A 461,373-nucleotide genomic window follows, 5' to 3' on the forward strand; every position below is an offset into this window, starting at 1 on the left:
GGAATGCAGTACGGCGATGAAGCCGGCGGCCTTTCTGGCCGGCCGGTGCGAGAAAAATCAACCCATGTGGTGACTGAATTTAAACGCATTACCGCTGGCAAACTTCCTATTATTGGAGTGGGTGGCATTGATAGTGCTGCGGCGGCACAAGAAAAGTTCAGCGCTGGTGCCGATCTGGTTCAAGTCTATACGGGCTTTATCTATGAAGGACCAAGTTTGATCAAAAAGATCGTTGATGCCTTATAATGATCGTTCATATAACTAAATGATCAAAAACAAAACGTTATTATAAAAAATTTTATCATTGCGTTTTTCGCGTTATACTCTCACTTACGGGAACAACAATAACACGTAAGTGGGAGTGAGTTTTGCAGGCGTCAAAAGAGTGGCAATGGATACGCTGCCAAGAACGAAATAGGTTAATGATTGACTTAGGCGAAGAGCTCGTGCTTTGTACGCCGTTTCGTGTCCGCCAGCTAACAGAAGACTCTGCTGCTAATCCCAACTTTAACCTCAATGAAGCGGAATTCTATCAAAGCGTCTTTACCTACTTATGTGGCTTTGGTGTATGGAGTGAACCGCGCTGTTGTCAAATCGCGTTAAATGCCACTGCGGCTAAGTTTCATTTGCAACCCATGCAAGCAAAAAGTTGGTTCTTCCGTCCTTATCAGGGTGAACAAGCCGTTACCGAAGCAGTCATCAGCCTGCAGTCTAAACTCAGTCAGGGCGATTTCCTGATCATTGAACACGATCACCAAGCCAGCCTGTGCTTAAACTTGAATGATGGTTTTATGCTTGATGACGGCATTGCACTAGAGCAATTTCAAGCCATAAAAGTACTGAACGATCGTCTCGCGCCGCTATTGGTTTCGCAAAAAGCGCACCAAAGCGCCTAGACCATTTTACCTTGATTTTATTTACCATTCGCTGCTGCAACTTCACTAACCTACGTTGCTTTAATCACGGTAGTAAATATCCCCGCTAGCTCCCAATCGACATGACTGCTTGTGCAAATTTAGGGAATAAGTTTGACGCTAACGGCGAAAAAATTTCTTTTATAGAACAAACAAATAGAAAGTTTTTGTAGAGTTATCAATTGGGTTTTCTTGGCTCAAATAGACAACTTAATTAAGCGAATTGGTATAACTTGTGTGTTATACTGCCGGTAATTGAAATTTAAGGGTTTTAACATTGCAATTTATCGCACTTACTTCTATTGGCGTTGAACAGCTACTGGTTGATGAGCTAAAAAGCTATGGCTTTGAAATTAATAAACAAACAGTCGGTTCAGTAAAGTTTACTGGGGCTAACTTAGCAGTACAAAAGTTTTGCATGATGACGCGCTTTGCCACTCGCGTGATGCTGTTAATTGATGACCAAGCCGATGTCAACGACAAAGACTCATTATATAAGTTTGTGCGGTTTCAAGCCTGGCAAGATTGGTTTAGTCCTAAACAAACCTTTGCTGTGGAGTTTAATGGCACTAACCACGCACTGAAAAATACTCAATTTTCGGGCTTAGTGATAAAAGACGCCATTGTTGACTATTTCAATGACTTATTCGAACAACGGCCAGATGTCGATAAGCAAACTCCGGACATTCGCATTATTGCCAAACTGACGAAACAAGGCTGTGCCCTTTATATTGACTTTTCTGGCCCGCGTTTATCTGACCGTGGTTATCGTGATAAGCAAGGCAAGGCACCTATTCGTGAGCATTTAGCGGCCGCTTTGGTGAGTCGCAGTGGTTGGTTGCAAGACACCAGTAAGCCGTTATACGACCCGTGTTGTGGTTCAGGCACCTTACTGATTGAAGCCGCAGGCATGGCGCAAAACTTACCTACGAACTTAGACAAAGACTTTGCGTTTAAACGCTTGCCAAGCTTTCGCAGCAGTAAATTCAGCGAACTAAAAGCGGAACTGAAAAGCCAAATTAACGAAAAAAATCTTTGGCTCATTGGCAGCGATATTGATGACAGGGTGCTCAGCATAGCCGAACGCAATGCTGAGCGTGCAGGAGTGAGCTCACACATTAAGTTTAAAAACGTCGATGCCAATAACTTAACTGCAGCAGCGAAAAGGCCAGGTACTGTGCTGAGTAACTTACCCTATGGTGAGCGCTTAGGTGGGATGGCCGAAATCATCACCCTATACCGCAATCTTGGCCAAGCGTTTAAAAAACATTATAAAGACTGGAACTTGGCGCTTCTGGCCAGCGAAGAAAGCTTGCTGAAAGTGCTTAAGCTGGCACGGAAAAAGTCATACAAATTTAAAAACGGGCCATTGGATGTCTTGCTTAATTTGTATGAAATGAACGAAATGCAGGTACAGCAGAACGCCCAAAGTAACGGCTTAAATTTCGAGGGGTCGAAAGCCTTTGCGAACCGTTTGAAAAAGAATCACCAAGCGTTGAAGTCATGGATTAAAAAAGAAGCCCTCAATGCATATCGCTTGTATGATGCGGATATTCCTGAATACAATGTGGCGGTAGACGTTTATAACGACAGCGCGGTGATTTTTGAATACAAGGCACCTAAAGAAATTGCCGACGATGTGGCGCAAAAGCGCCTGCAAGATGTCATTACCTTAACCGCAGAGCAATTAGATATTGATCCGCTAAATATTGCCGTTAAGGTGCGTCAGCGCCAAAAAGGGCAAGAACAATACAAGGCGTTCGACAAGCAAAACCGCATCGAAATCGTCGAAGAGTATGGTGCTAAGTTCAAAGTAAACCTGTTCGATTACTTAGACACAGGGCTTTTCTTAGACCACCGTTTAGCGCGCAAATACATCCAGCAACACGCCAATGGTAAGCGAGTTTTAAACCTTTTTGCCTACACTGGCACAGCTTCGGTTCATGCTGCCCTTGGTGATGCAAAATCTGTCACCACGGTGGATATGTCAAAGACCTACCTAAAGTGGGCAGAAGAAAACTTTGCCTTGAATGAGCTCAAGAACCCACGCTTTCGTTTTGAGCAAGCCGACTGTCTTAAATGGTTAGAGCATGCCCATGGCCAGTATGATCTTATTTTCCTCGACCCACCAACGTTTTCAAATTCAAAACGCATGGCCGATGCCTTTGATGTACAGCGGGATCATTTAAAACTGCTATCTTGGGTGAAGAAAATTTTAGCGCCCAATGGTACCTTGCTGTTTTCAAATAATAAGCGTGGCTTTAAAATAGACGAAATGGGCTTAGCGGCGTTAGGGCTTAAGGCACAAGAGTTTTCCAAGCAAACGCTATCGCCGGACTTTAAACGGAATAAACAAATTCACAACAGTTGGTTGATACAACATGACTAAATGCGTGCTATTTCACACAGAGGGGTGTCACTTGTGCGAAGAAGCCCTTGCGATGCTTATTCAGCAGCTGCCAGAAGCAGAAATTGAACTGATTGATATCACTGAGGACGCTGCGCATGTGGAAAAATATCAATTTAGCATTCCAGTAGTAAAAAGAAGCCGCGATGATGCCGAGCTGGGATGGCCGTTTTCAACCCAACAATTACAAGAATTTTTAAATTAGTATGGACTTAATTCGTATAGCGAAAGCTCAGCTGGCATTTGGCTCCCATCCAATTTTGGACAACGCCGATGCTGTGATTGAGTCAGGTGAGCGGGTGTGTATTGTCGGACGCAATGGCGCTGGCAAATCGACCCTGTTAAAAGTATTAGATGGTCAAGTGCAGCTGGACGATGGTGAAATCAACCGAGTTGGCAGCTTAAAAGTCTCACGCTTAGAACAAGACCCGCCAAAAGGGGCCCATGGCTCCGTGTTTGATTATGTCGCCAATGGTTTACCAGAAGCGGCAGAGTTACTGATTGAATTCCATGATATTAGTGAGCAGCTGCAAAACAATCAGTCGGATAAGCTGATGGCACAACTGGAGCGCTTAACCCAACGCCTTGAAGCGGAAGACGCATGGCGCTTCGAGTCGCGGATAAAGCAGGTGTTAAGTCAACTACAGCTTGAAGCCAATATGCGCCTAGAATCGCTTTCTGGTGGCTGGCTGCGCAAGGTGGCATTGGCCAAAGCTCTGGTGAGCGACCCGGATTTATTATTACTTGATGAGCCCACCAACCACTTGGACATGCAAAGCGTTATTTGGCTGGAGCAATTTCTTAAGGAATTTAAAGGTGGCATCGTGTTTATTTCTCACGACCGTGCCTTTATTCGTGCCATGGCCACGCGCATTCTTGACTTAGACCGCGGTAAACTGGTTTCTTATCCAGGCAACTACGCCCAATACCTTGAGCAAAAAGCCCACGACTTAAAAGTGGAAGAGCAGCAAAATGCTTTGTTCGATAAAAAGCTAGCCGAAGAAGAGGCTTGGATCCGTCAAGGGATCAAAGCACGGAGAACGCGCAATGAGGGCCGTGTAAGGGCGTTAAAAGCTTTGCGTAACGAGCGCAAACAGCGCATCGAACAACAAGGTAAAACCGATTTCAATATTGAAACCGCCGACCGCTCTGGCAAGTTAGTATTTGAAGCGCAGCAGCTCAATAAAGCGTTTGGTGACAAGCAGATTGTCAAAGACTTTTCGACCATTGTGATGCGCGGCGATAGAATTGGTTTGGTGGGGCCCAATGGTGCTGGCAAAACCACATTATTAAAGCTTATGTTTGGCGATATTGCTGCCGATGCGGGCAAAGTGAAGCAAGGCGTTAATCTAGAAGTGGCGTATTTTGATCAGTACCGTGAGAAGCTCGATGAAGAAGCAACGGTACAAGACAACGTTGCAGAGGGCAAACAAGAAGTGATGATGGGCGGGCGTTCGCGTCATGTGCTGGGCTACTTGCAAGACTTTTTATTTCCGCCCGCTCGAGCTCGTACCCCGGTTAAAGCCTTATCGGGTGGTGAAAAGAACCGTCTACTGCTGGCAAAACTGTTTTTGAAGCCCTCCAATATTATTGTACTGGATGAGCCGACCAACGACCTCGATATCGAAACCTTGGAACTATTAGAAGAGATCCTAAACCAATATCAGGGCACCGTATTGATTGTCAGCCACGACCGTGAATTTATTGATAATACCTGTGGCGCTGTATGGGCGTTTGAGGGCAATGGTCAGGTGACAGAGATAATCGGTGGGTACAGTGACTTTGAGCGTTACCAACAAAAACGTGACGCGCAACGCAAAGAAGCTGAAAAAGCCCATCAGCAGAAACAAACGCCGGTTACTGCCAAAAAGAGCCCTGCTAGTGGGCGCTCTAATAAGCTCAGTTACAAATTAAAACTTGAATTAGAGTCTCTGCCAAGTAAAGTAGAGGAACTTGAAGAGGCGGTAAGCAAACAACAAGAACTGGTCAGCGATCCAGACTTCTTTAAACAAGACCAAGAAACTACCCATAGTGCATTGAACCATTTGGCTGAGCTCGAGTCGAATCTGGAAGCCGCGTTTGAACGCTGGGAAGAATTAGAAGCATTGCAAAATCAGCAGTAAGGATTAAGATGAAATTTAAACTTTTAGCCGCGAGTGTCGCTGTTGCGCTTTCACAACAAGCAGCGGCTGCTACGTATCAGCTAACTGAATTACCTCGCCACGATAACAGTAAATACAGTTATATAACCGACGCCAACGAAGCTGGCGATATTATTGGTCATGCTTCTAACCTGTTTGGTGTGAAAATTGATGTGTCGTATATTGACTTTGAAGATAACGACATTAAAAACGAATACGAGAGCTTCAAGGATCGCTTAGAAAATATTGATGAAGAAATCACCTTCACGCTAGCGGATATAGAAAACAACAATGCTGCTAACACTGATGCTCAGGCGCATGCTTTTATGTTGTCATTCTTGGGCGCTAGAAAAACAGTTTCTTCGTTTCAATACCAGCGGGTAATTACTTCTATCTCATTGAGTTTTACCAACAATAGCGCCGAGGAGTTTGTTGTATTTGATCAGCAGTCGCCAGACTACGAGGGCCTAACCCGCTCGGTACAAAATTTCTTGACCAGTGTCTCTGAAGACGGTGCTATTGCTGCTTGGGGCAGTGCTCCATTTGAGAAAGTCACTTTTACTCCAGAAGGGGAAGATGAAGAGCAAACTTACTTTGTTCGTGATTGGAGCCAACGAGGTGTTGTGATTGCACCATCCGGTGAGCGTGTTGAGTTATTGCCAGAGACCAATGAGTACGGTGGTATTGCCAAAGCCACCGATATTACTCAATTGCCAAACGGTGGTTATATTGTGGTTGGGCAAAGCTCTACGGCCTTATCACAAAATGCCCAAGAGTCGATTGACGAAAACTGTGACGGTGTGGATGAGCCCATTGCTGTATGTATACAAAGGCTAGGGAATATTTATCAGCTACGCGCTTATCAGTGGACGTTAGACAACAATTTTGTAGTAACTGATACGGTTGATTTAGGCTTGGCTTTTACTCCAGATGAAGACGACGACAGTACCTACTCGAGCATTGCCATGGCAGTAAATAATAACGGCTTGGCAGTTGGCTACTCGCCGGCTCGCAGACAAAGCGATGATGCATTGCTACGTTATGAACAAGCGGTTATATACCAAGATGGCGAGAGCAAAAGAATAAAAGAAGTTGAATATTATAGTGAGTATAGTCAAGCTATTGATGTCAATGATAATGGCGTCGTAGTTGGCATTGTTGGACGGAAAAACTTAAGAACTGGAACCCCTCTCGATACTGTAGGTTTTTACTACGATACCCAAACTGATACTTACAATACTATTCCAAGCTACTTTGAGGGAGCGGAAGTCAAAATAACTGACATCAATAACAATGGCTTTGTTATTGGTCAGGCAGAGGTTGAAAAAAGTGGTTCTAACCGTCGACGTGAAGCTTTTGTTTACGAGATAGGTACAGAGGCGTCCATCAACCTCAATACACTGTTGCCTTGTCGTAGCGATGACTTCCCTTATACAGTCGCAGAAGCGGTGAAAATTACCGATGACAACAAAATTTATGCTATTGCCACCAAAACCGTAGAAAGACGCAACAGCTTAGGTGAAGTTGAAACCAACAGTAACGGTGAGATTGAGTATGAGTCAGTGAGTTTGCCAGTACTACTTACCCCTATTAGTGGTGAAGTAGAAGATTGTACTGCACCGGAAGCTGAAACCTACGAGCGTAGCTCTGCGAGCTGGTCGTGGTTGAGCCTATTGGCCCTGCCATTGGTTATGTTAAGACGCAGACGCAAATAGCTTTGCTCAGAAAAAACAAAAAAAGCCCATCGGGGCTTTTTATGTTTTTAGTTATACTGAACTATGCTTATAGCTCACTGAATTAAGCAACTTGGTATTAACTTTGACCACGGCCTTGCCAAGCTTTATTTACTGATCTACGCCATAAGAAGTCGATACCAAAAAAGCCAACAAGGGCAGCTATGCTGGCACAGATTAAGGAGCCAGTAATAAACGCCGGGCCAATGGTAGACAAGCTTTGCGCTAGCCACTCCCAGCTGGCTTCAAAATGAAACGGCTGGCGCTCTTGGCCTAAAGCAAACACACCAACAATGTAAGAGCAGTAGAAGATTGGTGGCATGGTCAGTGGGTTGGTGATCCACACCAAGGCAATAGACAGGGGTAAATTTACGCGAAATGGAATCGCTAAAGCCGCTGCTAATACCATTTGAAAGGGGACAGGGATGAACGCAAAAAATAACCCAACCGAAAAAGCGCCACGCGCCGAGCGGCGATTTAAATGCCAGAGGTTGGCATCGTGCAACAAACTACCAAAAATTTTAAGTGATTTCTGTTGCTTGATTTTGTTGTGATCGGGTAAAAAGCGTTGAATCGTTTTTTTCGCCATTTGCAGCTGCCATCTACGTCAGTTCTAATTTGCTTAGGAGTATGCCTAGGGTGCTGTTTTGGCGTTTTTTTCCTCGATAATTGGAGGACAGCGTTTGCCTGCCTAAGCCTGTATCTCTTAGGCCGTTATTCTAAGCTTTTTTACACCATATTGGCAGGGTTTATTTTAGGCATTTTGGTGGTATTGGCCCATTATGTAATTTTTTATCACCATGATCTTAACGTTATCGAAGGCTCAGCAACCACTGAAGTGGTTGGCACTGTAGTTAAGGTCGATACCTCACCAGCAGGACAAACGTGGCTGGTCGATGTAGCCGCCATTGCTGAAAAACCATTACCTTGGTGGCGAACTTCACTGGCAAAGCTTTACAGTCAACAACCTGAACAGCAGGTTACCCCTGGTGATCAAGTCACTTTAACAGCCAAATTAAGACACTTTCGCAGCCGCATTAATATCGGACTTTTTAACCCTGAATTACATGCATTTCGCAAAAGGGTGTTATTTAAAGGCAGCATAACTAGCGTGACTAGGGTACTTAACACCCGGAGTTGGCGACAGGACTATCGTGTTGAAGTAGCCCGTATCATGGCGTCATTCCGCTACGGCTGGTTATACTATTTATTGCTCACCGGCGATACCGCCTTAGTTGACTACCAAAACAAACAACAATTTCGTGAGCTGGGGCTCAGTCACTTATTGGCCATTTCAGGGCTGCACATTGGCATTGTCTTTATGCTGGCTTTTTCCATCATTAAATTAGTCAGCTACTGTGTGCAACCCGTACTTTCTCAGCGGGTTAACCTGCATCAGTTTTGCTTACTGTTTGCGTTACTATTAAGTGCAGCTTATGTGGTGGTGTGTGGTTACAGTGTTTCAGCCTCAAGGGCGTTATTTATGGCAGCTTGTGGGGTTGTTATCTATACCTTTGCTTTGCCCATGTCATCACTGAAAGTGTTATTGTACGCCTTAACTGCAGTATTATTTTTTAACCCTTTTGCTGTCTTAAACCCAGGTCTCTATTACTCCTTCATTGCGGTTGCTGTATTACTGGCTACGGTAACCATGTGGCAACATGGCGGCAAAAAGTGGGGCTTGCTGTTGCTTTGCCAAGCAATGCTATTTGTTCTATTAATGCCACTAAACCTCTTTTATTTCGCTGGATTCAGCGTGATTGCACTGTTTGCGAATCTGTTGGTGATCCCTTTGGTTTCTGTGCTGCTCTTTCCGGCACTGTTACTGCAGCTAATACTGGGATTTTACTTGCAACTGCATTGGCCGCTTAGTTGGCTGGACCAAGGCCTTGCTTGGTTACTAACAGGCTTAGCTGAGTTTCCGTATCCTTGGCTTGAGAGCCGTGGTATTGATGCTCAATTAGTGGCACTGTGTTATCTGTCGTTACTGCTGCTTTGGCTGTTTCGCCATTATTGTGCTTTGCTACCACTGAGTTGTTATATGGTTTTTACGCTGGTGAGACCCCAGCCAAGTTGGCAGGTTGATTTTTTTGATGTCGGTCACGGCACAGCGGTACTGATCAGTCAGCAGAAAAATGGCATTTTGTATGATATTGGCGCAAAATATTTTGGCTTTTATTCGATGTTTGAGTTTGTCATTAAACCCTATTTAGTGCGCAATAACATTGCACTGCATCACACCATTATTAGCCATGATGACGGCGATCATAATGGCGGACTCACAGAGCTCAAAGCGTACGATAACGGTAACTCACTCGCTTATTTTCATGGTCATGAGCCACAGCCAACACTTTGTCAGCAAACCCAGCTGCACTTCGGTACTCTGCATCTTAGCAGCTTTCGAGCGCAGCAAAGTAACAACGACAACAACAATTCGTGTGTGCTGCGGGTTAGCGACGGCACCTTTACCGTGTTACTACCGGGCGACATAGAGGCTGCAGCTGAGCAAGATTTAGTGGCGCGGCAACAGCATAAGTTAGCTGCGGACATTCTCCTAGCGCCACATCATGGCAGTAAAAGCTCGTCAACCGCAGCCTTTATTGATGCAGTTTCTCCCACTCAGGTTATTTTTTCCAGTGCCTTTCACTCGCCATGGGAGATACCTGCAATGGAAATATTGCAACGCTACAGGCAAAGGCAGATAAAAATTCACGATACCGCCCAACATGGCCATATCCGTGTGGCGATTTATAACGACAAAGTGGTGGTAGAGCGAGCAAGAAACAAGGAAAATCACTGGTTTCTCAGATAATTCATTCAGTTTTGCTGATTTGAAAGTTACAATATCGCTTAACCAGAACAACAGAGGCTGGCAATGCAACCAACCGACAGACAAATATACGCTAGACTTTTTAGTTATGTGAAAGAATTTAAGCTCGCAGCCATTTTTGCAGTAGTGGGTATGATAGGCTATGCCGCGATGGACGCCTCCTTTGTTGCTTTGATGGACCCCTTTATCGACGAGGGCTTAACCGCAGGCAATCGCGATGTCTTGAAACTAGCGCCATTTGTGGTAATTGCCTTGGTGATAGGACGGGGTGTATTCAACTATATGGCCTCCTACTGTTTATCTTATGTTGGTTCACAGGTAGTAAAAACGCTTCGTCAGCAATTATTTGAGCATATGCTGTATTTACCGGTGTCATTTCACGATCAACATTCGAATGGCGAACTGATTTCAAAAATTACCTTTGATACTGAGCAAGTTCAGCAGGCCGTTACCCGTGCATTGCAGGTGTTGATCCGAGAAGGGGCCTTTGTACTGTTTTTATTGATCACCATGTTTTATGCCAGCTGGCAGTTATCTTTGATCTTTTTGGTGATTGTGCCAGTGGTTGCGGTAATTGTGACTGTGGTCTCAAAGCGCTTTAAAAAAATCTCAAAAAATATCCAAGATGCCATGGGCGAGGTGACGAAGGGCTCCGAGCAGATGATGTCAGGGCATAAGGTCATTCATGGCTTTGGCGGTCAGGATAAAACCATTGCCCACTTTGCCAGCGTTAATAATCATAATCGCCAGCAACGGGTCAAAATGGATGCCACCAAAGCATTAAGTGTTTCTGTGATCCAAATTATTGCCGCCAGTGCCATGGCGGTGATCTTAGCGATTGTCGCCATGCCATCAATGATCGATAAAATTTCATCAGGCACTTTTGTGACGTTAATAACCTCGATGATGATGATGTTACGGCCACTAAAACAATTGGCCAACGTCAACAGTGATTTGCAGCGGGGGATCTCTGCTGCGAACAGTGTATTCAGTATTTTAGATTTAGACAAAGAGCGCGACCAAGGCGAGCTTAACATCGAACGCGCTAAGGGCAATATCGACATCAAAGGCTTAACTTTCACCTACCCAGGTAAAGACGAGCCTGTCATTGCTGATATGAGCCTAAATATCGCGGCAGGACAAAGCATTGCTCTGGTCGGGCGCAGTGGCTCGGGGAAGTCGACCCTGTCGAATTTATTACCGCGATACTATGATATTGATGACGGCGTGATTGAATTAGATGGCGTAGATATTCAGCACTACAAGTTAGCTGATTTGCGTGCGCAATTTGCCATCGTTTCGCAGCAAGTGGTGCTATTTAGCGACACCATCGCCAATAATATTATGTATGGCTTAACGCAGCCGCTAAGCCCTGAAGCGTTGGAAAAAGTCGCTAAGCAAGCTCATGTTTGGGAGTTTGTTAAAGACTTGCCGGATGGCTTAAACACCATGATCGGTGAAAACGGTATGATGCTCTCGGGGGGGCAACGTCAGCGTATCGCCATTGCCCGTGCAATCGTGAAAGACGCGCCAATTCTGATCCTAGATGAGGCCACCTCGGCACTAGACACTGAGTCTGAGCGTTTTATCCAAGAAGCCTTGCAAGAGTTAATGCGTGACAAAACCACCATTGTGATTGCTCACCGTTTGTCCACCATTGAGCATTGCGATTGTATTTATGTGTTGGATAAAGGCCAAATAATAGAGCAGGGCAAACATCAGCAGCTGCTCGCTCAACAGGGCATGTACCATGCTTTGTGCAAAATGCAGTATGGTGGCCAATAACATGGCAAAGTGGCTGGAGCAAAACTGGTTTAAAAAGGTTAATCTGTTAACTCTACTATTATTGCCTCTGACATTGCTGTTTTTTGGGATCAGCACACTGAGAAGGCAACTGTATCGCATTAAGGTGCTTCGCGCCTACCAAGCGCCAGTGCCGGTATTAGTGGTGGGTAACATCAGTGTTGGCGGCAACGGCAAAACACCTTTCGTTTTGTGGCTTGTGCCATTTTTGCAACAGCTCGGGTTTAAGGTCGCTGTGATCAGCCGCGGCTATGGTGCTAATCCGCCTATTACGCCTTTTCTAGTGACCGCTGAGACCGCCACTGAACAAGGGGGAGACGAGCCTTGTTTATTGGCGCAGCGTTTGCGCTGCCCGGTAATGATAGGCGCAGACCGTCAAGCCAGCATTAAAAAGCTGCTAGCAGAGCATGACGTCAATATCATTGTTTGTGATGATGGTTTACAGCACTACCAGTTAGCCCGTGATATAGAATTTTGCATCATCGACAATCAACGTCAATTTGGTAACGGTCTAGTGCTACCAGCAGGACCGTTGCGAGAGCCAATTAAACGTACGCAGCAGGTTGATTTAGCCATTTATAATGGCGGCACAGAGCCATTATCGTATAGTTTAGAAGGGCAAGGTTTTTATCGCGTTAAAGATGGTAAGCCTGCAGACAAAGTGGCAATAACCGGGGTCTCGGTGTGTGCCATTGGCAATCCAGCCCGGTTCGAGAGCAGCTTAGAGCAAAATGGCATTACCCTCACTGAAAGGCTGCATTTTGCCGATCACTATGCCTATAAAGCCGATGATTTCGAGTCGCTGGGAGGAGAAGCCATTTTTATGACCGAGAAAGATGCGGTAAAGTGTAAATCATTTGCAAAAGACAACTGGTATTACCTAAAGGTAGATGCCAAACCCACACCGGCACTTTATGATGCGGTGGTAAACTTATTAAAAGAGAAAGAGATCAGACATGGCCTTTGACAGCAAACTATTAGAAATTATCGCGTGTCCTGTATGTAAAGGTAAATTAAGATACGACAAAGAAAACCAAGAGCTAATCAGCACGGCGGCAAAACTTGCTTATCCCATTAAAGACGATATTCCGGTATTACTGGAAAACGAAGCGAGGGAGCTGAATAGCGATGAGGTTGAGCAGTGGAATTCGTAGTCGTTATACCAGCGCGTTTTGCTTCCAGCCGCTTACCTGGTAAACCGCTCGCCGACATTGCAGGCAAACCCATGATCCAAAGGGTGTATGAGCAAGCGAGCCAAAGTGGCGCGAAAAAAGTCTACATCGCGACCGATCATGATGCTGTCTATCAAGCCGCGCTGGGTTTTACTCAAGATGTCATCATGACACGTGAAGATCATCAGTCAGGCACAGAGCGATTAGCGGAAGTTGTTGACAAACTCGCTCTGGATGAACAGACGGTAGTGGTGAACGTTCAAGGGGACGAACCTTTGCTGGAACCCGCTAACATTACTCAGGTGGCGACACTCCTTGATGATGCAGAGGCGCCGATGGCAACCTTAAGTGTTGACGTTGCTGATGTTGAAGAGGTACTGAACCCCAATGCGGTGAAAGTAGTGGCTGACATTGCTGGTAATGCGCTGTATTTTTCCCGTGCCAGCATCCCATTTCAGCGCGACAGCATGATGACAGAGGATAAAACGCAGCTGAATGTTGCTCATTTCCAGCGCCATGTGGGCATTTATGCCTATCGTGCAGGGTTTATTAAAACCTATTTAGATCTTTCTCCGTCTCCTTTAGAGCAGCAAGAATCGTTAGAGCAACTGCGAGTGTTGTACCATGGCTATAAAATTAAAGTGGCTAAAGCGCAAAAGCCAGTCCACGCCGGGGTAGATACACCGGAAGATTTACAACGCGTGCAAGAGATATGGCATGGCTGAGTTTGCGATCATAGCCCAGCACAGTGATTTTGTTGTTGCCCATAAGCCGGCAGGTGTGAGCTTTCACAGCGAGCAACAAAGTGGTTTTGTGGCGCTACTGACCGAACAGTTAGGTTATCCGTTATTCCCGGTACACCGCCTCGATAAAGTCACCTCTGGGCTTATTTTGCTGGCCAAATCCAGCGCCGCTGCTCGGCAGTTTACGGCATTGTTCAGTGCTCGAGAAATTGATAAATACTACCTGGCTTTGATCACCGCTAAACCGAAAAAGAAGCAGGGCTGGGTAAAAGGCGACATGGCCAAATCTCGCCGTGGTACGTATAAATTAACTAAAACCAAATTAAACCCAGCAGTAACACGGTTCTATTCTTGTGCCATTGCGCCAAACCTTAGAGCTTGCATTGTCAAACCGTATTCCGGCAAAACCCACCAGATAAGGGTAGCAATGAAAAGTTTGGGCGCGCCGATACTAGGTGATGTTGCTTATGGTGGCGATAAAGCCGATCGCACTTATTTGCACGCCTATTGCTTAGAGTTTGTCTGGCAAGGGCAACAGCACAGTTATCACGCCTTACCAGACAAAGGCGAACACTTTGCACAATTAACAGCAAACGAAATTTTTTCCAGTTGGCAGCAGCCAAACAAGCTAGAGTGGTAAAATGACTGAATCAAATAGAGCGTTACGATTTGGCGGTATTGGTCGTTTATATGGTAACAAAGAACTGCATGCACTAGAGCAAGCACATTTTTGCGTTATTGGCATTGGTGGTGTAGGAAGTTGGGCGGCAGAGGCCCTAGTTCGTACTGGGGTGGGTAAAATCACCTTAATCGACATGGATGATATTTGTGTAACTAATGTCAATCGCCAGCTTCATGCTGATAGCAATAGCATTGGCCAACAAAAAATTGAAGCCATGAAAGCCCGTTGTTTGGCCATAAACCCTGATTGTGAAGTAACTCTCATTGATGACTTTTTAATGCTAGACAACATTAGAGAGTATATCCAAGGTTTCGACTATGTTATTGACTGCATTGACGCGGTGAAGGAAAAAGCGGCGTTAATCGCACATTGTAAACGCAATAAAATACCAATTATCACCACAGGTGGTGCTGGTGGCCAAACTGACCCCAGTCAAATCCAATATGGTGACGTGGCCAAAACCACACACGATCCCTTGCTGGCCAAAGTACGTTACCTGTTACGCAAGCAATATAACTTTACCACAAACCCTAAGCGTAAGTTTGCAGTGGACTGTGTCTATTCAACTGAGCAGTTGGTGTACCCAAGTAGCGATGGCACAGTGTGTAAAATGAAACAGCAAGCCGAAGGTGGTAAGAACATGGACTGTGCCACAGGTTTTGGCTCCGCAACCATGGTGACGGGAAGTTTTGGCTTTTACGCAGCGGCCAGAGCTATTCAAAAATACCTGATAAAATCCGTTAAGTAATACATTTAGAGCGTAATAAAAAACGGGCCCCAACGTTTGGGGCCCGTTTTTTATTTCAGCGGTAAGTGTCTACAACAAGCCAGTAATGTACCTCGCTGGCTTGATGTGTAGTGTGTTTAATCGCACTGTTTAGCTGCCAATTGTATCTGCTCGACAATAGCCCTAATGCCATTCCCTCGAGAAGGGCTTAAGTGAGCAATAAGACCCAGCGATTGAAATAAGCCATAGACATCGGTTTGAGCTGCTTGTTGCGGAGATTTGCCAGCAAAAGCGGCAATAATGATGGTTAAAAGGCCCCGTACAATACGGGTATCTGAATCGGCCATCAGCACCATCTGCTGTTGGCTGTCATCGAGTTCAATATACAACCAGACATTACTATCACAGCCAGACACTAATGCCGATGGCACTTTCAACTCATCAGGCAGGGCGGGCAGTTGTTTGCCCAATAACATAATTTCGCGATATTTCGCCTGCCAACCACTGCAGGCGGTTAATTTTTCTGTGATGGTAGTGATGTTCATTATTAATCTATCAGCTCTATTGTTGATTTTAGCGCACTAATAAATTGCGCAATATCCTCTTCATTATTATAAAAAGCCAGGCTTACTCTTACCGTGCCGTTGAGGTTTAGTTGTTTCATCAAAGGCTGGGCACAGTGATGGCCACTGCGTACGGCAACGCCATAGGTATTAAGCAAGGTCGCCATGTCATAATGGTGCTCGTTTTTGTAATTAAAGCTAATCACACCGGCGTTATGGTGGCGATCACCATAGATTGCGATGCCAGGAATTTGTTCCATTTCTGCTAATAGCTTGCGATACAGCTGTTGCTCGTATTGGAATAGCGCGTCACTATCTATCTGGTTGAGGTATTCAAGTGCCGCAGCAAACGCGATAACACCGGCGATGTTTGGGGTGCCCGGCTCAAATTTAGCGGGCGCCGAGCGGAACGTGGTTTCCTCAAATGTCACCGTTGCTATCATTTCCCCACCAGTTTGATAGACCGGTAAGGCATCGAGTTTGTCATAGCGACCATACAGCCCACCAATACCAGTAGGGCCAAGCGCTTTGTGGCCAGAGAAAACATAAAAATCACAACCAAGCTGGCGCAAATTAGGGCGCAAATGCAGTAATGATTGAGCACCATCAACGACGGTGGTGATCCCTAGTTGCTGACAGCATTGTATTAGAGCGTCTATGGGCTGAATATTTCCCAATGCGTTAGACACATGGCCAATCGCTAAAACGTCTGGCTGATGTTGCTGCAGTAATGCCAACGAGCCGGCTAAGTCTAACTTGCCTTCCTCTAGCATGGGCAACACCAGTAGTTCAGCACCGCTGCGGGCACAGGCCTGTTGCCATGGCACTATATTAGCATGATGTTCGAATGGGCTAATCACCACCTTGCTTTGCTCGGTAAATTCAGCACTTAAGCTACTGGCAAGCAAGTTGATCGCGGCCGTTGCACCACTGGTCCAGACGATCTCTTTGCCATCAACATGAAAAAAATCGGCAGTGAGTTGGCGAGCATTTTCGTAGCTAGTTGTCGCACGCTCACTGAGTGTGTGTAAACCTCGATGTACATTTGAATTCTCATACTCATAAAAAGTTTTTATGACATCGATAACCTGAGCCGGCTTTTGCGTTGTGGCGGCGGAGTCGAAGTAACATAGCCTTTGGTCATCGAGCTTTTGCTCTAAAATAGGAAAGTCTTGGCGCAACGATTGTATAGTAGTCATAACATACCTGAGGTGATTTGACGGCGGGATTTTAGCGAAATCAAGGCGAGAATAAAACAAAAAAGGCCGCAACAGCGGCCTTTTTTAATCTTGATACTAAGACTATCTGTCGTCGTGACCTTTGTAGTCGCGAGCTGTGTAGCCTTTGTATAGCTGACGAGGACGACCAATTTTGTGGCCTGGCTGCGACAGCATTTCATTCCAGTGTGAGATCCAACCAACAGTACGAGACATGGCGAAGATAACCGTGAACATGCTAGTAGGAATGCCGATAGCTTTCAGGATGATACCTGAGTAGAAATCAACGTTAGGATAAAGCTTCTTCTCAACGAAATACGGGTCTTCAAGAGCGATTTGTTCAAGCTTCATCGCTACGTCTAGCAATGGATCTTGAATGTTAAGCTCTTCAAGTACTTCGTGACACGTTTGACGCATTACCGTAGCGCGTGGGTCGAAGTTTTTGTATACGCGGTGACCAAAGCCCATTAGGCGGAATGGGTCGTTCTTGTCTTTCGCTTTAGCGATGTACTCGTCAATGCGATCCACAGAACCGATTTCTTCCAACATGTTCAGACATGCTTCGTTCGCACCACCGTGAGCTGGTCCCCATAGAGACGCAATACCAGCAGAGATACAGGCATATGGATTAGCGCCTGAAGAACCCGCTAAGCGTACAGTAGACGTTGACGCGTTTTGCTCGTGGTCAGCGTGAAGCATAAAGATTTTGTCCATTGCTTTTGCAAGCACTGGGTTCACTTTGTAGTCTTCTGCAGGCACAGAGAACATCATGTGTAAGAAGTTTTCTGCGTAGCTTAAGTCGTTACGTGGGTATACGAAAGGCTGGCCAACGTTATACTTGTATGCCATCGCCGCGATGGTTGGTAGTTTTGCAACCAACTTAATAGCACAACGCATGCGCTGTTCTTCGTCTGAAATATCAAGGTCTGAGTGATAAAACGAAGACAATGCACCAACCACACCACATAGCATAGCCATAGGGTGAGCATCGACACGGAAACCCTGGAAGAAGGCAGCGATTTTCTCGTGCATCATGGTATTGCGAGTAACTTCATCAGAGAACTCGGCTAGTTGTTCTTTGTTTGGTAGCTCACCGTTTAGAAGTAAGTAACAAAGCTCAATATAGTTTGAGTTTTCAGCTAGTTGTTCGATTGGATAACCGCGATGAAGCAGCACACCCTTGGCACCGTCGATGTAGGTGATCGACGAGTCGCAAGAAGCAGTCGACATGAATCCTGGGTCATAAGTGAATAGGCCGTGAGCACCGAACGAACGAACGTCTACAACGTCTTGACCTGCAGTACCTTCGTAAATTGGTAACTCAATCGGATCATGACCATCAATGTGGACTGTGGCTTTCTTATCTGCCATCTATTTGTCTCCTATTTAATAACAACATTCTGATTGTTATGTTGTGATACTAATGTTAAGCAAATTCAGATCATTCTAACTTATAAACCGGGTAAGAAGTCAATTTTTCTGAGATTTATGCATATATGTATAATAAATATTCTATGGCGATTAAATATTAGACCATTCGCTAATTCGCAAGCTTCTCAATCTAAACAAGAATTGTAAAAGGGCGGATAGCCTTATATACTGTCAACGGTTTTATACCGTATCGTCTGTGGGTAAACCTATTTTTACATCAATTTTTTACACTCCAGTGAACTTTTTGGTGTCCTAATTGGTTTATCTAGAGTGTGCCATCTACATTGCACTATGTAGGTGGGTTTCATAAAAACAAGTAGATGAGCTCCTTTGTGAGCAAAGATGGGCAAGTAACTGTGAAAAAGCAAAGACCTGTAAATCTAGATCTTACGACTATATCTATGCCGCCAACGGCTAAGGCGTCGATTCTACACCGTGTCACCGGTGTGGCATTCTTCTTCGCTTTGACCTTTGTGATTTGGGCTTGGGCTGAATCACTCTCTTCACCAGAAGGTTTCACGTTCGTAACCGAACTGATGACCGGCTTCATCGCGAAATTCATCGCGTGGGGTACCCTAACTGCATTGTCTTACCACATTATCGGTGGTATCCGTCACATGATTCAGGATATGGGACACTGGGAAGAATTAGAATCGGGCAATAACAGCGCTAAGATTGCATTGGCAATCTGGGTTATCGTAGCAATTCTAGCTGGAGTGTGGATATGGTCTTAAATCAAGCGACTCTAAAGCGTGATGGCGTACAAGACTACGTCTCACTGCGTGCAACTGCGTTAATTATCCTTGCATATGCGGTATTTATCGTAGGTTATCTTCTTCTTACCCCTGAGCTAACGTACGAAGCGTGGAGCGGGTTGTTTTCTAACCTAGTTATGAAAGCAGCAACCATGATCACTTTGGTGTGCATTATGGTTCATACCCGTATTGGTTTGTGGCAGGTACTAACGGACTATGTTAAAGGCGCCACTATGCGTTCAGTACTGAGCTTTGTATTAAACCTGATCGCATTAGCTTACGTAGCTATTGGTCTCTTTGTTTTATGGGGTGTTTAAGTGAAATATAACGTACGCGAATTTGACGCAGTAGTAGTAGGTGCTGGTGGCGCTGGTATGCGCGCGGCCCTAGCTATCTCAGAATCAGGTAAAACCTGTGCACTAATTTCTAAGGTATTCCCAACTCGTTCGCACACGGTATCGGCGCAGGGGGGTATCACCGTTGCGCTAGGTAACTCGCACGAGGATAACTGGGAATGGCACATGTACGATACGGTTAAAGGTTCTGATTACATCGGTGACCAAGACGCTATCGAGTACATGACCAAAACCGGCCCAGAGGCAATCACTGAGCTTGAGAACATGGGTTTACCATTCTCGCGCTTTGAAAATGGTCGTGTTTACCAACGTCCTTTCGGTGGTCAGTCGAAAAACTTTGGCGGTGAACAAGCCGCTCGTACTGCTGCTGCAGCGGACCGTACTGGTCACGCATTGCTACACTGCTTGTACCAACAGAACGTAAAAAATAACACAAATGTATTCTCTGAATGGTACGCATTAGACCTAGTTAAAAACGACAAAGGCGATGTGGTTGGTGTTACAGCAATTGATATTGAAAGCGGTGAAGTGGTTTTCTTCAAATCAAAAGCGGTAGTACTTGCAACCGGTGGTGCTGGTCGTATTTATGCATCTACTACCAACGCGCACATCAACACTGGTGACGGTGTGGGTATGGCTGTTCGCGCTGGCATTGGCATGCAAGACATGGAAATGTGGCAGTTCCACCCAACCGGTATCGCAGGCGCTGGTACATTAGTGACTGAAGGCTGTCGTGGTGAAGGTGGTTACCTGTTAAACAAAGACGGTGAGCGCTTCATGGAGCGTTATGCCCCTAACGCTAAAGACCTTGCAGGTCGTGACGTTGTGGCCCGTGCAATGATGACAGAAATCCGTGAAGGTCGTGGTTGTGAAGGCCCTTGGGGTACGCACATCAAACTTAAGTTGGATCACCTAGGTGCAGAAACTCTAAACTTACGCCTACCTGGTGTATGTGACTTATCTAAGACGTTTGCCCACGTAGATCCGGCAGAAGAGCCAATTCCAGTTATCCCAACATGTCACTACATGATGGGTGGTGTACCGACCAACGTTCATGGTCAGGTACTGGATGTCAATGAAGCGGGCGAAGAACGTATTGTTGAAGGTCTGTTCGCCGTTGGTGAAATTGCCTGTGTATCGGTACACGGTGCAAACCGTCTTGGTGGTAACTCACTGCTTGACCTTGTGGTATTTGGTCGTGCTGCAGGTAACTTCTTAGGCACTTACCTAAGCGACTTTGAGTCAACTGGCGATGCTACGGCAGACGACGTTGATCAGGCACTAGCGAGATTCAATCGCTGGGAAAGCTCTGAGAAAGGTAAGGGCGAGGATCCTGTGCAAATCAAGAAAGATTTGCAAGAGTGTATGCAGCTTAACTTCTCGGTATTCCGTGAAGGCGACGCTATGGCCGATGGCCTGAAAGATCTTAAAGAGATCCGTGAGCGTCTTAAGCATGCCCGTTTGGACGATAAGTCAAGCGAGTTCAACACTCAGCGTATTGAGTGTTTAGAGCTAGATAACCTGATGGAAACGGCTTTCTCAACTGCGGTAGCTGCAAACTTCCGTACTGAGAGTCGTGGTGCGCACTCGCGCTTTGACTTCCCTGAGCGTGATGATGAGAACTGGCTATGCCACTCAATTTATCACCCGCAGTCTGATGCGATGAGTAAACGCGAAGTAAACTTTGCGCCGACGACTCGCGAAGCGTTCCCACCTAAAGCACGTACATACTAGGAGCTAAGCGATGGCAACTTTAGAATTATCTGTTTATCGTTATAATCCTGATGAAGATGCAGCACCGCGCATGCAAGACTACACTCTAGAGGTAGAGGAAGGTCGTGACATGATGGTGCTAGATGCTCTGATGCAGTTAAAAGAGCAAGATCCATCTTTATCATTCCGCCGCTCATGCCGTGAAGGTGTGTGTGGTTCTGACGGTGTAAACATGAACGGTAAAAACGGTCTTGCTTGCATTACGCCTATTTCAGCATTGCAAAAAGGCGGCAAAGGCAAAATCGTTGTACGTCCATTACCGGGTCTTCCGGTTATTCGTGACTTGGTTATCGACATGAGCCAATTCTACACGCAATACGAGAAGGTTAAGCCGTACCTAATTAACGACAAGCCAACTGGTGGTGAAGAGCGTTTACAGTCAGTTGAAGACCGTGAAAAGCTTGACGGCCTGTACGAGTGTATTCTTTGTGCTTGTTGTTCAACGTCTTGTCCGTCTTTCTGGTGGAACCCAGATAAGTTCATCGGTCCTGCTGGCCTACTTCACGCTTACCGTTTCTTGGCTGATAGCCGTGATACGGCAACCGAAGAACGTCTTGCAGACCTTGATGATGCATTCAGCGTTTTCCGCTGTCACAGTATCATGAACTGTGTTAGCGTATGTCCTAAAGGCCTTAATCCGACTAAGGCAATTGGACAAATTAAATCAATGTTGTTAAACCGTTCGGTATAACACATACTACTAGCTAAGATGGCAAGCATTAGCTTGCCATCTTGTTTTCGTTTAAGTTTCTGCGCTAGATAAAAGGGCTAATAAATGCACGAAGGTGTGATGAAGGCATGGCTAGAATCTTCGCACTTGTACGGCGGTAACGTCGCATACGTAGAAGATCTATATGAGGCGTATCTAGACGATGCAGCTTCAGTGCCAGAAGAATGGCGAGAGGTGTTTGATCAACTGCCAAAAGTTGATGGGGTGGATGTTGATGCAAAACATTCAGAAGTAAGAGCGCAATTTGCTGAACTTGCTAAAAACAAACACAAAGAGGTCGTGGTATCGGCAGAAGGTGCTGCTGACGCTAAACAAGTTAAAGTTCTGCAGTTAATTAACGCATTTCGATTCCGTGGTCATCAAAACGCAAACCTCGATCCCCTTGGGATTTGGCAAAGAGAGCGCGTTCGTGATTTAGACCCGAGTTTTCACGATTTAACTGATGCAGACCTAGATAAAGAATTTAACGTTGGCTCTTTTGCTTGTGGCAAAGAGACAATGAAACTGAAAGATTTGTATGCTGCCTTAAAAGAAACCTATTGTGGTTCGATTGGCGCAGAGTACATGCACATCACCTCAACGGAAGAAAAACGTTGGATCCAACAACGTTTAGAGTCCACCTTCGCCAAGCCTCAGTTTGACAAAGAAACGAAACTACGAATTTACAAAGGCCTGACGGCAGCAGATGGTCTGGAAAAATACCTAGGGGCTAAGTTCCCAGGTGCTAAGCGTTTCTCACTTGAGGGTGGTGATGCCCTAGTACCAATGCTGAAAGAGCTGATGCACCGTGCTGGTGAAAGCGGCCAAGAAGAAGCGGTTATTGGTATGGCCCACCGTGGGCGTTTGAACGTGTTAGTTAACGTCTTAGGTAAAAACCCGCAGGAGCTATTTGACGAGTTCGCTGGTAAATACGGCGAACAAGCCGGTTCTGGTGACGTTAAATACCACATGGGTTACTCTTCTGACTTTGGCACTAAGGGCGGCAACGTTCATATGGCCTTGGCCTTTAACCCGTCTCACCTAGAGATTGTTAATCCAGTGGTCATGGGTTCAGTTCGCGCTCGTCTCGATCGTTTGAATTGCCAAAGTGGCTCCAAGGCATTACCTATTACGATCCATGGTGACTCAGCGATCGCTGGACAAGGTGTTGTTCAAGAAACATTTAACTTATCGCAAACTCGCGCTTATGGCGTTGGTGGTACAGTGCGTATCGTGGTTAACAACCAAGTTGGTTTCACCACCTCTAAACGTGAAGACACGCGTTCAACAGAGTACTGTACCGACATTGCGAAAATGGTTCAGGCGCCCATTTTCCACGTTAATTCTGACGATCCAGAAGCCGTTGCGTTTGTTACTCAAGTGGCATTGGATTACCGTAACAAATTTAAGCGTGATGTGGTTATTGACCTAGTTTGTTACCGTCGTCATGGTCACAATGAAGCGGATGAGCCAAACGCAACTCAACCGTTGATGTACCAAAAAGTGAAGAAGCACCCTGTACCGCGTCAGCTTTACTCTGAGCAGCTGATTAAAGAAGGGGTGATTTCGGAAGCAGAAGCGAAACAAATCTCTGATGACTACCGTAATGGCCTAGATAAAGGTCAGTGCGTTGTGGAAGAGATCCAAAAAGAAACTAAGCATTCTTCGGATTGGTCTAAATACGTTGGCCACGATTGGGATACGCCTTACGAGCCAAAACTTGATGTTGCTAAACTCAAGGAACTTGGTGAAAAGGTTGCTAGTTACCCAGACAGCCATAAAGCGCAGTCTCGCGTTAAAAAGATTTATGACGACCGCAAGGCCATGGCTAAAGGCGACAAGCCACTGGATTGGGGTATGGCCGAAACCTTGGCCTACGCAACCTTAGTCGAAGAGGGCACAGACGTACGCCTTACAGGTCAAGACTCAGGTCGTGGTACTTTCTTCCACCGTCATGCGGTAGTGCATAACCAAGAAGACGCATCAACTTATTTGCCACTGCAACACATCAGTGACAACCAAGGTGTGTTTGAAGTCTATGACTCAGTGCTTTCTGAAGAAGCCGTCTTGGCGTTTGAATATGGGTACGCTACGGCGGAACCAACCTCGTTGGTACTTTGGGAAGCGCAGTTTGGTGACTTTGCCAATGGTGCTCAGGTTGTATTTGACCAGTTCTTGAGCTCTGGTGAGCAAAAGTGGGGCCGTTTATGTGGCTTAACCATGTTGTTACCTCATGGCTATGAAGGTCAAGGTCCAGAACACAGTTCAGCGCGCTTAGAGCGTTATCTGCAATTGTGTGCAGACCACAACATGCAAGTCTGTGTGCCAACGACGCCAGCGCAAGTGTATGCTATGCTGCGCCGTCAATCGGTACGTCCATTACGTCGTCCACTGATTGTACTAACACCAAAATCACTGCTACGTCATCCATTGGCGGTATCTAGCCTTGAAGAGCTTGCCGATGGCGTGTTCCACAACATGATTGATGAAATTGATGACATCAACCCTGAGAAAGTGGAACGTGTTGTATTCTGTAGCGGTAAGGTGTACTACGAACTACTGCAAGAGCGTCGTAAGCAAGAACTAGACAATGTTGCTATTGTCCGTGTTGAGCAACTGTATCCGTTCCCTCACAAAGAGATGGACGAGATCATGGCTCGCTACCAACACGTTAAAGATTTCGTATGGTGTCAAGAAGAGCCGCAAAACCAAGGTGCTTGGTACTGCTCGCAACACCATTTCTGGGAAGCCATTCCATCAGGTGCTAATTTATCTTACGCTGGTCGTAAAGCGGCAGCAGCGCCTGCTTGTGGTTATATGTCTACCCATACTAAAGAACAAAACGCGTTAATTGCTGACGCTTTAACAATTAAGAAATAAGGAATAAGAGATGACAACCGAAATCAAGGTGCCTGTTCTTCCTGAGTCTGTTGCTGATGCAACGGTTGCCACTTGGCATGTAAGCGTTGGCGATAAAGTGACTCGAGATCAAAATCTAGTTGATATCGAAACTGATAAAGTGGTTTTAGAAGTTGTAGCACCAGAAGATGGTGTTATAACTGAGATTTCCGAAACTGAAGGGGCTACGGTTCTTTCAGATCAAGTAATCGCGCAACTGGGCGAGGCCGATGATGCTGGTACTTCTGACTCATCAGACTCATCGAAATCAGAACCAGAGCAAAGCAAAGAAGAATCAGCCGCGTCAGACCCGACGCAAGCATCAGAAGGTAAAGAAGTGGACATTAAAGTACCTGTACTTCCTGAATCAGTAGCAGACGCTACCATTGCGACTTGGCACGTACAGCCAGGCGAATCTGTTAGCCGTGACCAAAACTTGGTTGATATTGAAACCGACAAAGTGGTTCTTGAAGTAGTTGCACCAGATGATGGTGTGATGGGCGAACAAATCCATGGCGAAGGTGAAACTGTTCTTGCTGATCAAGTGATTGGTAAAGTGGTAGCGGGCAGCGGTTCTGCACCGGCATCGGCGCCTGCAGAAGCGAAGCAAGAATCAACGTCTTCTGACTCTGACGAAAACTCAGATGTGTTAACGCCGTCAGTACGTCGTATGATTGCTGAGAAAGGCCTAGATGCGTCTAAGATCAAAGGTTCAGGTAAAGGTGGTCGTATCACCAAAGAAGACGTGGACAACTTCTTGAAGTCAGGCGCTAAGTCTGAATCAAAGCCAGCAGCTTCTAGCACTACTACGGCACCAGTAGGTGAGCGTACGCAAAAACGCGTTCCAATGACGCGTCTTCGTAAGACCATTGCTAACCGCCTACTTGAAGCGAAGAATTCAACTGCAATGTTGACCACTTTCAACGAAGTAAACATGAAGCCAATCATGGATCTTCGTAAGCAATACAAAGACGTATTTGAAGAGCGTCACGGTATTCGCTTAGGCTTTATGTCTTTCTACGTGAAAGCCGTAACTGAAGCACTTAAGCGCTTCCCAGAAGTGAATGCGTCAATCGACGGTGATGATATCGTTTATCACAACTACTTCGACATCAGCATCGCGGTATCTACGCCACGTGGTCTTGTGACTCCAGTACTACGTGACTGTGATAAGCTATCGGTTGCTGAAATTGAGAAAGGTATTCGTGAATTGGCACTAAAAGGTCGTGACGGCAAACTTACCGTTGATGACATGACTGGTGGTAACTTTACAATCACCAATGGTGGTGTATTTGGCTCGTTGATTTCAACGCCTATCATCAACCTACCGCAGTCTTCTATCTTGGGTATGCACAAAATCCAAGAGCGTCCAATGGCAGTAAACGGCAAGGTTGAAATCTTACCGATGATGTACTTGGCACTGTCGTACGATCACCGTCAAATTGATGGTAAAGAGTCGGTTGGCTTCTTAGTAACAATCAAAGAGTTGCTTGAAGATCCAACGCGTCTTCTACTCGACGTATAATGTTTGTTTAAAGAATAAGCTGTATGCTCGCATACAGCTTTTTTTTTGCGCCTTTGGTCTAAGTGGGGTTTTCATAGCAAGCCTTGGGATCTATACTATGAGCGCAATTTGGGATAGCTGATTATTTGCATAAATATTCAGCTTTTTTAGTATAAAAAATTGGATAAAGCATCATGAATTTGCATGAGTATCAGGCAAAACAACTTTTTGCCGAATATGGTCTACCTGTATCAGAAGGCTTTGCTTGTGATACACCTCAAGAAGCAGTTGAAGCTGCTGGTAAAATCGGTGGAGACAAGTGGGTTGTTAAATGTCAAGTACACGCTGGCGGCCGTGGTAAAGCGGGCGGTGTTAAACTGGCAGACAGCAAAGACGAAATCCGCGCATTCGCTGAAAACTGGTTAGGCAAAAACCTAGTTACTTACCAAACAGACGAGAAAGGTCAGCCAGTTGCTAAAATTTTAGTAGAAAGCTGCACTGATATTGCAAATGAACTATACCTAGGTGCCGTAGTTGACCGTGGAACACGTAAAGTTGTGTTCATGGCATCGACTGAAGGCGGTGTAGAAATCGAACAAGTTGCAGAAGAAACGCCTGAACTAATTCACAAAGCTGAGGTTGATCCACTAGTTGGTCCTCAGGCTTATCAAGGCCGTGAGCTGGCGTTCAAACTTGGTTTGAACCCAACGCAAGTTAAACAGTTCACTAAGATCTTTATGGGTCTTGCGCAAATGTTCATCAACCATGACTTCGCGCTACTTGAAATTAACCCATTAGTAATCACTGATGAAGGTAACCTTCACTGTCTTGACGGCAAAATCGGTGTTGATGGCAACGCGTTATTCCGCCAGCCTAAAATCCGTGAATTCCACGATCCTTCACAAGAAGACGCACGTGAAGCACACGCGGCAAGCTTTGAGCTTAACTACGTTGCACTAGACGGTAACGTTGGTTGTATGGTTAACGGTGCAGGCCTTGCGATGGGTACTATGGACATCGTAAACCTACACGGCGGTAAGCCAGCTAACTTCCTAGACGTTGGTGGCGGCGCAACGAAAGAGCGTGTATCAGAAGCATTCAAGATCATCCTTTCTGATGACAACGTGAAAGCAGTACTCGTTAACATCTTTGGCGGTATCGTACGTTGTGACATGATCGCAGAAGGTATTATCGGTGCGGTTAAAGAAGTTGGCGTAAACGTACCAGTAGTTGTACGTCTTGAAGGTACTAACGCGGAAGCTGGTCGTGAAGTACTAGCTAACTCAGGCCTTGACATCATTGCAGCTGAGTCTCTAACTGACGCTGCTGAGAAAGTAGTTGCTGCTGCGGAGGGCAAATAATGTCTGTATTAATTAACAAAGATACTAAAGTAATCTGTCAAGGTTTCACTGGTGGTCAGGGTACTTTCCACTCTGAGCAAGCTATCCAGTACGGTACACAAATGGTTGGTGGTGTTTCTCCTGGTAAAGGCGGCACAACTCACCTAGGCCTACCAGTATTTAACACAGTACGCGAAGCGGTAGAGTCTACAGGTGCAACGGCATCTGTTATCTATGTACCAGCTGCTTTTTGTAAAGACGCTATCCTTGAAGCGATCGACGCAGGCATCGAGCTAATCGTTTGTATCACTGAAGGTATCCCAACACTTGACATGGTTGATGTTAAGGTGAAGTTGGATGAAACGGGCGTTCGCATGATTGGTCCTAACTGCCCAGGTGTTATCACTCCAGGTGAAACTAAGATTGGTATCATGCCAGGCCACATCCACAAGCCAGGTAAAGTAGGTATTGTATCACGTTCTGGTACACTTACTTACGAAGCGGTTAAGCAAACTACAGACGCAGGCTTCGGTCAGTCTACGTGTGTTGGTATCGGTGGTGATCCAATCCCAGGTACTAACTTCATCGACGTGCTAGAAATGTTCGAGAAAGACGACCAAACTGAAGCAATCGTGATGATCGGTGAGATCGGCGGTACTGCTGAAGAAGAAGCGGCTGAATACATCAAGCACAACGTAACTAAGCCAGTGGTTTCTTACATTGCTGGTGTTACAGCTCCTCCAGGTAAGCGTATGGGTCACGCTGGTGCAATTATCGCAGGCGGTAAAGGCACAGCTGACGAGAAGTTCGCAGCCCTTGAAGAAGCAGGCGTTAAAACAGTACGCTCTCTTGCAGAAATCGGTTCTGCACTAAAAGAGAAAGCAGGCTGGTAATTGATTTAACAATCAATTGACGCTAAAAAGGCTCCTTAGGGAGCCTTTTTTGTGGCTAACTATTAGCGCAGACAATGAGCAAATTCAGTTTATACCAATTCGCTTAATTAAGTGGTCTATTTGAGGCAAGAAAATTCTGTCGATAACAAGGCGAAAATTTTGCTATTTAGCTGTTCTAAATAAGAAATTTTTAACGCAGTTAGCGTCGAATTTGCTCCCTCAAATTGAGCAGGTATTAATGCGGATTGGTATTATTTAATCTTAAGGAAGTAAAGTAAGTGAATCTCTATTTACTCGTAGCAGGTATACTGACTTTGATTGCGGCGCTGTTGCATATTGGCTGTATTTATTTTGGGGCTTCTTGGTATCGGTTTTTTGGTGCCGGCGAGCACATGGCACGACTTGCTGAACAGGGTAGTCATTACCCAACACTGGTTACCAGTGTCATCACGCTTGTACTGCTGATATGGTCTGCTTATGCGGCGGCTGGCGCTGGGGTGTTGTTGAAGTTACCGTTTATGCGATGGGTGTTATCTCTGATTACATTGCTACTTTTGCTGCGTGCTGTTGCTGGTTTTTATTTTGTATTTGAACCCATGGGACGCACGCCGGCATTTTGGCTCTGGAGCTCGTTAATTTGTTTACTATTAGCAGCTTTGTACGGGGTGGGCTTAGTGCAAAAGTGGCCGATACTCGCAAAAGCTAAATAGAAAGCATTTCAAGCGGGTTTGTAACGCTGTTAGACACCGTATTCACGCTCGACCTTGGCAATGCGAGTGGTGTAACTGGCATACCACTTTTGGTGGCCGTGCTTTTGCGCTTCTACATGCTCGGCATTGGCTTTCCATGCTTTGATTGACTCTAGATCTTGCCAATAAGATACTGTGATCCCCACTTCTTCTCTTGCTGATTCTATGCCTAAAAAACCAGGTTGTAGTTGGGCTAGTTCTACCATTCTTGCTGCGGTTTGGGCGTAGCCTTCATCGTCGTTGTTTTTGATATTGGTGAATATTACCGCGTAATAGGGTGGTGCTGGAGTTTTGGCTATCATCTTCAGTCGCTATTGCTGTTTTAGGGAACTTGGTTATAGCAGTACTTGCTTGCTGGGGTCAATCAATGACCCCATTACAAATTCAGGTTTTCAGCATTAACGTCTGTATCAAGCAACACTTTGCTGCTGAATGTGCCAAAACTTAGGTGTTATTTAAGGGTTAGCTTAATAACGCGTATCTTACTGATTCATTCACAGCCTTATATTGTTTACACATCTTTCTATCGGAAAAATAAATATAAAAATTTAACTCATTTAAAAACAACAAGATAAGTGCAAAAATAAAAATAAATGAATAATAAATATTGTATACAATATATCAATTGTGTATTGTTTAGCCGTTACCAACACACACTCACATCAATGGGAACAAAAGGAAAAACAATGCGTAATAACAAAAAAATCACGCAACTATTTAATAAAACACTCACCGCCTCGGCATTGGTGCTGGCTCTTGGCAGTAGCAGTGTCTATGCAGCAGATGGCAATAGCACGGTGAAAGGGAATATCGTAAACAGTCAAGGCGCTGAGCTCAATAATGCGCAATTGGTGTTTACTCACAAAAGCAAAGGCCTTGTTTTTACAGTGCAAACCAACAGCAAAGGCGAGTACCTGTTGCGCAACCTACCGGTCGGTCGCTACTCGGTGGCGATTAAAAAAGAAGGCTTTGAAACGGTGATAGAGCAGGACATCGCGCTTAATATTGGTCAAGCCGTGATCCTCGATGCTCAGCTCCTTCGCGCAGGGCAGGATATTGAAAGAATTGCGGTCACTGGCACGGCCATTCGTCGTGTCGATATGGCATCGTCAACAGCCGGGTTGACCTTTACCGACAGCGATTTAAAAATCATGCCGGTAAATACTGGGTTTGAAAGTATCGCTTTATTAGCACCAGGCACAGCTCAGCCAGGAGGCAGCAATTTTAAGGGGGCATCGAGTTTTGGTGGCTCTTCTGCAGCTGAAAATGGCTATTACTTTAATGGCTTAAATGTTACTAGTATTAAAACCGGTTTAGGCTCGATTCGCTTGCCTTGGGAAGCCATTTCACAAACCCAAGTGAAAACCGGTGGGATCAGTCCTGAGTTTGGCGGAGCGCTAGGCGGCATTGTCAATGCCGTGTCGAAATCCGGTGATAATGAATTTAAATTCGGTGCAGAAGTGCGCTTAGACCCGTCATTTAGCCATGATTACCATGACTCCAATTATCAAGATGATGGCACCATCAACATCAACACACAACAAGATTATGACTCTTTTAGAGAGTTACAGTTATGGGCCAGTGGGGCGTTAATAGAAGACAGTTTGTTCTACTATGGGTTGTTTGCGCCGCGAAAAGAAGTGAACCGTTGGGCCGAGCAAACCATTTTTAAAGACCGTGAAAGAGAAGAAGATCGCTGGTTTGCCAAAGTAGACTGGTTTATTAATGCAGATCATTCCCTGGGCTTTTCAGCCATGAATAATAAGCGTGAATGGACTACACAAAGTTATACTTATGATTGGCAAAGCAATGACATTGGTGATGAACAAGGCGTTGCTGCACCTGGTGAGGATGGCGGTAAGGTTTACAGTATTGACTACAACGGCTATTTTACGGATTTTTTCTCGGTCTCTGCGGTGGTAGGCCGAGTTACGGAAAACGTTGAAAACATAGTGGCGTCACCACTTCCTGGGGTTTGGGATGAACGCAGTAGTTTTGTCACTTTATCTAGTCACACTTCATCCGGCATAAGTGAACAAGAGTTTATTCGTGACCAAGCCCGCATCGATTTTAATATCGATTTAGACTACCACTCTATTTTATTTGGGGTTGATTATACTAAGGTAACGGTAGACTATTTTTCAGGTCAAAATGGCCTTGGTGATGCAGAAGGATGGTGGAGCATAAAAACGGCCGGTGACAACAGCATCTCTGGTGCCGCCATTGGTGAAGATTATGTCGAGCGTCGGGTTCGCACTCGCACCGTCGACTCGGAAGTAAACTCATTGGCCTTCTATGTCAATGATTCTTGGCAAGTGACCGATGAGCTAGTGCTTAATCTGGGACTAAGATACAGCCAGTTTGAAAACACCGTTACCGATGGCCGTGCCTATGTTGATATGGACAATCAATTAGCACCAAGGTTGCAGGCGATTTACGACCTTAATGGCGACGGTGAGTCTAAGGTCTTTTTCACCTATGGCCGTTATTTCCAACCTGTCTCGGCCAATATGAATATTACCCAAGGCAGTGCTTCGGTAGAGTGGTTTGAGTATTTCGACCTCAACGAAGTGGATGCCAATGGCTTTCCGGTACTGCTGTCCGACGGCTCGCCTAGCCGGGGTGCCATGCTTAGAGACAGGCGCTGGCGTCAACGTGGGATCACAGAGCCTGGCCTGATTGCCTCTTCTTCGTTAAAACCCATGTATTCTGATGAGTTTACCCTAGGTTATCAAACCGAAGTGTTTGACGACATGGCGTTTGGCGTACGTGCCATTTATCGTGACTTAGGCCGTAGTGTCGAAGACACCGATGTTGGCCCGGTACTTGCCAAAAAGCTCGCTGAGCTTGGCATTGAAGATAATGTTGGGCAGGGCTCGTATTATGTGCTCAACAACCCAGGCGAAGCGATCTCCATGAGTTACGATTTTGATGGTGATGGTCAAGTAGATGACGTTACCCTCACGGCTGAAGAGTTAGCGCTGCAACAAGCGGTAAGAAAGTATCTCGCCCTTGAGTTCACTTTAGAAGGCAATATTACCGATAAACTACGAATTAACTCTTCTTATACTTGGTCCCATAGCTATGGTAATACCGAGGGGTTAGTTAAAACCGACAATAACCAAGCCGATCCCGGTTGGACCACCTCATATGATTACGCGGATTTAATGGATCATGGTTATGGTAACCTGCCTAATGATCACCGCCACTCACTGAAAGTGTCAGGCTCCTATGACATCACTGATAACTTTACCCTAGGTTTGGTTGCACGGACGGTTGCAGGTCGTCCAACCAACTACTTTTCGAAACACCCTGAAGGAGTTGATAGCTGTGCGCCAGGCAGCCCATGGGATGCTTGTATTAGTAAATACTATGGTCACGTCTCTCATTATGATGAAAATGGAGATCCTTCACCTCGTGGCAGTGTTGATAATCTACCTTGGGCAACCACCATTGACTTATCAATGAGCTATAAAGCGGATGTGGCCGGTCATGACTTACTGCTTAAAGGCACTGTTTATAACCTCTTGAATGCCGATAAAGCCCTCAATATTAATGAGCAGCGTTCATTAGATGGTGATAATGGTCTGATTTTAAATCCAGATTATGGTTTGGCTAGTATGCGCCAAACAGAGAGGTATCTGTCATTAGTCGCGCGTTTCACATTCTAAAGTAAGACTAATGTTATGAACTACAAACCCCGGTGATAAAACCATGCCAACGGAATTCCCTAGGCAAGTACCCTAAGCCGAGCTTTGACTCGGCTTATTTCTCTGACAGTTCAATAAAAGTCTGCAACGATAACTTTATTTTAATAGTAGGGTTAACCTTGTCGATTTACCAACAATAGGAGCAGTAAGATTCAATGCAAGTTGATTATTTAACCAGACAACAAAAGTTAATCGCTCGGTTACAACAACATAATCTTCAGGCAATGCTGATTTTTGGTTATGAAAACATTCTCTATTTAACTGGTTTTAGTGGTAATGCTGCAACCTTGATGATTACCACGGATGGCGCATCTGCGCTTATCACCGATTACCGCTATTACGAACGCGCTTGTGCGGAAACACAGGACGTTGAGGTAGTGTTACGAGACCGCAACAAAGAATCACTACCAGCGTGTCTGTTTCGGCTACTGGGCGAACGCAAGCAGATCGGTTTTGAAGCGCATAAGCTTAGCCATCAAGATTTTCTATCTTTGTGTCAAGCCAGCCCAGCATCAACGTCACTGCAAGTGGCTCAACACTGGGTGGAGCAGCAAAGAGAAATAAAAGATGACTATGAAATAGCCTCTATCAAGCGCGCCGCAGCCATTGCCGATCAAGCTCTGCTTGAAACCTTGCCACTACTAAAGGCTGGGATCACAGAGCGAGAAGCCGCGCTGGAGCTGGAGTATCGTATGCAGCGGTTGGGCTCACAAGGCATGTCATTTGCCACGATTTTATTGTTTGGCGCTCGCAGCTCTTTGCCACATGGCAGCCCCGGAGAAACCAAGCTGAATGAAGGTGACATGATCTTGCTTGATTTTGGCGCCGTGGTGAATGGTTACCGCTCAGATATGACCAGAAGTTATGTGTTAGGTACGCCAAGCAAACGGCAACAAGCCATATACGATACCGTACAGAGCGCACAACAACAGGCTCTGGCATTGCTAAAACCTGGTTGCGACTGCCAGCAGCTTAATGATGCCGCCCACCAAGTGTTAAGCCACAGTGAATTTGGCGAATTTGCAGGAGAGGGACTTGGCCATGGCTTGGGATTATTTTTGCACGAAACGCCGTTTATCAAACCCGGTGTCAATCACCCGCTACAAGTGGGCAATGTGATCACCATTGAGCCGGGCATTTATATTCCTAATTTTGGCGGTGTCAGGCTGGAAGAAGACGTATTGATCACTGACTCGGGCTACGAACGCTTAACTCACGCACCACAACAATTTCAACTTGGCTAGGAGGCAAACATGAAGATCATATCGGCGCAGCAAGTGGCCAGTCAGTTAAATTTTACGCGCTTGATTACGGCATTGCGCGAGGGATTTGCACAGCAAGCGGGCATGCCAACTCGCAATGTCTATGAGCTCAATCAACAGCCAGATAATCACGATGCTTTTGCGGTGTTACCGGCTTGGAATGAGACGGTGATTGGGGTTAAAGCGTTTACCTACTTCCCACACAATAAGCAACAACAAAAAGCCACTTTGCACTCGAAAATTATGCTATTTGATCGTCAATATGGCGAGCCATTGGCATTAGTAGATGGAACAGAGGTAACGCTGTGGCGCACGGCAGCGGTTTCTGCCTTAGCCGCTGACTATTTGGCGCCAAAAAACGCTCGTCATTTGGTGTTCTTTGGCTCAGGGAATTTATCCAGTTATATGATAAACGCGCACTTAGCCGTGCGAGACTATCACCAGGTAACTGTGATTGCCCGAAACCAAGACGCAGGTCTGGCGCTGGTTGAGTCGCTTAGTGTTGAATATCCTGAAATTAAATTTAACTTTGCCCAGCAAGCCTGTGAAAGCATTATTGCCAATGCTGACGTTATAAGCTGTGCTACGGGCAGCCAGCAACCGCTGTTTAAAGGCAAGTGGGTCACTCCTGGCACTCATATTGATTGCATCGGCAATCACCACCGCGAAGGTCGTGAATGCGACAGTGAAACCGTGTGTAAAAGTCGCGTTTTTGTCGACAGTCGTGCTAATGTATTAAACGAAGCGGGTGAGTTACTGCTGCCCATCAAAGAAGGGGTCTTTTCGCCTACGGATGTGGTTGCAGAGCTCAGTGAAATGACCAAGGATCAAGGGGGCCGAGAAACTGAACAAGAGATCACCTTGTTTAAATCGGTTGGCACTGCCTTGAGTGATCTAATTGGAGCAAAATTAGTCTATGACCTGGTTCAACAATAAGGAACATGGCAAGGTATATGAGGTACTGGCGGTGGTTAAAGTCGCTGACAAGCGGATGATAAACCCGCTAATATGCCATGAGAGCCATATGTTGGTAAGTTATCAATTAGCCAGTGGTGAGCAAAAAAGCGAACAGCTGTTGTTTGATGAGGTGTTTTATCACGCATTTCATGACCATCAGCCCTGTTATGTGATGGTGGATGACAACGGAATTCGCCACTATCACCCGTGCCAAAAATAAAGCCCGTATCCGACCATAAAGGCCGGAATGGCGGAGTACAACGTGGCCACTAAAGCCGCTTTGGGCGCCAGTGCAATGGCGGGAAATAGGGCATCACCGTCGTTAGCAACGGCGTTCGCGGCTAAGGCGCTGAACGGCACTATGCCTTGCAAATAAAGCGTTGTTACAACAATTTGTGGACCACATCCAGGCAGTAAGCCAATAGTAATGGCCACTAAGGGCGCGTAAATGGCAAACTGGTTAAACCAAAGCCCTAGATCCAAGCCAAACAACGCCGTTGATAGTTCATACAGTAAAAAGCTGGCCACCACCCAAGCGGTAACAAAGTGGGTGTCTTGCAAAACGCGAGTTAATTTTCCGGGCTCATTGCGCTGCTCATCTTCTGAGGTAATGTCTTTATACGTCATTCCTTTTGAGCTAAGTGCCCAAATACACACGGCAAACAAACCCAGTGCGGCGCCAGACCAAGTTATGGCGTTTTGAAAACTGCCAAAATCGCTATTGAAGGCAATGGCGAGAGCAATGATCACGCTGGGCGCTAAACATAACTTCCAGACTGAACGACTCAGTATCACGGCCTTAGGAATTGCGTGGGTCTGCGGCTTATGCTCACCATCATTTGCAGGGGCACAGAAGTTGGGCGCGTGAAAGAGGCGCACAATGAAGCCACTGAGGCAACCAACTAGAATACCTAGGCTGATAATTTGCAGCGCTGTGATTGGGGCTTTGGCCATTAATAAGAAAGCCGCATCGCCCATGGTGGCGGTGAGTACAGCAACTACGGCTGCAAAGCTGGCTTGCCCTTTGGTAAATTGGGTCACCACAATAATCGCGCCGCCACACCCGGGGAGTGCCCCCATTAGCGATGCCATGATAATTTCGAGCGTGGCGGACCTTTGACTTAGGTAGCTGAGGTTAAGCTGCGGAATTTTGTCGACAAGATAGTAATAAATAAGCAGGGTTGCTGCGACAAACACAGTAACTTGATAAAAGGCGTCGCTTAACGCCGCAATGACAATACTGCGAGTGCTCTCTAGTGCCAAAAACAGTGCAATTAGGGCTGGTAATATTAAGCGTTTATTCAATAGCGCTCCTAGTATATTAACGGCCGTGTTGTAGGGATAGTATTGTAATAGGGATGAAAACATAAAGTGCAACCCGCATGAATGACAAGGTTGCACTTTAGCTTTAATCTAAATGATAATCAATATCAACTGTTCTATTTTCTTTGGAACTCTGCGGTCTTGTTCCATTTTGGCCAGGCTTCTTGCTGTGATACGTCGTAACCCACTTTGAAGAACAGCTGTAAGTCTTGAACCGCGCCGCTTAAGTCCCACTCTTCACGGTAGCGATCACACGGCTGATGGTAACAGCCTCTGAGCACCAAGCCCATGCGTTTACGGTAAGTTGCCGTAGCTTCGTCACGAGCTTCAGTGCCGCCGCCAGCATACATGGCAGGCACGCCCATATTGGCAAAGGCAAAGTGATCTGAGCGGTAGTAGCCACCAGCAGCCGGACGAGGATCGCCAGATACTTCACGGTCTTGCTCTTTGGCGGCCGCTTCTAAAATGCTATCAAGCTCTGATTTACCGATACCAACCACGCTAATGTCTTTCACTTTACCTAAAAGGTTTAGGCTGTCCATATTAATGTTGGCTACGGTTTTATCCGCTGGAATAACGGGATTAGCGGCATAATATTTTGCCCCTAATAAACCTTGCTCTTCAGCAGTAACTGCAAGGAAGGTCATCGAGCGGTCAGGGCGGTTAGGTAATTTAGTAAAGGCTTCTGCCACCTCAATCATGCCCCCTGTGCCACTGGCATTATCATGAGCACCATTGTAAATTTGGTCACCTTTACGATTGGGGTCAATGCCAAGGTGATCCCAGTGGGCAGAATAGATAATGTGCTCATCAGGCTTTTCGCTACCAGGCAAGGTGGCAATAAAGTTATAAGAGGTGGACTTTTTAATGGTGTTTTTAACTGTAACAGAGGCCGTTAAGTCGCCCATGTCGACATGATAAGCACCTTGTGCTGCCTTTTGCTTAGCAGTTTCAAAGTCTAGACCAGCTTTTTCAAACAGCTCTTTGGCAACATCCACGGTTACCCAGCCTTCCACCGCGACACGGTCCATGTTGTTATTTTCTTTGTCAAAACCAAACTGTGGACCACTCCAAGAGTTCTCTACAACACTCCATGGGTAGGAAGCCGGAGCCGTTTCATGAACAATGATAGCGCCCGCAGCGCCTTGACGAGATGCTTCTTCGTATTTGTAAGTCCAACGACCATAATAGGTCATGGCTTCACCGGTGAATAAGCCTGAATCTGGGTTAGCAAAACCTGGGTCGTTCACTAGCATCACCACGGTTTTACCTTCTACATCTAGGCCTTCATAGTCATTCCAGTTGTACTCAGGAGCATTAACACCATAGCCAACGAACACCAGCTCTGAATCGTTAATTGCTTCTAACTCGCTGATCCGAGCAGAGCCCATTACCATGTCTTTTTTGTATTCATAGCTTTTGCCGCCAATTTCTAAGCTCATATTGGGATCGGCTTCTAATGACACCAACGGCACTTCTTGTAAAAAGCTATTGCCGTTGCCCGGTTCATAACCAAGCGCTTTGAAGTGTTTAGTTAGATAAGCGAGCGTGAGTTCTTCGCCCTTAGTTGAAGGGGCACGGCCACCAAATTCATCTGAAGCAAGCGTTTTAATATGGGCTCTTAGCTGAGCATCGTTAATGCTGTTATATGCCGTGTCTAAATCATCAGTGGTGTTAGCTGTGGTCATACAACCAGCAAGGACTGCCATTGACAGCGCCGTGAGCGTCAGTTTACGTTTCATAATTGCCTTTCTTTTACTTGTTAGGAACCCCTAAGTAGTACCATAAAAGCGCGAAAAATTCGAGCGGGATAAGGTAAGTAGGTGGAACCGCTGGTGGCTTACGCTTATTTACAATTGAGTTTTGCCTCTGTGCAGAGGCTCAAGTAAAATGCCGGGTAATGCTCTAATATCGCGCTAGTATTAATGAAAAAATTTACCGCACCAGAAACTTGGCAGGTCGAGTGCCTTAACAACCCGGCTTTTAGTCATCTCAATGACTTATTTCAATTACACCAACAACCAGACTGGCCATCACCACAGTGGCTGACGGCACAAGTTAACCGAGTGAGCAAACAGCACTATGATACGGTGTTTGTCGCTGATCATGAGCTTGATTTCGGCGATAAATATTACGAAGAAATTATATATCAAAGCCATAAAGTGCCCACCCGTAGTAACAATTGGCATGACTTATTTGGTGCCTTAATATGGTGTTTATTTCCGAAAACCAAAGCGTTACTTAATGCCTTGCACATTGCAGAGATAGAACAATTTGGTTTGAAACAGCGCAGCAAAAAACGCAATGCCCTGACCTTATTCGATGAGTGCGGTATGGTATTAGCAATTGATGATGAAAAGTGGCGCACCGAGCTGCAAGCACACCAATGGCAAAGCGTGTTTTACGACAACAGAGCAGCCTGGTTTAGTCGTATTCAGCCTTTTGTATTTGGCCATGCCAATTATGAAATGATGACCAATCCCTTTATCGGTTTAACCGCGAAGTTGGTGTGCATTGTCGTTCCCCCTGAGTTCAACACATTGAGCTTGGCGCAACAGTATCAGTATTTAGATGAGCAATTGGTGGCGTGGATCAACAATGGTTTGCTGGACGATAACAGTCAATTGTCGCCGCTGCCGCTGCTAGGGATCCCAACTTGGCATGCAGAGGATCAAGACTTAACCTTTTACCAAAATACGGATTATTTTCGTCCTAAAAGAAGGAAGTAGCATGATAGCTATATCAGGACTAAAAAAACGCTTTGTGCTGACCAAAGAGCATAAAAAGAACAAAAGCACCACCGACCCCAGAGAGCGCGATGGTTACTTTCATAGCGTGGAAGACGTCAGTTTATTATGTGGCGCAGGGGAAGTATTAGGCCTACTTGGCCCCAATGGCGCAGGCAAAACCACCACGTTACGAATGTTGTCTACAGCGCTTAAACCCGATGCCGGGAGCATTAATATTGCAGGCAAAGACGTGGTAAAAAAACCAATATTGGCAAGAAAGGCGATTGGTTTTCTTTCGGGCTCAACCGGACTTTATGGCCGCCTTACCGCAAAAGAAAACGTGGAATATTTTGCCCGTTTACATGGTCTGCGGGGAAAGGCATTGAAATTACGCTGTGACGAGCTATTTCAGCGCTTAGAAATGACCTCATTTTTGGATAAACGGGCCGAGCACTTATCCACGGGGATGAAGCAAAAAACCAATATTGCCCGGGCTGTGGTTCATAATCCTGAGGTAGTAGTACTGGATGAGCCCACCACGGGGTTGGATATTATGACCACGCAAACCGTGATTGAATTTATACGCGACCTAAAGTCACAAGGCACCCCGGTGATTTTTTCTACCCACCATTTAGATGAAATCGCTTTATTGTGTGACCGGGTATCAGTAATCAATGAAGGGGTAACCTGCTTTGATGGCTCACTAGCGCAGTTTAAAGAACAAGGGCAAAGCCAAGAGCTTAACCAGGCCTTTTTAAACCTATTAACGGGAGGCGCAGATGTTTGAGGTCTTTTTAAAAGAAGTACGCGAACTTTTGCGTGACCGCAAAACCTTGTTTTTTGTTATCGCCTTACCCATGTTGATCTTTCCGGTGATTATGGCGTTAATGGGCTTTTTGGCTTCTCAGGCCGCACTCGAAGCCAAGCAAGAAGTGCATACCTATTATCTGGTGAACTCGGACTATGCTAAGCCTTTTGCTGACAAAGTGTTTTATCATAAAAGTTTTCAATTGTACGAGGGCGATAGGACACTGAACACAGTGGCAGAGCTTCGGCAAGCCGTGAAAGATGGCATTATTGATGTGGGGATTTTTATTCCTTCTGATCCGGTGGCGAGCTTAGATGCGGGGGTCAAAAGTGAATGGCAAATTGTATTTAATGACGCGCAATCCATTAACTTTATTTTTAATCGCTTGTCTGAACTGGCAAAAGACTTTTCAGATGAGTTGAGAGCGGCAAAGCTGGATCAACTCGGACTTTCAAAAGCGCTACAACAAGCGATCCTAGAGCCCATCAGCATTACTAAGGTGGATACCGCAGACACCCGTGAAAACTTGGGGGAGAAGCTCGGCGCTTTTATTCCTTACATGCTAATCCCTCTGGTGTTAATGGGGGCCAGCTATCCGGCCATTGATTTAGGTGCCGGTGAAAAAGAGCGCGGCACACTTGAAACGCTGCTGTTAACGCCTATTTCTCGAACTGAGCTGGTTTTAGGGAAGTTTTTAACGGTATTAAGCAGCTCGATTTTTTGTGCCATGGTGACGGTATCGAGCATGGCATTATGGATAGCAATAGCAAGTCAATTTGTGGCATTAGATATCGTTAAAAGCGCCTTTTCTTCCGTGGCGTTAGTGGACTTTTTATTGATCTTTGCGCTGTTACTACCAGTAGCTGTGATGCTTTCGGCGCTGACCTTGGCGATATCCATTTATGCCCGCAGTTTTAAAGAGGCGCAAAACTACATGGGGCCGCTGGGAATGGGGATTTTTATTCCCATTGCCGTGTCACTATTGCCTAATATGGAGCTCACCAGTAAAACGGCGCTTATTCCACTGACCAACGTGGCGCTAGCGATTAAAGAGATCATTAAAGGCACGGTAAATTATGCTGATGTGGCGATGATTTTTGCTGCCTCAGCGACGCTGGCTGCCGTGTTACTGTTCTGTTGTGTTAAATGGTTTAATAAAGAGAGTGTGCTATTTCGATAAAGTTTGCGGCTCGCAGTCACAAGGACGCGAGCCGAGCTCGTTTAGGCTGCTTTTATTTCATTCACTTTATCAATTTCCACAACATTCAACACCGCTTGAACATCAGACCAATGCAATAATTCGATACGGCCTTCGGCGTTTTCTACCAGGGCCGTGCAGTTCTCTATCCAATCACCATCATTACAGTAAACAATGCCATCAACTACACGGATCTCCGGCTGGTGGATATGACCACAAATGATGCCATCAACGCCTTGTTTTTTAGCTTCATGAATGGCGGCATGTTCAAACGCGGCAATGGCGGCTCTGGCTTTATGAACGCGTTGTTTTAACCAAGAAGCCAATGACCAGTAGTGACCGCCATATAACCTTCTAAAGCGGTTAGTCCAGCGGTTTAAAAACAGTAAGAAGTCATAAGCGGCATCACCAATGATGCTGATCAGTTTGTTATAGCGGGTAGCGCTGTCAAAGTCATCACCGTGCAGCAGTAAAAACCGTTTTCCAGCCGATGTGGTATGAATATAAGTATGATGTACTTCGACTTTAAATAAATGTTGGCCACAGTAATTGCGAAAGGTTTCGTCATGATTACCGGGAATATAAATCACCCGAGTGCCGTTTGCTGCTTTTTGTTGGATGCACTCTAATACTTGATAGTGAGAGGCATGCCAATAAAACTGCCGTTTCATTGACCACAAGTCGATAATGTCGCCCACCAAATAAAGAACATCACAGTCTGTTTTATTCAGAAAGTCGAGTAAATAGTCGGCTTTGCAATCTTTATAGCCTAAGTGTACGTCAGAGATCCAAATGCTGGGGTAGTAGGTTTTTTTCATAGCCATGGCCTTTAGCGTAATAATGACTATGCTAAAAAGCCTATGTGACAAGGGTGGGGCAGTTGTAAGAAGGTAACATGACAAAGAGCATACCTGAGTATGCTCTTTTCAGTGGTGGTATTAGCCCTTAACTGCTGCTGTGATGGTGGCCACAGCTGTGTCTATGTCGAGCATTTGCTTCTCGCCAGTGTGGCGATTTTTCAATTCCACCTGATTGTTATCTAGGTTACGCTCGCCAATTACTAGGGTATAAGGAATACCAACGAGTTCCATGTCGTTAAACATCACACCAGGGCGCTCTTTACGGTCATCAAATAACACATCGATGCCCGCAGCTTGCAACTGAGCATAAAAGTTTTCCGCGATTTCAGGAATGCGATGTGATTTGTGCATATTCATTGGCACAATCGCAACTTCGAATGGCGCTATGGCGAGTGGCCATTTGATCCCATATTTATCGTTATTTTGCTCAATGGCAGCGGCAACAATACGAGAAACACCTATACCATAACAACCCATGGTCAGCGTTTGGTTTTTACCGTCTTCTCCTAACACACCGGCTTTCATGGCTTCGGAATATTTGCTACCAAGCTGGAATACGTGGCCTACTTCAATGCCGCGCTTAATTTGCACCTTGCCGTTGCCACATGGACTTGGATCGCCTTCCACCACATTGCGAATATCGGCAACGGTGTAGTCAGTAACGTCACGGTCCCAATTGATGCCGCTGTAGTGTTCACCATCTTTATTGGCACCAGCAACAAAATCAGCCATCACATTTGCGCTACGATCAACGATGATCGGCATAGTAAGACCAACAGGGCCTAATGAACCGGGCTTAGCACCAATGGCGTTAACAATGTCTTCTTCACTGGCCATTTCTAAAGGCGCATGAACCAGCTCATGTTTCTCAGCTTTAAGCTCATTAAGTTCATGATCGCCACGTAAAACCAACGCCACTAAACCTCGTTCACCGTTATCATCTTCGGCACCATAGACTATTAACGTTTTCACACCGCGGTGTGGCTTCACGCCGTGTTTTGCTTTTAAGTCAGCAATCGTGAAGGCTTCAGGCGTGGCAAAACGGTTTAGCTCTTTGCTTGGAGCAGGTCTTGGCTCTGTGGGTGCGAGCGCTTCTGCCTTTTCTATATTGGCGGCATAGTCGCTGCTATCACTAAAGGCGATGGCGTCTTCACCGGATTCAGCCAGAACATGGAATTCGTGAGATAAGTTACCACCGATGGAGCCACTGTCTGCAATTACTGGGCGATAATCCACACCAAGACGGTCAAAGATATTACAATAGGCCTTAAACATCTTATGGTAGGTATTTTCTAAACACTCATCCGTTAGGTGGAACGAGTAAGCGTCTTTCATGGTGAACTCACGTGAGCGCATCACACCAAAGCGAGGACGAACCTCGTCTCTTACCTTGGTACTGACTTGGTACAGTGTTAACGGCAGTTGCTTATAACTATTAATTTCACGACGAACGAGGTCGGTGATGACCTCTTCGTGTGTTGGACCCAGCGCAAAAGGACGGCCGTGGCGGTCGTTAATACGCATTAGCTCTGGGCCGAATTGCTCCCAGCGGCCAGATTCTTGCCACAGCTCAGCAGGCTGAATAACCGGCATTGACAGTTCAATGGCGCCGGCTTTGTCCATTTCTTCACGCACGATCCGCTCTACTTTACGAAATACTTTCAGGCCAGAAGGTAGCCAAGTATAAAGGCCTGAGGCTAATTTACGGATCATGCCAGCTCTAAGCATAAGTTGGTGGCTGACTATTTCAGCGTCTGACGGCGTTTCTTTTAACGTCGCCAAGATATATTCACTCGTACGCATCGTAATTCCAGTATAAGTTACTTATTGTTCTCGTATGGCGCATATTCTAGCAGTGCCAGAGGCGCTTACAAAGCTTTAATCCGCCAGTAATGCCCATTTCACTGTGCTATTTCTAACTTACGCCTTGCTGTTCTGATGTTATGTCATAAACAAAATTGTGGTCGCCTTCAACCCGCCAACGAATATTGTAATGGTACAAACTCATACCATACTCTTGTTGTTCGTCACGTTTCTTTTTGTACGCAGGCCTTGGGTCTTGTTTCAGCACATTGGTAATAAACGCTTGCAGCTCGGGGTAGTCAGACTGTTGTTCAATAAACGCTAGTGCTGCATCGCTAAAACTCACCGTCATGGCGGTCTCTGGTCGACTATCTGCAAACCCTGCCGTGGCATCTAGCTGGCCATCGGAATAGGGTAAATAGGGTTTGATATCGATGATGGGGGTGCCATCAAGTAAATCGACGCCAGACAGCAATAAACTCAACTGCCCTTGATGATATTCAATACCATCCAGCTTTACCGCACTCATGCCAATGCCATTGGGGCGAAAGGTGGCGCGAGTTGCAAATACGCCTTTGCGCTCATTACCCCCAAGGCGAGGCGGGCGCACCAGCGCGGAATAGCCTTTTTCAGCGGTTTCATGAAAGCGGAATAACAGCCAAATGTGGCTAAATGCATCTAAGCCGCGGACAAACTCCTCGCGGTTGAAGTCGGCGCAAAATTCAAGTCGAGCTTTGGCCTCAGGCACGAGCATGGGTTGTCTGGGGATAGCAAACTTTTGTTTGTAAGGCGATTTAATATAGCCAACAGGCGTGATGGTAATGGTTTCCACGGGGATCTCTTGTTAATTGCTTAGCTGGATTTTACTACTAAACTGCACTTTAGCCAAAGGCTTAAGACGAAAGTGCTGTAATGAGCTGTAATGTCAATAATGAAGAATATTGCATAGTCTTAGCTTATGTATTTAGCTAAGGAGTGTATTATGGCACAGGCAGAGCTAACAAAACCGGCGGTAAGAAAACTAAAGCAAGCTACAGAGAAAGATTTTGCCACTCGAGCTCAACAATATAAAAATGTGTTAGATGCACTGGTGGTATCTCCCCAGCTTAAAACGCGTTTAAAACAAGTAACCCAGTCGTGATGAGGAAAAATGGAATTTAAATCTCAAGTCGAACACTGCTGCCAACAGGTACTCAATGGCGCTTCACCGCTCCGCCCTGTCTTAGTAGCTGCGATTGCCAAACGCAGAGTAAAACTACAAGCCATTATCAACGAATTAAATCAAGGCTTAGTGAGCCCCGCTAAAATGGACGCGTTGTTAAGTCAAGAAGTGGATAAAATTGCCAATGTGTTGATAGAAGAAGGTAATTTAACTCACCTCGAAGCCAAGCAAAAAACAGAAAAAGCCATCTTCAACTTGGCAAAAAGGTTAATGTAAATCCTGTTCGTCGAGTTTATTCCAGTCGACGGCAGGCAAGGCTTCTAATGCGGGCTTTGCAAAGTAATATCCTTGAAACAAAGTGATCCCCAAAGATTTCAAATAGCGATATTCTGCTTGCGTTTCGACCCCTTCAGCCAATAATGAAACACCGAGTTCACCACAGGTAAGCTGCATGCCTTTGACGATAGCTTGTTTGGCGGGATCTGTTTCGATGTCGGTTATTAGTGACATATCCAGTTTTAGTAAGTCAGGTTGAAAACCACTGAGCAAGCTAAGCCCGGCATAGCCTTCCCCAAAGTCATCAATGGCGGTTTTGAATCCGTTTGCGCGATAGGTTTTGAAAATATGGGTCAGGTAGCTGCGGCTAATTACTTGCTCTTGTTCAGTCACCTCAAAGATTATCTGTTTCGTTGGGAAACCACAGCGTCTAGCGCTTTTAATGGTCGCAGCCAAGCAAGCTAGAGGCTCGTAAATAGCTTGCGGCATAAAGTTGATATTGAGGTTATCCACTTTGCTGAGCTCGGCGAAGGTTTCAATAGCCGTGATGCGGCAACGCTGATCGAAGCTGTATTGATTGTCCTCGTTAACTTGGCTCAACACTTCAAAGGCGCTTTCGCCATTGGCGCCTCTTACTAATGCTTCGTAAGAGAAAATACTGCGTTTGGACACATCAACAATAGGTTGGAAAGCCATTTTAATATCAAAGTCTAAGGCTTGCTTACACTTGCAACTGCTGGCAATCATACATTCCTTTATTATTTACGGTAATCAGTATTTTAAAAGTAGCAGCTGGCGCTAAAAGATAAAGTAAAAACAACACTATTTACCTGTATCAAAAGAGGTACATTGCATCCATAAATCACTACTGGTAGGATGAGAAAAGTTCTAGAAAGACAAGGAAAATCGTTTGAATAACTTATCGCTTTTACTGCTTGTGGTCATTTCTGCAGGGATTGCCGTGCCATCAACTTCAGCTGCCAAACAAGAGTTGCACTTAGCGACGGTTACCAAAGCCACACCAGTGGAGAGAGTCAAACCTCGCTACCCCAAGTCAGCGGCCCTCAGAGGCGGCGAAGGCTGGGTTAAACTAAGCTATATTGTCAATGAAGATGGCTCTGTCAGCTCGCCCATTGTTGAGGATTCATCAGGTCAGCGGGCATTTGAGCGCCAATCTTTACGGGCAATAAAAAAATGGCGTTACCAACCAGCCAAAAGCAACGGTACTGCAATTAAACAATGCAAGAATTCGGTGATGATGAGCTTTCGGCTAAGTGAGTCACCTCTAGGCGCATCAAAACGCTTTATTTTTAGTTATCGCGAAGCCTCAGAGTTATTGGATGAAGGCAACTTGAAAGCGGCCCAGGAAAAAATTGACAAGATACTTGAGCGCGAGCGTTGGAATTTATATGAGGAAACCTTTGTCAACCTGTTACAGTCTCGTTATTATCAGCTAACGAAGCAGCCTGAGCAACAGCTCCGAGCGCTTAAAGGGATCATCTGGCATGGTAAAAAGGTGGTCGAGGAAGAGATTTATGCCCAAAGCCTAACCAAGAGCATTTTCCTGCAAGCACAGCTACAACAGTTTAAGGGCGCACTTAACGATTATGACTTGCTTGAACAACTGCCTGAACAAGAACAGTTTAAAACTGCCGCTGCCCCTGTTGTTGAGAAAATAAAAGCGGTTGTTGCCGATGCTGATAGGTTACTTATTACGGAGGTAAAAGTTACTGAACGCGCCAGTTGGACACATCAGCTTATTCGCAATGCCTTTACGCTTTCTGGAATCAACGGGGAACTGCACAACCTTGAGGTGCGCTGTGAAAACAAATATTCCAGCTTTACCATTAAAGAGCAAGTGCAGTGGACAATTCCTAAATCCTGGGGCGAGTGCTCAGTGGTGGTGTTTGGTGAGCCGAACAGTCAATTCCGTTTAGCTGAGGTAAAAGCCGAAGCAAGTTAACTGCCATCCAGTGTTTCTTCTAATAGCGATTCGGTTTGGATCGCTATTTCTTTCATTTTCACCGCATACGCTTCGAGTTTTTTCTCTTCGCTTGTTTTGGCCTTAAACTGCGGGATTTGAATGGGATAACCAGCCTGATCCATCGCAATAAAGCTTATAATGCAATGATTGGTCTCCACTAAACGTTGTGTTTTTGGGTCGCCACAACGAACCTGAATAAAGATTTGCATACTGGTGTTACCTGTATGAGCAATGCGAGCAGAGACCTCAACGATTTGGCCCACTAAAATTGGGCGGTGGAAACGCATGCCCGCCACTGATACGGTAACACAGTAGCTGCCACTCCAGCCTGCGGCACAGGCGTAGCCGGCTTGATCTATCCATTTCATTACCATGCCGCCATGGACTTTGCCACCAAAGTTGACATCGGTGGGTTCTGCAAGAAATCGAAAAGTAACAGATTGTTGTGACATAGTTTTGGTTCCATATACGGGTGTCTTACGCTAACTATAGAAAGGAAAACACCTTTTAGCTAAATTGCGTGACAATCATCAGCAAATTTAATAAAAAAGGGGCGCTAAGCCCCTTGTGCAATTTAGGATAAAACAACTAGCTTACATATTGGGGTAGTTTGGTCCACCAGCCCCCTCAGGCGTCACCCAAGTAATGTTTTGACTGGGATCTTTGATGTCGCAGGTCTTACAGTGAATGCAGTTTTGCGCGTTGATAACAAACTGTTTTTCACCTTGCTCATCTTCATTTACTTCATATACACCAGCTGGGCAATAGCGCTGCGCAGGCTCATCAAACTGGGCTAAATTCACCTTAATTGGTATATCGGCATCTTTGAGCTGTAAATGACACGGCTGCACCTCTTCGTGATTGGTATTCGATAAAAACACCGACGACAACTTATCAAAGCTGAGTTTGCCATCGGGCTTAGGATAAGTGATCTTTTCAGCTTCAGAAGCCGGTTTTAACTGTGCGTGATCTGGGTGTTCATCTTTAATAGTGAAGGGGAGTGCGCCAGAAAAGATGTTTTGATCGATCATGTTGTAGGCGCCACCTAAAATGCGCCCGAATTTGTGCATTGCAGGGCCAAAGTTACGTGACTGATAGAGCTCTTCGTATAGCCAACTGGCTTTGAACTTGTCGGCAAAACTAAGCAAATCTGGCGCTGGTTTCTCTTCAGCTAAGGCTTCAATAATGGCATCGGCGGCTAGCATACCGGACTTCATCGCAGTGTGATTGCCTTTGATTTTGGCAAAGTTCAGGGTACCGGCATCACAGCCGATTAGTAGGCCGCCTGGAAAGTGCATTTTAGGTAAGCTGTGGAAGCCACCTTTGGCAATGGCTCTGGCGCCATAAGCAACACGCTCAGCTCCGTTTAAGACCTCAGCAAACGTAGGGTGGTGTTTCATGCGCTGAAACTCGTCAAACGGGCTTAAGTGCGGATTGCTGTAATTTAAGTCAATAATAAGACCCACCACCACTTGATTGTTTTCGGCGTGGTACATAAACGAGCCACCATGGGTGTCGTTATCCAAAGGCCACCCAGTACCATGCACCACTAAGCCCTCTTGGTGTTTACTGGGGTCAACTTGCCAAATTTCTTTAAAGCCAATGCCATAGTGTTGCGGTGAGGCGTCTTTGTCTAATTCGAACTGACTGATTAACTCTTTACCTAAATGGCCGCGACAGCCCTCGGCAAATACCGTGTACTTGGCGCGCAGTTCCATGCCTGGCATATAGCTGTCTTTGGGTTGGCCATCACGGTCGAGGCCCATGTCACCGGTGATAATCCCTTTTACTTCATCCTCTTCTACGAGCAATGAATGAGCGCTAAAGCCAGGGAATATCTCCACGCCTAGTTGTTCCGCTTGCTCAGCAAGCCAGCGGCAGACGTTACCCATGGATACGATGTAATTGCCATCATTTTTAAATGTCTTAGGTACCACAGCATGTGGCAACTTAGTCGCATCGTTTTCGTTTTTGAATAAATAGATGTCATCAGCGGCTACCTTAGTGGTAACAGGCGCGCCTTTGTCAGCCCAGTCTGGGATTAATTCATCTAAGGCTTTGGTCTCGAAAACTGCGCCAGAGAGAATGTGGGCGCCGACCTCAGAGCCTTTTTCGACTACGCAGATCATTAATTCTTGTTGTTGTTCTTGTGCCTGTTGAGCGAGTCGGATAGCGCATGATAAGCCTGCTGGGCCCGCACCAACTATCACAACATCAAACTCCATGGTTTCGCGTTCGACCATTTTTAACCTCACACTATTTGACGGTAGATTAACTAAAGAGAGGCTTTAGTTTGATTTTCGTTAAACTAAGGTTATTTGAGGTTGACGTTTACGTCAACAGGAAGTAGTCTGAATCCAATAAAATAATTTTGTTGACGTAGACGTCAGCCTGAAGAATAACCAGATGATGGAGTAACCATGAAAGTACTTGTGCCAATCAAACGCGTGATTGACTACAACGTCAAGGCAAGAGTTAAGCCTGATAACAGTGATGTTGATCTCAGCAATGTCAAAATGGCGATGAACCCATTTTGTGAAATTGCCGTTGAAGAAGCTGTTCGCCTAAAAGAAGCAAACACAGCTACAGAAGTGATTGCTGTTTCAATTGGTGATAAAGCGTGCCAAGAGCAGTTGCGTACCGCATTGGCTTTAGGTGCTGATAAAGCCATTCATATTGAAACCGACGCCAAACTTGAGTCGCTTCACGTTGCAAAACTATTGGCAAAATTAGTAGAACAAGAAAACCCTGAGCTGGTTATTTTAGGTAAACAATCCATTGATTCTGACAACAACCAAACTGGGCAAATGCTGGCTGCATTAACTAAGCGCGGGCAGGGCACGTTCGCTTCTAAAGTAAGCATTGAAGGCGATAAGGTGCAGGTGACCCGTGAAGTGGATGGTGGCTTACAAACCGTTGCTTTACCACTGCCAGCCGTTGTGACCACCGATTTACGCTTAAACGAGCCTCGTTATGCGTCTTTACCTAACATCATGAAAGCGAAACGTAAACCATTGGACGTGGTTGCCGCAGACAGCTTAGGAGTGGATTTAGCCCCTCGAGTCGAGCTTGTTAAGGTTGAAGAGCCGGCGAAACGCTCTGGTGGCGTGATGGTAGAAAGTATTGACGAATTAGTGACGAAACTAAAAACAGAAGCGAAGGTGATCTCATGAGCGTATTAGTTATTGCTGAGCACGAAAATGGCGTTCTTAAGCCTGAAACAGCAAAAGTAATTACAGCAGCAAATAAAATTGCAGACGCTGTTACTGTGGTTGTTGCTGGAAGTAACATTGCCGATGTTGCAACTAGCAGTGCCGAGATTGCCGGAGTAAATCAAGTAATTGCCATCGATGACAGTGCCTTTGAGCATCAACTGGCAGAAAGCATGGCGGATCTGGTTGTGGATATGGCTGGCGATTACAGCCACATTCTATTTGCCGCATCGACAACAGGCAAAAACATTGCCCCTCGAGTAGCAGCGCTGTTAGACAAGTCACAAATCTCAGAGATAGTGGATGTCATTGACGCCGATACCTTTAAACGCCCCATTTATGCGGGCAACGCCATTGCGACGGTAAAATCTGCTGAGAGCCAAAAGGTGATCACGGTTCGTGCCTCTGCTTTTGATGCTGCAGCGACTCAAGGCGCTTGTGAAATTGAAAATCGTTCACAAAGCATGTCGTCGTCGTTAAGCTCATTTGTCAGCGTTGAACAAACCGAATCAGAGCGTCCTGAGCTAACGGCAGCGCCAGTGGTTATTTCTGGTGGCCGCGGGATGCAAAATGGCGATAATTTTGCACTGTTGAATGGCATTGCAGATAAGCTAGGTGCCGCCATTGGGGCGTCACGCGCGGCGGTTGATGCTGGCTTTGTGCCAAATGACATGCAAGTAGGTCAAACGGGTAAGATCGTGGCACCGGATCTGTATATTGCCGTTGGGATCAGTGGCGCTATCCAGCACCTAGCTGGGATGAAGGATTCAAAAGTCATTGTTGCAATCAATAAAGACCCAGAAGCGCCTATTTTCCAAGTGGCGGATTATGGCCTAGTGGCTGACTTGTTTGATGCGCTGCCAGAGCTAGAACAAGCCTTATAATTTTTTACTCAATGCCGCCATGGTATTGAGTGTATGTATTCTGGTTGTTAAAGCCGTTGTGCCTTGTGCCGCGGCTTTTTTCATGCCTGAAAACTCTATGGTATCAAGAAGACCCACTAGCAACGAGTTCACTGGCTCATTCGCAGGAGCGGAGGGGACTTAATAGGTTTGACAGTAGTAATTATGACTTTAGCTTTTGCCGAGCTTTAGCGGCAGAGATAACATTGCCGGCGCTGATGTTCAGGCAACGAAAATGGCGCAATCTGTCGACTGCGCCACTATGTTTTAGCCAGGTAGTTTACTGGCTGGGCATTTAGTAGTCGTAGCTAATATGCTGGAAAAAGCGCACATTAACGTCTTGCTTCTCAATATTCACAGGCAGCTCAGAGACAAAGCGCTTAATGACACTTTCAACATGGTTCATAAAGCGGCCATAGCCCATATCTTTTTTGTCTTTGTCGTTGGCCACCACCACAAAGCGGATCGTGTCGACTAAGTTGGCGTCGTCGAACAGCGAATAAATTTGATTTTCGCCACTGCCAGTATCGAAACTCAACTTTTGTAATTCGCGATTGGTATCGGTTTTATCGATTTTGGCACTGCGTACAATAGGTAAGCGGCCATCGGCTACCATAGCCACCATATTCAATTGTTTATCTGCACAGGCCGACAAAAAGCTGTCTTCAATTTGGCGATAAAATTGGCTGTAATCCCCGGGTCGCATTTGACTCTGGTAATGGGTTTTCATCGCTCTGGAAACGGGAATATTAAAGGTGACGTAGGTCATTTCATTATAGTGATCTGGCAAACTGCAGTTGCGTGCTTGGTAGCGCGGGTAGAGTGCTCTAAGCTTATAACCATAGGACTCTTTGTCTCCTTTGGCTTTGGCAAACAAATCATAGGTTAAATGCTGGTGATCTCGTACTCTAAACTCTGGTTGGTTATCACTGAAGCTGTCTTTCATCTGGTCGAGTACTTTTTTCACTTTGTTGTGAAAATCGGCCGCATTGGCACGCAGTTCGTCCCCCGTGGCTAAAAACAATAAGCGAATTTTGCGTGCTTGGTAGTCCTCGCTTACGTAGGTTTTATGGGCTTCATGAAACTTAGGATTATAGAAAAACATAATCTGTTTTTGCGTTTGCATGGTATACGCTTCATCGTGATATCGCACTACTGGCAGTTTATCGTTAGCAATCACATGGACATTGTGCAATTCGTATTCATCGCACAGTGCAAACAGTTGTCGTGACAAACGCTCATAACACGCAGTGACAGAATCAAAGCAGCGATAAAACGCATCATCGGGTTTGAACTCAGCCAAAATATAGTGATTGTTACGTGCTTTGGTAGAAATATAGACGCGGTTTAAGTTCATCGAAGCCATGTTGGATCCCTTCCTCGGTAAATTAACAGGTTGAAATCGCAGATTGTAAGTCTCAGTCTTTTATATCACTTCTTGGTGAGGTAGTAAGACAAGAGCACTGCAATTTCCTCGTTTATGCCGCCACTATAGGTGGTTGTTATGACGCTAATATTGCGCTAGAACAAAATTTGTCACAAAAATTAATCAAAACTTCAGAGCGATAAATAAATCCGCCGTTGGTGGAGATATTTGCTGTAAGTTCGTGCTCGTTTTTGTAATAATGCCGAGGTTAACTAAGAGCATAATTCAGAGGAAAGATTTCCTATGGCGGAAACTGAGAATCGCCCAACAAACTTTATCCGCAATAAAATCGATGCGGATCTGGCCAGTGGTAAACACGCGTCTACCCATACCCGTTTTCCACCTGAGCCAAATGGTTTTTTACATATTGGCCACGCTAAGTCTATCTGCCTAAATTTTGGTATTGCAGAAGACTACAATGGTAAGTGTAATTTACGTTTTGATGACACCAACCCAGAAAAAGAAGACATCAACTACGTTAAGTCTATTAAAGAAGACGTAAACTGGTTAGGATTCCAGTGGGATGGTGAGATCTGCTATTCATCAAACTACTTTGATAAATTGTACCAATATGCCGTTGAACTAATTGAAAACGGCAAGGCGTATGTCTGTTTCTTGACCCCAGAACAAGCACGTGAGTACCGTGGCACGCTAACTGAGCCGGGTAAGAACAGTCCGTATCGTGACACTTCACCAGAAGAAAACCTAGCGTTATTTGAAAAAATGCGTAACGGCGAATTCAAAGAAGGCGAATGTGTGTTGCGCGCTAAGATTGATATGGCAAGCTCGTTTATGGTGCTGCGCGATCCAATCATTTATCGCGTTAGGTTTGCTCATCACCATCAAACCGGCGATAAGTGGTGCATTTACCCAATGTACGATTTCACCCACTGTATCTCGGATGCCTTGGAAGGGATCACGCATTCACTGTGTACCTTAGAGTTCCAAGACAATCGCCGTTTATACGATTGGGTACTGGACAACATCAGCATTGATTGTCATCCACAGCAGATTGAGTTTTCTCGTTTAAACCTTGAGTACACCGTTATGTCAAAGCGCAAGCTTAATGACCTAGTGGTAAATAACTTCGTTGAAGGCTGGGATGACCCGCGTATGCCAACCATTGCAGGTTTACGTCGTCGTGGTTACACGCCAGCGGCCATTCGTGAATTTTGTAAGCGCATTGGTGTAACCAAAATGGACAACATGGTTGAGATGGGCATGTTGGAAGCCTGTATTCGTGATGACCTCAACGAGAATGCTCCCCGTGCCATGGCCGTGTTGGATCCGGTGAAAATTGTCATTGAGAATTTTGCTGAAGGTGAGGTGGAAATGCTCACTGCACCAAATCATCCAACCCTTGACAAAGGCACACGAGAGCTGCCGTTTACGCGTGAAATCTACATTGAAAAAGAAGATTTCCGAGTAGAAGCGAATAAAAAATTCAAACGTCTTGTGCTAGGTAAAGAAGTGCGCCTACGTAATGCTTACGTTATCAAAGCTGAGCGCATTGAAGAAGATGACAACGGTGAAATCACCACCATTTACTGTAGCTACGATCCAGAAACCTTGGGCAAGAACCCTAGCGATGGTCGTAAAGTAAAAGGGGTGATCCATTGGGTGTCTGCAAGCCACTGCATTGATGCGCCGGTACGTCAGTACGACCGTCTATTCACTGTGCCAAATCCGGCGGCAGCAGAAGACTTCACGGCGACTTTAAACCCAGAATCCTTAGTGGTTATTGAACACGCCAAATTAGAGCCTGCGCTGGCTAATGCTAAACCAGAGCAAGGCTATCAATTTGAGCGCTTAGGGTATTTCTGTCGTGATAATAAATCCACTGATTTGGTATTTAACCAAACGGTTGGCTTACGTGATTCGTGGGCTAAGATCGAACAGAAAAGGTAACTCTAATAAGGCCGGGTAATACCGGCCTTTTTGTCGGCACTAACACCAAGCGCTTGCTATGTCCGAAAAATCCATCCAGCACTTTTACATCAATGAGCAGCAATCCATATATTTGCTGTCCCATCACGACGCTAAAAAACACCGCCAATGGCTAAATATATGTAAAAAACAACTCAGCTTACTGGGTTACCGTGAGGTCGAGGTAATAGGCTCCGGGGCTTTCGGTTTCGTTTTTTCAGGCACCAGTGAAACAGGAGCCCATTGGGTATTCAAATTTTCTCGGATCACCTTAGCCCAAAGTGTGAGAGATAGGTTAGAAGACGAAGCCTATATGCTCTCGCAGATCAATAATGCCATGGTGCCTAAGTTTTATGCCTTTGAAAGGGTTAAGAAACAAGGTATTTTAATGATGGAGCGGGCTCCCGGGGCAGATTTAGAAAAGATCTCCTTGCGTAAAGGCCGTTTCACAGCCCATGAGCTGGTTACTCTTGCACTTAACCTTCGTAACGTGCTGGTTGATTTACGGGAACGTCGGGTGGGCATGTCACCACAACCTATTGTTCACGGTGATATTAAGCCCTCAAATATTGTCTGGGATGAAGAGCATAACCGCTTTTCCTTAGTGGATTGGGGGAGCTCCGTGTATGCCCAAATCGATATTCATGGCGAGCCCATAGCCAGTAATATAATGGATTTAATGTCTTCAGACGTCAGCTCTACCAATGCCCGGATGGGGGATGTTTACTTCATTGGTGATGAACAAATGTCTGGTGCGCAATCGTCGCCGCGGTTTGATGAACAAGGCGTGGCCTCCACCATTTATGCTTTGGCCAGCGCCCAGTCTTGTCGCTTTGGGGCACAAGTACTACCGGCCAGTGCCCTTGGCTTACCAAAAGTGTTTGCCCAGGTGCTTGATGGCATGTTGAGTAAAGACAAAGCGACTCGTGATCAAGCCGGCGATTACTTTATTCGCAATATGCCAGCCATGGCCAAGTTGCTGTTGCCGCCTTTGGACTTAAGTGAAGCAAAATCACGCATTCCTTTTTGGTCAACCACGGCAGAGGTAAAACCCGAAACCGTTGTCTACAGCTCACGTAAACAGTTTCTGCGCCGTGCCGATGAAAACCATAATTTAAGAGACGTCAATGACGCACAACTTGACCGCTATTATAAAGAGTTTTTATTTGATACCGGCGATACCGAAAAAGCGTTTTTAGCTTCTATCAGCCGTTTGGCTCAATTCCCAGTAGTAGGGGGGCTGAGTTTCCATTGGAAAGCAACGCAATTATTTGTTGAATCTAGCTTGATCCTGCACGATGAATCGCTCGACAAAGCATTTAAAGATTCCGTTAATGCCACCGTGATGTTGGCACAGGGGATAAAGCAAAAGGGGCTGTTTAAGTGTTGTTTATTTGATGCTCGGCAGTCTATTCAGCTCAATCGCGATGACACCGGGGCGTTTGATTTCGAGCATTTACCGCAACTCGAATACACGGTCAGTGACATTACCAGCAGTGAAATAACTCGCCCGCACTCTTATTTTGAAGACGGTAAAGACCCCGATGAGCAATTACAGTTACCTAAGCAAATCATTCAATGTGTCTTTGAGCTCAATCAGATCCACCATACCGGCTGTATTATTTTCGAATCCTTACAAGACAGGATGAAAATACACTATTACTACCGCTTACTTGATGCCAGTAAAGAGCAACAGTTTCAGCAACTACTGACAACCATTATGCAGTACGCCGTGAGTATTCAAGATTATGGGGTGGCAGGCTTTATGAAGCTGCCGTACAAAAATACCCGAGAGTTTTCTTTGTGTGATAAGCACGAAGCGTTTTACTTTCCGAAAAACCCCAAAGAGTATACTGGCAATACATAAACTAAAGCCTGCCTAGGTATTCGGCAAAAAAAAGCCAGCAAATGCTGGCTTAATGCTTAATAGGGCATGCAATTTTAGTTAATTGCCGTTTTGCTCTGCAAATTTCTTACACGCTTCTTTGTCTTCACACTCACCATACAAGTACAGTGAATGGTTGGTGAGTGTGATGCCGTTTGCCGTGGCCACTTCTTCTTGGCGACGTTCGATGACATCGTCTTCAAACTCAACCACTTTACCGCATTTTAGACAAACAAGGTGATCATGGTGAGTGCTGCCTGATAATTCAAAAACAGATTTGCCGCCTTCAAAATGGTGGCGAGTGACAATTCCGGCATCGTCGAATTGGTTAAGTACCCGGTAAACGGTAGCTAGACCAATTTCTTCACCTTTATCAAGCAGAATTTTATAAACGTCTTCAGCACTGATATGTTGGTTGTCTGGAGACTGTAAGATCTCTAGAATCTTGATGCGTGGAAGTGTTACTTTTAAACCAGCCTTTTTAAGCTCTAAGTTGTGATCAGTCATTAAATCTGTCTCAATCTGTTAGTTATAATTCGTCTTAGGAATATCACGACGCATGTCCTAAGAATAACTTGCTCGGGCAGCAAGTGCAAAACAATTGCAATTAATCTTCCAGCTCGCTCAGGCACATTTCATCGTATACCTGTGCACACCACTGCTTAACCCGTTGCTCAGTAAGTTCCGGTTGGCGGTCTTCATCAATGCCAAGGCCGACAAAGTTATTGTCATCAACTAACGCTTTTGACGCTTCAAAGTCATAGCCGTCAGTTGACCAATTACCGATGACGATAGCTCCGCGCTCTGTCACAATATCATTGATCATGCCCATGGCATCTAAGAAGTATTCAGCATAATCTTCTTGATCGCCGCAGCCAAAAATGGCTACCAGCTTGCCGTCGAAGTCAATTTCCTCCAGCTCTGGGAAGAAATCGTCCCAATCACACTGTGCTTCGCCATAGTACCAAGTCGGAATACCAAACAGCAGTAAATCGAATTCTGCAATTTCTTCTTTGCTACTTTTTGCGATGTCTTTCACATCTACAAGCTTTTTGCCCAATTCTTTTTGAATCATTTTAGCGACGTGTTCTGTGTTACCAGTGTCACTGCCGAAAAAAATACCTACGCTTGCCATTAATTGCTTACCTTCTATCTATTAACCGCTAACTTTTCTTGTAAAATGGTCTCGATGAGTGCACTACGACTGATGTTTTGCGACTCTGCCATATCACTTAGCGCTTGATACAACTCTGATGAAACCTTAAATTCAACTCTTTTAAGTCCACGGGCGCGATCGCGTTTGATCTGATTGCGCTTATTGACTTTTAACTGCACTTCGCGGGGAAGTGGATTTGTTTTTGGACGCCCTGGTCGCTTTTCGTTTTCGAACAGGTCGATAGTGGTTCTATCTGTTTCAGCCTTGGCCATTATCCTACACCTGCACCTTGCCAGAATACTTGGATTAAGCCTTTGGCAATGAACCCAGAACAACCAAGAAATAGTACGAGCCACACCGTGTAGCGTCCAAACTTTGGTACATCGCCTTTCTTAAGTACGTCCTGAATTGCCATACCGATGAAAAAGAATATACCAGCCAAAGCAAACCACAGCCCCAGCGTTTCAAATTCATTTATAAATTGACTGACCATCTGAGCTCTACTCAATACTTAAACGGCGGCTACTATAACATAACCAGCACGGTTAAATTAAGCGTATCGGGCTAAAATCAACGCCATTTATTGAAGAAAATCAATAATAGAGCGATTGACTGCTTGTGGCTTTTCTGCATGGAGCCAATGACCCACACCCTGGATTATTTTTGCTTTGGCATTAGGGAAAGCCTGAGTAATGGCTTCTCTATGCTCAGGCAAAATATAATCTGATTCACTGCCTTTAATAAACAAAGTATCGCACAAACAAGAATGCGTTTCATTAATGTTTGCTGTAATGGCATTGTATTTTTCTGCAATAACGTCCAAATTGAAACGAAAACTCAATTCGCCAGCGTCGGATTTGGCCAGACTTTTCAATAGAAACTGGCGCACACCAAGGGTTTCTATGTGTTTCGCCATTATGGTATCGGCTTCTGCGCGACTGTTTATGCTGGCATTTTGCACTTCTGTTAAAGCTGCAATAATGGCGTCATGACGACTGTGATACGCTACAGGGGCGATATCGAGCACCACCAATTTAGCAACCAAATCAGGGTAGCTTTGTGCCACTTGCATCGCCACTTTGCCGCCCATGGAATGACCCACAAGGTGTGCATTAGTTATGGCTAAGTGATCAAGCAGGGCTTTAACGTCATTGGCCATATCGGGATAAGACATCTCAACATGGTGAAATGAACGACCATGGTTACGTAAGTCAATGTTGATGACATGAAAGTCTGGTGCTAACGCTTTTGCGACCACGTTTAGGTTTTCTAATGAACCAAATAACCCGTGCATCACCACTACGCAAGGGTTGTTTGGATAGCCGCTTTGTTGAAAATTTAACATCATGTGCCCTCCAAAATTGGCGCTAATTGTGACATTGCTAGGTAAAAATGCAAAGCCGTAGAGTAATAAGTTAATTTTGGATATACTTAGGCTAATTAGATAAGTTGCTCCTAATTAGCACAGATGACAGGAAACGCATGAAAAAAATAGAAATAGATGACGAGCTTTATCAATACATTGCAAGCAACACCCAGAGCATCGGTGAGAGTGCTTCGGAGATATTGCGTCGTTTATTAAAACTGACTCCTGGCGTTAGCAAAGCACCTGAGCCTGTTAAGCCGGACACTGCAGCAAGTACGAGTAGCGAAAATAACACTGCAAAAGAAAAGCCCAAAGCGACTCCTGAGCCAAGCAAACCCGCTGCTAATGTATTTAATATTCTCAACAAAGAAGAATTAGCAATGCAAAAAGGAGTGGTTGGTCGCTTCTTATTTATTTTGGCCGCCTTCCACCGTACGCACAAAGAAGATTTTAGTAATGTTTTAGACATTAAAGGTCGTGACCGCATATACTTTGCAACGAGCAAAGAAGCCTTATTGGAGAGCGGTAGCAGTATGAACCCAAAAAACATCGTCGACAGCGAATACTGGGTGATGACCAACTCCAATACTACGCGCAAAAAAATGATGCTTCATGAGGTAGCTAAGGTGTTAGGTTATACCGATGAAGCGGCTGAAAAAATCCGAGACTACCTATAAGGAAATCTTATGGCAATCCACCCGCAAGCTGGCAAACAGGCAGACCGTGCACTGTTGGTTAATGTACCAAAGTTAGTTTCATCTTATTACCTGAATGAACCCGATCTAGAAGAACACCCAGAGCATTGTGTTGCCTTTGGCACCAGTGGACACCGCGGTTGCTCGTTACATTTTAAGTTTAATGAATCGCACATTTTGGCCATCACTCAAGCCATTTGTGATTACCGCAAAAAAAATGACATTTTTGGTCCGCTATTTTTAGGCAAAGACACCCATGCTCTGTCGGAAGCCGCATTCAATTCAGCCATTGAAGTTTTGGTTGCTAATGAAGTGCAAGTCATAACTCAGGAAAACGATGATTACACACCAACGCCGGTGATAAGCCATGCGATTGTCAATCATAACCGCCAACACCCTAATGAGCTCGCCGATGGTATTGTGGTGACACCGTCACATAACCCACCAGAAGATGGCGGCTTTAAATACAATCCGCCCAATGGAGGACCTGCCGACGGCGAGGTGACTAAGTGGATTGAAGACCGCGCCAATCAATTACTGATTGAAGACTTGGTTGCGGTAGAGTTATTTCCCTACGCCAAGGCGAAACGCTCTGGCTTTATTCAATACCAAGACCTTATTACGCCTTACGTCAAAGAGCTTGACAGCATTGTCGATATGGCTGCCATCGCGCGCGCAGGGGTTAAAATAGGGGTTGACCCACTGGGTGGTTCGGGGATTAATTTCTGGCCGGTGATTGCCAAACACTACGACCTTAACTTGGAAGTAGTGAACGATGTTGTCGATCCTAGCTTTGCCTTTATGCCACTGGATAAAGACGGCAAGATCCGCATGGATTGTTCCTCTGAATATGCCATGGCCAATTTACTGGCATTAAAACAAGATTATGATATTGCCATTGGTAACGACCCTGACTTTGACCGCCATGGCATTGTCACCGCCGATGGCCTAATGAACCCCAATCACTTTTTAGCGGTGGCGATTGATTATTTAATTAAGCATCGCGATTGGCCGGCACAGGTCAAAATTGGTAAAACGCTGGTTTCTAGCGCCATTATCGATAAAATCGTGGCGGCTAATGAGCGTGAACTTTACGAAGTGCCGGTGGGGTTTAAATGGTTTGTTGATGGCCTTAGTCGTGGCGAACTTGCCTTTGGTGGAGAGGAAAGTGCTGGCGCGGCTTTCCTGCGTAAAGATGGCAGTACCTGGTGCACTGACAAAGACGGTTTTATTTTGGGGCTGTTAGCTGCAGAGATTTTGGCAGTTACAGGTCAAACACCGTCACAATATTACCACGCACTGACACAGTCGCACGGCACTGCCGTGTACAAACGCATTGATGCTCCGGCGACCCCAGAGCAAAAGGCCAAATTAAAACAGCTAAGCGCAGACAACATTAGTGCAACGGAATTAGCTGGTGATAAGGTTGTTGACATTTTAACTCATGCTCCTGGTAATGGCGCTGCGATTGGGGGGCTGAAAGTGGTCACCAGCAATGGCTGGTTTGCTGCCCGTCCCTCTGGCACAGAAGACGTATATAAGATTTACCTCGAGTCATTCAAAGGCGAAGGCCATTTAGCTGAGTTAGAACAAGCCGCTAAATCGCTAGTCGACACGGTAATCCAGTAGAAATCGTAAAAGCCATACACCTTGTATGGCTTTTTTGTAGCAAAGTTAATATTAACTCGTGATCGAGCTTGCGTTATTGACTCACTTTGTTGGTGTTACGTTTAAAACTGCGTCGGTCTTTAGCCATGAAACCAACGCAACACATCCTAACTGAGGCGGCAAGAAAGCGATTAACGAATCACAAGCAATTGTAATTGGAATTATGACGTACTTACAAAATTTAAAACAAACCGGTGATTTTCTTAGCATAACCAGAAGTAACGAGTTTTCATTGCCTGCAGCTAGCTTTACCCTTGAAAATGGTACCCATGTTGAGGTTTTGGATACTGGCGTTATTCAGTTTACTCCCGTTGATAAGGGCACAAAAGATATTGTGCTTTCTAGCGCAATTCACGGCAACGAAACAGCACCTATCGAGATTTGTGACGAGTTAATTCAGCAGATCATAACTGGCGAATTAAAGCTTGCACAGCGCGTGTTATTTATTTTTGGCAACCCAAAATCAATTAACATCGGTAAGCGTTTTGTCGATGAAAATCTTAATCGTTTGTTCAACGGCGCGCACCAAAATAAATCAGACAACCCAGAACAAGTTCGAGCGCAAAAACTAGAGCAATACGTCAGTGACTTTTTCAACGCAGAGGAAGCAGGGCGTTACCGCTGTCATTATGATCTACATACGGCGATACGCGGCTCTAAAAATGAAAAGTTCGCGGTGTATCCTTATTTGCATGGTAAACCGTGGAAGAAATCTCAATTACAGTTTTTACTTTCGTGTGGGGTCAATACTGTGTTGATGATGAGCAGTGCGGCCACCACCTTTAGTTACTATTCATCGCGACAATTCGGTGCCGATGCCTTTACCATTGAGCTGGGCCAGGTTAAGCCATTTAGTGAAAATGACATGGCCAAGTTTGCTAAAACCAAGGCCACGCTAAAAGCATTAATTAGCCAGGAATCGGTAGAATATAAGGAATATAATGCAGAGGACTTCGAAATCTTCACTGTACACCGCACCATAAACCGTACCAACACGGATTTCTCGTTTTCTTTCCCTGACTCCGCAGTAAACTTTACCGGATTTAAGCAAGGTGATTTACTCGCAAGAGACGGAGACAAAGAATACTTTGCGGAAGTGGATGGCGAGGCGATTATTTTCCCCAATGCCAATGTGGCTTTGGGCCAGCGTGCATTGTTAACCGTTATTCCGTTAGAGTCTCAAGAAAACTTTATTTAAAACAATGGTGTAGCTTGAGTTCACCATTCGTATCAAAAACTTTCCAAATTCGTTAGTGCATTTTAACGGTTATTCATCTAGGATTAGTTGAATAACCGTTTACGTTAACGTAAAGTTGAAACGCTTTAATTTAATTTACTTACTAAATTCGCAAATATTATTCTGGTAGCCATTAACGCGCGCCAATACAATTAAAACCGCGAATAAAAGCAGGACAGCTTCCAGCTTTGGTAAGTTTGTTATGACAACAAGAGAAGGTAGGTTATGACTAACCCCAATAATATATCGCTAAATATCAGCCATGCGCTGGAATTTATTGATGGTCATGCACTCAATATCCCTACGTTAAAGATTTTAAGTGACCAAGGCGAAGTGCTTGATGGTGCAACGGCACCTGAAATAGATAAAGAAACGGCGCTAAGAATTTACGCCACCATGCGTTTTATCCGATTGTTAGATGAACGAATGCAGGGCGCTCAGCGTCAAGGGCGGATCAGCTTCTATATGCAATGCCTTGGCGAAGAAGCTGCGGTAACGGCAAGTACGGCAGCGTTAAAAGAAGATGACATGATAATGGCACAGTACCGTGAGCAAGCGGCGATTCATTATCGTGGCTTTTCATTAGAGCAGTTTATGAATCAACTGTTCTCTAATGAGAAAGATTTAGGTAAAGGCCGCCAAATGCCGGTGCATTATGGTTCTAAAGACCTTCACTACCTGACTATTTCATCGCCATTGGGTACTCAGATCCCACAAGCGACAGGCTATGCCTATGGCCAAAAACTGAAGCACGTTGATAAAGAGTCGGGTGAACTTAACTCTGAAATTGATAACGTCACCATTTGCTACTTTGGTGAAGGCGCAGCATCGGAAGGGGACTTTCATGCCGGCCTAAACATGGCCGCGGTTCACGGTGCACCAGTGATTTTTTACGCTCGTAATAATGGTTATGCGATTTCGACGCCTGCTGATGAACAATTTAAAGGCGATGGCATTGCCGCTCGCGGAGTTGGCTATGGCATTAAAACCATTCGTGTTGATGGCGCTGACGCCCTAGCGGTGTACGCAGCGACTCAAGCTGCACGAAAAATCGCGGTTGAAAATGGTGAGCCGGTGATGATTGAATCCATCGCTTACCGTTTAGGGGCGCACTCAACATCAGACGACCCATCGGGCTACCGTACTAAAGACGAAGAGGCGGAATTTAAATCAAATTGTCCTGTTAATCGCTTTAAACTTTGGTTACTAAACCAAGGTTGGCTTGATGAAAAAGAAGACGAAGCGGAAAAAGAGAAGATCCGTGAAGACATTCTTGCAGCACTGAAAGTAGCTGAAAAAGTGCAAAAGCCGGCATTAGAAGATTTAGTATCGGATGTGTATGACGAGCCTATCCCTGCGTTGCAAAAGCAATACGAAGAACTCAAATCACACATCAAAGCATACCCAGATGCTTATCCAGTGACGGCAGGGAGAATCAAATAATGGCTAAAATGAACATGTTACACGCCATTAATTCGGCGTTAGATATCACCATGGCAGAGCATCCGCAAGCGTGTATCTTTGGTGAAGATGTGGGCTACTTTGGTGGCGTATTCCGTGCCACTTCAGGCCTACAAGAAAAATACGGCAAACACAGAGTATTTAATACGCCATTGACTGAGCAAGGCATTTTGGGTTTTGCTAACGGTCTTGCGGCGTTTGGCGCGCCAGCGCTGGCAGAAATTCAGTTTGCTGATTACATTTTCCCAGCCTTTGACCAGATTGTGAATGAATCAGCTAAATTCCGTTACCGTTCTGGTAATGAGTTTAATGTTGGTAATTTGACTATTCGTGCACCATACGGTGGTGGTATTGCCGGTGGTTTATATCACTCACAGTCACCAGAAGCTTACTTTGCTCACACCCCTGGTCTGAAAATAGTGGTGCCGCGTAACCCTTATCAAGCAAAAGGCTTATTACGTGCCTGCATCAAAGACGATAACCCAGTGTTATTCTTCGAGCCGAAGCGTTTATACCGTGCCTCAGTAGGGGAAGTGCCAGAAGAAGATTACAGCATTGAAATAGGCAAGGCCGAGGTCATCTCAGAAGGTAAAGACATTACTTTGCTGGCCTGGGGCGCACAAATGGAGATCATCGAGCAGGCAGCGAAAAAAGCCGAAGAAGCTGGCATTAGCTGTGAAGTGATTGACTTGCGTAGTATCTTGCCATGGGATGTTGACACGGTTGCACAATCGGTGATTAAAACCGGTCGCCTAGTGGTCAGCCACGAAGCGCCAATCACCAATGGCTTTGGTGCTGAGATTGCTGCCACTATCCAAAAAGAGTGTTTCTTACATTTAGAATCACCAATTGAGCGAGTATGTGGTTTGGATACCCCTTACCCATTGGCACTGGAAAAAGAATACGTTCCAGATGCCCATAAAGTATTTGCAGCAATCAAACGTTCAATGGAGTTTTAAGGACTGGTTATGGCAAAAGAATTTATTTTACCGGATATCGGCGAAGGCATCGTTGAATGTGAGATTGTCGAATGGCTCGTTGCAGTAGGTGATGAAGTAAAAGAAGATCAGCCAATTTGTGATGTCATGACCGACAAAGCGTTAGTACAGATCCCAGCAGTACATGACGGCGTGATCACCCAGCTTCATTATCAAAAAGGTGAAATAGCCAAGGTGCATGAGCCTTTGTTTGCGATGGATGTGGCAGGTGAAGCAAGCGCTGAAGTAGAGCAGTCAGCAAGCCAAGAGTCTGCCGCCTCTAATGTCAATTCTGGATCAGTATTGGAAGACTTCATTTTACCCGATATTGGCGAAGGCATTGTGGAATGTGAGATTGTCGAGTGGCTGGTTGCAGAAGGCGATGAGATCAAAGAAGATCAGCCAGTCTGTGACGTAATGACTGACAAAGCATTAGTGCAAATACCAGCTAAATACGATGGTATAGTAGAAAAATTATACTATCAAAAAGGCGAAATCGCTGAAGTACACAGTCCACTATTCCAGATGAAGCTGGCTTCAAGTCATAGTGGCAAAGCCACCGATCCCATTGCTGATGTGCATAAGCCACAAGAAAGCAAAGCACAAGCTAAGCCGGAAAACAATGATAGTGATAACAGTCAGCGTCAGTTACCTAAGTCAGGTAAAGCCATTGCTTCTCCGGCAGTAAGACGCAAAGCACGTGAAGTCGGTGTTGATTTATCGCAAGTACCAGGCTCGGGCAAAAATGGCCGCGTGTACAAAGAAGACATTGATCACTTCTTGCAAAGTGACAACAAAGCTCAAAGCAGTGAACACTCTGCAGCAGCTGAAGCGCAAGCAACTCAAACACCAGTGTCACAAGGCGGCACGCGTGTTGAACCTCTGCGCGGTATGAAAGCGGCAATGGCAAAACAAATGGTGGCATCTGTCTCTACCATTCCACACTTTACCTATTGTGATGAGATTGACCTGACTGAGTTAATTGAACTGCGTTTAGCACTGAAAGAGCAATATGCTAAGCAGGGCATTAAGCTGACCATGATGCCATTTTTTATTAAGGCGTTATCTTTGGCCATTAATGAATTTCCAATTCTTAATGCCAAGGTCAATGATGATTGCACTGAAGTGACGTATTATGACGATCACAATATTGGCATGGCCGTAGACAGTAAATTAGGTTTATTGGTGCCAAATATTAAATCGTGCCAAAACAAGTCGATTGTTGATGTTGCGCAATCGGTTACTGAACTGACGGATGCCGCAAGAGAAGGCCGTGTTTCACCGGACGCGTTGAAAGGAGGCACGATCTCTATCTCTAACATTGGGGCACTAGGTGGTACGGTAGCAACGCCAATTATTAACAAGCCAGAAGTGGCCATTGTGGCATTAGGTAAGGTACAAAAGCTTCCTCGCTTTGATCAGCAAGGTAACGTGGTTTCTCGATCCATCATGCAAGTAAGTTGGTCTGGTGATCATCGTATTATTGATGGTGGCACCATTGCACGCTTCAATAACCTTTGGAAATCCTTCCTAGAGGAACCGGCTAAAATGATGATGGCCATGCGCTAACCATTGTTTTTGCTAGTTTCTACTTGTTGTAAAGGGCCTTGACGGCCCTTTCAATTTTTTACTAAGCTTGAAACATTTCAACCTGATCAGTTCCTCCAATCGGTATTAATATTTGCACCATTGCAAGAAATAATACTCATATAAACAAAATCTATTACATCAATCGCGATAAACACAGTAAATATTGTTTAGAGTTTATCTGGCGTTATCTGTACCAACAAATGTAAACTGTGGCGTTATCAGTACCAACAAATGTAAAGTATATTAATATTTTGCACCCACGGAAATTGCTTTGATAATGGTAATCATATAACCGAGTTTATAAATTTATTCAGTGGTTAGGCGGCCTGATAATTAACAAAAAAAGTGATGCTCAATGTAAATGCTTATACCAATCTGCACTAAAATTTGCTCAATTTGGCGGGAGCAAATTTGACGCTAACTGCATTAAAGACTTCTCATTTAATACTACTGAATAGCAAAGCTTTAATTGCCTACATTGACTTAGTTACTTCAGCGGTAGCAAGGCAACAGATGGATGATATCGATCCAGCTTTCTTTTCTCAAATAGACCACTTAATTAAGTGAGTTGATTTTATTGTAGCTACAGGAGAGTTGTAGTCGCCTTGTATCAAGACAGTACCTGTTGCAAACGCTTTATAATCTAAAAGCAATCTGATTGTGTAGAGACTGGGAGTAATTTGGCCGTTGTAGTGATCCTATAAAAGAATCTATGAAGGAAAAGCCCATTTTTATCACAAGCAAGCAAAAATACTAAGTTTAGGTTTTGTTATTATAAGAACTGTAGAGAATATATTGATTGATATTTGATTATATAGGACCATGTTTTTGAAAAAGATGCCATTCCAGTGCTGAAATGGCATCTAGCTTTTATGTATTTACAAGCTTTTAAAACTTATATGTAAAGCCTACGCTGTAAACGCGACCATAAGTTGTTCTTGTAACTGATAACTCACGTACGCTGGGGTACCAATCAAACACATTGTCGATACGTAAGCGAACCACTGCGTTATCATTTATGTAGTAAGAGCCACCTAAATTATAAACAGTTTTAGATTCTATCGTGTCATACGGGTTACCGTTCTGATCGATGTAATCATACAAATTGTCTGAGTCATTGTTACGGTTACCTTCACCATAGTAATCAACATCGAAGTATACGTTTAGATCTTCAAGTGTATAATCTATCTTCAGGTCTCCACGCCAATCAGGGTTGGTGTACTCGCCAGTATTATCTTGAAAGTCGAAGCCAGTGTTTGACTCAGCATCTTTCTTAAGATTATACAGGCGTGAACGCAGCGCTAATTCACCTGAACCCTCTGGAATTAAACTGCCAATCAATGGGTACTCATTCAATGGGCGTTTGAACATAAATTCATATTCATAAGTTTCAAACTCTTGAAGTGCAGCGTTAACATAGCCAGATTCAAAAGCATTGTTAGCAGGGATCTGGAAATCAGAACCACGCTTAAACTTGCCACAGAAATCATTAGGGAAATTAGTAGAGTCGTAACAGGCATTTAAAATATCTGTCAAAGTAAAGTCAACAATCGCATCTTCAATATCGATCTTAATGTAATCGACTTTAAAGCTAAAGCCTTCGAACCACTCTGGAGCGTATACAAGACCAATGTTTAAACCTTCAGCTTTTTCACTTTCAAGGTTAATATTACCACCGGTTGTACCAACTCTTGAAGCATTACCAGAAACTGCTTTATAACCATCAGGCACGCCAGCAGCCTCACAGTTCGCTCTACGTGCTGAAGGGTTAGGACCTTTATCAAGGTTATTGATATCACAAGGATCCGTACCGAATTGAGAGTCTTGAATTACTGGTAAAAATAGCTCAGTAACAGATGGCGCTCTAACTGTTTCTGAATAGTTAGCCCTAACCATGATGTCTCTAATCGGCTGATAGTTAAGTCCAACAGACCATACATTATCTTTACCAGCTGTATCATTGTCTATTCTTCTAAAAGAAGCATCTAGACCCAAAGAAGCAACTAGAGGGATATCCATATCATCAGAGACAAGAGGTACACTAAATTCTGCAAATATGTCTTTAGTAGTGTATGAACCTGCAGTAGAAGCGTTAGCCAAACCACTATTTAGAGTATTTGTACCATCTTCAGTAAAGCTAGCTTTTTCTGTACGTCTTTCATAACCAAATGCTGCAGCTAAATAACCGGCAGGAAGTTCAACAATGTCACCAGTTGTGAAGGCTTGCAGAATGTCTTGCTCCTGTCGAGAGTGGCCCATTGCAGGGTAGGTAATGTAATCAAGAACTTCTTGAGATGCTTGACCAAAAGGATTGAAAGCAACACACTTACCAACTTCGCCCAACAGCGATTGTGTTTCTGTTACGCCGAATCCTGAGGTAGTGAACTTATCATGATAACCATCTACATAGTTAGCTTTACAATCAATTGCGCCATTATTATAACCAACATCAATCGAAGCTAAGAAACGGTTTTCATTAATGTTATAATCTTGAGAAAATATTTTACTTACGCCTTGTTGATAAAATACATCCCATTTCCATTCATGTTCGCCAAGATCAAAGTAGCCATCGAAGCCAATTTTCAAACTTCTTACATCAGACTCATTGATAATTCTACGCTTACCTAATGAAGTCCAAGCTTTGTGCATGTAGAACTCACCTGGGCCACCAAGGTAACCTTCAAGTCTTTCTTTAGACTCTGCAGAAAGGTACGGGTAGCTAGTATCGAATTTCAACGCGCCACCTAGGCCACCAAATAAACCTGAGCTATATTTGTTTGGCTGATAACCACTATTAATGGCATCTGATGAGTTAAAGAAGCCTAAAACAGACATATTAACTTCATCTGTTAATTTGTAATTACCATGGATAGTAAAGTTGAAACGCTCATAACCTTCACGAGCTGTATTTGATTCTGCTAGATTTAGGCCGTCACCTCCAGAAGACCAAACTTGGTTACCTGTTGCTGTACCAGTGTCAAATGGAATAAGCTGGCCATTACCACTTGGATCAAATTGAAGGAAAGAGCCATCTGGCCATGCACCTAAACCTAAATTAGTTACAGCGACACTTCCAGGTGTGATAAGGCCTGAATTTGATAGAATACCAGCGCGACCATTGGGATATAAGCGACGTTGACCAACAACAGGGTTACCATCTGCGTCAAGCACTGCATCATCACCTAAAGGTGTATAACCTGACCACTGATCGGTCCATGAAGGCAGTTCTGCTGCTAAGATGCTTTTTTGCTCTTGATATTCAAAGTTAAATACAAGGTTACCTTTATCTTCATGAAAGTTTCCGCCAAATAAGCCACGGAATGATTTGTCGTACTTACCTGCTTCATTAACATTGGTCAAGTCTGCAGAGAACTCAGCACCTTCGTAATCAGTTTTCAATATGAAGTTAACAACACCTGCAACAGCGTCAGAGCCATAGACAGGAGCACCACCTACTTTAACCACTTCTACTCTTTCGATTAAAGATACAGGTATGTTATTAACATCCACCTGACTTCCTGGAGCACTGCCTCCGCCAACAGGTGAATTACTTGAAACGAAGCGAGAACCATTAACTAGAGTAAGAGTACGTTGAGAGCCAAGACCGTACAAGTTTACAGTACTTTGACCAACACCTTGAGAACTAGCGGCTTCGTTGCTTTCAAGGTTTGATGTTGCAGCAAGTTCTATACCTGGTACTTCCTCTAATACCGCTGCTAGATTAGTAGTACCTCTTTTACTAATATAGTCCGAATCGATTGTTTCAACAGGTTGAGTTGTTTCCAAGTCGACGCGTGAGATACGCGAACCCGTGACTTCAATACGTTCAACATTTTGTGAGTCGGCAGTTTCTTCTTCTGCAAAAGCTGTTGGAGATACAACTGCAACAGTTGCACCAAGTGCTAAAGCAGCTTTTATTGATGATGAGAGTGTATTTATCTTCATAATTATTCCTATTTTTGTATTACATGACTAAGCATGCTCTTAAAATATAAAGCGAGGAATAAAAAATTTACATAGGTGATTCAAAATTCACTTATGTTGATGAAAAGGTTCTATTGTGTGTTTATTTACAATAAAAGGTGAGGAATTAATGGCTTTTGTAAATATGTATGGTAAAAGGTGAATTGTGTGTTAATAGAGGTGTCTGGGTCGGTGTTTTGGTGTAATTTTATCTTTACGGTTCTATGTATTTTTTTATTAAATTGTTTTAATATGTTAGATTATATTTCAGCAGTCATCGCTTAGAGTACTCTCAAGTTTGCTTGTTAGTGTTTTGTTCCTGTTTACTATCCATAATCAAGCAACAAATAAGGCTTAAAAGTCTAATACGAACAACCATGTTTATTTCCTTTCATGAATTATTTATTACTTTACGGAAGCAAAAATTCTAGATATAAAACCATTCATTGCTAAGTAATAACAACCTGAATTAATATTTGCTCGATTTACCATTAGAATTGACGCTAACGGAGTCTAAACGTTCTCATTAAGAACATAGACAGCAATATTTTTGCCTTACCTGCATGGGTAAGGATACTTTTGTGGTTACAGTACACAGGAGGGGGCGACAAAATTTTGCACCTCAAATCCTCAAAGAGATCACCTAATTAAACGAATTATCATAAAAACTGTCTTTCGCTCTGTAATAAATCGGCATGTGAAAAAGGATTTACAAAGCCACTATGACGATGTTGATTAAATTAGATTGAACCCACAGACTATTGACATAAACAAGACCTAGATGTTGCTAAAGTCGCTTCCTATCAACAAAAGTTGAGGGGAAAAAGCACCCTCAAACAATTTGTATTACAATAAATGCTATTCGCTTGTGGTTAATAGTACAACCTGCACTATAAGCTTGGCGTTTATTGTAAACCTTTTTTCGAATAAATCGTCACCTTATTGGATAATAACGTCACGGTGATATTTTTCTCTTCACTGCCCCAGATGCAGTTAGTATGAAGTGTTTTCTCTTCGCACTTGTCTGCACTGCCAAGGATTTTTTCTACTTCGGTTTTATCCATTCCCACTTCTAATTTGTTGTAGTTCTCTAAGTTTACTTTTGAACAACCAACAAGAGTTAAAAGGGCTGCAGCTGTGATTAATTTTTTCATAGTGATTTCGCCTAATGCTTATATTTTCTTATTTGGAAAATCACCCCTATTTTTGGGTGATCTAAGTAATGAATATCACCACTGTATACACGAGTATACTGTGACATTCGAGCAGTACGAAGCTTACCTTCATCCTCGTACTTTAAATCGAGATCCGTGGTGACATAGAGATAATGTCGCACATGGATTTTAATCAATCCTTGCAGTTCAAATTCTGGAGCGGCTCGTGTTTCCTCGCTGATATAAGGGGAAAGCAGGGAACCCAGTGGCTCGCGATTAATCGCTGCCGTGATGCTGGCAGGCTGCTTATATTGCTCACCTGCAACAATAACAACATTGGGTGCACGACGTTTACTCTGCTCTGGAAAACGCCAGCCAGTATGAAGCAGCGGCTGTAAATCTTTGCGTTGCAATTGGGCTAGTTTGTCTTGAAATTGTAATTGGCTTTTATCCAGCAAGTAGATGGAATCCATGTGCTCTTGCGGCTCAACACTGGGGCTCAGAGGCAGAGTATCAAATAGGCTGACATAATCGCGGCTAGGCTCACACCAAGGGGAGCTTTTCCCCTGAGTTAACGTGCGGATAAAAGAACGGTCCTGAAATCGAGCACGGCCTTGCAAACACAGTTCATAACCGGTGTGATTAAATCCCTCTAACAATAAGTTGAGCCGGTTACGCTCAGTTAGTGCTTCAGGTTCGATGCTAAAATCTTCTTTGATGCTGTAACTAGGTGCTTGCTTAAAGGCGATTATTTCCACTTCAAACCAGCGAATTGCATGGGCGGATGTACTCAGTACAGCCGCACTCAACAACGCTAGGCTTTTTATTATTCTCATGCTACTGCCTTTTTCTCGAAGTCACTGATCATGGCATTGACTAATTTTAGTCGCTCTTGGCCATTTTTTTCTTCTATCATAAACTTAAGTTTGTTAGCACCTTCCATACGGTACACCGACGGATTACTTTGTATCAAGCCGATGATGAATGTTGGATTAACTTTAGTATGACTTGTAAACTCAAAGAATCCACCCTTGGGGTTGGCTTCAATTTTTTGGATGCCAAGCTCTGTGGCCTTTAATTTTACCGTTTGCAGGGCAAACAAGTTCTTGCTGGCATCTGGCAATAAGCCAAAGCGGTCAATCAGCTCCACTTGCAAATCATCCAGCTCGGCCAAGGTATTGGCACTGGCGATACGCTTATACATACTTAGGCGAATATTCACATCAGGGATAAAGTCATCTGGCAATAAAGCAGGGAATTTAAGATCCACTTCGCTTTGTTGTTGCAAGAGGTTATCGAGCGTCGGCTCTTTGCCATTTTTTAATGCCTCTACCGCTTGCTCGAGCATTTCCATGTACAGTGTAAAACCCACCGTTTGGATCTGACCACTTTGGTCATCGCCCAACAGCTCACCGGCGCCACGGATCTCCAGGTCATGGGTTGCCAATGCAAAACCTGCACCCAGATCTTCCAATTGTTCAATGGCTTGCAAACGTTTTACAGCATCTTTTGTCAATGCTTGGCTATTACGGGTAAGTAAATAAGCATACGCCTGGTGGTGGCTTCGGCCCACACGACCACGTAACTGGTGTAGCTGAGCAAGCCCAAGTTTATCTGCGCGGTCCATAATAATGGTGTTCGCGGATGGGATATCGATGCCGGTTTCTATGATGGTGGTACAAATTAATACGTTGAATTTCTGGTGATAAAATTCACTCATCAGGTGCTCTAGTTCTTTTTCACGCATTTGCCCATGAGCGGTGGTGACATTCGCTTCTGGTACTAAGGCACTGACGTCTGCTGCGACTTTATCTATGGTCTCAACGTTATTGTGTAAAAAGTAAACTTGGCCACCACGCTTAATTTCACGCAAAATGGCTTCTCGGATCAACTCATCATTGCGTTCGCGAACGAAGGTTTTCACCGCCAAGCGCTTCGCGGGCGGCGTGGCTATTATCGATAAATCACGCATGCCACTCATTGCCATGTTCAGGGTACGTGGAATAGGGGTGGCGGTAAGGGTAAGAATATCAACGTCGGCACGCAGCTGTTTGATTTTCTCTTTTTGTCTGACACCAAAACGGTGTTCTTCATCCACTATTAATAACCCAAGATCGGCAAACTTGATGTTCTCTTGGATGAGTTTGTGGGTGCCAATGACAATGTCGATTTTACCTTGTTGTAACTTATCTAAGGTGTCTTTTTGTTCTTTTGCCGAGTTAAACCGCGACAATACTCCTACTTCAATAGGTAAATCGGCGAAGCGGTCTTTAAAATTTTCAAAATGCTGTTGTGCCAGCAACGTCGTGGGCACTAACACGGCCACCTGTTTATTGTCATTCACTGCCACAAAAGCGGCGCGCATGGCCACTTCGGTTTTACCAAAGCCGACATCGCCACAGACGAGGCGGTCCATGGCTAAGCTCGATTGCATGTCTGCCAATACGGCGGTGATGGCATTACGCTGATCATCGGTTTCTTCAAAAGGAAAGCTATCAGAAAACTCGCGATAGGCGTTGCTGTCGAGCTTAAAGGCATAGCCTGGTTTACTTTGCCGCTTAGCATAAATGTCCAATAGCTCAGCCGCGACATCGCGGACTTTTTCAGCCGCCTTACGCTTGGCTTTCTCCCAAGCGTCATTACCGAGTTTGTGCAGCGGCGCACTGGCCTCTTCACCACCAGAATAACGACTTAGCATGTGCAAAGAGGAGACTGGCACATACAACTTGGCATCATTGGCATAAGTGATGGTGACAAACTCGGTTGCCACGCCCGCAGCGTCAATGGTTTCTAAGCCTAAATAGCGGCCCACACCATGATCTAAGTGAACAATGGGTTGGCCTTCTTTTAGCTCTGCTAAATTGCGAATAAGAGCGTCTTGCCCTTGTTCGTATTTGTGTTTGCGGCGGCGTTTTTGCGACACCTTAAGGCCCAGTAACTCTTGCTCAGTGACAATGGCAAGACTGGACTTAGCCTGATGGAGCTCAACACTGGTAGCCAGTGGACTAACCACCACACCGACATCGGCATCACTTTGGCAAAAGTCATGAATGGATTTATACGCTTGTAACTTTAAACCGGTGGGTTTTAACAGCGTTAGCAGCGACTCACGGCGACCTTCCGATTCCACACTGAATAGGACTTTGGATTGTTGCTTTTTGCGTGCAGTCACAAAGTTCAGTATTTTCTCAAACGGCGCTTGTTGTTTATGGTCAATGCGCACATCGGTGATTAATTCCGCGGCAACATTATGATGGCCAGCCTTAGTTCCAAGCTGGGCTTGGCTTAGCTTGATCCGAGCAAATTGATTTAAGCCCTCGTACAGACTCTCCACTGGTTGGTATAGTGACCCGGGCGGTAACAAAGGCCGTAGGGGATCGACTTTGCGGCTTTCATAGCGCTTTTCGACATCCTGCCAGAACTGCTTGGCAGCTTCTTCAATGTCGCCAAGTGGCATCATTACGGCATCGCTTGGCAGATAATCGTAAATGGTGGAAAGCTGCTCGAAGAACAACGGCAGATAGTATTCTATCCCGGCAGGCCAGTTGCCATTACTGACTTGCATATAGACGCTGTCTTTTTCACTGCTGGCACCAAATGCTTCTCGATAGCCAATGCGAAAACGCTCTATGTCTTCAGCATTGGTAGGGAATTCGTGAGCAGGAAGTAAGTCAATGGCATCGACTTCGTCGCTAGAGCGCTGCGTTTCAATATCAAAATGACGGATAGAGTCGAGTTCGTCGTCGAAGAAGTCAAGTCGGAACGGCAGTGGGCTACCCATGGGGTAGAGATCTAAAATAGAGCCTCTAACGGCGAACTCACCATGTTCCATTACCTGTTGCACGTGACGGTATCCCGCTTCGGTTAATTTATCCCGCAGCGCTTGGGCATCGATGGTTTGGCCTTTGCTCACTTGTAAGCTCATGCCATGAATAAAACTGGGCGGTGCGGTCCGCAGCATCAGTGTGGCAACTGGCACAATCAACACGGATTGTTTTTCATGCTTTAAGGTATTTAAACTGGCCAAGCGCTGAGAAATAATGTCCTGATGCGGTGAAAAATGATCGTAAGGGAGCGTTTCCCAGTCCGGGAACAACATCACCGGGATATCTGGCAATAAAAAGCCCAGCTCTTGCTCGAGACGCAGGGCAGAGGGCGTGTCGGGAGTGACTAACACCACCAGGTTATCGTGTTGTTGAATAGCTTCACTGAGGCACAAGGCGAGGCTACTGCCAACCAAGTTACCCCATGCTATTTTATCTGTTGTCGATTTTACCCATGGTAAGTTGTTCCACTGCCCATTCGCCATTGACTACTCCTATTAAATTAATCGCGATAGATTTTACACAGATCTTGATAATGATCGATTCTGCGGTCTCTTAAGTACGGCCAAATACGTCGAACCGATTCACTGCGAGCTAAATCAACATCAACCACAGCCGTTTGTTGTTCTTGCTCACAGGCGTGCAACAACATTTCTCCTTGTGGACCGGCTACAAATGAATTGCCCCAAAATTGAATGCCCTCGCTTTGACCACTGGGGTCAGCCTCGTGACCAACACGGTTTACACTGATAACCGGAAGCCCATTGGCCACTGCGTGGGCACGTTGAGAGATGATCCAAGCATCGCGTTGGCGTAGCTGTTCGGCTTGGTCATCGCGCGGATCCCAGCCAATGGCGGTGGGGTAGATTAAAAACTCAGCTCCTGCCATGGCCATTAACCGTGCACCCTCTGGAAACCATTGATCCCAACACACTAATACCCCGAGTTTGCCGACAGACGTTTGAATAGGCGTGAAGCCCATGTCACCGGGAGTAAAATAAAATTTCTCATAAAAACCCGGATCATCAGGAATGTGCATTTTGCGGTATTTTCCGGCGATGCTGCCGTCGCTTTCAAGTACTACCGCGGTATTGTGATAGAGGCCCGTGGCGCGCTTTTCAAAGAGTGATGCCACAATGACGACCTGCAATTCTTTGGCTAATGCTCCGAGGCTATCAGTACTTGGCCCTGGGATGGTTTCAGCCAAATCGAACAATTCAGTGTCTTCAGTTTGACAAAAGTAGAGGCTGCGATGAAGTTCTTGCAACACAATGAGCTGTGCACCTTGCGCCGCAGCAGCTCGAATTTCTTCACAGGTTTTAGCGAAATTGGCAACTAAGTCTTCACAATTGCTGTGTTGCACAATGCCAACTTTGATATTTTTTGATGCCATGGAGTTTACCTTAAAAAGCCTTTTGGCAGTTGCATGGTAATACAGTGCAAACTGCCAAACTGATGAATGATAGGCAAGCAGTCAATCCCAATAATGGTGCGATCAGGGTAGGCTGCAGCCACTTGCGCTAGTGCACGTTGATCGTGCTCATCACCATAAATAGGAACCAACACAGTTTGATTAAGAATTAAGTAATTTGCATAGGTCGCAGGCAGCCTAACTCCTTGGTCATCCTTTTTTGCACTGGGCCAAGGCAGCGGCACTAAGCGGTAAGGCTCACCTGTTGCAGTGGTAAAGCGTTTGAGCTGTTGTTCCATCTGCTTAAGGGCTTCATAGTGCTCATCTGTTTTGTCGTTACACTGGACATAGACAAGGGTATTACCTGGTGCAAACCGGACTAAGGTGTCGATGTGACTGTCGGTGTCATCTCCTGACAAATAGCCATGGTCGAGCCATAAGAAAGATGTTGCACCGAGCTCTTCAGTTAAACGAGCCTCTAGCTCAGCTTTACTCAAATGGGGGTTACGGTTGGGGTTCAATAAGCACTCAGAGGTGGTCAGTAACACCCCAGTTTCGTTAATTTCTATGGCACCGCCTTCTAGGACCAAGTCAACCCGTTGATAATGGCATTGCTGTGACATGACTTGCTCAGCGAGGACTTGATTAATGGCGTTGTCTTTCGCCGCAGCAAATTTATTACCCCAGCCATTAAAGGTGAAGTCTTTTATTGCTAACTCACCAGACTCTGACATCGTGGTCAGTGGCCCATGATCGCGAGCCCAAGTGTCATCACAAGGCGCAATAACAATATGACAGCGGGCTAACTCCACTTCAGCATGCTCAAGTAGGGTGATGATATGCTGTTTCAGCGCCGTATCGTGGGCAACTATCACAAGTTGTTGCACTTGAGTAATGTGTTGACACAAGGTCACATACACAGGCTCTACAGTAGCTAGGTTATCGCACCAGTCGGTGTCTTTGTGGGGCCAAGTAAGCATTATCGCATCTTGCGGTGCCCATTCAGGTAGTAAAGTAAAACGCATTAAGCTATCGCCATATAACAATAAGCCTATAGTTTATCATTAACCATTGGTGTGTCAGTATATTTTGTGAGAAATTCATCGCCATTGGCAGCTAGGTGAGCAGCTGGGCTCATTCGCTTAAATGCCGTTGTAAAAGGAGTATTAATCCTGGCTTTTCTGCTTTAACTTCAGCTGCCTAGTTTGGGCGTGTAGGCTGGCTCTAACCAGCAGTTCTTGATCCGATGCACGAATAGCCGTGAACGCTAGAGTGTAAAGGCTATCTTGTTTGTCGATGACCTGTGAATAACAATAGATTGCACTGGCTTCATTGCGTAAAAATATTTTTGTGCGAAAAGACTGACCGATGGCAAATTCTTCGTCTAATGTGGCCGTTAACCCCCCACCACCATAACTATCACAGGATAAACTATCGTCCTCGGGCTCTTCAGTGGCAAGAATATGGCTGATTATCAAGTCGACTTTACGCGACTGGGCTTCTAAATAGCTTGCCAGTTCAGAGGCGACATCACCGAGATTACGTAGTGGCCTAAGTGCTTTTAAGTCGAGTTCATTGATTTCGTTAGCCAGCTTAAATAGCGGGGGAATGGCCGCTTCAAGTTGATTCTCGTTCTGCGGCACCATGTTGTCATCAACTGGATACAGGTTGATTTGTACCTGCTCGTCAATTTGAAAGTACTGCGTAAATAATTCTTGCAAATTTGTTGTCATGTTAATCTCTTGGCACCAAGCCCAATTACCTCAGTGCCTTATAGTAACGGCTAAGTTCACCTTGAATCAAACTTTGAATTGCTCTAACAGCTGCTCTTGACTGGTTATTTTCTTTACCTGTGATTGCATGGTGCTATCAACTTGCTTGGCTTCACTGAATACCGACTCGGATATTTGCCTGATTGCAGAGGAGCTATTATTTACGTTGCTGACAATATCACTTTGCTCATGAAGCATATTGGCAATTCGTGAATTCAGTTCAACAATGTGGCGGATGGCACTGCGCATATCTTCAAGCGCAGCCTTGGTTTGATCCGCCTTAGTGACCGTTTCTTCTACGTAATCCTGACTTTGCTTCATGACCACCACAGCATTTTCAGAGCCCGACTGTAATTGGTTGATCATGGTTTTAATTTCGGTGGTGGCTTCTTGGGTTCGTTGCGCCAAAGAGCGAACTTCATCGGCCACCACGGCAAAGCCACGGCCTGACTCTCCGGCTCGAGCCGCTTCAATGGCGGCATTAAGCGCAAGTAAGTTAGTTTGTTCGGCAATGCCATTAATAACAGATAAGATTTGTTCAATGGCGGTGGAGGAGCTCTCTAACTCCGTTACAACCGTCATAGCAGAACTAATTTGTTCCGATAAAGAGGCGATGGTCGCAGTGGTTTGACTGACGATTTGCTCACCTTGCATAGCCACTTTATCTGTCGACTTGATGGCTTCTGCGGCTTCTTGCGCCGAATGCGCTACTTGCTGCTCGGTACTGGACATATGAGTCGTGGCCTCGTCCAAATCTTTAATGCTATTTAACTGCTCTTGAATCGATAGTTTTGCTTGGTTGGCAACGCTAGAGGTTTGCTCTGCATCCTCGAGAACCTCGTGTCCTAAACCTTGAATATTGGCGATCAGTCCTTGCAGACTGGCAGTAAAGGCATTGAAGTTGGTGGCGAGCTGAGAAAACTCAGGGTCATGGCCGGTATTCAGGCGCACTGTGAGGTCCGCATTGCCTTTGGCAATAGCGGCCATAGCGCCATTGATCTCATCCAGTGGTCTGAGCAATATACTGATGAAAATAGACAGAATGGCAATCGCTAGGATCACGGCAATCACAGCAAAAATCATGGCATCCAGCTGTAAATCAGACAATGCTGCGAACACAATGTCTTGTTTTAAGGCAATCCCCAGGTACCAGTCAAGTCCCTCTACCTCTTTAAACAACACCATTTGCTGTTGGCCATCGAGTTCAACGTATTGTAGTTGCTCTTTAATTGGAATATCACCTAAAAACTCTGAAGCATTGTCACCATTTAGCTCGAGGTTAGGGTGAGATATCACGGTACCATCTGCGGTCAGCATAAAAGCATAACCGGCATCGAAGAGGTTAAATGAGTTAATCATTTTGCCAAGTTTAGCGAGGCTAACATCGTAGAATATGGCGCCATGAAATTGCCCTTGCTTTTTCACCGGGGCACCAATAGAAACCAGGATCTCTTTACTGACGGCGTCGGCATAGGGGGCGGTGATGATCATTTCATTGGCGGCTTTGGCATCGGTATACCAAGGCCGTTTTCGGGGATCCCAATCAGGACCTGGGTTCCAGCTTGGATCGCTCGCAACATAATCGCCACTACTTTGCTCACCATAGCCAATCAAAATAAACGATTCAGTGAGTTTTGGCTGCGATAAAATAGGGAAGGCTTGGTTAAGGTTATCAGTACCAGCAACTAAGCTGGTCGCTAAGGCTGCTAAATCAGTGGCGCCATTCATTTGCGCGGCAACCGTATTACTGATCCCTTGAATGATCTCATCTACACTTTGCTCAGCTTGCGACTTAATTGCCGACTGTACGGAAAAGTATTGAATGATTGAGAGGATAAAAAGAGCGATTAACAGTACCAGCGCCGACACGGAAACGACTTTGTGTTTAAACTTCACGGCCATACTCCACTAAGTTACATACTCTTAACTTATGTCATTTCACAACAAATTGCCAAGTAGAGGGGATATTTCTCTCTTTATTCTATCGCAGAGTGGCGGATCCGTTGAGATGCCCTCAGCAGCACGAAGACTTAAAATAACAAAGGAGAAAAGAAGATAGGCGTTTAGACAATAAAAAAAGGGGTCTGTTGACCCCCTTTGAATACTTTGTTGAGTTTGCAGATTACGCGTTTTCGAGTGCTACGCGTGGGTCTACAAATTCCATATCAAAACCTTCCGCCACTTCTTTACAGGTGATCTGGCCTTTCAATACGTTTAGACCATCCATGAAGTGCTTGTCAGAAAGCAATGCTTCTTTATAGCCTAAGTTAGCCAGCTTGATGATGTAAGGTAGTGTAGCGTTATTTAATGCGAACGTAGACGTACGTGGTACGGCACCTGGCATGTTAGCAACACAGTAGTGAACCACTTCATCAACAATGTAAGTTGGTTCGTCATGAGTCGTTGCTTTTGAAGTGGCAATACAACCACCTTGGTCGATAGCAACGTCAACAATCGCTGCACCCGGTTTCATTGCTGCGATGTGTTCAGCGGTAACCAACTTAGGCGCTGCAGCACCAGGGATGAGTACGCCACCAATAACTAGATCGGCTTCTAACACGTGCTTTTCAAGGGCATCAGCAGTTGAGTAAATTACTTTTGCTTGGCTACCAAATTGCGCGTTTAGTGAACGTAGAACGTCAACGTTACGGTCAAGAATCGTCACGTCTGCGCCTAGGCCTACTGCCATTTGCGCTGCGTTACGACCAACCATGCCGCCACCAATAACGACCACTTTAGCTGGCTCAACACCAGGCACACCACCTAATAGCATGCCACGACCATGACGTGACTTTTCAAGTGCTTGAGCGCCTGCTTGAATAGACATACGGCCAGCAACTTCAGACATAGGCGCAAGTAGAGGAAGACCGCCACGAGCATCCGTTACGGTTTCATAGGCAATGGCAATTGCGCCGCTTTTTACTAGGTCATCAGTTTGTGGTAAATCCGGTGCAAGGTGAAGGTAAGTGAATAGGATCTGACCTTCACGTAACATAGCACGTTCAACTGCTTGAGGCTCTTTAACTTTAACGATCATTTCCGCAGTTGCGAATACGTCTGCCGCTGTGTCTAGTACCTTAGCACCTACTTGGATGTAATCTTCATCGGTAAAACCAATGCCAATACCCGCATTTGTTTCTACCACTACTTCGTGGCCGTGATTAATTAGTTCACGAACGCTCGCAGGTACCATACCTACACGGTATTCATGGTTTTTAATTTCTTTAGGTACACCAATAATCATAATATTCGCCTCAATTTAAGAACGGGATAAAATTTTTGACTATTATATTTACCACTAGCCAGTATGTCTCACTGTATTGCTGGTGTTAGCCAGTGTAATAAACTAAAATAAGAATAAATTTAGAATGGTAAACTGGCTTATGCACCAACAATTAGACAGAATAGATAGAAAGATTTTAGTCGAACTGCAAAAAGATGGTCGAATTTCCAATGTTGAATTAGCAAAACGCATTGGCTTAAGCGCCACGCCTTGCCTTGAGCGGGTTAAAAAACTCGAACGTGAAGGTTTTATTCGCGGTTATAAAGCGGTAGTCGATCCTGCTAAACTGGGCCAAGGACTTTTGGTGTTTGTGGAAGTGACGGTGAACAAAAACTCTCCCGATGTGTTTGATAAATTCAACCAAGCAGTAAAGCAACACGATGAAATCATCGAGTGTCACTTGGTCTCAGGTAATTTTGACTATTTACTCACAGCGCGGGTAACCGATATGTCTGAATACCGTGCTGTGCTAGGCGACATCCTATTAAAACTCCCAAATATTAGTGAAAGTCGTACCTTTGTGGTTATGGAAGAAGTGAAGGGCGAAGAGGGCGAGGTAATAAAACCTTGTGCACCTTGAGGGATTTCTTGGTAAGGTTGTAGTTATATACAGCAAAACGAACGCAAATCACTAATTTGCTGAGGTTTTGGGCAAAACTAGCTCAAATAAAAAACGGATAAAAGGTTTAATTACAATGCGCTTAAATGGTGTGCAACGGCTATTAGAAACAGGTCTGATTGTAAGCACGGCGGCGGCTATATTTATGTTGTGTGCGTTGATAAGTTTCGACCCTGCGGATCCTGCTTGGACGCAATCGGGTGAATACGTAAAAGTCAACAATATAACCGGCGCTGCAGGGGCCTGGCTGGCTGATATATTATTGTTAAGTTTTGGTTGGTTAGCTTTTTTAATCCCGGCTGCGTTGCAGTTTTTAGGGTATTTACTATTTAAAAAGCCACACAAACTACTGCAACTTGATTACACCACCTTAGGCCTTAGGTTAATTGGCGCGACCTTATTTATCACCTCGGCCAGCGCCATTAGTGATATTAATTTCGATGATATTTATAACTTTGCCTCCGGTGGGGTTGTCGGTAGTGTTGTGGCAAGCGCGATGATGCCTGCCTTTAACTTCACTGGTACTTCCATTTTATTACTGTGCTTCTTTTTTGCAGGTCTAACCCTGCTAACCGGTGTTTCTTGGGTTGAATTTGTTGATTACCTTGGTGAAAAGGTGGTCGCTGGGGTTAAATGGCTGATAGCCAAGTTCTCTGCCGTTAAAGAGCAGCAAGCCGATGTAAGTTTGCCACTACATGCTACAGATGAACCAGCAGTTTCTGAGTCAGTAGAAATGGAGCCTGAACTGAACTTGCCGCAGCAGCCTCTAGCTGCAGAAGACGACGCACAGCCGGCTGAGAAAAAAGCAAACATCAGTAAGCTTAAAGATAAGCTGTTCAAAAAAGAGCAGCCCTCGTCACAGCCTGAGGTTGCCACAAGTCCAGAGCACACTGAGCAAGCCGCAACACCATTTGATGAATTGGATGACATTCTAGAACAAGAAATTAATTTTTCTGCCATTGATGATGAACCTCTGGATACCGTTGCGGCACTGAATGCGTTAGATGAAGCACCAGTGCACGAGACCAAAGTGGTATCACCGGCAAGACCATTAAAAGCCAAAGGCGAAGAGAAGCCCAAAGCAGGTTACCAGCCACCGCCCAGTGCTAAAGAACAATTTGAGGCCATGTTAGAGGCCAAACCCCCCAGCGATCCATTGCCTTCTTTGGACTTGCTAGACCGTCCTGATAAAGCAAAAAATCCAATATCGGAAGAAGAGCTGGAGCAGGTTTCGCGCTTGGTTGAAACCAAGTTGCTGGACTTTAATGTGCAAGCAAAAGTGGTGGGGGTGTACCCCGGCCCAGTGGTTACTCGCTTCGAACTCGATCTTGCACCCGGTATTAAGGTGGCAAAAATTACCGGACTGTCAAAAGATCTAGCGCGGTCACTTTCGGCGGTCAGTGTGCGCGTGGTGGAGGTGATCCCTGGTAAGACCTATGTTGGTCTCGAGCTGCCTAATAAACATCGTGAGATTGTGCGTTTATCAGAAGTCATGAATGCCCCCAAGTTTGAACAAAACCCATCGCCACTGACCATGGTTCTCGGTAAAGACATCGCCGGCCAAGCGGTGGTGGCCGATTTGGCCAAAATGCCGCACCTGCTGGTGGCTGGTACCACAGGTTCAGGTAAGTCAGTTGGCGTTAATGTGATGATATTAAGCTTACTTTACAAGTCACCGCCAGAAGATGTACGGATGATCATGATTGACCCTAAAATGCTGGAATTGTCGGTATATGAAGGCATTCCGCATTTGCTTTGTGAAGTGGTCACCGACATGAAAGAGGCGGCTAATGCCCTGCGCTGGTGTGTTGGCGAAATGGAACGCCGCTACAAATTGATGTCGGCACTGGGTGTACGAAACCTAAAGGGCTATAACCAAAAAATTAAAGAAGCCAAAGAGGCAGGCCATCCAATTTTAGATCCGCTATTTAAAGATACCGATGGCATGGCGGAAGAACCACAAGAATTGGATAAGTTGCCAAGCATTGTGGTGGTGATTGACGAATTTGCTGACATGATGATGATTGTTGGTAAAAAGGTAGAAGAGCTGATTGCTCGGATCGCACAGAAGGCGAGGGCAGCCGGCATTCACTTGGTTCTGGCTACACAAAGACCCTCTGTGGATGTGATCACCGGTCTGATTAAAGCCAATATCCCAACCCGTATGGCGTTCCAAGTATCGAGCAAGATTGACTCGCGAACTATTTTAGACCAACAAGGCGCGGAAAACCTATTAGGTATGGGTGACATGCTTTATTTACCACCCGGCACCAGTGTACCAGTGCGGGTTCACGGTGCATTTGTTGATGACCATGAGGTTCACGCTGTGGTTAGCGATTGGAAAGCCAGAGGCAAGCCAAACTACATAGAAGAAATTCTCTGTGGTGAGGCCACAGAAGATATTTTGTTGCCAGGTGAAGCCTCGGAGGGAAGCGATGATGAGTCCGATCCGCTTTATGATGAGGCGGTGGCATTTGTTATCGAATCTGGCAAAGTGTCGGTATCCAGTGTGCAACGTAAGCTACGAGTGGGCTACAACCGTGCAGCACGACTGGTGGAACAAATGGAAATGTCAGGAGTTGTGAGTGCTCCTGGTCATAATGGCGCACGAGAAGTATTAGTTAAAGGTGGAGCCAACTAATGAAGAAATTGATTACGTATTCTGTTTTAGCCATGTTGTTTGGCTCGGTCGCTGCGCAAAGCGCAGCAAGCCCTGAAGACTTGCAACAATTAAAAGACAAACTAGCAGGCCTGGAAACGTTCCAAGGGCAATTCTCGCAACAGGTAATGGATCAACAAGGCAATGAGCTACAACGTGGCGAGGGCAATATCACGTTAGCGCAACCGTTAAAGATCCGCTGGCAACAATCTATGCCGGATGAAACTTTGTTTATTGCCAGTGGTAACACCACGTATTATTACGATTCCTTTGCTGAGCAGGTGACGCTTCTCGATACCGTTAAGCTAATTGATACTACACCATTTGTGTTACTGACTACCCAAGCTGCGGCGCAGTGGCAAAAGTATGAGGTTGAGCAAAATGACGGTAAATACCTTATTGCACCAAAAAATAAAGTGGACTCACAAGTGGAATTACTCACTTTAGAATTCGCAGCAAACAACCAAGGATTATCACAATTGCAAGTGCACGATATTTCTGGTCAGGTGTCTACTTTTGAGTTCCATAACAGCAAAGTCAACCTGCCCGTCGAAGACAGTGTGTTTGAGTTTACTGTACCGGATGGAGTGGTCGTAGACGACCAGCGTAACAGTGACTAGTTTGGGGTTTGATTTTTCACCAGATGTTAGACCGTTGGCCGCAAGAATGCGGCCAACCTCATTACAGCACTACATTGGCCAAAGCCACATACTGGCTCCAGATTCAGTGCTTTACCGTGCCATTGCAAGCGGTCGTTGTCACAGCTTGATTGTGTGGGGCCCACCAGGCGTTGGCAAAACCACCCTTGCTGAGCTTATTGCCCATTATGGCGATGCTGAGCTGATTAAGCTCTCGGCAGTCAGTGCTGGCATTAAAGAAGTGCGTGAAGCGGTGTTAGATGCTAAGAATAGGCTTGCACAACAACAAAGGCGCACTTTGTTGCTTGTCGATGAAGTGCATCGCTTTAATAAGTCACAACAAGACGCATTTTTACCTCATATTGAAGACGGAACATTTATTTTTATTGGTGCAACAACAGAGAACCCCTCGTTTGCACTGAATAACGCCATTTTATCTCGCACACGGGTTTATACCCTTAAACCGTTACAGCAGCATGAGCTTGAGTTGGTGTTAAGGGATGCCCTAAAACGAGACAAGCAGCTCAGCGAATTGGCCATTGAAATCTCCACAGAAGCCATTAGCTTGTTGGCAAAAGCGGCCGATGGCGATGCCAGAAAGTCGTTAAACTTACTAGAGCAGGCTGTGGATTTAAGCTTTGACGCTGACAGCAACCGCCACGTTATAAATGAGCAAGTATTGCAACAAGTGTTGCCCAGCCAGCTTGCCAGTTATGACAATAAGGGCGATTTATTTTATGACTTGATCTCTGCATTTCATAAATCGGTGCGCGGTAGTGACCCGAATGCCGCCTTGTATTGGTATTGTAAAATAATTGCCGGCGGTGGCGACCCGCTGTATGTGGCTAGGAGGTTACTGGCCATTGCCACAGAAGACATTGGCAATGCCGATCCTCGGGCTATGCAAGTGGCGTTAAATGCGTGGGATATTTACCAACGGGTGGGTCCAAGTGAGGGCGAACGTGCCATTGCTCAGGCAACGATTTACTTAGCCAGTGCGGCAAAAAGTAATGCCGTGTACATGGCCTTTAATCAGGCTAAAAAAGACGCCATGGAAGACCCCAACTACCCAGTACCTGAACATTTACGCAATGCACCAACCAAATTAATGAAAGAATTAGGTTATGGCGACGGCTATCGTTACGCTCATAATGAAGCCGGTGCGTTTGCCGCCGGTGAAAATTATTTTCCCGAGCAAATTAAACAAAGACAGTACTATTTCCCAAGTGATCGTGGTTTAGAAAAGCAGCTTGGCGAAAAGTTAAATTATTTAGCCACCCTTAATCAGCAAAGCAAGCACAAGAGGTATGACTGAATGGTGATAAATTACCTCAGTGTGGCCCTAGGAGGTGCCATTGGCGCCATGTTACGTTACTTTATCGGCGATATGGCGATAAAACTCTTAGGTAAGGGATTCCCTTTTGGCACGTTGATCGTTAATATTCTGGGTTCATTATTGATGGGTGTGCTTTACGGTTTAATTGAAAAAGAAATAATTGCAGTGACACCGGCCAAAACCCTTGTTGGTATTGGCTTTTTAGGTGCGCTGACCACTTTTTCAACATTCTCAATGGATTCTTTGTTGTTGTTGCAACAAGGGCATTATATGAAAATGGCGTTTAACGTCACACTCAATGTGGTGACGTGTATCTTTATGGCCTGGGTTGGTCTCTGCCTCATCATGCAAAAAGGTTAATTAAACAATGTTAGATTCTAAATTTTTTCGTCAAGACATCGAAGAAGCTGCAGCACGCCTTAAAAAGCGTGGCTTTGAACTCGATGTTGCTAAGATCACTGAATTAGAAGAAAAGCGCAAAGCGCTACAAACAAGAACTCAGGAACTGCAAAGTGAGCGCAACAGCTCGTCGAAAGCGATTGGCCAAGCGAAAGCCAAGGGTGAGGATGTTCAGCCTTTATTGGATGCCGTTGCGAACCTTGGCGACCAATTGAGTGTGGCTAAAGAAGAGCAAGACAAGGTGCTTGCTGAGTTGAATGACTATGCGTTGACTTTACCTAACTTACCGGCTGAAGACGTACCTGAAGGGGAAGACGAAGCGCAAAATGTTGAAGTTAGCACTTGGGGCGAACCCAAGCAGTTTGATTTTGAAGTCAAAGATCATGTTGATCTTGGCGAGGCTTTAGATAAAGGCTTGGATTTTGAAACTGGGGTGAAATTAAGCGGCTCGCGCTTTACCGTAATGCGCGGTGGTATAGCTAGAATGCACCGTGCGTTGGTGCAGTTTATGTTAGACACCCACACTGAGAAAAACGGCTACACTGAGATGTATGTGCCGTACTTGGTCAACAAAGCCAGCTTGTATGGCACCGGGCAATTACCCAAGTTTGCTGAAGACCTTTTTCATACTGAGGCGTTGTCAGAGGACCAAGATGGCTTTAGCTTAATTCCGACTGCTGAAGTGCCGCTGACTAACTGTGCACGCGACATGATTTTTGATGAAAAAGAGCTGCCATTAAAAATGACCGCTCATACTCCTTGTTTTAGAAGTGAGGCCGGCAGCTACGGTCGCGACACCCGTGGCTTAATCCGTCAGCACCAATTTGATAAAGTCGAGCTTGTGCAGTTAGTAAAGCCAGAAGATTCAATGGCAGCGCTTGACGAGCTGACAGGCCATGCTGAACAGATCTTACAAGCATTAGATTTACCGTATCGCAAAGTCGTTTTGTGTACCGGCGATATGGGTTTTGGCGCAACCAAAACCTACGATCTTGAAGTGTGGCTACCGGCGCAGGACACCTACCGCGAAATCTCTTCTTGCTCTAACATGTGGGATTTCCAAGCGCGCCGTATGCAAGCTCGATTCCGCCGTGCTGGCGAGAAAAAGCCAGAGTTGTTACACACATTAAATGGCTCAGGTCTTGCTGTTGGCAGAACCTTGGTGGCCATTTTAGAGAACTATCAGCAACAAGATGGTTCAATTGTTGTGCCTGACGCATTAAAACCGTATATGGGTGGTATCGAGACAATCAAAGCAAGCTAATTGCTTTGCTGTTTTCGCCTTTGTTAGCACAATAAAATGCAAGTTATTGAAAAGAGGTTGGATTAATCCAGCCTCTTTTTATGACTAAATGATGAATGTTTTTTTACAGCTTCTAAACTCGTTTCAATACACTTCTTAGTTAAAACTCAAATCAGTTATTCTGCTTATAGCCAATACATTAAATAAATTTTGTTCTGGGATTCTTTGCATTTAAGAATTACATTTTTGATCGTTGCATGACTCAAGGAGATGTGATTTATTGAAGGTATGGGTTTGGCCAAATCTCATAGGAAAGCGGGTACACGTTAAGTGCAATTACCGCTGGTGTTTAACTTTTCTCAATAAACCGAAGTAAACGACGCAAGGGCGAGTGGCTGACGCACATGTTCAGGCTCGCTCAGTGAATCCAACGTGTTAGTTACACTAATGCTGATCGAGAAAAAGGTGAGGATATTACCTATGAAGAGACAGAAGAGAGACCGTTTAGAAAGAGCACATTCACAAGGTTTTAAGGCAGGATTAGCCGGACGGTCAAAAGAAAATTGTCCCTATCAACAGTTAGAACACAGATCAGAATGGTTAGGCGGATGGCGAGAAGCCATGGATAATCGCAACGTTTTTAAAACATAATAGCGAATTTAGGAGAGCAAAGCCCCAGTTAGGGGCTTTGTTGTTTTATAAAGAAAAACGTATTAATTAAAAGGCGCTAGTATCTTGGAACAGGCCAACTTTTAAGTCTTTCGCTTCATAAATTACTCGACCATCCACCTCAACCGTACCATCGGCTAAGCCCATAAATAGTTTACGCTTGATCACTCGTTTCATGTCGATGCGATAAGTGACTTTTTTCGCTGTTGGTAGTATTTGTCCGGTGAATTTCACTTCACCAACGCCTAATGCACGACCAAGTCCTGGGCCACCAGACCAACCTAAAAAGAAACCAACTAGCTGCCACATAGCATCTAAACCTAGACAGCCTGGCATAACAGGATCGCCTTTAAAGTGACAGTCAAAGAACCACAGGTCAGGGTTAATATCGAGCTCAGCTATCATTTGGCCTTTGCCGTGTTCGCCACCGTTGTCATTGATTTCTACTATGCGGTCCATCATTAACATATTGTCGCTCGGTAGGCGGCAATTGCCTTCACCAAACATTTCTCCACGACCACACTGAATAAGTTCTTCTTTTGTATAGCTGTTCTTCGGTTCCATAAACTCTTCTTCTTAGCTTGCAAATTGACGCTACTTTAGCGTACAGATGTACGCTAAACAACTCCGAACAGTTAAAAACTGCTCGGTTAAATGTAAACCATGGGCTAAAGATATGTCGAATTAATTAAAATTCAAAGATTTCCCGAAATTAAATGCAAATCAGTACCACTTAGGGGCGATTTATAGCGTGAAAAACTTTATAATCGGCATTGTTTTTTAGCAGGCTAAGTTAGGTAATCTATGATCCTTTTTGTTGACGCGTTAACCGTAATTGACTTTTCTTATCTTTGTCCACGCCGTGGTGCGGTAGGGGAAAGCTGGATCACTGATATTGAACTTCATGGCGATTTAAATGATGAGTCCATGGTGTTGGATTTTGCAAAAGTAAAAAAACAGATAAAGCACATCATTGATGAAACGCTAGATCATAAACTGGCTATTCCAAGTGAAATGGCCTGTCAAAGTGAACAGCAAGCAGGGCGTTTTAGTTTTGACTATCAGCAACAACAGACCCACATTGCCATGAGTGCACCTGAGCAAGCTGTGTGTGTTATTGAAGGGTCAGAAATAACAACCCAAACTGTGATTGCTTATCTGAAATCGCAAATCATGACCAAGATGCCAAGCAATGTGAAAGACGTTGATATTACGCTGCGGCCAGAGCAAGCCAATGGTTTTTATTATCACTATAGCCATGGCTTGAAAAAACACGATGGCAATTGCCAACGAATTATTCATGGTCACCGCTCTTTAATCGGCATTAAGTTGAATGACATCAGTATGCCTCGGCTTCAAAAGCAGTGGGCGGACAAGTGGCAAGATATCTATTTGGGCAGCGAAGAAGATCTTATCTCACAAGACCAGCTTAAATACGTAGCCGCGAACACAGACGACCATTGCTTTGCCTATACTTCATCGCAGGGTTATTTTGAGTTAGCAATAAGCCAGTCACGCTGTGATATTCTGCCGTGTGATACGACCGTAGAATGCATTGCTGAGTATTTGGCAGGGCAAATCAAACTATCACACCCGAACGACAAAGTGACCGTAAAAGCGTATGAAGGGGTGGGGAAAGGAGCCATTGCTTATGCTTAAAACATTAACTGCAACGCTACTTGTTAGCCTGTCTTTTTGTTCTCTCGCGCTTGAGCTTAAAGGCAATTTAACCCAAGGCGGCTTAGTGATGGGCCAGTTACCAAACGCTACTGCTGTGCATTTTAATGACAAGCCGTTAAAACTGTCAGAGCAGGGAGATTTTGTTTTTGGTTTTGGCCGTGATGCCAAGCTTACCCATACTTTAAGTTGGAAAAATAAAAATGGCGAGCATAGCAGCAAAGACATAGTGATCACCAAGCGCCAATATGACATTGACAAAATAACTGGGGTGGCTAAAAAGTACGTTTCACCCCCTAAAGCGGTGCTGCAACGGATAAGAACGGAAGCTCAAGCGGTGTCGAAAGCGCGACAACACAATTCCGATTTTCTATTTTTTAAGGAACCGGTTTATCGCCCTGCAGTGGGTCGCATTTCGGGTGTATATGGTAGCCAGCGCTACTTTAATGGCGAACCTAGACGTCCGCATTTTGGTTTAGATATTGCAAATAAAACCGGTGAACCAGTGTTAGCGCCATTATCTGGCAAAGTCGTATTTGCCGATAACGACCTTTATTACAGTGGTGGCACCTTAATCCTCGATCACGGCCATGGCATTACATCCACTTATATCCACCTGAGTAAAATTACGGTGGCATTAGGTGACTTGGTGACCACTGGTGATAAAATTGCCGAAATTGGAGCCACAGGGCGGGTAACCGGTCCGCATCTTGATTGGCGCTTTAACTGGTTTGGGGAGCGTTTAGACCCAGCCTTACTTATGATTGATACATTAGCGGATAAAGCAGTAAAGAAATGACAGACGAACAAATACAAGCCATTGTAGAGCAACGAATTCAAGACTCGATTACACACGTTACTAAAACCGTGTTCCCTGGTCGAACGAATCATCACAACACCTTATTTGGTGGTGATGCCTTAGCTTGGATGGACGAAGTAGCGTTTATTGCCGCCACGCGTTTTTGTCGTAAGCCCTTGGTAACGATTTCATCAGACCGAGTTGATTTTAAAGAAGCTATCCCAGCAGGCACTTTTGCAGAGCTAGTCTCTAAAGTGGTTCATGTCGGTAATACCAGTCTAAAAGTGGATGTAGCGATTTACCTAGAGCGCATGCATAAAGACGATAAACATTTAGCGATTACCGGCAGCTTCACTTTTGTTGCGGTTGATGATAACCACAGACCAACGCCGGTGGTGTGCGAAAATATGCTAAATGGCTTTAAGTAATTCTAACTGAATTTACTTATGTTGGTGTGCTTTTAAGCCATTGCCACGTAAGAGTCACATAGATTTATAGAGGAGCTGTTTGCTCCTTTATTCTTTACCAATAAAGAACACATCATACTATATGTTGTTATCATTTAACCTAGTGCAAAATTTCAGAAAATTGTCAAAAGAGGGCGTTTCTTTTTATAAACTGATTTAGTTTGAAAGGCTCAAAATGAAGGGAGTCAGATAGGGCCGTTGCACATTGCTTCTCAATCTGTATTTCCAGTTCAATCGCTTTACGTGGTAATTGCTCTGCACTGATAGGATCAAGCACTAAGACATAATAACTACTGATACATTCAAGCAAGGTAATGTGTCTAAAAGTAGCTAAATTTGCTTGTTCAATCGCTGCTTTGTTATTTAGGCTGGTCTTATCAAGGGTGTAAAAATAGGGCTCTGAATTAATCGTAAAGCTAATTAACAACTGCGAAAAAAGCTGCAAAATGTTGAGTTCATTTTCTGCTGAGTGTTGCTTGTTTATTTCTATTAAGTAGGTTTCATCACTACTGTTATGAAGAATTTCACATTGTAACTCGCCTATTGGAGAGGTGTAGCTGCCATTGCCAGCAAAGCATGCTGCAAACTGTGAGATCAACGCCGTTGTAATATGATTAGGTAAGTTATGTTTGAGTATGTTGCCTTCATCATCAATCAGGATCCGCGGTGCACTGTTACTTTGTAACTTGGTTTTCACTAGGTCATTGAAGTAGTTGGCATTAGATGCATCCAATGCCGCTGTAACCTCGGTAATAAGTGCCTGATTTTCCCATGGCTTACAAATAAACTTATCCGCAGTGTGGTTATTGATCATGGCTATCAACATATCGGAATCGGTATAGCCACTGAGTACAATGGCAATGATGCCGGGTTGAATCGACTTCGCTCTAGATAAAAACTCAGCCCCATTCATCTTAGGCATTCTAAAATCTGACAGTACCACTTGCACCGTATGTTCTTCGAGGTAACTAAGTGCATCATGTGGTGAATCAAAGCACTCGACATCGACACCAGGCAGACGCAATACTCGGCGCAACGTACTTAAAATAGCGGGTTCGTCATCGACAACGAGCACAGTGTGTTTAGGCAAAGTAGTTTTGTCTAAGCTCATAAAAATGCTCCATCCAAGCAGGAGAATCTTGAAAATGGGTAGTAATGATATCGGCGTGTACTTGTTTATTATCGACCGTGTCCACTAACAGCAACAAGCGCATCGACTCATTGTTATCTGGAAGGCCTGCACAAAAGGTGTCATACATTAATCCTAAGGTACTGATTAGAGTAGCTTCGTAACCAATGTGGGTGGCAATAAAAACACTTATTTTTAATTTTTCAGCGTAGTTTTGCATCTCTTTAAAGCCACATATATTTGCTATTTCTTCACCCAACTCCCCTAAAAATAACAGTGACTCGATAAATACCAGCTGCTCTTTGTTCATTTCCATAGCAGGTGTGTGATTTACTATTTCTTTGAGCAATTTTACTTTTTTAAAGTTGTTTTCTATGCGCTGCTCACAATCATGGATAGTATAATGAGCCGTTACCATGGATTGAAAACATGTGGCGGTAATAATCGCGGATATTAGATCAATGCCTAGGGTTTTTATCGCCGTTTCTAATGAGTACTTTTTGGTCGACAAGCCCACATAAGCCGTATTACATAGGTGAAATAACTTCGCTTGGATCACCAGCTCTTTTTCTAGCAGCTTAGTGAGTTTTTTAAAATCCAAGTCAACATCATCTAGCTTATTAAGCAATAAAGGGAAGTCATTAATAATAAACGTATCAATTAACGCCAATTCCAGTTCTTTTGGTAACTTCAGTGTGCTTAAACGGTCTGCTGCAATTAACACTTCGTCTAAATCGGACTTTTTAAAAGGCTTAGCAATGATAAAAGTGGTTGCTAATGAGCTTGGTGTTAATATTTGTCCGCTGGTGTCACCGGTTAAAAGGACACTTAGTGTATTTTTAAAATGTTGCCTGGTTTGTTGGATTAACTCTAAGCCATTTAGCTTTGGCATTAAGTAATCTGTGACTACAAGATCTAACTGCGTGAAGCGACTTAACTCTTTAATGAACTCTACAGGTGATGAATAGGTGTTAATTTGCGCGTCTGGTACACTAACCTTAAAATATCGCACTAACGATCTCAGCATGAGTTCATCGTCATCGATAATGGCAATAGTTAATGGCTCAGGATTCATAAACAAAATGCCCCAGTTTGTCATCTGTGACAGGCCGACCAATTAGGTAACCTTGTACTTCATCACAGCCTAGTTCATCCAATACCTCTAACTGTTCAACGTTTTCGACCCCTTCAGCGACCACTTTCAGACCGAGTCCGTGAACTAAGCGAATGACATTTTGTACCAAGTCACGGGCAGATTTATCCCCAGCTATATCATCGATTAAACTTCTGTCTATTTTGATAATGTCGACTGGTAATCTGGCAATATTTGAAAGAGAAGAATAACCTGTACCAAAGTCATCAACTGCAATGGATAACCCCAATAATTTGAGTTCAAGTAACTTTTCTCTTGCTTGAGGAATGTCTTCAAGCACATCACTTTCTGTTATCTCAAGCTCAATATGTTTTGCTTCGATGTTGTGCTTTTCTAGGACCGTTTTTATGCCTGAGGTAAAATCTGGGTGAGACAATTGTTGCGCAGAAATATTCACGGCTACTTTCGTCACTGCAATGTCTTGTTGCAGCCATTTTGCCAGTGTTTTGCATGCCATATCTAACACCCAGTTACCTATTTTTATAATATGACCATCCTTTTCAGCAATGGGAATAAAATAGGCAGGGGAGGTCATATCAATGGTGTCATTACTCCAGCGGATCAAGGCTTCACAACTACTAATAGATTGCTTTTTTAAATCCAGCTTCGGCTGAAACAATAAAAAGAATTCATCATTTTCAACAGCGCTGTACAGCGCTTCAGACACTTTATGCTCATTGAGCTTTTCTGATAACAATGAGTGCGAGTACTGCATATAAAAGTCAGTTTTTGACTCGCTTACGAATTGATTGTATATCACTAAGTTATCAATAAGTGTCGACAATTCTTCTTCACTTTTGACTGTGGTGTAGGAAGCCGAAAACTTAACCTGGACACCTTTGCGGTTGAAAAACACACTAATCAAGTGGGTTAAGGCATCGAGAAATTTGTGCACAGCCAGTTCATTAATGACTGAATTAAGGAAGAAAACCCCTTGATCAGAGCCAATCTCCAATAATGTATATTCACCGTATTGCTTAAGTTTGTTATGGTCAACCATAGAGGCAAAGCCATCATTCCAGCTGGGCATGTTAGCGATTAGGTTTTTCACCAGTAAATCTCTAATTTTGAGACAAATAACCACGGATTTGGGTCGGTATTCTATGGTCTCTAAAAACTGTTGCTTAGTGCGATAGAATCCCTCAAATTCGTTACCAACTGGCGTTAATGTTTTAATAATAAACAAGTAAGAGTTATTGGCAATAAGTTTCAATTCCAGCTGACATAAGGTCCCGGTTGAAGCTAGGGTAGCAACTCTTTTATCGCCAAAGTGATTGAGCTCAACAGCTTGTTCAAATATAAAAAGTTGATTGAAATTGCCACGCTGTTTTTCGCCTGCAACAAGCTCGGTATAGGCTAGGTTACAGTCGATAATATTGCCAGATTCATCCACTTCAACAATGGGCGCAGGGTTGGTTTGCAGTACTTGTTGCTTAATGACATTTTTTTTGTGGTTTTCTAACGCATCCTCTACAGCTTGATATAGTTCATCGCTGCTCCATGGTTTCGAGATAAATCGAAAGGTGTTGTTGGCATTAAGCAAGGCTTTCATGTCTTCGTAGTCGGCCTGACCACTCAACACCATACACTGAATATTTGGCTCAATTTTTTTTAGCGCCTCAATCAATTGCTGGCCATTTATCTTCGGCATTCTAAAGTCGGTAATAACCACGCTTGGTGGCGTTTGCTCGGCAAGTATTAACGCCTCAGAGGGATCAGAAACGGTGATGACATCATAGTTTTTTATTTTTAAGGTGCGTTTTAATGATTTTAGTATATCTAACTCATCATCAACCAGCATGATCTGCTTGGTCATAGTTACTCCGTTGAGTAATGGACATTTAGTTCATAGCAATCGAAATATAGTTAATGACGCCGCCATGGTTTAAGTTGTCGAAATCAATAAGGCAAATTTGAAAAATGAATAATTAATTTTTTCATAGGGTTGGTAAGCGATTAATGCTTAAAAAGCTTATCCCCAACCATTACCATTTCAGTTTAGTCGAGATTCTTAGTTTGCCAAATGTCTGTGTAACGTCTGTCGAGCAGGAGTAAGCGGCAATAAAAAAGGGAGCAAGTTGCTCCCCATTACTTATCGCTCACAGTACCATTGCGGCTATCCAACCAAAGCAAAGCAGCGGAATATTAAAGTGCAAAAAGGTTGGCACTACTGAATCCCAAATATGATCATGCTGACCATCGGCGTTCAAACCTGCTGTTGGCCCCAGTGTGGAATCAGAAGCAGGGGAGCCTGCATCACCTAGAGCACCAGCCGTGCCAACTAAGGCTGCGGTGGCCATGGCAGAAAAACCAACTTCTAAAGAAAGTGGAACAAACAAGGTTGCTATAATCGGCACGGTAGAAAACGAACTACCTATTCCCATGGTGATTAATAGTCCCACTAATAAAATCATAGCAGCTGCTAATGGTTTATTTTCTCCTACAATTTCTGCGCAGCTGGCAACTAAACTGGTAACATCCCCGGTGGCTTTCATTACCGCAGCAAAGCCTTGTGCCGAAATCATAATAAAACCAATCATTGCCATCATGGCAACGCCTTTACTGAACACATCTGAGTTTTGTTCCCACTTAACGATGCCAAATAAACTAAAAATCATCACGCCAACCAGCCCGCCTAAAATCATCGAGCCGCTAATATTTTGCGCGACCAGTGACGCGACAACTGCTGCACTTCCCACTAACATCACTTTTTTGGCTTCACTGCCAGTGGGTATAGCGTGAGTATTTTGGGCGAGGGTCTTACTATCTTGGTAATTTCTTTTTTTACGGTAGCTAATAAATACCGCGATCAGTAACCCTAATAGCATACCGGATGCCGGGATCATCATAGCCATGGGAACATTATACTTTATAAGCTCGAGGCCATTTTCAACCAAGTTTTTGTGCAAAATAGAGTATAAATAAATGCCGCCAAAGCCATAGGGAAGGACCATGTAGCTGGTCGCCAAACCAAAAGTTAAAATACAAGCGATGGCGCGTCTATCAATAGTGAGTTTATTGAGCACAACTAATAAGGGGGGGATCAAAATGGGTATAAAGGCAATGTGCACGGGAATTAAGTTTTGCGACGCAATAGAGCAGCTTAAGATTATCAGCATAATAAACATACTGAGGTAAGTGGAACCGTCACTGTCATTGGCGTTGACGATACCAAGGAGTTTATGCGCCAAGATTTGTGTTAGACCTGACTTGGATATGGCCACAGCAAAGCCGCCTAACATGGCATAGCTTAAGGCAATTTCAGCACCACCAGAAAGGCCATCGTTAAAGGCATTCAATGTGGTTTTCAAATCAAGTCCAGCGACCAGGCCTGCAGCCATGGCACTGACCGTCATTGCAACAATTACATTGATCCTAACCAGGGTTAACCCCAACATGAGCAAAACACCCAAAATAACTGCATTCATATTATTCTTTTGCCTTTTTTATTATTTGCTTAGTAAGTTGCTGTATGGATTTAGATTCCGCCTCAGATAGTTCATTTTGACGATATTGTGCCTTTTCAAACAGTTCATAAAAGCTATCCACGGCCTGTTTTATTTCCGGTTTCCGTGTTGCAATGGTGGCCAGCACTTGCTTAGGGGGATGGCTGGAGTGGCTATCATTGACGCCAGCTAATATAGCATTGTAGCAACCTAGTTCGATAGCCTGTTTTGGTCGAATTAAACGTTTGCTAAGGTAAAATGCCGCTACACTTAACAGCAATATCACCACTAACACTAAGATACCTGCCCAAAATTGACCATGATTGCCAAACCAACTCTGAAACAGAGATTGTTGTTTGTCGCGGTCGAAGTTAATGACCGTCATCGTCCAGTGGTAGTCTAACTCCTCGAGTTTCACCCGTAACCAATTAATCGCGGGCAAATTGGATAAGCCAATAAGACTGTAGCCGACTCCCGATTGGAACTCGGTTGATACTGACTGCAATTGCGAGAGGCTGCCATTCATTCGCTCAGGCGACACCCAAGCCGTGGGGTCGAGGCGCTGCCAACCTTGACCTGGCAAAAAGTATTCGACCCAAGCGTGAGCATCGTATTGGTAAACACTGTAATAACCTTGTTCAGGGTTTTTCTCACCACCTAAATAGCCCGAAACCAGACGGGCAGGGTAGCCGGCACTGCGTAACATAAAAGCCGCAGCGGAAGCATAATGCCCGCAAAACCCGTTTTGGGTTTCGAACAAAAAGGCATCAATACGATCATCTCGATTAATCACGGTAGGGGTTAAGGTGTAATTAAAGCCTTGTTGTTGGAAATACTGGCGCATTAAAACAATAAACTCTGATACTGTTTGTGAGCGCTGTTGCCACTCCAGTGCCAACTGTTGTGTCTGTTTGTTATCAGTTTTGGGAAGGCCAGTATTACGTCTTGAAAACCAATCGCTTAAGCGCGTTTGAGCATTAAAGTTGCTGTATTGAATGCGGTATTCGATTGGCTTGGTGGTGAGTTCTTTTAAAAACACCGTGCCAAAGACGCCGTTATTAAGTTTATCACTGTTAGATTTAGCGTAACCAAGAGCATACATCCAGGGCAAATGACTAGGCTGGGCGACTATGGTGGCGTTATTGCCTTGGGGCAACGTCTGCGCACGACTAACACGACCTTGAAATTCAGATAACTGCCACTGTTGACCATCGTAGGTATCATGGATCATGGCGCGCCAATAGAAGGGTCCCTGCTGAGTAGGATCATCAAAAGAAGCTCTAAACACCAATTCGCTGGAGCGTGATAACTCGGCAATGTTAAATGGGTCGACGTTCTCTGATAGCCCGGTTTTGGCTTTATTTTGGGGTGATGGTAATTGCCAAAAAGCTGGTAATTTAGGCATAAACACCACCATTAATACCACCACCGGGAGCGTGAGCAGTAATCCACGACTGCTAGCGCTTAACGCGGTACTTACTCGTATTTTCTGCTCCAAACTCACCATGATGGCCAGATTACCCACCAATAATATCAATACCAACACGGCAGCAAAAATACTTTGAGTGAACAAGAATAAGCATGGATAGGTGAAAAAGTTGAGGATGCAAACTTGGCTAAACTGCTGTTTTTGCGTTGCATGGAGCTGCTTTAACATCGAGGCGATGAGCATTAAAGCAACAAACATAGAAACGCTGTTTTGAAAGCCTATCAACACAGCGGTACAAATGGCGCCAAGTAGGGTGATCAGGTTTATAACCGTTACACTGACCACTGCAGCTTTACCAACTAGCCGAACAATTTGCCAAAATAAAAAAGCACTGCACAGGGCTATAAACCCAATCCCAAAGTCATCGATTAACACCACGCTTAACAACCATAAAAAGAAGGTAGTGCTGTAATACCAAATCGGCGGCTTAAAATTCACTTAACGCCTCCAGACACAGCTTTTTATGATCTGGACCTTGGCCAAAAGCAAAGCGGTGTTGCTGTAAATATAACGCATAGGGCTGTTGGCGCTTTTCAGCATCAACAATCAAGCGGCATAGCTGGCTTAACCTTTCTTCCTTATCACCAAAGAGCCGACTATAGTCAAAGACTAACTTGCTGGGATCAGCCGAGCTTTCTTGGCTGTGTTTAATCAGCATTTTGTCGCTTTTAGCGTACTGCTTCCAGGCGACTCGACTCAGGCTCATGCCATTTTGATACTCTTTAAGGTGATCAAATTCAGGGCTTGATTCTGAGCTATTTGCTCGTTGTGATTTTTCATTCTGTTGTTGGCCGTATTGATTAGTAGTTAAAGGCGTAGCACTCGGTTCTGGGTAAATATAAAACGTGTCATCAGGACAAAGATAAGACCAAGTTTTTACTAAACCAAAAGGAAAGTAACTGCAAAGGGTGATGGCGTTAATTGGGTAATGACCACGAGTGAGACCCGCAATGTTAAGCTCAATTACTTCGCTACTGGAAACCTCATCGAAGCAGTGCGGCTGTTCTTCATATTGAGTTTGTACTCGCAATGATTGAATTGCTTTAGGTCCAGTGATTTCCAGTGACAGCTTTGATGGATATGGATAGAAATTGGCGAGCGCTGATACGTATCGGACATTTCTTTTGTATAGATTAAAAAAGCCCATAAATAGGGCGGCTGTCATCATTATCGCCATCATGTAGGATACGGCTAATATTAAATTGTTTTGATAATTAATACCTAAAATAAAATTTAATGTGGCAACCGCAATAAAAAAGACCCCGTCTTTTGACGGCAGAATATAAATATTCTGATGAGACAGCTCAAGCTCAGAAGCTTTATGACGCTGTTGGATCCATTGCGTCAACTGTGCACGCAGGTGAGAAAGCATTATTAATGTACCGAGACCTGCTGTAGGACTTGCTCCATCACTTGTTCGCCGTTACGACTGTCGACACCTAAGCGGTGCGCGCAAACCGGAGTGAACACAGCTTGGACATCATCGGGTAACACAAAATCTCGACCACTAATAAAAGCATAGGCTTTACTCGCCGCCGCCAATGAGATGCTTGCTCGGGGCGACAAGGGGTCGCTAAATTGTTGCGTATTACGAGTGAAGCTCACTAGGCGCAGAATATATTCGATAATACTGTCACTGATGGTTATGGTGTTGAGCTCATCTTGGTACCTTGCCAAGCGTTCTGCATCAATGACTGTGCTAAGCTCTTGTTGTGTGCGGCGGTTTTTATTCGCCGACTTGATTAATTGTGTTTCTGCTTGCAGTGAAGGGTAACCGAGACTGATGCGCATGAAGAAGCGATCCAGTTGCGACTCCGGCAACGGGTGCGTGCCAGATTGATGTTGTGGATTTTGGGTGGCAATAACAAAAAATGGGCTAGGGAGCTGGTGACTTACACCATCAACCGTGACTTGGTGTTCTTCCATGGCTTCTAGCAGCGCAGATTGTGTTTTGGGACTAGCTCGGTTAATTTCATCCGCTAATAAAACCTGGCTAAAAATGGGCCCAGAGTGGAACTCAAAACTCTGTTCTTGGCGATTATAGATTGCCGTACCAGTTATGTCTGATGGCAATAAATCACTGGTAAATTGAACTCGGCGATAACTTAAGCCAAGTACGTTGGCCAGTGAATGTGACAATGTGGTTTTGCCCATACCTGGCAAGTCTTCAATTAATAGATGACCACGGCACAGTAAACTACAAAGGGCGAGTTTGATTTGCTCAGGTTTTTCTAATATAACCTCAGAGAGCGCTGAGATAACTTTGTTCAAATCACCATTCATGTGACCAGCTCTAAGCGCTTCATCACTGAATCGACTTTATGAGCATTAAAAGGTTTAGCAATAAAGCCTTTAGCACCTAGCTCCCAAGTGTTTTGTACATTTTCCATGCTGTTGTGACCTGAGCACATAACCACGTGGGCTGCAGAGAAGTGTTCGTTGATGTATGAGAGAATTTCAGTGCCGTCGGTATCAGGTAGTTCAATGTCTAAAAATACCACACTAGGCTGTTTGTTTTTTAACAAAGGTTTTGCTGACTCAAAATCTTCGCAGCCATATACTTCCTCAAAGCCCAAGTTTTCCAAAATTTGGCTTAAGAAATCTCTAACTTCAACCGCGTCGTCGATAATTAAGATTGGTTCTAAAGGTCTTACAAATTCCATATGCCGATACTTCAATTGAGAAATTCAATCACATACTATAAAAAGCCAATGCATAGCTCAATATAAAATAGTGGAAATATCACCGTTATGTCCGATACCGTCTAGTATTGGACATTATTGTGATTATTACTGCATTACAAGAGAGCAAAAACCGACTATATATAGAAATATACTTTACCTCCTATAATTTACGTTATGTTAAATAGTTTATTATGAGACAATATGTCCCACTTTCATACTTGAACGTAAATGCCCTACGAAACGCTTGTTTTTATAAGTTAACTATTCGGGTCTTCAATTCTAACTATTTTCAATCAACCACTCACTAATCCATAGCTTAAGAGTCTTATATCAAATGATCACCACGCCTTCTGAGGATTGTTGGTTTAATAGAATGCTCTAGCCATAGTTACTGGTGCGCTTATTGCTCATATATGATTAGCAGACTGCACTTTATAGTTCATTACATTGCCAGACTTACGTTGAAGCCCTAGTTAGTGTTCAACAGTTGACGACATGAATTGTTTTGCATGAGCTTTTGACTTTTCGGCGTGCGGTATTGAGATGATTTTACTGCTTAGCAGGCTTACACATTCGCTAGTGTAAGCCTGCTAATAAGCGATTAGTTATTGCAATCACTGTCCGAGACAAACGTCAAATCGTTCTGCTTTAAGAAGTACAACGCACCATCATGTGCCGCGATATTTGAGACTGTGTTTTCAATGCCTTTTACAAAGCTATAAGTTTGCTCGCTTACATTGAACGCATAAGCTGAGGTGTTATAACTGCTAATACCATAGAGCCCTGCTACACAAGTTTGTGGATCTTCAGTGCCTGGGTTCGCTGTGCCAGTATCTTGCTGCTCACCACTACGTTATCTATCAATACGCCATAAGAATCAGACTTACCAGCGCCGCTAAAGCGTAACTCACTTTGCTCAATAGTGGCTGTTACGGTGAATTGATAGTGCGTTCAACCTCTTGATACAGCTTGAAAGTGGTTAGTGTTGTTGGCTATTACTCGAGCAGAATAATAAAACAAGATAAATTCGACATGGTTTGGTACTTAAGTCGTATAAAAGCCTCCCCTAGGTTTAGGGGAAGGCCATTTATTAGTGCAGCGCTGCAGTAAATGGGATGCGTTCACAGATCTCTGCTTCAGCGAGGAGAATTTCTTCTAAACGTTGGTCAATAATCGCTTTGTCAAAATATTCATAACCTAGTTCAACGAAGAGGTTTTTATGTTTTTCTTCTGATTTGGCAATCATGACATAAAAATCTTTTTCTTTACCTTCAGGCAGGGCTTCGGCGACCAAAGAAAAACGCTCATGTCCCCTCGCCTCTATTACCGCCGCAACTAAAAGACGGTCAATCAAATATTCATCAGTCCCTTGACGGAACAAACCGCGCATACCTTTAATGTATGGATCTTTTTGATCGTTACCAAGTGTTGTGCCACGTTCAGTGAGTAGTTTTAAAACCTGTTTAAAGTGGATCATTTCTTCAATGGCTAAATCCGCCATGGCTCTAACCAATTTGATTCTATCTGGATAATGACCGAGCATGGCCATTGCCATGCCCGAAGCCTTCTTTTCTGCGGCGGCGTGATCTTGTAAAAACGTATCAAAGTCAGCCATGACTTTTTCAGTCCAGCTAAAAGGCGTGTGATATTTCAATTCAAACATGATGACTTGTTGTTGATAAGAGTATACGTGCAGTATATCAAACTGCTAGGTGTTGGCGAAGGGTTCGCTATATAGCAAAGCGTCTTTATCGGCTTTCCCGGCTCTGGTGGATTCAACCTTTAAAGGGTGGCTTATCCATTTCCAAGCCGTGACTTTACCACCAATATTAACATGCGGAACCGCGACCGTACCGGCTTTACCGTTACCTATGTAAGCAGCCAGTTGGCTGCCTATATCGGCTTGGTCTATTGTCACATCAAGTAAAGGCAATTGATGTTGCTGTGCGAATTGATAAACCTGCTGTTGATGTCGTTGATAACAATCGAACCAAAAATTATCACTGTCAAAGTGCTTATCAAATTCAGGAAACACAGATAGATAGCAGCGTTTAATGGTGTCATTAAAACCACCACGCTGCGAAAGCAGGTTGTTTTGCATCGCTGTCATTAAGCGCTTAATAGAGGGAAGCCATAATTCAAATGGTCGTGACAAATGCAGTAATTTACTGTTCGGGTATATGGTAACGAGGTTTTTATAGTCACAAAAAACAGGTGTATCAGCGAGCAGCTGAGCCTGGCCAAGTGCCTCACGGGTGTAAGCGGTGTGGGCCGTTTTAATCCCTAGATGCAGTGCCGCTATGCAAACACTGGTGGTACCGGTGCGAGGTAACCCTGTAACTAAAATCTTCGCTGTATTCATGACCTGGTTCAAATACCTTTAGTGATCCACTCAAGACACGGGCATAAATAACAAAACGCCCTCATCATGAGGGCGTTAGTGTATCTATTTATGGTATTAACAACCAGAATTAATCAATTAAATAGACGGCATAGACCTCTGCACTTAATTTGATACTTCCGGTGTTATAGGCATCTTTTAATGCGCTAGCATCCGCTTCCATTGCCATTGGAGCCGCGCGCATATACGGCCGTGTGGGTGTTTGCATTGGCTGCATTGACACAGAATAAAGTTTGGCCAACTCAACATCAAACTCAGCAGCAAGTTCTTTAGCCGCTTTTTTGGCGTCTTTGATGGCGGTTTTTTTCAGGCTATTAAGAAACTTACTCTCGTTCTCTACCGTAAACTCAGTGTTGTTAAACTGGTTAATGCCGCTGTCGACCAAGGCTTGTAGCAATTTCGGATAATGGCTGATGTCTTTTAGTTTTAGGGTTAAGCTGCGGCTGACTCGAAAGCCCTTAAATTCTTCTTCGTTAGTGTCACGGTTATACCGTGTTTGACGATAAACATTAAGTTGATCGGCATGAATATCATCGCTGGCGATGTCAAAGCGCTTAGCAATTTCAATTGCTTTGGCCATTACGCTATCAACGTTCTCTTTTGCTTTAGGTAACGCTTTATCTTTTTCGGTTATGGCCACGCGGATCACGGCCGTATCAGGCTGCACCTGCATAAATGCGGTGCCTTTAACGTATAAGTGGGGGGCGTCAGGTAAAGCACCTGCAAAGCTAAGTCCTGATAAGCACAAAGCGAAAAGTCCGGTAAGTATGCGCATTTTCTGCTCCTAAAAATTCATTCCCTGCTATTCAAGCACATTTGCATTAACTACTCCTGAATTAGCACTTGCGGTAACAATGATTAACAAAAAGGCCGACATAATGTCGGCCTTAAACGATTAGATACTACAGCGTTTGTAGTTTCTGTATTCCGGCAGCCAGTAGTTGCGTTCAATGGTTGCCCAAATGGCATCGTCTTCCATTTCCAGTGCCGCGCCCTCTTCCATGGCCTTTTTCGCTACCGCAAACGCAATGCGTTTACTTAGCGGCTCAATTTCGGTCAGTGCCGGTAATAAGCTGCCTTTGCCTGTATTGGCTCGGGGCGATGACTCAGCTAAAGTTTCGCTGGCCACCATCAACATACTGTCAGTGATACGATTCGCTTTAGCTGCTAACACACCTAAGCCAATACCAGGGAAAATATAGCTATTATTACACTGTGGGATCACTGTGGTCTGGTCGTTATGTACCACCGGCTCAAACGGGCTGCCGGTTGCCACAATGGCTTGACCATGGGTCCAAGCAATCACGTCTTTAGGATGAGCTTCAACCTGACGTGATGGGTTACTTAGTGGGAAGATGATCGGTTGCTCACAACCGGCATGCATTGCTCTTATCACCTGCTCGGTAAATAAGCCTGCCTGCCCAGATACACCAATTAGAATATCTGGTTGCGCACAGTGCATCACGTCAAGCAAGGAGGCGTATTCACCACTGTAAGTCCAGTCTTTTAAGTTCTCATGCTGCTGCACAAGCGCGGCCTGAAAATCTCTAAGGCCTTCCATTCCTTCGGTCAATAGACCAAATCGGTCAACCATAAATACTTGGCTGCGGGCCTGAGTATCTGAGATCCCCTCAGACACCATTTGACTGATGATTTGCTCAGCAATACCACAGCCAGCAGAGCCGGCGCCAACAAACACCACTTTTTGCTCCGACAACTTGGCTCCTTTGACCCTACAGGCCGCTAACAGTGAACCCACAGTAACGGCTGCAGTGCCTTGTATATCGTCGTTAAAGCTACAAATTTCATTGCGGTAGCGTTTCAATAACGGCATGGCATTAGGTTGTGCAAAGTCTTCAAATTGCAATAATACATTCGGCCAGCGTCGTTTAACGGCTTTAATAAATAGCTCTAAGAACTCATCGTATTCCTCTTGAGAAATACGTTTATGTCTGGCGCCCATGTACATAGGGTCGTTAAGGAGCTTTTCGTTGTTGGTACCAACATCCAACATCACCGGTAACGTATAAGCTGGGCTAATACCGCCACATACGGTGTAAAGGGCCAGCTTACCAATTGGGATCCCCATGCCGCCTATACCCTGATCGCCTAGACCTAGAATACGCTCGCCATCGGTGACTACGATTACTTTTACTTTGCCTTTAGTGGCATTGCGTAAGATATCATCAATGTTATAGCGGTCTTCATACGAAATGAACAAACCACGAGAGCTGCGGTAGATATCAGAAAACTTTTCGCAGGCATCGCCCACCGTCGGGGTGTAGATGATGGGCATCATTTCTTCTAAATGATCTCGCACTAAACGGTAATAAAGGGTTTCGTTATTATCCTGAATAGCACGCAAGTAAATGTGCTTATTTAAGTTATCGTTAAAGCTGGAATACTGTTGGTAACAACGTTCAACTTGTTCTTCAATGGTCTCGTAGCGTGGTGGGACTAAACCGGCAAGGTTAAAGCTTTCGCGTTCACGCTGAGAAAATGCACTGCCCTTATTTAACAGCGGCGTTTCGAGTAGCGTGGGACCTGAGTATGGGATATAGAGATAATTTGGATCAGATTTTTTAGTCATATTTACAAGCTGGACACTAATTTTTTGTCTAAAGGTTCATTATTGTCGAAAAGGATTAAATTACAATGAATTTAGTGCTCATCAGACCAATATTAAAAGTGAGCCAAAACACCTAAACTATTGGTTTTGGCTGCACTTTATTGTAGCTTAAAAGCGTTAGCGACACTATGAGTTATTCGCTGCTTTCTCCTAAAGCAACCCCTTCTCGACGCGGATCGGCACCACCTTCTAAGTATTTGTTATGCACTGCAATGGCATGAAGACCAGAATTGAGGTCGCGGAGCTGTACGCGATGGCCTTTTTGCTCAAAATAGTCCGCATGCTTAGCAAGCTCAGTCCCTTTTTCTAAGGTGGTGTATTTATTGCGATTGGTTATCTTAGGCAAATCGATTGCCTGTTGTGGTGATAAGCCCCAATCTAATACGCCTACAATGGTCTGGGCAACGTAGTTAATAATGCGACTTCCCCCAGGAGAGCCAACTATCAGCTTTAATGAACCGTCTTTGTTAAATACCATTACTGGCGACATTGAACTACGCGGACGTTTTTTCGGTTCAACCCGGTTCGCTACCCATTTACCGCCAACTTTGGGTGATAAGGCGAAGTCAGTTAATTGATTATTAAGCAAATAGCCATTGACCATTACGGTGGAACCAAATGCCATTTCAATGGAACTGGTCATGGAAATGGCGTTACCTTGATCATCAACAATCGACACATGAGTCGTTGATGGTAACTCATAACTGTCATCCATGGCATACGCAACCTGCCCCGCGGTTGGATCGCCTACCGGAAAATTATTATTGTCGTTGTCGCCGATAAGTGCACTGCGCCCCTGCAGATATTCTTCATTCAATAACGCTGCGGTGGGAACCGTGGTAAAGTCTGGATCGGCAACGTAATAGTCACGGTCGGCAAACGCCAGCCTCGAAGCTTGGGTGAATAAATGCAAGGCTTCTAAGTCGTTGGCTTTATATTGACTGAGCTTAAATGGCTCAAGAATTTTAAGCATTTGCAGCACAGCAATGCCACCGCTGCTTGGTGGGGCCATCGAGCACACTTTATACTCATGGTAGTTGCTGCAAATGGGGTCTCTCACCTTACTTTGGTATTGCTCTAAGTCACTAAGTTGCAGCTTGCCTGGGGCAATGTTTGAATTTTGCACTGCCTGAACCAGTTTAGTGGCATTTTGACCTTCGTAAAAAGCATCAATACCTTGATACGCTAATTTAAAGTAAAAATTAGCTAACTCTGGATTTTTCTTGGTCGTGCCAGCGCGAAGCGCTTTGCCATTAGGATAAAAATACTCTTTCGCAGGGCTTAACTTGGTCAGGCCGGGGTTAAGGCGTTTTTCCAGTAGCATCTGCAGTCTAGGAGAAACGGTAAAGCCCTCTTTGGCTAATTGAATGGCAGGCTTGAATAGCTCAAGCCAAGGTAATTTTCCATATTTATCGTGAGCCTGTTTAAAGGCATGCAAAATTCCCGGCACGCCCACGGAGCGGCCACCAACCACGGCTTCTATCCATCGTACTGCTTTGCCGTTACGGTCTAAAAATAACCCAGAATCGGCGTCTTGTGGTGCCGTTTCACGACCATCAAAGGTGATCAGTTTATCTTTACTTTTATCATAATAAAGAATGAAACCGCCACCGCCAATGCCTGAGGATTGTGGCTCTACCAGCGTCAACACTAATTGAGTTGCTATCATGGCATCCACGGCGCTACCCCCTTTGGCTAACATCAGCTGCCCGGCCTTGCTAGCGTATGGGTTTGCAGCCACCACCATGTACTTTTCTGCGGTGCGAGCTTGTTTGGCCTCAAAGCCCGTTGCCGCTTCCGGCTCTCGGACTTCTCTTTGAGCTTGCTGCTCTAAGGCTCGGGTATAATTAGAAAAGCTAAGTGTCGCTATCACAGCGAGAGATGCAAGTGTTTGTTTCATAATAATCGTATTACTGACTTCATAATGTTGGCATCATAAAAGCAATTAGGCACAATATGCAAAAATTTAATTACGAAATGCTATGTTTGAGCTGCCATTAGAAAGAAAATACCTGCTGCCGCCGCTATCACTTGCCTGTATTGCTTCAGTATTGATGCTTTTACAATTAGGTCCTATGTTAGACTTTGACCGCAACGCCATCAATCATGGCGAGCTTTGGCGCATCCTAACTGGGCAATTCATGCACAGTAATGTCTACCACTTGCTACTCAATGTGCTGGGTATTGTATTTATTTGGTTATTGCACGCCGAATACACTCGACCCCGTCAATATGCCTTTAATGTGTTGTTTTTAGCGCTTTGGACTGGGGTGTTAATCTATTTCTTGGCTCCTAATATAGTTGTATATACAGGCTTAAGTGGCTTATTACATGGCGTCATTATTTGGGGAGCGGCGCAAGATTGTCGTCGTAACATGGTCACAGGCTACCTTTTATTTATTGGCGTTTGGCTTAAAATCGGCTTTGAACAAAGCCAAGGGGCCAGTGTTGAAGTGGCACGTTTAATCGAGTCTCGAGTGGCAATTGAAGCACATTTATACGGTGCCGTGGGCGGTGTAATCTTGTTTATTGCTGACTTGCTATATCATCAAAAAAGGCCAGCATAGCTGGCCTTAACAGTTCCTAATCAGATTACAAATTTTCTTCGAATAACTTGTATATACGACGGTATTCGTCGAGCCAGCTTGACGGCTGTCTAAAGCCGTGTGGTTCAACTGGGTATATCGCTGTTTCAAAGTCTTCTTTTTCCAATTCAATTAAGCGCTGCACTAAACGCACTACATCTTGAAAGAAAACGTTATCATCAATCATAGGCGCATTAATTAATAGCGCATTTTTCAAGCCTTCTGCATGATAAATAGGCGAGCTTCTACGATACGCGATTGGATCCACGTCTGGGCGGTTTAAGATATTTGAAGTATAAGGGTCATTATAATAGGCCCAATCCGTAACCGGGCGTAACGCCGCCCCAGCTTGAAATAGATCTGGCTGAGTAAATAGCGCCATAAAGGTCATAAAGCCACCATATGAGCCACCATAAGTGCCCACCGCACCACGGTCAACATTGGCATTTTCAACCATCCAATCTACGCCATCTGCCAAGTCTTCAATTTCTGGTTTACCCATATGACGATAAATGGCTGTACGCCAATCGCGGCCATATCCTTTAGAGCCACGGTAGTCCATGTCCATTACCACATAGCCTTTACTGGCCAGTAAGCTATGGAACATAAACTCTCTAAAGTAGCCTGACCAACCCATATGTGAGTTTTGTAGATAACCTGCACCATGGTTGAAGATCACGGCTTTGCGCTTACCCGCTTCACCTTCTTTATAATCTGCTGGGTAATACACTTTCGCGTAAACCGGTTGCTCTTGATGGCTGGATGGTACGGCAACAATTTTTGGCGCAATGAGTTTCTTGTTTAAGAACTCTTCAGACACAGTATTGGTCAAGCGCTTCGCAGTGGTATTGGCTTTGGCTTCTGCTACATATAACTCTTCTGGCATCATGATCTTAGAATGAGTAAGCAGCAGTTTGCTCTCATCTGGACTTAGCTCATAACCAGTCATGCCATCTAAGTCGGTGATCTGTTCACTGTTACCGGTGTTAAGATTAACGCGATAGATTTCATATAAGCCAGGGTGTTCTTTATTGGCCTTGTAGTAAACGTACTGATTGTCAGCAGTGAGTGTCGGTTCAGAGACCACGTACTGACCTGAGGTCATGGCCTTGGCTTCACCTTTTAACGGTTTAACATACAAATGGCTATAACCGCTTTGTTCAGAGAGGTAATACAAGGTTTCTTCACCATTTAACCAACCGAAGTCGTTATAGGTATAGTTGATCCAAGCTTCATCATGAAGGCGATGCTGAGAAACAAATTGCTGTTTGTCGAAATCAACTGTAGCAATCCATCTGTCTTTGTTATCCCACGCTCCTAACATCACTGCTACTTGGCTGCCGTCACTATTCCATTGAATGGCCGACTGGCTCCAGCCCCAAGTATCGATAAGGTTTATGGCACGTGGTGCTTTCTCATTTTGGTAGGTTTCACCGCGAGCTTCTGCGTTCTCACGCTTCACCTCTGCAAGAACGTCTTCATCAAAGCCAGGTAAGGTGTCATAGCTTAAAGCCACTTGCTGTGATTTTGCAATGTCGATAAAAATAACTTCAGACGCCATCGGCTTGGCATCTGCCACGCGCTGTCTTGCTTTAACCGCTTCAATATTGCCGTCTTGGCTTACGTAGTTAGGCATGATATCAGTGTCTGCGCGGCGAGGCTTATCGTCGGTGATCACGGCAATTAGCTTATCACCACTGGGAGCAAGGCTCATTGAAATGAGGGTTTTGCCTTTGCCAAGGTAAAACTGGTTGTCTTGAATGCTGTGATTATTCGCTTTTAGCGCATCATTGCGCTGCTCTTTGTCTAAGCTGTTTTTATGCGTTAATGCTACGTACTCAATAAGTTGGTGCTGCTCTTCAGCAATAAACCCAGAGGGCTCAGCGGTGCCTTTAGGCTCATCTGCCAAGTGTAATTTCACTAACTCTTTGGTCAAGCCAGTCTCTAAGTCCACCGCATACATGGCATTTCCTGAGCGATATGCTAAGCGATTACCAGTTAAAAATTGTGGTGCGTATTCATAACTGGAAGAGTGAGTGATTTGAGTCAGAGCATTGGTTTTGGTGTTCTTTAAAAAAATATTACCCTTAAACTGATACGCTTGCAGATCGCCTTGATACACGGCATTACTGCTGCCTGTGGTATGCAATTCAGCCAGCTCAACCGCAGCAGGCTCAGCGTCAGCTGTGACAGAGAAGACGTCTCTTAATTCTGTTCCAGCTTGCTTTCTTTTATAAAAAATGGTGTTGCTATCGGCGCCCCAATAAGCGCCCTCTGGTTGGCGCCCTAACCAATCTGGATGCGCCATTGCTTGCTCAAGGGTAATTTGTTCACCGCCAAAATCAACTGGAGTGGCGACCACTGAAGGAACAGGATTGGATTTTACTGCTTGGTTGGATTCAACTTTATTAGCCGTTGCTTGGCAACCGCTTAAAAACAGGGTCGAAGCAACCGCTGCTGAGATGAGGGAGAGTTTTAACATAACAAAGTGCTTTCTTATAGTAGTTAAATTTGTTCAATTTAAGCAGAAATGCACAGCAATATCGACCGCTTTAAGATTAAAAGCCGCTGCGGCAAGATAAAAAAAGGCCAGCAAGGGATGCTGGCCAAATACTCTCTGCGCTCACATAGTCGTTGATGGACAACGAGTATGAAGTGAGGCCTATCCAAGCCTCATAATAATAGACCGCAGTAAAATGGGTGAGTTCAAAAAAAATTGCATTTTTAGCAAATTCTCTGAACTCAAAATGTATCTTATTGCTGAACAACAAGATAGCGCTATTAATTTAGTAATAGCTGCCTTGCAGTGGCCATTACACCGGGATAATCTTGCTCCGGTAGCACCTCAGCTAACTCAGCTAAGACTTCCCCAAGCTGATGCAGTGACGCAGCAGAAGCATTGATGTGACCCATCTTGCGACCTGGCTTTTGACTCTTTCCATACCAATGACTGGTGACCCCAGGCACTTTTAGTACAGAGGTGGGAATACTACTTTGACCAAGCACATTTATCATTGCTGTTGGTCGTAATAAGCTCGTATCGCCAATAGGCAAGCCTGCAACCGCACGCATGTGATTTTCAAATTGGCTGACATGGGCACCTTGTTGTGTCCAGTGACCAGAGTTATGAACACGAGGGGCAATTTCGTTAACCAGAAGCTGGCCTTCAACATCAAAAAACTCAATCGCCAACACGCCAACGTAGTCCAATTCACTGGCTAGTTTTTCGAATGCTTGCTCTGCTTGTGTTTGAATAGCCGCTTTTTCTTTACCAGCAACCGACAAGGTTAATACGCCATTGGTGTGTTGGTTTTCGGTCAGTGGATAAATGTTACATTCACCACTTTTACTACGTACACCGATGATTGATACTTCGCGGTCAAACGGGATCATTTTTTCAGCCACGATAGTATGTGGTGCCTGAGCACTGCCCGCTTGTAAAAAAGCCGACATTTCTTGCCAAATGGCATCAATTTCTTGCTCTGACTTGACTCGCCACTGCCCTTTGCCATCGTATCCAGCTTGGCAGGTTTTCACCACCATAGGCATACCTAAAGCCGCGATGGCATCAATAAAATGATGCTTTTCGGTGATGATTTTAAACGGAGCACATGGCACTCCAGCTTTTTCTAACAAAGCCTTTTCTTTTTCTCTGTCACCACCAGTGGCAATGGCTTGCTCACCAGGGTAAAACTTACCACTTTGTTGGCATTGAGAAAGCACATCGCTTGGAATATGCTCAAACTCAGCCGTGATAGCATCGGCTTTGGCAATGGCTTGGCTTAATGAGTCAGGATAGCTTTCAAAAGTGACGGGGTTAATCACCGTTTTACTACCAACATCGTAAGCCAAAACGTGAATATCTAGGTGAGTGGCAGACAAGCTCATCATTCTAGCAAGCTGGCCTGCGCCTAAAATGAGGATGTTCATATTATTCCGCAGGATTTGGGTTAGCGAGTACAGTGTCAGTTTGTGCTTTTCTAAATGCTTCTACTTTGGCGAGCAACTCAGGCTGCTGACAACCTAGAATTTGTGCTGCAAGGAGACCAGCATTGGCAGCGCCAGCATCGCCGATTGCTAAGGTACCTACGGCCACCCCTTTAGGCATTTGGCAGATTGACAGTAATGAATCTACGCCATTAAGGGCTTTTGATTTAACCGGTACACCCAGTACTGGTAAGCTGGTAAAAGCAGCCGCCATACCAGGTAAGTGCGCAGCGCCGCCAGCACCGGCAATAATGACTTTGATACCGCGCTCTGCTGCCGTTGATGCATAATCAGCTAATAACTGTGGAGTGCGGTGTGCAGAGACCACTTTGGTTTCATACTCAACGCCAAATTTATCCAGCATTTCGGCTGCATGTTGCATGGTAGGCCAATCCGATTTTGAGCCCATAATGATGCCAACGGTCATAATAATTCCTCGACTAATTTTGAACGATACTTACCAACTAACGATAAACTGCGGCTTATTCCCCTGCGTTTACTTGCAAAAGTATACGGTCTGGCCCACTGCTGCTTAGAAAGCAGCGAGCTGAAAATGCAGTGATTACCGTTAAAGATACCGGCGCTATTATACCTAAGTTCATCATTAATGCGAAGAATCTACTTAGCGCTTATGACGGTTTAGCTTGAATAGACTTTTTTGCTTGCATTTTACTGGCGTGTGAACGCTTGTAGTAATAAATAAAGTGCTTGGGACCCAGGATAATTGCAAGTAAGCCTAACCCCCCTGGAACCAAAACACACTTTAAAGCTGGCCCCAAAATAAAACTATAAAAAGTGATAAAAGGAATAAATAGTAAGTAGCCAATTAACTGTGGCAAGATGTTCATGGTATTATCCTTATAAAATTGAACGCGCTCATTTATTTTAGTGAGCACGCTCAATTAACGCAAGTAATTCTCCTGCCGTTACCATTTTGTGGTATAGTATAAGACTTGATATTAGAGATAAGCTTATGAAAAAAAGAGAAATAACTAGAAATAAAATTCTCCAATCTGGCTGGAGTTTATTTCAGCAAAAAGGCTATGCCGACACCACCAGTCGTGAAATTGCACACCATGCTGGCGTTGCATCGGGCACCGTTTTCTCCCACTTTCCAAGTAAGCTTGATATTTTAAAAGTGGCAATGCTACAGCAGTTGGACACAATCATTGCACATGCTAAGCAAAGCGATCAGCAGCACAGCGCGAGATTAAAACTGCGTCATTACGCAAGCCACTTATACCAGTTTTATTTAAGTCATCGCGAATTTAGCAAAGAGCTACTGGGCAACTTAATTTGGCAAGCGCCTTTTTTTCAGCAGCAACTCGAGCTATTTAAATCTTTATTGTTTAGCGAACAAGCTTATCAGCCAGAAAAGGCCGCGCTAATGATGGATAGTTACTTTATGACTCTGTTAGAAGGACTCAACGATCCTAACAGCTCTGTTGATTCTATGCTTACTACCCTATCGCAGAAGTTAAAATTGATAGCCTAGTTATTCATGTATGATGTGTTCTTTGTATAATATTCATATAAAATAACTTGTGCTTTTATGTTGCAGCACATATAAAACATCTTAAGACGGAGTAATAAGCAAGTGCTTGGGAAAATTGCTTCTGTTTTTTTATGTTTAACGAGGTCAACATGAAACGCGTCATTCTTTTCCTACTCACTAACTTAGCAGTTATGCTGGTACTGGGTGTGGTGTTATCTATTCTAATGTCGGTATTCGGTATTTCTAGCCGAAGCTATTCTGGCATCATGATCATCGCCGCAGTATTTGGTTTTGGCGGTGCCTTTATTTCATTGTTTATGTCGAAATGGATCGCCAAAAAATCCACTGGAGCTTTTGTCATCGAACAACCACGAAACGAGACTGAGCACTGGCTTGTGTCAACGGTTGCTGCACAATCTCAACAAGTCGGTATTGCTATACCTGAAGTAGCCATTTACGACAGCCCAGAAATCAACGCCTTTGCTACCGGGCCAAGTAAAAACAACAGTCTTGTTGCGGTCAGTTCAGGGCTATTAAACAACATGGACCGCGACCAAGCTGAAGCGGTTCTCGCTCATGAGGTTTCTCATGTTGCCAATGGCGATATGGTCACCCTGACCTTGATCCAAGGCGTGGTCAATACTTTCGTGATTTTCTTTGCCAAAGTGTTGGCCGGCATTGTCGATAACTTTTTAAATAGCGATGAAGAAGAGTCAGGCGGCAGTTGGACTTACTTTATTTTCGATATGATTTTCCAAATCCTATTTGGTATTTTGGCCTCTATCGTGGTGGCTTATTTTAGTCGTAGAAGAGAGTTTGCCGCCGACCAAGGCGCCGCAGATTTAGTTGGTGCACACAAGATGCGCTCAGCGTTAGAACGCTTAAAGTACAACCATGAATCACAACTCGAAGGCTCGATGATGGCCTTTGGTATTGCTTCAGGCAAATCAATCGCTGACTTTTTCGCGTCACACCCGCCATTGGATGAACGCATCAAAGCTCTTTCTTAATGCCTTAACACGACAGCTCCTATAAGTGAGCTGTCGTTTTCTCTGTAATGACTACGTTATCTAACTCTTTGCGGTATACGTGTTGCTGTGTTAATTCGCTAAAGCCCAGTCTGGTGATGAGTGTTTTTGACCGCAGGTTGTTTGGGTGCACTTGAGCAAATACGGTGTTGTGCTGAAATGGCAAATTACTAGGCTGCGCAAAAAGAGCGCTAATAGCTTCGTACATAATTCCTTTGCCCCAGTAGTTTGGCGCTAGCTCATAGCCAATATTGACACCCGCTTCACTATCATGCTCTTGATAGAAACCCACGCTCCCTAACAAACTAAGACGGTGTTTGCTGAATATACCAAAACGGCCACCGCAGTTATTCAGTCGCCTTTCTATGTCTAATTGGATCATGCACTTCAAGTCAGTGGCAGACAAATTATCACCATAGTCATTAAACTGCTTAACCGCGACATGATTTAATAAAGGCAATAATGCCGAGTTATCTCGGTGTGTAATGGGTCGCAGCAACAGCCGCGCGGTTGTAAGGGCCATAATCAAATGGGTTTGAAATTTTTTTAGATAATAGCACCAATTCGACCAAGTTATTATTCAGATTTATGATCTTTATGATTTATCGTATACTGCGCCTAATACCAATTCGTTTAATTAAGTGGTCTATTTGAGGCAAGAAAATTCTGTCGATAACCAGGCAAAAATTTTGCTATTTAGTTGTTCTAAATAAGAAATTTTTAACGTAGTTAGCGTCGAATTTGCTCCCTCAAATTGAGCAAGTATTAATGCGGGTTGGTATAAAACTTACCTTTGGCCATAGTAGTTAGGAACGAATAAATGAGTGATGATTTTGTTGTTATCCCACCAACGACCAAAGTGTACTGCCCGGAGCGTGGAGAGGGTTGGACATTAACGGGGATCACCGGAATTGACGAGAATACTTCAGTTATGTTTTCTGGGGTGCGCTATACCATAAGCGCCAAAAAAATCGTTGAAGAGCTGTTGCCAAACTACCAAAATCGGCAAGCAGATTAATAGACAAAAGCGGCCATTTTAGCCGCTTTTATTTGTTTAGCTATTGCTCGACGGCAGTGCCAGTAAATCCAGCAAAGCTTGGTGTATTTTTAGCTTGGGTGTGCCTTCACTGTATGGCGCCGATGCCAACAATGGACAAGGTAAACGCTCGGTTAAACTAGCGACGTTCTCTTCGAACACCGCCATGTTCGGGTCAACTTGATTAGCAACCCAGCCAACCACCTTTAAACCTTGCTGTTCTATCGCAGCAGCGGTGAGTAAGGCGTGGTTCAAACACCCTAACTTCATGCCCACCACTAGGATGACGGAGAGGTTTTGCTCTCGTACCCAGTCGTATAAATAGTCTTTATCATTAATAGGCAATGCCCAACCACCCGCTCCTTCGGTAAAAATATAGTCTGCCCCTAACCGCTGAATTTCCTCGTAGCCTTGATTAAGCCCAGCTAAAGTAATCGTTACTCCGGCTTGCTGCGCAGCAATGTGTGGTGCAATAGCAGGAGCAAAACAATAGGGGTTTATCTGCTCATATTTGCCATGAACCGTTGCCGCTTCCATAAGGCTAATAGCATCCACATTCACCAGCTGACCAAATGCTTCTTCAGCATCCGCTGCTATGGGTTTAAAGCCAATAGCACGACACTGATGTTTGGCTAACAGTTTTAACAGTAATGTGGTGATATAGGTTTTCCCAACTTCGGTGTCTGTGCCGGTGACAAAATAGCTCTGTTTCATTTGCTTAACTCCAAAAAGCCAACTTCATAGCTGACATCAAACCCACTGTTTGAGCGTGGATAACTGGCCAATAACTTAGTGTATCCAGCCTTGCCTAATAAACCCTGGCGCTTATTATTGCCACGAACATCATTACCACCAATGTTTTTTACTGACCGTACCGCAGCCAAAGCCGTCGGGTAACTGTCAACCAATGTCTGTTGCTGTTGCCAGTTAATGGTAAAACCGGCATTTTTTGCATCCGCTATCAACTCATCTAAGGTTAAAAACTGATTGACGTGATGACACTGATCGACCCCTTGCCAGGCCGTTGCAATTTCATTTAGTGAACCACTTAAGACAGTACTAATTAGCACTTTACCTTGCGTTCTTAACGCTTGATGCATTTGCTTAAGCAGTCCCTTACTCGAAGCCGACCACTGAATAGCAAAGTTACTAAAAATAAGATCCACGCTTTGGGACTGCAAAGGTAACTGATCCATATCGCAACAGACACTCGCTTGGCCACCTTGCTGCAGCATGGTTAAGCTAAGGTCTAAGCCGACATATTGACTACAAAAAGGCGCCAAAGCACTGTGATTTTGATGTGGACCACAGCCTAAATCGACTAAACGTGGGTAGGCACGGAGGACCGCAGCACTGTTGTGCAAACGTGATAAAAGTATCTCTGCCGCTCGCTTTTGTACCCGAGCACAGTTGGCGTAGTCACTTGCCGCTTTTGAAAAGCAGCGTGCGGTGTGGTTTGCGTGTAACATACTCAAGCAACCTCCTTAAGCGTTGCCACCAAGCCTGTTATATCGTCATGGTGATGCGCTGCGGTAATGGTTACTCTTAACCGTGCTGTGTTTTGTGGCACGGTTGGCGGCCGGATCGCGCCGACCCAAAAGCCTCGCGCTTGCAATGCTTGTTGCGCCGTAATGACATTATCACTGCTGCCTAATATAATAGGCTGGATCGCGGTATCACTGGGGATCAGTGCCAACCCTGCACTTGTGGCGAGTGACTTAAATAAAGCAATGTTATCGTGTAGGCGCTGGCGTTGCTCATGTGCATCAGTCAGCTGCTCCAATTGTGCTAAGGCAATGGCACTCAGTACTGGCGACAGTGCTGTGGTATAAATAAACTCACGATTAAACTGCACCATGTAATTAATCACAGCATCGCTGGCGAGGACTGCAGCTCCTTGACAGCCCATGGCCTTGCCAAAGGTAATAATTAAAATTTCTGGTTTATTGTCGAGCGCATAGGTTGAACCCAAACCGCTTTCACCTACAACACCAAAGCCGTGTGCATCATCGAGCATAAGCCAAGCTTGATGCTGCTGAGCTAATGCGACTATCTCCTGAAGTGGCGCAGTGTCGCCATCCATTGAAAACACCCCTTCGGTGACAATTAACTTATCACGGGCATTAGAGCGCTCTAATCGAGAACGCAGATGATTGACATCATTGTGATTAAAACGCTCCAGCTTAGCATTGGCCGCTAAACTGCCATCAATTAAACTGGCGTGGTTAAGCTTGTCTTGAAAAACAGCAGCGTTATTGCCTTTACCCAAGGGTGAAAATAAGGTTTTAATGACACTGCAGTTGGCGCTGAAACCACTACCAAACAGTAAGGCACTCTGATAGCCCAGCAATTGACATAAACGCGACTCTAGCTGGCGATGAATATCCAAATAACCGGTGACTAGAGCAGAACTACGACTACCACTTTGTAACTGTGATAACTGCGTAATATCAAGATTTTGTGCCAGCCCTAAGTAGTCATTGGAAGCAAAATTAATATAGTGGTTGCCAGCAACACTAAGGGTACGTGCAGAAGCAGAGTCCACTGCTTGGCGTTGCCGTAAAAGTCCCTCAACTTGCTGCTTGGCTAAAGCCTCATTGATGAATTCAAACGCCATCTAGTTCGCTTCGTAAAATAACTCGGATGTTGCTTTGTCGGCAATAGCGGAGCTGATTGATGCCTCATACGCTTCATCAGAGTAGTCATGACGAGTTTCTGGGTTCATGCCCAGTTTCTTGATTAAATTCATATCGGCATCGGCTTCAGGGTTTTCTGTGGTAAGCAGTTTGTCACCATAAAAAATTGAGTTAGCGCCAGCAAAGAAACACATTGACTGCATTTGCTCATTCATTGCTGTACGGCCTGCAGATAAACGCACGTAACTATGAGGCATCATGATCCGCGCCACTGCAATGGTGCGAATAAATTCAAAATGATCTAAATCGTCAACGTCCTCAAGGGGGGTACCTTTTACTTTTACCAGCATATTGATTGGCACACTTTCAGGTTGTTTTGGCAAGTTTGCTAATTGAATAAGTAAGCCATAACGGTCTGAGGCTTGCTCACCCATGCCGACGATCCCACCCGAGCACACTTTCATACCCGCGTCGCGGACATGATCCAGGGTATCAAGTCGGTCTTGATAAGTGCGCGTAGTGATGATTTGCTGGTAGTATTCCGGTGAGGTATCTAGGTTATGGTTGTAGTAATCAAGGCCAGCTTGGCGTAACTCATGAGCCTTGTCGTTGTCTAATTTACCTAAGGTCATGCAGGTTTCAAGGCCTAGCTCTTTCACCTCTTTCACCATTTTCGCAATATAAGGCATATCGCGGTCTTTCGGGTCTGACCAAGCCGCGCCCATACAAAAACGCGTCGCGCCCTTTTCTTTGGCAAGTTTAGCCTGCTTAACGACCTTCTCTACTTCCATTAAGCGCTCGCGCTCTAGGTCGGTTTTATAGTGACCTGACTGCGGACAGTATTTACAATCTTCTGGGCAGGCGCCGGTTTTAATTGAAAGCAATGTTGAAATTTGTACTTCATTGGGATTAAAGTGCTTGCGATGGATGCTCGCGGCGTGAAACAGTAAATCGTTAAACGGCATGGTAAACAAAGCTTTTACTTCGTCGTGGGTCCAATTGTGTCTAAGCGCGCCTAATTCCATAATTTTTCTCTTTCTAATAATGTCGTGCTGTAACCGCAAAACGCCGATGGCACAAGGCGGTACAAATTTCGACCAAACAATCTGACGGTGATTGGCTTAGTCTACTTCTTGCCTTAGTATTGTCAACGTTGCACACACCACCTAGGTTTACATATGAATAATAAACAACCAATAGATTTGGATTTTGACCGTCAGCATATCTGGCACCCCTATACATCGATGATTGACCCGTTACCAGTTTACCCCGTCAGTAGCACTCAAGGTAACCGCATTGAACTGGCTACAGGAGAGTCTTTGATTGATGGCATGGCGTCGTGGTGGAGTGCAGTCCATGGTTACGGCCATGAGAAATTGGTTGCAGCAGTCAAGGCACAAGCAGACACCATGAGCCATGTGATGTTTGGTGGCCTAACCCACCGCCCAGCGGTAGAGCTGTGTCGGTTATTAGTGGCTATGACACCGGCAAATTTAGATAAGGTTTTTCTTGCCGATGGCGGCTCTGTGAGTGTCGAAGTGGCAATCAAAATGGCCATTCAGTATTGGCTTAGTCAAGGAAAGCGCAATAAAAACAAAATTATGACTGCCAAAAAAGGCTACCATGGCGATACTTTTGCCGCCATGAGTGTGTGCGATCCGGTCAATTCCATGCACAGTATGTATCAAGGCTTTTTGCCTGAACAAGTGTTTGTTGATGCCCCGCAAAGCAATTTCTATGGCAGCCAATGTCAAGACGAACTGGTCGATTTAGAGCAGGCCTTTGCCGCGCACCACCACGAAGTGGCGGCATTTATTATAGAGCCCATTGTGCAAAACGCCGGTGGCATGAACTTTTATCATCCTGATTACCTCGCGGCAGTGCGTCGCCTCTGCGATCAATACAATGTATTGCTTATCGCGGACGAAATTGCTACCGGCTTTGCTCGAACCGGCAAAATGTTTGCCTGTGAACATGCGGGCATTTCCCCAGACATCCTTTGCCTAGGCAAAGCATTAACCGGCGGCATGATGACATTAGCTGCAACCCTGACCACCTCCGAGGTAGCCATTGGCATTAGCCAAGGTGAAGCCAAGGTATTAATGCATGGTCCAACTTTTATGGGGAATCCACTGGCCTGCGCAGCGGCGATTGCCAGCGTTGAATTGCTCCAGCAAGCTGCCACTCTTGACAACATTGCACGTATTGAAACGGCACTTGGCGCACTTGAGCGCTGCAGGCAACTCGAGGCTGTTAAAGACGTTCGTGTTCTTGGTGCTATCGGAGTAGTGGAATTACATGAGGCAGTGGATGTGGCAAAAATTCAAGCATTTTTTATCTCTAAAGGCGTATGGATCCGCCCCTTTGGCAAACTTATCTATGTTATGCCGCCTTACATCACCAGTAATGCTGACATTGAAACCTTAGCGGATGCGATTTTTTCAGCTATTGTACAACAGCAGTATTAAGCACTCTAACTATTGTTTGCCACCGCACTGGATTTTTCCAGTTGCGGTGGCATAACTCTAAGCAATTAGTGAATATTTTCGAATAAATTTGTCTTTTTTGCTACTTTTCGGCGCTTCGACCTGAATTGTCATATTCTACATGTTAGTATGGCGGCTTTTATTATTTGCAAGTGAGAAAGAGACATAATAGATATGCAGCAAACCGTCCAATTGCAGCCCGCTGAAGCTTATCAGCCACCTCGTTTCACAGTTTATCAGCACCGTCAAATCGATAAGATTGAACAACTTGATAAATTGCCTGAACACCTACGTTTTCAAATGAAGGTGGTCGCCAACGTTTTTCCATTTCGTGTAAATAATTTCGTAATTGAAGAGTTGATTGATTGGGATAAAGTACCCAACGATCCTGTGTTTCAACTTACTTTCCCGCAACGCGGAATGCTAGATGATGAATCTTATGAGCAAATGGCTGACTTACTTAGCCGTGATCATACTCCTGAAGAAGTATTCAATTTAGCCACAGAGATCCGTCAAAAGTTAAACCCACACCCTGCTGGGCAAATGGAAAAGAACGTTCCTGAATACGACGGTGAACGGGTTGACGGTATCCAGCATAAATACAAAGAAACGGTGTTATTCTTTCCATCACAGGGTCAGTATTGTCACTCGTATTGTACTTTCTGCTTCCGTTGGGCACAGTTTGTTGGTAAAGCAACTCGCTTTAATAACAACGACGCTGAACTGCTGCACAACTACCTAGCAGAGCACAAAGAAGTCACAGATTTACTGATGACCGGTGGCGACCCTATGGTGATGCGCACCGTAAAACTTAAGAATTACCTCGAAGCATTAAAAGAGCCGCGCTTTGACCATATTCGTACCATCCGTATCGGCACCAAATCGTTAACCTTCTGGCCATTCCGATATGTTACCGATCCCGATGCCCAAGAGTTATTGAAGCTACTGAAAGATCTTGTCGACGCTGGTAAGCACGTCTCTATTATGGCACACATTAACCACAAGCAAGAGCTGCGTACTGACGTCACACGTGAAGCCATTAAGCTCATCCGCAAGACTGGCGCACAGATCCGCACTCAAGCTCCGCTACTGAATAACATTAATGTTGATTCTGATATGTGGGCAGAAATGTGGAAAGAGCAAACTCAACTTGGCATGATCCCTTACTACATGTTTATTGAACGTGATACGGGTGCTAAGCGTTATTTTGAAATACCACTGCATAAAACCTGGGAAATTTTCCGCGAAGCCTATAAACAGGTCTCTGGCGTAAGCCGCACCGTGCGAGGGCCATCGATGAGCGCAGGGCCAGGTAAAGTCGAAGTCTCTGGCGTCAGCGAGATTGCCGGTGAGAAGGTGTTTGTACTACGCTTTATTCAAGCCAGAAACCCAGATTGGGTGCAGCGTCCTTTCTTTGCTAAGTTTGATGAAAACGCCCACTGGTTAGATGATTTAAAACCCGCCTTTGGTGAAGAAAAGTTCTTCTGGCAGGATGAATACGAAGCCATGTAATGGCAACCACGGCGTAAAGTTCACAATAATAAAGGGGGATCTGGATATCAGATCCCCCTTTTTGTATCAGCAAGTCAGCGCGGTTATGCCCTATTTCGCCTTACTATCTAGTATTTACCACTCAAATAGGTGCGCCATTTTAGAAATGGTTTTTAACCCCACTCGGTGGCTATTTCTTTTCGCATACAGGTGCTGTAACGACTTGTCTTTAATCTCGCCAACAATCACCTCTTTTACTTGATACCCCATGGCCGCAGCCGCAGCCGAATACGCCACAAACTCCCATTTTTTAATATTGGTATTATCGACAATCACCAAAGGGATCCCTTCTGCTAGGGCGTTAATAAAGCGAGCCAGGTTGAGGTTGTGGTATTCTGGTAAGCGGGTTTTATCAAAACGATATTCACCATTATGGCTGGTAAAAAAATCATCGGTGGAGCAAATAAAATACTGAGTTTCGTCCCCAGCCACTAAGTCATCGGCTAAGGTTTGGGCGTAGTGTGACTTCCCTGAGCCGGGTAAGCCTCGCAAAATAAAAACTTGTTTCATTGAATTTTGGTCACCACTCTCTATGTAAACTGTGCAAATTTTATAAACTGACAAAGATAATGCCACAGATTAGAAAATTAATCATGGCCTTAGCGGTCATTGCGGCCAGAAATAGCATGAGTTTTTTCCATTTCAGTGTTTTTTTATTGGCGCATCGCAGGTAATATACGGTTTACATGACAATAAGACACACAGTCTTTTATTTTAAGATAATAAATAAATTCATTTGGAGTAAAGATGAGCCACACAGCGATAACGGAGCTACTAGCAGGCACCGTTGCGGTTGATAGCCAGGTTACAATCAAAGGCTGGATCCGTACACGACGTGATTCTAAAGCAGGCATTTCATTTCTAGCCGTCCATGACGGTTCTTGTTTTGACCCAATTCAAGCCGTAGTCCCTAATTCGCTGAATAATTATGACGAAGTGACTCGTCTAACTGCTGGGTGTTCAGTGGCCGTGACTGGTGTTTTGGTGCCATCACAAGGTAAAGGTCAGTCATTTGAAATTCAAGCCAATCGCGTGGAAGTGCTTGGCTGGGTAGAAAACCCAGACTCTTACCCTATGGCGGCGAAACGTCACAGCATTGAATACCTTCGCGAGCACGCGCATTTGCGCCCTCGTACCAACGTCATTGGTGCCGTTACGCGTGTTCGTAACTGTCTTTCACAAGCAATCCACCGCTTCTTCCATGAAAATGGTTACCAATGGATCAGCACCCCAATCATTACAGCCAGTGACTGCGAGGGCGCAGGTGAAATGTTTCGGGTTTCAACCTTAGACATGAACAATCTGCCGCGCACTGACAAAGGTGACATCGATTACAGTGAAGACTTTTTTGGTAAAGAAGCCTTCTTAACGGTATCAGGTCAGCTCAATGGCGAAACTTACGCCAGCGCACTATCAAAAATTTATACCTTTGGCCCTACTTTCCGTGCTGAAAACTCCAATACCTCTCGCCACCTTGCCGAGTTTTGGATGGTTGAGCCGGAAGTGGCATTTGCTGATTTAGATGATATTGCCGCCCTTGCTGAGAACATGCTGAAATATGTGTTCAAAGCGGTCCTTGACGAGCGTCGTGACGACATGGAGTTTTTTGCACAACGCATTGAAAAAGACGCCATCAACCGCTTAGAGGCTTTCATCGAAAAAGATTTCGCGCAAGTGGATTACACCGACGCCATTACCATTTTAGAAAACTGCGGCAAAAAGTTCGAGTTCCCTGTTGCATGGGGCGTGGACTTACAGTCTGAACACGAGCGTTATTTAGCCGAAGAGCATTTTAATGCACCTGTGGTTATTAAGAACTACCCTCGCGACATTAAAGCATTTTATATGCGCCAAAATGAAGATGGTAAAACCGTTGCAGCAATGGACGTAGTAGCACCAGGTATTGGTGAAATCATCGGTGGCTCACAACGTGAAGAACGCCTTGATGTGCTTGATACACGTTTAGAAGAAATGGGCTTAAACAAAGAAGATTACAGCTGGTATCGTGATCTGCGTCGCTACGGCACAGTACCACACTCTGGTTTTGGCTTAGGCTTTGAACGCTTAGTTGCCTATGTAACCGGCATGGGTAACGTACGTGACGTGATCGCGTTCCCACGTACAAAAGGCAGTGCTACCTACTAAACTGGCAATATACGACTTTTAAAGCTCCCAATTGGGGGCTTTTTTTATGGCTGATACCACTTACTTAAGCGAATTGGTATTAAGAGGCTATGGCAAATGTCGGGGGAATAAGTCAGGGATAGAGGTGAAATGGCGTAGGATGAGTCGCTAAGGACTCATCCTAAGATAGACGATTAAAGTACGTCTAATAGCTCAACATCAAATACCAGTGTTGAGAAAGGTGCAATTGCTGCACCAGCGCCGCGCTCACCGTAAGCCAGTTCATGCGGTACATATAAACGCCATTTTGAACCTGCAGTCATCATCTGCAATGCTTCAGTCCAGCCTTTGATTACGCCATTTACTGGGAATTCTGCTGGCTGGCCGCGCTCATAAGAGCTGTCGAACGTAGTGCCATTGATAAGAGTACCGTGATAATGAACACGTACTTTTGAATCTTCAGCTGGTTTGTCACCATCACCTGTTTCAACAACTTCGTATTGTAAACCAGACTCAGTAACAGTTACTTCTGCACGCTTAGCATTTTCTTCTAGGAACGCTAAACCTTCAGCAGCCAAAACTTTTGCTTCTTCTTCGCGACGAGCTTGAATTTCAGCGTTAATTTTTTCAAATGCAGCTTGGATCTCAGGGATTTCAACGCGGAAGCTTTCGCCAGCGTAAGCATCTTTCATGCCTTCGAATACTGAGTTTAGGTTAAGGCCTTCAAAAGGGTTGGCTTTTAGCTGTTCACCCATTTGTAAACCAATGCCGTAACTTGCTTTCTCTGCGTCTGTGTTGAATTGAGACATACTCTTTCCATATTTTTGCTTAAAGATGAAGTTGCGATTATATCACAAGCAGTGGCTGCAAGATACCGTGGTTGCTGGTTTATCGAGCAGCGGAGTAATACAGGAAAGAACTTAAATGATAATTCGCTTGGCAAAGGTAAAATTACTTAACGCTCTGCTCAGCATAGCCTTTTATCTTATCCATGACATAAGTAGCAAAAGGAAGTAATAACACCAAGCCTAAGTTCATTTCATCACTGTAATGACTCAGTGAACCAATAAAATAGTGACCAAAGCCAACGATTGCCATTAAAGCAATCACCATACTGGCTAAATACGGCCACCGGGTTTCATATTTGGTGATTAAATGCCCGACCAAGCAGTTAAATAAAAAAGCATGTAATAACAAGGTGACTAAGCTCGGCTCCGCTTGAGCGTCAATAGAAAGTGTTAATCCCATGGTTAGGCCACTTAAGTAGAAATAACTAAAACCAATCCACAACGAACTGTGCTTAATGACTGTGATATTATTTACTACTGACATACACGCTCCAAACGAAAAAAACCGCCAATTGCAGGCGGTTTTGGGAATGAGGTGGCGGAGAGATAGGGATTTGAACCCTAGATACGCTATTAACGTATGCCGGTTTTCAAGACCGGTGCTTTCAACCACTCAGCCATCTCTCCGTTGTTGTCGCGCATTTTATGCAGAGCATGAAAAAAAGTAAAGCTCTATTTTAAAAAAACTGTACTTAGCTGCATGAAATTTGCGCCATTTTAGGTATTCTAGTAATACTGTTTTGGCCTTTTGGCTAAAAATGCGAACAAACACGAAGCCACGACCATGGCGATAACGATTATCCCAGAGTCAATTACGCCGACTACCGTATTTTTGGCAGGCAAGGCTTTTTCCACAATAACCGGTATTGATGACACCAACACCACTGTGCTCAATACTTTGAACGCACGCGAAAAATCAAACCGCTTAGTGTAACTCATCCATGTTGTTAGCAAACCAACAATTGCAATAGGTGCAATTAACCCCATCCAGGTTTGGCTTGTGTAATTGGAAAGCGCTATGGTTGCCGCGCAACCAATTAGGCTCCATATAATCCAAGCTGTCCAATTTTCCCGCTCTTTTAAAAATAAATTACCCATGGCACTTCTTCTTTCAATTAGCTGGTTTATTCTTATTGTTATAGAAAACAGGATTTACTGCTTTAGAGTAGCAAATTTACTGGCTATAAAACAACCACATCGGCTCTGACAGTTTTGATAATAAAAAGTTCAATACAATTTATCATTTAAGCCGTTAGCGCCACATTAATGGCTGCATAAAAAAAACGCAGCCAAAGCCGCGCTTATTTTTAACAGTGTACATGTCTCAGTGCTAACTGTCTGCTTTATCTAGCTCATTGACCAACATTTTGGTTTCATCGGCTCTAGGCTTGGTAAATCGTGCTAATCCCAAATAAACCACAGGTGTGAGGTAAAGAGTAAATAACACCGCCAAACCAAGTCCGCCAAACACCACCCAACCAATGGCGTTACGCGATTCAGCGCCAGCGCCAACCGATAAAATCAATGGCAGCGCCCCGAGTAAGGTAGAAACTAGGGTCATCATAATGGGTCTTAAACGAATGATAGCCGCTTGCTCCACCGCTTCACGGACAGTGTGGCCTTTATCCCTGAGCTGATCCGCAAACTCCACCAGCAATATGGCATTTTTTGCAATAAGACCAATTAACATCACCAAGCCTATCTGGGAGTAGATATTCAACGATGTGCCAGTAAGGTATAGCGCTAAAATGGCCGAGGTAATGCCAAACGGCACCGTGATCATCACCACCACGGCGCTGTTAACGCTCTCAAATTGCGCGGCCAAAACCAATAGCACAATAACGAACGCCAAAACATAGGTTAACATCACTTCGTTTGCGGTTTCTTCAAACGTTAATGCCTCGCCTTTGAATGCCAATGTCACGCTATCAGGTAACTCCTGATCAGCCAGTTGCCGTAGTTTATTAACTACCTCAGCCATTGGCATGTCTTCAGGTTGTTTCATATCAATTTCAATGCTGCGCCGCTGTGCATGTCGCTCCAGCTCAGCTGCCACGCCTTCCTCAACAATCACTGCCAAGCTGCTTAGTGGCACTAGATTACCATCACGGCCACCAACGTATAAATTGGCTAAATCACTGGGATCTTTAATAGTGTGATTTTGCGATTGCAACATAATTGGGATCGATTGATCGCCGACATTAAGGTCTGCAATATCATCGCCATTGATAGCCGCTCTAAGCGTTGTGGAAATATCACTTAAACTCACACCAAGCTCTTCAGCTCTGCGCCTATCGATATTCACTCGTAACTGTGGTTGCGAAGGCTGATAGGAAATTTGCACGGGAGCCACTTCAGGCATTTGCTGTTCAACCGCAGCAGCAAAACTTTGCGCCGCTTTGAATATTTCTAAGTAATCATTGCCTAAAAGCGCAATTTCAATGCCGCCTCCTTGACCACGTAAATTTAAGCTGTTGGCGCCAAAAGCCCGTGCCGGTGCCCCTGGAATATTACCCAGAGGCCCACGGATTTTGTCGATGATTTCTTGCTGTGAAAAATGCCGCTCATCCCAATGCTTCAAAGGCACAGTAATAAAGACAATATTCGGGTCCCATTGCCCAACTACCGTATAAATCGACTCTATTTCACCGCTTTCTACAAAGGGTAGTAGTATGTCTTCCATTTGCTTCGCTTGGCGGTCCATAAAGTTTAAGCCAACGCCATCTGGGCCGCGAGCAAATATTCTGATTTTGCCGCGATCTTCTGTTGGCAGTAATTCATTGTCTAATTGGCTATAGAGCGCACCGGACGCGCCAGCAATCATAATGAATACGCCAAGGGTCAGCCAAGCGTGACTTAACACCCAATTGATACTGCGCTTATAAACACCCGCCAATGTATTGCCAAGACTTGAAAATAGGTGTTTTTTTCCGTCTTGCTTTAACTTCAGCTTTGACGTTAACGCCGGCACCAAAGATAAGGCTACGAAAGAGGATATGATCACAGCCCCTGCCAACACGCCACCAAACTCACGGAATAACTTACCCGCGGTTGAAGGTAAAAAGGCAATGGGAACAAACACCGCAGCCAACACCGCAGTGGTAGCCACAACCGCAAAAAATACCTCACGAGTCCCTAGAACTGCCGCGGCTCTTCGGCCAATCCCCTCGCCACGACGGCGTTGGATGTTTTCGCTCACCACAATGGCATCATCAACAATTAACCCTGTGGCCAACACCAGCGCCAATAACGTAAGTATGTTGACCGAAAAACCTAAGCCCCAAATTAACGCCAATGAACCAACTAAGGCAACAGGAATAGCAAAGGCAGGAATTAATGTAGCGCGCCATGAGCCTATAAACACCCATAGAGTGAAAATAACCAATAAAATGGTGATAAGTAATGAGTTAAGCACTTCGTCTACTGAGCTGCGGATAAACTGGGCATCGTCTGAAGTGACAAAGAGCTCTAAATCTGGAAACCGCACCTTGCTCTTTTCTACCAAGGCCAATACTTCATCAGATATCTCTATGGTATTGGACTGTGCTTGGCGAATAATTTCAAGGCCTATTACCGGTTCGCCATCTAAACGCACCATAGAGCGTGGATCTGCGGGTCCAAAGTACACCGACGCGACATCGGCAATACGAGTATCCCCGCGAATAATGATGTTACCCACCTGCTCTGCGGTAATCGATGTCGCATCGGCACGAACAATCACTTGTTGGTCGTCGGATTTTAAACTGCCCGCAGGCACATCAAAGGGCGCTTGGCGCAATACTTGTGCGATATCTGGGACTGTCAGGTTGTAGCTGGTGAGTTTTAAGGGGTCAATCCTTACCCGTAGCACTCGTTCACGGTCACCATTGAGCCTGACATCAGCTACTCCTGGAATGGTTAAAAATTGCGGGGCCAAATCTTTTTCGACCCGCTCTGTTAATCCTTCAAGGGTCAATGAACTGCTACTCACCGTCAGGGATACCACGGCTTCAGCATCGTTGTCGGCTTTAATGATTGATACCCGCTCAACCTCTTCGGGTAACTCACGTTGCACTCGTGATACCGATTCCCGGGTTTCGTTAGCAGCATCGTCTAAGTTGACTCCTGGACGAAATTCCACCACGATCCGAGCGTTATTTTCTTCACTTTGTGCTCTTATGGTTTTGACCCCACTGACCCGAGCCACAGCCCCTTCCAGCTTACTGGTTACTTCCGTATCAACCGTTTCAGGTGAACCACCAGGAAAGGAAGCCGATACGGTAAGACGTGGCCTGTCGACATCGGGCAGCTCTCTAACTTCAACACCAGCCAAGGCAGATATACCTGCGATAATGATCAGTAGGTTTAATACCACAATTAACACAGGTCGACGTATCGCCATTGAGGGGAGATCTTGGATTTGCGAAATATCCGGCTTAGTCATGTTTAATCCTTCGCTATCGCTGCGTTAATCGCCAGCTCTTGACCCTGTCTAAGTCGTTGTACGCCCTCGACAACCAGCATTTCTTGGGCTGCTAAGTCCCCTTCGACCAACAGACGACCGGCTAAACGCTGTTGAATTTTGACATCGATGCGCTTAGCTTTACCATCCACTTCTTTCCAAACATACGGGCCCGTTGCTCCCCAAAGTAAGGCGGCTTCAGGTATAACGGCATACTCTTCGCCTTGTGTTGTTATTGCCACACGAAAGCTCATCCCAGGTAGGTAGGCTTGGTTTTGGTTATTAAACACCGCTTTTACTCTAAGCGTGCGGTCGCTTGGATTAATCCGTGAATCAATCTGGGCGATGTTAGCTGCAATTTGGGTCTGTCCATCGTTCCAAGGCGTAAGCATAACTTGCTGGTTTTGTCCCAACATAGAGTATGCCGACTCGGGTGCAGAAAATTGCACATACAATTGCTTAAAATTATCAATGGTAGCAATGGCCGTTTGTGTGGTGATCCTGTCTCCCACCTCAACATCCGTTAGGCCCATTACTCCATCAAAAGGGGCGACTACATGACGGTCTTGTAATTCATTTTCAGCTTGAGTGACAGCCACCTGAGCTAAATCCCGCTGAGTGATGGCTTGGTCTAGTTCATTGACGGGCACAGCACCGCGTTTTTGGCTGTCAGTAAGTCGATCAACCGTGCGCTGGGCATCTTTTAACAGGATTTTAGCTTCCTGTAATGCCGCCTTTTGCCGCCGCGAATCTAATTCCACTAACAATTGCCCTGCTTTAACTTGGTCACCGGGTTTAAAGTGCACCGCCGTCACTCGGTCGCCTATGGCTGGATATAGGGTCACTGATTGTATTGCTTCGGAGTTTCCCACCACCTCAATGCGTTGGCTACTGCGCTCAAATTGCAGAGGCTTCGCAATAACCTGAGCAGGTCTGGCATACAGTGTTGTGCTAACGAATAACAACACCATTAGCAATAACGTAGATTTGAAAGTCGACATACTTACCTTGTATTTATGAATTGTTCTTGCTGTATTGAGTGTATCAGTATAATGGTCTATACGAGATTAATTATTCGATAGCTCACAGCTAACTTGCGATAAAATACAGGACCAAGGATACAAGACGCATCCTGCCGATAAGCATATGTAAAGTAAGGTAAAGTTATGTAAAGAACGCGCCCCAAGTTGGCGCGCGTTCGTAAGGTTATTGTGCTGCTGCGCGCATTAAGCGGTCATTTACATCGCGCCACTCGGGTGTTTTCGGTGGCGCTTCCAAGAGTATTTCAGTGGCACTAGATTGGTCTAATTGATGTAAGCCATAATACAAACCTTGGGCATAGCCAGGCTTGTGTTGCGCTAATTTCAAATCAACTAAGTGACCAGGCTGCTGTGTTGATGCAATAGTCGCGGCTACGGCTTGACTGTAAAACAAGACCCCAGTATTAGCGGCAACACCTGAGCTCAACGTGTTAATCAGCTCTTCAGTATTAACCACAGTAAGTGTTTTATTTGGTTGATAATGGGCTTTTACGTTACCAGGCACAGCAACCGTGTGTTCTTCAGGCTCTGCAACTTCCACACCCAATACCGATTGTAATTGTTGCTTTGTAATGGGGCCGGCACGCAGTATTCGCGGTTGCTCACCACTGATGTCAACGATAGTGGATTCAAGTCCCACTTCACATTGACCGCCATCGAGCACCGCAGCAATTTTAGAGTTAAGACCAAACAATACTTGCTCTGCGGTGGTGGGGCTGATTCTTTTGTAGGGGTTCGCCGAAGGCGCAGCTAAACCCGTTTTTAATTGTGCCAGCAAAGCTTGCATGGCTGGGTGGTTTGGCACGCGTATGCCCACGGTATCATGACCACCGGTAACTATGTCACTCACATGCGTTGCTTTCTTTGCCACTATGGTCAGTGGCCCTGGCCAAAAAGCCGAGGCCAGAGTATCAAAATAGCAAGGTAAGCTTGCGGTCCACTCGGCCACCTCTGCGGCGCTAGCAAGATGCACAATAAGAGGGTGATCGGCAGGTCGCCCCTTGGCTGCAAAAATCTTTTTTACCGCTTCTGGTTGGCGGGCATCGGCAGCAAGGCCGTATACGGTTTCAGTGGCAACTGCAACTAACTCACCTTGGCTTAATAGCGCTGCGGCGATTTCGATAGCCTTTGCCTGTTGTGCCATTAAATGTTGAGTTGAGGAGGTAATCTGCTGCACCCTTTACTTCGCTTTGATTGAAATTCGGGGGCGAATTATAACCAACTCTGGGACAGCCATGCCAGTAATAATTGTGTTTTTAGTTCTCAAAAACGCTGTGTGAATGGTAAAAAAGCAGTGAACGATAATCTTGCTTGCCACGGTAATAAAAAAGGGCCGCTGTGGCCCCTTTGTTACGCTGGTAATTTAGCTCGATTTTCGCTGCGCTTCTTTTTGCGCCAGTTTTTCTTCTTTACGTTTGCGAATGGCTTCTTGCGCTTCGTGGCCTATGTGACCTTCGCCGCGTTGTTTTGCCAGTTCAATTTGTTTTTGCCGTTCAGCAAAACGCGCCTTTTGCTCTGCGGTTAACTCTTTATAGCAGTGGTGACAAGACACCCCTTCCATGTATTCATCACTTTGCTTTTCGTCTTCCGTAATCGGCATACGGCAAGCATGACATTGGTCGTAAGAGCCTTTGTTGAGGTCGTGATCCACCGCAACACGGTTATCAAACACAAAGCATTCCCCTTCCCACATGGTTTCTTCTTTTGGCACTTCTTCAAGGTATTTCAATATTCCACCTTCAAGATGATACACCTCTTCAAAGCCCTGCTCTTTCATGTAAGCCGTTGACTTTTCGCAGCGAATACCGCCGGTACAAAACATCGCCACTTTTTTGTGTTGCTTTGGATTAAGATTCTCTTCTGCCCACTTTGGGAATTCACGGAAGGTTTTGGTTTTCGGATCGATGGCGTTTTTAAACGTACCAATCTCAATTTCATAATCATTACGAGTATCAACCAGAACAACATCAGGGTCGGAGATCAGGTCGTTCCATTCTTGTGGCTTGACATAGGTACCCACCACTTCTTTAGGGTCGATGCCCTGCACACCCATAGTAACGATTTCTTTTTTCAGTTTTACCTTGGTGCGATAGAAAGGACAGGTTTCATCGAAAGATTCTTTGGTCACTATGTTTTCTAAGCCGGGCTGTTTGTCGAGCCACGCTAATAGTGCATCGATACCCTCACGCTTAGCCGCTACGGTGCCATTAATCCCCTCTTCGGCAAGTAATAGCGTTCCGCGTACTTCGTTGACTTCCATTACATTTAAAAGCGGCTGTCTGATCTCTTGGTAATTTGGTAAAGAGACAAACTTGTACATAGCACAAACAACGTATTGTTCTGACATTGATATTTCCTAGTTTTAAGCTTTGTTTCGCTTACATATCAAACACGACGACATGTAAAACTTGAAAACCGAGTCGCAAACCCGGCGCTGAGGCGCGTATTTTACGGATTTTTAATTGAAATGCAAAAAACACAAATGCTATATCCGAGAGGGTCTATGCTTTGGTATAATTGCGTGTTATTAAAATTCAAGACTTGGAGAAATTGACTTGAGATTCACTGAACTTGGGATTGACTCGCGCCTAGAACAACAGCTAGCCCACCAAGGGATCACGGAACCGACCGAGATCCAAGCGCACGCCATCCCAACGGCATTAGCAGGACATGACGTTTTCGCACAGTCGAAAACCGGTTCCGGGAAAACCTTGGCGTTTTTATTACCGGCGGTGCAACGAGTAATGAAAAACAAAGCGCTCAGCAAGCGTGACCCGCGCGTTGTTATTGTTGCCCCAACTCGTGAATTGGCCACTCAAGTATTTTCTGAATGCCGCGCTTTATGTGCCGGTAGCAATATTCAAGTATGTAAGGTTCTGGGCGGGGAAAACTACAATGACCAAGTCAAGGCATTACGCAAAGACCCGCACTTTGTCATTGGTACGCCAGGGCGAATTGCCGATCACATAGAGAACCGCTCGTTATACCTCAGTGGTCTAGAGTTGTTGATCTTTGATGAAGCAGACAGAATGTTTGACTTAGGGTTTGAACAGCAGCTCGACGTGATTAATGACTCAGCGGATCACCGTCAACGACAAACCTTACTCTTTTCGGCGACGTTAGATCATAAACAAGTCGACGCCTCTTCTAGGCAATTATTGCGCTCACCAAAGCGTATTATGCTGAGTAATGCCCACCAGCAACACGAGGACATTAAACAGGCACTCTATTTTGCCGATCACTTAGATCATAAAGAAGCCCTGCTTAAACACTTTATAAGCCAAGACGATCTAGGCCAAGGGATTATTTTTACCGCAACACGTAACGACACAGAGCGTTTAAGTAAGCTATTAAATGACATGGGTATTAAGGCCATTGCTTTGTCTGGTGAGATGCCACAAAACAAACGTCTAGATATTATGGATAGTTTTAGTCGTGGTATCTATAAAGTGTTGGTCACCACAGATGTGGCCTCACGTGGCCTTGACTTGTTGTCTGTTACCCACGTGATTAATTTTGACTTGCCAAAACAAGCCGAAGAGTATGTCCATAGAATTGGCCGTACTGGTCGTGCTGGGTTCAAAGGCTCTGCAATCTCTTTAGTGGGACCAAAAGACTGGGACAGTTATGTAGCCATCAAAAATTATCTGGATGAGCCATTGCCATTTAAAGAAATACCAGAGCTAGTAGGCAAGTTTAAAGGCTTTAAGCAAAAGCCACAGCAAAGTAAAAAACGCCCAGTAAAAGAGGCAGAGCAACCTAAGCGTAAGCCAAAGGCGAAAAAGCCTAAGAAATCGGTGGTTAACAAGCCAATTGCACCTCCGATTGATATTGACGGTTCAATGCCACTACGCCGTAAAGCCAAACCACAAAGCGATGAGGAATAATCATGTTAGGCGAAATTAAACTGCTCACTATCGAAGAGCTGAGCGCCGAAGGTGCTTATTTAAATGGCGGTGAGCTTGGCGACGTATTTTTACCCCGAGCAGAAATTCCAGCGCACTGTGAGGAAGGCGACTCTGTTGAGGTATTCATCTACCTCGACAACCTTGGCCATGCCACAGCCACCACCAAAAAGCCGCTGGCGCAAGTAGGCGAATTTGCCTTACTGCGCGTGAAAGAGATTAATAAAGTGGGCGCGTTTATGGATTTGGGCATCGAAAAAGACGTGTTAGCGCCGTTCAATGAACAAAAACCAAAAATGCGTGATGGCTATAGCTATTTGGTACGTCTCTACCTTGATAAAGCAAGTCAGCGTATTTGTGCTTCCAGTGCGTTAGGGAAATTTTTAAATAAATCGACACCTAAATATGACAAGTTTGAGGAAGTGGACTTAATTGTCGCCGCCAAAACCGATTTAGGCTACAAGGTCATCGTCAATGAAGCGCATTTTGGTTTGGTGTTTTTTAATGATGTGTTCAAGCGTATGTACATTGGACAACGCATGAAAGGTTACGTTAAAACCATCCACGACGAAGACAAAATCGATATCGTGCTAGAAAAGCCAGGGATCGGTAAGGTCAAAGACTTAGGCGAGACCATTTATGCCAAATTAGAAGAAAGCGGCGGTTATTTACCACTTGGCGACAAGTCTGATCCGGAGGCGATTAAGCGTACCTTCTCGACCTCAAAAGCCAACTTCAAAAAAGCCATCGGCGGGCTATTTAAGCAAGGAAAAATCGATATTGAAGCTACTTCAATATCTATTCGCAAGCAGTAGCATGTAACCTAAGCATTGCAGCCTTGATAATCGCTGCAATGCTTTATGGTTTTTTATTACTGTTTCTCTGCCGCTAGCCAGCCGCATCCACTTCCACTGTTTTACGCCACTTATCCACCGCGTCTAGCCCGAGCTCAAAACCTAGCTGATAGTCTGATTTCAAGGTCTCAGGACTCGATCCGAGGATCATCGACTCTAATGGCCGGGTTGGAGCTATTTGTATTACATTGACACCGGCCGGTGGCGAATTCATAAACTCTACGGCATCGGCATAACGTGTCTGATAATGTTGGTACATTTCAAACATCCGTGGCGATTGCTTCACTTTGCGCATAATTGGCTTCAAACGCTCAAGCACCGGCATCTTGCCATCGTCGTGGGCCTCGATAGTACGGATAACCCAAATGTCTTTTGCGCCATTTTCGTGTGCCCAGCGAACAGGAAGTGGATCGGCGACACCACCGTCCATCATCCCATGGCCCTGCACTTTTACAGCAGGACGATATAAGAAAGGAATAGCGCTGGAGGCTTTTAAGTGATTAAGCATGTTGTCATGCCAGGTATGCAAATAATGCGGCTCAAGTGTCTCATGGTGACTGGCAACCGCGTAAAAGTTACTGTCTGGAGTAAGGTTATTAGGTTCGGTTGGGAAGCGTACCTTGCCATTGTGTTCCACTTGGTGAAAGTACCAGTCTAGATCAATGACATTGCCACCAGTAAAAAACCGCGCGGGCCGAAAGAATTGCTGCTCAGTGGTTAAGGACTCAATGGCCGTTTGTGCGTACTGCCTAGCTCGCGCGCAATACGCCGCTAAGTTTTGTGCCCCGGCTGAGACGCCCACCTTTAAATCAAATGGCGTGAATTTTTTTTCTAAAAAGGCATCTAACACCCCCGCGGTGAAGATGCCTTTTTGCCCCCCTCCTTCGGCGATAATGGCAGAACGTATTTTATTGCTCATAGGTTTCTCTTCTCTTGTGGATTATTATTGAGAAGTGACACAACTCACCAAAAGCCTAGGTTGGCATTACTACGCTTTGGTCAACTGTGTAAGTTCACTGTATTATGCTATATCACTATTATAGCTGAGGGCGATGCAGCCGAGTTTCAAGTCTACAATTACTGTTAAAATAATTACTTATTAGCCAACATAAGTTGGCACCACTTTGTAAATTTTGTGTATTAAAACACCCTATGTAATTACATGTAATTTACACATTTGCAATACACAACTAACCTTTCGTTGCTTTTTAACTCAAGTAAGGATAGGTAATATGAACCTAAGTAACCCGAAGCAACAAAAGGCAATACTGCCACGCAACGGCATCACCAGTTTGGCTAAACTGACTGCCGCATTGGTATTCGGCGCTTTAGCGGCTACTGCAACTGCTGCTGAATATCAACTCACGACTCCTGCTAACGATGATGGCCAAGGCAATTTGATTTTCTTAGACCGTCATTATCTCGATTGTGGCAGTGATGGATTGAGCGCACTGGCGCTGTACCGACCATCGGCAACACAAATAGCTTATAACTATCAATGTACTGAGCTGTCTGGGTTTGCCAATGAAGTACATTACACTCCACAAAATGACGATGGTGGTGACAATGTGGTTTACTTAGACCGCCACACCATTAACTGCGAAGGAAAGCCGCTCCAGTTTATGCACCTCGAGCGCCCTACTAGTAACGCTATTCGCTATCACTATAAGTGTGGCAATAAAAAGCTCTTAGGCCTCACGGATTATTTTACTAACGCGGACGAAGATGGCGGCGGTAATGCGGTGTATCTCGACAGACAAGCGGTTGCTTGCCCACAAGGTGAAGTACTTAGCTACTTAAGACTCGAGCGTCCAACCAATAACACCATGCGATATCACTTCAAATGTGGTCAATATGATGCCAGTGCTACCTATGGATTTAATGACGATTTTGCAGCGAGTAATTGGTCAGTGACTGGGGTTGCTAACTCAACCATGACCACAAGCGCTTTGGTTGCTTCCGTTACCAGTGGTGGCGGTGGTGTCACAGCAGGTATCACCATTGCAGAAAACGGTAAACTTTTCTTTGATTGGGATATGCAACTTTATTCGCCTGGACAATACGGCGATGTCATACGCTATAAGTTAAATGGCACTGCTTATGACCTTTCGACTTCTGGCAGGGCTCAAGGAGCCATAACTTCCCTTGCCGTCAGTGCTGGCGACTTATTCCAGCTCGAAACGTGGGGCACTACGCAGTCTTCGAGTTACACAGCCACCTTCGACCAATTCATATTTGTGCCAGATAAAATCGCGCCACAATGTGCGTTTGCAGGTGATAACCAAGGACGAAACGATCCTGGTTTTAGCGGTCAAACCTTTGTCTATCAAAATAGCAGTTATGGCACGGATCGCTTTATGTGGGACGGCGTTAATAAAGGTGAAGTGGCTATCGGCAATAACTCTGTAACCGATAGCAATGGCAATGTTTTCACTCTAGGCGCGTTAGTGTCACATCCCTATTACGATGTTTGGTATCACGAAATCTGTGTCAACATCAATTAATCTGCGCAAGCAAGGCCTGTAATCAGGCCTTGCCTTTTCACTGCAAAGATAGGGTTACGAAAGCAGAGTTTGATTGATCGCTTTTAGCGCTGCCGCGGGATCATCCGCTTGCGTAATCGGTCGACCTATGACGAGATAGTCGCTTCCCGCCTTGATTGCTTTTTCAGGTGTCATTATGCGTTTTTGATCGCCGGCATCGCTTCCAGCCGGGCGAATGCCTGGGGTGATCAGCTTAAACTCTTGACCTAATTGAGATTTTAGTAATTCGGCTTCTTGCGCTGAGCAGACAACGCCATCAAGACCAGACTCTTGAGCCAATTTTGCTAAATACAATACCTGCTCTTGCGGCGTTTTTTCAACCCCGAGCTTTAATAATTGACCTTGATCCATGCTGGTCAGTACCGTGACTGCAATCAGCAAAGGGGCTTTATCACCATAAGGGGCTAAAGCGGCTTTCGCTTTCGCCATCATTTCGTGGCCACCACTGGCGTGCACATTGACCATCCAGACACCCAGTTCAGCGGCGGCCGTCACCGCTTTGGCGACGGTGTTTGGGATATCGTGAAATTTTAAATCTAAAAATACATCAAAGCCCTGGTCGACCAACTTTTTTACAAACTGTGGGCCAAAGTAGGTGAACATTTCTTTTCCTACTTTTAATCGGCATTCATCAGGAGAGAGCTGAGAAACAAATGATAACGCGGCTGCTTCATTGTCATAGTCAAGCGCTATCAATACCTTTTTTAAATCTTGTGTCGACATAGTAACCCTATTTGGCCAAATCAATAACTTAAAAACCGTCTAATCCACGGCTTGGAGCCAGTGACTCCCAGTGCTTACAAGAAGGGCATAACCAATACATAGTGTGGCTAGTGAAACCACAGTGGTTACATTGATAGTTAGGCTTAGTGGCGATATAAGACGTCACTAATTTATCTATCTCTTGTAAAACGTGTTCTATTTTAGCATTTTTACCGCTAATAAGTTGCAGTAAATAACTAAAGCCTCTAATTGATGGCTCGCGTTTTAAACTATCAGTTAGAAACTCTATGGCTTGCTCAAAATGACCTTGCTTAACCAAACCTTGGCAGTGTTTTATTCGGATCAACACGCCGCCTTGCTCTAAAAGTTCGGCTATCAACTCATAAAATTGCTCATGGATATTTAACTGCACATAACAGTACTCAAGATCTTCTAATACCAAGGGCGCCATATGAACAAACTGACTGACAAGCTTGCGCCAATAGTAAATGCACTTAACGTAATCGTCCTGCTTAAAAGCATCTTGGCCCATTTCGTACAATGGCCTTACCGTCTCATGGGCGAGCGCCGTGGCTTTATCGAATAAACTTGGGTTTGCTTCTTGATTGCCCGCTTCGCAATAAAAGTTGGCGATGGTGGCACAATGAGATAACTTTTTAAACAGAGCTGGATGGGCTTCAAACATATGCACGCCTTTGCGCCAGTCTCGAGTTTGCGAATAGAGGTTTAAAATGGGGTCCAGTGCTTCTTCAAAGCCGGCTTTGACCAAGATCACGAGGTGTTCTTCTGCACTGTCCAATAAGCCAGCTAAAATATAGTCTTGTGCCAATTCTAAGCGACACGATTTAACCACTTCGGCATCTATGTTGGGCTGTTTCAGTAGCAGTTCATGGATTTTGATTGCCCTATCGAGCTCGCCGCGTTTTCTGAACAAAGACGCAAGCGTGAGATAATGGTCTACTGAGTCAGCAGACACTTCTAAGAGTTTAATGAGGTATTCAAGTCCTTGATCTTCTTCTCTGTCTAAGAGGAATTTCAAGCCTTTACTGTATTCTGAGGTGATTTTTCTGTTTTGCTCCAGCGCTTGGTTCTTTGCGCTATTTTTTCCCATTACGTAGCCATAGGCGGCGGCTACAGGTAAGAGTAAGAACAGCAGCTCGATCATAACTAGCGTTCGGCTGCTTGGCTAAGCTTGCTATTATTTTTTTTCAGGCGATGATTTTGCCATTTTAGCCGAGAAAACACCGAGGCTGTCACAAGTAGGCCAACAACCAGTCCTAGTGCAAAACAAATACTCATTAAGGTTGCAAGCGGCAGTTCAGTACTGGCAATAACAAAACTGACATCAACAAGTTGTGGATTTTGTGTGCCAACTAAAAATGCTATTAATACCGCGACAATAGCCAATCCCTTTTTTAATACTGCAACCAAGTTTTACTCCGTTAGTTCTATTTATTTAGGCTTTCGTTAACTCTGTCGCGCAGTTCTTTACCCGGCTTGAAGTGAGGAACATACTTGCCGTCAAGTTCGACCGTTTCACCTGTTTTTGGGTTGCGACCAGTACGCGGTGAACGATAATGTAGCGAGAAACTACCAAAACCACGGATCTCAATGCGTTCCGAGTCTGATAATGAGCCAGCCATTTGTTCAAGGATTTCTTTTACTGCATTTTCTACATCTTTTACCGGGACATGCGCGTGTTGCAGAGCAAGTTGTTCTATCAATTCAGACTTTGTCATAACGTTTCCTTAAATGTAAAAGGAAGGGCTCAATGCCCTTCCAATTTTAAAGACTGATTAATTAGTCTTTTTGAGCATTTTTGAAAGCTGCAGCCATTGCGTTTTCGAACGCAGGCTCTTCTTTCTTAAGCTTCTCTAGCGCTTCTTTCTCTTCAGCTTCGTAGATTGCTTTAACTGATAGGCTGATAGTACGGTTCTTACGATCAACACCTACAAATTTAGCTTCAATCTCGTCGCCTGCAGATACTACTGAAGATGCATCTTCAACACGCTCTTGAGCGATATCAGCTACACGGATGTAACCTTCAACGCCTTCGATAAGCTCAACAGTTGCGCCTTTAGCATCAACTTCCGTCACTTTACCTTTAACAATAGCACCTTTTTTGTTGGCGTCTAGGTAGTTAGTGAATGGATCTGCGTCGATTTGCTTAACGCCAAGTGAGATACGCTCACGCTCTGGGTCAACTTGTAGAACGATAGCAGTGATTTCGTCGCCTTTCTTGTACTCACGAACTGCTTCTTCACCTGGAGTGTTCCAAGAGATATCAGATAGGTGTACAAGACCATCGATGCCGCCTTCAAGACCGATGAAGATACCGAAGTCAGTGATTGACTTGATCTTACCAGATACTTGGTCGCCTTTGTTGTTAAGACGAGCAAATTCTTGCCACGGGTTCGCTTTACACTGCTTAAGACCTAGAGAAATACGACGACGCTCTTCGTCGATTTCAAGAACCATAACTTCAACAGTGTCACCTAGTGCAACAACTTTTGAAGGGTGGATGTTCTTGTTAGTCCAATCCATTTCAGAAACGTGTACTAGACCTTCAACGCCTTCTTCGATTTCTACGAAGCAACCGTAGTCAGTTAGGTTAGTAACACGACCAGTTAGCTTAGCGCCTTCTGGGTAACGGCCAGCGATTGCTGCCCATGGATCTTCGCCAAGTTGCTTAAGACCTAGAGAAACACGAGTTTTCTCTTTGTCAAACTTAAGTACTTTAACGTTGATTTCGTCACCTACGTTTACGATCTCTGAAGGGTGCTTAACACGCTTCCAAGCCATATCAGTGATGTGTAGAAGACCATCAACACCACCTAGGTCTACGAACGCACCGTAGTCAGTAAGGTTCTTAACGATACCTTTAACTTCTTGACCTTCAACAAGGTTCGCAAGTAGTTCTTCACGCTCTTGTGAGTTCTCAGATTCGATAACAGCACGACGTGAAACAACAACATTGTTGCGCTTCTGGTCTAGCTTGATTACTTTGAACTCTAGCTCTTTACCTTCAAGGTGAGCTGTGTCGCGAACTGGACGAACATCAACAAGTGAACCAGGTAGGAATGCACGGATTGAATCAACTTCAACTGTGAAACCGCCTTTAACTTTACCGTTGATAACACCAGTAACAGTCTCTTGCTCTTCACATGCTTTCTCAAGACGGATCCAAGCTTCGTGACGCTTCGCTTTCTCACGAGAAAGAATCGTTTCACCGAAACCGTCTTCGATTGCGTCTAGTGCTACGTCTACTTCGTCGCCTACGGCAACTTCTAGTTCACCAGCAGCATTTTTGAATTGCTCTGCAGGGATTGCACTTTCAGACTTAAGGCCAGCATCAACAAGAACAACATTGTTCTCGATAGCGATTACTGTACCTTTAACGATTGAGCCTTGCTCAACTTCAAAACCCTGTAGGCTTTCTTCAAATAACTGCGCAAAATTTTCTGACATACTAAATACGTCTCTATAAAGTTAAATTTCCAATTAGCAACCATGCTGCATGGGGTTGTTAAAAAAACACTGGCCTCCTGCCTGTGCCATTAAATCATTTATTTTGGTAAACAGCCCTTGGGAAGTTTACCAGCCACAATGGCGTCCTGAATAAAAGACATAACCTGTTCGAACACTTGCGAAGCGTTGAAATCCGTCGTATCTACGACGACTGCATCGCTTGCAGGAACTAATGGGGCAACCTTGCGATTCATATCGCGATCATCGCGAGCTTTAATGTCTTCTAACAGACCACTTAGTGTAACATCATGGCCTTTTTCATTCAACTCAACAAAGCGCCTACGAGCCCGCTCTTCAGCGCTCGCTGTGAGGTATATTTTTAATTCCGCATCCGGAAAGACCACAGTGCCCATATCGCGGCCATCGGCAATCAGGCCGTTTTCACTGCGAAACGCTCTTTGTCGTCTTAGTAATGCTTCTCTTACTCGCGGTAAGGCTGCAATTTTCGACGCCGCAGCGCCCACTTCCTCGTTGCGGATGGTGTTAGTAACGTCTTCGCCCTCGAGTACAATTTTGCTCTTTTTAGATTCTTTATCAATGCTAAATTGCACGTCGAGATTCGCGGCTAATGGCACCAAAGCTTCTTCGTTATCGGTGGCTATCTGATGATGTAGCGCCGCCAACGACAATACGCGGTATATTGCGCCACTATCTAATACATCCCAATTTAAAGTTTCAGCTAACAAGCGACAAACAGTTCCTTTGCCTGAACCACTTGGGCCGTCGACGGTGATAACTGGCATAGCTGCCTGCATTTAGACCTCCTAAAAATGCTCACCTGTTTTTGACGGCGCACAGTATACGTTAATTTAATGAATATATCCTTATTTACCTGCGACTTTTTGTTATATGTCAAATTATTACTTAATATTACAGCAACATGGTAGTAAGGATCTGGCAATGAAAAAGTGCCCAGGATGGCCGGTCAATGCGGTTACAGCGGTGTCATTAGACACCGCTGTAGGGGTTAATATTGGCTGATGCTTTCCAGCACAGTAAAGTAGCTCGGAAAGGTTTTAGCGGTACATTTCGGATCGTTAATGGTGATGGTTTGACCTCCGACGGCCACCATTGAAAAGCACATTGCAATACGATGGTCATTGTAGGTATCGACGTCGGTAAGATGGAACTGCTTGGGAGGTGCAATTTCAATGTAGTCGTGCCCTTCTACCACCTCTGCCCCCACTTTTTTTAACTCTGTGGCCATTGCACTTAAGCGATCGGTTTCTTTTACTCGCCAGTTGTAAATATTGCGAATAGCGGTTTTCCCTTCTGCAAACAAGGCCACTGTTGCCAGCGTCATTGCCGCATCTGGGATGGCATTGGCATCGATATCAACCCCCTTTAACTGGCCTTTACGGACCACAATGCGTTCGTCATACCAATCGATCTCGGCACCAACTTGCTCCATCACATTGGCAAAACCAATATCGCCTTGAACGCTTTGTTTGCCCACACCATTGATTTCCACCTCGCCACCGGCGATTGCGGCTGCGGCGATGAAGTAGGAAGCCGATGAAGCGTCACCTTCCACCATAATGCTGCCAGGAGAGCGATAACATTGCCCTGCTTTTACCACAAACTGTTGATAGTTGTGATTGTCGACGCTAACACCAAAATGGGCCATGACACCGATGGTAATATCAATATAGGGCTTGGAGACCAGCTCTCCTTTAATGGTGATCTTAGTATCACCGCTAAAGAGCGGCGCGGCCATGAGCAAAGCGGTTAAGAACTGGCTGGAAATGCTACCGTCTATTGTCACCTCTGAGCCAGTTAATAACTGCCCGGTAATATCAAGGGGTGGGTAGTCCTTATGCTTTAAGTAGCGAATATCACTGCCCAGTGCCTGCATGGCATCCACTAAGTGGCCAATAGGACGCTCTTCCATGCGGGGCTCACCAATAAGTTGATACTTTCCAGGAATAGCAGCTAACACCGCAGTTAATGGCCGATATGCTGTGCCGGCGTTTCCTAAAAACAAGGGCTCGGATGGCGAGGAAAACGCGCCGCCATTGCCCTTAACATAGGCCACGGTATTATTTTCTTCGAGGCTGACTTCGACGCCAAGCTGAGTCAGGGCGCCAAGCATGTGGCGAATGTCATCGCTGTCTAATAAGTTGGTTACTTTGGTGGTTCCTTGACACAGAGCAGCCAGTAATAAAATGCGATTCGATAAGCTTTTTGAGCCCGGCAAGGTAACACTGCCAGCCACCTTAGTAATGGGGTTAAGCGTAAGCTGTTCCATTAACTGTGCTCCTTAGCAAACTTATCCATGAACTCAACTAAGGCTTTGACCCCGGCAATTGGCATGGCGTTGTAAATGCTAGCACGCATACCACCAACAAAACGGTGCCCTTCAAGGGCAATCAGGCCGTTTTTCTCTGCGGCCGCTAAAAACGTTTGATTTAAGCTCTCGTCTTTGAGCCAAAACGGTACGTTCATCAACGAGCGACAATGTTTAGCCACCTTATTGCTATAAAAATCGGAACTATCGATGTAGTTATACAACACAGCAGCTTTTTCTTTATTATGTGCTTCCATGGCTTTAACACCACCGATACTTTCTAAATGCTTAAACACCTCGTAGGCTAAATACCAGGCAAACGTCGGTGGCGTGTTATACATACTTTGTTGCTGTGCTTCGATGGCGTAATCCAGTATTGCTGGACGCGGCAGGCCCTTTCGCTCTAACAAGGTTTTCCGAACGATGGCAATACTTAATCCCGACGGCCCAATGTTCTTCTGCGCGCCGGCATAAATTAGGTCGAAATCATCAACATTGATCTCTCGCGATAAGATATTGGATGACATGTCGGCCACAATCGGTGCAGAGGGGTGCTTTGGCACCTCAAATATTTCAATGCCATCGATGGTTTCATTGGGACAATAATGAATGTAAGAAGCTTGCTCAGGCAATTGCCATTGTGAGACCGGCAAAATATCAAAGGTATTATCCTCGTCGCGACGAATATTGAGCGCTTGCGTTTGTGTAAACTTAGCTCCTTCTTTGGTGGCCCCAGTGGACCAGATACCGTTTTCAATATACACCCCTGGAGCATTGTCTTGGTGCAAGTTTAACGGCACAGCCGAGAAATGACCACGGCCGCCACCGTGCATAAATAACACTTCAAATTCGTCTGATATGTTCATTAAGCGGCGTAAGCTGGCCTCACAGGCTTTTGCCATTTCCAGGTAAGGCTGGGAGCGGTGGCTGACTTCCATCACCGATACCCCTAGACCTTGCCAATCTAAAAACTCTTTTTGCGCTTTTTTCATTACTTCTACCGGCAGCATAGCCGGACCTGCGCAAAAGTTATAAACCGTCATAATTATCCTCATTCCAAAAATAAACGATACCGTGTCAGCCAGTGTGAATGGCATGGCCCTATATCACCGAACATTCGTTAGCGAACCAATTTCAATAGCAAAAAATATATCAGCCTTAAGGCCTGAGTCATAGTAGCAAATCCATGAAAAATGCTGCAGATATAAAAAAAGCGACCGAAGTCGCTTTTTAGCTATTTTTCTGAGTTACTCCTCAGCGCTAGAGTCTGGTGTTTCGTCCGCTTCAGGGACATTCACCTCTTCCCCCTCAGGTAAGTCTTCTACTTCGATCTCTTCGATGCGCTGTAGACCGACCACTTTCTCATCTTCCATGGTACGGATAAGAATAACACCTTGGGTATTACGTCCTACCGTAGACACTTCGTTGACTCGAGTTCGAACTAAGGTACCACGGTTTGAGATAAGCATGATTTCGTCATTATCATCCACCTGTACCGCACCGACCACAGAGCCATTACGCTCGGTCACTTTAATTGACACCACACCTTGTGTCGCTCGGCTCTTCGCCGGATACTCTTCTAATGGCGTACGTTTACCATAGCCATTTTCCGTTACGGTCAGGATCGCGCCATCCCCTTGCGGTACTATTAACGATACTACTTTGACGTCGTCTGGCATCTTGATACCACGTACACCTGTCGCAGTACGGCCCATTGGACGCAGTGCTAACAGCTCTTCGCCGGTCTCTGGGTCGCGTTTCACCTCGCCGGTTTCAGCGTCACGTTGCTTCTCATTGAAGCGCACTACTTTACCGTGTTCAGTAAATAGCATGATGTCGTCTTCACCTGTGGTGATACGAGCACCAATTAGGCTATCGCCTTCATTGAGGTTAATTGCGATGATGCCACTGGCACGTTGTCGGCTGTAGGCCGTAAGTGGCGTCTTCTTGACAATACCACTGGCTGTCGCCATAACAATAAACTTGTCTTCTTCGTATTCACGCACCGGTAAAATCGTGGTGATACGTTCATCGGCTTCCAGTGGTAGTAAGTTAACGATTGGCTTGCCACGAGCAGCGCGTGATGCCAAGGGTAGCTGATACACTTTCAACCAATACAACCGCCCTGCGGTAGAGAAACACAGGATGGTGTCGTGAGTGTTAGCCACAAGCAGTCGTTCGATAAAATCTTCGTCTTTCATCTTCGTCGCTGAACGGCCTTTACCACCACGGCGCTGCGCTTCATAGTCGCTAAGAGGCTGATACTTAACATAGCCCTCGTGAGACAATGTCACCACCACGTCTTCTTCGTTGATTAGGTCTTCAAGGCTAATATCGTGGGCCGCGGCGGTGATTTCTGTGCGGCGCTCATCGCCATACACTTCTTTAACCAAGGCCAGCTCATCACGGATCACTTCCATCAAACGCTCTGGTGAAGAGAGAATGTAAAGTAGCTCGGCAATCAGCTCTAGTAGTTCTTTATATTCGCCAAGGATTTTCTCGTGCTCAAGACCAGTCAGCTTGTGTAGTCTTAAGTCGAGAATGGCTTGGGCTTGTTGCTCAGATAAATAGTACTGACCGTCACGAATACCCAATTCAGCTGCTAACCAATCAGGGCGCGCGATGTTTTCTTCACCAGCGGCTCTGTCTAGCATCGACTTAACGTTACCTAGCTCCCAAGAGCGTGCAGTTAAGGCTGCTTTTGCCTCTGCTGGAGTGGGTGATTTTCGAATAAGTTCGATAATCGGGTCGATGTTCGCCAGCGCAATGGCTAGACCTTCCAGGGTGTGTGCTCTATCACGGGCTTTGCGGAGATCAAATACCGTACGGCGGGTTACCACTTCACGGCGGTGAACAATAAACGCTTCGAGCATTTCTTTTAGGTTAAAGCATTTTGGCTGATTGTTATCCAACGCCACCATGTTTATACCAAACACCGTTTGCAACTGAGTTTGGGCATACAGGTTATTAAGGATCACTTCACCGACTTCGCCGCGCTTCACTTCAATGACAATACGCATACCGTCTTTGTCAGACTCATCACGCAGAGCACTGATCCCTTCAATCTTTTTATCTTTAACCAGCTCGGCGATTTTTTCGATTAAGCGCGCTTTGTTAACTTGATAAGGGATCTCATTGACCACAATGGTCTCACGGCCGGTTTTGTCGTCTACTTCGATTTCCGCTTTGGCACGGATATACACTTTACCACGACCGGTTTTGTAAGCCTGTTCAATGCCTTTTTTACCACTGATGATGGCAGCGGTTGGGAAGTCCGGACCCGGAATGTAATCAATCAGCTCTTCAATGGTGATGTCAGGGTTTTGGATCACGGCTAAACAACCATTAACCACCTCGGTTAAGTTATGAGGTGGGATATTGGTGGCCATACCCACTGCGATACCTGAAGAGCCGTTAACCAACAGGTTGGGAATTTTGGTTGGCAAGACATCTGGAATTTGTTCTGTGCCATCATAGTTTGGCACATAGTCAACGGTTTCTTTCTCAAGGTCGGCTAACAGCTCGTGCGCTACTTTCGCCATACGGACTTCGGTATAACGCATTGCCGCTGCTGAGTCGCCATCTACGGAACCAAAGTTACCTTGGCCATCGACAAGCATATAACGGAGTGAGAAAGGCTGCGCCATACGTACGATAGTGTCGTATACCGCGCTATCACCGTGTGGGTGATATTTACCGATAACGTCACCTACCACACGGGCAGACTTTTTATACGGTTTATTCCAGTCATTCTTAAGTTCATTCATGGCGAATAACACCCGACGGTGAACCGGTTTTAAACCGTCCCTCACATCTGGTAATGCACGCCCTACGATCACACTCATGGCGTAATCAAGGTATGAATTTTTTAGTTCATCTTCGATATTGACTGGCAGGATTTCATTGGCGAGATCAGACATTTGACTCCACTTTCCTTCAGTGTCCACCCCATTTGTGTCACACTACAGCTGGTGAAAAGCTGCATTCTGAACGTCAAATTGCTGTTTTATAAAAAGCGCCAAAAACACGCTTTAAAAAGTAGCTGAATTGCCTCAGAGTACCGTCAGGGGCTTTGTTTATTATTAAATTCAACAAGCATGCTATCACACTTTTTGCTGTTTTACAGGTGCTATTTTTATCTAATCCCCTTTATAATGCGCTCAATTAAACGAGGAAGTTTTTTATGACCGAACATCAAAATGTAGACCCAACTGAAATCGCGAAATTCGAAGACATCGCTGAGCGCTGGTGGGATAAAGACGGTGAGTTTAAACCGCTACACGACATCAACCCTTTACGGTTAGACTTTATTAATGACAAAAGCCAGGGCCTGTTCGACAAGACAGTACTGGATGTTGGCTGCGGTGGTGGAATACTAACGGAAAGCATGGCGAAAATGGGTGCCCATGCCACCGGCATCGACATGGGCCAAGAGCCGCTTAATGTCGCTAAGCTGCACGCCCTAGAAGCCAGCGTTAAGGTAAGCTACCAAAAGGTACCTGTTGAGCAATACGCTGCAGAAAACCCTGCGGCCTTTGATGTAGTCACCTGCATGGAGATGCTCGAACACGTGCCCGACCCTGAATCAATCATCCGCGCCGTGGCAGACTTAGTTAAACCCGGTGGTCAGGTGTTTTTCTCAACCCTAAACAAAACCACTAAAGCGTATTTACTGGCCATTGTTGCGGCCGAAAAGGTAATGAAAATGGTACCAGAAGGCACCCACGAGCACGATAAGTTCATTCGCCCTTCGACCTTAATCAATTGGGCTGAACAGTATGGCCTAAAAGTCCGCGCGGCCACGGGGATCAATTATAACCCACTGACTAAAACCTTTAATCTTAGTAAAGACGTGTCAGTGAATTACATTCTTCACTTTGAGAAACTCGCATGATCAAAGCAGTTCTATTTGATTTAGATGGCACATTGTTAGACACCAGTGACGATCTCGGTGCGGCATTAAACCATGTGTTAAGCTCCAAGCAGCTTCCTAGAGTCAGTAAAAGCGTCTATAGCAGTGCTATATCCAATGGCGTTGCTGCGCTACTCGAAGTGGGGTTTGGCAGCGAGCTGCCGCGCTTTGATAAACAGCAATTACGCCAAGCCGTACTGGATCATTACCAAGATAATCTTGCCATTCACTCCCATTGTTTTGCTGGAGTCGCAGAGTTATTGAGCAGTCTTAAAGCGCGCGGTATCGCTGTTGGCATTATGACCAACAAACCCGAGTTTTTAACATTTCCGTTACTAACACACATAGCAGAGCTCGCGACTATTGAAGCGGTTGTGTGTGGCGATACTCTGAAAGTGGCTAAACCTCACCCTGAGCCTCTTCTGCTGGTGGCCGAGAAGCTTGGGGTTGCAGCTCATGAATGTATTTACGTCGGAGATGCCGAGCGCGACATTATTGCTGCTAAATCTGCAAATATGATCAGTGCCGCGGCTATGTGGGGGTTTATTCCTTCAAAGCAGCAAGCGTTGGCCTGGCAGGCGGATCTTTATCTTACTAACCCAATGGCGCTACTTTCGCACATATAGTGGTATAGAAATAATAAATACCCATATATTGTGTTTTTGCTATAATAGATACGAATTTGTGTAGAAAAAAATCAGTTAAAAATTTTTTTATATTTTGCAGAAAATGACGATCTTAGAGTTGATTTTTCTTTGCTAGTAGATAAGCCGATAGTCATAGGTTAGTAGCTCCTAACATTATGAAATTATCCCAAACTTATCCACAATCGCACTGAAGTTGTTCTCTTGCAAATTAACGCTAACCCCACTATCTTGTGATCCCTAGCTACTAGGGCACCATATATAGTGGTGGTTTGCTAATCAATTTACATCGTGCGATACCATAATAAGCGCGTTCCTAAGGAATACAGGCACATACATATGAACCAACAGCTATCTGTATGCAAAAGAAACGGTCGCAAAGAACCGTTAGACCTAGAGAAAATCCACCGTGTCATCACATGGGCGGCAGAAGGACTAGATAACGTCTCTGTGTCTCAGGTCGAATTGAAGTCTCATATCCAGTTCTATGACGGTATTCGTACTGGTGACATTCACGAAACCATTATCAAAGCTGCGGCTGATTTGATTTCTAAAGAATCACCTGATTACCAATACTTAGCTGCGCGCCTAGCCATTTTCCACTTACGCAAAAAGGCCTATGGCTGCTTCGAGCCGCCTCACCTTTACGATCACGTAGTAAAGCTAGTTGAAGACCAGCGCTACGATCAGCACTTATTGGCTGACTATACACGCGAAGAGTTTGACGAGTTGAACGACTACATTGATCATCAGCGCGATATGAATTTCAGCTATGCTGCGGTTAAACAGCTTGAAGGTAAATACCTGGTACAGAACCGTGTCACCGGTGAAATCTATGAGAGTGCACAGTTTTTGTATGTACTGGTTGCGGCGAGCTTATTTGCAAACTACCCCAAAGAAACGCGTCTTGACTACATTAAGCGTTTTTATGACGCGGTATCGACTTTTAAAATATCACTGCCAACACCTATTATGGCCGGCGTGCGTACACCAACTAGGCAGTTTAGTTCCTGTGTACTGATTGAGTGTGGCGATAGCTTAGACTCTATCAATGCCACCTCGTCTGCCATTGTAAAATACGTTAGCCAGCGCGCTGGTATTGGTATTAATGCCGGCCGCATTCGCGCACTGGGTAGCCCAATTCGCAATGGCGAAGCTTACCACACTGGCTGTATTCCTTTTTATAAGCACTTCCAAACGGCGGTTAAGAGCTGTTCTCAAGGCGGTGTGCGTGGCGGCGCAGCAACCCTATTCTACCCGTTATGGCACCTTGAAGTTGAAAACCTCTTGGTATTGAAAAACAACCGTGGTGTTGAAGAAAACCGGGTACGTCACTTAGATTACGGCGTGCAATTCAACAAAACCATGTATAGCCGTTTGATTAAAGACGACTACATTACCTTGTTCAGCCCATCGGATGTGCCTGGTCTTTACGACGCTTTCTTTGAAGACCAAGAAAAGTTTGAACAGCTTTACGTGCAATACGAGCAAGATGAATCAATCCGTAAGAAGCGCATTAAAGCCATCGAGCTGTTCTCTATGTTTGCCCAAGAGCGCGCCAGCACGGGTCGTATTTACTTACAAAACGTAGACCACTGTAATACTCACAGCCCGTTTGACTCTAAAGTGGCGCCTATCCGCCAGTCGAACTTGTGTTTGGAAATTGCGCTCCCGACTAAGCCACTAAGTCATGTTAATGATCCTGAAGGCGAAATTGCGCTGTGTACACTGTCTGCCTTTAACTTAGGCGCCATCAAGTCGCTAGATGAACTAGAAGAGTTAGCGGAACTTGCAGTACGTGCACTCGATAACTTATTGGATTATCAAGACTACCCGGTTCCAGCTGCGTACAACGCGACTATGGGCCGTAGAACCCTAGGCATTGGCGTTATCAATTTCGCCTACTACCTTGCTAAGAATGGCGTGAGGTACTCAGACGGCAGCGCCAACGGTCTAACTCACAAGACCTTTGAAGCAATTCAATACTACTTGATGAAGGCCTCAAATGAGCTGGCAAAAGAACGCGGTGCGTGTCCTAAGTTCAACGAAACTACTTATTCGCAAGGCATTATGCCAACCGATACGTACAAGCGTGACTTAGACAAAGCCTGTGATGAGCCTCTGCACCTTGACTGGGATGGCCTCAGAGAAAGCATTAAAACGCACGGCATGCGTAACTCCACCTTGTCGGCGTTAATGCCTTCTGAAACTTCTTCACAAATTTCCAATGCCACTAATGGCATTGAGCCGCCACGCGGTCACATTAGTGTGAAGGCCAGTAAAGACGGTATTTTGAAGCAGGTTGTGCCAGAGTACGATCGCCTCAAGGATAACTACGAGCTGCTTTGGGATATTCCATCTAACGATGGCTACCTAACGCTCGTTGGTATTATGCAAAAGTTCGTGGACCAAACGATCTCAGCAAACACCAATTATGATCCAACTAAGTTCGAAGGTGGTAAAGTACCTATGAAGCTGTTGCTAAAAGACTTGCTAACAGCGTACAAACTTGGGGTTAAAACCCTTTACTACCATAATACACGCGATGGTGCGTCTGACGCACAAGATGAGCTCAAACCAGAAGTCGAAGACGATGGTTGTGAAGGCGGCGCTTGTAAAATATAACTTTTGATGCGGGTGTTCCCCACCCGCTTTTTTAGGCATTGAGTAACACATTTATGGCATATTCGACGTTTAGCAGAAATCATAACAACCAACTACAAGAGCCGATGTTCTTCGGACAAACTGTTAATGTATCTCGCTATGACCAACAAAAGTATCCTATTTTTGAAAAGTTAATCGAGAAGCAGCTCTCCTTTTTTTGGCGTCCAGAAGAAGTGGATGTCAGCAAAGACCGACTTGATTTCCAGGCGCTTCCTGAGCACGAAAGACACATTTTCTTGAGTAACCTGAAATACCAAACACTGCTGGACAGCGTACAAGGTCGCTCTCCCAATGTGGCTTTGCTTCCCATCGTGTCTATTCCAGAGCTCGAGACTTGGATTGAAACTTGGGCTTTCAGTGAGACCATTCACAGTCGCTCATACACGCATATTATCCGTAATGTGACACAAAACCCTGAAGTGATCTTTGATGACATTGTCGGTAACGATAAAATCGTCGAACGCGCCGATGCGGTGACCAAGTATTACGATGAGTTGATTGAAAAAGTCAGCCTCTACAATCAATATGGCGAGGGCAAGCACGAGGTCAATGGCCAAACAGTCAACGTCAATTTATTTGAGCTGAAAAAGTTGTTGTACCTATGCATCATGTCGGTAAACATTCTTGAAGCCATTCGTTTTTATGTTAGCTTTGCCTGTTCGTTCGCGTTTGCAGAGCGAGAGTTGATGGAAGGCAATGCTAAAATCATCAAACTTATCGCGCGTGATGAGGCCCTGCACTTATCAGGCACACAGCATATTCTTAATATTATGCAAGAAGGCAAAGACGACCCTGAAATGGCGATTGTTGCAGCCCAGTGTCATGATGAAGCAGTGAAAATGTTCGTTGAAGCGGCTGAGCAAGAAAAAGAATGGGCAGAATATCTGTTCAAAGACGGCTCAATGATTGGCCTTAATAAAGACATCCTTTGCCAGTATGTTGAATACATTACCAACATTCGTATGGCCGCGGTTGGCTTACCGACTCAGTTTGAAACTAAGTCTAACCCGATCCCATGGATCAATGCTTGGCTTGTTTCTGACAACGTGCAAGTTGCCCCACAAGAAGCTGAGATCAGCTCTTATCTGGTAGGTCAAATAGACTCAGAGGTGGATGCTTCTGAGTTTGGTGACTTCGACCTGTAATGGTTGAAAAGCCCCCTTTATTGATCCACATCGAAACCCTTCAGGAGCCACTGCAATACGTGGCTTCTGCGTCTTCGATATTAGAAACGCTAGAACGCGCCAAAATCGAAATCCCCTATCAATGCCGTGAAGGGTTTTGTGGCGCCTGTCGTGCCAAACTTGTCAGCGGCTCTACTGAGTACATCAACGAACCCTTGGCGTTTGTCCGTGATGGCGAAGTACTGCTTTGCTGCAGCAAGCCCTGCAGTGATATAAAAATTTCTTTACCTTAAGCCCATAAGCACTATTGCAGCTTAGTCACTGCCGCGCGAATATAGTGCTTATCATCCGTAACACTAATGGTGCCCTCGTCAATAATGACATCCCAGTGCAAACTGCGCTGTAACATGTCACACAGTGCGGTGATAAAATTCTGCGGCATACTGAAGACGCTAAGACCATCAATACATTGCAGTTGTACTTGCCTTTCTTGATACCAAGCTTCAGCGTCGACACATAATAACACCAGTTTTTGATAACGCTTATCGAGCTTTGTAAGATAGTCTAGCTCTAAAACACCGATATAAAGCGCCACGCTCACCTCGCCTTGCTCATCGCAAAGCCAGACGTCTGGCTGTAGTTTTTCTTCCGATTTACTCCAACTGGCATGGCGTTCATAAGACAGGGCACAGATCCCCAGTAACTTCAAAGCAAAATGCTCACTGCTCTCCCTATTTAACATGGCCGTGGTAAAGGCTTCTTCATGATGGCTATGATGAAATAGATCGGCGACTTTGATCCGAGCTTTAAAAACAAACGGCTTATTCATAAATATCACGATGTTTAAGGCGATAATTACACTATAGAGGCTATTAGCATTTCAACAACTATAAAGTGATAGTATAACGTTATTGATCCTGCAAAAATGTAGTGTTATATTATCACCGTTTTATTGACCCTTAACTTCGCATTCAAACACAAATTAATTCGTGGTAATCATTTATGTTTAAGCAGTCTATTATTGCAGGTGCTATTATTTCAGCCGTTAGTGCAGCACCCGCCTATGCAGCCCAGCTAACAGGGAAAGTTGTTGATGCCAACAACCAGCCAATAAGTAATGCAACAATTCACCTGCACGGTAAGAGTCAGAGCATTAAGTCTGACAAAAATGGTCAGTTTACTATCGACCTCGATGCCGATGCGCAACTGCACATCAGTAAGCCTAATTACCTCGACCAACGCATTCAGGTCACTGAATCTCAAGGTTATATCAAAGTTCAATTGCAACCGACCTCAGTAGAAACCATTGTAGTGTATTCATCGGCACTGCATAAAAACAGCATGGAAATGACCTCGCCGGTCAGTGTATTAAGCGGAGATGAATTAAAGAATCGTGCGAAACCTACGCTAGGTGAGACCTTAAAAGGCCAGCCTGGTATTAACGCCAGCTATTTTGGTCCAGTAAGTTCAAGCCCGATTATCCGAGGTCTGGGTGGTCCGCGAGTAAAAATCACCCAAAATGGCTTAGACAGCAGTGATGCTTCAAGAGTCGGCCCGGATCATGCCAACAGCAATGATTCTTTAGCCGCGCAACAAATTGAAGTCCTGCGTGGCCCAGCAACATTACTTTATGGCTCAGGTGCCATTGGTGGTGTCGTCAATGTGGTTGATAACCGTATCCCCACCGACGTTATTGATGCCCCACAAGGCGCTGCGGAATATAGCCACGATACCAACTCTAATACCAACACGTTCGCGGTGTTATTAGAAACTGGTAATGAGGGTTTTAACTTTCACTTTGATGGCGTTAAACGCAAAGGCGGAGATTATGAAACGCCAAACTTCCCACTGCCTCACGATGAGCATGAGGATGAACATGCTGGCGAGCACGAGGAACATGAAGAACACGATCACGAAGCTGAGCATGGCCATGAAGATGAGCACGAAGCGCACGAGCTAGAATACGCCAATAAAGTCGATAATACGTTTATCGACTCGGAACAATTTAATATTGGTACCAGCTACGTTGGCGATCATCTTACCCTTGGCGTGTCTTATGGCCGTATCGATACCGATTATGGTATTCCAGCCCACTCCCATGTTGGTCACGACCATGGTCATGATGACCACGACGAACATAGCCATGAAGAGGAAGCGCATGATCATGATGAACATGCAGACGAAGAAGCACATGAGCATGAAGAGGCCGTATTTGCTCGGGTAAAACAAGACCGATGGCAGGCCCTTGCCAACTACGCTGTGCACAGCGAGTGGTTAGAATCCGTTACGGCACGTTTAGGCTATACCGACTACGAACACGCCGAAATTGAAGGTGGCGCGGTCGGCACCGTATTCAGTAATGAAACCACTGAACTTCGTCTTAACGCCGAGCACCGTTTAGGTGAATGGCACGGTACTTTAGGCTACCATTACGCAGACAGTGATTATGCCGCTGATGGCGCAGAAGCGTTTACACCGGCAACCAACACCAAAACCCATGCATTTTATATTTTAGAAGAGCGCCAATATGGTGACTTCCTACTGGAATTAGGTGCTCGAGTTGAAGATTACCAGTTGTCGAGCCACGCAGGCGATCATGAAGAAGATCACGACCATGGCGATGATCATGACCATGGTCACGAAGACCATAGCATTGATGCTGGTTTTGTTGCTTATGAACTGGATATGACCAATTTAAGCCTGTCTGTGGGTGGTGTTTATACCCTTGATGAAGGTAAAAATCTAGCAGTCTCTCTGTCGCGCTCTGAGCGTGCACCGTTGACAGCTGAGCTCTTATCCAATGGTTTGCACATTGCGACCAGCACCTACGAGCTGGGATTGGGTTATGAATTGGAAGGCGATCATCTGCACTTTGAGCCGCAACATATAGAGCAAGAGACCGCGAATAACCTCGACATTAGCTTCAGAAAATTCTCGGGTGATTTCGGTTATACCGTCAACGTTTTCTACAATGATATTGAAAACTTTTATTACCAAGCTGCGACCGATTATATCTTTAGCCCAGAGCATGGCTTGGAGCTTGCGGATCATGACCACGCGGATGCCCTGCCTGTGTTTAAATTCCAAAGCAGTGATGCCAAGCTCTATGGTTTAGAATTTGATGCTCACTATAAAATCAATGACTACGCCCGCGTGAAAGTGTTTGGTGATTCATTAACGGCCAAGCTAGATAACGATGAGTACTTGCCGCGCATTCCAAGTAACAAATTGGGCGTTGATTATCAGCATCGTTATAATAACCTCACGGCGAATTTCAGCGTAACCCATTATCTTGAGCAGGATAATATTGCCAGCTACGAAAGTAAAACTGATAGCTATACCCTGGTTGATATGACCTTTAACTATGACTTTGAGCTGCTTGGCAGTGATATGGTCGGCTATGTCAATTTAGAAAACCTCACCGATGAACTGGGTTTTGTGCATAGCTCTTTCATTAAGGAGCAAGCCCCTTTACCTGGTCGTAACGTAAAACTGGGTATCCGTGGCTACTTCTAGTACCGCTTCCTTTCTTTTATAGAAACCAAAAAGCTACTCCATGGTGAGTAGCTTTTTTATTTATACCTATTCGCTTAATTAAGTGATCTATTTTGAGGCAAGAAAATTTTGTCGATAACCAGGCAAAAATTTTGCTACTTAGTTGTTCTAAGTGAGAAATTTTTAACGCCGTTAGCGTCAAATTTACTTCCTCAAATGGAGCAAGTATTAATGCGGATCGGTATTATAACCTTGCCAGAACAATGTTCTAGCAATGACTTGATTCTTGCTAGCCTAATCGCGTTCCAAAGATTTTATCTCCCGCATCGCCAAGACCAGGAACGATGTAGCCCTTGTCATCTAGATGACTATCTAAAGAGGCGGTATAAATAGCCACATCTGGGTGTGCGGTTGCCACCGCTTTCACTCCCTCCGGAGCCGCCACCAGTACAATGGCACGGATCTCTTTGCAGCCTGCTTTTTTTAACATATCTATGGTCGCTATGAGCGAGCCACCAGTTGCTAACATGGGATCAACTACCAAAGCTAGGCGAGCATCAATATTACCCACTAATTTTTCAAAGTAAGGCACCGGCTCAAGAGTTTCTTCGTTGCGTTGCAGTCCCACCACACTGACCTTAGCCGCAGGGATAAGCTGCAATACGCCATCCAGCATGCCAAGACCGGCACGCAGTATCGGCACTAAGGTTATTTTCTTGCCGGTTAAGCGTTTTACCGTTAACTCATTGCCATCCCAGGCATTAATAACCTGATCGCTTAAGGTCAGATCTTTAGTCGCTTCATAGCTCAGTAGATTGCCAACTTCTGAGACAATTTCACGAAAATTTTTGGTGGAAATGCCCTGCTCACGCAATAGCCCTAATTTATGCTGCACTAGAGGGTGATCAATTACATGTAATGCCATCTGGTTGTCCTTTAAAGCCAAGTAAAAAAGTCTTGTGGTTGATTTCGAACCGGTTTGGTGCATTGCACCGTCGGTGTGCCTAGATAAAGATAGCCGACAATTTCATCTTTTTCGTCAAGACCTAGCTCGGTTTTTACCGTTGCGCTTTGAGCAAAATAACCGGTGCGCCAAATACCAGATAACCCTTGCGCGAAGGCCGCTTGTTGCATTGCCAAAACACTGCAGCCAGCACTTTGAATTTGCTCAATGCGTGGCACTTTAGGGTGTGTTTGATAAGGAGAAATAGCAATGATCAACATTGGCGCACGTTGTGGTAAGTCTTTCGCCCTGTCGATAATGCGCTGCTCTTGTTGCTCTGCCACCGCTGCTCGATGAAAAATTTCACCGAGCTTTTCACGCCCTTGCTCCGCCACAACAATAAAACGAAATGGTCTTAAGCCGCCATGGTCGGGCACCTTAAGCGCGGCTTTTTGAATTATTTCTAGTTGTTTTGCTGATGGTCCTGGAAAAGAAAGGTTGCTGTCTGACTGGCGAGTTAACAGTAATTCTATGGCATCCATTGAATCGTCCCATATTTGAAAAAGAATTATTCTTGCTAGCTCAAGAGTTTAGCACTTCAGAGGCACGGAGACTACGTGTAACAGCCCTTGCAGGCTGATAAATTTCATCTAGTCAAACGTTTAGCCATGCCACTAAACTGCGTTGCTGTTATCGATTATTGCAAAACGCACGCCTTAACCAATAATCAGCACTGAAATAGCGCCCAGCGCCAGTAAAAAACAACGATAACAGCATCACAAAGTAGCTAAGTGAGAATTCCATGCCATTATTTAAGATGGCAATGTTGCCTTTTTCATACAAATAGCTCGGCTTACCGTTATCGGCCACGATTGATTTGATCCGCGTTAGGCGCTCCGCGGCTTCTCTACTATTTTCTAAACTGGCCGTGGCCGCATCGAAGCCAAGCCAATGGAACACTTTAGCGGCGCTGGTGTCTGGGTTGGTTGGAGTGATGGCAAACCAGCCGTTATCCTTATGCACTGTGGTGGCCGCCACTAACATGGTGATCATAAGCGGTATAGCCACCACACGCGTCATTAAGCCCAGCAACAATAAAATCCCACCTAAAAATTCACTCCAGCCTGCTAAAAAAGCCAACAGTTCGGGAAACGGCAAGCCCAAGCCCCACTCGGCATTGCCAAACCAAGCCACGACATTGGCATCGGCTGACAAGCGAGCGAAAAAATCGAGCTCTTGATTGCTTAAGTTAAGCTTATTGAAGCCTGCAATGATCATCACTGGGCCAAGGATGAGCCGAAAAAAAAGCGGGGCTAAGCCACTGAATAGCTGGCTACTAGAGATAAGTTTGTTGTAGTGCTGTACAAGGTGAGAAAACATAGGCGGTCCATAATCAGTGTTTAATTATGAGTATAGACCGCCAATCTTGCTGCCGTATTTCAATTAAATCTTACGAGCAACCTGTAAAGCTTCATAGATGGCACGCTTGGCATCGATGGCTGCCGCCAATTTTGCACCGCCAATAACGTGTTGATTGCCTGGTAAGCTTTCTTTGTCGAATAAGTCATCATTAGAGACTTGACCAATACACGCCACCACCGTATCGACATCCAGCACCTGCTCTTCTCCAGCAACTTTGATGGTCAGGCCCTGATTGTTAAAGCTCAGGTATTCACACTCTGCAATCTGTTTAACATTATGATGCTTAGCAACGGCACGATGGATCCAGCCTGTGGTTTTACCCAAATCTTTACCGAAACGACCCGGCGAGCGCTTCAGCATATACAGTTGCCGCTGCTCTTGTGAAGGGGTGGCCTCACACTCGATACCCCACTGCGATTTAAAGTCTGGGATGGACTGCTGACGTTGCTCGGTTAAAAACGCCACCATATCAAAGCCTATGCCACCAGCGCCTAAAATGGCAATTTTTTCACCCAGTTCAACTTCGCCTTTGATCACTTCATCATAGGCAAATACACGTTTACCATCATCACACTCAATGCGCGACATACGTGGGCTAACGCCTGTGGCAAAGACAACATCATCAAAGTCTTTGGCCATATCGGCTTGATAGGCGGTATCTAAACAGAGCTCTACCCCTAGACGCTTAATTTCGCTGACGTAGTAACGCAAAGTATGTTGAAAATCTTCTTTACCCGGGATGCGCATGGCCAGATTAAACTGCCCCCCTAACTCTTGGTTTTTGTCTATGAGTTTGACTTGGTGGCCTTTTTTCGCCAAGTAATAGCTCACTGATAAGCCTGCAGGCCCGGCACCAACCACCAATACTTGTTTTTGCTTAGCGGCTTTTTCCAGCGGATAGTCCAACTCAAAGCCGGCTTGTGGGTTCACCAAACAGGTTGCCCGTTTGCCTTTAAACACATGGTCAAGGCAGCCTTGGTTACAGCCAATACAAATATTGATTTGCTCGCTACGTTGTTCTTGATATTTGTTAAAAAACTCAGGATCTGCCAGTAAAGGTCTGGCCATAGAAATAAGATCGGCATCGCCACTGGTCAAAATATCGTTGGCAAGCTCCGGGGTATTAATTCGGTTAACCGCCACAACCGGCACATCTACGGCTTGTTTGAGGCGATGAGAGGCCTCACGGTAAGCTCCTGGCGGTACCATGGAAGCGATGGTGGGCACGCGGGCTTCATGCCAGCCAATACCGGTATTTAATATATCAACCCCGGCGGCAACCAATGCTTTGGCTTGCAGACTAACCTCTTCTGCCGTAGAGCCATTCGGAATTAAATCCATCACCGATAACCGGAAGATGATCATGAAATTATCACTGACTTGGGCACGAACCGCCTTGACGATGTCAACCGCTAAGCGCATGCGGTTTTCTAGACTGCCACCATATTCATCGCTGCGCTTATTGGTGTGATTGGCCATAAACTCATTTATTAGATACCCTTCTGAGCCCATGATCTCAACGCCATCGTAGCCGGCTTTTTCAGCCAGCTTTGCTGATTTGGCAAAATCTTTAATGGTGCCTTTAATACTGCTTACGCTCATTGCTTTTGGCGTATAAGGATTAATCGGCGCTTTAATGGCACTGGGAGCGGTATTAAACGGGTGATAGGCGTAACGCCCAGCGTGCAACAGTTGCAGACAGATTTTACCGCCATGTTTGTGCACCACATTGGTGTAGGCTTTATGCTTTAGGACATCATAGTAGCTGTTGAATGATGACGAAATAGGCGTTAATTTACCACGCAAGTTAGGACTGTAGCCGCCGGTAACGATCAAACCAACGCCGCCCTTAGCGCGTTCTTCGTAAAACGCCGCAAGTCGCTTTCGGTTATGCCACCCTTCTTCCAGCCCGGTGTGCATGGAGCCCATCACCAGGCGATTTCGTAAACTTGTATGTTTAAGTTGTAATTGTTGTTCTAACATCGGATGCCCCATTGATACTGGTCTTACCTGTGAACATTAACGTTTTTTTAGTATTTGGCAAGTACCTCTAAGCAAGAAATTTCACAAATCCAGTAATTTTGCCGAGAAAGTGAACGACAAAATACTTCGTTACGTTTTTCTATTATTCATGCATTAAAGTCTGATATATGATAAATACATGAAATTATATCGATGTTTAGTATGCAAGCATAAGGGAACATTTTGAAACTGATAGCAAATATATTTAAAGGTATCTGGGCCACGATTAATTTTTCACGGCGCTTGGTGCTCAACATATTATTCTTCATTATTGTTATAGCCATCATCATGAGTATTGGCTCTGGTGACGATGAAGTCCGTATTGAAGACAAAAGTATTCTGCGTTTAAACCTCAATGGTGTAGTGGTTGAGCAGTTGACTTACGTCGACCCCATTGAAGCGGCAATGAGCGATACCTTAAGTGACTCTAATGAGCCGAGAGAAATCTTACTCGACGACATTATCGACGTGATTAATAAGGCCGCCAAGGACGACAAGATAACGGCGCTGTATTTAGACTTACAACGACTACACAGTGCTCACTTAGATAAATTAAGAGACATTAAAGACGCCATAGAACGCTTTAAAGCCGCAAACAAAACCGTTTATGCACACGGTGCTTACTATAGCCAGGCTCAGTACTACATTGCTGCTGCCGCCGATGAAGTATCACTTCACCCCTATGGCGGCGTAGGCATTAAAGGCTTTGCCATGTACCCGGTGTACTTTAAAGAAGCGCTAGAAAAACTCAAAATTACCCAACATATTTTCCGTGTTGGTACCTACAAATCGGCGGTGGAGCCGTATATCCGTAACGACATGTCGCCACAAGCCAAAGAGTCAAACCTTGGCTGGATCACTCCGCTTTGGCAACAATACAAACAAGAAGTCGCTGCAAGTCGTGGCTTTAGCGCAGCAAACTTTGATGAAACCTTGGCAGCCTTAACGGATAAAATGGCCGCCGTAAAAGGCGATTCCGCACAATATGCCCTGCAGAACCAGTGGGTAGATAGCCTTGAAACCAACCAAGAATTTGCCCAAAAACTGATTGACCGCGTGGGTTTAGACAGCAAAGGCAAGTCATTCAAGCAAGTTAGTTTCAAACAATATTTATCGACCTTAGCACCAAAAGAGCTGGCCAATAACCCATTTACTGAAAAGGTCGCCGTGATCGTCGCTAAAGGTCAAATTTCCGACGGTAAACGCAAAGCCGGTGCCATCGGTGGCGACTCAACCGCCGCGCTGTTGAAACGCGCTCGTGTCAACGACAAAGTTAAAGCCGTGGTATTGCGCATTGACTCTGGCGGCGGCAGCATGTTCGCCTCGGAGACCATTCGCAATGAAGTAGAAGCACTTAAAGCAGCCGGTAAACCGGTGGTAGCGTCAATGGGCTCAGTAGCGGCTTCTGGCGGCTATTGGATTGCCGCTTCAGCCAATGAGATTTGGGCATCGCCAAGTACCATCACAGGCTCTATTGGCGTCTTTGGCATGATATTAACCTTCGAAGAGGCTGCTAACTCATTAGGGATCCATTCAGACGGGGTGGCAACCACAGAGCTTGGCGGTCAATCGCCACTTCGAGGCATTAACGACAGCTATGCCCAGTTAATTCAGATGGGCGTAGAAGATGCCTATGACAAGTTTATTTCCATGGTAGCCAAAGAGCGTAATCTTGATAAAGCCGCAGTGAATGACGTAGCGCAAGGCCGTGTTTGGTTAGCAACGCAAGCGCAAGAGTTTGGTTTAGTAGATAAACTCGGCAACAAAGACGACGCTATCGCTGCAGCTGCACAGTTAGCCAGTCTAGAAATGTATGACGTTATCACCATAGAGCAAAAGCTGAGCGAGCAAGAAAAGTTGATACAACAAATCTTTGGTACCGCCATGGTGCAACAGGTAATGCAGGCTATCACGCCAAGCTCATTAACATTCACTCAAGGTGCCTTGCAGCGTATTGGCGAAATTGGTATTGAGGTCGAGCAGCAGAGTAAGATGTTGCAACAATTAAACGATCCTAACCATGTTTACTCCATTTGCTTGGTGTGTAACACCCTACCTGAGTAAATTACTCGCAACGCTGCAATTGTAGCGCCACACTTGTTATACTGAGCCCAGATAGATTTCTGGGCTTTTTTATGAAAAGAAAAAAAATATACATCGCTTACACTGGCGGCACCATTGGTATGAAACAATCAAGCCGCGGCTATGTCCCCGTCGCGGGCTACCTTACGGATACCGTTAAGAACAATGCCGAATTCACGCGTGACGAAATGCCGCTGTTTGACATTCATGAATATTGTCCCTTAATTGACTCTTCAGACATGTCGCCCCACCATTGGCAGTTAATCGCCGATGATATTCAGGCTAAATACCGTGACTATGATGGCTTTGTGGTGCTCCATGGTACCGATACCATGGCCTATACTGCTTCTGCCTTGTCGTTTATGTTTGAGAACTTGACCAAACCGGTGATTGTTACCGGCTCGCAAATCCCACTGTCGCAGCTGCGCTCCGATGGTCAAGTGAATTTACTCAATGCCATGTATTTAGCCGCTAACTACCCGATTGCGGAAGTGAGTCTATTTTTCAATAATAAACTCTATCGCGGTAACCGGGCCATTAAAGCCCACGCCGATGGCTTCGATGCCTTCGCCTCCCCTAATCTTGCACCGTTGGCGCAGGCTGGGATCAACATTCAATTAATCGAAGGCAAACTCAGTCCCTATGTTGAGCAAAGTTTGCAAGTCACCAAAGTCACTTCCCAGCCCATTGCGGTGATGCATTTGTATCCTGGCATTGCCACTGAAGTGCTAGAGAATATCACCCAAGGCGATATTAAGGCCCTCATCCTACTTAGCTTCGGCGTTGGCAATGCCCCACAAGATGAACACTTTATCAAGGCGCTGCAAGCCATCAGTGACCGTGGTGTGGTGATTGTTAATCTTACTCAGTGTATTCAGGGTAAGGTCAATATGGGAGGCTATGCTACTGGCAATGCGCTGCTCAACTGTGGCGTGATCAGTGGCTATGATATGACCTTAGAAGCCTGTTTAACTAAATTACACTACTTATTTAGTCAGCAGTTGGAATTGGAGACCGTCAGACACTTAATGCAAGACAGCTTAAGAGGCGAGTTAACAAGATAAAAGCAATTAGGCCAGCTGTTCAAGCTGGCCTATCGTTTTGATTATCTGACTTTAGCGTCAATATCCACTAGATCAGTAAGGTGACAGACTTCACCACCATGGGTCTTGATGCCGTGCTCGCCAAAATAGTCCCGCTGCGCTTGCACTAAATGACCATTGCTTGGCGTACTTAACGTCGCGATATAGGTTTGCGTTGCGCCAAGTACCGGGAATGACAACCCAGTGGCAATCGCTTTACCGGTGATGTTGCGCAGTGCCAATGCCGGTTTTTCAAGGGTATCGATGTACTCCACCCCTTGGGCAACGTCATCCAAATAATCGGCACGAATAATACAGCCGGCACGCCAAGTCTGTAATGTTTTATTCAGATCCACTTTCCATTGGTGGGCACGAGATGCGCCTTTGATGAGCGCTAAACCTTGACGATAGCAAAGCAAGCTGGCGAAATAAAAGGCCTCTTTTAACTCATCTAAATCGATATCAATGGTATTGGTGGCCTTACTGGCGTAAGTCATTTCTTTGGCCGCTGGGGTATCAATGGTGTTGGTTAAATGACGAGCCTGTACTGCTGCCACCAAGGATGGTACCGCGATGCCAAGCTCTAAGGCATTCTGTGCAGTCCAAAGGCCTGTGCCCTTAGCACCGACTTTGTTATCGATAAGATCAACCAACGCTTCGCCTTTGTCGGTTTCGAGACTAAGAATATGGCGTGAAATCGCCAGCAGGTAGCTGTTGAGTTTGCCATCCGACCAAGTAGCAAAAATCTCAGCCACTTCCGTTGCTGTGCGACCAGTGCCGTGGCGCAATAGCTGATAGAGCTCAGCAATAAGCTGCATTAGCGCATATTCAATGCCGTTATGTACCATTTTCACAAAGTGACCGCTGGCAGATTGGCCGACACGGGCAAAACAGGATTCGTTGTTATAGCTGGCAGCGACCTTTTCAAACCAAGGAGCAATACGCTCCCAGCCGCCTTCCGAGCCACTGGCCATCATTGCAGGACCATGTCGTGCGCCCTCTGCGCCGCCTGAAATGCCCATGGTCGCGAACTCAAACTTATTTTGATACTTGAGCTTACGGGCGATGCCATCTTTGTAGTTACTGTTGCCACAGTCAACAATGATATCGTCTTTGTCTACTCCGGCTTCAACGAGGTCGCTACACACTTTGTCTACTAATTCACCAGCCGGAACGAGAAGCAAAATTGAGCGTGGTGTCTCGAGTCTTCTGACCATATCGCCAAGATCAGACACTATGTGTAAGCGCTCCGCCATACCTAATGACTGGGCGCAACTTAATAATTCCGCACCGGCCTCGGGGTTTTTGTCATAGGCGACTAACGTCATCCCCTTTTCGATTAGATTCAGCGCGAGGTTCTTACCCATCACACCCAAACCAACTAATGCAACCTGCATTTAGTTTCCTCCTCGGTAACATCAAAACTTTATACGTTCGTGTGTGGTCATTATACCTGAGCAACCTAGATTGACCAGCGGCGGACACGAATTCACCGTGGCAAAACAATTACCCAACAACAGCCACCCAAACGCCTGATAAAATACCCGGTATCGCCACACCAAGCCGTTGTGTTTCCACATTTAACTGCTTTTCTTCTATGATTGTAGAGAAAACATTCACATTGACGCATGCTGACACCGGTGTCATAATGATGACATATAGATCATATAACTTAATGCGAGTGTTAAAAAGGGCCTAAGCATAATTCTTTATGCTCTAACTCGTTAAATAATGATTTTGCAATGTAGCATGTGTAATAAATCAGCATTATCAATCTATATTTAACACTTTGTTCAGTTTTTGCTTATATCAATACATCGCCGTGTCATTACCATTGTGCTTTCGGGTGATCAGGGTTCACATAGCGGATGTGTTGCTATTTTTCGATAAGCCTACAGGAGATTCTGATGCTTAGACGTACAAAAATCGTCGCCACGCTGGGACCAGCAACCGATAGAGATAACAACTTAGAAAAAATCATTCGCGCAGGTGCTAATGTAGTCAGGCTAAACTTTTCACACGGTGTTGCTCAAGACCACAAAGACAGAGCTCAAGCCGTTCGCGATATAGCTAAACGTCTCGGCGTTCACGTGGCAATTTTAGCGGATTTACAAGGTCCTAAAATCCGTGTTTCTACCTTTAAAGAAGGCAAAGTATTTTTAGAAGTGGGTGCTAAGTTTACCCTAGATGCACAAATGCAACCGGGTGAAGGCCATGTTGACGCCGTAGGTATTGATTACAAAGAGCTTCCTCAAGACGTTCAAGCGGGCGATCTATTACTACTAAATGATGGCTTAATTCAATTGGTAGTGGAGCAAGTCGAAGGTCAACAGGTGCACACCAGTGTTAAAGTAGGCGGTGTACTGTCTAATAATAAAGGCATTAACCGTTTAGGTGGTGGTTTAACTGCGCCGGCGTTCACTGACAAAGACAAAGAAGACTTACTGACTGCTGCTGAGATCGATGTTGACTACATTGCTGTGTCATTCCCTCGCAGTGGCGATGATATGCGCTACGTACGCGGCCTTGCAGAAAAAGCCGGCTCTAAGGCACAGCTACTGGCAAAAATCGAACGTGCTGAGGCCGTAGAATCGGTTGAAGCCATTGATGATATTGTACTGGCATCGGATGCCGTTATGGTTGCCCGTGGCGATCTAGGTGTCGAAATTGGTGATGCTGCATTGGTTGGCAAACAGAAGCTTATCATCAGCCGCGCGCGCTCGCTGAACCGCACGGTGATCACCGCTACGCAAATGATGGAATCGATGATAGACAACCCCATGCCAACACGCGCTGAGGTAATGGATGTGGCCAATGCCGTGCTTGATGGCACCGATGCTGTCATGTTGTCTGCTGAAACCGCCGCGGGTGACTACCCAGAGCACACTGTTGCAGCCATGGCACGTGTTTGTCTTGGTGCTGAATCGCAGCCTCAGATCCACGTTTCTAAACACCGTTTAGACAGCCGTTTCGCTGATACCTGCGAGACCATAGCGTTATCCGCCATGTATGCTGCTAACCACTTAGACTCAGTAAAAGCCATCGTGGCCTTGACGGAATCAGGTAACACCGCCAAGTTAATGTCTCGGATCAGCTCTGGTCTGCCGATTTATGCTCTATCACGCCATCAACAAACGCTTGGTCAAGCGTCATTGTATCGTGGTGTCTACCCTGTTGCCTTTGATTCAACCCGCTGCAGCGAAGACACAACAGTACGTGAAGCACTTGATACCCTAGTTAATTTAGGCTCGCTTGAAAAAGGCGACACCGTCATCATTACCCATGGTGATAAGATGGAAACCATTGGTGCCAGTAATACCTTAAAGATTGTTACGGTATAACTCACCTGAACTAGGTAGCACGTCTGCCTAGTTCCTTTTCCAACACTTGCCGCGGTGTTAGCTTGCTAGGGCCGCTTTTACCTTATCACGATAACTACGGCTGACCTTCAGCTCTTGACCATTTTCTAGAACCAACAAGTATTCACCACTGCTTTGCGTTACCAACTTACTGATCTGTTTGGTGTTAACAATGGCAGAACGGTGCACGCGAACAAATAACGTCGGATCTAATTCCTGCTCCAAGTCTTTCATGGTCTTACGTAAAATATGTGTTTGACCATCGCTGCAATGCAGACACATGTAATCCCCTGCGGCATCAACCCACTGGATTGACGCTGTAGCAACACGGACAATTTCGCCCTGCTCTTTTACCGCAATCGACTCGGGAAACTTCTTGTCTTCTAGGGTGTCACCAGTTGCGAGCTTTTTGAGGATCTCTTCGCAATTGTTCCCTGTGATACCGGCAACAAAACTGGCTAATTTTTTCTTATGCGCGTTATCTTGTTGTGTTTTTAAATAGCTTTGCACTTTTTCCACCGCCTGTTTTAGTCTGTTGTCATCAACGGGTTTTAAAATGTAATCTAACGCATGAGTTTCAAATGCCTTTACAGCATATTGATCAAACGCGGTTACAAAAACGATTGCAGGCAATGGTTTAACACTTTCACTCAACGCCCTAGCCACTTCAAACCCATTCATATTAGGCATTTGAATGTCTAGGAAAACCAAGTCGATGTCGCTGTTTTGACAACGTTCTATGGCTTGTTGACCACTGCCGCATAATTCAACGACGTCTATTTCTGTGAATTCTTTTAATCTGACTGCTAAGCCCTTTCTTGCCAGCGGCTCGTCATCTACGATTAATGTTGTTATTTTGCTCATTACTTCTTCGCCTTTTCATAGGGAACGCGAATATTCACTTTTAACCCTGACGGGTCATTATCCGATAACACAAAAGAGTAATTATTCTCGTACAGGGTTTTCAACCTATCTTTGGTATTAGCAATGCCAACACCTTGTGCATTTTTTAATGTGCCATTTTCTAATTCAGCGCCGGGGCCGTTATCCCCCACTTCCAACAATAGCTCATTGGCAAATACCTGCGCCTTAATTTCAATTCTGCCGCCATGCTCCATATGGGCAATGGCGTATTTAATGCTGTTTTCGATTAACGGCTGTAAAATTAAGCTTGGGACCAGCGCTTGTTGTGCTTCTTCGGTGACGTCTAGCTCAACCGATAAGCGATCATCAAACCGTACTTTCTCGATTTCTAAATATAATTTTAGTGCGTGCAGCTCTTGCTCGAGTGGCACTTTTTTAATTGGATCGGTATTCAGTGTGTGGCGCAAGAAGTCGCTCAGACGTGACACCATGAGGTTTGCGTCTTTGTTTTCTTCCACTAACACCAAAGTCGAAATGGCATTGAGAGTATTAAATAAAAAGTGCGGATTCAGTTGATAGCGCAACATTTTAAGTTGTGCCTCATGGGCCATGGTATTGGCCTTTAACGCCTTTTGCCGCTCACTTTGCAGTAATTGATAGTACTTAACACCGAAGTACAAGCCACTCCAACAAAGAATGATATAAACAGAGTCGAGTCCCTGCTGTAGGTAGTAAAACCATTCATCGGGTCGGTAGCCATGGCGATAGATTTCCCAGTGGTTGAACTTTTGTACCACCGCCCATAAGGTGCCGGTCACATAAGATGCGGTAAACACCACAAATATCAACACCCATGGCGAGCTATTCCAGACCCGACGGTACAAGTAACGTAACGGCACCGTCATTAAACAGCCGGCATACGCATTAAGCGCGATAACAAATACATAAATATCACGCATTTCAAACACTTTAGAGCCAATATAGTTTACTAAGGCATAGCCAAGCCATCCGGCTATTTGCAGTACCCAAAAAAACCTTTGCCTGTTGTCAACCAGTGATTGCCACTTCAAACGTTTACACCTCTTCTAATCTAACTGGATTATATCGCAGTAATTGGATTTCAAGCACTGCTGATGGTCTCAGTTTTTACACACCTTGCCGCAAATAAAAAAGGCACCGAAGTGCCTTTTTATGCATTGATTGTGCAAGCCAAGTTCGCTTGCATCCACCTTACCAAGAGTTAGGCAAGCTTATCAGATGCCACTTTATAGGTTGGATCCGCTTGACCATCAAGCTCCACCAAGTCTTTTGCTTTTTCTAGCAAAATCAAACAGTCTGGACTTAGGTGGCGTAAATGCAGGGTCTTGCCAACCTTATTATAGCGCTCAGCCAAGGCATCAATGGCTTCAATGGCACTGTGATCGGCAACACGGCTATATTTAAATTCGACAATGACATCGTCTGGGTCATTATTCACATCAAATAGCTCAGAGAAGTTCTTAGCAGAGCCAAAGAACAGCGGTCCGTGAAGCTCATAGACTTTAGAACCTTTGTCATCAATGTAGTTGTTGGTGTAAATGTGTTTAGCGTGTTCCCAAGCAAACACTAATGCCGATACGATGACACCGACACACACCGCAATGGCCAAGTCAGTGATCACAGTCACACCAGACACCAACACAATGATAAAGGCATCAGAGCGCGGCACTTGCTTCATCAGTCTAAAGCTCGACCATTCAAAGGTGCCTAATACCACCATAAACATCACGCCAACCAGTGCCGCCAATGGGATCATTTCAATCAGGCCTGCTGCGAACAGAATAAACCCTAAAAGGATAAGTGCTGCAGTGATACCAGAAAGACGACTGCGACCGCCCGAGTTGATGTTAATCATGGATTGACCAATCATGGCACAGCCACCCATCGCGCCAAATACGCCACAGGTCATGTTTGCCGCGCCCTGGCCAATGCATTCGCGATTGCTGTGACCACGAGTTTCGGTGATTTCATCAATCAAAGTCAGGGTTAGCAGTGACTCAATTAAGCCGATTGCCGCTAACACCAAGGCATAAGGGAAAATAATTTTTAGCGTCTCTAAGTTCCAAGGTACGTCAGGAATATGAAATGCAGGAAAGCCTCCTGCAATGGTGGCATCATTATTACCCGACATGTCTTTGAGGTAATCAAGGACATTACGTGCATCTAAATCAAAACCAATCACAATCCCAGTGACCACCAAAATGGCCGCAAGGCTTGATGGTACCGCCGTGGTTAGTTTCGGCAGGAAGTGAATAATAGCCATGGTGAGCGCCACTAAGCCACACATGATGTAGAGCTGCTGACCTTGCATCCAGCTTAAGTTACCTGCGTCATCAAGCACTTTAAACTGGCCTAATTGCGCTAAGAAGATAACGATTGCCAAGCCATTTACGAAGCCTAACATCACCGGGTGAGGCACCATACGGATAAACTTACCTAGCTTAAATACCCCGGCAAGCACCTGTAAGACCCCCATCAATAACACCGTTGCGAACAGGTATTCAACCCCGTGCTCCACAACCAAGCTCACCATTACAACGGCAAGGGCGCCTGTTGCCCCTGAAATCATACCTGGTCTACCACCAATAATAGAGGTAACCAGCCCGACGATAAACGCCGCATATAGGCCCACTAGGGGATCAACTTGCGCAACAAACGCAAAAGCAACAGCCTCTGGCACCAAAGCCAGTGCAACTGTTAACCCAGATAACACATCATTTTTAGCAGAGCTTGGCGCTTTGCTGATCAGATTAAACATCGACATCCTCTGGTCTGAATTGACAACGAACGGAAAGGCGGTGGATTCTAGCAAAAATCCGCCCTCTTAACAAATTTGATACATGGCAAAGCAGCAAGCCTTGCGCTAATGAGAATAGTATAGTTTGCAGAACAGCAGATGACAGGTTGCCACCTGCTGTGACAACCAAATGAAAAGAAGCTAAATTACGTAGCCTAATTGTAGAGGCAGATAATAATGTGGGTTGCCGTTAAAGTGGCAATGAGGTGCTTCGTTTAACGCAAGTCATGGTTACGTTGGAATGCACTTCTTGCACGTACTCCAAGCTTAATAGATTATCGCGAACAAATTGCTCATAGCCTTCAATGCCCTTAGAGATAATTCTGAGCATAAAATCCATGGTACCAGCCATGGTATAGCACTCAGTTACTTCATCATAGCTGAGGATTAACTTTTCAAACTCGGCGAGATTGTTACGGCCATGACTTGAAAGACGTACATGGGCATAAACCAGCATATCAAAACCAAGTTTCTTTTCGTCTAACAACGCCACTTTGCCTTTGATATAGCCATCTTGCTCTAGTTTAGCAATACGACGCCAACATGGTGACTGCGAAAGCCCTACTTTATCGGCTATTTCTGCGGTTGATAGGCTCGCGTCTTGCTGTAATAATGCCAAAATTTGGCGATCAACTTGGTTTAATGACATATTCTTATCTAGTTATGTTGTGATACCAATCGTGTGATCAGTATAAATTAATAATCCTTGTAGCACATCACTTAGCAGCGCTTTGACAAAAGTTTATTGCTGCTCAAGCTCCTAGTGGCTATGTCAAAGCGACTCAGCCAAAGCGCCCACTCATAAATGGGTTGGTTTTTCTTTCATGACCTATGCTGGTGTCTTCACCGTGCCCGGATAAAACCTTAACATCATCTGGCAAAGAAAACAGCTGCTGCTCAATGGATTGTCGCAATTGCTGAGGATCCCCTTTAGGAAAATCAGTGCGCCCTACCGAGCCTTTAAACAGCACATCCCCGACAATCACAGTCTTAGCATTGGCCTCATAGTACACCACGTGACCTGGTGTATGACCAGGGCAATGGCGTACCTCTAGACGCAAATCACCCAACTCAATCACCTCGCCAGGGTTGAGCCATTGGTTAGGTAAAAATGCCTGATGGGTAGGAAAGCCAAACATTTGTGATTGCGCAGGTAACGCATCAAGCCAAAATTGATCCGCCTGATGCGGCCCAATAATATCAATGTTCAGCTCTTCACTGAGTGCCACACTGGCACCAACATGATCTAAGTGCGCATGAGTCAGCAGCACTTTTACCGCCGTAAGGCCATGCTGTGACAGCGCCGCTTTAATTTTTTCAGGCTCACCACCAGGGTCAATAATGGCTGCTTGTTTTGTGTTTGAGCAGGCAATAATACGACAGTTTTGCATAAATGGCGTAACCGCCAAGGTAATCACTTCCACCCTATTTTGCTCCAAATGACATCAGTACTGGGTATTTTAAATACGCTTGATCATAAAATGGCGTGTTAGCATACAACCACTCCATCCGCGCTTTAGGGTCATTGGCAAAGGCTTTATCTTCACGAATTTTTTTATCAAATGCCAGTGCCATCGCCGGGTTTTGTTTCAGCATTTTTCTGGCATAAGGTTCCAGTGCATAGTTTTCCACGTACTCGGTACGCTGAAAAATGCTATTAAACTCCCCCCAAGCAAAAAATGAATCTGGTGCTTCTGGGTGCAGCAGATGGGTGGCCAATTCGGCACCTGCTTGGTCGGTGCTCACTTGATACCAATTTTGTAAGTCCACCTCTGTCGCCAGCGGCGTAATAGCAAACTCGGCCGAGACCCGAAAGCGCCCTTCAAAAGGCACTGTAGCAAATTCATGTTCAGTCACCCTTGCTTGACTCAAATTGCTCGCCAAATTCGGTTCTTTGATCTGTTGTACTTCAATACCGTGTAGACGCAACTTTTCAACAATATGTGGATACGCCGGTGGAATATAAAAGTGACTTGGTACTGTCACCGTTTTGCTCACTTGCTTTTGCCAGTAAATGGGCAGCTTGTCATACTGCAAGGGCTCACCAAGATATTTTGCCTCGAGTTGGCCAGACAGCGCACTTTCAAACTGCTTATATTTGATCCCCTTAAACTCTATGTAGTCAGGTTGATCGGCGTAGTTTCGCGCCACAACTAGCTTTTTAGGAACAAATTGCGCCTCTTTTTCAATGGCCTGTCGCAGCGCCGTAATGTGTTTATTTAAGCCTTTGATCACACCATCAATAAACACATAGGTGCCCAGCACACGTTGTTTGTAGGGCTTTAATGAGTGGTTTTCAACCAAAATAGTCGGCAACCCTTTTAGATCCCCCCAGCCATTGGAAAAGCGTGGGGAAGCAACCCAGCCAGCAAGGCCTTGTTTAAAATCGCGTTTGTCCATGACAAACACCAACGGCCCAGGAACATGACCCTGTTCGCTCAGTGCCGAATTGATCTCCGGTGACAGCTTTTCTTCAAGCACTTCAGCAATGGCCGGCGACTCACTGGCAAAACTGGGGTTGAAACCATAAGTAACATCGTATTGATAATCGGCGCCATCAGTAACGTGTACGTCAATATACAGATCCGGCTGGTATTGATTGATCACTTCCATGGCCGCCCTAACACCCGGTGTGTCTAGCTTGGTGTAATCGCGATTAAGGTTGAGGTTATTGCCATTGGTACGAAAGCCCATTTCTATCGGGCCACGCTGATTAATGCGGTTGTACTTACCACGACGCTCATGGCCATCGACATTAAGAATAGGAATAAACAGCAGGTTCGCTTGAGCCAAAATATCACGGCGTTTACCCGTTGCTATGTCTCTTAGCAACATAAACATGGCGTCTTTACCGTCAATTTCGCCAGCGTGTATCCCAGCTTGGACTAAAATCGTGGGCTTGGTGCTATTTACTACATTGGCTTTGTCGCCACCCTGCTCGGTAGCCACCAACATTTTTATGGCGCGGCCGCTTTGGCTGTGGCCTATGACTTCTAATTTAAACTGGGTGGGGTTGGCAGCCACAAGGCGGTCAACAAAGGCCATGGTGTCGACATAATTTGGCGATGCTAGGCCATCACTTAATTCAAAGTCGGTGGTCAGTGGCCCTTGTTTTTGGATTAATTCTTCACTGGCACCTTGCCACTCCATTAACGGTGGTAAATGGCCATTCATGCTCAGTAATGCAGTAAGCATAATCATGCTGGAACTCATTGTGTTTCTCTATTCCTCTGCTGGTATGAGGCAATTATATCAATATTTTAGATATAGGCTTACAATGTGCGGTGATTCAACAAAAATTTGCAGTTAATCGCAGGAATAATAACCAGAGGGTCACATGCGTGCTCAAAAATCGATATTAATTACCGGTTGCTCTACTGGGATCGGCTACTATTGTGCTTTACAGCTATCCCAGCAAGGCTATCAAGTGATTGCCAGTGTCAGAAATCCAGAGCACCTCAACAAGTTTGCTGGCACCAAAGTACAGTGCATTTTATTGGATTTAGCCGATGAACAAAGTATCCAAGAGGGTTTTCATCAAGCGCTAGAATTGAGTAATGGCAAACTCGATGCCTTATTTAACAACGGCGCTTATGGTCAACCTGGTGCGGTAGAAGACCTGCCAACAGCGGTGCTGCGCCAACAATTTGAAAGCAATTTTTTTGGCTGGCACACACTCACCAATTTAGCGGTAAAACACATGCGCCAGCAAGGCCATGGACGTATCGTGCAAAACTCCTCCGTACTTGGACTGGTGGCGCTTCCTTATCGCGGCGCCTACAACGCCAGTAAGTTTGCTCTTGAGGGCTTAACCGACACCTTGAGAATGGAATTAAAAGGCAGCGGTATTCAAGTTAGTTTAATTGAGCCAGGCCCCATAGTCTCAAAGTTTAGAGAAAATGCGAAACACGCCTTTTTGGCCAACATTGACTATCAAAACAGTGCCCATCAACAACAGTATCAGGCGCAGTTAACTCGTTTGGGCGCAGACGAAGCACCACAAAAGTTCACCCTCGGTCCTGAAGCCGTATACACAAAACTACTGCACGCACTCACGGCAAAACACGCTAAACCCAGATACTATGTCACTTTCCCAACGTATTTAATGGGGTATTTAAAGCGGCTATTGAGTACCGCACAACTAGATAAACTATTATTGAAGAATAAATAAAACTAAAAAAGGAGCCAATGGCTCCTTTTTAACTCTCTAAGAAAATTCTTAAAGCTGCTAATTAAGCAGAAAGACCGTCTTTTGCTTTGGCAACTAGCGCTGCGAAAGCTACTTGGTCGTATACAGCGATATCAGCTAGGATCTTACGATCGATTTCAACAGATGACTTTTTAAGGCCATTGATGAAACGGCTGTAAGAAAGACCGTTTTGACGTGCTGCTGCGTTGATACGCGCAATCCATAGTTGACGGAAAGTACGTTTCTTAGCACGACGGTCACGGTAAGCATATTGACCAGCTTTAGTTACCGCTTGGAAAGCTACGCGGTAAACGCGTGAACGCGCTCCATAGTAACCTTTAGCTTGCTTTAATACTTTTTTGTGACGTGCACGTGCGACTACGCCGCGTTTAACTCTTGCCATTTCTGATATCCTCTATTAAGCGAACGGTAACATACGGTTGATAAGAACTAGGTCATTTTTATGAACCATAGTCTTAGGACGTAGGTGAAGTTTACGCTTAGAAGACTTCTTAGTCAGAATGTGACGAAGATGTGACTGTTTACGCTTGAAACCGCCAGAAGCAGTTTTTTTGAAGCGCTTTGCAGCACCTCTGTGAGTTTTTAGCTTGTAAGCCATTTGCAATAACTCCAATTGATATTGCTTAAACACAAGTAAGCAGGCGGAGATAAACTCGCTTTGAGGCCCAACTTACTACCTAAAACAGGTGAAGATTCAATATCTTACTTTATAGACTGCCGTAAATAGCAGCACTACCGGATTAACGCAGGTGGCAATTGCACTTTAGACCTGCGTTAAATTCGTCGCGTATTATGCCGAGATTATTGCTTTTTAGCAATAGGCGCCATCATCATTATCATCTGACGGCCTTCAACTTTCTTTGGAAACGACTCAACTTGAGCAATGTCTTCCAATTCAGTTTTAATACGGTTAAGTAAATCGATACCGATTTCTTGGTGCGCCATTTCACGACCACGGAAACGGATGGTTACCTTAGCCTTATCGCCACCTTCTAAGAATTTACGAAGGTTACGAAGCTTGACTTGGTAGTCACCAATATCAGTACCAGGACGGAATTTAACTTCCTTGACCTGAATTTGCTTTTGCTTTTTCTTTTGTTCTTTTTGGATTTTTGCTTTTTCAAAAAGGAACTTACCGTAATCCATCACCTTACACACAGGTGGTTCCGCGTTTGGACTGATCTCAACAAGATCAAGTCCTGCTTCTTCCGCCATAGTTTGTGCGTCTCTTAATGAGACAATGCCAGCTTGCTCGCCTTCAGCGTCAATTAAGCGAACTTCTTTCGCTGTAATCTCTTCGTTAATACGATTTTTCTGAGCGTTATTTTGCCCTTTTTTGCCGCCTCTAATGGTACGTTCCTCCAAAAAATTCAAAAATAGTTGCGTGCACAAGAAAAAGGAAAGTGCACGCAAGTTTATATTTATAGTCGATTTTTAATCTCTTCGCTAATCTTGGCGATGAAATCATCTACCGCTAGTTTACCTAAATCTTCACCGGTTCTGGTTCTTACCGCAACTTCTTGCTGCTCAACTTCTTTATCACCAACAACCAACAAGTAAGGTATACGTTTTAAAGTATGCTCGCGGATTTTAAAACCAATTTTCTCATTTCTCAAGTCAGCACAAGCTCTTATTCCAAGTTTATTCAACTTTTGTACAACTTCGTGAACATAATCAGCTTGTTTATCGGTGATATTCATAATCACCACTTGCTTAGGTGCTAACCAGGTTGGGAATTGACCCGCATACTCTTCGGTTAAAATACCAATAAAACGCTCTAATGAACCTAAAATAGCACGGTGGATCATCACCGGCGTCTTACGCTCATTGTTTTCTGCTACGTAGGTCGCGCCTAAGCGTCCTGGTAATGCAAAGTCTAACTGTACAGTACCACACTGCCATGCCCGCTCCAAGCAATCGTACAAGGTGAATTCAATTTTTGGTCCATAGAATGCACCTTCACCTGGTAGATACTCAAACTCGATGTCATTGACTTTCAATGCTTCGGCCAGTGCTGCTTCCGCTTTGTCCCACATTTCGTCTTCGCCAATGCGCTTTTCAGGACGAGTAGATAGCTTCACCACGATTTTTTCGAAACCAAAGGTTGAATAGGTGTCGTATACCATCTTGATACACGCTGACACTTCTTCCATGATTTGCTCTTCAGTACAGAACACGTGGGCGTCATCTTGAGTAAAGCCACGTACACGCATTAAGCCATGCAATGCACCAGACGGCTCATTACGGTGACAACAACCAAACTCAGCCATACGTAATGGTAAATCACGGTAGGATTTTAAGCCTTGGTTAAAGATCTGTACGTGACCTGGGCAGTTCATGGGTTTGATGGCATATTCACGCTTTTCCGACTCAGTGGTGAACATGGCATCGGAATATTTATCCCAGTGACCTGATTTTTCCCACAGGCCGCGGTCCATCATCAATGGCCCTTTTACTTCTTCGTACTGGTACTCACGCAGCTTTTCACGAACAAAGTCTTCTAGCTCACGGTAGATGCTCCAGCCGTCATTGTGCCAAAATACCATGCCTGGCGCTTCTTCTTGCCAGTGCCATAAATCAAGGGCTTTACCAATTTTACGGTGATCGCGCTTTTCCGCTTCTTCCAAGCGCTTCAAGTACGCTTTAAGTTGCTTTTTGTCTGCCCATGCAGTGCCATAAATACGCTGCAACATTTTGTTTTCAGAGTTACCGCGCCAATAGGCACCGGCCACTTTCATGATTTTAAAGTGGTGACAGAATTTCATGTTCGGTACGTGCGGGCCGCGGCACATATCGATGTATTCTTCGTGATGATAAAGCCCTGGGCGATCGTCTTGTGAAATATTTTCGTCAAGGATTTCAATTTTGTATGATTCGCCACGTGCGACAAAGGCATCACGTGCTTGTTGCCAGCTTACGGTTTTTTTCACCACGTCGTAGTTGGTTTTTGCCAATTCCAACATGCGCTTTTCGATGGCTTCTAAATCTTCTTGAGTCAACGAATGCTCAAGGTCAATATCGTAATAAAAGCCATTATCAATCGTTGGACCGATAGCCATTTTTGCTTCTGGGAACAACTGTTTTACGGCATGGCCAATTAAATGCGCACAAGAGTGGCGGATAATTTCCAAGCCATCTTCGTCTTTGGCTGTGATAATTTCTAGCTTGGCATCTTGCTCGATAACGTCACATGCATCCACACGCTCGCCATTAACGCGACCGGCGATGGTGGCTTTGGCAAGACCAGGACCTATGTCTTGTGCAACTTCTAAAGTAGTGACCGGGTTTTCAAAAGTACGCTGACTGCCGTCAGGAAGTGTAATTACTGGCATGAGAAATCCTATTTACAGTGGTGGCGCCTACAATGCGTCACATGTATGTTTTTATATTGAATTAAAAGTGTGCCTATCAACGCTTTTACGAATAAGCATTGTCATTTATTAAGCGCTTAGTTCGAGGGCTTTCGAATAAGACGTCGTATTCTCGCGTGTTACTTGGCTAAGTGCAAGCCTATGACTAAAATAAACACTATCTATTTACATAAAAATGTACTGGAATATCAGTGGCCAAAAAAAGCTATCGCTTTGCAACCTTTAATCTGCTCAATTTTGCCGAGCCGCCCTACTCGTTTTATCAGCTTCACGAGCGTTACAGCGAAGAACAATGGCAAACCAAAAGCCAGTTTATTAGCGGTATGATCCAGCACATCAACCCGGATATTATCGTTTTTCAAGAAGTCTTCACCCCAGACAGCTTGCAAATACTGTGCGAAGACTTGGGGCTAGTACACTTTGCCACCGTAGATAGCCCGACACCGGATCACATTTACCCTAACGTGTTATTTCAGCCGGTGGTGGCCATTGCTTCTAGGTATCCATTTCGCTCCTTTGCGCCCCTAGAGCCTTGCCCTGAGCTGCTGGAGTATTTAAATAACCAATATCAGTTTCGTTTTAATCGCACCCCAATTAAATGTAAATTCGACATCCCAGGGTTTGGGTTATTGGCGTGTTATGCGGTGCATTTCAAGTCTCAACGAGTGCACTCTATGGCGCATATGTTCGCAGAGAACAATCAAGACGACCCGTTACTGACGTTATTGCATGAAACCGTAGGCACCATGCAAACGCAAATTTCACGCTCGTTAGAAGCCTCGGTCATTTACTACGACGCCTTAAAAACACAGCGAGAAAAGCACGCCGCCACTTTGGTGATGGGAGATTTTAATGATGCCATAGACAGCCCAGCGCTGTCCTTTATGAATCGCTCCTTTCCCACTACCGTGAATGCCAATCAATTTGACAGCGTCGGCTTATTTGACAGTTTTCTTTACGCTGATAATACCTGTGAACGCAAACCGCCTACCCATTATTACCAAGGCAAAGGCAATGTTCTAGACTATATTCTGTGTTCCAAGGAGTTTAACCCCAATTGCCCTAATTCAGTGGTAAGCGGGTTGCGTTATTACAGTTTTGACAGTCACCTGGATCCTAAACGCGTCGATGAAGATATTTGCTATTCTGATCATGGCGCCATAGCAATAGAAATAACACTGTGAGATAATTCAATTTTTGCATCATTTGGACACCACAATGAAAACACTTGGAGTTGAAATTTCCGGCAGCGAAGCCTTGCTTTGCATGTTAACGAAAGAAGACGACGTTTTTGATATCAGAGATATTCGTCAGCGCCGCTTTACCCTAGCCAACCAAGGTGCTGAGCTTGAAGAAATGCGTAAATTCCAATTCGACGTAGCCAAGCTAGTTGAAGATTATGGCGTCGACTCAATAGCTATCCGTCAACGCCCTCATAAAGGGAAGTTTGCAGGCAGCGCAGCAGGCTTTAAGATGGAAGCGGCATTGCAACTGATCCCCAATATTGACGTGCAATTGCTTTCTGGTACCGAAGTAAAAGAGCAGTTAAAAAAGAACCCAATCCCGGTGGATTATGAAGACACTGGCTTGAAGAAGTTCCAAGAGCAAGCCTTTATCAATGCCTACGTGTATATTTTACGCAAAACCTACGGCAAAATTGAGTAAACAAAAGGCTCATCGCTAACCTCTAGATCGCGCGAGTTATGCCAGTATGATCGCGCGATGACTTATTCCTTTTTATGCCTGAAGCGCATAAGTGCCCATATGGCATCAATCAAAGCTCGCTAAGTTCATAATCACAATGATAAACTGCCAACATTGATGAATAAGTGACTACTGCAGCATGTATAAAGTTTTTGAGCGCTTTACCAACCCTTTCCCAAGCCAAGAAGCGGGACAACCTCCGCAAGGACTCCTGGCATTTTGTCGTTTTTATACCCAAGGCATGGGAATACCATTACTCGCCATGTCATTAATGGCCGCCGTGTTGGCGATATTAGAAGTCACCTTATTCGGCTTTATGGGCGATTTAGTTGACTGGCTGTCGGCGTACACCCCAGAGACGTTATTTGTGGCAAAGCGTGCCGAGCTTATTCATATGACACTCATCACTCTCGTCGCGCTGCCGTTATTAGTGCTGTTTCACAGCGCAGTATTACACCAAAGTTTATTGGGTAATTACCCCATGGCCATTCGTTGGCAAGCCCATCGCTACTTGCTAAAACAGTCGATGACGTTTTATCAGGACGAATTTGCCGGACGCATAGCCACTAAGGTGATGCAAACTGCCTTAGCAGTGCGAGAGTCGGTCATGAAGCTGCTCGACGTCTTGGTGTACATCATGGTTTACTTTACCGCCATGCTGGCCTTGGTCGCCAGTAGTGATATCCGCTTGATGATCCCCATGCTCGTTTGGCTGGCTTGTTACATTGGCTGCCAATTGTACTTTGTTCCAAAGTTAAAGCGCGTATCCAGCGCCCAAGCAGACGCGCGCTCAGAAATGACGGGTCGCATTGTCGACAGCTACACCAATATTTCTACGGTTAAGTTGTTTTCCTACACCAAACGAGAGGAAGACTACGCCAAAGACAGTATGGATGTCTTCATTCAACCGGTTTATAAACAAATGCGTCTCGCCACTGGCCTCAATGTCACCATTCAAGCACTGAATTATCTGTTGGTGTTTTCCGTTGCAGCCCTGTCACTGTATTTATGGTCGTTTAATGCCATCACCGCCGGCGCCATTGCCATCACGGTGAGTTTAGCACTGCGACTCAATGGTATGGCACAGTGGATCATGTGGGAAATTAGTGGCTTATTCGAAAACATTGGTACGGTTGCCGACGGCATGAATACCCTATCACAGCCCTTGGAAATTATTGATGACAAAGAGGCCAAGCCATTAGTATTCAAACAAGGTCAAATAGACTTTAGCCACACCACCTTTGCCTATAAACGCCAAGATGTCAGTAAACAACACAATGTCATCGACGATCTTAATTTAACCATAAAACCTGGAGAAAAAATTGGCGTGGTGGGCCGCTCTGGTGCCGGTAAATCCACTTTGGTTAATTTGTTATTGCGCTTTTACGACACCGACTCTGGCAGCATCGCCATTGATGGTCAAGATATCGCTAAGGTCAAGCAAGAAAGCCTAAGGCAGCATATTGCCATGGTGACTCAAGACACGTCGCTGTTGCACCGCAGTGTCCGTGACAATATTCTATACGGTCGTCCTGATGCCAGCGAAGACGAGCTTATAGCCGCCACCAAAGAAGCCCAAGCCTATGACTTTATTCAAGAGTTAGAAGACAGTCATGGCAACACCGGTTTTGATGCCCAGGTGGGTGAACGCGGCGTCAAGCTCTCTGGTGGTCAACGTCAGCGCATCGCGATTGCACGTGTATTGCTAAAAAATGCCCCGATATTGATTTTGGATGAAGCCACCTCTGCGCTCGACTCCGAAGTGGAGCAAGCCATTCAAGAAAGTCTCGATGCACTTATGGAAGGCAAAACGGTGATTGCCATCGCCCACCGCTTATCGACCATTGCGCAAATGGACAGGTTAATTGTCATGGATCAGGGCAAAATTGTGGAGCAAGGTAACCACCAAGCGCTACTAGCACAAGGTGGTATTTATGCCAAACTGTGGTCGCACCAAACCGGTGGCTTTATTGGAGTGGAGTAACGCCATTACAAAATAGCGCAACGGCCTTTTTGACCACTAGGTCGAGTTCGGCCTCAGGCATGGGGGCCTGCCATTTGATGGCACGCTCCCAATAGCCTAATTTTTTTAACGCGCCCCAAAAATAAGAGGCCGCAAAATCGGCATCGTAATGGCCTAAACAGCCGGCTCTGGCTGCATCGTCGAACCACTGGATCATCGCCGCTTCGCAGTGGCCAAATTTTTCGTTGAGGTTTTGCGCGCGTTCATAGCTGCGCATGGATTCAATCATCACAATGCGCGACAAGCGCATGTAATCTTCATCGTTAAGTAACGTCATGGCACTTTTCGCTAAGTGCTCAAGTTGTACTGAAAAGTCGTAATTAGGAATAAATTGAATGGCGGTAATGGGTTTGATCCGCTCGATTAACAGTTCAACTACGGCGTCGAATAATTCATCTTTGGTGGAGTAATGCTTATATAATGTGCGTTTAGACACCTCAGCAGATTGGCTGATCGACTCCATGGTTGTCGCTTGAAGGCCTTTTTGTGCGAACTCTTCTATTGCCGCGCACAAAATAGACTGCTGTTTCTGAGAAAGTTGCGTCATTGATTTATTACTATCTTTAAAATTTAAGCAAAAAGCGGCTTCGCTACACTATCTTTGACTTCCTTGACTGCTTTTACATTCGAAACTGCTGTATAAAGTCGGCAATCATACCGAGATTTGTCGTCAATGCTAAGTAAAATCGCCTTCTATGTCATTGTAATCAAACTTACCCTTAATAAAAAGTATACACCAGTGTTTACTTTATTCGGATAAATGTACACGGAAGCGTTTACCTTTTACGTTACAAAGTATACACTAGCGTTTACTTGTTAATTTGTCGAGCTGAACCACCGAATAAGTGATTAAATATTATACTTCTCGGTGACTAGGCATTAGACTTTTACTTTGGTGTGGTAAAAGTGACAACAGAATTAATAACTCCACTGTATTGCATCCAGTATGGGGTGAAATTGACAATAACAAGGCAGTTCTTTGGCCATCACAGGTTAAAGTAGCAATAACGATCATATAGGAATTGGAGTATTCATGTATCCAGCATTAATACGCAGTCGTGTAAAACAATTATCTTTTTTACTCCTTGCGCTGGGCACTCTTAGTGCATGCTCAGAAGCACCAAAATCAGGCCAAGGTGGCGGTATGCCACCAGCCCAAGTGAGTGTGCAAGAGGTTAGCCAACAATCAGTCCCCTTCGATATCGAATTACCGGCAACCCTTGCCGGTGACAAAGAGGTCGAGATCCGCGCTCGAGTCGCAGGCATTATTGAGTCTCGTAATTTTGAAGAAGGTCAGTTTATTAAAGCTGGACATTCTTTATTTACCATTGAATTAGAGCCTTTTAAGCTGGCGGTAGAAAAAGCCGAAGCGGAACTGCAAGCAGCCGAGGCCAATGTCGCGCAAACGCGCCGCGAAAGCAAACGACTGGAAAGGTTAAAAAATGAGCGCTCAGTATCAAAACGCGACTTTGACAACTCAGTGTCGGCCTATGAAATTGCGCAAGCCAACCTAGAGTCGGCCAGAGTGGCATTAAAAGAAGCGCAATTAAACCTCGAATACGCTCAGGTAAAAGCGCCAGTGTCGGGCATTATGGGCAGAGAGTTGATGTCAGAAGGCAGTTATGTTTCTGGCCCTAGTGTGCTGCTGACTGAGCTGACCGATACCAGTACCATTCGTGCTCGTTTTGGTTTTTCCGAGCGTGAACAATTGGCCATGCGCAAAGACGTTGAAGCTGGGACCTTGAGCTTACCTGAAAATAATGAGTTCGATACCACGGTTATTTTGCAAGACGGTTCCGTTTATGGCCAAGTAGGCAAAGTCAACTTCAGTGACGTCCGTGTTAACCGCCACACCGGCACCAGCGAATTGCAAGCGCGCATTGACAACCCAGATGGAGAGCTGCGTCCTGGGCAATTTGTTCGAGTTCGCCTCTCTGGTGCGGTGAGAAACAATGCCATCGTGGTGCCGCAAAAAGCAGTACTAGACAATGGCACAGGTAAATTCGTTTATATCGCAACACAAAACGAAAAAGGTGTCACTGTCGCTTTGCCAGCACCGGTGAAAGTGGGTGAATGGGTTAAGCTTAACGGTGAGAACATGTGGGTGATCAGCTCTGGACTAAAACCAGGGCAACCTGTAATTGTTGAAGGCATGGCGCGTATTTTCTTCCCCGGCATGCCGGTTAACGTGAGCGAACAAGGAGCGTAATCGGATGTTCTCTCGCTATTTTATTAATCGACCCATATTCGCGTTTGTTATTTCAATCGTGATTGTACTGGCAGGCCTTGCGGCCATGCGCAGTTTGCCCGTGGCGCAGTACCCTGAAATTGCTCCTCCCCAAGTAGAAGTACGTGCAGTTTACCCGGGCGCCTCGGCCGATGTACTAGAACAAACGGTCGCGACTCCCATCGAGAACGCCATTACCGGTGTTGAAGGCATGATGTATATGACTTCCACCAGTACCAATTCGGGCGTTACTACCATTGCCGTGACGTTTGAAATTGGCACCGATGTCGATCAGGCAGCGGTGGATGTCAATAACCGCGTCAAGCAAGTGGAAGCCAGGTTACCAGAAGAAACTCGCCGCCAAGGCGTGGTAGTACAAAAAACCTCATCAAACTTCTTGCAAGTGCATGCCTTTTATTCTCCAGATGGCAGTCGCAGCAGTCTTTGGACGTCGAACTACATCACCATGAATATTCTCGACCGCGTTAAGCGTATTCCTGGTACCACCAATGTGCAAATCTTTGGTGCCAAAGACTATGCCATGCGAATTTGGCTGCGTCCTGACATCATGAGCCAATTATCGGTCACGGCTGATGAAGTGGCCGGCGCCATTCGTGAGCAAAACTCACAGTATGCTGCAGGCAGTATTGGTGCTACACCAACAGCGCAAGATGAACAATCCTTGGTATACAGTATGACGGCAAAAGGTCGCTTATCCACTGCCGAAGAATTTGAAAATATCATTATTCGTGCTAACCCAGATGGTTCCACCTTACGCTTAAAAGACGTAGCTCGAGTGGAGCTTGGTTCTAAAGACTACAACTTCCAAGGTACGCTTAACGGCAAAGAAGCGGTATTGCTTGGGGTCTTTTTGCAACCTGGTGCCAATGCGCTGGATGTGGCGACTGCAGTAGAGGCAGAAATTGAAGCAATTAAGCCACAATTTCCCACTGGTCTTTCACACGTAAACTCTTACGACACCACGCGCTTTGTGGAAGTCTCAATTCGTGAGGTGTTAATCACCTTAGGTGAGGCCATGGTGTTGGTATTCTTAGTGGTGTACTTGTTTTTACAAAACTGGCGCGCCACCTTGATCCCCACTTTGGCGGTGCCAGTATCCTTGCTGGGCACGTTTGCCGGCATGTACATGCTGGGCTACTCCATCAACACCTTAACCTTATTCGGCATGGTGTTGTCCATTGGTATTGTCGTCGATGATGCCATCGTGGTGCTGGAAAACGTTGAGCGGATCATGCACGAACAAGGGCTACAAGCGCGTGAAGCGGCAATTAAAGCTATGCAAGAGGTCAGCGGCCCTGTGGTCGCCATCGTGCTGGTATTGTGCTCGGTGTTTGTCCCCATTGCCTTTTTAGGGGGCTTAACCGGCGAGTTGTTCCGTCAATTTGCCATTACCATTTCGATTTCGGTGAGTTTGTCTGGTGTGGTTGCCCTAACCATGACGCCAGCTCTGTGTGTGATGTTGTTAAAGCATGAGCACAAGCAAACCGCGAAATTCTTTTTGTGGTTTAACGATTGGTTCCACCGTGTCACTAACCGCTACGTTGGTACAGTAAGCTTTATGGTACGCCGTGGCTTTATTGGTCTCACCTTAATGATTGCCATGATCAGTGCAACCGCCATGCTATGGCAAAAAACCCCAAGTTCATTAGTACCGGATGAAGATCAGGGCTACTACATGATTGCGGTATTTTTACCGGATGGCTCATCATTGGAACGCACCGCAGAGGTAGCAGATAAGGTGATCGCAGCGGCAAAGTCGAACCCGGCGAATGAAAACGTGGTGTCGTTTACCGGCATGGACTTTATTGGCGGCGGCTTTAAAAATAATGCAGCAACCATGTTCGTCACCCAAACCCATTGGGATGAGCGTGATGTCGAAGCCAAAGATTTGGTCAACGAGCTGTTTATGAAGACCGCGGGGATCAATGAAGCCTTAGTGTTGGCCTTCAACCCACCGCCTATTTTTGGTCTTGGCACCACCGGTGGCTTCGAAGTGTTCTTGCAAAATAAAGGCAGTACCGATCCTGAAAAGCTCAAACAAGGCATGCAGCTATTAACCGCTGAAGCGCAAAAAAGCCCTGTGTTAGCCAGCTTACAAACCCTTTGGCGACCGGATGCTCCGCAGTTAAAAGTGAATATGGATCGTGAGCAGGCACGCGCTATGGGGGTTAATATTAACTCTGCGTTTAATGCCTTAGCCGCGAATTTAGGCAACTATTACGTCAATGACTTTAATAAATTTGGTCGTGCTTGGCAGGTGATCATGTCTGCCGAGGCCGAATTTAGAATGACCCCAGAAGACGTTGGCCGTATCTATGTTAAAAATAATCGCGGTGAAATGGTTCCAATTTCTGCCTTTACTGACATTGAATACAGTCGTGGCCCAGAAACCATGAATCGTTACAATAACTTGTCAGCGGTTAAACTAATGGGTGAAGCGGCGCCAGGATACAGTTCAGGTCAGGCGATTGCCGAGTTTGAGCGCATTGCCGCAGAGGTATTGCCACCGGATATGACCTACGAGTGGACCGGCTCGGCGTATCAAGAAAAGCAAAATACTGGCACTACAGGCATTGCTCTTGGCATGGCGGTGATCATGGTATTCTTAATCCTAGCGGCCCTTTATGAACGCTGGTCATTGCCATTGTCGGTGATGCTAGCCCTGCCGTTTGGTACTTTTGGTGCATTGGTGTCGATTTGGATTGCCGGATTAACCAACGATGTGTACTTCCAAATTGGTTTGGTGACGTTACTGGGTCTTGCCAGTAAAAATGCCATCTTAATTGTGGAATATGCACTGATGAAATATCAGCAGGGCTGGAGCCCAGCAACGGCAGCATTGGAAGCGGCACGATTACGATTTAGACCGATTATTATGACTTCACTGGCGTTTATCCTCGGTGTTGTGCCCCTGGTGCTTAGTTCTGGTGCTGGTGCTGGAGCAAGACACAGTGTCGGTACTGGGGTCATGGGTGGCATGCTATCAGCCACGTTCCTGGCGGTGTTCTTTTTGCCGTTGTTCTTCTATTGGTTAATGGCAAGACGAGTGTCAGAAAAGCGCAGTAAACAAGCGCTACGTGATGAAATTGCCAAGCATCATAAAGAGGAACACGTCGAAACCGATGAAGGCCTCGCCTAACTCTAGCAAAGAAAAAGCCCGCAATTGCGGGCTTTTAACTAACTGCTCTATCAAAAAGACAGTTAGACTGTATTAGCTGTTATGTTGCAGCACAATCCGATAGCGCGCTTTACCTTCGCGCAAATGATCCAATGCCTGATTAATCTCGGTAAAATCGAACAGCTCAATTTGCGGTGCAATGTTATGCTGCGCAGCAAACTCCAGCATTTGCGCTATGGTTGCTGGGCTTCCCACCGGCGAAGCCGAGACACTGCGTTGCCCTAGCAATAAGCCGAATAAGCTCAAATCCAATGGCTCTAACGTGGCACCAACAAAGTGTAAACGGCCCTTAGGTTTTAGGGTATTAATATAAGCATTCCAGTCCAGCTTGACGTTCACCGTGGAAATAATAAAGTCAAACTGCCCTGCCGCTTGCTCAAGCTCGGATTCTGAACGCGAGTTAATAATATGATGGGCGCCAAATGACTTGGCTTCTTCAGCTTTACTTTCACTGGAGGTGAATGCCGTCACTTCACAGCCCCACGCGTTTAAAAACTGCAGCGCCAAGTGCCCTAAACCACCGATCCCTATGACAGCCACTTTGTCAGTAGGCTTAACATCAAATTGCACCAAAGGGTTAAACACGGTAATGCCACCGCAAAACAGCGGACCTGCGGTTTTTAAATCAAGTTGCTCTGGTAACGCCACAACGCTTTTGGCATTGGCTCTGACCTTATCAGCAAAACCACCGTGGTGACCAATAATAGTGCCTTGTGCATCGCCACAGAGGTTTTCATCACCGCTGTCGCAGCTAGGACAATGACCACAATAATCGCTGTGCCAACCGAGACCGACTTTTTGCCCAACGCTGAGGCCTTGCACTTGCTCGCCAACTTGGGTTACACGGCCAATGACCTCATGTCCCGCCACCAGCGGGTATTCACTCATGCCCCACTCGTTGTCGATCATGGATAGGTCGGAGTGGCAAATACCACAGTATTCCACAGCAATTTCGACGTCTTGTGCAGCAAGCTCTCCCGGTTCATACGAATAAGGCTCTAATTTACCGCCTGCTTGTTGTGCAGCATAGGCATTAATGCTCATAGTATTTCCTTCCTTTCTTTTTAGTTTCGACCACGTAAAAGTCGATGTGACTAGTCTGATACGATAACAAAGTCAGATTGATCAACGCCAACGTAAATTGTTGTCTCATCGCAATACGCATTACATGAGTATAGCCATTAGTCTTAATTCTGGGTTTTTCATCCCGCTTCTCTTGATCTTGTCGACAATTAAGTTATCACTGTAGTAACAAGGGTTAAATAACAACAAGCCGTTCAGCCACAGCAAGGATTAGATATGAACTCAAACAACATCAACTTAGAAACCAATAATCGCAATAAAAGCTATTTCAAGGGCAGTCAGGCCAGTGTACTTTCGTCTCAGACCATAGGTGCGTATCTTGAAGATATTGTCGACAATTATCCGGAGCGTGACGCCATTGTCGTCTGCCATCAAGAGGTGCGTTTAAGTTACCGCCAATACCTTGCCAAGATTAATCAGCTTGCTGCTAGCATGCTCGCCGTTGGGATCCGCCCAGGGGATCGCATTGGCATTTGGTCACCTAATAACATCGAATGGAGCCTGGTGCAGTTCGCTAGTGCTAAAATCGGCGCCATTATGGTCTGCATTAACCCCGCCTATCGCCCGAGCGAATTGGAATTTGTGTTAAACAACGTTGACTGCAAAATGTTAGTGATGGCGAAATCGTTTAAACAGAGTCATTATGTAGACATGATACGAGAGCTGGCACCTGAGTCGTATCATTGTCTGTTTGGCGAGTTGCAGGCTAAACGTTTACCAGCGCTGAAGCAGTTAGTGTTAATCGACTCTGAGCCCGAACCCGGCTTTATGAATTTCACCACATTAATTAACCAAGCCACGGACGCTCACTACTTGGAAATGGATGCCATCGCCAGCAATCTAACCGCCGATCAAGCCATCAATATCCAATTTACTTCAGGCACCACAGGCAACCCGAAGGGCGCCACCCTAACTCACCGTAACATTTTGAACAATGGCCTGTTAGTGGCCAATGCTATGCAACTCACAGAGCAAGATAGGTTGTGTATTCCGGTGCCGCTGTATCACTGTTTTGGTATGGTGTTGGGTAACTTAGTGTGTATTAGTAAAGGCGCGTGTGCCGTGTTCCCAGACAGTAGCTTTGAGCCACTGCAAACCCTTAAAGTGGTTGAGCAGGAACGTTGTACGGCTCTGCATGGTGTGCCGACGATGTTTATAGCCCAATTAGAACAGCCTGAGTTTAACAAGTTTGATCTATCTAGCTTACGGACTGGGGTGATGGCTGGTGCTACTTGCCCAGAAAAATTAATGCGCCAAGTTCAGACAGACATGCACATGACAGATGTGCTGATCGGCTACGGTCAAACCGAATGCAGCCCCATCAATAACATCACTGAAATCGACTCTTCCATCGCTAAGCGAACTCAGACGGTGGGTCGGGCAATGCCACACACCGAGGTAAAAATCATTGATGAACTCGGTCATATTGCGCCCATCGGCACACCTGGTGAGGTTTGTGCGCGGGGCTACTGTGTCATGCAAGGGTATTGGCAGGACCAAGAAAAAACCGCTGCCACCATCGATAATGACGGCTGGCTGCATTCTGGCGATCTGGGTGTAATGGACCAAGAAGGCTATGTCAGTATTGTTGGTCGCATTAAAGACATGATCATTCGCGGCGGTGAAAACATTTACCCGAAAGAAATTGAAGAAGTCTTGTATCACCACCATGACATTTTAGATGCTGCGGTATTTGGCATCAAAGATGACAAGTATGGCGAAGAGGTATGCGCTTGGGTGCAATTAAAACCCGGCCACTACATCGATGAAAGTGACATCAGAGACTACCTAAAAGATAAACTGGCCTATTTTAAAGTGCCCAAACACATCAAGCTGGTTGATGCATATCCCATGACCGTCACTGGTAAGCTGCAAAAGTTTAAGATGCGTGAACAAATGGAAGATGAACTGGCTGCTATGAAAGAGTCACTTTAACTGCTCGCTGAGCTGATAGCTGCTAGTTTGGCTATAGCACAGCGAATGGAGATTAAAATCAGCAAAAAGAGTGAGTGAACTATTCAGAACATTCACTCTTCGCGCTCAGAGGGCCGCTCCAGCAGTTCTAGTTTTGCCAGCTGCTTTTCAAGCTTATCTACTTTTGTCATGGCTATTAGGCCAAATGTGAAGCCAATTAGCCCCATGCTCATGCCCATAATAGCAAATATAAAAGCGATGTTTTCCACTGACAAACTCCTTTTGAGAACTAAAAAATTAAAACACAAGACTGTTTTTGTTACGTTACCACTAGTATCTAGCAGTACCGCGGCCGAATGAACCTCTATGGTAACAGTATCAAGCCATTAATCATTCATTACAATGTCCGGCTTTACTATTTAGACGTATCTAAGCTTTCTTTATTCTAAGCAGGCTCACAAAGTGGCAAGTCAAATTGCACCATTAGCCCACCCTTTTCACGGTTACAGAGTTTTAATTGGCCTCCGTGGGCTACCGCCACCTCGTTGCAAATACTTAACCCAATGCCAGTGCCGCTGGGTTTAGTGGAGAAAAAAGGTAACACCGCATTGGCCAGCTTTTGTTCTTCCATGCCTTCTCCGCGGTCGACAATGGCGACAATTAAGCGCTGGTAATCAATCAGTAATTTAACCCCTATGTCTGCGGCGTTGGAGCCTGACTCATGGGCGTTTTTTAACACATTAATCAATACCTGCTCAATTTGCACCGGATCAAAATAAGCATGCTCACAGGGGATGTCGGCCAGCAGCTGAAATGGATAGAGCTGCTCTACGGAGCGTAAAATGGGGGCCAGGGCTTGTTTTGATATGCTTGGCGCTGGTAAGCGCGCAAATTCACTGTATTTGGCGACAAACTCCGATAGATTTTCGGTGCGGCGATTAATGGTTTCGAGCATCTCGGGCAACAACTTAATCAACTCAGGGTTTTGCGAGGTACTGCTTTTTTCTACAATGGTGTTGGCTGAGTTGGTTAATGACGAAATGGGCGCAAGGGAGTTATTTAGTTCATGGCTAATTAAACGAATGGCGTTTTTCCACAAATTCAGCTCTTGACGACTCATTTCATTGGATAGGTTCTGACACATCAGTAATACATGAGGCTGGTGATTGAGCACGATGTGCTGGCGTGAAAAATGAAAGCTTTGTTTTTCTTCATTGAGTTGAAAGGTGACAAATCCAGACTCTTGCTGCAATAACGTCGCCTGCAGCTTAGCATCAGCACACGCAATGGCCTGATGCAACACGAGACCATTAAGAGGTTGCTGGGTATTCAGCAGTGACGCGGCTTTGTTATTGGCGTAAACAATTTGCTCAAATTGATTTAGCAAAATAATCGACACCGGAGACACTTGTAAAATGGTGTCGAGTAATAGCTCACGCTGACTGCTGGCATGGCGCTGTTTCTTTAAGGTTGATGACAGCTTGTTGTATTCGGCGATCAGCTCACTCATTTCGATGCTTTCTAAATGGGTGATTTGCACCGAGAAATCTTCGTCTTTAAAGCTGCGAATACCGTCACGCAAACAATCAATCAGTTGCTGATGGCGGCGAAAAAAGTAAGCACTGCTAAATAGTCCCACCAACAGGCTCAACAATAAGCCTATTATAAGGGCTAAATGCAGTGGCCATGCCAAGGCGGTAAAAGCCAGTACGCAGAGGGTTAACACCAGCAGTGCCAAACAGAGACAAATAAAAACCGCCGCTTGCAGTGAGATCATCATTTTAAACCAAACTTTTCCATGCGCCGATATAAAGCTTGGCGACTAAGCCCAAGCTGCCTTGCCGCTTTACTGACAACGCCATCGGCATTGGCCAATGCCGCCTCGATATCCGCTTGCGTGTATTCTAGCTGTTGGCTATGTTGCTGTTCAGGCAATGCCAAGTGCTCGCAATCGATTTCACTTTGGTTGCAAAGAAGCGCAGCGCGACCAATGATGTTTTGTAATTCACGAACGTTCCCGGGCCAGCTATAACGTTTTAATTGCTTCATGGCGGCGTCGCTGATCGATTTTCCTTTTGCCAAAAAGTGTTCTACCAATACAGGGATGTCTTCTTTGCGCTCACTTAACGGCGGGAGCTTTAATTCAACCATGTTAAGGCGGTAATATAAATCTTCACGAAATGCACCGCTGTTTATCGCCTGAACTAAGTCAGTGTTGGTGGCGCTAATGACTCGCACATTGACTTTGGTGGTGCGGGTACTGCCAACTCGCTCAAACTCACCACTTTGTAATACTCGCAACAACTTTTGTTGCCCTGCCAATGACAAATTACCAATTTCATCTAAAAATAACGTACCGCCGTCAGCCGCCTCAAAACGTCCGGCTCGAGCTTTTTGTGCGCCGGTATAGGCACCAGACTCAACACCAAACAGCTCCGCTTCAATTAACTCAGCCGGAATGGCACCGGCATTGACTTTGATAAAGGGCTTATCTCGATAGCTGCTATTAGCCTGTACGATTTCAGCGATTTTTTCTTTACCTGCGCCGTTGGGACCGGTGATCAGAATGGGCGCATCGGAGTCAGCGACTTGAGTGGCCATCTCCAATAAACTTAACATCGCCGAGTCGGCAACCACCACTGAGCACAAATCAAAGTGCTGTTGTAAGTGTTGTAATCGTGATTGGCGCTGTGCTGACACTTGGTTGACTTGCTCTTGTAGCTCACGCATTTCTACTAGGTTTTTTACTGAAGTGACCAGCTTATGATCTTTCCAGGGCTTAGCTAAATAGTCAGCCGCGCCCTCTTTTATCAACTCCACAGCCATTTCAAGATTGGCCCACGCCGTTAATAAGATTATTGGTAAGTCAGGTTCGATATCCCGAATTGCTCGAAATAACGCTTTGCCCTCTTCGCCACTGGTGGTGTCGCGGGTAAAGTTCATGTCTTGGATCACCAGATCAAACTGCTTAGAGCGCAGTTTATCCAACCCTAGCTGCGGCGCTGTTACCCCTTCACAGGGAATATCGTTCAATAACAGTAAGACCTTAATGGCTTGGATCACATCGGGGTTATCATCTATAACCAATACACTCATGAAGTAACGATTCCTTGAACGTTCGCCAGCCCACTTAGGCTGGCATTATTATTATTTTTTAGCTCGCTTTGGTTACTTGCGCCGGCGATACTTTGGCTGCCTCTCGAGCAGGTAAGTACACAGCTAGCGTACTAATTAACCAAGTAAAGAGTGCCACTGCCACTAATAATGGCAATTCAACCACACTTTGTACACGAACAGTATTCATTAAGAAATAATACAGTAAAATTGCCAACGCGAACCCTAACACTAAGCCAATAAAGACTAAAATGGTATTCTCTTTTATTAATGTCGTCATCACCATCGACCGTGATGCCCCTAATGCCCGTAAGACTCCATGATCTTTTTTACGTAAATTAACCGAAAAGTTCACTAAAGCAATTATCCCCATCGCGGTCACGATACAAGCGATCAAACTGATACCGCTCATGGTGAAGGCAAATGTGCTGCGACCATCCCAAAGGCGCTTTTTAGCCCGAGCGGCGTATTCTACCCGCTGCACCATTCTGCCAGGAGTGTGATACAACGCGGTCTCGACTTGTTGTAATACGCTTTCAGGAACGCCTTCAGCGACCCGTACAAGGTAATTAAGCTTTTGTCGGTTACCCCAGAGTACTTCAGGTACTATGCCAGAGTGATATTGTTGCTGTGAGTAAGTGGCACTCTCGCCAAGCATTTTACCTTGATACACACCAATCACCCGGTGTGCAATGCGTTGTCGCGAAACATAAACGGTTTGCCCTAAAGCTGAGTCATCGCCGAACAAGGCTTCGCTGAGTTCTTCACTGATCATAATCACCCCAGCGTTGTTACTCTGATGGTTGCCTTTAATGTATTCACTAGGATAAAAACGTCGCCCTGCAATGACCTTTAATCCCAAGACATCAATGCCCTTTTCATCTAGGCCAAAATACCCAAACACACGGTAATCGGTTTCTGGCTGAGTATCTTTAAACATGGTCCAACCAGGGCCTTGGCTGTCTAATACCAGTTCATGGCTGGCGTAACTTGCCGCCGTTACCCCAGGCACCGCTTCCATGGCCCGAATGTCTTGCTCGATTAAAGAAGCTATTTCGATGTTATTATCAAACACCCGTGTAGTGACATTTAATATTTGCTGTTCTTCCAGTTTGGAAGGAATTAACCAGTTTTGTAATGTCGCATAACTGATAAAGGCGGTATTACTGACAATCATCACCGTGATAGCCACTTGCAGAATAATCAGTAGCGAAATGCCTTTTTGTTGCAATAGTAGTTTTAAAATGTGTTTAATCGCCATGATTACCCCCTAAGTTGTGAAGCTGGAGAGATGCGGCTACTGCGATATACCGGATAAAAAGCCGATAACGCCACTGCGGCAAAAATACCAAGTGTAGTTATCAGCGCCAGCTGACCATCAAACTGATAGATTTGCCTAACTTGCTCAGCCAAGGCCATATAATCTGACTGGTACATGCGCAAATGGAACATAAGCTCTAGCCCGGCGAATGCAAAGACAAAACCCACCACTACCGCGACGCTGGTTAATATGGAAATTTCTAAAAAATGGATTTTCATGATCATCGCGCGATTGGCTCCAAGGGCGCGATACAGCGCGGTGAGCTTGCGATTGGCTTGAAATTTAGCCAGTAGGATCCCGATGGTATTCACCAAGCAAATGGCAAACAGCAAATACGAGAAAGTAAGGTAAATTGCTTCCCACGCCATATAGCGCTGGATCATAATATACAGCTCAGACATGCTTAACATGGTGATCAGGTTGCTGTGCTCAAAACGGCCCAGTTCCTGCTCTTTGGCGATATAATTACGCAGCCAGTCGATGGTGCTGGCTTTTTGCGCAGCGATTTGATCAGGTTGATATTGTAACCATGCCACTAAATAACCACATTCAGCATTGTTTAGTGCTGCAGCGTCACCCCGTCTTGGGTTAACATCGGAATACAATTGTGCGGTTTTACAGGTGACTAACTGCGTTCTGTCGTAGTTCTGTTGTAACGCAAAGGACAAAGGCACAAAGGCATCGTGATTGTAATTGTTGCTAAAGGTAAGATCTTGAAAGCGGCGTTTATAGCGAGTCAAATCGACCACCCCAACCACTTGCAGTTGCTCGCCTTTCACCTGCACAAACTGACCCACCGAGTTTTCGCCTGCAAATAATTGATCGTTTGCATTTTTACTCAGCACCACCACAGCACTGGCGCTTTGCTCGAGCTCCGGCGTCCAAGATTGGCCATAAATAAAAGGCGCATCCAAAATCGCAAACAGCTGATGGTCGGTTGCCGCCGCTTCGACACTGATCGGCCTGACCGAATTATCTTCCAGTCCAACAATAAACTCGGTAGTATAATTCAGCGACAGCTGCTCATAGGGTAACTCCGCTTGCTTTAACGCCATAGCGTCTTTATAGGTCAGCCTTGGGTACTGGTTAAAATCGGCAACGTCTTGGTCTTGGTTATAAAAATTTAACCCCACGGTGTATAGACGCTCGCCTTTATAACCAATGACTTCGCTGCTACTTTGTTTCACAATCGCCGACATGGTCAACATCAAGGTGATCCCCACAGCCAGATTAATGATCATTAATACGCTTAGTTTTGGTTTTTGCTTAAACCCTTGCCAAGCCAATAAAAACAGTTCCTTCATGGCCTTCTCCTACACTGCCAGCTCGGTTAGCTGAGATTTGGTGATATCGCTCAGCTCGCCGTCGAGAATTTGTATATTGCGACCAGCGCGACTAGCTAACTCATTATCATGGGTCACCATAATCAAAGTCGTGCCTGAGCGGTTAACCTCTTGCAGTAAGTCCATGACCTGCCTTGCCATCAAACTATCGAGATTACCTGTGGGCTCATCCGCTAATAAAAACCGTGGTTTGCCTGCCAATGCTCTGGCAATGGCAACTCGCTGCTGCTGACCGCCACTGAGCTGAGCCGGAAAGTGTGCCATGCGACTGGCAAGGCCCACTAGCTCTAGTGCTTCAGTGATCCGCTTTTTGCGCTCAGCCGCTTTAATACCACGGAATATCAGTGGTACTTCCACGTTGTCATACAAAGACAGATCGGCGATAAGATTAAAGCCCTGAAAAATGAAGCCAATTTTTTCATTTCGTAATTGTGATAAATGTTTGTCATTGAGCTTTGCCACGTCTTGGCCATCTAACAGATATTCGCCTTGTTCAAAACGCTCCAGTAGCCCTGCAATATTCAAAAATGTGGTTTTACCTGAACCCGATGGCCCGGTAATGGCAATAAACTCACCTTCGTCAATACTCAGGTTGACCTCGTTTAGTGCGTGGGTTTCCAGTAACTCGGTACGATAGATTTTGCTAAGATTATTCATTTTTAACATCTGTGATTCCTTGATTCTTATATTATTTCGATAACAATACGGTGGATTTGTTGTTAAATGGCGCAAGACTTGAGATCACGATTTCCTGCCCGGCTTCTAGACCCGACAGCACCTCAACCTCTGAAATACTTTTTACGCCCAGTTTGATGTCTGTTTGTTTCGCTTGATCACCGGTAATGGTGTAGGTGTAGCGACCTGCACCGGTTTCCACGAATGCCCCGCGGCGCACTTTTAAAACCGCCGCTTTGTGTGACAACACTATCCGAGTGGAGACCTTTTGGTTTTGTCGCAATCCTTGTGGTTGCTCTGTAAAGCGCACTCTGGCACTGACTCTGCCGGCTTCCACTTCTGGTGAAATGGCGACTAATTTTGCCGGATATTGATATTGATTAATAAACACTTCAGCAGCCATGCCCACGGCTAAGTTTTCTGCATACAGCTCCGGGATCTGGGCTTCGACCTCCAGCTCCGTGAGATCCACCAGGGATAATAACGCCGCATCGCGCTGGACAAATTGCTTTTGCTGCACATGGACGGTGCCGACAATGCCCGACAATGGAGAGGTGATGGTTAAGGCATCCACCTGACGCTGAACGTCTTGTAAAATGTGTTGTTGTCTTGCTAGGCTCAGCTCACTGCTTTTTAGTTCAAAGGATAAACGCTCTTGTTCCAGTTTTAACGATTCAATCGCATGCTGCTCTTTGAGCTCAGCCCGCTTTAAGTCCACCATAGACTGTTCAAGCTCCAGCTTTGAAATGATCTGTTTGCTAATGCTTTGTTTTGCTCGCGCCATTTCCCGCTGTGCGGCTTCTAGTTCCACTTTCGCCATTTCCATGCGTTGTTTGGTATCTAGCAACTGCTGCTTGATGGCAATGCGTTGACGCTCGACCTCAGTGTGTAAACGCTCAAAGGTTGCCTGCTCTTGCAGTAATTGGTTAGTCAGCTCTGGGCTGTCAATCGTTAACAGTGGCTGTCCAGCTTGTATTTCATCGCCTGGTTGCACTTGTAAGGTCACCGTGCCGGCGGCAATGGCGTAGAGATCGGGGTTATTGGCCGCTAATGTGCGACCCTCAACACGAATGTCTTCGCTGATATCACCTTTCACCACAGTGGCAGTGCGAACTTGACTACGAGACACAGCTTGTTCAGCACTCAAAATACGGTCAATACTAGGCCAAGCGCTACCCACTCCTGTAGCCGTTATGGCGATCACTGCTACTAGCAACAGTGGCTTTTTAAAGCTGCGTTTTCGTGCTAGTTGTTTGTCTTGTGCACTGGTGTCTTTGATCATCTTCCCTCCCGGCGGACAACACACTGTCCGCATTAATTCATAGGTACTAATATCAAAGACTGTGCCAAACTTTACATGATTGTTTTTCTTGGATTTTTTGTTAGATTTAACTTTAGTGAGGATTACTTGGACGGACAGCGGACAGTTCGCGGACAGCAGAGAACGAACAGTACCAGGGCTGCGATAAGCAACACGCTTCAGAGCATGCCTATTCAAACAAAGGGCTAACGGCGGGCATGGTGTTATAAAAAGCGGGGAAATTACCCACTGCGACGAAACATCGTGCTGCCAGCAGTGGGTAGGATATGTTAAAGCGTCCGCTTAACTCAAGACGCAGCGCTCACTTCTGTGCGTTGCCATAGTTGCTGGATTTCATCAATAATAGCTGGGTCGTCGATGGTTGATGGCACCACTATTTTTTCACCATCCACCAACTGGCGAAGGTTTTTCCTGAGGATCTTACCGGAGCGGGTTTTCGGTAAACGCTCTACCACCTTAATGGTTTTTAAACAGGCAATGGCGCCGATTTTTTCGCGGATCAATAAGCGGATCTGTTCGGCGATGTCAGCCTCGCTGGCGCTGCTACCATCTTTGAGTACCACCATGGCAATAGGCACTTGTCCTTTCAGTTCATCTTTCCCTGCAAATACGGCACATTCTGCAATGTCAGTGTGCGCCGCGACAATTTCTTCCATCTCACCGGTGGATAAACGGTGACCTGCGACATTAATGACATCGTCGGTGCGACCCATAATAAAGAGGTAACCATCATCATCTAGATAGCCGCCGTCGCCAGATAAGTAATAGCCAGGATATTGATTTAAATAGCTGCCTCTAAAACGTTCAGTGTTATTCCAAATAGTGGTTAAACAGCCAGGAGGCAGTGGCAGTTTAATCGCCACTACGCCTTGTTCATTGGCTTGGCACGGAGTGCCATCAACATCCAATATTGCGACTTGATAGCCGGGGGTGGGTACAGTGGCGCTCCCCGCTTTGGTAGGCAACAGCTCAATGCCCACTGGGTTACTGGCTATCGCCCAGCCGGTTTCGGTTTGCCACCAGTGGTCAATCACCGGCAAGGCGGTTTTGCTTTGTAACCATTCATAGGTGGCCGGATCGAGGCGCTCACCGGCTAAAAATAGGGTTTGCAGACTACTGGTATCATACTTTGCCAGTAATTTTGCCTCTGGATCTTCTTTTTTGATGGCTCGGAACGCTGTTGGGGCAGTAAATAATGCTTTGACTTGGTACTCTTCCACCACCCGCCAAAATGCTCCCGCATCTGGGGTTTTAATTGGCTTGCCTTCGTAAAGTATCGTAGTACAACCAAAAATAAGCGGGCCGTAGACAATATAAGAGTGACCAACCACCCAGCCAATGTCAGAAGCTGCCCAAAACACTTCACCAGGCTTCATACCATATACACTGTCCATGCTGTAGTTCAGTGCCACGGCATGACCACCTTGCTCACGCACTACCCCTTTGGGTGTGCCGGTGGTGCCAGAGGTGTATAGAATATAAAGTGGGTGGTTACTGGAAAGCGGAATGGCATCTATCCCCTCTGGCTGCTCACTGACGCTAAACCAGTCAAGATCACGACCCGGAGTCATTTGCGCTTCACACGCCTCGCGTTGCAATAGGATGCAGTTTTGAACATCATGGGATGCCAGTGTTAACGCTTCATCAAGCAGTGGCTTGTAAGCAATGACACGGCCAATCTCAATGCCACAAGAAGCACTGATCACTACCTTTGGCTTGGCATCGTCAATACGCACGGCCAGTTCATGAGGCGCGAAGCCACCAAACACCACCGAATGAATGGCCCCCACTCGAGCACACGCGAGCATCGCCACTACGGCTTCTGGCACCATTGGCATGTAAATCACCACGCGGTCGCCTGGTACCACACCCAACCTCTGTAACCCTGCTGCAAAGCGGCTTACCTTGTCTAACAGTTCACCATAGCTAATTTTGCTCTTAGTGCTGCTCACCGGTGAATCGTAGATCAAGGCGGTTTGCTCACCTCGCCCTTGCTGGACATGATAATCCAATGCTAAATAGCTGGTGTTCATGGTGCCGTCGCTAAACCAGTGGCTTAGGCCATCTTGATCTTGGCTATGGCCCTGAGTTGGTGCGTTGTGCCAATCAAGCTTTGCCGCTTGCTGCAGCCAAAATGCTTCTGGGTCTTGTTGAAATTGTTGATATGCCTGTTGATAGGTCGTTGTTGTCATAATGGTTACCCAAGCTGTTCCTGAATATCCATTAAAGATAGTTAACTTTGGCCGCTAAGTAGACTCGACTTTAGTCGGCCATGACTGATGTAGATCAAAGTCTGGGTTAAAACCCAGCGCCATTACTTTTGTTCGCTTTCCAGCTTAAGTAATAAAGCCTTGATATCGTCTTTGGCAGCCGTGATGTGCTGCTGTAAAAAGCGACAAGCCTCTTCGACGTTTTTTTCTCGGCAAAGCTTTAGTAAAGTTCGATGCTCCTCTGGGGCTGTGGTTATGCCACCTGCAAGAAGGATATGCATACGCACATAGCGTTCCGAATTTTTGCCATACATTTCCACCAGTTCACGGGTTTGCGGACGTTCGGCTTTGCTATAAAGCTTGTTGTGAAATTCGGCGTTGAGCTTGCCAGTGGCCAGCTGAGTGTCTCCCGCTGCCATGGCTTCTTCCAAGTCAGCTAAAATGGCTTCGGCTTCCAGCAAGTCTCTGGCAGTTAAATGGTTTATGGAGTGGCGCAGTAATTCCGCCTCTAATAAGGCGCGTAAGTCAAAAATTTCATCAATTTGCTCGGCGCTGAGACCAGTAACAGTGGCACCTTTGTGCGCTTCAAAATTGACTAAGCCTTCTGCTTCTAGTTGCAATAAGGCCTCGCGCACGGGAATGCGACTGACATTTAACTCCCCAGCCAGTGCTGCTTGCCTTAACGGCTCACCTGCCTTGATCTCTCCCAGTAGGATTTTTTCACGAATTGCTTCTGCAACCAGTTGCGTTCGAGTTTTATGTACAATCGCCATAGTATTTCGTAGTTATTGTTTTATCTCGTCATTATATACGTAACTGGCAGAAAATTGCATGTTTGTGAGATAAAGAAAAAGCCCGGAGCAGAACTTCGGGCTTGGCTTTGCTTAACTCTGTATACAAATTGGCCGCACAAAGCGACGTAAGGCCTCGAGACCGACCGAGGTACTGCGGACATCGGTGGAGGCTGGAAATGGCCCGCCATGATTCATGGTGGCGCAGACCTCAACGCCTGTGGGCATTTGACCATAAATAAGCCGCCCCACGCGATATTGCAATGCCTCTATTAGCGCATCCGCTTGTTGCAGATCGGCTGCTGTGCCGTGAACACTGGCGGTAAGTTGACCGTCTAATTGCGCAACCATTTCCTCCAGTTGAGCTATATCCTCGTAGCCAACCACCAGCGCCGCGGGGCCGAAGATTTCCTGCTGTAACGGTTCGTTGCTGATAAAATCCGTAATATCGCAATAGTAAACTTGTGCTGCGGCGTGAAACGATTCGGCCTTTGTAGCCACTTGCAAGCACTCGACTTCAGGCTGAGTTTGAAGCTCTGCCACGCTTTGCTCAAACGCTTTCAAGACCCCAGGGGTCAGCAGGGTGTCGGAAGCCGAGCCGGCGACTTGAGTTTTCACCGCAGCAATAAACTCTGCACTGGCGACTTTGGGAACAAACCAAAGACCTGGACTGGTGCAAAATTGGCCATTACCCATTAACATGGATTGCACCAATTGCTCAGCCACTTGTGCGCCCTCCTCGACTGCCTTGTGCGGCAACAGCAACTGTGGATTAGTGCTGCCCAGCTCGCCATAAAAAGGAATGGGTTCTGCACGAGTGGCAATCGTCTGTTGCAATGCGTTTGCAACGCTAAACGACCCGGTAAAGCCGACCGCTTTAATCGCCGGAGCTTTCACCAACCAGTGAGCTACATCATAGGTTTTGGCTTGTAGCATGGAAAAAACCCCCGCCGGCATGTCGCATTTGACCACAGCAGCGGCGATTGCTCGAGTCATTAACTCACACGTGGCTGGATGTGCTGGGTGTCCCTTATATACTACTGGGCAACCGGCTGCCAATGCCGCTGCAGTATCGCCACCTAATGTGGAAAAGGCATAAGGAAAGTTCGAGGCGCCAAACACTGCTACTACGCCTACCGGTAAGTGTTTTAATTGGGTTTTGGGCTTAGGTATGGGTTGTCGCTGAGGCTCTGCGGCTTGGCTTTTTTCTAACTGCAGCTCGGCTAACTCATCGCGTAATGCCGTAGCAAACGCCTTTAACTGATTCACCGTGCGCCCCCGCTCACCTTCTAAGCGCTGACGTGGCAAATTGGTTTCAACCATGGTAGTGGTAATAAGCTCATCGCCCAGTGCTAACACCTCCTCAGCGATGGTTTCTAAAAACTCAGCACGCTTTATCAGTGGTAGCTTGCGATACTGGACAAAAGCCTGCTCAGCCGCCGTCACTGCTTGGTTTACTTGCTGCTCAGAGGCATTATGAAATAGCACCTCAAGTGGTTGGTTTTTAGCTGGGTTAAAGGCCTGAAACGTGTCAGTTTGCGTTGCGGCTTGCCATTGGCCTGCGATGTAGCTTGTTGCTGTTAAATTCATGCTTCGCTCCTACAATACTTGAAACCCGAAGGCATACGGGTCTTCGTCGTCAATGGTGATACAATTACTGCCTGTTTTTCTTGCCCACCCTTGAATACTGGGCAATATCGCCACTTTTCCTGCCACCTCAGTGCAGCCCTCAATTTTGCCGATGAACTGGCTCGCGATAATGCTTTCATGGATAAAGGTATCGCCTTGTTTTAACTGCCCTTTGGCAAATAACTGTGCCATACGAGCACTGGTGCCGGTGCCACATGGGGAACGGTCGAGGGCTTTGTCGCCATAAAATACCGCGTTAGCGGCATGGCTATTTTGTTGTTTCGGTTGTCCTGTCCATAACACATGCGAAGCGCCGCATACGGTGGGATCTTCGGGGTGAACTGGGTTTATCTGGGCATTGACCGCTTCACGAACCTTAGGGCTCCAGGCCAATAATTGTGCGGCCGTTGAACACTCAACCCCAGCAAATGCGCTTTGTGGTTCAACAATAATATAAAAGTTGCCACCATAAGCGATATCAACGATTAGCTCACCCAGTCCTTCAACGATGACAGGCACTTTTTCATGGGCTAAAAAGGCTGGCACATTGTACAGTTTCACCCATGTGACCTTTGCCCCGTCCATTTCATAATAGGCATTTACTCTACCGGCCGGGGTATCAAGCTTAAGTAGCCCGGGCTGACTGGCTCTGATCAGGCCATTTTCCAAGCCAAAGGTCACCGTTCCTATGGTGCCGTGCCCACACATAGGCAAACACCCTGAGGTTTCGATAAATAAAATGGCCGCGTCACCATCTGTGGTGGTCGGTGGATATAAAAAGGCACCCGACATCATGTCATGGCCTCTAGGCTCAAACATCAAGCCACGGCGGATCCAATCATACTCACGGACAAAATGCTGACGTTTTTCACTCATGTTATCACCCACAAGTTTAGGGTGCCCGCTGGTGACTAAGCGCACAGGGTTACCGCAGGTGTGGCCATCAATACAATAATAGGTGCCTAAAATCATGTGTTTAATCCAAATTGTATTGACTAAGGTCGATGCGGCTTGCCATCGCTTGGTCATATAAGCGGCTGACCTCGGCCTGCTCTTCTGGTGTTAAAGGAAGGCGTGGAGAGCGAGTAACATAACTGCCACGACCCGCTAAGTACTCTGCATACTTAATGCACTGCACTAGAGTAGGAATGGTGTCTAACCGCAGTAATGGTAAAAACCAGCGCCATAACTCCCGCGCTTCTTGGTAACGACCATGCTCCGCCAATTTAAATATCGCTACCGACTCCCGTGGGAAGACATTGGTTAACCCCGAGATCCAACCGGTTGCACCAAGCATCAGGCTTTCTAAAGCAATGTCGTCGACGCCACCAAATACCACAAAACGTTCACCAAATGCACTGAACAGTTCGCTGATCCGACGGGTGTCTTCGGTTGCTTCTTTTACCGAGACAATATTGTCTTCTTGTGCCAGTGTTTTCATGCCTGCAATGGAGACATCCACCCCATAAGTCACTGGGTTGTTGTAAATCATAATTGGCAAGGCGGTGTTTCTTGCCACCTGCTGATAGTGATGAATGGCCTCTCGTTCTGTGGAGCGATAGACCATGCCTGGTAACACCATCAAGCCATCGATACCCAAACGTTCAGCGTCTTTAGCAAATTCCACAGCCAGTTGCGTCGTGGTTTCAGCAACCCCAGTAAGCAGCGGTACACGGCCAGCGACTACTTCTTTTGCAGCTTTTAGTACTGCGCGTTTTTCATCGCCGCGCAGGGAGCAATTTTCCCCCACAGTGCCAAGGACAATGATGCCATGGACTCCTTCCTCAATAAGCTCATTTATCATCGCCTTTGTGGTTTCAAAGTTAATGCTCTCGTCATCATTAAACTGGGTTGTTACTGCCGGGTATACGCCGCGCCAATTAATATTCATGGTTTTACCTTTCTTTGTGGTGACTAGTTATTGTGCTTGCCATCATAGGTATATTGTATACAATAATCAATATTCAAAATTAATTTTTTGCTTTAACGCATTCTATAATTGCTCTGCCTTGATTTTATTGCATTGATTTTTATGTGAATAATTTCAAAAGGAAGTTCTTAATAAATTATCAGTGAGAGGGCAATAGCAAGATACAATGTTGAACAATGAGAGGTCAGGTGAATAAAAATAACACGATTGCAGTGATCGGCGCAGGCGTAATTGGTATCACAACGGCACTGCAATTACAGAGCCGCGGTTACCAAGTCACTTTATTTGATAAAAGCAAGCCCGCGTCGGCCTGCTCACAGGGAAATGCCGGGCACTTTGCCACCGAGCAAGTGTTTCCAATGGCAGACAGCAGCCTGCTTTGGAAATTACCCAAAATGCTTTTCGACCCAATCGGGCCATTACGAATAGACTTACGTAGCATGCTAGGCAACTTACCCTGGTTTTGGCGCTTTTTACTACAAATGCCCAAATCCCGGTTCAATCAAGGTGTGGCAGCATTATCAGCATTGAACCAAGCGGCACTGCCTGCATACCAGCGCTTATTAAAACAACAATACGCCGAGTTGATCGAAAGCCAAGGCAGCTTATTGGTGTGTGAAAAACAACAGAACCTTGATGTGCTTTTTAATAAATATCATCGTCAGGGCATATCCGTCATCAAGCTCAATAGCCAACAAACACAACAGTTGGAACCGAATTTAGCAAAACACATTGCTGGGGCGCTGTATTTTGATCAAGTTGGCCACAGTATGGATCCATATCGCTTGTGCCAAAGGTTATATCAGCACTTTATCGCCGCTGGTGGCACATTTAAAAACGCTGAAATTGACCGCATAGAAACCACTAACAGCCGCCCCTTGCTTAAGACGTCTGAGCAAAGCTTTGGTGTTTTCGACCATGTAGTCATCGCCACCGGGGCATGGGGCAAATCCTTATGCCAGCAATTAGGTTACCGTTTGCCACTTATTGCCGAGCGGGGCTATCACACCATGGTAAAAGACCCAGAAGTGTTTTCACGGCCCGTTGCCTCTAGCGAAAGAGGATTTATTATGACCCCCATGCAAATGGGCTTGCGCTTAGCGGGCACGGTAGAATTTGCCAATGTTGATAGTCCGCCAAATTACCATCGCGCTCGCGCTTTATTTCGCCATGCCCAGACCTTGGTTGACCTGCCACTGGTTGAGCAGCAAGAGCAAATTTGGGTGGGTGTCCGCCCTACTTTGCCAGATTATTTGCCGGTTATAGGTCAAGCCCCGAAACATGACTCGATTTATTTTGCCTTAGGTCATCAGCACCTAGGTTTAACACAAGCCGCGATTACCAGTGAATGTATCGCAGATCTTATTGACAAAAAGCCAAACGACATCGATCTTACTCCCTTTAGTATTTCTCGATTCGCATAGGAGCCAAAATGAAAGGTATTGCCTACCAAAGCGCACAACAAGCGCTAGATAACTTAACCGATATGACTCAAGATGTGTCGCCAATTCCGCAAAGCGAGTATTTGGGTAGAATCGAGCAAGCTCAACGTTACATGAAGCAGCACCAAATTGATGCCTTGTACCTAAATGCCGGAACCAATTTATACTACTTTACTGGTTTAAAGTGGTATGCCAGCGAGCGCTTGGTTGGTGCTATTTTGCCTGCTGATGGCGAAGTGCAATTCGTTGTGCCATTTTTCGAAATAGGTTCAATAAAAGACTATTGGTTAATTGAAGGCCCGATCCACGCATGGCAAGAGGAAGAGTCTCCCTATGCACTTATTGCACAGGTGTTGAATAACTTAGGCTATGATAAACAAGCAACTCTTGCGATTGATGAAAGCACCGCATTTTTCGTGGCCGATGGCATTCAAAAAGCCGCACCCGAGCTTAAATTAATCAATGCCACTGAGATCACCGCTCATTGTCGAATGCAAAAATCTGCCAATGAAATTGCGCTGATACAACGCGCCATGGACATGACACTTGAGGTTCACAAGGCAACGGCGTCGATGCTCTATGAAGGGATCACCACCACTGAAGTCGAGGCCTTTATTAATCAGGCACATAAAAAAGTGGGTGCCTCCGGAAGTTATTTTTGCATTGTGCTATTTGGCCAAGCCTCCTCTTATCCACATGGGGTAAAGAACCCACAAACATTGCAGCCTGGTGATGTTGTTCTGGTGGACACGGGTTGTAAGGTGCATGGCTACCTCAGTGATATTACCCGCACTTATGTGTTTGGCGAAGCCACTGAACAGCAAATAACCATTTGGCAGGTAGAAAAGCAGGCGCAGATCGCGGCATTTAACGCAGCCAAAGTGGGAGCTACCTGTGGTGATGTTGATAAAGCCGCACGGCATTATATTGCCAGTCAGGGGCTGGGTCCCGACTACCAGCTACCGGGTTGCCCGCATCGCACCGGACACGGCATTGGCCTCGATATTCACGAATGGCCTTATTTAGTTAAAGACAACCCTGAGCCTCTGGCCCCGGGAATGTGTTTTTCTAATGAGCCTATGCTCGTGGTACCTGAGCAATTTGGTGTGCGTTTAGAGGATCATTTTTACGTCACTGAAACAGGCCCGAAATGGTTTACCGAGCCGGCGTACAGTATCGATAACCCATTTGCAGTTAAATAAGTGGTGCCGCCAGTGAGCCAAGCTCACTGGCGCGGTGTTATACCATTGTGACTTAATACTTGCTCAATTTGAGGGATTAAGTCTGACGCTAGCTGCGTTAAAAGTTTCTTATTTGCAGCAAATTACTCTTTGCGGTTATGCGGTTGGAATGGCACTTTGACGGTTATCTCAACCCCTTCCCACTGCTCACTTTGACAACGGATCTCACCTTTAAGCAGCTGAGTAACCAGGTTATAAACAATATGCATACCCAGACCACAGCCGCCTTGATTGCGTTTGCTGGTAACAAAAGGCTCAAACAAACTCTTTTGCATGGTTTCATTCATGCCCACGCCATTATCACGGTAAATGATGCGCCAAAAGCGTTCGTCAGCTGTCACGCGAACCATTACCGAGCCACTGGCACTGCCTTCAAAGCCATGAATAATGGAGTTATTAAATAAATTAGCCATTACTTGATAAATCGCCCCCGGATACGTGGTGAGGTTGATGTTTTTGTCGCCTTCAATGGCTAAGTGGATCTCTTTGTTTTTCGCCAGTGGTTTAAGCGAATCGAAGACATCGTGGACGTAGTCGTAAAGATTTATATCTCGCTCAGTTTCACTGGATTGATCCACGGCCACTTGTTTGAAGTTACTGATGAGGCCCTCGGCACGCTGCAAATTACGATTGATAAGTGAGTAACCTTGACGCTGTGACTCGATGGCTTGCAATAAGTCTTGTTGCTTTAAGGTTTTTGATTCTAATTTTTCCACCACACTACTGAGGCTGTCTTCGTTATGAGAAACCGCCGTAATGGCAATACCCAGTGGGGTATTAATCTCATGAGCAACCCCGGCGACCACGACGCCTAAAGACGCCATTTTCTCACTTTCAATCAGTTCGTCTTGGGTTTGCTTAAGCTCGAACATGGCTTGCTCTAGCTTTTGGTTTTTCTTGTAGAGCTCATCGGTGCGCATAGCAACTTTTATTTCTAACTGTTCATTCAGTGACTGCAATGCTTGTTGGTGCGCTTTTAAATCGGCGATGTCTTTTAATGCCCCAGCGATCCGTGTTGCTCTGCCATTGTCGTCACGGTCAACCACTTTGCCCCGCTCAAGTACCCATAACCAATCACCTTGATGGTCTTTAACTCTGATGGAAAGCTCATAGACTTCGCTTTTGCCATCAACACAATCGCGCAACTTTTCCTCTAAGGCAACACAGTCTTTTGGGTGCACAAATTCATACAGTTCGGTTAGTCGCAGCTTGCTCTGTTGATTAGCAAAGTTTATTCTCGGGTGAACGCTGTAGCGATAAATGTCGCCAGTGGTCACATGCCAATCCCAAAGCTCATCGCCACTGGCCCATAACGATAACTCTAAGCGCTCTTGTAGCTGAGCCATTTTTTGGTTGTCTGCTAGCACTTGCTGATAGCGCTGCTGTCTGGCACGAATAAACAGGCTAATAGCCACAATAACAAGCAGTGCGTAGAGGGTTTTAGAGTAACCATTCCACCAAAGCGGCGCGGCAATATTTATGGTAAATTCGTGCACCGGAGATTGTAAGTTAAAGCGGTTTACTGTGTACGCTTCCACTTGGTATTGCCCAGGCTCTAGTTGTAACAAGTTAATTTGCCGGACACCGCTTGCCAGCTTTAACCACTTATCACTCAACCCACGTACACGGTAAAAAAAGCGTAACTGCTCGGAGCCAAAATCGAGGCTAGAATACTGCAATGAAATAATATTTTGGTCATAGTTCAATGTAATTGCCGTGGCTAACTCAGGGGCTGATTTTAATATGCCATCTGGTGTTGGAGTGAGCGGCTCTCCTACTAATTCAATGGTGGAGATCAAAATGGGCCTTGCCGTGTTTGAGACTGAGACATTTTGTGGGAAAAATTGGTTAAACCCTTTCGCCCCGCCCATGAATATTCTGCCATCGGGCGCCTTCCAAGCAGCGTTATAATTAAATTCATGCCCTTGCACACCATCAATCGGTAAAAAGTTATCAATAGCAAAATCCATGACATTGACTCGAGTCATGCCGCCACTGGTTCCAAGCCACATGTATTCATAATCGTCATACACGAGTCCCCATACCGCTTGATTGGCTATGCCGTCGCTCTCGGTAATAGTACGAATGACTTCGAGGTTCTTATTCAGTATGGTGATCCCTGTTTCGCTCGCCACCCACACTCTGTCCCAGGGGTCTTGTGCAACCATAAAGACTAAGTTTGACCTCAGGCCTTGTTGCGTTGTTAAGTTATTAAGCTGCCCTTGTTCGTACTTAAATAGCCCTTCACCAATCGAGCCAAACCAAAGTGCTTGCCCTATTACAGTAAAAGAAGAGACATGAGAGGGGGCATTTTTGTAGCCTTCGAAAAATGGCAACAAGGTGTTGCTATTGGGGTCGTAACGCATTACCCCGAGCGTTCTGGAGCTTACAAGAATACTGCCTTGATAATAAATGACATCATTAAAACTCAGCTCTGGGCCATTTTCTGAGTCGGGTTTTAATTTTGTAAAATCGCCACCGCTCATGTCGAACCGAATAACGCCGTCACCTCGAGTCGTCACCCAAAGCACGCCGTCATAAATTTTAACTTGAGTAATAAAACTGCCTTTTGTCATCGATAAAGCAGGAAAAATACGATGGGCAGCAATAAAGCTATTATTTTGATAAATATACAGTCCTGAAGAGGTGCCAATCCAAAAACGCTCATCGGCGTCCAAAGCAAAGTTACGAACATCAGGGTGACCTAAGGGCGAGTGCGGAAAGTTATGCTCACTCACATGACCAAAAGATTCACTAAGTTGACTGAAAAAGTGTAAGCCCTGAGACTCAGTGCCAATCCAGAGATCGCCGTTGCGATCACGAGTGACGCTAAGTACATTGTTATCTCTTAAGCCATCGTATTGCTCAGCACGGCGATACCAATGACGCACTACATTGCCCTGCAAATCTAAAATATATACGCCATTATTACTTGCAACGAGCAGCTCATTGGCTCTGACTTTAAGGTCGTTAATGTTTAAATTTACCCGCTGGCTGACCTTTTTGCGCCATTTTACTTGTGCAAATTGGCTATCAAAACTGACTAGGTTTTCCTCAGAATCGATTAAAAACATCCGCTCTGCAGCACTAACCAAGCGTTTAAAGTCTCCTGCTAATAACAACTCACTGCCTACTTTTTGCTTGGGTTGCTTAATCAAGCCTTTGCTATTGAGGTAGAAATAGGCGTCGCTTGTTTGTTGTACTTGACGGACAAACTTGCCGTCAAGATAGAGCTTTTCAGGCACTAAATTACTCTGATCGACTAGGTAGGCCTCTCCCTCTTCGGTAGAAACGGTTACCGACTCACCAAAACAATCTAAGTGTTTTACCCTATCTGAGTTTATCGCCTCGTGATGAGTGGCCAAGAGGGATTGAAAAGTGCCGGCTTGGGTGTCGTACATACTCAGACCGGTGCTTGTGCCTATCCAAATAAAACGGTCGCTATGACACAGTGCAGTAATAAAGCCGCCAGATAAATTGGATTTAGAGTTTTGCTTAACCGGAAAATGCACAAATTCATGACCATCAAATCGATTAAGCCCCGCCTGTGTCCCCACCCAGATGTAGCCCAGCTGATCTTGACTTATTGCGGTTACGGTAACTTGGCTGAGACCTGAGTTATAGTCATACCTGCGCATGACTTGTGCCGTATCGTTAAAGCTAGGGACGCTCACTGCCATTGCTCCTGTTGGCAACAACAAAGCCAGATAAACAATTAGGCCGGTAAAATTAAAAGTGAGGTTAAGGCGCATCAAGGGTTGCATAGACACAAACTATTCGGCTGCATTAGTTCAAATATAGCAAAGCAAAATAGGAACGTTAGGTTATCTTGATTGCGTTGGGTGATTGCGTTGCCGACATTCACTTTCATAGAGCCGCAACAGTATTTTGCACCTCAGACTAATGCGACTATTATTCTCCGTTAGGGGTTAACCCGACTCACTCAAAAGGCTTAGTCCTGAACTGCAACAGATCTCTCGGTTAGGTTTGAGTTTTGGGTATCTTATTTAAGCCAGATAACTTTGGGTTACTGGAGTAAGTTTTATTGAGTGTCCTGTTTAAGCCTTATTCAAGTCTTAATTCCTCGTCGTTTGATTCCATTTACTCTTCAAAGATTAGCTTATCTCCCTTTTTAAATGTTAAATAAAAATACAAATATAAACATTTTATTGACACAAAAGTTACAGATATGCACTATCAGCTTGAATAAACTTAATCCACACGGAATTACGATATGAAATCAAAACTAGCCTGCTTAGCTGTAACTGTTTTAAGTAGTAACACAGTACTTGCTGAAGACTTTATTCCTCTTGATCAAGCTTTACCGCCCAGCTACGTCATAAATGGTACCGAGCCTGTGTTTGACTTTGATAAAGATGGTTGTTTGCCCGCTGGGGCCATTAGTCGAACTGGTAAACAAAACAGTGGCGAGCCAATTGGAGGTTCTATCACTAGAGACTGCCGCTACGAAAGTTTATTGGCCAGATCTAACACCTACCATAGATATGCATGCCATGAAAATGACCAAGGCCAGTTCTGCGGCCATCTGTATGAGCTTTACTTTGAAAAAGATCAAGCCTTACATTTCTTTGGTGGTGGACACAGGCACGACGTGGAAACCGTAGCGATATGGACACACGACGGCATTGTAACCCACGGCAGCGTTAGTGCGCATGGCACCCTTGAGACTAAACCCAGATCACAACTTCCTATGGAAAATGGCCATTTAAAGGTCGTTTACCACAAAGATGGCATTCTGACGCATGCATTTAGGTTTGCTAAACCTGGCGAGGCAGCAGAAAATACTTATAACCGTTTTGTTACCCCTACCATTGTAAGTTGGTATGAAATGACCGGCGATGGGATCAGTAATCAAGGGATGCGAGATAGGCTCAACCAATTTTCATATGGATCGGCGAGTTTTAAAATCCGTGACGGGGTTTTTATTCGTCAACTTAATAACGCCAAGCCTGCAAGCTACCCAACTTTTACCCAGCAGGATGCGTTGAACTCTCAATAACGTATGGGTGATGCAGCGAATTACGCTGCTTCACAGCACAACTTCTAGCAAGCCATATTTCACACTCGTACCCTCTTTTAAATGCCATAAATAATCGTAGACACCCACCCAAATTTATCAGGACACCCACTTAAATTTATTAAGGACATCCACCTAAAATTTGTCAGGACACCCACTTAAATTTGTAAAAATCTGTCAGGACATCCACCCAAATTTGCAAGGACACCCACCTAAAATTTATAAGGACACCCACCCAAATTTGTAAGAACAGCTACCTAAATTTTTTAAGGACACCCACCCCAAAGTTTTGTCAGCAAGGTGTCACTCATCATATTGATATTGACAAACTTAAGCCAGATGGCCTTGTTGCAATTAAAAATTTGTCAGGACACCCACTTAAATTTGTAAAAATCTGTCAGGACATCCACCCAAATTTGCAAGGACACCCACCCCAAAGTTTTGTCAGCAAGGTGTCACTCATCATATTGATATTGACAAACTTAAACCAGATGGCCATGTTGCAATTAAGGAAATTAGCTTCACAGAGCTATTTTAGCTGCTCTTTATAGGTAACTTGCTTGAACAACTAATTCACCGGTTAAGACCAGCTAAAATAATTAATCATCACTGCAAGTCAAAATGACTGTGGATCCCTGAGCCATGCAGCAGCTCGTACTTTTCTAGTTTTCCTGCTTCTAGTGTGACTAGACTGATGGCAGAGTCAGACACCAAGTAACCTTGTGTGCCGTGGGAGGAGTTATGTTTGCTTACTTTCAGCTGCCAACGTTTGGTGAATAAATTAAGCGGACTGTATTTGGCATACAAAATGGTATCTAGCTTATCTAGGACTCGGATCAACGATTTTGGAAACTCATTTTTTATCCCCGAGGCCGTAAGCTGCCAAATACGGTTGTCATGGCGACCAAAACGCGCCTGCACGGAAAAACAAAACGAATAGTGCACATCGCCAGAGAGAATAATGGTCTCTTTTGGCGTGTCGGCACGTTTGAAGATCTCGATAAGCTTTTTCGCGGCTCCCTCATGAGCCATCCAGTTTTCAACATCCACCACCAAAGGATCGCCACAGGCATTAAACACCGCTTGAATGGTTTCGATGGCTTTAACACCAAACACTGGTGCAGGACTCACCATAAGTACCGCACTGTGATCAATGAGGGTTTCTTGCAGCTCCATCAGCATTTCCCAGTCCATTAAACCACTGGGCTCGTTAAAGTCTTGCTCATTGCGCCAACGGTGTGTTCGAGTGTCTAACACCACCACTTTTGGAAAAGTATCTAAACAGTAATGCCACTGGCCAAAGCGGCGCACTTGTTTGTCAAACGCAGTAAACGCCCAGCGATTGTCTTGCAAGCTGTTACGAAACCCCTGCTTTAACTCACCGGTGGCCGCCAACGCATCATTGCCCATGCCTTGAAATAACCAATAACTGATCAAACCATTACTGATAATCCGAGTGCTGACCTTGTGATTGGCAATGGCTTGCTCCCACTTCGCCGTCAGGTTCCAGTCATCGGTGACATCGTGGTCGTCAAACATCATTAGCACCGGAACGTTCGCGCATAGGCGCTCGGCGGCTGGTAACGTCTCGATGAAGTCTAGTATGGCTTCTCGCTCACTATTAAAGATAGCCCGCAACTTAGCATTGCCACCGTCATAATTGAGAGCATCGAGGTTGACTAGCTGCCAAGCCAAATGCGAGAAGTTAAGCAAGTAACAAGCAACAAACTCTTCAAAAAAGATTAAGTGATTGTATGCCTTAACACTAGAAAAGTGCGGCTCGTCTTTACGTAACCAATAACTGGGCGATAATTTAGAGCGATCTTGCCACGGCGTTTTGGGTAAATAATGGTGGCGCTGATATAACTGCGCCTGCTGATCTTCTGGCAGTGCTAAGTTAAGGGGCTCTTCTGGGTAAAGGCCTAAGCGTTCAATCAGCTGCCTAATTGCCAACAGCATGGCCCCTGCGACATCATCGGCATAAATCTGATCGCCAGAAAAAATACATAAGTCAGCCCCTATTTCACCTAGCTCGCGTTGCTGCGACTGCCACTTATCAGCCGTATGCAGGCTGTCTTTACTGTGATGGTGAGGGTTTCTGCATGAGCCATGCAGTACTTGTTCAATGTTGTTTGGCACTGCAAAACTCAAACTTTGTTGATCGTACATAAGGTAGTCAGGTTGGTAAGCCTCATCATCCACTACCAACAAATAGCGCAGTAACTTGCCATCGGGTAAGGGCTTGGAACTGGTGACTAATACAAAGTGCAAAAAGCAAGCTTCACCTAAGCGAAAGGTTTCCACGGCGCATTCGGTTTTAGCATCGGCAATCACCACATCCAGTGACACCGGCTTACACGTTACCAGCTGAATACAAACCTTAGCAGCTTCGACCCGACGTAACATCGGGCCCATTAAGACCTTAGGTAACTGCTTAAGCTGGGCTGCCATGTTGGCGCTTTACCAAGTTAAATAGGTTATAAAAGTTTTCTGTGGTTTGCTGTGCCAGCTGTTTGTAACTTAAGCCTTTTAATTCAGAAATATAATACGCCACATCTTGAACGTAAGCAGGCTGATTGGTTTTGCCACGATGTGGCACTGGTGCCAAATACGGTGAGTCGGTTTCAATCAACAGTCGGTCCATGGGCAATTGCTTAACCACTTCTTTTAGCTCTGTGGCATTTTTGAAGGTAACAATGCCCGAAATGGAAATATAAAAGCCCATATCAATGGCTTGCTTGGCCATATCCCAGTCTTCGGTAAAGCAATGCAGCACGCCACCGCAGTTTTCAGCGTTGTGGGCGCGCATAATATCAAGGGTATCGGCCTTGGCATCACGGGTATGGATGATCAAAGGTTTTTGCAGCTCATTGGCTATATCTATATGCCCAGCAAAACTTTGCTGCTGCACTTGATGGGTGTCTTTAGCGTAGTAATAATCAAGCCCTGTCTCGCCAACCGCGACCACTTTATCGTACGCGGCCAATTGGCGTAACTTATCCACATCTAACTGATCTTTTTGATCCAGTGGGTGGACGCCACAGGACGCCGAAACGTCATCAAACTGGCTGATTTTCTCGAGCATATCGGGAAACTGTTCCAGCGTTACGCTAACACACAAAAAGTGTTCTACCTGTTTTTGTCTCGCATTGGCTAGCACTTGTTCTAAGCTTAAGCCTAGCTTATCAAAATCGAGTCTGTCTAAATGACAATGAGAGTCTACTATCATACTGGCTCTACATGGTGTAAGTGGGTTTATCTGAGTGCAACATGCTACCCAGAAGCTTATTAATTTTATCGTTTAGTGCCGGCGCGTCTTTAAAAGCGACACCCACACCAGGCGGATTGGAATTTTGTGCACCTTGAGGTGTAAGCCAAGCCACTTCGACCTCTACCTCGTCCGCTTCTAAGGCATCGGGTAAAGTCACCCGCAACGTCAGTGGCTGCCCCATTTCAAAGTGGCCGTTGGATTTAATAAACATGCCGCCCGACTTTAAAAACGGCATATAACAGCGATATAACTCATCTAAATCTTCAAAGTCTGCAAGTAGCGCTTGCATAGGTCACCTCTTTACAGCAGTTTTTGCAAGATAAATAACAACTTAGAAATACTTAAGTGTTGATTTAACCCTAACACATTTTTTTGCTCGTACATAAAACGATGCACGCTTTCCACTAGGCTTTGATAGCCGCTAAAGTCTATGCTGTTATCATGCATGAGTGCTTTTTGCACACGATTAAGCACAAAACGGGCAAACACTTCGCTCAAGTCATTGTTTTTGAGAAGTATCTTTTCTACGACATCGGCGCTTTCTGGGGTTAATTGAATCGCGGCTTGATACAAGCTTGTGATCTCATCAAAGCGCTCTTGCTGGTGCCACTTGGCTACCATTAGTGGCTGGCGTGCGAACTCACTAAACCACGGATAATCGCAAGCAATGCCTTGCTGAGTTAACCACTGCTGTGCCTGTTCGTGGGTGGGAGAATGCATCACCACTTTATTACAACGGCTTAAAATCGTTGCAGGCAGCTTGCTGTCGTCGTCACTGGTGATGATCAAGTAGCGACCAGGGTTGGGCTCTTCCAAGGTTTTTAACAGTGCATTGGCGGCAGAATGCGTCATTAAGTGCCCTTGCTCAATTAACGCCACTTTATTGCCGCCCTGCTGCGCCGAATGATTAGCAAAATCACTGATTTCACGAATTTCATCAACGCCAATGGATTTGCCTTCGCTCGCCACCAGCAACTTATCGGGGTGGTTTCCTGAGCGGTTCAAAGAACAAGACTTACACTGGCCACAAGGGGTAATACCATTTGGCTGCAGGCATAATAACCCCTCACTGAGATGCTCAGCAAGCAAGGCTTTTCCTACCCCTACTTTACCCGAAATCAGTTGAGCATGGTGCAGCCGACCACTGTTTTTGGCCGCATTTAAATAATCTAAGCTTGCTTGATGCCATGCTGGTGTATCGCGCATTAAGATACCCGAACTTGATGGCTGCTCAGCAAACGTTCAACCAGCGTAATGCTTTGCGCTAATACTTGCTCTTGACTTTGGCTGGCATCAATAACACAAAAACGTTCAGGCTCACGCTCGGCTTGTTGTAAATAACCCGTTCTGGCTCGCTCTAAAAACTGCAGCTTTTCATCCTCAAGGCGGTCAAGGCCTTCGCCGCGCGATTTCACACGTTTTAAGCCTTCTTGTGGGTCTAAATCTAAAATCAGGTTCATGTCTGCTTTAAAGCCACCGAGTACTAAATCATTAATAGTTTTAATGGTATTGTAATCAAGGCCTCGAGCGTAATGTTGAAAGCTAAAGGTGGCGGCATCAAAGCGGTCAGATATCACCACTTTTCCGGCTTGCAGTGCTGGGATGATTTTTTCTTGAACGTGTTGCGCTCGCGCCGCACCAAACAACATCAGCTCTGTTATGTCTGTCATTTCGGGAGTTGAGGGATCTAAAATTACGTCACGGATTTTTTCAGAAATGACCGTGCCACCCGGTTCCCGCGTCATCACCACCTCAACACCTAGCCCTTTTAGGTGTGCTTCTATTCCCTTGATAACGGTTGTTTTGCCTGCGCCATTACTGCCATCGCAGGCTAACATAAAGCCTTTGTTCATTACTGTGATTTACTCATATTCTATTATTGCGACCATTTTATCTTGTTTTTGTTATTTATTCAGTAGTGATATTAACCCAAGTGTTACCGCTCTAATGAAAGCAAGATTTAACAAGCAAATCACAGACACCCACTTCAAATTAGTACATTCCTAAATCAACTGTTTAAACTGGCGGGGTTAAAATGGGTGTCATCGATGTTCTTCTATTGCTATTTTTGCTGTTTTTTAATGATTTGCTATCGCTGCGCGCCCACTAGCGTTTTGCTTGTACTATCCATGCATAAACCTTCTCGTTTATTTCGGGCATTATTGGCTCACTGCATGAATTGGCATAGCTCATTATGGTCGCTTCTTCGCGTTGCAATCTCAAGGTGTGATCCATATCTTCAATAATGTGCGTTTCAGTTTGGCTTGGTGATATTTTTGAAATTAACAGGGTATCATCTGGATGGCACTGAAAGTCTTTGCTCCCGCCAATGGCTAATATCGGATGCTGAGTTTTCTGCAAGAAGGATTTAACGTCGTAATTAAATGTCTCCCGATAAAACTTGGTACTCACCCGATTAAACGCCACCCATATGCGCTTGGCTTTGGTGGTTTCAACCTTATGCCTGAGCTTTTTCATCGTCTCTAGTGGGTCTTTGGTATACAAAAACAGCCGGACCATCTTTCCTTTTAGTCCCGTAATTTTATTTAAATCGCGATTTAATATCTCAGCATTTTTGACGCCGTCTTCTTCAAAGCTCCTAAGGCTGGCACATAACATAATTATACCAGCAAGCTCTGGCCTTGTTGCTGCGATTTCAGGCGCCAAGACTGCGCCCTCACTGTGGCCAAGAAGGTAAATTTCGCTTGAGTTAATTACATCGCTTTGGTTGCTGATAAAATCAATGGCCGCAGATGCGTCTGCAACCATGTCAGACAAACCAGCCACGTTAAAGTTGCCCTCGCTGTTACCACACCCTCTTTTATCATAACGAAAAGAAGCAATGCCTTTATCTGCTAGATACTCAGCTAGGTATTTAAAAATTTCAGTATTAAAACCAGAGATGTTGCCATCGCGATCTTGCGCGCCACTGCCATGAACCATAATTACACACGGCGGCGGAGCCTCACATTGAGGCCTAGTAAGCGTGCCCACCAAAGTAATTTTATCTGATTGGAAAGTGACTTCTGATTGCAAAATAAATTCCTTTTTTACATCAACATAATGATTTGGCTTAGCTTAACGTAAAGCAACCAAGAGCTCAGGTCAACGGCACTGAAGCCTTTAATTAGCTAATGCAATTATGCAAAACCATTTGTCCTTGCTGCCAACACCCCATTCAGTTTATGGGCATTCGGGCCCGAACGATAAGCCATAAAACAAGTTCCTCAACTGGGTCACCTTAACCTTTTGACACAAATAAAGAGTAACAGGAGAGATAAAACTTAAGAAACTGACTAAATTGAAGATTTTAATTAGCGTAATAAGCTAAGGCCTGACTGCGCCCAGTTAAAATGAGAGTGACCGCCAATCACTCACCACACCCTCGACTTTTACATCGCTATTTTCTATATAGAAGCATCACAGAACGACGCAGGGCTTGTTCAACACTTGGATAAGGTCGCGGCTTCGCGCGACCTATCCTTATTTGTTAGGCGAATTTACGTCTCTCCAAATAAGTATGCTAAAATCTCCCAAAGCTCAAAGAGATGCGTATGATCTTTCTCTTCGTTAAAAAAATCAAAACCATTACACTCTGAATATATTAGCTTTTTGACATAAGTACCAAACTCTCCCCATACATTACATTTAATTGCGTCAACCATTAAACTAGGGTTATATACTTCCTCAAACTGTTCGAGTGTCAACATTCCTTCTAGCTCCACGTGATAAAACTTATTCAAGAAATCCACACCATCAGATACAATTTCGTCGAAGTGACTTTGTAGATGGTAATCACTTTCTCTGTGTAAATCATAAAGTGATTGAGATAGAGGAGAGTTCCTATTATAAATTGTTTCTATATCCATTAGTTCAAATGGGTTGAGAAGTGATATTTTTATATAGTACTTAGCTATAGGTCCAACCTCATCACCGAATTCGTTATTTCTATATAGTACGCAGAATCCATCAGAGTTTAATCTATTTGCTTTCTCTAATATCATATCCTCTGCAATTTTATAAATATGCTCTATGTTTTGATTTGCTTTTTTACTCATTGACTCTGTTTGATAGAGAGGTAAACAAATCGTTGAAAATGAACGTTTAGTCAAACGTTCTTCATTTTTAACAATCAAATTGATAGGATTAAAGATATCTAGCCTTCTATTTAATCTAGAGCCACAAACTTTTAAACACAGAACCCTAACACCAAAGAAGCTGATTAGTTGTAAAACTGCATGTGATAAAAGAGTACCAAAACTTTCAGAGATAATAACTATTGATATTTCTCTATTATTAATATGAGGTAAGTGGTTTTTCAACTCAAAAATATAAGCGAGTATTTCGGTTATGGCTTCTCGCTCTGTTTTTACACCTACTTTAAGCTCAAAAACATAAAAATTTCTCTCATAATCATGGATTAAAAAGTCTGGAAAAAGCCTTTCATTTCGATTCAAAGAAATGTTCTTAGGATTTTCATCTCCAATGATCTCGTACTCTTCATTTTTAAGTCTTCTATAAATATGCAGGACGGAGTCAGTATAACGTTGTTTAATTGACGTCTCTATAGAGAATGCATCTTCAGCATAAAGATTTACTTTTGCCATTAGTCTATAATATCCAATCCCTTTAATAAGCTCGCAAAAACGTCCTTGACAAAGTGCATTGTATATTTCTGCTTGCAAGTCTTTTTCTAACATAAATACTACCTTGATACTTTTCGCCTAACGCTTAAAGCAGCGGCGCGTATTACGCGTCCGACTGACTTTTCTTGTTAGCATTTTCTAAGGCGTGATTAGTTAAACGATCAAAAAGTTCTTTCTTCTGATCATTTGTGCCAAATCGACTTGTATGCGGAATATAAGAAAGAGCCCTGAATAGGTAATAGATTGCCACTAAGTAACCGACCATAGAAACCACATGTAAGAGTGGCGAGACCAGCAGTGATATTACTATTAATATCATTGCTTTAATGAAGTAATGCAATCCACCATAAATTGCAATTTGCCTGCATTTTACTTCCAATTCATAATTGTCATATACAGATGCAGCCAAAGAGAACCACATTGCAGTTTTCTTATCACCACTCAGCCTCCTTGATGTAGAAAGTACGACCCTTTGGCCACCTTCTATTAAGATCCAAAAAAGAGCAGATCCTAATGCACCTTGGACTATAACGGGCCATTTCAGTATCTCGTTAATTATTTCCATTTTCAATCCATTCAAAAAAGAGTCTCATATAGCTGCAGATGCTAACAGTGTATTGGCGTGAACGCAGAAATATCTAGATTGATGAAATGGTTCATTTCATTCCGCCAAGCTCTTGTAATTATATTTATAACAACAACTTACCACTAAATGTATTGGCGCTCAAGTAACGGTCAGCTGGAGAAAGCGAGACCAGAGATATTCGTGACCCTAAAATCTCGTTATGCAATATAGCTAAGTTTATATATTTCATAGACTTAATAAGTGAAATTAGATAATCGAGACGATAAAAAATGCTAAAAGCGAGAAATACGGCTGGCAATTTCTTCAACTTCACTTATAACTGTATACATGCACAGTAAATTAAAACCAGATTATGTCAGCCTAACATTTTAGACCATGTACGAGCTGAGCTCAGGTATGTGAAAGCTAGCACCTACTAGAAACAGATGACATTTGCATAAATAAAAAGCAGATAGCTAACTATGGAGAGTTTATTGAGTTAAAAGAAGCACTAAGCCAGAAGCACGCAATGCTTAGCGAACAGACAAAGAGCACACCCTAAGGTGTGCCCTGCTAGAAAAATTAAATCACCGAAAGCTCAACTTTGATGTTGCCACGAGTAGCATTTGAATAAGGGCACACTTCATGGGCCTTTTCGACCAGTGATTGCGCGGTTTCTTTGTCCATATCGCCCATAGCCACGGCAAGTTTTACTGCTAAGCCAAAGCCCCCGTCGGTTGGGCCAATGGATACTTCTGAATCAATGTGCGTCTCTTCTGGCAAGTCGACTTTGGCTTTGCCAGCAACCAATTTTAAGGCACCAATAAAACAAGCCGCATAGCCTGCTGCGAATAACTGCTCAGGGTTAGTGCCTGGGCCATCGTCACCACCTAGGCCTTTGGGTGTCGATAAAGACACATCTAAACGTCCATCATCAGACTGAGCTGTGCCACTACGGCCACCGGTTGCTTTTGCTTTGGCCGTGTACGCGATACTTTGTAGTTCTTGCATAAAGACTCCTGTTTGAGTGTTAAGTTGCCTGCTGAAATACCTACAAGCACAAGCAATTAGTTTGCATGCAAAATAATAAACCATTTTATGTAAATTGCAAATAGTTTGCACACAAACTAAAATGCACACATACGTTATTAGCGAACATAATTAAGATGAAGTACCCGCAACTCAAATTAGATAATCAAATTTGTCACCGCCTCTACATGGCGTCTAATGGCATTGCCCGCGCTTATCGGCAATGGTTAGACGAGCTGGAATTAACCTACCCACAATATGTCGTCATGATGGCGCTGTGGGAAAAAGACAACATTAGTATTGCTGAGTTGCTCGACAAAACACACATCGATGGCGGTGCCATGACGCAAATTTTAAAAAAGATGAGTGATAAACACTTGCTCAGTATCGTAAAGAGTGAGCAAGATAAGCGTAAGCGCGTGTTGAAGTTACAACCGAAAGGCACAGAGTTACAGCATCAAGCAGCGATGATCCCAGAGCAGATCCGCTGTCACTTTCCGAGCATTACTGAAACCGAAGCACATACGTTGATAAGTTTATTGGATAAAATAAACAATGATATCTCGCTCAAAAGCAATGATTAACACAGCTTTATTCGCTTTAGAATGCCAGGGGTGAGCAGAAAAGCTATTGGAGTTAATTGCAACAGCTGCAACCATGTAGTCCTAGTTACAAAATTAGTCACTCCAATCACTTGAGTAAATAGCTTGGCCCATAGGCAGAGGCTATTTGTTGGCCATTTAACCACCCCTTTGGTGTTTTCAGTTTGCACCCTACTCGCTCTGTGCGACAATGCTCTCTAATAAATAGGTACTTTTTGCAAAACTAGCAGGTATTGGGCTCAATGGCTGAACATAACGAACAATCACTTCAACCTACGATATATTGGCACGACTTTGAAAGCTTTGGCGCCACGCCACAAAAAGACCGACCCAGCCAGTTTGCCGGGATCCGCACCGATTTAGATTTAAATATTATCGGCGAGCCCTTGATTGAGTACTGCCAGCCAGCGCCAGACTATCTGCCTCAGCCTCAGGCCTGCTTAGTGACCGGGATCACGCCGCAAATGGCTTTGCAGAAAGGTTTAAATGAAGCGGAGTTTATGGCCAAAATCCATAATGAATTTGCTCAGCCACAAACCTGTGTGGCCGGTTATAACAGCATTCGTTTTGACGATGAATTAACCCGCTATAGTCTTTATCGTAATTTTTACGACCCTTATGAGCGCGAGTGGCAAAATGGTAACAGCCGTTGGGACATTATTGATTTAGTGCGGGCGTGTTATGCCTTACGCCCAGATGGCATCGAGTGGCCACTGCGTGAAGATGGCAACCCAAGCTTTAAGCTTGAACATTTAACCTTGGCCAATGGCATTGAACACGGTGCCGCCCACGATGCTTTAAGTGACGTAACCGCAACCATTGCTTTGGCTAAGTTAATTAAAACCAAACAGCCAAAGTTATATGATTTTTATTTTAATCACCGTCATAAAAAAGCAGTCAATGAGTTAATTGACGTCTACAACATGCAACCTTTGGTGCATATTTCTTCGATGTTTTCTGCTGCGCAAGGCTGCACTTCGTGGGTAGCGCCAATGAGCTTCCATCCAGTAAATAAAAACGCGGTAATTTGTTTTGATTTAACCCAGCCGCCTGAGGTACTTGAAGAGCTTGACGTTGAGCAATTAAAAGCTCGCCTCTACACTAAACGCAGCGAACTCACCGAAGATCAGTTGCCTGTTGGATTAAAGCTGGTGCACATCAATAAGTGCCCCTTTATCGCACCAGCAAAAACCTTATTACCGGAAAACGCAGAGCGCCTTGGCATTGACCGTGAAGCCTGTTTAGCCAACCTTAAATATTTGCGCGCGCGACCAGAGTTAAGAGATAAAGTCGCAGAAGTTTTTACTGAACAAAACGGCTTTGATAAGCCAACTAATCCGGATTATCAACTTTATGATGGCTTTACCAGCAAGGCCGATAAAGCCAAGTTTGCCATTATTCGTGCCGCCTCTCCCGAGGAGTTGGCTGAGATGCAGCTAGATTTTGAAGACAGCAAATTCCATACGCTATTATTTCGCTACCGTGCCCGTAACTGGCCTCATACCTTATCACCGCAAGAACTTGATAAATGGCGTAAATATTGTCAAAACAAGTTGATGCATAATGAGGATAACCCATCCATTTCGGCCGAAGATTTTATGCTGGAGCTGGAAAACCTAGTTGCTGAGAACGAGAGCAATGAGCGCAATATGACTATATTAAAAGCGCTCTATCACTACGCTCAAAGTCTATAATGCATAGCTCACTGCAGCCAAAGCAGTGAGCTATGTCGTTAGCCATTACCAAGTACTTTCGCGGGGTCGGTTTTAGTCGCTTGCCATGCGGGGTAAAGGCTAGCAATGGCAGCCATAATAAAGGTGGCCGCGAGGCTAATATAGATGTCCGTCCATACTAATTTGCTGGGCAAATACTCAATAAAGTACACCCCTTGCAGCGGGTTATTGTCACTGAGGTTTATCCAGGCTTTAAATAGCTCAGGAATATTAATCGCTAAAAATATCCCCACCACACTGCCTATTATCGCACCGATTGCCGCATAGGTGATCCCTTGCATAGCAAAGGTGGCGAATATGGTGCTGTCTTGTGCGCCCATGGTTTTTAAAATGGCAATGTCGGCGCGCTTTTCTTTTACTTCCATCACCATGGACGAAATAATATTAAAACTCGCCACAGCGATGATTAAAAAGACCACTAAATACACTATGGTTCGCACCATTTGAATATCTTGATACAAGCCACCTTGAGTACGAAACCACGAAGACACATACACCAAATCGGGAAGCGTTTTCCCCGCTTGGGTGGCAATCTGATGCGCTTGAAAGACATCGCTGACCTTTGCCCGTAAGCCCGTAACCGTCGTGCTATCCATTGCCATGGCTTGTTGTAAGTCTTGAATAGGCAATAGTGCCAAGGTTTGATCCAACGGTCCGCCCATGGCAACCAGTCCGGCCACGGTGGCGGTTAAGCGCTTAGGAGCTGCTAATGGGTTATCAGCATGGCGATTGGCCACCAGCAATTGGATGCTATCCCCCACCTCAACGGCGAGCTTTTTTGCAATGGCCTGACCAATAATGATCTCACCCGAAGCCAACTGCGATAACGGCTTTTCGGCAACAAACTCGCCAACGCTAGAGACGTTTTCATGCAAGTTAGGCACAATGCCTTTGAGCTGAGCGGCTTTTAGTACTCCCTTAAACTGCAGCATTGCCGTGAGGTTAATCTCGGCCGTGGCGGCGACAATATTAGGATGCTCTTCTAAAAGGCTGACTTTAGAAGGCCAATTGGCAATGGGCTCATAAGGTGCTTCATAGCTTACCTGAGGGACCACAGACAATAACCGCTGCTCAAGTTGCTCTTCAAAACCATTTATTACAGACAGCGCAACGATTAACACCGCCATTCCAAGCATCACACCCAGAGTAGAAGCCCGGGTTAAAAAGCCAATAAAGCCAAGTTGACGTTTTGACTCACGAAAGCGTTTACTTAAAAAGTAACTAAGCATGCTGGTATTCACCTACTTTACCATCGTCTAGCTGCACCGCGCGGCCAAGCTTATCTGCCAGCTCTAAATCGTGGGTCACCACCACAAAACTGGTATTAAGCTGTTGATTCAATTCATTCAATAAATCATAAATTTTTAGGGCATTGTGTTTATCTAGGTTGCCTGTGGGTTCATCGGCTAACACCAGCGCCGGCTCAGTTACCAAGGCGCGAGCAATGGCGACCCGTTGACGCTCTCCGCCAGACAGTTCAGAAGGTTTATGCTGAGCCCGGTGGCTAAGCCCTACTTTATCTAACATCGCCAAGGCCTGGGTATTGGCAGTTTTTGCGTCTTTGCCGGCAATGAGCAGCGGCATGGCGACGTTTTCTACTGCCGTAAACTCCATCAATAAGTGATGAAATTGATAAATAAACCCAAGGTGTTGATTACGAAATTCGGCTTGTTTTTTTCGTGATAATTTACCGACTTCCACCCCTTTGATTTTCACACATCCTTCAGATGCCTTATCCAAGGTACCAAGAATATGCAATAGGGTACTTTTTCCTGAGCCGGAACTGCCAACAATGGCCAGCATTTCTCCCTGCTCTACGGCCAAGTCGACCCCTTTTAGTACTTTGACTTGTGTTTTGCCATCTTGGTAGTTTTTCACCAGCCCTTGGCAATGTATTACTAATTCACTCATATCTTAAAACCTCAGCTGGTAACACATTAGATGCTCGTTTTGCCGGGTATAAAGTGGCAATAAAGCTAAGTAAAATACTGCCACACGCCATCATCACTAAACCGAGCACCTCAATTCTTACCGGTAGTGTTGCGCCGCCTAATAGATTCAACCCCAATAACTGCAACACCTCATTAATGTAATTCGATAACAACAGCCCAGCCACAACCCCAATAAGGGTCCCAATCAAACCGTTATACATACCTTGTGCCATAAACACTCGAGCAATCATTGCCGGCGTAAAGCCCAGTGTTTGCAGTATGGCGACTTCTCCTTGTTTTTCACTGACCATCATCGACAGTGCAGAAACAATGTTAAACACAGCGACGATAATGATCAGTCCTAACAGCAATGACATCACCCTTTTTTCCATGGCCACCGCAGCAAATAAGGTCCCTTGTTGGGTTTGCCAGTCTTGGTATTCCAGCCCCTGTAATTGCTCACCAAGTTGTTGATAAAAAACTTCTAATTCAAAAGCATCATAAAGATGAATATTAAGGTCGTATTGCTTGGGCTGCTTACGCATTAACCGCTGTAAACTTTTACCATCGGCAAAGGCTAGGTAGGTATCGGCTTCACTTTGGCCATCATAAACCGCCGCTACCGTAAATAACCGCTGCGTTGGGGTGCGCCCGAGCGGTGAATAACTGGTGTATTCAGGCATGATAACTCGCACTTGCTGACCGACACTCACTCCCAGCTTGTTAGCTAAGTAACGGCTGATGGCTAATTGATATTTTTGTTGTTGTAAGTGCTGTAAACTGCCCGCCTGCACACTTGGTTGTAAAACACGGTTTGATTGCGCAAATAGTCCCTGTAACTTCACCCCCACCAAATCTTGGTTGGTTTGCAATATGACATCACTGGCCAAGTACGGCGATACTTGTTTTACGAGCGGGTGATTGCTTAAACGTTGGCGCTTTTCACGACTTAGCTGCTCACTGTTTTTGACTTGAATATGCGGGATTAAATCTAACATCGCGGACTTTAAGCTTTGTTCAAAGCCATTCATTACCGAGCTCACTGTGAGCAAACTCATTAGCCCTAATGCAATACCTGCAATGGAAAAAAAAGAAATAAATGAAATAAATGCATTGCCCTTAGCAGCACGGCTATACCGCAAGCCAACAAACAAGCTAACTGGTTGAAACATAATTTATCTCGTCAAACTTAGCTGCGCCGATACTACCATATACCAAGCGTAAGTGATGACTGAAAACGAAGAAAAAATGTGACAATATTTGAATAGCAAAGCGAACCCGTAAAGTGAGCACTCTGCTGGAATTTAAAGGGGCCTCTTAGGGCTACAGAATCAAAGGCCGATTTGCTGTTTTCTCTGTGACAAAGCTTTTAGCTATTCTGGCAAATATTGCTAAATAAATTGACTATATCGGACTTTTGGTAGGGCTTTGTGATGACATCATCAAATAAGGTATTGAGCTCTTTTTCTTGAAAGACATCGGCGGTGACCGCTACTTTCGGTTTGCTTACCCCTTGTGACTTTAGTTGCTTCAAGGCTTCAATCCCAGACATTCCTGGTAAATTAATGTCTAGTAGAAAAATGTCGAAGCTTTGCAAACTGGCTTTGCTGAGTAAGGCTTCGGCATCATCAAAAATGGTAAATTGACAGCCAAGCTGTTGCAATACTGCCTTAATTAACATTTGATTTAGGGGATTGTCTTCAACAACGCACACCCGAATGTTATCAAACTGCGCTTGCTGTGGTGTCGGTGTTAGAGTTGTCGAAGAGCAAGCCTCAATTGGCAAGGTGATGGTCACCACAGTGCCTTTTTTTAGTGCACTGCTGAGTTTAATGGTACCAGCCATTAACTCGACTAATCCTTTGGTGATGCAAAGTCCAAGGCCGGTGCCCTCTTTTCTTTGCATGCCTACTTGTTTGTATTTATCAAACAACAGCGCCTGATCTTTTTTACTGATCCCCACTCCCTGATCGGCCACTTCAATATGTAACTGCTCATCGATAAGAGCAAAGCGCACATTCACTTTCTTGCCCTTGGGGGTAAACTTAATGGCATTACTGACAATATTGCTAATGATTTGCGAAAGCTTGGTTTTGTCGAGATAAAAAGCGCGGCCAGACAAATCACTGTCAACGTCGCTGTGCAGCACCACACCACTTTGCTTAGCCTTTACGCTAAGCATGTTGATAATGCGTGCTAAAAAAGAGCCTAACATCAACTTTTGCGGTTTTAGCTCCATTTTACCGGCGTATATCTTTTCGAGGTCGAGAACAGAATTGACGATTTCAAGCAGTTGCTGGCCACTAAAATCAATGCTTTCAATGTAGTTAACATGCTCTGGCGGCAAGGTTTGCACCTCTGGTGCATTTTTTAAAATTTCACTAAAGCCGGTAATGGCGTTTAATGGGGTGCGTAACTCGTGACTGATGGTGGATAAAAACTCATCCTTGGCATTGCCTAATTTCTCCAACGCTTTTATTTTCACTCGCAGCTCAAGTTGTGCGATGACTTGCTTTGCCAAGATTTCCAGTGCCAACTTTTGTTCTTCGCTTAGTTTACTGGGTTTATCACTGATAGCACATAACGTGCCTATGGCTTGACCATTGGGGGCTTTTAAAGGCGCGCCGGCGTAAAAGCGGATTTTTGGTTCACCAGTGACCAAGGGATTATCGGAAAAACGGGCGTCTAGCTCGGTGTCTTCCACTTCAAAAATGTGTTCATGTAAAATGGTATGGGCACAAAAGGCGACATCGCGGCTGGTTTCAGTGGCGTCTAACCCTACCTTAGATTTAAACCATTGGCGGTCTTCATCGACCAAACTCACTAAGGAAATGGGCGTACCACAAATGACCGAAGCGAGTTGAGTAATGTCATCGAAGCATTGCTCGGCTTCGGTATCCAATACCTCGTAGAGTTTGAGAGTTTCTAACCTTTGTGTTTCGTCTTTTGGCAGCGGCGCACTTTGCATTATTGATTTGCTCCTTAATATCCATATATGACTCTAGCACTTAGCATAAAGCTAAGCCATGATCATTGAGATACACTATGAAGTTTTTTCCTTCGTCGATTACCTGAACACCTTATTATAGCTCGCCACTACTTTAACAGCGCCTTTGATGCTAGTGTTGCTGTAATAGTGTAATAAACGGTATAGCAATTTAGATGTTTTGGTCGGAAAAAGAAAAAGGCACCATTGAAATGATAGTCGCCATGGTGCTTTCGGGCACTATTGGCTATTTTGTGGTTAGCTCAGGGCAGTCTTTTTGGAATGTGGTGTTCTTTCGCTGTGTGATCGGCGCCATCTGCTTACTTGCGTATGTTGCCTACACCAAACAGTTTTCCCGTCAGCTTTTAACGCCACAAGCCTTTGCTGTGGTGTTACTTGGCGGTATGACACTGGTCGCTAATTGGCTGTTGCTGTTTGCCTCCTTTGAATACATCGCGTTTTCTATCGCCATTATTGCCTATCATATGCAACCCATTATGTTGGTGCTGCTAAGCGCCATTATTTATAAACAACTACCCAGTGTTGCGGTTATATTTTGGCTCTGCACCGCTGTTATCGGCTTATGGTTAGTGGTTGATGTGGATTATCAAAACCTTATCTCTGTGCTTTTCTCAAGCTCTGAAGACACTGCGGTGTATGGTCTGTTATTGGCCTTGGGTGCAGCCTTTTTTTATACTTTAACGACGCTACTGACGAAAAAGGTCAGTCATCTGCCCTCGGCGGTAGTGGCGGTGATCCAAATTTTATTTGGTGGCGTGTTTTTATTGCCTTGGGTGGATTTTTCCGCGCTGCCAGAATCCACTATTCAGTGGGGGCATATTATGATGCTGGGTGTGGTGAATACCGGTTTTATGTACGTGATAATGTATGACGCCTTTGCCCGCTTACACACTACGGTCATCGCCATTCTATCGTTCATTTACCCCATTGTGGCGCTGCTGGTCGACTTCGCGGCCTTTGATCACACCATATCGTTACTGCAAGGTATTGGCATTGTGCTTATATTAACGGCGGTTGCAGCTGTAAAGTTAGATTGGCGGTTAGGCCGGTTATTTCGGCCCAAGCGACAACCACTTTAGTGCTATAAAGGAGCAAATCTCAACCAAGCCGTTATTTATCACGGGGTTTAAACTCCAAAACTTGGGCATTAATGCAATACCTATCGGCGCGATTAGGGCCTTCGTTTTCAAACACATGGCCTAAGTGAATACCGCTGCTTTTTGAGCGTATTTCAGTGCGCACCATGCCATGGCTTAAATCACGATGGTAAGTAACACTACCCGCCACGGGTTGAGTAAACGACAACCAGCCGGTGCCAGAGTTAAAGCGGTCTTGAGTATCAAACAGCGGTTTGCCACTGAGCTTATCTACAAACACCCCCTCTGGGGTATTTTTAAAAATGTCATATTGCTGGCAAAAAGGCCGTTCGGTGCCTTTTTGAAAAGCAATTTCATAGGCCTCCGACTGCCCTAATTTAAACGCGCCGAGCGCTTGATAAAACGACTCTCTATCCATAAAACCTTGGAAGCCCGCCACTTCGGTGCCATTTTCTAAAAATAAAATCGTGGGTGTCGCCCAGGTCGCGGTAGTAATACTAAGCTGCTGTAATTGATCGGCATAGCGGTAATGCAAAGGGATATCCCCCTGGTAATCGTTCAACACTTGGTTTTTTAGCTTTTCACAGTAAGGACAGTAGTTTTTAGCATCAATGATGACGATGTGTTTGCCAGTTAGCAAAGCACGATTATCGACCTCTGTGGTGGCAACAGGAGCAAAGGTGACACCGGTGCTGTGATCTGGGCAATAACCATTGGGGTTTTTGGCCAAGTAATTCTGATGGTACTCCTCTGCTGGATAAAACTTCCGTAAAGGCTTTATGGCAGTGGTGATCTCGCCGTAACCTGCCTTCGTCAATAACGTTTGAAACTGCGCTTTGGTGCGCTCTGCCGTTTGCTTTTGTTGTTCATCCGTGTATAACACGATGGAACGATATTGAGTGCCTATGTCGTTGCCCTGACGGTTTTTTTGTGTCGGATCATGGCTCTCAAAGTATTGCTGTAATAAGCGCTCTGTACTGATCAGGTTGGCATTGTAAGTAACCTTGACCACCTCAGCGTAGTTGTTTGGGTCGAAGCGACGACTGGGTTTGATAATTTCTCGATAGCTGGGGTAAAACCCTTTACCATCGGCATACCCCGATTCCGCATCTAATACCCCTTTGATGTTTTCGTAGCGCTTCTCTGGTCCCCAAAAGCAGCCCGAGCCCAGCACCAAAGACTTAATGTGACTGCTGGCGCCATCCACCTCCACTGACATTTTCGAATTTGCCGTGTTCATGCCCGAGTAGGCGCTTGCAGCAATCATGCTCCCCACTAACAAAGCGATACTAATTAACTTCATGCTCTCCCCTTATATACTGTGATGCAATCGCTTAGTGCCCTTGAATGAACTAAATGAATCGCACTGCGTAACAATAAAGACCGCCTGCTTTGCTGTATTATTTCACCGTGATTACTTTAGATACGTAATGAGCAAGGGTATAGTTTTTAGTGTGAGCAAAGCAGCACAAAATCACGTTATAAGGAGAGGCTGTGAGTAAGATCAGCGAAAATATCTATGAAAAGTTAACCAATGACGATGCAGCAAGAGCGTGTAAAGCCATTGATGACAAAGCATGCAAAGAAGTGCCCGGTAATTATTTATTGATCCTTATCAGCCAGTTATTCAGCAAGCTCGGGGATGCTCTACTCAACCCTAAAATCACCCTCCCATGGCTAATGCAGTCCTTAGGCGCCCCCGCTTACATGATTTCGGCGTTAGTTCCTATCCGCGAGTCGGGTTCGCTTATTCCCCAGCTAATCATCGGGCAGTGGGTGCGCAGCCAATCTCGGCGTAAGTTTTTGTGGTCTTTCGGTGCTTTAATTCAAGCACTGTGCGTTGCCGCCATGGCAGCGCTGGCGTGGCAACAGTCTGAAAACCTCGTATATGCTTGGTTAGTGCTGGGCTTATTGGTCATATTCAGCCTTGCCAGAAGCCTCAGCTCCGTGTCATCAAAAGATGTCCTTGGCAAAACCATTCCCAAACAAAAACGTGGACAGCTAAATGGTCAAGCGGCCTCGTTAAGTGGTTTAGTCACGGTCACCTTTGGCGTGGGCTTATATTTAGCCGCCACCACGCTCGATAGTGTTAATTTTGTCTTAACCCTTGTGCTGGCAGCCATTTTTTGGGTCGTCGCTGCCTTGTGCTTTGGGAAAATTAAAGAATACCCAGGGGCTACCGAAGGGGGCAAAAATGGCTTACAGCAAATTAAAGAAGAGGTAAGCCTGCTAAAAACTGAGCCACTACTGAAAAAATTTATTTTAGCGCGTGGGCTGTTATTAAGCTCAGCCTTAATTCCGCCCTACTTTACCGTGCTGGCGCAACAGCACATTGGCGCAGGCGCTTGGGTGCTGGCATTGCTATTGGGCGTATCGGGCTTAGCTAGCTTGTCTAGCGGCGCATTTTGGGGAAAGATGGCCGACCGCTCGAGCAAACAAGTGATGATATTTGGTGGCTTAATCACCGTCGCCATTACCAGCTTACTGACGTTAAGTTCGCTCTATTTTCCTGCGCTCATGGCACAACTATGGTTTATTCCGGTGTGCTACTTTGTTATTGCCATTGCTCACCAAGGTGTGCGGGTCGGTAGAAAAACTTACGTAGTGGATATGGCAGAAGGAAACAAACGCACCAGTTATGTCACCTTAAGTAACACTATTATTGGCTTTGTGTTACTACTAACCAGCTTACTGGGTATTGTGGCCGCCATTTACTCCATTGAAGCACTGCTTGGCCTCTATATTTTAATCACCATTGCCGGTGTAATCGTAACGGCCAAACTTGACAATGTCACTGAACGGTAAAAGCCGTTAACTCAACGACAAACAGTGTCAAAAAAGGTCATTTTAAGGTAAAACACAGCAATTTTAGTTATCTGAGGATAAATCTATGTCTTTGAAAACTCGCCTTTCAGCCTTGGCGTTAGCATTAACAAGTGCTACGGCGGCACAAGCTGCGAATATCGAATTTAATACCAAACTAGTCGATGCCGATGCCCTTGTTATTTTTCAAGCAGGTGAAAGCACTACCGATTTAGACTTTTTAGACCGTGACACTCGCAAACAGTTAGAGCGTGCCATTGCTGCAGAAAAATTCAAAGGCGGCTATGGTAAAACCCTTGAAGTGTTGGCTCCGGTCGATTCTGACTATGAACGTATTTACTTGGTTGGCGTAGGCGATAGCGAGCAGTTAAATGCCAGCAAAATGACCAAGCTAGGTGGTAATTTACATGCCAAATTCGAAGCCAAAGAGCTGGCGCACGTTGCCCTTGCTTTTGATACGTTAAACGGCGAGTTAGAAAACGCCGAGCTGGCGGCGCAATTTGCCCATGGTGCAAACCTTCGTGATCATACCTTTGAAGTGTACAAAAAAGAGCCCAGCACGTTTAACGTCAGCTACCACATTGATGTGGCAGATAAAGCAGCTGCAAGCGAGCAGTATAAAGCCCTTGAGCACATTCAAGCTGGGGTATTTTTGGCCCGCGATTTAACCTCAGAGGTTGCTACTGAAATGACCCCCGTTGACTTTGCCAATGCTGCAAAAGAGCTAGAGCAGTATGGCGTTGAAGTCAAAGTACTCGAGCCTAAAGAAATCAAAGAGCTGGGCATGGGTGCACTGGAAGCCGTAGGTCGCGGCAGTGAGCAAGGTGCTCGATTGGTGGTGGCCCATTACAAAGGCAATGATAACACCCCTATCGCGTTGGTGGGCAAAGGCATTACCTTTGATTCAGGTGGTTACAACATCAAAACTGGCTCTTCTATATCTCGTATGAAGTCGGATATGGCCGGTGCTGCAGCAGTGCTTGGCACAGTCAAAGCAATGGCAAAAGCCAAAGCAGACGTAAACGTTGTGGCCGTTATGGGCATGGCAGCCAACATGGTGTCGCAGCATTCATTTGCCCCTGGTGATGTTCTGCGTACTGCTGAAGGGTTAAGTGTTGAAGTACTTAACACCGACGCCGAGGGCCGCTTGGTACTATCAGATGCATTATGGTATGCCCGTGAATTCTACAAACCTGAAATCATGGTCGACGTGGCTACGCTAACAGGTTCAAAAATTCGTGCCGTCGGTAACCGTTACTCTGCAATTTTCTCTGAAGACGATTACCTTATTAACGAGTTTACTAGTGCTGGTAAGGTAGTAAACGAGAACGTGTGGCGTTTACCGCTAGGTTATAAAGACAAACTAAAGTCGAACATTGCGGATTTACAAAACATTGGTTCAGGTGGACCAGGTGCAACCACCGCAGCAACGTTCCTACAGCAATTTACTGGCGATACCCGTTGGGTACATATTGATATAGCCGGTAATGCTCTGGCCAGTTCAGCCAAAGACGAAGTGCCTTCAGGCGGCACAGGCTATGGCGTCCGCCTACTAAGCGAGTGGTTATTAAACAACAAATAATCTTCGCTTAAAGCTAAAAAGCCAAGCCATGGAGCTTGGCTTTTTTGTGTCCCCCAATTTAGGGCACAACATTTTATTAAAACACCATCAACTCACCGTTGTTGGTAGCAATAATTTCGTTTCATTTGTTAGGTATGATATAAAATTCAGCAAACCAATAAGATGAGCGTATTGCATTCATGTCTGATATTCAGTGTTATCTGCTGGGAGAAAACGCCCTAGTCGTCGAATTAACAGCTCACAGTAAGAGTGACAATAAGGAAGCGCAAAAGCCCTTTGCTTTGCAACAATGGTTGGCTAAAAGTAGTGACTTTATTGATATCGTGCCGGCAGAGCGTTCTGTTACCGCTTATTTGAAGCCCGGTTGTGATAGTAAAGCTTGGCAAGCCGCCATTTTAGAACATTGGCCAGACCTTGAGGTGGGCGAGCTAGAACCAAACCAGCATACCATTGCGGTTGACTATTCTGACCAACCCGGTTCGGATTTAACTACTGTCGCGGCAGAGCTCGGCTTATCGGAGCAGGAAGTGATTGCCCTTCACAGTGGTGCTGAGTATCAAGTCCAGTTTATTGGCTTTTTGCCCGGCTTTGCCTACCTAAGTGGCTTACCTAGCCAGTTGCAGTTACCGCGTAAAACCACCCCCGCCACCAAAGTAGCAAAAGGCAGTGTTGCCATTGCTGGGGCCTACAGTGCCATTTACCCAACTGAGTCGCCAGGTGGCTGGCATGTACTTGGGATCACTCATTGTGATTTGTTCGACCCTCATTCCGACTCAGTGAGCTTACTACAACCAGGTGATAAGGTGCGTTTTATTGCTAAGGAGCAGTCATGTTAGTTGTTCATAAGCCAGGGCCGATGGCCACCATCCAAGATCTGGGTCGAACAGGCAGTCGCCATCTTGGTGTCAGTAATTGCGGCGTGCTCGACCCATTCGCTGTGGCCATTATCAATAAATTGTTAGGGAACGATGACAACACCCCAGTGATTGAAATCACCATAGGGTTATGCGAATTCGAATTTACCGCCAGTACTAACTTTGCCATTGGCGGCGGCGATCTCAACGCGCAACTGAATGGTCAGCCCATTTATCCCGGTTGGCGCTACAGCGCAGCAGCCGGTGACAAGCTGGTGTTTAAACAAAATCGCGACAATCTGCGCGGCTATTTGGCTGTCGCTGGTGGCTTTAACAACCTAGACCACCACCTAGGCTCGGCTGCCACTGACTTAATGTCTCACTTTGGTGGCTTTAACGGCCGCAAACTGGCCGCAAGAGACAATCTCGGTTACCAACCGCAAGCTGCGAAACCACAGCGCGGGGCGCTACAACCTAACTATGAAAAGCTTATTCGTTACATTCCGGGCCCTCATAGCGATTATGCCTCTGGTAATGCCACTGAAATACTTAACACCACCATTTGGAAAGTGAACCCCAGTAGCAACCGCATGGGGATACGCCTGAGTCAACATCAGCAATTAACACATCAGCAAAGCATTGCTACTCAAGCCGTCCACCCAGGTGTGATCCAACTGCCACCCAGTGGTGAGCCCATCATATTGTTAAACGATTGCCAAACCACGGGAGGTTACCCCATTATTGGCGCTGTGATTACAGCCGATCTTAGGCATTTAAGCCAGCTGGGTGCTGGTGACTGCATCCACCTGCAAGCAATCGACCTAAAGCGCGCGCAACAAGCCCAGTTACAAACACAAGCGCATCTCAATCAATTGCAGCTGGCACTGCACTATAAAGAATAACACCATGACGGAACTCAATTTATTGCCACTCGTCGGCATCATCGTGATAATTATTGGCTTTGCCATGCGCTTTAATCCTCTGTTAGTGGTCAGCGTTGCTGGGCTCATAACAGGCTGGGCTGTGGGGATTGATTTTATAAGCTTAATTGCCAACTTTGGTGAAAAGTTTATGAATGCGCGGCAATTAGCCAGCTTTTTACTCATTTTGCCGGTGATTGCGCTATTAGAGCGTTATGGCTTGCAGCAACGTGCCAAAGCTTGGGTTGCGAGTATTAAGGGGGCCACCACCGCGCGAATTTTAAGTTTGTATTTTGTTGTGCGGGAATGCTCCGCCGCATTGGGGTTATTAAGTTTAGCGGGCCAAGCCCAAACCGTACGGCCATTACTGGCGCCCATGGCGGTTGGCGCCACGGCCAATCAGTACGGTGACTTGCCGAAAGAAATTAAAGACTTAATTGGTGCCCACGCAGCGGCCTGCGACAACGTTGCGGTGTTTTTTGGTGAAGATATTTTTATCGCCTTTGGTGCAGTCCTCTTGATGGATGCATTTTTACAAGAGAACGGCATTGCAGGCATTGAGCCTTTGCACATTGGGCTATGGGCTATTCCAACGGCCATTGCCGCGCTAATCGTGCATTTATTCCGGTTAGCACGATTGGAAACGCACATTCGTAAAGCCATTGCTGAGCATCGGCAAAAAGCCAGCAAAAACGCAGCAGAGACAGCGGATGATTCTGCCCAATTGCGCGAGGAAACAGTATGACACCAGTTAGTCATGAACAACATGCCAGCGCCCTATTAACCATTGAAAATATCTATTTACTCATTGGCTTTGTGGTGATGTTCTTGGTGGTAAAAACCTTACAAGATAAGCAGCATCCCAAGCGCTTCACCACCGCCTTATTTTGGTTCCTATTTGGCTCTGTGTTTGTATTTGGCGATGCGTCAATCGCCCTCGTTGGTGAGCAACTCACATACCTCTGGGTAGGCGTTGCTGTCATCATTATTGCTCTCCTGGCTGGCTTAAACTTGGTCTCCATGGGGCATTATGAGCTTCCAGAGGAGCAAGCTAAACAGCAAGATGCTGAGCGCTTAGGTAATAAACTCTTTATACCTGCGGTTATGATCCCAATGGTGACGGTTATTTGCACCCTTATCTTGGGCGATATCAAACTAGCCGGTTGGCATCTTTTTGACCAACAGCATGTTACCCTGAGCGCCCTCACCTTGGCCTGTGGCTTGGCACTGCTAGCCAGTTGGAAAATCACCGGTGGCACGCCCGTGCGGGCATTGTCAGAATCCCGTCGGCTAGTGGACTCCATTGGCTGGGCCGCCATTTTGCCACAAATGTTGGCGATGCTCGGCGGCGTGTTTATCGTCGCCAACACCGGCACCGCTATCCAAGAGTTGGTGACGCTGTTTATCTCACCCGATAACCGCTTTATGCTGGTGGCTTTATACTGTATCGGCATGGCGTTATTTACTATGGTCATGGGCAATGCCTTTGCCGCTTTTCCAGTGATGACTGCTGGGGTCGCTTTGCCCTTTCTAATTCAAGGGCACGGCGCCAACCCTGCTGCCCTAGTTGCCATTGGTATGTATTCTGGCTACTGCGGCACCTTAATGACACCCATGGCAGCCAATTTCAATATTGTCCCTGCCGCCTTATTAGACCTGAAAGACAAGTATCAAGTGATTAAAGTGCAGATCCCCACCGCGTTAACCTTGTTATTTATTAATATTTTGTTGATGTATGGAGTAATTTTTTAGATGGCTAAATTCAATCAACCTTGCGTACTGGTTACCGGATTCGCTCCGTTTGGCGGTGAAACCATCAATCCCTCTTGGCAACTGGCACAACAACTTGATGGTGAGACCATTGAGGGCCATCTGGTGCACAGTAAAGAGCTGCCTTGTGAATTTGAGGCTAGCTTGGCAGCGCTGTATCAAGCCATCGACAAATACCACCCCAGCGTGGTGATCAGTTTAGGCCAAGCCGGTGGGCGCTGTGATATTTCTATCGAACGTGTCGCTATCAACATCAACGACGCCAGAATTGCAGATAATAAAGGCCAACAACCAATCGACACACCAGTGATTGCCGGTGGTCCCGCAGCGCATTTCGCTACGTTACCAATCAAAGCCATGCTGCAAAGTGCCTTACAAGCTGGGATCCCTGCCAGTATTTCGAATACTGCGGGGACGTATGTTTGTAATCATGTGATGTATGGCCTTCTTGAATACATCCAGCAACATGACCTTAATTGCCGGGCCGGCTTCGTTCATATCCCTTATTTACCAAGCCAAGCTGCGCACCATAAAGGTGCAGCAAGCATGTCGTTAGACACTCTAGTTCAAGGCCTAAAAGTGATGCTAACTCGTGCCATAAACCAGCACCATGACATTAAGTTCGTTGCCGGTACCACGCATTAGCACCAAGGTGGTGCAATAGCGCACCATTTCGAGCATAAAAAAACCGCATTTGTGTCTTTTTAGTGTGTGACTTATCAAATTTTTTTTGGTAGAACGGATTGTAGCTCAAACTAACGAGCTATTTATACACACTGTCTACATGGCTTTCCAGCCATAGCAATAAACTATGAATAATGCTGTAGGCAACAACAGGAATGAGGAAATTATGTGTTCAATTTTTGGTGTGCTGGACATTAAGTCCGACCCACTTTGGCTGCGCGAGCAAGCCATCGAAATGTCAAAAAAACTGCGCCACCGTGGGCCTGATTGGTCTGGGGTATATTCATCCGATAAGGCGATTTTAGTCCATGAACGCTTGGCGATTGTGGGCGTTTCCAGTGGCGCTCAACCGCTGTATAACCCTGAACAAACGCATATTTTGGCGGTCAATGGCGAGATCTATAACCACAAAGAACTAGCGGAATCACTCACGGTGCCTTTTACTTTTCAGACCCAATCAGACTGCGAAGTGATTTTGGCGCTGTATAAGCAAAAAGGCCCTGAGTTCTTAGACGATCTTAATGGCATCTTTGCCTTTTGTTTATATGATGAAGAGCAAGATGCCTTTTTAATTGGCCGTGACCATATTGGTATTATTCCGCTTTACACCGGTCGTGATCAAAGTGGTAACCTCTATGTCGCTAGTGAAATGAAAGCACTGACGCCAATTTGCAGCCAAATTGAAGAGTTTCCTCCTGGCCATTATTGGTACTCCAAAGAAGGCGGACCGCGCCCTTACTACCAGCGTGACTGGCAAGACTATGACGCGGTAAAGCATAACCCCGCCGAGGTGAACGAGGTTAAGCAAGGGTTAGAAGCCGCAGTGAAACGCCAGCTTATGTGTGATGTTCCGTATGGCGTGCTGCTTTCTGGTGGCCTTGATTCGTCAGTGATTTCGGCCATCACACAACAATTTGCTGCGAAACGGATTGAAGATAACGATGCCAGTGACGCTTGGTGGCCAAAACTGCACTCCTTTTCCATTGGCCTTGAAGGCTCTCCGGATTTAGCTGCAGCACAAAAGGTCGCGGATCAAATTGGTACGGTTCACCACCCTATTCACTTTACCGTGCAACAAGGGATCGATGCCCTAAAAGAGGTGATCTATCACCTAGAAACCTACGATGTTACAACCGTGCGGGCCTCTACCCCAATGTACTTAATGGCTCGTTACATTAAGGCCATGGGCATAAAAATGGTGCTCTCTGGTGAAGGTGCCGATGAGTTGTTTGGTGGTTACCTTTATTTCCACAAGGCCCCTAACGCAAAAGAGTTCCACAATGAGCTTAACCGTAAGGTATCTAAACTGCATATGTTTGACTGCTTGCGTGCCAATAAATCGATGGCCGCTTGGGGGGTTGAAGCTCGGGTGCCGTTTTTAGATAAAGAGTTTGTCGACATCGCTATGCGCACTAATCCGGATTATAAAATGTGTAAGGATGGCCGTATCGAGAAGCATATTATTCGTGAAGCCTTTGACGGTTACCTGCCGGACGATGTGCTGTGGCGACAAAAAGAGCAATTTTCCGATGGCGTTGGCTATTCTTGGATAGACTCTTTGAAGGAATATGTGGAGCAACAAGTGAGCGATGTAGAGTTACAAAACGCCCATTATCGCTTCCCCATTAACACCCCGGACAGCAAAGAGGCGTATTTTTATCGCACCATTTTTGCCGAGCACTTTCCCGGAGATGCCGCCGCCCAGTGTGTGCCATTTGGCAAGTCGGTAGCTTGCTCAACCCCTGAGGCACTGGCATGGGATGAAGCGTTTCAGAAAAATGCCGACCCATCTGGCCGTGCGGCCAGTTCGCACAATGATGCCTACAAACCGCAAAAGTAGGATAATAACGACTGAGAGACAAGCTCTCTCAGTCGTTACGCTTAAATAAAGCGCTTAATAATAAAGTCGACTTTGACTCGTTTAGCTTGACCTAAAAGCTTTTTCACCGGCGCCGGATAATCCGCCAGTGTTTCTAAGTCTTCATGGGACGTGAGTCGCCGACAATGTTGTAATATCGCTTGCTTTTCTGCTTCAATTTGCGGCAATAAGCTTTGCTCGGGATCTTCTATCAAAATCCCATTCTCGATATCTAACCCCCAGGCTCTGGGGTTTAAGTTGTGGCCACTCATTAGGTGTGTGGTGCCATCTTTACTGACGCCTTTTAGGTGAAATGAGTGGTTATCGTGTTGCCACAAATAGACGTTTAAATCGCCTGAGGCGATAAAGCGGCGTTGTGATTTGATAAATTTATATAAAATTGTCTCGTACAAGTACGGCAGTGCGCCAATGCGACTAAACGGTTGCTCGGGGCTAATGTAAAAGTCATTGGCGGTTTTATCCCCCACCACAATAGTGACTTTTTTGCCTTGCTTCAGTAGGCGGCGCAGCGAGCGCAGTAATGGAGCTGGAAAGTTAAAATACGGTGTATACAGCACTAACTCCTGCTCAGTGGTGTCAAACAGCGCTTTAATTAAGCGATTCAGTTTATTGGTTCTACGACCAAAACCTAGGTATGGCCTAATGGTTAAGCCACTGCGGCTGTCGGCTTCACTGAGGTCATAACTGGCTTTTTTCAGTTGCTTCATTAATTGCTTTTGTTCAGTGCGAATGTCGAGCAACTTAGGCAATGGGCGTTTATCAAGCCTTGGTACGGCGTCGGAGGCGATTAATACCGAGTCGGTGAAATGACAAAAGCTATTGGCAAGCTGCTTTTGTTTAATCACAAAATAGCGATCCAAGCGATACTTATCACCTTGGTGTAAATACACATTATTTAAGCTGGCGCCGCTGTAAAGTAAGGTATCGTCGATGACAAAGCCTTTTAAGTGCAATACACCAAATAGCTCTTTGGCCTTAACTGGTACGCCATACACTTCAACTTGGGTTGCTAACTTTTCATGCAAGTCGCAATACAGTTTGGCATTGCCCTCTGATTTTTCGGCCCCAATCAGTCCTCGCTGAGCACGATGAAAATCGACCAGTACCTTAACAGTAAGGTTAGGATTATTCCGAGCAGCATCGTGTAATGCATTGAGCACCTGCTGGCCTGCTTCATCGTCTTGAAGATAAAGTGCGGTGATGTAAATTCGCTCCTCGGCCGCTTCTATGAGCTTGAGCAGCGTCTGATGATATTGCTTAGCATCAGTTAAAACCTCACAGTGCTGTGCACTTAGCCCAAATCCTGGGGTATCCTGCCAAAATGCCATATTTACCTTTTCAATTAGACCATCATCGTAGATAGCAAAACAAAATTCTCTAAAACATAACAAAAAAATATCCTGAGGTCATGAATTACTGATGTTTTTTGCCTTTGTACCTGTGTTTTGCTGGCTTCTCGTACAGGAACTAAACAAACAGTACAGTTATTTTGACAACTGGCCTATTTAAAGAAAATTGGATTACGATTTTTTATTTACTTCGCTATTGAATTAAATAGAATCGAACAAACTTTTGCTTAATAGCATAAATTAGATTGAGTTAGGAAAAATACATGAGCGATGCAAAACACTGCAAACTTTTAATTTTGGGTTCTGGCCCTGCTGGTTACACGGCTGCGGTTTACGCTGCACGTGCTAATTTAAATCCAGTTTTGGTTACCGGCATGCAGCAAGGTGGTCAGTTAACCACCACCACAGAAGTAGAAAACTGGCCAGGCGATGCTCACGGTCTTACTGGGCCGGCATTAATGGAGCGCATGAAAGAACATGCCGAACGCTTTGAAACCGAAATTGTTTTCGATCACATCAACAAAGTCGATGTCTCTAAGCGCCCATTCACGTTAACCGGCGACCAAGGCACCTATACCTGTGATGCATTAATTATTGCCACAGGTGCATCGGCTAAATACCTAGGGCTAGAATCTGAAACGGCATTCCAAGGTCGCGGCGTGTCAGCCTGCGCCACGTGCGATGGCTTCTTCTACCGTGGTCAAAAGGTCGCTGTAGTCGGCGGTGGTAACACAGCCGTTGAAGAGGCGTTATACCTTTCAAATATTGCCGAAGAAGTGCACGTAATTCACCGTCGTGAGTCATTCCGCAGTGAAAAGATTTTGTCTGACCGCTTAATGGAAAAAGCCAAAAACGGCAATGTTGTACTGCACCTTAACCGTACCCTAGACGAAGTGCTAGGTGACGACATGGGTGTTAATGGTATCCGCATTAAAGATACTCAGTCTGATGCCACTGAACAGCTAGACTTAGCGGGCGTATTTATTGCCATTGGCCATAAGCCAAACACCGACATGTTCGAAGGCCAACTGGAAATGAAAGACGGTTACCTTATCGTGCAGTCAGGTCTCAATGGTAATGCCACGCAAACCAGTGTTGAAGGTGTGTTTGCTGCCGGTGATGTATCTGATCATATCTACCGTCAAGCCATCACCTCAGCTGGCACAGGGTGCATGGCAGCACTTGATGCTGAACGTTTCTTAGACGGTCTATAAATAATTGTTCGGGCCAGTGCGCTGGCCCGCTTTCCTCCATGCAATAATTTGCTATATTGGTTTACAGTAACCATTATGCCCATGCCCAAATGACTCAGCAGCTGTTTCACTTAACTCCAGATAACTTTACTTTTCCTCCTAATCACTTTGCCCTTAAAGAACCCGATGGCCTACTTGCCGTGGGCGGTTGTTTAACCGTAAAAAGGCTAGAAAACGCCTATAGTAATGGTATTTTCCCTTGGTTTAGCGAAGGCGAACCCTTGATGTGGTGGAGCCCCAGTGAGCGCGGCATACTTGAGCTCAGTGATTTTCATTGTGGTAAAACGTTGCGTAAAGCACAGCGTAAATTACAACCGCGCGTGACCGTTAATACGGCATTCGAGCAAGTGATCCACGCCTGTCGGCAGCAACGAATTGACACTGAGGGCACTTGGATCACCAGCAAAATGCTGCAAGCCTACCAACATGCCCACCGTGCAGGCTTGGCCCACAGTGTTGAAATATGGCAGCAGCAACATCTCGTTGGTGGGCTGTATGGCATTATGCAATCTGGCGTGTTTTGCGGTGAGTCGATGTTTCACCATACAGCCAATGCTTCTAAGCTAGCTATGTGGGCGTTGGTTAACTGGCTAAAGAAACATCAGGCCTGCTTTATAGACTGCCAACTAGAGAACCCCTATTTGCGCAGTTTAGGATTAAAAGTTATACCAAGAGAAGAGTTTTTAGCTAGACTTAAAAAAGCGGAAGACTTTGTTCCTCCCGCCTCCATGTGGCAGCCTCAGGAGTTGAAAGATATCTATGAATGAGCACTTTCCTTCTAAAATTGGACTGAGCCAACAGTTTGCATGTAGCTACCTGACAGAGCAACAGGAGCAGCTCTTGGTTATCTTGGACCCGAGTTGTTATCAAGCCGATAAATTTGAGCAATTATTGGGCTTGGGTTTTCGTCGCAGTGGCGACCAAATTTATCGCCCGCATTGCCCTTCTTGCCACGCCTGCCAATCGGTCAGGGTGTTGGCAAAACACTACCAACCCAGCAGGTCACAAAAACGCAAACGCAATAAGCTAAACAGCGACCAATATCGCATCACCGTTAGCCATCAGGAACGCCATGAGTATTATCCGCTGTATGAGCGCTACATCAGTTTGCGCCACCAAGATGGTACTATGTACCCGCCAAACCGGGTGCAATACGAAAGCTTTTTATTCTGTCGTTGGATGAACATTATGTTCATCGAATTATGGCACCAAGACAAGCTTATTGCTGTTGCGGTGACGGATTCGATGCCAAACTCACTGTCGGCAATCTACACCTTTTTTGACCCTGATTATGAACACCTTAGTTTGGGGTCGATTATGATCATGGCGCAAATTGAACATGCAGCAAAGCAACAAAAAGACTACCTTTACCTTGGCTACCAAATTAATCAATGTCGAAAAATGCGTTACAAAACGCAATTTTTACCGGCTGAAATGCTGGCAAACGACCGTTGGACTGCGGTGCAAAAAAGTTAGGGTGTGCTGCTCTTGCTGCTGTGTGTTTACGATTAGTTAAACGCATTTATTGTGCTATAATGCAGCATTCGCAGATTATTGTACCGTTAAAAATCACATTTACGCTGCACAGCATGTGATAAAAGCGGCAACCTAGCTGTTGTTACGCTAATAATTAACAAAAAAACGGCTGGTAACTTTACTTATCCCCCGCTTTTGGGCAAAATCTGCTTCGATTAATTTAACCAAGAGGTGATACGCTACACATGGCGAAAGAAGACGTAATTGAAATGCAAGGCACGGTCCTTGATACACTACCAAATACAATGTTCCGTGTTGAACTAGAAAACGGTCACGTTGTCGTTGCTCATATTTCTGGCAAAATGCGTAAGAACTACATCCGTATTTTGACCGGTGACAAAGTAACTGTTGAAATGACGCCTTACGATCTAACTAAAGGTCGCATTGTCTTCCGCGCTCGTTAATCTGCGTATGTAGATTACTACTCGGAGTATCACACTGATACCCAAGAAACCTCAGCAACACTGAAGTTATTTAGGTATAGCGTGGTGTATTGCAATGTCGAGTAGACTACGAACGAATCAAATCAAGTGTTCGCTGTAACATTTGATACCACGAAAAGCCCAGTTATGCTGGGCTTTTTGTTGTCTTTCCTAACAATTAGCTTAATTAGTTGAGCTATCCTGAATCGAGAAACTATCAATGGTAGTACCGCCCACGCGCCCTGCTCACGCCAAGATACCCATATTCAGATAGGCGATAAATAATTTACTATTAAGGGTTCTAAATAAGCAGTTATCAAAGCAGTTAAGGTCGAATTTACTCCCTCAAATTGAGCAAGTATTAATGCGGTTCGGTTTGCAATAAAAAAGCCCAGTGTTCACTGGGCTTTAACTTTTTCAGATTAATCAATCAAGATTGCAGCGCTACTAAGCAGAAACGGCCTCTGTCTGATAGTCAAAAGACAGCTTGTTGTCTTTGACATCCAACTTAACTGTACCGCCATCGGCTAGCTTGCCAAATAGGATTTCGTTCGCCAACGGCTTTTTAACGCTGTCTTGAATGACACGTGCCATAGGTCGTGCGCCCATTGCCTTATCGTAGCCGGCATCTGCAAGCCAATCACGGGCCTTGGTCGTTAGCTCTAAGTTCACTGATTTCTTATCTAACTGCGCCTGTAGCTCCACAATGAATTTATCAACCACTTGTAAGATCACTTCTTTTTCAAGGTGGTTAAACCAAATAATGTTATCTAAACGGTTTCTAAATTCTGGTGTAAACACCTTATTGACTTCAACCATGGCATCATGGGAGTAATCTTGCTGCTGGAAACCAATAGACTGGCGTACGGTCTCTTGAACACCGGCGTTGGTGGTCATTACTAAAACCACATTTCTAAAGTCCGCTTTGCGGCCATTATTGTCGGTTAAGGTACCGTGATCCATCACCTGCAATAAGATGTTGTAAATGTCTGGATGAGCCTTTTCAATTTCATCAAGCAACACCACAGCATGCGGGTGTTTGATCACCGAATCGGTTAATAAGCCACCTTGTTCATAACCAACGTAGCCTGGAGGCGCACCGATTAAACGGCTTACCGCATGTCGCTCAGAATATTCCGACATATCGAAACGAATAAACTCAATGCCCATGCATTTCGCCAACTGTTTCGTGACCTCGGTTTTACCAACCCCAGTAGGACCTGCAAATAAGAATGAGCCTACTGGTTTGTCTTCATTGGCTAAGCCTGAGCGAGATAAGCGAATAGCTGAGGTCAGAGCATTAATTGACTCGTCCTGACCAAACACCAGCATTTTCAAATTACGATCCAGATTTTTCAGTGTCTCTTTGTCACTGGATGAAACACTTTGCTCTGGAATACGTGCCATTTTCGAAACAATTGCTTCAATATCGGCGACGTTAATGGTTTTCTTACGCTTTGAACTTGGCTGTAGGCGCTGATTTGCTCCCGCCTCATCAATCACATCAATGGCTTTATCCGGCAAGTGACGTTCATTGATGTACTTGGCGCTTAGCTCAGCCGCGGCTTTTAATGCCTTTTGCGTGTAGCGAATACCATGATGCTCTTCATAGCGCTCTTTAAGACCAGCCAAAATCTTAGTTGTGTCTGCCACGCTTGGTTCAACCACATCGATTTTTTGGAAACGACGCACTAAGGCTCGGTCTTTTTCAAAAATATTTTTAAACTCAGAATAGGTGGTCGAGCCCATGCATCTGAGCTGACCACTAGAGAGCAATGGCTTAATCAGGTTTGAGGCATCCATAACCCCACCTGAAGCCGCGCCAGCACCAATAATGGTATGAATTTCATCGATAAATAAAATTGCCTGAGGCTTAGCTTGCAGCTCTTTTAGTAGCGCTTTAAAACGCTTCTCAAAGTCACCACGGTATTTGGTGCCAGCCAGCAGCGCCCCCATGTCTAATGAGTACACTACGGCATCGGCAATAACATCAGGCACTTGCTCATTGACAATACGATACGCCAGCCCTTCGGCGATAGCGGTTTTACCTACGCCAGCCTCGCCAACCAATAATGGGTTGTTCTTTTTGCGCCGACACAGCACTTGTACGGTGCGCTCAACTTCTTCATCACGGCCCACTAAGGGGTCAATACGGCCACTTTGTGCCATGGCGTTGAGATTAGAGGTAAAGTTTTCTAACTTGGTCTTTTCCTCTTGTTGCATATCGCCACTTTCATCATGCATATCTTCATGATCGTCTTGCTCATGGTCGTCTTCAATTTTTGAAATACCATGACTAATAAAGTTAACAATATCTAAGCGGCTAACGTCTGATTTTTTAAGTAAATACACCGCTTGGCTTTCTTGCTCAGAAAAAATCGCCACCAGCACGTTCACTCCGGTTACCTCGGAACGCCCAGACGACTGCACATGGAATACCGCGCGTTGTAAGACGCGCTGAAAACCAAGCGTAGGTTGTGTTTCTCTGTCTTCTTCCAGATCTGGAATAACAGGTGTGGTTTCATCAATAAACTCTGATAATTCGCGCTTAAGTGTTTCCATATCAACACCGCAGGCATCTAGCGCTTCACTAGCAGAGGGGTTATCGATCAATGCAAGTAGTAAGTGTTCTACCGTCATAAATTCATGACGGCGTGACCGCGCCTCGCGAAACGCAGCGTTCAAAGTAAGTTCTAGGTCTTTGTTTAGCATTGGCAACCCCCAACAAGAAAATTATAGGTCATTCCTGCTCACAACTACAGAGCAGCGGGTGCTCGTTGTCACGAGCATATCGGTTCACCTGCTCAGCCTTGGTATGGGCTATATCCGCAGGGTATATTCCACATACCGCTTTCCCTTTGTGATGTACTTCCAGCATCACCTCAGTTGCTCTTTCGCTATCCATATTGAAAAATGTCGTCAGTATCTCGACGACGAAATCCATGGGCGTGTAATCATCATTGTTCAATATCACTTTGTATTTTCGCGGCGGCTGTAGCTTTTGCTTTTCAGCTTCGCGAACGGCGTCCACAACACCCGATTCTTTTGTCCCACTCATAATTAAATATAGTCTTGTCTTATATACTCAAGCAAATAGAATTGAGAAATAAATAAAATGTTAAAAAAAAGAGCAAAATACTTGACTGCTTGCTCATTTAAACTACAGTAAATCTTGACTGTTTAATCTATGGGCAGTCTAGCAAAATTAAAAGAGTAGATTAACTTAAATTTAGTCAACTTATAGAAGGATGTAGAAGTATGGCTTGCGGAAAAGTCAAATGGTTCAATAACGCCAAAGGGTTTGGTTTCATCGTAGAAGACGGCAGTGACGAAGATATCTTTGCTCATTACTCAACGATTGTAATGGATGGATACAAGACGCTTAAAGCTGGTCAGGATGTATCATTCGAACTACAAAAAGGCCCCAAAGGGTTGCATGCCACTAATATCGCTCCTATTACGGAAGATATTGTGTGATGACTTTGTAGTTTAATTGGCTAAAGCGGGTTACGTTTGTGCTCGCTTCACCTCCCCCCTCTCTGCTCGCAATTCTTTTTACTTTCAGTTCCTCATAACGAAAATATCTATAACTTTTCACTTTTATACTTTAAATTTAATAATTAGCCCCCATATGCAAAGACTGTTAGACTAATGGACGTCTTGCAAATCCAGCTTCAGGTTGGTTAGATATTGTTAATACTTCCGTATTATAGCCTATGACTATGCTAACAATGCCACTTTAATGTATTGCTTAAGGCTGTCATAGCACAAACTTGATAACCCATAGCGGCAAACAAACATCGGTTTTATACGGTGATTTGTGCCTCTAATGACAAGTAACAATACCTAACAAACTTGCTAATGCTATGCCTTGTTGCTAGAAGCGCGGCTTCTGGCAGACAACCGTTTTGCCATTTAGGCTCCACGGTGCCTAGCAACACCTTAGCAAACGTTGAATGGCGACATGCCCACAACTATCTAGGAATGATGATGACATCGAAAATTATCTATACCAAAACAGATGAAGCACCAGCACTGGCGACGTATTCGCTACTGCCTATCATCCAAGCATTCACAAAACCTGCTGATATCGAGGTAGAAACCCGCGATATTTCATTAGCAGGCCGAATTATCGCCACTTTTCCAGAGCATCTAAAAGAAGATCAGCGTATCGCTGATGCCCTTGCAGAACTTGGTGATTTAGCTAAAACACCTGAAGCCAATATCATTAAACTTCCTAATATCAGTGCTTCTATTCCACAGCTGCGCGCAGCCATCAAAGAATTGCAAGCAAAAGGGTATGCTCTACCGGAGTATCCTTCTGAGCCGAAAAACGAGGCCGAAGCTGAGATCAAAGCGCGTTATGACAAAATTAAAGGCAGCGCAGTTAACCCTGTACTTCGTGAAGGTAACTCAGACCGTCGCGCTCCGGCATCGGTTAAAGGCTATGTTCGCAAAAACCCACACTCAATGGGCGCATGGTCAAAAGACTCTAAGTCTTACGTTGCTTCAATGACAGATGGCGACTTCTTCGGTTCTGAGCAGTCTGTGACAGTTGCAGAAGCGACAGACGTACGCATTGAGCACGTTGCCAACAACGGCGACGTAACCGTATTAAAACAAAGCACGCCGCTGCTTGCTGGTGAAATCATTGATGGCTCGCGCATGAGCGCTAAAGCACTTCAAGCATTTTTAGCTGAGCAAGTACAAGAAGCCAAAGACAAAGGCGTACTTTTCTCACTGCACATGAAAGCCACCATGATGAAGGTATCAGACCCAATCATTTTCGGTCACGCGGTGAAAGTATTCTACAAAGACGTATTTGCTAAACACGCCGAAACCTTCGCAGAGATTGGCGTTGATCCTAGCAACGGTATCGGCGATGTGTATGCTAAAATTGAAACACTTGACGACGCTAAGCGCAAAGAAATTGAAGCGGACCTAAGTGCCGTTTATGACACAGCACCTGATATTGCTATGGTTGATTCAGACCGCGGTATTACTAACCTACACGTACCAAGCGATGTTATCATTGACGCGTCAATGCCAGCTGCGATCCGCTCAAGCGGTCAAATGTGGAATACCGAAGGCAAGCAACAAGATACTGCGTTTGTGATCCCAGATCGTTGTTATTCTGGTGTTTATAAAGCCACTATCGACTTCTGTAAAGAGCACGGCGCATTCGATCCACGTACTATGGGTACCGTTCCAAACGTTGGCTTGATGGCACAAAAAGCCGAAGAGTACGGCTCTCACGACAAGACCTTTGAAGCGCCGGCAGATGGCAATATCCGTGTTGTTGATAGCGCAGGCAATACCTTAATTGAGCACCAAGTGGAAGAAGGTGATATCTGGCGTATGTGTCAGGTAAAAGATGCTCCAATCAGAGACTGGGTGAAGCTTGCGGTTAACCGTGCTCGTGCAACCAACACGCCTGCTGTATTTTGGTTAAACGAAGCTCGTGCACACGATGCTGAGCTAATCAAGAAAGTGCACGCCTACCTGCCTGAGCATGACACGGATGGCCTTGAAATCCTAATCAAAGCCCCTGTGGAAGCGACCCTTTACTCACTAGAGCGCATGAAGAAAGGCGAAGACACGATTTCAGTTACTGGTAACGTACTACGTGACTACCTAACTGATTTGTTCCCAATTCTTGAGCTAGGTACTAGTGCTAAGATGCTGTCTATCGTACCACTGATGAATGGTGGTGGTTTGTTCGAAACCGGTGCTGGCGGTTCTGCACCGAAGCACGTTCAACAGTTTGAAAAAGAAAACCACTTACGTTGGGATTCACTGGGTGAATTCTTAGCACTAGCGGCATCGCTTGAGCACCTAAGTCAGAACACAGGCAACGCTAAGGCACAAGTTCTGGCCGATACGCTTGATGCAGCAACGGCTAAGTTCTTAGATGAGAACAAGTCACCATCACGTAAAGTAAAAGAGCTTGATAACCGTGGCAGTCACTTCTATTTAGCACTTTACTGGGCACAAGAGCTGGCAGCACAAGACCAAGATGCTGAACTTAAAGCGAAGTTCTCTAGTGTTGCAGCAGAGCTGACTGAAAAAGAAGCTGACATTGTGGCGGCACTGAACGAAGCGCAAGGCCAAGCGATGGATGTCGGTGGTTATTACCAGCCAGAAGATGACAAGGCATTCGCTGCAATGCGTCCATCTCAGGTATTCAACCAAGTATTAGCATCACTTTAATTTAGTGAACTAAATCAGCTATAGGCGGCCAAAGTGGCCGCCTTTTTTGTTACATATACACAATCGCAGCTGCGGTTATGCCTTTGTACACCTGCCTTGATGCGATAGAATGACTGGCATCACTGGCTCACAAAGAAACACCATGACTTCGCAACACCGCAATAATCCAAACAAAAAGCGTACTCATAACCCTCACAAACCTAACCGTGGCCGTTTTAGCAAGCCGCGCAGAACTGTTAAACCGGCTTTACCTCCAGAGCAAGTCAAAGTGGTGCTGTTTAACAAGCCATATGACGTGTTGTGTCAATTTAGCGATGACCAACAGAGAAAAACTCTTGCCGACTTTATTGATATCAAAGACGTTTACGCCGCAGGCAGACTCGATAGAGACAGTGAAGGTCTATTGCTGTTGACCAATTGTGGTAAATTACAAAACCGCCTTACTGCTCCAAAAAAAGCCACCTATAAAACCTATTGGGTGCAAGTAGAGGGAGAGCCTAGTGAACAAGACCTGCAAGCGTTACGTGATGGCGTTACCTTAAAAGATGGCCCCACGTTGCCGGCCCAAGTTGAGGTCATGACCGAGCCCAACGTCTGGCCACGTAACCCACCGATCCGAGAACGAAAAAATATTCCTACTACCTGGTTATCCATTGCTATTAAAGAAGGTCGTAATCGTCAAGTTAGAAGAATGACGGCGCACATTGGTTACCCAACCCTGCGTTTGATCCGTGCTACCATAGGCCCTTATCAGCTTGACGATTTAGGCAATGGCGATTACCGAGTCGTTAAACCTTTGTAAGCAGTTCCCCGCAGCTCAGCGATGCCGCCCATGGCCATGATCGCAGTCAGTGTGGGCGTGCATTTTAAGCAGACTTGGGTATAATAAGCGCTTTCAATTAGAGCATTTAAATTTAAAGCGAAATTATGAGCGATAATAGTCACATTAAAGTCATCGTCGGCATGTCCGGCGGGGTAGATTCTTCAGTTTCAGCCTACTTATTAAAACAGCAAGGCTACCAGGTTGAAGGCCTGTTTATGAAAAACTGGGAAGAAGACGATAATGATGAATATTGTGCCGCTGCCGAGGATTTAAAAGACGCACAAGCCGTTTGCGATAAGCTTGGTATTGAGCTACACACCGTTAATTTTGCCGCCGAATATTGGGATAACGTCTTCGAGCACTTTCTCGAAGAGTATAAAGCTGGTCGCACACCTAACCCCGATATCATGTGCAACAAAGAGATTAAGTTTAAAGCCTTTTTACAATTTGCAGCCGAAGCCTTAGGTGCAGATTATATCGCCACCGGTCACTATGTGCGCCGTGCTGAGCGCGATGGCAAGTTTGTGATGTTGCGTGGTGAAGACAACAACAAAGACCAAAGTTACTTTCTCTATACCCTAAGTCATGTGCACATTGCCCAAACCTTGTTCCCTGTTGGTGAAATTGAAAAGCCAGAAGTGCGTAAAATCGCTGAAGAGCAAGGGCTTATTACTCATGATAAAAAAGACTCAACCGGTATTTGTTTTATCGGTGAGCGTAAATTCAAAGACTTTCTTGCTAAGTATTTACCCGCACAGCCAGGCACTATTGAAGACTGCGAAGGCAATCCCGTGGGCGAGCATGAAGGCTTGATGTATCACACACTTGGCCAACGTAAAGGCCTATTAATTGGTGGCCTGAAAGAAGGCAATGGTGAGCCTTGGTATGTAGTCGACAAAGACATTGAGCGCAACGTGTTAGTCGTGGGGCAAGGTAAAAACCACCCTCGCCTTTACAGTAACGGCTTGAATGCCAGCCAACTGCATTGGGTTGATCGGGTTGGACCACAAGGCACTACCCGTTGCACGGTGAAAACCCGTTACCGCCAAACCGATATTCCATGCACCTTGCTAGTAGGCCAAGATGGTATGGCGCGAGTGCTATTCGATGAGCCACAAAAAGCCGTAACGCCGGGTCAATCTGCGGTATTTTATGCCGAGGATGTTTGCCTAGGTGGTGGTATTATTGAGTCGGTGATCAAATAATGCAAAACCAGTCTGTGATGCCTCTCGCTGCAATGTGCCAAATTAGTAAACTGGTGCAAAAGTGCGCCCGTTACGGCACCTTCAACGAACACGAAGTAGAAGGCTTACTAAAAAGTATTCTTAATACCACGCCAGAACGTCCTGAAGATGTTTACCCAGATCGCAGTGCCATACAAAATGGCTGCAAAACGTTAATCGCTCAACTTTCTGCCGGCGGTGAAAAAGACGTTGAAATGGTTAAATATGTCGGTGCCATGATGCAACTTGAGCGCGTTCTCAGCAGTGATAAACGAGCATTGGATTTACTGGCACAAAAACTTCAAGGTGTTGAGCGTCAACTGCTCCATTTTGATATTTGTGAAAGTCAAATCATTGCTTCATTAGCCGACGTTTACGGCGAAGTTATCAGTCCTTTAGGACCTAAAATTCAAGTATTTGGTAAACCCGAATTACTCAAACAAACCAGCACTCAACAAAAGATCCGAGCATTATTGCTCGCTGGGATCCGCAGTGCGGTATTGTGGCGGCAATTAGGCGGAAAACGCAGACATTTCTTTTTTGCCAAAAAGAAAATCATTCACGCCGCCAAAAGTTATCTATAACCATTGTGGTAGCAAGCCATTGCTGCCAATTAAAGTATCGTTCATTACAAATTGTTAGGAGTTATTATGGAGCTTTCAGCGTTAACCGCTATCTCTCCTGTAGATGGTCGCTATGGTAGCAAGACCACCGAGCTGAGAAGTATTTTCAGTGAGTATGGTTTAATTAAATACCGTGTGATCGTCGAAGTACGTTGGTTGCAAGCACTCGCCAGTAGCGATGCCATCACCGAAGTGCCGGCATTCAGTGATGAAGCCAACGCCCTGCTAGATAGCATCGTTGATAACTTCAGTGAAGCCGATGCGGCTCGAGTAAAAGAAATTGAGCGCACCACCAACCACGACGTAAAAGCCGTAGAGTACTTATTAAAAGAAAAAGTGGCCGATAACGCTGAGCTTAATGCCGTCAATGAGTTTATCCACTTTGCTTGTACTTCTGAAGACATTAACAACCTGTCTCATGGCTTAATGCTAACCGAAGCACGCGATAAAGTATTACTACCCTACTGTGATGAACTACTTGCTGCAATTAAAGCCAAAGCGGTGGAATACAAATCAGTGCCAATGATGACTCGTACCCACGGTCAGCCTGCGTCACCTTCTACCATGGGTAAAGAATTTGCCAACGTCTATGTACGTCTGCAACGTCAGCGCCAACAAATTGCCAACGTTCAGTTACTGGGTAAAATAAACGGCGCGGTAGGTAACTACAACGCCCACCTAAGTGCATACCCAGAGTATGATTGGCATGCGCACAGTGAGCGTTTTGTTGCCAGCCTTGGTCTGACTTGGAATGCCTTCACCACGCAGATTGAGCCACACGACTACATTGCCGAATTATTCGATGCTATTGCCCGTTTCAACACCATTCTGATCGATTTTGATCGTGATGTTTGGGGCTATATTGCCTTGAACCACTTCAAGCAAAAGACAGTTGCCGGTGAAATTGGCTCATCAACGATGCCGCACAAGGTGAACCCTATTGACTTCGAAAACTCTGAAGGCAACCTAGGTATCGCCAATGCCATCTTCGGCCACTTAGCGCAAAAGCTTCCTATTTCACGCTGGCAGCGCGATCTCACCGACTCAACGGTTTTACGTAATTTAGGTGTGGGCATGGGTTATGCGTTGATCGCATATCAAGCGACCTTGAAAGGCGTAAGCAAATTAGAAGTGAATGCCGACCGTCTACTGGCGGAACTGGACGACAACTGGGAGCTGCTTGCAGAGCCCATCCAAACCGTGATGCGCAAATACGGCATCGAAAAGCCGTATGAAAAATTAAAAGACCTAACTCGAGGCAAACGAGTAAACCAGACTATTATGGCTGAGTTTATCGATAACCTTGAACTACCGGATGCGGTTAAAACCCAAATGAAGGAAATGACGCCGGCAAATTACATTGGCCGCGCTGAAGCTTTCATCGATGAGCTAAACTAACGCTCAAGCTACGTTATTATGCTAAAACTAAGCGAAAGGGTGCCCTCTTTCGCTTTTTTTATGGAATGCGCTATGTATCAATTAAACATTAATGACCTCACTCGCGAAGAGTTTTTACAACACTACTGGCAAAAACAACCACTGCTAATCAAACAAGGGTTTAGCGAATTTGCCGACCCAATCACGCCGGAAGAGTTGGCTGGCCTGGCAACCGAAGAGTGTATTGAATCGCGTATTGTTAATAACCATGATAACCAATGGCAAGCGCATCACGGCCCCTTTGCCGAGTTTGATTTACTCAGTGAAAGCAACAGCACTTTGCTGGTGCAAGCCGTCGATCATTGGCACCCTACCGCGGCGCAATTACTCGAGCCATTTCGTTTTATTCCGAACTGGCGTATTGATGATTTGATGATTAGCTTTTCCACTCCCGGTGGTGGCGTAGGTCCTCACTTGGATCAATATGATGTCTTTATTATTCAAGGCCAAGGAAAGCGTCATTGGCGCGTCGGCTTACGTGATGACAAGCTTAAACAATTTGCGCAAAACAAAAGCCTACTACAAGTTGAAGCCTTTGATGCCGTCATTGATGTCATTTTAGAGCCTGGAGACATCTTATACATTCCACCGGCTTGCCCCCATGAAGGTTACGCGGTAGAAAATGCCTTAAATTACTCAGTTGGCTTTCGTGCGCCAGACCAAAAAGATCTCATCTCCAGCTTTGCTGACCATATTATCGATAACGAAGCAGGTCAGTTGCGTTATAGCGATCCAGATCTGCTTCCACGCCACTCTGTTGGAGAGGTTAATAAAGAAGATCGCCAGCAAATTAAGCAGCTGTTACAGCAACTGCTTGAGGATCAACACAGTTTAACCGAGTGGATAGGTAAAACCCTAAGCGAGCCAAAGCATGAAATGGATTTAGCGCCACTGGAGCCGCAAATTAGCAGCACTGAACTGGATACTTGGCTGACAGAAAACCCTTTGATTACCCGTGCAGGCGGTGTAAGGGCCATCTACCAGGAAGTGGATAATGCAATCTTACTCAGTGTTAATGGCGACAATTTTAGCTTACCAGTGCAACATCTTGATGCCGTTAAACAGCTCACCGACACCACAACATTTGAGTTAATAGCAATAAAAGAAGCCCTTTCTTGCTTGGAATTTAAACAAACGTTAACTAGACTAATTAATGATGGGTCCTACTTCGTTGATGACGGCGACACAGCCATGGCCGAATTTGACGAGGGCTGGGAGTAGAGCCTGTTAGAACAAGAGAGTCGTGCTCAACAAAAATTACAATAGCAGGCTTATTACCTAAATTGCCTTGGTAAAAGCCTTGCATAAGCTCTAGCTTGTCACATAACAGGGATTACGGTCTGTAAATGGGGGCAGTATGTGTTATAGAGTAAGTCGTGTAAGCTGGCAAAATAGAAAACGGGAGCTCAAAGCGATCCGCGAACGGGTGTTTGTTTGCGAGCTTCATATTCCCAAAGAAGTTGAGTTCGACCAGCAAGACATAACGGCCGAGCACCTTATTATTATTGATGACGATGATGGACCTGTGGGGACCGGAAGGCTTTGCAGCGACGGGCTATTAAGTCGTATCGCTATCTTTCGCTCACATCGAAATCGAGACGCCTATTCATCACTCATTAAAGGTCTGATTGAACTTGCTAAAGATAAAGGCCACGATGAAATTTTTATTCAGTGTATACTCGATGAAGTGCCTGAGTTTGTGCAGTCAGGGTTTTCTGAATACGGCCATGTTTTTATGGAAGCTGGGATCCCAAGACAGCGCCTGAGATGCCCAGTTCAAAGTCTAAAAGTAGAACCGTTTACGATGCTTCACTAGCCCAAAGCTCGTCTTTACTGTAAAGATCGTAAAGTCCATGAGCTCGGTTAATTAATAGGTTAGCAAAATCTGCTTGGGTTTTATCTACCGGTTTCACTGACAAGATCTCCTCGGCTTTCATTTGCCAATGAAAGCTAAAGTAGCGCAGCGCATCACGAGGCGTTTCTGCAACGCTGGATTCGAGATGATCGGTAGGTAAATTACCGGTGATCACCCAATAGCGCTTACCATTTTGCCCTTTGATTTTCCATAGTGCGACGATTGGCTCAATGTAACGGCATTCTTTTTCAATAATGGTCTCTGGCAGTATGCCTTTATCCGCTAAATGCTTTTGCGCCGTTTGAATACACTGGCGTTGCCATTGAATAGAACGCTGCTTTTGCTGCTCTGGTGTTAGTGCTTGTTGTTTTTGCTCTTCACTCATCGTGGTTCCTAATTTTTATTATTGTGTCGTTTTAGAGTGCCTATGTGTGCAATGTTGAACTGCACGGCTTAGGTGTGTCTCAACGGCCAATGACGTTGTCTTAACTGCCACTTGAGCCGCTATATGTTGGCCTCTCACCTTGGTTAAGACTCACCACATTAAAAGCGGCTTTAACTGCCTAGGCTTAATCCCTCTGCATGCATGTTGATATACTCGGTAAAGGCATACATGGCCATAACAAGGCACTCATTACCTATACCTGATAGTAAGCTTTTGCACCACACTCAGCAATGCAAATACTGCGATTTTTCGTTTGATTGCTTAAATACTGGCCGCCTGTCGATATAGTTTACGTCATTTTGACTTATGCCGCCTCTAGGCCCGTATTTTTTACCAATTGCACTGGGTTAATGTTGCTACCCAGCTGCCATGCTCTGTCAGCGGTTCGCTATTTGTGGTTGTTTTTATCGCTACTGTCACTGCCATCGGTGCTGCCAAATATTGCTTGATAACACGTTGCAGACCAACATCATCAATGGCACTGAATTGTTCGCTGAGATAGTGCTTTTGCTTATCGCTTAGCGGTTCTGTTTGCTGAAATCGATACGCCAATTTTATCCAATCCAGATAAGCTAACCGAGACAAGTTGTTGTACTCCACTGTCAGCTTCTCAACTCTTGTTATCAGACGCTGGTAGAGCATTAGATCTTGGCTCATTAACGCAGCAAATAGCAGGTTGAGCCCAGCATTTAGCCTTGCAGCTTGGTGTTCCATCATTTGAAACTGCTCAAAAGCAGCAGCAAACGCGGTTTTTGCCAGGGAAAATTCGCCGCCATCAAGATACGCCGTCCCTAGGTTATTTTGCAAAGAGGCAATAGCCAGTTTATCGCTGACCTTCTGCGCTTGACTGATCGCTTGTTGGTACACGGCAGCCGCAGTCGCAAAATCCCCTTGCTCGCGGAGCACGTTTGCTAAGCCATTTAACGCTCTAATTGCCTGGCGTTGCGTTTGTGCTTTTTTTAACGCGCAGCGATAGGCATCCGTTGCTGCTTGATGATGGTGTGCTCGTCGTAACCAGGCTGCAGAAACATACAGGTTATCAAATAACATTTTTCTAAACTCGCTGCTCTGGGCATAATCATACAGTTGGCTAATGGCCAGCTGCGCCGCAACATTTTGTCGTTGTGTCAGTAACGCTTTCGCTTGCAGTAATAATTTTTTAAGCGCTATGGTGCGTTCAAGTTTACTTACTGAGTCCAGTTCAGCCAATATGGTTAAGGTGCGCTTAGGGTCTTTAAGTAAAAAATATTCAGCTTTATTGAGCAGGTACTCGTGCCCCCCTGCTTCCTCGGTGACAGCTGCACTTGCGCTGCTAACAACACAGCTCAACAAACTGCAAATAAAAATAAGAGAACGAAATAAATAGTTCATAGCAGCTTTCCACTTTAAACGATAGAACTATTGAAGATAGTGTAAGTGAACCAAATTAATAACAGGTAAGTAGCCTAATAGCATACTAAACCACATAGACATGACTTACTGGTGGCCTGCTTTAGCTTGCGTCATTGAGGCCAGCTTTGCTTCTAGTTGCAGGACAATATGCAGGGCAGTGTTATTGTCGTCGCGACCTTTACACAATAACTGTAAAACTTGTGCCGAGTGTACTATTTTACCTTTTGCTTTTGTGCGACTGGGTATGGTGATGCCCATGCGCTTAGCGAGGATACCAAGCTGTTGTAGCACAGTCGGTTCGCCGGTGTCATGATAAATGCGCATCAGCTTACCCTCTACTGACTGAGGGACCTGTTTTAATTGCCTAACGGAATAAGCGGTATGCAGCCACTGGTAGTAGCCACGAAGGTCTTTACTATCGAGACGTGCAGTATTACGCGCTGCTCGCTGATCCAGTCGCTTAAACAAATCCCAGTTTTGCTGTAAATAAGCAACCAGTAACATATTGGTTAGATTAATCGCGGTTCCAGTTATACGAGCATCACGCTCATTGATTAATAAAGCGCCGCGGAATTGCTCAAGGGCGGTATCATAGTGTTCACGCTGCAAGGCAATGAGACCTAAATTATTAGTGAACACTGAACGCATTACGTCGTTATCTAGGCGATTGCCAATTTCCATACCTAATTGAAAAACCCGCTCAGCCCCCTCTATGTCATCCTTGAGCAACAAGGTGATACCAGCGGTCCCTGCGACCCTAGCAATATCAGTGCTGTTGTCGGCATGGCGAACAGCACATTGCGCTGCAGCCATGGCGCTGGGATAATCTTGATTGCGACGAAACCACACTGAGGTTGCCGCGAGCACTTCTGACAGGGAAGAGTTATATGCTTCAAACTGCACCATAGAAGCCAATGCTCGCGCATATTCAGCCACTTGTTGATGATCGTAAACGTAAGCAGATGCCCAAAAGCCAGTGCGATAATAACGAAATTGCTCAGGCAGACTCAGTGCAGATACCTTATCGTAGTGCTGCTGAATAATATCCAAACTGTGGCGGGGTTTGACATTGAGATAGGCATCGGCTTCATCAATAAAGCTGGCACTGGCTTGTGCCGCGGTTAGCCGCGAAATGAGCAGCAATATCAGCCCAGCACTCGTAAACAGTGCTCGAAGTAAAGGTGAGCAAAGAGTCATTCCAAATTGCCAAATGTGGTCTAGCATTAGTCGCTAATAGTCCCATCAATAATTGTAAATAGCAATATAAAGGGTAAGTTGGTGCAACCGCCGCTACTGTTCGTATAATTCGATTGGCAAACCATCTGGATCCCTAAAAAAAGTGAAGCGCTTATGGGTAAATTCATCAACTCGGATGGCCTCGGTCTCTACTTGATAGGAGTTAAGGTAAGTAACCGCAGCGACAATATCATTGACTGCCAATGCGAGGTGTCTCAGCCCGCAGGCTTCAGGCTGCGTGGGCCGCTTAGGCGGCTCAGGAAAAGAAAATAGTTCTATTTGGCTGCCATTAGGTAAGGCCAAATCTAATTTGTACGACTGCCGCGCTGCTCGATAGTGCTCAGCAATAATCGGTAACTTTAGTATTTTAGTGTAAAAATGTTTACTCTGGCTGTAATTTGAACAAATCACAGCGACGTGATGTAAACCAAGTAACTCCATCATTAACTTCTACCTATTTTGTTTTCGCCACTTTGCGGGAGTGAGATTATACGCACGTTTAAACTGCCGAATAAAATGAGTGACATCATTCCAGCCCGCTTGCTCAGCAATATCTTCCACACGTTGATTGCTGTGCAACAACAATTGTTTTGCTGTTTTTAATTGATATCGCTTGATCCACTCCCCGACTGTCAATCCTGTGGTTTGCTTCATTAAATTGGCTAGATAGGTTGGATTGGAATGTACTTTAAGGGCAACGTCTTTCAGCGTAATACCCCGATGACTATCGCACTGGATAATACTTAGCGCCTTTTTTACCTTCGCGTTTGGCGAATAGTCGTGATTTGACAATTTCAGGCCGTTATTTACCTCATGTAAAATAAGTACTGCTAAACTTTGTAACACATGATTAGGTTGAGAGTTCTGTAACGCGACTTCAAGTTCACAAAATAGCTGTGTGATCCAGCCAACCCTTGCGGTATCCAGTTTCATTATTGGCAGAGCACCATTACGCACAGCAGAAAAAGCCTTTAGCAATGGTTGCTGTGCCTCCTTTAACCCCGAAGACAAACTAAAACCTAACCAATGAACGCTCAAGTTACTTCCTTGCATAATCTGGTGCTGAGTGCCTGAAGGGACTAAACACACCATACCGGGTTTTACTTGCACCGTCTGCTGTGCATGGTAGGTAACGAAACCGGCAGTGACTAGTGTCAGCACATAATCACTCTGAGCACCATGATGCTCAGAGTTTAGTTGTTCAAGCTGTGTAAAACCACTGTTGATATTAATTAACTGGCACATATCCCCCCTAATAATAAGCCGATTTTTAACAAAAGTTTGCTCTACCAAGATAATCACCAGAACTGCAAAATATCACCAATATCTGCAATAGAGGAACTGATATAATGACACATTGGCAATCACATCACGCAACATTTTACGAAGAAAATTATGGTGAGCTCCAATTCCACCGCGATATCCCTGCATTAGCAGGCGTTAAATCTGGCTATCGGATCGTTGAACTTGGCTGCGGCGGCGGCTTTTTAAGCTGCTGCTTAGTGACGTATGCTGAACAAGTTCAGGTCATTGCGCTCGACCCAACAAGCACCATGATCGACTACGCAATTGCAAGACAAAAAAAGGCTGATATTTGCCAGTCACAACTTAAATTTGTTCAAGCAGGTGCAGAACAACTTGATGTTGCAGCGGCCTCTATTGATTTGGTTATTGCAGCATTTTCAGTGCATCATTGGCAACAGCCAATAATTGCCATGAGGCGGATTTATAACAGTCTCAAGCCCGGCGCTAAAATTTGGCTATGTGAAGATAAAAACACCCCTAGCGGCGGTGATCTCAAGGTCAATGCAGCACTTAAAACAGAAGCAGGGATTAAACAGCTGCTTACAAAAGTAGGGTTCGTGAATGTAACCCAGAGCCAGTTAGGTACCTTTGAAGGCGAGTTTGCCATTGTCTCAGGGTGCAAGCCTCAGTGAACTTCAAGCAAAAAAAAAGCGGCAATGTTTATTGCCGCTTCACACACTCAAGTAGGAACTTGGACTACTTAACGTAACACCAAGCCTATTTTTCGTTACAAGCGAATGCCGCCATCAATTTCAACGACACGGCCAGTAAAGAAATCGTTTTCAATAATGTACTTTGCGGTATGCGCAATTTCTTCCGCCTCACCAAGACGCCCTACAGGCTTCATTTTCACTAAGCGTTCTTTGGCTTCAGGTTTCATCGCGTCGGTCATCTTAGTACGGATCACCCCAGGCGCTATGGCACCAACACGAATACCATAACGACCAAGCTCTTTGGCCCAACTGGTGGTCATGGCCACGACACCAGATTTTGCCGCAGAGTAATTGGTTTGACCCATGTTGCCAGCGCGCGCGACACTCGACATATTAATGATCACCCCACCTTCGCCGGCTTCAACCATTTTAACTGCTGCTTCGCGACCACACAAAAACACGCCTGTTAGGTTGACATCTATAACCGATTGAAATTGCGAAAGCGACATTTTATCGACGATTTGACCTTCTTTTGCTTTTAACAGCAGGCCATCACGGAGGATCCCGGCGTTATTGATCAGCACGCTGAAACCATCAAAATCACCGACGATGTCATTAAATACTTTTTCCACCTCGGCTTCCACAGCCACATTGGCGGCATAGGTTTTCACCTCGACACCCAGCTTTGACAGCTCGGCTTGCGCATCACTTAATAACTCCTGCTGCATATCAATAAGCGCTAGGTTTGCCCCTTGCTGCGCCATTGATGTGGCCATAGCAAAGCCTAAGCCTTGAGCGCCACCGGTGATTACCACGGTTTTGTTTTTAATATCCATAACTACTTCTCTGAATAAAGCTTAAATATAGAACTGAAATCTTCGCTGCCTTTACCTTGATTTTGCATCAAGTTATACAGATTTTTGGCCAGTGCCCCCATCGGCGTTGCCGAATTGGTTTGCTGTGCCGATTGCATTGCCAGGCCCAGATCCTTTGCCATTAAGTCCAGCATAAAGCCCGGTTTATAACCGTTAGAAGAAGGCGCATTCTCCAGCACATCAGGACATGGGTTATACAACTCTAGCGTCCAGTTGCGACCTGAGCTATTGAGCATGATTTCACTGAGCACTTTGGGGTCTAGACCGTGATCAATTCCCATTTGCAATGCTTCACTGGTGCCTGCCATTAAAATAGACAACAGCATGTTGTTGCAGATCTTGGCAACTTGACCGGCGCCAATATCGCCGGCGTGGAAAATATTTTTCCCCATGCCTGCCAATACCACTTGAGCACGCTCAAAGTCAGCCTTAGCACCACCAACAATAAAGGTGAGTGTGCCTGCAGCGGCCCCTGCAACGCCACCAGACACAGGCGCATCAACAAAAGCAATCCCCGCCTCGGCAAGCGTATTGCCAACAAATTGCGCAGATTCAGCATCAATGGTTGAACAGTCAATAACCTGAGTATTTTTTGCCAGATAGTTAATCAAGCCATCGTCGCCGGTATAAACGGCACGAACGTGCTTGCCTGCTGGCAGCATACTGATAACGTAATCCGCTTCGCGACAGACATCACTGACCACAGTGGCTTTAGACGCACCTTGTGACTCTAAGGCCGATACGGCTTCAGCACTTAAATCAAATACACATACGTCGTGACCTGCTTTGATTAGGTTGCTAGCCATGGGACCGCCCATGTTACCTAAACCAATAAATCCAATCTTAGCCATGATTTTTTGCTCCTTACAGATCCGCTAACGGATGGTTATCGTCGCTCCAGCGCGGCGCAAAAAAGCTTTCTAACGCTTCCTCACTGACTTCGCTGACGGATTTAAACTGCCAGTTAGGCTGGCCATCTTTATCGATTAATAGCGCTCGTACGCCCTCTTGAAACTCACCAAACTCACCGGCTCTAACAGACATCCCCAACTCTTGCATAAAACACGCTTTCAAGCTCTTACCTTTGCTACGCGTTAATTGCGCTTTGACGATGGCCGCACTCATTGGAGAGCCATGCTTTAATGCCGCTTGCGCTTTGCTGAGCCATTTGTTGTCACTGCTATCAAGGTCGAGAATAAACGCTACTTGCTTTTCTAACTCGCTAATGTCATCAAGCGTCTTGAAAGTATCCAGCAAAGGTTCAATCTGGCTGTCTGGCATCACTTCATGGGACGCGTCTTCTAATGAATCCAACAGTAAGGTTAGCTTTTCGTGGTTAAGCACATTGGTTTGTTCCCAATTCACTTCGACTAGGTTTTGCACTAACACCTCGAGCTTCTCAGCGTCCATAAAGTGGTCGCCTAAACCCACCAGCTTGGCATCGGTGGCATTAATGTTAGCCGCAGTAAGACCAAGGAATAAGCCAACCCCAGGCGGCATTTTGTTAAGGAAATAACTGCCACCGACATCGGGATACAAGCCGATGGTGATTTCTGGCATGGCAATGCGCGACGTTTCGGTCACCACTTTATGACTGGCGCCTGCGGTTAAGCCAAGGCCGCCTCCCATAATAATACCGCTGCCCCACAATAAGATGGGTTTTTCATAATTGTGAATTTGGTAATCAAGACGGTACTCTTCACTGAAGAAGGTTTCCACGAGAGTGTTGTCTTGTTCCGTGGCCATTTCGCGATATAAGCTCACCACGTCGCCACCAGCGCAAAACGCTTTTTCCCCTGCACCTTTCAGCAACACCATGACGACCTGCTCATCTTGCGCCCAAGCTTCTAGCTGAGGCGTTAACAGGCGGATCATATCGAGGTTCAGTGCGTTCAGTGCCTTAGGCGCATTTAACGTGGCAATGCCAATGTTCATGCCATTATGGCACTTGGCCAGCTCAAAAATGACTGGCGCATCTGGTTGATTCAGTTGCTGTATTTCTACCATTAGCCATTCACCCAGTTTGCTTTGCGTTTTTCTAAAAAGGCATTCACACCCTCTTTTTGATCTTGGGTGTCAAACAGCGTCACGAATAGTTCACGCTCCAGTGGTAATGCACTGTTAATGCTGCCACTGCGGCCTTTTTGAATAAGCGCTTTACACGCCGTGACGGCAACTGGGCTTTGATCTTCCACTTTCTTAGCCAGCGTCAAAGCCGCTTCGAGTGCTTGACCTTGTTCCACCACTTCTTCTACTAAACCAATTTGCTGAGCTTTTTCGGCTTTCAAGCGTTCGCCACACAGGATCATGCGCTTTGCCCAGCCCTCGCCCACTAACCAAGACAGGTTTTGGGTGCCACCGGCACAAGGTAATAATCCGACTTTGGCTTCCGGTAGTGCCATTTGCGCTTGTGATTCAGCAATGCGAATATCGCAGGCTAAGGCCACTTCTAAGCCACCGCCCATGGCAAAACCATTAATGGCTGCAATAGACACGCCTCTGAAATCACTAAGGGTTTCAAACGCTTCACCAAACACTCGTGACATATCAGCGGCAACGCCTTTGTCACCATCCGCGAAGACATTTAAGTCGGCGCCTGCAGAAAAGAACTTTTCGCCTTCACCGGTAAGCACCAAGGCATAAATATTTTTGTCGGCATTGAGCTCAAGTACTAATTCTTTTAACCCCACCAAGGTGTCTTTTGTCCAAGTATTAGCCGGTGGGTTTGACATGGTCACAACCGCAACGTGACCTTGTTTTTCAAGTTTTAATTGTGCAGTCATAATGCTCTCCTTATAAAACGCTTGCTGCGCCTTCAGCTAAGATCCGGCGTGCAATAATGACACGCATGATTTCGTTGGTGCCCTCAAGAATTTGATGGACACGCACGTCACGAAGGTGGCGCTCAAGCGGGTACTCTTTGATATAGCCGTAACCACCATGAATTTGTAAGGCATCGTCACAAATCTTAGTGCCAGCATCGGTGGCAAAGCGCTTAGCCATAGCGCAATAAGTGGTTTTTTCGGCGTCGTTGCTGTCGAGTTTGAATGCCGCTAAACGGACCATCTGGCGTGCGGCCACCAACTCGGTGTTCATATCGGCAATTTTAAACTGCAGCGCTTGGAAGGCAGTCAAGGGCTTGCCAAATTGCGAGCGCTCCTGCATGTAGTCTTTAGCCGTGTTTAATGCCTGCTGCGCCGTGCCAATTGAACAGGTTGCGATGTTGATACGACCACCGTCTAAGCCCTGCATGGCAAATTTGAACCCTTCACCTTCTTGACCTAATAAGTTGCTCGCTGGAATACGGACATTTTCAAACGTAACTAAGCGTGTTGGCTGGGCATTCCAGCCCATTTTTTCTTCTGCTTTACCATAAATCACGCCTTGAGTGTCTGCCGGTACAACAAAGGCTGAGATCCCTTTTGGACCGGCTTCTCCGGTTCTTGCCATCACCACTAAGACATCGGTTTCACCGGCACCAGAGATAAACATTTTTGAGCCGTTTAACACGTACTCATCGCCTTCTTTTACCGCTTTGGTTTTCAGCGACGCGGCATCGGAGCCAGAGCCTGGCTCAGTTAGGCAATAAGACGCTAATAACTCACCGGTGACCAGTTGTTCCATGTAGCTGGCTTTGGTTTGCTCGGTGGCAAAGCTGGCGATCATCCAAGTGGCCATATTATGAATGGTTAACATCGCGGTAGTTGCGGTGCAGCCCATTGAAAGTTGTTCAAAAATAATGCTGGAATCTAGCCGCGATAACCCTAAGCCACCGGCTTCTTCAGGGGTGTATAAACCACAAAAGCCCAGTTCACCGGCCTTTTTAATTACATCCTTAGGAAAAATATGCTCTTGATCCCATTTCGCCGCATGTGGCGCAAGCTCACTCATTGCGAATTGGTATGCCATATCGGCGAATGCTTGTTGATCTTCATTTAGATTAAAGTCCACGCTAGACCTCTCTTGCTGTCATGACACCCTGATTGTGCGTCGGTAATTCTTATCATCACACGGATTGTGTGTACTTCTAAAAAAGAGCGTGCTTTCCCTGCAAAGCACGCTAGAACATGGTGTTATCTGAGGTTAATACTCATGTTTGGACCGCTCACGGCTTCGTCGTCAAACCATCGCGAGGTGATGGTTTTAGTTTCAGTGTAGAAACGCACACCTTGTTTGCCGTAAGTGTGTTGATCGCCATAAAACGAGTTTTTCCAACCCGTGAAGGAGAAAAACGGCAATGGCACCGGAATTGGAATATTAATCCCCACTTGGCCCACTTCGATTTCGCGTTGAAACTTACGCGCTGCACCACCGCTGGCGGTAAACAGCGAAGTACCGTTGCCGTATGGGTTGTTGTTTATCAGCTCAATGGCTTCATCTAAGCTGTCGACAAACACACAACACAATACTGGTCCAAAGATCTCTTCTTTGTAGATGTCCATGTCAGTGGTGACATTAGAGAACAACGTTGGCCCTACCCAGTTGCCTTTTTCATAGCCCTCTAAGGTAAATTCAGAGCCGTCTAACAAGCAGGTTGCGCCTTGTTGTTTGCCACTGTCAATCAGCGAAAGAATGCGTGCCTTCGCTTGTGGTGTGGTTTGTGGGCCGTATGCCGCTTCGGGATCGTCCCAAACGCCAGGGCGAACCTTAGCCATGGCCTCTTTGAGCTCCTCAACCCACTGCTGCGACTGACCAACAAACACAGCCACAGAAATACCCATACAACGCTGACCGCCAGCGCCCACAGAAGAGCCAACTAAGTTATTAATAACTTGCTCTTTTTTGGCATCCGGCATCACCACCATGTGGTTTTTCGCGCCAACACACGCCTGCACACGTTTTAAGTTTTGGGTGCCTTTAGAATAGATATATTGACCGACGCCACATGAGCCAACGAAGGAAATGGCACGGATTTCAGGCGCTTCTAAGATCTGATCGACTTGCTCTTTACCACCATGTACCACTTGTAACACACCTTTCGGTGCCCCAGCTTCTTCAAACAGCTCAACTAAGCGCATTGGCGTCAGTGGATCTTGTTCTGAAGGTTTCAACACAAAGGTGTTGCCACAAACAATGGCCATTGGGAACATCCAAAGTGGGATCATGGCAGGGAAGTTAAACGGTGTAATACCGGCACACACCCCTAGTGGCTGGGTATAAGAATAAGTATCAATATTGCGAGCCACGTTTTCAACCGTTTCCCCCATCATCATTGATGGCGCATTACATGCCTGCTCTACCACTTCAATACCACGCCAAACATCGCCTTTCGCGTCTTCAAAGGTTTTGCCTAGTTCATGACAAATGATAGTGGCAATTTCTTCTTGATGTTCTTTTAGCAATGCCGCGTAGCGCATCATGATCCGTGCACGCTCGGTAACCGGCACATTGCGCCAGGTTTTAAATGCTTCTTGAGCTGAATCAATCGCGCTCTGAACCTCTGCTTCTGTGGCGCAAGGTACTTTTGCTAACACTTCTTGGTTAGCTGGATTTACAACGTCTAACCATTTGTCAGACTGAGATTGTGAGAATTCACCGTTGATGTATAAAGGTACTTGGTGCATAAAGCACTCCTCCCCGTAATGCGAATGTATGCGCTGCGAAATTGATTAGTGTTATGGAAAGCGCAGCGCGCCTTGAACGAATATAATCGTAACTGTTGTGCCAGCTTACACTTCCACTGCCATAGCAACGGCTTCGCCGCCACCGATGCAAAGTGAAGCCACCCCTTTGGATAAGCCACGGTTTTTCAATGCATGGATAAGCGTCACTAGAATGCGCGCACCACTTGCGCCAATCGGATGGCCAAGTGCACAGGCACCACCATTAACATTGACTTTATTGCTGTCGAGTTTCATTTCGTTAATCGCCAGCATAGTAACCATGGCAAATGCTTCATTGATTTCCCATAGGTCAACGTCAGCCGCGCTCCAGCCCGCCTTGTCTAACAGCTTGTTCATCGCACCCACTGGCGCCACGGTAAATTCCGCAGGGGCTTGTGAATGGGTGGCGTGACCAACAATCTTACACAGCGGTGTTAAACCATGTTGTTTGGCCTCAGACTCACTCATTAAGATAAGTGCAGCCGCGCCATCCGAAATCGAGGAGGAATTCGCCGCCGTAATTGTGCCGTCTTTTTTAAAGGCTGGGCGCAAAGATGGAATTTTATCTGGGCGGGCATTGCCAGGCTGCTCATCGATGCTTACTTCCACGTCACCTTTACGAGTTTGCATAACGTGAGAGGTGATTTCGCTGTTAAAGCTGCCGTTTTCAATCGCGGCATTAGCTTTACTTAGCGAGCCCAGGGCAAACTCATCCATGTTTTCACGAGTGATACCATACTGATCGGCTGTATCTTGAGCAAAACACCCCATGGCTTTGTTATCGTAAGCATCTTCAAGGCCATCTGCCATCATGTGATCTTTAATCTCACCGTGGCCCATGCGCATGCCGCCGCGCGCTTTAGGAATAAAATACGGTGAGTTGGTCATGCTTTCCATGCCGCCGGCAATCGCAGAGCGAATGCTGCCAGACTTGATTAGGTCATGGGCAAACATGGCCGCTTTCAGGCCTGAGCCACACACCTTATTAATGGTAGTAGCGCCGGTTGAGCGAGCCAAACCTGCGTGTAACATGGCTTGACGGGCTGGCGCCTGACCTAGACCGGCAGGCAAAACACAGCCCATGATCACTTCTTCAATACTGGCGTCACTTAAACCAGTGTCGTTCATTACCGCCTTAATCGCCGTGGCGCCTAAATCAGTGGCAGCCGCACCAGACAAGCTTCCCATGAAGCCACCCATAGGCGTTCTTTTTGCCGCGACGATGACTACAGCTTCGTTACTCATTGCAAAACTCCTGTTTACAAGCCACACTATTGGCTTGTGAAAATTTAACTCTTAGGTTGAGCATACATAATATTTACGTTTACGCCAACGTAAATCTAAAATCAACCATTGTGAGATCAACTCAAGTGTAAAGCTGAGTTACACAGTTTACTTTCCACTCCTTATAAATTAAGGCTTGCAGAGAATCATTACGGCATTTGTAGGCAATTTTCGCAATTCTATATAAGACTAAAGCAGGATCTGCCCTCACCCCTTTACCTTTACGTAAACTTCACTTATATTGGTCTAATCAGTGACGTTGTAAGTGTAAATAGAAAATGCAAGAACCTAACGAACCAACCTATTCAATCAGCGAGTTAGCTAAAGAGTTTGATATTACGACTCGCAGTATTCGTTTTTACGAAGACCAAGGGCTACTTTCACCTAGACGCCAAGGTCAAACCCGGATCTATTCCAAGCGAGATAAAGTGCGCTTAAAACTGATCCTGCGGGGCAAACGTCTGGGCTTTACACTTGCCGAAACTGGCCGCTTATTTGAGCTTTATGACGCCGACAAGTCGAGCGAGAAACAGTTGAAAACCATGTTGCAACTGATCGAAGAGAAAAAAGCCGACCTTAGCCAGCAAATGGATGACATTAAAGTCGTTTTAATGGAGTTGGTCACGGCTGAACGTCGTTGTCGCGACACCCTTAACGAGCTCGAACAATAAACTCTCACAACAGGATGACTACCGATGAGCACAGTATCTCTATATAAAGAACTCAATTTTGGTTTAGGTGAAACAGCGGATATGATCCGCGACCATGTAAACAGCTTTGCCAGCAGCGAAATTGCCCCTCTGGCGGAAAAGACCGATGAAGAAAATGCTTTCCCTAATCACATGTGGCCAAAGTTTGGTGACATGGGTCTGCTAGGTATTACAGTACCGGAAGAGTTTGGTGGCTCGAATATGGGTTACCTTGAGCACGTTATTGCCATGGAGGAAGTCAGCCGTGCCAGTGCCTCTATTGGCCTAAGCTATGGCGCTCATTCAAACCTGTGTGTTAATCAAATTAACCGCAACGGTAACCAAGCGCAAAAAGAAAAATATCTGCCTAAATTGATCAGTGGTGAACACATTGGTGCCCTTGCCATGAGCGAGCCGAATGCTGGTTCAGATGTCGTATCAATGAAACTGAAAGCTGAGAAGCAAGGCGATAAGTACATCTTAAACGGCAACAAAATGTGGATCACCAATGGTCCTGACGCCGATGTTTTGGTTATTTATGCGAAAACGGACACTGCTGCAGGCCCACGTGGGATCACCGCTTTTATCGTAGAAAAAGATTTCCCAGGTTTTTCCACTGCACAGAAGCTAGACAAGCTAGGCATGCGTGGCTCAAACACGTGTGAATTGGTGTTCGAAAATTGTGAAGTGCCCGCCGAAAATATTTTAGGTGAAGTCAATGAAGGCGTAAAAGTCTTGATGAGTGGCTTAGACTATGAGCGCGTGGTACTGGCTGGCGGACCACTTGGCATTATGCAAGCTTGCATGGACGTGGTAGTTCCATACATCCATGAACGTAAGCAGTTTAATCAGTCTATTGGTGAGTTCCAGCTGGTGCAAGGCAAAGTAGCGGACATGTATACGCAAATGAACGCAGCGCGTTCGTACGTGTATACCGTAGCCAAAGCTTGTGACCGCGGTGAAACCACTCGTAAAGATGCAGCTGGCGCCATCCTTTATTCTGCCGAGTTGGCGACAAAACTGGCGTTAGATGCCATCCAACTGCTCGGCGGCAACGGTTACATCAACGAGTATCCAACAGGACGTTTGCTACGCGATGCCAAGTTATATGAAATTGGTGCCGGCACCTCTGAAATTCGCCGTATGTTAATTGGTCGTGAGCTGTTTAACGAAAGCCGCTAGGAGTTTATATGACGGTACTCAATTCTGCGGTTAATCCTCAAGACCCGCAATTTAAAGCCAACAGCGATGCCATGTCAGCGCTGGTGGCTGATTTAAAAGACAAGGTCGCCCACCTTAGCCAAGGGGGCGGAGAAGCCTTAATTGCACGGCATCAAGGTCGCGGCAAGTTGTTTGTTCGTGACCGCATTGAAACTCTCCTTGATGAGGGGTCTCCTTTTCTTGAAATAGGCCAGTTTGCTGCTTATGGCGTATACGAGCAGGATATCCCTTGTGCCGGTGTGGTCGCTGGTATTGGTCGCGTTCAAGGGGTGGAATGCATGATTGTCGGCAACGATGCCACCGTCAAAGGCGGTACTTATTTTCCACTGACAGTGAAAAAACATCTCCGCGCCCAAGAAATTGCCGAGCGCTGCCACCTTCCTTGTATTTATTTGGTCGACTCCGGTGGTGCTAACCTGCCTGAGCAAGACGAAGTGTTCCCCGATAAATTGCATTTTGGGCGAATTTTTTACAACCAAGCGCGTATGTCTGCCAAAGGGATCCCCCAAATAGCAGTGGTGATGGGCTTATGTACTGCCGGTGGCGCCTATGTGCCAGCAATGGCCGATGAGAGTATCATCGTTAAAGAGCAAGGCACTATTTTCTTAGCTGGTCCACCGCTTGTTAAAGCGGCTACTGGGGAAGAAGTATCAGCAGAAGATCTCGGTGGTGCAGACGTTCACTGTAAGGTCTCAGGTGTTGCCGATCACTATGCCGAAAACGACGAGCATGCCCTGTCGATTGCCAGACAATGCGTGTCACGATTAAATCATCAACGCCCTACTCGACCCATTTTAAAAGACGCTCCGGCACCACGTTACGACATCAATGAAATCTATGGCATTGTTGGCACCGATCTGAAAAAGCCATTTGATGTCCGTGAAGTCATTGCTCGAATTGTTGATGATTCGCAGTTTGATGAGTTTAAACGTTACTTTGGCGAGACCTTAGTCACTGGCTTTGCCGAAATTTACGGTCACCCAGTGGGTATTGTTGCCAACAACGGCATCTTATTCTCTGAGTCGGCACAAAAAGGCGCTCACTTCATCCAGTTGTGTGCACAGCGTAATATTCCACTGCTGTTTTTACAAAACATCACTGGCTTTATGGTAGGCCAAAAGTATGAAGCCGAAGGCATCGCCAAGCACGGCGCGAAAATGGTGACCGCGGTTTCTTGTGCCGATGTTCCCAAATTTACTGTCTTGATTGGCGGCTCTTATGGCGCTGGTAACTACGGCATGTGTGGCCGTGCTTACGAGCCCACTATGATGTGGATGTGGCCTAATGCGCGGATCTCAGTGATGGGTGGCGAGCAAGCCGCCGGGGTATTAACGCAAGTGCGCCAAGATGGCTTAGCCCGTAAAGGTCAAAGCATGAGCGACGCCGAAGTGGCTGAATTTAAAAAGCCCATTGTCGAACAATATGAGAAACAAGGCCACCCCTACTATGCCAGTGCACGGCTGTGGGATGACGGCGTAATCGACCCCGCTGACACCCGTACCGTACTTGGACTTGCACTCGAGGCCGCCAGTAATGCCCCCGAGCAAGAGTCTAAGTTTGGCGTCTTTAGAATGTAAGGAGCACTTATGCCAGTCACTTTAACCATAACAAAAACCAAAGTGGCGATTTTAGAGCTAAGTCGCCCAGAAAAACACAACGCCTTCAACGCTGAGGTGATTGCTGAGTTAATTAAAAACATTGAGTATGCCGGCACCTTGGATGTCCGGGCATTAGTATTAAAAACCCAAGGTAAGCACTTTTCAGCTGGCGCCGATCTGGCTTGGATGAAATCCATGGCCGCTAACGACTATGATGAAAACGTCGCCGATTCCATGGAACTTGCAAAACTAATGCAAGTATTGGCTGAGTGCCCTCACCCAACCTTGTGTCTTGTTCAAGGTGCAGCGTTTGGCGGCGCATTAGGCCTTATTGCCTGTTGCGATATTGCCATTGCACAGCCAAGTGCTAAGTTTTGCTTGAGTGAAGTTAAGCTAGGCCTTATCCCGGCGGTGATCAGTCCCTATGTTATTAAAGCCATTGGTGAGCGCCAAGCGCGTCGTTACTTCTTAACCGCAGAAGTATTCGATGGCGAAAAAGCACAAGCGCTGGGCTTGGTTCATGAACTCAGCGACGACCTTGAGCAAGCCGAGGCGGATTTTATCGCCACCATTTTAAACAATGGTCCTGCGGCAGTAAAAAGTGCCAAAGCGCTTATTTCAGAGGTGGCTGGCAACGACATCGATGCCCCTCTTATTGCCCATACCGCTGAGCGCATTGCACAGATCCGCGTTAGTGAAGAAGGCCAAGAGGGCCTCAGTGCCTTTTTTGACAAACGCGCACCGGCTTGGCAACACACTGCCAGCGAATAGGAGTAACTATGCTAACTAAAATTCTAATCGCAAACCGGGGTGAAATAGCCTGCCGCGTGATGCGCACAGCAAAAAAAATGGGATTGACTACTGTTGCCGTCTATTCCGACGCCGACAGCAATGCCATGCACGTCAAGGCAGCTGATGAAGCCTACCATATTGGTCCGGCACCAAGTAAAGACTCGTATTTGGTCGCCGATAAAATTCTCGACGTCGCCAAAGCCGCAGGAGCAGACTGCATTCACCCAGGTTATGGTTTTTTGTCAGAGAATGAAACCTTTGCCAGAGCCTGTGAGCAAGCCGGTATTGCCTTTATTGGTCCATTGGCCAGCTCCATTGAAGCCATGGGCTCTAAAACGCGCGCTAAAGAGATCATGCACGCGGCGAACGTGCCACTGGTCCCAGGTTATTATGGCGATAAGCAAGACGATGACTTCTTACAAGCCGAAGCCGACAAGATTGGTTACCCGGTGTTAATTAAAGCCGCCTACGGTGGCGGTGGTAAAGGCATGCGTGTGGTGCGTGAAAGCCACGAGTTTATGGCGGCATTAAACGGTGCTAAACGCGAAGCGGCAGCCAGCTTTGGCAATGACCTAGTGTTGCTGGAGCGATTTGTTGATTCGCCACGTCACGTGGAAGTACAAGTATTTGCTGACAACCATGGTAACTGTATTTACCTCGGTGATAGAGACTGCTCTTTGCAACGTCGTCACCAAAAAGTGATTGAAGAAGCCCCAGCTCCTGGTTTAAGCGATGAATTGCGCAAAGCCATGGGTGAAGCCGCGGTTCGCTGTGCTCAAGCCATTGATTACCGTGGAGCCGGCACGGTTGAGTTCCTCTTGTGTGGTGAAGAGTTTTTCTTTATGGAGATGAACACGCGACTGCAAGTAGAACACCCTGTTACAGAAATGGTCACCGGCGTTGATTTAGTGGAGTTACAACTGCGGGTAGCTGCCGGTGAAGCACTTCCTTTGACGCAGCAACAAGTGAGCCTAACGGGCCATAGCTTTGAAGCGCGTATTTACGCTGAGGATCCAGAGCAAAACTTTATGCCCTTTTCTGGTACCCTTAGCCACTTGAGCTTTCCCAAAGCACAACACGGTATTCGCATCGACACTGGGGTACAACAAGGCGATGAAATCAGCCCCTTTTATGACCCTATGATTGCTAAGCTCATCGTCCATAGCGCTTCTCGTGAGCAGGCCCTGATGAAGCTCGGTGCCAGTTTAGAGCAAGTGCATCTAGCTGGGCTTAAGTCTAACATTGCGTTTTTGCATCACTTAGCAGGTCACCCTACCTTCCAAGCCGGTGCACCGGATACGCACTTTATCGATACCCAAACAGAAACCTTAACCGCCTCTTTCGTTCCTGAACAAAAGATGTTGCTGTTGGCCTGTGCCGCTTATTTAAGTCATGCCCAACCTCAGCGTAACTCGGTATGGGGTAACCTTGGCTTTCGCCTTAACCAAACGGCGAAAGTCGACATTCCTTTGAGTGAACACAAAGCCAGCGCGTATGCCAGCAAACAAGGCTGGAAAGTGGCGTTAGACGAGCAAATTCATGAGTTGCATGGCGAGCTTGATGGCTCACAATTACAGGTCGTTATCGATGGCGTGCGAATGACCGCGGATGTGGTTATCACGGATAATGAGATAACGGTCATGTACGGCCCTTACCAAGCGCAATTTGAACGTCAGTCCAAGCATTATATCAGTGACCATGAACACGATGCCGCGCCTTTATCTGCGCCGCTTAATGGCACTGTGGTTAAACACCTACTGACTGTCGGGAGCTCAGTGAGCAAAGGCGATGCGGTAGTAGTGATTGAAGCCATGAAAATGGAATACACGCTGAACGCACCTTTTGATGGTACCTTAACAAGCTATTGCTTTGCTGAAGGTGAACTGGTAAGCCACGGTGATATGCTTGCCATTGTTGAGGAGAGCGAGTAATGGCGGACTACCCAAAGCAGGTCAAAATTGTTGAGGTGGGAGCACGAGACGGCTTGCAAAACGAAGTCAGTGTTGCCACCCAAGCCAAGGTTGATTTAGTCAATGCCCTCGCTGCGGCCGGCCTCAAACATATTGAGGCTGGCGCGTTTGTATCACCTAAGTGGGTGCCACAAATGGCCGACTCCGGCGATGTTATTGCTGGCTTTATTCGTCAACCGGGCGTGGAAATAAGCGCCCTAACCCCCAACTTAAAAGGGGCTGATATGGCACTGTCGCATCAGGTGGATGAATTTGCCATATTCACCGCTGCCAGCGAAGCGTTTACGCAAAAAAACATTAATTGCTCGATTGCACAAAGCATCGAACGCTTTCAGGGCGTGGTTGATCTTGCACAAAAAAACAACATTAAGGTACGTGGGTATGTCAGTTGCGTAGTTGGCTGCCCGTATCAAGGAGAAGTGCAATCGCAAGCCGTTTTAGATGTGTGTAAACAATTGTTGGCACTGGGATGTTATGAAATCAGCCTCGGCGACACCATTGGTGTGGGTACGCCAAATAAAGTCAAGGCGTTATTAGATTTGCTACTACAGCATATCCCAGCGGATAAGCTTGCGGTGCATTTTCATGATACCTATGGTCAGGCCTTAGCGAATATTCATACTGCCCTCGAGATGGGGATTGCCACAGTCGATAGTGCTGTGGCAGGACTTGGCGGCTGCCCCTACGCCAAAGGAGCGTCAGGAAATGTTGCCACTGAGGATGTGGTTTACTTGCTGCAAGGGCTTGGCATTGACAGTGGAATTGATTTAGAAAGGCTAGCAAAAGCAGGATGGGCAATTTGTGAGGCGTTGGATAAAACCCCAACTAGTAAAGTGTCTTTGGCACTGAAGCAAACTTGTCAGTCTTAAAACAATAACATTATTAGGAGTGGGCTTATGGCCGGTTTCGATAAAGTCGTATCGAGTTACGATGAGGCAATGGCAGGGCTAAAAGATGGCGATACCGTGATTGCCGGTGGCTTTGGCTTATGTGGTATCCCTGAAGGCTTGATCGCTGAAATACAAAAAATGCAAACCAAAGACCTTACCGTGGTTTCCAACAACTGTGGCGTTGACGACTTTGGCCTTGGGATCTTACTTAAAGACCGTCAGATCAAAAAAATTATTGCTTCGTATGTGGGTGAAAATGCCCTATTCGAGCAACAGTTACTGGATGGCATCATTGATGTTGAGCTCACACCGCAAGGCACCTTAGCAGAGAAAATGCGTGCCGGTGGTGCCGGTATCCCAGGTTTTTATACTGCCACAGGGTACGGTACACCAGTGGCTGAGGGTAAAGAGGTAAAAGAGTTCGATGGTCGCCCGTATATTTTAGAGGAGTCTATCACCGGCGAGTTTGCCATTGTTAAAGCGTGGAAAGCCGATCGCTATGGCAACCTAGTGTTCCGTCATACTGCCATGAACTTTAACCCAATGGCGGCGACGGCAGGTAAAATCACCGTTGCTGAGGTAGAAGAAATTGTCGAACCTGGTGAGCTTGAGCCAAGCCAAATTCATACCCCAGGGATTTATGTCAACCGCGTGATCAAAGGCAGCTTTGAAAAGCGCATTGAACGTGTTACTACGCGCAACTAGGAGGCAATCATGGCGTTAAATCGTGAACAAATTGCAATGCGCGTGGCGCAGGAACTGCAAGACGGCTATTACGTAAACTTAGGTATTGGTATTCCAACCCTAGTGGCTAATTATGTTCCGCAAGGCATTGAAGTCATGCTGCAATCCGAAAATGGTTTACTCGGCATGGGACCATACCCAAGCGCAGATCAAGTGGATGCGGATATGATTAACGCGGGTAAAGAAACCGTGACAGCAGCCACAGGTGCCGCTATTTTTAATAGTGCTGAAAGTTTTGCCATGATCCGTGGTGGTCATGTAGACTTAACAGTATTAGGTGCATTTGAAGTGGATCAACAAGGCAACATTGCTTCTTGGATGATCCCGAAAAAATTAATCAAAGGCATGGGCGGGGCAATGGATTTAGTTGCCGGTGCGCGCAACATCGTGGTCACCATGACCCATGCCAGCAAACATGGCGACTCGAAACTGTTAGAGTCATGCACGTTGCCGCTTACAGGGGTAAATTGTGTTAAAAAAATAGTCACTGACTTAGCCGTGTTAGAAGTAAAAGATGGCGCATTCCATTTGCTAGAGCGCGCCCCTGGTGTTAGTGTTGATGAAATAATCAGCAAAACCGCCGGCAAGCTCATCGTTGACGGAGACATTCCCGAGATGCAGCTAGACGCAGTGTAAGCGTCAATGTACCGACCTCATTCCCAGTGCCAAAGGCGCTGAGTTACCCAAAACCCCTCGTTTGAGGGGTTTTTTTTCATCTATAAGTTTGCTTTTGTTTAACAATCAACCAAAATGGCAACCTAAAAATCATGATTTTTAAATAAAAAATTCAGTCTCCATTTACTTTTGTGTATGAAGCCCTAAACTATTAAAAGGCAGTGAGGTAGAGTTGTTGCAGATTGCATCGACTGAATATCAAGCTGTACAACAAGTAGGTAATGAAGCAGTTTGGTTGGTTTATCTTAATTACAAGTATTCGAGGCATTAGTACTGTCGCTGTAACTAACATAAACCCATCTTATTACTCATGCGTTTAAATCTCTGTGCTACAAAGGTAGTAGAAGTAAAATATGCACACCAGATTTACCCAGGCATATTTCACTTTCAGTAGCTGCAAACGGTGTGAGAGTCAGCGTGCAACCGATAAGCCCGCTTTTACTTGGCGGCAAGCCACCACACTGACTAAATAATAGCTGAACTACTCACTACTTGCTTACCGAGCTAACTTTATATAAAAGTTGAACGTGAAACTGCTTGGTGTCGTATCACGATGAAAAAAATAAGAGGATATCATGGGCAATAACCACGATAAGTACAGCATCGACAATACCGACTACACGGTTGGACAAGATAACGTCCAAAAGTGGGGCTTTGACGTACATAACCCGGTGTTTGGCGTCAGTGCCGGTCTGATCTTGGCGTTTCTAGTCGCCGTATTACTCGTTGACTCTGAAGTCGCAAAGTCCACCCTAGATGGCATCAAGTGGGATATCATTGGCTCATTTGACGCGCTATTTATGTGGTCTGGCAATTTATTTGTTATTTTCTGCTTAATTTTGGTGGTGTCACCATTTGGTAAAATTCGCCTCGGTGGAGCCAGTGCCAAACCGAGCTACTCCACCATGTCTTGGCTTGCCATGTTATTTGCCGCGGGTATGGGTATCGGACTCATGTTTTGGGGCGTGGCTGAGCCTGTGGCTTACTATACTGGGTGGTATGAAACGCCCTTAAATGTCACTGCAAACACGCCTGAAGCCGCGAAAATGGCGATGGGTGCAACCATGTACCATTGGGGACTGCACCCTTGGGCAATTTATGCTGTAGTGGCTTTATCACTAGCATTTTTTGCTTATAACAAAGGCTTGCCACTGTCTATTCGCTCTATTTTCTACCCCCTTCTTGGTGACCGCGCCTGGGGTTGGCCTGGCCACGTCATAGACATTCTTGCCGTGCTTGCGACTTTATTTGGCCTTGCCACTTCACTTGGTTTAGGTGCGCAGCAGGCAGGTGCCGGTATTGAGCATGTGTTTGGACTGGAAGCCGGTCTTGGCATGGAAATAGGCGTGATTATCGGTGTCACGGCACTGGCTATTATTTCCGTTGTGCGTGGCATTGACGGTGGTGTTAAATTGCTGAGTAACACCAACATGATTATTGCATTCGTGTTGTTAGTGTTTGTTGGTGCCGTTGGTCTTGCCGTTGCGTTAGGTAACATCCCAACCACCATTATGGCTTACGTGGAAAACATCATTCCACTGAGTAATCCGCATGGTCGTGAAGATGAAGCCTGGTTCCAAGGTTGGACTGTATTCTACTGGGCATGGTGGATTTCTTGGTCACCGTTCGTGGGCATGTTCATCGCACGTGTTTCTGAGGGTCGTACTATCCGTGAATTCATCACTGCCGTACTGCTGATCCCAACTGCGGTAACCGTGATTTGGATGTCTATCTACGGTGGTTTAGCCATTGACCAAGTTAAAAATGGTGTTGGAGCATTAGGCACAGATGGCTTAACAGAAGTACCACTGGCGATGTTCCAGATGTTTGAAGCTTTACCTCTTAGCAATGTCTTGTCAGTAATAGCCATTGTATTGGTGTTGGTGTTCTTCATCACATCCTCAGATTCAGGATCATTGGTGATTGATAGCATCACCGCAGGCGGTAAAATTGATGCCCCAGTACCACAACGTGTATTTTGGGCAAGTGTTGAGGGCGCCATTGCCGCCGCGCTACTTTGGATTGGTGGTAAAGAAGCCATCGAGGCACTGCAAGCTGGGGCTATTTCAACTGGTCTGCCCTTCACTTTTGTATTGCTGCTAATGTGCGTGAGTTTAATCTTAGGCTTACGTACTGAGCCGAAAACAGGGTATTAATCACTTCACATAAATACTAGCAATCCGCTGTCCTTGCGGATTGCTACAACGCAAAAAGGCGAGAGTGCATATGCAATCTCGCCTTTTTTGTTGCTATTACTGGCCTCAGTTATACCAATTCGCTTAATTAAGTGATCGATTTTGAGGCAAGTAAATTTCGTCGATAACACCGCTCTCGCATCCTGCTACCGCCAAGGTACCTACATCCGTGTAGGCAAGGCAAAAATTTTGCTATTTAGTTGTTCTAAATAAGAAATTTTTAACGCTGTTAGCGTCAAATTGACTCTCTCAAATTGAGCAAGTATTAATGCGGATTGGTTTTAAAGTTAGTGTTGCTTTGAGTAACTAACTCCAAATATCTTTTATCATGGTCTCGGGTGATAAATCATGTTGAGCTTGCGCTTGCAACAGCTCGGCCGTTGCTAAGGCATCAGACAGTGCATGGTGAGGTTGATAATAGGGCAAACCATATCGAATACGGCAATCGGCAAGCCGCAGTGAGGGTATGGGCTTTCTCGTCAGCCTCTCAAGCCAACTGCGATGGTTATTAATGGCTTTTTGCTCTACCACCATGGTATCAATCACTGGAAACTCAATCCCCTCTCCTATTCTCGCCATTAACGCCGCGTGAAAGAAAGATTTTTCAATAAACTGATAATGCACCACAATCACTTTGCCAGTTAAAGCGGTTAAAATTTCCTCTAACACTTGTTCTAGATCAGGCGCTTGTGCAATTTGCGAATGAGTAATGCGATGTAATACCACCGACTCTTCGGCAAGTGGGCAGCTCGGCTTCACCAGCCAGTGTTTGGCTTCGGCGCAACGAATACGCCGTAAATCAAACGGCACAATACCGACGCTAACAATGTCATCTTTTTCTGGGTCGAGCCCTGTGGTTTCAAAGTCGAGCGCGACAAATTCGCTTTCGGCTAAGGTGCCAAATGGGTCAACCACACCTTGTTGATAAAACGCGCTTAGGCGCTTATCTTTTGATGTGTTTGCTAAACGTTTAAAACGGCTTTGCCATGACGCTATATTACCTTGCATGCACTGTTTACCTTTTTGCCATGTTACTCATGGCAGTTATTTCATCTTTGACTTGTTTTGGTATCTGAATTTTAAAAAGCTTTGTGCTTTATCAAGTACGCCAAACGCCTCTTTTAAGTTACGCTGCTCGAACTCAGACAAGGTTTCAGGTGGTAGGCTGTTATCAGGCTTTTCCCCCTGCTCGAGTTGCCACGCTTGATGACGAATGCGCATAATAGCAATGTACTCTAGCGCCGCTTGCAGGTCTTGCACTTTGCCTTTCGGTAATATGTTGGCTTCTTGAATGTCTTCTAAGCGTTCAAAAGAATTTTGCTTACGAGAACCAACCGCCAGTGCATGAACACGCACCAAATCGCTCAGTGGCGCAGTGCCGCGTCTCTTAATATTCATCGAACGCTTATGTTGGCCATCTTGCTCTAACACAAAGCCATTAAAAAATCCCAGAGGCGGTGTGCGGCGAAGCGCGTTGTGCGCCATGGCCGCTAAAAATCCGGGGGTTTTCTGTGCTTTTTTACTAATAAAGGCGGTTAAGTCTTGTGCCCACTTTATTTCTCCCCAGACGCCCTCCAGATCAAAGAAAATCGAGCTATTTAACAAGGCTTCTGGGTTGGGCTTTTCTATCCAATCATTAAACTGCTCTTGCCACTGGCTGTAAGTCATGCGCCACGTTGGGTTGCTGGCCATAATGCCGCCATCGCAATATTTATAGCCACAATTTGCGAGTCCATCACAGACAAACTTAGCCAGTTGTTCAAAATAAACACCGTGTTTATTGGGGTGATAACTGTCGTCTAAGATCAGCGCATTGTCTTGATCGGTGACAATTAATTGTTCATCTCTGGCCATTGAGCCCAAGGCAATAAAGCAATATGGAATGGGTGGCGGACCCAGTTTCGCCTCGGCCAGCTCCAGCAATTTATGTTTAAAGGTTTTGCCAATAATCGACATGGCAGAGCCAATCATGTGGGAGTTGGCGTCTTCATTTACCATGCGAGTAAAAATAGCAGTTAGGTGCTTAGAATAGCTGGCTAGGTCTTCTACGCTTTGTTGCTCCATCAAGCCACGAACAAACAATAAGCTACTTTGTGATTCATAACGCAAGATATCTGACAGCGCCAACATACCAATGGGTTTGCGTTTATGTACGATAGGCAGATGATGTACACTGTCCCTGAGCATAATCATCATTGCCTCAAAGACATACGCGTTGGAATCCACGATCATAATGTCCGTGGTCATGATATCGGCCACAGGGGTATCATAAGGAAGCCCCTCAGCGACCACTTTCGAGCGCAGGTCTCGGTCGCTTATTAACCCCACAACCTGAGCGTCGTCTTCTTCTGGGTCTTCCATAATGGGTTTATCGGGATCAAAAATTAATAACGAAGATACTTGCTCCTTTGCCATGATCTGTGCAGCTTGTTGCACTGTGCTATTGCGGTCGGCATACACAACATCGCGCAGGATAAGCTTTTTCACCTTCGCGGTGGTCATGTCGTTACTGTCAGCATGCTCCGACACCGTCATCTTCAACCGAGTATTATCATCCGCTTCAAAGTAATCGGCGAAAAACTCAAACTCACCACAGTACTCATCGAAAATGGCAACGGGAATACAGTATACCAAGGTGTCTTCTAAGGTTTTTGCTCCAAAGCGGACTCGGCGATTCATCAATAAACCACGATGGCCAAAAATGCCTCCTGCCGAAATACGGTGATATAACTCACCCGAGCGACGAAACATCTCCACGGCACCAGAGCGGATAACATGTAGGTTGGTAATGGTTTGACCGTATTCTAGAATCTGACTACCAGAGCGGTAATAGCTCACCTCAACGCTGCCAGCCAAGCGATTAAGTGCATCGATTGGTAATTCAGAAAACGGTGGATAGGCGGCTAAGAAATTGGCGATTTCTTGATGTTCAACTTCCATGATTTAACTTTCTGGTTTTAAAGAGATACCCATATTGTGGGAGACAGAATACGATTTTGCAATGAAAAGCCTGTTGCACCATCGACTGGTAGTGTGAAAGTGACTTAAGCCAACGGCAGTAAATTGCTTTGTACCACATCTAGGCCTTTAAAAACGCCAGCAATCCATACATACTGAAGACAATAAAAACGACATTAACAGGATAAATTACTCATGGCGTATGAAGTCAATTTTGACGGCCTAGTTGGACCCACTCACAACTACGCGGGACTCTCTTATGGCAACGTAGCTTCGCTTTCTAATGCTGCTGCCAGCTCTAATCCTAAAGAAGCCGCATTACAAGGCCTTGCTAAAATGAAGGCAATGCATGATAGCGGCTTAAAGCAAGGTGTGTTTGCCCCTCATGCCAGACCCAGTCTCACCGCTTTGCGTCGGGTTGGCTTTAGTGGCAGTGATGCCGAAGTGTTAAATAAAGCCTACAAACACGATCCGGTCTTATTACGCGCCTGCTATTCGGCCTCGGCGATGTGGACAGCCAATGCTGCGACGGTGTCGCCATCTGCTGACTCTAGTGATGGCAAGGTGCACTTCACCAGTGCCAACTTAAACTGTAAATTCCACCGCTCCATTGAACCCAGCACAACGTCTAACCTGTTGCGGGCCATGTTTGCCGATAACCAGTATTTTAACCATCACCAGCACTTACCAGAACAACCGTTTTTTGGTGACGAAGGCGCGGCAAACCATACTCGCCTTGCTGACAGCCATGCTAGCCCCGGCTTACAGTTATTTGTTTATGGTGCCAGTGGTTTTAATCAAGCCATTAAAGGGCCAAGCAAATATCCGGCTCGGCAAACACTTGAAGCCAGCCAAGCAATCGCCAGACTGCACCAACTTAATGACCACAACGCCATTTTTATCCAACAAAACCCGGATGTGATTGACCAAGGGGTGTTTCATAATGACGTCATTGCGGTGGGTAATGAAAATGTCTTGTTTTGTCATGACCAAGCATTTATCAACCAAGTTGAAAGCCTGACCCAGATCCGTCAAGCCTACCAAGGTCAGCAGCCGCTGCACATTGTCGAAGTGCCCAGCCACGCCGTTAGTGTAGAGGATGCAGTACGTAGTTATTTATTCAACTCGCAGTTAGTGACCTTACCCTCAGGTGAAATGATGTTGGTGGCACCGGAAGAATGCGCCAACAATGACAATGTTGCCGCTTATATTGAATACATGTTGGCGGCCGATAACCCCATTAAGCAAGTACGTTTTTTTGATTTGCGTCAGAGTATGCAAAATGGCGGCGGCCCTGCTTGTCTGCGCTTACGGGTCGCCCTTACACAACAAGAGCTAGCAGCAGTTAATCCAGAAGTGATGATGAGTGACAGCAAATATCAACAACTTTGCCAATGGGTTAACAAGCATTACCGAGACAGTGTCACAGAGCAAGATCTCGCGGATCCTAGCTTGTTACAAGAGTCCTACACGGCGTTAGATGAGCTGACGCAATTATTTAAGCTCGGCAGTGTGTACGAGTTTCAACAAGATTAGCGTTGTTCGGGGCTTTGAGGCTAACAGCCTTTACGCCCCGATTACTTCTGTGCCAATTGGTTAAGCGCCCACGTCTCTAATATCCCGTCACTATTCAACGTTACTAAGGTATTGGCATCGGGCGAGTACATATCGACCACGGTGGCTCCTTTGCGCTTGGCTTGAATAGACCAAGTACCTAACTCCTCACCGTCATTGTAACGCCAAATAGACAAATGCGACTTCGAAGAAGACGTCGCCAATAGATTAGAACCGGGAATAAACTTGGCTTGGCGGAACATTTTGAAACGCGCCATATAATGTAATTCACTCACTTGTTGCTGCTGTTCTAAGTCCATCACATGTTGGGCATTCAGACCATCGGAAATAAACAGCTGCTGACCATCTTCACTGATGGTTAAGCTGGTAATGCGATGATCGAATTGCCGTTCAAATAAGGCGTCAGGTGAGGCAAATTGCCACATTGCCACCTTGCCATCTTGGCCACCACTGATAAACCGCTCTGCTCCGGGAAGAAAAGCAAGGTGCTGAATAGGTCGCTGATGCGGCATAAAGCGGTTATTCAATTTTGTGAACAAATCGGCCATGTTTAATGAGCCATCGTCCATGCCCACCAGCAGGCGTTGGTTGTCTTGCGATAGCGCCAAAGCAGAAATTGAAGCCAACGGGCTGACCCCAGCAAATGGAATATTGGTGATGAGTTTTTGTTTACTGATAGACCAAATTGACACTAGGTTTTCACCTGCGATCACCAACATGTTTTTATCATTTGAGAGTAGTAAAGCGGTTACTGGCGTTTTGACTTTGTCTTTTGGTACAGCAAAAACAGGGCGGTTTGCGTGATTATCAAATATCTTTACTTGAGAGTGACTATCGAGAATAACGCTCCACTTCCCGTCCTTAGAAAAGTGGCCCAGAACAATGCCGTCGGTGTCCAGTTGTTTAGTGACTCCTCGACTGATCTCAGGTTGATCAGCACATGCTGCCAATACACTTACTAGCAATAATAAACAAATCTGGCGCCACATAAAAACCTCAACCTTAAGCGCTGCCGCCACTCACCGATGATTATTATCGGTATCGAGTGATAAAAAGCGGCACTGGATAATTTAACTTATTGCCTTTACATATCGACGGATAGCAGACAAACTTAAGCTACTATGAATAACTTTTGATTGTTTATGAAGTATTTTAGCACGATGAAGCTAGGCCTTGTCAGAGTATTCGCACTAGTCTTCGCCTTTACTATGCTGACGGCATGCGGTTCAGATGAAAACGCCGCTGGAGCGAAAGATTCACCCGGTTACACCGCGACTTTGTATTTTGATGCACTTTACAACAAAAATAGCCTAGAGTTGGCCACACAACATTCCACCCCCCGACTGGCAAGAATTATGCGCTCTTACGGTACTGCCTCGCAATTTGCTCGCAACCTTGTCAACATGCAATACGATGAAGTGACCATCGAAGTGGATATGACCAACCAAAGTTTACGTGAACAGTACGGTAAGGAGGCAAAAATAAACCTTATCTTTACTGGCCAATTACACGGAGAGCAGGTGGATGATATGCGCAGTGTGCAAATGATCAAGAAAAAGGGCAAATGGTACGTCGATAAAATCCTTGCTGACCCCTTTGCACGTTAATCCTTTAAAAAGGCAATGAATTGAATCATTGCCTTTTTTATTATTTACTTAGCATCAACAGCAACCGCATCAGCGACTAAGGTCTCGATACAAAACACGGTTTCTGCTGCTTTTTCGTCGATTACGTTCGCTTGCTGCGCTGCTTTTAGCTTCTCATCTAAGGTTTTTCCCACTAACTGCTGAGTATTTTCCTTACACCATTTGCGGTATTTGCTCATCAGAGGACCATGGGCTCGTTCCAGAATGTAGGCATGTTCTACGGTATCCACTGCAGAATGTTTCACCACACGGCACAAATGCGCGATGCGCTCACGGGTCGTTTTGTGTTCATTGACGTTTTTACATACGGCTTTAGCAAGATCATCACTTGGGGCTGGCAGCCAATTACCCAAAGGAAAAGCTAAGCGCTTCAGCAAGAAGGCCATTGGAGTCCAGGTAAAGTTATCACAAAAGCGATAAATACCGCGGCTAGCCTCATCGAGGCAATGTGTTACAGCGTAGTTTACCAACGGCAAGTCACCTTGCTGGCGGCCGTCATCTTCGTATTTTTTCAAAATGCAGGAAGCCATGTATAAGTAACTCAACACATCTCCCAATTTGGCAGAGAGCATTTCTCTGCGTTTTAAACTGCCACCCAGCTTTAACATCGCAACATCGCTGTACACCGACAATGCCTGACTTAGCCAAGTGATTCTTCGGTAGTAACGGGACACTTCGCCACTGACGGGCGCACGCTCAAAGCGGGCGCCCGTCAATCCGTTCAAGAATGCTTTCACACCATTCACCGCGGTATGCTGTAAGTGTTTGCATAACACCTCATCGAATTCTTTTAAGGCAATTAACTGATCTTGTTGCTGCACAATGGCCATTTCTTTCAAAATAAAGGGGTGACAGCGCGTTGCCCCTTGGCCGAATATCATCAAGCTTCGGGTTAAAATATTGGCCCCTTCCACCGTGATGGAAATCGGCATGCCCATGTAATTTCGTGCTAGGTAGTTTTTCTCCCCCATTTGAATCGCTTTACCACCTTGTATGTCCATGGCGTCATTTAATGCCACTCTTGCGTGTTCGGTGAGATGGTATTTTGCAATGGCCGTGACCACCGATGGACTTTGTTTCAAATCGATGGCAAGTGCAGTGGTTTGTCTTACCGCCTCAATCAAATAACTGTAGCCGTAAACTCTGGCAAGAGCTTCTTGCACGCCCTCAAAAGCGGCGATCGGTATACCAAACTGTTTTCTAACACCGGCGTATGCAGACGTCGTGCGACTGCTTAAATGAGCAGTGCCAGCACTCAATGCTGGCAGCGAAATCCCCCGACCCGCGCTTAAGCAAGACACCAGCATCCGCCAGCCTTTACCAATTCCTGCTTCTTCGCCAATGACCCAATTAAGTGGGATAAATACATCTTGGCCAGAGGTTGTGCCATTCATAAAGGCTTGCCCTAGTGGCTGGTGCCGAGGGCCGGTTTCAACGCCCTCGTGGTTGGTGGGGATGAGGGCACAGGTGATCCCCCGCTCCTGCTTAGCAGATAACAGCTGATCGGGGTCGTACACCTTAAACGCCAGTCCCAATACGTCCGCCACAGGCGCAAGCGTGATGTAACGTTTTTGCCAAGTCACGGCCAAACCGAGTTGCTTCTGCCCTTCAAACTCGCGCTCACAAACGATGGCGTAATCTTGAATACTGCCTGCATCGGAACCGGCCTCTGGAGAAGTTAAGGCAAAGCACGGAATGACATCGCCAGACGCCAGCTTGGGCAACCAATGCTGCTGTTGTTCATGGCTGCCATAATGGAGCAGTAACTCAGCCGGTCCTAGGCTGTTGGGTACCATGACCGTAACCGCTGTAGACAAACTGCGGCTGGCGATTTTAGCCACGATGGTAGAATTGGCTTGGGCACTAAACTCCTTGCCGCCAAAGGACTTGGGAATAATAAAAGCGAAAAAGCCATGTTGTTTTAAGTATTGCCATACTTCTTGAGGTAAATCATTGACTGCAGCTATTTTTTCCTCATCGAGCATGGCCAGTAATTGCTCCAGCTCATTGTCGATAAACGCTTGTTCCTCATCGCTTAACTGAGGCTTGCCATTGCTTAGCCACTTGCGCCAGTTCGGCTTACCAGAAAATAAAGCGCCATCCCACCAAATGGTGCCAGCTTCCATGGCTTCGCGTTCGGTTTGAGATAATTCTGGCAGCGAGGATTTAAAATACCTAAACAGTGGCTTGGTGATCACCTTAACTCGCACTTCTTTAACGCAAAATATCACCACGATGGCTAATATAATTAATAGAAACAACGTCATAAATACTCCTTTTGAACACAGCTTGCGGCCAAGTTTGTTTTATCTACGATAAGTATGGTTAACTTCTATACGAACTCAACTTTTTCTTGTGTTAAGCCATGGCAGCTCCAGTCATGAAATTGTCGTTTTTCTAGCATCCTGCTATTATCGCTGTCATTCAGTCACCCTAAGCTGAAGCGAACAGAGCCCTGCGGCATTAACTCGTTGGGGCTTTTTTAGAGCAACATAACAACAAGTGAAAAGTCATGAAACCAAGATTTAAACTGAGCGTTGGTGCCATTATTGTCGCCAGTGCAGTCGCACTTTCTGCATGTAAGTCGACACCAGAACAACACACAAAGCTCACAGACGCGGATGCGGTAGCCTTTCTTGACAGCGCAGCTGAGCAGCTGGTTGATCTTAACTTTCGCTCAAGTCGTGCCGCTTGGATCTACGCCAACTTTATTACTCATGACACGGCGTCGTTAGCCGCGGATGTCAACGAAGAGTACACTGCAGCTCTAGTGGAGCTGGCCAATCAAGCCGCACAGTTCGATGGTATGCAGTTAACAGTAGACACTCGTCGCAAATTGGATAAATTAAAACTTAATTTAACCTTACCGGCTCCCAAAGATGCAGATAAAACCGCCGAGCTCGCTAAGTTAAGCGCCGAGCTTGATGGCATGTATGGCAAAGGCAAATATTGTAACGCTGACGGCACATGTTTAAGCCTAGGTGAAATGACAGCCAAGATGGCTAACAGTCGCAACTACGCTGAGCTTTTGGATATTTGGCAAGGTTGGCGTGAAGTGGCCAAGCCCATGCGACCTCTGTATGAAAAGCAAGTCGTACTAACTAATGAAGGTGCTAACGAGCTTGGCTATGCCGATACGGGGGCGATGTGGCGCAGTAAGTACGACATGCCAGCGGATGATTTTGCCAACGAACTAGACCGTATTTGGGGTCAAGTAAAACCACTTTATGACTCTCTACATTGTCACGTTCGTGCCAAGTTAGGTGAAAAGTATGGTGAAGACAAAGTACCACAAGACCAGCCTATTCCAGCTCATTTATTAGGTAACATGTGGGCGCAGACGTGGGGCAACATCTACGATTTAGTGGCGCCAGAAAATGCCGACCCAGGTTATGATGTCACAGAGCTGTTGGCTGAACACAATTATGATGAAGTTAAAATGGTAAAAGGCGCTGAAAAGTTCTTTACTTCCATGGGCTTTGCTCCTCTACCGGAAACCTTTTATCAGCGCTCATTGTTTACCAAACCAGAAGATCGCGATGTTCAATGTCACGCCTCTGCTTGGAACCTGGATGCTAAAGACGACTTAAGAATTAAAATGTGTATCCAACGTACTGGTGAAGAGTTTTCAGTGATCCACCACGAGCTTGGCCACAACTTTTACCAGCGCGCCTACAATCAACAGCCAGTATATTACCAAGAAAGTGCCAATGATGGTTTTCACGAAGCCATTGGTGACACCATCGCCCTTTCGGTGACGCCAGGTTATCTACAACAAATTGGTTTGCTTGATGAAGTACCCGATGAATCAAAGGACATTGGCTTACTGATGAAAATGGCGCTCGATAAAGTGGCGTTTATTCCATTTGGCTTGTTGGTCGACCAATGGCGCTGGCAGGTATTTTCTGGTGAAATAACACCAGCAGAATATAACCAAGCTTGGTGGGAACTGCGTGAAAAGTATCAAGGTGTAACAGCGCCTGTTGCGCGTAGTGAAAGTGATTTCGATCCAGGTGCGAAATACCATGTGCCAGGCAACGTACCTTACACTCGCTATTTCTTAGCACATATCCTGCAGTTCCAATTCCACAAGTCGCTGTGTGAAATCGCGGGCAGTGAGGAAGCCATTCACCGCTGTTCAGTGTACAACTCAAAAGAAGCCGGCGAGCGCTTAAATGCCATGCTTGAAATGGGCAGTAGCAGACCATGGCAAGAAGCATTACAAACGCTAACAGGTAGCAATAAGATGGATGCCACGGCAGTGCTTGACTACTTCGCACCATTGCAAAAGTACTTAGATGAGCAAAACCAAGGCCGTGACTGCGGTTGGTAATCCCTTTCAGAGTTAATTATAAACGGGCGGCGAACGTGTCGCCCGTTTTTATTTTGTTACAGTTCAATAACTTCCTTTTAGCATAACAATCAGATAGGCTCACTAGGATAGCCTAGGCCAAAAACCTAGTACCCAATAAGCCACAAAGGAACCATAAATGAATTTTACTCGAACTGGGCTCATTGCTATTTTTGAGCTAAAGCGATTGTTTGCCACCAAACGTGGCTGGCTGGCGATCGCTGCGTTTGTGTTGGTGTGGTATGCCATTCTTAGATATGCCATTGCCAACGCGGTGTATATTGTTGGCGATCCGAACTTTAAAAATATGATCCAAACCTTTTCAGGCAGCATAGGAATGCAAAAAATCGCCATGTGGCCTGAAGTTGAATTGGCACTGTATTTAGTTTGGTCGATATTTTTATTTCCGCTTTTCGTGATTTTTTCAAGCGCAGATCAAACCGTTGAAGACAGAGTCCGCGGTACCTTGCGATTTCTCACTCTGCGCAGTACCCGAGCTGAAATCGTTATCGGTCGCTTTTTTGGCCAAGTCTTAAACACCGCGATTTTAATCGCGATTTCAGCCATGGGCGCTTGGATATTAATGGTTATGCGCGACTCAGAGCTCGCCGTTAGCGGCCTATTGTTGCTGCTTCCCATTGTGCTGGAGTTACTATTATTTACCGCTCCCTTTATAGCCTTAATGTCTTTGGTTAACCATTTTGCCAGCTCAAGTAAAATGAGTATGATCTATGCCGTATTGGCTTACTCCACTTTAATCACCCTAGTGATGCTGGTATTTGATTATGTTGCTTACGCAGAATATTTATTTTACCTGTTCCCTGGCTACCAGCTCAGTGACGTTTTATCGCAAAGTCCCACTGTCTCTCGCTTTGTAACTCCGATACTGCATTCATTAGTATTACTGACTTTAAGCACTCAATTACTCAAAAGGCGGGCATTATGAGTCTTATCACGGCGACAAACTTAACCAAATACTATGGCAATATGCGCGCACTAGATGAGGTGAGCTTTACCATTTCAGCAGGCTCGCCCGTTGCACTGGTGGGCCCCAATGGCGCCGGGAAAACAACCTTGTTCAGTACCTTGTGTGGTTATTTAACAGCGGATTCCGGCACAGTAGAAATTCTTAACCAAGTGCCTGGTGATCCTAGCCTATTTGGCCGAATTGCCGCTTTACCACAAGACGCGCAATTGGACCCTCGCTTCACCGTGAGCGATCAATTGGACTTATACGGTCAATTACAAGGGCTCAAGCGCAAACAGGCACACAGTGAAACCTTGCGAGTACTGGAGTTGGTCAATTTAAGTGGATACGCTTCGGCACGCCCCCATGAGCTTTCACATGGTATGCGCAAACGTATTTGCATTGCACAAACCTTACTTGGGCAACCGGAACTGGTATTATTAGATGAAGCCACCGCTGGCTTAGACCCGGTTAATGCCAGAGAGATCCGCAACCTCGTCAGATCGCTGCAGTCCCAAGCAACGTTTATCCTCAGCTCTCATGATTTAGTTGAGCTCGATGATTTATGCGATAAGGTGTTGCACCTCAATAAAGGAAAACTCACTGCAGTAGACCGAGTCACAGAGACGCAAGTTGCCACCCTGACCTTGAAGTTAAAACAGCCGGCAACACAACACCACATTGACGCCATTGCGCCTCTGACAGGTGTAGAGTCTGTCACCCTTAATGCCAGTGGCGCTATTCTGGTGGATTATCACACTAGCAAGCCTGTCGATATTGACTTACTGCAGCTATGTAAGGCGCAGCAATGGCACTATAAATCTTTAGTCAATGGCAAAACCCTTGAAGACGAGCTCTTTGGCTAATCCAAAATAGTGCGAGCCTGACTCGCACTTTGCTATCCCCCTCCAAAAAACACTCAAACGCAGCTCTAGCTCCCTAAAAAATAAACTCTTTACGAAAAAAATTATGAAAATATTGCGCTTTTGTACTTAACTTAACAACGTCGCGTTTAACCCAAAGGAGCCTATAAGATGGCTAACTTTTTCAAGCAGTTGTTTGTCGGTAGTCAGTTTACCTCTAGCCCGTCTCGTCAAAGCCAAGACTATTACCAAGCAGTACTTGAACAGGCAATCGATGCCGTGGTGTCCATTGATAGTCATAACAAGGTGACTTTTTTTAACGCCGCAGCCGAAGCGCTGTGGGGCTATCAACGCCATGAGGTCATTGGCCAAAATGTAAAAATGCTGGTGCCTGAGGCCATTCAAGCAAACCACGATGACTACGTCGATAATAACCGCACCACTGGGGTTAATAAAATCGTTGGTAAAGCCAGAGACGTAGAGATATATCGCAAAAACGGCGAAAAGCGCTGGGGCAAACTGTCGCTCTCTAAGCTTCAGATAGGAGATGAAATTCATTACACCGCTTTTTTACGTGATATCACTGAAGAACGCTTTAACAACCAATTTATTCAACAAGTTTTAGAAGATGCCCTTGATGCCGTGGTGTGTATCGATGAGCACAATTGCGTCACCACCTTTAATGCTGCTGCAGAGCAATTATGGGGCTACAGCCGCCAAGAAGTGATTGGTAAAAACGTTAAAATGCTGGTGCCGCAGGCAATACAAGCCCAGCACGATGACTTTGTTAATAGCAACAGAATCACCAAACAAGATAAAATTGTCGGCTCCAATCGTGAGGTAGAAGTGTATCGTAAAGATGGCACTAAACTCTGGGGCAGTTTGTCATTATGCCGGGTAGAATGTGACAACCGCATTCAATACACCGCCTTTGTTCGGGATGTGACCGAGCAAAGAAAGCAACGCGAGTTCTTAAATCAAGTGTTAGAGCAAGCCATCGATGCCGTGGTGTCAATCAACCCCGATAATATCGTTACCGACTTTAATGCTGCCGCCGAGATCTTATGGGGCTACTCTCGTGATGAAGTCATAGGTCAAAATGTCAAAATGCTGGTGCCTTATGATATTCAGGCCAACCACGATAGTTACGTTAATGCCAACCGCACCACAGGTAACAATAAAATTGTCGGTACCAGTCGTGAGGTCCCTATTTATCGTAAAGATGGAGAGCGGCGTTGGGGCAACTTGGCCTTGTCAAAAGTTGTTATTGATGAGGATATTTATTATACCGCGTTTGTCCGCGATGTGACCGAAGAGGTTGAACGTCGCGCGACCTTTGAAACCCTTTCTTTGGTGGCCAATGAAACCGCAAATTCAGTGATTATTACGGATGCTCAAGGCCTTATAGAGTATGTCAACCCAGGCTTTACCCGCTTAACCGGGTTTGAGCTTGAACAAGTAAGAGGAAAAAAACCTGGAGACTTTTTACAAGGGCCAGATACCTCCGAAGAAACGAAAAAACGTATTCGTGAAAAGCTCGATGCCGCAGAGCCTTTCTATGATGAAATTTTAAACTACGATCAAAATGGCAATAGTTATTGGATTTCGCTAGCCATTAACCCCGTCTTTGGTGAAGATGGTCAGGTTGAGCGCTATGTTTCCATCCAAGCCAACATTACCGAAACCAAAGTTGAAGCGCTGGAGTTTACCTACAAACTAAATGCCATTAGTCGTGCTATCGCGGTGGCAGAGTTTTCTGTGGATGGAGAATTAGAGCACGCCAACGATAATTACCTCAACATCTTTAATTGTGATGAGGTTTCTGAGCTACTGGGTAAACAACTCGATACCCTACTTCACCCTGACTTTATTAGCAGTGCTGAGTACAGCAAGTTACAAGCTAAGCTCAAGGCCGGCGAATTCGTTAGTGGTGATTTTAAACACCAAACCTTAGCTGGAGAAACGCGCTGGCTCTCAGGCTCATTCAATCCCATTTTCAACACCATAGGCGAAATGACCAAGATAGTGCTTTACGCCGATGACTCAACGCCGAGAAAAGAAGGCACCGCCAAAATTGCCTCGGCATTACAGCAATTACAGCAAGGTAACTTAACTCAGCGCATAGACGGCGACTTTGATGATGAACTTAATACCGTCAAAGACACCCTGAACGCATCATTAGAAAAACTGCAATCTACATTAGTGTCGGTGCTTGACTTAGCTGATGGGGTTAGCACCGGTGCCGGAGAAATCGCCACCGGCAATGCTGATTTAAGCTCACGGGTTGAATCTCAGGCCTCGTCATTAGAGGAAACCGCCTCAACCATGGAAGAGCTTACTGCTTCGGCAAATAACAACGCCCAGAACGCCATCAACGTCAGTGGTCACGCCCAAGAAACCACCGATGCTGCCAAGCGTGGTATCGCGGTGGTGAATGAAGCCATAGCGGCAATGGGAGAGATCAGCACCGCCAGCAAGCGTATTGTTGACATCGTCAGCATGATAGATGAAATCGCCTTTCAAACCAATCTACTGGCATTGAATGCTGCGGTTGAGGCGGCACGTGCGGGTGAGCAAGGCAAAGGCTTTGCTGTAGTGGCTGGCGAGGTTAGAAACCTAGCGCAGCGGGCCTCAGCTGCGGCGAAAGAGATTGGCACCTTAATTCGTGACTCCAGCAATAAGGTGGAAGAAGGCACCGTATTAGTCAACCGCTCTGGTGAGTCTCTGGATGAGATCACCAAGTCAGTGCTGGAGGTAATGAACATGATTAAGGAGATTTCAGAAGCCAGTCAAAATCAGCTTCACGGCATTCAGCAAGCGAACTCAGCTGTGGCTAATATGGATGAGATCACCCAGCGCAACGCCGCTTTGGTTGAGCAGGTCAGCGCCGCCAGCACGGAAATGACCGAAAAAGCCAATAAGATGCATAGCGACTTGAGCTTCTTTACCACAAAATAGCCTGTCGGCGGACAAGCTGATGACTTGTTCGCATACTTTTTTAATAAGAGTTTTGTCTAGTTTAAGCGCAATATTACGTTGCTTTAAACTCACTTATTGCGTGCTCCTACCACAGTTATTATCGAGGCAATAAAAAAGCCCATCATAAACATGATGGGCTTTTTACAACTCGAGTGTCACTACTTGTGATCTAGGCGTTCAGTACTGCTAATAGCCTTGATTTGTGAGCCGATAGACAGGCTTCGTCTGCCACGGCTAGGTAGCTCACTAGGTAGGTTTCTAAATTGGCTTCCTCACCTTGCAGCTTGGCATCGAGCATCGCCACTTGCTGTGCCATTCGTTGTGACTGCTGCTCTGCGGGGCTCTCTTGATTGGTCAAAATTTCCAAGCGCAATAACAGCTGCTGCGCGTCTAAGTTGGTTTCATTCTTACCTTGCCAAGAGCTAGGTATGGCTTGGGTATTCTCAACCGCTTGCACCAACTCGTTAAACTTTGCGCGGCGCTGAGAAGAAAACAAGTCATCGAGCTTGGCAGCGACTTGAGCCAGTAACCGGCTTTTCTCTTGATTTAAGCCAGAGACCACGGCAAAGCCATTAAGTGCATCACGTACTGCAAGCAATTCATTTTGCGTCACCGCCTCAATAAGCTGGGTATCAAATTCAGCCAATTGTTGTCGCTGAGTCTGCTCTTGTGCCAGCTCTTGCTGCTTTTGCTCTGCATATTGCGCACTGCGCTTTTCAAACACGGCATCATTATGAGCACGAAACGCTTTCCATAAACTATGTTCTTGTTTTGCACCTGCAAAACCAATCTGTTGCCATTGCTTTTGCAACGTCTTTAATTGTTCGCAGGCCGCAGCTAAGTCATCGCTTGCTAGTAATTGCTCAGCCTCTGCGACCAATTGTGCTTTTTGCTCTGCGTTCGCTTGATGAAAGCCTTTTAGCTTTTCATATACCGCTTGATGCTGCTCACGATACGCGTTGTTTAATTGTTGATAGCTTTTGGCATCGACATTCCCGGCCGATTTCCAGGCTTTGGCTATACGATTAAACTGGCTTTCAATCTCACGCCACTCAACCGACTGGTTTGCAACCGTCGCGGCAAGTTGGGTCATTTCGGCAACAATATCTTGGCGTTTTTGCTTTGCTTGTTCACGTTGCTGCTCTTGCTCGGCAAAGTGCGCGCGACACGGGGCAAATAACTGTTCAATCTTGTCATCAAACTGGGCGGCTTGCACCTTCTCTTGCTCCGTTTCAACATGGCCAAGCTCGTTCCAACGCTTACGTAAACGCTTCACTTCTTCTGCGCGCTGCACTGGGTCAACATTCTCTTCACTGAGCTTTTGCTCAACCTCTTGCAGCAGCTCATCACGTTTCGGCGTGGCGGCATATTTTTGCCAGTCTTTTAATTCTTCAAGCGCTTTGCTAAGGCTTTCGTGTTGCTTTTCTAACTGCTTTTTATATTCTGGCGTCAGGCGATCATATTGCTCCATAAAGCCATTAAAGACACCAAATGCCACATTAAAGCGACCTTGATCGATTAACCTTTGTACATCACGCGCTTTTTTCTTGCCTTGTTTCAGCGCTTTTTCTTGCGCTTCACGCAGCGGCTCCACTGCAGCTAAAAAAGTATGGCTAACAGACTGAAGCTTTGCCTTGGCCTCTTTGCTTAACACCGCAGGCAACTCAGCCAAAGCGTGTTTGGCGACAATATAGGCTTCTTTTTGCTCTTGCATTTGTTGGTCAAACTGCGACAGATCACTCGGTGGTGTCACTGACTCTAGCTTTGCTATGGCTTGATTGAAGTTGTCACTGGCGGTGATCAGCTTTGGCAAGTCATTAAGTTCTGCAAACAATGCCTGCGATTTACGCTGCAAATTGCTGAGCATCTCTGCTGTCAGATACTGGGGCGTTTGCATGCGCTGTTGTAACGCGTCTAGTCGCTCAGTAAGCGCTTGATGTGGCGTTATGTCGAGAGACTTGCAAGCAACTTCCAAAGTTTTCTCAATGGCTTCGAATTCAGCGTTTAACTCGGCCGACTCTAATGCTTGATTTTGCTTTAATTTTTGCGCCGCCTGTTGCGCTGAATATTGCTTTTCTAATTCGGCAATATGGCGGTTCAGCTTTTCTGAGACCTGTTGGAACTTAGTGTCTAGGGCGCCGACAGCTTCATCGTCTAACCACTTCAGTTCAATCCCCTGCCATTGCTCGAATAAAGCATTGGCTTGCTGCTGGACTTTTTCATAGTCCTGTTTGTCTCGCAAAGCATTGAGCTTAGCCAACACCACGCGAGTTTCTTCTGCGACCTGCACAGGCATTTCTTTCGCCAGTCGCTGTTGCTCTAAGGTATTATTCAGTGCCGTTAATGCTTCACCTTGAGCACTTTTTAACAGCGTTTTTTCTAAGCGGTGCTGAGCAACAAGCTCTAACATGGCCAGCTGCAATGACTCCGAGCCCTCTTTAAAGACTTTCTCAATCAGGGTGCTGTTGGCAAGACGCTTAAGCAGTTTGACTTTATTACTGTGATCGGACTCTTGCAACGCCACTTTTTCAAGGGTTTTAGTGGCAGCGTAGCGTTCGATGTATTCGTCACGAATGCTGCTTTGTAAACTGTTGTCTTGATTGATAACTGCACTGGAAATTTTCTGTTCTGCCAGCTCTTTAAGCTCACCGTCTTGTTTGTATGCTTTCCACCATAGCCCTAGGTCATTCACTTTGGTCAGCACCTGCTTGCGGATCTGAGCCGATTCGTCTTCTAGTGCCAAGCTTTGCAATACGCTGGCGTCTTTTTCTAGATCCAGCTTTTCAATGGCAGCCGCACGCACGTCTACTTTTGGGTGTTTCCATTTCGGAGTAAATAGGTGTTTAAAGATCATGTTCGCTGAACCTAGCTATCTCGTTGTCGGCTTTGAATTCTTGTTGTAATTCGCGTTTAGATTTTTGCACCATTTCGCCTTTGTCGTTAATGGTGAACTGCTCGTTAGACCGTGCCACCTTGGCTTGATAAAGCATAACTAGCTGCACAGTTTGCTCTTTTTGTGCTGCACTCAGTGGCGTGCCATCAGGCCATTTGCCGGTTGATGCACCATATTGCAAGCGCTCATAAAGCTCCGGCGTAATATTCTGAACTAGACTATCTACATTCATTGCTACTTTTTCTTCTTCAAAATCACAAGAACAACTCGATTAATAAGGTACCAAATTGCCCCCACGCCAATGGCGGTTTTACTGGCAATCATGGCAATTGAGTTGGGTTCGGGTTGCTGCCAATAAATATATAAGAAGCCACCCAAAAATAAGATCAGCGCGATAAACGAGTAGTTGATAAAGGTTTGTTGCCGCTTTACCCGTTTTCTGGCCGCGACACGCTGTTGGTCTTCGGCGGAAAAATCTGTCAAATCAATGTGGCAATGAGGACAGGATGTGTGCTTGGAGGAAATAGATTTACTGCAGCTGGGGCATTGCGCTATCGCCATAATTTACTACTCCATAAAAAAATAAGGCACCTGTAAGGCGCCTTATTCTACTATCTTTGTATTCTCTTGTCCTTAAATGACAAGAGAATTTTAATTAATTTTTCGATTCACGGTTGTGCTCTTTATCGAAGTCAACCCAATACTCTTTTACCGACGACTTCATCTCTTTACGCAGCAATAGAATACCGAATAAGTTCGGCAGCGTCATCACCACAATGGCCACCGCCGCAAGTTTCCAAACCAGAGTAGTATCGGCGAATGAGGCCCAAAAGAAACCCGCCACATAGAATACCCGGTATGGCATCACTGAGCGACTGCCTAGTAGATAAATCATGGCACGGTCACCATAGTATGACCAAGCGATTGCGGTAGAAAAGGCGAACAGTAACAAGCCGATTGAAACTATGTACTTGCCGTTTTCACCTAAGAAACCGCGAGTGAATGCTTTGGTGGTCAGTTCAGCAGAGTGAACCAGTGAATAACCAACTAAGCTAATGCTATCGTCGGTAGGTAACCCATTTTTCACTTCAACCGGTCCGGTGTATTTGTGCTTATCCGTGATACCAAAACGTACCTGCTCACCTATCGAGCGAGAATGGATCACAGTGAAATCTTCTGTTACTGCTTTACCTTGCACAACGTTTATCACGCCATTGAACTTCTCTACGCCATGGTCTTTTTGGCCATTTAGGTAACCATACAGAGCCTGTCTATCGGCTTCGTTATCCTCTTGGTATTTGCCATCTAAAATCACCATCGAGGAACGCTCAAAGCTGGTTTCGAACTTTTCTGTCCATACCCCTGAAGACAGGATCACCAAACCAGTTAAGGTACAAATAATGATGGTATCAATGAAGGGTTCAAGAATAGACACCATGCCTTCTGATACTGGCTCATCGGCCTTTGCTGAGGCGTGAGCAATGGGTGCCGAACCTTGACCGGCTTCGTTAGAGAACAAACCTCGGTTAACCCCACGGTTAAATGCGTAAGCAAAAGAGGCACCTAAGAATCCACCAGCCGCAGCCGAGCCGGTAAAGGCGTTAGTGAATACTGAAACAAAGGCAGGACCAATGTTTTCAATATTATAAAAAATAACCGCAAAGGCACCAAGAATGTATACCGCGGCCATAATCGGCACCACTCGAGAAGTGATTGCGGCAATACGCTTAATGCCTCCTAAAATAACCAAGGCTAATAAAATAGACAGTACGGCACCGGTTGCCATAGGGGCAAAGCCAAAGGTCGCTTCCATACCTTGAGCAATGTTATTGATTTGCGGCAAGCTGCCAGTGCCAAAAGAGCTGATCACGGTCGCAATGGCAAATAGGATCGCCAGCCATTTCATGTTGAGGCGACGGTCCATGTAATACATAGGGCCACCCGCCATCGTGCCATCGTCTGTTTTAACACGGTATTTGTGCGACAGGGTCACCTCGACGAATTTGGTGGTCATACCAAAAAACGCGGTCATCCACATCCAAAATAAAGCCGCTGGACCACCAATTGAGATTGCCAAAGCAACGCCACCGATGTTACCGGTACCCACGGTGCCCGACAAAGCCGTGGCGAGTGCTTGAAAGTGCGTGGTATCACCCGCTAGTTCTTTTTTGTCATACTTACCGGTCACCACTTTACAAGCATGTTTGAAATAGCGAACCTGAGGAAACTTGAGATAGATGGTAAAAAACAGCCCCACCCCGAGTAAAATGTATGGGAACCAGGGTGAGCCACCCAGCATCCCATCTAACGCATCTAAAATACTACCTAACGTATCCACGTGTTTGTCCCCTTTATTGTTGTTATAACACCCTGTTGTGGTGTTCCTGAGCCCTTGTTTTCATTGAACCAATTGGTTTATACCAATCCACATTAATACTTGCTCAATTTGAGGGAGTAAATTTGGCGCTAACTGCGTTAAAAATTTCTAATTTAGAACAACTAAATTGCAAAATTTTTGCCTGGTTATCAACAAAATTTTCTTGCCTCAAATGGACCACTTAATTAAGCGAATTGGTATTAGTGGGCTTTTTGTTTTTTTAAAAAATAAACGGGCAAGTTTGACTTGCCCGCCTTAGAATTTATCTTAAATCATCCACTACGTTCAATACCGCAGCCAAAGTATCTTGGCCAAATTGGTAAGAACGTCTGTCTGACCAACCAAAATACGGATCCGGTAAGTTGGCGTTGTCTTTAAACGGCATTTCAACGGTGTACGCTAAGGCTTTAAATGCCTCGCCAACCGCGCAAGACGCTACGGTTAAATTCGCTTCGCCAGGGGCGTCTTTATCGTAGCCAAACTCATCTTGGAATTCTGGTGTGATGGTCAACAATGCCGCTTTAAAGTTTTCCTCGAGGCGCTGCAATCGGGCATCGTAACTTGGGATCCCCTCACCACCAGCGACAAAGTTGTACGGCAAGGCTTCATCGCCATGAATGTCTAAATACATGTCCAGTCCGGTCTCATGCATTTTGTTCAGAACATGATAAACCTCTGGAGACTGCTCTAGGGAAGGTGTTGCCCACTCACGGTTTAAATTAACGCCCTTTGCATTGGTACGAAGGTGACCACGAGCACTGCCATCTGGGTTCATGTTCGGCACCACGTAAAACACCGCTTTTTGTAACAGGGCTGCAGCATGAGGGTCTTCGTCGTCAAGCAGCTTGTGCAATAATCCCTCAACAAACCATTCGGCCATGGTTTCACCAGGATGCTGGCGCGCAGTGATCCAAATTTTCTTTTTCTCAGCCGCAGGCTCACCAATGGTTAGCAAACTAATATCTCGACCATCTAAGGTTTCGCCCAGTGTTTCGACCACACAGGCTTCATGAGCTTGTGACCAATAAATCAGGTCAAGATGGCGCTCGTAGCTGTACGGGGCAAAGTAAGCAAAATAGGTATGGGCACATTCTGGCTCAAAATCGATGGTCAAAATACCATTGTCATATTTTGTCGGCACTCGGAACCAAGTTTGACGGTCGTAAGACGCAACCGCTTGGTAGTCTTCCCAGCCTTCTGGGTAAGCTGAGTTTTGCAACTCATTAATGGCAATTTTATGCTCCACAAAAGGCGTTGACTCAAGTCTAAAGTGGAACCATTGGAAAAAATCTGACTCATTGTCTTGATTGATTTCTAGTTGAATATCCGTTGGCGAATCTGCCTTGATCACCTTGATATTGCCACTGTCGAAATTACTCGTAATGCGCATAGGTTTCCCTAAGAAAGTTAAAATTGTAGTGTAAACACAGTGTGTTAACGAGGTATTTAGCCCACACCCAAGCTGGGTAACAGGGCGTTATTGTTAGCTAATTGTAAGCAAGACTATCACAACCAGCGTATTTCAAAAACTAAAAAAGCCAGCAGAGGCTGGCTTTTCAGAGATAAAGACGATTAGCGTGGTAAGCTTGGGAACTTCACTTCTGCCATGTCTTGCATTACGCGAACCACCTGGCAGCTGTAACCGAATTCATTATCGTACCAAACATATAATACAACACGATCACCATCTACGATGGTTGCTTGCGAATCAACTACGCCAGCGTAACGGCTACCAACTAAGTCAGTCGATACGATTTCTGTTGAGGCGGTGTAATCGATTTGGTCACGTAGTTCAGAGTACAAAGAAGACTCGCGCAGGTACTCGTTTAACTCTTCTGCGGTGGTTTCTTTGGCTAAGTTCAGGTTAAGAATCGCCATCGACACATTCGGAGTAGGCACTCGAATTGCATTACCGGTTAGCTTTCCTGCCAGCTCTGGTAGCGCTTTGGCAACGGCTTTGGCAGCACCTGTTGAGGTAATAACCATGTTCAACGCAGCACTACGACCACGACGTTCCGCTTTGTGATAGTTATCGATAAGGTTTTGGTCGTTGGTGTAAGAGTGCACCGTTTCAACGTGACCGTTGTTAATACCAAACTTATCATTCAATGCTTTAAGCACTGGGGTAATGGCATTGGTGGTACAGCTGGCCGCTGACACAATCTTATCTTCAGATTGGATATCGCTGTTGTTAACACCGTAAACGATGTTTTTGATGTCACCTTTTGCCGGCGCAGTGAGAAGCACTTTTGAAGAACCAATAGATTGTAGGTGTTTACCAAGGCCATCTTCGTCTTTCCATACACCTGTGTTATCAACAACTAGTGCATTCTCGATACCGTATTTAGTGTAATCTACTTCTTCAGGGGAGTTTGCGTAGATCACCTGAATGTAATTACCATTGGCTTTGATAGCGCCTTTTTCATGGTCTACGGTGATAGAGCCATTGAATGGGCCATGGATAGAGTCGCGACGCAATAAGCTGGCACGCTTTTCTAGGTCGCCATCACGACCGCCACGAACGACGATAGCACGTAGGCGTAAATCAGCGTGAGAGCCGCCACGTTCAATCAGTAGACGCGCTAATAAACGACCGATACGGCCAAAGCCATACAGTACCACGTCACGCGGTTCTGGACGGGCACCTTGATTTAATAATTCGCCGAGTTCTGCATTTAAGAACTCTTCGATTGAGCGTCCTTCTCCTGCATTTTTATAAATGTAGGCATAAGCCAGCTTACCAAGGTCAACACGGCCTGGTGCCAACTGCATTTTGCTGATCACTTCTAAGAATGGAAAGCTTTCACGCAGACGAAGTTTACGCTCTTCAAAACGTGCAACCGTTTTGTGTGCTTTGATAACATCAATCGTACTGGTGTTAACCAGAGGACGACCATATACAGAAATTTCCACGCCTTGGTTACGGTACAAACGACCGATGAGAGGTTGCATGCTTTCTGCATAATCTTGGCGCTCTTGCCAACTGTTTTGATATTCTTGCTCGTGAGATAAGGTCATTTTTTCTGCCTAATAAACAATTTTCTTTGAACGGATAGCCCAATCGGGCATGGCTATTCTAATTTAAACTGCAGTGATTCTCCACTGTTACCGGACAAATCATTGCGCTAAACTAATAAAGTATTAGCTCTACCCTACTCAACTGGGCTTTGCAGCCTATAATTATAAAAATCATCGAGGTCATACTATGGCGTTTAAAAAGTCGCTGATCCTTGCAGCGCTACTGCTGGCAGGTTGCGACGACACCTTAACTCTGAATCAGGTGTGTACAGAAACACCTGGGTTTTGTGAGGACTTAAACAAAGATAGCCACTGTAAGGATGAACGCGCTGAACTCATTTATGCGCGCTATCACGAATATAAGTCCCCCACTGAGGACAATAAATACACTCTGCTAAAGCATTTAGAAGACTACAACCAATGTGTCTCGCTGGCGGCCAAAATTGAGCACATCAAGCTCAAAGAAAAAACTACGTCCCGTGTAGAAGGCCATCTTACCGCACTAAAGGAAATGACACGGGTCTATCAAGAAACCAAAAACAGTAACCATCCGGGATTACTTTATTATCATTGGTCGCGCAATAACGACAAGGCGGCAATGAATAAGCTGCTCAATATGCAAGACGATCCCAGAGTGCAAAACGATCCTGAGATCCAGCTGTTTTTGGCCGAGTTTTATGCCAAGATCGATGACGACAAAACCATCGACATCCTGTATCGCGTACTAGAGCTCAACAAAGCAGGCGAAAACCCAGACCCAGAAGTGTACGCTTCACTGGTGAGTATCTTTTTCAAACATGAAAAGTATAAGCACGCGTACACCTTTGCCCGTGTGGCACAGCTTTCGGGTTTTAAAGAGGTGGATATTATTCCCGTGACTCAAGAGCTGTTGGCTTTAAACAAAGAGCTTGAGCCATTAGATGCTTTGGCGCAACAGACTTATGACGCAATCCAAGCCGGTGAGTTTGTTTCTCCAAGAGAGTTTTAATTAACTATAGGGCTGCAACGCTCTAGCAGCCCTCTTCTTTAAACCCCGCCAACTTTATCGCTAGTCGCGCTTCACTTGAATGGCCAGATACAATCAGCCATAGTGATCATACGATGAATGATTAATACCGCGTAATGGCTAACTTTTTCCTGATAACCCTGCTTCTTATCTACACTCCGTTTGCTCTGAGTGCCGAGTTTATTATTGGCATCAATGAGCGCGAAGTATTCGCTACAAAGACGAAAACGGGCGCTGGGTTGGCAAAGACATAGAATTAATTGATGCGGTTTTTCGTCGTACCCCACACAGCTATAAATTGCTGGCCATGCCATGGGCACGAGTACTTAAGTCACTAGAGCTTGGTCAAATAGATATGACGGTGGCTGCGGCGGCCTTACCAGAACGAAAGCAGTATGCTTGGTTCTCCACGGAACCATTTCGCTACAGTTATTATACCTTATTCATTCGCAAAGACCGTGAAGAAGTATTCAAACAGGTACAGAGACTCGCAGACATCAAAAACAGTCCTGCTTTGATCGGCGCTCTGCGCTCGGCCGTTTACACCGACAGCTACTACACATTGTTGCAAGATCAAGGCTTTGCTAAACACCTAGTTTTCATCGATGATGACCAAAGCCTACCTGCTCTAACCATGAAAGGCCGAGTTGACGGCTACATTGAATCTGAGATAGAAGGCATGCATTATTTGCACGCTAACCCCGAGTACCGAGCCAAAATTGAGCCATTGCTTCGTGTTACCAGCCAAGCCGACAGCAGCAACTTTATCATGTTTAGTAAGCAGTCTTTTCCAAGTACAGAATTGGCGACATTTTCAGCCGCCTTAAAAGCCGTTCATGACAGTGGCGAATATCAGCATATCGCAGAAAGGTATCAACCACTGAGCCACTGATCTGCCGAGTTATTTGTCTGTTCTGAAGTTCGCTTAGCTGACCCATCTAGCCCTTTTAGTAACAGCGATAAGTTGCCATTTTCCTGTGGCCTTAGGCTAAGGCCACATTAACAAACACCGCCGTCATCAATACAGGACACACAAAGCGTACATACTGTGCAAACCAGTAGTGGGCACCACGAGATTCCAAATGCAGTTGATTACCGCGTTTCCAAATCCAGCCAATGGTCAAAAAGTAGAATAGCCCCATTAACGGCAGTTGATAACGCGTAAATAAGTTAATCACCAATTCAAACAACCAGTCGAAATTAACAATGATGGTACTAGAGGCAATGAACACCACTAGCGTGACCAGCCAGGTTGCTTGCTTACGCTTCATGCCGTGATTTTCGACTAAGAAAGACACTGGGATTTCAGTACATGAAATGGTCGAGGTGACCGAGGCTATCGACATCAGCACAAAAAAGGTTAGGCTGACAAATAAGCCAATGTAACCCATGTTGGTAAATAGCTCTGGCAAAATAGCAAAGATTAACCGACCTTCACCAATCAGCTTGCCATCTTGAAATACTTGCACGCCATTTTGCTGCGCTACAAAAATGGCTGGAATGATCAGCAAGCCCGCTAAAAAGGCCACCGAGGTATCTAACATGGCAACGCTAAACGTCAGCTTCGGTAGGTTTTCGTTAGGCTTCAAATAGGAGCCGTAAATCATCATACAGCCCACCCCAAGTGACAATGAGAAAAACGCTTGCCCCATGGCGGCGATGATTAAATCGGGATCGCTGACTTTGCTAAAGTCAGGAATTAAATAGGTTCGAAAGCCCTCAGCAGCGCCATCTAAGGTAGCCATGTAGCCAATTAAGCCCAGCAGCAGTAGCAATAACACCGGCATTAAACGTCGTGACCACGTTTCAATACCTGATTTTACTCCTTGCAAAATAATACTGGCGGTCAGTAACAGCATCAAAGGAGTGAAAATAAAATTACGCACGCTAGAGTCGCCAGTTAAAAAGGCACTGGCGCGCTCAAAGCCTAGCAGTTGCGCTAACGGATCTAGCGAGTGCGACAACATCCAGCCGGCCACGATGGAATAGAAACTCAGCATCACCACAGCACCTGCCAAGCCAATGTAACCGGCACTGGCACCCACTTTGGGGGCGCGTTCACGCCATGCTGTTTTTAAGGCTTTCACCGGGTTTGCTTGAGCCTGATGTCCGAGATAAAGTTCGGTGTATAACGCTGGGAGCGCCAACAAAAAGATCACCGCAAAATACACCAACAAAAACGCCCCACCACCGTGGTTGGCGGCCTGTGTCGGAAAGCCCCAAATATTACCCAGTCCAACAGCCGCACCTGCAGCTGCCAATACAAAGCCAAGCCGGCTTTGAAATCCATCGCGCGTTTGAGCCATGTTCGTCTTCAATCATTATTTTTGTAGAGGCCAGATTATACGTACTTGTGGTAAAAATGCGAGTACGGCAGCGCGGTGCAAAATACCAATCCGCATTAATGCTTGCTCAATTTGAGAGAGCATTAATGCGGATTGGTATAAAGGCCCGGCAACAACGAATTGAGTATGCCTTTACTGCTGCACTTTGGTCTTTTTTAAGCCACCTCTAATAAGCGCGCATGAATAGACTGCACCACTTGATCCGATTCGTGCTGCTCCACTAAGAAACAGAGATTATGTTTACTGGCACCATGGCAAATTAAGCGGATATTGAAGTCCGATAACACATCCATCAAATTCAGTTCGCATTGTTTTAATTGGATTTCAGAGCCAATCATCGCCACTAAAGTCAGGTTATTTTCAACACTGACGTGACAGAATTGGCTCAACTCATCGAGGCAGGCTTGCTCGAGCTCCGGACGCGATGCATTGGGGGCGTTGTCTAGCGTTAACGCCACACTGATCTCGGAGGTAGTGACTAAATCAACGGAAATGTTGTAGTTACTTAAAATGGTAAATATCCGTGCTAAAAAGCCGCTTGCCAACAGCATTTCGGGGCTTTTTAAGGTTAGCAAGATCTGGTTTTTTCGCTGCGTTACTGCGCGAATACCAGCTTGAGCCGTTTTTTCTTTTTCAATCCAAGTGCCACCAGACAGAGGGTCGCGGCTCGAACCCACAAATACTGCAATGCCTTTACGGCTGGCAGGCAATATAGTGGCGGGGTGAAGTACTTTAGCACCAAAGGTCGCCATTTCTGCCGCTTCATCAAAGCTCAAACGTGCAATGGGTTTGGCGTTAACACATAACCTTGGATCGGTACTGAAGATCCCCACCACATCCGTCCAGATATGCACACTGGATGCATCAATTGCTTCTGCCAACAAGGCTGCACTGTAATCTGAACCACCCCGGCCTAAGGTGGTAGTTTGGCCATAAGGATCACTGCCAATAAATCCCTGAGTCACTTGCACCTGCTGTGGCAGTCGCGTCACAAGGTGAGCTTGTGCAGCACTGCGAGTGACTGCGATGTCTGGCTCTGCTTTACCAAATTGAGTATCGGTTTTCAGTACTTGACGAACATCAAACCGCCCTGCGTCTACTTGGTTGTCTCGTAACACTTGGGTGAACAAGTAAGATGAAAAACGCTCACCAAAACTCAGCATTTCATCGCATTGCTGCTTGCTGAGTGCCGGTAAACTGGCTAGCGCTTCAAACTCAGTAAAGGTTTGCTGGTACCCTGTGGCCAAATCGACATCTAAATTGAGTTTATCGATAATCGCTTGCTGAATGGCCGCCACGGCTGCCACCGTTGCCTCACGCTCAACTTGGTTTTGCTTTTGTTGCGTTAAGCTTACTAAATGGTTGGTGACACCGGCACAAGCGCTCACCACCACCACTCTAACACTTGGGTTGTCACGAACAATGTGGGCACACCGTGACATGGCCTCAAAGTCAGCAACACTGGTTCCACCAAACTTAGCAACAACGTACTGCGAATTCATTTTATCTCCTCTCGACCACAACTTAGGTCTACATTCATAAGGAGAACTTGGCATGGGATTTCTTAAACGTGGGTAGTTGAAATGTCCTTTGCCAGAAGCTCTCCACCACTATGGTGACAGTTCCGAGGATTCAGCCCCGTAAACCGAAAAAGCGCTGTGACGAACAGTGCTTCTCCTCGGCGATAGCTTCCCTCATTGATGCTCAACGGTCTCGTCACCTCACATCAACTACCTAAGTATCGCGCCTCTTCTGTTTATTTTGCCTTTTACTTGATGAATAAAAGCAAAACAGCCCACATTTGATGTGAGCTGTAAGGAAATTATCTTTTAGCCGTCTAGGTGTCAAGCTTTTTGTGTAAAACTCACCTACAACATTTGTCCGGCGAAATAGGCTCCAGCATAGCCAACCGTATAAGCGAATAATAAGTAGACACCCATTCTTAAGTAACTGGTAAAGGTTAAAGCTTTCACCTTACTCATGGCAATGATCCCAGCAGCCGAGCCAATAATTAACATGGAGCCACCAACGCCGGTGGCATAGGTAAAGGTTAACCATTGGCCTGGTGTCATGGCGATATCGGCTTTGAGTAAGGCCGCAGTTAAGGGCACATTATCGACTGCTGCACTCATTAAGCCCACCAGATAGTTGGCATATTCCGGTGCCAAATATTGATAAAGCTCGGTAAAGCGCGCCAGCACCCCAACCTCTTTTAATGCCCCAACTAATAACAGGACACCCACAAAAAACAATAAGGTGTCGTATTCAATCTCGCGAATGTAATCAATGATTTTTTTATTCACGTCTTTTTTGCGCATAAGAAACTGCGCCGTCAAAAACATTAACGACAAGCCAAACAAGAAGGTGAGCATGGGTGGTACTTGATATTGCACGCTCAAAAACAGCGTCGCAAATATGGTGGATAGAAAGATCAGCGCAATGGTAATATCGGTTTTTTCAATCCGTCGCGTGGCAACTTTTTCGAAGGTGATCTGTTCGCGCATACCAATCGACAGCATAAACGCTAACGTCAACACACTGAGCATCGCTGGCAGTATAAGTAGTAACAAATCAGGAATGGTGACCTTATTGGCTAAGAAAATCATTAAGGTCGTCACATCCCCAGTGATCAAGGACACCCCCCCAGAATTCACACTAAATACAATAAGTGTGGCGTACTTAATCAACTTCTTTTGATCTAACTTCAACGACATCACCACCGCCAAAGAGATCAGCGTTGCGGTAATATTGTCCGATATCGATGAAAAAACGAACGCAAAGCCCCCCACTAAAAACATTAACTTGCGTTCGCTGATGTGGGTTGGCATGATCCTGTGGACAATATTTTGGATAAAGCCTTTGGAGTTTAAATACGCCACAAAGGTCATTGCAGCCATTAAGAACAACCACAAAGTGGCAATCTCTAAAATATTATGGTCCAGCTCATTTTGTATCATTTCAGGGGTTTGACCATGCATAGGAGAGATAAAGACAATAATCCAACATAAAGTACCAAAAAATAAGGTTGTTTTGGCCTTGTTTACATGAATAATGTCTTCGATGACAATAAGTATAAAAGCGATAGCGATCAGGGTTAGAATAATGGACGTGACCATAATGCGTAAACAGCCTGTAATATTTTGTAACAGAGGTAGGGTTAGTTTTCGCGGCGCATTCTAGCACTGTCCCGATATGCTTGCTATCTAATATAAACATTTTGTGACAATTTGATGACGATGTAGTGTTGCTGCACTACAGCCCAATGGAAAGCTATGATCCCAGCAAAAAAACTATTAAATACCATTCACGATCATTGGAGTGTACTTGAACTGCTTTTTAAGCGGTTTAAGCTGGCCGATTTCAGCTTAAAAGATGTACAAAACATCATAAAATTAAAAAACCCAAGCTGGCAAAGTGAGCGGATCTACAAAGAAACGAACCGGCTACTGCAACAAGAAATTATCATACCTCTAGCGAAATCTTCGCAACTTGAAATCAACCGAGCCGTTGCCGACTTTGCCAGTTTCTTGTTGCAAGAAGAAAGCCTCGGTCTCGCCGAGGAAATCACGGTACTGGTAAAAGACCTGGAACGGTTGGGCAACCGTATTGCGCAAGCTGGCGATGAGGCGGATTACACTGAACTTAAGCGCTTTAGTCGCATTATGGATGAGCGGGTGCGCAAAATTGTCAAGCTATTCGAGCACAATGAAAGCGCCATCATGAACCTTGTTGAACAGGCGAAATCGGATACCTCAAGCCTGTCTTTGGGGATGCGTTATAAATCGGTGCTTGAAGCATTTGATGAGTACATTGAACCCATGCTGGAAATGGTGGACATCCACGGCCCCTTTCAACGCTGCTTTGACCAAATTGAGCATCAGATCAGTGAGCAAATCGAACACATTGAACAACTTGGCCGCGGTGCCGCTGATAAACGCATGCTGGAACAGCTGAGAACCCGTATTTTAGACATGCACCTTATCGGCCGCGAAAGCCTCAGTCGCAGTGCCGATCTGCTAATGCCCCTGCGCGAAGAGCTAAGACGAAACACCCTGATCACTCGCCAGGCTTCAAAGGTACTTGGCCAGATCAGAAAAAAAGGCGTCGATCGCTTATTAACGCCAGTGCAGCCGGAGTTTGTCTCGGACACCCAACGCTTTAATTTAGGTCAAAAGCGCCACATGGTGGCTTATATGGCCAGCTTGGTCGAGTTTGAACACGAAGAATACCAGCTGCCGGACCAAGATGATGTGCCCGCTTATCAAAGCCCTAATATTCCAGATTATCAGGCAGTTAAAGCTCGCTTCCAAGCCTCTGGCAAAAAGCGCCAGGCATTATTGCCGTTTTTATCTGACAGTTACCCAGATTTAGATGCCGATGAAATGCTGTTTTTATATCAAAAGCTGATCAACGAGAGCGAGTTATCGTTAACGCAAGCAGATGATAAGCAACACGTAAGCATCGCATCACACACTTTCTCGCTGTATCCATTTAGCGCCAAAGCAGAACAAGATTAACATTATGACGACCATTAATTTAGATAGGCTCAATGAGCTGCAAGCCATTAATAAAAAATTGGTGAGCGGGTATCACATTAGTGAGCAAGACACCACTTTATGGCAGGAATTAGATCAAGAAATTGACAGTTACCAAGCCTTATTCACAGCCCTTGGCCATGACTTACAGCATGATGCCCGAGGTTTTTATTACCTTGCCAGCGACGAAAGCACCCCTAACATGGGCAAAATTTCACGTGCCATTGCGCTGACCATTTATATTTTGATTGAGCACTACGCTAACCAAGGTAAAGATCCACTTCGAGTGCTGTTCGACGAAGTATGTGATTTAGAGTTAATGCAAACCATCGTACAACTGAACAAACATTTATTTGATCAGCTAGAAATCTTCTCTGGTTCAGACCTACGTAAAGACGTGTTTTTGCGCATGGTGCGCTTAGGGCTTGCCCGTGAAGTGGAACAAGGCTTTATGTTGTTGGCGCCAATCTATCGCTACATTGACGCCCTAATGGAAGTGAATGAAGAACAATACGAGATTGAGGATGAGCTATGAGCGATAAGTTGTACGGCTTAAGTAAACTGGCCTTATTAAATACTGCGGGCTACGCCAAGTGTGTCATTCCTTTAGATAAAAGTGCTTCCATTTGCGCACCCAATAACACCGGTAAAAGTTCGGTGATAAACGCCCTGCAATTTCCGCTGATCAATGATCTTAGGTTAACCGAGTGGGATGGTCACGACCTGGAAGAAACTCGTAAGTTTTACTTCTCCTCGGATCAATCTTATATCTTGCTGGAAGCCAACCTGCCCCACGGAGACGTAGTCATCGGTGTCGCGGGCCTGGGTAAAATAGCCGGCTATGCACACCAGTTTTTTTGCTATCAAGGTAAACTTGATTTGGCGGACTTTACCGCAGGCAAAAGCATTATTAAGTACACTAAGTTATTTAACCACCTTGAGCAAAAACAGCGTAATCCGGTTGAGCTCAAGGCGCAGGAGCTCAATGCCTTGCTTACTGGCGGGGCTACACCATTTGATGGTGACATAAACCTGAAGATGATCCCACTTAACAACGTGCAAGATGCCCCTGTGTATAAAGAAATATTCCGGCGTATTTTGAATTTACATAAGCTTGGTGCCCAAGATGTTAAACGCTTTATGCTCAAAGTATTTGAGCGCCACATGTCTAATTCTAAGGTCGACTTTTATGAAGTGTGGCGTCGCGCCTTTGATAAGGTCAATCGTGCCCGCCGCGAGCTGACCACCCTAGAGTCGATGCAAGAGCCTATTTCTGCCTTAGAAACCATGTTGGAAAGCGAAGCCGTATTAAAAGGTAAGCTTGCTGCGTATGCGCCGAAAATCGATTTAGCCTTAGTGGAATACGATAATTACCAAAGCGAGCAACTTACTGAGCTGGAGGCGCAATTAGAGGATATTGAGTCTGAAAAGCAAGAATTTGAGGCCAAACAGCAGCTTTACGTGCAACAGTCACGGGACATTGAGCGCAAACAAACGCAAATTGAGCAATGGTTTAGTGATTATAATGCCCTGAAAAGCGAGTTTGAGCTCACCAATCAAGCCACGCTGAAAACCAACCTCACTCTATTGAAGAAAGAATACGAGCAGCTTTCCTTTTCCATTAACAGTGCCCAAGGTCAAAGCTTACATACTCTCGATTTTCGTATTAATGAAACGCAAAAGCAGATTAAAAGCTTAAAGCTGCAGTTGAAAAACCTCGAGTTTAATCTCTTTACCCGCATGCGCGAAGATTTATCGCTGAAAGAAGTTGAAGAGATCTCCCGCATACTCAACCCAGACCTCCTTTCTTTTTCTACCACTGCTCAAGGTGAGGTTACCATCAGCGACGAAGATGCCTTTGCGGATTTCTTAATGGCGTTATCGAAGTCGGTTCAAGGAGGTGAACTGATCTTGCCCGGCGCCACCATTAAGCTGAAAAAACTCAGTATGGTGCAAATGCAAAGCGGTGAGAACAAGGTACAACTGCAAGCACAGTTAGAGTCGCTACAACAGTCTTTAAGTGATTTAAAGCAGCAGCGTGAAGTGGCAGCTAATGTCGCCGAAAAACAGCAAGAACGTGATGCCCTGTACGATGAATTGATGGCCACCGAAGCCGCGATGAAACGTTTTGAACAGTTTCAAACCATGCAGCAATCGGCAGAAGCGCAAACTGCGCTACAACAGCAGCTACAGATTGAACGTGAACAAGTTGATGAATACTTGCATGATATTCAACGCAATGCCGGTTCGATTTCTGACCGCCGTTCGATTATCAAAAGTAAGCAAGACTTACTCACGCGCCAAGCGGATCGCCTGAAGCAAGTTAAATCAGAGCGTATTGATCACACCTTAGACTTATACACTGGCAAACAGGCCGCGTATGAAATTGAGATTAAACTCGATTTTGACAACCTATCTGAGGTCATTCACCAGTTCAATAAAGACTGTAATGAATTAAGAAACTTAGACGTGAATGTTCGTAATACCTATTTGCATATTTACAATGCCGGGATCACTAAGTTTGATAATGAGCCAGACGATGCCACTAAATACCAAAAGCTGATCGGCGCCTATCATAATTTAGATAACGAACGCGAAGCCGTAGATAAACAAGCTCGGGTGGCCTTAACGGAAGTGGCTGCGACGATTAAAGGCTTAAGGCAAGATCTTGACCGCTTGCGCCGCGAGATGAACAGCTTTAATAAAGGCATTAGTCAGCACCGAATTTCGAACCTACAAGCGTTTAAAATCAATGTCATCCCGCGCAAAATGTTGGTTGATAGCATCGACACCATCATTAGTACTTCGGACTTGTATGAACAAGGTGAAAGTTTCGATTTACTGAGCGAGCAACCGGCATCGGAAAAAGAAGTTAACGCAGCAAAAGATCATATCATTAAGCTAGCTGCCGATAAGGCCGGCCTGACACTGACCGACTTGTTCGACATTCGCTTTGAAGTGGTTAATCGCGCCGGTGAGACCGAGCATTTTGATAAAATCGACTCCGCAGGCTCTAATGGCACGCGAATAACAATAAAACTGTTGTGTGGCATGCTGTTTATTCGCTATCTATTATCTGATCAAGAGCAGGCCATGTACCGTATTCCTATTTACATTGATGAAGCGGCGGATATTGACCCGCAAAACCAAAAAGCCATCATTGAAACGGCATTGAGCTTTGGTTTTGTGCCGATTTTTGCCTCGGTAAAACCACAAATTAGTTGTGACTACCTGGTCCCTATCCGCAGTGTTGCTAAAGGCAGTCAAAACTGGGTGGATGAAAAAGATTGGATAGAAGTGCAACACCCGGTGGAACATTAATGCTAAGTTAATGTCTTAACTACATAATAAAGAGTCATGCTAGCCACGGTGGCAAAGTACTTACAGCTCATAAGTGCTTAGCAAACGTGACGCATATTCCGCGAAGGAGAAATAAGGTATGTTGAAACATCTCGCAGTCACAGTATTGATACTATTTCTGGCCGCCTGTGCTAAAACCCCAGATTGGGACTATGACAAGTCAGTAGAATTTGCTAACTACAAAACCTACGCTTGGTCCCCTGATGCGGATTTAAAAAATAATGGCCGCGAATACCAAGTAAATGACTTAATGGAAAAACGTATTCGTAACGCCATCAAAAACCAAATGTCGCAACAAGGCTTTACCTTAACCGACGCCGCTTCGGCTGATTTGCTGGTGAATTATCACGCTTCTGTGGACACCAAAATCGAGTCTGACTCGCTGCATACTAGCTATGGTGCTCGTTGGAACTACTGGGGGATCGGCTGGCAAACCCAAACAACCACTCGTGAGTACGAAGTGGGTACCTTAGTGGTTGATATGGTCGATAAGGCTTCAAATCAACTGGTTTGGCGTGGCGCTAAAGAAGGTCGGTTACGTAAAAACCAAACGCCGGATGAAAGAACCGAATCCATCAACAACACCATTGCCGAGATGTTGGCCAACTTCCCGCCTAAGGCAAACTATTAATTTTTATGAAGGTGAGCTCAGCTCACCTTTATATTGTTGTTAGCCTTAACGGATATTGGGCGCTTTGCTCTACTTGTCGCCTTTGCTGTTATGCTTATTTAACTGCGAAGCCCCCCAAAAGAATACGCCTGCACCCACCCCCATTAAACAAAAAAACGCGCCAAGGCCAAGGGGGGATCCCCACGAAAATAGATAAAGTAACGCTTCCATAGTTGCTTCCTGTTGTTATTGTAGTTTTTATAGTAATACAGAACTGCTGAAATATTGTATTTAAATAGCATTACTTTTATTGATAAGCGCATTTTAATTAACTTTTACCAGCTCTAATTTCACTGCGATACTTGTCCACGCTGTAACTCTATATCGCCTTATTTTTGTCTACACCATCAATAACAGTTACCGACTGACAAATGCCTGTTAAGCAGAATGATAAGGTGAGCGATTTCACCTTATCAATTCACTTATTAGCAGATAAAACAGTTAGTGCATCATGCTCACTCAGTTATTAAATGCTCAAGCTCCACCTCTATACCTTCTAATTCAATAAACTGTCCGCGCTCATGTGAGGTCAGAGTAAAAATTATGCCTTGATTCGTTTTAGGGTGTGCACGCCACTGATTCAGTAATTGAGTGAGCTTGTTATGCTCAACGACTATTTGTCCATTTTCAGCAGACTCTACGTCTAATGATACGATCTTATGTTGCCACGGTGGACAAAGTGTGAACGACTGGCAAAAATAGTCGTATTCTAACGTCTCAAGTTCCCAAGGATTACTGACGACTTGGTAGACATCAACTTGAGTAAATGGCTGCACTAAGCTCGAATTACCCAAGGTTACTGTTAACTTTGCCTTAATGATATGCCCACTGATCTCCGATAGGTTAAAATCCCCAAGCACTTCGTAATCATAAGGTATTGACGCACCAGCACGTAAGTAGCCACCAATTCGTTTGACGCCATCACTTATTGCAGGGACACTTTGCCAATTAACTCTTTCTAAGCCATAGCTCTTAGCAGCAAGCGTTTGCTTCATTTTGGGGATAAAATTTTCTTTTTGGTATGACTCTGTTGTTCCTAATTGCAGTTTTCGCTTGGAATGCCCTCGAGTATAAATTAACAGTGAATTGAGCTCATATGGACCGTCGGCCTGTTGGAAAACCGTACCTGGAACAGTAAACTCAAGAAGGTTCTCACCTTTGTTCATGGCTTTATCGAAGCTAATCAGCTCTAATCTAGTGCGATCAGCGGCACTTATATTAAATGAACCGCTGTAATTGCCAGGGTTATCTGCATAAACGCTAAAGGCAAAACTTAGGGACTCTATGTAGCTACCATCGCTGGAGTAATTAGCACGACTAATAAGCTTTTCCCCTACTTCAATAGGATCACGGCAAAACTGTAATTGCGATAAGTCCAATGAATTATCAAATGCTAACATTGGTGCGGCAGGACCGACCCCCATTTCAGTTGTTGACACAAAGGAACTAGGTAAAGTTTCTAGAGTTGGTTCATCACCAAAGCTCTCTTTTAACTCCTCCTTAGTATATTTGATGACAGTCTCCCACTCGCCTTGTGGAAGTGAAAATCTGGTGCTTTTATTCAGTGTATTGCTACCATCAGTGAGCCTTGTATTTATTGCATACCCACCCGCAACATTGATATAAAGCTCTATTTCCTGCTCAACATGTGAGACACAGCCGTTTTCAGTTTCTACAGCTGTTAATTTTTGCGCTGTAAGGTTTACACGGGCAGGCAATACTTTAACTCGTTTGCTTACGGTGCGCTTTACGAGAGCTCCGTTATGCTGAAGCCTGGCACTCGATTCAATCAAGTACTCTCCAGTCAATGGAAATTCATATAACACACTATAAATACCATCATTAGCCTTGGGGTCGCCATCTATGCCATCATCTCTTGCGGTTAGAAACTGCCGTGTTCCATTAGGGGCCGTAATTACAAAATCGACCTCAGCATCGGTAATTGGCTCGCCATTATTCACCAACAGGCTAGCCGCTATCATGGGATCGCCAAATACATAGTGTGTTCTTGGAATTGCCATTCCCAACCCTATGGGGCTTTTTTTATGTAACTGCGCAATAGCCAGCGTTTTGTAATCAACTTCAGGAAACTCTACATTGATTTGCCATTGCCCCGGCATGGGTTCCTGTAACTCTGGCAACAACGCATAAGTACCTGGAACCGGTGGCGTTTGTTGCTCTCCCGGCTCAAACTTAATTCTTGGATCATTGAATGCAATTATTTCAATGCCGTTTGGATCGAGTACTTGGAATGTTGCTTCATCTACCGGAATAATTAGCTCTATTTGAACGCTGTCAGTTTGATCGACATCAAAAGGAATAGTTATCTGAGTCATACCTGACTCAATGGCGAGCGAATAGGTTTTACTGTTAGCCATTCCTATAGGCATGGGCCCAAAGACTTGTTTAGCGAGTGCGGGGCTGCTCATCAACCAACCCCAAATTAAGACGATTACTAATGGTTTCATCATGTTGCTCCTTAACGTTGGGAAACAATTTGGTTGAGAAATAACTGTAAATTCTCCCTGTTTTTCATAGTGCTGTGGTTCCCTAATACATTGCCAAGAGAAGTTGCAAAGCTGGGGTTGGCACTGCTCAGAGTCACTACCACATCATTTTCTTGTGGCTGCTGTGGCACCGCTTCGTATTCCACTACATGTACAACTCGCTTTACTCTTCCCATCCAGCGAGATTCTGTTTTGGTCGTCACATAAGCTGCACTACTAAAATTGCGAAGCGCTTGCCAAGCGCGTACCCCAGCCCAACGGGCTCCCCATGGAAACAATCCAACTAAGTCTGGCTCCTTCTCAATTACGCCATCTTGGTTAAGATCCGCATTTGCACCTATTGAAAATAGGTTTTTCACTCCACCTCTCACACCTTGTAAAATAGCGTCATTTGCTGCATGTGTCGTTAAATCGGCAATTCCAGGCATTTGCGGCCCAACGACCGTAGGCAGTTGTAAATAAGCGCTGGCATAACCATTGGGATCCGCCCCATTATTTCTATATGCGTACGCCGCATGACGTATTTTTATTACTGATAAATCTGCAGCAACACTACCAAGATGGGGAGTTGAAAAGGTAGATAATGATGCAATGCCAAAGTCTGCGCCGATCGCTTGTAAATACTGAGTATCAAGCCCCCCCTTGCTATGAGCAATTATATGTACCTTTTCGGACTTGATGCCTTCTAGAAATGGAGTAATCTTTTCTGCCATCAAATATGCGTTGGTTTCTGCTGTACCATTTGCATGCAGAGAAAAGCGCTCATACTTTATTCCTAACTCATCTAGCGATGCTAATATGCCAGGGGCGCTGTCATCATCCCAGCTATCTTTTTGTGCATTAATTCCATGTATTAACACTATAGGTAAAGCAACATCAAACTCTGCTGCAACCCAGTCCACTGACATACACCAGTAGTTACCATCATTAGCAGTATCAATATCCACTTTCACTTCATTATTTTGGCCGAAAATAACCTCTTCGATTGGCACCTCAAGCCGAGTCTCCGTCCAACGTAAGTTCTTCCCCTGTAAAGTACCCACATACTTACCATTAAAGGACACTTTATCTATTTCGGGATTACGGTCTGGCCCGGAATACTCGGAGTCGACATCAAAGATAGGCATGCTCAGCATTACGGTAGAACCAATCACTTTTTGTGCCACCAAATCAGGTAATTTAGTCACATCAATCCTGCCATTATGCAGCACCGAGTCATTGAGTACTTTTGGAATATTGATGTTTATTCGCAGGGGTCCTTCAGATTTATAAGTACAGCCGGTATCAAGACCTGAGCCGTTATCAATAACATAGGTACCAAGCTTTGATTCAGGTGGAGATATCCCTGAGTTTTGAGCTGCTATATCAGCTAACTTGGTTTGGTTTAAGTCATGCGCAACACCATAAAAAGAAGCTAACAGTAATGCGGCAGTAATAAGATAATCGAAAACGTGAACTCTCATAATACTATCCTTTGTATTCTAACGAGTAGTATGCTGGGCAGCTTGCCCATCAAATATGGTATAAGTGCTATCAATAAACACATGATTAACACTAATGAAACATAGTAAAAGCGAAAGCGTAATATTTTCACGTTGACAAACTCAACGACTTAGTCTTCTTATTATGCTTAGGCTCGTTATAACCCTGCTTGATTGGCTAAAAGAAGCCTGAAGGCCCATACGGCTAGGGGTATGAAGAAAATAGATACAGCCAAGCTGACCACAATTGCTCTAACTCACTGATGTAAATGCGCAAGGGTAATAGGTCTACGCTCTTCTTGATAAGCGACGATATTAACCTTTTCAACAACATCCAACTTCACTTTCTAATTACTTACCTCTCCTCTCTCATTTTGCCCAACAGCACTAAACTGATTTACCGCAATGACAACTCCACTCCTTGATCTAAATTATTGCGAAAGACACCCACCGCAATTATACTGTATATATGAACAGTACAATTACGGTGTAAAGATGAAATGTATTCCTGTCAAAGCACAAGCCGGGATCACTGGCTTTGAGTCACCTGCAGCTGAGTATAAGGAGCTTGGGCTGTCGTTGGATCAGCTGCTCGTCAGACACCCAAACACCACTTTTATCGGTTTGGCTGCTGGGGATTCGATGCAAGGCCTAGGGATCTTTGACGGCGATATTCTTATTGTTGATCGCGCCGTTGAACCGAAGCATTTGGATGTTATCGTGGCTAACTACAACAGTGAATTTGTGTGTAAAGTCATTGATTTAAAAAAGCGGCAATTGCTTTCAGCCGGCCGCTCTTTTGCGCCCGTTAATATTTCTGAGGCTGATGCTTTTCAACTTGAAGGAGTAGTAATAAGCGCAGTGAGGTTATTTCGACGCAATGACGAGTTAGCTAAATGTATGCCCTAGTTGATGCCACTGCTTTTTATGCCTCTGCAGAGAAAGTCTTTGATTTGAGCATTCGTAAAAAGCCTGTGGTGGTGCTTTCTAACAACGACGGCTGCATAGTCGCCGCTTCCCCAGAGGCCAGAAAGCTTGGACTGCCCAAGTTTCAACCTTACTTTAAACTCAAGCCCATCTTGCAACAGCACGGCATGGTGATCCGCTCTTCTAACTATGAGCTATACGCGGATCTATCTGAAAAAATGATGAACATCATTGGGCAGTTCAGCGACAAACATTATATTTACTCCATTGATGAAGCTTTTTTAAAGTTTGATGGTTATCATAAGCTAATTCCAAACTGGCATGACTATGGTCATTTAATTCGCCGCACAGTATGGCGTGGCACAAAGCTTCCTGTGGGGGTTGGGTTTGGTCCGACTCCAACACTCGCAAAAGCCGCAAACCATGCTGCTAAGAAGTTTTTCGGAGCCACTGGTGTGGCTGTCATTGATAATGAGCAAGCCCGTCGTACCATTTTAAAGCAAATGGCTGTCTCTGATGTTTGGGGGGTTGGAAAGCGGCTGGCGAAAAAGCTTAATCTGATGGGAGTGAATAGCGCACTTGATTTAGCGAATCAAAACCCAAAGCATATGCGCAAACAGTTCAGTGTTGTGTTAGAGCGTACCATTACAGAGCTAAATGGCTATGAATGCTTAAGCTGGGGTGACGTTAAGCAAAGGAAAAAGGAAATATACAGCACCCGAAGCTTTGGCCAACGGATCACCGACCCCAGCTCTTTAAAAGCTGCACTCATTACTCACTGCACGATTGTGACTAAAAAGCTTAGACGGCAAGGAGCATTAGCTAAACAAATTATTGTTTTTGCACATTCATCTCCCTTTGAAGACGGCTTCTTTAAAAAGTCATTTATTACTTCTTTGCCCGTTGCCTCCAACGACTGCAGGGTTTTTGCCGCTACCGTAAAAGAGATATTTGGCCAGCTCTACCAACCAGGAGTGCGTTATTACAAAGCCGGTGTCGGCGCCTTTGAGCTAGAAGATGACCACCTACAACAAGCAGATATGTTTAATACATCACAAGACAACCCAAAGTTAATGGCAGTGCTCGATAACATAAATAGCCGCTACGGTGATTCCGCTTTGGCTCTGGGTAGCCAAATACAAAGTAACCGCTGGGCAATGAAACGGGAGTACCTATCACCCCACTACACGACTCGATGGTCTGATATTCCTACCATAAAATGTTGAAGGACAGATGAGTAGCTCTATTAGCTACAGAGCTATGATGAAAGAACTAATGACACCCACCTTTTCTTAAAAGACAAAAAACCAAAGGCTCGAGGATGTAATTTCACACTATTCAAGAGTTACATTCAACAGAGAATTGCTTTTGCAAAGAGGATACTGGCTTTTTTATACCTTATATCAATATAACGTACAGCAAATATTGTCAGCGCAAAATTAGTCTGTCAGCTCAATCTACTCAAGTATATTACGCTAACAAGCGCTCAGAGTTGACTAGGTTTGGTCTCCACCTTTTATGTAACCTTTCACAGTAGTTGGTAATTGCTTGTGGCCGGCCTGCAGCGCCATGAAATACATGGGAAAACTGAGTAGTTAACTTAAACCAATTTTTGGGCTCAATATTTAACCTTGCAAGAATGGGGTGTACTTCATCGATGTGCCCTGCTTTATCACTGCGAATGCTTTGTCCTGTTAATTCTACTAATTCAAGATAATAAGTGAGTTCAAAAGGAATGCCTTGAGTCATATGCTTTCTAGGGTTCCCAGCAAAACGCAGTAAACTTTTTGGCTGCTTACCATGTTTTGCGTGCTCTATGCGCTTTTTGATGCTGGTATGGTTGGAGGTTTCGGGGGTTGAAGCCATTTTCGCGCGGATAGGATTCAAATCTACATACGCCATACAAGCGGCAAGTGCGGCTTCATCGAGTAGTGCTTGCGATTTGAATCGCCCTTCCCAAAAACGGCCTTTGCAGCCATCCTCCCTATTTGCTCTTCGAGCAATGTCTTCATTGAGTACACGCATAAACCAACTGATACTCGCCAACCTTTCTCTATATTGACTGATTTGCGCAGCAAGCATGACGCGCTCTGACTCATTGAGAGCCTCACCATTGATAAACTTATTCGTGAGCCAGTTCCCCTTATATAACTTATGCCAACGAATAACAACGGCCCTATCTGATAAGCGTTTTGCTTGTTTGTCGTCAACATACAAAACAACATGTGTGTGATTACTCATCACTGCATAAGCGCAAACATCAATGCAAAAAGCACTGGCAAGCAGAAACAGCTTTTGTTCCACCCAGTGGCGGCGGTGTTCATAAGATTTTCCTGTTACTACGTCTTTGCCGCACAAATAGGCTTGCCTTACGCAGCGCGAAATACAGTGGTAGTACTTGGTGTCGGCTAAACTGATCTGTCTTTTTCTGGCTGTTGCCATGGCGGTGTCTCCTCAATCCTTGAGTACATAGCTAACAGTAGACAAGTTTTCGAAAAGGGACAAATTTGAGATGGGTGTCTTCAATTATCCCATTAAAGGTGGGTGTCTCTAATTATTTTTAATAAGGAGAGTAAATATCAACATTACAGTAAGTTTGATCTATGAGATTGAATGGAAAGAGCTAATTATGTGAGGCGCTTTAACAAGCTAACACTCTCCCCCACTCTAAACAAAAGCTAACATTAGCACCACCACGAGGAATATTGCACAATTTTAGCTGCCCACCGTGGTTTTCAATAATTATTCGTGAAAGCATTAGACCTATGCCGTTGCCATCGGCTTTTGTAGTGTAAAAAGCTTCTGCAGCTTCATTTAAATTAGAAAAGCCGGGACCGGTGTCAGTGACACTAAATCTCAGCTTATCATCGTCAAATATGATAGTGAGCGTTATCTCTGGCGGAGGCGTACATGCTTCTTGAGAATTATTAATAAGATGACAAAGCACTTGCTTGATTTGACTGGCATCAAAAAAGCCAAATTGCTCAGCTGTGCATTCTACCTTTAATTGTGGGTAGATACTTTGTAGCTGGATACAAAGCTCACTGAGCACGACAACCTGCTTATTCGCTGGCGGCAGTTTGGCAAGCGAAGCATAATTACCCATAAAAGATTTAAGATAGTTGGTGCGTTCGTTGATGAGCGAAAGCCCACGGTTAAATTTCTCTAAATCTAAGTCGCCATTTAAGCGCTTAGTAAGGCTGCGAGCTACTGTACCAATTGGCGCTAATGCATTGTTGATCTCATGGCTTAGAATGCGAACAAAACGCTGTAAAGCGTCTTTTTCTTGTTGATATAAAATACTATCGAGCTGTTTTAACACCAAAAGAGTATGAGGTTTATTGGCAATGTAGCAACTGTCGTGCTGAAACAGAAAAGCATGCTCAGTTTCATTAACCATCAACCAAACTTTTCCTTGTTTTTGTTGGGCTTGAAGTGATTGAAACCAGCTCATAGCATTGTCTTTATAACTATTTAAAAAGGCTCGCTCAGCGTAGCTATTGGCAAATGCAACGCTGTGGCTGTCGAATACAATCAGCGCACAATCAATCTTTTCGATAATCTGCTTTAGCAGATCACTTTGCTCTGCCAGAGCTCGTTGGTCAGCTTGCATGGCTTGTGCAAGGGCATTTAAATGGCCAACAGTTGAATGTAATTGCGAGTCTTTGCCATGCACCGCTCTTACAGCATAATCGCCTTGTCGAAGCGAAATCAACAAGGTATCAATCAAATTAATGGTATTTTGTCTGGTCGAACCATATTGGTACGCAAGCAATGCAAAACACAGCACAAATACCAAATCCACCAACATAATCAATGTGATTGGATAACCGTGTACAATGAGTAAGGCGTTAACGATAGCAAGTAGTAACGTATTTAACAGCCAATGGCCATAGCGATAAAACAAGTTTACTTATCTCCTACTCGTACTTGTTCATTTTTCGATACCAAGCGCTGCGCGATAGGCCCAAGCTCTTCGCCGCTTTGGATACGTTACCATCATGAAACTCTAGTCTTTTAAAAAGTGCTTGTTCAACAATTTCATCCAACGTTAAATCATGGTGCTCTGGCGCAATCAAATTATCTGTTTGCAGCGAAGGCTGCACTGTGCGCTGTGTCGGGGTAAGCGCCAAATCGCTGGCAAATACCTGAGCGCCGACGCATGTAAACACCACACGTTCCATCATATGCTTGAGCTCTCTAATATTACCTGGAAACTCGTAGCCATTCAGCGCTTTAACAGCGCAAGGCATTAGGGTTGGTGAGGGTTTATTATTATCTTTGCTAAAGCGCATTAAAAAGCGCTCTGCTAATGGCAAAATATCCTCAGGACACTCCCTTAATGGCGGTATTTCAACTTCTGCGGTATTTAATCGGTAATATAAATCTTGGCGAAATTGGTTATTAGCAATTGCTTTATTGAGTTGGCAGTTGGTTGCGGAAATAATCCTAGCAGTATTGTTCAAAACTTTATGACTACCAACTGCACTATACTCTCGCTCTTCTAATACCTGAAGCAATTTTGCTTGAGATTGCAAAGATAAGTTAGCAATTTCATCTAAAAACAGCGAGCCATTACTGGCCAGTGTGAAGGCACCAACGCGATCTTCTTTGGCATCGGTAAATGCGCCTTTTTTATGGCCGAATAGCTCAGAATTAAATAGCTCGTCACTCACCGCCCCCATGTTAATTGCGACAAAGCTCCCACCAGCGCGGTTCGAGTGCTCGTGTACATATTGCGCATAATAACTCTTTCCCGTGCCATTTTCGCCAGTCAGCAAGATGTTCATGTTACTTTGTGCCAACTGGGTTAGCTGAGTCAACACACGCTGTTTTTTTTCACTGTGAGTTTCACAGTGAACCGTTTGCTGAGGCTTTTTAAGGCGCTCATTTTCAGCTGATAGCCGTACTAAATGCTCCCTGTCGACTCGCTTTTCTAATTGTACTTTAATGCTATGAGCAAGGCGCTGATCATCCCATGGCTTTTCAATAAAGTCGGCTGCACCTTGCTTTAACGCCGTAACAGCAAGCTCTAACGTTGCCCAGCCAGTCATGACCACAATGGGTAAAAGTGGGTCAACCTGGATAAGCTTAGCGATAGCTGCGAGTCCTTCCTTACCACTGGTAGTGTCTTGGGTAAAGTTCATATCCAATAACACTAAGTCCACGTCCTGAGTACTGACATACTCAGTTGCCGCCTCAGGCGTCACCACACCATGACAAGCGTAGCCCTCATCCTCAAGTAAAAATTTCAGACTCGCTTGAATGTCCAACGAATCGTCAACTATTAGTACCTTCTTCAAATTATTATTCCATTCTTAAGCTCACTGCTGGTTGAGCTTTTATACTGCGTTTCACCGGGATATAAAGTGCAAAGCATACCGCAATAAATACCAGCAGCAAAGTGACGCTGCCTGCGCCAAACATCACATTAAAAGGCACAATGCCGCGAAAAAAGTCCACAGCGAGATAGCATAAAATATAAAAAGTGAACGCAGAAATTGCCAACCCAGTTATTGTGTGGGTTAGATTTTTCTTTATAAATAACAATACGATCTGGTTGTCTTTACAGCCAAGCGCACGGCGAATGCCTATCTCATAGCTCGATTTATTGATGTTACTAAGCCCCATGGCATAAATACCAATTAACGAGAGCGTCAACGCAAATCCACCGACAATCAAAAAGACATATATGATACTGGTAAAGGCACCAATCATAGAGCGATGATTGTCATAGTGATCAAAAATATAGCTAGCCTCTAGCGGACTCGACAGCCGACTCAACACGCGATAAAACGCTTCATGGCTTTGGCTTGGCGGCAGCTTAGAAATAAATTTAACCGCCATAGTATTATTTGTTACGGCATATTGACGGAAACTAAAATAGATTTCGTGACGACGCTCTCTGGCAACAACGCTCATTTCATCTACTGCGATACCCACTATTTTAGCACTAGGCCATTTTGCATCACGTAAAAGCAGTGATCGCCCTAATATGTCGGCACTGCCAAACAAAGCTTTTGCCAGAGAATCACTAATGATCACCACAGGCGCCGCTTCCAAATTATCTTGCTCGGTAAAGTTTCTGCCACTGTGCAGTTCACGCTTAAAGAGGTGTGAAACAGCTTCAACATTTATGATTTTATCGGTATAAGCTTCCCCTTCGCTTGTGAGCACATCAAGCTCCATATCGCGTTGATACACGCGCCCTTCAGTAAAGGCCGGATCTAGTGTCATGCCCGAGACCAGTGCATTTGCCATTTCAACCGCTTTATCACTGGAAAACTCACTTTCAGTTTGAAGCTGCAGCTCAGTTGAATAAACCCCTTTAAGGGTTTCTCCATCAATATTTCCCGCCATAGAGTACATCACATAGCCAATGGTGCTCGACGCCATCAACATAAAGCTCACTAAGGTCACTTGCAAAGACAATAAACGTTTTGACATCAAGCCAGCTTGTTTTCCGGTCGCACCTCGTGTGCCGTCTCGCAGTACATCATTGATGTTAAAATTAGCTGTTTTCACCGCAGGTAACAGCACGGCAACAGCAAAGACCAGGCTTATCAACAGTAATGACACCAATATGGTGATGCCATTAAGCTGCCAATACCACCAATATGGCATTTTGCCGCCAAACATCATATTCATGAAAAAATTCACCCCGCGTAAGCCTAGGTCCGTTAGCAGTAATGCCACGACCCAACTACTAAAGCAGTAAACCAAGCCCTCACAAGCGTGTTGCTGAATAACCCTTATTTTTGTTGCCCCGATCGCGGCCCGAATAGCCGACTCCTTTTGTCTCTCAATAATTCTGGCAAAGAGTAAGTTGCCAATGTTGATTGAGGAAATAAGCAAAATGAGCACGATACCAATCATAAACAAAGTAAATATAAAGACTGCTTCACCGTCGGTGTTGTATTCCATCAACGTCATTGACTCTACTCGGGCCGATTTATCAACCTCAAGTTCTGACTGACTCGCGCCTCGCTTAGCAAAATCGGTAAAAAATAAACTCAAACGTTGCTCTAACTTTGCCTCTACCGCCTCACTTGGACTCTTATAAATAAGGTTAATGGCATCAGTTGGCTCCGTGTTATTGCCTTTCAGTGGTAGCCAGAGTTTAGAAAATATCGGGAAATTATTGCGCTTGGGCATCACACCAATTATCTCGTAAGGCTTTTGATTAATCACCATAGTACGGCCAATAACGTCTTTACTACCTTGGAATAGGTGCAGCCATAAATAATCAGAAATCACCACCACATCTTGGGCTGCTCCTACAAAATCTTCCGCTGTATAAAACCTCCCAAGCGCTGGTTTACTATTCAGAAAGTTAAAAAAACGCGCATCAACATAGGAGCCACGATAATGATTGCCCTGCTCAGCGTCACTTACCCAAACACTAGCCGGAGCAATATAAAGCCACTCTTCAAGTTGTTTAATTTCTTCAAGCTGTTGTAACTCCGGTAACATGCGATATTGAAATTGATTTTGCATGCTGATGGGATTGTGTACCTTAAAGATTCTGATTTGTGGGCTGTCATTACTCATTTGGCTGTGTGAGAACGCCACCGTATAAATATAGTTAAAGCCAACTAAGGATATGGTTAAACTACCAACCATAATAAACATCATTAATAACGTAAAGCGCATTGATTTTGCGATATTCCTTAGGGCATAACGAAAGTCTAAAAGTAATCCCATACTAAGCTCCAACGACTTTGCTTGTACGTTCAAGCTGCTTTTTATCCCTTAAAATCGTGCCATCAAGCATAGAGATAACACGGCTGGCGTAGGTCGTAGATTCAATATCATGAGTTACCATGCATATCGTTTTACCCGCGGCATGCAGTTCGCTCAACAGTCCTAGCACTTGCTGTGCGTTATTTGAATCCAAGTTACCAGTCGGCTCATCGGCCAGGATAAGATCTGGGGAATTGATCAGCGCCCTTGCAACTGCTGCACGTTGTTGCTGACCTCCTGAAAGCTGAGATGGAAAGTGGTTGATGCGGTTTTCTAACCCCACCATCGCTAGTGCCTCTTTGGCTTTTCGAGTCATCTCCTTTTGAGACATACCACCGATATAAGTTAAAGGTAACATAACGTTTTCAAGTACACTTAAATCGCTGATAAGATTAAAAGCTTGAAAAATAAAGCCAATATGATTTGCACGAATATGAGCACGTTGGTCTGAGCTTAAATTGAAAGCGGGATTACCACTGATATAATACTCGCCATTATTTGGCTCATCAATCAGGCCCAGAATGGACAATAACGTAGACTTTCCACACCCCGAAGGTCCTGTGATAGCGACAAATTCACCGGGCTTGACCTCAAGATTAATGCCGTCTAGAGCTTGAGTTGCGATTTCCTCTGTCTGAAACCGTTTTTCGATATTATTGAGTTGAATTACTGAGTTCATCATAATGTCCTATTAGCGCACTAATACTTGGCTATCTTGCGTATATTTTTCCATATCGGAAATAATGATAGTTTGATTTTTATTAAGACCTTCAAGCACTTCAATGTAGTTTACCGAACGCTGACCAAATTTGACTGTTTTTTTCGTGGCAAGATGTTCATCAACAACAAACACGCTAGCTTGGTTATTTGCGACCGCGTTGGCCGGCATCGCGACAAATAACGCATCGGGCTTATGGCTTGTTGTAATAACGCCTTCGACATTGAGTTTGTCTCTGGCTTCTACTGGCAACGTACCTTCTATACTCAACTCAACTTCAACTTGGCCGTTGGTTACTTTTGGCGAAACACGTTTGACGATAGCATTAAAACGCGAACTGTAAGTATCGATAATAGCTGGCTGTCCTACTTGTACATGTGGCGCATCTAATTCGGCAATATTTATCTTAGCAACCAGCATTCGAGGGTCTGCCACTTCTGCAACAGAGCTGGTATTGAACAACTGCATCCCCACTGCAATCAGCACATCCTGAATTTGTCCAGCGATAGGTGAGCGTACATTTAGGGCTGCAATGTTTTCTTCTAGTAGCTTGATTTCGGAGTGCAAACTTACTTGTTCAGCCTGCTGTGCTTTGACGTTGGCATGCAGTATTGCTTGCTGAGTATCAACCCTGACTTGCAGCAGTTCAACTTGCTTTTGACTCCGCTGCATTGCAAACTCACTGCGCTGATGATCCAGCTGAGAAATGGTACTATTGCCCTTTTCGATTAACGTTTTTTGTGCCTGCCACTGCATTTTATCGGCTTTAAATGCCAATAAAGCGTCATAATATGCAGTATTAGCCTCTTGCACTTTGGCTTTTAGCTCTGCAAGTTCAGCCTCATGTTGAGCTGATATTTTACTAAGCTGGCTTTGCTTTTGGATAAGCGCTTCGCGCAATGAAGGGTTTTCTAAACGAGCAAGTAACATCCCCTGAGTTACCATTTCCCCAGGTTTGACTAGCACCTCAACCACTTTGCCGCCACTACCACTGGTAACCAAGTGGCGCTTCTCTAATGCTAACCTACCAAGTCCTTTGACACTGAGCTCAAACTCTCCCTGTTGAACGTTAGCAACAATTAATTCCTCTTGATAAACCACATTCGATGCGCTTTGGGTATACGCTTTGGCAAAAAAAACCAAGCCAAGCACAACGAATACAACCACAAGCAATATCACTTTGTGAATTGGCATACGCTTAGTTTTTGCTAATTTTATATCCATACTCTGTACTCCACGTTAAGAATAAGAGATGAGTATCAAATTTCAGGCCAAATTATTTATATTTATAAATCAGACAATTATGGAAATTTTAGACATTTCATGCTCGGCAACTGTGTCGATATCGACACACTGTATCCGGCATATGTCTCTAAAGTGGAACAGTGATGTGATTCAGTAATAGCGTTTTGCGTGCTTGCTAACTAAGTCATGTAAATTTAAATGATCTCATTATCAGCTGCTACTAAGCGCTCTAATTGAAAGCACAAAAAATCAATAGAGCAGCTTTCTCCACTTTGGCTTCACGAGTGACAATGTTTTTCTAATATGCTCTGGTAAAGCCCCTAGGTTGCAGACATAGAGTTCTAGGCTTGTTTTAGAATAGTGCCACGGATGTAGAAAATAATGGCAAGCACGAAACCAAGTTTGCAGTGCGATCCCCAGGTAAATGGGCTCGCACTTTGTCTTAGTCAAACAGGTTAGTAGTCTGTCAGGTTTTGGCTGTAGATTTGCAACGCGTTATCGAGGTCGGCAATTAAATCTTCAACGTCTTCAAGGCCAATATGGAGTCTGATCACCGGGCCCTGCTCCCAGCCTGTGGTAGTACGTAAATGAGCCATGGTTTTATTGGCCGTCACTAGGCTTTCATATCCCCCCCACGAAAACCCCATTTTAAAGTGTTCTAAGGCATCGAGAAAACGGTTAATGGCTTTTTGCGAACCTTGTTTCATCACGATTGAAAACAGCCCATTACTGCCATCAAAGTCGCGTTTAAAGAACTCGTGGCCAGGGCAAGTGGCAAAGGCCGGATGACGGACATGATCTACCAGTGGGTGTCCTGCGAGCCACTTTGCTACCTCTAGTGCTGATTGCTCATGTTGCTTTAACCTTGCAGGCATGGTGCGTAAACCACGTAACGCCAGATAGGCATCATCGGCTGAGGTACACTGCCCAAGCAAATACGAGTGCTCTCTCAGGGCTGGCCAGTAACGTTCGCTCGCCACAGCAACACCCATCATAACATCGGAATGACCGACAATGTATTTAGTTGCGGCCTGGATGCTAATGTCGACCCCATGATCCAGTGGTCGGTAATGCCAACCATTGCCATAGGTGTTGTCCAACATAGTGATAATATTATGTTCTTTCGCAACCTTAACCAAGCTAGGCACGTCTTGAATTTCCATGGTAATGGAGCCTGGAGACTCTAAAAACAGCACCTTAGTATTGGGCTTTATCAGCTCAGCAATGCCGGCACCAATCATAGGATCATAGTAGGTGGTTTCAATGCCATAGCCTTTCAGTAATTTGTCGCATAAGTCACGCGTGGGTTCGTAAGCCGTATCCACCATTAATAAATGATCTCCTGCCTGTAGAAAAGACAGCAACGACTGTGCAATGGCGGCAGCACCAGAAGGATACAAAGCGCAGCCTGCGCCATTTTCTAGCTCAATAATGGCATCTTGCAGAGCAAAGTGAGTGTGCGTGCCACGACGACCATAAAATAAGGTGCGGTGACCACGCCCTTTTACTGCTTCGTGCAATTCCGCCACACTGTCAAATACAACCGTTGAAGCGCGTTGAACCACAGGGTTAACGACCCCGTTGGTGTATTCAGCGTTTCTTCCAGCAGAAACTATTTTTGTATGTTTTTTCATCGTCAATTTTGACCTTGTGCGCGCCAATACTCTACTAGGTACCTTGAAATGGAATCTTCACGAGTGAGCTTGTAACCTGGCGCTGTGTCACCCCACTGTGAAAAGGTATTTAATTCGGCTCGAGAGAACCATTTTGCTTGCTCTAATTCATCTTGTTCTACAAAAATGTCTGTGGTTTTAGCTTTGGCAATAAACCCTAACATTAACGATGATGGAAACGGCCAAGGTTGCGAGGCTATGTACTGAGGCTCGTAGGCCTCAACACCCGCTTCTTCCATCACTTCGCGGATCACCGCTTGCTCTAAGGTTTCACCTGGGTCCACAAACCCCGCCAAGGTTGAAAATACGCCCTCGGGCCAACTGGCTTGGCGACCAAGCAGGCAGCGCTCCACGCCATCAGAAAAAGTATGAGTCACTAACATAATTACCGCCGGATCGGTGCGGGGAAAAGTCATATGACGGCATTTCGGGTTAGTACAACCACGCGCATGTCCAGCTTCAACTGGCCGATTGGGCTGACCACAACGGCCACAAAAGCAATGTGTTTTATGCCAATAACACAAGCCCCTAGCCAACACCCCAATTGAACCTTGGGTCATGGGTAGGTTGCGGCCTACTTGGCGCATATCGATAAAACTGGTGTTAGGGTTATCAAATTGCAATTGCTGCGATTGCGATGTGATATCTAAGGCAAAATAACTGTATTCATCATCTTTGCCAAGAAAGATGGCATTAGCGAGATCAAGGCCAGTGACTTCGTCACGATTTAGAAAGCATAACTCATTGCGGTGGGTGTCCACTAAATTCGCGTCGTTATCAATTAATAACCAGCGGCTTTGCGGGCCCATTTGTGACAATAACCAATTTTTGTCTTTTCGTTCGTTTGATGCTCTGTCGAGCATCATTTGAGAGTAATATAGCAAGTGACTGTCCCTACATTATAAATGCTGAGTTGCCCAGTAAACATAGCTTATAACACCACGCTATAGGTGCTCAGCGGTAATACAGCTAAAAGCTACCATAGCCCAGTGTGACTGGCAAAAAAAAAGCCCCATTGGGGCTTTTGGAACTACAGTGTACTCACACTACAGAGGCAAGTTGTTGCATTAACTTTTGGTTTTCACTTTCGATGTGCTTATAAAATTCGACATCTTTTAACTTGTGCGCCGCGGCTTCATCCACCACAATCACCGCATCTCGATGCATTTGAAGCGCGGAAGCGGGGCAAGCTGCCGTTAAAGGCCCTTCCACCATAGCAGCCACGGCATCCGCTTTGTTTGCTCCGGTGGCCAGCAGTACCACTTTTCTGGCATCTAAAATCGTGCCAATTCCCATGGTAATAGAAAGATGAGGTTGATATTCATCGGCGCTAAAAAAACGTGCATTATCATCGATGGTGGCTTTAGTAAGGGTTTTTACCCGAGTGCGAGATGTTAAGCCAGAAGACGGTTCATTAAAGCCAATATGACCATTACGGCCAATCCCGAGTAATTGTACGTCAATACCACCCGCTTGGCTGATACGTGCTTCATACTCATCGCAAGCGCTGATGGGGTTGCTGGCATTACCCGGCGGTACGTGTGTGTTTTCGGGCTTGATATCAATATGATCAAATAACTGCTGTTGCATAAAGTAGCGATAGCTTTGTGGGTGAGTGTCCTCAAGACCTAAATATTCATCTAGATTAAAACTCGTGACTTTAGAAAAGCTTAGCTCCCCTGCCTGATTTCGGGCAATGAGTTGTTGATATAACGCCACTGGCGTTGAGCCTGTCGCGAGCCCCAGCACAGAATCCGCTTTTTGCTGTATCTGTTTCGTGAAAATATCGGCTCCATAGCCAGCCACCGCGGTAGCATCTTTGAGGATAACGACTTGCATATACACACCCAGATTTGAAGAAAAAGAAAATGGGATCTGAACCCTACCCCGCGTGCAATCAGAATAAGGCCAGATCAAACCTAATTGGGATACACAGCATTAGGTTATTACCATTATGACAACGCTGTCATTATTATCAGAAATAACCGCTTTGTAAAGTAAAAGTGAAAAAAACATGCGGGTTTTTATGCTAAATTTGCATAACAATATAAAAAAGCCCCTAGTCAGGGGCCAAATAGCAATGAAATACGCTGTCAGCTGCTAAGCACTGTAACCATCAGACACTGACAAAAATTTTGCGTCGATACATCCAATGTAACACCAACAATTGTACTAATAACAAAGCCAACACAGCCATTAAAGGTTGCCATAGCGCTGCTACCGCGGTGATAACGCCACCAAACACACTCTGGCTAATATAGCTCCAGTCAACCAAGCTAGAGGCTAGATAAATAATAATAGAGTTAGCGCCGATAATCACAAATGGGTAGGCCCAACGCTGAACATTTAAGACGTCGATAATGGCATAAAAAAGCGCTAATAAAATGGCGCTCCACCCCACTGTGACTAACACAAAAGAGCTAGTCCACAACTCTTTATTAACTGGAAACTGCAGATCCCACAGCCAACCTAAAGCCAGCGCAATAACCCCTGAACCTAACAATATCATTACCGCACGCCATTGCCCCTGCTCATTTGCGTTGGCAATCACGCGACCAGCAAACACTCCCGCAATAGCATTCACCACCGCAGGTAGCGTCGACAATACCCCTTCTGGATCAACCGGGCGATGTTGGTAACTAATGCCTGGTAATAAATAATCATCAAAAGCAGCATTCCAACTGCCAAGCCCAGGTGCGCTCAGATCTCCTGCAACACCACCGGGCACGGGTATAAAACACAGCAGTAACCAGTAACATATCAAGATCCCCACAGCAACGTAAGCGAGTGTTTTTAAACTGCTGTGCCACACCAACAAGGCACAAAAAAACCAAGCAAAAGCAATTCGCCCTAAGACACTGGCATAACGTACGCCATCACTATCAAGCGGGACACCCACTCCCCAGCCATGATTATACAGCACACCAAAAATACAGAGTAGAAGCAGTCGCTTTAAGGCCTTGGTATAGATAGGTTTGCGCTGTATTAAAGGGAGGTGATCAATGCGTTTTGGCGAGAGCCCCATGGCCACGCCAGAAAGAAAGATAAACAATGGGAATATTAAGTCATAAAAGGTAAAGCCATGCCATGCACTGTGCACGGTATGTGCCTCAAATGCTTTCCAGCCCTGCCAACCTGTTAATACAAACAGCGCAGCGAAAATAGATTGCCCACCTAAAATCCAAAACATATCCATGCCGCGTAGCGCATCTAAAGACGCTAAACGTTTCGGTTTATTCGTTGTTGTCATCTCTACTACCTATACCCCTTATAAGAGGATGGCCATTAACCAAATAAACCCTGCGATACTGCAGCAGGGTCTCATCAGGGAAATCAAACGATTGCGATTAATAAGGGTGTCACCGCAATAAATAATATGGGTGTCACCTCAACACTTGGGGTCATGGCAACAGTTTATCTGCAGCGACGACATCACACTGGCTCACCGGCAATTACTGTTAGCTCGGCCTCTAAGTCTTGGTTTAACACCACAAAGTCGGCCTCTGCACCACTGCGTAAATGTCCTTTAGTCTCTAACCCCAAATATTGCGCGGGATAAAGCGATGCCATGCGTAAGCTTTCAGCTAAACTTAACTGCAAGGTGTTGACACTGTTTTTCACCGCACTGGCCATATCCAACACACTGCCAGCTAGCTCCCCAGTGGTGGAGTTAAGACGATCGCCAGTACGGATAACTTTGCGACCATCAAAAAAGTCAAATTCAGTGGCATCGGTACCGACCGGTGGCATGGCGTCTGTTACCAACATGACTTTGCCACGCTGTTTGCTGCGAATGGCTAGTCGGGCCGACTGCGGGTGAACATGATGACCGTCCACAATCAAGCCACACCAACTGTGGTCATGCCAAAGCGCAGCGCCAACCACGCCCGGTTCGCGAGAAGTAAAAGGTGACATGGCATTAAACAAATGAGTAAAGCCATCCACACCTGCTTGTAAGGCCCGCTCAGCGGTTTCATAGTCAGCATTAGAGTGTCCAATAGACACCTTCACGCCGAGGTCAATTAAGCGCTTAATATCATCTAACGGTACCGTCTCTGGTGCCAAAGTCACCATTTTGATCCCTAAGTCTTGTCGCCCATAAATCGCAAACTCTTGTTCTGAAATAGGACGGAGGTATTGCTCACTGTGAGTGCCCTTTTTAGGCCCAGATAAATGGGGTCCTTCAAAGTGTATTCCCAACACGCCTGGTTGCTTTGCTGCAATCGCTTGCGCCGTGGCATCAGCAGCGCGCTCCATCACTTCTACGCGGTCAGTAATAAGAGTAGGCATTAAACCTGTAGAGCCAAATTTGGCATGTGCTTGCACAATTTGCGCTAAGCAAGCAACCGACTGCTCAGCATTAAAAAAGCCGCCACCGCCGCCATTAACTTGGACATCAATAAATCCCGGTACCACCATACCGGTTAACACCTTGGCATTATCAACAGCATGATTAAGGTGCTCAATTTTACCGTTATGCACAGTGAAATACACTTCGCTATGCCAGTTGTCACCATCAAATAATTGTGGCGCAAAATAGTGTTGTGAACTCATCAGTTGACCTTTTTAAATTCTTGACCAGCACTTTGAATGGCATAATAAATCGCCCCCATCTCCGGTGGCTGCTTCGGAGCTTGCACTTGTTTTGCGATAGCCGGGTCAAGCCAAGCTTGTAATGGCTCTGCCAGTCCGCCAATCATGGATAATCGTGGCGGATTAAGCGCCAATAGACGCTGGGCTAAACGACTGATGTAATCGGCGCCGGTTTTGACAATAGTAAGTGCAACCGCATCGTTTAACTTTGCTTGTTCAAACACGTAGCGAGCCAGCTTAGCGTAACCACTGGATGGCTGTCCTGCCATTTGCTCAGCAATTCCCATTGCATCTTTGGCACCAAAATGGCCAAGCAATACTTGAGTTAACGCTGTGCTTTCACCCAAACCATCGAGATCGAGCAATACAGCTTTTACTGCTTCTAGCCCCATCCATGCACCACTGCCCATGTCGCCCTGAGCAAAACCATGGCCGCCGTAGTTAACGGTTTGACCATTGACCAATGCAAAGCCACAAGAACCGGTGCCGGTAATAATAACAGCACCGTCACTGCCCTCATGGGCACCAATGCAGGCAGTATGAAGATCTGTGGTTAAGAACATATGCTTAAAAGGATGTTGCCATTGCAAGATTTTTTCATACAGAGCTGGCAAGTTAACACCAGCTAATCCAAGTCCGGCGTTTAGTTCATGCACCTGCTCGACTTTAAGCCCTGCATCTTGTAGCGCCATTTGGGTTGACACCATGATAGATTCTAGGGTGCGTTCAAGACCATGTAACGGGTTTGCAGCCCCTCCTAACCCAGTACCCAAAACGCCATGTTGCTGTGAGTAAATGGTTGCACGGCATTTTGTCCCTCCACCATCGATACCGATGTAGAGTTGGTCTTGGTCAACCTGTTTCGCCATCATGTAAGACCCCTAGTAATTTGCTGGTTGCCACCGCGTTATTGTTATCATTCGCCACGGTACTTGTTGTTGTTGAATTAATGTTACCCACAAAATGACAGCGTTGTCATTAAATTTCTCAAGATTTTTTTTCAACTTGATAATGTCGTGCCTTTCAATAGCACGGAATTTATCTTGATTTGGTATCGACTTTATCGACAGCCGTATAAAGAAAGGACAATGATTTCAGACAATTGCGCCGTATTACAAAATCTATTTTGATTGTGAAAACGCGAACCATATGCCAAATACGATTCCTCCCTAACCGCTATAATATTACACAGAAACAGAAATCTGTCAGTGAAAAGTTGCTTGGGGAGTTAGGATCAAGGAGGCGAAATAGCAAGCAGCGCTGAATTGAAGCGCTGCTTGCTGTCAGATTAATGAGGTTTATTTAACCCCTAATTCTCGCAAACGTTCTTGTAGGTAGCTGTCTGCGGTATAACGCTCAGACAATACGACATCTGGACGTGGATGCAAAAACAGTGGCAAAGAGATACGCGACTTATCGGACGCTTTACCGGTTGGGTTGATCACTCGGTGGATGGTAGATGGGAAATAGCCACCAGACGCCTCTTGTAACATGTCACCAATATTAATAATTAAAGAGCCAAAGTCACAAGGTACGTCTAACCAGCTACCATCTTGTCTTTGCACCTGCAGTCCGGGCTCATTGGCTGCTGGTAGCACAGTGAGTAGGTTAATGTCGCCATGGGCCGCAGCGCGAATGGCGCCTGGCTCTTCATCCCCAGTCATTGGTGGATAGTGCAATACGCGCAATAGTGTTTGCTCAGAGTCTTTGATCATGTCTTTCAGATCAATAGAAAACTTCGCACGAACCTCTGCAGGCGCTTCAGCTTGTACCCAGCTTAATAGCTCTTGGGCAAACTCACTAGCCAGACGGTAGTATTCACGGATCTCAGCTTCTAGCTGTGCAGGCACTTGGCCTTTAGGATAAACGTGAAAGTATTCTTTAATGTCTTTTACAGAAAAGCCTTTCGCCACCTCAGACACGTCTGGTGGAAAATAACCGTCTTGTGTGTCTTTGTTATACAAGAAGTTGTGCTTTTCTTCAGAATTGAAGAACGCTTGCCAATTGTTGTAAATGGATTCCACTAGCTGTTGTGGAATTGGATGGTTTTTTAATACACCGAATCCAGTGTTTCTTAAAGATTCTACAAACTCTTTCGCAGCATTTGGCGATTGATAGTCTACGGTAGGTAACTGTTGCATGATGGTTCCACCAAAATTATTAGTAATTCATGGTCAATTGTAGGCGCAGGCTCACAAACTGACGCACTTCCCGTGTCATCTCAACACTGCGTACCTTAATACCAATCAGCTTAATGGCGCATCTGCATTATGCAGTTTATCATCAAGCCTACTTGATACCTAACCAAGGCCGGCGTATTTAATCGGGTCTGTTGACCTAGGGTTGTTTTCGTGCGCATGTTCAAGCTCTATGCAAAATAGAGCCAATGCGGCCCACACCAACCTTTGCATCAGCATAAGATCAGAGCAGAATACTAAAAACAGCAACAGCAAAGGCCAAAAAGCCCTATACGATCGTGTTGTCGATAATTCTATAAAAGTGTCAGCACTGGGCTTTTTAATTAAGCCGTGTCTGGCCACTTCAAAGAATATGTATTAACAGCCGGCGAGCTTATTGAAATCGCCAGCAATAAATAAGGACTTATGTCCGCTTAGCGTATGACATCCCCCCTATTTTGACTCAGATCAACTCATATTTAGTATTGTGCTTGTTACTGAAACGGCAATGGAATATCAATATGCCAAGTTAAGCCATGATTATCAGTGATCCGATACTCCCCTGCAAGCGCCCCCGAAATTAAGTTCGCAGCTAAATTTGCGCTAAGCCCGACGTGGCCAGAATTACCTCGCTTGGTGGTCACAAAGGGCTGCAATAAATCTTGGCTATCGATCCCTTGTAGTCCATCACCGCCATCGGAGTAGACAACGGCTAAATGTTTTTCTGTAAGGGTAAACTGTATTTTCACCGCTCCGGTTGTGAGTTGCCAAGCATGTGCCATTGAGTTTTCAATTAAGTGTCCTAATACTTCCAGTAACGCGTTAACATCGCAAATAAACTCGTCCTGATTAACGCCAGTAAAACCTAACTCCACCGCCGCAGAGTCATAATTTTTTACCAACCGCTCTACCAACTGTTGTAAATTAGTGGCTTGCAGTTCACTTTCCCGTTGAGACTGAGATACCGACTTAAGCAATGTCACAAACTTCGCCACTTTATCTAAATTACGACTACACAATACACTGCTGTGGTTAATTTGCTCTAGACCCGCGACCAGGCCTTCTTGAGTTAAGGTGCCGAGCTCTAATGCCACAGACAATTCTTTAGTCACTTCCTCCAAAAAGGTATTGGAGGTAATACTGGTGCCTAATGGCGTATTTATCTCGTGGGCAATCCCCATCACCATCTGGCTTATGGCACTGGATATTTGTTGTTTAACCGCCAGCTTTTGCCCTTCTAATAATTTGAACTGAGTTTTTACTCGAGCAATGATTTCGCTGGGCTTATACGGTTTGGTAATATAGTCGACGCCACCAGCCGCAAACGCTTCGACAATGCTGTCACTGTCGTCATAGGCACTGACAAACATAACCGGAATGTCTTTTTTCAGGGGATCTGATTTCACTATTTTACACAGTTCAAGCCCTGACATTTGGGGCATTTTCATATCGGTGATCAATAACGCAGGCTGCCGCTTATTAATAATACTCAGCGCCAATTCGCCACCGGTTGCAGCCAACACTTTAAAGCCTTCTTTACGCAAGATCAGCTGTAGCACCTGAAGGTTTTCAGGCCTATCATCAACGATTAAGATCTCAGGCATGGTTTACTCTGGTTCCTTGCTGCTAAGACTTCTACCAGCATAGCTTGAGAATTTACATATCGCGACTATGGTTAATTATAAATGTATGCCTAAATAATAACTTATGTCTGCAAAAGCTCAGCTTAGTTGGTTAGCTGTTATCACCTTTATCATTTTTCTTGGTAGCGTATCGCTGGCTCAATTTGTGATCTTTCATCCCCAACAGGCCCTAAAGCAGTATTATCAAGCACAGCAAAACCATTTGTTATTAAAGCAATATCAGTTACGCCAAAACCAACAGTTGTTAACGCAATTACACTTTTACCCAGACCAAGCGCCAGACTCCGAGCTGCTTCAGGGGATTTTCATCAGCCAACAACAGTTAGTTCATCAATGGCAAGCTGCTCAAAGCGGGCTAACCCCACTCCCTCAAGACTATAACAACCGCATGTCGCAACTGGATTACCACCTGCAAACAACACAACAGCGTGCTAACGCTCAGAGTATGCGAACATTGAGCATTACCGCTATTGCCCTATTTATATTAACCATCACTCTGATTTGGTACATCTGGTTTATGCGTACCAAGCATTTTGCGCCGTTATATCGTGTTATTAATGCCCTTAAAGAGCGATCACATTACAGTCATGGGGTGACAAAACTACCGCAGGCCAAAGACGCTGATATCCGCCGCTTAACCACCGCCATTGAATCTGCCACACAAGCTCAGCAGCAACGTCTCGAGTTGGCAGCAGTCATAGAGCGTTATAATCGTGAACTAAAAGCCTTATCAGGCTCCACTGCCATCGTTAAACACGGATTAGCCTTCGTTGCCAAGCAATTCAATAGCCCCAGTGTTAGCTTGTATTTACAGCATGACAACCACTCTGTTAGTGTCGATGCCAGCGTCGGCTTAGTGCCAACCTACGCCGTTGTCGCTGAACAACTCCATCAGTCGGTAACACAAAATCATGCGTTACAACAAATTGCGCCACTGTGGCTCAGACAAGATGGGCAGGAAATAAAAATAGCGGCGCGCTACTCCTTGCCATTAAGTGTTGGCAGCCAAGTAAAATACATTTTACTGGTTGCCAGCAGTGAAGTGCTCAGCGACAACCAATTCGATACACTGCAATACCTCTGCAAAGACCTGAGTTTAGCCTTGGCAGTCAATGAAAACATGGAGAAGCAGCAGCAAACCGAAGCGGCCCTCAGTGAGCAACTTGAGCTTACGAACCATATTATTAATGCGATCCCAAACCCCACCTACTACCGAGATACTTCTGGCGCCTTTATGGGGGTCAATCAGGCTTTTTTGACCTTGCTTGATCAATTTGAAGTGGATGTCATGGGGGCCAAACTCGAGCAGGTGTTTGAACTTGGCACAGCCAATCTATTCGCGGCAAAAGCGCAAGAAATTATTGATTCAGCACAAGCACACACCTACGAAGTGACTATGTTAGATGGCCAGCAACAAAACAAAGAGCTGATTGTCTACGAAGCGCCGTTTTTTAACCGCGAGGGAGACGTGGCCGGTGTCGTCGGTATGTTTTTGGATGTCTCTGAGCGAAATCAGTTACAACGCGAATTGATCGAGGCCAAAGACAATGCTCAAGAGTCGGCAAAAGCCAAGGGCGAGTTCTTAGCCAATATGAGCCATGAGATCAGAACCCCAATGAACGCGATTATTGGTATGTCACACTTGGCATTGGCCACTGACTTAAATGCTAAGCAGCATGACTATATTACCAAAATAGATAGTGCAGCTAAGCAGCTACTGCGTTTGATTAATGATATTTTAGATTTTTCTAAAATTGAAGCCGGTAAGGTGGAATTAGAACATGAGCCTTTTACCCTTGAAAAGCTTATGGATAGCGTTGCCACCATTGTCAGTATCAAAGCGCAAGAGAAGCAGTTAGAACTGGTTTTTGATATTGATCCTGAGCTCCCTAGTGCCTTAATAGGCGATCAATTCCGTTTGACTCAGGTGTTGGTGAACCTGGCAGGGAACGCGGTGAAATTTACCGAATCCGGTGAGGTAGTTATCCAAGTAACGGCACTCGCCACCGAGCAGGATAATGCCAAAATCAAATTTAGCGTTAAAGACTCAGGTATTGGGATGTCGAAACAGCAACAAAAGAGTTTGTTTCAATCTTTCTCTCAAGCCGATACTTCTATCACAAGGCGCTACGGCGGCACAGGCTTGGGTCTGACCATTTCTCAACAGTTGGTTAAGTTGATGGGCGGAGAAATCTACGTCGAAAGCGAGCAAGGGATAGGCTCAGAGTTTTATTTTACCTTACTGTTGCCATTAGCTGAATCCACTGCTTTGCAACCAGCTAACACCGCGCAATTCGCTCAACATCAGGTCACCATCGTCGATGACAATCAGCACGCTTTAGATGTGTTAGCAGGCATGTTGAGCAACTTTTCTATGCCAGTGACGGCATTTACTGAACCCAATGAAGCGCTCAATCATGCCATGCTCAGCGAGTACGTCCAGAGCCTGTATATTGTCGATTGGCATATGCCAACAATGGACGGCTTGGAGTTAATCTCCAAGCTCAAACAACTCCCTAGCCATAGTGAAACTCGATTTATTTTAGTCACGGCATATGGCCGTGAATTGAGTTTAACCGCAGCACAATCTGCACTCATAGATGGGGTGTTACTAAAACCATTAAACCCCTCTAATCTTGTTGATGTCATACAGAGTACGCTGTTTGATACGGTGTCTGCACGTCAGCATATTCATACTAATAACCATACCATAGCGACAGATACCCTTGATGGCATGATGATATTAGTTGCCGAGGATCAGCCCGTGAACCAAGAAATCGCGGTCGAAATTCTCAGCAGTTATGGCGCCAGTGTCATTGTCGCCGATAATGGCGAACAAGCCTTACAAAAGGCCGCAGAAAGCGCCGTAGATATCATTTTAATGGACATGCAAATGCCGGTTATGGATGGCATCACCGCAACGCTCAAACTACGAGAAAAGTACCCTGCAGACACACTGCCCATTTTAGCCATGACGGCAAATGCCATGACGCAGGATATTCAAGCCTGTTTAGCGGCGGGGATGAATGGCCATGTTGCCAAACCCATCGACGTCAAACAATTAATCGACACTATAGCACAACACAGCAACAACGGCCTTGACCGGAATAACTCTGCGCCATTAAACCACACGCACCCGGAGTCAAAAACAGCAGAGCCAGAAGAAATTGTTGATTTTACTGGCATCGATATCAATGAAGGGGTCGCCCGAGCCGCTGGCAATCAACACGTGTATTTTGATATTCTTGAGAAGTTTCTGTCGCAACAAGTTGAAGAGCTAATTAACTTAAAGCAAGCGCTAGCAATCGAAGACTATGAACTCGTGCGAAACATGTTACATGCTCTGAAAGGTGCCAGTGCTAACCTTTCTATCGTTAAACTCACTGAGGCATTTAAACACATTGAAACCACATTAACGACCAGCCCACCATCAGCCGCTGAAATAGATGAACTCATTAAATACGTGAAATACACACTCGAGCAATGCCAAAAGCAACGCAGTAAACAGCGTAATCACATCACCAGCAACAGCAGCAATGATTCATCTCAGCTACAGGATTTAGTTAAACTGGCTTGCGCGCTACGTGATTATGACACCCAAGCCTCTGAGATTATAACCACTATCAATGTGGGTCCCTACCTAGGCGAAGTCGAATTAGAGCAACTAAAAACCGCAGTGGCACGGTTTGAATACCATGAAGCATTATCGTTGCTAACGGCTATTAAGCCTGTCGATGAAGCCGCACAACTGAGCAACGATAGCTAACCGCTAACTCCCCATGCAATCCCAGTAAAACAAGCCACCTATTTTTCACTTTTTATGTTGACGCAATATAAACAACTTGCTAACAATAAATAAACCACAACAAAACAAGGAAACAACAATGAAACTTCAACTGAAGAAATCTAAGTTAAAAGCGTTAACACAAAATGGTAACCAACTCGCTAAGGAAGTAACCCCGAACATTGCTGGCGGTTTTATTCCCACTGAACGCCGTTATTGCCAAACAGATATGAACTGTGCCAGTGAGGGCTGTGCTTCTATCGAGCCAAACTGTGGCACTCAAACCTATACCTGTTATTAAACAGCAAAGCATTAGGCCATATTGATGGTCTAATGCTTATACCAATCCGCATTAATGTTTCCACCTTCATACAACACCAACTTATCACTGTGCCACCCGGCAACTTTCTCACTTTGTAAAGAAGACGACATATCCTGAAACTAAAGCAGGGGTAATTAGGAGCGGGTTCTTAGTGATTAAAAAGAGGAGTGATTAAGGTGCCATAACAACTGACACCTTCAGGATCTAACTGATGACGATTAAAGTCCTAAATCATTCATAAAATCATCATCGGCAACGTCATCGCTTGCTTTGTCATCCTTGGCTACTGACTTCTTTTTGCTTTCTGCCTGACTGGCAATGATGTCATCGGGGTCTACCGCTTCAGCGATATCAAAATCGTGCAATTTAATGAATTCCGTTTTATCCATCGCCAGCTCAAGGTAGAAAATATTCTGCCCTTGGGTCGTGAATGTCACCCTTCTGGCTTGCGGTCGATCCATGGTGGTGTCCACTGAAATCTGCACCTGCTTATTAATAGCCATCATTTTTGGTTGGTTTTGGGTGATTGATGTGTGCAGTTGCTCCCGCACTTTGTTGGTAAAGTCGCCAACAATCTGGTTCATCAACTCGCCCAGCACATTGGCTACGTCATCCGATAAGTGACTGGAGGCAATTTCTTCCTCCGGCATGCCCATATTGCGCATGTAGTCGGTGTACACTTCCATCGCCGCTTGGCCGGTAAAGTTGGTTACCACCAAGCCAGTAAAGCCGCCGTCAAATAACACAAAACAGCCAATATCGGGGCGCATGCAAGTGCGGGTGATCTTCTGCACCATGGCAGAATAACTAATTTGGTTGCCGCTCGCCGACGACAGTACTTCGGTTACTGAGTGGCATAGCGTTGAAAGGATGTCTTCTGTACTAATCACTTTATTTTTCGCCATTTTTTGTCTCATTTTTACTTCTTATCATTAATAGTAGCCAAGCTACTGAATTTATCACTGACTATCCAGCATAAAATGCTAAAATAGCGAGATTATTTTTAAAGAGAGATTTGATGTGACGGGCAAAGATAGTATTTATGCCACCGAGCAGGCTGTGAAAGACTTTACTTTTGATGAAAATGTCGTGGAAGTCTTCCCCGATATGATCCAGCGCTCTGTGCCTGGCTACGCCACGATTGTAAGCACCATGGGCAAATTGGCTGGAAGCTACGCACAAAGTAATTCTAATTTGTATGATTTAGGCTGCTCTTTAGGTGCAGTGACGTTAAGCATGCGTCGCAACATAGACAAAGAAAACTGCCAAATCATTGCTGTTGATAATTCCGCCCCTATGGTGGAGCGCTGTAAATTGCACTTACAAGGGTTTAAGTCGGATGTGCCGGTTAAGGTTGAGCTTGGCGACATCACAGATATTGATATTCGTAATGCCTCGGTGGTAGCTATGAACTTTACCCTGCAATTTATCCCAGCGGAGTTACGCTATGCCGTCCTAGAAAAAATCTTTCAGGGGTTAAAGCCTGGTGGCGTTCTATTGCTGAGTGAAAAGATCCGCGGCGAGAACGACATTAAAGATAATTTGCTCATAGATTTACATCACGACTTTAAACGTCACAATGGCTATTCCGAACTGGAGATCAGCCAAAAGCGCACAGCCATCGAAAACGTCATGCGCACAGACTCACTGAGCACCCATTTACAGCGCTTAGAGGACATTGGCTTTAGCCAAACTCAGCTCTGGTATCAATGCTTTAACTTCTGCTCCATGGTAGCAATTAAATAGAGGCGAATATGAACAACTGGTTTACCGATTTTTATGCCACCATAGCGAAAACCTCGCTCAGTCATTGGCTTGAAACCTTGCCTGCCCAGCTCAGTCACTGGCAAAAAGAAGCACAGCACGGGGATTGGCCAAAGTGGGAAAAAGTGCTAAAAAACCTACCAGAGCTGCCCCATGATCATGTTGATATCACCAACAAGGTAGAAATTGGTCATGGCCAAGGTATCAGTGAAGGCCATCAAAAGCAGCTGACGCATTTACTCAAGCGCATGATGCCTTGGCGCAAAGGCCCTTTTCATTTACACGGCATTCATATCGATACTGAGTGGCGCAGCGATTGGAAATGGGATCGCCTCCTTCCTCACATTAGCGATTTAAGCAACCGTACCGTGCTCGATATTGGTTGCGGCTCGGGCTACCATCTGTGGCGTATGCGTGGCGCGGGAGCTGAACTGGTGGTCGGAATCGATCCTTCTGACTTGTTCTTATGTCAATTTCAGGCAATTAAACACTATAACCCGGATCCCCAAGTGCATTTATTACCACTTGGTGTAGAGCAGCTACCTGAGTTAAAAGCATTTGATACCGTTTTCTCTATGGGCGTGTTATACCATCGCCGCTCGCCAATCGACTTTTTAGCCCAGTTAAAAGCACAATTACGCAAAGGCGGTGAGCTGGTACTCGAAACCTTAGTTATTGAAGGCGATGTTAATACGGTGCTGGTGCCCACCGACCGCTACGCTAAGATGCGCAACGTTTGGTTTATTCCTAGCTGCGATGCGCTCACCTTATGGCTTGAACGCGTAGGCTTTAAAGACATTAAAGTGGTTAATAAAGACATCACTTCGCTGCAAGAGCAACGCCAAACCGATTGGATGACAACGGAGTCACTGGCTGACTTCCTTGACCCTGACGACCCCACTAAAACCATTGAGGGTTACCCTGCTCCGCTGCGGGCTATTGTTGTCGCCACAGCGTAAACACATCAGCTTAAGCGCGTTCATAACACGCAAAAAAGGGGCTCAGCAGCCCCTTTTTTATACCAATTCACTTAATTAAATGCCCTATTTTAGGTAAGTATTAAGTGACTCATCACAGCCTGGTATTAGCCTAGTAATTCAGCTAATTGCTTGCTTACCGCTTCAACCGCTTGAGTACCGTCAAGTTTATGGTACTGAGTGTTGCCAGCTTGGGCTTCTTTGCTGTAGTAATCAACCAATGGCTTAGTTTGCTCATGGTAAATAGCAAGACGCTTACGTACCGTCTCTTCAGTATCGTCATCACGGATAATAAGGTCTTCACCAGTGACATCGTCTTTGCCTTCCACTTTAGGTGGGTTATAAACGATGTGGTATACACGTCCAGAGCCTGGGTGTACACGGCGACCGCTCATACGCTCAACAATGATTTCATCGGCAACGTCAAACTCGATCACGTGATCCACTTTGATGCCGTTTTCTTTCATTGCGTCTGCTTGTGGGATCGTACGCGGGAAACCATCTAGCAAGAAACCATTAGCACAGTCTTCTTTGGCGATACGCTCTTTCACCAAGCCAATGATGATCTCGTCAGACACTAACTGCCCTGCATCCATTACCTTTTTCGCTTCCAGACCTAGCGGCGTGCCTTCTTTGATTGCAGCACGAAGCATATCACCAGTAGAGATCTGCGGAATGCCATACTTATCCATTAAAAACTGAGCTTGAGTGCCTTTACCTGCACCCGGTGCGCCAAGCAAGATGATGCGCATAATTAAATCCTCGTTTAGAATTATTTCGGTTTGTGTGGTGAATTTTTCCATATGCGCCGACGTTTCTCAAGGAACTTATACTAATTGCTTAGCTGTACAGGCGTTTTTTTGCGCTTAAAACAAAAAAGCTCTGCGATTAAGCAGAGCTTTTGCTGATTTTATTGAGCTTATAAAAATGCGCCCAGTGCTTTCACTTGGTCAAGCATGCGGCACGAGAAGCCCCATTCATTGTCATACCAAGCCATTACTTTTACCAGCTTACCATCCACTTTGGTTTGCGTAGAATCAAACACTGATGACGCTGGGTTGTGATTAAAGTCAATGGACACCAACGGCAGCTCATTGTACTCAAGAATCTCACTCATGGCTCCGGTTGCAGCCGCCTTAATGGCAGCATTCACTTCTTCTGCAGAGGTGTCACGCTTGGCGATAAAAGTAAGATCGACTAAAGAGACATTAATCGTTGGTACGCGTACTGCCATCCCGTCTAGCTTACCTGCCAGCTCTGGAAGAACTAGGCCAACCGCTTTAGCCGCTCCCGTTTTGGTTGGGATCATTGACTGCGTGGCACTGCGAGCACGGTATAAATCTTTGTGATACACATCAGAAAGGTTTTGGTCATTGGTGTAAGCATGGATGGTGGTCATGCTGCCTTGTTCAATGCCAATATTGTCATTCAATACTTTAGCAATCGGCGCCAAACAGTTAGTAGTACAAGAAGCATTGGAGATAATAGTCGAATCAGCGTTTAACACTTCGCTGTTCACGCCATGCACAACCGTAGCATCCATATCTGTGCCTGGTGCCGATACAATGACTTTCTTGGCGCCCGCTTCAATGTGCTTTGCTGCCGCCTCACGCGAGGTGAATAGGCCTGTACACTCAAGTACGATATCGACGTTTAACGCTTTCCAAGGTAATGCCGCTGGGTCGCGCTCCTGAGTCAGGGTAATTTCATCGCTACCTATCACCAAAGTGTCACCATTTAGAGCCACTTGTTCGCCAAAACGACCGTGTACAGAATCGAACTGAGTCAAATGGGCATTGACATTCGCTGGCGCTAAATCGTTAATAGCAACCACTTTAATCTCTTGGTTTTGGCCTGATTCATATAATGCGCGAAGTACATTGCGACCGATACGGCCATAGCCATTAATTGCGATATTAATCATGATAACTGTCCCCTAAATCTATTTAACTTCACTTGCTTGCTTTGCAAGTGCTTCAATGGCTTGCCAGTCTTTGTTGGCGATAAGCGCTTTATCGAGCATCCAAGTACCGCCGACACAAACCACATTGTCCAGTGCCAAATACTTAGGTGCAGTTGCCAACGAAATGCCTCCCGTTGGGCAGAATTTAACCTGTGGAATTGGGCCGCCAATTGACTTTAACATCGGCGCACCACCTGCAGCTTCTGCAGGGAAAAACTTCAAAAACTCAAACCCTTCTGCGGCTAACTTCATTACTTCACTGGGCGTTGCTGCACCAGGAAGAAATGGAATGTCGGTGGTTTTTGCAAGCGCTAGTAAGGCATCATTGGTGCCGGGGCTCACCATAAAGTCCGCCCCTGCTTCTACCGAGGCCGCAAATGTGGCTTGGTCTACCACAGTGCCGGTGCCGACAAATGCGTCTGGTAGTGCCGCTTTAATGTCTTTTACTGCTTGAGCCGCTACCGGTGTTCTTAAGGTGACTTCCAGCGCCCTTAAGCCGCCGTTAAACAGTGCCGTTGCCAGTGGCACCGCATCTTCTAAATTTTCAATCACTATTACTGGCACCACAGGTGCGGCAGTTAAGATCTCTTTGATGTTCATGCTCATTCCCAGTGTTATTGTTCTTCAATCCCAAATGAGCATGCCCCTTGGTCGGCACTGCTCACCATTGTTCTAAAGCCAGAAAATAATTCTCGACCAGTACCAAAGGTTTGTGTTTGATCAGAAATCTGTAGCTCACGCTGCGCCATCTCTTCATCAGAAACATGCACAAACAGCTCGCCTTTCGGTGCATCTAGTGTGACTATGTCGCCTTCGTGGATTTTCGCAATAGGGCCCCCTTCAACCGCTTCAGGTGCTAGGTGGATGGCCGCAGGTACTTTTCCTGATGCCCCAGACATGCGTCCGTCAGTGACAATGGCCACTTTAAAACCTTGGTCCTGCAGTGTTGCCATTACTGGCGTGAGCTTATGCAGTTCAGGCATCCCTTTGGCTTTCGGGCCTTGCTCTTTAATGACAGCAATAAAGTCTTGATTCAACTTGCCAGCACTGAAGGCTTCTTGTAATTCACCTTGAGAACTAAACACTTTAGCCGGCGCCGTGACGGTTTGGTGTTGCTCTTGCACCGCTGATACCTTGATCACCGCTTTACCAAGATTGCCGTTAAGAAGCTGTAAGCCGCCTTGCTTATGGAATGGATCCGACACTGGGCGAAGGACTTCTTCGTCTAACGATTTTTCTGGCACTGGCACCCATTTTACTTTCGCAGGGCCCTGTGAATCGGTCATGATGACGTTGTTATCGACGTCGAGCATAGGCTCCATGGTGTAATCGTCTAACCCTTCGCCAACAATGGTTTTAACGTCGTTATGCAAGTAACCGGCATCACGCAATTCACGCATCAAGAAGCCCATACCACCTGCGGCTTGGAAGTGGTTCACGTCGGCATGACCGTTGGGATAAATACGCGTTAATAGCGGCACCACTTCAGACAGATCCGCCATGTCTTTCCAAGTGATTTGGACCCCGGCGGCTTTCGCCATGGCCACTAAGTGAATCGCATGGTTGGTCGAGCCACCGGTAGATAGTAAGCCAACCAAGCCATTAATAACGGTTTTCTCGCTGACAATATCAGCCAAAGCATTGCCACGCTTACCATCCAGTAATTGTTGCAGCATGGTTTCTACTGCGTTGGCAGTCAGACCATCTCTGAGCTCTGTGTATGGATTAATGAATGAGCTGCCTGGTAAATGCAGACCCATGATCTCCATGAGCATTTGGTTGGAGTTGGCAGTACCATAGAAAGTACAAGTACCGGCACTGTGATACGAAGCGCTTTCCGCTTCGAGTAGCTCATCGCGGCTCACTAAGCCCTGTGCAAACTTTTGTCTAACACGAGCTTTTTCTTTGTTCGGAATACCAGACTGCATTGGACCTGCTGGTAAAAAGTAAACGGGTAAGTGACCAAAGGATAAGGCACCGATTAATAATCCCGGTACGATTTTGTCGCACACACCGAGACAAAACACACCATCGAATACATCGTGCGACAACGCCACAGCAGTTGACATGGCAATCACATCACGAGAAAACAGCGACAACTCCATGCCATCACGGCCTTGAGTAACGCCATCACACATGGCAGGTACACCACCAGCCACTTGAGCCGTGGCATCAAATTTATTAGCCACCGCTTTAATTAAATCGGGATATTCTTTATACGGTTCATGCGCCGATAGCATATCGTTATAGGCGTTAATGATACCAAGGTTTGGCTGCTCATCTTCTTTTAATCGAGCTTTATCACTGCTAGAACATGCAGCCATAACGTGTGCAAGGTTTCCACAGCCCAGTCCCGCTCTTACGCGTGTTTGTTTTTTTGCTTGTTGGATTCGAGCTAAATAGGCTTGACGTGTTGCTTTGCTTCGCTCAATGACGCGTTCGGTAACTTCCTGAATTCGTGGATGCAACATAGTACTGACTCTCTAAGTGTTAGAGGAAAAAGGCTCTGCACGATTGCCAGCATTCGTGGCAATCCTTGTACAGAGCAGCTTTGATTTACCCGTTCAAAGGTACGCTATCAGGTTGTCTCTCACCCCAACCTGACACCGGTGTCACTGTATTTACTCATAAATCTGACACCGGTGTCAACCTTTCCTATAAATTTAGTCTAACTTTTTTAGATGACCAAATTATAACCGCCTTTTTTATCTTAAAAATCGATATCGAAGCACTAAAATAACCGGCCACTGAAGTCACCAGCGCCACCATAAACGGATAGATAAGGTGCTATATACACGATGGCATTATGAGAGACATCCACTTAGATAAAGATAATGGCATTATGAGAGACATCCACTTAGATAAAGATAATGAGAGACACCCACTGAAGTGATAAGTGAAAGCCACTTAGATGATAAGTGACACCCACCGAGATGGTAAGTGGCATTATGAGAGACACCCACTGAACTGATAAGTGACACTCACTGAGTGACCTTGCACCCATTATGAGAGACACCCACTGAGATAATGAGAGGCACCCACTGAGATAATGAGAGGCACCCACTGAGATAATGAGAGGCACCCACTTAGATGATAAGTGACACCTTTAGAGATGATTAATAACACTCACTGAGTGACCTTGCACCAAAGTATTCCCAGAACAAAGGCAATAAAAAGCCCAACGACGAAGCGTTGGGCTTTGGGGCAAGTATAAAAAATTGAAATTATTTCTGGGTCAACGCTTGAGTCGACTCGCGGGTGATGAGTTTGGCCTCTAACACCTGCTGGAATGGCTCGCTTTGCGGCTCTGCTATTTGTTTAATTAGCTCTGCCACTGCGGTACGAGTCATCTCTTCTACCGGCTGCGCAATGGTGGTCAGCCCAGGCCAAATATGCCGTGCTATTGGTGCATTATCGAACCCGGCAATTGACAGCTGCTCAGGAACTTTTATTTCACGCTGAGTCGCCATTTTTAATACCGCCGCCGCCATGTAATCGTTCGATGCGAATACGGCACTGGGGCGCGGCGACAAATCAAGAATCTCTTTGGCGCTGTCAGCACCAGAGTGATAACTAAAGTTACCCTCTGCCACCATGTTCGGGTTGAACTCAATACCATGTTTCGCTAAAGCTTTTTGATAGCCTGAAAAACGGTTCTCAGTGGCACTGTGATCGGGGTGGCCTTTGATAAAAGCAATATCGCGATGCCCGAGCTTGATCAAATGCTCAGTGAGCTCAAAGGCCCCCTGTTCATCGTTGCTGCGCACCGATATCGATTCATCGTCTTCAATGGCCGATGCCACTCGAGCGTATGGCACCTTACGCTGTTTTAAAAAGGCGATCAGCTCTTGCGAGTCTGAAAATGGCGGCGTTAATACCAAACCATCCAGTCTGGAAGTGGTGAGCAGTTGATCGACATTGTCTATTAAAGCCTGTCCGCGTAATTCACACGGGTGGATCAGCAAGTTGTAACTGTGCTGCTGACATGCCTCCAGTGCACCACTTTGCACTCGAGTAATATAACTTTTTGACGGATTGTCATACAGGCAACCAATAATAAAGCTGCGGTTTTGTGCTAAACCTCGGGCAATGGGGTTGGGCTTGTAATTAAGCTCTTCAAACACCTTTAGCACTTTTTCTCGGGTGGCAGCACTGACGTTAGGCTCGTTGTTTAGCACGCGCGATACGGTTTTTTTCGAGACTCCCGCATATTCTGCTACGCTATTAATGGTTACTTTTTTCATCTTCGACTTCCTAACCTCACTGGCGCTGGTGCAAACACGCCGCCGCGCCAATTAAAGGAATATTATCTTCTACCACCAAGGTCACCGGAATTTGACTGGTGTATTGTGACATCATGCCTTTTTCGGTAAAGCGCTCAACGAAGCTACTCGCCTGCAACCGAGATTGCATGCGAGGCAATATACCACCGCCAATATAAATCCCACCTAAAGCACCAAAGGTCAAGGCTAAATCGCCAGCTACGCTGCCAAACCAATCACAAAAATGGCTTAACGTTGCATCACAAATGGCACATTCATTCGCCAGAGCACTGATCTGCGCGGCATTAAGATCTTTGGCTTGCTCCCCGCGTACTTCCGCCATGGCTTTGTAAAGCCGAGCGATGCCGGGGCCTGAGAATACGGTTTCAATGGAAACATGTTGCGTATTGGCGCGTAACACCGCCATCAACTCTTTGTCTAGTTCGGTAACCGGTGCCAATGAAATATGGCCCGCCTCACAGCTCATCACGGCTGTGCCATTAATATCACGCGCCAAGCACGCAGCACCAAAGCCGGTACCTGGACCCATCACGCCAATGTTCGCACCTAACTCCGGTTGTCCTTGTTTTACCACTAAGTTTTTGTCTAGTGCCAAATAAGGCGCAGCAAAGGCAAACGCGGCAAAATCGTTGATCACCGCAAATTCGGCAAAATCAAACTGGGCTTTAATGTCTTCGGAGTTAAAATGCCAACCTAAATTAGTTAAATGAACTTGCTGCGACTTGATTGGTCCTGCTACCGCAAGACATGCTCGTCTGGGTTGCGTTACAGGTAGCTCAGTTAAATATTTTTGGATGGCGGCTTCAAAAGACTGGAAATCAGCGCTTGGGAAAGTGCTTTGATGGGTAATGGAAAAACGTCGGGTGGTCGTATCAAAATCTGACACGATAGCAAATCTTGCGTTTGTTCCTCCGATGTCGGCAACGACAATCGGCTCAAACGGCACGGATGAATGGCTTGTTGTCTGGCTCATATTATTATCTCTTTATCACTGCATTGATGCTTGTGCTAACCATTGCACTGTCAGCACGTCTCCATTTCGGTTGGGCTAACACTTGCGCTGCCAGCACATGTCCTGCATTCTTATTGTCATTAACAGCCAAAATTTGCACGCCTTGGCTTGTTTTTTACCAATTACACAATAGCTGGTAAAAAAGGGCTGCCCTCGGCAAAGGGCAGCCAAATACGTTTTTGACAACAAAATGATAAAACGCCATTAGTATGACACCGGTGTCAGCTTGGTTCAATAAAAATTTGCAATTTCTCCTAAATTGGTTGAAAAAAATATTGAATAACGCAAAATGCCAGAGTCCGAAGCGTTGAGAAAAACATGAAAGGTAAAGCAACTTCTTTTGATATTGCCCATTATGCTGGGGTATCACAGTCTACCGTGTCACGCGCGTTAAGAAATAGCCCGCTGGTCAGTGAAGAGACCCGCAGACGCGTGCATGAAATCGCCAAGCGGTTAAACTACAAAGTCGACAAAAATGCCAGTAACTTGCGTACGCAACAAAGCAGTACCCTAGCTCTACTGTTGTTTGAAGACCCCACTGGCGATGATTCCCAGATCAACCCTTTCTTTTTGAGTATGCTTGGCAGCATCACCCGAGCGTGCGCGAAACAAGGTTACGACTTGCTGGTATCATTTCAATCCACCAGCAGTGACTGGCATGCCGATTACGAAGACAGCCACCGTGCCGATGGCTTAATATTATTGGGCTATGGCGATTACATTGACTACCAGTCAAAATTGCAAACGCTTTTGGACAATAACACTAAATTTGTTTGTTGGGGCGCCAGCGTTGATAACCGCCCCGACCTCACCGTCAGTTGTGATAACTATGGGGGTGGCGTGCTTGCGGCAAAACACCTTATCGACATGGTTCGCACCGACTGTGCTTTTATCGGTGATGCGTCGGATCACAGCCCTGAGTTTTTTGCTCGCTTCAAGGGCTTTCGCGATACCCTTCGGGCCAAAGGCATTGAGATAAGCGACCGTAAAATGGCCAACGCCATTTCAACCGAAGATTCAGGCTACCATGCCACACGCTCACTGATCGCCAATAACGTTAAATTTAATGCCCTTTTTGCCGCCAGCGATCTTATCGCTATCGGCGCCATGAAAGCGTTAAAGGAAGCCGGGATCCGAGTGCCAAATGACGTCCATGTAGTAGGGTTTGATAATATTTCTGCCGCCAGTTACGTCTCACCTTCTCTCACAAGTGTGCAACAAAACACCACCCTAGCGGGACAAATGCTAGTGGATAATCTACTGCAATTAATCAAAGGCGAAGACGTGACATCGACTTTACTGCCACCAAAACTAATTGTCCGCCAATCGTCACGATAAGCAAATATTCCTTTCACTGCCGAACGGCTTAATATAGAGCAATAAGTATAACGCTCAGGGCGTTAAATTTTTCTTGCCTCAGCGAGCTTTCAAGGGCTATAAAAAAGCCGAAGCAGTGTGCTTCGGCTAGTTGCGATTATTTTAGCTTTTTATCAATCACCGGATAGTGATCCCAAACTTGCTTGGCATCCAGTGAACGCACCAACTTAACATACTCCGCATGAGTCCATGCCAAAGGCGTGGCTGAGTTGGTTCCCTCGCCTAGGGTGTAGCCAAATGGGTTTTTGCCCACGCCATCCCATACTTGCTCAGGTAGCATCATGCCCTCGTTGGCAAAGTGCTCCATACCACGAACATAGCTGTTTTTAATGCGCGTTTGTTCGCTGCTATCCAGCTTTCCATCAAGCAGTGCCACAGCAATGTCATAGTGGCCACGCTCGCCGGTGAAAAACGGCCATACGCGACCACGCTGACCATCGGTGTTTTGACCACCTTCAGCGTAGTTGCCGCCGAGTACTTCGTCTTCGCCGTAACCATCATTGCCATAACGGCGGTAGCCTGGGTAGCTGTTAACGTCGCCGTCAAACTTAAAGCTGTATTTCACCCTTAGGTTTTCGGTGATCGACTCATCATCGTACTCTGGCATGGTCGCCATAATGCTAGGTGCATCAGCAGCACGGACACCATAACGCACTAGCTCTAAAAAGCCACCATCGATAATTTGTTTTTTGTCCATACCCGCTCGGCCATTGTTACTGTTCAGTGGCGTGCTTGAGTTAGGATCTTGGTCTTGACCAATACGGAAAAAGTAATGGCCATCACTGTTGTCGCTCTGTAAATTGCCTTCCGTGGTAAACATTAACGCTTCGACTTGGCTGTCATATTGCTTGGCAGTGGCTAAGAATTTTTTCTCTGCGGCGCTATCCCCGGCTATTTTAGCAATATCACTGGCGGTGATAAGACCTGCAATAATCGCTGCAGTGGTCGATGGCGAGTAGCCATTTTGTTCTTCCCAACGCTCTTGTTGCGTCGCCGGTGGCGTGATCTGGGTGTCATTCCAAAGTATTTTTGCCAAGCCGCCATCCACTAAGAAGTTGGCCGCAGGTTTAAGCATCTTGTTGTACCAGTAAACCAGCTTGTCATCGCTTAATACCCCAGCCTGCCAAAGCTTCCACGCAAGCATGATTGGCATGGCAGTTTGGTCTAGCTGCACGCCAACCCATTCTAGCTCGCCATCCACATGGGTTTTTTGTAAGAACCAGCCGGTATCGCCTTGATTACCTATCGTATTATCTGTGACTTGCACTTTTTCTAGGTATTCAAACGCCGTCAGTGCCGTGGCGCTATCACCCATTGCTAAGAAGGCCATCGCCACTTGATAAAAATCACGTACCCACACGGCCTTGTAACCGGTGTGTCCTTGCTCTGCTGGCACTGTGTCTCCCCACGGGTTCGACAATGACGCGATTAAGGCACCGGCATGAGTTTTATCTTCTTGCGCTTTAAGCACCAAGGCACTGGTGTAAAGCAGTTTACCATTATCCGTGGTGTTATCTGTCATGTTGGCAAGCGGCTCAAGTGACGCCATATAGTCTTCCCAGCCGATGTGTTCGCCAGCACCATTATAGGCGGCTAGCACTTGTTCATAACCGCGAGACAGTGTTTTAGCCCCTTCAGCAAAGCTTGCTTGTTGTGATTGCCCAAAGCTCAGCGCTAAATCAAAGCTTGCACTGCCATCCACAGCACCCAAATGTGCTAGCCAATTAACATTACCGGCTTTGTCGCCTGTGGTGCTGTAGCTGGCTGCTATTTGTTGATTGGTTTTTAGCGCTTCGAGGTTGTCACTGCTGCCAGTAAATCCAACCGATGCTTTGGCAAAGCCTGACTGGCTTTGCAGGGTTAAGTAATTGTCGCCTTCAAACGCCACCAGCCCCTGCTCGGTCACGGCTGCACGGTCATTGAGGCCATTATTATTGACATAAGGATTGACGTTAACATAGGCATTCAGGCCCTTAAGGTGGGTGTCCAGCTTAGCTCGGACAAACAAGGTTTGGCCATCTGGGTCAGTGAAGATATGCTTTTCCAGCGTAAAGCGACCTTGCTTATCTTTACTGGTGATTTTATAAGCCAGTGACAGTGGCCGACCTGCTTGGTCTTTATGTAAATAATCAATCTCAACGTCGAGTTTATCGCCTTGTGATTCTGCCACGGTAAAGTCAGGGCCGGTTACAATAAACTGCATGTCTTTGATTTGTGCTTGGTGAATAAGGCCAAACATGGTTTCGGTTACCATGCCTTTAGCCACAGAAAACCATACTTTTGAAACGGTTTTGGTGTCGGCCTCATTGCTGTATTGACCGTTCACATAGGCTTCATACGAAGTGCCAATGCCGGTTTTACCTGAATACGCCCAATAGGGTTTATCGCCAGGCGCCCCTGGGGCAACCTCAAGCTCATTGGCGCTGTAATTACTGCCACAGCCGATAAGTCCTGCGCCAACCAACGCAAGTGCTAATTTAGAATACTTGATCATTATGTTCTCCTATTGAGCCGACGTAGTGACTCTTGATACAGCTAATGCAGCAAATAAAAATGACACGCCACCGATGATCAACGCAAAAATAGGTTGATTATCAAATCCGTGGCGTAAAATGAGTCCAAGAATGCTGGCGGCCAATAATTGCGGGATAACAATAAAGAAGTTAAAGATCCCCATAAACACGCCCATTTTATTACTTGGCAAGGCGTTACTTAACATCGCATAAGGCAGCGATAAAATAGACGCCCAGGCAAAACCGATGCCTACCATAGGCAGCCATAACCAGCTGGGATCGGCGATAAACTTAAAGCTTATTAGGGCCAATGCGCCAAACACCAAGTTCACCGCATGGGCGCCTTTTAGCCCCAAGCGCTTCACCATAAATGGAATGATCAGCGCCGCGATAGCCGCAAAGCCATTGTAGGCGGCAAACAACACGCCAACCCAATCTGCACCATCGTTATAGAGCTTAGAGGTGACATCAGCGGTGCCATAATGAAAGCTAGTGACCGCAGCCGTGGTATAAATCCACATGGCAAACAATGAGAACCAACTAAAAAACTGCACCACAGCCAGTTGTTTCATGGTTTTAGGCATGGTGAATAAGTCATAGATAACGTGGTAAAAGCCGTTGTCGGTGCGTTTTTGCTGTTGCATTAAGTGAGCAAGTAAAAACACCAAAGCAAATGAAATTAACAAGCCACTGAGTAAATACAGTTCTTTTTCCAGGTTAAGACCCGCTACTAAAGCTAAGATCAGCACTCCAAGTGCACCGCTGGCAAGCGCCCCAAATACGTAATTAATGTGTTGGTTAACTTGTTCGGTCACCTCGCCAGCCACACTGGCTTGCTCGAAGGCGGCCAGTTGCTCTGGGCTGTATTCTTTGGTTTTAATGATGGTCCACATCACCGCAACAAATAAAATCACCCCGCCCCAATAGAAGGCATATTTTACGGAATCAGGAATTTCTCCAGCAGCTGCGGTATTACTGACGTCAAACCAATTGGTCATCACCCAAGGTAAGGCAGAGGCCACTACGGCCCCCACGCCAATAAAAAAGCTTTGCATTGAATAGCCAGTGGCACGTTGCTTTTGGTTGAGGTTGTCGCCGACTAATGCCCGAAAAGGTTCCATGGTGACATTGATAGAAGCGTCCATCACCCACAACATGCCGGCGGCAATCCACAGCGTAGGTGAGTTGGGCATAATAAAGAGCGATAAGGTAGTTAAGATAGCTCCCCATAGGAAAAAGGGTCTTCTGCGCCCTAGTCTCCCCCAAGTTCTGTCACTCCAATAGCCGATGATCGGCTGCACAATGAGACCCGTGAGCGGCGCTGCTACCCAGAGAATGGGAATATCATCTACTTTGGCCCCTAAGGTTTGGAATATACGACTTACGTTACCGTTTTGCAGCGCAAAGCCAAATTGGATCCCTAAAAAGCCAAAGCACATATTCCATATTTGCCAAAAGCTCAGGTTGGGTTTTTGTTGTTCTTGTTGCATCACTTACTTCTCTATCCGATACACTGCACTGGCCAATGGCGGCAGTGTAATTTCTGTGGTCACCTGCTCGGCAGATGGCATTAAAGTAATTTCTGGTTGCCCCTCTAAGATATCGGCATATTTGCCCTGCCAAGACTTAGGTAAACGGATGGTCACAGTACGGGCGTTATCTGCATCAAAGTTACTGGCCACAACAATTTTTTGCTGACCTAACTGACGACCAAACGCCACCACTTTATCACTGTCATCGACAATCTCAGTAGCTACATGGTCACCGGCTGCAATAGCTGGCAACTTGGCCATATTCAGCAGCTTAATATAGTAGGCCCGTAATGACTGCTGTGCTGGAGACAGCAAGCCACCGTCAAATTTGCCATGATTCATCCACTTTTGATGCTCTGGTACGCCCACATAATCAAAAATACTGGTGCGACTTGGGTCACCAAATCCAGGTTCTTCAGAGCCATCTTCACCTACCGTTTGGCCAAAGTAGATCATCGAAGGTGATTGACTGAGTAAATGACTCACCACCATGGCCGGCTTGCCTTTTTCTGGGTCGCCAACAAATTCTGGGCTAGCAATGCGCTGTTCATCGTGATTTTCTAAAAAGTGCAACATATGCGGTGCAATGTCGGCCACACTTTGATGAATATCCAGTACCGCCTGAGCACTGCCCTGACCTTGCATTAATACCTTGAGGGTGTCGTACAAGCCAACTTTATCGTAAAGATAATCCATTTTGCCCAGCTTAAGGTAAGGTCGGTATAAGCTTGGGTTGTACACTTCGGCCAGTAAGAAGGCATCTGGATTAGTTGCTTTAATTGACGAGTTTAAAAAGCTCCAAAACTCCACTGGCACCATTTCTGCCATGTCGTAACGAAAGCCATCGACTCCTTTGTCGAGCCAAAATTGCGTAATAGCTTGGAATTTATACCAGCTATCTGGTAGCGCTTTATTTTGCCAAAATTCAAAGTGAGCTTGATGATCCCGTTCAGCGTACTCTGCTGGTAAAGTCGCAAAGTCATAACTGCCGTCCGGTTTAACGCCATAATTCACTTTCACCGTTTCATACCAGTCATTAATATCAGGTTGCGCCGCTCTGGCACCATTGCCGGTCCACTTGGCGGGGTCTTCTTTAAATTGGCTATCAGCAAGCGGGTGTGACTCCCCGCCTAATACTTGATAACCATCGCTTTGTGGCACCGCAAACGACTCGCCGACAACGTAGTAAAAGTTATTATTTTTGCTGTACGTCACCGTGGTATCATCGTCAGCGCCAAAGTCTTGGCTACCTGCAGGAGCATTTAATGACTGATAATCGCGTGCAACGTGGTTAGGCACAATATCAATGATCACTTTCAGTCCCGCGTCATGGCTACGCTGAATAAGTGCCTCAAACTCGGCTAAGCGCTGCGCTGGATCCACAGCCAAATCAGGATTGACGTTATAGTAATCCTTTATCGCGTAGGGGGAACCGGCACGACCTTTAATGACATCAGGATCATCTTGGCTAATGCCATACTTGCTGTAGTCCGTGACCAAGGCATGATGCAACACACCGGTATACCACACATGAGTGACACCCATCTTCTTAATTTCGGCCAGTGCTGCTGGGGTAAAGTCGGCAAATTTACCCACGCCGTTTTCTTCGAGTGTGCCCCACGGTTTGTTCACTTGCTTGGTGTTGCCAAACAGGCGGGTGAATACCTGATACACCACAGGTTTACTGATCTGACTTACGCTTTGGCTGGCAAGACTTGCCTGCTCAGGGGCCTCATTAGGTTGCTGTGGGCTGCAGGCGGTTAAACTTAACGCGCCACCGAATAAAGCGCTGAACGCCAATAATATCGATTTCTTTTTCATAGTGTTGTCATAATGCTGTTTTAATTGAGTCTACTTGGGCCATCCTATGCAAAGAACCGCTTGCATACGTATTCACCAAGTAAATTACTGATAATCATGAAATTGTTGAGCCAATCGATAACCGTCATTAAGCACTATTGGTGCATTTTCGACGCAAGTACGTCTAATTCAGCCCGGTGCGCTTTAAAGTTTAAGCCACACCGACCGAGGTAACTTTTAATTTTTTCGGCATCGTGTTGATTAGCTAACGCATTGCCTGGTTTGAGCTGAGCTTGGTCTGGGTAAATCCCATAACCAGCTAATAAACAGTGCCAGCTGACCGAGGGGTAGTATTGGTCAATATTTTGTCGTGCCAGTTCGTCTGACAAATTATTTCCTGAAACCCATGTTTGTAAAACTTGAAAAAGTGAACGAGATAAGTTGTTATTATTTGCATTATCAAGCCAGTACTGTGTATCTGTGCGACTATTTACACGATAGTGCGCAACAATATAATCTCTAATTGCTTGATAGCGGGCAGTAATAGAATGATTGTGCTTATCTCTCTTGCCATCCGTAAAACCAGCCTCTTGATAGCACTCAATAAAGCTTTGAACGGTTTCTTGAACTATGTGTAAAGCGGTTGCTTCTAATGGTTCAATAAAGCCTTGTGATAAACCAATGGCAATACAATTGTTTTGCCAATGTGTTTTCACCTGCCCTACCTTCATCTTGATATGGCGAGCTTCAATGTCTGAGTCCAGCAAACCCAGTGCGGATCTTAATTCTGTTTCAGCCTGATCTTGATCGCAATAACGTTGGCTATACACATAACCATTACCGATCCGATTGGTAAGTGGAATATGCCACGACCAGCCATATTTACGGGCAACTGATTTAGTTTCAGAGCTAATAATATCGCCCTGCTCGGTGGGTAGTACGACCGCAGCGTCATTAAACAAGTTATCGCCGAATGAGTCGAAGCCAACGCCAAGAGCTTGTTGTAAAAGCAAACTCTTGAATCCAGAGCAATCAACAAAGATATCCCCTGCTATTTCAGAGCCTTCAGAAGTAATAAGCGCTGCGATGTCGCCGTTAATTTGCTTTCTAACATCTGAAATTGTCGCGTCAATATGCTTCACATTGAGTTCTTTTGCCTTACTAGCCAAAAGCTTGCCAAGTAAAGTTGAGTCAAAGTGATAGCCGTAATTAATTTCAAATGGAAAGTTCTCCGCCGCGATAGGAGACTTATTCGTGTTCGCTAAGTGAGTAGCTAGGAAAAAGTGGTCAGGGTGCCCCTCCACATCAATTGCCTTGCGCCTAACAAAGCTATTATGGAAAAAGGCCGGTGCGGAGTAGTCATCAGGCTGTGCAGGAAATGGATGAAAGTAACTCGAAAACCCAGGCTTTGTTGACCAGTCTATAAATCGGATACCATTTTTGTATGTCGCATTGCACGCGGGCATCCACTCGGCTTCTGGAATACCAAGGTAATCCATAAACCCTTTAAATTGCGGTGTAGACCCCTCGCCAACACCAATAATCCCTATACTAGAAGACTCGACAACGGTGATATCTATAGCTTTGTCAGCCCAGTTCTTGGCCATCATATTTGCCGCCATCCAACCTGCGGTTCCGCCACCTAGTATCACTATTTTCTGATTTTTCATCGTCTTCGCACCTTAAAACTATTAAAACTACTTATAAAAAGTTGAGTAAATACGCCTAGTTAGAAAATAGATGATAGCAACCAACTATTGTTAGAGCGATTATAAAAAAGCCACCAAAGCAGAGGCTACTTTGGTGGCTATGATGTTTTTATTGATTAGAAGCTATAATTAAAGCCTAAATAATACTGGCGACCAAATTCCTTGTATTCCCCTGTTGCCAGAGCAGTACCGTAGTTAGTTGTATTCGGTTCGTCGGTCAAGTTATTTACTTGCAAGACCGCTTCTAAGCCGTTCTCAAAATTGTATGAGGCTTGCCAATCAACCACAGTATATTCATCAGCCCAAGCTAACGACGAACCACCAGGTGAAGCGCCTTCATAAACGTACTCATCACGGTAGCGTACGTTTAAGTGTGTAGTGAATGAATCGATATTCCAAAATACAGTAGCACTCCAAACATTTTCCGATAACCCCGGCAGTGGTAATTGTTGGTCTGGGAAGTTACCACCACCATCGACCGTTGTTTCACTCTCGGTATAGGAGTAATTTGCATTAAAGCCTAAGCCTGAAAAAATACCTGGCAAGTTTTCAAACATGGTTGTGTATGCAAGCTCGATACCTCGAACATAACCGCCTTGATCGTTGTTTTGTGTCGTCTGATACTGACCAGCTACAAATCCTTCAGGAACTTCAAGACCAATATCAGCCCAATCAACTTCACCTTCTTGATAAGTAATGCTTTCAATCAATGACTCAATATCTTTCCAGAATAAAGCTGCAACAAAAGCACCGCCGTCTTCAAAATATCGTTCATATGATAAATCAACTTGTGTTGCTCTAAATGGGTCAAGGTTTGGGTTACCTTTTGACCATACATTGTAACGAGGGCTCTCACCATCATTGGCAGTATCAGGCCAAGAGCCCGCACCACCTCTTAATTGATACACCGGTGGACGACCAATTACTTCAGCAGCAGCAAACCTAATTTGATCGGTATCACTTACTCTGAAATTCAAGTTCAAAGAAGGCAATGTATCAGTGTATTCAGGGCCATAATTGACATGGCGATAATCTGTTCTTTCAACACCGTTATCATCTATGATTGAGTCACCGACTTCATCACCTTGGATCTGTTGGATACCAATAGATTTAGTATCGGTTCTAACAACTCTTACACCAAAATTACCAGTTACAGGTATATTTGAGATTTCAGTGTCAATATTAGCCATAATATAGCCGGCTAATACTTCCTCTCTCACTGCTCCACTTTCGATAAGTGTCCAATTATGACTCCAAGTTTGCTGCGCATCATAATTGCCAGGACCAAACACTTCATCCGCAATACCCACTAAGTCCAACTCTAAATATTGGAAGCCTCGTGTATCTCTGAGTGTTACATACCCTGTCAAATCGTGAGGCATACAAGGGTGATTTTGGTCATTAAACTCACAAGACTTATTGGTTACAATTGAGCCATCTGGTAGCTGATAACCATTTTGTCCTTCACGAGCTCCCCATCTAAACGTTGAACGTTTATCCGTAAATTCACGCTCAGACCAGCGTGCACCCAACTCAATAGATGAAATAAGGCTGTCATCGAAGTAATATTTAAAATCGACTTTAACGCTGTCTAACTCATCAGTGTATTTGTGTGGGAATTGTTCCCAGTCACCAAGGCGCATATTCGAAAGGTCTGTATAACCATTACCTAAAGTTAATAGTGGTGAGTCTTTTTCTCTTTGTGCAAAAGAAAACGTTTGGTTTCTTAATTCCTGCCAGGTGTTAACTAGCGTGCCATCTTCAAGTGTCGCCGTACCAAACTCATATGCATGCATTGAGGCAATCATGTCTCTACGGGTCTTCTCACCTTCACTATGCGCTAGGTCTAACTTTAGTTCCCATGAATCTGCCGAGTAATTCAAGTTTAAACCGAAACTATCTGTAGTAGAGTCTGTAGACTGGTCTTCAGAACGCATCTCAACCCACGGTCCTTTAGGATCTGTGATTGTCACATCACCAGCCACTAAGAAGCCATCTTTTACAACCGCATTGTCAATGGTATACAAAGAGTTAAGATCTTTCGAGAATCCTTCAATATTCAACCCGCTCTTCTTATCTTCAGATTCAAACTCAGAGCGGAAATAATCAAACTGCACTTTAAACGCGTCTGTTGGCTGATAAACTAAAGTGCTAAGTAGACCAAGCCTTTCATCGCTACCTTTGGCTGAACGATATTGGAAACCATTAACTGAACGCTCTTGTGTACCATCGCCATCAAAGTCTTGAGAGCGTTCAGGTGCATGTGCTGAAATATCAATCGCGTTATTTGGTTGGTTTAAATAAGCTCCACCGATGGCAAAACCAAGGGTTTCATCCAAAAATTTACCACGATAAGAAAAGCTGATCCGCTCTCCTGTTGAGTCAGCTCCAACATCAGATGCAGCATCATTGTATGAGTAACGAATTGAAGAGTTGAAGTTATGCTCATTCTCAGCTTCCAACGGATTAGCCGTTTTTAGCTCAACAGTACCTGCTACTCCCCCCTCAACTAAAGACGCTTTCGGAGACTTATATACCGCAGCCTGATTAATTAGCTCTGAAGGATATTGGTCAAATGAAATCCATCGGCTCCCCGCCGTATAACCACTCGTGCTGGCTTGTTCACGACCGTTCAGCGTTGTCTGAATAAAGTCACCATTCATACCACGGATGTTTAGTTGAGATGACTGTCCGCTTGCCCGTACCGCAGTTACACCAGGTAAGCGGCTCAAAGAGTCCGCAATAGATACGTCTGGTAAAGAAGCTAAGTCACCAGCATCAACGATTTCAGCAACAGTATCGCTGAACCTTTTTTTGTCGATTGAAGCGATGATACTGCGAGAAATACCACGAACCTCTATAACCTCTACATTTTCATCTTTTTCAGCGGTGTTATCTTCGACTGGAGCTGCGTGACTCACACCCGCTGCAATCAAGGCAAGTGTTAGCATACTCGGTTTGAACTTAGACATAATGTTTTATCCCAATTAACCATATTGTTGTGTGCCGGTTTTTATCATCAGGCGTGCTTGAATGATGAAAAAACGAACGCGCACTATTGTTGTCAGACAGATACTAGCGGTTGATTAAAATTGTAAACAACTTTATGCATACGTATTCAAAGCTAGTTCAAGCCCGGTATATTTACAGCTTTTTTACACTGAAAATATTTAACCTATTGGAATAATACAACTTTTATTTTAGTAGGATAGAAGTCCGATGGTGATTTTATGTGTGATTAAAATTCACTAAATCTTAACCTAAAGCCGCTACTCTGACCCTATTTTACCAATAATAAATACCCGATAAGCGAGTGAAATTCATTTTTGTGAAATTGGTCTTACCAATCAATCCTTGGCTTTGCCCTTTTATACTTAGCAAGCGGCGTAATTCGCCAAAAATTGGTAAATGAAAATATCACCAACCTCCCTATCTTAGTCAGGTCGTTATTTTTGCTACAAAAAAGCTGCATACGTATGCAGCTTTTTTACTCCCCAACCACCTTGTCGTATTCTTTGGGCAACTAATATAGCAGTGGAAGCGTTTTGGTCGTTTCAGCCAACGTACTTCACTGCCACAAAATAAAGACGCACACAGGTTGGAGAAAGTGCATGGCAAATCATCAGTGGTGGAAAGGCGCAGTTATTTATCAAATCTATCCGCGCAGCTTCCAAGACAGCAACGCCGACGGTATTGGCGATTTACAAGGGATTATTCAACGCCTTGATTACATCAAGTCACTCGGTGTAGACGCCGTATGGATTTCCCCTTTTTTCAAATCGCCCATGAAAGACTTTGGTTACGATATTAGTGATTACCGTGATATCGACCCTATGTTTGGTAACATTGATGACTTTGATCAATTGATTGCTGAGGCGCATCAGCGCGACATCAAAATTATTATTGATCAGGTGCTCAGTCACACTTCAAATCAACACCCTTGGTTTGTTGCCAGCCGAGAAGACAAAACCAACCCCAAAGCAGACTGGTATGTTTGGGCCGATGCCAAACCTGATGGTAGCCCACCGAATAATTGGCTTTCTATTTTTGGTGGTGTTGCTTGGCAATGGGAGCCGCGCCGTTGCCAATATTATCTACACAACTTTTTAACCGAACAACCAGATTTGAACTTTCATAACCCTGAAGTAAGACAGGCGGTACTAGACAATGTAGAGTTTTGGTTGCAAAAAGGCGTCGATGGATTCCGTTTGGACGCGATTAATTTCTGCTTCCATGATAAAGCATTGCGCGACAACCCAGCGAAACCAGAAGCCTTACGTCAAGGTCGCGGTTTCAGTGAAGATAACCCTTACGCGTTCCAATACCATTATTACAATAATACCCAGCCTGAAAACTTAACCTTTATGGAAGAGATCCGTGCCTTACTTGAGCGCTACCCGGGCACAGTAAGCCTAGGTGAGATCAGTGCTGAAGATTCGCTGCAAGCGATGGCGGAATATACCGCGGATGGTAATAAGCTCCACATGGGTTACAGTTTTGAGCTGCTGACTAATGATTACAGCGCTAGCTACATTAAAGAAACCGTTTCGCGATTAGAGTCTGTGATGACTGAAGGCTGGCCATGTTGGGCGTTTTCTAATCACGATGTTGAGCGCGTGGCCAGTCGTTGGGCGCCTGACAATATTGTTGATGACAAGCAGGTTAAAATGCTCACGGCGATGTTGGCATCATTACGAGGCAGCGTCTGTATGTATCAGGGCGAAGAACTGGGTCTGGGGGAAGCGCAATTGCGCTTTGAAGATTTGCAAGACCCATACGGCATTACCTTTTGGCCTAATTTTAAAGGTCGCGATGGCTGTAGAACGCCAATGCCTTGGAGCGCAGAGCAAAACCAGGCCGGTTTTAGTAACGGCGAGCCTTGGTTGCCACTGGCCCAAAGCCACCTTAATAAAGCGGTTGCAGAGCAGTCTACCGATCCAGAGTCGACCTTAAGCTACTATCAAGCCTTTATGCAGTGGCGCAACCAGCAAGTGGCATTACGCACCGGTGATATTGAGTTTATTGATACGCCAGAGCCAATCCTAGCTTTCTATCGTAAAACTGATGAGCAGACATTATTGTGTGTCTTTAATCTGGAGGCAGAACCGCAGCAGGTTACTCTAACAATTGCCCAAACTGAGCCTTGTCAGTTAAAGCATCAAAGTGGTGAGTTACAAGGCGATGTGCTAACGCTGGCCAGTTACGGTTGCTACTTTGCTAACGTGGTTGGATAAAGAGAAACGATTTTCTCTGGTGAGTTGGTAAGAGCGGCTTAGGCCGCTCTTTTTTTATGCTCTTCAGCCAGTGCTTTGAGTAAAGCTTCTAAACTCAGCGCTTTGTGATAGAGCCAGCCCTGATGTACTGTGACCCCTCGATTTCTCAGATATTGTGCTTGGGTGTCCGTCTCAACGCCTTCCGCAATCAACTTTTTGTCTAACTTTTCAGCCATATCGATAACCGCGGAGAGCACGGGAGATTGCAAAGTGTCTAAACCAATTGAGGCGACAAAACTTTGATCGATTTTCAACAGATCAATAGGTAGGCTTTGCAAATATTGTAAGCCACTGTATCCAGTGCCAAAATCGTCAATCGCAATCTCTATCCCAGCACGCTTAAGCTCATTCAAAACAGTTTTGGTTTGGCTCTGTGTTAGCATATCTCGCTCTGTCAGCTCGATGGTTAAACACGGTAAAACGGATTTTGCCGCCATTAAAATATCGATATACCGTTTCGAGCTGAGTAATAGGCCATTGACATTAAATGAAACTTTGAAATTTTCTTTTGCTGCGCTTATGTCTTTAAGTGCTGCCATGGCTTCTTCAACTTGAGCAATAGACATATCTAAAATGGTACCATCACGCTCTGCTTCTGGAATAAAGTACGCCGGCCCAAGTACCCCCTCAACAGGATGACGCCAACGGATCAACACCTCCACCCCAACGATATTATCACTACTGACATCAACCAATGGCTGATAAACATTGAATAGTTCATTGTTACTCAGCGCTCTAATGATTTGCGCCTTGTTACTGAGTTGACGTTTATCATAACTATTCAATAGTAACGTCAGGCCTACACAAGAGGCGAAATAGACCAATACTAAGCTCAATACCCAAATCCAGCTAATCGTGATGAGTTCAGCATCGTTCTTTGCAACAATCAAGCTCATTTGAGTCAAGCTGGGTAGCGGAGTGACATAGGCAAACTTCACCTGGCCATCATCAAAGCGGCTTTCTACCACCGTTGAGTTGGCTTGAGGAAATAAGCTTTGCCCTAACGGTAGCGAATAGTCGCCATTGAGAAAAACGGGTACCCCAGTGCGATTATCCACCAGGGCAACAAAATCGGTATTATGGTGTGCAGAAATGTCTAATGCAGTTTTCAACCAATGATCTGGCATTAGAACATTGACCTCATAACCATCAGCTCTGGTCCGTGCGAGTACAAATGCAGGGAGCTCTAAGTAGTCCGTAATGATTGGACCGTAATAGCGCAAACCAGGCTGTTTAATTGGCATGGTAGTCGCTACAGGAGGAGTGAGTTTACCAAAGGAGTTACAAACCAGCTCACCGTTTGGATTTATCACACCAATTTCACTCATACCTGGATTAGCGAACACTAAGCGACGCATGTACTGCAGACTGGCGTTATCACAGTTAGGTGAAAGGTTAACTGCGTGTTTGAGGGTATCGTCTACTACCGCGAACTCTTTATCTATGTCAGCGACAATGCGATTCGATACTGCAATAAGGTTTGATTTAGCCGTTTCTTTTTGATGCACATAAGTCAATGCGGCCATAATGGCAAAAATGAAACTGCATGCCAGCCAGGCGGCAAAGATATTTTTTACTAACTTGCTTAAGGAGTGTACTCCTCGCATAAGCTCGTCACTCCATAGAAACTAAAACAGCGAGGAGTGTAGCTAGCATTTATGACAGTAGCATTGCAACTCAGATCAAGCTTGCGCAAAAGCCCCTGAAAGTAAAAAAGCCTTGGCAGTCATGCCAAGGCTTTTTTCAGTGCTACAAGTTTTTACTGGTGCCGACCTCAACACGGGTTTTTAACTTTTGCCCAGGGCGAAAAGTTACCACGCGTCGCGCAGAGATAGGAATATCTTCCCCCGTCTTTGGGTTCCTACCAGGACGTTCCTTCTTATCACGAAGGTCAAAGTTACCAAAACCGGAAAGCTTCACTTGCTCGCCGTTTTCTAGCGCTGAGCGGATTTCTTCAAAAAACGCTTCAACTAAGTCTTTGGCATCTTTTTTATTGATCCCCAGTTTTTCAAATAGGTGTTCAGCTATGTCGGCTTTAGTAAGCGCCATATCTAGTCCCTCAACGATGCATTGAATTGTTTGGCCAGTTCGGCCACCACGTTTTCTACCACGGCGTTGATGTCTTTCTCTTCGAGCGTTCTATCAACGGCTTGTAGTGTCAGAGCAATGGCTAAACTCTTGTGATCAGGTTCAACCCCCTGCCCTTTGTACACATCGAATAAGTTTAGGTCAACTAATTGATTTCCGCCAACTTTCTCAATGCACTCTAAAATATCGCCTATTTTTACGTCATCTGCAACTAAAATAGCAATATCTCTGCGATTTGATGGGAATTTAGAGATGCTAACTGCTTCAGGTAATTGACGATTTTCAAGTGCCGCCAGTTCGATTTCGAACACAAATGGCGTATCTTTCAGCTCTAATGGCTTTAATAACTGTGGATGCACCGCACCGACAAAGCCCACTTTTTTACCATCGGCATAAATAGCGGCTGATTGGCCAGGGTGCAGGCCATCGCTGGCTTCTGCTTTAAAGCTAAAGCGCGATTTATCGTTACACAATGCCAATAACGCTTCAACATCGCCCTTCACATCAAAAAAGTCCACTTTGCGTGAAGGCACAGACCAATGCTCGTTATGGGTATTACCATAGACAATACCGCCAATCACAGGAGTTTGGCGTACGCCGTTTTCCGCGGCTTGGTCTTGGTTGAACTTCAGACCCGTTTCAAATAAACGGATCCGCGATTGCTGACGGTTTTGGTTGTAAGAAACCGCGTTAATAAGGCCGGTCATTAAACTGACGCGCATCGCCGACATTTCGACTGAAATGGGGTGCGGTAAGATTAATGCTTCTGATTCTGGGTGCAACAGCTGTTGTGCCTTAGGATCAACAAAGCTATAAGTGATCGCTTCTTGATAACCACGACTTACCAGCTCATTTCTGAACTGCGAAGTGCCTAAACGCGCTTCTTTATGATCGGTCATCTTAAGCTTTGCCGTCGGCGCCACATTTGGAATATTATTATAGCCAAACACCCGTGCGACTTCTTCAATCAAATCTTCTTCGATACTGATGTCAAAACGGTAGCTTGGTACTTCTGCCTGCCACTGGTTGTCTGCAAAGGTCACGGCTAGCCCTAGACGGGTTAGGATGTCCGTGACCTTGTCATCGTTAATATGATAACCAATAACACGGTCAAGGCGCTCGCGACGTAAGCTCACTTGGCGTGGCGCAGGTAGGTCTTGTTGTGACACAGCCTCAACGATAGGGCCCGCTTCACCACCAACAATGTCAAGTAACAAGGCCGTTGCTCTTTCCATAGCATCGCGCTGTAGCTCAGGGTCAACACCACGTTCGTAGCGGTGCGAAGCATCAGTATGAAGGCCATAACTGCGTGCTTGACCGGCAATAGCCAGCGGCGCAAAGAACGCGCTTTCTAATAAAATATCTTTGGTTTCGGTGTTGACGCCTGATTGCTCGCCACCAAAAATCCCCGCCATTGCCAGTGCCTTGTTATCGTCAGCAATAAGCAAGGTTGAGGTATTCAATTTTGCCGTATTGCCATCAAGCAATACCAGCTCTTCGTTTTCATTGGCATTGCGAACTTTAATGCCGCCTTCAATTTGGTCTAAATCAAACGCGTGCATTGGGTGGCCGAGCTCTAGTAACACATAATTGGTGACGTCAACCACAGGATCAATGGAGCGTACGCCACAACGACGGAGCTTTTCGACCATCCAAAGCGGTGTGGTTGATTTCACATTGACGCCTTTAATAACGCGACCGAGATAACGTGGACAGGCTTCACTGTTGACCAACTCAATGCTGATTTTGTCATCAATGGTTGGTGTCACTGGGGTAATTTCCACAGCCGTGACATCGCAACTATTCAACACGCCAACTTCACGTGCAAGCCCTTTGATACCTAGGCAGTCACTGCGATTCGCCGTTAAGTCAACGTCGATAGTAACATCGTCTAAGCCAAAGTACTGGCGAATATCTTGACCAATTGGAGCATCCGCTGGTAACTCTAAAATACCTTCTGAGCTTTCTGCCATACCCAGTTCTTCAAATGCACATAACATGCCGTGTGACGGCTGACCGCGCAGCTTGGCTTTTTTGATTTTGAAGTCGCCAGGGAGTACCGCGCCTACTTTCGCAACCGCTACTTTAAGCCCTGCACGACAGTTTGCTGCACCACAGACGATGTCAAGCAGCTCATCATCACCAACATTGATTTTTGTTACTTTTAATTTGTCTGCGTCTGGGTGTTGACCGCATTCAACCACTTCACCAACCACAACGCCTTGGAAGTCACCGGCAACAGCATCAATACCATCTACTTCTAAACCAGCCATTGATAGCTGTTCAGATAATGCCTCAGTATCAATTGCTGGATTAACCCACTCGCGTAACCACTGTTCACTGAATTTCATACTTGTATCGCTCTTATCTGAATTGGTTTAGGAATTTTAAGTCGTTCTCGAAGAAAGCTCTTAAGTCTGTTACGCCATAACGCAACATGGTTAATCGCTCTACCCCCATACCAAAGGCGAAACCTGTGTACTCTTCAGGATCAATGCCTACCGAGCGCAGTACATTGGGATGCACCATGCCACAGCCAAGCACTTCTAGCCACTTGCCGTTTTTACCCATTACGTCTACCTCAGCTGAAGGCTCTGTAAATGGGAAGTATGAAGGGCGAAAACGCACTTCCATATCTTCTTCAAAAAAGTTACGTAAGAAATCGTGCAAGATCCCTTTCAGCTCAGTAAAACTAACGTTTTTGTCGACCATCAACCCTTCCACTTGGTGGAACATTGGGGTGTGAGTTTGATCGTAGTCATTTCGGTATACGCGACCTGGCGAGATAATTCTAAGCGGTGGTTGCTCGGCTTCCATGGTACGGATCTGAACGCCACTGGTTTGCGTCCGTAACACCAACTTGGGATTGAAATAGAAAGTATCGTGATCAGCACGCGCCGGGTGATGCGCCGGAATATTTAACGCATCAAAGTTGTGGAAATCGTCTTCCACTTCTGGGCCAGATTTAACAGCAAATCCAAGCTCACCAAAGAACTGTTCGATACGTTCAATGGTACGGGTCACGGGGTGTAAACCACCACTAGGCATAGTGCGTCCAGGCAAGGTGACATCAATGGTCTCTGCTGCCAGTTTTTTCTCCAAAGCCGCATTCGCCAGGGCTTCACGCTTGACGTTGATGGCGTCTTGCACCTGCGTCTTGGCTTGGTTGATAACTTGACCGGCTTCTTTACGCTCTTCTGGCGCTAATTTGCCTAGGGTTTTTAAAAGCCCAGTGATCTCACCTTTTTTACCAAGGTAGTTAACTCTAACTTCCTCAAGGTGCGCTATTTCGCTTGCCTTATCTACGGCTTCCAGCGCTTGCGCTAAAATATTTTCTAAATTCATTGTCTACCTGATCGTTGCTGAGGTAATTTGCTGTTATTTAATCCCTTATGATAACTGAATTGCAAGGGGATATTCCAGCCCTGTTAGAGCTTTAAAGTGGCTTTTATGAACGGAATGGTCAACTTTCTTTGCGCAGCCATAGAAGCGTGGTCAAGTTTATCTAATACTTCGAGCAACGCGCGCATGTCGCGGCTCAGTCGTGTCAATAAAAACCGCGCGCATTCATCCGATAACTCAAGGCCACGCATATTCGCTCGCTTCACTAACGCTTCGGCTTTGTCATCATCACTCATGGAGCGGATTTGAAAAGTAGTGCCCCACGCCAGGCGTGATTCGAGGTCAGGTAATGACAGGTTGAGCATGGCTGGCAATAAATCTGCGGTCACCACTAGGCACTTGCCTTTTTCATTAAAGCGATTGAAGAAATTAAATAAACCTTTTTCCCATGCCGCATCACCGGCAACTAAATGGACATCATCAATGCACACAACATCAAGCGCATCCAAGCCATCGAGCACCAAAGGTCCATAATCAATCACTTCTCGCATGGAGAGTAATATTGTCGATAACCCCATTTCTTGGGCTTCGATGCAAGTGGCATACAGCAAGTGCGATTTACCAGAATCGGCTAGGCCACATAAGTAGGTATATTGAAAACCTTGTTGGCGCTGCTGTAATCCCATCTTTAAATGATTGACCTCTAATGAAGCCTCACCACCGAAATACGAACTGAAGGTTTCATCATCGGGCAAAGTCACTGGCAGCGCCATTTGACGTGGAGCATCCATATTACTGCCCTACCCACACGTATTTAAGATTATTGTTATCACTTACCTGATAATACGCTCGTGGGTCTTGGTACTCAGCAAAACTTTGCTCCAGATTAATGGTTTTGCGCAGATCGGACACAGTTGAGCTGTGTGTGATAACAAATTTTATGGTGTCACCGGCGCGGTATATGACATCCACATCCACCACCGTGCTCATCGACATAAGTCGCCGCTTAGCTAATTCCACATCGCTAAACGTGGCTAACCTTTCTACCACCACGGTGGACGTGTGCATGGTGTCATTTTGCGTGGGATCGATGACGTATTTGCGAGCCAGCGCACTTGAAAGGTGATTCACCATATCGATGATCACCTGCTGTTTATCCCCCACCAGCTGTTCGGGTTGGAAAAATTCGGCATCGGTATAACGCCAGTCAAGCTGCCAGGAATTAGAAAAAGGCGGTTGAAACAAGCGCGCGGTGATCACTCTCTCTGCTTCGTAGCGCAATGAAGCTTGCTCCACCGGCTGCGAGAAGTTGCCCCAGACTTCGGCAATACTGACATTGCTGCGGTCGGTTAAATCCATTAATGGTACCACCACCGGCACCCCCCACTCGTCAGCGGTATCGTAAATAAGTCGCTCTAACTGCGGGTAACTTTCTTGGGTAACAAATTCTCTTCTAAGGTTGTCTTCAATTACTAACCAAATGGCCACCATTGGCCTGCGGTTGCCCCAAAGCGGTAACCCGGCTGCGGTCACCATTTCTTCCACTTTTCCCGACTCAAACTCCACCGTTATTTTGGTTTCACCATTGCGATCAACGTATTCATAGCGCAACATGTAATCCGAAATACGTCTCATGGCCGCTTGAATTGAGGGGTGAGAAAAATCATCAGCTTTGCCAGTCAACTTTTGTAGTACTTTTAACAGCGCTTGTTGGCTTGCTTCAGCACGGGTGGCTCGAGATTTGTCGCTTACCGAGAGAGTTGCTTCATACAGCTTTTGCACTTCAACGGCTGGTGCACTCATGGAGCAACAAAACAGCAATATGAAAATCAGTCTGATGACCATAGTATCCATGTTTTCGTATCTATAAAGCTTGATCCTAAAACAATCATGTAAGTAAAGCAAAAACAACTGCGTGATCCTGTTAAATCGCAAAAAGATGAAAGATAACAACACACTTTACCTAGATAGTGACTTAATAATTCGGCACTTTGTCTAGCCAATTGCGAGCGACACCAGCGGGCAACTCATTATATCGCTGCATTTACGCTACTCCTTTTATGAAGATGTATGGCGTAACTGAACTCACCGCACCACAGCAGCCAAATAACGCTGGCGCTAAGTTTTTCAGTAGCAAAGTTGCTACACTGTGCTTTTGTAACCGACATATTTTCTACCGGAGTGGCAATGAAATACTTACATACCATGGTTCGTGTTCACGACTTAGAAGCTTCACTGCACTTTTATTGTGAACTACTGGGACTAAAAGAAGTAAAACGACATGATAGCGAGCAAGGCCGTTTTACCTTGGTCTACCTCGCAGCGCCTGAGCAATTAGCCGAAGCCGAACCCACTTATGCGCCAACGCTTGAGCTCACTTATAACTGGGACCCGGAGCAATATGATGGCGGTCGCAACTTTGGTCATTTGGCCTTCGCCGTTGAGGATATTTACGCGCTTTGCCAAAAGTTACAAGATGCGGGGGTCACTATTAACCGTCCACCTCGCTGCGGCCATATGGCATTTGTAAAGTCGCCAGATGGCATCTCCATCGAGTTATTACAACAAGGTAAGTCGCTTGAGCCTGCTGAGCCTTGGCTGTCTATGCCAAACACGGGCAGTTGGTAGCGTTAATAGACCAAATGATAGCTTTTCAGCAAAGTCACCAGCTTTGCTTGAAAAGCGTTATCACTGAGCAAGGCTTCGAGCATTTTAAAGTTTTGCCTTTCACTGTGCGGCGCCATAATCGCGCGATAGTATGTTTCATGTGGTAGTTGAGAAAAATAAAACACCTCAGGCCAGGCGTTTTTCGCCACCAAATACTCAACCGTAGAACGACTGACAACGGCCAAAGTAACCCGCTTTTTCATCACCATTTCTAGTAGCGCTTGCTCAGAATTAACATCAACCAGCTCTACTTTGTTCGCTTTCACCCCGGGCTCGAGGTGACGATAATAATAGCCCGAGATCACCCCAACTTGATTACCATATAGCGAAACGGGATGAATGTATTCAAATGCCTGATCGACGTGGGAAACAAACTCGTCGGTGTCATACATAATGGGGCTACTCCAGAGATATTTTTGTTTCTGCGGATCGCCAAACCAATTAGGATTTACTCCTAACACCATGCCATCGAGCTTGCCTGCGGCTAGCAATCGATTGATACGCTTGCGGGGCACAAAGCGCACACGGACCTCGGCTGCATCTAATGACTCGTTGAGTAGCTTGGCTATGTCAAAATATAAGCCTTGGCGCTTTTCTAAATCAATAACATAGGGCGGTTTAAGGTGGTAGATATAGAGCGTTAATGGGCTTGTAGCCGCTGCTGAAAAGCCACTTAATACTGCCATAAGTATGATGGTAATCCGGATCCTAAGCAAACTGTGCCCCTCTGATCAGTGCGACTAAAATACAATCTATATTATGACCGATTTATCTTGTTTGGCTTGCGAACCCGCAAAAAAATGGGGCATAACGCCCCTTAATTTACAAAGTAATAACATCTTTAGCAAGTAAAGATAAACATCAGCCTGCTACTGACAGCTTTGTTCGTTATACACCACCTTAAGTGCAGCACCATTGGAGTTACCCGAGACTTTTAAATAGCCCCAATAATTCGCCTGCTGCCCAAGCATAATGCACTCCTTGTTGCCCAAGTTAAACGAGCTGGCGTCGACATTGCTTTCGTTAGGCCAGCCTTGGTTACTGTATTGCAGCGCTAAGTCGCCACTGCCATGTGCAGTTTCTATCATTACGGACTGTTGAGCACTGACGTTTTCTAAACTAAACCACATGGGTGCTTGGTTACCTAAGCAAACCGTTTCACCGTCGCGTAAACGACCAGAAGATACGCTGCCTTGGCTTTGGCAAATATCTTCCACATTTGAAGCCACTGTATAACGAGCAGTGAGTGAGACATTACTAAAGTCATTATAACCATGCAGCATTATGTAATACTCGGTTGCTGTCGGCTCTACTATTTCACACACCTCCTCATTGCCGCCTTGGTATGGTCTGCAATCAAAGTCAGATAAGCTGGGCGCAGCCCCTGCTTTGACATACAGGTCAGCATCACCGGTACCCGATGTCGTGGTTATCAGAAGATTAGTTGCCTCGGCTGGTACGGCTACCTGATAGACCACTTGCTGATCCTGTTGCCCCGATACGCTCACGGGTACACCAGATTGTAATTGCTGGTTATCAGATGCTTGCACCACCACTGTAGTGCTATCACTGTGTGTTAAACCATTGGGATCAGACACTGTTAGATGCACTTGATACTCACCACTTTGGTCATAACTGTGGCTCGGGTTTGCTACCTGACTTTGCGTACCATCACCAAACTGCCATAAATAACTCAACTCATCGCCATCAGGGTCTATACTGCCTTGACTGGAAAACTGGATGGCCGCACCGGCTTGCCCTTGATAGGGGCCATTAATTTGTGCAGATGGCGATTGGTTTTCATCGCTAGCAACTAGCGCCTGCGTCCATTGCTCAAACTCCTCTTGGTAGTCATTCGCCCACCTGTTAACGCGCTGCTGATAAGCCTGCCAGTTTCCAGAGCGAGTCTCTTGGCGCATGGCTTTTAGTTCGCCAACATGGCGTTCATACATAAACCGCACCGCCAGATAGCCCCAACGGTAAATGCGATCTTGATCAAACCCCTCATACGTTGTTGCGAAGATCTGTTGTAAGGAATACACCGAGCCGTCGGATATGGTATCCAATGCCGCTTGATTGTCATTCAGCTTGGCAATGTATTCCGCCACTCCCTCACTCCACCATACAATTGGCTGAGTTGGTGCATTAAAATCGCCATAGAGATCAAAGCGACCATCTAAGTAGTGCACATACTCGTGCTCTAAATTCCAAATATAATGCTCGGCCTTAGCGTAATCCGCCTCATAGGCAACAAAGTTAGCAATGTTGTTACTATCACTGGGTGTCCCTTCTAAATACATCCCGCCATTATCGGTGTTGATTTTAAAAATGGCTTTGGCGTACTTTTTATAAGCAGCGCTGCTATTAAAGATATTCACTTGCAGAAAGTCGTTGTAGTCATCGCTGACTGGCACACGCCCTGTCTCTAGCATGGTATGAAAACGCAGCTCTTCATCTCCCATCGCCTGACATGCGGAATCGAGCTGTATATCGCTGAGTTCTTGGGCACGAATTTTAATGGTGTCGCTGCAACTATACTGCTGAGCTAACACCTTGGCTTCGAGTGTTTTATCGAAGTCACAAATGTTGAATTGACTGCAATCACTATGGTACGAGGCCACATCTGCCGCTGCTAACCAAATACCATCACCAAAGCCATAACTTTGGTAACGCGAAAATAGGTCTTTAAGTTCTTGATCCACGGCAGCTTGAATGGAAGCTCCTGTATACAACTTCAATCTTGCCAGTTCACTGGCCGCATTAATAATTAAGTATTCAGAATCCGAGTTCACCATCCAAGTTTGGGCAGTAAATGTGCCCAGCAAGGTCACTAACTGTTGATCTTTTCTTACCAGCTCAACAAAGTTAGGGTTCCATTGACCGCGGTACAAAATGGTGAAAATACCATTGACGGCACTGCGCATGTGCCAATGTTGAGCGTAACTGTCATTCCATTTACTAAGCCAGCTTTTAACCACCCCCAAATAAGCATGCTGTAACTCTGCCGAATCCATGGTGGTGATCACCTCAGCCAACACCTTACCATGGGCATTATTGTTAGCATAAAAGTGCTGATTGGCCACAAAAGCATCCACAGCTGCTTTTACTGCCGTTTTTATTTCAGCAGTAAAAGCCACTTGGTCATTGTAAAACTCAACATAGAAGCCAGCCCTAAGAAACAAGAAGAGTGTTTCTAAGTGATTGTTACCGCTTCCAGTATAATTCTGTGACAGCGTTTTCGCAGCGGTAGCCACGGCCTCCATGTTACTAGAATTAAAGACACCCACTTGAATGGCTGCCGACGCAGAGAACAAGTCATTAATACAACCACTACCTTGTGCCTTTACCAACTCCACCAGTTGATTTGAGCTGGCATTGGCAAGGCTACCTAAATCACAAGACGATGATTGCGCGGCAGTGTTAGCCAGCTGCTGAGTAAGGTGGAACGGCGTAATCAAATGCCCAGGATCTGTGCGAGTTGCCAGCGGAGCCTGTTCATCGTCTCGCTCTGCGCGGTGTTCATGACCATGGGATAGTTGCTGTACAGCCTGAAGCGGCTGTGACAATGGTTTATAGATTGATTTCTCGGCGCCGTGCGCTGCGCCCATTGCACTGGCCATCATTGCCAGCGTAAGTACTTTATATTTCATAACGAACCTTTACAAGTTGTGTATCCAAACCCATTTGGGTCTTAGCTTTTTAACATTAAATACACAATGTATACAATATATTTTATATAACCAAATGGAATAGCGTTAGTCTGATAAGCATTGCTGTTCATAAACGGGAGAAGCTAAAGCTCTCTAAGGAGACGCTTTACAACCTGCTACGTCGTTTTGCTGTTAAGGTAAGCTAGTCATCACGATGTTGGTTGCAGCCCCTATTTCTATGGTTTATAGGCAAGACGATAACTGCAGTAATTTATTTACTAATAGTTTTATTATTAGTGATACTGAGGGTATGTAGGGTCGTGATTGATGTCGTCATTCAACTTTATCAATTTTTGCAATGGCGCCACGGTTGATGGTTACCCGCACTTGAAATTGCGATAGCGAAACTGAATACACTCCATCAGCGGGTTTATTAGCCAAAAGGTGCTGTAAGCCCAGTAATAGCTGATCGGTATCGTTTTGTTGGCCACTGTCCTCTTGGCTATTCAAGTACGCTTTGCCTTGCTTTACTGCTTTATCAATAACCACAGAGGCAGCCTGTTGGGTGGCTTTACTCTTTAGTGCTTTAACTAATGCAGACTTCAATAAACTCATAATTCACCGCACATCTAAAGATTTTTTACTTATCGCTGAGTTTAGCAAGGGGGTACACAAAGTCCATGCACTTTTGTTTGCAAAATATTTCCTTTGGCTGTCATTTAAAAACGACTAACAAAAACGGAAACCGCGCTTTTTCAACCTCAGTGATACTGCTTACGATCACCATAAATGTATTTATTGAAACACGTGTAATTGTGCTTTTATTTGTCTGCCACTAAAAAGCTGTGCCAAAAAAGGAGCAAAGTAGGCTTCATCACTTTTACTGCTCAGCTGCTGGTCGTTATCAGTAGTAAGTGGCCTAGATAGCTCAGCTTTTACTTCATGCCAATTGGGATTAGCTGCGCTTAGCACCTGATGTACCTTGGTGTTATAGCTGCAGTGTTCCATGTTCTCACAGATCAGCATTAATGGCTGACTTAGCTGCAATGAATCTAATAACGCCTGATTAATATTTGCTGTATCGCCACCTTGCGACAGCATTAAACTGCTAGGAATACCATAGGCCACGATGAAGTCATCATCAGCAAATAGACTGTTAGTATAGAGTAAGGTGGTTAAAATAAGATACGTGCTGTATTCAGCATCCTGGCTCAACCCTAATAATGGGCTACCTTGGCGCAAGTCTAAGGCGCACAGGCTGGAAACCTGCTGCCAAAATAATTGCCTGTCTTTGGGTAACTTGTTTGCCCCAGCGCCAGCTAATCGATTCATCCAGCCATCGAGGAACCGCGTAAAGTTATCGCTTGTCACCTTGTTGTTTAACTCCTCGTTCCTTGCCATAAGCGTCCTTATTTTGCCGCAACCATAAAATCAGATGTGTTTTATCGCAAGCCATTATGGGCAATACGGATACCGTTAATTGAGTTGAGCTTGGTTATGTAAATAGAGTAATTAATGCCACACACATGAGTGTAATGCATTTTGCATAAACGCTATCAGCAGCACCCAGCTAGCGCGTTAACTTTAGTAAGCAATAAGGCAGGAAATTATGCAATTACAGCTAATTACAGGGCCCGAAGTGGGAACGGTTAATTCACATAATGGCGCTTGGTATAAAACAAAAAGGCCCACTTAAATGTGAGCCTTTTTAGCAGTTAACCAAACTGGTTTAACTAAGAGAGCAAACTACAAGGTCGCTTGCAGTTACTTGTATTCAACTTCAATGATTTCAAATTCAACGGCCCCATTTGGAGTTTGAATATGAACAGTATCATCTAACTCTTTACCAATAAGTCCACGCGCAATAGGTGAATTTACCGAAATTAAGTTACTTTTGATGTCCGCCTCATCATCACCAACAATGCGGTAGCTGACTTCTTCATCTGTTTCAACATTAACAATAGAAACAGTACTACCAAAAATCACTTTACCATTGTTTTCCATCTTAGTGACGTCAATGATCTGTGCTGTTGACAGCTTACCTTCAATCTCTTGAATACGGCCTTCACAAAAGCCCTGCTGCTCTCTTGCAGCGTGGTACTCGGCGTTTTCTTTCAAATCACCGTGCTCACGAGCTTCAGCAATGTCAGCTACGATTTTTGGACGGACAACTTTTTTTAAATGATTCAGCTCTTCACGAAGCAATTCTGCGCCTCGTACTGTCATCGGAATTGATTGCATAAGTATCTCACTCATGGCCAAGGCACGTGGCCTTGGCTCAGTTCTTCTTAGTTCAAACGCTGGTGTAGTTCTTGAACAGAGTTTACAGAACTTCTGTCGTCAGCTTCATTCGCTGTACAGTTTGCAAACGCTGCATTTAGCGTAGTGGTGTAGTTAGTCTTATGCTGTAATGCACCACGACGTAACACCTTCGAGTCTTCAATTGCTTGGCGACCTTCAGTGGTATTTACAATGTAGCTGTACTCACCATTCTTGATGCGGTCAAGAATATGAGGACGGCCTTCAAATACCTTGTTTACACGACGTACTTCAATGCCAGCTTCTTCTAACGCTTTGGCAGTACCACTTGTAGCGTCTAATTCAAAGCCAATTGCTTTCATGGTCTTTGCTAGCTCTACAACTCGTGCTTTGTCACTCTTACGCACAGATAGTAGCGCGCGGCCGCCACGTGGTAAAGCGTTTGCTGCACCTAATTGCGCTTTTGCAAATGCTTCGGCGAAATTTTCACCAACACCCATGACTTCACCGGTTGAGCGCATCTCTGGACCACGCATCGGATCCACACCTGGGAACTTAGCAAATGGCAATACCACTTCTTTAACACTGTAATAAGGTGGAATGATTTCTTTGCTAATGCCTTGGCTAGTTAGCGATTGGCCAACCATACAACGCGCCGCTACTTTCGCTAATGGCACACCCGTTGCCTTAGACACAAATGGAACCGTACGCGCAGCACGTGGGTTTACCTCAATCAGATAGACTTCATCGTCTTTCACCGCAAACTGGGTATTCATTAGGCCCACAACACCTAATTCAAGCGCCATATCGCGTACTTGTTTACGCATAACATCTTGAATGTCTTGCGACAACGTATGTGCTGGCAGTGAGCAAGCAGAGTCACCAGAGTGAACACCGGCTTGTTCGATGTGCTCCATGATACCGCCAATGATAACGTTCTCACCGTCACAAATCGCATCAACATCCACTTCAATGGCGTTGTCTAGGAAGCGATCAAGCAATACCGGAGCTTCGTTTGATACCGAAACCGCTTCGGTCATGTAACGACGCAGGTCTGCTTCATCGTAAACGATTTCCATAGCACGACCACCAAGTACATACGATGGACGCACAACCAGTGGGAAACCAATTTCTTGTGACTTCGAGATGGCTTCTTCTAAAGACGTTACAGTGGCATTTTCTGGTTGCAGTAGATCTAAGCGCTCCACTAACTGCTGGAAGCGTTCACGGTCTTCCGCGCGGTCAATGGCATCAGAAGAGGTACCAATCACTGGCACACCGTTGGCCTCAAGATCGCGGGCAAGTTTCAATGGCGTTTGGCCACCGTACTGAACGATCACGCCTTTTGGCTTTTCAACACGAACAATTTCTAACACGTCTTCGAGGGTAATTGGCTCAAAGAATAAACGGTCTGAAGTGTCGTAGTCGGTCGAAACCGTTTCAGGGTTACAGTTCACCATGATGGTTTCATAACCGTCTTCACGCATTGCAAGCGCCGCGTGTACACAACAGTAGTCGAATTCGATGCCTTGACCAATACGGTTAGGGCCACCACCAATAACCATGATCTTGTCTTTGTCTGACGGCGCAGCCTCACACTCTTCATCGTAAGACGAGTACATGTAGGCAGTGTCTGAGCTAAATTCAGCAGCACAGGTATCAACGCGCTTATACACTGGCAAGATTTCTAACTGGTGACGTTTCTTGCGAATTTCTTTTTCAGACACTCCGGCGATTTCGGCAATACGCGCATCTGAGAAGCCTTTACGCTTCAAGCGACGTAAGAAGTCTTTGTTCAGACCGGCCATGCCAACTTCAGCGATTTTTGCTTCGTCTTTAAGAATGTCTTCAATTTGCACCAGATACCAACGGTCAATTTTGGTCAGCTCAAAAACGTCTTCCACAGACATGCCATGACGCATGGCATCTGCAATGTACCAAATACGCTCAGAGCCTGGCTCACGCAGCTCACGAATGATGGTTTCTTTGGCGTTAATCGCGTCTAGCGGTACCACAGGGTTTAAACCGGTAGCGCCAACTTCTAGGCCACGCAATGCTTTTTGCAATGACTCTTGCTGGTTACGACCAATGGCCATCACCTCACCCACTGACTTCATCTGAGTCGTCAAGCGGTCGTTTGAACCGGCGAATTTTTCGAAGTTAAAGCGAGGAATTTTAGTCACGACATAGTCAATAGACGGTTCAAATGATGCTGGGGTTGCACCGCCCGTAATGTCGTTTTGCAGCTCGTCCAGCGTATAACCTACCGCAAGCTTGGCGGCGATTTTCGCAATTGGGAAACCCGTTGCTTTTGATGCCAGTGCAGAAGAGCGTGATACACGTGGGTTCATCTCAATGATAACCATACGACCATCAACTGGGTTTACCCCAAATTGTACGTTCGAACCGCCCGTTTCTACACCAATTTCACGTAATACTGCCATCGAGGCGTTACGCATTAATTGGTATTCTTTGTCGGTCAAGGTTTGTGCTGGCGCTACCGTGATTGAGTCACCAGTGTGCACGCCCATAGGGTCGAAGTTTTCAATTGAGCAAACAATGATGCAGTTGTCGTTTTTGTCACGAACCACTTCCATCTCATACTCTTTCCAACCCAACAAACTTTCATCAATAAGCAGCTCATTAGTCGGAGATAAGTCGAGTCCACGAGTACAGATCTCGTCAAACTCTTCCATGTTGTATGCAACACCACCACCGGTACCACCCATAGTGAATGATGGTCGAATAATACAAGGAAAACCAATGCGAGAGAGCACATCATGGGCTTCATCCATGGAGTGCGCAATTTCCGCACGCGGACACTCAAGGCCAATGTTTCTCATGGCAGTGTCAAAACGCTCACGGTTTTCTGCCTTATCGATGGCATCTGCTGTGGCACCAATTAACTCCACACCATGCTTGGCAAGCACACCGTGCTTATCCAACTCCAGTGCACAGTTCAGCGCTGTCTGGCCGCCCATGGTAGGTAATACCGCGTCTGGCTTTTCTTTTTCAATGATTTTTTCTACCACTTCCCAGTGAATTGGCTCGATATAAGTAGCATCGGCCATTTCTGGGTCAGTCATGATGGTAGCTGGGTTCGAGTTTACCAAGATGACTCGATAACCCTCTTCTTTCAGCGCTTTACAGGCCTGAGCACCAGAGTAGTCAAATTCACATGCTTGGCCGATAACGATTGGGCCTGCGCCCAAGATCAAAATACTTTTTAAGTCTGTACGTTTTGGCATTATTACTCCGGTCCTATTAAGCGTTGTGAGATTGCATTAATTCAATAAAATGATCGAATAGCGGTGCTGCATCGTGAGGCCCTGGGCTGGCTTCCGGGTGACCCTGGAAACTAAATGCCGGCTTGTCAGTACGATGAATACCTTGCAAAGTGCCATCAAAGAGTGATTTATGCGTTGCTCGCAAATTATCAGGGAGACTTGCTTCCTCAGCAGCAAAACCGTGGTTCTGCGCTGTGATCATCACCACGTCACGTTCGATGTCTTTTACCGGGTGGTTACCACCGTGGTGGCCAAACTTCATTTTCGCGGTTTTCGCCCCTGACGCAAGCGCCAGTAGTTGGTGACCTAAACAAATACCAAATAATGGGATTTCTTTATCAAGGAAGGTGTTAATAGCATCGATTGCATAGGTACAAGGCTCGGGGTCGCCAGGTCCATTAGATAAGAACACGCCATCAGGATTTAAAGCCAGTACGTCAGCTGCGGAGGTTTGCGCAGGTACTACGGTTAGCTTACAGCCTCTGTCTACGAGCATCCGTAGAATATTTTTTTTCACACCAAAATCGTAGGCAACAACATGGAACTTTTCTTCTTCTGGCGATAGGGTTTTGAATCCCTCACCCAAAGTCCAGCTTGATTCACGCCATTCAAACTGAGTTTCTGTTGTTACTACTTTCGCTAAATCCATCCCTTTTAAGCCAGGGAAAGCTTGAGCCGCTTCCAGCGCTTGTTGCTCGTTAACCTCATCACCTGCGATAATGCAGCCATTCTGTGCGCCTTTATCACGTAAGATCCGAGTTAATTTTCGAGTATCAATATCCGCTATCCCTAGGATATTGCGTTGCTTTAGATAATCACTGAGTGATTGTTCGTTACGGAAATTACTCGCAAGCAGTGGTAAGTCACGGATCACTAGGCCTTTCGCCCAGATTCTGTCCGCTTCCTCATCTTCGCTGTTAGTACCGGTGTTGCCGATATGTGGGTAAGTAAGCGTAACGATTTGTTCCGCGTATGAAGGATCCGTTAAGATCTCTTGATACCCCGTCATTGACGTATTGAATACCACTTCTCCGACTGACATACCGTCAGCACCGATAGCAGTACCGCGAAACACCGTGCCGTCTTCAAGGACTAACAGAGCGGATTTAGTCAAGTTAACCTCCTAATAGTAAAAAACGGGCGAAAGCAAGAAAACGCTCCACATCCCGTTTACAAAAGCGCTTGGTAACACGCAGTTTTTAAAATTTTGGCAAATTCGTTATAGTCTACAGCAAGATTCCTATTTCGTCTAATCAAAATCACATAATTTATAAAAACAAAGGGTTTGCAGTGTATTTTACTTTAAACCCTTAAAATGATACGATTACTTCTTTAAATCTAGCACATCTTGCATATCATAAAGACCCGCCGGCTTATCTTTTAACCACTTCGCAGCCCTTATAGCACCTGATGCAAAGGTTAGTCTTGATGCTGCTTTATGGGTTAATTCAAGCCTTTCCCCCATAGTTGCGAAGTAAGCCGTATGTTCACCTACAATGTCGCCGGCTCGAAGCACTGAATAACCGATTTCTTGTTGTGATTTGGCTTCATGACTGTGGCTGCGGTCGTACACTGCAACTTCATCGTGTTGCCAGCCTTTGGCATCGGCAATAGCCTCTCCTAACGCCAGTGCCGTGCCCGATGGCGCATCAACTTTGTTGCGGTGATGGGCTTCAAAGATTTCAATATCCATGTCATCACTGAGCTTTTCTGCCGCTGTTTGTACTAGGTTTAATAATAAATTAATGCCAACGCTGTAATTGCGAGAAAAAACAATCGGTATGGTGTTGGCTGCAGCTTTAAGCTGCGACATGTCTGCAGCCGTTAAGCCGGTAGTACCAATCACCATGGGTTTCCCCTCAGCTACCGCCTTTTCTAAATGTTTTTTCATGCCCTCTGGCAACGTAAAGTCGACCACCACATCCACAGCACTGAGCTCGCTTTCTTCACTACAAAAGTGGCTATCGGCGTCGGCTTGGGGTTGTAGTTGCCTTATGGCTTGATTGAGGTATTGAGATTGACTACGAACAAAAGCCCCCGCTAATTGAGCGCCACTATCGTGATGACAAGCCTCAATCAGTGCTAAGCCCATACGGCCATTAGCACCAAAGATCCCGACTTTGGTCATGTGTTCCCCTTAATTGTGTTAATTCAGTTGCTTACTCCGGCGATGCCATCATGTTATCACCATCACTAATGCGTCAGCCTACTGATGCACTGGTCATAAATAGAGTAATTCTTATGCTTTTTCATAGTGCTAGAGTTTAACCTATCTATGTGTCATAGTCAGGGTGGATGAAAATAATAAAACATTAGACTTTAGACGTCTAAACATATAAACTTCCGCGCCTACTCACCTCTCGGGTCTCAAACCTGACTCTGATCTAGGTGTGTAGTGCGGTTTCACAGCCGGTGCTGGCTGTGTTTAATTTTGGGGAGTGCTATGCAGCCAAACTATAATCAAACAAAAGCAAAACTATCCTTGCTACCTCTGCTGACATTTGTCGCTATCTTCTTGGGTGCTGGTTTGTATTTACAATCACAGGGAGTTGATTACGCTTTTTACCAGTTAAAAGCACCTGTTGCTATCTTACCGGCCATTGTGTTGGCATTTATCTTAAATAAAGACACCATCAATCGCAGTGTTGAAACCTTCATTCGTGGTGCCGGCCACAATAATATCATTACTATGTGCTTGATTTACTTGCTGGCTGGCGCTTTTTCTGCCGTGGCTAGTGCCACCGGTGGGGTCGACGCTGTGGTAAATGCAGGCTTGTCTTTGATCCCTGCTGCGTTTTTATTGCCTGGGTTATTTTTGATCTCAGCGGTGGTTTCTACAGCCATGGGCACCTCGATGGGAACCATTGGTGCTGTGGGCCCAATCGCTGTTGCGGTGGCCGCAAAGACCGGAATCGATCCGGCATTGATGGCTGGTACGATAGTGTCTGGTGCCATGTTTGGCGATAATTTATCAATTATTTCAGATACTACGATTGCCGCGACCCGCACTCAGGGCTGCGAAATGAAAGACAAATTCAAAGAAAACCTCAAAATTGCCTTACCGGCTGCGCTGCTTACCGTCTTGCTACTAGTCTTCGTCACCCCGGAGCCTCAAGTCGTTGAAACCAAAGATTTTGACTGGTTATTGGTGCTGCCATATGCCTTTATTTTGATTTTAGCGGTTATCGGGATCAACGTTTTTGTTGTGTTATTTAGCGGAATTATTTTTGCTGGGTTGATGGGATTTGTCGGCGATTATCAAGGCTCTGCTTTCTTAAGCGATATCTACACCGGCTTTAGTGAGATGCAAGAAATCTTTTTGCTCTCCATGTTTATTGGCGGCATGTCTGAGTTTATCAGAGTAAATGGTGGCCTCGACTTTTTAGCGAAACAAATCCAAAAGCTCACAGCTATTATTGCAAAATGGCATCGTAAAGTAGCGGATCAACTGGGTATCGCCGCGTTAGTTCTCACCAGCAACTTATGTATCGCTAACAATACCGTCAGTATCATTGTTACAGGCCCGGTGGCTAAAAAGCTCGCCGAAGACGGCAATATTACACCTAAGCGCTCGGCCAGTTTATTAGATATCTTTGCTTGTGTGATGCAAGGCTCCCTCCCCTATGGTGCCCAAGCATTATTACTCGGCGCCACCTTTAAAATAAGCCCTTGGGATGTATCTAGTTCTTCATACTATTGTTTTATTTTGGCTTTCACGGCAGTCACAGTGATTTGTTTAAGACGAAATAAAGCCTAATAGCAACTTTTTATTGCCGCAAAGCGCCCATCATTGGGCGCTTTTGTTATAATTTCATTTTTAGTGCACATTTACTTCTAATAATGAAATTAAACTCTCTTTTACTTCCTGCGTTGTTTTTAGCCAGTAGCGCCACGGCCGCTGATTGGAGTAGCACCCAACTTCACCTAAATCATGGTGAATTTAAAAACCCATTTAGCCAAGCCCAAGCAAACTCAACCGTTTACTCACTCCAACACGCCTCAGGTTATCAATATGGCGACAATTTTTTCTTTATTGATTACAGCAAAGATGACTTTCGCGATGGCTATCAAGATGGCGATTTTTATGGTGAGTGGTACTCCAGCTTCTCAATGGCAAAAATCATGGACTACCAAAGCCAATTCGAAAGCATTAGCGATATCAGCTTAACACTGGGCGTCAATGCTGCGGGAGATGCTAAAGTCATGAAGTACTTACCTGGTTTTAAAGTAAACTGGAATGTACCTGGCTTTAATTTTTTCTCTTCAACCTTCACGTTATATCAAGATGATAGTCAAGGTATTGCCAAAGGTGGAGCACCCAAAGAGACTAACAGTTGGATGCTAGACCTTGCGTGGGGCTACCCTTTTACCATAGGTCAACAGCGCTTCTACCTCACCGGTCATGTAGAATATATCGCAGAGCGTGAGAATGAATTTGGTGACACCGTTAATGGCTGGCTGTTAGCACAGCCAATCATACAGTGGGATTTGGGGAACGCCTTAAGCATGCCAGTTAATCAACTGATGCTAGGGATAGAATGGCAGTATTGGCATAATAAGTTAGGCACAGACACCACTGAGTCGGTTCCACAGCTACATCTAGCTTGGACTTTCTAACTCTGACACCATGGCAAAGCAATTGGCTTTAGCGGCTTTATTGCTTTGCCGCTGTCATTCTTAGTAAGCTTTTTATATTGAGATACCTGAGTTTGCAATTTTGGCAGAGCTAATAATGCAACGTAGAGCTCGACATTGTTTGCAAACTCGCTTTTCAGCAGTTTTGGTAACGAGTCTGTAAACTGTTGCAAAGTGGTATCACTAGGAGCGTTATTCGCTGTTATTTTCAAAAACACCTGTTGCTGCCACTTAAGCACGGTATTGAACTCCACGTTGTTACTTTGCTTCACTTGCTCAGCCACCGTATTACTATATCGAGCAAACGCCTCTATCTTACCACCAATTAAAAGTGCATTGAGCAGATTCAGGCCAACATAACTGGCTTCGATGGTTTGCTTCTCAGCTTGGTATGCTTGCAACGCTTCGATATACAACGTGCTGGCTTGTGCATAATTCCCTAAATCATAATGAACATTGGCTAGGTTGTTAGAAAGTGCGGTAATAACCGATTTTTCATAGTTCTTATTAAGATGTTGCTCTAACAGTTGTTGAGCGGCCTGGGATTTGCCACTGGTTCGGTAATGAACTGCTAGATTATTAATAATCGTTGGTTTTTGCATACTATCGGCGTGCTTAAGTGCACACTCATAACCATCACTGGCATGCGTCATCTGCTGATTTCGACGGTAATAAATCGCTAAATAGTTGGCTAATTCAGCTCTTTCAGTTCGTAAAAACTCAAGCCAGCTCGTTTGCTCGGTAAATAGCAAAATAATATCGCGGATCAAGTCATGATTATTGCTTCTCATCGCCGCCTCTAAAGCAGCTCGATGAAGAGCATAGAGACCCTTTGATGGCTCGCTAGGGAGTGTACCTTCTATATCTTTATATCTTTGCGTGGCTTTTGCAGGGTTAGCCTGGTTCAGTGATTCAATCAGTTGCAGTTCTTTGTATAACAAGCTTGGTGAAACAAGTACTGCTGACACCAGAAAATACATTAATATAGCCACAGCCTCCCCCAAAGAGCCCAATCCACTTAACACTAATGTCTAGTCTAGCTGGCTCGAACCAAGTTAGCCACACAGCAAGCTTTGCGAGTGCTTTAACCATTGAGTATCTGTAGGCTTATTACCATATTTTTTAATATAATAACTAAAACCATAACAACTACCATCTCTGCATATGGCATTTGGCGCGATTATCATAATGGCGATAGGCGGGCAGCTATTGCTAGCAATGGCCTAGCTATACAATTAAACCAATGAATATCAGTAATTATGACTAAATAAAGGCCCCCATTGGGACCTTTACGGAGTTTACGGATTTGGGAATAACCTATCATTTAATGGCTCTACTATTAGCTTAAACCACTTTCCTTGTGCGTTTTCTAGCTAAATAAACCTGGTTTAGTTAAGTCACAACTGCTGCATATCTTTCATAACGATATCTCCTTTACCTGTTAATGCACTTTACTTGTGCAAGTGGGACAATGGATTTTCTTAGCCGAGTTCAATTACATAGTAAGCACTCTTACCATCGAGTACTGCAACCTGCGACTTACTTAACCTTAGAACACAGGAAGCTAGAATGAGATATGCAAATAATTAATCAGACCTTGAAGGCAAACTCCAACCAGCATAGATATTGCGACAGCCAACAAGTTTTAAAATAGAATATGTATTATTCATAGCTTTTTTGAATCCAGTATCGAGGCCTGTGGTCATTATTTTTTTATTGCTTACAAACCGAAATTCAGCTTTGAAAAAGCGCAGTTCATAAAACTGCAATACTAAACCAGTCAGTTGCTATTCAGAATGCCAATAATAGTACGAGTTTGATTTCAGCTGTTAAAAAAACATGGATAAGAGATCTCTAGCTGTAACTATAGATTTTATGAGACTTAGACAATTAGATGTGAATTTTTCTCATGCAAGCAAAGCCCCTAGTTAAAAAGCTATACTAAATAAAAGACTGCAATATTGCTTATCGACCCCCTTCTGCTAAACAGCGCTCACTGACTAATATTATTTAGTAGGCACGATAACAACACACCTATCTTAAGAGCATGTATATCTTATAGGCGGATTTACCCCGCGCTTTTTTATTGTGCCGTAAATGCAAAAAAGCCGCTGGATTGCTGCAACGGGTTTGACGTACAAGAGTGAATTGCGACCAAAGCACTGCTTCGCAGTTCGAGGAAGTAAGCGCAAGGATGCGCGAAGGGGAGATACTACATGGGTGAACTGCGACCGAAGCACCGCTTCGCAGCGCAGTGAACGCGAGGTATGGACACCGAGCTGGAAGCCCGTCACAGGGGTGAATTGCGACCGAAGCACTGCTTCGCAGCGCAATGAACGCGAGGGTGACGAGAAACCGAAGCAACGCTTCGCAGTTCGAGGAAGTGAGCGCAAGGATGCGCGAAGGGGAGGTACTACATGGAAGTACTTTACTCCAAACGCAAAAAACCCCGACTCTTTCGAATCGGGGTTTTCTTAATAAGGCCCTGGCGATGTTCTACTTTCACATGGGAAGCCCACACTATCATCGACGCTGTTTTGTTTCACTTCTGAGTTCGGCATGGAGTCAGGTGGTTCCAAAACGCTATAGTCACCAGGAAATTCGGTGTATCAATGAGGTCACCCTCATCAATTAAAATCTGGAAAAACTGCTTAAATTCTTTGTCTTCGTCGCGGTCTAAAACCGCTGCTACTTTAGTATCTTATCAACTTCTGTCGCTAAACCACTTTGGCGTTGTATGGTTAAGCCTCACGGGTAATTAGTACAGGTTAGCTTAATGGCTCGCACCACTTCCACATCCTGCCTATCAGCGTTGTCGTCTTCAACGGCCCTTTAGTGGAGTTAAACTCCAAGTGAGAACTCATCTCGAGGCCTGCTTCGCGCTTAGATGCTTTCAGCGCTTATCAGTTCCGAACATAGCTACCGGGCAATGCTATTGGCATAACAACCCGAACACCAGCGGTTCGTCCACTCCGGTCCTCTCGTACTAGGAGCAGCCCCTCTCAATTCTCAAACGCCCACGGCAGATAGGGACCGAACTGTCTCACGACGTTCTAAACCCAGCTCGCGTACCACTTTAAATGGCGAACAGCCATACCCTTGGGACCGACTTCAGCCCCAGGATGTGATGAGCCGACATCGAGGTGCCAAACACCGCCGTCGATATGAACTCTTGGGCGGTATCAGCCTGTTATCCCCGGAGTACCTTTTATCCGTTGAGCGATGGCCCTTCCATTCAGAACCACCGGATCACTATGACCTACTTTCGTACCTGCTCGACGTGTCTGTCTCGCAGTTAAGCTGGCTTCTACCATTACACTAACCGTACGATGTCCGACCGTACTTAGCCAACCTTCGTGCTCCTCCGTTACTCTTTGGGAGGAGACCGCCCCAGTCAAACTACCCACCAGGCACTGTCCTCAATCCCGATTCAGGGACCTAAGTTAGAACATCAACACTACAAGGGTGGTATTTCAAGGTCGGCTCCACACCATCTAGCGACGATGCTTCAAAGCCTCCCACCTATCCTACACATGTAGGGTCAATGTTCAGTGCCAAGCTGTAGTAAAGGTTCACGGGGTCTTTCCGTCTAGCCGCGGGTACACAGCATCTTCACTGCGATTTCAATTTCACTGAGTCTCGGGTGGAGACAGCGTGGCCATGGTTACACCATTCGTGCAGGTCGGAACTTACCCGACAAGGAATTTCGCTACCTTAGGACCGTTATAGTTACGGCCGCCGTTTACCGGGGCTTCGATCAAGAGCTTCGCATACGCTAACCCCATCAATTAACCTTCCGGCACCGGGCAGGTGTCATACCCTATACGTCATCTTACGATTTTGCAGAGTACTGTGTTTTTAATAAACAGTCCCAGCCACCTGGTCACTGCGGCTGACTTCAGCTCCGGGCGCGGGCCCTTCACCTAATGTCAGCGTACCTTCTCCCGAAGTTACGGTACGATTTTGCCTAGTTCCTTCACCCGAGTTCTCTCAAGCGCCTTAGTATTCTCTACCTGACCACCTGTGTCGGTTTAGGGTACGATTCAGTATAAACTGAAGCTTAGAGGCTTTTCCTGGAAGTAGGGCATCAACAACTTCACCACCGTGGTGGCTCGTCTCGGCTCTCAGCGTTCTTATTTAAAAGAATAACCCGGATTTACCTAAGTCATTCGCCTACTGCCTTTCACATGGACAACCAACGCCATGCTTGCCTAGCCTGCTCCGTCCCCCCATCGCATTCATACTGAGTACGGGAATATTAACCCGTTTCCCATCGACTACGCTCTTCAGCCTCGCCTTAGGGGTCGACTCACCCTACCCTGATTAACATGGGATAGGAACCCTTGGTCTTCCGGCGTGGGAGTTTTTCACTCCCATTATCGTTACTCATGTCAGCATTCGCACTTCTGATATGTCCAGCATGCCTCCCGGCACACCTTCAGCCACTTACAGAACGCTCCCCTACCCCTTGAGCATACCCCGAAACTATCTGTGCCATCCCCGTCTAGTTGGGGGACGCTTTATCGTTGGGTGCAAAGCACGTCAACGTTAATCAAATAGCTTGGGTGGTATGCTCAAAGCCGTAGCTTCGGTGGTATGTTTAGCCCCGTTACATCTTCCGCGCAGGCCGACTCGACTAGTGAGCTATTACGCTTTCTTTAAAGGATGGCTGCTTCTAAGCCAACCTCCTAGCTGTTTTAGCCTTCCCACATCGTTTCCCACTTAACATACACTTTGGGACCTTAGCTGACGGTCTGGGTTGTTTCCCTCTCCACGATGGACGTTAGCACCCACCGTGTGTCTCCCGGATAGTACTTTACGGTATTCGGAGTTTGCAAAGGGTTGGTAAGTCGGGATGACCCCCTAGCCTTAACAGTGCTCTACCCCCGTAAGTATTCGTCCGAGGCTCTACCTAAATAGATTTCGGGGAGAACCAGCTATCTCCCGGTTTGATTAGCCTTTCACTCCTAGCCACAGGTCATCCCCTAACTTTTCAACGTTAGTGGGTTCGGTCCTCCAGTTGATGTTACTCAACCTTCAACCTGCCCATGGCTAGATCACCGGGTTTCGGGTCTATACCCTGCAACTTACGCGCCCAGTTAAGACTCGCTTTCGCTACGGCTCCCCTAAATGGTTAACCTCGCTACAGAATATAAGTCGCTGACCCATTATACAAAAGGTACGCAGTCACCCATCACTAAGCTACCTCTGCTTGATTTTGGCGGTTGATCGTCGGCTAACAAGTTAGGTCGACGTTAACGCGATTTCAAACATTGTGCTTACTTAGGAGTTCACCAAAGTAACTTAGTGATGGGCTCCTACTGCTTGTACGTACACGGTTTCAGGTTCTATTTCACTCCCCTCACAGGGGTTCTTTTCGCCTTTCCCTCACGGTACTGGTTCACTATCGGTCAGTTGGGAGTATTTAGCCTTGGAGGATGGTCCCCCCATATTCAGTCAAAGTTTCACGTGCTCCGACCTACTCGATTTCACTGTAAATAAGTTGTCGTGTACGGGACTGTCACCCTGTTTCGTCATACTTTCCAGAATGTTCCACTAACTACATTACAGCTTAAGGGCTAATCCGATTTCGCTCGCCGCTACTTTCGGAATCTCGGTTGATTTCTTTTCCTACGGGTACTTAGATGTTTCAGTTCTCCGCGTTCGCCTCAACAACCTATGTATTCAGTTGTTGATGACCCAAAGGGCCGGGTTTCCCCATTCGGAAATCCTAGTCTCAAGTGCCTCTTACTGGCTCAACTAGGCTTATCGCAAGTTAGTACGTCCTTCATCGCCTCCAACTGCCAAGGCATCCACCGTGTACGCTTAGTCACTTAACCATACAACCCAAAGTGGTTTTGCTTGGTCTTTGTCATTTATATGGCCTTGTCAGCACAATTTACTTGGTCACATAACACGTTATGCTCCCAGCGATAAATTGCTTGACGGCGTTGTCTAAATAACAAATCCACGTCGCAAAATAGTGCATTACATCACTAGTTGTACGTCAAAGACTGATTTAACTTCGCCAGAAGTTAATATTGAATACTAAAGTAGACGCTAATTAATTATCGAAATAATTAATTGGCATTTTCTTTCGAAAACTCGATAAATAACGTTCGTTATTCATCAGAATTTAATTATCAGCTTTTCCAAATTTTTAAAGAGCAATATCACTCGGCCATCAGGCCAAGCAACAATCATCTGTGTGGACACTTCGAACAAATCAGTTCTAAATCGTATAAGGAGGTGATCCAGCCCCAGGTTCCCCTAGGGCTACCTTGTTACGACTTCACCCCAGTCATGAATCACTCCGTGGTGAACGTCCTCCCTAAGGTTAGACTATCCACTTCTGGAGCAACCCACTCCCATGGTGTGACGGGCGGTGTGTACAAGGCCCGGGAACGTATTCACCGCAGCATTCTGATCTGCGATTACTAGCGATTCCGACTTCATGGAGTCGAGTTGCAGACTCCAATCCGGACTACGACAGGCTTTAAGGGGTTCGCTCACTATCGCTAGTTCGCTGCTCTCTGTACCTGCCATTGTAGCACGTGTGTAGCCCTACACGTAAGGGCCATGATGACTTGACGTCGTCCCCACCTTCCTCCGGTTTATCACCGGCAGTCTCCTTAGAGTTCCCGACCGAATCGCTGGCAACTAAGGATAGGGGTTGCGCTCGTTGCGGGACTTAACCCAACATCTCACAACACGAGCTGACGACAGCCATGCAGCACCTGTCTCAGAGTTCCCGAAGGCACCAAACTATCTCTAGTAAGTTCTCTGGATGTCAAGTGTAGGTAAGGTTCTTCGCGTTGCATCGAATTAAACCACATGCTCCACCGCTTGTGCGGGCCCCCGTCAATTCATTTGAGTTTTAACCTTGCGGCCGTACTCCCCAGGCGGTCTACTTAATGCGTTAGCTTTGGAAAACAGTCCCGAAAGACCGAGCTCCTAGTAGACATCGTTTACGGCGTGGACTACCAGGGTATCTAATCCTGTTTGCTCCCCACGCTTTCGTACATGAGCGTCAGTGTTGACCCAGGTGGCTGCCTTCGCCATCGGTATTCCTTCAGATCTCTACGCATTTCACCGCTACACCTGAAATTCTACCACCCTCTATCACACTCTAGCTTGCCAGTTCGAAATGCTGTTCCCAGGTTGAGCCCGGGGCTTTCACATCTCGCTTAACAAACCGCCTGCGTACGCTTTACGCCCAGTAATTCCGATTAACGCTCGCACCCTCCGTATTACCGCGGCTGCTGGCACGGAGTTAGCCGGTGCTTCTTCTGTCAGTAACGTCACAGCTAGCAGGTATTAACTACTAACCTTTCCTCCTGACTGAAAGTGCTTTACAACCCGAAGGCCTTCTTCACACACGCGGCATGGCTGCATCAGGCTTGCGCCCATTGTGCAATATTCCCCACTGCTGCCTCCCGTAGGAGTCTGGACCGTGTCTCAGTTCCAGTGTGGCTGATCATCCTCTCAAACCAGCTAGGGATCGTCGCCTTGGTGAGCCATTACCTCACCAACTAGCTAATCCCACTTGGGCCAATCTAAAGGCGAGAGCTAAAAGCCCCCTTTGCTCCGTAGAGATTATGCGGTATTAGCCGTCGTTTCCAACGGTTGTCCCCCACCTCAAGGCATGTTCCCAAGCATTACTCACCCGTCCGCCGCTCGTCATCTTCTAGCAAGCTAGAAATGTTACCGCTCGACTTGCATGTGTTAGGCCTGCCGCCAGCGTTCAATCTGAGCCATGATCAAACTCTTCAATTAAAAGTTTTTTTTGAAACCTAAGTTTCAGCTCAATGAATTCTGATTGTTTGTTTCTACTTTTAAAAAAGTAAATCAAAACGAATTGACTATATAGTCACTCAGTTACAATTGAGACTCTAAATTTGTTTGCGTCATCTAGCGAACTAGAATCGGCTGTTAGAACTCAATCTGTACGAGTGCCCACACAGATGATTGCTTTAAATTGTTAAAGAACGTTGCGATGTTTTCATCGCGTCAGGGCTGCGCATTCTACGCTTTCCTGATTTTTTGTCAACGCTTAATTTGCCTTTCTTTTCAGAACAACAAATTCAGCTTATTTGACTCTACCGTTACGTTGCTGCGTTGCTTTTCAGCGCAGTGCTCCGTGTCGGTGGATGCGCATTATAGGGAGAATCGATTTCAGTGCAAGCGTTATTTTAAAAAAACAAACCGAACGAACAAAAATCAAACGAATTAGCTGAATTTGTATATTTTACATACCAATAAGGAACCATATCAGCCCTAAACCCCAGTTAAGCATGTTAAGACTTCAGCTCTTCGTTTCATTATTGGCTTATTTTACAATGTAACTAAGTAACAATTGCCAAAACTTGATCATGCGCTATCAGCCCTCTCAACCAAACACAAGTTCATCCCCTCATTATATAGCGATCTCAGTGTTGATTTGAGTTATCACTAGTAAAGTTGTGATCCTTGGTTCTATATAAAAAAGGAAATAGGGCTATAAATAAGTAATGAGTATAAAGGTAGTAAAAATGACGATCATACCAACCCGCCTTAGTACTTGGTCAATTTGAGAAAGTAAGTTAGCCGCTAACTGCGTTAAAATTTCTTATTTTGAATAAATTAAGTGTTGCCGTTGGATGGCTAAAAAGAAAAGCTAAAAATAAATTAAAGAGGTTTATGATTTAAGAAGGCTTAGATTATGGAGGCGGAACCCGGAGTCGAACCGAGGTAGACGGATTTGCAATCCGCTGCATAGCCACTCTGCCATTCCGCCGAAGAAGGATTGGAGCGAGTAACGAGGTTCGAACTCGTGACCTCGACCTTGGCAAGGTCGCGCTCTACCAGCTGAGCTATACTCGCAATCCGTAGATATGAAATTATCTATTTTGTTCGACGTTGTAAAGTAATAACTATACCATGTCGATACATTAATCCACATAAAGTGGTGCCCGGGGCCGGACTTGAACCGGCACGCTGTTACCAGCGAGGGATTTTAAATCCCTTGTGTCTACCAATTCCACCACCCGGGCATCGGGTGTGAAAGCGAATTGGAGCGAGTAACGAGGTTCGAACTCGTGACCTCGACCTTGGCAAGGTCGCGCTCTACCAGCTGAGCTATACTCGCACAAATCGTGTAAGCCTAATGGTGCCCGGGGCCGGACTTGAACCGGCACGCTGTTACCAGCGAGGGATTTTAAATCCCTTGTGTCTACCAATTCCACCACCCGGGCATCGGGCTTGCTTTCGCATGTGGATACGTTGAGAAAATGGAGGCGGAACCCGGAGTCGAACCGAGGTAGACGGATTTGCAATCCGCTGCATGGCCACTCTGCCATTCCGCCTTAGATTGGAGCGAGTAACGAGGTTCGAACTCGTGACCTCGACCTTGGCAAGGTCGCGCTCTACCAGCTGAGCTATACTCGCAATCCAAATTACGGTTAACAACTATTTTTGGTATTAAATCCGAAAATCTTCGTTTTACCGCTTTCCAGTTAGTTGACATAGCATCTTCTAAACTTCATTTAGATGACACCCTGCCCTCTCAACACGGACGCATTCTACAGAACTTCTGGGAAGCGTCAACATAAAAAATGAATGTTTTTAACCGTTTGCTCATTTTTTATCTAAAGCGTTGAGTTTATAATCGTTTCTTGTCAAGAATTAGTCAATTCCGCCTTCGCAGCGTAGAGATATTGCACCATTGAAACCAAGGTTAGCAATGTAGCAATTGCTAAAAGTGCATAGCTTAATGTGATCATCCAAGGCGCGAACTGCCAAATGAGTCCAATAATCGCGAGCATTTGTGCCGCCGTTTTAAACTTCCCTAACCAAGAAACCGCAACATTGCCTCTTTTGCCCAGTTCGGCCATCCATTCTCTCAATGCAGAAATAACAATTTCACGACTAATAATGATAATCGTGGCTACCGTGATAAAAATGTCTTGATAGTAGGTTGCTAAGATCACCAGTGCCACACTTACCATGACTTTGTCGGCTACTGGATCGAGAAAAGCACCAAAAGGTGTCGACTGTTCCAGCTTTCGTGCTAGATAGCCATCAAGAATGTCGGTTACTGACGCCAACCAAAAAATAAACGCTGCAGCAAAAAATGCCCATGAGTATGGAAGATAAAAGATAATTGCAAACACGGGTATGAGAAGCAATCGAAATGTTGTGAGCGAGTTTGGAATATTCCACATAACTACTAAGTATTGTCTTTTTTTCTATGTTCGCATGATTGCTTAAGCTTTGTCATGCAAATGATTAAATATCTTTTCAGCCATCTCAGGGCTGATCCCAGGTACTTGCTTTAATTGGTGTATGTTAGCCGACTTCACCCCCTGCATGCCGCCTAAATATTTCAGCAGTGCTTGACGGCGTTTTTGCCCCACCCCTTCGATTTCCTCCAATACCGACTGAGTTCTTTGTTTTTGTCTCTTGTTTCTGTGACCAGCAATAGCAAAACGGTGAGACTCATCACGAATATGTTGAATAAGATGTAATGCCGGAGAGTCGCTGTCGACATTGACCGTTTTGCGACCACCATCGATCAATAGCGTTTCTAAGCCAGGCTTTCGACTGGTGCCTTTCGCCACACCAATAAGGAGTGGCACTTTGTTCAAGGTCCAGGTGGCGAAAAACGACTCCGCTCTGCCAAGCTGACCTTTACCACCGTCAATAAAAATAATGTCTGGTACCTTGGCTTCGTCGGTCATTTTGCCGTAGCGCTTTTGTAATGCAAAGTCCATTGCGGCGTAATCATCCCCTGGCGTGATACCGGTAACATTGTAACGTCTGTATTCACGGTTGTTTGGCCCTTGACCATCAAACACCACGCACGAAGCAACAGTACTTTCCCCCATGGTATGGCTAATATCGAAACACTCCATGCGGTCAATATCGGTTAAGCCTAAGACAGACTTCAACGTAGCATAGCGTTTGGTCACAGAATCTTGCGCACTTTGCTTCACTTCGAGGCTGTTGCTAGCGTTTTTATTGGCCAGAGCCAAATATTGAGCTCGCTCACCACGGACATTGAATTTAAGTGTAACCTTGCTTTTCGCCACTTCCGCTAACGCCGCTTGCAATGCCTGCAGCTCTGTAATTTCAAACGGTAATACGATTTCTTTGGCGATACGAGCATGATTGCCAGTGGAAATATAATATTGGCCCAGAAATGATGTCAGCACCTCATCGGCGGTGGAGTCTTTTGGCACTTTGGGGAAATGCGTTTTGGTACCTAGCACCTTATGCTCTCGGATCATCAGAACGTGGATTGCCACCAGCCCATTACGCTGTTCATAACCAATAACATCTAATTCAGCAAAATTACCGGCAATGGATTGCTGCTCCTGCATTTGCCGTAATAAAGCAATTTGGTCACGGTGTTTTGCGGCTTTTTCAAAGTCCAGTTCAGCACTGGCTGTTTCCATCTTGGCCACCAGCGTTGCAATCACCTGTTGTGAACGACCAGTAAGAAACTGACGTACCATGGCAACTTGCTCTTGATATTCTTCGTCACTGACTTTACCAACACAGGGAGCCGAACATCGTTTTAATTGGTATTGTAAACATGGGCGGCTTCTAGCACGGTAGTAAGCGTCTTCACATTGGCGCACAGGAAAGATCTTTTGCATCAGCCTAAGGCTTTCAGATACAGCGGCGCTACTTGGAAATGGCCCGAAGTACTCACCTTTTTGCTTGCGGCTGCCGCGATGAAATGCTAACCGAGGGTGCGTGTGGCCACTTAGAAAAATATATGGGTAACTTTTATCATCACGCAATAAAATATTATAGCGCGGCTGATACTTCTTTATCAGGTTGTTTTCTAATAACAGCGCTTCGGTTTCAGTATTGGTCAGTGTCACTTCAATATTGGCAATATTACTGACCAATACTTGCGTTTTGCTGTCGCTAATGTTGCTACGAAAGTAGCTCGAAACCCGCTTTTTTAGGTTTTTGGCTTTACCGACATAAATAACCTGGCCTTGAATATCGTACATACGGTATACGCCAGGCTCTGTCGATAACGTTTTAAGAAACTGTTGGTGATCAAAATCCGTCATTTAAAAAATACTTAATGACTACTGTCTATATCAATCATCTTATGGCGAATAGCTAAATGAGTCAGCTCAACATCGCCACCGACGTTGAGTTTTTCGAACATCCGGTAACGGTAACTATTCACCGTTTTAGAACTCAAATTAAGGCGATCTGCAATGTCTTGGGCTTTTTCACCTTTAGTGATCATCAGCATAATTTGTAACTCTCGCTCTGATAACGACTGAAAAGGATTTTCGTCGTTACGACCACTGAATTGTGCCAAAGCGATTTGTTGAGCTATTTCCGGTGCAATGTACCTTTGTCCTGAGTTCACTGAGCGAATGGCGTTGATCACTTCATCCGGCCCTGCCCCTTTGGTTAAATAACCATGGGCACCAATTTGCATTACCTTGCTTGGAAATGGGTCTTCGCAATGTACTGTCAGCACGATGACTTTGACATCAGGGCAATAGCGGCAGATCTTTTTTGTTGCCTCTAGGCCACCGATCCCCGGCATATTCATATCCATCAGCACGATATCCGGTTCATTTTGACGACAAAACGTCACCGCTTCTTCACCGGTTTTTGCTTCACCGACCACCTTGAAGCCACGGACGTCGTCTAAAATACGTCTTATGCCTGTTCTAACTAGTTCATGATCATCAACTAAAAGCACATTAATCAATGGCACACCCTCTACATATTGCTTGTTAATCGAAGCTAAAAGTTCCGCTTTTTAACTTCCAGAGCCTTGAGATTACCACATATTTTTAAAAATCATAACGTCACAAGGGAGAGAAAAAAACAATTTTAATATGAATCAATTAGAATGCTTAAAAAGCGTAAGCTGATTGTTTATATAAACAACAATAATGGGTTGTTATGCGCCGTAGAGATTAGCAACTACGGCGCAAAAGCAGAGGTGAGGTTAAGACTGTTTTGAGAATTTATCTACCCACAGTGCAATGACTCCATCGCCAGTTACGTTACAGGCTGTGCCGAAGCTATCTTGGGCCAAATAAAGCGCGATCATTAACGCTACTGCAGCTTCATTAAAACCAAGCATACTGGTCAGTAGCCCTAATGCCGACATCACGGCACCACCAGGCGCACCAGGAGCGGCGATCATCACTATGCCTAACATGAAAATAAACGGCAGCATGGCGGTAAGCGGCGGCACACTCATATCCGGTGACAGTAACATCACCGCCATTGCACAGGTAACAATAGTAATGGTTGAACCAGACAAATGGATTGTGGCACACAGTGGCACACTAAAGTTCGCCACTTCTTCATCGACCTTGTTGGCTTTACTGGCCCGTAAAGAGACCGGAATAGTGGCAGCGCTTGACATAGTCCCTATCGCCGTAAAATAAGCAGGCAACATATTTTTAATGAGCTCTAATGGGTTTCTGCCTAATAACAAACCCGAAGCGATAAATAGCGTACTTAACCACAACCAGTGCATGATAATCGCCGCTAATAACACTACGCCAAAGGTACTCAGCGTATCAAAAACCGTTCCGGCCACTGCCATTTCAGCAAACACACCGGCGATATAAAATGGCAACACAGGAATAATCACTTTAGCAAGTAAAGCATCAATCACGTCTCTGGCTTGATCCGTCACCTCTTTAAGCTTACCCAGCTGACATTGGCTCATGCCAATACCAAAAATAAATGCGGTAGCCAATGCCGTCATGACTCCCATCAGTGGCGGGATCTCTATATTAATCAGGCTTTCAAGTTGCGCTTCCTCAGCGGCCTGATAAGCCACGCCACCATCGAAAAATGGAATAAAAGCATTAACGAGCAAATAAGCCAAAGTGCCGGCAACGACCGTAGAGCCATAGGCGAAGCCAACCGTTTTGCCCAGTAAGTGCCCTGAGCCATGAGGTAATCCAGCGATCCCCGAAGCGATAAACAATAAAATGATAAGTGGGATAGTAAAACTAATAAGTTGGCCAATGATCACTTTAAAGGTATAAAGCAACTCCACCAGCATCAGTGGCATGTACAGTCCGGCCAATATACCGGCAGCAATACCAGCCACTAATTTCAATATGAGAGACATAAGTACTTCCTAGCAAATTTTAAAGCGGTTGTTTTAACATGTTTTCACTGTGATTTGCTATTAATTCGATAGAGTCGCCTTTTTGTCCGCATTATCAAGACAACAAGTCATCAGACGTAAATAAATGCAACTAGCCGAAAAATCGTTGTTTCAGCATGTTGCATACTATTTAATGCCGAGCCAAAGTCTCTGTAAAATAATAATAGTCATGCTTAAAGCTATTCCTCTTTGTATTGCGGCCCTAACAGGGCAAGCCTATGCGCTTAACAGCGATAAAATCCCTTACCTTGAACGTTCCGCTAAAGTCGATGGTGTACTGGAGTCGGATGTTTGGCATCATGCCCTCAAGGTTGATATTAATAACGTGACTTGGCCTTATGAAAACCAAGCCAGTCCGGTAACCACCACCGCATACGTTTATGAAAATGGTGAGTCTCTATTTATTGCCTTTGATGCTAAGGATCCCAACCCCAATGCCATTCGCGCTTTTTATCGTGACCGTGACCGTGCCTGGGAAGACGATCTTGTTGGCCTAAAGATAGATTCTTTCAACAACGCCCAAAGTGCTTATCAATTCTTCATCAACCCGCTTGGGGTGCAACAAGATTCCATTGAGAATGAATTAACCAAAAGCGAAAACAGTTCATGGAATGGCATTTGGGACAGTGCCGGCCGTATCACTGACACAGGTTACGTGGTTGAAGTGGAGATCCCACTGAGGGTGCTGAACTTTAATGACTCCATCATCACCAAAACAATGGCGATGGAGTTCGTTCGCTTTTATCCCAGAAATGAACGCCTGCGGATCTCCAGCATGCAGCTTGAGCACGCCAATTCATGTTGGATCTGTCAGATGCCAAAATATCATGGCTTAGAAAGTGCTAAGCAAGGCAGTAACTTCGCGCTTATCCCTACCTTGGTCACTAATCGCCAAGAAACACGCGACATTGATAATGGTATCGCTGCGGACTGGCAAGCAGAAAATAATATTGAGCCTGGCCTTGATATGAAATGGGCCATCACACCAGATACCACACTCAATGCCACCTTAAACCCAGACTTTTCTCAGGTTGAAGCCGACACTGGGCAGCTCAGTGTCAATAATAGCTTCAGCTTATTCTTTCCTGAAAAACGTGCTTTTTTCTTGGATAATTCCGACTACTTTTCTTCTCATAATAACCTCATACATACACGCAACATTTCAGCACCGGATTATGGCGTTAAGCTGACCAGCAATAAAAATGGCCACACCTTCGCAGGCTTTATTGCTAATGATGAACGCCTGAATGTCTTGATCCCGGGCAACCTCGGGTCGAGTGTGGTGTCGTTGGAGAGAAAAAGTGAAAACATGGCGCTACGATATCGTCAAGACGTTAATAAATCACTTTCTGTGGGTGTGACCTCAACCACGCGACAAAGCGACGACTATCACAACCAAGTTGCCAGTGTTGATGCCAAGTATAAACCCACTAACAATGACACTTTAAAACTGCAACTCATCGCCTCTGAAACCGATTACGATCAGGCTTTTATTGAAGAACTGTGCGATGGCAGTTTGCAAGACTGTGATATTAATGAAAGTGTTCTAAGGGTAAACGCAGAGCAAGACACTGGGTTGGGGTATTACCTAAACTATGAACATAACCGTAAACACTGGCGCGCATTTACCAGCTACCAACAACGTGACGAAGCACTGAGAACCGACATGGGCTTTATGACCCAAGTGGATTTTAATAAGTTTCTATTTGGTGGTGAGTACCGCTGGTATGGCGATGAGCAAAACTGGTGGAACCGTGCCCGCTGGTATGCCGATTGGGATATTTCCCATAACCACGATGGTGAGTTGCTAGAAAAAGAAGTGCAAACCAACTTTGCCATTAATGGCCCTCTACAAAGCTTTATTGACTTTGGTGTGGAGCACAGAAAGAGAACCGGTCTTAGGCATAACGAAGCTTTATTGGCCATCGATGACAACACCGACTTATTTAGTGAAAACACGCAATGGGCTTATTTAGAGTTTAAACCCATGGCAGGCGTCTTTGCAAGCCTAAACCTCAGAACCGGAAACCGTGTTGATTTAGCCAATAATCGCATTGGCCAACAAACTTTTGTGCGCCCGGTGGTCAACCTCAATCTTGGCAAACACTTTGAGGTCAGATTTCGCCATACCTATGAGCAGCTTGACGCCCAAGGTGCGGAGGTGTACACCGCCAATCTGAGTGATATTCGACTCACTTATCAGTTTAATATCAACAGTTATTTGCGATTAGCTATTATTAATACCGATATCGAGCGCAATCAGAGTAACTATCTTGATGATGTGGATGCTAAGTATAAAAGTATTAGTACTCAGCTGCTGTACTCTTATAAGCTGAACCCACAAACTGTGTTCTTCGCTGGCTATTCTGATCACGGTTATCAAGACGACGATTTGTCGAAAATAACCAAGGATGAAAAAACCGTATTCATGAAATTTAGTTATGCCTGGTTGATTTAAGAGCTAACATTTAAATAACTAATGGCTATAAGCAAATTTGATATATCTTATAGCCATTCTTTCCTTTTATTTTACTCCATGACAAGTAAAGTGAGGGAATAAAAGTAACCTAGTTTAGGGATCACAGATGACTAAAGTATATGCAGATAACAGCTTAACCATTGGTAATACACCATTAGTTAAAATTAACCGCGTGTCTGGTGGCAATGTATTTGCCAAAGTAGAAGCACGTAACCCGAGCTTTAGTGTGAAATGCCGTATCGGTGCCTCCATGATTTGGGAAGCCGAGAAAGCCGGCTTGCTAACAGAAGGCAAAGAGCTAATCGAACCAACCTCAGGTAACACGGGTATTGCATTAGCATTTGTGGCCGCATCACGAGGCTATAAACTCACGCTTACCATGCCAAACACCATGAGCCTTGAGCGTCGTAAGTTGTTAAAAGCACTAGGCGCTAACTTAGTACTGACCGAAGGCGCTAAAGGCATGAAAGGCGCCATTGAAAAGGCCAATGAGATCCAAGCTAGCAATCCTGAAAAGTACATTCTTCTGCAGCAGTTTGAAAACCCAGCCAACCCGAAAATTCACTTCGAAACCACAGGCCCTGAAATCCACGACGCACTCGATGGCAACATTGACTATTTCGTCGCGGGTGTTGGTACCGGCGGTACTATCACTGGGGTATCACGCTACCTGAAAAATGAAAAAGGCCTTGCTGTTAAGTCGATTGCCGTAGAGCCAACCGACTCACCGGTGATTACTCAAACGCTTAACGGTGAAGAAGTGAAACCGGGCCCACATAAAATTCAAGGTATTGGTGCCGGCTTTATCCCTGGCAACCTAGACCTAGAATTAATCGACGGAACAGAGCTGGTTTCTAATGAAGACGCCATTGCCATGGCTCACCAGTTAATGAAAGATGAAGGTATCTTAGTGGGTATTTCTTCAGGTGCCGCCTTGGTTGCCGCTAAGCGCATTGCTGAAAAACCTGAAAATGTTGATAAAAACATTGTGGTTATTTTACCCAGTGCCGCCGAGCGTTATCTAACTAGCCCACTGTTTGCAGATATGTTCTCTGAGCAAGAGCTGGTTCAGTAGTCACAGTTAATACTATCTTACTTTGGGAGCAATATTGCTCCCTTTCTTTTATCTACCCCTTTTATAGCAGTGCACTATACTTATCAGTAATCGTAATTAGAAAGTGCTGCCATGCGATCTTTTCTATTCATTATTTTACTGCTTGCTGCTAACGTCACCACCGCCGAGAATTTGAATGTCGCTTACTACAAACAGGGCGAATTTAATCTCGTCCAAGGTGAACGCTATCAAGGAGGCTATTTATACAACAAAAACGGTAAAAAGCCGCGGGTGCATTTAGTCACCTTAGACTGGCCGCCCTACATTGGTGAAGCCCTTTGTAATAAAGGCTGGGCTTTTCAATTTGCCGTAGCCATACTCACCGACCTTGATTATCAAGTGTTTGTGCAATTTCTGCCTTGGGCCAGAGCGGTTCGCGCCGTTGAGACGGGAAAAGCAGACATTTTATTCCCAGAGTATTATATTGAAGACTCTGCCCCTTCTGATAACCATAAGAATAAGACTCGACGAGAATTATTGGCTTTGTCGAATGCCTTTCCCGGTGGCGAGATTGGCTTTCTTAAGCGTCGCGGAGAAACGGACCGTTTTGATGGTAATTTGAGCTCAGTACAAAATGAAGTGATTGGTGTGGTCAGAGGGTATCAAAACACACCAGAATTTGATGCCATGATGGATAATGGTGAGTTTGTTATCGTTGAAGCAGTAGATGATCTTCAGCTGGTGAAACTATTGGCTGGCAAGCGGGTTAACTTAGTGATCGGCGACCCTAAGGTGCTCAAGTTCACGGTAAACTATTCAGATTTACCCCGTGCACAAAAAATCGACTTACTACGCAGCGTGGAGCGCGTGAAACCCGCCATAAAGTATAACCATCTCTACTTCGCATTGAGCAAGAAAAAACCTCACTGGCGTGCACTGCTAAAAGACATCAATATGAACTTGTACAAGTTTGAAAACAGTGGGGAAACTCAACGCATGATAGAAATGGGCAGCAGCGAGTGTTTTTAGCCCATAACCCTAAAAACAGCAACTGCTCCAGACTATTAAGATAACACTTACGGTTTACTAGTTAATGCCTAGGTATTTGTGCACTTGTACCGATAAACGCCAATTCTTGGCTTTACAGTTATCTATAGCCAATTTGGTAGCCTTGGCTTTTTGACTAATGGGCTGTAAATATACTAGCTTAGGCTCGACTCCAGTTTGCTCAAACAGCGCTTCAAGCTCTTCAATGTGCTTTTGCATGGCAACAGGATGCTTAATTTCATCGGCACGCTGCATAGCACTGGCTAACACTTTGTAACCACCACGCATATTAATTTTAGGTGAGACCGTCACCCAGGTTTCTGCGGGTGCCAATATTTCGAAAGTACCGCTGGTTTCAATCTGAGTAGTGTAGCCGAGCTGGTGTAAACGTGAACACAGTGGCCTTAAATCGAACATACACGGCTCGCCGCCGGTGATCACCACATGCTTGGCCTGATAACCCTTTTGTTGAAATAAGGCAACTAACTCTTCAGTATCGGTATTAGCCCACCACTCAGAATCCGCCTTTTTTTCTACCGTTTTGTCTAATGAAACAATGTAGGTGTCTTTCGTTTCCCAGGTTTGCTTAGTATCACACCAAGAACACCCTACTGGACAGCCTTGTAAACGCAAAAATATCGAAGGTGTCCCAGTGAAGCTTGCTTCACCCTGAATGGTTTCAAAAATTTCATTAACCTTGTACAAAACGGCCCCATAAACTCTGTAGATTTGTTGAAAAATAGCCCGCAAAAATTGTCATTTGCCCAGCGGCCGTGTAGTATATCGCGCCCTGAAGTAAACCTCTATCAAAATCGAGGCAAATCACCCATGAGCGAAAAAGTTGTCGTCATCTATTCCGGTGGCATGGATTCATACACCGTTTTAAACAAGGCAGTGAGAGCTGGCCATGAAGTCTTTGCGTTGTCGTTTAATTACGGCCAAAGACACGTAAAAGAATTGCAAGTTGCCGCTGATGTTTGCCAACAGTTAGGAGTGGCGCACAAAGTAGTCGATATCTCTGCGATTAATCAGCTGCTTGGTGGCTCAAGCCTAACCGATGACATAGAGGTACCTGAAGGCCACTATGAAGAAGAGAGCATGAAAAGCACCATAGTCCCTAACCGGAATATGATTTTGTTATCGCTCGCGGTGGGTTATGCGGTTTCATTAAAAGCCAGTAAAGTATTTTATGGCGCCCACTCAGGCGACCATGCCATTTACCCTGACTGCCGTCCAGAATTCGTACAAAAGATGGATGATGTTTGTCGCATTGCCAATTATGATGCCGTAGAGATCGTTTCGCCTTACCTCAATAGCAGCAAAATAGACATTCTTGCAGATGGCTTAGCCATGGGCCTTGATTATAGTCACACCTGGACCTGCTACAATGGCCGTGAACGTGCATGTGGCAAATGTGGCGCCTGCCAAGAACGCCTAGAGGCATTTAAACTAAATGATGCCAGCGACCCATTACCTTATGAATAATACCAATCTGCACTCATACCTGCTTAGTTTGAGAGGATAAACTTGCCTCAATGGCTCACTTAATTCGTCAATTGGTATATCAAAAAAGGGCCTGATGGCCCTTTTTTGTTTTTTCTGCTACTGCGTTTATTTTACCGGTAAAGTCACGTCTGCAAACAGTTTGTCGACATCTTCTTGGTTGCGCAATAAACTCGCTCGCTCCACCACATCTTTTGTCAGGTGCGGCGCAAAACGTTCAATAAAGTCATACATATAACCCCGCAAGAAGCTGCCTTTCCTAAACCCAATTTTAGTCGTACTGGCCTCAAACAAGTGGCTTGCGTCGATACACACCAAATCAGAATCGGTTTTGTCATCCAATGCCATGGACGCTAATACTCCAACACCCAAACCTAGCCTAACATAGGTTTTGATGACATCAGCGTCGGTTGCGGTAAATACGATATGTGGTTCTAAACCGTGAGCATTAAAGGCTTTATCTAACTCAGAGCGGCCAGTAAAACCAAAGACATAGGTAATAAGTGGATACTTAGCGACATCTTGTACCGTAAGCGCCTTGCCTTTTTGTGCCAGAGGATGATCTTTGGCCACCACAATGCTGCGATTCCAATGGTAACAAGGTAGCATCACCAAGTCGCTGTATAAATGTAACGCCTCTGTGGCAATGGCAAAATCTGCATCCCCTTTTGCCGCCGCATCTGAAATTTGCTGTGGTGTGCCTTGATGCATATGCAGAGAAACCGCCGGGTATTTATTCATAAAACCTTGAATGACGGGCGGTAAAGCATAGCGTGCTTGGGTATGGGTGGTAGCAATATTGAGTTTGCCCTGATCCGGCAAAGTGTGTTCATTTGCTACCGCTTTGATCCCCTCAACCTTAGAGAGTATCTCTCTAGCAATATTGATTATTTCGTTGCCTGCACCGGTTACATGAGTTAAGTGCTTGCCACTGCGACCAAAAATCTGCACGCCCAGCTCATCTTCTAACATTCTGACTTGTTTAGATATTCCTGGTTGTGAGGTGTATAAACTTTCTGCGGTCGCCGAGACATTAAGGTTGTGATTTAACACTTCGACGATATATCTTAATTGTTGTAATTTCATATTGCTTTTATTCTTATGATCTCTCAATACCGAGTTCACAGCTTTCGCCATCGCACCAGGTACAACCCATCAAGTACATTAATTAAAAAACACTTGCTGACCCTATAAAACTCTTAGTAGGCTAGCACATATCTGTGTAATGAGGTAGCGGCCATGGGCGCTTTAGCAGCAAATTTCACCCTATTCTCAGGGCTAGCTGTACCATTTTCTTAGCCGCACAAGTACAGCCAATCTGTTTCCGGCTGGGCCACAAACGCCCAACTGACACACTAATCTTTAAAATTAACCTCCTTGGGCAGCTTCAGCTATACTAAAAAATAATGAGTTATTTATCTTTTTTACAGGTAATGGTCCTAAACCTGTTCAGAAAGTATTGAATTCATGTAAGATAAAAACATGATACCGGTGGTTACATGAAAGAGATTTCAGTATGTTTGTTTCTATTATAATAATATTGATTGTTGCATTAATCGTTATTGCCGTTTGGGTAAGTGCGATTCAACAACATAAAGAGAAACAAGAAGCAGAGCGACGTAAAGAGCTGGCAAAACAAAAGCGCATCATTGAAGAAGCTGAAGACGTTATTATGAACAGTAGTAATATTCCCATGTCTGAAGCGATCATTCGTATTATTCAGCGTCGCGTACATGATGCCTTGGCAGTGATGGTAGAGCTATCTCCTACTTCAAGAGAGTTAAAAAGCCGGCTTAATGAGTCACAAGAGCGTTTAAACAACGCCCCTGAAAACACCTCTGAAGCCGACAGTTTATCTTTACCAGACAACGACAAGCAGATTGTTGCTTTAGTACAAGGGATAAAGAAGTTAAGACACTTGTTGCGCTCAGAGCACAGCAAAGGCAAAGTCGACACCCAGTTATTTGTCAGTGAAGATCGTAAATTAGAACGCTTTCAGCTGAAAATTAATGTCGAAAGCCAGATTAAACGAGGTGTTTCGGCACGCACTGCCAATATGGTTGGTTCTGCAAGACAATACTTTGAGAAAGCTTACGCCACTATCTGCTCGGTTTCGCATACCGATGACTACGTAAAAGAAAGAAAAGCACTATTAGAGAACTACCTCGAGGAGATCAGTACCGAGTTACGAGCCTCTAATGCCTCTGCGGTGAAGAAAAAAGCAGAACAAGAACAAGACGACCTCGATGTCTTGTTCGCGCCGAAAAAGAAATGGTAAATCATTGGCTGGGTGTTGCACCCAGCCACACTTTCCTAGCCTGACACGGCAAATTTCACTACAAATAACAGCGTTAAAACCCACACGCTTATACTGATCTCATTGGCTTTGTTACACACCAATTTAACCGCGGTGTAGGAAATAAACCCTAACGCAATACCATGGGCTATGGAGAACGTTAAAGGCGTCATTAACAACACCACACTCACAGGAATGGCGTCGCTCATTTCATCCCAGTTTATCAGCTTGAGGTTTTGTAACATCAGTACGGCGACATACAGTATCGCGCCTGCGGTGGCATAAGCTGGCACCATTTGCGCCAGTGGTGCGAAGAACATCATCAATAAAAAGCACATACCAACCACCACAGAGGTGAGCCCGGTTCTGCCACCAACAGACACCCCAGATACCGATTCAATGTATGAAGTCGTAGTTGAAGTACCAAGCACTGAACCTGCTATGGTAGCACTACTGTCAGCTGAAAGCGCACGCCCCAACCTTGGCATACGGCCATGCTCATCGGAGATGCCGGCTTTTTGCGTCACGGCGACTAAAGTGCCACTGGTATCAAACAGGTCTACGAACAAAAAGGCAAACACGACGCTCAACATGGAGAGTTCAAAAATACCGCTTAAATCGAGTTGCATATACGTTGGAGCAATGCTCGGTGGCGTATCCACCACACCATGATAGCCAACGAGACCAAGATACCAAGCCGCCGCAGTCACCATTAATATGCTAATAAGCACACCACTTTTCACTTCTCGGTACATCAGTGCAGCTATCACGAAGAAACTGGCAATAGCCAGCAAAGGGCCTGGGGAAGTAATATCGCCAAGCTGCACTAATGTTGCAGGGCTGGCCACCACTATTTCAGCATTTTTAAGCGCAATCAAGGCTAAAAAAGCACCTATTCCTGCGGCAATTGCCCGTTTCAGCACCAAAGGGATGGCTTGGATCACCCATTCACGTACTTTGAAGACACTGAGAAGTAAAAATAGGCAACCCGACATAAACACGGCCCCTAACGCACTTTGCCACGAGTAGCCCATGCCTAGCACAACACCATAGGTAAAGAACGCGTTTAACCCCATTCCCGGTGCCAGCGCAATTGGGTAATTCGCCCAAAACCCCATAATGAAACAGCCAATGGCGGCTGCAATACAGGTAGCAACAAAGGCGGCTCCATGATCCATCCCAGCCTCTGCTAACATCGCAGGGTTTACAAAGACGATATACACCATAGTGACAAAAGTAGTTAAGCCAGCAATGACTTCTGTTTTTGCTGTAGTATGCATGGCGTGTAAAGAAAATAAGCGTTCGAGCATGATTAATATATAATATAAGGAAACAAGTGCTTGGATTTTAACACGAATCACTTTAAAACTCGGACAAAATAGTTAAAATTCAACTACACTCTGCTTATAGATAAAATGGCGACGACAGATATGGATCAAAACAACAGTGACAACTCAGCTAATCACGATTTAGAACAGCAATTGCTGAATGTGCTGGAATTTGTGACTTCGCCATTAAAATCAGACGTTAAGTTTCCAGATCTAGATGACAACAGCCAAGCGTTAAAAAAAGGGCTGTACTACCTTAAAGAAAAGTCATTTCCCTTAGCAGCCAAATGGCTTAGGCTCGCCGCCATGTCGGGCGACTTAAAAGCGCAATTTTTCCTAGGCTTACTATTTATGAAGGGCCAAGGGGTGCCACCTAGCCCTTTCCATGCTGCTGCTTGGCTCTCACTTGCCAGTAGCCAAGGCCATAAAGGCGCCGAGCAAATGCTGCTGGATGTTAGGCGTTTTCTTACCACTAAGCGCTTTCGTGATGCTCAGTGTTACGCTGCTACTTTGTATGAACAGATCCATCAATTACAGCATTCTATTTAGCACAGCAAAAACGGTCGCTTCTTTGCTAGTAATCATTACTCTATAGCTCGTACCTGTTCGCTTCATTACGTAGCCTACTTGAGAATCGCCAACAAACACTTTGCAATAAAATGCTTTAAGCACGGATTTCTAAATTTTCATCCCTTAAACACCAAAGGTATTACGCTCACGTGGTGAGCCAACTACTGTATGTGTCATGCTATTGCTGTACAGTACTACTGTATAAAACCACTGTGTAATACCTAGCCTAGCTTCATTTAACCAAGCTATTACAGTGGCCACTCAATCATAAAAATCTTATCTAACTGATTTTAATGATCTTTAATTTATTTCTTTCATTGCACTGCCAAAATTGTCTAAAAAAATAGCAATTATCTCTTGCTTTCAACAACTGTATAAACTACTGTATACACATACTGTATAGATAACCAGTGAGATGATTATGTTACAAGCAAATACCTATCTAACACCAGTGAAGCCAACAACGAAAGCAGTTAACAACCACCTAGACGTTGTGGTTGAAGATGAGATCGTTGCCAGCCTTGAGCTAATGAAAGTGCTGCATAAGTGTCAAAACAAAGAAGGTTGGACCTTGCTTGTGGCACCGGATAACGTCCCCAACAAATCCTTACTTGAAAGTACATCAATCGATGTGGGTAAATTGCTGATTATCAGAAAGAAGCATATTTATGATTTACAGTACGTACTGAACAGCGCTATTGGCAATGGTAACTTTGCGGCGGTGGTGTTATGGACAGATATTGCCAATACTGACATGCTCGCGCAAATGAACTTGCCACAAACCGAAGTCAGCATACATTGTTTCCAAAGTGCTTAACACGGTACAATGGCTGAATCTATATAAGTAATGATTAAAAAGCGTATGCTCTGTTATTGCAATTCTGAACTGGCGTTTTCGCAGTGTTGCGAGCCAATTATTAACGGCCAACTTATCGCCGCAACACCGGAAGCCTTAATGCGCTCTAGGTACAGTGCTTATTGTGTTGGCAATGCCGACTACATCCATCATAGTTATGCCGATAGCAAAAAGGCAGAAAACAGCATCGCAGACATTGCTGCGTTTGCAAAGCATTGTGATTTTATACGCTTAGAGGTACTCGATAGTGTCGTTAGCAAAGATAGCGGCGAAGTTGAGTTCAAAGCCCATTACCTTGCGGATAATTGTCATTACACCTTGCATGAACGCTCAAACTTTATTGTAGAAAGTGAGCAGTGGCGATACCTTGATGGTTTCCTTTTCGACACTCCTATAATCAAGCTGGGGCGCAACGATCTTTGCCCTTGTGGCAGTCTAAAAAAATATAAAAAATGTCATGGTAAGTAGTAAGTGAAATAACAAATACTATAGTTCGCAAGGATATTGCACGTATAGCTCTTGAACGTGTCTTTTTTGAGAAGTGTTTATGTCAACCATAGGTTGATTAATTAAGCGGATTAACATTACTGTTTAAGACAGATGAGCCAAGTATGGTCTGTAACAGTTAGAGAGTTAATTTCCAGCAATGGGTGATACACTTTGAACATCAATAACGAATCACCTTGATCTGAAAACTCATGTCAAGTTACCATTAAGGGTACTTGTATGTAATTTTAAGCGCTTAACTAACTTATGAATGCTCCTACTAAATTTATCTACACCACTTTGGCTTTGACAACATTAGCTTTAATGGGCTGCGAAAATAATATGTCAAGCTCATATAATGTAGATGTCGAAGTAAAAAACATAGATGGAACAATTTTTGAATCAACAGCAGCAGTTACAGAGAGTGAACTGTATATAGAAACAAAGCAAAACTGTGAGTTAACCTTGTTTCTATCCAAAACGAATGAGGAAGGTATACTCGTCGAATCTGGACTTAATTGCTTTGAGGGTACTCTAAACTTCACTCCTTCGTTTGTCGTCAAAGAGGGTGAGAGTGCTACTTTGGAAATTGGTGAAGAGCAAAGCTTATATTCTTATACTGTTAGCGTAACGGAAAGTATAAATTAATGCTTAAGTGCGATTTCATCAAATTCGCCTGCTTTAACTCATAGTATAAAATGCCCTCTTAAAACAGCTCGAGTCTACTAAAGGTCAATTGCAAGGCAAAACACGACTAAATAACTAAGCCGAAGCTTTAAGCATGCTTTGCATCTCTCCTGCAGCAAGCTGATCATAAAAGCCAGCAGCATCCATTGGTTTATCGGTAACCAAGTCCAGTTTGCCTTGTGCTTTCGCCAAGCGCTGTTTTACCGCCGGCTCAAGGTTTTCAACCACTTCAAGCGGAACGTGTTTTTTATCATTTCTCGCGGCGAAAGGCTCGGGGTTAAGGCATTCTCGCAGTCGCAGGGAAGTCATTGCTCCGCTAGCCACCAACTGAGCATTATCTTGACCGATCAACATATCGAACTGAGCTGGTGCAAGGGGTTTTTGCGGCCCAACCTGAAGTTCTTTTTTTAGCGTCTCTTCGCTGCGGTCTGGTTGTTGCTGCTGCGATTTGGGTAAATGAAACTGGCTAAAATCTAACGCATCATGAGATAGCATGGATAACAGCATGGCAAAATCAGCCGAGCGCGTTTCATGAACGCTTATGTTCAACGCTGAGCCTAATTGCGATTCACTGATTAAAACGCCATCAATTTGCATGTATTCCAACCATTTCTTTTAATGTTTGGACTTTTATCGGCATTTTTCACAAAAACTTTAGCTGTTTTCTTTACTTCAAAAAAAACTTTGTTATTATCACCGCCGTTGTTTTGGAGGGGTTCCCGAGCGGCCAAAGGGATCAGACTGTAAATCTGACGGCTCTGCCTTCGCTGGTTCGAATCCAGCTCCCTCCACCATAACAACAAAGTTACAATACGAAAATTCGGAGGGGTTCCCGAGCGGCCAAAGGGATCAGACTGTAAATCTGACGGCTCTGCCTTCGCTGGTTCGAATCCAGCTCCCTCCACCACTTTTCCATTGTAACGCTTTAAAAAGATAATTCCGGAGGGGTTCCCGAGTGGCCAAAGGGATCAGACTGTAAATCTGACGGCTCTGCCTTCGCTGGTTCGAATCCAGCTCCCTCCACCATCTTTTAAAGCAACAATCCTATTCAGCTTTGCCACTAACCAGTGCTCTGGTTAACTGCGATACATGATACGGAGGGGTTCCCGAGCGGCCAAAGGGATCAGACTGTAAATCTGACGGCTCTGCCTTCGCTGGTTCGAATCCAGCTCCCTCCACCACTTTCTTCTAGTAAACTCTTTATCTCAGTGGTTACCTGCTGACACCCAGTGTCATTAGCTTCCCTGCAAGGCATTATTCAAAAAAGTTCAGCATCGCGACGGCTCTAATGCTGATGTGCTTATTTACGGCAAAATAATTGGCTAAACCATCACTGTAGCTTTTTTGGTTGGATCACCACGCTGTGGCTCTCACTGGCAAACCACACCTCGGTATCCTGCACCGTAACTGTGAACTGCATATTTCGCGCTAGCATCTGTGACAGCGCTTGCGTCTCGTCAAAGTCTAAGCTGAATACAGAGACGTTACTGAAGCTGGCAAGCTTGCATTGGTTTTTTTGCCACCATTGCTGTTGCTTGCTGTCGCCATAGGTATAGAGCAGAACTTGCTGTGCCTGGTTTGCGGCTTTTTTTAAGCGTTTTTCATCAGGAAGCCCAAGTTCAACCCATAATAAGATCTCACCTGATAAACTTTTACGCCAAATTTCAGGCTCATCGTCCGCGCACAACCCTTTGGTAAACTCCAAATCGCTGTCGGCATTAAGCAGATAAGCGAGCAACCTTACCATTAAACGTTGGGCATTCTCAGAGGGATGTTGTGCAATGGTTAACGACAATTCTTGGTAGTAGTGTCTATCCATGTCGCTCAGCGACACTTGAGCTTTCAGGATGGTAGATTTTAGTGCCATGTTTTCACAAATCGGTGTGTTTGCGACATTATACCCAAAAATGCGTAACAATAGGAAAAAGCATTACAGCATCTCAATTCTATATCACGACTTGCTAATCACACACCTGTTCAGAGCAGAGCATTGATTTTTTATTAGTCGTTTGTGAGCATCAATTGCTCACCATGCTCACGCAGATAGCGCCTTGCAACTTGATAGCGCTCACCATAGTGTTGCTCCACTAAACGCCAAAACTGAACATTATGTGCCATCACGTGATAATGACATAACTCATGCACCACAACATAATCGATCACCCATTTTGGCGCGCCAATAAGCAGGGTATTAAAAGCAAGTACCCCTTTGCCAGAAAAACTCCCCCACCGGCTTTTATAAACCCGTACTTTAAGGGTACTAAATTGTGCGCCAATCTCACCTTGAAAACGTGCAATAGCCGCTTCTAAGTATTGGCTTAATTCGCCAGCCAAAAGCTGCAATAGTTGCGGCCAATGTTGCTCAAGGTGATTGAGATAAACTCGTTTTTGCTCATAGTCGATTGTCGCCCTGCTGTCATGGTATACAATAGAAAATTGCTCACCAAAGATACGTAATTTTCCAGCAGTCAAAGGGTTTAGCGGCTTTTTTACTGTGTCAGCCGCAAGCTTGTCATGGATCCAGTCAGATTTACTGGCGACCCAAGCCTGTAACCATTGCTCGTCAATGCGTTGTGGTGCATAGACGGTGACCTCGCCCGCTTTAATTTTTATTGCCACCGTTTTACGTCGGCGACTCTTTTTTAGTTGGTACTGCAAGTCATCATCTATCGCTTAATTGAAAGAGGCTATTATACATTAACCGAACCGCTTAACTAACACACCAGCCATGATAAATTTACTAAATTTCCTCTAGTTACTCGTTTTACTGCTACGCTTAGAAGTAAAGGTATTTTCAATTAGGCAGATAATGGCTGACAAACCCACTTGCCAATATGTGTCACCTGAGGGAAATAGCTGTAGTGAAATCGACATGGGCTCAGGTTACTGCTTTTGGCATGACAATAAATTCGATAAAAGTGGCCTAGAGCTGAGTCAAAAGCTCGAGCGCTACGCAAAGCGTGGTGGACTTCTTCAGGGGCTAGAGTTAAAGCGGGCGAACTTGGAAGGGCTTAATTTAGTTAAGTTCGATAGCCATCGCGGCTATGATCTCTCCTATAGTAATTTCTATCGTGCTAATTTGAAAGGCGCCCACTTATTTAACAGTACCATTCGTAATGCCTCGTTAATGAAGGCCGATCTCCGTGAAGCCAGCCTACACTGCTGCCACCTCGAAAACACCAATCTACTTGGCATGAAGCTAGATAATACTCGTATTGATAACATGGAGCTTGGTGAACATTTACTGCAAGAGCAACAAGCAATAGAAGCGCGCAAGAACAAAGCCAACGAGGAAGCCGAGGACTTATTTTTACAATCAGAAGAAATATACCGCCTGCTGCGTAAAGGCGCAGAAAACCAAGGTCTATTTGAAATGGCGGGACGCTTTACTTACAAAGAGCTAAGAATGCGCCACGCGCAATACCCGAGATTTTCTAAGCGTCATCTTATTTCCGGTTTTGTGGATTTACTCTGCGGCTATGGTGAAAAGCCTGAAAACGTCATTCGCTTTAGTCTTGGCATGATAATTACGTGTGCACTGTGCTACTTTTTATTTGGTGTCTCTTATAATGACCAAATATTGCAGCTAAATCTGGCAAACAGCCTGACAGATAACGTCATGGCACTGTTGAATAGCTTTTATTTTAGTGTGGTTACTTTCACTACGCTGGGGTATGGCGATATTACCCCCATAGGCATATCGCGGTTTATTGCTGCCATAGAAGCCTTTACCGGAAGCTTCTCCTTGGCCCTATTTGTGGTGGTATTCGTAAAACAAATGACCAGATAGCAGCATTAAACAACGTCAGGCCCTCTACCCGGCTTTAAAAGTGTTTAGCTTATCTCATCACGCAATTGCGCTAAAAATGCTTTCATATACGCTGTACGTGCCTGTGCTTGCTCTTTTGCGGCATCGGTATGCATGTTATCAGCAATATGCAATAACTTTATGAAAAAGTGATCCAGGGTATACTTGCTATCGTCTGGCTCACGATGTTGGCAAAAAGGATCGTCAACATGATATAAATTTCGCGCAATGGCACCGCCCACCTTCATACAGCGACTGACACCGATTGCCCCTAAGGCATCCATTCTATCCGCGTCTTGCACTATCTTAGCTTCTAGGGTTTGTGGTACGACCCCAGCACTAAAACTGTGCGCCACGATGGCATGGTGAATGGCCTCAAGTTTGCTCTCGTCATACTGATTTTGCTGTAAAAATGTCACCGCCTTATCCGCCGCTAAGCGAGAGGCTATTGGCCTATCTGGGTGATTTTTCGCAACCGCAACACAATCATGCAGCCATGCGGCGGGGATCACAACTTGCTTGTCACCCCCTTCAGCCGCACACAAGGACTTGGCAACCTTGACCACGCGCTTAACATGGGACAAATCGTGTGCGGTATCAGCACATGGCGTGGACAACATAAAGGCTTCACATGCTTTTTCGAGTTCCTGCATTTTCAAATTCATTCAGCTCAACTGGTTGTTACTGATTGTATGTTGCCACACCCTTCACTAAAATGGCAGCCAAGACGATAGATTAGAGAAAAGATATGACGTGTGCGCTATACCTCCAGCCCGGTAGAGAAAAATCATTAAACCGTAAACATCCTTGGGTGTTTTCAAAGGCCATCAAGAAAATCAAAGGCAAGCCTGGGCTCGGTGATACGGTCACCATTTACAGTAACGATGGCAAGTACCTGGCCACTGCGGCGTACAGCCCAGACTCCCAGATCCGCGCTCGCATTTGGTCATTCGATGAAAACGAGCAAATTGATCAAGCGTTTTTCAGCAAAAAGCTAGCCAGAGCACTGGATGCACGCCAATACGTGATTGCTGAAGGTGGCCTCACCGGCTACCGCCTGTGTGCGGCTGAATCAGATGGTCTTCCTGGCATCACTATTGATAAGTTTGATAATTATTTGGTGTGCCAGTTACTCAGCGCTGGGGCTGAGCGCCATAAAGGCGACATTGTCATGGCACTTAGATCGCTCTTTCCTGATTGTGCTGTTTACGAACGTTCAGACGTGGACGTACGCAAAAAAGAAGGCTTAGAAAAAATAACCGGCCCGTTACATGGTGACGCCCCACAAAGCCCAGTATTGATACAAGAAAATGGCTTAACCATTGAGGTGGATATTCTCAATGGCCACAAAACGGGTTTCTACCTTGACCAACGTGATAGTCGCGCAGCCCTTGAGCGCTTTTCAAAGGATAAAGAGGTTCTTAACTGCTTTTGTTATACCGGGACCTTTGGCTTGTATGCCTTACGCGGTGGCTGTAAAAAGGTTATTAATGTCGACGTTTCTCAGCCTGCGTTAGACACCGCGAAGAGAAATGTGGAACATAATGACCTAGATTTATCTCGAGCCGAGTTCGTTAAGCAAGATGTATTTAAGCTGTTACGTCAGTATCGCGAAGAAGGCAGATTGTTTGACACCATTGTCATGGATCCGCCTAAATTTGCCGAGAGCAAAGCCCAACTTACTGGCGCTTGCCGCGGCTACAAAGATATTAATATGATCGCCATGCAGCTATTAAAGCCGGGAGGGACGCTGTTAACCTTCTCTTGCTCAGGGTTAATGGAACAAAACCTATTCCAAAAAGTGGTCGCAGACGCTGCCCTTGATGCCGGCAAAGAGTTGTTAATTATGGAAAGGTTAAATCAAGCAGCCGATCACCCAATTGCAGGAAGCTATCCTGAAGGTTTTTACCTTAAAGGGTTAATTTGCAAGGTTTATTAATAACCTCAAAGCTGTGGCTGCCGCACTCTGTGGCAGCCAACTCACACTGTAAGGTAAAAGAGTAGCGATTCGCTTAATTGAATTGTGTAATTTCTAGCCCCACTATCCATTGTCCTTCTAGCTCTTGCGTACAACGGATAACATTGGCATGAGCATGGAGAGGCTGGATCATCTCACCACTTGAGTCAATAAAGATATCCACCATGGTATTTGCCTCAATCGGCTCGTTGACTGCTACCGATAGCCCCGTAGCGCTTAAGTCTTGGCAAACGCCTTGATATTGTTGCCCGCTTTCCAACTCAGTAATTGTGGCAACGGCCTCAACCGTCATACGCATAAATCGGCGTTTATCTTCATTGATCATAGCCTTCTCTACACCATAGATTGTATTTTTTCTAATAACGACTGTACCGAAAATGGCTTAACCACGTACGCGTCACAGCCTGCCTCAAAGCCCGCTTTTTGTTCTTTTTCAGATTCCAGTCCGGATACCATCAACACGGGAATATTTTTTGTTTCAGGCGTATTTTTTAGCATTCTGCAAGTGTCATAACCATCTAGCCCTGGCATGCAAACATCCAATAAAATGGCATCCGGTGGATCGGCGATGGCATTCGACAAACAGCTGGTGCCCGAGTTGGCATAACTCAGTTTAAAGGCATCTGACAGGGCCACTTGGAGCATTTCATAATTAAAATACTCGTCATCAACCACCAGCAAATGGGGCACGTTTTTCCTTCTCTGCAGTGTGGACATATTCAATGTCGCTTCCTTCTCACAATCCAAAACTTTACTTCCTCATATAATAAAGTAACCGTCGTACTCTAAAAAGCAAGTCTATATTTCCGCTCTTTTACAGCACCCAATGATTACTTTCTACAGCCACATCCCTATAGCCTAGTGTTTGAGTCATTTACGATACTTGAAGTTCCCAGTTTAGACTATTAAAAATTCACTTAGATATCGCATTCTTTTAGTGCATTAAGTACGCGTTTTGCTGAAATTGGATACGCCGTTCCCAACGTTTGCGCAAATAAAGAGACTCTCAACTCTTGCTGCATCCAAAAAATTTGCTGTAATGGTTCAGGTGTGGGTAAACCTGCTGGCACTTTGGCTAACTTTTCTTGGTATGCTGCCGCCACTTTTTCCAACTCTAAAACACTTAAACGGTCTTTGTTTGGATCTACCGCAAGTTTCTCTAGCCTTTTTTCAATGCCTTTCATATAACGTAAAATATCTGGCATTCGCTGCGCGCCATGCTCGGTCACAAAGCCTTTGAAAATAAGCGATTGCAACTGTGCCTTAATGTCACCATGGGCGGTGATCATCGACAAATCAACACGCCCTTTCATGCGCTTATTGATACTGTGAGCAATATTTAACACTGCTTCCACTTGCTTGGCAATGTCTACCACCGTATCCCCAAGCTCGCCACGAATGCGTTCTTTTGCCTGCTCAAATGCTTGCTCGTCGCGGATCTCACCGCATGACTGCAACAAGCTATCCACGCCCGCAGCCGTGCAATCAGCAATTAGGTCATGGACCTTACCAAACGGGTTAAAATAAAGGCCTAGCTTGGCTTTATTAGGCAGGTGCTGTTGTAAATACTTCACCGGTGAGGGCACGTTAAGAAGAATAAGGCGTCTTAAGCCTTCTTTGTGCGCCACTTCTGCTTTTGCCTCATTATCAAATAACTCGATGGCTGCACTGTGTTTTTTATCAACTAATGCCGGATACGCTTTAATTTCATAGTTGCCTTGCTTTTTGGTGTATTGCTCAGGTAGCTGGCCAAAGTTCCACTGCTCTATGTCTTGCTGTTCAATACCTTGCTCCGCCACTTGCGACAGCGTTTCTGTTACTTGACCTTGTAATTTGGCCTGTAACGTCGGTAAGTCAAAACCGTGTGCCAGCACTTTAGCGTCGTCATCTATGACTTGAAATTGCATTTTTAAGTGCGGCTCTAAGGCATTTAAATCCCAGTCCGATTCATTGACTTTGACGCCTGTCATACGCAGCAACCGCTGCGCAACCACCTCTAAAAAACGCCCTTGCATAGGCTCAATGGCCCCAAGCACCGCATCAGCGAAGTTAGGGGCAGGAACAAAGTTTCGGCGTAGGGTTTTTGGCAATGATTTAATTAAGCCACAGATTAACTCGTGGCGCAGTGCTGGTATATGCCAATCAAACCCTTCATCTTGCACCTGATTGAGCAAGGCCAGAGGAATGTTTACCACTACGCCATCCAAGGCTTGCCCAGGTTCAAAGTGATAGCTTAAAGGTAAAATAAGATTGCCTTGTTGCCAGGTATCAGGGTAATGCGCAGCGGTGACATTATCAGCGCTGTGCTTCATGAGCTGTTCGCGGCTCATATGCAAGAAGCGTTTATCTTGCTGTTTTTTGCGACGCCACCATTTATTGAAAGCGGCACGATTATTGACATCGGCCGGAATACGCTGGTCATAGAAGGCAACAAGATCGTCTTCATCCACTAAAATATCGCGTCGTCTGGCTTTCTCTTCGAGTGCCTGCACTTCCTCAATCAGCTTTTGATTGGCTGTTAAAAATCCTTCGCTTTGTCCTAACTGGTTATTCGCCAGCGCTTCGCGAATAAATATTTCACGGCTTAACGCGGGATCAATCTCACTGTATACCGTGCGCTTTCTGGCAACAATGATCAGGCCATACAGAGTCTGCTGTTCAAACGCAATCACCGCGCCTGCTTTTTTCTCCCAGTGAGGCTCGCTGTAACTGCGGCTTACTAAGTGTTTGGCTAGAGGTGCCACCCACTTTATGTCTATCTTGGCATTGACCCGAGCATACAATTTACTGGTTTCCACCAGCTCCGCTGACATTAACCACTTGGGGCTTTTCTTAAACAGGCTGGAGCCAGGAAAGATATGAAACTGACTGTTGCGCGCGCCTTTATAGAGCTGCTTTTGCTTTTCATCCTTAACTCCAATATGACTCAACATACCACTTAGTAGTGCTTGGTGGATTGCCTCATCGCTAGCGGCTTGATCATTAACTTTAAAACCCAGCTCTTCGCATACCGTAGTCAGCTGATACACAATGTCTTGCCATTCACGCACCCGCATATAGGCAAGAAAGTCTTTTTGACACTGTTTGCGAAATTGATTCCGACTGAGCAGTTGTTGTTGCTCTTCGATGTAATTCCAAAGGTTTAAATAAGCAATAAAGTCAGATTGTTCCGACTCAAAGCGACTGTGTTTCTCATCGGCTTGTTGGCGCTTTTCTTGCGGTCGCTCACGTGGGTCTTGGATAGACAGTGCGGCGGTGATAACAATGATCTCCCACAACGCCCCCATCTGTGCTCCAGACATCACCATTTTTGCCAAGCGCGGATCGATTGGCAAACGGCTGAGTTTGCGGCCCGACTCCGTCAGCTTAGCTTGCTCACGGCGCTTTGATGGAATAATGGCTTGTAGCTCTTCGAGTAAGCTCATGCCATCTTTGATGTTACGGCTATCGGGGGCTTGGACAAATGGAAACTGGCTTATATCCCCTAAGCCAAGACCCAACATTTGCAAAATAACCGAGGCTAAGTTGGTGCGCAGAATTTCCGGATCGGTGAACTCAGGACGCCCTAAAAAATCCTCTTCAGAATAAAGTCGAATACAAATCCCCGATGCCACACGGCCACAACGTCCCTTTCTTTGATTGGCACTGGCTTGTGAAATGGCTTCTATGGGCAGCCGTTGTACTTTGGTACGGTAGCTGTAGCGGCTTATTCGCGCAGTGCCAGGGTCAATGACATAACGGATCCCAGAAACCGTAAGCGAGGTCTCGGCGACATTGGTCGATAACACAATACGGCGTTGACTGTGTGGTGCAAAAATACGGTTTTGCTCGGCGTTTGATAAGCGCGCATATAAGGGCAGAATTTCAACCCCTTTGAGATTGCGTTTTGACAGCGCATCAGCGGTATCGCGAATTTCGCGCTCGCCATTCATAAACACTAAGATATCACCAGGCCCTTCAGCGCAGAGCTCATCCACGGCATCAAAAATACCTTGCAGTTGATCGTTATCCACTTCGCTGTTTTGGCTATCGATATCTTCTACCGGTCGGTACCTTACCTCTACAGGGTAAGTGCGGCCTGATACCTCAATGATTGGCGCGTCATTAAAATGTTTTGAAAAGCGCTCGGGGTCGATGGTCGCCGAGGTAATGATGACTTTTAAGTCGGGACGTTTAGGCAGCAGTTGCTTAAGGTAACCGAGAATAAAGTCAATGTTCAGGCTACGCTCGTGGGCTTCATCAATAATAATGGTGTCGTACTGATTTAAAAAGCGGTCTTGTTGTATTTCAGACAGTAAAATCCCGTCTGTCATTAACTTAACAAAAGTGTTGTCACTCACTTGATCGGAAAAGCGAATTTTAAAGCCAACTTCTTGGCCCATTTCACAGCCAATCTCTTGCGCGATGCGGGTCGAGACACTTCTAGCGGCTAGCCTTCTAGGCTGCGTATGACCAATATAGCCATCGACACCACGACCGAGCTCCAAACAGATCTTAGGTAGCTGGGTGGTTTTACCGGATCCAGTTTCACCAGCAACAATCACCACTTGATTGGCGGCAATCGCCGCCTTGATGTCGTCCTTTTTTTGACTAACCGGCAGTTCTTCTGGGTAAGTTACAGAGGGGATATTTTTACTACGCTGTACTTTCAGCGTTTGGCTGTTGGCTATGGCACTTTGGATTTTTTCCAAAACGCGCTTCTGCTTTGCTGGATCGGTGATTTTCTTAACGCCATGTAAGCGTTTTTTGAAAATAAACTGATCCTTTTTTAAACACGAATTTAGCTCTTTAAACAGCGAGTCAACCTGCACTACACGACACCTTGTGAATGAATAAAACGCCGTGTAGTTTACCAAAACAGCTTGGTCATACCCAACTATTTTGCTGCTGTTAAAAGAATAAATCCGCGAACGAGTAATGCCTTAAACGTAACGATGGCCTGCCAGATAGTTTTCATGTAGGTGCTTATCCAGTGCCAGTAGCACATTGGCTCTGCTGATCACACCGAGTAAGCGACCGTCATCGTCCACCACTGGGTATACCTTAGGTTTATTGGCGGTCATCATATCGGCCATCTGTACCACGCTGTCTTCACACTTGACGCATAATGGCGACGGCGTCATTACATCAGCAACAACATGGTGAGACTCATTTTGGTAGGTTGATTGCAGCATGATTTTTAAACAGTCTTGCTCTGATAAAAAGCCCACCACTTTGCGCTGCTCATCAATTACCGGCCCACCCGATTGTCCACTTTGTAATAGTTTTTCCACAGCAGACTCAACGCGCATATCTTGTTTGAACGTAACGGGACGGTGATTTAAATAATCCGCGACTTTTATTGATTGCATGTTCATCTCCATTAAAAACGCCAGCTATCATGTTAATAGTAGCTGGCGTTTACAGAACTTGCTTAATTAGTTAAAAATATTGTTTTATTCAGCGTAGATAGCGACCTTGGTTGCAGTTTTCGAGGTTTTACTGGCTCGGTACATGCCTGCCGTATTGAAAGGCATACTAATATTACCTTGTGGGTCTACGATTATTACCCCACCGGTACCACCAATCGGCTGCAACGTATCAAAAATCACTTCCTTGCCAGCTTGAGCAATCGACTTTCCTTGGTAAGCAACGCGCGCACATATATCTGCTGCAACATTATAGCGAATGAAATACTCCCCGTGGCCCGTTGCTGACACTGCGCATGAGCGGTTATCAGCAAATGTACCTGCGCCAATCACGGGAGAGTCACCAATGCGACCAAAGCGTTTTGCCGTCATTCCACCGGTAGACGTACCTGCCGCTAAGTTGCCTTGTTTATCTACTGCCACAGCCCCCACTGTTCCCATTTTATAGTGACTATCGAGGCGTTGGTGTGCAGCCTGATAATCTTTACTGGCTGCTTGTTTTTGTTGCAGGCGTTTTTTGGCTTTTAATAACGACTGATAGCGTGACTCGGTATCAAAGTAGCTGTTTTCTATTAATTGGTAACCGCGTTGCTTGGCAAACTCTTCCGCTCCTTGGCCGCTGAGCATAACGTGCACCGAGTGTTGCATCACATCTTTGGCTAAATTAATGGGATTCTTAATGTGTTTAACCCCAGCCACAGCGCCCGCTTGACGATTACGACCATCCATAATGGAAGCATCTAATTCATGTCCTTCATCATAGGTGTAAACAGCCCCTTTTCCGGCATTAAAAAATGGCGAGTTTTCCAGTAGGTTAATTGCGGTAGTAACCGCATCTAGGCTTTCCCCACCTTGCTCTAACACCTTATAACCGGCCTCAACAGCCTGCTTTAAGGTGGCGCGATATTGCTGCTCTTGCTCTGGAGTAAAATTACTGCGCTCAATCGTACCAGCGCCGCCATGAATAGCAATTGCAATGGGTTGCTGTGCAGCCATCACCGTAGATGAGGTCAGTGCTAATAACGCACCGAGTAAGGTTTTTATCTTCATTGTTTCACCTTGGTATTGAAATATATCTCTACCATGAGTGGCTTTGTGATTAGATGCAAGCTTTCGCGGTAAATGTAACTAATACCAATCCGCATTAATACTTGCTCAATTTGAGGGAGCAAATTCGACGCTAACTGCGTTATAAATTTCTTATTTAGAACAACTAAATAGCAAAATTTATGCCTTGTTATCGACAGAATTTTCTTGCCTCAAATAAACCACTTAATTAAGCGAATTGGTATAAGTTTGGATAATGGCAAGGATCAGGAGGGGTTAGCAATAAAAAACGCCTCATTAAGAGGCGTTTTAAACAGTAAATATACTGGTGTATTAGCTTGCTTCGCGCTGTGCTTTAATACGTGCTAAACGAGCAACTTGGTGCGTTGACGTTAAGAAAGCAAAGATTGGCGCTAGGTAACCACGCTTACGTAGCTCTAGGAAATCTTCATCGCTAAGCTCATTCACCTTACGCTCGTCAACTAGGTAGATACCGTTGATGTCTTTTTTCTCACCACGGATTTCAACCGTTAGTGTCTGTTGTACCAGTAGCTCTTTATCAGCAAGGTATTTAGTGAATGCTTCTGTTACACGAGCAAACTCAACATAGCTTACTAGTGCTTCTTTACGACGGCTTAGGTACTCTGTTTCTTTGCCATCTTCAAACAAAGCATTGCCTTCTTCTTCGCCTACTAGTGGGCTTGCTTCGTCAATGACAATGCCAAACTGATCTTCCTCAGGGTGCTTTACTAGGCCAAATGGGTAGCGAGCTGCAGCCATTGGTACAAAACTACCAGTCCACTTGTCGCCATCTACGAATAGGTTTTCACCTGGCTCTAAACCAAACATAGCAACTGCTTGGAATTGACCTGTTTCAGAGTTCTTTACAAACGCCATAGGGAATTCCGTTGCTACGCGCGCGAATTCATGCGCGACAACTGGCATTAAGTGCTGAGTTTTCAAAAATTCAACGTTCACGCCGTTTTGTACTTTGATGTTAGCGTGTTTTTCGTTATGTAAAGGCTGCACTTGTTGCTCTGCCATAATTACTGCTCCATTAATTTTACGTATTTGTTACTTTATTTGATGGCCCTAAGGCTAGCGGTTTTCAAGGCAAATTGGAAGTTAAATTTATTTGACTTGTTTACAACCGCTTTCGCAGGCTAAGGCTGAAACCTCAAGGGCACAAAACGGATTCACTTAAGCTTGCTGATTGGCGGCTAATGAAACCACTCGCTGAAACTGTCCAAGCGATAACAAGTGACTGTATATGACTTCTAATAAGCCATTGTTAACTAAAGACAGTTTTGTTTCGTCATCCAGTGACTTTAAAAGCGCCTTATCGACAGAGTAAAGTCCTGGAATTCGCTTCTTTTGCCCATTACCAAGATCGTACTTGAAATCAAACTCAACCAATAATCCCAAGTCAGTGAGAGTTGCCACCAACTGCTCAGCTAACTCTTCTTGGCTTGCAATAGATTGCAACAGTGACTTTTTCGCAGTTAAAAAATTCGAGGGCTTGCCATTTTCATCAAACAACTTTTCACCTAAACCCTCACTGTTAAGCGCAGTATTTTTAACTGCCAAATAAACAGGCGACTCTGGAGACGTTTTTGCTAATGAAAAGGGAGCTCGTACAATATTTAGAGGAACGTATATGGTGTTTAAACGGCCTCCACTAAAATAGGCATTGTGCCCTTTCTCCAATCCCATAATAGCCACCATTTGCAGCGGTTCCGTATCTGCGCTACGCATAAAGCAAATGGGAAATTCGGCTGCTGCTTTGGCCACTTCTTGCGGTAGAAGCTTCACTACGTGCATGTGCTCAGCATGACCGTGATTGTTATCAATTTGAACAAAGCAGCTCTGGTGCTGCTCTGGATTAATTATCTCATAACTTTCTGACATTAAAAAAACCTAAAATCGTGCTAATCTGTTATCTAAAATATCACCTTGAGATTAAATTGAGAAGAATGAAAATTAAAATTATTGATTACAAAAATGTTAAAAACCTAGAAAAAGAGTTATTAGAAACCAGCGAACCAAAAATAATAAAAAATCTATTTCAGCACTGGAAAATAATCGACATTGCCCGCGAATCCTCGGATTTATTTTTAAGAAAAATATTAAGTTATGCAACAACAAGTCACGTTGATGTTCTAGCAATAGATAAAAAGTATCATGGTGTTATTGGTTACACAGATGCATCATTTAAAAACCATACTTTTGTTAGGCACCAAGCACCTTTAGTTGCCATCATTAAAAAATTAATTATTGAGAAAGATCTAAGCAACACTCACGATTTTGCACTGCAAAGTGCTTTAATCAGTGAGTGTATGCCCAGTTTTCTTCAGCAAAACCCATCCCCTGATTTCTTATCTAGGATCTCACCAAGGCTGTGGCTTGGAACCCCAACCACTGTTCCAGGGCATTATGACAGCGAGCACAATATTGCACTAAACGCATGTGGTAAAAGAACTTTTTTCCTTTTGCCTGGAGATCAAATAGAGCATGTATATCCTGCGCCAATCGATAGAGCAGTAACCGGACCGGCCTTAAGTCAAGTAGACTTTGAGACACCGGATCTGACACGTTTTCCTGCATTTGCTAAGGCTCAAAACAAACTTATTTCAGTAACTTTAAATGTAGGTGAAGCTCTCTATATACCGCCACTATGGTGGCATAATGTAAAATCCAAAGACAATGTGAATGCGTTAATAAATTATTGGTGGCAGCCAGAAAGTGAAAAGAGCAGCCTTGAATCGACAGACAGTTTACTTCACGCAATATTATCGATAAAGAATAAAAGCAAAGCTGAAAAAGCGACCTGGAAAGCCATATTTGATTATTATATTTTTAGTGACAAGCATGATATTTATGACAGCAATCTATACGAGGGAATATTGTCCAGCTGCCAAAGTGAGGATGAAGAGGTTATAAAGACACTAAAAGAAAGAATTAGAAAATAAAAATGCCGCAGATGCGGCATTTTTATTTTTGCTTATATTAGAATCGGAAATTTGCACCGACCACAAAGCGGCGGCCATTTTGATAAATAGATAATACACGAGCTTCGTCGGTATTATATTCAACAACTTCTTCATCAGTTAGGTTGATGCCTTCAAATACCACTGAGATATTTTCTGTTACATTGTAAGTGGCACTGAAATCTAACTGTCCATAATCATCATTCCATAACTCAGTACCTGAAGAATGCAAGCCTTTGTACCATTTAGTACGGTAGTTATACATCGCACGAACTGAGAAAACATCAGTCTCATAGTAGCCTGAAAGGTTCAACATGTTTTCTGAAGCCCCCATGACCAGACCTGATCCCGGCTTCATAACATCACGTTCACCATCGTTATTGGCATCTGTGTAGGTGTAGTTTGCAGAAACACCAAAGCCATTTCCAAAGTCATGCTGTAGTGACGCCTCTAAACCCGTAGTTGTGCCACCGGCACCATTTTCTGGGCGAGTCACAGTGGCGGTAACCCACTGCTGCGTCTCTTGGTCATAGAACTCTTGCGATGTTGTGCCCGATGTCTGATAGCTTTCAATGTCTTTGTAGAATAAAGTAATCGCTAACAAAGAAGCATCATCAAAGTAGTACTCCCAAGCAGCATCAAATTGATTCGCTACTTGTGGGTCTAGGTTAGGGTTACCTGCTTGTGCTGTAGGGTTGTCTTCACCTAGGTCGCCAGGCGCAGTGATAGGTGAAATATCAAAGAAATTTGGTCTTGCCATGGTTCTTGCAGCTGAAAGTCGAACGATTTGATCTTGCGCTACGTCGTATGACAAGTTGAAGTTAGGTAGAATTTCAGTATATGAACGGCTTTCCGTTTTCCATTCTAGCGTTGATGGTGTTAAATCACCGTTCAAGCCAGGGTTTTGCACTGTTAGTAGACCCCAAGAATCAGAAGAATATAAGTAGCCTGACGAGTCTTGATCCGTTTTCGCAACTCGAACACCTACATTACCTCTGAAGTCGTCACCTGAGAAGTCACCCTGTACATAAAAGGCCGTTTTTTGCTCCGCTACTTCGAAAATTTCAGGTAAGTTTTTATGTACTGCATATGACGCATCAGGACCTAAACCTAGCTCAAGCATACGAGCACTGTTATGGGTCAACTGTTGAGTAATGTCACCATTCACAACATCTGCACCAACACTGTCAGAACCAATAGCGAGATCACACTCAGCTAAGGTTGGACATTGTGAGCTTAGGATCTGCGACATATAGTTATCACTTTGACCATCATTTGCATAACCCCAGTGCCAGCTGAACGCATTGCGGTCTTGGGTTCTCTTGTGGTCGCGGTACTTAACACCTGTTCTGATGGCTGTGAACGCACCTAAATCAACAGGGAAGTCAAAATCGACTTGAGCATAAGACTCTTCATCCGTTGTAGGTTTGTTACCACCCCAAATCCAACCACCATTAAATTTAGATGGATCTGTGCCATCGACACCAGCATTAACCGTCGGCGTACTACCCGTTAGGTCAAAGTTATAATCGCCTTGTCCACCATATTCCCACGATGTTTCGTTTAGTGTACCGCCTTCTGCTTCAGTGGTACCTAATTCAACATTCATGGTGAATGAATCGGTTGCAAAGTCAATGTCTAAGTGAATCGAGTTGGTATCGGTGCTAGAAATACGGTTAATGTGGTTCCAACGTACATCTCCACCACCTTGACCTTGCAATGCATTGGCACCTTGGTAAGTCAACGCAGCTTCTGAGCCTGGGTTCATTAACAGGAAGTTTGAGTTGGTGTTATTAACATCCATATTTGAGTCTAAGATGTTAAGTGTTGCACTGAAGTCTGATGATGGTGCAAATTGTACCGAACCAAACAAAGTTGTTCTTTCTCGGTCTTGTCTAAATACTGGCACACCCATTGTACGTGGCGTATAAGTACCATCCGACTGAGCATCCCAACCTAATACCTCAAAACCTTCACGGCGTACTGTGCGGTCGGCTTTAGAACCTGAAATCAGAATACCAAACTTTTCTTCTGAATCTGTCCAAGTATAAAGAGCCTCTACTGAAGGATCGTTTTTCTCAGATACCTCAGAGTACTGGTTTTGAATACTCGCTTGGAAAGTACCAGAAGGTAGATCCAGCGGCTTTCTTGTGTGCAGAATAACCGTTCCACCTATAGAACCCTCGTCAAGTCGAGCTTCAGGTGACTTGTAAACCTCAAGACTACTCACTAGAGAAGAAGGTAACATAGTGAAGTTAAAGCTTCGTGATGGATTATCCAAGATAAACCAATCAGCAGTACCCACGCTCTGGCCATTCAGCAAAGTACGGTTTTTAGTTGGATCCGAACCACGTACTGTGATTTTTTCCCCTTCACCGAATTCACGACTGACGCCAACACCGGTAATGCGAGACAGTGACTCTGCCACGTTCTTATCCGGGAACTTACCGATGTCCTCCGCTGTGATAGAGTCTACCACCGCATCGGCAAAACGTTTGTTGTTGATATCTGCTTTAGTTGAAGCTCGAATACCACGAACCTCAATCACTTCGACGTTTTCTTTTGCTTGATTTTCTTCTGCAACCGCTACACCTGAAAGGCCAGCACTCAGTGCCAAGCCGACATTTGCTGCGATTAAGCTTTTTTTGAAATTATTAGCTAACACAGGATTCCCCTTGAATCATTTTGTTGGTTTTTTAAATCACTTCTGCCCAGTGATGATGACAACGCTGTCATCTACTAACAAACCATACACCCAAAATTACATATTCGCTACAATTTTTTTTGGCTAGAATTCAAAAAAAATTCATGGTGAACAATAACCAATTGATTTTATTCGATTATATAAAGGTGAAGATATGCTTTGTTACAAAAACACAGGAAGAATACCACAAATATTTCAGAGGCAATAATTATACTTGATGAACGATTGTACCCATGAAGATACAGCTGTATTGGAGGCAATACAGTCTTTTTTGTGTTGCTTTCTCAATGAGACTTGGGCAGAAGTTTCAAGATGAGAACCACTATCAATGACAGCGGTGTCATTATAATGGAAGATGCCCTTTTTTGTCCAGTCGATTTGCATCTTTTTTATCAAAGAAGTCAGATGCGGCAAAGCCTACTAAGTTAGTCTGTACTAGCTTTTTGCAAAAATTTAAATACCTTGAAATGGAACAGATAAAATCAATCACTCTGTGTACAATTAAGTAAGCCATGTTACGGTCAGGCCATGCTGTAGATAACTGCCTAATATCCTTACTACTAGCATGTTTTCAAAGAAAATTATCGATACCGCTCCTGTCAGTTGTATGCTTTTAGTGAAGTACGTCACCTTGCGGATTCTCATGAGGCCTGGCAGCTGTCATTTTTAAGCTCAACGATTACTGAGTTTTTGACAAGTGTGCTATTTGCCAAATAAACAGACTGCAACAGGAATTCTTAATGCTGATATTACCCATCTGGCTAGTAAGTGGAGTTCGCACTAACAAAAAAACAACTTAAAATGAATAGTAAAATATTGAATTTATTACTATTAAATCAATTCACCTAAGTAAGACCTCCATATTAGGCAGAACACGTTGCCAGCAGCACTGCACTCCCGCCATGCAACTGCTTGGCTACCTGCAACCTCGCAGGAAAGGCAAGAATTGACTATTTCATTGTTTTTAATAAGAAGGTTTAAACGCGGTTAGCAACAAACTTACTCCCCTACATAAGGCAATGTATAAGTGCGAGTTGCTATTTAGCTTCAATAACTAAGTTCTTGAAAAAGGAATAGGGTTGCTTTAGCTGCCTATATTAGGCTAAATCTGCGATGAAAGGTAATGGTAGTGCCAACACGTTAGCAACATATCAATTGATGAAGCTAGGTTACATTCTATAGCGCTCATACGTCAGATTGGTTGTGGCCGAATAGATTAAAATCAAGGGCCGAGCGGATCTCAGCCCTAATGTTCAGCGGTTATGGACACCAAAAAACGGTTAGATCGATATTTGGATGATTCAGCACGGCTCGTAATGGGATCGCTTTGTTGCTCCCTGGCTGCTTAGCTTGTTCATACATGGCCTTTTTCTCCTCACCTGAGATCAGCAGCACTACGGCTTTCGAATTGGCAATACCTGCCAGAGATAAACTCATGCGCTCTGTAATTGCTCCAGTGACTTCACTTTCGTGGGCATTAATGGCAGCAACCAAATTGCTACTGGTTAATGCTTCATCTAAGCCATCGGCATGAGGGAAGAGGCTTGCAGTGTGGCCATCAGGACCCATACCAAGGATGGTGACATCAAAAGGCTGCTTTAATTGTCCATAGGCCGCTTCACACTCAGATAAACCCTGCTGAGCCGTTGCTGCGGCATTCTTCATGGTCACAAAGCGAGCATTGGCCGCCTTATCTTGTAGCAAGGTTGACTTGATAAATGCTTCATTCGATTTCTCATGACTGGCCTCTACCCAGCGCTCATCAACCATAGCCACGGTGATCTTATCCCAGCCTAAATCGACTCCAGAAAGGAAACGATAAGCAGGAGCTGGAGATGAACCGCCCGAAACAAGCAGAACCGCTTCACCATCGTGTTCAATACCTTGGCTTAAACCGCTTTGCAACAGCTCAGATAATGCCGCGGTCATTTCCTCTTTCGAAGCAAAATTCTTTTCTGTCACCGTTGCCATTATGCTTTTCCTCCCGCGTTAAACCAAACATGTTTGTTCTCTTCCAGAAGCTCATCGGCGTCTTCTGGCCCCCAAGAACCAGCACGATACAGCGATGGTGTGCCCTTTTCCTGCCAGCGCTGGATAATCGGATCAATCCACTTCCAAGCTTGACGTACTTCGTCACGGTGAATAAATAAAGCTGGGTTGTTAGCAGCAGCATCAAGCATTAAGCGCTTGTAAGCATCTGAGTGGTAGCCATTGCTGTACTTTTCACTGAGTGAAATGTTCAGCGTAACTGGCTCAAGCTGCATCTCTAAATTATCTAAACGCTTTGACATCAGCGTAAGCTGAATGCTCTCTTCTGGCTGTAAGCGGATCACCAAACGGTTAGGTTGAATAGGGCCTGCCGCTTCGCCATAAACGTTATGAGAAACCGGCTTGTACTCCACCACGATTTCGGCACAACGCGACTTCATGCGCTTACCCGTACGCAGGTAAAAAGGCACGCCAGCCCAGCGCCAGTTATCAATATGAGCACGAATGGCAACAAAGGTTTCGGTTTGGCTTGAGCCTTGACCCAGCTCTTCTAGGTAACCAGGTACTAGCTTGCCATCCAAATCGCCAGGCACGTATTGGCCACGCACAACATTATCATCCACCTGCTCATCGACTAATGGCCGCAGTGCTTCTAATACTTTAAGCTTTTCGGTGCGAATACTGTTGGCGTTTAATTTATGGGGTGATTCCATCGCCACCAAACACAATAGCTGCAACAGATGATTTTGCACCATGTCTCGCAGTGCACCGGCCTTATCGTAAAAGCCCGCACGACTCTCCAAGCCCACAGTCTCAGAAATACTGATCTGAATGTTATCAATGGCTTTTGCATCCCACAGGTTTTCAAATAAAGCATTCGAAAAGCGCAGTGCCATAAGGTTTTGCACCGTCTCTTTACCAAGATAGTGATCAATACGGAATACTTGTTCTTCAGCGAAAAACTCGCCAATTTTGGCATTAATTTCTTCTGCCGACTGGCCACAATACCCGATTGGTTTTTCAACCACGACTCGTGAGTTCTCAGTGATCAGGCCTTTAATTGACAGCAACTCACAGCAGCGTCCGTAAACGGCTGGTGGTAATGATAGATAGAAAACACGGGATTTATCTTCTGCATCTGACAGAATATTTTTTAAGGTATCCCAATGGCCATCATCTTCAGTCACATTGACCACTACCGGAACCAAGTATTCTGCAAAAGCAGTCCAGTCTTTTTTGTTGTATTCGCCTTTACCAAGATGGGTTTGCAACGCTAAATGTGCCGTTTCAACAAATTCTTGTTGTTTATTTTGTTCGCGAACGGTAGGTAGGATGCGAGTGCCTTCAGGTAGGTTGCCTTCTTGATATGCACGATACAAAGCAGGAAGGAGTTTGCGTAGTGCTAAATCACCTCCCCCACCAAAGATGACGATGTCAAAAGGATTAAGCATAATTCACTCTCATTTAGTTGGGCGCGCAGATTACGCGCTGAATTCACTTGATTTGGCGCCACTCCAAAGTCGACCAAATAGCTGTTTTGCCCAGGTGCTACCGATTTGCTGCTAACAACAATAAAATGAGTCTTAGAAACCTGTATTTCCTCTCACAAAAATACAGGCTCTAAGTACTCCAGCGCTACCCGTTCAAAGGTATTCTTTTCATTAATACTAGTCGACAGCATTTGCCTCTAGTATCGCCTTAAGCATCATCATCCATTCGTTTTGCTTAAGATATAGTATTCCTATTACTCAATCTGCTGAGGTCGCGCCTTTAGCCGCGCATTTGCTTATAATAGGCAATTAAGCCGTTCGTTGAGCTATCATGGCTATTACTGACATTTTCTTCCGTTAGCTCAGCTTCAATGTTAGACGCCAATCCTTTACCTAACTCAACGCCCCATTGGTCAAAAGAACAAATATTTAAAATGATCCCCTGACAGAAAATTTTATGTTCATACAGTGCAATCAAACGGCCAACGGCTTTGGCATCCACGGTATCTAAGATAAACGAAGAGGTCGGTCGATTGCCTTGATGGATCTTATGTGGGATCAACTTCTCAATGTCATCCGCAGGCAGACCTTTTGCCGTTAACTCAGCTCGCACTTGTTCAGCGTCTACCCCAGCCATCATCGCCTCGGTTTGGGCAAAAAAGTTAGACAACAGCACATCATGATGCTTGCCTACTTTGTGCTGTGGTGTCACTGATGCAATAAAGTCAGCAGGCACAATCACGTTACCTTGGTGCAAACACTGGTAAAATGCATGCTGACCATTAATTCCGGTCATACCCCAGATAATGGGAACTGTGGTGTAGCTTACTTCGGCACCGGAAAAAGTTACATGCTTACCATTACTTTCCATCTCACCCTGCTGCAAATAAGCAGGCAGCATATGCAATGCTTGGTCGTAAGGCAAAATGGCTTGCGCTTGATAACCTAAGAAGCTGGTGTTCCAAACACTCAACAACGCCATAAGGAGCGGAATGTTATCTTCATAAGGCGCTGATTGGAAGTGTTCATCCACCTCAAAGGCCCCTTCTAGAAGCTCAATAAACTTATCGAAGCCAAGGTACAATGCAATGGGTAAGCCTATCGCACTCCATAACGAAAAGCGACCACCAACCCAGTCCCACATGGTGAATACGTTTTCATCACTGATGCCAAAATCGCGGGTCTTTTGCAAATTGGTGCTTACTGCAACAAAGTGCTTGGCAATGGCTTGCTCATCTTTAGCGCTAGTTAAAAACCAGTCCACGGCGGTTTTCGCATTGGTCATGGTTTCTGAAGTGGTAAAGGTTTTTGAAGCAATAACAAACAGGGTTGTTTCTGGATCTAACTTCGCCAGCACTGACGCAATTTGACCGCCATCGACATTGGAAACATAATGTACATTGAGGGTGTCATCGGCGTAGGCTGCGAGCGCTTCAGTTACCATTTGCGGCCCGAGGTTAGAGCCACCCACACCAATCGCCACAACGTCTTTAACGCGCTTGCCGGTGTAACCAAGCCACTCACCTTCACGCACTCTAGCGCTGAAGCTTTTTAACTTATCGAGCTCTGCGTTTACTTGCTCAGTAACATTCACCCCATCAACGATAATGGCTTTGTTTTTACGGTTGCGCAACGCGGTGTGAAGCACAGCTCTGTTTTCGGTAATGTTGATTTTTTCGCCGGCAAACATTTTTTCTCGCCACGCGGCAATATCACACTCGTTGGCCAATGCAATTAATTCAGCAAAGGTCTGCTCGTCAAGTCGCTGTTTAGAAAAATCAAACAGCACACCTGGGATATTGCGAGAGAACTTTTCAAAGCGCTGCGGATCGCTTGCAAACATGGTTTTTAGGTGTTGAGTTTGTGTGCGCGCCACTGAGGCACTTAGCTTGTTCCAACTTTGTAGTTCTACTCGACTGACCATCAACATTCCCCTAAATCGTAATTGGTTGTTAGTTATGTTCTTTTTAATACATTAACAACAAAGAAACACAATGAGACAAGCACATTATGGCAAAATGACAACGCTGTCAATTGACTTCTTTTCAATTTTACACTGCGAATAATAACCTAATTTTACATTTTTGACACCGGTATCATTCATTTATTTCAGCAATTTTTAGTGCAAAACTCTGTCTTGGTTAGATAGACTAAGAAAAATACATGATCATTTTATTAATCAACCATTATTTGCAGTTTGCCTTTATAATTATCTTTTCTGGCAACACTAAGAATAAAACGCTACTATTTCCATCAACTTAATAATGATCGACATACACCAGAACTAGAAGAATAACACCATGAAAGTCACCATTAACGATGTTGCCAAGCTCGCCGGCGTGTCCATGAAAACCGTCTCTAGAGTGATCAATAAAGAACCTTCGGTCAGACAAAAAACGTATGATCAGGTGATGCAGGCTGTAAAAGAGTTAAATTACCAGCCCAACACCGCAGCTCGAAATTTGGCAGGTACCTCTTCGTTTGCTATTGGCTTGGTGTATGACAACCCCAACGCCTATTACGTCATTGATATGCAAAACGGTGTGTTGTCACGTTGTAAAGAAGAAGGCTATGAGTTGGTGATCCATCCATGCAGCTCAAGCGCCGCAGACATGACCGATGAAGTAAAAACCATGATCAAGCGCTCCCGTTTAGCAGGTCTTGTGCTCACCCCTCCGTTGTCGGAACAACAACATATTATCGACATGCTGGATGACAGCGGTGTGCATTATGTTCGGCTATTATCAGGCAGAGCAGCAGAAGCGCAGCAAAGCGCTAACAACTGTATTTTCGTTGATGACTATGCTGCCGCGTATGAAATTACTGAGCATTTAATTTCACTCGGACACCAACACATTGCCTTCGTACTGGGTGATGAAGAGCACAAATCCACCGCTGAACGTTTGGCAGGTTATCAAGACGCACTAAAAGCACATGGCATTAGCCCAAGTGAAGCCCTGCTTTATCACGGTACCTATTCCTTCGAATCAGGTGTAAAAGGCGCAAAAGCCTTATTAAGTGACGGCAACCCAAATAAAATCACGGCGATTTTAGGCGGTAACGATGAAGTTGCAGCGGGTGCTCTATTCGCTGCCCGGCTGATGAACATTGAAATTCCAGCACAACTTTCCATCAGTGGCTTCGAAGACTCTCCCTTCTCGCGGCAAACTTGGCCAAAGCTCACTACAGCACACCAAGCAAACGATATCATTTCTGAACACGCAGCGCGGTTGTTATTTTCTAAGACCCGCGGCCATCGTAAAAATGATAAAGAGATCACTACGGTTTTCACCCCCAATATGGTGGTACGCGAAAGCACCGGCAGGATTTCAAGTTAGTTTTGCTGAGCGACCTAGCCGCTCAGCTGCTCAATCATTACGGCTCCATCGACTCCAGCAAACTTTCACTTTTGCTCGACCAAGCATTGATCAATGCCTTCACCAACGACGCCAATGGAATGGCGAAAAAGACCCCCCAGAAGCCCCAAATACCACCAAAAAACAGTACTGCTGCAATGATGTACACCGGGTTCAAATCCACCGCTTCAGAAAACAGTAATGGCACTAACACATTACCGTCTAACGCTTGAATGATGCTGTAAGCCACTAGAATGGTCCAAAACTCCGGCGCAATACCATATTGAAACAGGGCCACCGCTGCCACCGGTATCGTCACTAAGGCAGCGCCAATAAACGGGATTAACACTGAAAAACCGACCAGCGTGCCTAAGAGTGCCGCATAGCGTAGATCAAGCAATGAGAAAGTAACATAACTGACCACGCCAACAATGATGATTTCAAACACCTTGCCGCGAATGTAGTTCATTATCTGATGATCCATTTCGTACCAGACTTGCGCTATCAGCTTTCTGTCTTTGGGAATTAATTGTGCAATGCCCTTAGTAAGCTCATTTTTATCTTTGAGCATAAAGAACACCAACAAAGGCACCAAGATCAAATAAATTAACCACGCCGCTACATCTTTTAATGACGTCAGCGATATCGACACTATCATTTCACCCAACTCTAGTACTTTTCTTTCCACGCCACTTACCAATGACTGCACCTGCTCGGTAGAAATAAGCGTGGGGTAATTATCGGGTAAGTGTAATAAGAAGTCTTTCCCCTCTTCTATCATGGTCGGACTTTCTTGCAACAAATTACTCAATTGCTGCCATAAAATAGGCACAATACCCAGCACTAACCCCAGCGCAATGCCGGTAAAGGCGGCCATCACAATGATAGCAGCAATAAGGCGGTTGCCCAGCACTTGGGTCAGCTTATTCACTGGCCACTCTAACAAATAAGCAATCACAATGGCGACCAACACCGGCATCACATAGCTGCCAAAGAAATACAACAAGGCAACCGTTAGCACCAGCATTAGTAACAAGGTTACTGAATGTGGATCAGAAAACTTCTTTACGTACCACGCCTTAACCAACTCAAACATCTAAGATCTCCATGCCAACCTTATTTTCTTTACGATAAATTCGATACTCAAACGAGGCTTTGTCTAAATACTGCGTCACATCTGCCAAATCGCTCATTTGGGCAAATAAAAAATGCACTGCCTCGTGCGTGTTTTGATGCTGCTTTAAGCGCCATTTAAATTGCACGAATAAAGCCGGACAATTTAGCTCGCTCAAATCATGTACAACCTGTGTCATTACCTTTTAACCAATTGTCTCAATGCTGTAGCCCTAGAGTCGAGTATGGTTTATTCTTAATAGCATACTTTACTTTTTGGGAATCCAAATGCCAGGCGTTAATAATAAGGCGCGATTGCCAGCCAATCCAACATTAAAAGAAATAAATTGGTATAAAAAACAAATTAATTGGGGCGAGCTGCCACCATTCTATCACCTTGTCGCCTCCGCCATCAGTGAGTGTGAAGGAATTTTACATCATGGTTTCGATAACGCAGTAAAACGCCTTATCGACAAACGTAATTGGAATCTAGAATTACTGGGCGGGCATGAAGACGACAATGGCATGATCCACTGTGATAATAAACCCTCAATTGCTTTGCATCAGGCCTTTACTGACAGAGGGTTTGAACTCTGGGCCTACCCAATAGCCAAAGGCACTAAGGTCGATACCTACGTAAAAGATAACCGCTTTTTGGAATTTCGCGTGTGGGATCCCCACGCAATGAAAAGCTTGCTGAGAATAAATCAATTACACAAATTTATTGCCTTTTACTTTGAAAATGGCGATGTCGCAGATAAGGCACTTATACTGCACGCGCACAAGGTGTTACACAAGACCGTGACTTTTTTGAAAAAAGAATTGAACATCACCAGTGTTGATGGGGTCTCAATCAAAGATTTTTACCAACTATGTGAAAAAGACGCCAGAGCATGCAATGACGAAGTCGATATCGCCAAAATCATGCTCGGAGAGGATTTGAATAGGGAATAAAATGCGGTTAAAACCCTTGTTACAGGCGCTCACCATTGCAGCGACACTCTGTATTACCACACCAAACCAAGCGCAAACCGAGTTGAAACTGCCTGATCTTGGCACCTCCGCGCTGCAAGTATTGCCGCTGGAGAAAGAACAAGCACTTGGCGAAGTCATGATGATGCAGTTACGTGCTCGCTCACCGGTGGTTGGCGATCCTGTTCTGGAGGAGTACCTCACCAGTTTGGGTAATCGCTTAGTGGCGAATGCCAATGACGTACGTTTCCCGTTTCGCTTTTTTTGGATTAACCACAAAGACATCAACGCCTTTGCGTTTTATGGAGGTCATGTTGGCGTGCACACCGGTCTATTGGCCGAGTCTGACAACGAAAGTCAACTCGCCTCAGTATTAGGCCACGAAATCGCGCACGTTACACAACGCCATTTAGCGCGTCGCGCTCAAAACGCCAAAGACAACAGTGCACTGACCATTGCTGGGCTTATTGCCGGTATTCTCACCACTGTCGTTGCCCCAGATGCCGGCATGGCCATTCTCTCGGCCAGCTCAACCCAATCGGCCTTAAGTCAACTGACTCATAGCCGCAAAGCTGAGCAAGAAGCCGACCGCTTTGGCATGAACACTTTGCACAAGGCTGGCTTTGATCCCTATGCCGCCAGTGAGTTCTTAACCAAGTTGTCGGATCAAATCCGTTTTAAAAATAAGCCACCGGCGTTTTTATTAACCCACCCGCTACCAGACAGCCGGGTATCGGATGTGCGCTTACGAGCGCAACAATATGAAAAACGCTATTATGGCTCAAGCCTCTCTTATGCACTGGCGAAAAGTCGCGTGTTGGCGCGTTATCATTACTCAAAAGCGCAAGCGGAAGCGTTTTTCCGTAATCACTTAAAAAGCACGTCCGAGCTGGATACGCAGGCGCTGGAGTATGGTTTAGCTATCAGCTTGTTAGATCAAGACAAACTCACCGAAGCCGGGCAAATACTGGACAAGTTATTAGCTCGAGATGGCAATAATTTATTTTATTTGGATGTCTATACCGACTACCTCATAGCTGCTGAACAAACCGACAAAGCGCTATCGGTTTTAGAAAAACAGCACCAGCTAAGGCCGAATAACCAAGTGATAACGCTCAATTATGCCAATGCCGCATTAGAAGCAAAGCAATTTGAAAAAGCCGAGCAACTACTTAAAATCTTTTTATTAGAAAAGCCCGATCACCTGTTAGCCCGTGATTTGCTCACACAAGCCTATAAAGCACAACAAAATAAGTCGGCTTATCACGAGAGTAAAGCCAGTGTGTATGCTCAATATGGTGCCTTCAGCAAAGCGGCAGATGAAGTGCAACGTGCACTAAACCATATTGAAAACGATGAAGAGATCAAAAAAAGCAGACTAAAAGCACTGTTGAGCCAATACCGAGTCATGCAAAAAGAAATAGCTAAACTGTAGCAGAGCATGGGGTTACGGTTTTAACTATGATCCCACTACCTGCGCTTTTCGTTAATGATGCAATACGCTATCATCGCGTTAAAATGAATAACCAAGAGATAAAACAATGGCTGTAGAAATTTACCACAATCCGCGCTGCTCAAAGTCACGCGAAACACTCGCACTACTTGAAAGCCAAGGCGTGTCACCTACTGTTGTGGAATACTTAAAAACTCCCATTTCACAAGACACCCTAGCTGCACTTCTCGACAAGCTGGGATTCAGCAGCGCTCACCAACTGGTGCGTAGCAAAGAAACAATTTATAAAGAGCTGGGGCTCAGTAAAGACAGCGAAGAAGCTCAGTTAAGACAAGCTATGCTCGATAACCCGAAGTTGATTGAGCGTCCCATCGTGGTCAATGGCGATAAAGCGGCCATTGGTCGACCGCCTGAAGCCGTTCTTGCTATTTTATAATGCCTAAAATACTGGTGTTATACCACTCCAGCCATGGCTCAGTTGCAAACATGGCTGCAGAGTTTGCTGAGACCATTACCGCCAATGGTGGTGAGGCAGTAGTAAGAGTATTTAAAGCTCGTGAAGCGCACGACGTAGAAGTCACAAAATCCGATTTAGTGGCCTGTGATGGCTTGGCTTTTGGCACACCAACCCGCTTTGGCATGATGGCTGCTGAAGCCAAAGCGTTTTGGGAAACCACCAGCGACTTATGGTTGAAAGGGCAACTAATCGATAAACCAGCTTGTGTGTTTTCTTCATCCAGTAGCATGCATGGCGGTAATGAGGCCACCTTATTGAACCTCTCGTTACCTTTATTACACCATGGCATGATGCTGCTTGGCGTGCCCTACGACGTGCCCGAGTTGTTATCAAGTCAAACCGGTGGTACGCCATACGGCGCCTCTCATGTTGCTGGTAGTCAAAACGACGCTACCTTGTCAGTCACCGAAGTTAAAATTTGTCGTGCAGCCGCGAGTCGGCTGTTGCGTGTTGCGGAAAAGTTAAAATGAATAAAGTTGCGAAAAAGCCGATCACTAAACGCTTTCAGTTTTTTGCCCTAACAGGCTACATAGGCTTGTTAATACTGATGCCATTGTGGCTATTTGTATTATCACCACGTGAAGGGTATAGCAGCGGCTTTGTATTTGCAGTGTATGTTTTGCCACTGCTATTGCCACTAAAAGGGATCATACAAGACAAGCCCTACACCTATGCGTGGGCTAATTTTATTGTGATGCTGTATTTTATTCATGGCTTAACCATGTTGTGGGTGTCGCCTGATGAGCTATGGCTGGCCATATTAGAAGTCGCATTAGCCACTTCTATGTTTATCGGCTGTACTTATTATGCCCGTCACCGCGGCCAAGAGTTAGGTCTGAAAATCCGTAAATTGAAAGAGGATTTAGCTGACGAAAAGCGTGCTCACGAGCAACAAGATTAATCAGCAGCAAAGCAAAACCTTACTCTCGTGCGCAGCGTAATACGCTGCGCATTTTTATACAGTTATTGCAATGACATCACGGCCACTAACACCAAAACAGAAAATAATAACTGCACTGCAATACTCAACCACGCCAAGCAATTAACTCCTAACAACGACCATGGCGTTGCACTACTCGGGTAAAGAGGGTTACGACGTTGACGTCTGGCAAAGCTGAAAATGGCAATCGAGACCCCAGTGGTAACAAGCGTAGCAATGGTTTTATCATTGATGCTGTCGGTGAAAAACAGCAGCAATTGCAGAGGTAGTAGCACGGCTGCCAGGCCATACAGCAAGTGGACATTTTTTATTTTTTGGTACTTGGCATCACTGGACAATTCAATAATGCCACGTTCCTCAAAGGCTTGTTTGGCGCTAAGCGCTTGATTCTTCATTGCCACACGGTAAGGAGTTTGACCGTGAATATCGGCCAACATAGGATCATCACCATGGTTAAAAATCAACTCAATCATGGCCGCCGAGTTAGAGACCGCAGCATAATGCATTAAATTGCACCCTGCCTCATCAAGCTCATTCACTTCATGGCTTGGCAGCATCATTTCAACTGCACTGACAAAGCCCTTTTCTACCGCAAGCATCAATGCCGAACGCCCTTCGCTGTCTTTGGCTGTGCCTTTTGCCCCTTGGTTGACTAGGGTTAAAATGGCCGATTGTTTGGCCTGCTTTTGCGTTAACTGCAGCAACAAGGCTTGCTCTAATAACGCGCTAACCTCTTGCTCGTCTGCAATGGCGCAAAGCAGCTCATAAGTCTGCTCTCCTTCGAGTAATTTATCTGTGGCAAGCTTAGCGGTGGCGGTTTTATCCTCCATGCACTGTTCGCTCTTGGCAAGTACAGCGTTACGGATGGTTTCATCGCCATGGCACCAAAGCGTGACTAACTCGCTGGCGCTAAACTTCATCCCCACTTCCAGCAACCAAACCAAAGTGGCCTGTAACCCCTGTTTTAGCAACAACTCAACAAAGGAAACTTGCTGCTCTTGCATTTGCAGCTGAATATTAGAGTATTGACCTAAACGTTGAATTAAGGTGTTCAATAGTGTGCTATGTTCGCTGTCATTGCTGTCCATGTGCTGCAGAACACTGTTGACGTAGTGACGTTGTTTATCATCAAAATCATCTATGTGCTGGAAATAACACGCTTCGAACGGCTCCAAGGGTCGCAGCCAAGCAAGATAGAATAATGGCGGTAGTACGGTTGTCACCACCCCCTGCTCATCGGTGGTTTGTTGACAATCCGGCCATGCCTCAATGGCATCTAGAATGTATGCACCGTTTTCTTCGATTAACCCCTTCAACAGCGTGGGATACTGAGCAGGCCAAATTAACACTTGTTCCATGAATGCGCTATTATCCTCAGAATCTAAATATATGCAGCATAATTATCGCGAAATGACTAGGTGGTGAATAATACCAACTGTGACGCTAAAATGCTTCTCTATTTCGGACCATTTTTACAATTAGAGTATTGAAATGACTAATCAATTAGAAACATGGCAAGTGATCCTTATCATTGCCGGAGTATTAGGGGTGATTTGGAGCAACATCGCGCTACTGAAGTACTCGGCAAAGTTTGAGATGAAGAAAAAGGTAAAACAACAAACCGAGCCTTTTGATAAAAGTAAGCGCAACCAAGAGCAAACATCAAAAAGCGCTTCACAGCAGTCAGGTACTGACGATACTAATACCTAACTGCTGTAAGCTGAGTCGGTAACACATAGCTACTAAATGTGTTTAACCGAAGCCCAGTTAGTCTATGGTGATATCCACCCAGACTAAACGATGGTCGGAGCTGGCATGGCGGCTTTTAACCAAGCGATGCAATGGGTCTGATTGGGTTGGCCAAAATACGCCACTGTCGGCAATTTTGAGGCCGTGTTTGGACGGTAATACGTAATCGACTCGAGCTCCCCAATGGGCAGTAAAGCGACTACTGTAGTTGGCATCGCTGTGTTGCTTGCCGCCGTCACTGGTCGGTGCATTGGCAGCGTTAACCAAATCATGTTGCAGTAATTGCTCTATCACTCCTGGACGGTGTTTATCCCCTTCATCCGCGGCATTAAAGTCGCCGGCAATGACAAATCGAGTGGCATCTTTTAAGCCCCCTTTTTGACCTTTATCATCATAAATATATGCGCTAGTTGCAGGGCTCAGGTAATCGGCCATTAACCGGATTTCATCGTGATTTCGCGCGCCATTGCGATCTTCTGGGCCATCAAACACCGGTGGTGTTGGGTGCATGGCCAATAGGTGTACGACCTTATTACCAACTTGGATAGGAATATCCCAATGCGATTTAGAGCTTAACCGCAAGGCTTGCCACTCGGCGTCGCTATACCAAGGCGCTCCGGTTTCTGGCTCAGTGGTCTTAAGGTGGTTTGGCATATCTCGCCATAAAAATTGCTGCAAGGTGCGAACTTGGGTTTTATCGATTGGGAACTTAGAGAGCACCGCCATGCCATACTGGCCTTGATAAAAACCAAAGCCTTGAGCATCAGCCCCAAAGCGACTTTTTTCACCATTGTTATCAAGATCAAACTCGGTTGGCAATCCGGTGTTTACTGGGGCAATAAAATGATAAGGGTATTGTATTGGTGACTGATCTGCCTGTGATTGTTGCAAATAGTTTTTTACAAACGCGACAATCCCCTGCTCAGGTTCCGCAATATAATCAAACTCATTTAACAGCAGAATATCTGGCCGAACTCGCTGAATTATCTCTGCAATGTTTTTGATCTGAGGGTGATCACCTTGTTTTAGCAGTGTTTGTAATTTATCGGGCTCGAGTGCCTGATTTGGCTGTTGGTAGTTGCTCGCTTCCATACTGACGTTGAATGTCGCAACGCGTATTGTTTGTGCGTGGCTGAGTGAGGCGAAAAGCAGTACAGCTAAGCTAAATAATCTCATTGTAAACCTGTAAGTTAATAGCAATCCCGAAGTGGCTATTGTAATCACAATAGCAAAAAAAGCGTCAAGGTTGAGATAAGCGGCAATATGACTGCGGTACTGGTAATAATCCGTGGCAGCCCTAGCTATTCGTTAGGGCTGCCACTGTGTTTACTCACTTAGCCAAGCAACATTATTCTTGGTTGGCGAAGTACGATTGCGTACCGTGCGCTTCAAGTGCCGCTTCAAAACGTTGCAAAGCTTGCAAGTACACCGCATCTCTCAAGCCAATTTCATGCTCCTGATGCAGCGCCCAAGCCTTATCAAACGCCGACTCAATGTACTCAGCCAACTTACTCTGTACTTTTTCTTCACTCCACATTTCACCTTGGCGGTTTTGACACCACTCGAAATAGCTCACTATGACCCCACCGGCATTGGCTAAAATATCGGGTACCACAGTCACCCCTTGCTGTTGCAAAATACTATCGGCATCGGCAGCGACCGGACCGTTAGCAATTTCAACAATAAACTTCGCCGCCACCTGCTCTGCGTTATCGCTCGTTATCGCGCCTGCAAGCGCCGCTGGCACTAGCACGTCCACATTCAAGGCCAACAACTCTTCGTTGCTTAAGGTTTCATGCTCTACGGTTTCACACACCGAGCCATCACAGTACACCGCCTTTAAGGCTTTGCTGCGTTGTTTTTCTTGGTAAACACTTTCAACATCTAAGCCGTCAGGGCAATAAATCGCGCCCTTCGAGTCACTGACTGCAACCACTTTATAACCCGCTTGCTGCAGCAACTTAGCACAATGATAACCGCCGTTACCAAACCCTTGGATTGCAATGGTTTTCTCTTCACGCTGCCAATCAAACTGCTCGGCAAGCTTTTCAATCATTAAAAACGCACCGCGTCCAGTGGCCGACTCACGACCGGCACTACCGCCAAAGGTGGTTGGCTTTCCGGTGATCACCGCAGGACTTTTACGGCGAGCAATCTTTTCATATTCATCCATCATCCAACCCATTACTCGGGCATTGGTGTAAACATCGGGTGCTGGAATATCTTGCTCTGGGCCAATAAAGTCGGCATTGGCGCGAATGTAGGCTCGCGCTAAGCGTTCAAGCTCCATCGGGCTTAACGACTTAGGGTCGACCGTGACGGCGCCCTTACCGCCACCAAACGGCACATTCACCGCGGCACACTTTAAGGTCATCCACAGCGCTAAAGCTTCCACTTCACTTTGGTCTGCGTCTTGGTGAAAGCGTATTCCGCCTTTTGTCGGCCCAAGTAGGTCATTGTACTGACAGCGGTACGCCTTAAAGTAATCTAATTTGCCATTGTCGCGGCGAATAGCGATGTGACTTGAAAGCGTGCGTTGTGGATGTGCTAAGGCATGGTAGGTGGCTTCATTAATCCCTGTTTCCTCAATGATATGATGAAGGCGCTTTAATGCATCTTGTAATAAATCTGTACTCATCCTTTCCTCAGTTTTTTTACTGTGACTGTTATTGGTATGAGTGCATTAGCTAAAAAGATCAAGCGCAATGCCATAAGTGGCGAAAAATAATACCAATTCGCTTAGTTAGGCGATTTCTTGTAAAAAATAGCTGCCTTCACTGGGCTCAATCACAAAACACTGTCGTTTTGCTCGCGTTAGCGCAACATAAAATAACCGCCGCTCTTCGGCATCCGGAAACCCTCCTTTGCCCGGTAATAGAGCTTCAACTAAGGCATTCGATTGTTTTCTTGAGGGGAAGATATGCGCTTGTAAGCCCATAATAATCGTAAAATCGGCTTCCGTGCCTTTGGCAGCGTGAAAAGTGTTACTTGATAACTGCAGCTGCGGATATAAGTTGCGCCATTTTGCCATGCAACTGGCGTCGGGCAGGGCTTTGTGGTTACGGGCCAATAACATCACCGTAACCGCCCTATCACTGCGCTGCTCAATCACACCCAAAAGCTGCTGGGCTTGACTAAGGTCATCATCGCTCTGAACTTTCACAACCCCTTGGCCTTTAACGCCACTGTCGTTGGCAACAATGTGCTTTGGTATTTGCTCTGGATTACGGCACACAAATTGACTGGCGACATCGAGAATGGTTTGCGGGTAACGAAAGGTTTTATCCAAATAGCTGGTCGTCGCTTCACCAAAGTGACGGCTGAACTCTGTGGTTAAGCTAATGTCACCGCCACTAAAACGGTAAATGGCCTGCCAGTCGTCACCCACAGCGAAAAGCTGTGCTTGGGGGTTTTGCTTTAGCAAAGCTTGGAGTAATCGAGCCCGCAGCTGTGAAATATCCTGAAACTCATCCACCAAAATCATTCGCCATGGCGAGCTGAAACGCTTGGTTTCTACGTAATGAATGGCTCGCTGTAGCATATCCTCAAAGTCGATACTGTTTTCATTGCTTAAGAACAATTGATATTCCGCAAGAAGTGGAAAAATCACCGCCATGCTGTCGCTGTACTGGGGTAAGAGCTTGTCGATATTACCAAGAAACTGCGCTTGCTTTACCAGCGGCAGAAGCTGGCACAACAACTTAATGGCTTTCGCTTCACTGCCAATGCCGCGTTGCTGATAGAAACGTTGCCAGTCGCGGGCAAACTCATTTTCTTGCTGTAGGCTCAAAAGCGACTCTTGAATAAACTGATTGAGCTGGCTTTGACTGGTGGCAAGAGTTGAAATCGTGGGCTTTTGCCCTTCTACGTGTTCAATAATCGACAGCGACAAAGCATGAAAAGTGGCGCAAGTCAGTGCACCTGCCAATGGTTGGCAGCGCTGGCGCATTTCATCTGCTGCATCGTTGCCATAGGCTAGTAATAAGATTTCATCGCCTTTAAATAACTGTCGATGGAGTAGATAGGCCACCTTAGCTTTAATGACACTGGTTTTTCCGGTACCAGCTCCCGCTAACAGTAATTGTCGATCGTCTTGAATGATACACGCTTTAGTCTGAGCTAACGTCAAAGGCTGGGCCTCGGTTTGAGCAAAAAACGCCTGATCATGATGCAGATAATAGTCCACAAAGGCAGCTTTAAACTCGTTGATATCCTGACTTGTCCATGTGGCAATTTCAGCCACCACCGCCAGCGCTTGGCGCGTGGGTTCACCCAACAGCGAAACAGGAATATGCTGCCAGCCCTGCCATAATTGCTGACAACTTGCACGAAATGTATTTAATAAACTGGCACTGAGGTAATGATGCTTAAGCTGTTGCTGTGCCAAGGTTGCCGTTTTTACCATGCGCTCACTGTGTGTGTTCAACCACAGCTTATGCAACTGGGTAGACGTCGCCGGCATATTTTTAGGCTTCACTTTCACACTGACTTGGCCACTGTCCACCGTTAGGGTGAGTACGCCATACCAACGGCCATGTTGATAACATGGCGGCTTTGTCATAGCAGCAAACAAGCCACTTTGTACTTTGCTTGCCTGCCTAATAAACAGTCCTTGTTGCGTGCATTTTATTTCCCGCACGGCGTCAAACAGACGACTTAAAATATGGGGTTCTATCAAGAGGTTAATCAAACTGCATTGCTTGGTAGCGCTATGCTACCACGGAACGAATTGAAAACAGTACAGCAAAACTAAATTGCCACAATGAAAGTCATTGAGCTGATTACTTTTTCCCTGCTTCGCGCGTTGTGTACGCTGTTCTTATTTCGCCTTAGCGATAGTATTAAATACTGGTGGCGGAATTGAGAAACGCGTAACCAACTCATTTGGCCAAATTATCCTTATTATTGCGCCAGACCATTCTCCCTTATTGCTGCAGTAAAAGCGTGCTGGAGTTTGTCATGCTCAAGCTCTAAATCGGTTTCTGTTAACTCGCCTTTTAGCCAACGCAGCTCTAATGCCAATGTTTCGAGCATTTGTTTTTGAATAAACACCGCCATTTCGGGTTTGGTGCTTGCCGAGCGCTTGAGGTTTATAATTTGACCATTAAGCATTTCCAAGGTTGGCTGGCTGAGCATTTTACTCACCAGTGTTTGGGTAACAAAACGCTCAATATAATGCGGGTATGGCAAGGGGTTTTTATCATAAAACTCTTTAACCTCTTGCTCTGCCTGTTGTTCACTCTGTGCTTCTTGTTTGAGGTTGTTAGCGAAATCAATCAACTTTTCTCCATATTCCCGGGTTTCGCTAATACTGGTTGTGGCTGCGCCAATTAATTTCATTACATCACGCCGCTCTTTGTTGTCTTCTTCAAAGTTAGTAATGGCAATGGCAAGCAATACCCCAACTAAGGTAGCTAACATGGTGGTGATAAAATTCACTCCAAGCTCGTTGCGATTTGCCCACGGGCGCAGGGCAGGCAAAAAGGTGATCACACCAAGCAGAGAAATAATGATAGTGGCAATAAGGTAAGTCATGAAGGGTTCACTTCCATGTTGTTGATATCATCCTCTGATTGTAAATCGTTTTTATAAAACAACAAGCATTTCAATTAGTTCAAGCTTAAGAGTAACAAAAATGGTGTTGCTCTTTTAACGACATGCCTAAATATTCAAAAGTCCCTGTCAGCATCTGGGTAAACGCCCTTGGCACTTCTTTTTGGTTAGAAGTCGAGAGCAAGGAAAACTGCTTGTCACGCAGTGCTCTGAGCTCAGGTTGCAGACTTTCAATATCCATAAAGTCGGTGATCCTATCAATAAACGCTTTCATTCTTGGTGTTACCGCGTACCAATAAACAGGCGAGGCGAAAACGATATGATCAAAGCTCAGTATCCAGCGGAACAAATTAATAAAATCGTCTCCCGAATTAGAATGCTGATAACAATATTCGCCAATATTATACCTATCTAAATAAATCAGCTGAGCTCCATATTGCTGTGCGATCTTAGTAGCGGATTGAAAGGTGTTCCCTGTTGGGTTAGCGCTAGAATAAATAACAATGGTTTTCATAAAGGGTAATTTCCGATTGTGTTGTTATGAAGTTAGGTGCTACTTTAAAACCTCACCTTAACTTGAGGTAAAGTGCCAAAATGGAAGAAAACAAAAAAACTCCCGAAGAACCCAAATTGAGTGTCGGTAAGGTGGCTGCGCGAGCGGATGTTGCGGTGTCGACTTTGCATTTTTATGAGAGCAAAGGCCTGATCCGCAGTTGGCGTAATAATGGTAATCAACGGCGTTATAAAAAAGATGTTTTAAGGCGGATAGCCATTATTAAAGCAGGCCAGAAAATGGGGGTCACTCTGGCTGAAATCAAAGACACTCTCGACACGCTGCCTGAGGCAAGAACGCCCAATAAAGCCGACTGGACAAGGCTGTCTAAAGCGTGGCAAGCCAAGTTAGACGAAAAAATTGCCTACATGCAGCGCCTCAGAACGCTGGTTGATGGTTGTATTGGCTGCGGCTGTCTGTCGATGAAATCGTGCCCTATTTATAACCCTGATGACATTGTTGCCAATGAAGCCAGCGGAGCCGTGATACTCGACCAACCGGAAAAAGCCAATAAGGCAAAAAATTTGGTATCATAATTGAAACCCAAAACAAGGACACAATAATGAAAAAAACCGCTTTATGTATGGCATTGGCCATGGCGATGGGCCTAACAGGTTGCTCGCTCTCCCCTGCCAATAGCCAAGACGCCGCTGCCCAAGCTTCCGTTGCAATGACACCCAGTGCACAGTTCTCGCAGTTTTCAGAGCAATTTATTGCGGCATTGTGGCAACAATACCCAGAGGCTTCTTTATGGGCCGGTTACGGTAAATACGACGATATTATTACTATCCCTAATCAAGCCGCACGCACTGCCAGTGTGGCATTTTCCAAAGCTTGGTTAGCCAAATTGGCCGCATTCGATATTGAACAGCTAAGCGACAACCAAAAGATTGATTATCACCTCATTGAAAACCGTTTAAAGCGTGATATTTGGCACACCGAAACCTTTAAAAGCTGGCAGTGGAACCCTGCAAATTATAACGTTTCATACGGTTTTGCGACGATTTTAAACAGCCGTTTCAAAAGCGATGACGAAAAGCTGAAACTGGTTTTAGAAAGACTGAAATACGTACCCGACTATTATCAAGCTGCGCAAGAGAATATCGACACCCCAACCATTGAATATACCCAACTGGCCATCGCCCAAAACCAAGGTGCATTCAGTGTGTTAAACGATGAGCTGTTAGAAAAGCTCGCCACATCGTTGTTAACCGCTGAAGAAAAGACCTTGTTTAAGCAACGCTTTGCCGCCGCAAAATCGGCCATCAATGGTTATGTCAGCTTTTTAACCAACCTTGAAAAAGAACTGGCAGAAAATGGCAATGCAAGGTCATTTAGAATTGGTGAAGAACTTTATGAGCAGAAGTTTGCTTTCGATATTCAATCGGGCTACAGCGCCAAACAAATGTATCAAAAAGCGCTGGAAGACAAAGCCCGTGTTACCGCGGAAATGGTTAAAATTACCGATTCACTATGGCCTAAATACTTTGCTGATACCCCACGCCCAGAGTCGGATCGCGACGCCATTGCCAAACTGATTAAACACTTGTCGGTAAAGCACGTTAAACGCGAAAACTTTGTCAGTGAGATAAAACGCCAAATCCCTGAACTCGAAAAATTTGTCATTGAAAACGACCTCATTACTCTGGACCCAGAAAAGCCACTGGTAGTGAGAGAAACTCCCGAGTACATGCGTGGTTTTGCGGGTGCTTCCATCAGTGCGCCAGGTCCGTATGACAAAAAGGAAAATACCTACTACAACGTTTCACCACTGGATGGCATGAGCGATGAGCAAGCCGAATCCTACCTGCGTGAATACAACCATTGGATCTTACAGATCTTAAACATTCATGAAGCTATCCCAGGTCATTACACCCAGCTGGTATACGCAAATGAATCGCCCTCACTGGTGAAAAGTATCCTCAGTAATGGCGCGATGATCGAAGGCTGGGCGGTATATACCGAGCGTATGATGCTGGAGCAAGGCTATGGTAATTTTGAGCCCGAAATGTGGCTTATGTATTA

At 45.3% G+C, this 461,373-nt stretch carries 375 protein-coding genes, 12 tRNA genes, 3 rRNA genes and 1 riboswitch (2 of these 391 cut by a window edge); of the genes, 162 read left to right on the forward strand and 228 right to left on the reverse strand.

The annotated features are described in order from the left end of the window. The 6 genes from pyrD to R3P39_RS05695 all read left to right on the forward strand — a co-directional run. Positions 1-246: the final stretch of a quinone-dependent dihydroorotate dehydrogenase gene (gene pyrD / locus R3P39_RS05670; protein ID WP_336566195.1), read on the forward strand. The gene continues 765 nt to the left of window position 1, outside the view; only the last 246 of its 1,011 coding nucleotides appear in the window; its start codon lies off the left edge, out of view; the stop codon is at positions 244-246. Between the two features lie 122 nt (positions 247-368). Then, positions 369-896, forward strand: a complete 528-nt coding sequence (locus R3P39_RS05675; protein WP_336566196.1) for a cell division protein ZapC domain-containing protein — start codon at positions 369-371, stop codon at positions 894-896. Between the two features lie 295 nt (positions 897-1,191). After that, positions 1,192-3,303, forward strand: a complete 2,112-nt coding sequence (gene rlmKL / locus R3P39_RS05680; protein ID WP_336566198.1) for a bifunctional 23S rRNA (guanine(2069)-N(7))-methyltransferase RlmK/23S rRNA (guanine(2445)-N(2))-methyltransferase RlmL — start codon at positions 1,192-1,194, stop codon at positions 3,301-3,303. Beyond that, positions 3,296-3,526 carry a glutaredoxin family protein gene (locus tag R3P39_RS05685; RefSeq protein WP_336566200.1) on the forward strand — a complete coding sequence of 77 codons (231 nt, stop codon included), beginning with the start codon at positions 3,296-3,298 and terminating at the stop codon, positions 3,524-3,526. Before rlmKL ends, R3P39_RS05685 begins: the two co-directional genes overlap by 8 nt. A 1-nt stretch (position 3,527) precedes the next feature. Beyond that, positions 3,528-5,444, forward strand: a complete 1,917-nt coding sequence (gene uup / locus R3P39_RS05690) for an ATP-binding cassette ATPase Uup (RefSeq protein ID WP_336566202.1) — start codon at positions 3,528-3,530, stop codon at positions 5,442-5,444. An 8-nt stretch (positions 5,445-5,452) separates the two neighbouring features. After that, positions 5,453-7,177, forward strand: a complete 1,725-nt coding sequence (locus R3P39_RS05695) for a DUF3466 family protein (RefSeq protein ID WP_336566203.1) — start codon at positions 5,453-5,455, stop codon at positions 7,175-7,177. A 97-nt stretch (positions 7,178-7,274) separates the two neighbouring features. Here R3P39_RS05695 and R3P39_RS05700 read toward each other — a convergent pair whose 3' ends face one another. Beyond that, positions 7,275-7,784, reverse strand: a complete 510-nt coding sequence (locus R3P39_RS05700) for a DUF2062 domain-containing protein (RefSeq protein WP_336566205.1) — start codon at positions 7,782-7,784, stop codon at positions 7,275-7,277. Between R3P39_RS05700 and R3P39_RS05705 the strand changes: the two genes are divergently transcribed. The 7 genes from R3P39_RS05705 to tcdA all read left to right on the forward strand — a co-directional run bounded on the left by R3P39_RS05705 (position 7,785) and on the right by tcdA (position 15,173). Further along, positions 7,785-10,007 (forward strand): DNA internalization-related competence protein ComEC/Rec2, encoded by a 2,223-nt coding sequence (locus tag R3P39_RS05705; RefSeq protein WP_336569247.1) that lies wholly within the window; start codon positions 7,785-7,787, stop codon positions 10,005-10,007. A 63-nt stretch (positions 10,008-10,070) separates the two neighbouring features. Continuing rightward, entirely contained in the window at positions 10,071-11,810 is a 1,740-nt protein-coding gene (gene msbA / locus R3P39_RS05710; protein WP_336566206.1) for a lipid A export permease/ATP-binding protein MsbA, read from the forward strand. A gap of 1 nt (position 11,811) precedes the next feature. Continuing rightward, positions 11,812-12,795: a tetraacyldisaccharide 4'-kinase gene (gene lpxK, locus R3P39_RS05715; RefSeq protein ID WP_336566207.1), complete on the forward strand. Its 984-nt coding sequence runs from the start codon at positions 11,812-11,814 to the stop codon at positions 12,793-12,795. After that, positions 12,785-12,982, forward strand: coding sequence for a Trm112 family protein (locus R3P39_RS05720; RefSeq protein ID WP_336566208.1), 198 nt, complete (start codon positions 12,785-12,787; stop codon positions 12,980-12,982). Before lpxK ends, R3P39_RS05720 begins: the two co-directional genes overlap by 11 nt. Further along, entirely contained in the window at positions 12,970-13,725 is a 756-nt protein-coding gene (gene kdsB, locus R3P39_RS05725; RefSeq protein WP_336566209.1) for a 3-deoxy-manno-octulosonate cytidylyltransferase, read from the forward strand. The genes R3P39_RS05720 and kdsB overlap by 13 nt, the downstream gene beginning before the upstream one ends. After that, complete coding sequence (locus tag R3P39_RS05730; RefSeq protein WP_336566210.1) at positions 13,718-14,383, forward strand: TIGR01621 family pseudouridine synthase; 666 nt, start codon at positions 13,718-13,720, stop codon at positions 14,381-14,383. Before kdsB ends, R3P39_RS05730 begins: the two co-directional genes overlap by 8 nt. Before the next feature lies 1 nt (position 14,384). Then, positions 14,385-15,173 (forward strand): tRNA cyclic N6-threonylcarbamoyladenosine(37) synthase TcdA, encoded by a 789-nt coding sequence (gene tcdA / locus R3P39_RS05735; RefSeq protein WP_336566212.1) that lies wholly within the window; start codon positions 14,385-14,387, stop codon positions 15,171-15,173. 116 nt (positions 15,174-15,289) lie between these two features. Here tcdA and R3P39_RS05740 read toward each other — a convergent pair whose 3' ends face one another. From R3P39_RS05740 to R3P39_RS05750, 3 genes are all read right to left on the reverse strand, one after another. Further along, positions 15,290-15,697 (reverse strand): SufE family protein, encoded by a 408-nt coding sequence (locus R3P39_RS05740; protein WP_336566213.1) that lies wholly within the window; start codon positions 15,695-15,697, stop codon positions 15,290-15,292. Positions 15,698-15,699: 2 nt separating this feature from the next. Next, positions 15,700-16,914, reverse strand: a complete 1,215-nt coding sequence (locus R3P39_RS05745) for an aminotransferase class V-fold PLP-dependent enzyme (RefSeq protein WP_336566215.1) — start codon at positions 16,912-16,914, stop codon at positions 15,700-15,702. A gap of 102 nt (positions 16,915-17,016) precedes the next feature. After that, positions 17,017-18,303 (reverse strand): citrate synthase, encoded by a 1,287-nt coding sequence (locus R3P39_RS05750; protein WP_336566216.1) that lies wholly within the window; start codon positions 18,301-18,303, stop codon positions 17,017-17,019. A 416-nt stretch (positions 18,304-18,719) separates the two neighbouring features. On the opposite strand from R3P39_RS05750, the gene sdhC reads away from it, so the two are divergent. The 9 genes from sdhC (at position 18,720) to R3P39_RS05795 (ending at position 29,301) form a co-directional block, all read left to right on the forward strand. Further along, on the forward strand, positions 18,720-19,097 hold the full coding sequence (sdhC, locus tag R3P39_RS05755) for a succinate dehydrogenase, cytochrome b556 subunit (protein WP_336569249.1): 378 nt from the start codon (positions 18,720-18,722) through the stop codon (positions 19,095-19,097). Beyond that, positions 19,088-19,435 (forward strand): succinate dehydrogenase, hydrophobic membrane anchor protein, encoded by a 348-nt coding sequence (sdhD, locus tag R3P39_RS05760; RefSeq protein WP_336566217.1) that lies wholly within the window; start codon positions 19,088-19,090, stop codon positions 19,433-19,435. The genes sdhC and sdhD overlap by 10 nt, the downstream gene beginning before the upstream one ends. Further along, positions 19,436-21,208 carry a succinate dehydrogenase flavoprotein subunit gene (sdhA, locus tag R3P39_RS05765; RefSeq protein WP_336566218.1) on the forward strand — a complete coding sequence of 591 codons (1,773 nt, stop codon included), beginning with the start codon at positions 19,436-19,438 and terminating at the stop codon, positions 21,206-21,208. Positions 21,209-21,218: 10 nt separating this feature from the next. After that, positions 21,219-21,938 (forward strand): succinate dehydrogenase iron-sulfur subunit, encoded by a 720-nt coding sequence (locus R3P39_RS05770; protein ID WP_336566219.1) that lies wholly within the window; start codon positions 21,219-21,221, stop codon positions 21,936-21,938. Between the two features lie 84 nt (positions 21,939-22,022). Then, positions 22,023-24,836, forward strand: coding sequence for a 2-oxoglutarate dehydrogenase E1 component (locus tag R3P39_RS05775; RefSeq protein WP_336566220.1), 2,814 nt, complete (start codon positions 22,023-22,025; stop codon positions 24,834-24,836). A gap of 10 nt (positions 24,837-24,846) precedes the next feature. Then, positions 24,847-26,379 (forward strand): 2-oxoglutarate dehydrogenase complex dihydrolipoyllysine-residue succinyltransferase, encoded by a 1,533-nt coding sequence (gene odhB, locus R3P39_RS05780; protein WP_336566222.1) that lies wholly within the window; start codon positions 24,847-24,849, stop codon positions 26,377-26,379. A 173-nt stretch (positions 26,380-26,552) separates the two neighbouring features. Further along, positions 26,553-27,719 (forward strand): ADP-forming succinate--CoA ligase subunit beta, encoded by a 1,167-nt coding sequence (sucC, locus tag R3P39_RS05785; protein WP_336566224.1) that lies wholly within the window; start codon positions 26,553-26,555, stop codon positions 27,717-27,719. Next, entirely contained in the window at positions 27,719-28,591 is an 873-nt protein-coding gene (gene sucD, locus R3P39_RS05790; RefSeq protein ID WP_336566225.1) for a succinate--CoA ligase subunit alpha, read from the forward strand. The genes sucC and sucD overlap by 1 nt, the downstream gene beginning before the upstream one ends. Before the next feature lie 278 nt (positions 28,592-28,869). Then, positions 28,870-29,301 (forward strand): hypothetical protein, encoded by a 432-nt coding sequence (locus tag R3P39_RS05795; protein ID WP_336566226.1) that lies wholly within the window; start codon positions 28,870-28,872, stop codon positions 29,299-29,301. Between the two features lie 29 nt (positions 29,302-29,330). Here R3P39_RS05795 and R3P39_RS05800 read toward each other — a convergent pair whose 3' ends face one another. After that, positions 29,331-29,642 carry an antibiotic biosynthesis monooxygenase family protein gene (locus R3P39_RS05800; RefSeq protein WP_336566227.1) on the reverse strand — a complete coding sequence of 104 codons (312 nt, stop codon included), beginning with the start codon at positions 29,640-29,642 and terminating at the stop codon, positions 29,331-29,333. Between the two features lie 384 nt (positions 29,643-30,026). Here R3P39_RS05800 and R3P39_RS05805 point away from each other — a divergent pair, with 384 nt between their 5' ends. The 4 genes from R3P39_RS05805 to R3P39_RS05820 all read left to right on the forward strand — a co-directional run bounded on the left by R3P39_RS05805 (position 30,027) and on the right by R3P39_RS05820 (position 35,489). Continuing rightward, complete coding sequence (locus R3P39_RS05805; RefSeq protein WP_336566228.1) at positions 30,027-33,011, forward strand: TonB-dependent receptor; 2,985 nt, start codon at positions 30,027-30,029, stop codon at positions 33,009-33,011. A 194-nt stretch (positions 33,012-33,205) separates the two neighbouring features. Further along, positions 33,206-34,294, forward strand: a complete 1,089-nt coding sequence (locus R3P39_RS05810; protein WP_336566230.1) for a M24 family metallopeptidase — start codon at positions 33,206-33,208, stop codon at positions 34,292-34,294. A gap of 9 nt (positions 34,295-34,303) precedes the next feature. Continuing rightward, positions 34,304-35,248, forward strand: a complete 945-nt coding sequence (locus tag R3P39_RS05815) for an ornithine cyclodeaminase family protein (RefSeq protein ID WP_336566231.1) — start codon at positions 34,304-34,306, stop codon at positions 35,246-35,248. Then, on the forward strand, positions 35,229-35,489 hold the full coding sequence (locus tag R3P39_RS05820; RefSeq protein ID WP_336566233.1) for a hypothetical protein: 261 nt from the start codon (positions 35,229-35,231) through the stop codon (positions 35,487-35,489). The genes R3P39_RS05815 and R3P39_RS05820 overlap by 20 nt, the downstream gene beginning before the upstream one ends. Here R3P39_RS05820 and R3P39_RS05825 read toward each other — a convergent pair. Both R3P39_RS05825 and R3P39_RS05830 read right to left on the reverse strand, forming a co-directional pair. Then, complete coding sequence (locus R3P39_RS05825) at positions 35,471-36,637, reverse strand: putative manganese transporter (protein WP_336566234.1); 1,167 nt, start codon at positions 36,635-36,637, stop codon at positions 35,471-35,473. The two genes, R3P39_RS05820 and R3P39_RS05825, sit on opposite strands and share 19 nt — an antisense overlap. Before the next feature lie 71 nt (positions 36,638-36,708). Beyond that, positions 36,709-38,334, reverse strand: coding sequence for a M28 family metallopeptidase (locus tag R3P39_RS05830; RefSeq protein WP_336566235.1), 1,626 nt, complete (start codon positions 38,332-38,334; stop codon positions 36,709-36,711). Between the two features lie 183 nt (positions 38,335-38,517). Between R3P39_RS05830 and R3P39_RS05835 the strand changes: the two genes are divergently transcribed. The 3 genes from R3P39_RS05835 to R3P39_RS05845 are packed head-to-tail and all read left to right on the forward strand — an operon-like array spanning position 38,518 to position 41,309. After that, complete coding sequence (locus R3P39_RS05835; RefSeq protein ID WP_336566236.1) at positions 38,518-39,321, forward strand: DUF3025 domain-containing protein; 804 nt, start codon at positions 38,518-38,520, stop codon at positions 39,319-39,321. Between the two features lies 1 nt (position 39,322). Continuing rightward, positions 39,323-40,108, forward strand: a complete 786-nt coding sequence (locus R3P39_RS05840; RefSeq protein WP_336566237.1) for an ABC transporter ATP-binding protein — start codon at positions 39,323-39,325, stop codon at positions 40,106-40,108. Beyond that, positions 40,101-41,309, forward strand: a complete 1,209-nt coding sequence (locus R3P39_RS05845) for an ABC transporter permease (protein ID WP_336566238.1) — start codon at positions 40,101-40,103, stop codon at positions 41,307-41,309. Before R3P39_RS05840 ends, R3P39_RS05845 begins: the two co-directional genes overlap by 8 nt. Before the next feature lie 41 nt (positions 41,310-41,350). On the opposite strand, the gene R3P39_RS05850 is transcribed toward R3P39_RS05845, so the two are convergent. The 3 genes from R3P39_RS05850 to tsaA all read right to left on the reverse strand — a co-directional run bounded on the left by R3P39_RS05850 (position 41,351) and on the right by tsaA (position 44,822). Beyond that, positions 41,351-42,145 (reverse strand): UDP-2,3-diacylglucosamine diphosphatase, encoded by a 795-nt coding sequence (locus R3P39_RS05850; RefSeq protein ID WP_336566240.1) that lies wholly within the window; start codon positions 42,143-42,145, stop codon positions 41,351-41,353. Between the two features lie 120 nt (positions 42,146-42,265). After that, positions 42,266-43,990: a proline--tRNA ligase gene (locus tag R3P39_RS05855; protein ID WP_336566241.1), complete on the reverse strand. Its 1,725-nt coding sequence runs from the start codon at positions 43,988-43,990 to the stop codon at positions 42,266-42,268. Positions 43,991-44,102: 112 nt separating this feature from the next. Next, positions 44,103-44,822 carry a tRNA (N6-threonylcarbamoyladenosine(37)-N6)-methyltransferase TrmO gene (gene tsaA, locus R3P39_RS05860; RefSeq protein ID WP_336566242.1) on the reverse strand — a complete coding sequence of 240 codons (720 nt, stop codon included), beginning with the start codon at positions 44,820-44,822 and terminating at the stop codon, positions 44,103-44,105. Positions 44,823-44,972: 150 nt separating this feature from the next. Here tsaA and R3P39_RS05865 point away from each other — a divergent pair, with 150 nt between their 5' ends. Further along, positions 44,973-45,131: a hypothetical protein gene (locus tag R3P39_RS05865; protein ID WP_336566243.1), complete on the forward strand. Its 159-nt coding sequence runs from the start codon at positions 44,973-44,975 to the stop codon at positions 45,129-45,131. Between the two features lie 9 nt (positions 45,132-45,140). Next, positions 45,141-45,428, forward strand: a complete 288-nt coding sequence (locus R3P39_RS05870) for a hypothetical protein (protein ID WP_336566245.1) — start codon at positions 45,141-45,143, stop codon at positions 45,426-45,428. On the opposite strand, the gene R3P39_RS05875 is transcribed toward R3P39_RS05870, so the two are convergent. Next, positions 45,420-46,175, reverse strand: coding sequence for an EAL domain-containing protein (locus R3P39_RS05875; RefSeq protein WP_336566246.1), 756 nt, complete (start codon positions 46,173-46,175; stop codon positions 45,420-45,422). The genes R3P39_RS05870 and R3P39_RS05875 overlap by 9 nt on opposite strands. A 163-nt stretch (positions 46,176-46,338) precedes the next feature. Here R3P39_RS05875 and R3P39_RS05880 point away from each other — a divergent pair, with 163 nt between their 5' ends. Continuing rightward, the gene (locus R3P39_RS05880; RefSeq protein WP_336566248.1) at positions 46,339-47,391 is read left to right on the forward strand and encodes an energy transducer TonB; all 1,053 of its coding nucleotides are present in this window, start codon (positions 46,339-46,341) and stop codon (positions 47,389-47,391) included. On the opposite strand, the gene R3P39_RS05885 is transcribed toward R3P39_RS05880, so the two are convergent. After that, entirely contained in the window at positions 47,388-47,864 is a 477-nt protein-coding gene (locus tag R3P39_RS05885; protein WP_336566250.1) for an acyl-CoA thioesterase, read from the reverse strand. The two genes, R3P39_RS05880 and R3P39_RS05885, sit on opposite strands and share 4 nt — an antisense overlap. A gap of 141 nt (positions 47,865-48,005) precedes the next feature. After that, positions 48,006-49,655, reverse strand: a complete 1,650-nt coding sequence (locus R3P39_RS05890; RefSeq protein WP_336566252.1) for an electron transfer flavoprotein-ubiquinone oxidoreductase — start codon at positions 49,653-49,655, stop codon at positions 48,006-48,008. Positions 49,656-49,832: 177 nt separating this feature from the next. Between R3P39_RS05890 and R3P39_RS05895 the strand changes: the two genes are divergently transcribed. Continuing rightward, positions 49,833-50,585, forward strand: a complete 753-nt coding sequence (locus tag R3P39_RS05895; RefSeq protein WP_336566254.1) for an electron transfer flavoprotein subunit beta/FixA family protein — start codon at positions 49,833-49,835, stop codon at positions 50,583-50,585. Then, a complete protein-coding gene (locus R3P39_RS05900) occupies positions 50,582-51,508 on the forward strand; it encodes an electron transfer flavoprotein subunit alpha/FixB family protein (RefSeq protein ID WP_336566255.1) in 927 nt (308 codons plus the stop codon). Before R3P39_RS05895 ends, R3P39_RS05900 begins: the two co-directional genes overlap by 4 nt. Here R3P39_RS05900 and R3P39_RS05905 read toward each other — a convergent pair. Next, entirely contained in the window at positions 51,503-51,640 is a 138-nt protein-coding gene (locus R3P39_RS05905) for a hypothetical protein (protein WP_336566256.1), read from the reverse strand. The genes R3P39_RS05900 and R3P39_RS05905 overlap by 6 nt on opposite strands. A gap of 181 nt (positions 51,641-51,821) precedes the next feature. Continuing rightward, the gene (locus R3P39_RS05910; protein ID WP_336566257.1) at positions 51,822-52,892 is read right to left on the reverse strand and encodes a DUF3083 family protein; all 1,071 of its coding nucleotides are present in this window, start codon (positions 52,890-52,892) and stop codon (positions 51,822-51,824) included. Between the two features lie 303 nt (positions 52,893-53,195). On the opposite strand from R3P39_RS05910, the gene glnS reads away from it, so the two are divergent. Continuing rightward, positions 53,196-54,860: a glutamine--tRNA ligase gene (gene glnS / locus R3P39_RS05915; protein WP_336566258.1), complete on the forward strand. Its 1,665-nt coding sequence runs from the start codon at positions 53,196-53,198 to the stop codon at positions 54,858-54,860. 58 nt (positions 54,861-54,918) lie between these two features. Then, positions 54,919-56,745 carry a protein kinase domain-containing protein gene (locus tag R3P39_RS05920; RefSeq protein ID WP_336566259.1) on the forward strand — a complete coding sequence of 609 codons (1,827 nt, stop codon included), beginning with the start codon at positions 54,919-54,921 and terminating at the stop codon, positions 56,743-56,745. 78 nt (positions 56,746-56,823) lie between these two features. Here the strand turns inward: R3P39_RS05920 and fur are convergent, their stop codons facing one another. The 5 genes from fur to R3P39_RS05945 all read right to left on the reverse strand — a co-directional run bounded on the left by fur (position 56,824) and on the right by R3P39_RS05945 (position 59,267). Further along, positions 56,824-57,270: a ferric iron uptake transcriptional regulator gene (gene fur / locus R3P39_RS05925; protein WP_336566261.1), complete on the reverse strand. Its 447-nt coding sequence runs from the start codon at positions 57,268-57,270 to the stop codon at positions 56,824-56,826. 100 nt (positions 57,271-57,370) lie between these two features. Further along, complete coding sequence (gene fldA / locus R3P39_RS05930; protein WP_336566262.1) at positions 57,371-57,898, reverse strand: flavodoxin FldA; 528 nt, start codon at positions 57,896-57,898, stop codon at positions 57,371-57,373. A gap of 14 nt (positions 57,899-57,912) precedes the next feature. Next, positions 57,913-58,191: a LexA regulated protein gene (ybfE, locus tag R3P39_RS05935; protein WP_010372698.1), complete on the reverse strand. Its 279-nt coding sequence runs from the start codon at positions 58,189-58,191 to the stop codon at positions 57,913-57,915. Beyond that, complete coding sequence (locus R3P39_RS05940) at positions 58,191-58,412, reverse strand: DUF2788 domain-containing protein (protein ID WP_336566274.1); 222 nt, start codon at positions 58,410-58,412, stop codon at positions 58,191-58,193. Before R3P39_RS05940 ends, ybfE begins: the two co-directional genes overlap by 1 nt. Positions 58,413-58,499: 87 nt before the next feature. After that, on the reverse strand, positions 58,500-59,267 hold the full coding sequence (locus tag R3P39_RS05945; protein WP_336566275.1) for an alpha/beta fold hydrolase: 768 nt from the start codon (positions 59,265-59,267) through the stop codon (positions 58,500-58,502). Positions 59,268-59,401: 134 nt separating this feature from the next. Here R3P39_RS05945 and seqA point away from each other — a divergent pair, with 134 nt between their 5' ends. The 6 genes from seqA (at position 59,402) to R3P39_RS05975 (ending at position 66,892) form a co-directional block, all read left to right on the forward strand. After that, positions 59,402-59,962 (forward strand): replication initiation negative regulator SeqA, encoded by a 561-nt coding sequence (seqA, locus tag R3P39_RS05950; protein ID WP_336566277.1) that lies wholly within the window; start codon positions 59,402-59,404, stop codon positions 59,960-59,962. A gap of 9 nt (positions 59,963-59,971) precedes the next feature. Beyond that, positions 59,972-61,609, forward strand: a complete 1,638-nt coding sequence (gene pgm, locus R3P39_RS05955; protein ID WP_336566278.1) for a phosphoglucomutase (alpha-D-glucose-1,6-bisphosphate-dependent) — start codon at positions 59,972-59,974, stop codon at positions 61,607-61,609. 202 nt (positions 61,610-61,811) lie between these two features. Further along, complete coding sequence (gene astE, locus R3P39_RS05960; protein WP_336566279.1) at positions 61,812-62,846, forward strand: succinylglutamate desuccinylase; 1,035 nt, start codon at positions 61,812-61,814, stop codon at positions 62,844-62,846. Positions 62,847-63,110: 264 nt separating this feature from the next. Continuing rightward, positions 63,111-64,328, forward strand: coding sequence for a thiamine pyrophosphate-dependent dehydrogenase E1 component subunit alpha (locus R3P39_RS05965; protein WP_336566281.1), 1,218 nt, complete (start codon positions 63,111-63,113; stop codon positions 64,326-64,328). Continuing rightward, positions 64,328-65,305 carry an alpha-ketoacid dehydrogenase subunit beta gene (locus R3P39_RS05970; RefSeq protein ID WP_336566282.1) on the forward strand — a complete coding sequence of 326 codons (978 nt, stop codon included), beginning with the start codon at positions 64,328-64,330 and terminating at the stop codon, positions 65,303-65,305. Before R3P39_RS05965 ends, R3P39_RS05970 begins: the two co-directional genes overlap by 1 nt. A 9-nt stretch (positions 65,306-65,314) precedes the next feature. Beyond that, positions 65,315-66,892, forward strand: coding sequence for a dihydrolipoyllysine-residue acetyltransferase (locus R3P39_RS05975; protein WP_336566284.1), 1,578 nt, complete (start codon positions 65,315-65,317; stop codon positions 66,890-66,892). Positions 66,893-67,801: 909 nt separating this feature from the next. Here R3P39_RS05975 and R3P39_RS05980 read toward each other — a convergent pair. From R3P39_RS05980 to ald, 9 genes are all read right to left on the reverse strand, one after another. Beyond that, the gene (locus R3P39_RS05980) at positions 67,802-70,858 is read right to left on the reverse strand and encodes a TonB-dependent receptor domain-containing protein (RefSeq protein ID WP_336566286.1); all 3,057 of its coding nucleotides are present in this window, start codon (positions 70,856-70,858) and stop codon (positions 67,802-67,804) included. A 923-nt stretch (positions 70,859-71,781) separates the two neighbouring features. After that, positions 71,782-72,030 carry a DUF3862 domain-containing protein gene (locus R3P39_RS05985; RefSeq protein WP_336566288.1) on the reverse strand — a complete coding sequence of 83 codons (249 nt, stop codon included), beginning with the start codon at positions 72,028-72,030 and terminating at the stop codon, positions 71,782-71,784. 11 nt (positions 72,031-72,041) lie between these two features. Beyond that, entirely contained in the window at positions 72,042-72,866 is an 825-nt protein-coding gene (locus R3P39_RS05990) for a CsiV family protein (protein WP_336566290.1), read from the reverse strand. After that, the gene (mfd, locus tag R3P39_RS05995; RefSeq protein ID WP_336566292.1) at positions 72,863-76,339 is read right to left on the reverse strand and encodes a transcription-repair coupling factor; all 3,477 of its coding nucleotides are present in this window, start codon (positions 76,337-76,339) and stop codon (positions 72,863-72,865) included. The genes R3P39_RS05990 and mfd overlap by 4 nt, the downstream gene beginning before the upstream one ends. A 17-nt stretch (positions 76,340-76,356) precedes the next feature. Beyond that, positions 76,357-77,247 (reverse strand): carbon-nitrogen hydrolase, encoded by an 891-nt coding sequence (locus R3P39_RS06000; protein WP_336566294.1) that lies wholly within the window; start codon positions 77,245-77,247, stop codon positions 76,357-76,359. Between the two features lie 5 nt (positions 77,248-77,252). Then, complete coding sequence (locus R3P39_RS06005) at positions 77,253-78,290, reverse strand: agmatine deiminase family protein (RefSeq protein ID WP_336566295.1); 1,038 nt, start codon at positions 78,288-78,290, stop codon at positions 77,253-77,255. Between the two features lie 141 nt (positions 78,291-78,431). Further along, positions 78,432-78,998 carry a PilZ domain-containing protein gene (locus tag R3P39_RS06010; RefSeq protein ID WP_336566296.1) on the reverse strand — a complete coding sequence of 189 codons (567 nt, stop codon included), beginning with the start codon at positions 78,996-78,998 and terminating at the stop codon, positions 78,432-78,434. 66 nt (positions 78,999-79,064) lie between these two features. Further along, on the reverse strand, positions 79,065-80,939 hold the full coding sequence (locus tag R3P39_RS06015; protein ID WP_336566298.1) for a methyl-accepting chemotaxis protein: 1,875 nt from the start codon (positions 80,937-80,939) through the stop codon (positions 79,065-79,067). Between the two features lie 220 nt (positions 80,940-81,159). Then, positions 81,160-82,281 carry an alanine dehydrogenase gene (gene ald, locus R3P39_RS06020; protein WP_336566300.1) on the reverse strand — a complete coding sequence of 374 codons (1,122 nt, stop codon included), beginning with the start codon at positions 82,279-82,281 and terminating at the stop codon, positions 81,160-81,162. A 139-nt stretch (positions 82,282-82,420) separates the two neighbouring features. On the opposite strand from ald, the gene lrp reads away from it, so the two are divergent. The 7 genes from lrp to rmf all read left to right on the forward strand — a co-directional run bounded on the left by lrp (position 82,421) and on the right by rmf (position 89,865). Then, the gene (gene lrp, locus R3P39_RS06025; protein ID WP_336569250.1) at positions 82,421-82,900 is read left to right on the forward strand and encodes a leucine-responsive transcriptional regulator Lrp; all 480 of its coding nucleotides are present in this window, start codon (positions 82,421-82,423) and stop codon (positions 82,898-82,900) included. A gap of 115 nt (positions 82,901-83,015) precedes the next feature. After that, a complete protein-coding gene (locus R3P39_RS06030; protein ID WP_336566301.1) occupies positions 83,016-85,580 on the forward strand; it encodes a DNA translocase FtsK in 2,565 nt (854 codons plus the stop codon). Beyond that, positions 85,580-86,218, forward strand: coding sequence for an outer membrane lipoprotein chaperone LolA (lolA, locus tag R3P39_RS06035; protein ID WP_336566303.1), 639 nt, complete (start codon positions 85,580-85,582; stop codon positions 86,216-86,218). Before R3P39_RS06030 ends, lolA begins: the two co-directional genes overlap by 1 nt. After that, complete coding sequence (locus R3P39_RS06040; protein WP_336566304.1) at positions 86,211-87,551, forward strand: replication-associated recombination protein A; 1,341 nt, start codon at positions 86,211-86,213, stop codon at positions 87,549-87,551. Before lolA ends, R3P39_RS06040 begins: the two co-directional genes overlap by 8 nt. Beyond that, a complete protein-coding gene (crcB, locus tag R3P39_RS06045; RefSeq protein WP_336566305.1) occupies positions 87,552-87,932 on the forward strand; it encodes a fluoride efflux transporter CrcB in 381 nt (126 codons plus the stop codon). 7 nt (positions 87,933-87,939) lie between these two features. Further along, on the forward strand, positions 87,940-89,235 hold the full coding sequence (serS, locus tag R3P39_RS06050) for a serine--tRNA ligase (protein ID WP_336566306.1): 1,296 nt from the start codon (positions 87,940-87,942) through the stop codon (positions 89,233-89,235). Positions 89,236-89,694: 459 nt separating this feature from the next. Further along, positions 89,695-89,865 carry a ribosome modulation factor gene (gene rmf, locus R3P39_RS06055; RefSeq protein ID WP_336566307.1) on the forward strand — a complete coding sequence of 57 codons (171 nt, stop codon included), beginning with the start codon at positions 89,695-89,697 and terminating at the stop codon, positions 89,863-89,865. Between the two features lie 66 nt (positions 89,866-89,931). Here rmf and fabA read toward each other — a convergent pair whose 3' ends face one another. Then, positions 89,932-90,447 (reverse strand): 3-hydroxyacyl-[acyl-carrier-protein] dehydratase FabA, encoded by a 516-nt coding sequence (fabA, locus tag R3P39_RS06060; RefSeq protein ID WP_336566308.1) that lies wholly within the window; start codon positions 90,445-90,447, stop codon positions 89,932-89,934. 240 nt (positions 90,448-90,687) lie between these two features. On the opposite strand from fabA, the gene R3P39_RS06065 reads away from it, so the two are divergent. From R3P39_RS06065 to R3P39_RS06075, 3 genes are read left to right on the forward strand one after another with little or no spacing between them, the layout of a single operon-like run. Further along, positions 90,688-91,542 (forward strand): 6-carboxytetrahydropterin synthase, encoded by an 855-nt coding sequence (locus R3P39_RS06065; protein ID WP_336566309.1) that lies wholly within the window; start codon positions 90,688-90,690, stop codon positions 91,540-91,542. Continuing rightward, positions 91,535-92,359: a M23 family metallopeptidase gene (locus tag R3P39_RS06070; RefSeq protein WP_336566310.1), complete on the forward strand. Its 825-nt coding sequence runs from the start codon at positions 91,535-91,537 to the stop codon at positions 92,357-92,359. The genes R3P39_RS06065 and R3P39_RS06070 overlap by 8 nt, the downstream gene beginning before the upstream one ends. Continuing rightward, positions 92,356-92,787, forward strand: a complete 432-nt coding sequence (locus tag R3P39_RS06075) for an acyl-CoA thioesterase (protein WP_336566312.1) — start codon at positions 92,356-92,358, stop codon at positions 92,785-92,787. The genes R3P39_RS06070 and R3P39_RS06075 overlap by 4 nt, the downstream gene beginning before the upstream one ends. Before the next feature lie 163 nt (positions 92,788-92,950). Here R3P39_RS06075 and R3P39_RS06080 read toward each other — a convergent pair whose 3' ends face one another. The 13 genes from R3P39_RS06080 to ggt form a co-directional block, all read right to left on the reverse strand. Next, the gene (locus R3P39_RS06080; protein WP_336566314.1) at positions 92,951-93,937 is read right to left on the reverse strand and encodes a response regulator; all 987 of its coding nucleotides are present in this window, start codon (positions 93,935-93,937) and stop codon (positions 92,951-92,953) included. Further along, entirely contained in the window at positions 93,909-95,030 is a 1,122-nt protein-coding gene (locus tag R3P39_RS06085) for a response regulator (protein ID WP_336566316.1), read from the reverse strand. The genes R3P39_RS06080 and R3P39_RS06085 overlap by 29 nt, the downstream gene beginning before the upstream one ends. Next, positions 95,020-96,924, reverse strand: a complete 1,905-nt coding sequence (locus tag R3P39_RS06090; protein ID WP_336566317.1) for a GGDEF/EAL domain-containing response regulator — start codon at positions 96,922-96,924, stop codon at positions 95,020-95,022. Before R3P39_RS06090 ends, R3P39_RS06085 begins: the two co-directional genes overlap by 11 nt. A gap of 283 nt (positions 96,925-97,207) precedes the next feature. Further along, positions 97,208-98,536, reverse strand: coding sequence for a Na+/H+ antiporter family protein (locus tag R3P39_RS06095; protein ID WP_336566319.1), 1,329 nt, complete (start codon positions 98,534-98,536; stop codon positions 97,208-97,210). A 1-nt stretch (position 98,537) separates the two neighbouring features. Then, positions 98,538-100,481 carry a transglutaminase family protein gene (locus R3P39_RS06100; RefSeq protein WP_336566321.1) on the reverse strand — a complete coding sequence of 648 codons (1,944 nt, stop codon included), beginning with the start codon at positions 100,479-100,481 and terminating at the stop codon, positions 98,538-98,540. Continuing rightward, the gene (locus R3P39_RS06105; protein WP_336566323.1) at positions 100,471-101,415 is read right to left on the reverse strand and encodes a DUF58 domain-containing protein; all 945 of its coding nucleotides are present in this window, start codon (positions 101,413-101,415) and stop codon (positions 100,471-100,473) included. The genes R3P39_RS06100 and R3P39_RS06105 overlap by 11 nt, the downstream gene beginning before the upstream one ends. A 2-nt stretch (positions 101,416-101,417) precedes the next feature. Continuing rightward, complete coding sequence (locus tag R3P39_RS06110) at positions 101,418-102,326, reverse strand: AAA family ATPase (protein WP_336566325.1); 909 nt, start codon at positions 102,324-102,326, stop codon at positions 101,418-101,420. Beyond that, positions 102,323-102,706, reverse strand: coding sequence for a response regulator (locus R3P39_RS06115; RefSeq protein WP_336566326.1), 384 nt, complete (start codon positions 102,704-102,706; stop codon positions 102,323-102,325). Before R3P39_RS06115 ends, R3P39_RS06110 begins: the two co-directional genes overlap by 4 nt. A 1,111-nt stretch (positions 102,707-103,817) precedes the next feature. Further along, complete coding sequence (locus R3P39_RS06120; RefSeq protein ID WP_336566328.1) at positions 103,818-104,390, reverse strand: tRNA-(ms[2]io[6]A)-hydroxylase; 573 nt, start codon at positions 104,388-104,390, stop codon at positions 103,818-103,820. Between the two features lie 45 nt (positions 104,391-104,435). After that, complete coding sequence (locus tag R3P39_RS06125) at positions 104,436-105,089, reverse strand: sulfotransferase (protein WP_336566329.1); 654 nt, start codon at positions 105,087-105,089, stop codon at positions 104,436-104,438. 109 nt (positions 105,090-105,198) lie between these two features. Next, positions 105,199-105,903, reverse strand: a complete 705-nt coding sequence (locus tag R3P39_RS06130; protein WP_336566331.1) for an SIMPL domain-containing protein — start codon at positions 105,901-105,903, stop codon at positions 105,199-105,201. 120 nt (positions 105,904-106,023) lie between these two features. Then, positions 106,024-107,718 (reverse strand): NAD-dependent malic enzyme, encoded by a 1,695-nt coding sequence (locus R3P39_RS06135; RefSeq protein WP_336566332.1) that lies wholly within the window; start codon positions 107,716-107,718, stop codon positions 106,024-106,026. Between the two features lie 172 nt (positions 107,719-107,890). Continuing rightward, positions 107,891-109,657, reverse strand: coding sequence for a gamma-glutamyltransferase (ggt, locus tag R3P39_RS06140; RefSeq protein ID WP_336566334.1), 1,767 nt, complete (start codon positions 109,655-109,657; stop codon positions 107,891-107,893). Positions 109,658-109,739: 82 nt separating this feature from the next. On the opposite strand from ggt, the gene rrtA reads away from it, so the two are divergent. Further along, a complete protein-coding gene (gene rrtA / locus R3P39_RS06145) occupies positions 109,740-110,324 on the forward strand; it encodes a rhombosortase (RefSeq protein WP_336566336.1) in 585 nt (194 codons plus the stop codon). Between the two features lie 25 nt (positions 110,325-110,349). Here the strand turns inward: rrtA and R3P39_RS06150 are convergent, their stop codons facing one another. From R3P39_RS06150 to R3P39_RS06165, 4 genes are all read right to left on the reverse strand, one after another. Next, a complete protein-coding gene (locus R3P39_RS06150) occupies positions 110,350-112,824 on the reverse strand; it encodes a S9 family peptidase (protein ID WP_336566337.1) in 2,475 nt (824 codons plus the stop codon). 299 nt (positions 112,825-113,123) lie between these two features. Next, positions 113,124-114,272, reverse strand: a complete 1,149-nt coding sequence (locus R3P39_RS06155; RefSeq protein ID WP_336566338.1) for a 5-(carboxyamino)imidazole ribonucleotide synthase — start codon at positions 114,270-114,272, stop codon at positions 113,124-113,126. A 1-nt stretch (position 114,273) separates the two neighbouring features. Further along, complete coding sequence (gene purE / locus R3P39_RS06160; RefSeq protein WP_336566339.1) at positions 114,274-114,756, reverse strand: 5-(carboxyamino)imidazole ribonucleotide mutase; 483 nt, start codon at positions 114,754-114,756, stop codon at positions 114,274-114,276. Positions 114,757-114,958: 202 nt separating this feature from the next. Continuing rightward, positions 114,959-115,177, reverse strand: coding sequence for a hypothetical protein (locus R3P39_RS06165; RefSeq protein ID WP_336566340.1), 219 nt, complete (start codon positions 115,175-115,177; stop codon positions 114,959-114,961). A gap of 125 nt (positions 115,178-115,302) precedes the next feature. Between R3P39_RS06165 and R3P39_RS06170 the strand changes: the two genes are divergently transcribed. Both R3P39_RS06170 and htpX read left to right on the forward strand, forming a co-directional pair. Further along, on the forward strand, positions 115,303-115,824 hold the full coding sequence (locus R3P39_RS06170) for a TetR/AcrR family transcriptional regulator (RefSeq protein ID WP_336566342.1): 522 nt from the start codon (positions 115,303-115,305) through the stop codon (positions 115,822-115,824). 149 nt (positions 115,825-115,973) lie between these two features. Then, the gene (gene htpX, locus R3P39_RS06175; protein ID WP_336566344.1) at positions 115,974-116,834 is read left to right on the forward strand and encodes a protease HtpX; all 861 of its coding nucleotides are present in this window, start codon (positions 115,974-115,976) and stop codon (positions 116,832-116,834) included. Between the two features lie 19 nt (positions 116,835-116,853). Here htpX and R3P39_RS06180 read toward each other — a convergent pair whose 3' ends face one another. Next, entirely contained in the window at positions 116,854-117,375 is a 522-nt protein-coding gene (locus R3P39_RS06180) for a GNAT family N-acetyltransferase (protein ID WP_336566346.1), read from the reverse strand. A 297-nt stretch (positions 117,376-117,672) separates the two neighbouring features. On the opposite strand from R3P39_RS06180, the gene R3P39_RS06185 reads away from it, so the two are divergent. Beyond that, positions 117,673-117,870: a hypothetical protein gene (locus R3P39_RS06185; protein WP_336566348.1), complete on the forward strand. Its 198-nt coding sequence runs from the start codon at positions 117,673-117,675 to the stop codon at positions 117,868-117,870. 36 nt (positions 117,871-117,906) lie between these two features. Here R3P39_RS06185 and bioD read toward each other — a convergent pair whose 3' ends face one another. From bioD to bioB, 4 genes are read right to left on the reverse strand one after another with little or no spacing between them, the layout of a single operon-like run. Further along, positions 117,907-118,602: a dethiobiotin synthase gene (gene bioD / locus R3P39_RS06190; RefSeq protein WP_336566349.1), complete on the reverse strand. Its 696-nt coding sequence runs from the start codon at positions 118,600-118,602 to the stop codon at positions 117,907-117,909. Continuing rightward, on the reverse strand, positions 118,599-119,357 hold the full coding sequence (locus tag R3P39_RS06195) for a methyltransferase domain-containing protein (protein WP_336566350.1): 759 nt from the start codon (positions 119,355-119,357) through the stop codon (positions 118,599-118,601). Before R3P39_RS06195 ends, bioD begins: the two co-directional genes overlap by 4 nt. Before the next feature lie 2 nt (positions 119,358-119,359). Then, positions 119,360-120,505 carry an aminotransferase class I/II-fold pyridoxal phosphate-dependent enzyme gene (locus R3P39_RS06200; RefSeq protein ID WP_336566352.1) on the reverse strand — a complete coding sequence of 382 codons (1,146 nt, stop codon included), beginning with the start codon at positions 120,503-120,505 and terminating at the stop codon, positions 119,360-119,362. Further along, positions 120,506-121,549, reverse strand: coding sequence for a biotin synthase BioB (gene bioB, locus R3P39_RS06205; RefSeq protein WP_336566354.1), 1,044 nt, complete (start codon positions 121,547-121,549; stop codon positions 120,506-120,508). Positions 121,550-121,702: 153 nt separating this feature from the next. Here bioB and bioA point away from each other — a divergent pair, with 153 nt between their 5' ends. Both bioA and R3P39_RS06215 read left to right on the forward strand, forming a co-directional pair. After that, positions 121,703-122,992 (forward strand): adenosylmethionine--8-amino-7-oxononanoate transaminase, encoded by a 1,290-nt coding sequence (bioA, locus tag R3P39_RS06210; protein ID WP_336566355.1) that lies wholly within the window; start codon positions 121,703-121,705, stop codon positions 122,990-122,992. 192 nt (positions 122,993-123,184) lie between these two features. Then, the gene (locus R3P39_RS06215) at positions 123,185-124,522 is read left to right on the forward strand and encodes a KamA family radical SAM protein (RefSeq protein ID WP_336566357.1); all 1,338 of its coding nucleotides are present in this window, start codon (positions 123,185-123,187) and stop codon (positions 124,520-124,522) included. A 114-nt stretch (positions 124,523-124,636) separates the two neighbouring features. Here R3P39_RS06215 and R3P39_RS06220 read toward each other — a convergent pair whose 3' ends face one another. Further along, a complete protein-coding gene (locus R3P39_RS06220; protein ID WP_336566358.1) occupies positions 124,637-125,071 on the reverse strand; it encodes an AAA family ATPase in 435 nt (144 codons plus the stop codon). A gap of 237 nt (positions 125,072-125,308) precedes the next feature. Between R3P39_RS06220 and asnS the strand changes: the two genes are divergently transcribed. Further along, positions 125,309-126,706: an asparagine--tRNA ligase gene (gene asnS, locus R3P39_RS06225; RefSeq protein ID WP_336566361.1), complete on the forward strand. Its 1,398-nt coding sequence runs from the start codon at positions 125,309-125,311 to the stop codon at positions 126,704-126,706. Between the two features lie 173 nt (positions 126,707-126,879). On the opposite strand, the gene R3P39_RS06230 is transcribed toward asnS, so the two are convergent. The 8 genes from R3P39_RS06230 to trhO all read right to left on the reverse strand — a co-directional run bounded on the left by R3P39_RS06230 (position 126,880) and on the right by trhO (position 135,361). Continuing rightward, a complete protein-coding gene (locus tag R3P39_RS06230) occupies positions 126,880-127,494 on the reverse strand; it encodes an FKBP-type peptidyl-prolyl cis-trans isomerase (protein ID WP_336566362.1) in 615 nt (204 codons plus the stop codon). A 142-nt stretch (positions 127,495-127,636) separates the two neighbouring features. Then, on the reverse strand, positions 127,637-128,017 hold the full coding sequence (locus R3P39_RS06235) for a hypothetical protein (RefSeq protein WP_336566364.1): 381 nt from the start codon (positions 128,015-128,017) through the stop codon (positions 127,637-127,639). A gap of 52 nt (positions 128,018-128,069) precedes the next feature. Next, positions 128,070-128,160: transfer RNA gene (locus R3P39_RS06240), tRNA-Ser, on the reverse strand. Between the two features lie 99 nt (positions 128,161-128,259). Beyond that, positions 128,260-128,631 (reverse strand): hypothetical protein, encoded by a 372-nt coding sequence (locus tag R3P39_RS06245; protein ID WP_336566365.1) that lies wholly within the window; start codon positions 128,629-128,631, stop codon positions 128,260-128,262. Between the two features lie 232 nt (positions 128,632-128,863). Continuing rightward, a complete protein-coding gene (locus R3P39_RS06250; protein WP_336566367.1) occupies positions 128,864-131,956 on the reverse strand; it encodes an efflux RND transporter permease subunit in 3,093 nt (1,030 codons plus the stop codon). Positions 131,957-131,958: 2 nt separating this feature from the next. After that, on the reverse strand, positions 131,959-132,975 hold the full coding sequence (locus R3P39_RS06255; protein ID WP_442962042.1) for an efflux RND transporter periplasmic adaptor subunit: 1,017 nt from the start codon (positions 132,973-132,975) through the stop codon (positions 131,959-131,961). Positions 132,976-133,180: 205 nt separating this feature from the next. Continuing rightward, positions 133,181-134,191, reverse strand: coding sequence for an L-threonylcarbamoyladenylate synthase (locus R3P39_RS06260; RefSeq protein WP_336566368.1), 1,011 nt, complete (start codon positions 134,189-134,191; stop codon positions 133,181-133,183). A gap of 186 nt (positions 134,192-134,377) precedes the next feature. After that, the gene (trhO, locus tag R3P39_RS06265; RefSeq protein WP_336566370.1) at positions 134,378-135,361 is read right to left on the reverse strand and encodes an oxygen-dependent tRNA uridine(34) hydroxylase TrhO; all 984 of its coding nucleotides are present in this window, start codon (positions 135,359-135,361) and stop codon (positions 134,378-134,380) included. Positions 135,362-135,569: 208 nt separating this feature from the next. Between trhO and R3P39_RS06270 the strand changes: the two genes are divergently transcribed. Together R3P39_RS06270 and R3P39_RS06275 are read left to right on the forward strand one after the other, a co-directional pair. Next, positions 135,570-136,901, forward strand: a complete 1,332-nt coding sequence (locus tag R3P39_RS06270) for a DEAD/DEAH box helicase (RefSeq protein WP_336566372.1) — start codon at positions 135,570-135,572, stop codon at positions 136,899-136,901. A 2-nt stretch (positions 136,902-136,903) separates the two neighbouring features. Continuing rightward, positions 136,904-137,734, forward strand: coding sequence for a CvfB family protein (locus R3P39_RS06275; RefSeq protein WP_336566373.1), 831 nt, complete (start codon positions 136,904-136,906; stop codon positions 137,732-137,734). A 73-nt stretch (positions 137,735-137,807) separates the two neighbouring features. Here R3P39_RS06275 and R3P39_RS06280 read toward each other — a convergent pair whose 3' ends face one another. Beyond that, positions 137,808-138,692 carry a patatin-like phospholipase family protein gene (locus tag R3P39_RS06280; RefSeq protein ID WP_336566374.1) on the reverse strand — a complete coding sequence of 295 codons (885 nt, stop codon included), beginning with the start codon at positions 138,690-138,692 and terminating at the stop codon, positions 137,808-137,810. 313 nt (positions 138,693-139,005) lie between these two features. Between R3P39_RS06280 and R3P39_RS06285 the strand changes: the two genes are divergently transcribed. Beyond that, positions 139,006-140,277, forward strand: a complete 1,272-nt coding sequence (locus tag R3P39_RS06285; RefSeq protein WP_336566375.1) for a hypothetical protein — start codon at positions 139,006-139,008, stop codon at positions 140,275-140,277. Between the two features lie 54 nt (positions 140,278-140,331). On the opposite strand, the gene pyrF is transcribed toward R3P39_RS06285, so the two are convergent. From pyrF to gyrA, 9 genes are all read right to left on the reverse strand, one after another. Next, a complete protein-coding gene (pyrF, locus tag R3P39_RS06290; protein ID WP_336566376.1) occupies positions 140,332-141,039 on the reverse strand; it encodes an orotidine-5'-phosphate decarboxylase in 708 nt (235 codons plus the stop codon). 28 nt (positions 141,040-141,067) lie between these two features. Continuing rightward, positions 141,068-142,204 (reverse strand): lipopolysaccharide assembly protein LapB, encoded by a 1,137-nt coding sequence (locus tag R3P39_RS06295; RefSeq protein WP_336566377.1) that lies wholly within the window; start codon positions 142,202-142,204, stop codon positions 141,068-141,070. A 2-nt stretch (positions 142,205-142,206) separates the two neighbouring features. Next, positions 142,207-142,470 carry a LapA family protein gene (locus tag R3P39_RS06300; protein ID WP_336566378.1) on the reverse strand — a complete coding sequence of 88 codons (264 nt, stop codon included), beginning with the start codon at positions 142,468-142,470 and terminating at the stop codon, positions 142,207-142,209. 17 nt (positions 142,471-142,487) lie between these two features. Further along, the gene (gene ihfB / locus R3P39_RS06305; protein ID WP_336566379.1) at positions 142,488-142,778 is read right to left on the reverse strand and encodes an integration host factor subunit beta; all 291 of its coding nucleotides are present in this window, start codon (positions 142,776-142,778) and stop codon (positions 142,488-142,490) included. Positions 142,779-142,839: 61 nt separating this feature from the next. Then, a complete protein-coding gene (gene rpsA / locus R3P39_RS06310; protein WP_336566380.1) occupies positions 142,840-144,507 on the reverse strand; it encodes a 30S ribosomal protein S1 in 1,668 nt (555 codons plus the stop codon). Positions 144,508-144,605: 98 nt separating this feature from the next. After that, complete coding sequence (gene cmk, locus R3P39_RS06315; RefSeq protein ID WP_336566381.1) at positions 144,606-145,322, reverse strand: (d)CMP kinase; 717 nt, start codon at positions 145,320-145,322, stop codon at positions 144,606-144,608. Between the two features lie 212 nt (positions 145,323-145,534). Further along, positions 145,535-146,815, reverse strand: a complete 1,281-nt coding sequence (gene aroA, locus R3P39_RS06320; protein ID WP_336566383.1) for a 3-phosphoshikimate 1-carboxyvinyltransferase — start codon at positions 146,813-146,815, stop codon at positions 145,535-145,537. Further along, complete coding sequence (gene serC / locus R3P39_RS06325) at positions 146,815-147,897, reverse strand: 3-phosphoserine/phosphohydroxythreonine transaminase (protein ID WP_336566384.1); 1,083 nt, start codon at positions 147,895-147,897, stop codon at positions 146,815-146,817. Before serC ends, aroA begins: the two co-directional genes overlap by 1 nt. A 204-nt stretch (positions 147,898-148,101) precedes the next feature. Further along, positions 148,102-150,774 (reverse strand): DNA topoisomerase (ATP-hydrolyzing) subunit A, encoded by a 2,673-nt coding sequence (gyrA, locus tag R3P39_RS06330; protein ID WP_336566386.1) that lies wholly within the window; start codon positions 150,772-150,774, stop codon positions 148,102-148,104. A 263-nt stretch (positions 150,775-151,037) separates the two neighbouring features. On the opposite strand from gyrA, the gene ubiG reads away from it, so the two are divergent. The 5 genes from ubiG (at position 151,038) to yfaE (ending at position 156,491) form a co-directional block, all read left to right on the forward strand. Further along, complete coding sequence (ubiG, locus tag R3P39_RS06335) at positions 151,038-151,748, forward strand: bifunctional 2-polyprenyl-6-hydroxyphenol methylase/3-demethylubiquinol 3-O-methyltransferase UbiG (protein ID WP_336566387.1); 711 nt, start codon at positions 151,038-151,040, stop codon at positions 151,746-151,748. Continuing rightward, positions 151,745-152,392 carry an HAD family hydrolase gene (locus R3P39_RS06340; RefSeq protein ID WP_336566388.1) on the forward strand — a complete coding sequence of 216 codons (648 nt, stop codon included), beginning with the start codon at positions 151,745-151,747 and terminating at the stop codon, positions 152,390-152,392. The genes ubiG and R3P39_RS06340 overlap by 4 nt, the downstream gene beginning before the upstream one ends. A gap of 357 nt (positions 152,393-152,749) precedes the next feature. Next, positions 152,750-155,035 (forward strand): class 1a ribonucleoside-diphosphate reductase subunit alpha, encoded by a 2,286-nt coding sequence (gene nrdA, locus R3P39_RS06345; RefSeq protein WP_336566389.1) that lies wholly within the window; start codon positions 152,750-152,752, stop codon positions 155,033-155,035. 53 nt (positions 155,036-155,088) lie between these two features. Further along, positions 155,089-156,219 carry a class Ia ribonucleoside-diphosphate reductase subunit beta gene (gene nrdB, locus R3P39_RS06350; RefSeq protein ID WP_336566391.1) on the forward strand — a complete coding sequence of 377 codons (1,131 nt, stop codon included), beginning with the start codon at positions 155,089-155,091 and terminating at the stop codon, positions 156,217-156,219. Then, positions 156,219-156,491, forward strand: a complete 273-nt coding sequence (yfaE, locus tag R3P39_RS06355) for a class I ribonucleotide reductase maintenance protein YfaE (RefSeq protein WP_336566392.1) — start codon at positions 156,219-156,221, stop codon at positions 156,489-156,491. The genes nrdB and yfaE overlap by 1 nt, the downstream gene beginning before the upstream one ends. Before the next feature lie 11 nt (positions 156,492-156,502). On the opposite strand, the gene R3P39_RS06360 is transcribed toward yfaE, so the two are convergent. After that, positions 156,503-157,027 carry a YaeQ family protein gene (locus R3P39_RS06360; protein ID WP_336566393.1) on the reverse strand — a complete coding sequence of 175 codons (525 nt, stop codon included), beginning with the start codon at positions 157,025-157,027 and terminating at the stop codon, positions 156,503-156,505. Between the two features lie 173 nt (positions 157,028-157,200). Here R3P39_RS06360 and R3P39_RS06365 point away from each other — a divergent pair, with 173 nt between their 5' ends. Next, the gene (locus R3P39_RS06365; RefSeq protein WP_336566395.1) at positions 157,201-159,714 is read left to right on the forward strand and encodes a TonB-dependent receptor; all 2,514 of its coding nucleotides are present in this window, start codon (positions 157,201-157,203) and stop codon (positions 159,712-159,714) included. 268 nt (positions 159,715-159,982) lie between these two features. On the opposite strand, the gene upp is transcribed toward R3P39_RS06365, so the two are convergent. The 4 genes from upp to R3P39_RS06385 all read right to left on the reverse strand — a co-directional run bounded on the left by upp (position 159,983) and on the right by R3P39_RS06385 (position 164,041). After that, on the reverse strand, positions 159,983-160,618 hold the full coding sequence (upp, locus tag R3P39_RS06370; RefSeq protein ID WP_336566396.1) for a uracil phosphoribosyltransferase: 636 nt from the start codon (positions 160,616-160,618) through the stop codon (positions 159,983-159,985). Positions 160,619-160,629: 11 nt separating this feature from the next. Then, positions 160,630-161,178 carry an NAD(P)H nitroreductase gene (locus R3P39_RS06375; RefSeq protein ID WP_336566397.1) on the reverse strand — a complete coding sequence of 183 codons (549 nt, stop codon included), beginning with the start codon at positions 161,176-161,178 and terminating at the stop codon, positions 160,630-160,632. A 148-nt stretch (positions 161,179-161,326) separates the two neighbouring features. Further along, complete coding sequence (locus R3P39_RS06380; protein WP_336566399.1) at positions 161,327-162,016, reverse strand: HvfX family Cu-binding RiPP maturation protein; 690 nt, start codon at positions 162,014-162,016, stop codon at positions 161,327-161,329. A 63-nt stretch (positions 162,017-162,079) separates the two neighbouring features. After that, positions 162,080-164,041, reverse strand: coding sequence for an NADPH-dependent 2,4-dienoyl-CoA reductase (locus R3P39_RS06385; RefSeq protein ID WP_336566400.1), 1,962 nt, complete (start codon positions 164,039-164,041; stop codon positions 162,080-162,082). Positions 164,042-164,269: 228 nt separating this feature from the next. Between R3P39_RS06385 and sppA the strand changes: the two genes are divergently transcribed. Both sppA and ansA read left to right on the forward strand, forming a co-directional pair. After that, complete coding sequence (gene sppA, locus R3P39_RS06390) at positions 164,270-166,144, forward strand: signal peptide peptidase SppA (protein WP_336569252.1); 1,875 nt, start codon at positions 164,270-164,272, stop codon at positions 166,142-166,144. Between the two features lie 71 nt (positions 166,145-166,215). Further along, a complete protein-coding gene (gene ansA / locus R3P39_RS06395) occupies positions 166,216-167,226 on the forward strand; it encodes an asparaginase (protein WP_336566401.1) in 1,011 nt (336 codons plus the stop codon). Between the two features lie 41 nt (positions 167,227-167,267). On the opposite strand, the gene gndA is transcribed toward ansA, so the two are convergent. Then, on the reverse strand, positions 167,268-168,641 hold the full coding sequence (gndA, locus tag R3P39_RS06400; RefSeq protein WP_336566402.1) for an NADP-dependent phosphogluconate dehydrogenase: 1,374 nt from the start codon (positions 168,639-168,641) through the stop codon (positions 167,268-167,270). Between the two features lie 510 nt (positions 168,642-169,151). Between gndA and pyk the strand changes: the two genes are divergently transcribed. Beyond that, on the forward strand, positions 169,152-170,585 hold the full coding sequence (gene pyk, locus R3P39_RS06405) for a pyruvate kinase (protein WP_336566404.1): 1,434 nt from the start codon (positions 169,152-169,154) through the stop codon (positions 170,583-170,585). Positions 170,586-170,642: 57 nt separating this feature from the next. Here the strand turns inward: pyk and R3P39_RS06410 are convergent, their stop codons facing one another. The 6 genes from R3P39_RS06410 to R3P39_RS06435 form a co-directional block, all read right to left on the reverse strand. Further along, positions 170,643-171,467 (reverse strand): LytR/AlgR family response regulator transcription factor, encoded by an 825-nt coding sequence (locus R3P39_RS06410; protein ID WP_336566405.1) that lies wholly within the window; start codon positions 171,465-171,467, stop codon positions 170,643-170,645. Then, on the reverse strand, positions 171,467-172,537 hold the full coding sequence (locus tag R3P39_RS06415) for a sensor histidine kinase (protein WP_336566406.1): 1,071 nt from the start codon (positions 172,535-172,537) through the stop codon (positions 171,467-171,469). The genes R3P39_RS06410 and R3P39_RS06415 overlap by 1 nt, the downstream gene beginning before the upstream one ends. Positions 172,538-172,707: 170 nt before the next feature. Further along, positions 172,708-174,264, reverse strand: coding sequence for a SulP family inorganic anion transporter (locus R3P39_RS06420; RefSeq protein ID WP_336566407.1), 1,557 nt, complete (start codon positions 174,262-174,264; stop codon positions 172,708-172,710). 229 nt (positions 174,265-174,493) lie between these two features. After that, positions 174,494-174,952: an Lrp/AsnC family transcriptional regulator gene (locus tag R3P39_RS06425; protein ID WP_336566408.1), complete on the reverse strand. Its 459-nt coding sequence runs from the start codon at positions 174,950-174,952 to the stop codon at positions 174,494-174,496. Between the two features lie 133 nt (positions 174,953-175,085). Further along, entirely contained in the window at positions 175,086-175,727 is a 642-nt protein-coding gene (locus tag R3P39_RS06430; protein ID WP_336566409.1) for an MBL fold metallo-hydrolase, read from the reverse strand. A gap of 1 nt (position 175,728) precedes the next feature. Next, on the reverse strand, positions 175,729-177,516 hold the full coding sequence (locus tag R3P39_RS06435) for a M14 family metallopeptidase (RefSeq protein WP_336566410.1): 1,788 nt from the start codon (positions 177,514-177,516) through the stop codon (positions 175,729-175,731). 124 nt (positions 177,517-177,640) lie between these two features. On the opposite strand from R3P39_RS06435, the gene R3P39_RS06440 reads away from it, so the two are divergent. Further along, positions 177,641-178,474, forward strand: coding sequence for an SDR family oxidoreductase (locus tag R3P39_RS06440; protein WP_336566411.1), 834 nt, complete (start codon positions 177,641-177,643; stop codon positions 178,472-178,474). 61 nt (positions 178,475-178,535) lie between these two features. Here R3P39_RS06440 and rplT read toward each other — a convergent pair whose 3' ends face one another. The 4 genes from rplT to thrS all read right to left on the reverse strand — a co-directional run bounded on the left by rplT (position 178,536) and on the right by thrS (position 181,845). Then, positions 178,536-178,895 (reverse strand): 50S ribosomal protein L20, encoded by a 360-nt coding sequence (gene rplT / locus R3P39_RS06445; protein ID WP_336566412.1) that lies wholly within the window; start codon positions 178,893-178,895, stop codon positions 178,536-178,538. A gap of 15 nt (positions 178,896-178,910) precedes the next feature. Beyond that, positions 178,911-179,111: a 50S ribosomal protein L35 gene (gene rpmI / locus R3P39_RS06450; protein ID WP_336566413.1), complete on the reverse strand. Its 201-nt coding sequence runs from the start codon at positions 179,109-179,111 to the stop codon at positions 178,911-178,913. 203 nt (positions 179,112-179,314) lie between these two features. Then, positions 179,315-179,878 (reverse strand): translation initiation factor IF-3, encoded by a 564-nt coding sequence (gene infC / locus R3P39_RS06455; protein ID WP_336569253.1) that lies wholly within the window; start codon positions 179,876-179,878, stop codon positions 179,315-179,317. A 56-nt stretch (positions 179,879-179,934) separates the two neighbouring features. Then, positions 179,935-181,845: a threonine--tRNA ligase gene (gene thrS / locus R3P39_RS06460; protein WP_336566414.1), complete on the reverse strand. Its 1,911-nt coding sequence runs from the start codon at positions 181,843-181,845 to the stop codon at positions 179,935-179,937. A 230-nt stretch (positions 181,846-182,075) separates the two neighbouring features. Between thrS and R3P39_RS06465 the strand changes: the two genes are divergently transcribed. The 3 genes from R3P39_RS06465 to R3P39_RS06475 all read left to right on the forward strand — a co-directional run bounded on the left by R3P39_RS06465 (position 182,076) and on the right by R3P39_RS06475 (position 185,572). Then, positions 182,076-183,068 carry an endonuclease/exonuclease/phosphatase family protein gene (locus R3P39_RS06465; protein WP_336566415.1) on the forward strand — a complete coding sequence of 331 codons (993 nt, stop codon included), beginning with the start codon at positions 182,076-182,078 and terminating at the stop codon, positions 183,066-183,068. A gap of 34 nt (positions 183,069-183,102) precedes the next feature. Continuing rightward, the gene (locus tag R3P39_RS06470; protein WP_336566416.1) at positions 183,103-183,549 is read left to right on the forward strand and encodes a DUF3010 family protein; all 447 of its coding nucleotides are present in this window, start codon (positions 183,103-183,105) and stop codon (positions 183,547-183,549) included. A 178-nt stretch (positions 183,550-183,727) separates the two neighbouring features. Continuing rightward, on the forward strand, positions 183,728-185,572 hold the full coding sequence (locus R3P39_RS06475) for an ABC transporter ATP-binding protein (protein ID WP_336566417.1): 1,845 nt from the start codon (positions 183,728-183,730) through the stop codon (positions 185,570-185,572). On the opposite strand, the gene R3P39_RS06480 is transcribed toward R3P39_RS06475, so the two are convergent. After that, a complete protein-coding gene (locus R3P39_RS06480; RefSeq protein WP_336566418.1) occupies positions 185,556-186,158 on the reverse strand; it encodes a TetR/AcrR family transcriptional regulator in 603 nt (200 codons plus the stop codon). The two genes, R3P39_RS06475 and R3P39_RS06480, sit on opposite strands and share 17 nt — an antisense overlap. Positions 186,159-186,644: 486 nt before the next feature. Between R3P39_RS06480 and R3P39_RS06485 the strand changes: the two genes are divergently transcribed. Both R3P39_RS06485 and R3P39_RS06490 read left to right on the forward strand, forming a co-directional pair. Then, complete coding sequence (locus tag R3P39_RS06485) at positions 186,645-187,820, forward strand: efflux RND transporter periplasmic adaptor subunit (RefSeq protein WP_336566420.1); 1,176 nt, start codon at positions 186,645-186,647, stop codon at positions 187,818-187,820. A 4-nt stretch (positions 187,821-187,824) separates the two neighbouring features. After that, entirely contained in the window at positions 187,825-190,998 is a 3,174-nt protein-coding gene (locus tag R3P39_RS06490) for an efflux RND transporter permease subunit (protein WP_336566421.1), read from the forward strand. A 72-nt stretch (positions 190,999-191,070) separates the two neighbouring features. Here R3P39_RS06490 and ahr read toward each other — a convergent pair whose 3' ends face one another. Further along, on the reverse strand, positions 191,071-192,081 hold the full coding sequence (gene ahr / locus R3P39_RS06495; RefSeq protein WP_336566422.1) for an NADPH-dependent aldehyde reductase Ahr: 1,011 nt from the start codon (positions 192,079-192,081) through the stop codon (positions 191,071-191,073). A 255-nt stretch (positions 192,082-192,336) separates the two neighbouring features. On the opposite strand from ahr, the gene R3P39_RS06500 reads away from it, so the two are divergent. Beyond that, positions 192,337-194,055: an AMP-binding protein gene (locus R3P39_RS06500; RefSeq protein WP_336566423.1), complete on the forward strand. Its 1,719-nt coding sequence runs from the start codon at positions 192,337-192,339 to the stop codon at positions 194,053-194,055. Between the two features lie 92 nt (positions 194,056-194,147). Here the strand turns inward: R3P39_RS06500 and R3P39_RS06505 are convergent, their stop codons facing one another. The 12 genes from R3P39_RS06505 to R3P39_RS06560 all read right to left on the reverse strand — a co-directional run bounded on the left by R3P39_RS06505 (position 194,148) and on the right by R3P39_RS06560 (position 208,329). Then, the gene (locus R3P39_RS06505) at positions 194,148-194,303 is read right to left on the reverse strand and encodes a hypothetical protein (RefSeq protein WP_336566425.1); all 156 of its coding nucleotides are present in this window, start codon (positions 194,301-194,303) and stop codon (positions 194,148-194,150) included. Between the two features lie 176 nt (positions 194,304-194,479). Beyond that, complete coding sequence (locus R3P39_RS06510; protein ID WP_336566426.1) at positions 194,480-195,814, reverse strand: sensor histidine kinase; 1,335 nt, start codon at positions 195,812-195,814, stop codon at positions 194,480-194,482. After that, on the reverse strand, positions 195,811-197,130 hold the full coding sequence (locus R3P39_RS06515) for a sigma-54-dependent transcriptional regulator (protein ID WP_336566427.1): 1,320 nt from the start codon (positions 197,128-197,130) through the stop codon (positions 195,811-195,813). Before R3P39_RS06515 ends, R3P39_RS06510 begins: the two co-directional genes overlap by 4 nt. 58 nt (positions 197,131-197,188) lie before the next feature. Beyond that, a complete protein-coding gene (locus R3P39_RS06520) occupies positions 197,189-198,409 on the reverse strand; it encodes an ABC transporter permease (RefSeq protein ID WP_336566428.1) in 1,221 nt (406 codons plus the stop codon). 2 nt (positions 198,410-198,411) lie between these two features. Beyond that, positions 198,412-199,773: an ABC transporter permease gene (locus tag R3P39_RS06525; RefSeq protein WP_336566429.1), complete on the reverse strand. Its 1,362-nt coding sequence runs from the start codon at positions 199,771-199,773 to the stop codon at positions 198,412-198,414. 9 nt (positions 199,774-199,782) lie between these two features. Next, positions 199,783-200,478: an ABC transporter ATP-binding protein gene (locus R3P39_RS06530; protein WP_336566430.1), complete on the reverse strand. Its 696-nt coding sequence runs from the start codon at positions 200,476-200,478 to the stop codon at positions 199,783-199,785. 22 nt (positions 200,479-200,500) lie between these two features. Further along, complete coding sequence (locus R3P39_RS06535) at positions 200,501-201,769, reverse strand: efflux RND transporter periplasmic adaptor subunit (RefSeq protein WP_336566431.1); 1,269 nt, start codon at positions 201,767-201,769, stop codon at positions 200,501-200,503. A 326-nt stretch (positions 201,770-202,095) separates the two neighbouring features. Then, positions 202,096-204,000: an acetate--CoA ligase gene (locus R3P39_RS06540; protein WP_336566433.1), complete on the reverse strand. Its 1,905-nt coding sequence runs from the start codon at positions 203,998-204,000 to the stop codon at positions 202,096-202,098. 122 nt (positions 204,001-204,122) lie between these two features. Next, complete coding sequence (locus R3P39_RS06545) at positions 204,123-204,791, reverse strand: GntR family transcriptional regulator (protein WP_336566434.1); 669 nt, start codon at positions 204,789-204,791, stop codon at positions 204,123-204,125. 111 nt (positions 204,792-204,902) lie between these two features. Continuing rightward, on the reverse strand, positions 204,903-206,399 hold the full coding sequence (locus R3P39_RS06550) for an aldehyde dehydrogenase (NADP(+)) (RefSeq protein ID WP_336566436.1): 1,497 nt from the start codon (positions 206,397-206,399) through the stop codon (positions 204,903-204,905). A 9-nt stretch (positions 206,400-206,408) separates the two neighbouring features. After that, positions 206,409-207,410 (reverse strand): 4-hydroxyproline epimerase, encoded by a 1,002-nt coding sequence (locus tag R3P39_RS06555; protein WP_336569255.1) that lies wholly within the window; start codon positions 207,408-207,410, stop codon positions 206,409-206,411. A gap of 4 nt (positions 207,411-207,414) precedes the next feature. Next, positions 207,415-208,329: a dihydrodipicolinate synthase family protein gene (locus tag R3P39_RS06560; protein WP_336566437.1), complete on the reverse strand. Its 915-nt coding sequence runs from the start codon at positions 208,327-208,329 to the stop codon at positions 207,415-207,417. 227 nt (positions 208,330-208,556) lie between these two features. Between R3P39_RS06560 and R3P39_RS06565 the strand changes: the two genes are divergently transcribed. Together R3P39_RS06565 and R3P39_RS06570 are read left to right on the forward strand one after the other, a co-directional pair. Beyond that, positions 208,557-209,792: an NAD(P)/FAD-dependent oxidoreductase gene (locus R3P39_RS06565; RefSeq protein WP_336566439.1), complete on the forward strand. Its 1,236-nt coding sequence runs from the start codon at positions 208,557-208,559 to the stop codon at positions 209,790-209,792. An 8-nt stretch (positions 209,793-209,800) separates the two neighbouring features. Then, a complete protein-coding gene (locus tag R3P39_RS06570) occupies positions 209,801-211,012 on the forward strand; it encodes a M24 family metallopeptidase (protein ID WP_336566440.1) in 1,212 nt (403 codons plus the stop codon). A gap of 122 nt (positions 211,013-211,134) precedes the next feature. Here the strand turns inward: R3P39_RS06570 and R3P39_RS06575 are convergent, their stop codons facing one another. Further along, positions 211,135-214,731, reverse strand: coding sequence for a sensor histidine kinase (locus R3P39_RS06575; protein ID WP_336566441.1), 3,597 nt, complete (start codon positions 214,729-214,731; stop codon positions 211,135-211,137). 554 nt (positions 214,732-215,285) lie between these two features. Here R3P39_RS06575 and R3P39_RS06580 point away from each other — a divergent pair. Continuing rightward, a complete protein-coding gene (locus tag R3P39_RS06580) occupies positions 215,286-216,071 on the forward strand; it encodes an NPP1 family protein (protein ID WP_336566442.1) in 786 nt (261 codons plus the stop codon). Between the two features lie 624 nt (positions 216,072-216,695). Here the strand turns inward: R3P39_RS06580 and R3P39_RS06585 are convergent. The 9 genes from R3P39_RS06585 to R3P39_RS06625 form a co-directional block, all read right to left on the reverse strand. Beyond that, the gene (locus tag R3P39_RS06585) at positions 216,696-218,540 is read right to left on the reverse strand and encodes an alkaline phosphatase D family protein (protein ID WP_336566443.1); all 1,845 of its coding nucleotides are present in this window, start codon (positions 218,538-218,540) and stop codon (positions 216,696-216,698) included. Further along, positions 218,524-219,318, reverse strand: coding sequence for a TatD family hydrolase (locus R3P39_RS06590; protein WP_336566445.1), 795 nt, complete (start codon positions 219,316-219,318; stop codon positions 218,524-218,526). The genes R3P39_RS06585 and R3P39_RS06590 overlap by 17 nt, the downstream gene beginning before the upstream one ends. A gap of 7 nt (positions 219,319-219,325) precedes the next feature. Next, a complete protein-coding gene (locus R3P39_RS06595; RefSeq protein WP_336566447.1) occupies positions 219,326-219,649 on the reverse strand; it encodes a PilZ domain-containing protein in 324 nt (107 codons plus the stop codon). 11 nt (positions 219,650-219,660) lie between these two features. Continuing rightward, positions 219,661-220,566 carry a DNA polymerase III subunit delta' gene (holB, locus tag R3P39_RS06600; protein WP_336566449.1) on the reverse strand — a complete coding sequence of 302 codons (906 nt, stop codon included), beginning with the start codon at positions 220,564-220,566 and terminating at the stop codon, positions 219,661-219,663. Continuing rightward, positions 220,566-221,213: a dTMP kinase gene (gene tmk / locus R3P39_RS06605; RefSeq protein WP_336566450.1), complete on the reverse strand. Its 648-nt coding sequence runs from the start codon at positions 221,211-221,213 to the stop codon at positions 220,566-220,568. Before tmk ends, holB begins: the two co-directional genes overlap by 1 nt. Positions 221,214-221,466: 253 nt before the next feature. After that, a complete protein-coding gene (locus R3P39_RS06610; RefSeq protein ID WP_336566452.1) occupies positions 221,467-222,396 on the reverse strand; it encodes an alpha/beta hydrolase in 930 nt (309 codons plus the stop codon). Positions 222,397-222,860: 464 nt separating this feature from the next. Next, entirely contained in the window at positions 222,861-224,060 is a 1,200-nt protein-coding gene (locus R3P39_RS06615) for a hypothetical protein (RefSeq protein ID WP_336566453.1), read from the reverse strand. 49 nt (positions 224,061-224,109) lie between these two features. Further along, a complete protein-coding gene (locus R3P39_RS06620; RefSeq protein ID WP_336566455.1) occupies positions 224,110-224,571 on the reverse strand; it encodes a hypothetical protein in 462 nt (153 codons plus the stop codon). Between the two features lie 582 nt (positions 224,572-225,153). After that, positions 225,154-225,582 carry an organic hydroperoxide resistance protein gene (locus R3P39_RS06625; RefSeq protein WP_336566457.1) on the reverse strand — a complete coding sequence of 143 codons (429 nt, stop codon included), beginning with the start codon at positions 225,580-225,582 and terminating at the stop codon, positions 225,154-225,156. A gap of 155 nt (positions 225,583-225,737) precedes the next feature. Here R3P39_RS06625 and R3P39_RS06630 point away from each other — a divergent pair, with 155 nt between their 5' ends. Together R3P39_RS06630 and sbcB are read left to right on the forward strand one after the other, a co-directional pair. After that, positions 225,738-226,184: a MarR family winged helix-turn-helix transcriptional regulator gene (locus R3P39_RS06630; RefSeq protein WP_336566458.1), complete on the forward strand. Its 447-nt coding sequence runs from the start codon at positions 225,738-225,740 to the stop codon at positions 226,182-226,184. 260 nt (positions 226,185-226,444) lie between these two features. Next, positions 226,445-227,896 (forward strand): exodeoxyribonuclease I, encoded by a 1,452-nt coding sequence (gene sbcB, locus R3P39_RS06635; RefSeq protein WP_336566460.1) that lies wholly within the window; start codon positions 226,445-226,447, stop codon positions 227,894-227,896. 38 nt (positions 227,897-227,934) lie between these two features. Here the strand turns inward: sbcB and R3P39_RS06640 are convergent, their stop codons facing one another. The 4 genes from R3P39_RS06640 to R3P39_RS06655 all read right to left on the reverse strand — a co-directional run bounded on the left by R3P39_RS06640 (position 227,935) and on the right by R3P39_RS06655 (position 232,834). Beyond that, complete coding sequence (locus tag R3P39_RS06640) at positions 227,935-229,164, reverse strand: lipoprotein-releasing ABC transporter permease subunit (protein ID WP_336566461.1); 1,230 nt, start codon at positions 229,162-229,164, stop codon at positions 227,935-227,937. Continuing rightward, complete coding sequence (gene lolD, locus R3P39_RS06645) at positions 229,157-229,846, reverse strand: lipoprotein-releasing ABC transporter ATP-binding protein LolD (RefSeq protein WP_336566462.1); 690 nt, start codon at positions 229,844-229,846, stop codon at positions 229,157-229,159. The genes R3P39_RS06640 and lolD overlap by 8 nt, the downstream gene beginning before the upstream one ends. Beyond that, a complete protein-coding gene (locus R3P39_RS06650; RefSeq protein WP_336566463.1) occupies positions 229,839-231,038 on the reverse strand; it encodes a lipoprotein-releasing ABC transporter permease subunit in 1,200 nt (399 codons plus the stop codon). Before R3P39_RS06650 ends, lolD begins: the two co-directional genes overlap by 8 nt. A 197-nt stretch (positions 231,039-231,235) precedes the next feature. Next, positions 231,236-232,834 carry a GAF domain-containing hybrid sensor histidine kinase/response regulator gene (locus R3P39_RS06655; RefSeq protein WP_336566464.1) on the reverse strand — a complete coding sequence of 533 codons (1,599 nt, stop codon included), beginning with the start codon at positions 232,832-232,834 and terminating at the stop codon, positions 231,236-231,238. Positions 232,835-233,028: 194 nt separating this feature from the next. Between R3P39_RS06655 and R3P39_RS06660 the strand changes: the two genes are divergently transcribed. Beyond that, positions 233,029-233,952, forward strand: coding sequence for a DMT family transporter (locus tag R3P39_RS06660; RefSeq protein WP_336566465.1), 924 nt, complete (start codon positions 233,029-233,031; stop codon positions 233,950-233,952). Positions 233,953-233,983: 31 nt separating this feature from the next. On the opposite strand, the gene msrA is transcribed toward R3P39_RS06660, so the two are convergent. Next, positions 233,984-235,210 (reverse strand): peptide-methionine (S)-S-oxide reductase MsrA, encoded by a 1,227-nt coding sequence (gene msrA / locus R3P39_RS06665; RefSeq protein WP_336569256.1) that lies wholly within the window; start codon positions 235,208-235,210, stop codon positions 233,984-233,986. A gap of 254 nt (positions 235,211-235,464) precedes the next feature. Between msrA and R3P39_RS06670 the strand changes: the two genes are divergently transcribed. From R3P39_RS06670 to asnB, 8 genes are all read left to right on the forward strand, one after another. Then, entirely contained in the window at positions 235,465-236,775 is a 1,311-nt protein-coding gene (locus tag R3P39_RS06670; RefSeq protein ID WP_336566466.1) for an MFS transporter, read from the forward strand. Positions 236,776-236,860: 85 nt separating this feature from the next. Further along, complete coding sequence (locus R3P39_RS06675; protein WP_336566468.1) at positions 236,861-238,375, forward strand: leucyl aminopeptidase; 1,515 nt, start codon at positions 236,861-236,863, stop codon at positions 238,373-238,375. A gap of 179 nt (positions 238,376-238,554) precedes the next feature. After that, entirely contained in the window at positions 238,555-239,211 is a 657-nt protein-coding gene (gene pxpB / locus R3P39_RS06680; RefSeq protein ID WP_336566469.1) for a 5-oxoprolinase subunit PxpB, read from the forward strand. Further along, positions 239,205-240,131 carry a biotin-dependent carboxyltransferase family protein gene (locus R3P39_RS06685; protein ID WP_336566470.1) on the forward strand — a complete coding sequence of 309 codons (927 nt, stop codon included), beginning with the start codon at positions 239,205-239,207 and terminating at the stop codon, positions 240,129-240,131. Before pxpB ends, R3P39_RS06685 begins: the two co-directional genes overlap by 7 nt. 4 nt (positions 240,132-240,135) lie before the next feature. Beyond that, entirely contained in the window at positions 240,136-240,894 is a 759-nt protein-coding gene (locus R3P39_RS06690) for a DUF969 domain-containing protein (RefSeq protein ID WP_336566471.1), read from the forward strand. Continuing rightward, positions 240,891-241,901 carry a DUF979 domain-containing protein gene (locus R3P39_RS06695; RefSeq protein ID WP_336566472.1) on the forward strand — a complete coding sequence of 337 codons (1,011 nt, stop codon included), beginning with the start codon at positions 240,891-240,893 and terminating at the stop codon, positions 241,899-241,901. The genes R3P39_RS06690 and R3P39_RS06695 overlap by 4 nt, the downstream gene beginning before the upstream one ends. Then, positions 241,902-242,564, forward strand: a complete 663-nt coding sequence (gene pcp / locus R3P39_RS06700) for a pyroglutamyl-peptidase I (protein WP_336566474.1) — start codon at positions 241,902-241,904, stop codon at positions 242,562-242,564. Between the two features lie 205 nt (positions 242,565-242,769). Continuing rightward, the gene (asnB, locus tag R3P39_RS06705; RefSeq protein WP_336566476.1) at positions 242,770-244,443 is read left to right on the forward strand and encodes an asparagine synthase B; all 1,674 of its coding nucleotides are present in this window, start codon (positions 242,770-242,772) and stop codon (positions 244,441-244,443) included. Between the two features lie 41 nt (positions 244,444-244,484). On the opposite strand, the gene pssA is transcribed toward asnB, so the two are convergent. After that, positions 244,485-245,810: a CDP-diacylglycerol--serine O-phosphatidyltransferase gene (gene pssA, locus R3P39_RS06710; protein ID WP_336566477.1), complete on the reverse strand. Its 1,326-nt coding sequence runs from the start codon at positions 245,808-245,810 to the stop codon at positions 244,485-244,487. Between the two features lie 284 nt (positions 245,811-246,094). Between pssA and trxB the strand changes: the two genes are divergently transcribed. From trxB to infA, 4 genes are all read left to right on the forward strand, one after another. Continuing rightward, entirely contained in the window at positions 246,095-247,045 is a 951-nt protein-coding gene (gene trxB / locus R3P39_RS06715; RefSeq protein ID WP_336566478.1) for a thioredoxin-disulfide reductase, read from the forward strand. A gap of 89 nt (positions 247,046-247,134) precedes the next feature. Beyond that, positions 247,135-247,851, forward strand: a complete 717-nt coding sequence (gene aat, locus R3P39_RS06720; RefSeq protein ID WP_336569257.1) for a leucyl/phenylalanyl-tRNA--protein transferase — start codon at positions 247,135-247,137, stop codon at positions 247,849-247,851. Then, positions 247,844-248,560: an arginyltransferase gene (locus tag R3P39_RS06725; RefSeq protein WP_336566480.1), complete on the forward strand. Its 717-nt coding sequence runs from the start codon at positions 247,844-247,846 to the stop codon at positions 248,558-248,560. The genes aat and R3P39_RS06725 overlap by 8 nt, the downstream gene beginning before the upstream one ends. A gap of 245 nt (positions 248,561-248,805) precedes the next feature. Beyond that, positions 248,806-249,024, forward strand: a complete 219-nt coding sequence (gene infA / locus R3P39_RS06730) for a translation initiation factor IF-1 (protein ID WP_058029687.1) — start codon at positions 248,806-248,808, stop codon at positions 249,022-249,024. A gap of 465 nt (positions 249,025-249,489) precedes the next feature. Here the strand turns inward: infA and clpA are convergent, their stop codons facing one another. Then, a complete protein-coding gene (gene clpA / locus R3P39_RS06735) occupies positions 249,490-251,754 on the reverse strand; it encodes an ATP-dependent Clp protease ATP-binding subunit ClpA (protein ID WP_336566482.1) in 2,265 nt (754 codons plus the stop codon). Positions 251,755-251,782: 28 nt separating this feature from the next. Continuing rightward, a complete protein-coding gene (gene clpS, locus R3P39_RS06740) occupies positions 251,783-252,100 on the reverse strand; it encodes an ATP-dependent Clp protease adapter ClpS (RefSeq protein WP_336566483.1) in 318 nt (105 codons plus the stop codon). Positions 252,101-252,300: 200 nt separating this feature from the next. Here clpS and cspD point away from each other — a divergent pair, with 200 nt between their 5' ends. From cspD to R3P39_RS06780, 8 genes are all read left to right on the forward strand, one after another. Beyond that, positions 252,301-252,519: a cold shock domain-containing protein CspD gene (gene cspD, locus R3P39_RS06745; RefSeq protein ID WP_336566484.1), complete on the forward strand. Its 219-nt coding sequence runs from the start codon at positions 252,301-252,303 to the stop codon at positions 252,517-252,519. 513 nt (positions 252,520-253,032) lie between these two features. Beyond that, entirely contained in the window at positions 253,033-255,252 is a 2,220-nt protein-coding gene (locus tag R3P39_RS06750; RefSeq protein ID WP_336566485.1) for an NADP-dependent isocitrate dehydrogenase, read from the forward strand. A gap of 142 nt (positions 255,253-255,394) precedes the next feature. Continuing rightward, positions 255,395-256,054: a pseudouridine synthase gene (locus R3P39_RS06755; protein ID WP_336566486.1), complete on the forward strand. Its 660-nt coding sequence runs from the start codon at positions 255,395-255,397 to the stop codon at positions 256,052-256,054. A 125-nt stretch (positions 256,055-256,179) separates the two neighbouring features. Continuing rightward, complete coding sequence (gene mnmA, locus R3P39_RS06760) at positions 256,180-257,280, forward strand: tRNA 2-thiouridine(34) synthase MnmA (protein ID WP_336566487.1); 1,101 nt, start codon at positions 256,180-256,182, stop codon at positions 257,278-257,280. Continuing rightward, positions 257,280-257,882 (forward strand): high frequency lysogenization protein HflD, encoded by a 603-nt coding sequence (gene hflD, locus R3P39_RS06765; RefSeq protein WP_336566488.1) that lies wholly within the window; start codon positions 257,280-257,282, stop codon positions 257,880-257,882. Before mnmA ends, hflD begins: the two co-directional genes overlap by 1 nt. 66 nt (positions 257,883-257,948) lie before the next feature. After that, positions 257,949-259,319, forward strand: coding sequence for an adenylosuccinate lyase (gene purB / locus R3P39_RS06770; protein ID WP_336566489.1), 1,371 nt, complete (start codon positions 257,949-257,951; stop codon positions 259,317-259,319). Between the two features lie 72 nt (positions 259,320-259,391). Continuing rightward, positions 259,392-260,579: a cupin domain-containing protein gene (locus R3P39_RS06775; RefSeq protein ID WP_336566490.1), complete on the forward strand. Its 1,188-nt coding sequence runs from the start codon at positions 259,392-259,394 to the stop codon at positions 260,577-260,579. A 136-nt stretch (positions 260,580-260,715) separates the two neighbouring features. Continuing rightward, complete coding sequence (locus R3P39_RS06780; RefSeq protein ID WP_336566491.1) at positions 260,716-261,174, forward strand: GNAT family N-acetyltransferase; 459 nt, start codon at positions 260,716-260,718, stop codon at positions 261,172-261,174. Here R3P39_RS06780 and R3P39_RS06785 read toward each other — a convergent pair. The 5 genes from R3P39_RS06785 to R3P39_RS06805 form a co-directional block, all read right to left on the reverse strand. Next, positions 261,158-261,598, reverse strand: coding sequence for a DUF4826 family protein (locus R3P39_RS06785; RefSeq protein WP_336566493.1), 441 nt, complete (start codon positions 261,596-261,598; stop codon positions 261,158-261,160). The genes R3P39_RS06780 and R3P39_RS06785 overlap by 17 nt on opposite strands. 390 nt (positions 261,599-261,988) lie before the next feature. Further along, positions 261,989-263,029: a tetratricopeptide repeat protein gene (locus tag R3P39_RS06790; protein WP_336566495.1), complete on the reverse strand. Its 1,041-nt coding sequence runs from the start codon at positions 263,027-263,029 to the stop codon at positions 261,989-261,991. Positions 263,030-263,134: 105 nt separating this feature from the next. Then, positions 263,135-264,247 (reverse strand): hypothetical protein, encoded by a 1,113-nt coding sequence (locus R3P39_RS06795; protein WP_336566497.1) that lies wholly within the window; start codon positions 264,245-264,247, stop codon positions 263,135-263,137. A 93-nt stretch (positions 264,248-264,340) separates the two neighbouring features. Then, positions 264,341-264,727 carry an SMU1112c/YaeR family gloxylase I-like metalloprotein gene (gene gloA2, locus R3P39_RS06800; RefSeq protein WP_336569258.1) on the reverse strand — a complete coding sequence of 129 codons (387 nt, stop codon included), beginning with the start codon at positions 264,725-264,727 and terminating at the stop codon, positions 264,341-264,343. 9 nt (positions 264,728-264,736) lie between these two features. Continuing rightward, positions 264,737-265,531 carry an AraC family transcriptional regulator gene (locus R3P39_RS06805; RefSeq protein WP_336566498.1) on the reverse strand — a complete coding sequence of 265 codons (795 nt, stop codon included), beginning with the start codon at positions 265,529-265,531 and terminating at the stop codon, positions 264,737-264,739. Positions 265,532-265,635: 104 nt separating this feature from the next. Between R3P39_RS06805 and R3P39_RS06810 the strand changes: the two genes are divergently transcribed. Beyond that, positions 265,636-266,223 carry a class I SAM-dependent methyltransferase gene (locus R3P39_RS06810; protein ID WP_336566499.1) on the forward strand — a complete coding sequence of 196 codons (588 nt, stop codon included), beginning with the start codon at positions 265,636-265,638 and terminating at the stop codon, positions 266,221-266,223. A gap of 95 nt (positions 266,224-266,318) precedes the next feature. On the opposite strand, the gene R3P39_RS06815 is transcribed toward R3P39_RS06810, so the two are convergent. The 7 genes from R3P39_RS06815 to R3P39_RS06845 all read right to left on the reverse strand — a co-directional run bounded on the left by R3P39_RS06815 (position 266,319) and on the right by R3P39_RS06845 (position 273,967). Then, a complete protein-coding gene (locus R3P39_RS06815) occupies positions 266,319-267,080 on the reverse strand; it encodes an SDR family oxidoreductase (protein ID WP_336566500.1) in 762 nt (253 codons plus the stop codon). A gap of 2 nt (positions 267,081-267,082) precedes the next feature. Continuing rightward, the gene (mmsB, locus tag R3P39_RS06820) at positions 267,083-267,970 is read right to left on the reverse strand and encodes a 3-hydroxyisobutyrate dehydrogenase (protein ID WP_336566501.1); all 888 of its coding nucleotides are present in this window, start codon (positions 267,968-267,970) and stop codon (positions 267,083-267,085) included. Positions 267,971-267,983: 13 nt separating this feature from the next. Then, positions 267,984-269,126, reverse strand: a complete 1,143-nt coding sequence (locus R3P39_RS06825) for an enoyl-CoA hydratase/isomerase family protein (protein ID WP_336566502.1) — start codon at positions 269,124-269,126, stop codon at positions 267,984-267,986. Beyond that, positions 269,126-269,902, reverse strand: coding sequence for an enoyl-CoA hydratase (locus tag R3P39_RS06830; protein ID WP_336566503.1), 777 nt, complete (start codon positions 269,900-269,902; stop codon positions 269,126-269,128). The genes R3P39_RS06825 and R3P39_RS06830 overlap by 1 nt, the downstream gene beginning before the upstream one ends. Positions 269,903-269,912: 10 nt before the next feature. Continuing rightward, a complete protein-coding gene (locus tag R3P39_RS06835; protein ID WP_336566505.1) occupies positions 269,913-271,070 on the reverse strand; it encodes an acyl-CoA dehydrogenase family protein in 1,158 nt (385 codons plus the stop codon). Between the two features lie 122 nt (positions 271,071-271,192). Then, complete coding sequence (locus R3P39_RS06840; RefSeq protein WP_336566506.1) at positions 271,193-272,683, reverse strand: CoA-acylating methylmalonate-semialdehyde dehydrogenase; 1,491 nt, start codon at positions 272,681-272,683, stop codon at positions 271,193-271,195. Between the two features lie 105 nt (positions 272,684-272,788). After that, positions 272,789-273,967, reverse strand: a complete 1,179-nt coding sequence (locus R3P39_RS06845) for a thiolase family protein (protein ID WP_336566507.1) — start codon at positions 273,965-273,967, stop codon at positions 272,789-272,791. Between the two features lie 317 nt (positions 273,968-274,284). On the opposite strand from R3P39_RS06845, the gene R3P39_RS06850 reads away from it, so the two are divergent. The 9 genes from R3P39_RS06850 (at position 274,285) to R3P39_RS06890 (ending at position 284,741) form a co-directional block, all read left to right on the forward strand. Beyond that, positions 274,285-274,677, forward strand: coding sequence for a MerR family transcriptional regulator (locus R3P39_RS06850; RefSeq protein WP_336566508.1), 393 nt, complete (start codon positions 274,285-274,287; stop codon positions 274,675-274,677). A gap of 24 nt (positions 274,678-274,701) precedes the next feature. Then, a complete protein-coding gene (locus R3P39_RS06855; protein WP_336566509.1) occupies positions 274,702-275,877 on the forward strand; it encodes an isovaleryl-CoA dehydrogenase in 1,176 nt (391 codons plus the stop codon). Positions 275,878-275,885: 8 nt separating this feature from the next. Then, positions 275,886-277,493, forward strand: a complete 1,608-nt coding sequence (locus tag R3P39_RS06860; RefSeq protein WP_336566510.1) for a carboxyl transferase domain-containing protein — start codon at positions 275,886-275,888, stop codon at positions 277,491-277,493. A 9-nt stretch (positions 277,494-277,502) separates the two neighbouring features. Further along, complete coding sequence (locus R3P39_RS06865) at positions 277,503-278,285, forward strand: enoyl-CoA hydratase-related protein (protein WP_336566511.1); 783 nt, start codon at positions 277,503-277,505, stop codon at positions 278,283-278,285. Positions 278,286-278,293: 8 nt separating this feature from the next. Further along, complete coding sequence (locus R3P39_RS06870; RefSeq protein ID WP_336566512.1) at positions 278,294-280,237, forward strand: acetyl/propionyl/methylcrotonyl-CoA carboxylase subunit alpha; 1,944 nt, start codon at positions 278,294-278,296, stop codon at positions 280,235-280,237. Next, a complete protein-coding gene (locus R3P39_RS06875) occupies positions 280,237-281,145 on the forward strand; it encodes a hydroxymethylglutaryl-CoA lyase (protein ID WP_336566513.1) in 909 nt (302 codons plus the stop codon). Before R3P39_RS06870 ends, R3P39_RS06875 begins: the two co-directional genes overlap by 1 nt. Before the next feature lie 27 nt (positions 281,146-281,172). Next, complete coding sequence (locus tag R3P39_RS06880) at positions 281,173-281,871, forward strand: CoA transferase subunit A (RefSeq protein ID WP_336566515.1); 699 nt, start codon at positions 281,173-281,175, stop codon at positions 281,869-281,871. Positions 281,872-281,880: 9 nt separating this feature from the next. Beyond that, positions 281,881-282,546 carry a 3-oxoacid CoA-transferase subunit B gene (locus R3P39_RS06885; protein WP_336566516.1) on the forward strand — a complete coding sequence of 222 codons (666 nt, stop codon included), beginning with the start codon at positions 281,881-281,883 and terminating at the stop codon, positions 282,544-282,546. Between the two features lie 614 nt (positions 282,547-283,160). After that, complete coding sequence (locus R3P39_RS06890) at positions 283,161-284,741, forward strand: BCCT family transporter (RefSeq protein ID WP_336566517.1); 1,581 nt, start codon at positions 283,161-283,163, stop codon at positions 284,739-284,741. A gap of 345 nt (positions 284,742-285,086) precedes the next feature. Here the strand turns inward: R3P39_RS06890 and R3P39_RS06895 are convergent, their stop codons facing one another. Both R3P39_RS06895 and R3P39_RS06900 read right to left on the reverse strand, forming a co-directional pair. Further along, the gene (locus tag R3P39_RS06895) at positions 285,087-285,788 is read right to left on the reverse strand and encodes a 3'-5' exonuclease (protein ID WP_336566519.1); all 702 of its coding nucleotides are present in this window, start codon (positions 285,786-285,788) and stop codon (positions 285,087-285,089) included. 36 nt (positions 285,789-285,824) lie between these two features. Continuing rightward, on the reverse strand, positions 285,825-287,720 hold the full coding sequence (locus R3P39_RS06900) for a DUF294 nucleotidyltransferase-like domain-containing protein (protein WP_336566520.1): 1,896 nt from the start codon (positions 287,718-287,720) through the stop codon (positions 285,825-285,827). Between the two features lie 213 nt (positions 287,721-287,933). On the opposite strand from R3P39_RS06900, the gene astB reads away from it, so the two are divergent. Further along, a complete protein-coding gene (gene astB, locus R3P39_RS06905) occupies positions 287,934-289,274 on the forward strand; it encodes an N-succinylarginine dihydrolase (RefSeq protein WP_336566522.1) in 1,341 nt (446 codons plus the stop codon). A gap of 41 nt (positions 289,275-289,315) precedes the next feature. Here astB and R3P39_RS06910 read toward each other — a convergent pair whose 3' ends face one another. Beyond that, the gene (locus tag R3P39_RS06910) at positions 289,316-290,302 is read right to left on the reverse strand and encodes a WD40 repeat domain-containing protein (protein ID WP_336566523.1); all 987 of its coding nucleotides are present in this window, start codon (positions 290,300-290,302) and stop codon (positions 289,316-289,318) included. Between the two features lie 171 nt (positions 290,303-290,473). On the opposite strand from R3P39_RS06910, the gene R3P39_RS06915 reads away from it, so the two are divergent. Beyond that, entirely contained in the window at positions 290,474-290,920 is a 447-nt protein-coding gene (locus R3P39_RS06915) for a hypothetical protein (RefSeq protein WP_336569260.1), read from the forward strand. Between the two features lie 44 nt (positions 290,921-290,964). Here R3P39_RS06915 and R3P39_RS06920 read toward each other — a convergent pair whose 3' ends face one another. Then, positions 290,965-293,226, reverse strand: a complete 2,262-nt coding sequence (locus R3P39_RS06920; protein WP_336566524.1) for an acyl-CoA dehydrogenase — start codon at positions 293,224-293,226, stop codon at positions 290,965-290,967. Between the two features lie 245 nt (positions 293,227-293,471). Here R3P39_RS06920 and R3P39_RS06925 point away from each other — a divergent pair, with 245 nt between their 5' ends. From R3P39_RS06925 to R3P39_RS06940, 4 genes are all read left to right on the forward strand, one after another. After that, the gene (locus tag R3P39_RS06925) at positions 293,472-295,292 is read left to right on the forward strand and encodes a M2 family metallopeptidase (RefSeq protein ID WP_336566525.1); all 1,821 of its coding nucleotides are present in this window, start codon (positions 293,472-293,474) and stop codon (positions 295,290-295,292) included. A 157-nt stretch (positions 295,293-295,449) separates the two neighbouring features. Then, a complete protein-coding gene (locus tag R3P39_RS06930; protein WP_336566526.1) occupies positions 295,450-296,256 on the forward strand; it encodes an ABC transporter permease subunit in 807 nt (268 codons plus the stop codon). Next, entirely contained in the window at positions 296,250-297,143 is an 894-nt protein-coding gene (locus R3P39_RS06935) for an ABC transporter ATP-binding protein (RefSeq protein ID WP_336569262.1), read from the forward strand. Before R3P39_RS06930 ends, R3P39_RS06935 begins: the two co-directional genes overlap by 7 nt. 168 nt (positions 297,144-297,311) lie before the next feature. Next, positions 297,312-300,098: a PAS domain S-box protein gene (locus R3P39_RS06940; RefSeq protein ID WP_336566528.1), complete on the forward strand. Its 2,787-nt coding sequence runs from the start codon at positions 297,312-297,314 to the stop codon at positions 300,096-300,098. A gap of 190 nt (positions 300,099-300,288) precedes the next feature. Here R3P39_RS06940 and R3P39_RS06945 read toward each other — a convergent pair whose 3' ends face one another. From R3P39_RS06945 to R3P39_RS06970, 6 genes are all read right to left on the reverse strand, one after another. Beyond that, positions 300,289-302,973: a DUF349 domain-containing protein gene (locus R3P39_RS06945; protein ID WP_336566530.1), complete on the reverse strand. Its 2,685-nt coding sequence runs from the start codon at positions 302,971-302,973 to the stop codon at positions 300,289-300,291. Next, positions 302,963-303,244, reverse strand: coding sequence for a YeaC family protein (locus R3P39_RS06950; protein WP_336566532.1), 282 nt, complete (start codon positions 303,242-303,244; stop codon positions 302,963-302,965). The genes R3P39_RS06945 and R3P39_RS06950 overlap by 11 nt, the downstream gene beginning before the upstream one ends. A gap of 2 nt (positions 303,245-303,246) precedes the next feature. Further along, a complete protein-coding gene (locus tag R3P39_RS06955; protein WP_336566535.1) occupies positions 303,247-303,573 on the reverse strand; it encodes a hypothetical protein in 327 nt (108 codons plus the stop codon). A 94-nt stretch (positions 303,574-303,667) separates the two neighbouring features. Beyond that, positions 303,668-305,311, reverse strand: coding sequence for an alanine/glycine:cation symporter family protein (locus R3P39_RS06960; RefSeq protein ID WP_442962062.1), 1,644 nt, complete (start codon positions 305,309-305,311; stop codon positions 303,668-303,670). A 340-nt stretch (positions 305,312-305,651) separates the two neighbouring features. Next, positions 305,652-306,779, reverse strand: a complete 1,128-nt coding sequence (locus R3P39_RS06965) for a M14 family metallopeptidase (RefSeq protein ID WP_336566539.1) — start codon at positions 306,777-306,779, stop codon at positions 305,652-305,654. Positions 306,780-306,961: 182 nt separating this feature from the next. Next, the gene (locus tag R3P39_RS06970) at positions 306,962-308,407 is read right to left on the reverse strand and encodes a glyceraldehyde-3-phosphate dehydrogenase (RefSeq protein WP_336566540.1); all 1,446 of its coding nucleotides are present in this window, start codon (positions 308,405-308,407) and stop codon (positions 306,962-306,964) included. A gap of 187 nt (positions 308,408-308,594) precedes the next feature. On the opposite strand from R3P39_RS06970, the gene R3P39_RS06975 reads away from it, so the two are divergent. Together R3P39_RS06975 and R3P39_RS06980 are read left to right on the forward strand one after the other, a co-directional pair. After that, on the forward strand, positions 308,595-309,395 hold the full coding sequence (locus R3P39_RS06975; protein ID WP_336566541.1) for a DUF2989 domain-containing protein: 801 nt from the start codon (positions 308,595-308,597) through the stop codon (positions 309,393-309,395). A 226-nt stretch (positions 309,396-309,621) separates the two neighbouring features. Beyond that, positions 309,622-310,305, forward strand: a complete 684-nt coding sequence (locus R3P39_RS06980; protein ID WP_336569264.1) for a substrate-binding periplasmic protein — start codon at positions 309,622-309,624, stop codon at positions 310,303-310,305. 91 nt (positions 310,306-310,396) lie between these two features. Here the strand turns inward: R3P39_RS06980 and R3P39_RS06985 are convergent, their stop codons facing one another. The 3 genes from R3P39_RS06985 to nhaD all read right to left on the reverse strand — a co-directional run bounded on the left by R3P39_RS06985 (position 310,397) and on the right by nhaD (position 314,874). After that, positions 310,397-311,719 carry a sodium-dependent transporter gene (locus tag R3P39_RS06985; protein WP_336566542.1) on the reverse strand — a complete coding sequence of 441 codons (1,323 nt, stop codon included), beginning with the start codon at positions 311,717-311,719 and terminating at the stop codon, positions 310,397-310,399. Positions 311,720-311,913: 194 nt separating this feature from the next. Then, a complete protein-coding gene (gene lysC, locus R3P39_RS06990; protein ID WP_336566543.1) occupies positions 311,914-313,260 on the reverse strand; it encodes a lysine-sensitive aspartokinase 3 in 1,347 nt (448 codons plus the stop codon). Between the two features lie 87 nt (positions 313,261-313,347). Then, positions 313,348-313,518: riboswitch (Lysine riboswitch) on the reverse strand. Positions 313,519-313,626: 108 nt separating this feature from the next. Next, a complete protein-coding gene (gene nhaD, locus R3P39_RS06995; protein ID WP_336566544.1) occupies positions 313,627-314,874 on the reverse strand; it encodes a sodium:proton antiporter NhaD in 1,248 nt (415 codons plus the stop codon). A gap of 156 nt (positions 314,875-315,030) precedes the next feature. On the opposite strand from nhaD, the gene R3P39_RS07000 reads away from it, so the two are divergent. The 4 genes from R3P39_RS07000 (at position 315,031) to R3P39_RS07015 (ending at position 320,284) form a co-directional block, all read left to right on the forward strand. After that, a complete protein-coding gene (locus tag R3P39_RS07000) occupies positions 315,031-316,275 on the forward strand; it encodes a hypothetical protein (RefSeq protein WP_336566545.1) in 1,245 nt (414 codons plus the stop codon). Between the two features lie 4 nt (positions 316,276-316,279). Further along, a complete protein-coding gene (locus R3P39_RS07005; RefSeq protein WP_336566546.1) occupies positions 316,280-316,828 on the forward strand; it encodes a condensin complex protein MksE in 549 nt (182 codons plus the stop codon). Beyond that, the gene (locus tag R3P39_RS07010; RefSeq protein ID WP_336566547.1) at positions 316,825-319,614 is read left to right on the forward strand and encodes an ATPase; all 2,790 of its coding nucleotides are present in this window, start codon (positions 316,825-316,827) and stop codon (positions 319,612-319,614) included. The genes R3P39_RS07005 and R3P39_RS07010 overlap by 4 nt, the downstream gene beginning before the upstream one ends. A 118-nt stretch (positions 319,615-319,732) precedes the next feature. Beyond that, a complete protein-coding gene (locus R3P39_RS07015) occupies positions 319,733-320,284 on the forward strand; it encodes a DUF4136 domain-containing protein (RefSeq protein ID WP_336566548.1) in 552 nt (183 codons plus the stop codon). 69 nt (positions 320,285-320,353) lie between these two features. Here R3P39_RS07015 and R3P39_RS07020 read toward each other — a convergent pair whose 3' ends face one another. The 3 genes from R3P39_RS07020 to R3P39_RS07030 form a co-directional block, all read right to left on the reverse strand. After that, complete coding sequence (locus R3P39_RS07020; protein WP_336566549.1) at positions 320,354-320,494, reverse strand: hypothetical protein; 141 nt, start codon at positions 320,492-320,494, stop codon at positions 320,354-320,356. A 284-nt stretch (positions 320,495-320,778) separates the two neighbouring features. Next, positions 320,779-322,794 carry a choice-of-anchor X domain-containing protein gene (locus tag R3P39_RS07025; RefSeq protein WP_336566550.1) on the reverse strand — a complete coding sequence of 672 codons (2,016 nt, stop codon included), beginning with the start codon at positions 322,792-322,794 and terminating at the stop codon, positions 320,779-320,781. Positions 322,795-322,802: 8 nt separating this feature from the next. After that, complete coding sequence (locus R3P39_RS07030) at positions 322,803-324,293, reverse strand: esterase/lipase family protein (RefSeq protein WP_336566551.1); 1,491 nt, start codon at positions 324,291-324,293, stop codon at positions 322,803-322,805. A gap of 513 nt (positions 324,294-324,806) precedes the next feature. On the opposite strand from R3P39_RS07030, the gene R3P39_RS07035 reads away from it, so the two are divergent. Further along, positions 324,807-325,220 carry a S24 family peptidase gene (locus tag R3P39_RS07035; RefSeq protein ID WP_336566552.1) on the forward strand — a complete coding sequence of 138 codons (414 nt, stop codon included), beginning with the start codon at positions 324,807-324,809 and terminating at the stop codon, positions 325,218-325,220. Next, positions 325,208-326,464: a Y-family DNA polymerase gene (locus R3P39_RS07040; protein ID WP_336566553.1), complete on the forward strand. Its 1,257-nt coding sequence runs from the start codon at positions 325,208-325,210 to the stop codon at positions 326,462-326,464. Before R3P39_RS07035 ends, R3P39_RS07040 begins: the two co-directional genes overlap by 13 nt. A 244-nt stretch (positions 326,465-326,708) precedes the next feature. Here R3P39_RS07040 and R3P39_RS07045 read toward each other — a convergent pair whose 3' ends face one another. The 14 genes from R3P39_RS07045 to R3P39_RS07110 all read right to left on the reverse strand — a co-directional run bounded on the left by R3P39_RS07045 (position 326,709) and on the right by R3P39_RS07110 (position 344,991). Beyond that, on the reverse strand, positions 326,709-327,680 hold the full coding sequence (locus tag R3P39_RS07045; protein ID WP_336566554.1) for a transposase: 972 nt from the start codon (positions 327,678-327,680) through the stop codon (positions 326,709-326,711). Positions 327,681-327,879: 199 nt separating this feature from the next. Continuing rightward, complete coding sequence (locus tag R3P39_RS07050; RefSeq protein WP_336566556.1) at positions 327,880-329,145, reverse strand: sensor histidine kinase; 1,266 nt, start codon at positions 329,143-329,145, stop codon at positions 327,880-327,882. 13 nt (positions 329,146-329,158) lie between these two features. Further along, positions 329,159-330,541, reverse strand: coding sequence for a sigma-54-dependent transcriptional regulator (locus R3P39_RS07055; protein ID WP_336566557.1), 1,383 nt, complete (start codon positions 330,539-330,541; stop codon positions 329,159-329,161). A 4-nt stretch (positions 330,542-330,545) separates the two neighbouring features. Continuing rightward, complete coding sequence (locus R3P39_RS07060) at positions 330,546-332,942, reverse strand: ABC transporter permease (protein WP_336566558.1); 2,397 nt, start codon at positions 332,940-332,942, stop codon at positions 330,546-330,548. A gap of 1 nt (position 332,943) precedes the next feature. After that, the gene (locus tag R3P39_RS07065) at positions 332,944-333,660 is read right to left on the reverse strand and encodes an ABC transporter ATP-binding protein (RefSeq protein ID WP_336569266.1); all 717 of its coding nucleotides are present in this window, start codon (positions 333,658-333,660) and stop codon (positions 332,944-332,946) included. 12 nt (positions 333,661-333,672) lie between these two features. Then, positions 333,673-334,923: an efflux RND transporter periplasmic adaptor subunit gene (locus R3P39_RS07070; RefSeq protein WP_336566559.1), complete on the reverse strand. Its 1,251-nt coding sequence runs from the start codon at positions 334,921-334,923 to the stop codon at positions 333,673-333,675. A gap of 476 nt (positions 334,924-335,399) precedes the next feature. Beyond that, the gene (locus R3P39_RS07075) at positions 335,400-336,578 is read right to left on the reverse strand and encodes a cystathionine beta-lyase (protein ID WP_336566560.1); all 1,179 of its coding nucleotides are present in this window, start codon (positions 336,576-336,578) and stop codon (positions 335,400-335,402) included. A 2-nt stretch (positions 336,579-336,580) separates the two neighbouring features. Then, positions 336,581-337,483: an NAD(+) diphosphatase gene (gene nudC, locus R3P39_RS07080; protein ID WP_336569268.1), complete on the reverse strand. Its 903-nt coding sequence runs from the start codon at positions 337,481-337,483 to the stop codon at positions 336,581-336,583. Between the two features lie 175 nt (positions 337,484-337,658). Continuing rightward, on the reverse strand, positions 337,659-338,456 hold the full coding sequence (gene nagB / locus R3P39_RS07085) for a glucosamine-6-phosphate deaminase (protein WP_336566561.1): 798 nt from the start codon (positions 338,454-338,456) through the stop codon (positions 337,659-337,661). Between the two features lie 277 nt (positions 338,457-338,733). Next, the gene (gene nagX / locus R3P39_RS07090; protein ID WP_336566563.1) at positions 338,734-339,867 is read right to left on the reverse strand and encodes a transmembrane glucosamine N-acetyltransferase NagX; all 1,134 of its coding nucleotides are present in this window, start codon (positions 339,865-339,867) and stop codon (positions 338,734-338,736) included. A 182-nt stretch (positions 339,868-340,049) separates the two neighbouring features. Beyond that, positions 340,050-341,171 (reverse strand): N-acetylglucosamine-6-phosphate deacetylase, encoded by a 1,122-nt coding sequence (nagA, locus tag R3P39_RS07095; RefSeq protein WP_336566564.1) that lies wholly within the window; start codon positions 341,169-341,171, stop codon positions 340,050-340,052. Further along, positions 341,171-342,082, reverse strand: a complete 912-nt coding sequence (gene nagK, locus R3P39_RS07100; protein WP_336566565.1) for an N-acetylglucosamine kinase — start codon at positions 342,080-342,082, stop codon at positions 341,171-341,173. Before nagK ends, nagA begins: the two co-directional genes overlap by 1 nt. Positions 342,083-342,508: 426 nt before the next feature. Continuing rightward, on the reverse strand, positions 342,509-343,351 hold the full coding sequence (locus tag R3P39_RS07105) for an isopenicillin N synthase family dioxygenase (protein WP_336566566.1): 843 nt from the start codon (positions 343,349-343,351) through the stop codon (positions 342,509-342,511). 530 nt (positions 343,352-343,881) lie between these two features. Continuing rightward, a complete protein-coding gene (locus R3P39_RS07110) occupies positions 343,882-344,991 on the reverse strand; it encodes a response regulator (RefSeq protein WP_336566567.1) in 1,110 nt (369 codons plus the stop codon). 103 nt (positions 344,992-345,094) lie between these two features. Here R3P39_RS07110 and R3P39_RS07115 point away from each other — a divergent pair, with 103 nt between their 5' ends. Both R3P39_RS07115 and R3P39_RS07120 read left to right on the forward strand, forming a co-directional pair. Continuing rightward, positions 345,095-348,796, forward strand: coding sequence for a response regulator (locus R3P39_RS07115; RefSeq protein WP_336566568.1), 3,702 nt, complete (start codon positions 345,095-345,097; stop codon positions 348,794-348,796). Positions 348,797-348,914: 118 nt separating this feature from the next. Beyond that, the gene (locus tag R3P39_RS07120) at positions 348,915-349,115 is read left to right on the forward strand and encodes a hypothetical protein (protein ID WP_336566569.1); all 201 of its coding nucleotides are present in this window, start codon (positions 348,915-348,917) and stop codon (positions 349,113-349,115) included. A gap of 239 nt (positions 349,116-349,354) precedes the next feature. Here the strand turns inward: R3P39_RS07120 and R3P39_RS07125 are convergent, their stop codons facing one another. Beyond that, complete coding sequence (locus tag R3P39_RS07125; RefSeq protein WP_336566570.1) at positions 349,355-350,041, reverse strand: DUF3334 family protein; 687 nt, start codon at positions 350,039-350,041, stop codon at positions 349,355-349,357. 115 nt (positions 350,042-350,156) lie between these two features. On the opposite strand from R3P39_RS07125, the gene cmoA reads away from it, so the two are divergent. Further along, positions 350,157-350,882, forward strand: a complete 726-nt coding sequence (gene cmoA, locus R3P39_RS07130; protein WP_336566571.1) for a carboxy-S-adenosyl-L-methionine synthase CmoA — start codon at positions 350,157-350,159, stop codon at positions 350,880-350,882. Positions 350,883-350,890: 8 nt separating this feature from the next. After that, positions 350,891-351,859 (forward strand): tRNA 5-methoxyuridine(34)/uridine 5-oxyacetic acid(34) synthase CmoB, encoded by a 969-nt coding sequence (cmoB, locus tag R3P39_RS07135; protein ID WP_336566572.1) that lies wholly within the window; start codon positions 350,891-350,893, stop codon positions 351,857-351,859. Positions 351,860-351,984: 125 nt separating this feature from the next. Here the strand turns inward: cmoB and adk are convergent, their stop codons facing one another. From adk to glk, 6 genes are all read right to left on the reverse strand, one after another. After that, entirely contained in the window at positions 351,985-352,629 is a 645-nt protein-coding gene (gene adk / locus R3P39_RS07140) for an adenylate kinase (protein ID WP_336566574.1), read from the reverse strand. Positions 352,630-352,796: 167 nt separating this feature from the next. Continuing rightward, the gene (gap, locus tag R3P39_RS07145; RefSeq protein ID WP_336566575.1) at positions 352,797-353,801 is read right to left on the reverse strand and encodes a type I glyceraldehyde-3-phosphate dehydrogenase; all 1,005 of its coding nucleotides are present in this window, start codon (positions 353,799-353,801) and stop codon (positions 352,797-352,799) included. Between the two features lie 18 nt (positions 353,802-353,819). Beyond that, the gene (locus R3P39_RS07150) at positions 353,820-354,440 is read right to left on the reverse strand and encodes a bifunctional 4-hydroxy-2-oxoglutarate aldolase/2-dehydro-3-deoxy-phosphogluconate aldolase (protein WP_336566576.1); all 621 of its coding nucleotides are present in this window, start codon (positions 354,438-354,440) and stop codon (positions 353,820-353,822) included. 14 nt (positions 354,441-354,454) lie between these two features. Continuing rightward, positions 354,455-356,311 carry a phosphogluconate dehydratase gene (gene edd, locus R3P39_RS07155; protein ID WP_336566577.1) on the reverse strand — a complete coding sequence of 619 codons (1,857 nt, stop codon included), beginning with the start codon at positions 356,309-356,311 and terminating at the stop codon, positions 354,455-354,457. Positions 356,312-357,064: 753 nt separating this feature from the next. Continuing rightward, the gene (locus R3P39_RS07160; RefSeq protein ID WP_336566578.1) at positions 357,065-358,084 is read right to left on the reverse strand and encodes a LacI family DNA-binding transcriptional regulator; all 1,020 of its coding nucleotides are present in this window, start codon (positions 358,082-358,084) and stop codon (positions 357,065-357,067) included. A 16-nt stretch (positions 358,085-358,100) separates the two neighbouring features. Then, a complete protein-coding gene (gene glk, locus R3P39_RS07165) occupies positions 358,101-359,096 on the reverse strand; it encodes a glucokinase (RefSeq protein WP_336566580.1) in 996 nt (331 codons plus the stop codon). Positions 359,097-359,453: 357 nt separating this feature from the next. On the opposite strand from glk, the gene R3P39_RS07170 reads away from it, so the two are divergent. Continuing rightward, the gene (locus R3P39_RS07170; protein ID WP_336566581.1) at positions 359,454-360,473 is read left to right on the forward strand and encodes a LacI family DNA-binding transcriptional regulator; all 1,020 of its coding nucleotides are present in this window, start codon (positions 359,454-359,456) and stop codon (positions 360,471-360,473) included. A gap of 136 nt (positions 360,474-360,609) precedes the next feature. Here the strand turns inward: R3P39_RS07170 and R3P39_RS07175 are convergent, their stop codons facing one another. From R3P39_RS07175 to R3P39_RS07195, 5 genes are all read right to left on the reverse strand, one after another. Further along, complete coding sequence (locus R3P39_RS07175; RefSeq protein WP_336566582.1) at positions 360,610-363,006, reverse strand: glycoside hydrolase family 15 protein; 2,397 nt, start codon at positions 363,004-363,006, stop codon at positions 360,610-360,612. A gap of 9 nt (positions 363,007-363,015) precedes the next feature. Further along, positions 363,016-364,515, reverse strand: coding sequence for an MFS transporter (locus R3P39_RS07180; protein WP_336566583.1), 1,500 nt, complete (start codon positions 364,513-364,515; stop codon positions 363,016-363,018). 3 nt (positions 364,516-364,518) lie between these two features. Beyond that, positions 364,519-366,378, reverse strand: coding sequence for an alpha-amylase family glycosyl hydrolase (locus R3P39_RS07185; RefSeq protein ID WP_336566584.1), 1,860 nt, complete (start codon positions 366,376-366,378; stop codon positions 364,519-364,521). Between the two features lie 134 nt (positions 366,379-366,512). Further along, positions 366,513-368,027, reverse strand: a complete 1,515-nt coding sequence (locus R3P39_RS07190) for a tryptophan halogenase family protein (RefSeq protein WP_336566586.1) — start codon at positions 368,025-368,027, stop codon at positions 366,513-366,515. A 155-nt stretch (positions 368,028-368,182) separates the two neighbouring features. Beyond that, entirely contained in the window at positions 368,183-371,038 is a 2,856-nt protein-coding gene (locus R3P39_RS07195; protein ID WP_336566588.1) for a TonB-dependent receptor, read from the reverse strand. Positions 371,039-371,677: 639 nt separating this feature from the next. On the opposite strand from R3P39_RS07195, the gene R3P39_RS07200 reads away from it, so the two are divergent. Further along, positions 371,678-373,300, forward strand: coding sequence for an alpha-glucosidase family protein (locus R3P39_RS07200; protein WP_336566590.1), 1,623 nt, complete (start codon positions 371,678-371,680; stop codon positions 373,298-373,300). Between the two features lie 38 nt (positions 373,301-373,338). Here the strand turns inward: R3P39_RS07200 and R3P39_RS07205 are convergent, their stop codons facing one another. The 6 genes from R3P39_RS07205 to R3P39_RS07230 form a co-directional block, all read right to left on the reverse strand. Beyond that, complete coding sequence (locus tag R3P39_RS07205; RefSeq protein ID WP_336566591.1) at positions 373,339-374,946, reverse strand: EAL domain-containing protein; 1,608 nt, start codon at positions 374,944-374,946, stop codon at positions 373,339-373,341. Between the two features lie 142 nt (positions 374,947-375,088). Next, positions 375,089-375,388 carry an integration host factor subunit alpha gene (ihfA, locus tag R3P39_RS07210; RefSeq protein WP_010377997.1) on the reverse strand — a complete coding sequence of 100 codons (300 nt, stop codon included), beginning with the start codon at positions 375,386-375,388 and terminating at the stop codon, positions 375,089-375,091. A 2-nt stretch (positions 375,389-375,390) separates the two neighbouring features. Further along, complete coding sequence (gene pheT / locus R3P39_RS07215; protein ID WP_336566600.1) at positions 375,391-377,778, reverse strand: phenylalanine--tRNA ligase subunit beta; 2,388 nt, start codon at positions 377,776-377,778, stop codon at positions 375,391-375,393. A 13-nt stretch (positions 377,779-377,791) separates the two neighbouring features. Then, complete coding sequence (pheS, locus tag R3P39_RS07220) at positions 377,792-378,772, reverse strand: phenylalanine--tRNA ligase subunit alpha (protein ID WP_336566601.1); 981 nt, start codon at positions 378,770-378,772, stop codon at positions 377,792-377,794. 83 nt (positions 378,773-378,855) lie between these two features. Continuing rightward, positions 378,856-379,560 carry a DnaA regulatory inactivator Hda gene (gene hda / locus R3P39_RS07225; protein ID WP_336566602.1) on the reverse strand — a complete coding sequence of 235 codons (705 nt, stop codon included), beginning with the start codon at positions 379,558-379,560 and terminating at the stop codon, positions 378,856-378,858. A 1-nt stretch (position 379,561) separates the two neighbouring features. Further along, entirely contained in the window at positions 379,562-380,623 is a 1,062-nt protein-coding gene (locus R3P39_RS07230) for a DUF2066 domain-containing protein (RefSeq protein ID WP_336566603.1), read from the reverse strand. 333 nt (positions 380,624-380,956) lie between these two features. On the opposite strand from R3P39_RS07230, the gene gloA reads away from it, so the two are divergent. Further along, a complete protein-coding gene (gene gloA / locus R3P39_RS07235) occupies positions 380,957-381,397 on the forward strand; it encodes a lactoylglutathione lyase (RefSeq protein WP_336566605.1) in 441 nt (146 codons plus the stop codon). Positions 381,398-381,399: 2 nt separating this feature from the next. On the opposite strand, the gene R3P39_RS07240 is transcribed toward gloA, so the two are convergent. From R3P39_RS07240 to dapB, 8 genes are all read right to left on the reverse strand, one after another. Further along, positions 381,400-382,122 (reverse strand): transporter substrate-binding domain-containing protein, encoded by a 723-nt coding sequence (locus R3P39_RS07240; RefSeq protein WP_336566606.1) that lies wholly within the window; start codon positions 382,120-382,122, stop codon positions 381,400-381,402. Positions 382,123-382,305: 183 nt separating this feature from the next. Next, positions 382,306-385,086, reverse strand: coding sequence for a collagenase (locus R3P39_RS07245; protein ID WP_336566607.1), 2,781 nt, complete (start codon positions 385,084-385,086; stop codon positions 382,306-382,308). Positions 385,087-385,419: 333 nt separating this feature from the next. Continuing rightward, positions 385,420-385,701: a hypothetical protein gene (locus R3P39_RS07250; RefSeq protein WP_336566608.1), complete on the reverse strand. Its 282-nt coding sequence runs from the start codon at positions 385,699-385,701 to the stop codon at positions 385,420-385,422. A 180-nt stretch (positions 385,702-385,881) separates the two neighbouring features. Next, positions 385,882-386,487 (reverse strand): hypothetical protein, encoded by a 606-nt coding sequence (locus R3P39_RS07255; RefSeq protein ID WP_336566609.1) that lies wholly within the window; start codon positions 386,485-386,487, stop codon positions 385,882-385,884. Positions 386,488-386,850: 363 nt separating this feature from the next. Then, the gene (gene greA / locus R3P39_RS07260; protein ID WP_336566610.1) at positions 386,851-387,327 is read right to left on the reverse strand and encodes a transcription elongation factor GreA; all 477 of its coding nucleotides are present in this window, start codon (positions 387,325-387,327) and stop codon (positions 386,851-386,853) included. A gap of 47 nt (positions 387,328-387,374) precedes the next feature. Next, a complete protein-coding gene (carB, locus tag R3P39_RS07265) occupies positions 387,375-390,593 on the reverse strand; it encodes a carbamoyl-phosphate synthase large subunit (protein WP_336566611.1) in 3,219 nt (1,072 codons plus the stop codon). Between the two features lie 16 nt (positions 390,594-390,609). Next, positions 390,610-391,746, reverse strand: a complete 1,137-nt coding sequence (gene carA / locus R3P39_RS07270; RefSeq protein WP_336566612.1) for a glutamine-hydrolyzing carbamoyl-phosphate synthase small subunit — start codon at positions 391,744-391,746, stop codon at positions 390,610-390,612. Between the two features lie 210 nt (positions 391,747-391,956). Next, complete coding sequence (gene dapB, locus R3P39_RS07275) at positions 391,957-392,760, reverse strand: 4-hydroxy-tetrahydrodipicolinate reductase (protein WP_336566614.1); 804 nt, start codon at positions 392,758-392,760, stop codon at positions 391,957-391,959. Between the two features lie 315 nt (positions 392,761-393,075). On the opposite strand from dapB, the gene R3P39_RS07280 reads away from it, so the two are divergent. Both R3P39_RS07280 and R3P39_RS07285 read left to right on the forward strand, forming a co-directional pair. Next, a complete protein-coding gene (locus R3P39_RS07280; RefSeq protein ID WP_336566616.1) occupies positions 393,076-394,389 on the forward strand; it encodes a Na+/H+ antiporter NhaC family protein in 1,314 nt (437 codons plus the stop codon). Between the two features lie 83 nt (positions 394,390-394,472). Beyond that, a complete protein-coding gene (locus tag R3P39_RS07285) occupies positions 394,473-395,249 on the forward strand; it encodes a nucleoside-binding protein (RefSeq protein ID WP_336566618.1) in 777 nt (258 codons plus the stop codon). Here the strand turns inward: R3P39_RS07285 and R3P39_RS07290 are convergent. The 15 genes from R3P39_RS07290 to R3P39_RS07360 form a co-directional block, all read right to left on the reverse strand. Further along, the gene (locus tag R3P39_RS07290) at positions 395,246-396,259 is read right to left on the reverse strand and encodes a tetratricopeptide repeat protein (RefSeq protein WP_336566620.1); all 1,014 of its coding nucleotides are present in this window, start codon (positions 396,257-396,259) and stop codon (positions 395,246-395,248) included. The genes R3P39_RS07285 and R3P39_RS07290 overlap by 4 nt on opposite strands. A 1,491-nt stretch (positions 396,260-397,750) precedes the next feature. Then, positions 397,751-397,864, reverse strand: a 5S ribosomal RNA gene (gene rrf, locus R3P39_RS07295). Between the two features lie 140 nt (positions 397,865-398,004). Further along, positions 398,005-401,107: ribosomal RNA gene (locus R3P39_RS07300) — 23S ribosomal RNA — on the reverse strand. Positions 401,108-401,509: 402 nt separating this feature from the next. Next, positions 401,510-403,043: ribosomal RNA gene (locus R3P39_RS07305) — 16S ribosomal RNA — on the reverse strand. Together the 16S, 23S and 5S rRNA genes form the textbook arrangement of a ribosomal RNA operon. A 926-nt stretch (positions 403,044-403,969) precedes the next feature. Beyond that, positions 403,970-404,043, reverse strand: a tRNA-Cys gene (locus R3P39_RS07310). Between the two features lie 10 nt (positions 404,044-404,053). Continuing rightward, positions 404,054-404,129: transfer RNA gene (locus tag R3P39_RS07315), tRNA-Gly, on the reverse strand. 83 nt (positions 404,130-404,212) lie between these two features. Continuing rightward, positions 404,213-404,299, reverse strand: a tRNA-Leu gene (locus R3P39_RS07320). A gap of 19 nt (positions 404,300-404,318) precedes the next feature. Beyond that, a tRNA-Gly gene (locus R3P39_RS07325) sits at positions 404,319-404,394 on the reverse strand. A gap of 19 nt (positions 404,395-404,413) precedes the next feature. Then, a tRNA-Leu gene (locus R3P39_RS07330) sits at positions 404,414-404,500 on the reverse strand. 37 nt (positions 404,501-404,537) lie between these two features. Further along, positions 404,538-404,611, reverse strand: a tRNA-Cys gene (locus R3P39_RS07335). A gap of 6 nt (positions 404,612-404,617) precedes the next feature. Then, positions 404,618-404,693: transfer RNA gene (locus tag R3P39_RS07340), tRNA-Gly, on the reverse strand. Positions 404,694-404,923: 230 nt separating this feature from the next. Beyond that, entirely contained in the window at positions 404,924-405,469 is a 546-nt protein-coding gene (gene pgsA, locus R3P39_RS07345; RefSeq protein ID WP_336566621.1) for a CDP-diacylglycerol--glycerol-3-phosphate 3-phosphatidyltransferase, read from the reverse strand. A gap of 42 nt (positions 405,470-405,511) precedes the next feature. Beyond that, complete coding sequence (uvrC, locus tag R3P39_RS07350) at positions 405,512-407,335, reverse strand: excinuclease ABC subunit UvrC (protein ID WP_336566622.1); 1,824 nt, start codon at positions 407,333-407,335, stop codon at positions 405,512-405,514. Positions 407,336-407,346: 11 nt separating this feature from the next. Next, a complete protein-coding gene (uvrY, locus tag R3P39_RS07355) occupies positions 407,347-407,997 on the reverse strand; it encodes a UvrY/SirA/GacA family response regulator transcription factor (RefSeq protein WP_336566623.1) in 651 nt (216 codons plus the stop codon). A gap of 243 nt (positions 407,998-408,240) precedes the next feature. Then, positions 408,241-409,386: a dicarboxylate/amino acid:cation symporter gene (locus R3P39_RS07360; RefSeq protein ID WP_336566624.1), complete on the reverse strand. Its 1,146-nt coding sequence runs from the start codon at positions 409,384-409,386 to the stop codon at positions 408,241-408,243. A 208-nt stretch (positions 409,387-409,594) separates the two neighbouring features. Between R3P39_RS07360 and R3P39_RS07365 the strand changes: the two genes are divergently transcribed. The 3 genes from R3P39_RS07365 (at position 409,595) to R3P39_RS07375 (ending at position 413,987) form a co-directional block, all read left to right on the forward strand. After that, positions 409,595-411,883: a carbohydrate binding family 9 domain-containing protein gene (locus R3P39_RS07365; RefSeq protein ID WP_336566626.1), complete on the forward strand. Its 2,289-nt coding sequence runs from the start codon at positions 409,595-409,597 to the stop codon at positions 411,881-411,883. 127 nt (positions 411,884-412,010) lie between these two features. Further along, complete coding sequence (gene cysK, locus R3P39_RS07370; RefSeq protein ID WP_336566628.1) at positions 412,011-412,979, forward strand: cysteine synthase A; 969 nt, start codon at positions 412,011-412,013, stop codon at positions 412,977-412,979. A 111-nt stretch (positions 412,980-413,090) separates the two neighbouring features. Next, entirely contained in the window at positions 413,091-413,987 is an 897-nt protein-coding gene (locus R3P39_RS07375) for a substrate-binding periplasmic protein (protein ID WP_336566629.1), read from the forward strand. A gap of 57 nt (positions 413,988-414,044) precedes the next feature. Here R3P39_RS07375 and queE read toward each other — a convergent pair whose 3' ends face one another. Continuing rightward, entirely contained in the window at positions 414,045-414,710 is a 666-nt protein-coding gene (queE, locus tag R3P39_RS07380) for a 7-carboxy-7-deazaguanine synthase QueE (RefSeq protein WP_336566630.1), read from the reverse strand. Between the two features lie 123 nt (positions 414,711-414,833). Here queE and queC point away from each other — a divergent pair, with 123 nt between their 5' ends. After that, positions 414,834-415,490: a 7-cyano-7-deazaguanine synthase QueC gene (queC, locus tag R3P39_RS07385; RefSeq protein WP_336566631.1), complete on the forward strand. Its 657-nt coding sequence runs from the start codon at positions 414,834-414,836 to the stop codon at positions 415,488-415,490. A gap of 126 nt (positions 415,491-415,616) precedes the next feature. Here queC and cysB read toward each other — a convergent pair whose 3' ends face one another. Then, positions 415,617-416,594, reverse strand: coding sequence for an HTH-type transcriptional regulator CysB (gene cysB, locus R3P39_RS07390; protein ID WP_336566633.1), 978 nt, complete (start codon positions 416,592-416,594; stop codon positions 415,617-415,619). Positions 416,595-417,024: 430 nt separating this feature from the next. Between cysB and R3P39_RS07395 the strand changes: the two genes are divergently transcribed. Further along, positions 417,025-417,786, forward strand: coding sequence for a hypothetical protein (locus R3P39_RS07395; RefSeq protein WP_336566634.1), 762 nt, complete (start codon positions 417,025-417,027; stop codon positions 417,784-417,786). A 35-nt stretch (positions 417,787-417,821) separates the two neighbouring features. On the opposite strand, the gene R3P39_RS07400 is transcribed toward R3P39_RS07395, so the two are convergent. Continuing rightward, positions 417,822-419,114, reverse strand: coding sequence for an NCS2 family permease (locus tag R3P39_RS07400; RefSeq protein ID WP_336566636.1), 1,293 nt, complete (start codon positions 419,112-419,114; stop codon positions 417,822-417,824). 120 nt (positions 419,115-419,234) lie between these two features. On the opposite strand from R3P39_RS07400, the gene R3P39_RS07405 reads away from it, so the two are divergent. From R3P39_RS07405 to R3P39_RS07420, 4 genes are all read left to right on the forward strand, one after another. Continuing rightward, positions 419,235-419,681, forward strand: coding sequence for a tetratricopeptide repeat protein (locus R3P39_RS07405; protein WP_336566637.1), 447 nt, complete (start codon positions 419,235-419,237; stop codon positions 419,679-419,681). Positions 419,682-420,123: 442 nt separating this feature from the next. Further along, positions 420,124-420,519, forward strand: coding sequence for a hypothetical protein (locus R3P39_RS07410; protein WP_336566638.1), 396 nt, complete (start codon positions 420,124-420,126; stop codon positions 420,517-420,519). Positions 420,520-420,549: 30 nt separating this feature from the next. Next, positions 420,550-421,026, forward strand: a complete 477-nt coding sequence (locus R3P39_RS07415) for a YchJ family protein (RefSeq protein WP_336566639.1) — start codon at positions 420,550-420,552, stop codon at positions 421,024-421,026. A 285-nt stretch (positions 421,027-421,311) separates the two neighbouring features. Then, entirely contained in the window at positions 421,312-421,692 is a 381-nt protein-coding gene (locus R3P39_RS07420; RefSeq protein ID WP_336566640.1) for a hypothetical protein, read from the forward strand. Positions 421,693-421,806: 114 nt separating this feature from the next. Here R3P39_RS07420 and R3P39_RS07425 read toward each other — a convergent pair whose 3' ends face one another. After that, entirely contained in the window at positions 421,807-422,328 is a 522-nt protein-coding gene (locus R3P39_RS07425) for a VC2046/SO_2500 family protein (protein WP_336569269.1), read from the reverse strand. A 112-nt stretch (positions 422,329-422,440) separates the two neighbouring features. On the opposite strand from R3P39_RS07425, the gene R3P39_RS07430 reads away from it, so the two are divergent. From R3P39_RS07430 to R3P39_RS07445, 4 genes are all read left to right on the forward strand, one after another. Then, positions 422,441-422,525, forward strand: a tRNA-Tyr gene (locus R3P39_RS07430). A gap of 28 nt (positions 422,526-422,553) precedes the next feature. Further along, a tRNA-Tyr gene (locus R3P39_RS07435) sits at positions 422,554-422,638 on the forward strand. 34 nt (positions 422,639-422,672) lie between these two features. After that, a tRNA-Tyr gene (locus R3P39_RS07440) sits at positions 422,673-422,757 on the forward strand. 70 nt (positions 422,758-422,827) lie between these two features. Further along, positions 422,828-422,912: transfer RNA gene (locus tag R3P39_RS07445), tRNA-Tyr, on the forward strand. Between the two features lie 149 nt (positions 422,913-423,061). On the opposite strand, the gene R3P39_RS07450 is transcribed toward R3P39_RS07445, so the two are convergent. Together R3P39_RS07450 and R3P39_RS07455 are read right to left on the reverse strand one after the other, a co-directional pair. Further along, positions 423,062-423,598, reverse strand: a complete 537-nt coding sequence (locus R3P39_RS07450; RefSeq protein WP_336566641.1) for a YaeQ family protein — start codon at positions 423,596-423,598, stop codon at positions 423,062-423,064. A gap of 134 nt (positions 423,599-423,732) precedes the next feature. Continuing rightward, positions 423,733-424,389, reverse strand: coding sequence for a M48 family metallopeptidase (locus tag R3P39_RS07455; protein ID WP_336566642.1), 657 nt, complete (start codon positions 424,387-424,389; stop codon positions 423,733-423,735). 151 nt (positions 424,390-424,540) lie between these two features. Between R3P39_RS07455 and R3P39_RS07460 the strand changes: the two genes are divergently transcribed. After that, the gene (locus R3P39_RS07460; RefSeq protein WP_336566644.1) at positions 424,541-425,521 is read left to right on the forward strand and encodes an ion channel; all 981 of its coding nucleotides are present in this window, start codon (positions 424,541-424,543) and stop codon (positions 425,519-425,521) included. Positions 425,522-425,565: 44 nt separating this feature from the next. Here R3P39_RS07460 and R3P39_RS07465 read toward each other — a convergent pair whose 3' ends face one another. Further along, a complete protein-coding gene (locus tag R3P39_RS07465; RefSeq protein ID WP_336566645.1) occupies positions 425,566-426,204 on the reverse strand; it encodes an HD domain-containing protein in 639 nt (212 codons plus the stop codon). A gap of 83 nt (positions 426,205-426,287) precedes the next feature. Here R3P39_RS07465 and R3P39_RS07470 point away from each other — a divergent pair, with 83 nt between their 5' ends. Then, positions 426,288-427,478: a class I SAM-dependent methyltransferase gene (locus R3P39_RS07470; RefSeq protein WP_336566646.1), complete on the forward strand. Its 1,191-nt coding sequence runs from the start codon at positions 426,288-426,290 to the stop codon at positions 427,476-427,478. Between the two features lie 73 nt (positions 427,479-427,551). Here R3P39_RS07470 and R3P39_RS07475 read toward each other — a convergent pair whose 3' ends face one another. The 7 genes from R3P39_RS07475 to R3P39_RS07505 form a co-directional block, all read right to left on the reverse strand. Then, complete coding sequence (locus tag R3P39_RS07475; protein ID WP_336566647.1) at positions 427,552-427,842, reverse strand: PilZ domain-containing protein; 291 nt, start codon at positions 427,840-427,842, stop codon at positions 427,552-427,554. 8 nt (positions 427,843-427,850) lie between these two features. Further along, a complete protein-coding gene (locus R3P39_RS07480; protein WP_336566649.1) occupies positions 427,851-428,234 on the reverse strand; it encodes a response regulator in 384 nt (127 codons plus the stop codon). Positions 428,235-428,434: 200 nt separating this feature from the next. Beyond that, a complete protein-coding gene (gene hrpA, locus R3P39_RS07485) occupies positions 428,435-432,328 on the reverse strand; it encodes an ATP-dependent RNA helicase HrpA (protein WP_336566650.1) in 3,894 nt (1,297 codons plus the stop codon). Between the two features lie 111 nt (positions 432,329-432,439). Further along, entirely contained in the window at positions 432,440-432,868 is a 429-nt protein-coding gene (locus R3P39_RS07490; protein WP_336566652.1) for a CBS domain-containing protein, read from the reverse strand. Positions 432,869-432,952: 84 nt separating this feature from the next. Further along, positions 432,953-433,975, reverse strand: a complete 1,023-nt coding sequence (locus tag R3P39_RS07495) for an isoaspartyl peptidase/L-asparaginase family protein (RefSeq protein WP_336566653.1) — start codon at positions 433,973-433,975, stop codon at positions 432,953-432,955. 330 nt (positions 433,976-434,305) lie between these two features. After that, on the reverse strand, positions 434,306-435,016 hold the full coding sequence (locus tag R3P39_RS07500) for a SapC family protein (RefSeq protein ID WP_336566654.1): 711 nt from the start codon (positions 435,014-435,016) through the stop codon (positions 434,306-434,308). Between the two features lie 156 nt (positions 435,017-435,172). Next, entirely contained in the window at positions 435,173-435,880 is a 708-nt protein-coding gene (locus tag R3P39_RS07505; protein WP_336566655.1) for a SapC family protein, read from the reverse strand. Positions 435,881-435,945: 65 nt separating this feature from the next. Between R3P39_RS07505 and R3P39_RS07510 the strand changes: the two genes are divergently transcribed. Continuing rightward, the gene (locus R3P39_RS07510) at positions 435,946-436,941 is read left to right on the forward strand and encodes a cupin-like domain-containing protein (protein WP_336566656.1); all 996 of its coding nucleotides are present in this window, start codon (positions 435,946-435,948) and stop codon (positions 436,939-436,941) included. Between the two features lie 37 nt (positions 436,942-436,978). Here the strand turns inward: R3P39_RS07510 and R3P39_RS07515 are convergent, their stop codons facing one another. The 4 genes from R3P39_RS07515 to pgi all read right to left on the reverse strand — a co-directional run bounded on the left by R3P39_RS07515 (position 436,979) and on the right by pgi (position 445,066). Beyond that, entirely contained in the window at positions 436,979-439,624 is a 2,646-nt protein-coding gene (locus tag R3P39_RS07515) for a TonB-dependent receptor (protein ID WP_336566657.1), read from the reverse strand. 1,299 nt (positions 439,625-440,923) lie between these two features. Beyond that, positions 440,924-441,634 carry a 6-phosphogluconolactonase gene (gene pgl, locus R3P39_RS07520; protein ID WP_336566658.1) on the reverse strand — a complete coding sequence of 237 codons (711 nt, stop codon included), beginning with the start codon at positions 441,632-441,634 and terminating at the stop codon, positions 440,924-440,926. Next, the gene (zwf, locus tag R3P39_RS07525) at positions 441,634-443,103 is read right to left on the reverse strand and encodes a glucose-6-phosphate dehydrogenase (protein WP_336566660.1); all 1,470 of its coding nucleotides are present in this window, start codon (positions 443,101-443,103) and stop codon (positions 441,634-441,636) included. Before zwf ends, pgl begins: the two co-directional genes overlap by 1 nt. A 319-nt stretch (positions 443,104-443,422) precedes the next feature. Beyond that, positions 443,423-445,066, reverse strand: a complete 1,644-nt coding sequence (gene pgi, locus R3P39_RS07530) for a glucose-6-phosphate isomerase (RefSeq protein ID WP_336566662.1) — start codon at positions 445,064-445,066, stop codon at positions 443,423-443,425. 376 nt (positions 445,067-445,442) lie between these two features. Here pgi and R3P39_RS07535 point away from each other — a divergent pair, with 376 nt between their 5' ends. Beyond that, a complete protein-coding gene (locus R3P39_RS07535) occupies positions 445,443-446,480 on the forward strand; it encodes a LacI family DNA-binding transcriptional regulator (protein ID WP_336566663.1) in 1,038 nt (345 codons plus the stop codon). Between the two features lie 37 nt (positions 446,481-446,517). On the opposite strand, the gene R3P39_RS07540 is transcribed toward R3P39_RS07535, so the two are convergent. Then, positions 446,518-447,594 carry an AI-2E family transporter gene (locus tag R3P39_RS07540; protein WP_336566664.1) on the reverse strand — a complete coding sequence of 359 codons (1,077 nt, stop codon included), beginning with the start codon at positions 447,592-447,594 and terminating at the stop codon, positions 446,518-446,520. Then, complete coding sequence (locus R3P39_RS07545) at positions 447,587-447,811, reverse strand: hypothetical protein (protein ID WP_336566665.1); 225 nt, start codon at positions 447,809-447,811, stop codon at positions 447,587-447,589. The genes R3P39_RS07540 and R3P39_RS07545 overlap by 8 nt, the downstream gene beginning before the upstream one ends. An 88-nt stretch (positions 447,812-447,899) precedes the next feature. On the opposite strand from R3P39_RS07545, the gene R3P39_RS07550 reads away from it, so the two are divergent. The 5 genes from R3P39_RS07550 (at position 447,900) to R3P39_RS07570 (ending at position 451,454) form a co-directional block, all read left to right on the forward strand. After that, positions 447,900-448,565: a hypothetical protein gene (locus R3P39_RS07550; RefSeq protein ID WP_336566666.1), complete on the forward strand. Its 666-nt coding sequence runs from the start codon at positions 447,900-447,902 to the stop codon at positions 448,563-448,565. Position 448,566: 1 nt separating this feature from the next. Further along, positions 448,567-450,018, forward strand: coding sequence for a M48 family metalloprotease (locus tag R3P39_RS07555; RefSeq protein WP_336566667.1), 1,452 nt, complete (start codon positions 448,567-448,569; stop codon positions 450,016-450,018). 106 nt (positions 450,019-450,124) lie between these two features. Further along, positions 450,125-450,472 carry an arsenate reductase (glutaredoxin) gene (arsC, locus tag R3P39_RS07560; protein ID WP_336566668.1) on the forward strand — a complete coding sequence of 116 codons (348 nt, stop codon included), beginning with the start codon at positions 450,125-450,127 and terminating at the stop codon, positions 450,470-450,472. Continuing rightward, positions 450,472-451,023 (forward strand): NAD(P)H-dependent oxidoreductase, encoded by a 552-nt coding sequence (locus R3P39_RS07565; RefSeq protein ID WP_442962041.1) that lies wholly within the window; start codon positions 450,472-450,474, stop codon positions 451,021-451,023. Before arsC ends, R3P39_RS07565 begins: the two co-directional genes overlap by 1 nt. After that, positions 451,020-451,454 carry a DUF2069 domain-containing protein gene (locus R3P39_RS07570; RefSeq protein ID WP_336566669.1) on the forward strand — a complete coding sequence of 145 codons (435 nt, stop codon included), beginning with the start codon at positions 451,020-451,022 and terminating at the stop codon, positions 451,452-451,454. The genes R3P39_RS07565 and R3P39_RS07570 overlap by 4 nt, the downstream gene beginning before the upstream one ends. 62 nt (positions 451,455-451,516) lie before the next feature. On the opposite strand, the gene R3P39_RS07575 is transcribed toward R3P39_RS07570, so the two are convergent. After that, positions 451,517-452,851, reverse strand: a complete 1,335-nt coding sequence (locus R3P39_RS07575) for an ankyrin repeat domain-containing protein (RefSeq protein WP_336566671.1) — start codon at positions 452,849-452,851, stop codon at positions 451,517-451,519. Positions 452,852-452,984: 133 nt separating this feature from the next. Here R3P39_RS07575 and R3P39_RS07580 point away from each other — a divergent pair, with 133 nt between their 5' ends. Further along, positions 452,985-453,203: a DUF2897 family protein gene (locus R3P39_RS07580; RefSeq protein ID WP_336566672.1), complete on the forward strand. Its 219-nt coding sequence runs from the start codon at positions 452,985-452,987 to the stop codon at positions 453,201-453,203. A 57-nt stretch (positions 453,204-453,260) separates the two neighbouring features. Here R3P39_RS07580 and R3P39_RS07585 read toward each other — a convergent pair whose 3' ends face one another. The 5 genes from R3P39_RS07585 to R3P39_RS07605 form a co-directional block, all read right to left on the reverse strand. Then, positions 453,261-454,418, reverse strand: coding sequence for an endonuclease/exonuclease/phosphatase family protein (locus R3P39_RS07585; protein ID WP_336566673.1), 1,158 nt, complete (start codon positions 454,416-454,418; stop codon positions 453,261-453,263). 172 nt (positions 454,419-454,590) lie between these two features. Beyond that, positions 454,591-455,880, reverse strand: coding sequence for a Glu/Leu/Phe/Val family dehydrogenase (locus tag R3P39_RS07590; protein ID WP_336566674.1), 1,290 nt, complete (start codon positions 455,878-455,880; stop codon positions 454,591-454,593). Positions 455,881-455,985: 105 nt separating this feature from the next. Beyond that, positions 455,986-457,932 (reverse strand): UvrD-helicase domain-containing protein, encoded by a 1,947-nt coding sequence (locus R3P39_RS07595; protein ID WP_336566675.1) that lies wholly within the window; start codon positions 457,930-457,932, stop codon positions 455,986-455,988. A gap of 212 nt (positions 457,933-458,144) precedes the next feature. Next, on the reverse strand, positions 458,145-458,777 hold the full coding sequence (locus tag R3P39_RS07600; protein WP_336566677.1) for a hypothetical protein: 633 nt from the start codon (positions 458,775-458,777) through the stop codon (positions 458,145-458,147). Between the two features lie 85 nt (positions 458,778-458,862). Beyond that, complete coding sequence (locus tag R3P39_RS07605; RefSeq protein ID WP_336566679.1) at positions 458,863-459,309, reverse strand: flavodoxin family protein; 447 nt, start codon at positions 459,307-459,309, stop codon at positions 458,863-458,865. 80 nt (positions 459,310-459,389) lie between these two features. Between R3P39_RS07605 and soxR the strand changes: the two genes are divergently transcribed. Both soxR and R3P39_RS07615 read left to right on the forward strand, forming a co-directional pair. Further along, the gene (soxR, locus tag R3P39_RS07610; RefSeq protein WP_336566681.1) at positions 459,390-459,884 is read left to right on the forward strand and encodes a redox-sensitive transcriptional activator SoxR; all 495 of its coding nucleotides are present in this window, start codon (positions 459,390-459,392) and stop codon (positions 459,882-459,884) included. Positions 459,885-459,910: 26 nt separating this feature from the next. Beyond that, on the forward strand, positions 459,911-461,373 hold the 5' portion of the coding sequence (locus R3P39_RS07615) for a DUF885 domain-containing protein (RefSeq protein WP_336566682.1). It continues 322 nt past the right edge of the window; the window shows 1,463 of its 1,785 coding nt (coding positions 1-1,463); the start codon lies at positions 459,911-459,913; the stop codon falls past the right edge of the window.

It is taken from the genome of Pseudoalteromonas sp. UG3-2 (assembly GCF_037120705.1).
Classification (GTDB): Bacteria; Pseudomonadota; Gammaproteobacteria; order Enterobacterales; family Alteromonadaceae; genus Pseudoalteromonas.

Bases quoted from the DNA above. Each gene is read 5' to 3' on its own strand.
- sucC (WP_336566224.1), top strand. From the start codon at position 26,553: ATGAATTTGCATGAGTATCAGGCAAAACAACTTTTTGCCGAATATGGT.
- R3P39_RS05895 (WP_336566254.1), top strand. From the start codon at position 49,833: ATGAAAGTACTTGTGCCAATCAAACGCGTGATTGACTACAACGTCAAG.
- R3P39_RS07000 (WP_336566545.1), top strand. From the start codon at position 315,031: ATGATCCCAGCAAAAAAACTATTAAATACCATTCACGATCATTGGAGT.
- R3P39_RS06255 (WP_442962042.1), bottom strand. From the start codon at position 132,975: ATGTCGACTTTCAAATCTACGTTATTGCTAATGGTGTTGTTATTCGTT.
- pgm (WP_336566278.1), top strand. From the start codon at position 59,972: ATGGCAATCCACCCGCAAGCTGGCAAACAGGCAGACCGTGCACTGTTG.
- R3P39_RS07495 (WP_336566653.1), bottom strand. From the start codon at position 433,975: ATGAAGATAAAAACCTTACTCGGTGCGTTATTAGCACTGACCTCATCT.
- R3P39_RS07460 (WP_336566644.1), top strand. From the start codon at position 424,541: ATGGCTGACAAACCCACTTGCCAATATGTGTCACCTGAGGGAAATAGC.
- R3P39_RS06795 (WP_336566497.1), bottom strand. From the start codon at position 264,247: ATGACTCTTTGCTCACCTTTACTTCGAGCACTGTTTACGAGTGCTGGG.
- R3P39_RS06280 (WP_336566374.1), bottom strand. From the start codon at position 138,692: ATGAGCAATAAAATACGTTCTGCCATTATCGCCGAAGGAGGGGGGCAA.
- R3P39_RS07040 (WP_336566553.1), top strand. From the start codon at position 325,208: ATGTATGCCCTAGTTGATGCCACTGCTTTTTATGCCTCTGCAGAGAAA.
- R3P39_RS06580 (WP_336566442.1), top strand. From the start codon at position 215,286: ATGAAATCAAAACTAGCCTGCTTAGCTGTAACTGTTTTAAGTAGTAAC.
- R3P39_RS06425 (WP_336566408.1), bottom strand. From the start codon at position 174,952: ATGTCATTAAACCAAGTTGATCGCCAAATTTTGGCATTATTACAGCAA.
- R3P39_RS06975 (WP_336566541.1), top strand. From the start codon at position 308,595: ATGGCGTTTAAAAAGTCGCTGATCCTTGCAGCGCTACTGCTGGCAGGT.
- R3P39_RS06515 (WP_336566427.1), bottom strand. From the start codon at position 197,130: ATGAGTGTATTGGTTATAGATGATAACCCCGATGTGATCCAAGCCATT.
- ansA (WP_336566401.1), top strand. From the start codon at position 166,216: ATGAAAAGAAAAAAAATATACATCGCTTACACTGGCGGCACCATTGGT.
- R3P39_RS07565 (WP_442962041.1), top strand. From the start codon at position 450,472: ATGCCTAAAATACTGGTGTTATACCACTCCAGCCATGGCTCAGTTGCA.
- R3P39_RS06545 (WP_336566434.1), bottom strand. From the start codon at position 204,791: ATGGCGATTGTACATAAAACTCGAACGCAACTGGTTGCAGAAGCAATT.
- R3P39_RS06805 (WP_336566498.1), bottom strand. From the start codon at position 265,531: ATGTGCCAGTTAATTAATATCAACAGTGGTTTTACACAGCTTGAACAA.
- zwf (WP_336566660.1), bottom strand. From the start codon at position 443,103: ATGCTTAATCCTTTTGACATCGTCATCTTTGGTGGGGGAGGTGATTTA.
- R3P39_RS07185 (WP_336566584.1), bottom strand. From the start codon at position 366,378: ATGAAAAAGAAATCGATATTATTGGCGTTCAGCGCTTTATTCGGTGGC.
- R3P39_RS07365 (WP_336566626.1), top strand. From the start codon at position 409,595: ATGCTTAAAGCTATTCCTCTTTGTATTGCGGCCCTAACAGGGCAAGCC.
- edd (WP_336566577.1), bottom strand. From the start codon at position 356,311: ATGTTGCATCCACGAATTCAGGAAGTTACCGAACGCGTCATTGAGCGA.
- nrdA (WP_336566389.1), top strand. From the start codon at position 152,750: ATGAACCAACAGCTATCTGTATGCAAAAGAAACGGTCGCAAAGAACCG.
- htpX (WP_336566344.1), top strand. From the start codon at position 115,974: ATGAAACGCGTCATTCTTTTCCTACTCACTAACTTAGCAGTTATGCTG.
- cysK (WP_336566628.1), top strand. From the start codon at position 412,011: ATGACTAAAGTATATGCAGATAACAGCTTAACCATTGGTAATACACCA.
- R3P39_RS06930 (WP_336566526.1), top strand. From the start codon at position 295,450: ATGAATTTTACTCGAACTGGGCTCATTGCTATTTTTGAGCTAAAGCGA.
- R3P39_RS06215 (WP_336566357.1), top strand. From the start codon at position 123,185: ATGCAGCAAACCGTCCAATTGCAGCCCGCTGAAGCTTATCAGCCACCT.
- R3P39_RS05685 (WP_336566200.1), top strand. From the start codon at position 3,296: ATGACTAAATGCGTGCTATTTCACACAGAGGGGTGTCACTTGTGCGAA.
- yfaE (WP_336566392.1), top strand. From the start codon at position 156,219: ATGGTTGAAAAGCCCCCTTTATTGATCCACATCGAAACCCTTCAGGAG.
- R3P39_RS06955 (WP_336566535.1), bottom strand. From the start codon at position 303,573: ATGGCGATAGCGCAATGCCCCAGCTGCAGTAAATCTATTTCCTCCAAG.
- gyrA (WP_336566386.1), bottom strand. From the start codon at position 150,774: ATGTCTGATCTCGCCAATGAAATCCTGCCAGTCAATATCGAAGATGAA.
- dapB (WP_336566614.1), bottom strand. From the start codon at position 392,760: ATGACCAAAGTCGGGATCTTTGGTGCTAATGGCCGTATGGGCTTAGCA.
- ubiG (WP_336566387.1), top strand. From the start codon at position 151,038: ATGACCGAACATCAAAATGTAGACCCAACTGAAATCGCGAAATTCGAA.
- R3P39_RS07060 (WP_336566558.1), bottom strand. From the start codon at position 332,942: ATGGGATTACTTTTAGACTTTCGTTATGCCCTAAGGAATATCGCAAAA.
- R3P39_RS05985 (WP_336566288.1), bottom strand. From the start codon at position 72,030: ATGAAAAAATTAATCACAGCTGCAGCCCTTTTAACTCTTGTTGGTTGT.
- R3P39_RS06380 (WP_336566399.1), bottom strand. From the start codon at position 162,016: ATGTTTTCTCACCTTGTACAGCACTACAACAAACTTATCTCTAGTAGC.
- R3P39_RS06620 (WP_336566455.1), bottom strand. From the start codon at position 224,571: ATGGAAATAATTAACGAGATACTGAAATGGCCCGTTATAGTCCAAGGT.
- R3P39_RS06295 (WP_336566377.1), bottom strand. From the start codon at position 142,204: ATGATCGAGCTGCTGTTCTTACTCTTACCTGTAGCCGCCGCCTATGGC.
- R3P39_RS07110 (WP_336566567.1), bottom strand. From the start codon at position 344,991: ATGCCTGAGATCTTAATCGTTGATGATAGGCCTGAAAACCTTCAGGTG.
- R3P39_RS05815 (WP_336566231.1), top strand. From the start codon at position 34,304: ATGAAGATCATATCGGCGCAGCAAGTGGCCAGTCAGTTAAATTTTACG.
- ahr (WP_336566422.1), bottom strand. From the start codon at position 192,081: ATGAGCATTAATGCCTATGCTGCACAACAAGCAGGCGGTAAATTAGAG.
- R3P39_RS05975 (WP_336566284.1), top strand. From the start codon at position 65,315: ATGGCAAAAGAATTTATTTTACCGGATATCGGCGAAGGCATCGTTGAA.
- R3P39_RS06950 (WP_336566532.1), bottom strand. From the start codon at position 303,244: ATGAATGTAGATAGTCTAGTTCAGAATATTACGCCGGAGCTTTATGAG.
- R3P39_RS05855 (WP_336566241.1), bottom strand. From the start codon at position 43,990: ATGCGTACGAGTGAATATATCTTGGCGACGTTAAAAGAAACGCCGTCA.
- trxB (WP_336566478.1), top strand. From the start codon at position 246,095: ATGAGCGATGCAAAACACTGCAAACTTTTAATTTTGGGTTCTGGCCCT.
- R3P39_RS06130 (WP_336566331.1), bottom strand. From the start codon at position 105,903: ATGCGCATACTTACCGGACTTTTCGCTTTGTGCTTATCAGGACTTAGC.
- R3P39_RS07480 (WP_336566649.1), bottom strand. From the start codon at position 428,234: ATGTCCACACTGCAGAGAAGGAAAAACGTGCCCCATTTGCTGGTGGTT.
- mmsB (WP_336566501.1), bottom strand. From the start codon at position 267,970: ATGGCTAAGATTGGATTTATTGGTTTAGGTAACATGGGCGGTCCCATG.
- pssA (WP_336566477.1), bottom strand. From the start codon at position 245,810: ATGGCATTTTGGCAGGATACCCCAGGATTTGGGCTAAGTGCACAGCAC.
- R3P39_RS05900 (WP_336566255.1), top strand. From the start codon at position 50,582: ATGAGCGTATTAGTTATTGCTGAGCACGAAAATGGCGTTCTTAAGCCT.
- R3P39_RS06090 (WP_336566317.1), bottom strand. From the start codon at position 96,924: ATGACCAAGCAGATCATGCTGGTTGATGATGAGTTAGATATACTAAAA.
- R3P39_RS07550 (WP_336566666.1), top strand. From the start codon at position 447,900: ATGCCAGGCGTTAATAATAAGGCGCGATTGCCAGCCAATCCAACATTA.
- gloA (WP_336566605.1), top strand. From the start codon at position 380,957: ATGAAATACTTACATACCATGGTTCGTGTTCACGACTTAGAAGCTTCA.
- R3P39_RS07020 (WP_336566549.1), bottom strand. From the start codon at position 320,494: ATGGAAGCGTTACTTTATCTATTTTCGTGGGGATCCCCCCTTGGCCTT.
- R3P39_RS07505 (WP_336566655.1), bottom strand. From the start codon at position 435,880: ATGTCAGAAAGTTATGAGATAATTAATCCAGAGCAGCACCAGAGCTGC.
- lrp (WP_336569250.1), top strand. From the start codon at position 82,421: ATGCACCAACAATTAGACAGAATAGATAGAAAGATTTTAGTCGAACTG.
- R3P39_RS06185 (WP_336566348.1), top strand. From the start codon at position 117,673: ATGAGTGATGATTTTGTTGTTATCCCACCAACGACCAAAGTGTACTGC.
- R3P39_RS05700 (WP_336566205.1), bottom strand. From the start codon at position 7,784: ATGGCGAAAAAAACGATTCAACGCTTTTTACCCGATCACAACAAAATC.
- R3P39_RS07105 (WP_336566566.1), bottom strand. From the start codon at position 343,351: ATGCAACAGTTACCTACCGTAGACTATCAATCGCCAAATGCTGCGAAA.
- glnS (WP_336566258.1), top strand. From the start codon at position 53,196: ATGGCGGAAACTGAGAATCGCCCAACAAACTTTATCCGCAATAAAATC.
- R3P39_RS05740 (WP_336566213.1), bottom strand. From the start codon at position 15,697: ATGAACATCACTACCATCACAGAAAAATTAACCGCCTGCAGTGGTTGG.
- pyrF (WP_336566376.1), bottom strand. From the start codon at position 141,039: ATGTCGACACAAGATTTAAAAAAGGTATTGATAGCGCTTGACTATGAC.
- ald (WP_336566300.1), bottom strand. From the start codon at position 82,281: ATGATTATTGGTGTACCTAAAGAAATTAAAAACCATGAATACCGTGTA.
- R3P39_RS07205 (WP_336566591.1), bottom strand. From the start codon at position 374,946: ATGCGAGGAGTACACTCCTTAAGCAAGTTAGTAAAAAATATCTTTGCC.
- R3P39_RS07415 (WP_336566639.1), top strand. From the start codon at position 420,550: ATGATTAAAAAGCGTATGCTCTGTTATTGCAATTCTGAACTGGCGTTT.
- R3P39_RS06630 (WP_336566458.1), top strand. From the start codon at position 225,738: ATGAAGTACCCGCAACTCAAATTAGATAATCAAATTTGTCACCGCCTC.
- R3P39_RS06015 (WP_336566298.1), bottom strand. From the start codon at position 80,939: ATGGCCGTGAAGTTTAAACACAAAGTCGTTTCCGTGTCGGCGCTGGTA.
- R3P39_RS06520 (WP_336566428.1), bottom strand. From the start codon at position 198,409: ATGGCGATTAAACACATTTTAAAACTACTATTGCAACAAAAAGGCATT.
- R3P39_RS06250 (WP_336566367.1), bottom strand. From the start codon at position 131,956: ATGACTAAGCCGGATATTTCGCAAATCCAAGATCTCCCCTCAATGGCG.
- R3P39_RS05745 (WP_336566215.1), bottom strand. From the start codon at position 16,914: ATGACTACTATACAATCGTTGCGCCAAGACTTTCCTATTTTAGAGCAA.
- nagA (WP_336566564.1), bottom strand. From the start codon at position 341,171: ATGAGTTCACAACACTATTTTGCGCCACAATTATTTGATGGTGACAAC.
- R3P39_RS05825 (WP_336566234.1), bottom strand. From the start codon at position 36,637: ATGTTTTCATCCCTATTACAATACTATCCCTACAACACGGCCGTTAAT.
- R3P39_RS06005 (WP_336566295.1), bottom strand. From the start codon at position 78,290: ATGCGTTTTACTTTACTACCTGAATGGGCACCGCAAGATGCGATAATG.
- R3P39_RS07605 (WP_336566679.1), bottom strand. From the start codon at position 459,309: ATGAAAACCATTGTTATTTATTCTAGCGCTAACCCAACAGGGAACACC.
- R3P39_RS06490 (WP_336566421.1), top strand. From the start codon at position 187,825: ATGTTCTCTCGCTATTTTATTAATCGACCCATATTCGCGTTTGTTATT.
- R3P39_RS05890 (WP_336566252.1), bottom strand. From the start codon at position 49,655: ATGGTCGAACGCGAAACCATGGAGTTTGATGTTGTGATAGTTGGTGCG.
- clpS (WP_336566483.1), bottom strand. From the start codon at position 252,100: ATGAGTGGGACAAAAGAATCGGGTGTTGTGGACGCCGTTCGCGAAGCT.
- gloA2 (WP_336569258.1), bottom strand. From the start codon at position 264,727: ATGGAGTTACTTGGTTTACATCACGTCGCTGTGATTTGTTCAAATTAC.
- astE (WP_336566279.1), top strand. From the start codon at position 61,812: ATGACGTACTTACAAAATTTAAAACAAACCGGTGATTTTCTTAGCATA.
- R3P39_RS07535 (WP_336566663.1), top strand. From the start codon at position 445,443: ATGAAAGTCACCATTAACGATGTTGCCAAGCTCGCCGGCGTGTCCATG.
- R3P39_RS06965 (WP_336566539.1), bottom strand. From the start codon at position 306,779: ATGCGCATTACGAGTAATTTCGACAGTGGCAATATCAAGGTGATCAAG.
- R3P39_RS06360 (WP_336566393.1), bottom strand. From the start codon at position 157,027: ATGAATAAGCCGTTTGTTTTTAAAGCTCGGATCAAAGTCGCCGATCTA.
- R3P39_RS06165 (WP_336566340.1), bottom strand. From the start codon at position 115,177: ATGAACATCTTGCCACAGTTAATTGGCTACTTACTATTTATTCCTTTT.
- R3P39_RS06920 (WP_336566524.1), bottom strand. From the start codon at position 293,226: ATGACGTTGTTTCTATTAATTATATTAGCCATCGTGGTGATATTTTGC.
- adk (WP_336566574.1), bottom strand. From the start codon at position 352,629: ATGCGCATCATCTTGCTTGGCGCACCGGGTGCAGGTAAAGGCACTCAA.
- R3P39_RS05830 (WP_336566235.1), bottom strand. From the start codon at position 38,334: ATGAAACGTAAACTGACGCTCACGGCGCTGTCAATGGCAGTCCTTGCT.
- R3P39_RS07360 (WP_336566624.1), bottom strand. From the start codon at position 409,386: ATGTCTCTCATATTGAAATTAGTGGCTGGTATTGCTGCCGGTATATTG.
- R3P39_RS06470 (WP_336566416.1), top strand. From the start codon at position 183,103: ATGAAAACACTTGGAGTTGAAATTTCCGGCAGCGAAGCCTTGCTTTGC.
- R3P39_RS06170 (WP_336566342.1), top strand. From the start codon at position 115,303: ATGAAAAAAAGAGAAATAACTAGAAATAAAATTCTCCAATCTGGCTGG.
- pheS (WP_336566601.1), bottom strand. From the start codon at position 378,772: ATGAATTTAGAAAATATTTTAGCGCAAGCGCTGGAAGCCGTAGATAAG.
- glk (WP_336566580.1), bottom strand. From the start codon at position 359,096: ATGAGCCAGACAACAAGCCATTCATCCGTGCCGTTTGAGCCGATTGTC.
- R3P39_RS06925 (WP_336566525.1), top strand. From the start codon at position 293,472: ATGAAACCAAGATTTAAACTGAGCGTTGGTGCCATTATTGTCGCCAGT.
- R3P39_RS06120 (WP_336566328.1), bottom strand. From the start codon at position 104,390: ATGTTTGAATTGAAATATCACACGCCTTTTAGCTGGACTGAAAAAGTC.
- R3P39_RS07470 (WP_336566646.1), top strand. From the start codon at position 426,288: ATGACGTGTGCGCTATACCTCCAGCCCGGTAGAGAAAAATCATTAAAC.
- R3P39_RS07425 (WP_336569269.1), bottom strand. From the start codon at position 422,328: ATGCAAATTGATGGCGTTTTAATCAGTGAATCGCAATTAGGCTCAGCG.
- R3P39_RS07170 (WP_336566581.1), top strand. From the start codon at position 359,454: ATGAAAGGTAAAGCAACTTCTTTTGATATTGCCCATTATGCTGGGGTA.
- R3P39_RS07410 (WP_336566638.1), top strand. From the start codon at position 420,124: ATGTTACAAGCAAATACCTATCTAACACCAGTGAAGCCAACAACGAAA.
- R3P39_RS07555 (WP_336566667.1), top strand. From the start codon at position 448,567: ATGCGGTTAAAACCCTTGTTACAGGCGCTCACCATTGCAGCGACACTC.
- R3P39_RS06500 (WP_336566423.1), top strand. From the start codon at position 192,337: ATGAACTCAAACAACATCAACTTAGAAACCAATAATCGCAATAAAAGC.
- rplT (WP_336566412.1), bottom strand. From the start codon at position 178,895: ATGGCAAGAGTTAAACGCGGCGTAGTCGCACGTGCACGTCACAAAAAA.
- R3P39_RS07025 (WP_336566550.1), bottom strand. From the start codon at position 322,794: ATGATGAAACCATTAGTAATCGTCTTAATTTGGGGTTGGTTGATGAGC.
- cmoB (WP_336566572.1), top strand. From the start codon at position 350,891: ATGAACAACTGGTTTACCGATTTTTATGCCACCATAGCGAAAACCTCG.
- R3P39_RS06840 (WP_336566506.1), bottom strand. From the start codon at position 272,683: ATGCACCAAGTACCTTTATACATCAACGGTGAATTCTCACAATCTCAG.
- R3P39_RS06585 (WP_336566443.1), bottom strand. From the start codon at position 218,540: ATGGCAGCCCAGCTTAAGCAGTTACCTAAGGTCTTAATGGGCCCGATG.
- R3P39_RS06085 (WP_336566316.1), bottom strand. From the start codon at position 95,030: ATGAATCCTGAGCCATTAACTATTGCCATTATCGATGACGATGAACTC.
- R3P39_RS05845 (WP_336566238.1), top strand. From the start codon at position 40,101: ATGTTTGAGGTCTTTTTAAAAGAAGTACGCGAACTTTTGCGTGACCGC.
- R3P39_RS06155 (WP_336566338.1), bottom strand. From the start codon at position 114,272: ATGAACATCCTCATTTTAGGCGCAGGCCAGCTTGCTAGAATGATGAGC.
- R3P39_RS07015 (WP_336566548.1), top strand. From the start codon at position 319,733: ATGTTGAAACATCTCGCAGTCACAGTATTGATACTATTTCTGGCCGCC.
- R3P39_RS07450 (WP_336566641.1), bottom strand. From the start codon at position 423,598: ATGGCACTAAAATCTACCATCCTGAAAGCTCAAGTGTCGCTGAGCGAC.
- R3P39_RS06985 (WP_336566542.1), bottom strand. From the start codon at position 311,719: ATGGCTCAAACGCGCGATGGATTTCAAAGCCGGCTTGGCTTTGTATTG.
- R3P39_RS06075 (WP_336566312.1), top strand. From the start codon at position 92,356: ATGACAGACGAACAAATACAAGCCATTGTAGAGCAACGAATTCAAGAC.
- R3P39_RS06900 (WP_336566520.1), bottom strand. From the start codon at position 287,720: ATGGAAGTTGAACATCAAGAAATCGCCAATTTCTTAGCCGCCTATCCA.
- serC (WP_336566384.1), bottom strand. From the start codon at position 147,897: ATGACGGTTTATAACTTTTGCGCAGGTCCGGCTATGCTGCCGGTAGAA.
- mnmA (WP_336566487.1), top strand. From the start codon at position 256,180: ATGAGCGATAATAGTCACATTAAAGTCATCGTCGGCATGTCCGGCGGG.
- gndA (WP_336566402.1), bottom strand. From the start codon at position 168,641: ATGCAGGTTGCATTAGTTGGTTTGGGTGTGATGGGTAAGAACCTCGCG.
- hflD (WP_336566488.1), top strand. From the start codon at position 257,280: ATGCAAAACCAGTCTGTGATGCCTCTCGCTGCAATGTGCCAAATTAGT.
- uup (WP_336566202.1), top strand. From the start codon at position 3,528: ATGGACTTAATTCGTATAGCGAAAGCTCAGCTGGCATTTGGCTCCCAT.
- R3P39_RS06625 (WP_336566457.1), bottom strand. From the start codon at position 225,582: ATGCAAGAACTACAAAGTATCGCGTACACGGCCAAAGCAAAAGCAACC.
- R3P39_RS06235 (WP_336566364.1), bottom strand. From the start codon at position 128,017: ATGTCAGTAGTAAATAATATCACAGTCATTAAGCACAGTTCGTTGTGG.
- lpxK (WP_336566207.1), top strand. From the start codon at position 11,812: ATGGCAAAGTGGCTGGAGCAAAACTGGTTTAAAAAGGTTAATCTGTTA.
- seqA (WP_336566277.1), top strand. From the start codon at position 59,402: ATGAAAAAAATAGAAATAGATGACGAGCTTTATCAATACATTGCAAGC.
- R3P39_RS06095 (WP_336566319.1), bottom strand. From the start codon at position 98,536: ATGAATGCAGTTATTTTGGGTGTTTTGCTCATGTTGGGGTTAACCCTG.
- R3P39_RS07010 (WP_336566547.1), top strand. From the start codon at position 316,825: ATGAGCGATAAGTTGTACGGCTTAAGTAAACTGGCCTTATTAAATACT.
- R3P39_RS06200 (WP_336566352.1), bottom strand. From the start codon at position 120,505: ATGGCGTTTGAATTCATCAATGAGGCTTTAGCCAAGCAGCAAGTTGAG.
- R3P39_RS06865 (WP_336566511.1), top strand. From the start codon at position 277,503: ATGCCAGTCACTTTAACCATAACAAAAACCAAAGTGGCGATTTTAGAG.
- R3P39_RS06690 (WP_336566471.1), top strand. From the start codon at position 240,136: ATGACGGAACTCAATTTATTGCCACTCGTCGGCATCATCGTGATAATT.
- R3P39_RS06555 (WP_336569255.1), bottom strand. From the start codon at position 207,410: ATGATTTTAGGCACCTATTATTGTATTGATGGCCACACCTGCGGTAAC.
- R3P39_RS06525 (WP_336566429.1), bottom strand. From the start codon at position 199,773: ATGAAGGAACTGTTTTTATTGGCTTGGCAAGGGTTTAAGCAAAAACCA.
- R3P39_RS06080 (WP_336566314.1), bottom strand. From the start codon at position 93,937: ATGAGCTTAGACAAAACTACTTTGCCTAAACACACTGTGCTCGTTGTC.
- nagB (WP_336566561.1), bottom strand. From the start codon at position 338,456: ATGCAAGTCGTTATCCTCAAAGATGCTACCGCGGTGGCTGGCTATGGA.
- R3P39_RS07230 (WP_336566603.1), bottom strand. From the start codon at position 380,623: ATGGATACTATGGTCATCAGACTGATTTTCATATTGCTGTTTTGTTGC.
- R3P39_RS06885 (WP_336566516.1), top strand. From the start codon at position 281,881: ATGGCGTTAAATCGTGAACAAATTGCAATGCGCGTGGCGCAGGAACTG.
- R3P39_RS06550 (WP_336566436.1), bottom strand. From the start codon at position 206,399: ATGAATTTAACAGCAACAAGCTACATCGCAGGCCAATGGCAAGCCGCA.
- nrdB (WP_336566391.1), top strand. From the start codon at position 155,089: ATGGCATATTCGACGTTTAGCAGAAATCATAACAACCAACTACAAGAG.
- R3P39_RS06970 (WP_336566540.1), bottom strand. From the start codon at position 308,407: ATGACCTTATCTCACGAGCAAGAATATCAAAACAGTTGGCAAGAGCGC.
- lolD (WP_336566462.1), bottom strand. From the start codon at position 229,846: ATGAGTGAATTAGTAATACATTGCCAAGGGCTGGTGAAAAACTACCAA.
- pcp (WP_336566474.1), top strand. From the start codon at position 241,902: ATGGCTAAATTCAATCAACCTTGCGTACTGGTTACCGGATTCGCTCCG.
- rpsA (WP_336566380.1), bottom strand. From the start codon at position 144,507: ATGTCAGAAAATTTTGCGCAGTTATTTGAAGAAAGCCTACAGGGTTTT.
- R3P39_RS06220 (WP_336566358.1), bottom strand. From the start codon at position 125,071: ATGAAACAAGTTTTTATTTTGCGAGGCTTACCCGGCTCAGGGAAGTCA.
- nagX (WP_336566563.1), bottom strand. From the start codon at position 339,867: ATGACAACAACGAATAAACCGAAACGTTTAGCGTCTTTAGATGCGCTA.
- R3P39_RS06785 (WP_336566493.1), bottom strand. From the start codon at position 261,598: ATGAGTGAAGAGCAAAAACAACAAGCACTAACACCAGAGCAGCAAAAG.
- tmk (WP_336566450.1), bottom strand. From the start codon at position 221,213: ATGAACAAAGGCTTTATGTTAGCCTGCGATGGCAGTAATGGCGCAGGC.
- holB (WP_336566449.1), bottom strand. From the start codon at position 220,566: ATGCGCGATACACCAGCATGGCATCAAGCAAGCTTAGATTATTTAAAT.
- bioA (WP_336566355.1), top strand. From the start codon at position 121,703: ATGAATAATAAACAACCAATAGATTTGGATTTTGACCGTCAGCATATC.
- R3P39_RS07545 (WP_336566665.1), bottom strand. From the start codon at position 447,811: ATGACACAGGTTGTACATGATTTGAGCGAGCTAAATTGTCCGGCTTTA.
- R3P39_RS07030 (WP_336566551.1), bottom strand. From the start codon at position 324,293: ATGAGAGTTCACGTTTTCGATTATCTTATTACTGCCGCATTACTGTTA.
- R3P39_RS06875 (WP_336566513.1), top strand. From the start codon at position 280,237: ATGGCGGACTACCCAAAGCAGGTCAAAATTGTTGAGGTGGGAGCACGA.
- R3P39_RS06540 (WP_336566433.1), bottom strand. From the start codon at position 204,000: ATGACAACAACGACCTATCAACAGGCATATCAACAATTTCAACAAGAC.
- R3P39_RS07150 (WP_336566576.1), bottom strand. From the start codon at position 354,440: ATGAACATCAAAGAGATCTTAACTGCCGCACCTGTGGTGCCAGTAATA.
- R3P39_RS07005 (WP_336566546.1), top strand. From the start codon at position 316,280: ATGACGACCATTAATTTAGATAGGCTCAATGAGCTGCAAGCCATTAAT.
- R3P39_RS07280 (WP_336566616.1), top strand. From the start codon at position 393,076: ATGCAGCCAAACTATAATCAAACAAAAGCAAAACTATCCTTGCTACCT.
- R3P39_RS06385 (WP_336566400.1), bottom strand. From the start codon at position 164,041: ATGTTAGAACAACAATTACAACTTAAACATACAAGTTTACGAAATCGC.
- R3P39_RS06695 (WP_336566472.1), top strand. From the start codon at position 240,891: ATGACACCAGTTAGTCATGAACAACATGCCAGCGCCCTATTAACCATT.
- queC (WP_336566631.1), top strand. From the start codon at position 414,834: ATGAGCGAAAAAGTTGTCGTCATCTATTCCGGTGGCATGGATTCATAC.
- R3P39_RS07590 (WP_336566674.1), bottom strand. From the start codon at position 455,880: ATGAGTACAGATTTATTACAAGATGCATTAAAGCGCCTTCATCATATC.
- R3P39_RS07065 (WP_336569266.1), bottom strand. From the start codon at position 333,660: ATGAACTCAGTAATTCAACTCAATAATATCGAAAAACGGTTTCAGACA.
- R3P39_RS06000 (WP_336566294.1), bottom strand. From the start codon at position 77,247: ATGGCATCAAAAAATATCAAAGTTGGCATTGTGCAACACAGCAATTGT.
- R3P39_RS06030 (WP_336566301.1), top strand. From the start codon at position 83,016: ATGCGCTTAAATGGTGTGCAACGGCTATTAGAAACAGGTCTGATTGTA.
- R3P39_RS07580 (WP_336566672.1), top strand. From the start codon at position 452,985: ATGACTAATCAATTAGAAACATGGCAAGTGATCCTTATCATTGCCGGA.
- R3P39_RS07600 (WP_336566677.1), bottom strand. From the start codon at position 458,777: ATGACTTACCTTATTGCCACTATCATTATTTCTCTGCTTGGTGTGATC.
- trhO (WP_336566370.1), bottom strand. From the start codon at position 135,361: ATGTCAGAACAATACGTTGTTTGTGCTATGTACAAGTTTGTCTCTTTA.
- aat (WP_336569257.1), top strand. From the start codon at position 247,135: ATGACTCAGCAGCTGTTTCACTTAACTCCAGATAACTTTACTTTTCCT.
- asnS (WP_336566361.1), top strand. From the start codon at position 125,309: ATGAGCCACACAGCGATAACGGAGCTACTAGCAGGCACCGTTGCGGTT.
- cysB (WP_336566633.1), bottom strand. From the start codon at position 416,594: ATGAAATTACAACAATTAAGATATATCGTCGAAGTGTTAAATCACAAC.
- R3P39_RS06910 (WP_336566523.1), bottom strand. From the start codon at position 290,302: ATGTGGCGCCAGATTTGTTTATTATTGCTAGTAAGTGTATTGGCAGCA.
- R3P39_RS05970 (WP_336566282.1), top strand. From the start codon at position 64,328: ATGGCTAAAATGAACATGTTACACGCCATTAATTCGGCGTTAGATATC.
- R3P39_RS07540 (WP_336566664.1), bottom strand. From the start codon at position 447,594: ATGTTTGAGTTGGTTAAGGCGTGGTACGTAAAGAAGTTTTCTGATCCA.
- R3P39_RS07240 (WP_336566606.1), bottom strand. From the start codon at position 382,122: ATGGCAGTATTAAGTGGCTTTTCAGCAGCGGCTACAAGCCCATTAACG.
- pheT (WP_336566600.1), bottom strand. From the start codon at position 377,778: ATGAAATTCAGTGAACAGTGGTTACGCGAGTGGGTTAATCCAGCAATT.
- arsC (WP_336566668.1), top strand. From the start codon at position 450,125: ATGGCTGTAGAAATTTACCACAATCCGCGCTGCTCAAAGTCACGCGAA.
- R3P39_RS05770 (WP_336566219.1), top strand. From the start codon at position 21,219: ATGGCAACTTTAGAATTATCTGTTTATCGTTATAATCCTGATGAAGAT.
- R3P39_RS06535 (WP_336566431.1), bottom strand. From the start codon at position 201,769: ATGATCAAAGACACCAGTGCACAAGACAAACAACTAGCACGAAAACGC.
- R3P39_RS06510 (WP_336566426.1), bottom strand. From the start codon at position 195,814: ATGATGATCTCACTGCAAGCGGCGGTTTTTATTTGTCTCTGTTTGGCA.
- fur (WP_336566261.1), bottom strand. From the start codon at position 57,270: ATGACTGATCACAACTTAGAGCTTAAAAAGGCTGGTTTAAAAGTAACA.
- R3P39_RS06845 (WP_336566507.1), bottom strand. From the start codon at position 273,967: ATGAGTAACGAAGCTGTAGTCATCGTCGCGGCAAAAAGAACGCCTATG.
- R3P39_RS06890 (WP_336566517.1), top strand. From the start codon at position 283,161: ATGGGCAATAACCACGATAAGTACAGCATCGACAATACCGACTACACG.
- R3P39_RS06895 (WP_336566519.1), bottom strand. From the start codon at position 285,788: ATGCAAGGTAATATAGCGTCATGGCAAAGCCGTTTTAAACGTTTAGCA.
- R3P39_RS05920 (WP_336566259.1), top strand. From the start codon at position 54,919: ATGTCCGAAAAATCCATCCAGCACTTTTACATCAATGAGCAGCAATCC.
- R3P39_RS06825 (WP_336566502.1), bottom strand. From the start codon at position 269,126: ATGGTAGAAATACAGCAACTGAATCAACCAGATGCGCCAGTCATTTTT.
- nagK (WP_336566565.1), bottom strand. From the start codon at position 342,082: ATGATGGCGAAACAGGTTGACCAAGACCAACTCTACATCGGTATCGAT.
- R3P39_RS05990 (WP_336566290.1), bottom strand. From the start codon at position 72,866: ATGAGAATAATAAAAAGCCTAGCGTTGTTGAGTGCGGCTGTACTGAGT.
- R3P39_RS06135 (WP_336566332.1), bottom strand. From the start codon at position 107,718: ATGACTAAAAAATCTGATCCAAATTATCTCTATATCCCATACTCAGGT.
- R3P39_RS06915 (WP_336569260.1), top strand. From the start codon at position 290,474: ATGAAGCTAGGCCTTGTCAGAGTATTCGCACTAGTCTTCGCCTTTACT.
- R3P39_RS07045 (WP_336566554.1), bottom strand. From the start codon at position 327,680: ATGGCAACAGCCAGAAAAAGACAGATCAGTTTAGCCGACACCAAGTAC.
- ybfE (WP_010372698.1), bottom strand. From the start codon at position 58,191: ATGGCCAAGGCTGAAACAGATAGAACCACTATCGACCTGTTCGAAAAC.
- pxpB (WP_336566469.1), top strand. From the start codon at position 238,555: ATGTCTGATATTCAGTGTTATCTGCTGGGAGAAAACGCCCTAGTCGTC.
- R3P39_RS07250 (WP_336566608.1), bottom strand. From the start codon at position 385,701: ATGAGTTTATTGAAGTCTGCATTAGTTAAAGCACTAAAGAGTAAAGCC.
- R3P39_RS06790 (WP_336566495.1), bottom strand. From the start codon at position 263,029: ATGAACTATTTATTTCGTTCTCTTATTTTTATTTGCAGTTTGTTGAGC.
- serS (WP_336566306.1), top strand. From the start codon at position 87,940: ATGTTAGATTCTAAATTTTTTCGTCAAGACATCGAAGAAGCTGCAGCA.
- astB (WP_336566522.1), top strand. From the start codon at position 287,934: ATGGCGTATGAAGTCAATTTTGACGGCCTAGTTGGACCCACTCACAAC.
- R3P39_RS05865 (WP_336566243.1), top strand. From the start codon at position 44,973: ATGGCACAGGCAGAGCTAACAAAACCGGCGGTAAGAAAACTAAAGCAA.
- R3P39_RS06775 (WP_336566490.1), top strand. From the start codon at position 259,392: ATGTATCAATTAAACATTAATGACCTCACTCGCGAAGAGTTTTTACAA.
- rrtA (WP_336566336.1), top strand. From the start codon at position 109,740: ATGTTTGAGCTGCCATTAGAAAGAAAATACCTGCTGCCGCCGCTATCA.
- R3P39_RS05720 (WP_336566208.1), top strand. From the start codon at position 12,785: ATGGCCTTTGACAGCAAACTATTAGAAATTATCGCGTGTCCTGTATGT.
- R3P39_RS06285 (WP_336566375.1), top strand. From the start codon at position 139,006: ATGAACCTAAGTAACCCGAAGCAACAAAAGGCAATACTGCCACGCAAC.
- R3P39_RS05805 (WP_336566228.1), top strand. From the start codon at position 30,027: ATGCGTAATAACAAAAAAATCACGCAACTATTTAATAAAACACTCACC.
- R3P39_RS06870 (WP_336566512.1), top strand. From the start codon at position 278,294: ATGCTAACTAAAATTCTAATCGCAAACCGGGGTGAAATAGCCTGCCGC.
- R3P39_RS05835 (WP_336566236.1), top strand. From the start codon at position 38,518: ATGAAAAAATTTACCGCACCAGAAACTTGGCAGGTCGAGTGCCTTAAC.
- pyk (WP_336566404.1), top strand. From the start codon at position 169,152: ATGCTTAGACGTACAAAAATCGTCGCCACGCTGGGACCAGCAACCGAT.
- R3P39_RS06945 (WP_336566530.1), bottom strand. From the start codon at position 302,973: ATGATCTTTAAACACCTATTTACTCCGAAATGGAAACACCCAAAAGTA.
- R3P39_RS07125 (WP_336566570.1), bottom strand. From the start codon at position 350,041: ATGGCGAAAAATAAAGTGATTAGTACAGAAGACATCCTTTCAACGCTA.
- R3P39_RS07405 (WP_336566637.1), top strand. From the start codon at position 419,235: ATGGATCAAAACAACAGTGACAACTCAGCTAATCACGATTTAGAACAG.
- R3P39_RS06410 (WP_336566405.1), bottom strand. From the start codon at position 171,467: ATGAGCAAAATAACAACATTAATCGTAGATGACGAGCCGCTGGCAAGA.
- R3P39_RS06365 (WP_336566395.1), top strand. From the start codon at position 157,201: ATGTTTAAGCAGTCTATTATTGCAGGTGCTATTATTTCAGCCGTTAGT.
- R3P39_RS06560 (WP_336566437.1), bottom strand. From the start codon at position 208,329: ATGAATATTAATTGGCGCGGCGTATACCCGGCAGTAACAACCCAGTTT.
- R3P39_RS06750 (WP_336566485.1), top strand. From the start codon at position 253,033: ATGACATCGAAAATTATCTATACCAAAACAGATGAAGCACCAGCACTG.
- R3P39_RS05800 (WP_336566227.1), bottom strand. From the start codon at position 29,642: ATGATAGCCAAAACTCCAGCACCACCCTATTACGCGGTAATATTCACC.
- pgi (WP_336566662.1), bottom strand. From the start codon at position 445,066: ATGGTCAGTCGAGTAGAACTACAAAGTTGGAACAAGCTAAGTGCCTCA.
- R3P39_RS05695 (WP_336566203.1), top strand. From the start codon at position 5,453: ATGAAATTTAAACTTTTAGCCGCGAGTGTCGCTGTTGCGCTTTCACAA.
- R3P39_RS06245 (WP_336566365.1), bottom strand. From the start codon at position 128,631: ATGGGTAATTTATTTTTAAAAGAGCGGGAAAATTGGACAGCTTGGATT.
- R3P39_RS06065 (WP_336566309.1), top strand. From the start codon at position 90,688: ATGATCCTTTTTGTTGACGCGTTAACCGTAATTGACTTTTCTTATCTT.
- R3P39_RS07400 (WP_336566636.1), bottom strand. From the start codon at position 419,114: ATGCTCGAACGCTTATTTTCTTTACACGCCATGCATACTACAGCAAAA.
- hda (WP_336566602.1), bottom strand. From the start codon at position 379,560: ATGGATGCTCCACGTCAAATGGCGCTGCCAGTGACTTTGCCCGATGAT.
- R3P39_RS06275 (WP_336566373.1), top strand. From the start codon at position 136,904: ATGTTAGGCGAAATTAAACTGCTCACTATCGAAGAGCTGAGCGCCGAA.
- R3P39_RS06960 (WP_442962062.1), bottom strand. From the start codon at position 305,311: ATGCTGGGTGGCTCACCCTGGTTCCCATACATTTTACTCGGGGTGGGG.
- pgl (WP_336566658.1), bottom strand. From the start codon at position 441,634: ATGGCAACGGTGACAGAAAAGAATTTTGCTTCGAAAGAGGAAATGACC.
- ihfA (WP_010377997.1), bottom strand. From the start codon at position 375,388: ATGGCGCTTACTAAAGCCGACATAGCTGAACACCTATTTGAAAAACTG.
- R3P39_RS07160 (WP_336566578.1), bottom strand. From the start codon at position 358,084: ATGAAAAAAGTAACCATTAATAGCGTAGCAGAATATGCGGGAGTCTCG.
- R3P39_RS07245 (WP_336566607.1), bottom strand. From the start codon at position 385,086: ATGAAATATAAAGTACTTACGCTGGCAATGATGGCCAGTGCAATGGGC.
- R3P39_RS07195 (WP_336566588.1), bottom strand. From the start codon at position 371,038: ATGTCTAAGTTCAAACCGAGTATGCTAACACTTGCCTTGATTGCAGCG.
- sbcB (WP_336566460.1), top strand. From the start codon at position 226,445: ATGGCTGAACATAACGAACAATCACTTCAACCTACGATATATTGGCAC.
- rmf (WP_336566307.1), top strand. From the start codon at position 89,695: ATGAAGAGACAGAAGAGAGACCGTTTAGAAAGAGCACATTCACAAGGT.
- bioD (WP_336566349.1), bottom strand. From the start codon at position 118,602: ATGAAACAGAGCTATTTTGTCACCGGCACAGACACCGAAGTTGGGAAA.
- R3P39_RS07475 (WP_336566647.1), bottom strand. From the start codon at position 427,842: ATGATCAATGAAGATAAACGCCGATTTATGCGTATGACGGTTGAGGCC.
- R3P39_RS06575 (WP_336566441.1), bottom strand. From the start codon at position 214,731: ATGGCAGTGAGCGTCCCTAGCTTTAACGATACGGCACAAGTCATGCGC.
- R3P39_RS07255 (WP_336566609.1), bottom strand. From the start codon at position 386,487: ATGGCAAGGAACGAGGAGTTAAACAACAAGGTGACAAGCGATAACTTT.
- R3P39_RS06110 (WP_336566325.1), bottom strand. From the start codon at position 102,326: ATGAATGGTGATTTGAACAAAGTTATCTCAGCGCTCTCTGAGGTTATA.
- R3P39_RS07180 (WP_336566583.1), bottom strand. From the start codon at position 364,515: ATGCAACAAGAACAACAAAAACCCAACCTGAGCTTTTGGCAAATATGG.
- carB (WP_336566611.1), bottom strand. From the start codon at position 390,593: ATGCCAAAACGTACAGACTTAAAAAGTATTTTGATCTTGGGCGCAGGC.
- infA (WP_058029687.1), top strand. From the start codon at position 248,806: ATGGCGAAAGAAGACGTAATTGAAATGCAAGGCACGGTCCTTGATACA.
- R3P39_RS06480 (WP_336566418.1), bottom strand. From the start codon at position 186,158: ATGACGCAACTTTCTCAGAAACAGCAGTCTATTTTGTGCGCGGCAATA.
- ihfB (WP_336566379.1), bottom strand. From the start codon at position 142,778: ATGACAAAGTCTGAATTGATAGAACAACTTGCTCTGCAACACGCGCAT.
- greA (WP_336566610.1), bottom strand. From the start codon at position 387,327: ATGCAATCAATTCCGATGACAGTACGAGGCGCAGAATTGCTTCGTGAA.
- lysC (WP_336566543.1), bottom strand. From the start codon at position 313,260: ATGAATTCGCAGTACGTTGTTGCTAAGTTTGGTGGAACCAGTGTTGCT.
- R3P39_RS07465 (WP_336566645.1), bottom strand. From the start codon at position 426,204: ATGAATTTGAAAATGCAGGAACTCGAAAAAGCATGTGAAGCCTTTATG.
- R3P39_RS06755 (WP_336566486.1), top strand. From the start codon at position 255,395: ATGACTTCGCAACACCGCAATAATCCAAACAAAAAGCGTACTCATAAC.
- R3P39_RS06340 (WP_336566388.1), top strand. From the start codon at position 151,745: ATGATCAAAGCAGTTCTATTTGATTTAGATGGCACATTGTTAGACACC.
- R3P39_RS06485 (WP_336566420.1), top strand. From the start codon at position 186,645: ATGTATCCAGCATTAATACGCAGTCGTGTAAAACAATTATCTTTTTTA.
- R3P39_RS07200 (WP_336566590.1), top strand. From the start codon at position 371,678: ATGGCAAATCATCAGTGGTGGAAAGGCGCAGTTATTTATCAAATCTAT.
- clpA (WP_336566482.1), bottom strand. From the start codon at position 251,754: ATGCTAAACAAAGACCTAGAACTTACTTTGAACGCTGCGTTTCGCGAG.
- R3P39_RS05870 (WP_336566245.1), top strand. From the start codon at position 45,141: ATGGAATTTAAATCTCAAGTCGAACACTGCTGCCAACAGGTACTCAAT.
- R3P39_RS05885 (WP_336566250.1), bottom strand. From the start codon at position 47,864: ATGTCACAACAATCTGTTACTTTTCGATTTCTTGCAGAACCCACCGAT.
- crcB (WP_336566305.1), top strand. From the start codon at position 87,552: ATGGTGATAAATTACCTCAGTGTGGCCCTAGGAGGTGCCATTGGCGCC.
- R3P39_RS07585 (WP_336566673.1), bottom strand. From the start codon at position 454,418: ATGAGATTATTTAGCTTAGCTGTACTGCTTTTCGCCTCACTCAGCCAC.
- odhB (WP_336566222.1), top strand. From the start codon at position 24,847: ATGACAACCGAAATCAAGGTGCCTGTTCTTCCTGAGTCTGTTGCTGAT.
- R3P39_RS06830 (WP_336566503.1), bottom strand. From the start codon at position 269,902: ATGACTGCACAATTAAAACTTGAAAAACAAGGTCACGTTGCGGTTGTG.
- R3P39_RS05945 (WP_336566275.1), bottom strand. From the start codon at position 59,267: ATGATGTTAAATTTTCAACAAAGCGGCTATCCAAACAACCCTTGCGTA.
- R3P39_RS06590 (WP_336566445.1), bottom strand. From the start codon at position 219,318: ATGATAGTAGACTCTCATTGTCATTTAGACAGACTCGATTTTGATAAG.
- R3P39_RS06675 (WP_336566468.1), top strand. From the start codon at position 236,861: ATGTCTTTGAAAACTCGCCTTTCAGCCTTGGCGTTAGCATTAACAAGT.
- R3P39_RS05940 (WP_336566274.1), bottom strand. From the start codon at position 58,412: ATGGTCAGTCAATTTATAAATGAATTTGAAACGCTGGGGCTGTGGTTT.
- R3P39_RS05775 (WP_336566220.1), top strand. From the start codon at position 22,023: ATGCACGAAGGTGTGATGAAGGCATGGCTAGAATCTTCGCACTTGTAC.
- R3P39_RS06880 (WP_336566515.1), top strand. From the start codon at position 281,173: ATGGCCGGTTTCGATAAAGTCGTATCGAGTTACGATGAGGCAATGGCA.
- R3P39_RS06475 (WP_336566417.1), top strand. From the start codon at position 183,728: ATGTATAAAGTTTTTGAGCGCTTTACCAACCCTTTCCCAAGCCAAGAA.
- R3P39_RS06640 (WP_336566461.1), bottom strand. From the start codon at position 229,164: ATGCTTAGTTACTTTTTAAGTAAACGCTTTCGTGAGTCAAAACGTCAA.
- R3P39_RS07570 (WP_336566669.1), top strand. From the start codon at position 451,020: ATGAATAAAGTTGCGAAAAAGCCGATCACTAAACGCTTTCAGTTTTTT.
- R3P39_RS07375 (WP_336566629.1), top strand. From the start codon at position 413,091: ATGCGATCTTTTCTATTCATTATTTTACTGCTTGCTGCTAACGTCACC.
- asnB (WP_336566476.1), top strand. From the start codon at position 242,770: ATGTGTTCAATTTTTGGTGTGCTGGACATTAAGTCCGACCCACTTTGG.
- R3P39_RS06685 (WP_336566470.1), top strand. From the start codon at position 239,205: ATGTTAGTTGTTCATAAGCCAGGGCCGATGGCCACCATCCAAGATCTG.
- R3P39_RS07420 (WP_336566640.1), top strand. From the start codon at position 421,312: ATGAATGCTCCTACTAAATTTATCTACACCACTTTGGCTTTGACAACA.
- msbA (WP_336566206.1), top strand. From the start codon at position 10,071: ATGCAACCAACCGACAGACAAATATACGCTAGACTTTTTAGTTATGTG.
- msrA (WP_336569256.1), bottom strand. From the start codon at position 235,210: ATGAACACGGCAAATTCGAAAATGTCAGTGGAGGTGGATGGCGCCAGC.
- R3P39_RS06940 (WP_336566528.1), top strand. From the start codon at position 297,312: ATGGCTAACTTTTTCAAGCAGTTGTTTGTCGGTAGTCAGTTTACCTCT.
- R3P39_RS05875 (WP_336566246.1), bottom strand. From the start codon at position 46,175: ATGATTGCCAGCAGTTGCAAGTGTAAGCAAGCCTTAGACTTTGATATT.
- R3P39_RS07175 (WP_336566582.1), bottom strand. From the start codon at position 363,006: ATGATCAAGTATTCTAAATTAGCACTTGCGTTGGTTGGCGCAGGACTT.
- R3P39_RS06440 (WP_336566411.1), top strand. From the start codon at position 177,641: ATGCGTGCTCAAAAATCGATATTAATTACCGGTTGCTCTACTGGGATC.
- R3P39_RS06655 (WP_336566464.1), bottom strand. From the start codon at position 232,834: ATGCAAAGTGCGCCGCTGCCAAAAGACGAAACACAAAGGTTAGAAACT.
- R3P39_RS06420 (WP_336566407.1), bottom strand. From the start codon at position 174,264: ATGTTTAATCTGATCAGCAAAGCGCCAAGCTCTGCTAAAAATGATGTG.
- R3P39_RS05750 (WP_336566216.1), bottom strand. From the start codon at position 18,303: ATGGCAGATAAGAAAGCCACAGTCCACATTGATGGTCATGATCCGATT.
- R3P39_RS06725 (WP_336566480.1), top strand. From the start codon at position 247,844: ATGAATGAGCACTTTCCTTCTAAAATTGGACTGAGCCAACAGTTTGCA.
- R3P39_RS06180 (WP_336566346.1), bottom strand. From the start codon at position 117,375: ATGGCCCTTACAACCGCGCGGCTGTTGCTGCGACCCATTACACACCGA.
- fabA (WP_336566308.1), bottom strand. From the start codon at position 90,447: ATGGAACCGAAGAACAGCTATACAAAAGAAGAACTTATTCAGTGTGGT.
- R3P39_RS07070 (WP_336566559.1), bottom strand. From the start codon at position 334,923: ATGGATATAAAATTAGCAAAAACTAAGCGTATGCCAATTCACAAAGTG.
- sdhD (WP_336566217.1), top strand. From the start codon at position 19,088: ATGGTCTTAAATCAAGCGACTCTAAAGCGTGATGGCGTACAAGACTAC.
- R3P39_RS07190 (WP_336566586.1), bottom strand. From the start codon at position 368,027: ATGAAAAATCAGAAAATAGTGATACTAGGTGGCGGAACCGCAGGTTGG.
- purE (WP_336566339.1), bottom strand. From the start codon at position 114,756: ATGACCGTTGGCATCATTATGGGCTCAAAATCGGATTGGCCTACCATG.
- R3P39_RS06010 (WP_336566296.1), bottom strand. From the start codon at position 78,998: ATGACAACAAATTTGCAAGAATTATTTACGCAGTACTTTCAAATTGAC.
- R3P39_RS07575 (WP_336566671.1), bottom strand. From the start codon at position 452,851: ATGGAACAAGTGTTAATTTGGCCTGCTCAGTATCCCACGCTGTTGAAG.
- R3P39_RS06815 (WP_336566500.1), bottom strand. From the start codon at position 267,080: ATGGATATTAAAAACAAAACCGTGGTAATCACCGGTGGCGCTCAAGGC.
- R3P39_RS06115 (WP_336566326.1), bottom strand. From the start codon at position 102,706: ATGGAATTTGTAAGACCTTTAGAACCAATCTTAATTATCGACGACGCG.
- R3P39_RS07075 (WP_336566560.1), bottom strand. From the start codon at position 336,578: ATGAAAAAACATACAAAAATAGTTTCTGCTGGAAGAAACGCTGAATAC.
- R3P39_RS05965 (WP_336566281.1), top strand. From the start codon at position 63,111: ATGACTAACCCCAATAATATATCGCTAAATATCAGCCATGCGCTGGAA.
- R3P39_RS06660 (WP_336566465.1), top strand. From the start codon at position 233,029: ATGTTTTGGTCGGAAAAAGAAAAAGGCACCATTGAAATGATAGTCGCC.
- R3P39_RS06855 (WP_336566509.1), top strand. From the start codon at position 274,702: ATGAGCACAGTATCTCTATATAAAGAACTCAATTTTGGTTTAGGTGAA.
- R3P39_RS06615 (WP_336566453.1), bottom strand. From the start codon at position 224,060: ATGTTAGAAAAAGACTTGCAAGCAGAAATATACAATGCACTTTGTCAA.
- R3P39_RS06230 (WP_336566362.1), bottom strand. From the start codon at position 127,494: ATGTCTCAATTCAACACAGACGCAGAGAAAGCAAGTTACGGCATTGGT.
- mfd (WP_336566292.1), bottom strand. From the start codon at position 76,339: ATGGCGAATGGGCAGTGGAACAACTTACCATGGGTAAAATCGACAACA.
- R3P39_RS05730 (WP_336566210.1), top strand. From the start codon at position 13,718: ATGGCTGAGTTTGCGATCATAGCCCAGCACAGTGATTTTGTTGTTGCC.
- rpmI (WP_336566413.1), bottom strand. From the start codon at position 179,111: ATGGCTTACAAGCTAAAAACTCACAGAGGTGCTGCAAAGCGCTTCAAA.
- R3P39_RS07035 (WP_336566552.1), top strand. From the start codon at position 324,807: ATGAAATGTATTCCTGTCAAAGCACAAGCCGGGATCACTGGCTTTGAG.
- aroA (WP_336566383.1), bottom strand. From the start codon at position 146,815: ATGGAACAGCTTACGCTTAACCCCATTACTAAGGTGGCTGGCAGTGTT.
- R3P39_RS07510 (WP_336566656.1), top strand. From the start codon at position 435,946: ATGAAAATTAAAATTATTGATTACAAAAATGTTAAAAACCTAGAAAAA.
- soxR (WP_336566681.1), top strand. From the start codon at position 459,390: ATGGAAGAAAACAAAAAAACTCCCGAAGAACCCAAATTGAGTGTCGGT.
- cspD (WP_336566484.1), top strand. From the start codon at position 252,301: ATGGCTTGCGGAAAAGTCAAATGGTTCAATAACGCCAAAGGGTTTGGT.
- R3P39_RS06530 (WP_336566430.1), bottom strand. From the start codon at position 200,478: ATGTTAAAAATGAATAATCTTAGCAAAATCTATCGTACCGAGTTACTG.
- R3P39_RS06595 (WP_336566447.1), bottom strand. From the start codon at position 219,649: ATGCAAGCGCTACTTGCAGACTTTGAAGATTTAGATGAGTTATATCGC.
- sucD (WP_336566225.1), top strand. From the start codon at position 27,719: ATGTCTGTATTAATTAACAAAGATACTAAAGTAATCTGTCAAGGTTTC.
- R3P39_RS06780 (WP_336566491.1), top strand. From the start codon at position 260,716: ATGTGTTATAGAGTAAGTCGTGTAAGCTGGCAAAATAGAAAACGGGAG.
- R3P39_RS05850 (WP_336566240.1), bottom strand. From the start codon at position 42,145: ATGAAAAAAACCTACTACCCCAGCATTTGGATCTCTGACGTACACTTA.
- thrS (WP_336566414.1), bottom strand. From the start codon at position 181,845: ATGCCAGTAATTACACTTCCTGACGGCAGTCAGCGTACTTTTGAAAAC.
- gap (WP_336566575.1), bottom strand. From the start codon at position 353,801: ATGATTAATATCGCAATTAATGGCTATGGCCGTATCGGTCGCAATGTA.
- R3P39_RS07115 (WP_336566568.1), top strand. From the start codon at position 345,095: ATGTCTGCAAAAGCTCAGCTTAGTTGGTTAGCTGTTATCACCTTTATC.
- R3P39_RS07120 (WP_336566569.1), top strand. From the start codon at position 348,915: ATGAAACTTCAACTGAAGAAATCTAAGTTAAAAGCGTTAACACAAAAT.
- R3P39_RS06375 (WP_336566397.1), bottom strand. From the start codon at position 161,178: ATGGATGCCATAGAATTACTGTTAACTCGCCAGTCAGACAGCAACCTT.
- pgsA (WP_336566621.1), bottom strand. From the start codon at position 405,469: ATGTGGAATATTCCAAACTCGCTCACAACATTTCGATTGCTTCTCATA.
- R3P39_RS06850 (WP_336566508.1), top strand. From the start codon at position 274,285: ATGCAAGAACCTAACGAACCAACCTATTCAATCAGCGAGTTAGCTAAA.
- nudC (WP_336569268.1), bottom strand. From the start codon at position 337,483: ATGATGCTCGACAGAGCATCAAACGAACGAAAAGACAAAAATTGGTTA.
- lolA (WP_336566303.1), top strand. From the start codon at position 85,580: ATGAAGAAATTGATTACGTATTCTGTTTTAGCCATGTTGTTTGGCTCG.
- uvrC (WP_336566622.1), bottom strand. From the start codon at position 407,335: ATGACGGATTTTGATCACCAACAGTTTCTTAAAACGTTATCGACAGAG.
- R3P39_RS07395 (WP_336566634.1), top strand. From the start codon at position 417,025: ATGTTTGTTTCTATTATAATAATATTGATTGTTGCATTAATCGTTATT.
- bioB (WP_336566354.1), bottom strand. From the start codon at position 121,549: ATGGAATTAGGCGCGCTTAGACACAATTGGACCCACGACGAAGTAAAA.
- R3P39_RS06810 (WP_336566499.1), top strand. From the start codon at position 265,636: ATGACACATTGGCAATCACATCACGCAACATTTTACGAAGAAAATTAT.
- R3P39_RS07490 (WP_336566652.1), bottom strand. From the start codon at position 432,868: ATGCAATCAATAAAAGTCGCGGATTATTTAAATCACCGTCCCGTTACG.
- R3P39_RS05810 (WP_336566230.1), top strand. From the start codon at position 33,206: ATGCAAGTTGATTATTTAACCAGACAACAAAAGTTAATCGCTCGGTTA.
- R3P39_RS05980 (WP_336566286.1), bottom strand. From the start codon at position 70,858: ATGAAGATAAATACACTCTCATCATCAATAAAAGCTGCTTTAGCACTT.
- fldA (WP_336566262.1), bottom strand. From the start codon at position 57,898: ATGGCAAGCGTAGGTATTTTTTTCGGCAGTGACACTGGTAACACAGAA.
- upp (WP_336566396.1), bottom strand. From the start codon at position 160,618: ATGGCATTACATGTAATTGATCACCCTCTAGTGCAGCATAAATTAGGG.
- R3P39_RS05840 (WP_336566237.1), top strand. From the start codon at position 39,323: ATGATAGCTATATCAGGACTAAAAAAACGCTTTGTGCTGACCAAAGAG.
- R3P39_RS06435 (WP_336566410.1), bottom strand. From the start codon at position 177,516: ATGAGTTCCAGCATGATTATGCTTACTGCATTACTGAGCATGAATGGC.
- R3P39_RS06070 (WP_336566310.1), top strand. From the start codon at position 91,535: ATGCTTAAAACATTAACTGCAACGCTACTTGTTAGCCTGTCTTTTTGT.
- R3P39_RS06125 (WP_336566329.1), bottom strand. From the start codon at position 105,089: ATGAATACAGCGAAGATTTTAGTTACAGGGTTACCTCGCACCGGTACC.
- purB (WP_336566489.1), top strand. From the start codon at position 257,949: ATGGAGCTTTCAGCGTTAACCGCTATCTCTCCTGTAGATGGTCGCTAT.
- tcdA (WP_336566212.1), top strand. From the start codon at position 14,385: ATGACTGAATCAAATAGAGCGTTACGATTTGGCGGTATTGGTCGTTTA.
- R3P39_RS06150 (WP_336566337.1), bottom strand. From the start codon at position 112,824: ATGTTAAAACTCTCCCTCATCTCAGCAGCGGTTGCTTCGACCCTGTTT.
- R3P39_RS06570 (WP_336566440.1), top strand. From the start codon at position 209,801: ATGAAAGGTATTGCCTACCAAAGCGCACAACAAGCGCTAGATAACTTA.
- ggt (WP_336566334.1), bottom strand. From the start codon at position 109,657: ATGAAACAAACACTTGCATCTCTCGCTGTGATAGCGACACTTAGCTTT.
- R3P39_RS07500 (WP_336566654.1), bottom strand. From the start codon at position 435,016: ATGGCAGAGCAACAAGTGCAGCCTTTACATAACGAAAAACACGCTAAC.
- R3P39_RS07285 (WP_336566618.1), top strand. From the start codon at position 394,473: ATGAAATTAAACTCTCTTTTACTTCCTGCGTTGTTTTTAGCCAGTAGC.
- R3P39_RS06650 (WP_336566463.1), bottom strand. From the start codon at position 231,038: ATGTTTCAACCAGTTAGCTTGTTTGTTGGCTTGCGGTATAGCCGTGCT.
- cmk (WP_336566381.1), bottom strand. From the start codon at position 145,322: ATGCAGGCAGCTATGCCAGTTATCACCGTCGACGGCCCAAGTGGTTCA.
- R3P39_RS06195 (WP_336566350.1), bottom strand. From the start codon at position 119,357: ATGTTACACGCAAACCACACCGCACGCTGCTTTTCAAAAGCGGCAAGT.
- R3P39_RS05820 (WP_336566233.1), top strand. From the start codon at position 35,229: ATGACCTGGTTCAACAATAAGGAACATGGCAAGGTATATGAGGTACTG.
- R3P39_RS06105 (WP_336566323.1), bottom strand. From the start codon at position 101,415: ATGCTTTCTCACCTGCGTGCACAGTTGACGCAATGGATCCAACAGCGT.
- R3P39_RS06860 (WP_336566510.1), top strand. From the start codon at position 275,886: ATGACGGTACTCAATTCTGCGGTTAATCCTCAAGACCCGCAATTTAAA.
- R3P39_RS05910 (WP_336566257.1), bottom strand. From the start codon at position 52,892: ATGGCTTCGATGAACTTAAACCGCGTCTATATTTCTACCAAAGCACGT.
- nhaD (WP_336566544.1), bottom strand. From the start codon at position 314,874: ATGGTCACGTCCATTATTCTAACCCTGATCGCTATCGCTTTTATACTT.